The sequence below is a fragment of the Plantactinospora sonchi genome, assembly GCF_036422035.1.
Classification (GTDB): Bacteria; Actinomycetota; Actinomycetes; order Mycobacteriales; family Micromonosporaceae; genus Plantactinospora; species Plantactinospora sonchi.
In genome coordinates, this window is the sequence record NZ_JAZGQK010000007.1 from 1 (window position 1) to 461,373 (window position 461,373).

Annotated in this window: 354 protein-coding genes, 1 tRNA gene, 7 pseudogenes and 2 riboswitches (1 of these 364 only partly in view); of the genes and pseudogenes, 209 read left to right on the forward strand and 153 right to left on the reverse strand. The window is 71.6% G+C overall.

From position 1 onward, the window contains the following. On the reverse strand, nucleotides 1-2,964 hold a 2,964-nt coding region (locus V1633_RS09395), incomplete at its 3' end, for a carbohydrate-binding protein (protein ID WP_331213832.1). 694 nt (nucleotides 2,965-3,658) lie between these two features. Between V1633_RS09395 and V1633_RS09400 the strand changes: the two genes are divergently transcribed. Continuing rightward, entirely contained in the window at nucleotides 3,659-5,521 is a 1,863-nt protein-coding gene (locus tag V1633_RS09400) for an adenylyl cyclase (protein ID WP_331214191.1), read from the forward strand. Nucleotides 5,522-5,568: 47 nt separating this feature from the next. Here V1633_RS09400 and V1633_RS09405 read toward each other — a convergent pair whose 3' ends face one another. Next, on the reverse strand, nucleotides 5,569-6,192 hold the full coding sequence (locus V1633_RS09405; protein ID WP_331213833.1) for a DUF305 domain-containing protein: 624 nt from the start codon (nucleotides 6,190-6,192) through the stop codon (nucleotides 5,569-5,571). A 393-nt stretch (nucleotides 6,193-6,585) separates the two neighbouring features. Between V1633_RS09405 and V1633_RS09410 the strand changes: the two genes are divergently transcribed. From V1633_RS09410 to V1633_RS09420, 3 genes are all read left to right on the forward strand, one after another. Next, a complete protein-coding gene (locus tag V1633_RS09410; protein WP_331213834.1) occupies nucleotides 6,586-8,775 on the forward strand; it encodes a discoidin domain-containing protein in 2,190 nt (729 codons plus the stop codon). 8 nt (nucleotides 8,776-8,783) lie between these two features. Beyond that, nucleotides 8,784-10,073 (forward strand): DUF1996 domain-containing protein, encoded by a 1,290-nt coding sequence (locus tag V1633_RS09415; protein ID WP_331213835.1) that lies wholly within the window; start codon nucleotides 8,784-8,786, stop codon nucleotides 10,071-10,073. Between the two features lie 152 nt (nucleotides 10,074-10,225). Beyond that, entirely contained in the window at nucleotides 10,226-11,278 is a 1,053-nt protein-coding gene (locus V1633_RS09420; protein ID WP_331214192.1) for a LacI family DNA-binding transcriptional regulator, read from the forward strand. 172 nt (nucleotides 11,279-11,450) lie between these two features. On the opposite strand, the gene V1633_RS09425 is transcribed toward V1633_RS09420, so the two are convergent. Beyond that, nucleotides 11,451-11,744 carry a hypothetical protein gene (locus V1633_RS09425; protein ID WP_331213836.1) on the reverse strand — a complete coding sequence of 98 codons (294 nt, stop codon included), beginning with the start codon at nucleotides 11,742-11,744 and terminating at the stop codon, nucleotides 11,451-11,453. Nucleotides 11,745-11,955: 211 nt separating this feature from the next. On the opposite strand from V1633_RS09425, the gene V1633_RS09430 reads away from it, so the two are divergent. After that, nucleotides 11,956-13,080, forward strand: coding sequence for an NAD(P)-dependent alcohol dehydrogenase (locus V1633_RS09430; protein WP_331213837.1), 1,125 nt, complete (start codon nucleotides 11,956-11,958; stop codon nucleotides 13,078-13,080). A 56-nt stretch (nucleotides 13,081-13,136) separates the two neighbouring features. Here V1633_RS09430 and V1633_RS09435 read toward each other — a convergent pair whose 3' ends face one another. Further along, nucleotides 13,137-14,186, reverse strand: coding sequence for a LacI family DNA-binding transcriptional regulator (locus V1633_RS09435; RefSeq protein WP_331213838.1), 1,050 nt, complete (start codon nucleotides 14,184-14,186; stop codon nucleotides 13,137-13,139). Between the two features lie 376 nt (nucleotides 14,187-14,562). Here V1633_RS09435 and arfA point away from each other — a divergent pair, with 376 nt between their 5' ends. Continuing rightward, entirely contained in the window at nucleotides 14,563-16,080 is a 1,518-nt protein-coding gene (arfA, locus tag V1633_RS09440; protein WP_331213839.1) for an arabinosylfuranosidase ArfA, read from the forward strand. Nucleotides 16,081-16,216: 136 nt separating this feature from the next. Here arfA and V1633_RS09445 read toward each other — a convergent pair whose 3' ends face one another. After that, nucleotides 16,217-17,674 carry a family 43 glycosylhydrolase gene (locus tag V1633_RS09445; RefSeq protein ID WP_331213840.1) on the reverse strand — a complete coding sequence of 486 codons (1,458 nt, stop codon included), beginning with the start codon at nucleotides 17,672-17,674 and terminating at the stop codon, nucleotides 16,217-16,219. Nucleotides 17,675-17,684: 10 nt separating this feature from the next. Then, nucleotides 17,685-20,219 (reverse strand): alpha-L-arabinofuranosidase C-terminal domain-containing protein, encoded by a 2,535-nt coding sequence (locus tag V1633_RS09450; RefSeq protein ID WP_331213841.1) that lies wholly within the window; start codon nucleotides 20,217-20,219, stop codon nucleotides 17,685-17,687. Nucleotides 20,220-20,642: 423 nt separating this feature from the next. Between V1633_RS09450 and V1633_RS09455 the strand changes: the two genes are divergently transcribed. Then, entirely contained in the window at nucleotides 20,643-21,644 is a 1,002-nt protein-coding gene (locus tag V1633_RS09455) for a LacI family DNA-binding transcriptional regulator (protein WP_331214193.1), read from the forward strand. 83 nt (nucleotides 21,645-21,727) lie between these two features. Here V1633_RS09455 and V1633_RS09460 read toward each other — a convergent pair whose 3' ends face one another. Continuing rightward, nucleotides 21,728-22,756 (reverse strand): LacI family DNA-binding transcriptional regulator, encoded by a 1,029-nt coding sequence (locus tag V1633_RS09460; protein WP_407951996.1) that lies wholly within the window; start codon nucleotides 22,754-22,756, stop codon nucleotides 21,728-21,730. A 513-nt stretch (nucleotides 22,757-23,269) separates the two neighbouring features. On the opposite strand from V1633_RS09460, the gene V1633_RS09465 reads away from it, so the two are divergent. The 4 genes from V1633_RS09465 to yjfF all read left to right on the forward strand — a co-directional run bounded on the left by V1633_RS09465 (nucleotide 23,270) and on the right by yjfF (nucleotide 27,932). Next, a complete protein-coding gene (locus tag V1633_RS09465; RefSeq protein ID WP_331214194.1) occupies nucleotides 23,270-24,208 on the forward strand; it encodes an ABC transporter substrate-binding protein in 939 nt (312 codons plus the stop codon). 73 nt (nucleotides 24,209-24,281) lie between these two features. Beyond that, nucleotides 24,282-25,808 (forward strand): sugar ABC transporter ATP-binding protein, encoded by a 1,527-nt coding sequence (locus tag V1633_RS09470; RefSeq protein WP_331213843.1) that lies wholly within the window; start codon nucleotides 24,282-24,284, stop codon nucleotides 25,806-25,808. Further along, nucleotides 25,805-26,875, forward strand: coding sequence for an ABC transporter permease (locus V1633_RS09475; RefSeq protein WP_331213844.1), 1,071 nt, complete (start codon nucleotides 25,805-25,807; stop codon nucleotides 26,873-26,875). Before V1633_RS09470 ends, V1633_RS09475 begins: the two co-directional genes overlap by 4 nt. Before the next feature lie 43 nt (nucleotides 26,876-26,918). Beyond that, the gene (yjfF, locus tag V1633_RS09480; protein WP_331213845.1) at nucleotides 26,919-27,932 is read left to right on the forward strand and encodes a galactofuranose ABC transporter, permease protein YjfF; all 1,014 of its coding nucleotides are present in this window, start codon (nucleotides 26,919-26,921) and stop codon (nucleotides 27,930-27,932) included. Between the two features lie 126 nt (nucleotides 27,933-28,058). On the opposite strand, the gene V1633_RS09485 is transcribed toward yjfF, so the two are convergent. The 7 genes from V1633_RS09485 to araB all read right to left on the reverse strand — a co-directional run bounded on the left by V1633_RS09485 (nucleotide 28,059) and on the right by araB (nucleotide 37,631). After that, nucleotides 28,059-29,129, reverse strand: coding sequence for an arabinan endo-1,5-alpha-L-arabinosidase (locus tag V1633_RS09485; RefSeq protein ID WP_331213846.1), 1,071 nt, complete (start codon nucleotides 29,127-29,129; stop codon nucleotides 28,059-28,061). Between the two features lie 491 nt (nucleotides 29,130-29,620). Continuing rightward, entirely contained in the window at nucleotides 29,621-30,877 is a 1,257-nt protein-coding gene (mmsB, locus tag V1633_RS09490; protein ID WP_331213847.1) for a multiple monosaccharide ABC transporter permease, read from the reverse strand. Nucleotides 30,878-30,883: 6 nt separating this feature from the next. After that, the gene (gene mmsA / locus V1633_RS09495) at nucleotides 30,884-32,413 is read right to left on the reverse strand and encodes a multiple monosaccharide ABC transporter ATP-binding protein (RefSeq protein ID WP_331213848.1); all 1,530 of its coding nucleotides are present in this window, start codon (nucleotides 32,411-32,413) and stop codon (nucleotides 30,884-30,886) included. Nucleotides 32,414-32,489: 76 nt separating this feature from the next. Beyond that, nucleotides 32,490-33,617, reverse strand: a complete 1,128-nt coding sequence (chvE, locus tag V1633_RS09500; RefSeq protein ID WP_331213849.1) for a multiple monosaccharide ABC transporter substrate-binding protein — start codon at nucleotides 33,615-33,617, stop codon at nucleotides 32,490-32,492. 88 nt (nucleotides 33,618-33,705) lie between these two features. Continuing rightward, nucleotides 33,706-35,223, reverse strand: a complete 1,518-nt coding sequence (gene araA / locus V1633_RS09505; RefSeq protein WP_331213850.1) for an L-arabinose isomerase — start codon at nucleotides 35,221-35,223, stop codon at nucleotides 33,706-33,708. A 27-nt stretch (nucleotides 35,224-35,250) separates the two neighbouring features. After that, nucleotides 35,251-35,928 carry an L-ribulose-5-phosphate 4-epimerase gene (locus tag V1633_RS09510; RefSeq protein WP_331213851.1) on the reverse strand — a complete coding sequence of 226 codons (678 nt, stop codon included), beginning with the start codon at nucleotides 35,926-35,928 and terminating at the stop codon, nucleotides 35,251-35,253. Next, complete coding sequence (gene araB, locus V1633_RS09515) at nucleotides 35,925-37,631, reverse strand: ribulokinase (protein ID WP_331213852.1); 1,707 nt, start codon at nucleotides 37,629-37,631, stop codon at nucleotides 35,925-35,927. Before araB ends, V1633_RS09510 begins: the two co-directional genes overlap by 4 nt. 1,142 nt (nucleotides 37,632-38,773) lie before the next feature. Here araB and V1633_RS09520 point away from each other — a divergent pair. The 6 genes from V1633_RS09520 to V1633_RS09545 all read left to right on the forward strand — a co-directional run bounded on the left by V1633_RS09520 (nucleotide 38,774) and on the right by V1633_RS09545 (nucleotide 46,737). Further along, complete coding sequence (locus tag V1633_RS09520) at nucleotides 38,774-39,892, forward strand: hypothetical protein (RefSeq protein WP_331213853.1); 1,119 nt, start codon at nucleotides 38,774-38,776, stop codon at nucleotides 39,890-39,892. Between the two features lie 15 nt (nucleotides 39,893-39,907). Further along, nucleotides 39,908-40,213, forward strand: a complete 306-nt coding sequence (locus V1633_RS09525) for a hypothetical protein (protein WP_331213854.1) — start codon at nucleotides 39,908-39,910, stop codon at nucleotides 40,211-40,213. Nucleotides 40,214-40,369: 156 nt separating this feature from the next. Next, entirely contained in the window at nucleotides 40,370-41,686 is a 1,317-nt protein-coding gene (locus tag V1633_RS09530) for a hypothetical protein (RefSeq protein WP_331213855.1), read from the forward strand. A 400-nt stretch (nucleotides 41,687-42,086) separates the two neighbouring features. After that, entirely contained in the window at nucleotides 42,087-42,935 is an 849-nt protein-coding gene (locus tag V1633_RS09535) for an MBL fold metallo-hydrolase (protein WP_331213856.1), read from the forward strand. A 7-nt stretch (nucleotides 42,936-42,942) separates the two neighbouring features. Then, nucleotides 42,943-43,635, forward strand: coding sequence for a CGNR zinc finger domain-containing protein (locus V1633_RS09540; RefSeq protein WP_331213857.1), 693 nt, complete (start codon nucleotides 42,943-42,945; stop codon nucleotides 43,633-43,635). Between the two features lie 537 nt (nucleotides 43,636-44,172). Continuing rightward, nucleotides 44,173-46,737 carry a tryptophanase gene (locus tag V1633_RS09545; protein ID WP_331213858.1) on the forward strand — a complete coding sequence of 855 codons (2,565 nt, stop codon included), beginning with the start codon at nucleotides 44,173-44,175 and terminating at the stop codon, nucleotides 46,735-46,737. A 113-nt stretch (nucleotides 46,738-46,850) separates the two neighbouring features. Here V1633_RS09545 and V1633_RS09550 read toward each other — a convergent pair whose 3' ends face one another. From V1633_RS09550 to V1633_RS09565, 4 genes are read right to left on the reverse strand one after another with little or no spacing between them, the layout of a single operon-like run. Beyond that, complete coding sequence (locus V1633_RS09550) at nucleotides 46,851-47,405, reverse strand: GTP-binding protein (protein ID WP_331213859.1); 555 nt, start codon at nucleotides 47,403-47,405, stop codon at nucleotides 46,851-46,853. A gap of 21 nt (nucleotides 47,406-47,426) precedes the next feature. Then, a complete protein-coding gene (locus tag V1633_RS09555) occupies nucleotides 47,427-47,792 on the reverse strand; it encodes a DUF742 domain-containing protein (protein ID WP_331213860.1) in 366 nt (121 codons plus the stop codon). Beyond that, nucleotides 47,789-48,220 (reverse strand): roadblock/LC7 domain-containing protein, encoded by a 432-nt coding sequence (locus V1633_RS09560; protein ID WP_331213861.1) that lies wholly within the window; start codon nucleotides 48,218-48,220, stop codon nucleotides 47,789-47,791. The genes V1633_RS09555 and V1633_RS09560 overlap by 4 nt, the downstream gene beginning before the upstream one ends. Next, on the reverse strand, nucleotides 48,217-50,865 hold the full coding sequence (locus tag V1633_RS09565; RefSeq protein ID WP_331213862.1) for a sensor histidine kinase: 2,649 nt from the start codon (nucleotides 50,863-50,865) through the stop codon (nucleotides 48,217-48,219). Before V1633_RS09565 ends, V1633_RS09560 begins: the two co-directional genes overlap by 4 nt. A 399-nt stretch (nucleotides 50,866-51,264) precedes the next feature. Between V1633_RS09565 and V1633_RS09570 the strand changes: the two genes are divergently transcribed. After that, nucleotides 51,265-51,783, forward strand: coding sequence for a hypothetical protein (locus tag V1633_RS09570; RefSeq protein WP_331213863.1), 519 nt, complete (start codon nucleotides 51,265-51,267; stop codon nucleotides 51,781-51,783). Nucleotides 51,784-51,810: 27 nt separating this feature from the next. Here V1633_RS09570 and V1633_RS09575 read toward each other — a convergent pair whose 3' ends face one another. The 3 genes from V1633_RS09575 to V1633_RS09585 all read right to left on the reverse strand — a co-directional run bounded on the left by V1633_RS09575 (nucleotide 51,811) and on the right by V1633_RS09585 (nucleotide 56,769). Further along, nucleotides 51,811-54,393 carry a DUF6493 family protein gene (locus tag V1633_RS09575; RefSeq protein ID WP_331213864.1) on the reverse strand — a complete coding sequence of 861 codons (2,583 nt, stop codon included), beginning with the start codon at nucleotides 54,391-54,393 and terminating at the stop codon, nucleotides 51,811-51,813. After that, nucleotides 54,390-55,865, reverse strand: a complete 1,476-nt coding sequence (locus tag V1633_RS09580; protein WP_331213865.1) for an SWIM zinc finger family protein — start codon at nucleotides 55,863-55,865, stop codon at nucleotides 54,390-54,392. The genes V1633_RS09575 and V1633_RS09580 overlap by 4 nt, the downstream gene beginning before the upstream one ends. A 64-nt stretch (nucleotides 55,866-55,929) precedes the next feature. Then, a complete protein-coding gene (locus tag V1633_RS09585; protein WP_331213866.1) occupies nucleotides 55,930-56,769 on the reverse strand; it encodes an SAM-dependent methyltransferase in 840 nt (279 codons plus the stop codon). Between the two features lie 238 nt (nucleotides 56,770-57,007). Here V1633_RS09585 and V1633_RS09590 point away from each other — a divergent pair, with 238 nt between their 5' ends. From V1633_RS09590 to V1633_RS09635, 10 genes are all read left to right on the forward strand, one after another. Beyond that, complete coding sequence (locus V1633_RS09590) at nucleotides 57,008-58,066, forward strand: hypothetical protein (RefSeq protein WP_331213867.1); 1,059 nt, start codon at nucleotides 57,008-57,010, stop codon at nucleotides 58,064-58,066. Between the two features lie 189 nt (nucleotides 58,067-58,255). Then, nucleotides 58,256-59,113 (forward strand): carbohydrate ABC transporter permease, encoded by an 858-nt coding sequence (locus V1633_RS09595; RefSeq protein ID WP_331213868.1) that lies wholly within the window; start codon nucleotides 58,256-58,258, stop codon nucleotides 59,111-59,113. Then, on the forward strand, nucleotides 59,110-60,426 hold the full coding sequence (locus V1633_RS09600; protein WP_331213869.1) for an ABC transporter substrate-binding protein: 1,317 nt from the start codon (nucleotides 59,110-59,112) through the stop codon (nucleotides 60,424-60,426). The genes V1633_RS09595 and V1633_RS09600 overlap by 4 nt, the downstream gene beginning before the upstream one ends. Continuing rightward, nucleotides 60,423-61,460 carry an ABC transporter ATP-binding protein gene (locus V1633_RS09605; protein ID WP_331213870.1) on the forward strand — a complete coding sequence of 346 codons (1,038 nt, stop codon included), beginning with the start codon at nucleotides 60,423-60,425 and terminating at the stop codon, nucleotides 61,458-61,460. Before V1633_RS09600 ends, V1633_RS09605 begins: the two co-directional genes overlap by 4 nt. 11 nt (nucleotides 61,461-61,471) lie before the next feature. Continuing rightward, nucleotides 61,472-62,338, forward strand: coding sequence for a carbohydrate ABC transporter permease (locus V1633_RS09610; RefSeq protein WP_331213871.1), 867 nt, complete (start codon nucleotides 61,472-61,474; stop codon nucleotides 62,336-62,338). 55 nt (nucleotides 62,339-62,393) lie between these two features. After that, nucleotides 62,394-62,873 (forward strand): hypothetical protein, encoded by a 480-nt coding sequence (locus V1633_RS09615; RefSeq protein ID WP_331213872.1) that lies wholly within the window; start codon nucleotides 62,394-62,396, stop codon nucleotides 62,871-62,873. Beyond that, nucleotides 62,863-63,366: a hypothetical protein gene (locus V1633_RS09620; protein ID WP_331213873.1), complete on the forward strand. Its 504-nt coding sequence runs from the start codon at nucleotides 62,863-62,865 to the stop codon at nucleotides 63,364-63,366. Before V1633_RS09615 ends, V1633_RS09620 begins: the two co-directional genes overlap by 11 nt. A gap of 190 nt (nucleotides 63,367-63,556) precedes the next feature. Continuing rightward, nucleotides 63,557-63,916 carry a YciI family protein gene (locus V1633_RS09625; protein WP_331213874.1) on the forward strand — a complete coding sequence of 120 codons (360 nt, stop codon included), beginning with the start codon at nucleotides 63,557-63,559 and terminating at the stop codon, nucleotides 63,914-63,916. Between the two features lie 78 nt (nucleotides 63,917-63,994). Continuing rightward, nucleotides 63,995-65,236, forward strand: coding sequence for an RNA polymerase sigma factor (locus V1633_RS09630; protein ID WP_331213875.1), 1,242 nt, complete (start codon nucleotides 63,995-63,997; stop codon nucleotides 65,234-65,236). Between the two features lie 203 nt (nucleotides 65,237-65,439). Then, entirely contained in the window at nucleotides 65,440-67,803 is a 2,364-nt protein-coding gene (locus V1633_RS09635; protein WP_331213876.1) for a WD40/YVTN/BNR-like repeat-containing protein, read from the forward strand. A gap of 109 nt (nucleotides 67,804-67,912) precedes the next feature. Here V1633_RS09635 and V1633_RS09640 read toward each other — a convergent pair whose 3' ends face one another. Continuing rightward, nucleotides 67,913-69,166, reverse strand: coding sequence for an MFS transporter (locus V1633_RS09640; RefSeq protein ID WP_331213877.1), 1,254 nt, complete (start codon nucleotides 69,164-69,166; stop codon nucleotides 67,913-67,915). 159 nt (nucleotides 69,167-69,325) lie between these two features. On the opposite strand from V1633_RS09640, the gene V1633_RS09645 reads away from it, so the two are divergent. After that, the gene (locus V1633_RS09645; RefSeq protein ID WP_331213878.1) at nucleotides 69,326-70,312 is read left to right on the forward strand and encodes a LacI family DNA-binding transcriptional regulator; all 987 of its coding nucleotides are present in this window, start codon (nucleotides 69,326-69,328) and stop codon (nucleotides 70,310-70,312) included. Between the two features lie 48 nt (nucleotides 70,313-70,360). Here the strand turns inward: V1633_RS09645 and V1633_RS09650 are convergent, their stop codons facing one another. Further along, entirely contained in the window at nucleotides 70,361-71,395 is a 1,035-nt protein-coding gene (locus V1633_RS09650) for a LacI family DNA-binding transcriptional regulator (RefSeq protein ID WP_331213879.1), read from the reverse strand. Between the two features lie 136 nt (nucleotides 71,396-71,531). On the opposite strand from V1633_RS09650, the gene V1633_RS09655 reads away from it, so the two are divergent. From V1633_RS09655 to V1633_RS09690, 8 genes are all read left to right on the forward strand, one after another. Continuing rightward, nucleotides 71,532-72,743, forward strand: a complete 1,212-nt coding sequence (locus tag V1633_RS09655) for an amino acid ABC transporter substrate-binding protein (protein ID WP_331213880.1) — start codon at nucleotides 71,532-71,534, stop codon at nucleotides 72,741-72,743. Nucleotides 72,744-72,751: 8 nt separating this feature from the next. Further along, nucleotides 72,752-73,639 (forward strand): branched-chain amino acid ABC transporter permease, encoded by an 888-nt coding sequence (locus V1633_RS09660; RefSeq protein WP_331213881.1) that lies wholly within the window; start codon nucleotides 72,752-72,754, stop codon nucleotides 73,637-73,639. Next, nucleotides 73,623-74,879: a branched-chain amino acid ABC transporter permease gene (locus V1633_RS09665; RefSeq protein WP_331213882.1), complete on the forward strand. Its 1,257-nt coding sequence runs from the start codon at nucleotides 73,623-73,625 to the stop codon at nucleotides 74,877-74,879. The genes V1633_RS09660 and V1633_RS09665 overlap by 17 nt, the downstream gene beginning before the upstream one ends. Nucleotides 74,880-74,884: 5 nt before the next feature. After that, nucleotides 74,885-75,640 carry an ABC transporter ATP-binding protein gene (locus tag V1633_RS09670; protein WP_331213883.1) on the forward strand — a complete coding sequence of 252 codons (756 nt, stop codon included), beginning with the start codon at nucleotides 74,885-74,887 and terminating at the stop codon, nucleotides 75,638-75,640. Next, nucleotides 75,630-76,379, forward strand: coding sequence for an ABC transporter ATP-binding protein (locus V1633_RS09675; RefSeq protein ID WP_331213884.1), 750 nt, complete (start codon nucleotides 75,630-75,632; stop codon nucleotides 76,377-76,379). The genes V1633_RS09670 and V1633_RS09675 overlap by 11 nt, the downstream gene beginning before the upstream one ends. A gap of 200 nt (nucleotides 76,380-76,579) precedes the next feature. Then, a complete protein-coding gene (locus V1633_RS09680; RefSeq protein ID WP_331213885.1) occupies nucleotides 76,580-77,542 on the forward strand; it encodes a LamG-like jellyroll fold domain-containing protein in 963 nt (320 codons plus the stop codon). Between the two features lie 75 nt (nucleotides 77,543-77,617). After that, nucleotides 77,618-79,684 (forward strand): PQQ-dependent sugar dehydrogenase, encoded by a 2,067-nt coding sequence (locus tag V1633_RS09685; RefSeq protein ID WP_331213886.1) that lies wholly within the window; start codon nucleotides 77,618-77,620, stop codon nucleotides 79,682-79,684. A gap of 58 nt (nucleotides 79,685-79,742) precedes the next feature. Continuing rightward, nucleotides 79,743-80,174, forward strand: a complete 432-nt coding sequence (locus tag V1633_RS09690; RefSeq protein WP_331213887.1) for a hypothetical protein — start codon at nucleotides 79,743-79,745, stop codon at nucleotides 80,172-80,174. A gap of 15 nt (nucleotides 80,175-80,189) precedes the next feature. On the opposite strand, the gene V1633_RS09695 is transcribed toward V1633_RS09690, so the two are convergent. The 8 genes from V1633_RS09695 to V1633_RS09730 form a co-directional block, all read right to left on the reverse strand. After that, nucleotides 80,190-81,260, reverse strand: coding sequence for an XdhC family protein (locus tag V1633_RS09695; protein WP_331213888.1), 1,071 nt, complete (start codon nucleotides 81,258-81,260; stop codon nucleotides 80,190-80,192). A 27-nt stretch (nucleotides 81,261-81,287) separates the two neighbouring features. Next, on the reverse strand, nucleotides 81,288-83,459 hold the full coding sequence (locus V1633_RS09700) for a xanthine dehydrogenase family protein molybdopterin-binding subunit (RefSeq protein ID WP_331213889.1): 2,172 nt from the start codon (nucleotides 83,457-83,459) through the stop codon (nucleotides 81,288-81,290). Continuing rightward, nucleotides 83,456-84,439: an FAD binding domain-containing protein gene (locus tag V1633_RS09705; RefSeq protein WP_331213890.1), complete on the reverse strand. Its 984-nt coding sequence runs from the start codon at nucleotides 84,437-84,439 to the stop codon at nucleotides 83,456-83,458. The genes V1633_RS09700 and V1633_RS09705 overlap by 4 nt, the downstream gene beginning before the upstream one ends. Next, nucleotides 84,436-84,918: a (2Fe-2S)-binding protein gene (locus V1633_RS09710; RefSeq protein ID WP_331214195.1), complete on the reverse strand. Its 483-nt coding sequence runs from the start codon at nucleotides 84,916-84,918 to the stop codon at nucleotides 84,436-84,438. Before V1633_RS09710 ends, V1633_RS09705 begins: the two co-directional genes overlap by 4 nt. A gap of 370 nt (nucleotides 84,919-85,288) precedes the next feature. Next, nucleotides 85,289-86,143 (reverse strand): helix-turn-helix domain-containing protein, encoded by an 855-nt coding sequence (locus V1633_RS09715; RefSeq protein WP_331213891.1) that lies wholly within the window; start codon nucleotides 86,141-86,143, stop codon nucleotides 85,289-85,291. A 233-nt stretch (nucleotides 86,144-86,376) separates the two neighbouring features. After that, nucleotides 86,377-87,021 (reverse strand): acetoacetate decarboxylase family protein, encoded by a 645-nt coding sequence (locus V1633_RS09720; RefSeq protein ID WP_331213892.1) that lies wholly within the window; start codon nucleotides 87,019-87,021, stop codon nucleotides 86,377-86,379. 14 nt (nucleotides 87,022-87,035) lie between these two features. Continuing rightward, complete coding sequence (locus V1633_RS09725; protein ID WP_331213893.1) at nucleotides 87,036-88,613, reverse strand: phospholipase D family protein; 1,578 nt, start codon at nucleotides 88,611-88,613, stop codon at nucleotides 87,036-87,038. Nucleotides 88,614-88,996: 383 nt separating this feature from the next. Then, nucleotides 88,997-91,123, reverse strand: a complete 2,127-nt coding sequence (locus V1633_RS09730; RefSeq protein ID WP_331213894.1) for an MMPL family transporter — start codon at nucleotides 91,121-91,123, stop codon at nucleotides 88,997-88,999. Between the two features lie 220 nt (nucleotides 91,124-91,343). Here V1633_RS09730 and V1633_RS09735 point away from each other — a divergent pair, with 220 nt between their 5' ends. From V1633_RS09735 to V1633_RS09750, 4 genes are all read left to right on the forward strand, one after another. Continuing rightward, nucleotides 91,344-92,096: an NUDIX hydrolase gene (locus V1633_RS09735; RefSeq protein ID WP_331214196.1), complete on the forward strand. Its 753-nt coding sequence runs from the start codon at nucleotides 91,344-91,346 to the stop codon at nucleotides 92,094-92,096. Continuing rightward, nucleotides 92,093-93,085 (forward strand): protein kinase family protein, encoded by a 993-nt coding sequence (locus tag V1633_RS09740; protein WP_331213895.1) that lies wholly within the window; start codon nucleotides 92,093-92,095, stop codon nucleotides 93,083-93,085. The genes V1633_RS09735 and V1633_RS09740 overlap by 4 nt, the downstream gene beginning before the upstream one ends. Before the next feature lie 98 nt (nucleotides 93,086-93,183). After that, nucleotides 93,184-94,149: a hypothetical protein gene (locus tag V1633_RS09745; RefSeq protein ID WP_331213896.1), complete on the forward strand. Its 966-nt coding sequence runs from the start codon at nucleotides 93,184-93,186 to the stop codon at nucleotides 94,147-94,149. Further along, nucleotides 94,146-95,480, forward strand: coding sequence for an adenylosuccinate synthetase (locus tag V1633_RS09750; protein WP_331213897.1), 1,335 nt, complete (start codon nucleotides 94,146-94,148; stop codon nucleotides 95,478-95,480). Before V1633_RS09745 ends, V1633_RS09750 begins: the two co-directional genes overlap by 4 nt. Here V1633_RS09750 and V1633_RS09755 read toward each other — a convergent pair. Beyond that, nucleotides 95,464-97,155, reverse strand: a complete 1,692-nt coding sequence (locus V1633_RS09755) for a peroxidase family protein (protein WP_331213898.1) — start codon at nucleotides 97,153-97,155, stop codon at nucleotides 95,464-95,466. The two genes, V1633_RS09750 and V1633_RS09755, sit on opposite strands and share 17 nt — an antisense overlap. Nucleotides 97,156-97,440: 285 nt before the next feature. Beyond that, nucleotides 97,441-98,838, reverse strand: a complete 1,398-nt coding sequence (locus V1633_RS09760) for a short-chain fatty acyl-CoA regulator family protein (RefSeq protein ID WP_331213899.1) — start codon at nucleotides 98,836-98,838, stop codon at nucleotides 97,441-97,443. 196 nt (nucleotides 98,839-99,034) lie between these two features. Here V1633_RS09760 and aceA point away from each other — a divergent pair, with 196 nt between their 5' ends. Together aceA and aceB are read left to right on the forward strand one after the other, a co-directional pair. After that, nucleotides 99,035-100,303, forward strand: coding sequence for an isocitrate lyase (gene aceA / locus V1633_RS09765; RefSeq protein WP_331213900.1), 1,269 nt, complete (start codon nucleotides 99,035-99,037; stop codon nucleotides 100,301-100,303). Between the two features lie 79 nt (nucleotides 100,304-100,382). Continuing rightward, the gene (gene aceB / locus V1633_RS09770; RefSeq protein WP_331213901.1) at nucleotides 100,383-101,960 is read left to right on the forward strand and encodes a malate synthase A; all 1,578 of its coding nucleotides are present in this window, start codon (nucleotides 100,383-100,385) and stop codon (nucleotides 101,958-101,960) included. Between the two features lie 44 nt (nucleotides 101,961-102,004). Here aceB and V1633_RS09775 read toward each other — a convergent pair whose 3' ends face one another. The 4 genes from V1633_RS09775 to V1633_RS09790 form a co-directional block, all read right to left on the reverse strand. Then, nucleotides 102,005-102,892 carry an ABC transporter substrate-binding protein gene (locus V1633_RS09775; protein WP_331213902.1) on the reverse strand — a complete coding sequence of 296 codons (888 nt, stop codon included), beginning with the start codon at nucleotides 102,890-102,892 and terminating at the stop codon, nucleotides 102,005-102,007. 81 nt (nucleotides 102,893-102,973) lie between these two features. Next, a complete protein-coding gene (locus V1633_RS09780) occupies nucleotides 102,974-103,096 on the reverse strand; it encodes a 50S ribosomal protein L36 (protein ID WP_331213903.1) in 123 nt (40 codons plus the stop codon). Between the two features lie 119 nt (nucleotides 103,097-103,215). Next, nucleotides 103,216-103,644: a PPOX class F420-dependent oxidoreductase gene (locus tag V1633_RS09785; RefSeq protein WP_331213904.1), complete on the reverse strand. Its 429-nt coding sequence runs from the start codon at nucleotides 103,642-103,644 to the stop codon at nucleotides 103,216-103,218. A gap of 55 nt (nucleotides 103,645-103,699) precedes the next feature. Then, the gene (locus V1633_RS09790) at nucleotides 103,700-104,944 is read right to left on the reverse strand and encodes an alanine racemase (RefSeq protein ID WP_331213905.1); all 1,245 of its coding nucleotides are present in this window, start codon (nucleotides 104,942-104,944) and stop codon (nucleotides 103,700-103,702) included. 227 nt (nucleotides 104,945-105,171) lie between these two features. Between V1633_RS09790 and V1633_RS09795 the strand changes: the two genes are divergently transcribed. From V1633_RS09795 to V1633_RS09825, 7 genes are all read left to right on the forward strand, one after another. Further along, nucleotides 105,172-106,470, forward strand: coding sequence for a helix-turn-helix domain-containing protein (locus V1633_RS09795; protein WP_331213906.1), 1,299 nt, complete (start codon nucleotides 105,172-105,174; stop codon nucleotides 106,468-106,470). Continuing rightward, nucleotides 106,467-107,837, forward strand: a complete 1,371-nt coding sequence (locus tag V1633_RS09800; protein WP_331213907.1) for an amidohydrolase/deacetylase family metallohydrolase — start codon at nucleotides 106,467-106,469, stop codon at nucleotides 107,835-107,837. Before V1633_RS09795 ends, V1633_RS09800 begins: the two co-directional genes overlap by 4 nt. A gap of 3 nt (nucleotides 107,838-107,840) precedes the next feature. Next, nucleotides 107,841-108,284, forward strand: coding sequence for a RidA family protein (locus tag V1633_RS09805; RefSeq protein WP_331213908.1), 444 nt, complete (start codon nucleotides 107,841-107,843; stop codon nucleotides 108,282-108,284). A gap of 211 nt (nucleotides 108,285-108,495) precedes the next feature. After that, the gene (locus V1633_RS09810; RefSeq protein WP_331213909.1) at nucleotides 108,496-109,782 is read left to right on the forward strand and encodes an extracellular solute-binding protein; all 1,287 of its coding nucleotides are present in this window, start codon (nucleotides 108,496-108,498) and stop codon (nucleotides 109,780-109,782) included. Between the two features lie 6 nt (nucleotides 109,783-109,788). Beyond that, a complete protein-coding gene (locus tag V1633_RS09815; RefSeq protein WP_331213910.1) occupies nucleotides 109,789-110,679 on the forward strand; it encodes a carbohydrate ABC transporter permease in 891 nt (296 codons plus the stop codon). 176 nt (nucleotides 110,680-110,855) lie between these two features. Then, nucleotides 110,856-111,722 carry a carbohydrate ABC transporter permease gene (locus V1633_RS09820; RefSeq protein ID WP_331213911.1) on the forward strand — a complete coding sequence of 289 codons (867 nt, stop codon included), beginning with the start codon at nucleotides 110,856-110,858 and terminating at the stop codon, nucleotides 111,720-111,722. Then, nucleotides 111,722-113,440 (forward strand): beta-N-acetylhexosaminidase, encoded by a 1,719-nt coding sequence (locus tag V1633_RS09825; RefSeq protein ID WP_331213912.1) that lies wholly within the window; start codon nucleotides 111,722-111,724, stop codon nucleotides 113,438-113,440. Before V1633_RS09820 ends, V1633_RS09825 begins: the two co-directional genes overlap by 1 nt. 52 nt (nucleotides 113,441-113,492) lie before the next feature. Here V1633_RS09825 and V1633_RS09830 read toward each other — a convergent pair whose 3' ends face one another. Genes V1633_RS09830 through V1633_RS09840 form a run of 3 tightly spaced genes read right to left on the reverse strand, consistent with a single transcriptional unit; the run spans nucleotide 113,493 to nucleotide 116,714 of the window. Continuing rightward, nucleotides 113,493-114,752 carry a ferritin-like domain-containing protein gene (locus V1633_RS09830; protein WP_331213913.1) on the reverse strand — a complete coding sequence of 420 codons (1,260 nt, stop codon included), beginning with the start codon at nucleotides 114,750-114,752 and terminating at the stop codon, nucleotides 113,493-113,495. Further along, on the reverse strand, nucleotides 114,730-115,587 hold the full coding sequence (locus tag V1633_RS09835) for a phosphate/phosphite/phosphonate ABC transporter substrate-binding protein (RefSeq protein WP_331213914.1): 858 nt from the start codon (nucleotides 115,585-115,587) through the stop codon (nucleotides 114,730-114,732). Before V1633_RS09835 ends, V1633_RS09830 begins: the two co-directional genes overlap by 23 nt. Then, nucleotides 115,584-116,714 (reverse strand): acyl-CoA dehydrogenase family protein, encoded by a 1,131-nt coding sequence (locus tag V1633_RS09840; protein ID WP_331213915.1) that lies wholly within the window; start codon nucleotides 116,712-116,714, stop codon nucleotides 115,584-115,586. Before V1633_RS09840 ends, V1633_RS09835 begins: the two co-directional genes overlap by 4 nt. A 173-nt stretch (nucleotides 116,715-116,887) precedes the next feature. On the opposite strand from V1633_RS09840, the gene V1633_RS09845 reads away from it, so the two are divergent. Together V1633_RS09845 and V1633_RS09850 are read left to right on the forward strand one after the other, a co-directional pair. Next, nucleotides 116,888-117,382, forward strand: coding sequence for a SigE family RNA polymerase sigma factor (locus tag V1633_RS09845; RefSeq protein WP_331213916.1), 495 nt, complete (start codon nucleotides 116,888-116,890; stop codon nucleotides 117,380-117,382). Next, nucleotides 117,379-118,179 carry a hypothetical protein gene (locus V1633_RS09850; protein ID WP_331213917.1) on the forward strand — a complete coding sequence of 267 codons (801 nt, stop codon included), beginning with the start codon at nucleotides 117,379-117,381 and terminating at the stop codon, nucleotides 118,177-118,179. The genes V1633_RS09845 and V1633_RS09850 overlap by 4 nt, the downstream gene beginning before the upstream one ends. Here the strand turns inward: V1633_RS09850 and V1633_RS09855 are convergent. Then, nucleotides 118,127-119,458, reverse strand: a complete 1,332-nt coding sequence (locus tag V1633_RS09855; RefSeq protein WP_331213918.1) for an MDR family MFS transporter — start codon at nucleotides 119,456-119,458, stop codon at nucleotides 118,127-118,129. The two genes, V1633_RS09850 and V1633_RS09855, sit on opposite strands and share 53 nt — an antisense overlap. Nucleotides 119,459-119,699: 241 nt before the next feature. Here V1633_RS09855 and V1633_RS09860 point away from each other — a divergent pair, with 241 nt between their 5' ends. From V1633_RS09860 to V1633_RS09890, 7 genes are all read left to right on the forward strand, one after another. After that, entirely contained in the window at nucleotides 119,700-120,293 is a 594-nt protein-coding gene (locus V1633_RS09860) for a formate dehydrogenase subunit gamma (RefSeq protein WP_331213919.1), read from the forward strand. After that, complete coding sequence (locus V1633_RS09865; RefSeq protein WP_331213920.1) at nucleotides 120,290-121,882, forward strand: formate dehydrogenase beta subunit; 1,593 nt, start codon at nucleotides 120,290-120,292, stop codon at nucleotides 121,880-121,882. The genes V1633_RS09860 and V1633_RS09865 overlap by 4 nt, the downstream gene beginning before the upstream one ends. Next, nucleotides 121,879-124,692: a formate dehydrogenase subunit alpha gene (gene fdhF, locus V1633_RS09870; RefSeq protein WP_331213921.1), complete on the forward strand. Its 2,814-nt coding sequence runs from the start codon at nucleotides 121,879-121,881 to the stop codon at nucleotides 124,690-124,692. Before V1633_RS09865 ends, fdhF begins: the two co-directional genes overlap by 4 nt. 1 nt (nucleotide 124,693) lies before the next feature. After that, complete coding sequence (locus V1633_RS09875) at nucleotides 124,694-124,909, forward strand: formate dehydrogenase subunit delta (protein ID WP_331213922.1); 216 nt, start codon at nucleotides 124,694-124,696, stop codon at nucleotides 124,907-124,909. Between the two features lie 154 nt (nucleotides 124,910-125,063). Next, a complete protein-coding gene (locus tag V1633_RS09880; protein WP_331213923.1) occupies nucleotides 125,064-125,882 on the forward strand; it encodes a hydroxypyruvate isomerase family protein in 819 nt (272 codons plus the stop codon). Between the two features lie 99 nt (nucleotides 125,883-125,981). Then, nucleotides 125,982-126,866 (forward strand): 2-hydroxy-3-oxopropionate reductase, encoded by an 885-nt coding sequence (locus tag V1633_RS09885; RefSeq protein ID WP_331213924.1) that lies wholly within the window; start codon nucleotides 125,982-125,984, stop codon nucleotides 126,864-126,866. Between the two features lie 11 nt (nucleotides 126,867-126,877). Further along, nucleotides 126,878-128,086: a glycerate kinase gene (locus tag V1633_RS09890; protein ID WP_331213925.1), complete on the forward strand. Its 1,209-nt coding sequence runs from the start codon at nucleotides 126,878-126,880 to the stop codon at nucleotides 128,084-128,086. 144 nt (nucleotides 128,087-128,230) lie between these two features. Here the strand turns inward: V1633_RS09890 and V1633_RS09895 are convergent, their stop codons facing one another. Both V1633_RS09895 and V1633_RS09900 read right to left on the reverse strand, forming a co-directional pair. After that, entirely contained in the window at nucleotides 128,231-128,596 is a 366-nt protein-coding gene (locus tag V1633_RS09895) for a hypothetical protein (protein ID WP_331213926.1), read from the reverse strand. 162 nt (nucleotides 128,597-128,758) lie between these two features. Continuing rightward, nucleotides 128,759-129,922, reverse strand: coding sequence for a molybdopterin molybdotransferase MoeA (locus tag V1633_RS09900; protein WP_331213927.1), 1,164 nt, complete (start codon nucleotides 129,920-129,922; stop codon nucleotides 128,759-128,761). A 195-nt stretch (nucleotides 129,923-130,117) separates the two neighbouring features. Between V1633_RS09900 and V1633_RS09905 the strand changes: the two genes are divergently transcribed. From V1633_RS09905 to V1633_RS09915, 3 genes are all read left to right on the forward strand, one after another. Then, the gene (locus tag V1633_RS09905) at nucleotides 130,118-131,491 is read left to right on the forward strand and encodes an OFA family MFS transporter (RefSeq protein WP_331213928.1); all 1,374 of its coding nucleotides are present in this window, start codon (nucleotides 130,118-130,120) and stop codon (nucleotides 131,489-131,491) included. 107 nt (nucleotides 131,492-131,598) lie between these two features. Continuing rightward, on the forward strand, nucleotides 131,599-132,447 hold the full coding sequence (fdhD, locus tag V1633_RS09910) for a formate dehydrogenase accessory sulfurtransferase FdhD (RefSeq protein ID WP_331214197.1): 849 nt from the start codon (nucleotides 131,599-131,601) through the stop codon (nucleotides 132,445-132,447). 544 nt (nucleotides 132,448-132,991) lie between these two features. Continuing rightward, entirely contained in the window at nucleotides 132,992-133,441 is a 450-nt protein-coding gene (locus tag V1633_RS09915; RefSeq protein ID WP_331213929.1) for a molybdopterin cofactor-binding domain-containing protein, read from the forward strand. Nucleotides 133,442-133,570: 129 nt separating this feature from the next. Here V1633_RS09915 and sucD read toward each other — a convergent pair whose 3' ends face one another. Next, nucleotides 133,571-134,446, reverse strand: a complete 876-nt coding sequence (gene sucD, locus V1633_RS09920; RefSeq protein WP_331214198.1) for a succinate--CoA ligase subunit alpha — start codon at nucleotides 134,444-134,446, stop codon at nucleotides 133,571-133,573. Between the two features lie 5 nt (nucleotides 134,447-134,451). Continuing rightward, a complete protein-coding gene (gene sucC, locus V1633_RS09925) occupies nucleotides 134,452-135,630 on the reverse strand; it encodes an ADP-forming succinate--CoA ligase subunit beta (protein ID WP_331213930.1) in 1,179 nt (392 codons plus the stop codon). A 425-nt stretch (nucleotides 135,631-136,055) separates the two neighbouring features. Between sucC and frc the strand changes: the two genes are divergently transcribed. From frc to V1633_RS09950, 5 genes are all read left to right on the forward strand, one after another. Further along, nucleotides 136,056-137,285: a formyl-CoA transferase gene (gene frc, locus V1633_RS09930; protein ID WP_331213931.1), complete on the forward strand. Its 1,230-nt coding sequence runs from the start codon at nucleotides 136,056-136,058 to the stop codon at nucleotides 137,283-137,285. An 85-nt stretch (nucleotides 137,286-137,370) separates the two neighbouring features. After that, nucleotides 137,371-139,521 (forward strand): acetate--CoA ligase family protein, encoded by a 2,151-nt coding sequence (locus V1633_RS09935; RefSeq protein WP_331213932.1) that lies wholly within the window; start codon nucleotides 137,371-137,373, stop codon nucleotides 139,519-139,521. Nucleotides 139,522-139,838: 317 nt separating this feature from the next. Beyond that, complete coding sequence (locus tag V1633_RS09940; protein ID WP_331213933.1) at nucleotides 139,839-141,245, forward strand: Nramp family divalent metal transporter; 1,407 nt, start codon at nucleotides 139,839-139,841, stop codon at nucleotides 141,243-141,245. Between the two features lie 18 nt (nucleotides 141,246-141,263). Beyond that, on the forward strand, nucleotides 141,264-141,839 hold the full coding sequence (locus tag V1633_RS09945; protein ID WP_331213934.1) for a hypothetical protein: 576 nt from the start codon (nucleotides 141,264-141,266) through the stop codon (nucleotides 141,837-141,839). 3 nt (nucleotides 141,840-141,842) lie between these two features. Continuing rightward, on the forward strand, nucleotides 141,843-142,868 hold the full coding sequence (locus V1633_RS09950; RefSeq protein ID WP_331213935.1) for a TerC family protein: 1,026 nt from the start codon (nucleotides 141,843-141,845) through the stop codon (nucleotides 142,866-142,868). A gap of 49 nt (nucleotides 142,869-142,917) precedes the next feature. Here V1633_RS09950 and V1633_RS09955 read toward each other — a convergent pair whose 3' ends face one another. After that, a complete protein-coding gene (locus V1633_RS09955; protein WP_331213936.1) occupies nucleotides 142,918-143,127 on the reverse strand; it encodes a hypothetical protein in 210 nt (69 codons plus the stop codon). Nucleotides 143,128-143,836: 709 nt separating this feature from the next. Here V1633_RS09955 and oxc point away from each other — a divergent pair. Together oxc and V1633_RS09965 are read left to right on the forward strand one after the other, a co-directional pair. Beyond that, a complete protein-coding gene (oxc, locus tag V1633_RS09960; RefSeq protein WP_331213937.1) occupies nucleotides 143,837-145,570 on the forward strand; it encodes an oxalyl-CoA decarboxylase in 1,734 nt (577 codons plus the stop codon). Between the two features lie 194 nt (nucleotides 145,571-145,764). After that, nucleotides 145,765-147,126: an NAD-dependent succinate-semialdehyde dehydrogenase gene (locus tag V1633_RS09965; RefSeq protein ID WP_331213938.1), complete on the forward strand. Its 1,362-nt coding sequence runs from the start codon at nucleotides 145,765-145,767 to the stop codon at nucleotides 147,124-147,126. A 96-nt stretch (nucleotides 147,127-147,222) separates the two neighbouring features. On the opposite strand, the gene V1633_RS09970 is transcribed toward V1633_RS09965, so the two are convergent. Continuing rightward, a complete protein-coding gene (locus tag V1633_RS09970; protein WP_331213939.1) occupies nucleotides 147,223-147,963 on the reverse strand; it encodes a TetR/AcrR family transcriptional regulator in 741 nt (246 codons plus the stop codon). A gap of 128 nt (nucleotides 147,964-148,091) precedes the next feature. Between V1633_RS09970 and V1633_RS09975 the strand changes: the two genes are divergently transcribed. Further along, nucleotides 148,092-148,679, forward strand: a complete 588-nt coding sequence (locus V1633_RS09975; protein WP_331213940.1) for an NADPH-dependent FMN reductase — start codon at nucleotides 148,092-148,094, stop codon at nucleotides 148,677-148,679. 45 nt (nucleotides 148,680-148,724) lie between these two features. Next, entirely contained in the window at nucleotides 148,725-149,474 is a 750-nt protein-coding gene (locus tag V1633_RS09980; RefSeq protein WP_331213941.1) for an SDR family oxidoreductase, read from the forward strand. Between the two features lie 61 nt (nucleotides 149,475-149,535). Here the strand turns inward: V1633_RS09980 and V1633_RS09985 are convergent, their stop codons facing one another. The 6 genes from V1633_RS09985 to V1633_RS10010 all read right to left on the reverse strand — a co-directional run bounded on the left by V1633_RS09985 (nucleotide 149,536) and on the right by V1633_RS10010 (nucleotide 156,972). Continuing rightward, nucleotides 149,536-150,297 carry a GntR family transcriptional regulator gene (locus V1633_RS09985; protein WP_331213942.1) on the reverse strand — a complete coding sequence of 254 codons (762 nt, stop codon included), beginning with the start codon at nucleotides 150,295-150,297 and terminating at the stop codon, nucleotides 149,536-149,538. Nucleotides 150,298-150,565: 268 nt separating this feature from the next. Beyond that, nucleotides 150,566-152,290, reverse strand: a complete 1,725-nt coding sequence (gcl, locus tag V1633_RS09990; RefSeq protein WP_331213943.1) for a glyoxylate carboligase — start codon at nucleotides 152,288-152,290, stop codon at nucleotides 150,566-150,568. Between the two features lie 4 nt (nucleotides 152,291-152,294). Then, entirely contained in the window at nucleotides 152,295-153,836 is a 1,542-nt protein-coding gene (locus V1633_RS09995) for an aldehyde dehydrogenase family protein (RefSeq protein WP_331213944.1), read from the reverse strand. Nucleotides 153,837-154,069: 233 nt separating this feature from the next. Then, a complete protein-coding gene (locus V1633_RS10000; protein WP_331213945.1) occupies nucleotides 154,070-155,074 on the reverse strand; it encodes a 2-dehydropantoate 2-reductase in 1,005 nt (334 codons plus the stop codon). Nucleotides 155,075-155,468: 394 nt separating this feature from the next. Further along, a complete protein-coding gene (locus V1633_RS10005; RefSeq protein ID WP_331213946.1) occupies nucleotides 155,469-156,467 on the reverse strand; it encodes a LysR family transcriptional regulator in 999 nt (332 codons plus the stop codon). Between the two features lie 124 nt (nucleotides 156,468-156,591). After that, on the reverse strand, nucleotides 156,592-156,972 hold the full coding sequence (locus tag V1633_RS10010; protein ID WP_331213947.1) for a winged helix-turn-helix transcriptional regulator: 381 nt from the start codon (nucleotides 156,970-156,972) through the stop codon (nucleotides 156,592-156,594). 75 nt (nucleotides 156,973-157,047) lie between these two features. Between V1633_RS10010 and V1633_RS10015 the strand changes: the two genes are divergently transcribed. Further along, a complete protein-coding gene (locus V1633_RS10015) occupies nucleotides 157,048-158,055 on the forward strand; it encodes a zinc-binding alcohol dehydrogenase family protein (protein ID WP_331213948.1) in 1,008 nt (335 codons plus the stop codon). Nucleotides 158,056-158,140: 85 nt separating this feature from the next. Here V1633_RS10015 and V1633_RS10020 read toward each other — a convergent pair whose 3' ends face one another. Together V1633_RS10020 and pnuC are read right to left on the reverse strand one after the other, a co-directional pair. Continuing rightward, nucleotides 158,141-159,277 (reverse strand): AAA family ATPase, encoded by a 1,137-nt coding sequence (locus V1633_RS10020; RefSeq protein ID WP_331213949.1) that lies wholly within the window; start codon nucleotides 159,275-159,277, stop codon nucleotides 158,141-158,143. Between the two features lie 2 nt (nucleotides 159,278-159,279). Beyond that, nucleotides 159,280-159,927, reverse strand: a complete 648-nt coding sequence (pnuC, locus tag V1633_RS10025; protein ID WP_331213950.1) for a nicotinamide riboside transporter PnuC — start codon at nucleotides 159,925-159,927, stop codon at nucleotides 159,280-159,282. Between the two features lie 242 nt (nucleotides 159,928-160,169). On the opposite strand from pnuC, the gene V1633_RS10030 reads away from it, so the two are divergent. Next, complete coding sequence (locus V1633_RS10030) at nucleotides 160,170-161,435, forward strand: erythromycin esterase family protein (protein ID WP_331213951.1); 1,266 nt, start codon at nucleotides 160,170-160,172, stop codon at nucleotides 161,433-161,435. 145 nt (nucleotides 161,436-161,580) lie between these two features. Here V1633_RS10030 and V1633_RS10035 read toward each other — a convergent pair whose 3' ends face one another. Further along, nucleotides 161,581-162,447 carry a CPBP family intramembrane glutamic endopeptidase gene (locus V1633_RS10035; RefSeq protein WP_331213952.1) on the reverse strand — a complete coding sequence of 289 codons (867 nt, stop codon included), beginning with the start codon at nucleotides 162,445-162,447 and terminating at the stop codon, nucleotides 161,581-161,583. A 155-nt stretch (nucleotides 162,448-162,602) separates the two neighbouring features. Here V1633_RS10035 and V1633_RS10040 point away from each other — a divergent pair, with 155 nt between their 5' ends. The 9 genes from V1633_RS10040 (at nucleotide 162,603) to V1633_RS10080 (ending at nucleotide 175,817) form a co-directional block, all read left to right on the forward strand. After that, nucleotides 162,603-163,889 (forward strand): endo-1,4-beta-xylanase, encoded by a 1,287-nt coding sequence (locus V1633_RS10040; protein ID WP_331213953.1) that lies wholly within the window; start codon nucleotides 162,603-162,605, stop codon nucleotides 163,887-163,889. 248 nt (nucleotides 163,890-164,137) lie between these two features. After that, on the forward strand, nucleotides 164,138-166,309 hold the full coding sequence (locus V1633_RS10045) for a choice-of-anchor P family protein (protein WP_331213954.1): 2,172 nt from the start codon (nucleotides 164,138-164,140) through the stop codon (nucleotides 166,307-166,309). Nucleotides 166,310-166,539: 230 nt separating this feature from the next. After that, a complete protein-coding gene (locus V1633_RS10050; RefSeq protein WP_331213955.1) occupies nucleotides 166,540-169,335 on the forward strand; it encodes a family 78 glycoside hydrolase catalytic domain in 2,796 nt (931 codons plus the stop codon). Nucleotides 169,336-169,576: 241 nt separating this feature from the next. Continuing rightward, entirely contained in the window at nucleotides 169,577-171,193 is a 1,617-nt protein-coding gene (locus tag V1633_RS10055) for a sugar ABC transporter ATP-binding protein (RefSeq protein ID WP_331213956.1), read from the forward strand. Continuing rightward, nucleotides 171,190-172,251, forward strand: a complete 1,062-nt coding sequence (locus tag V1633_RS10060) for an ABC transporter permease (protein WP_331213957.1) — start codon at nucleotides 171,190-171,192, stop codon at nucleotides 172,249-172,251. Before V1633_RS10055 ends, V1633_RS10060 begins: the two co-directional genes overlap by 4 nt. After that, nucleotides 172,241-173,284 (forward strand): ABC transporter permease, encoded by a 1,044-nt coding sequence (locus V1633_RS10065; RefSeq protein WP_331213958.1) that lies wholly within the window; start codon nucleotides 172,241-172,243, stop codon nucleotides 173,282-173,284. The genes V1633_RS10060 and V1633_RS10065 overlap by 11 nt, the downstream gene beginning before the upstream one ends. Before the next feature lie 125 nt (nucleotides 173,285-173,409). Beyond that, complete coding sequence (gene rhaS / locus V1633_RS10070; RefSeq protein WP_331213959.1) at nucleotides 173,410-174,468, forward strand: rhamnose ABC transporter substrate-binding protein; 1,059 nt, start codon at nucleotides 173,410-173,412, stop codon at nucleotides 174,466-174,468. Between the two features lie 103 nt (nucleotides 174,469-174,571). Next, a complete protein-coding gene (locus V1633_RS10075) occupies nucleotides 174,572-174,787 on the forward strand; it encodes a helix-turn-helix domain-containing protein (protein WP_331213960.1) in 216 nt (71 codons plus the stop codon). Between the two features lie 76 nt (nucleotides 174,788-174,863). Then, complete coding sequence (locus tag V1633_RS10080) at nucleotides 174,864-175,817, forward strand: hypothetical protein (protein WP_331213961.1); 954 nt, start codon at nucleotides 174,864-174,866, stop codon at nucleotides 175,815-175,817. A 379-nt stretch (nucleotides 175,818-176,196) separates the two neighbouring features. Here the strand turns inward: V1633_RS10080 and V1633_RS10085 are convergent, their stop codons facing one another. Continuing rightward, nucleotides 176,197-177,231 carry an LLM class flavin-dependent oxidoreductase gene (locus V1633_RS10085; RefSeq protein WP_331213962.1) on the reverse strand — a complete coding sequence of 345 codons (1,035 nt, stop codon included), beginning with the start codon at nucleotides 177,229-177,231 and terminating at the stop codon, nucleotides 176,197-176,199. A 394-nt stretch (nucleotides 177,232-177,625) separates the two neighbouring features. Between V1633_RS10085 and V1633_RS10090 the strand changes: the two genes are divergently transcribed. From V1633_RS10090 to V1633_RS10100, 3 genes are all read left to right on the forward strand, one after another. Beyond that, a complete protein-coding gene (locus tag V1633_RS10090) occupies nucleotides 177,626-179,188 on the forward strand; it encodes a hypothetical protein (RefSeq protein ID WP_331213963.1) in 1,563 nt (520 codons plus the stop codon). Beyond that, nucleotides 179,185-180,372 carry an ARPP-2 domain-containing protein gene (locus V1633_RS10095; protein WP_331213964.1) on the forward strand — a complete coding sequence of 396 codons (1,188 nt, stop codon included), beginning with the start codon at nucleotides 179,185-179,187 and terminating at the stop codon, nucleotides 180,370-180,372. Before V1633_RS10090 ends, V1633_RS10095 begins: the two co-directional genes overlap by 4 nt. Before the next feature lie 164 nt (nucleotides 180,373-180,536). Beyond that, nucleotides 180,537-181,763 (forward strand): SGNH/GDSL hydrolase family protein, encoded by a 1,227-nt coding sequence (locus V1633_RS10100; protein ID WP_331214199.1) that lies wholly within the window; start codon nucleotides 180,537-180,539, stop codon nucleotides 181,761-181,763. Nucleotides 181,764-181,845: 82 nt separating this feature from the next. On the opposite strand, the gene V1633_RS10105 is transcribed toward V1633_RS10100, so the two are convergent. After that, complete coding sequence (locus V1633_RS10105; protein ID WP_331213965.1) at nucleotides 181,846-183,336, reverse strand: CehA/McbA family metallohydrolase domain-containing protein; 1,491 nt, start codon at nucleotides 183,334-183,336, stop codon at nucleotides 181,846-181,848. Between the two features lie 183 nt (nucleotides 183,337-183,519). Beyond that, entirely contained in the window at nucleotides 183,520-184,698 is a 1,179-nt protein-coding gene (locus V1633_RS10110; protein ID WP_331213966.1) for a DUF5685 family protein, read from the reverse strand. 247 nt (nucleotides 184,699-184,945) lie between these two features. Here V1633_RS10110 and V1633_RS10115 point away from each other — a divergent pair, with 247 nt between their 5' ends. The 3 genes from V1633_RS10115 to V1633_RS10125 all read left to right on the forward strand — a co-directional run bounded on the left by V1633_RS10115 (nucleotide 184,946) and on the right by V1633_RS10125 (nucleotide 189,903). Beyond that, a complete protein-coding gene (locus V1633_RS10115; protein WP_331213967.1) occupies nucleotides 184,946-186,712 on the forward strand; it encodes a thiamine pyrophosphate-dependent enzyme in 1,767 nt (588 codons plus the stop codon). A 154-nt stretch (nucleotides 186,713-186,866) separates the two neighbouring features. Beyond that, complete coding sequence (locus V1633_RS10120) at nucleotides 186,867-187,985, forward strand: serpin family protein (RefSeq protein WP_331213968.1); 1,119 nt, start codon at nucleotides 186,867-186,869, stop codon at nucleotides 187,983-187,985. A gap of 637 nt (nucleotides 187,986-188,622) precedes the next feature. Then, entirely contained in the window at nucleotides 188,623-189,903 is a 1,281-nt protein-coding gene (locus V1633_RS10125; protein WP_331213969.1) for a hypothetical protein, read from the forward strand. Nucleotides 189,904-189,962: 59 nt separating this feature from the next. On the opposite strand, the gene V1633_RS10130 is transcribed toward V1633_RS10125, so the two are convergent. From V1633_RS10130 to V1633_RS10155, 6 genes are all read right to left on the reverse strand, one after another. Next, entirely contained in the window at nucleotides 189,963-190,502 is a 540-nt protein-coding gene (locus V1633_RS10130) for a gluconokinase (RefSeq protein WP_331213970.1), read from the reverse strand. Further along, a complete protein-coding gene (manD, locus tag V1633_RS10135) occupies nucleotides 190,492-191,721 on the reverse strand; it encodes a D-mannonate dehydratase ManD (protein ID WP_331213971.1) in 1,230 nt (409 codons plus the stop codon). Before manD ends, V1633_RS10130 begins: the two co-directional genes overlap by 11 nt. Before the next feature lie 125 nt (nucleotides 191,722-191,846). Then, complete coding sequence (gene dgoD / locus V1633_RS10140) at nucleotides 191,847-192,995, reverse strand: galactonate dehydratase (protein WP_331213972.1); 1,149 nt, start codon at nucleotides 192,993-192,995, stop codon at nucleotides 191,847-191,849. A gap of 14 nt (nucleotides 192,996-193,009) precedes the next feature. Further along, a complete protein-coding gene (locus V1633_RS10145; protein WP_331213973.1) occupies nucleotides 193,010-193,819 on the reverse strand; it encodes a carbohydrate ABC transporter permease in 810 nt (269 codons plus the stop codon). Then, nucleotides 193,819-194,748, reverse strand: a complete 930-nt coding sequence (locus tag V1633_RS10150; RefSeq protein WP_331213974.1) for a carbohydrate ABC transporter permease — start codon at nucleotides 194,746-194,748, stop codon at nucleotides 193,819-193,821. Before V1633_RS10150 ends, V1633_RS10145 begins: the two co-directional genes overlap by 1 nt. 200 nt (nucleotides 194,749-194,948) lie before the next feature. Further along, entirely contained in the window at nucleotides 194,949-196,193 is a 1,245-nt protein-coding gene (locus V1633_RS10155; protein ID WP_331213975.1) for an ABC transporter substrate-binding protein, read from the reverse strand. Nucleotides 196,194-196,368: 175 nt separating this feature from the next. Between V1633_RS10155 and V1633_RS10160 the strand changes: the two genes are divergently transcribed. Continuing rightward, the gene (locus tag V1633_RS10160; protein WP_331213976.1) at nucleotides 196,369-197,154 is read left to right on the forward strand and encodes a FadR/GntR family transcriptional regulator; all 786 of its coding nucleotides are present in this window, start codon (nucleotides 196,369-196,371) and stop codon (nucleotides 197,152-197,154) included. 71 nt (nucleotides 197,155-197,225) lie between these two features. Here the strand turns inward: V1633_RS10160 and V1633_RS10165 are convergent, their stop codons facing one another. Further along, the gene (locus V1633_RS10165; RefSeq protein ID WP_331213977.1) at nucleotides 197,226-198,110 is read right to left on the reverse strand and encodes a VOC family protein; all 885 of its coding nucleotides are present in this window, start codon (nucleotides 198,108-198,110) and stop codon (nucleotides 197,226-197,228) included. 7 nt (nucleotides 198,111-198,117) lie between these two features. Next, nucleotides 198,118-198,188: riboswitch (guanidine-III (ykkC-III) riboswitch) on the reverse strand. A gap of 193 nt (nucleotides 198,189-198,381) precedes the next feature. On the opposite strand from V1633_RS10165, the gene V1633_RS10170 reads away from it, so the two are divergent. Continuing rightward, entirely contained in the window at nucleotides 198,382-199,506 is a 1,125-nt protein-coding gene (locus tag V1633_RS10170; RefSeq protein ID WP_331213978.1) for a magnesium and cobalt transport protein CorA, read from the forward strand. 31 nt (nucleotides 199,507-199,537) lie between these two features. On the opposite strand, the gene V1633_RS10175 is transcribed toward V1633_RS10170, so the two are convergent. The 4 genes from V1633_RS10175 to V1633_RS10190 form a co-directional block, all read right to left on the reverse strand. After that, a complete protein-coding gene (locus tag V1633_RS10175) occupies nucleotides 199,538-200,692 on the reverse strand; it encodes a magnesium and cobalt transport protein CorA (protein ID WP_331213979.1) in 1,155 nt (384 codons plus the stop codon). Between the two features lie 446 nt (nucleotides 200,693-201,138). After that, nucleotides 201,139-201,414 (reverse strand): ubiquitin-like small modifier protein 1, encoded by a 276-nt coding sequence (locus V1633_RS10180; protein WP_331213980.1) that lies wholly within the window; start codon nucleotides 201,412-201,414, stop codon nucleotides 201,139-201,141. 2 nt (nucleotides 201,415-201,416) lie between these two features. Further along, the gene (locus V1633_RS10185; RefSeq protein ID WP_331213981.1) at nucleotides 201,417-202,502 is read right to left on the reverse strand and encodes a WD40/YVTN/BNR-like repeat-containing protein; all 1,086 of its coding nucleotides are present in this window, start codon (nucleotides 202,500-202,502) and stop codon (nucleotides 201,417-201,419) included. 291 nt (nucleotides 202,503-202,793) lie between these two features. Then, a complete protein-coding gene (locus tag V1633_RS10190; protein WP_331213982.1) occupies nucleotides 202,794-203,561 on the reverse strand; it encodes a GntR family transcriptional regulator in 768 nt (255 codons plus the stop codon). Between the two features lie 305 nt (nucleotides 203,562-203,866). Here V1633_RS10190 and V1633_RS10195 point away from each other — a divergent pair, with 305 nt between their 5' ends. The 3 genes from V1633_RS10195 to V1633_RS10205 all read left to right on the forward strand — a co-directional run bounded on the left by V1633_RS10195 (nucleotide 203,867) and on the right by V1633_RS10205 (nucleotide 207,302). Continuing rightward, nucleotides 203,867-204,274, forward strand: a complete 408-nt coding sequence (locus V1633_RS10195) for a VOC family protein (RefSeq protein ID WP_331213983.1) — start codon at nucleotides 203,867-203,869, stop codon at nucleotides 204,272-204,274. 5 nt (nucleotides 204,275-204,279) lie between these two features. Beyond that, nucleotides 204,280-205,467, forward strand: a complete 1,188-nt coding sequence (locus V1633_RS10200) for a M20 family metallopeptidase (RefSeq protein WP_331214200.1) — start codon at nucleotides 204,280-204,282, stop codon at nucleotides 205,465-205,467. Nucleotides 205,468-205,835: 368 nt separating this feature from the next. Further along, the gene (locus V1633_RS10205) at nucleotides 205,836-207,302 is read left to right on the forward strand and encodes a pyridoxal-dependent decarboxylase (protein ID WP_331213984.1); all 1,467 of its coding nucleotides are present in this window, start codon (nucleotides 205,836-205,838) and stop codon (nucleotides 207,300-207,302) included. Nucleotides 207,303-207,498: 196 nt separating this feature from the next. On the opposite strand, the gene V1633_RS10210 is transcribed toward V1633_RS10205, so the two are convergent. Then, nucleotides 207,499-207,588 (reverse strand): group II intron maturase-specific domain-containing protein, encoded by a 90-nt coding sequence (locus V1633_RS10210; RefSeq protein ID WP_331213985.1) that lies wholly within the window; start codon nucleotides 207,586-207,588, stop codon nucleotides 207,499-207,501. A gap of 29 nt (nucleotides 207,589-207,617) precedes the next feature. Between V1633_RS10210 and V1633_RS10215 the strand changes: the two are divergent. Then, nucleotides 207,618-208,158: pseudogene (locus V1633_RS10215) on the forward strand (transposase); the annotation flags it as partial. Here the strand turns inward: V1633_RS10215 and V1633_RS10220 are convergent. The 4 genes from V1633_RS10220 to eccCa form a co-directional block, all read right to left on the reverse strand. Further along, a complete protein-coding gene (locus tag V1633_RS10220; protein ID WP_331213986.1) occupies nucleotides 208,080-208,586 on the reverse strand; it encodes a helix-turn-helix domain-containing protein in 507 nt (168 codons plus the stop codon). The pseudogene V1633_RS10215 and the gene V1633_RS10220 sit on opposite strands and share 79 nt — an antisense overlap. A 33-nt stretch (nucleotides 208,587-208,619) precedes the next feature. Further along, on the reverse strand, nucleotides 208,620-210,287 hold the full coding sequence (locus V1633_RS10225) for a right-handed parallel beta-helix repeat-containing protein (protein WP_331213987.1): 1,668 nt from the start codon (nucleotides 210,285-210,287) through the stop codon (nucleotides 208,620-208,622). 84 nt (nucleotides 210,288-210,371) lie between these two features. Then, the gene (locus V1633_RS10230; protein ID WP_331213988.1) at nucleotides 210,372-212,432 is read right to left on the reverse strand and encodes a hypothetical protein; all 2,061 of its coding nucleotides are present in this window, start codon (nucleotides 212,430-212,432) and stop codon (nucleotides 210,372-210,374) included. 89 nt (nucleotides 212,433-212,521) lie between these two features. After that, nucleotides 212,522-216,493 (reverse strand): type VII secretion protein EccCa, encoded by a 3,972-nt coding sequence (eccCa, locus tag V1633_RS10235; RefSeq protein ID WP_331213989.1) that lies wholly within the window; start codon nucleotides 216,491-216,493, stop codon nucleotides 212,522-212,524. 41 nt (nucleotides 216,494-216,534) lie between these two features. Here eccCa and eccD point away from each other — a divergent pair, with 41 nt between their 5' ends. The 6 genes from eccD to V1633_RS10265 all read left to right on the forward strand — a co-directional run bounded on the left by eccD (nucleotide 216,535) and on the right by V1633_RS10265 (nucleotide 222,085). After that, nucleotides 216,535-217,923, forward strand: a complete 1,389-nt coding sequence (eccD, locus tag V1633_RS10240; protein WP_331213990.1) for a type VII secretion integral membrane protein EccD — start codon at nucleotides 216,535-216,537, stop codon at nucleotides 217,921-217,923. Nucleotides 217,924-217,968: 45 nt separating this feature from the next. After that, nucleotides 217,969-219,378 carry a type VII secretion protein EccB gene (gene eccB, locus V1633_RS10245; protein ID WP_331213991.1) on the forward strand — a complete coding sequence of 470 codons (1,410 nt, stop codon included), beginning with the start codon at nucleotides 217,969-217,971 and terminating at the stop codon, nucleotides 219,376-219,378. A gap of 62 nt (nucleotides 219,379-219,440) precedes the next feature. Continuing rightward, on the forward strand, nucleotides 219,441-219,857 hold the full coding sequence (locus V1633_RS10250) for a hypothetical protein (RefSeq protein ID WP_331213992.1): 417 nt from the start codon (nucleotides 219,441-219,443) through the stop codon (nucleotides 219,855-219,857). A 9-nt stretch (nucleotides 219,858-219,866) separates the two neighbouring features. Next, on the forward strand, nucleotides 219,867-221,399 hold the full coding sequence (locus tag V1633_RS10255) for a hypothetical protein (RefSeq protein WP_331213993.1): 1,533 nt from the start codon (nucleotides 219,867-219,869) through the stop codon (nucleotides 221,397-221,399). Nucleotides 221,400-221,441: 42 nt separating this feature from the next. Next, a complete protein-coding gene (locus V1633_RS10260) occupies nucleotides 221,442-221,777 on the forward strand; it encodes a WXG100 family type VII secretion target (RefSeq protein ID WP_331213994.1) in 336 nt (111 codons plus the stop codon). Further along, entirely contained in the window at nucleotides 221,774-222,085 is a 312-nt protein-coding gene (locus tag V1633_RS10265; RefSeq protein ID WP_331213995.1) for a WXG100 family type VII secretion target, read from the forward strand. Before V1633_RS10260 ends, V1633_RS10265 begins: the two co-directional genes overlap by 4 nt. Nucleotides 222,086-222,089: 4 nt before the next feature. On the opposite strand, the gene V1633_RS10270 is transcribed toward V1633_RS10265, so the two are convergent. Further along, nucleotides 222,090-223,286, reverse strand: coding sequence for a S8 family serine peptidase (locus tag V1633_RS10270; RefSeq protein ID WP_331213996.1), 1,197 nt, complete (start codon nucleotides 223,284-223,286; stop codon nucleotides 222,090-222,092). Between the two features lie 23 nt (nucleotides 223,287-223,309). Between V1633_RS10270 and V1633_RS10275 the strand changes: the two genes are divergently transcribed. Genes V1633_RS10275 through V1633_RS10285 form a run of 3 tightly spaced genes read left to right on the forward strand, consistent with a single transcriptional unit; the run spans nucleotide 223,310 to nucleotide 237,715 of the window. Beyond that, nucleotides 223,310-223,723, forward strand: a complete 414-nt coding sequence (locus V1633_RS10275; RefSeq protein ID WP_331213997.1) for a YbaB/EbfC family nucleoid-associated protein — start codon at nucleotides 223,310-223,312, stop codon at nucleotides 223,721-223,723. Further along, nucleotides 223,720-224,052 carry a hypothetical protein gene (locus V1633_RS10280; RefSeq protein ID WP_331213998.1) on the forward strand — a complete coding sequence of 111 codons (333 nt, stop codon included), beginning with the start codon at nucleotides 223,720-223,722 and terminating at the stop codon, nucleotides 224,050-224,052. Before V1633_RS10275 ends, V1633_RS10280 begins: the two co-directional genes overlap by 4 nt. Nucleotides 224,053-224,071: 19 nt before the next feature. Then, nucleotides 224,072-237,715: a zeta toxin family protein gene (locus V1633_RS10285; RefSeq protein ID WP_456238637.1), complete on the forward strand. Its 13,644-nt coding sequence runs from the start codon at nucleotides 224,072-224,074 to the stop codon at nucleotides 237,713-237,715. 27 nt (nucleotides 237,716-237,742) lie between these two features. Here V1633_RS10285 and V1633_RS10290 read toward each other — a convergent pair whose 3' ends face one another. Continuing rightward, nucleotides 237,743-238,576, reverse strand: a complete 834-nt coding sequence (locus V1633_RS10290) for a type IV toxin-antitoxin system AbiEi family antitoxin domain-containing protein (RefSeq protein ID WP_331214000.1) — start codon at nucleotides 238,574-238,576, stop codon at nucleotides 237,743-237,745. Nucleotides 238,577-238,659: 83 nt separating this feature from the next. On the opposite strand from V1633_RS10290, the gene V1633_RS10295 reads away from it, so the two are divergent. Next, the gene (locus V1633_RS10295; protein WP_331214001.1) at nucleotides 238,660-238,884 is read left to right on the forward strand and encodes a hypothetical protein; all 225 of its coding nucleotides are present in this window, start codon (nucleotides 238,660-238,662) and stop codon (nucleotides 238,882-238,884) included. A gap of 225 nt (nucleotides 238,885-239,109) precedes the next feature. Continuing rightward, nucleotides 239,110-239,754: a hypothetical protein gene (locus V1633_RS10300; RefSeq protein WP_331214002.1), complete on the forward strand. Its 645-nt coding sequence runs from the start codon at nucleotides 239,110-239,112 to the stop codon at nucleotides 239,752-239,754. A gap of 38 nt (nucleotides 239,755-239,792) precedes the next feature. Here V1633_RS10300 and V1633_RS10305 read toward each other — a convergent pair whose 3' ends face one another. Together V1633_RS10305 and V1633_RS10310 are read right to left on the reverse strand one after the other, a co-directional pair. Then, nucleotides 239,793-240,461, reverse strand: a complete 669-nt coding sequence (locus tag V1633_RS10305; protein WP_331214003.1) for a hypothetical protein — start codon at nucleotides 240,459-240,461, stop codon at nucleotides 239,793-239,795. After that, a complete protein-coding gene (locus V1633_RS10310; protein WP_331214004.1) occupies nucleotides 240,458-241,123 on the reverse strand; it encodes a hypothetical protein in 666 nt (221 codons plus the stop codon). Before V1633_RS10310 ends, V1633_RS10305 begins: the two co-directional genes overlap by 4 nt. A 63-nt stretch (nucleotides 241,124-241,186) precedes the next feature. Between V1633_RS10310 and V1633_RS10315 the strand changes: the two genes are divergently transcribed. Continuing rightward, nucleotides 241,187-241,741, forward strand: a complete 555-nt coding sequence (locus V1633_RS10315) for a hypothetical protein (protein WP_331214005.1) — start codon at nucleotides 241,187-241,189, stop codon at nucleotides 241,739-241,741. Nucleotides 241,742-241,807: 66 nt separating this feature from the next. Here the strand turns inward: V1633_RS10315 and V1633_RS10320 are convergent, their stop codons facing one another. Next, nucleotides 241,808-243,409 carry a hypothetical protein gene (locus V1633_RS10320; protein WP_331214006.1) on the reverse strand — a complete coding sequence of 534 codons (1,602 nt, stop codon included), beginning with the start codon at nucleotides 243,407-243,409 and terminating at the stop codon, nucleotides 241,808-241,810. Between the two features lie 187 nt (nucleotides 243,410-243,596). Then, entirely contained in the window at nucleotides 243,597-244,061 is a 465-nt protein-coding gene (locus V1633_RS10325) for a PPOX class F420-dependent oxidoreductase (protein WP_331214007.1), read from the reverse strand. Nucleotides 244,062-244,384: 323 nt separating this feature from the next. Between V1633_RS10325 and V1633_RS10330 the strand changes: the two genes are divergently transcribed. Further along, nucleotides 244,385-245,644, forward strand: coding sequence for an FAD-dependent oxidoreductase (locus V1633_RS10330; protein ID WP_331214008.1), 1,260 nt, complete (start codon nucleotides 244,385-244,387; stop codon nucleotides 245,642-245,644). On the opposite strand, the gene V1633_RS10335 is transcribed toward V1633_RS10330, so the two are convergent. Beyond that, complete coding sequence (locus V1633_RS10335; protein WP_331214009.1) at nucleotides 245,641-246,330, reverse strand: TetR/AcrR family transcriptional regulator; 690 nt, start codon at nucleotides 246,328-246,330, stop codon at nucleotides 245,641-245,643. The two genes, V1633_RS10330 and V1633_RS10335, sit on opposite strands and share 4 nt — an antisense overlap. Nucleotides 246,331-246,422: 92 nt before the next feature. Between V1633_RS10335 and V1633_RS10340 the strand changes: the two genes are divergently transcribed. The 3 genes from V1633_RS10340 (at nucleotide 246,423) to V1633_RS10350 (ending at nucleotide 250,733) form a co-directional block, all read left to right on the forward strand. Next, nucleotides 246,423-248,498, forward strand: coding sequence for a HelD family protein (locus V1633_RS10340; protein ID WP_331214010.1), 2,076 nt, complete (start codon nucleotides 246,423-246,425; stop codon nucleotides 248,496-248,498). Nucleotides 248,499-248,717: 219 nt separating this feature from the next. After that, a complete protein-coding gene (locus tag V1633_RS10345; protein WP_331214011.1) occupies nucleotides 248,718-249,365 on the forward strand; it encodes a hypothetical protein in 648 nt (215 codons plus the stop codon). A gap of 147 nt (nucleotides 249,366-249,512) precedes the next feature. Then, the gene (locus tag V1633_RS10350; RefSeq protein WP_331214012.1) at nucleotides 249,513-250,733 is read left to right on the forward strand and encodes an SGNH/GDSL hydrolase family protein; all 1,221 of its coding nucleotides are present in this window, start codon (nucleotides 249,513-249,515) and stop codon (nucleotides 250,731-250,733) included. Between the two features lie 129 nt (nucleotides 250,734-250,862). Here V1633_RS10350 and V1633_RS10355 read toward each other — a convergent pair whose 3' ends face one another. The 4 genes from V1633_RS10355 to V1633_RS10370 all read right to left on the reverse strand — a co-directional run bounded on the left by V1633_RS10355 (nucleotide 250,863) and on the right by V1633_RS10370 (nucleotide 257,693). After that, on the reverse strand, nucleotides 250,863-251,756 hold the full coding sequence (locus V1633_RS10355; protein WP_331214013.1) for a hypothetical protein: 894 nt from the start codon (nucleotides 251,754-251,756) through the stop codon (nucleotides 250,863-250,865). 104 nt (nucleotides 251,757-251,860) lie between these two features. Continuing rightward, nucleotides 251,861-252,508: an RNA polymerase sigma factor gene (locus V1633_RS10360; protein WP_331214014.1), complete on the reverse strand. Its 648-nt coding sequence runs from the start codon at nucleotides 252,506-252,508 to the stop codon at nucleotides 251,861-251,863. Nucleotides 252,509-252,843: 335 nt separating this feature from the next. Then, nucleotides 252,844-256,503 carry a discoidin domain-containing protein gene (locus V1633_RS10365; protein WP_331214015.1) on the reverse strand — a complete coding sequence of 1,220 codons (3,660 nt, stop codon included), beginning with the start codon at nucleotides 256,501-256,503 and terminating at the stop codon, nucleotides 252,844-252,846. A gap of 353 nt (nucleotides 256,504-256,856) precedes the next feature. Beyond that, nucleotides 256,857-257,693, reverse strand: coding sequence for a hypothetical protein (locus V1633_RS10370; protein ID WP_331214016.1), 837 nt, complete (start codon nucleotides 257,691-257,693; stop codon nucleotides 256,857-256,859). 256 nt (nucleotides 257,694-257,949) lie between these two features. Here V1633_RS10370 and V1633_RS10375 point away from each other — a divergent pair, with 256 nt between their 5' ends. The 9 genes from V1633_RS10375 (at nucleotide 257,950) to V1633_RS10415 (ending at nucleotide 265,544) form a co-directional block, all read left to right on the forward strand. Further along, nucleotides 257,950-258,450, forward strand: a complete 501-nt coding sequence (locus tag V1633_RS10375; RefSeq protein WP_331214017.1) for a hypothetical protein — start codon at nucleotides 257,950-257,952, stop codon at nucleotides 258,448-258,450. Between the two features lie 144 nt (nucleotides 258,451-258,594). Further along, nucleotides 258,595-259,545 (forward strand): TIGR04222 domain-containing membrane protein, encoded by a 951-nt coding sequence (locus tag V1633_RS10380; RefSeq protein WP_331214018.1) that lies wholly within the window; start codon nucleotides 258,595-258,597, stop codon nucleotides 259,543-259,545. Between the two features lie 38 nt (nucleotides 259,546-259,583). After that, on the forward strand, nucleotides 259,584-260,003 hold the full coding sequence (locus V1633_RS10385; RefSeq protein WP_331214019.1) for a hypothetical protein: 420 nt from the start codon (nucleotides 259,584-259,586) through the stop codon (nucleotides 260,001-260,003). A 179-nt stretch (nucleotides 260,004-260,182) separates the two neighbouring features. After that, entirely contained in the window at nucleotides 260,183-260,896 is a 714-nt protein-coding gene (locus V1633_RS10390; protein ID WP_331214020.1) for a hypothetical protein, read from the forward strand. Nucleotides 260,897-260,916: 20 nt separating this feature from the next. Next, a complete protein-coding gene (locus V1633_RS10395; RefSeq protein WP_331214021.1) occupies nucleotides 260,917-261,621 on the forward strand; it encodes an ElyC/SanA/YdcF family protein in 705 nt (234 codons plus the stop codon). A gap of 181 nt (nucleotides 261,622-261,802) precedes the next feature. After that, nucleotides 261,803-262,792, forward strand: coding sequence for a DUF4331 family protein (locus V1633_RS10400; protein ID WP_331214022.1), 990 nt, complete (start codon nucleotides 261,803-261,805; stop codon nucleotides 262,790-262,792). A gap of 93 nt (nucleotides 262,793-262,885) precedes the next feature. After that, a complete protein-coding gene (locus V1633_RS10405) occupies nucleotides 262,886-263,389 on the forward strand; it encodes a hypothetical protein (RefSeq protein WP_331214023.1) in 504 nt (167 codons plus the stop codon). A 143-nt stretch (nucleotides 263,390-263,532) separates the two neighbouring features. After that, nucleotides 263,533-264,159 carry a mycothiol-dependent nitroreductase Rv2466c family protein gene (locus V1633_RS10410; RefSeq protein ID WP_331214024.1) on the forward strand — a complete coding sequence of 209 codons (627 nt, stop codon included), beginning with the start codon at nucleotides 263,533-263,535 and terminating at the stop codon, nucleotides 264,157-264,159. A 281-nt stretch (nucleotides 264,160-264,440) separates the two neighbouring features. After that, on the forward strand, nucleotides 264,441-265,544 hold the full coding sequence (locus tag V1633_RS10415) for a colicin D domain-containing protein (protein WP_331214025.1): 1,104 nt from the start codon (nucleotides 264,441-264,443) through the stop codon (nucleotides 265,542-265,544). Between the two features lie 104 nt (nucleotides 265,545-265,648). Here the strand turns inward: V1633_RS10415 and V1633_RS10420 are convergent. From V1633_RS10420 to V1633_RS10435, 4 genes and pseudogenes are all read right to left on the reverse strand, one after another. Then, nucleotides 265,649-266,722: pseudogene (locus V1633_RS10420) on the reverse strand (ABC transporter ATP-binding protein); the annotation flags it as partial. 17 nt (nucleotides 266,723-266,739) lie between these two features. Then, nucleotides 266,740-267,564: an ABC transporter permease gene (locus V1633_RS10425; protein WP_331214201.1), complete on the reverse strand. Its 825-nt coding sequence runs from the start codon at nucleotides 267,562-267,564 to the stop codon at nucleotides 266,740-266,742. Between the two features lie 27 nt (nucleotides 267,565-267,591). Then, on the reverse strand, nucleotides 267,592-268,392 hold the full coding sequence (gene modA, locus V1633_RS10430) for a molybdate ABC transporter substrate-binding protein (RefSeq protein ID WP_407951995.1): 801 nt from the start codon (nucleotides 268,390-268,392) through the stop codon (nucleotides 267,592-267,594). Continuing rightward, nucleotides 268,389-268,814 carry a TOBE domain-containing protein gene (locus V1633_RS10435; protein WP_331214026.1) on the reverse strand — a complete coding sequence of 142 codons (426 nt, stop codon included), beginning with the start codon at nucleotides 268,812-268,814 and terminating at the stop codon, nucleotides 268,389-268,391. Before V1633_RS10435 ends, modA begins: the two co-directional genes overlap by 4 nt. A gap of 103 nt (nucleotides 268,815-268,917) precedes the next feature. Here V1633_RS10435 and V1633_RS10440 point away from each other — a divergent pair, with 103 nt between their 5' ends. Further along, nucleotides 268,918-269,997 carry a class I SAM-dependent methyltransferase gene (locus V1633_RS10440; RefSeq protein ID WP_331214027.1) on the forward strand — a complete coding sequence of 360 codons (1,080 nt, stop codon included), beginning with the start codon at nucleotides 268,918-268,920 and terminating at the stop codon, nucleotides 269,995-269,997. A gap of 96 nt (nucleotides 269,998-270,093) precedes the next feature. On the opposite strand, the gene V1633_RS10445 is transcribed toward V1633_RS10440, so the two are convergent. Then, a complete protein-coding gene (locus V1633_RS10445) occupies nucleotides 270,094-270,633 on the reverse strand; it encodes an NUDIX hydrolase (RefSeq protein ID WP_331214028.1) in 540 nt (179 codons plus the stop codon). Between the two features lie 220 nt (nucleotides 270,634-270,853). On the opposite strand from V1633_RS10445, the gene V1633_RS10450 reads away from it, so the two are divergent. After that, nucleotides 270,854-271,861 (forward strand): helix-turn-helix domain-containing protein, encoded by a 1,008-nt coding sequence (locus V1633_RS10450; RefSeq protein ID WP_331214029.1) that lies wholly within the window; start codon nucleotides 270,854-270,856, stop codon nucleotides 271,859-271,861. A gap of 180 nt (nucleotides 271,862-272,041) precedes the next feature. Here V1633_RS10450 and V1633_RS10455 read toward each other — a convergent pair whose 3' ends face one another. The 4 genes from V1633_RS10455 to V1633_RS10470 form a co-directional block, all read right to left on the reverse strand. Further along, nucleotides 272,042-272,965 (reverse strand): bifunctional helix-turn-helix transcriptional regulator/GNAT family N-acetyltransferase, encoded by a 924-nt coding sequence (locus tag V1633_RS10455; protein WP_331214030.1) that lies wholly within the window; start codon nucleotides 272,963-272,965, stop codon nucleotides 272,042-272,044. A gap of 177 nt (nucleotides 272,966-273,142) precedes the next feature. Further along, entirely contained in the window at nucleotides 273,143-275,515 is a 2,373-nt protein-coding gene (locus tag V1633_RS10460; RefSeq protein WP_331214031.1) for a phosphoketolase family protein, read from the reverse strand. Nucleotides 275,516-275,622: 107 nt separating this feature from the next. Continuing rightward, on the reverse strand, nucleotides 275,623-276,471 hold the full coding sequence (locus V1633_RS10465; RefSeq protein WP_331214032.1) for a universal stress protein: 849 nt from the start codon (nucleotides 276,469-276,471) through the stop codon (nucleotides 275,623-275,625). A gap of 131 nt (nucleotides 276,472-276,602) precedes the next feature. Then, complete coding sequence (locus V1633_RS10470; RefSeq protein WP_331214033.1) at nucleotides 276,603-277,601, reverse strand: PP2C family protein-serine/threonine phosphatase; 999 nt, start codon at nucleotides 277,599-277,601, stop codon at nucleotides 276,603-276,605. Between the two features lie 104 nt (nucleotides 277,602-277,705). Between V1633_RS10470 and V1633_RS10475 the strand changes: the two genes are divergently transcribed. Next, a complete protein-coding gene (locus V1633_RS10475; RefSeq protein ID WP_331214034.1) occupies nucleotides 277,706-278,323 on the forward strand; it encodes a bifunctional 4-hydroxy-2-oxoglutarate aldolase/2-dehydro-3-deoxy-phosphogluconate aldolase in 618 nt (205 codons plus the stop codon). A 70-nt stretch (nucleotides 278,324-278,393) separates the two neighbouring features. Here the strand turns inward: V1633_RS10475 and V1633_RS10480 are convergent, their stop codons facing one another. Further along, nucleotides 278,394-279,299 (reverse strand): helix-turn-helix domain-containing protein, encoded by a 906-nt coding sequence (locus V1633_RS10480; RefSeq protein WP_331214035.1) that lies wholly within the window; start codon nucleotides 279,297-279,299, stop codon nucleotides 278,394-278,396. A gap of 102 nt (nucleotides 279,300-279,401) precedes the next feature. Between V1633_RS10480 and V1633_RS10485 the strand changes: the two genes are divergently transcribed. After that, a complete protein-coding gene (locus V1633_RS10485) occupies nucleotides 279,402-280,076 on the forward strand; it encodes an NADPH-dependent FMN reductase (protein ID WP_331214036.1) in 675 nt (224 codons plus the stop codon). Nucleotides 280,077-280,083: 7 nt separating this feature from the next. On the opposite strand, the gene V1633_RS10490 is transcribed toward V1633_RS10485, so the two are convergent. Together V1633_RS10490 and V1633_RS10495 are read right to left on the reverse strand one after the other, a co-directional pair. Continuing rightward, nucleotides 280,084-281,295, reverse strand: coding sequence for an RNA polymerase sigma factor (locus tag V1633_RS10490; RefSeq protein ID WP_331214037.1), 1,212 nt, complete (start codon nucleotides 281,293-281,295; stop codon nucleotides 280,084-280,086). Beyond that, nucleotides 281,292-281,663, reverse strand: coding sequence for a YciI family protein (locus V1633_RS10495; RefSeq protein WP_331214038.1), 372 nt, complete (start codon nucleotides 281,661-281,663; stop codon nucleotides 281,292-281,294). Before V1633_RS10495 ends, V1633_RS10490 begins: the two co-directional genes overlap by 4 nt. A gap of 369 nt (nucleotides 281,664-282,032) precedes the next feature. Here V1633_RS10495 and V1633_RS10500 point away from each other — a divergent pair, with 369 nt between their 5' ends. After that, a complete protein-coding gene (locus tag V1633_RS10500) occupies nucleotides 282,033-282,938 on the forward strand; it encodes a 2-hydroxyacid dehydrogenase (RefSeq protein WP_331214039.1) in 906 nt (301 codons plus the stop codon). A 1,097-nt stretch (nucleotides 282,939-284,035) separates the two neighbouring features. Here V1633_RS10500 and V1633_RS10505 read toward each other — a convergent pair. Then, a complete protein-coding gene (locus V1633_RS10505) occupies nucleotides 284,036-284,923 on the reverse strand; it encodes an NmrA/HSCARG family protein (protein WP_331214040.1) in 888 nt (295 codons plus the stop codon). Nucleotides 284,924-285,007: 84 nt separating this feature from the next. On the opposite strand from V1633_RS10505, the gene soxR reads away from it, so the two are divergent. The 7 genes from soxR to V1633_RS10540 all read left to right on the forward strand — a co-directional run bounded on the left by soxR (nucleotide 285,008) and on the right by V1633_RS10540 (nucleotide 291,348). Then, on the forward strand, nucleotides 285,008-285,466 hold the full coding sequence (soxR, locus tag V1633_RS10510; RefSeq protein WP_331214041.1) for a redox-sensitive transcriptional activator SoxR: 459 nt from the start codon (nucleotides 285,008-285,010) through the stop codon (nucleotides 285,464-285,466). A 121-nt stretch (nucleotides 285,467-285,587) separates the two neighbouring features. Then, a complete protein-coding gene (locus V1633_RS10515) occupies nucleotides 285,588-285,824 on the forward strand; it encodes a helix-turn-helix domain-containing protein (protein ID WP_331214042.1) in 237 nt (78 codons plus the stop codon). Next, nucleotides 285,824-286,402: a Clp protease N-terminal domain-containing protein gene (locus V1633_RS10520; RefSeq protein ID WP_331214043.1), complete on the forward strand. Its 579-nt coding sequence runs from the start codon at nucleotides 285,824-285,826 to the stop codon at nucleotides 286,400-286,402. The genes V1633_RS10515 and V1633_RS10520 overlap by 1 nt, the downstream gene beginning before the upstream one ends. A 157-nt stretch (nucleotides 286,403-286,559) precedes the next feature. Then, nucleotides 286,560-287,570: a diacylglycerol/lipid kinase family protein gene (locus V1633_RS10525; protein ID WP_331214044.1), complete on the forward strand. Its 1,011-nt coding sequence runs from the start codon at nucleotides 286,560-286,562 to the stop codon at nucleotides 287,568-287,570. A 115-nt stretch (nucleotides 287,571-287,685) separates the two neighbouring features. Beyond that, a complete protein-coding gene (locus V1633_RS10530; protein WP_331214045.1) occupies nucleotides 287,686-288,708 on the forward strand; it encodes a YihY/virulence factor BrkB family protein in 1,023 nt (340 codons plus the stop codon). Nucleotides 288,709-288,824: 116 nt separating this feature from the next. Continuing rightward, the gene (locus V1633_RS10535; protein ID WP_331214046.1) at nucleotides 288,825-290,405 is read left to right on the forward strand and encodes a phosphatase PAP2 family protein; all 1,581 of its coding nucleotides are present in this window, start codon (nucleotides 288,825-288,827) and stop codon (nucleotides 290,403-290,405) included. A gap of 61 nt (nucleotides 290,406-290,466) precedes the next feature. Beyond that, nucleotides 290,467-291,348, forward strand: coding sequence for an endonuclease/exonuclease/phosphatase family protein (locus tag V1633_RS10540; protein WP_331214047.1), 882 nt, complete (start codon nucleotides 290,467-290,469; stop codon nucleotides 291,346-291,348). Between the two features lie 111 nt (nucleotides 291,349-291,459). Here the strand turns inward: V1633_RS10540 and V1633_RS10545 are convergent, their stop codons facing one another. The 3 genes from V1633_RS10545 to V1633_RS10555 all read right to left on the reverse strand — a co-directional run bounded on the left by V1633_RS10545 (nucleotide 291,460) and on the right by V1633_RS10555 (nucleotide 294,865). Continuing rightward, nucleotides 291,460-292,107, reverse strand: a complete 648-nt coding sequence (locus tag V1633_RS10545; protein ID WP_331214048.1) for a response regulator transcription factor — start codon at nucleotides 292,105-292,107, stop codon at nucleotides 291,460-291,462. A 106-nt stretch (nucleotides 292,108-292,213) separates the two neighbouring features. Continuing rightward, nucleotides 292,214-294,340 (reverse strand): histidine kinase, encoded by a 2,127-nt coding sequence (locus V1633_RS10550; RefSeq protein ID WP_331214049.1) that lies wholly within the window; start codon nucleotides 294,338-294,340, stop codon nucleotides 292,214-292,216. 27 nt (nucleotides 294,341-294,367) lie between these two features. Then, on the reverse strand, nucleotides 294,368-294,865 hold the full coding sequence (locus V1633_RS10555; protein ID WP_331214050.1) for a hypothetical protein: 498 nt from the start codon (nucleotides 294,863-294,865) through the stop codon (nucleotides 294,368-294,370). Between the two features lie 340 nt (nucleotides 294,866-295,205). Between V1633_RS10555 and lanL the strand changes: the two genes are divergently transcribed. Beyond that, nucleotides 295,206-298,475, forward strand: a complete 3,270-nt coding sequence (lanL, locus tag V1633_RS10560) for a class IV lanthionine synthetase LanL (RefSeq protein WP_331214051.1) — start codon at nucleotides 295,206-295,208, stop codon at nucleotides 298,473-298,475. Nucleotides 298,476-299,053: 578 nt separating this feature from the next. On the opposite strand, the pseudogene V1633_RS10565 reads toward lanL, so the two are convergent. Both V1633_RS10565 and V1633_RS10570 read right to left on the reverse strand, forming a co-directional pair. Beyond that, nucleotides 299,054-299,770, reverse strand: a pseudogene (locus V1633_RS10565) (AfsR/SARP family transcriptional regulator); the annotation flags it as partial. A gap of 319 nt (nucleotides 299,771-300,089) precedes the next feature. Then, nucleotides 300,090-301,052: a TIGR03557 family F420-dependent LLM class oxidoreductase gene (locus V1633_RS10570; RefSeq protein WP_331214052.1), complete on the reverse strand. Its 963-nt coding sequence runs from the start codon at nucleotides 301,050-301,052 to the stop codon at nucleotides 300,090-300,092. 358 nt (nucleotides 301,053-301,410) lie between these two features. On the opposite strand from V1633_RS10570, the gene V1633_RS10575 reads away from it, so the two are divergent. Beyond that, the gene (locus V1633_RS10575) at nucleotides 301,411-302,829 is read left to right on the forward strand and encodes a M1 family metallopeptidase (RefSeq protein WP_331214053.1); all 1,419 of its coding nucleotides are present in this window, start codon (nucleotides 301,411-301,413) and stop codon (nucleotides 302,827-302,829) included. A 260-nt stretch (nucleotides 302,830-303,089) separates the two neighbouring features. Beyond that, nucleotides 303,090-304,490 carry a cellulase family glycosylhydrolase gene (locus V1633_RS10580; RefSeq protein WP_331214054.1) on the forward strand — a complete coding sequence of 467 codons (1,401 nt, stop codon included), beginning with the start codon at nucleotides 303,090-303,092 and terminating at the stop codon, nucleotides 304,488-304,490. A 113-nt stretch (nucleotides 304,491-304,603) separates the two neighbouring features. Here the strand turns inward: V1633_RS10580 and V1633_RS10585 are convergent, their stop codons facing one another. Beyond that, complete coding sequence (locus tag V1633_RS10585) at nucleotides 304,604-305,491, reverse strand: LLM class flavin-dependent oxidoreductase (RefSeq protein ID WP_331214055.1); 888 nt, start codon at nucleotides 305,489-305,491, stop codon at nucleotides 304,604-304,606. A 229-nt stretch (nucleotides 305,492-305,720) separates the two neighbouring features. Here V1633_RS10585 and V1633_RS10590 point away from each other — a divergent pair, with 229 nt between their 5' ends. After that, nucleotides 305,721-306,674 (forward strand): sporulation protein, encoded by a 954-nt coding sequence (locus V1633_RS10590; protein ID WP_331214056.1) that lies wholly within the window; start codon nucleotides 305,721-305,723, stop codon nucleotides 306,672-306,674. Nucleotides 306,675-306,801: 127 nt separating this feature from the next. Here V1633_RS10590 and V1633_RS10595 read toward each other — a convergent pair whose 3' ends face one another. Next, nucleotides 306,802-307,197, reverse strand: a complete 396-nt coding sequence (locus V1633_RS10595; RefSeq protein WP_331214057.1) for a hypothetical protein — start codon at nucleotides 307,195-307,197, stop codon at nucleotides 306,802-306,804. A 258-nt stretch (nucleotides 307,198-307,455) separates the two neighbouring features. On the opposite strand from V1633_RS10595, the gene V1633_RS10600 reads away from it, so the two are divergent. After that, nucleotides 307,456-307,851, forward strand: a complete 396-nt coding sequence (locus tag V1633_RS10600) for a hypothetical protein (protein WP_331214058.1) — start codon at nucleotides 307,456-307,458, stop codon at nucleotides 307,849-307,851. A 133-nt stretch (nucleotides 307,852-307,984) separates the two neighbouring features. Here the strand turns inward: V1633_RS10600 and V1633_RS10605 are convergent, their stop codons facing one another. From V1633_RS10605 to V1633_RS10625, 5 genes are all read right to left on the reverse strand, one after another. Continuing rightward, the gene (locus V1633_RS10605; protein ID WP_331214203.1) at nucleotides 307,985-310,213 is read right to left on the reverse strand and encodes a HelD family protein; all 2,229 of its coding nucleotides are present in this window, start codon (nucleotides 310,211-310,213) and stop codon (nucleotides 307,985-307,987) included. A 497-nt stretch (nucleotides 310,214-310,710) separates the two neighbouring features. Continuing rightward, on the reverse strand, nucleotides 310,711-311,055 hold the full coding sequence (locus V1633_RS10610; protein ID WP_331214059.1) for a hypothetical protein: 345 nt from the start codon (nucleotides 311,053-311,055) through the stop codon (nucleotides 310,711-310,713). Between the two features lie 184 nt (nucleotides 311,056-311,239). Beyond that, nucleotides 311,240-312,124, reverse strand: coding sequence for an ABC transporter permease (locus tag V1633_RS10615; protein ID WP_331214060.1), 885 nt, complete (start codon nucleotides 312,122-312,124; stop codon nucleotides 311,240-311,242). Continuing rightward, a complete protein-coding gene (locus V1633_RS10620; protein ID WP_331214061.1) occupies nucleotides 312,111-313,088 on the reverse strand; it encodes an ABC transporter ATP-binding protein in 978 nt (325 codons plus the stop codon). Before V1633_RS10620 ends, V1633_RS10615 begins: the two co-directional genes overlap by 14 nt. Beyond that, entirely contained in the window at nucleotides 313,085-314,185 is a 1,101-nt protein-coding gene (locus V1633_RS10625) for a LolA family protein (protein WP_331214062.1), read from the reverse strand. The genes V1633_RS10620 and V1633_RS10625 overlap by 4 nt, the downstream gene beginning before the upstream one ends. A gap of 95 nt (nucleotides 314,186-314,280) precedes the next feature. Between V1633_RS10625 and V1633_RS10630 the strand changes: the two genes are divergently transcribed. Both V1633_RS10630 and V1633_RS10635 read left to right on the forward strand, forming a co-directional pair. Beyond that, nucleotides 314,281-314,937 carry a response regulator transcription factor gene (locus V1633_RS10630; RefSeq protein WP_331214063.1) on the forward strand — a complete coding sequence of 219 codons (657 nt, stop codon included), beginning with the start codon at nucleotides 314,281-314,283 and terminating at the stop codon, nucleotides 314,935-314,937. Nucleotides 314,938-315,005: 68 nt separating this feature from the next. Beyond that, entirely contained in the window at nucleotides 315,006-316,526 is a 1,521-nt protein-coding gene (locus tag V1633_RS10635) for a HAMP domain-containing sensor histidine kinase (protein ID WP_331214204.1), read from the forward strand. On the opposite strand, the gene V1633_RS10640 is transcribed toward V1633_RS10635, so the two are convergent. Together V1633_RS10640 and V1633_RS10645 are read right to left on the reverse strand one after the other, a co-directional pair. Beyond that, on the reverse strand, nucleotides 316,454-318,256 hold the full coding sequence (locus V1633_RS10640; protein WP_331214064.1) for a tetratricopeptide repeat protein: 1,803 nt from the start codon (nucleotides 318,254-318,256) through the stop codon (nucleotides 316,454-316,456). The genes V1633_RS10635 and V1633_RS10640 overlap by 73 nt on opposite strands. Before the next feature lie 58 nt (nucleotides 318,257-318,314). Then, nucleotides 318,315-318,788: a MarR family winged helix-turn-helix transcriptional regulator gene (locus V1633_RS10645; protein ID WP_331214065.1), complete on the reverse strand. Its 474-nt coding sequence runs from the start codon at nucleotides 318,786-318,788 to the stop codon at nucleotides 318,315-318,317. Nucleotides 318,789-318,836: 48 nt separating this feature from the next. On the opposite strand from V1633_RS10645, the gene V1633_RS10650 reads away from it, so the two are divergent. Then, nucleotides 318,837-319,358 carry a VOC family protein gene (locus V1633_RS10650; protein ID WP_331214066.1) on the forward strand — a complete coding sequence of 174 codons (522 nt, stop codon included), beginning with the start codon at nucleotides 318,837-318,839 and terminating at the stop codon, nucleotides 319,356-319,358. Between the two features lie 47 nt (nucleotides 319,359-319,405). Further along, nucleotides 319,406-320,344, forward strand: a complete 939-nt coding sequence (locus V1633_RS10655; protein WP_331214067.1) for a hypothetical protein — start codon at nucleotides 319,406-319,408, stop codon at nucleotides 320,342-320,344. Between the two features lie 174 nt (nucleotides 320,345-320,518). Here the strand turns inward: V1633_RS10655 and V1633_RS10660 are convergent, their stop codons facing one another. Beyond that, nucleotides 320,519-320,698, reverse strand: coding sequence for a DUF4236 domain-containing protein (locus V1633_RS10660; RefSeq protein ID WP_331214068.1), 180 nt, complete (start codon nucleotides 320,696-320,698; stop codon nucleotides 320,519-320,521). A gap of 65 nt (nucleotides 320,699-320,763) precedes the next feature. After that, nucleotides 320,764-321,930 (reverse strand): helix-turn-helix transcriptional regulator, encoded by a 1,167-nt coding sequence (locus V1633_RS10665; protein WP_331214069.1) that lies wholly within the window; start codon nucleotides 321,928-321,930, stop codon nucleotides 320,764-320,766. A gap of 291 nt (nucleotides 321,931-322,221) precedes the next feature. Here V1633_RS10665 and V1633_RS10670 point away from each other — a divergent pair, with 291 nt between their 5' ends. Further along, complete coding sequence (locus tag V1633_RS10670) at nucleotides 322,222-324,378, forward strand: glycoside hydrolase family 44 protein (protein ID WP_331214070.1); 2,157 nt, start codon at nucleotides 322,222-322,224, stop codon at nucleotides 324,376-324,378. 134 nt (nucleotides 324,379-324,512) lie between these two features. After that, nucleotides 324,513-325,289 carry an SDR family oxidoreductase gene (locus tag V1633_RS10675; protein WP_331214071.1) on the forward strand — a complete coding sequence of 259 codons (777 nt, stop codon included), beginning with the start codon at nucleotides 324,513-324,515 and terminating at the stop codon, nucleotides 325,287-325,289. 197 nt (nucleotides 325,290-325,486) lie between these two features. Here V1633_RS10675 and V1633_RS10680 read toward each other — a convergent pair whose 3' ends face one another. Continuing rightward, nucleotides 325,487-325,918: an SsgA family sporulation/cell division regulator gene (locus V1633_RS10680; RefSeq protein WP_101365276.1), complete on the reverse strand. Its 432-nt coding sequence runs from the start codon at nucleotides 325,916-325,918 to the stop codon at nucleotides 325,487-325,489. A 386-nt stretch (nucleotides 325,919-326,304) separates the two neighbouring features. Between V1633_RS10680 and V1633_RS10685 the strand changes: the two genes are divergently transcribed. After that, nucleotides 326,305-326,832 (forward strand): TIGR02611 family protein, encoded by a 528-nt coding sequence (locus V1633_RS10685; protein WP_331214072.1) that lies wholly within the window; start codon nucleotides 326,305-326,307, stop codon nucleotides 326,830-326,832. A gap of 49 nt (nucleotides 326,833-326,881) precedes the next feature. After that, a tRNA-Val gene (locus tag V1633_RS10690) sits at nucleotides 326,882-326,953 on the forward strand. A 141-nt stretch (nucleotides 326,954-327,094) separates the two neighbouring features. Here V1633_RS10690 and V1633_RS10695 read toward each other — a convergent pair. The 3 genes from V1633_RS10695 to V1633_RS10705 are packed head-to-tail and all read right to left on the reverse strand — an operon-like array spanning nucleotide 327,095 to nucleotide 335,693. Beyond that, nucleotides 327,095-331,888 carry a hypothetical protein gene (locus tag V1633_RS10695; protein ID WP_331214073.1) on the reverse strand — a complete coding sequence of 1,598 codons (4,794 nt, stop codon included), beginning with the start codon at nucleotides 331,886-331,888 and terminating at the stop codon, nucleotides 327,095-327,097. Further along, nucleotides 331,885-334,872, reverse strand: a complete 2,988-nt coding sequence (locus V1633_RS10700) for an ATP-binding protein (protein ID WP_331214074.1) — start codon at nucleotides 334,870-334,872, stop codon at nucleotides 331,885-331,887. The genes V1633_RS10695 and V1633_RS10700 overlap by 4 nt, the downstream gene beginning before the upstream one ends. Further along, on the reverse strand, nucleotides 334,869-335,693 hold the full coding sequence (locus V1633_RS10705) for an alpha/beta fold hydrolase (protein ID WP_331214075.1): 825 nt from the start codon (nucleotides 335,691-335,693) through the stop codon (nucleotides 334,869-334,871). Before V1633_RS10705 ends, V1633_RS10700 begins: the two co-directional genes overlap by 4 nt. A gap of 357 nt (nucleotides 335,694-336,050) precedes the next feature. Between V1633_RS10705 and V1633_RS10710 the strand changes: the two genes are divergently transcribed. The 3 genes from V1633_RS10710 to V1633_RS10720 all read left to right on the forward strand — a co-directional run bounded on the left by V1633_RS10710 (nucleotide 336,051) and on the right by V1633_RS10720 (nucleotide 344,001). Beyond that, a complete protein-coding gene (locus tag V1633_RS10710) occupies nucleotides 336,051-340,340 on the forward strand; it encodes a GH92 family glycosyl hydrolase (protein WP_331214076.1) in 4,290 nt (1,429 codons plus the stop codon). A gap of 326 nt (nucleotides 340,341-340,666) precedes the next feature. Then, nucleotides 340,667-342,508 (forward strand): dynamin family protein, encoded by a 1,842-nt coding sequence (locus tag V1633_RS10715; RefSeq protein WP_331214077.1) that lies wholly within the window; start codon nucleotides 340,667-340,669, stop codon nucleotides 342,506-342,508. Further along, on the forward strand, nucleotides 342,505-344,001 hold the full coding sequence (locus V1633_RS10720; RefSeq protein ID WP_331214078.1) for a dynamin family protein: 1,497 nt from the start codon (nucleotides 342,505-342,507) through the stop codon (nucleotides 343,999-344,001). The genes V1633_RS10715 and V1633_RS10720 overlap by 4 nt, the downstream gene beginning before the upstream one ends. Before the next feature lie 33 nt (nucleotides 344,002-344,034). Here V1633_RS10720 and V1633_RS10725 read toward each other — a convergent pair whose 3' ends face one another. From V1633_RS10725 to V1633_RS10735, 3 genes are all read right to left on the reverse strand, one after another. Continuing rightward, on the reverse strand, nucleotides 344,035-346,983 hold the full coding sequence (locus tag V1633_RS10725) for an Hsp70 family protein (protein WP_331214079.1): 2,949 nt from the start codon (nucleotides 346,981-346,983) through the stop codon (nucleotides 344,035-344,037). Between the two features lie 142 nt (nucleotides 346,984-347,125). Continuing rightward, on the reverse strand, nucleotides 347,126-348,181 hold the full coding sequence (locus V1633_RS10730; protein WP_331214080.1) for a COG1470 family protein: 1,056 nt from the start codon (nucleotides 348,179-348,181) through the stop codon (nucleotides 347,126-347,128). A gap of 43 nt (nucleotides 348,182-348,224) precedes the next feature. Beyond that, on the reverse strand, nucleotides 348,225-349,895 hold the full coding sequence (locus V1633_RS10735; RefSeq protein WP_331214081.1) for a transglycosylase SLT domain-containing protein: 1,671 nt from the start codon (nucleotides 349,893-349,895) through the stop codon (nucleotides 348,225-348,227). A 32-nt stretch (nucleotides 349,896-349,927) separates the two neighbouring features. Between V1633_RS10735 and V1633_RS10740 the strand changes: the two genes are divergently transcribed. The 3 genes from V1633_RS10740 to V1633_RS10750 are packed head-to-tail and all read left to right on the forward strand — an operon-like array spanning nucleotide 349,928 to nucleotide 353,226. Beyond that, nucleotides 349,928-350,548, forward strand: coding sequence for a response regulator transcription factor (locus tag V1633_RS10740; protein ID WP_331214082.1), 621 nt, complete (start codon nucleotides 349,928-349,930; stop codon nucleotides 350,546-350,548). A gap of 4 nt (nucleotides 350,549-350,552) precedes the next feature. Next, the gene (locus V1633_RS10745; RefSeq protein WP_331214083.1) at nucleotides 350,553-352,622 is read left to right on the forward strand and encodes an ATP-binding protein; all 2,070 of its coding nucleotides are present in this window, start codon (nucleotides 350,553-350,555) and stop codon (nucleotides 352,620-352,622) included. After that, nucleotides 352,603-353,226 (forward strand): DUF4255 domain-containing protein, encoded by a 624-nt coding sequence (locus V1633_RS10750; protein ID WP_331214084.1) that lies wholly within the window; start codon nucleotides 352,603-352,605, stop codon nucleotides 353,224-353,226. The genes V1633_RS10745 and V1633_RS10750 overlap by 20 nt, the downstream gene beginning before the upstream one ends. Nucleotides 353,227-353,332: 106 nt before the next feature. Here V1633_RS10750 and V1633_RS10755 read toward each other — a convergent pair whose 3' ends face one another. Both V1633_RS10755 and V1633_RS10760 read right to left on the reverse strand, forming a co-directional pair. Next, nucleotides 353,333-355,792, reverse strand: a complete 2,460-nt coding sequence (locus tag V1633_RS10755; protein ID WP_331214085.1) for an Hsp70 family protein — start codon at nucleotides 355,790-355,792, stop codon at nucleotides 353,333-353,335. 122 nt (nucleotides 355,793-355,914) lie between these two features. Next, nucleotides 355,915-359,877: an eCIS core domain-containing protein gene (locus V1633_RS10760; protein ID WP_331214086.1), complete on the reverse strand. Its 3,963-nt coding sequence runs from the start codon at nucleotides 359,875-359,877 to the stop codon at nucleotides 355,915-355,917. Between the two features lie 186 nt (nucleotides 359,878-360,063). On the opposite strand from V1633_RS10760, the gene V1633_RS10765 reads away from it, so the two are divergent. The 14 genes and pseudogenes from V1633_RS10765 to V1633_RS10825 all read left to right on the forward strand — a co-directional run bounded on the left by V1633_RS10765 (nucleotide 360,064) and on the right by V1633_RS10825 (nucleotide 372,125). After that, nucleotides 360,064-360,396, forward strand: a complete 333-nt coding sequence (locus tag V1633_RS10765; RefSeq protein WP_331214087.1) for a hypothetical protein — start codon at nucleotides 360,064-360,066, stop codon at nucleotides 360,394-360,396. 18 nt (nucleotides 360,397-360,414) lie between these two features. Beyond that, entirely contained in the window at nucleotides 360,415-362,010 is a 1,596-nt protein-coding gene (locus V1633_RS10770) for a phage tail sheath family protein (protein WP_331214088.1), read from the forward strand. An 80-nt stretch (nucleotides 362,011-362,090) separates the two neighbouring features. Next, on the forward strand, nucleotides 362,091-362,522 hold the full coding sequence (locus V1633_RS10775) for a phage tail protein (RefSeq protein WP_331214089.1): 432 nt from the start codon (nucleotides 362,091-362,093) through the stop codon (nucleotides 362,520-362,522). 34 nt (nucleotides 362,523-362,556) lie between these two features. Next, a complete protein-coding gene (locus tag V1633_RS10780; protein ID WP_331214090.1) occupies nucleotides 362,557-362,913 on the forward strand; it encodes a hypothetical protein in 357 nt (118 codons plus the stop codon). 17 nt (nucleotides 362,914-362,930) lie between these two features. Further along, nucleotides 362,931-363,080 (forward strand): annotated as a pseudogene (locus V1633_RS36930) (DUF6760 family protein); the annotation flags it as partial. Then, a complete protein-coding gene (locus V1633_RS10785) occupies nucleotides 363,073-363,531 on the forward strand; it encodes a phage tail protein (protein WP_331214091.1) in 459 nt (152 codons plus the stop codon). The pseudogene V1633_RS36930 and the gene V1633_RS10785, both read left to right, overlap by 8 nt. Before the next feature lie 454 nt (nucleotides 363,532-363,985). Further along, entirely contained in the window at nucleotides 363,986-365,422 is a 1,437-nt protein-coding gene (locus V1633_RS10790; RefSeq protein ID WP_331214092.1) for an eCIS core domain-containing protein, read from the forward strand. After that, nucleotides 365,423-366,091: a CIS tube protein gene (locus V1633_RS10795; protein ID WP_331214093.1), complete on the forward strand. Its 669-nt coding sequence runs from the start codon at nucleotides 365,423-365,425 to the stop codon at nucleotides 366,089-366,091. Further along, on the forward strand, nucleotides 366,084-367,754 hold the full coding sequence (locus tag V1633_RS10800) for a VgrG-related protein (protein ID WP_331214094.1): 1,671 nt from the start codon (nucleotides 366,084-366,086) through the stop codon (nucleotides 367,752-367,754). The genes V1633_RS10795 and V1633_RS10800 overlap by 8 nt, the downstream gene beginning before the upstream one ends. A 16-nt stretch (nucleotides 367,755-367,770) precedes the next feature. Beyond that, complete coding sequence (locus tag V1633_RS10805) at nucleotides 367,771-368,169, forward strand: PAAR domain-containing protein (protein WP_331214095.1); 399 nt, start codon at nucleotides 367,771-367,773, stop codon at nucleotides 368,167-368,169. Nucleotides 368,170-368,223: 54 nt separating this feature from the next. Then, on the forward strand, nucleotides 368,224-368,628 hold the full coding sequence (locus V1633_RS10810) for a GPW/gp25 family protein (RefSeq protein ID WP_331214096.1): 405 nt from the start codon (nucleotides 368,224-368,226) through the stop codon (nucleotides 368,626-368,628). Next, nucleotides 368,625-370,583 (forward strand): putative baseplate assembly protein, encoded by a 1,959-nt coding sequence (locus V1633_RS10815; RefSeq protein ID WP_331214097.1) that lies wholly within the window; start codon nucleotides 368,625-368,627, stop codon nucleotides 370,581-370,583. The genes V1633_RS10810 and V1633_RS10815 overlap by 4 nt, the downstream gene beginning before the upstream one ends. Further along, nucleotides 370,580-371,170: a phage tail protein gene (locus tag V1633_RS10820; protein ID WP_331214098.1), complete on the forward strand. Its 591-nt coding sequence runs from the start codon at nucleotides 370,580-370,582 to the stop codon at nucleotides 371,168-371,170. The genes V1633_RS10815 and V1633_RS10820 overlap by 4 nt, the downstream gene beginning before the upstream one ends. Next, entirely contained in the window at nucleotides 371,160-372,125 is a 966-nt protein-coding gene (locus tag V1633_RS10825; RefSeq protein WP_331214099.1) for a TFIIB-type zinc ribbon-containing protein, read from the forward strand. The genes V1633_RS10820 and V1633_RS10825 overlap by 11 nt, the downstream gene beginning before the upstream one ends. A gap of 73 nt (nucleotides 372,126-372,198) precedes the next feature. On the opposite strand, the gene V1633_RS10830 is transcribed toward V1633_RS10825, so the two are convergent. The 3 genes from V1633_RS10830 to V1633_RS10840 all read right to left on the reverse strand — a co-directional run bounded on the left by V1633_RS10830 (nucleotide 372,199) and on the right by V1633_RS10840 (nucleotide 374,781). Further along, complete coding sequence (locus V1633_RS10830; RefSeq protein WP_331214100.1) at nucleotides 372,199-373,584, reverse strand: COG1470 family protein; 1,386 nt, start codon at nucleotides 373,582-373,584, stop codon at nucleotides 372,199-372,201. A 199-nt stretch (nucleotides 373,585-373,783) separates the two neighbouring features. After that, nucleotides 373,784-374,248 (reverse strand): GNAT family N-acetyltransferase, encoded by a 465-nt coding sequence (locus V1633_RS10835; RefSeq protein ID WP_331214101.1) that lies wholly within the window; start codon nucleotides 374,246-374,248, stop codon nucleotides 373,784-373,786. Nucleotides 374,249-374,292: 44 nt separating this feature from the next. Beyond that, the gene (locus V1633_RS10840) at nucleotides 374,293-374,781 is read right to left on the reverse strand and encodes a hypothetical protein (RefSeq protein WP_331214102.1); all 489 of its coding nucleotides are present in this window, start codon (nucleotides 374,779-374,781) and stop codon (nucleotides 374,293-374,295) included. A gap of 153 nt (nucleotides 374,782-374,934) precedes the next feature. Between V1633_RS10840 and V1633_RS10845 the strand changes: the two genes are divergently transcribed. Next, the gene (locus V1633_RS10845; RefSeq protein ID WP_331214205.1) at nucleotides 374,935-375,915 is read left to right on the forward strand and encodes an NAD-dependent epimerase/dehydratase family protein; all 981 of its coding nucleotides are present in this window, start codon (nucleotides 374,935-374,937) and stop codon (nucleotides 375,913-375,915) included. Here the strand turns inward: V1633_RS10845 and V1633_RS10850 are convergent. Together V1633_RS10850 and V1633_RS10855 are read right to left on the reverse strand one after the other, a co-directional pair. Beyond that, nucleotides 375,869-376,666 (reverse strand): nucleotidyltransferase domain-containing protein, encoded by a 798-nt coding sequence (locus V1633_RS10850; RefSeq protein WP_331214206.1) that lies wholly within the window; start codon nucleotides 376,664-376,666, stop codon nucleotides 375,869-375,871. The two genes, V1633_RS10845 and V1633_RS10850, sit on opposite strands and share 47 nt — an antisense overlap. A gap of 20 nt (nucleotides 376,667-376,686) precedes the next feature. Next, nucleotides 376,687-377,658, reverse strand: coding sequence for a nucleotidyltransferase domain-containing protein (locus V1633_RS10855; RefSeq protein WP_331214103.1), 972 nt, complete (start codon nucleotides 377,656-377,658; stop codon nucleotides 376,687-376,689). 258 nt (nucleotides 377,659-377,916) lie between these two features. Between V1633_RS10855 and V1633_RS10860 the strand changes: the two genes are divergently transcribed. The 10 genes and pseudogenes from V1633_RS10860 to V1633_RS10905 all read left to right on the forward strand — a co-directional run bounded on the left by V1633_RS10860 (nucleotide 377,917) and on the right by V1633_RS10905 (nucleotide 391,852). Next, nucleotides 377,917-379,974 (forward strand): DNA gyrase/topoisomerase IV subunit B, encoded by a 2,058-nt coding sequence (locus tag V1633_RS10860; protein ID WP_331214104.1) that lies wholly within the window; start codon nucleotides 377,917-377,919, stop codon nucleotides 379,972-379,974. A gap of 73 nt (nucleotides 379,975-380,047) precedes the next feature. Beyond that, nucleotides 380,048-380,308: pseudogene (locus tag V1633_RS10865) on the forward strand (DNA gyrase subunit A); the annotation flags it as partial. A 57-nt stretch (nucleotides 380,309-380,365) separates the two neighbouring features. After that, a pseudogene (locus V1633_RS36935) lies at nucleotides 380,366-381,064 on the forward strand (LAGLIDADG family homing endonuclease); the annotation flags it as partial. Between the two features lie 201 nt (nucleotides 381,065-381,265). Continuing rightward, entirely contained in the window at nucleotides 381,266-383,884 is a 2,619-nt protein-coding gene (locus V1633_RS10875; RefSeq protein WP_407951997.1) for a DNA gyrase/topoisomerase IV subunit A, read from the forward strand. A gap of 22 nt (nucleotides 383,885-383,906) precedes the next feature. Then, complete coding sequence (locus V1633_RS10880; protein WP_331214105.1) at nucleotides 383,907-384,620, forward strand: carbon-nitrogen hydrolase family protein; 714 nt, start codon at nucleotides 383,907-383,909, stop codon at nucleotides 384,618-384,620. Between the two features lie 123 nt (nucleotides 384,621-384,743). Next, nucleotides 384,744-384,983 carry a hypothetical protein gene (locus V1633_RS10885; protein ID WP_331214106.1) on the forward strand — a complete coding sequence of 80 codons (240 nt, stop codon included), beginning with the start codon at nucleotides 384,744-384,746 and terminating at the stop codon, nucleotides 384,981-384,983. A 265-nt stretch (nucleotides 384,984-385,248) separates the two neighbouring features. Further along, on the forward strand, nucleotides 385,249-387,777 hold the full coding sequence (locus tag V1633_RS10890; RefSeq protein ID WP_331214107.1) for an alkaline phosphatase D family protein: 2,529 nt from the start codon (nucleotides 385,249-385,251) through the stop codon (nucleotides 387,775-387,777). Nucleotides 387,778-387,891: 114 nt separating this feature from the next. Continuing rightward, nucleotides 387,892-388,929 (forward strand): LysR family transcriptional regulator, encoded by a 1,038-nt coding sequence (locus V1633_RS10895; RefSeq protein WP_331214108.1) that lies wholly within the window; start codon nucleotides 387,892-387,894, stop codon nucleotides 388,927-388,929. Between the two features lie 110 nt (nucleotides 388,930-389,039). Next, nucleotides 389,040-390,677 (forward strand): SLC13 family permease, encoded by a 1,638-nt coding sequence (locus V1633_RS10900; RefSeq protein WP_331214109.1) that lies wholly within the window; start codon nucleotides 389,040-389,042, stop codon nucleotides 390,675-390,677. 134 nt (nucleotides 390,678-390,811) lie between these two features. Beyond that, on the forward strand, nucleotides 390,812-391,852 hold the full coding sequence (locus V1633_RS10905; RefSeq protein WP_331214208.1) for a tartrate dehydrogenase: 1,041 nt from the start codon (nucleotides 390,812-390,814) through the stop codon (nucleotides 391,850-391,852). A 72-nt stretch (nucleotides 391,853-391,924) separates the two neighbouring features. On the opposite strand, the gene V1633_RS10910 is transcribed toward V1633_RS10905, so the two are convergent. Then, a complete protein-coding gene (locus V1633_RS10910; RefSeq protein ID WP_331214110.1) occupies nucleotides 391,925-392,398 on the reverse strand; it encodes an aminoacyl-tRNA deacylase in 474 nt (157 codons plus the stop codon). 304 nt (nucleotides 392,399-392,702) lie between these two features. Here V1633_RS10910 and V1633_RS10915 point away from each other — a divergent pair, with 304 nt between their 5' ends. Beyond that, nucleotides 392,703-394,304, forward strand: a complete 1,602-nt coding sequence (locus V1633_RS10915) for a flavin monoamine oxidase family protein (RefSeq protein ID WP_331214111.1) — start codon at nucleotides 392,703-392,705, stop codon at nucleotides 394,302-394,304. A gap of 53 nt (nucleotides 394,305-394,357) precedes the next feature. Here the strand turns inward: V1633_RS10915 and mdlC are convergent, their stop codons facing one another. Beyond that, nucleotides 394,358-395,959: a benzoylformate decarboxylase gene (mdlC, locus tag V1633_RS10920; protein WP_331214112.1), complete on the reverse strand. Its 1,602-nt coding sequence runs from the start codon at nucleotides 395,957-395,959 to the stop codon at nucleotides 394,358-394,360. A gap of 284 nt (nucleotides 395,960-396,243) precedes the next feature. Continuing rightward, nucleotides 396,244-396,382: riboswitch (cyclic di-AMP (ydaO/yuaA leader) on the forward strand. A gap of 466 nt (nucleotides 396,383-396,848) precedes the next feature. Here mdlC and V1633_RS10925 point away from each other — a divergent pair. Then, complete coding sequence (locus V1633_RS10925; protein WP_331214113.1) at nucleotides 396,849-397,706, forward strand: C39 family peptidase; 858 nt, start codon at nucleotides 396,849-396,851, stop codon at nucleotides 397,704-397,706. A gap of 168 nt (nucleotides 397,707-397,874) precedes the next feature. Here the strand turns inward: V1633_RS10925 and V1633_RS10930 are convergent, their stop codons facing one another. The 3 genes from V1633_RS10930 to V1633_RS10940 all read right to left on the reverse strand — a co-directional run bounded on the left by V1633_RS10930 (nucleotide 397,875) and on the right by V1633_RS10940 (nucleotide 400,423). Further along, the gene (locus tag V1633_RS10930; protein WP_331214114.1) at nucleotides 397,875-398,648 is read right to left on the reverse strand and encodes a GNAT family N-acetyltransferase; all 774 of its coding nucleotides are present in this window, start codon (nucleotides 398,646-398,648) and stop codon (nucleotides 397,875-397,877) included. A gap of 64 nt (nucleotides 398,649-398,712) precedes the next feature. Next, on the reverse strand, nucleotides 398,713-399,510 hold the full coding sequence (locus V1633_RS10935) for an ABC transporter ATP-binding protein (protein WP_331214209.1): 798 nt from the start codon (nucleotides 399,508-399,510) through the stop codon (nucleotides 398,713-398,715). Nucleotides 399,511-399,526: 16 nt separating this feature from the next. Further along, nucleotides 399,527-400,423 (reverse strand): ABC transporter permease, encoded by an 897-nt coding sequence (locus tag V1633_RS10940; protein WP_331214115.1) that lies wholly within the window; start codon nucleotides 400,421-400,423, stop codon nucleotides 399,527-399,529. Nucleotides 400,424-400,584: 161 nt separating this feature from the next. On the opposite strand from V1633_RS10940, the pseudogene V1633_RS10945 reads away from it, so the two are divergent. The 3 genes and pseudogenes from V1633_RS10945 to V1633_RS10955 all read left to right on the forward strand — a co-directional run. Further along, nucleotides 400,585-401,178 (forward strand): annotated as a pseudogene (locus tag V1633_RS10945) (TetR/AcrR family transcriptional regulator); the annotation flags it as partial. Nucleotides 401,179-401,632: 454 nt separating this feature from the next. Continuing rightward, nucleotides 401,633-402,742, forward strand: coding sequence for a DegT/DnrJ/EryC1/StrS family aminotransferase (locus tag V1633_RS10950; protein WP_331214116.1), 1,110 nt, complete (start codon nucleotides 401,633-401,635; stop codon nucleotides 402,740-402,742). Continuing rightward, nucleotides 402,739-403,764: a Gfo/Idh/MocA family protein gene (locus V1633_RS10955; protein ID WP_331214117.1), complete on the forward strand. Its 1,026-nt coding sequence runs from the start codon at nucleotides 402,739-402,741 to the stop codon at nucleotides 403,762-403,764. The genes V1633_RS10950 and V1633_RS10955 overlap by 4 nt, the downstream gene beginning before the upstream one ends. Nucleotides 403,765-404,001: 237 nt before the next feature. On the opposite strand, the gene wecB is transcribed toward V1633_RS10955, so the two are convergent. Beyond that, nucleotides 404,002-405,102 carry a non-hydrolyzing UDP-N-acetylglucosamine 2-epimerase gene (gene wecB / locus V1633_RS10960; protein WP_331214118.1) on the reverse strand — a complete coding sequence of 367 codons (1,101 nt, stop codon included), beginning with the start codon at nucleotides 405,100-405,102 and terminating at the stop codon, nucleotides 404,002-404,004. Between the two features lie 385 nt (nucleotides 405,103-405,487). Here wecB and V1633_RS10965 point away from each other — a divergent pair, with 385 nt between their 5' ends. From V1633_RS10965 to V1633_RS10995, 7 genes are all read left to right on the forward strand, one after another. Beyond that, a complete protein-coding gene (locus V1633_RS10965; protein ID WP_407951998.1) occupies nucleotides 405,488-407,110 on the forward strand; it encodes a glycosyltransferase family 4 protein in 1,623 nt (540 codons plus the stop codon). 50 nt (nucleotides 407,111-407,160) lie between these two features. Next, entirely contained in the window at nucleotides 407,161-408,444 is a 1,284-nt protein-coding gene (locus tag V1633_RS10970; RefSeq protein ID WP_331214120.1) for a glycosyltransferase family 4 protein, read from the forward strand. 1 nt (nucleotide 408,445) lies between these two features. Next, nucleotides 408,446-409,000, forward strand: a complete 555-nt coding sequence (locus V1633_RS10975) for a hypothetical protein (protein WP_331214121.1) — start codon at nucleotides 408,446-408,448, stop codon at nucleotides 408,998-409,000. Between the two features lie 68 nt (nucleotides 409,001-409,068). Then, complete coding sequence (locus V1633_RS10980) at nucleotides 409,069-410,505, forward strand: glycosyltransferase (RefSeq protein ID WP_331214210.1); 1,437 nt, start codon at nucleotides 409,069-409,071, stop codon at nucleotides 410,503-410,505. Further along, on the forward strand, nucleotides 410,495-410,980 hold the full coding sequence (locus V1633_RS10985; RefSeq protein ID WP_331214122.1) for a hypothetical protein: 486 nt from the start codon (nucleotides 410,495-410,497) through the stop codon (nucleotides 410,978-410,980). Before V1633_RS10980 ends, V1633_RS10985 begins: the two co-directional genes overlap by 11 nt. A gap of 171 nt (nucleotides 410,981-411,151) precedes the next feature. Continuing rightward, a complete protein-coding gene (locus V1633_RS10990; RefSeq protein ID WP_331214123.1) occupies nucleotides 411,152-412,711 on the forward strand; it encodes a glycosyltransferase family 2 protein in 1,560 nt (519 codons plus the stop codon). 16 nt (nucleotides 412,712-412,727) lie between these two features. Continuing rightward, on the forward strand, nucleotides 412,728-414,011 hold the full coding sequence (locus V1633_RS10995; protein WP_331214124.1) for a nucleotide sugar dehydrogenase: 1,284 nt from the start codon (nucleotides 412,728-412,730) through the stop codon (nucleotides 414,009-414,011). 204 nt (nucleotides 414,012-414,215) lie between these two features. Here V1633_RS10995 and V1633_RS11000 read toward each other — a convergent pair whose 3' ends face one another. Then, nucleotides 414,216-414,776: an acyltransferase gene (locus V1633_RS11000; protein ID WP_331214125.1), complete on the reverse strand. Its 561-nt coding sequence runs from the start codon at nucleotides 414,774-414,776 to the stop codon at nucleotides 414,216-414,218. 238 nt (nucleotides 414,777-415,014) lie between these two features. Beyond that, nucleotides 415,015-416,685, reverse strand: a complete 1,671-nt coding sequence (locus V1633_RS11005; RefSeq protein WP_331214126.1) for a hypothetical protein — start codon at nucleotides 416,683-416,685, stop codon at nucleotides 415,015-415,017. A gap of 143 nt (nucleotides 416,686-416,828) precedes the next feature. On the opposite strand from V1633_RS11005, the gene V1633_RS11010 reads away from it, so the two are divergent. Further along, complete coding sequence (locus tag V1633_RS11010; RefSeq protein WP_331214127.1) at nucleotides 416,829-417,920, forward strand: App1 family protein; 1,092 nt, start codon at nucleotides 416,829-416,831, stop codon at nucleotides 417,918-417,920. A gap of 14 nt (nucleotides 417,921-417,934) precedes the next feature. Here V1633_RS11010 and V1633_RS11015 read toward each other — a convergent pair whose 3' ends face one another. Then, complete coding sequence (locus V1633_RS11015) at nucleotides 417,935-418,306, reverse strand: ArsR/SmtB family transcription factor (protein WP_331214128.1); 372 nt, start codon at nucleotides 418,304-418,306, stop codon at nucleotides 417,935-417,937. Between the two features lie 164 nt (nucleotides 418,307-418,470). Between V1633_RS11015 and V1633_RS11020 the strand changes: the two genes are divergently transcribed. Beyond that, nucleotides 418,471-419,319 (forward strand): PhzF family phenazine biosynthesis protein, encoded by an 849-nt coding sequence (locus V1633_RS11020; protein WP_331214129.1) that lies wholly within the window; start codon nucleotides 418,471-418,473, stop codon nucleotides 419,317-419,319. A 133-nt stretch (nucleotides 419,320-419,452) separates the two neighbouring features. Beyond that, on the forward strand, nucleotides 419,453-420,031 hold the full coding sequence (locus V1633_RS11025) for a DinB family protein (RefSeq protein ID WP_331214130.1): 579 nt from the start codon (nucleotides 419,453-419,455) through the stop codon (nucleotides 420,029-420,031). Between the two features lie 69 nt (nucleotides 420,032-420,100). Here the strand turns inward: V1633_RS11025 and V1633_RS11030 are convergent, their stop codons facing one another. Continuing rightward, a complete protein-coding gene (locus V1633_RS11030; RefSeq protein WP_331214131.1) occupies nucleotides 420,101-421,738 on the reverse strand; it encodes a thiamine pyrophosphate-binding protein in 1,638 nt (545 codons plus the stop codon). Between the two features lie 38 nt (nucleotides 421,739-421,776). Next, nucleotides 421,777-422,538, reverse strand: coding sequence for a cyclase family protein (locus V1633_RS11035; RefSeq protein WP_331214132.1), 762 nt, complete (start codon nucleotides 422,536-422,538; stop codon nucleotides 421,777-421,779). Between the two features lie 141 nt (nucleotides 422,539-422,679). On the opposite strand from V1633_RS11035, the gene V1633_RS11040 reads away from it, so the two are divergent. Continuing rightward, nucleotides 422,680-423,876 carry an MFS transporter gene (locus tag V1633_RS11040; protein ID WP_331214133.1) on the forward strand — a complete coding sequence of 399 codons (1,197 nt, stop codon included), beginning with the start codon at nucleotides 422,680-422,682 and terminating at the stop codon, nucleotides 423,874-423,876. Nucleotides 423,877-423,956: 80 nt separating this feature from the next. Here V1633_RS11040 and V1633_RS11045 read toward each other — a convergent pair whose 3' ends face one another. From V1633_RS11045 to V1633_RS11065, 5 genes are all read right to left on the reverse strand, one after another. Continuing rightward, the gene (locus V1633_RS11045; protein WP_331214134.1) at nucleotides 423,957-424,745 is read right to left on the reverse strand and encodes a class I SAM-dependent methyltransferase; all 789 of its coding nucleotides are present in this window, start codon (nucleotides 424,743-424,745) and stop codon (nucleotides 423,957-423,959) included. Between the two features lie 50 nt (nucleotides 424,746-424,795). Further along, nucleotides 424,796-426,904 carry a 1,4-alpha-glucan branching protein GlgB gene (gene glgB / locus V1633_RS11050; RefSeq protein WP_331214135.1) on the reverse strand — a complete coding sequence of 703 codons (2,109 nt, stop codon included), beginning with the start codon at nucleotides 426,902-426,904 and terminating at the stop codon, nucleotides 424,796-424,798. Then, nucleotides 426,892-428,928 (reverse strand): alpha-1,4-glucan--maltose-1-phosphate maltosyltransferase, encoded by a 2,037-nt coding sequence (locus V1633_RS11055; protein ID WP_331214136.1) that lies wholly within the window; start codon nucleotides 428,926-428,928, stop codon nucleotides 426,892-426,894. The genes glgB and V1633_RS11055 overlap by 13 nt, the downstream gene beginning before the upstream one ends. An 86-nt stretch (nucleotides 428,929-429,014) precedes the next feature. Next, entirely contained in the window at nucleotides 429,015-430,244 is a 1,230-nt protein-coding gene (glgA, locus tag V1633_RS11060; protein ID WP_331214137.1) for a glycogen synthase, read from the reverse strand. 112 nt (nucleotides 430,245-430,356) lie between these two features. Then, complete coding sequence (locus tag V1633_RS11065) at nucleotides 430,357-431,004, reverse strand: LysE/ArgO family amino acid transporter (RefSeq protein WP_331214138.1); 648 nt, start codon at nucleotides 431,002-431,004, stop codon at nucleotides 430,357-430,359. Nucleotides 431,005-431,075: 71 nt separating this feature from the next. Here V1633_RS11065 and V1633_RS11070 point away from each other — a divergent pair, with 71 nt between their 5' ends. From V1633_RS11070 to pgm, 3 genes are all read left to right on the forward strand, one after another. Then, complete coding sequence (locus V1633_RS11070) at nucleotides 431,076-431,972, forward strand: LysR family transcriptional regulator ArgP (protein WP_331214139.1); 897 nt, start codon at nucleotides 431,076-431,078, stop codon at nucleotides 431,970-431,972. Between the two features lie 281 nt (nucleotides 431,973-432,253). Next, the gene (glgC, locus tag V1633_RS11075) at nucleotides 432,254-433,486 is read left to right on the forward strand and encodes a glucose-1-phosphate adenylyltransferase (protein WP_331214140.1); all 1,233 of its coding nucleotides are present in this window, start codon (nucleotides 432,254-432,256) and stop codon (nucleotides 433,484-433,486) included. Between the two features lie 120 nt (nucleotides 433,487-433,606). Next, nucleotides 433,607-435,253, forward strand: coding sequence for a phosphoglucomutase (alpha-D-glucose-1,6-bisphosphate-dependent) (gene pgm, locus V1633_RS11080; RefSeq protein WP_331214141.1), 1,647 nt, complete (start codon nucleotides 433,607-433,609; stop codon nucleotides 435,251-435,253). Between the two features lie 16 nt (nucleotides 435,254-435,269). On the opposite strand, the gene V1633_RS11085 is transcribed toward pgm, so the two are convergent. Together V1633_RS11085 and mycP are read right to left on the reverse strand one after the other, a co-directional pair. Beyond that, nucleotides 435,270-435,704, reverse strand: a complete 435-nt coding sequence (locus V1633_RS11085) for a hypothetical protein (RefSeq protein WP_331214142.1) — start codon at nucleotides 435,702-435,704, stop codon at nucleotides 435,270-435,272. Between the two features lie 76 nt (nucleotides 435,705-435,780). Continuing rightward, nucleotides 435,781-437,157, reverse strand: coding sequence for a type VII secretion-associated serine protease mycosin (gene mycP / locus V1633_RS11090; RefSeq protein ID WP_331214143.1), 1,377 nt, complete (start codon nucleotides 437,155-437,157; stop codon nucleotides 435,781-435,783). A gap of 743 nt (nucleotides 437,158-437,900) precedes the next feature. Between mycP and V1633_RS11095 the strand changes: the two genes are divergently transcribed. Further along, nucleotides 437,901-438,386: a hypothetical protein gene (locus V1633_RS11095; protein ID WP_331214144.1), complete on the forward strand. Its 486-nt coding sequence runs from the start codon at nucleotides 437,901-437,903 to the stop codon at nucleotides 438,384-438,386. A 125-nt stretch (nucleotides 438,387-438,511) separates the two neighbouring features. On the opposite strand, the gene V1633_RS11100 is transcribed toward V1633_RS11095, so the two are convergent. Then, nucleotides 438,512-438,991 carry a hypothetical protein gene (locus V1633_RS11100; RefSeq protein WP_331214145.1) on the reverse strand — a complete coding sequence of 160 codons (480 nt, stop codon included), beginning with the start codon at nucleotides 438,989-438,991 and terminating at the stop codon, nucleotides 438,512-438,514. A 304-nt stretch (nucleotides 438,992-439,295) separates the two neighbouring features. Between V1633_RS11100 and V1633_RS11105 the strand changes: the two genes are divergently transcribed. Then, on the forward strand, nucleotides 439,296-439,421 hold the full coding sequence (locus V1633_RS11105; protein ID WP_331214146.1) for a hypothetical protein: 126 nt from the start codon (nucleotides 439,296-439,298) through the stop codon (nucleotides 439,419-439,421). Nucleotides 439,422-439,489: 68 nt separating this feature from the next. On the opposite strand, the gene V1633_RS11110 is transcribed toward V1633_RS11105, so the two are convergent. The 3 genes from V1633_RS11110 to V1633_RS11120 all read right to left on the reverse strand — a co-directional run bounded on the left by V1633_RS11110 (nucleotide 439,490) and on the right by V1633_RS11120 (nucleotide 443,997). Further along, nucleotides 439,490-440,614 carry a DegT/DnrJ/EryC1/StrS family aminotransferase gene (locus V1633_RS11110; RefSeq protein ID WP_331214147.1) on the reverse strand — a complete coding sequence of 375 codons (1,125 nt, stop codon included), beginning with the start codon at nucleotides 440,612-440,614 and terminating at the stop codon, nucleotides 439,490-439,492. A gap of 46 nt (nucleotides 440,615-440,660) precedes the next feature. Further along, the gene (locus V1633_RS11115; protein WP_331214148.1) at nucleotides 440,661-441,743 is read right to left on the reverse strand and encodes a Gfo/Idh/MocA family protein; all 1,083 of its coding nucleotides are present in this window, start codon (nucleotides 441,741-441,743) and stop codon (nucleotides 440,661-440,663) included. A gap of 346 nt (nucleotides 441,744-442,089) precedes the next feature. Continuing rightward, nucleotides 442,090-443,997 carry a nucleoside-diphosphate sugar epimerase/dehydratase gene (locus V1633_RS11120; protein ID WP_331214149.1) on the reverse strand — a complete coding sequence of 636 codons (1,908 nt, stop codon included), beginning with the start codon at nucleotides 443,995-443,997 and terminating at the stop codon, nucleotides 442,090-442,092. A 219-nt stretch (nucleotides 443,998-444,216) separates the two neighbouring features. Here V1633_RS11120 and V1633_RS11125 point away from each other — a divergent pair, with 219 nt between their 5' ends. From V1633_RS11125 to V1633_RS11140, 4 genes are all read left to right on the forward strand, one after another. Continuing rightward, complete coding sequence (locus tag V1633_RS11125; protein ID WP_331214150.1) at nucleotides 444,217-445,308, forward strand: glycosyltransferase; 1,092 nt, start codon at nucleotides 444,217-444,219, stop codon at nucleotides 445,306-445,308. 216 nt (nucleotides 445,309-445,524) lie between these two features. Then, complete coding sequence (locus V1633_RS11130) at nucleotides 445,525-446,739, forward strand: glycosyltransferase (protein ID WP_331214151.1); 1,215 nt, start codon at nucleotides 445,525-445,527, stop codon at nucleotides 446,737-446,739. Nucleotides 446,740-446,939: 200 nt separating this feature from the next. Further along, complete coding sequence (locus V1633_RS11135; protein ID WP_331214152.1) at nucleotides 446,940-447,881, forward strand: glycosyltransferase; 942 nt, start codon at nucleotides 446,940-446,942, stop codon at nucleotides 447,879-447,881. Nucleotides 447,882-448,160: 279 nt separating this feature from the next. Next, on the forward strand, nucleotides 448,161-448,796 hold the full coding sequence (locus tag V1633_RS11140) for a class I SAM-dependent methyltransferase (protein WP_331214153.1): 636 nt from the start codon (nucleotides 448,161-448,163) through the stop codon (nucleotides 448,794-448,796). A 30-nt stretch (nucleotides 448,797-448,826) separates the two neighbouring features. Here the strand turns inward: V1633_RS11140 and V1633_RS11145 are convergent, their stop codons facing one another. After that, on the reverse strand, nucleotides 448,827-450,134 hold the full coding sequence (locus tag V1633_RS11145; RefSeq protein ID WP_331214154.1) for a lipopolysaccharide biosynthesis protein: 1,308 nt from the start codon (nucleotides 450,132-450,134) through the stop codon (nucleotides 448,827-448,829). Between the two features lie 55 nt (nucleotides 450,135-450,189). Next, the gene (locus V1633_RS11150) at nucleotides 450,190-451,173 is read right to left on the reverse strand and encodes a class I SAM-dependent methyltransferase (RefSeq protein ID WP_331214155.1); all 984 of its coding nucleotides are present in this window, start codon (nucleotides 451,171-451,173) and stop codon (nucleotides 450,190-450,192) included. A gap of 562 nt (nucleotides 451,174-451,735) precedes the next feature. On the opposite strand from V1633_RS11150, the gene V1633_RS11155 reads away from it, so the two are divergent. From V1633_RS11155 to V1633_RS11195, 9 genes are all read left to right on the forward strand, one after another. Next, nucleotides 451,736-452,506, forward strand: coding sequence for a class I SAM-dependent methyltransferase (locus V1633_RS11155; protein WP_331214156.1), 771 nt, complete (start codon nucleotides 451,736-451,738; stop codon nucleotides 452,504-452,506). 395 nt (nucleotides 452,507-452,901) lie between these two features. Beyond that, entirely contained in the window at nucleotides 452,902-454,191 is a 1,290-nt protein-coding gene (locus V1633_RS11160) for an acyltransferase family protein (RefSeq protein WP_331214157.1), read from the forward strand. 198 nt (nucleotides 454,192-454,389) lie between these two features. Continuing rightward, the gene (locus V1633_RS11165) at nucleotides 454,390-455,511 is read left to right on the forward strand and encodes an aminotransferase class I/II-fold pyridoxal phosphate-dependent enzyme (RefSeq protein WP_331214211.1); all 1,122 of its coding nucleotides are present in this window, start codon (nucleotides 454,390-454,392) and stop codon (nucleotides 455,509-455,511) included. Next, entirely contained in the window at nucleotides 455,508-456,569 is a 1,062-nt protein-coding gene (locus V1633_RS11170) for a GNAT family N-acetyltransferase (protein ID WP_331214158.1), read from the forward strand. Before V1633_RS11165 ends, V1633_RS11170 begins: the two co-directional genes overlap by 4 nt. Continuing rightward, nucleotides 456,566-457,192 (forward strand): sugar transferase, encoded by a 627-nt coding sequence (locus V1633_RS11175; protein ID WP_331214159.1) that lies wholly within the window; start codon nucleotides 456,566-456,568, stop codon nucleotides 457,190-457,192. The genes V1633_RS11170 and V1633_RS11175 overlap by 4 nt, the downstream gene beginning before the upstream one ends. Further along, nucleotides 457,189-458,421 (forward strand): hypothetical protein, encoded by a 1,233-nt coding sequence (locus V1633_RS11180; RefSeq protein WP_331214160.1) that lies wholly within the window; start codon nucleotides 457,189-457,191, stop codon nucleotides 458,419-458,421. The genes V1633_RS11175 and V1633_RS11180 overlap by 4 nt, the downstream gene beginning before the upstream one ends. Continuing rightward, on the forward strand, nucleotides 458,415-459,170 hold the full coding sequence (locus V1633_RS11185; protein ID WP_331214161.1) for a GNAT family N-acetyltransferase: 756 nt from the start codon (nucleotides 458,415-458,417) through the stop codon (nucleotides 459,168-459,170). Before V1633_RS11180 ends, V1633_RS11185 begins: the two co-directional genes overlap by 7 nt. Beyond that, nucleotides 459,167-460,597: a hypothetical protein gene (locus tag V1633_RS11190; RefSeq protein ID WP_331214162.1), complete on the forward strand. Its 1,431-nt coding sequence runs from the start codon at nucleotides 459,167-459,169 to the stop codon at nucleotides 460,595-460,597. The genes V1633_RS11185 and V1633_RS11190 overlap by 4 nt, the downstream gene beginning before the upstream one ends. A 176-nt stretch (nucleotides 460,598-460,773) precedes the next feature. Then, nucleotides 460,774-461,373, forward strand: the 5' portion of a protein-coding gene (locus V1633_RS11195) for a polysaccharide biosynthesis protein (RefSeq protein ID WP_331214163.1). 441 nt of this gene lie beyond the right edge of the window; only the first 600 of its 1,041 coding nucleotides appear in the window; it begins with the start codon at nucleotides 460,774-460,776; its stop codon lies off the right edge, out of view.

Here is a 461,373-nt window from a genome sequence, read left to right on the forward strand (position 1 = left end):
GCCGCCGGTGAGGGTGAAGCTGTCGATGTCGAAGAGGCCGCCGGTTCCGGTGCCGGTGAAGACGAGGTGGAGGGGTCCGGTTCCGTTGGTGAGGGTGGTGGTGATGTTGGCGTAGGTGCCGTATCCGCCGGTGTTGGGGACGGTGGCGGTGCCGAGTAGTGGGCCGGTGGGGGATTCGGTGCGGATCTGGATGGTGCCGCCGGTGCCGCCGGAGGCGACGCGGGCGGTGAAGGTGGTTTTGCCGGTGGGGTTGGTGGTGTTGTAGGCGAGCCAGTCTCCGTTGTCGATGTAGCCGACGCGGTTGCCGCCGTGGGCGTTGGGGTCGGCGACGGTCTGGGTGCCGGACTGGCTGGTGTACGACTCGGCCTCGATCCGGCCGGTCGGCGGTGGCGTCCCGGCGCCGAGGGTGAAGGAGTCCAGGTCGTACAGGGCCCCGCTGCCGCCGGTGAAGACCAGGTACAGCGTGGTGGTGCCGGTCGGGGTGTTGGCCACCGTGCCACTGACCGTGGCGAAGGTGTCCCAGGAGCCGGTGACCGGTACGGTCGCCGAGCCGAGCAGGGTGCCGGTCGGCGATCCGGCCCGCAGTGACAGGGTGCCGCCGGCGCCGGCGGACGAGACCCGGGCGGTGAACGACGTGACGCCGGAGAGCGCGTACGGGGTGAAGCTGATCCAGTCGCCGTGGGAGATCTCGCCGACCGTACGGCCGCCCTCGGCCGAGGTCTTGGCGAAGGTCAGCACCCCGGACTGGGCGTCGAAGTGTTCCGCCTGCCGGTGCCGGGGCTGGGTCACGTGCTGCTTGTGCGTGGTGGCACCGCCGTTGTCGGTGTACTCGGCGTCCCAGACCCCGAAGACGTTGGCGGCGGCGTCGTGTTCGCCGTCGACCGGCACGGTGATGGTGCCGGAGCAGCCGCTCCGCTCGGTGATCTCGTGTGCGTGGCTGTCGTGCCCGAGCAGGTACGTCATCTTCACCCGGCCGCAGTCGATCGTGCCGTCCTCCGGGTCGGTCACGGTGATCTGGAAGGGCACCGTGTCGCCGTACGAGAACGGCTGTCCGTCGGCCGGCGCGAGGATGGTGACCGTGGGGGCGGTGTTGCCGACCGTGATCTGCACGCTCGACGTACCGGTGGCCCCCTGCGGGTCGCGGACGGTCAAGGTCGCCGTGTACGTGCCATTCGTACCATACGTCTTCGTCGGGTTCGCCGCAGTGGAGGTGGTGCCGTCGCCGAACGCCCAGGCGTACGTCAGCGCCCCGCCGTCCGGATCCGACGACCCGGCCGAGGAGAAGGCGACGGTCAGCGGTGCGGGGCCGGAGGTGCGGTCAGCGCCCGCCCGGGCCACCGGTGCCCGGTTGCCGCCGCCGATGTACTCGACCCGGTACAGCGCCGAGTTCGCGTCGCCGTTGCCGAAGCCGGCGCCGTAGTCGAGGACGTAGAGCGCGCCGTCCGGTCCGAAGGCCATGTCCATCACCTGGGTGCCGCGCCACGGGAAGGTGTCGATCGTGCCGGCCGATCCGTCGGCGTTGACGTGTACGGCCCTGATCCAGCGGCGACCGAACTCGCCGGCGAAGTAGAGCCCGTCGAAGTCGGCCGGGAACTTCACCGTGGAGGGGTTGGCCGGGTCGTACCGGTAGACCGGTCCACCCATCGGCGACTCCGAGCCATTGCCGAACTCCGGTGGCGAGCCGGCGTCGCCGGCGTACCGGATCCAGGCCGGGCGGGCCGGCGGCAGGGTGCTCTGGCCGGTGTTGCGGAACGAGTTGTTGGTCGGCCCGCTGGTGCAGTTGTACTTCGGGCCGGTGCTGTTGGTGGCGAAGTTCCACTCGTTGTACGTCTCGGCCGCGGTGTTCGTCCCGGTGCAGTACGGCCAGCCGTAGTTGCCGGGGGAGGGGACACGGTCGAACTCGACCTGCCCGCTCGGTCCCCGGTTCGGATCTGTGGAGCCGGCGTCCGGGCCGTAGTCGCCGACGTAGACCACGCCGGTGGCCTTGTCGACGGACATCCGGAACGGGTTGCGGAAGCCCATCGCGTAGATCTCCGGGCGGGTGTTCGGGGTGCCCGGGGCGAACAGGTTCCCGGCCGGCACCGAGTACGTCCCGTCGGCGTTCACCTTGATCCGCAGGATCTTGCCGCGCAGGTCGTTGGTGTTGCCGGAGGAGCGCTGGGCGTCGTACGCCGGGTTGCGTTCGGTCCGCTCGTCGATCGGCGCGTAGCCGGCGGAGTCGAAGGGGTTGGTGTCGTCGCCGGTGGACAGGTAGAGGTTGCCGGCCGCGTCGAAGTCGAGGTCACCGCCCACGTGGCAGCACATGCCCCGGTCGGCGGGTACGTCGAGGATCACCCGCTCGCTACCGGCGTTCAGGGACCAGTCCGGGTTGAGGGTGAACCGGGACAGCCGGTTCACGCCCTGCCAGGCGGCCCAGGTGCCGCTGCTGCCGGTGGCCGGTGCGTCGCCACCCGGGGTGGACAGCGGCGGGGCGTAGTAGAGGTAGACGTACCGGTTGGTGGCGAAGTTCGGATCGGCGGCGACGCCCTGCAGACCCTCCTCGTCGTGGGTGTAGACGGCGAGGGTGCCGATCACCGACGTCGTGCCGCCCGCGTCGGTGCGACGCAGGGTGCCGTTTCGTGCGGTGTGCAGCACCGAACGGTCCGGCAGGACGGCAAGGGTCATCGGCTCACCCGTCTCGGCGAGTCCCTTGGCGAGTTCGACCTGCTGGAACGCGGCCGGATCGATCGGATGGGCGGCGGCGGGGGAGGGCTGGAGCACCGCGCCGCCACCCCAGCCGAGCAGTGCGGCGGTGACGGCCGCGACGGTTCCCCGGATGGTCCTTGACCGGCGCGCGGTGGCGGGGTGAGCGGCGGGGCGCCGGTGGCCCCTGCCGGCGTGGCGGTTTGCGGTGTGGTGGTGACCTGCGGTGATCCGGATCGTGGTCAGCCGGCTGATCCTGGGCATGCGGTTGCTTCCGGGCATGCGGCGGCGCTCCTCTTGCCGGCCACGGGCCCTGCGGGCGCGGCGCGGCGGACGGGGGTGGCGGGGTGCGGGTGGCGGGGGCGGCGGAGAACGACGGGACGGGAGCTCGTGCCGTGTTTCGTGGCGATGACCCTACAAAGACAAACTCATGAATGCAACAATCTCGATTAATAGCGAAAGAACTTGGCGACAGGCTGCAAGTTGCGTATGTGTGCAGGTCAGTGCTGCGGGACCGGTCGGGACCAGGCGCTCGGGCCAGGTTGACCGCCTCCGATCGTGCTGTCCGGACGGCGAGCACCGGGTCACGCCGGAATCAAGAGCCGTCCGGGCATGGCGCGTGGCCGGCTCAGCAGGTAGAAACATGTCCATCCACCACACCCCGCCCGGTACGGCGTGGTCGGACGGTCGGGAGAGCGCTCTCACGGCCGACCGTGGCCGCCCCGGGCACGTACCGCCACGAGCAGGGAGACGCCCTGGTGAGTCACTTCTGCGCGGGACCACCGCCGTGGTCGCTCCGCCCCGCGGTCCCGTACCGCACCTTCCCGCCCCGCCGGGGACTGCCCCGGCCATGGAGAGGACGGACCGTATGACAACGCAGACACACAGCAGCCCGGGCACCGGACGACGGCGTCCCGGCCACCGGCTCGGCAACCGGTCCCTGCCGCTCGGCCTCGTGCTGGTGTCGGTCGCCGCCATGACGGTGACGAACCCGACGGCGTCCGTCGCCGGCCCGCCCACCACGTCGGCGACGCCCGTCGGCGCGGCGGCGACAGGTCCGACGGCGCTCGGCGCCCCGGGTCGGGGCACCTCGACCCTCGGCCCGAACGTCACGGTCTTCGACCCGAGCATGCCCGTCGGCCAGATCCAGGCGGCGCTGGACGCGACGCACGCCACGCAGGTCGACAACGAGATGGGCACCAACCGGTACGCCTTCCTGTTCCGGCCCGGCACCTACGGCACGGCCGAGCAGCCGTTGCAGATCAAGGTCGGGTACTACACCGAGATCGCCGGGCTGGGCGCCTCGCCGACCGACGTGGTGATCAACGGCAAGGTCGAGGTCTACAACCGCTGCCTCACCGAGGGCGGCACCGCCAACTGCCTCGCGTTGGTCAACTTCTGGCGTACCCTGTCGAACCTGTCGATCAACATTGACGCCTCCGGTCAGGACGACTGTCGGGCGTCGGCCAACTTCTGGGCGGTCTCCCAGGCGGTCTCGCTGCGGCGGCTCAACATCACCGGCGGCGGACTGTCGCTGATGGACTACTGCACGGCCGGTCCGCAGTACGCCAGCGGCGGCTTCATCGCCGACTCGCGGCTGCCGTCGGTCACCAACGGCTCCCAGCAGCAGTGGCTGACCCGCAACAGCGAGGTCGCCGGCTGGTCCAACGCGGTGTGGAACCAGGTGTTCGCCGGGGTCGTCGGGGCCCCCGACGACGCCGCCTTCCCGGACCCGCCGTACACGACGCTCGACACCACCCCGCTGAGCCGGGAGAAGCCGTACCTGTTCGTCGACCCGAAGGGCCACTACCAGGTTCGGGTACCGGTCGCCCGGCGGAACACCAGCGGGGTCTCCTGGGGTACCGGCCTCACGCCGGGGCGTACGCTCCCGCTCTCCGCGTTCCACGTGGCGACGCCGTCGGACTCGGTCCGCACCATCAACGCCCAGCTGGCCCGGGGCAAGCACCTGCTGCTCACCCCCGGCGTGTACGACATCGCACACAGCATCGAGGTCCGGCGTCCGGACACCGTGGTGCTCGGCCTCGGGCACGCCACGCTCACCGCGGTCGACGGCGCGATCCCGCTCGACGTCGCCGACGTCCCGGGTGTGGTCGTCGCCGGGGTCACCGTGGACGCCGGGCTCAGGGAATCGCCGGTGCTGCTCCGGGTCGGCCGCAAGCACGGTCCCGGCCGGAGTGTGCCGGGCAACCCGACCACGCTCTCCGACGTGTACTTCCGGATCGGCGGCCCGCACGTCGGGAAGACGCACATCGCGTTGGAGGTCAACAGCGACAACGTGCTGATCGACCACGCCTGGGTGTGGCGTGGCGACCACGGCGTCGAGGGCTTCACCGAGGGCGTCAACGGCGACACCGACCGCTGGCGGACCAACACCGGCCGGTACGGCGCCGTCATCAACGGCGACCGGGTGACCGCGACCGGCCTGTTCGTCGAGCACTTCCAGCGGTACAACACCGTCTGGAACGGTGAGCACGGCACGACGGTGCTCTACCAGAACGAGCTGCCGTACGACCCGCCGACGCAGGCCGACTGGATGAACGGCGACGTCGAGGGGTACGCCGGCTACAAGGTCGGCGACCGGGTACGCCACCACACCCTGTACGGCGGCGGGGTGTACGTCTTCAACCAGAACAACCCGTCGATCCACACCGAGAACGGCTTCGAGGTGCCGGTGACGCCCGGCGTCCGGTTGTACCACGTGATGACGGTGAACCTCAGCGCCGGCACGATCGACCATGTGGTCAACGGCCTGGGCGATCCGGCGGACACCACCCGGACCGGTGCGCCGGTCTACGTCACGGAGTATCCCGCTCCCTGACCCGGAACGACCCGGGCGTGCCGTCCACGTCGACGGCCCGCCCGGGTTCAACCGGCCGCATCCTCGGTCGGCAGCAACCGGTCCAACTCGGCGCGCTGATCGGCCCGGGTCCGTTCGATCTCGGCGGCGACGGTCCGGGTGGCCGGTTCGACGCCGTGTTCCCGCTCGGCCCGGGCGAGCCGGACCGACTGGTCCAGGTGGGCGCGGGTCAGTTCGGCGAAGAGGTCGGCGGCGGTTCGACCGGTGGCCCGGCGTACCGCGGCGAGCTGCGCCTGCGTCGCCATTCCCGGCATGTCGTGACCCTCGTGGGGGTTCGTCGTGGGACCGCCGGAGCGGTCGTGCAGGGCGCGCAGCCGACGCAGCGTGTCGCGGTGGGCGGTCTCGAACCGGCTGACCAGGGCCCGCAGCTCCGGGTCACCGACCCGGTCGGACAGCAGGTCGAACACCTGGATGATCCGTTCGTCCATCGCGATGGTCAGCTGCAGCCAGGCCGTGTCGGTGCCGCTGAACCCGCCCGGCGTGGCCGGGGTCGTGACGGTTGTGGCCGGTACGGAGCCGCTGACCGGCGTGCCGGGGCCGGCGGCGGGCGGCGGACCGCCGGTGGTGGCACAGCCGGCGAGGGTGGCCGCCAGCAGGACGGCGAGTAGGGCGGGGTGACGGCGAGACCGCACAGATCCTCCAGGACTGGGGAGCGCTCTCCCCGACCTGCCACGGTCTGCCCGGGTCCCTGCCGACGTCATGGTGGTGATCGGGTCGAGATACCAGTGGATAAGGCACGGACCGTGTCGATCAGCGGAGAGATGTCCCCACATTGACACATGGCCATGCGTCGGTCAAAGTGAAGGTTGAGAGAGCGCTCTCTTCTGCTCGTCCCCCGCCCGCTCTCTCGCCGTCCGACCGCTCACCCCCCGGCGCATCCGCTCCGCTTCTCCCGCACCGAAGTCGTACCCCACCACAAGCACCCCGCCTCACCACCTCACCGCCCCGTCGTGCACGGCACGGCGGGGCGCGGATGCCGCCCGTCGGGGTTTCCCCGCCCCCCGTCCCACACCAGAGGAGTACCGATGGACCGGGCTGTCCCACCGCCTGACGCTCCACCACACGCGCCACCCCGGCACGGCGTCCCCCGTCGCCGGCTGGCCGCCGTTGTCGTCACCATGGTCGCCCTGCTCGGCGGCTATCTCGTGGCCAGCGCCGGATCGGCCGGCGCCGCCGTCGCGCTGCTGTCCCAGAACCGTCCGGCCACCGCCTCCTCGGTGGAGTCCGCGGCCACCCCCGCCTCGGCGGCGGTGGACGGCAACCCGGGTACCCGGTGGTCCAGCGCGGCGGCGGACCCCCAGTGGCTCCAGGTCGACCTGGGCAGCCTGGTACCGGTCAGCCGGGTCGTGCTGAACTGGGAGGGCGCCTACGCCCGCGCCTTCACCATTCAGGTCTCCGCCAACGGCACCGCCTGGACCACCGTGCACACCACCACGGCCGGCACCGGCGGTGTCCAGGACCTCACCGTCTCCGGCACCGGCCGGTACGTCCGGCTCAACGCCACCCAGCGGGCCACCCAGTGGGGCGTCTCGCTGTGGGAGTTCCAGGTGTACGGCGAGACCGGCGGCAGCGCCGACTGCGGCACCGCCAACGCCGCCCAGGGACGACCCGCCACCGCCTCCTCCACCCAGTCCAGCATGTTCCCGGCGGCCGCGGCCGTCGACGGCGACGCCGGCACCCGGTGGTCCAGCGCGGCGGCGGACCCGCAGTGGCTCCAGATCGACCTCGGTGCCAGCCGGTCGATCTGCGGCGTGACGCTGAGCTGGGAAGCGGCCTACGCCACCGCGTTCCAGGTCCAGACCTCCGCGACCGGTACGACCTGGACCGCGATCTACTCCACCACCACCGGTACCGGCGGCACCCAGGCGTTGACCGTCAGCGGCACCGGCCGCTACCTGCGGATCCACACCACCGCCCGGGGTACCGCCTACGGCGTGTCACTGTGGGAGGTGCAGGTACGGGTCAGCGGAACCGGACCGACCACCCCGCCGACGACCACCCCGCCCCCCACCACCACCCCGCCGCCCGGCGGCAGCACGCTGCTGTCGTACGGCAAGCCGGCGGTCGCCTCGTCGAGCCAGCACGACAGCAACTGCTGGGAGTGCACCCCGGCCCGTGCCTTCGACCAGGACCCGGCGAGCCGGTGGGCGACCAGCAGCACCACCGGCTGGGTCGACCCCGGCTGGATCTACGTCGACCTCGGGGCCACCGCCACCATCCGCCAGGTGGTCCTCCAGTGGGACCCGGCGTACGCCACGTCGTACCAGATCCAGGTGTCGCCGGACGCGAGCAGTTGGACGTCGGTCTACTCCACCACCACCGGTCGGGGTTTCCGGGAGGCGTTGACGGTCAACGGCACCGGACGCTACGTACGGATGTACGGCACCGCCCGGAACAGCCCGTACGGCTACTCGCTCTGGGAGTTCCAGGTCTACGGCAGCGGCGGCAACCCGACCCCGCCTCCGGCGCAGCCGGCCGACCCGACCTTCCCGGCCACCCGGCTGGTCTTCAGTGACGAGTTCAACGGCGCGGCCGGCGGCAAGCCCGACCCCGCGAAGTGGACGATCGACCCGGGCACCGGACAGAACAACGAGGTCCAGTACTACACGAACAACAACAACGTGCAGCTGGACGGGGCCGGCTCACTGGTGCTCGAAGCCCGGCGGGAGACGGCCGGCGGTCGGGACTACACCTCGCACCGGATGAACACCAGCAACAAGTTCCACGTGCAGTACGGGCGGATCGAGGCCCGGATCCGGGTGCCCAAGGGCAACGGCCTGTGGCCGGCGTTCTGGATGATGGGCGCCGACTTCCTCACCGGGCGGCCGTGGCCGTACAACGGCGAGATCGACATCATGGAGGTGCTCGGCCGGAACACCCTCGAGGGCTACTCCACGCTGCACGCGCCGGCGTACAACGGCGGCGGTGGCTACGGCCAGCGGTACACCGTACCGGGCGGGGTGGACCTCTCCGCCGGATTCCACGTCTGGGCGGTCGAGTGGGACAGCCGGGGCATGACGTTCTCGCTCGACGGCCAGACCGTCTTCGTGGCCAGCAAGGCCACCGTGGAGTCGACCCGCGGACCGTGGGTCTTCGACCACCCGTTCTACCTCATCCTCAACCTCGCGGTCGGCGGCGACTTCCCCGGGCCGGTGGACGGCAGCACGCCGTTCCCCTCCCGGATGTACGTCGACTACGTCCGGGTCTACCAGTAGGAGCTGCCATGTACCGGACATCGATGCGCCGACGGCCGCGTACCGTCTCGCTCGTCGTCGCCCTGCTCGCCCTGCTCGGCGGCTATCTCGTGGCCGGCGCCGCGCCGGCCGCCGCCGCCGACGTGCTGCTCTCGCGGGGCCGCCCGGCCACCGCGTCCTCCACCGAGAACGCCGGCGCGCCCGCCTCGGCCGCGGTCGACGGCAACAACGGGACCCGGTGGTCCAGCGCCTTCGCCGACCCGCAGTGGCTGCGGGTGGACCTGGGCGCCACCGCCACCGTCAACCGGGTCGTGCTGCGCTGGGAGGGCGCCTACGCCCGGGCGTTCACCATCCAGACGTCGTCGGACGGCAACAACTGGACCACCATCCACAGCACGGCGAACGGGACGGGCGGCGTCCAGGACCTCACCGTCTCCGGCACCGGGCGGTACGTCCGGCTGCACGCCACCCAGCGGGCCACCCAGTTCGGCGTCTCGCTCTGGGAGTTCGAGGTCCACGGCACCGGCGGCTCGGCGCCGCCACCGCCGCCGAGCGGTCCGATCGTGCGGGTCTCGGAGTTCCTCGCCGACTGCCCGTTCAGCCACCGGCTGCCCGACGACCCGATCGTCTACCCGAACCTGCCGGGCGCCTCGCACATGCACAGCTTCTTCGGCAGCCGGGTGACCAACGCGTACACCAACGTCGGTGACCTGCTCGCCGGGGCCAGCAACTGCAACCCGGTGGTCGACACGTCGTCGTACTGGGTCCCCACCCTGTACGCCGACAACCAGCCGGTGGAGCCGGTCACCGGCATCTTTTACTACCTCGGCGAGGGGGTACGCGACGACGTGATCGCCCGTATCCAGCCGTTCCCGCTGGGGCTGCGGGTGGTGGCCGGCAACGCGCGCGCCACCGCGCCGGACGCGACCACCATCTCCCGGTGGTCGTGCCTGCACCACAACGAGGTCGGGGCGTCGAAGGACTTCATCACCTGCCCGGCCGGCAGCATGCTGGAGTCGTACCTCGACTTCCCGCAGTGCTGGAACGGCCGCGACCTCGACTCGCCGGACCACAAGAGCCACATGGCGTATCCGGTGGGCGGGGACTGCCCCTCCACCCACCCGGTGCCGGTGCCGAAGCTGCGGCAGGTGCTGCGTTACCCGGTCAACGGCCCGGCGTCGCGCTTCCGGCTGGCGTCCGGGGGAGGCTTCACCATGCACGGTGACTTCTTCAACGCCTGGCCGGAGGAGGAACTGGCCCGCCGGGTGCGGGACTGCATCCGTCCCATCATCAAGTGCGGGACCGACGGACGTCCGTGACCGACACCATCCCCGCCGGCTCCGGGACGACCGGGCCGGCGGGGAGCCCGGCCGGGGCCGGGACCGGCTTCGTGGCGACGCCGGCCGGGGCCGGCTCGGTCACGGCCCCGGACCGGGCAGGGGTGGTGACCGCTGATGCTATAACTGGTGCCATGACGGCCCGCCCGGCGGACGCGACGGGACGCCCCACGCTCGAGCAGGTCGCCGAGGCGGCCGGGGTGTCCAGGGCCACGGTCTCCCGGGTGATCAACGAGGTACCCACCGTCGATCCCCGGATCCGGGCCGTGGTCGAGCGGGCGATAGCCGAGATCGGGTACGTCCCGAACCTCGCCGCCCGCTCCCTGGTCACCCGACGCACCGACTCGATGGCCCTGATCGTCTCGGAGCCGCCGGGGCACACCGTCTACGAGACACCGTTCCTGCAGCGGCTCTTCACCGACCCGTACATCGGACGGGTCACCGCCGGGGCGCAGGAGGTGCTCCGCCCCCGGGGCATCCATCTCGTGATCATTCCGGCGGATCCACCGGCACACCACATGGTCACCCGCTACCTGCGGCAGGGACACGTCGACGGGGTGCTGCTCATCTCCAGTCACGGCGCCGACCCGCTGCCCCAGCACCTGGCCGACCTCGGCATCCCGGCGGTCCTGTCGGCCCGACCCGGCCGACCGGTGCCGGTCAGTTACGTCGACGTCGACCAGCAGGCCGGCGCGCGGCTGGCGGCCGAGCACCTGATCGGCCGGGGTCGCCGCCGGTTGGCCACCATCTGCGGTCCGCAGGACATGCCGGCCGGGCAGGACCGTCTCGCCGGCTTCCGGTCGGCCGTCGCGACCCGCCTCGGGGTCGAGGTGCCGTCGGTCCAGGGCGACTTCACCCGGGGCAGCGGCGAGGCGGCGACCCACCGGTTGGTGGACCGGCATCCGGACATCGACGGCCTTTTCGTCGCCAACGACCTGATGGCGGAGGGCGCGGTCCGGGCGTTGCAGGAGCGCGGCCACCGGGTGCCGGAGGACGTCGCGGTTGTCGGCTTCGACGACAGCATCGCCGCCCGGGAGTCACATCCGCAGCTCACCACCGTCCGCCAGCCGGTGGAGGAGATGGCGGGCGAGATGGCGCAGCTGCTGCTCGCCCAGTTGCGCGACCCGCAGCGGGCGGCGCGGTCGGTCATCTTCACCCCGACACTGGTGATCCGGCAGTCGGCCTGACCCACGCTGCTCCCGCGACGGTGCCGAGCACCCCGTGACCGGGGCTGGCGCCGGTGGTTCCGGTTCACCACCGGCTGCCGCCCGGTGTGCGCGATCTCCCGGCAGGTCGATGCCGCCGGGCTCGCCGTCGTCCGGGTCGCCCCGAGGCGTCGCTGTCCGGGTGTCGTCCGGTCTAGCCGTCGGACCTTCCGCCGGCGGGCGAGCGGCTGTCCAGGTCGTCCGCCAGCGGGGAGGCGACCCGGTCACCGGCGTCCTCGACGCCCGACTCGCTGCCGCCCGGCCGTACCTCGCCGTCATAGTTGTAGACGGGGTACGTGGCGCCGTCGCGGTCACGCGTCGCCGTCGTCTGGACGTAGCGGTGGACCAGCCCGTCGAGTTCGACCTCGATCAGTGCGGTGTCGTTGGCCGGAGCGAGGGTTCCGTCCCGTGGGCCACCGAGCAGGATCACGTTGTTCTGCGTTGTCATGGTTGCCCTCTACCCAGCATCGGACCGGCGCATACCTGGCGAAACCCGGACGCCGGTCCGACCCGGCGCGGGTGGGCCGGGACCACCAGGCAGAAATCCAGGTGGATGAATGTACTCTGCCCTGAGACGACGACCGCCGCAGCGGCCCGGCCGGCTTGGCGGCACGACGCAAGCCGGAGCGGCCACCACCGCACAGCCCAGGAGAAGCCCCATGACACTCCGCACCGCCGCGGCCGTCGTACGCGGCGCCGGCGAACCCTTCAGCGTCGAGCAGATCGTCCTGGACGGCCCCGCCGACCACGAGGTGCTGGTCCGGATGGTGGCCGCCGGGATGTGTCACACCGATCTCACCGTGCAGGCCGGCTTCGCGCCGTTCCCGTTGCCCGGGGTGTTGGGGCACGAGGGCGCGGGGATCGTGGCGGCGGTCGGCGCCACCGTCACCTCGGTCGTCCCCGGCGACCGGGTGCTGCTGTCGTTCTCCTCCTGCGGGGCCTGCGGCGCGTGTCACACCGGTCAGCCGTCGCTCTGCCGGACCTGGCTGTCCCGCAACCTGTTCGGCGGCGCCCGCCCCGACGGCACCGCCCCGATCGCCGACGCTGACGGCGGCGAGTTGCACGGGCACTTCTTCGGGCAGTCGTCCTTCTCCGCCCTGGCGCTCGCCGACGAGCGCAGCGTGGTCCGGGTCGACCCGGACACTCCGCTGGAGGTGCTGGCACCGCTCGGCTGTGGCGTGGTCACCGGCTTCGGCACCGTGCACAACGTGCTTAAGCCGTACGCCGGGGCAAGCGTGGCGGTCCTCGGTGCCGGCAGCGTCGGGCTGAGCGCGGTGATGGCCGCCGCGCTGACCCCGGCCGCGCGGATCATCGCCGTGGACCGGCTGCCGGAACGCCTGGCCCTGGCCCGCGAACTCGGCGCCACCGACACGGTGGACACCGGCTCCGGCGACCTGACCGAGGCGTTGACGGCAGTCACCGGCGGCGCCGGGGTCGACCGGATCCTCGACGCCACCGGGGTGCCCGAGGTGATCGCCGCCGGCATCGCCAGCCTCGCGGTCGGCGGGATCTTCGTGTTCGTCGGCGCACCACCGTTCGGCACCACCGTCCCGGTGGACGTCAACGCCATGCTGCCCGGCCGGTCGGTGGTCGGGGTGACCATCGGCGGCGCGGAGACCCGATCACTGATTCCCGCGCTGGTCCGGCTGCACGCCCAGGGCCGGCTTCCGGTGGACCGGCTGGTCACCCCGTACGACTTCGCCGACATCCAGCGGGCCGCCGAGGACATCCACGCCGGCCGGGCGGTCAAACCGGTGCTCCTGTTTCCCGACGGCCGCTCCTGACCGGCCGCTTCGCGGTGTCCTCCGCCCGGCGCACCTCGGGCGCGGGTGGCGTCCGGTCACCTGGTTCCGTCGGTGCCGGTCGCCCGCCCCACGGTGCTCTCCCGGACCACCAGCCGGTGCGGCGCGCGTAGTTCCAGGCCGGGCGGCGGGGTGGGGCTGCCGATCCGCAGGAGCAGTCGTTCCACCGCCGTCGCGGCGATCAGCTCCTTGTCCGGCGAGATGGTGGTGACGGTCGGGTTGGAGTACGCGCCGTCCTCGATGTCGTCGTACCCGATGACCGCCACGTCCTCGGGCACCCGCAGGCCCCGGGAGACCAGCGTGTGGATGGCGCCGAGCGCGACCAGGTCGCTGTAGCAGAACACCGCGTCCGGCCGTGCGTCACCGTCGAGCAGGTACGCCATCGCGCCGGCACCGTCCGGCCGGTTGAAGCGCGGTGTGGGGATGATCAGGTCCTCGTGCACCGGGAGGCCCCGCCGCTCGTGGGCCTCCCGGAACCCGCGGGTCCGCAACTGCGCCGCCTCACCGGTCTCGTACGGCTGGTCCCCGATCGCGGCGACCCGGCTGCGGCCGAGGTCGAGCAGGTGTTCGGTGGCCTGCCGGGAGGCCGCCACGTCGTCGATGCCGACATGGTCGAAGGTGCCGTCGCTGACCCGCTCGCCGAGGATGACCAGGGGCAGGGTGAGGTCCCGGTCGGCCAGCGCCGACTGGGAGAGCCCGAGCGGGCTGAAGATGACCCCGTCGAAGAGGAGCCGGTGCGCGCCCCGGGTGATGAGCATCCGCTCGTGCTCGCGGTCGCCGTCGGTCTGGTCGATGAGGACGTTGTAGCCCTGCACCCGGGCGGCGCGGATGATGCCCTGGAGCAGTTCCGCGAAGTACGGGGTGTCCAGGTAGGGCACCACCACGGCGATCTGTCCCGACCTGCCCTGGGCCAGGTTCCGGGCCAGTACGTTCGGCCGGTAGCCGAGTTCGTCGACGGCCCGTTGGACCCGCAGCCGGGTGCGCTCGGTGACGTTGGCGTAGCCGTTCACCACGTTCGAGACGGTGCGACTCGAGACCCCGGCGAGTTCGGCCACGTCACGGAGGGTGACCTCTCGTCCTCGTCGCATCCGGTCCCTCCCACGGCGGCGGCCTGATCGGTTGGCAGCACACGGCAGACGGCGGCGTGCGGGCCGCCGGGTGGTCCAGGGTCGGCGACCCCCGACCGAGTTTTCCGGCACGTTACCTCTTGCCGGCAATCAGGTGTCCGGGCATGCTGTTTGCAGCGCTGCAAAACGTGTACCAGGCAATGGGGGCCGGCCCTGTCCCACGTGACGTCACCGGCTGCCCTCCTCGTCATCGTGCCACTGATCCTGGTTCTCGTGCTGCCGCGGCGATACCGGTGCGGCGGGCGCACCGTCGGTGCCCTCCGGTAGCCGCCACCATCCCACCGCCAACCACCTCACCCGCTCATCCCGGCCAACCTCGCCTCGTCGAAGGGGAAACATGCTCAGCGCGTCGGTCGTACTGGATCCTGGCTCCGTGGTCGCCCCGGTCAGTCGTCGGACCTTCGGGTCCTTCGTGGAACACATGGGACGCTGCGTCTACACCGGCATCTACGAGCCGGGACACCCGCAGGCCGACGAGGACGGCTTCCGTACCGACGTACTCGCGCTGGTCCGGGAACTGGGCGCCACCGTGGTCCGCTATCCGGGCGGCAACTTCGTCTCCGGCTACCGCTGGGAGGACGGCATCGGGCCGGTGGCGGACCGGCCACGTCGCCGCGACCTCGCCTGGCACAGCGTGGAGACCAACGAGGTGGGCATCGACGAGTTCGCCCGCTGGGCCGCCAAGGCCGACATGGAAATCATGTACGCGGTCAACCTCGGCACCCGTGGCGTGCAGGAGGCCCTGGACGTACAGGAGTACCTCAACCACCCCGGGGGGACGTACCTGTCCGACCTGCGGCGGGCCAACGGCGCCCCGGAGCCGTACGGGATCCGGATGTGGTGCCTCGGCAACGAGTTGGACGGGCCGTGGCAGACCGGTCACAAGACCGCCCAGGAGTACGGCCTGCTCGCCGCCGGCACCGCCCGGGCGCTGCGCTTCGCCGAACCCGACCTGGAACTGGTCGCCTGCGGCAGTTCCGGCTCGTCGATGCCGACCTTCGGCTCCTGGGAGGCCACCGTCCTGGAGCACGCGTACGACGTCGTCGACTACATCTCCTGCCACGCCTACTACGAGGAGCTCGACGGCGACCGGGGCTCGTTCCTGGCCAGCGCCGTGGACATGGACCACTTCGTGGACAGCGTCGTCGCCACCGCCGACAGCGTGGGTGCCCGGCTGCGCAGCAAGAAGAAGATCAAGATCTCGTTCGACGAGTGGAACGTCTGGTACCTGTCCCGCTTCCAGGGGCAGCCGAAGCCGGCGGAGTGGGATGTGGCCCCGCGGGTGATCGAGGACGAGTACAACGTCACCGACGCCGTGGTGGTGGGCAACCTGCTCATCTCCCTGCTGCGGCACAGCGACCGGGTCACCGCGGCCTGTCAGGCGCAGCTGGTCAACGTGATCGCGCCGATCCGGACCGAACCCGGCGGCCCGGCCTGGCGGCAGACGATCTTCCACCCGTTCGCCCGGACGGCCGCGCTGGCCCGGGGTGACGTACTGACCACCCGGCTCGACTCGCCGACGTACCAGACCGACCGGTACGGCGAGGTGCCGGTGGTGGACGCGGTCGCCACGCATGACGAGGTGCACGGCGACCTGGTCCTCTTCGCGGTCAACCGCGACCAGGACCAGCCGGTCCGGCTCACCGTCGACCTGACCCGGTTCGCGGGCGAGTGGGAGGTGGCCGAGGCGTGGACGCTGACCGACGACGACCTGACCGCGACCAACACGGCCGACGCTCCCGACCGGGTCACCCTCCGTCCGACCCGGACCGCGTCGGTCGAGGGCGGCACCGCCACCGTGGAACTGCCCCGGGTCTCCTGGAGCGCCGTGCGGCTGGGCCGCCGGGCGAGCTGACGCCGCAGTGACGTGACCGGTGGCCGGGTCGTCCGACGACGGTCCCGGACGCCGTCCCCGGTCGGGCGACCACCCGCCGGGGGAGAGGGCCCGGTGGCCGGTCGGGCAACGCGCCCGGCCGGCCACCGTGGTCCGGTCAGTCCAGTCGGAAGGTGGTCCGGGCCCCGGCCGTCGGTCCGGTGGTCAGCCGTCCCCGGTCGTGCCGCAGGTAGCGCCCCGGATCACCGGCCGACCGCAGGGTGACCCCGGAGGACTGCTCGGTCCGGTGGAAACTCGCCTGTCCGGCGAAGTCGGCGCCGGTCTCGACCGGGTCGAGCCGTACCGCGTCGCCGGCCGCCCGGACGTACCGGTCCGGGAAGTTCACCGACTGCAGCGACGTGCTGCCCTCGCCGGCGAGCCCCGGCACGAACCGGAACTGGGTGTCGGCGAGTTCCCGCACGTCGGCCTCGACCCGCAGCAGGTAGTCCGCGTGCCGGACGTACGCCGTCGGCGCGTCGGCGGGCGAGAGCCGGACGATCGGCCCACCCACGCCGACCGGTACGCCGAACAGCGGTGTGCCGTCGCGGTGCCAGTACAGCCGCTGCACCCGGGTGTGCCGGTTCGGGTCGTAGAGCGGGTCACCGACGATGTCCCGGTAGTCGCGGGCGTGGTAGACGAGGACGTCGGTCACGCCGTCCTCGGCGACGGTGAACGAGTTGTGGCCCGGGCCGTACTGCCGGGTCCGCTCGTTGGTGGTGAACACCGGGTCCGGCGTCTTGACCCAGGACGCCCGGTCGAGCAGGTTCGCGTCCGCGTCGGCGGTGAGCAGGCCCATGCAGTACCGGGCGTCGGTGGCGCTGGCCGAGAAGGTCAGGAAGACCCGACCGTTGCGGACCAGCACCGCCGGACCCTCGTTGACCCGGAACCCCTGGATCTCCCAGCTCCGGGTCGGGGTGGCGATCCGGACCGGCTTGCCGGTGATCGTCCAGGGCGAACTCATCGCGGCGATGTAGAGGCTGGAGTTGACCGCTATCTCCGGCTCACTCTGGGCCCAGACCAGATACCGGCGCCCCCGGTGCGTGAAGGTGGTGGCGTCCAACGAGAAGCTGTCCCACTCCGTGGCGATCTGCCGGGGCGCCGTCCAGCCGGTCGGGTCGCGCGGGTCGGCCAGGGCCGACTCCAGCACGTACATCCGGATCCGGAAGACGTCGTCGGAGTCGCCGGCGGCGAAGTAGACGTACCACCGGCCGTCGATGCGGTGCAGTTCCGGCGCCCAGATGTGCCCGCCCATCCGGCCGGAGGCCGGCCGCCGCCAGATCACCGACTCGGTCGCGGTGCCCAGCCCGGCGATGGTGTCGGCGCCCCGGACCACGATCCGGTCGTACTCCGGGACCGAGCCGGTGAAGTAGTACATCCCGCCGACCGGGTGGGTGACGAACGGGTCCGCCCGTTGCCGGACCAGCGGGTTGACCGTGGGTACCGCGCCGGGCTGAGCGGCGGCGTGGGTGGCACGACCGGCGGCGGGTGCGGTGCCGGGAAGTCCGGCGACAGCGCTGGCGGCGGCCGCGCCGAGACCACCCCGGAGCAGCGTACGGCGGCCGATCTGCTGACTCATGACGGTTCTCCTATCGGGTACGCAGCCGGAGGAAGGTGACGGAGTTCGGCGGGAAGGTCCGGGTGAACACCGACCCGACGCCCCGGACGGTGCTGGTCACCGGTTGGATCGGCTCGGCCGAGCGGGTGTTCTGTTCCTGCGGGTCACCGGTGATGACGGTCATCCGGGCGGTGTCCCGGACCCGACGGCCGGCGAGGTCGATCCGGGTGGTCGCCGGCGAGTCCTGGGCGTTGACCACCTTGACGATCAGTTCACCGGCGGCCCGGTCCTCGGTGATCACGTGGGCGAACGGCTCGGTCACCCGGTCGTCGGCGAAACTGCCCCACTCCTGACCGTCGAGGTAGAGGGTCACCCGGGTGCCCCGGACCGAGATCCGGAGGTCGTACGTCGTGCCGGTGGTGACCGCGTTCGGCTTGGCGAGCAGGGTTTCCTTGCCACCGCCGGTCGCCTTCTCGACGGCACCCTGGGTGTTGTTCCAGCCGCCCAGGTTCCACCAGTAGAAGTTGCCGGAGTCCTTCACCCCGAAGGCGACCAGGAAGCCTTCCGCACCGGCGAGCTTGGTCGCCCGCACCGTCAGGTCGTAGTCGGAGGTGGCGATCTCGGCCGCCTTGACCAGGGTGTCCTGCGCTGCGGTGTCGGACTGGACGTATCCGCCGTCCACCACCGACCACGCACCCCGGTTGGCGAGCGGGGTCCAGCCGTCGGCCCCGGTGGAGAAGTCGTCCTCGAAGAGCACGGTCCCGTCCGGCGCGGTGACCCGTACGTCGTCGTAGCGGGCCGAGGTGGCCCAGGTGGAGAGCCCGATCGCCCCGGTGATCGGCTGCGGCCGCACCACCTTCCCGGTCGCCCGGCTCGGCACCACCCGGTCGCCGACGTTGTTCATGAACAGCTTCTGCACCTGGTAGCTGGTCGAACCCCACGACTCGTCGTTGTCGAACCAGATCAGGTCCGGCCGCCACTGCACCTCGTCGACGTTCGCCAGCAGTGGTGCGTACGACGCCAGCCGCACCACGTCGGCGTTGCGCTCCAGCCCGGTCATGTACGCCGCCTCGGCCAGCGAGTTGAACAGCTTGTTGTCCTGCGACGCGTACTCGCCGAGGAAGACCTTCGGACCGGCCCGGTCGTAGTCGTCGTAGCGCCGGTTGTGCTGGAGGAACCAGGTCGGGCTGTTGTAGTAGTGCTCGTCGACCATCGGCACACCCGTCGCCCGGTTCCTTTCCCAGAGCCGGTCGAAGGTGACACCCGCATCGTCCGGCCCGGAGTTGCTGATCACGGTGATCCCCGGGTACGCCGCCTCGATCGCGGACCGGAACCGGACGAAGTTGGCGAAGAACTCGTCGGGCAGGTTCTCCTCGTTGCCGACCGCCAGGTGGGTGAGCCGGAACGGTGCCGGGTGACCCATCTCGGCGCGCAGTCCGCCCCAGGTCGAGGTGACCGGCCCGGTGGCGAACTCGATCAGGTCCAGGGTGTCCTGGATGTGCCGGCGCAGCAGCTCCTCGTCGTGCGTGGCGCGGTTCTGCCCGCACCCGGTGACCAGGGCCGGCACCACCGGCAGCGGCATCGCCCCGATGTCCTCGGCGAACTGGAGGTACTCGTAGTAGCCGAGCCCGTAGGACTGGTTGTAGCCCCAGAAGTTGGCGTTGGTGGCCCGGGTCTCGACCGGGCCGACGGTCTCCTTCCACTGGTAGGAGCGGGCTCGGGGCCAGCCGCTGGCGGCGTCGTAGCCGTGGTGGCTGCCGGTGTTGACCAGACAGCCGCCGGGGAACCGGACGAACCCGGGCTTCAGCGCCGCGACCTTCTCGGCGAGGTCCCGGCGCAGGCCGTTCGGTCGGCCCTTGAAGGTGTCCCGGGGAAAGAGCGAGACCATGTCCAGGCGGAGTGTGCCGGTGCCGCCGGCCCGCACCGAGAGGCGGGCCGCGTCGGTGGTCCGGGTCGCGGTCAGAGTGCCGGCGTACCGGATCCAGGTGTCGCCGCGCACGGTACGGGTGAGCGCGCCGCCGAGTGGCTGCCCGTTCGGATCGTGCAGGGTCACCGCCAGTGGTGTGCCGTCGGGCGCGTCGGTGCGGGCCCACACCGAGAAGTCGTACCGGGCTCCGGCGGTGAGCGCGATTCCGGTGTGGAAACCGGCGTTGGTGACGCCGTACCGGCCGCCGTCGGGACTGGCCAGGGCGAGCCGCAGGTACGTGCGGTTCCGCTCGTTGAGTCGGGCGTTGTCGTCGACCGTGGTCGCGGTACCGGACCCGCCGCCCTCCGCCCCGGTGGTCCACCCGGTCAGCCCGGTGTACGCCGGATTGTCCACCGGCAGGAACTCGAACGACCGGTTGCGGAGCAGTTCGGCGTAGATCCCGCCGTCGGCGGCGAGATTGATGTCCTCGAAGAACACGCCGTACATCCGGTCGTTGATGCTCGGGCCGGTCCGGTCGGGATCGACGGTGACCGTGTAGTCGGGTGGGCTGGGCGGAGCCTGTGCCGTGGCCGGCGTCGCGACGGCCGAGGTCAGCAGCACGAGGGCCGCCAACCCGGTGGGTACGCGTGCGCGCGTCATCCCTGTCCTCCTGAACTTCGGAGCCGGTCGGCTGCTGTTAGCGCCAACATCAAAAGGCGATCGTCGACGCAGTCGTCGCTGAGGACTGCGCTTTCCTTGCAGGGGCCGGAGACATGTGAGCGTTAACCCCGAATAGATCGAGTATTGTCGCTGCGCAACATGCCGTCAACACCCCGGTCGTCCCGTCGTAGCAGCGCGGGCGAGGGCCGTGACGCCCGCGCCCACGGGTCCGGCCCGTCGATCGACGCGGCGTGCCACCTCGTGCCGGTTGACCGGGAGCCGCTCCCCTACACTGGCGGGGATTCCGCACCCGCCCGTCACCGATCCGGTGCCGCCGATGGTCGTCGTCCCCGCGAGGTCGTGACCCCGGCAGGGTCGGCGGAGACGGACGGGGGCGTGGGAGGGCGGGGGAGCGAGATGGTGATGCGCGAGCCCGCGATGACCGACGTGGCCCGTCTCGCCGGGGTCTCCCACCAGACGGTGTCGCGAGTACTCAACGGACATCCGAACGTCCGGGAGCAGACCCGGCTGCGGGTCCAGGCGGCCATCGCCGAACTCGGCTACCGGCCCAACCGCGCGGCCCGCGCCCTGGTCACCGGCCGCTCACAGGTGATCGGAGTGGTGGCACAGAACACCACGCTCTACGGTCCGGCGTCCCTGCTGGCCGCCTTCGAACAGGCGGCCGCCGAGGCGGGCTTCGCGGTCAGCGTGGGCAGCGTACGCAGCCTCGACCACCGCTCCATCTCGGCGGCTGTCGAGCGGCACCTGGCGCACCGGGTCGCCGGCATCGTGGTGATCGCGCCGGTCGAGTCGGCCGGCGAGGCGTTGGAGCGGCTGCCCAAGGACGTCCCACTGGTCACCGTCGACGGCGATCCCTGCCGACCCGTGCCACTGGTCACCGTCGACCAGGTCGCCGGGGCCCGGGCGGCGACCCGACACCTGCTGGACGCGGGCCACCGCACGGTGTGGCACGTCTCCGGCCCGGCGGACTGGTTCGACAGCGCCGGCCGCATCGAGGGCTGGCGCAACGAGTTGCTGGCGGCGGGCGTCGAGGTGCCACCGGTGATGCCGGCGGACTGGTCGGCCGCGTCCGGCTATCGGTGCGGGCAGCTGCTCGCCCGGATGCCGGAGGTCACCGCCGTCTTCACCGCCAACGACCACCTCGCGCTCGGCGTGCTGCGTGCCCTGAGCGAGTACGGCCGCCGGGTGCCCGAGGAGGTCAGCCTGGTCGGCTTCGACGACGTGCCGGAGGCGGCGTACTTCATCCCGCCGCTGACCACCGTCCGGCCGGACTTCGCCGCGGTGGCCGAGGCGAGCCTCGGCCTGCTGCTGACCCAGATCGAGTCCGGGGCCGCCGACACCCTGCGCCGGACCATCGCGCCGACCCTGATCGCCCGCGCCAGCGTCGCCGCACCGCCCGGCTGACCGGGCGGGCGCCAGCGACTCAGTCCGCCTGCGATGGGCGATCGTGGCCACTCAGCCCGTTTGCGGTGGGCGATCGCAGCGACTCAGTCCGCCTGCGATGGGCGGGCGCGGCGGCGGGGTCGCCCGGGGCGGGCCGCACTGGCCCGGGCCACCAGTTCCGGCGCGAGCACCACGTGGTCGGGTGGCGTCGCGTCGTGCTGCTGGTCGATCTGGTGGAGCAGCACCGCGAGACTGCGTCGACCGAGTTCGGCGAAGTCCTGCCGCACCGTGGTCAGCGGCGGCAGGAAGTACTCCGAGTCGGGGGTGTCGTCGAAGCCGACCACGCTGACCTGCTCCGGCACCCGTCGGCCGGCCTCGTGCAGGGCGCGCAGCACACCGAGCGCGATCTGGTCGTTGGCGCAGAAGATCGCGGTCACCGAGGGGTCGGCGGCCAGCAACCTGCCCTGTTCGTAGCCGGAGCGGGCGGTCCACGCGCCGGGCTCGACGGGCGGCACGATCGCGCCCGCCGCGTACAGGGTGCGTCGCCAGCCCTCGATCCGTTCGTGCGCCTCGGGCCAGTCGGGTGGTCCGGCCACGTGGTGGACCGTCGCGTGTCCCAGGTCGAGCAGGTGCTGGGTGGCCAGCCGGGCACCCGCGGCGTTGTCGATCCGTACCGTGGGGACGGCGTCGTCGTCGACCCCACCGCCCACTCCGACGCTGGCCAGACCCGACGGCACCTGCAGCAGCGCGTTGGTGACCGTGGGCTTCGGCGCGATCGCGATGATGCCCTCCACCGACTGCTGGCAGAGCCGGTCGATGGCGTCGAGCACCGACTGGCGTTCGAGGTTCGGCACCGTGGCGACGCTGACGAAGTATCCGGCCCGGCGGGCGGCGTCCTCGATGCCGTAGAGCATCGACGCGGGTCCGAACAGGGTGGTCTCGAAACCGATGATGCCCAGTGTGCGTGACCGGCGGGTGACCAGGGTACGGGCGGCGAGATTGCGGCGGTAGTTCAGCGCCCGCATCGCCTCCAGGACCCGTAACCGGGTTTCCTGGCGGACGTTCGGGTGGTCGTTGAGCACTCGTGACACGGTCTGGTGGGACACGCCGGCCAGCCGGGCGACATCCCGCATGACCGAGCCGCGCTGGCGGATCCGCGCCACCTCGGCCGGTCCGGCGTCTCCGTCCCCGGTCGGGGGATTCAACCGCACGTGGTCCTCCTGATCTTGATGTTACCGATCACACTCTACCGGCCGCCGCCGCTGGTTGGCCGACACCGCTTCGGTCCGGCGCTCGTCACTGTGGTGGGTAACGTGCCGGAAACGTTCTCGGAGACGGTCTTGACGTCGAGATAGAGAACGGTAACATTCTCGCACGCAGCATGTGATGCACGACACGAACCGGCCCCTGGTGGATGTGGCTCCGGCCTGACCTGTCCTCCGCGCCGGGGATGTCCTGGTATGAACTCAACGACCGTCGATCGTCAGTCACTACCTCAAGATCAGAGATGTGATCGTTCACCTCGTGCAGGCCAGTCGGCCGGCGAGCCGCGCCGGGGGCGCGGACCGATCCGCCGCCGTACCGGCGGCAGACGACAGGAGGGCGCAGTGTCCAAGAGATGGTCCGTGGCGGTGCTCAGCGGCGTGATGGTCGCCGCGACGCTCTCCGCGTGTGGTGGCGAGAGTGGAAACGGCGCCGCCGACGATGGCAAGATCACCATGGGTTTCTCGCAGGTGGGCGCGGAGAGTGGCTGGCGCACCGCGAACACCGACTCGGTGCGTAAGGCGGCCGAGGAGGCGGGCATCGAACTGAAGTTCTCCGACGCCCAGCAGAAGCAGGAGAACCAGATCAAGGCCATCCGCAGCTTCGTGCAGCAGAAGGTCGACGTGATCGCCTTCTCGCCGGTGGTCGAGTCCGGTTGGGACACCGTGCTCAAGGAGGCCAAGGACGCCGGCATCCCGGTGATCCTCACCGACCGGGCCATCGACTCCCCGGACACCTCGCTGTACAAGACCTTCCTCGGCTCCGACTTCGTGGAGGAGGGCAAGAAGGCCGGTCAGTGGCTGGTCGAGGCGTACCAGGGCAAGTCGGAGCAGGTCAACATCGTCGAACTGCAGGGCAACACCGGCTCCGCCCCGGCCAACGACCGTCGTGACGGTTTCGCGGAGGTGATCAAGGCCGACCCGAAGTTCAAGGTCATCGCCTCGCAGACCGGCGAGTTCACCCGGGCGAAGGGCAAGGAGGTGATGGACGCGTTCCTCAAGGCGCACACCGACATCGACGTGCTCTACGCGCACAACGACGACATGGGCCTGGGCGCGATCGAGGCGATCGAGGCGGCCGGCAAGAAGCCCGGCGTCGACATCACCATCATCACCGTGGACGCGGTGCGGGACGGTATGCAGGCGCTCGCCGACGGCAAAATCAACTTCATCGTCGAGTGCAGCCCGCTGCTCGGGCCACAGTTGATGGACCTGGCCAAGAAGGTCGTGGCCGGTGAGACCGTGCCGGCACGGGTGGTCACCGAGGAGACCACCTTCACCCAGGAGCAGGCGAAGGCCGCGCTCCCGCAACGCCAGTACTGACCAGGAACAGCGACGACACACCGACCGCCCCGGCCACACCCGGCCGGGGCGGCCGGCTCGGGACGGGGAGGACATGGCCGAGGCGACTCCGATAGTCACGATGACCGACATCAGCAAACGGTTCCCCGGCGTGGTCGCGCTGGACGGGGTCGACTTCCGGTTGCTGCCCGGCGAGGTGCACGCCCTGATGGGCGAGAACGGTGCCGGGAAGTCGACACTGATCAAGGTGTTGACCGGGGTCTACGACATCGACGAGGGCGACATCCGGCTGGCCGGCGAGTCGGTCCGGTTCACCGGTCCGCTACAGGCGCGGCAGGCCGGCATCAGCACCGTCTACCAGGAGGTCAACCTCTGCCCCAACCTGTCGGTGGCGGAGAACATCCAACTCGGCCGCGAACCACGGCGCCTCGGCGCCATCCGCTGGGCGGAGCTGCGGCGACGGGCGAGCGAGCTGGTCGGCCGGCTGGGGCTCGACATCGACGTCACCGCACCGCTCGGCACGTACTCGTTGGCCGTGCAACAGATGGTGGCGATCGCCCGAGCCGTGGACATCTCCGCCAAGGTGCTCATCCTCGACGAGCCGACGTCCAGCCTGGACGCCGGCGAGGTGGCGCAACTGTTCCGGGTCATGCGGCAGCTCAAGAGCGAGGGGGTGGCGATCCTGTTCGTCTCGCACTTCCTCGACCAGGTCTACGAGATCGCCGACCGGATGACGGTGCTGCGCAACGGCCGGCTCATCGGCGAGTACCGGGTCGCCGAACTCTCCCAACTGGAACTCGTCGCCCGGATGATCGGCAAGGACCTGGCCACCCTGGACGAGCTGGCGGAACACTCCCGGCGCCCGCTGGCCACCGTGGAGCGGGGCGAGCCGGTCGTCGACGCCCGGGAGCTGACGCGTACCGGCGCGGTCGCGCCGTTCAGCCTCACCATCCACGCCGGCGAGGTGGTCGGGCTCGCCGGCCTGCTCGGCTCGGGGCGTACCGAGGTGGCCCGGCTGCTCTTCGGCGCCGACCGGGCCGACCACGGCAGCCTCCGGATCGACGGCGCCGAGGTCAACCTCCGCAGCCCCCGAGCCGCGATGGCCCACCGGATCGGGTTCTGCTCGGAGAACCGGCGTACCGAGGGGCTGGTCGAGGAGCTGACCGTCCGGGAGAACATCATCCTCGCCCTCCAGGCGGCCCGTGGCTGGTCACGACCGATCCCGCGGCGACGGCAGGACGAGCTTGTCGACCGGTACGTCCGCGCGCTGGACATCCGCCCGGCGGACCCGGAGGCGCGGGTCGGTCACCTCAGCGGCGGAAACCAGCAGAAGGTCCTGCTCGCCCGTTGGCTGATCACCGAACCCCGGCTGCTGATCGTGGACGAGCCGACCCGGGGCATCGACGTCGGCGCCAAGGCGGAGATCCAGCGGCTCGTCGTCGAACTCTCCGACGGCGGGATGGCGGTGCTGTTCATCAGCGCCGAGCTGGAGGAGGTGCTGCGGTTGAGCCACAAGATCGCGGTGCTACGCGACCGGCGGCTGGTCGAACAGGTGGAGAACTCCGAGGACGTCGACGCCGACCGGATCATGCGGACGATCGCCAGTGGAGGTACGGCATGACGAACGCGGGCACCCTGCGCGAGCTGCTCCGGCACCGGCTGGTCTGGCCGGTCGCCGTACTCGTGCTGCTCATCGTCGGCAACCTCGTCTTCACGCCGAGCTTCCTGTCGATCGAGGTGCGCGAGGGTCACCTCTACGGCTCGCTGATCGACATCCTGCGGTCCGCCGCCCCGCTCGCCCTGGTGGCCCTCGGCATGACGCTGGTCATCGCCACCGGCGGCATCGACCTGTCGGTCGGCTCCGTCGTCGCCATCTCCGGCGCGGTCGCCTGCTGGTGGATCGCCGGACTCGGTGACCAGAACAGCCTCGGCGGGGTGCTCGGCGCGGTCGGTCTGGCGCTCGGCCTGTCCCTGCTGCTCGGCGCCGGCAACGGGCTGTTGGTGGCGGCCGTCGGCATCCAGCCGATCATCGCGACGCTGATCCTCATGGTGGCCGGCCGCGGGGTCGCCCAGCTCATCACCGACGGACAGATCATCACGGTGAACTCGGACCCGTACAAGGTGATCGGGGCGGGCTACTGGCTCACCTTCCCGGTCTCGGTCCTGATCGTCGCGGTCATGGTTGCCGGCACCCTGGTGCTCACCCGGCGTACCGCGCTCGGCCTGCTGATCGAGTCGGTCGGCGGCAACCCCACGGCGAGCCGGCTGGCCGGCGTCAACGCCCGCCGGCTCACCGTGCTGGTGTACGTCTTCGCCGGTCTCTGCGCCGGCCTGGCCGGCCTGATCGTCAGCTCGAACGTCTCCAGCGCGGACGGCAACAACGCCGGCAACCTCATCGAACTGGACGCGATCCTCGCCGTGGTGATCGGTGGCACCGCGCTGGCGGGCGGGCGGTTCTCCATCGTCGGCAGTGTCATCGGCGCCCTGGTGATCAAGACGCTGGACATCACCATCTACACGATCGGCGTGCCGACCAACACCACCCTGCTGTTCAAGGCCGTTGTGGTGGTGGTGCTCTGTCTCGCCCAGTCACCCGCGTTCCGGGCCCGGGTCCTCGGCCGGCGGCGACGCGGGCCGGTGGTACCCGATCCGGCCCCGCCCGCGTCGAAGACGGAGGTGCCGGTATGACCCGGCAGGGACGGCGGGACCACGCGCGCAGCGAGGAGGCACGATGACCGACCTGGAGACCCGGACGCCACCGGTGGCCACCGCCACCGGCAGTCGCGGCCGTGGCCGCCGACTGAACCAGCGGCACCTTCCGGTGCTGGCCACCCTGGGACTGCTCGTCCTGATGTACAGCGTCGGGGTGGTCAACTACGAGGGCTTCTCCGACACCCAGATCGTGCTGAACATCTTCGTCGACAACGCGTTCCTGCTCGTGGTCGCGGTCGGCATGACCTTCGTGATCCTCACCGGCGGGATCGACCTGTCGGTGGGCGCGGTCGTCGCCCTGACCACCCTGATCGCGGCGGAACTGCTCGGTGCGGGCTGGCCGGCGGCGACGGTGCTGCCCCTCGTCCTGCTGGTCGGTACGGCGATCGGCCTCGGCATGGGCTGCATCATCCACTTCTTCGAGGTCCAACCGTTCATCGCGACCCTGGCCGGGATGTTCCTGGCACGTGGGCTGTGCTTCCTGATCAGCGAGGACTCGGTGCCGATCGCCGACCCGTTCTGGACCGGCGTCGCGCAGCAACGACTCGCGTTCGGCGGGTTCTTCATCTCGATCAGCGCGGTCGTCGCCGTCCTCGTGGCGCTGGTCGCCGCGTACGTCCTCGCGTACACCCGGTTCGGTCGGACCGTGTACGCCGTCGGCGGCAACCCGCAGTCGGCCGGGCTGATGGGCCTGCCGGTGGGCCGCACCCGGATCGCGGTCTACACGATCAGCGGGTTCTGCTCGGCGCTCGGCGGCGTACTGCTCAGCTTCTACATGCTCTCCGGCTACAGCCTGCACGCGCAGGGCACCGAACTCGACGCGATCGCCGCGGTGGTTATCGGCGGCACGCTGCTCACCGGCGGCTCCGGTTACCTCTTCGGCACCGTGCTCGGGGTGCTGGTCTACGGGCTGATCCAGACGATCATCACGTTCCAGGGCGATCTCAGCTCGTGGTGGACCCGGATCGTGATCGGCGTGCTGCTGCTCGCGTTCATCCTCCTGCAACGGCTCGTCACACACCGGCGTCGCTGACCGTCGGGAGTCCGGGCGCGGCAGCCGCGCCCGGACTCCGTACGGTCGACGGCGGTTCATCCACCGGCGGGTGCGACGAATGGCATGCCTGGTCCGTCGCGATCGGGGCTCGGCCCCTTGCCGGGTTCAGTGGACGTAGGGCCATCCGGCGGCGTCGTAGCCGAGCAGGTTGATGCCGAGCAGGGATCTGCCGTTGTCGGCGTAGTAGTGGTAGAAGAGGACGTCGCCGTCGGTGTCGGCGAGCACGGCCTGGTGGCCGGGCCCGTGCACGCTGCCGTGTCCGGCCAGCACCTCGGTGCCGCCGCCGGAGGTCATGGCGACGCCGTTGCGGTCGACGAACGGGCCGGTCGGGCTGGTCGACCGGCCGACCATCACCCGGTAGGTGCTCGACGCGCCCCGGCAGCAGAGGTCGAACGAGACGTACAGGTAGTGGTAGCCGCCCCGGCTGACGATGACCGGGGCCTCGATCGCGCCGCCGTTGCGGCCGGCGATGCTCCGGACGGTGGAGTCGAGCCGTCGTCCGGTGTTCGGGTCGAGCTGGATGAGCTTGATACCGGACCAGAAGGAGCCGAAGCTGAGCCACCACCGGCCCTGGCCGTCCACGAACAGGTTCGGGTCGATCGCGTTGAAGTTGTCCGAGGTCCGGGACTCGATGATCAGGCCCTGGTGGGTCCAGCTGCCGGAGGCGCCGGTGGTGCTGGTGGCGAGGAAGATCGCCGATCGGTTCGAGCCGAAGGTCGAGGCCGAGTAGTAGAGGTGGTAGCGGCCGTTGCGGTAGGTGAGGTCCGGCGCCCAGAGGTTACGACTGCCGTTGGTGTACGTGGTCGTCCAGGACGCGCCGTTGGGGAAGACCGTACCCGCGTTGCGGAAGGCGGTCCGGTCGGTGGAGGTCTTCAGCGCGATGTTGTCCCCGGTGTGCGCGACGAGGTAACCGCCGGACGGCGTCCTGACCACGGTGGGGTCGTGCACACCGATGTCCCCGGTGACCAGTCCCGGGTTCGGGTACGCGGCGGCGGTCGACACGTCCCGGTCAGGGGTGACGGCGGCGGTCGACACGTCCCGGTCAGGGGTGACGGCGGCGGACGCCTCGGACGGCAGGGCGGTCGGGCCGGTGAACGCGAGCAGGGCGGCCAGGAGCAGGGCCGGCCGGCGGTCTCGGGATGCCCGGGCCGGGCCGGGTCTGCGGGTTGCGGTCATCAGGGGTTCCTTCCAGCGGAGGGACCCCGGCCGGGATCGGCGGCCCGGTGCCGCTGACCGGTGTCGTGGCCGGGGCGATGGCGGTGGTGCGCGCCGCTGGTGGGAACGAGGCGGTGGTCGAGGACCTCGCCGCTCGTGGGGCGGCTGGACCGGGCGGGGTGGCCGGCCGGGGACGCCGACAGCTCCGCTCGACTACCGATGCTCGACGAACACGGGTCCGGGGACGACCCGGAGAGGTTGCCCTGATCGTCGCACATCGATGTCTCTGATGGTATGTGGACGGTGGCCGAGGGGCAAGAACGTTTCAATCGGCGCCACCCGAGGCGCCGACTCCAGGAACCGCCCGGTTGCCTCTTGTTGCCGCTCCGGGGCGGCTGCGAGGCGGCGGAAGCCGGCGCTGTATCGGTTCAAGCTCCGGCAGAAAGAACGGGTCCGGCCACCCCGTGGGAGGTGGCCGGACCCGTGTGGTCGTACCCGGTGGTGGCCCGGCGTCAGCGGGCGGCGCCGGCGCGGCGCTTGGTCCAGACGTCGAAGGCGACGGCGGCCAGCAGGACCAGGCCCTTGACCAGCATGACCCGCTCCGACGGCGCGTTCAGCAGGGACATGCCGTTGTTGATCACACCCATGATCAGGCCACCGGTGATGGCGCCGACGATCCGACCGACCCCGCCCTGGACCGCGGCGCCGCCGATGAAGGCCGCCGCGATCGCGTCCAGTTCGAACTGGTTGCCGGCGACCGGGTTGGCCTGGTTGAGCCGGCCGGCGAAGATGACCCCGGCGAGGGCGGCGAGCACGCCCATGTTGACGAAGAGCCAGAAGATCACCGACTTCACCTTGACGCCGGAGAGCGTCGCGGCGTGGAGGTTGCCGCCGACCGCGTAGATCTGGCGGCCGAAGACGGACCGGTTGGTCAGCACCGAGTAGCCGATCACCAGCCCGGTCAGCAGCACCAGCACCCAGGGCAGGTTGCGGAACCGGGCGAGCTGCACGACCACGAAGAGCAGCACGATCGACGGCATGATGATCCGGAGCAGGAAGACCGGCATCGGGTCGACGGTCTGCTGGTAGCGGATCCGTCCGGCCCGGGCCCGCCACTGGGTGGTGGCGATGCCGGCGACCGCGACCAGGCCGATCAGCAGGCTGAACAGGTCGGCGCCGCCGAGCGGTCCGAGGCCGACGTTGCCGAGGTACCCGGAGGTGAAGCCGTTGGAGAGGGTACGCAGCTCGTCGGGGAACGGGCCGATGCCCTGGTTGCCGAGCGTGGTCAGGGTCAGGGCCCGGAACAGCAGCATGCCGGCGAGGGTGACGATGAACGCCGGAATGCCGAAGTACGCGATCCAGAAGCCCTGCCAGGCGCCGATCAGACCGCCGACGACCAGGGTGATCAGCAGTGCCAGCGGCCACGGTACGCCGTGGTTGACGGTCAGTACGGCGGTGACCGCGCCACAGACCGCCACCACCGAGCCGACCGAGAGGTCGATGTGTCCGGCGATGATGATCATGATCATCCCGATCGCCAGGATCAGGATGTAGGAGTTCTGTACCACGATGTTGCTGATGTTCTGCGGCTGCAGCATGTCGCCGCCGGTCAGCACCGAGAACAGTACGACGATGAAGGCGAAGGCGATGTAGATGCCGCTCTGCCGCAGGTTGATGGTGAACCGGCGGGGAGCCCCGGACGGTGTGCCCGGGGCGGCCGGATTGTTGTCGACCGCGAGGTCGGCGTTGGTCGGTGCGACGCTGGTCATCGCGGTCTACTCCTGTCCCTTGGTCATGTATGTCATGAGGCGCTCCTGGGTGGCCTCCGCCCGGGGCACCTCGCCGGTGATCCGGCCGGCCGAGAGCGTGTAGATCCGGTCGGAGAGCCCGAGCAGCTCGGGCAGTTCGGAGGAGATCAGCAGGATCGCCTTCCCCTCGTCGGCCAGCCGGTTGATGATCGTGTAGATCTCGTACTTGGCGCCGACGTCGATGCCCCGGGTCGGCTCGTCGAGGATCAGCACGTCCGGATCCGTAAAGATCCACTTGGACAGTACGACCTTCTGCTGGTTTCCGCCGGACAGGTTCCCGGTCACGCTGAGCACGTTCGGTGCCTTGATGTTCAGGTCCCGTCGGAAACCGTCGGCGACCTGGTACTCCCGGTTGTCGTCCACCCAGCCCCGACGGGCCAGTTTGCCCAGGGCGGACGCGGAGACGTTCCGCTTGATGTCCTCGATCAGGTTCAGGCCGTACCGCTTGCGGTCCTCGGTGGCGTACGCGATGCCGTGCCGGATCGCGTCCCGGACGCTGCGCAGCTCGATCGGCTGACCGTCCTTGACGATCCGCCCGGAGATCCGGTGCCCGTACGACCGGCCGAACACACTCATCGCCAGCTCGGTACGGCCGGCGCCCATCAGCCCGGCCAGCCCGACGATCTCACCCCGGCGCAGGGTCAGGTTCACGCCGCTGACCACCCGCCGGTCGTGCTGGACGGGGGAGTGGACCGTCCAGTCCTCGATCCGCAGCACCTCGTCGCCGATCCTCGGCTCGCGCGGCGGGAACCGGTGGTCGAGGTCGCGCCCCACCATCCCGGAGATGATCCGGTCCTCGGTCACCTCGTCGGCCGCCATGTCCAGGGTCTCGATGGTGCGACCGTCCCGGAGGATGGTGATCGAGTCGGCGATCGAGATCACCTCGTTCAGCTTGTGCGAGATGATCACACAGGTGATGCCCTCGTCGCGCAGACCCCGGAGCAGGTCGAGCAGGTGCGCCGAGTCCTCGTCGTTGAGCGCGGCCGTCGGCTCGTCGAGGATCAGCAGCCGTACCTCCTTGGAGAGCGCCTTGGCGATCTCGACGAGCTGCTGCTTGCCCACCCCGATGTCGGAGACCGTGGTGGTCGGGTTCTCGGCCAGGCCGACCCGCGCGAGCAGCTGCGCGGCCTCGTGGTTGGTCCGGTTCCAGTCGATCAGGCCACGCCGGGCCCGTTCGTTGCCAAGGAAGATGTTCTCCGCGATCGACAGCTGCGGGGCGAGCGCCAGCTCCTGGTGGATGATGACGATGCCGCGCTGCTCGCTGTCCCGGACGCCGGAGAACCGGCACGGCTCGCCGTCGAAGACGATCTCGCCCTCGTACGTCCCGTGCCGGTAGACGCCGGACAGCACCTTCATCAGCGTGGACTTGCCGGCGCCGTTCTCGCCGCAGATGGCATGGATCTGTCCCCGGCGCACCGACAGGTTGACGTCCTGCAACGCCTTGACTCCGGGAAAGGACTTGGTGATGCCGCGCATCTGCAGGATGTGGTCGCTCATGGTCCTCACTGCTTTCCGCGGGTGCCCATGACGGGACCCGCCCCGTGGCCGACGGCCACGGGGCGGGACCGCCGGGTCAGCTCAGGTCCGCCTGGGTGTAGTAGCCGCTGTCGATCAGCGCCTGCTTGTAGTTGTTCTTGTCGACGATCACCGGGTCGAGCAGGTACGACGGCACCACCTTGTTGCCGTTGTCGTAGTCCTTGGTGTTGTTGACCTCCGGCGTACCGCCCTTGAGCAGCGCGTCGGCCATCTTCACGGTGACCTCGGCGAGCTTGCGGGTGTCCTTGTAGATGGTCGAGAACTGCTCGTTGGCGATGATCGACTTCACCGACGCCTTCTCCGCGTCCTGACCGGTCACCACCGGGTACGGCTGCCCGGACACACCGTAGCCGGCGCTCTTCAGCGCGGACAGGATGCCGATCGACAGACCGTCGTACGGCGACAGCACGCCGTCGACCTTCGCCCCGCTGCGGTAGGTGGAGGTGAGCACGTCCTCCATCCGCTTCTGCGCGGTACCCGGGTCCCAGCGCAGGATCGCCACGGTCTTGAAGTCGGTCTGACCGCTGGCCACCTTGAGGGTGCCCTTGTCGATGTACGGCTTCAGCACGCTCATCGCCCCGTTGAAGAAGAACGTGGCGTTGTTGTCGTCCGGCGAACCGGCGAACAGCTCCACGTTGAACGGCCCCTTCGCCTCGCCCGGGGTGCCGTCCTCCTTCAGCAGCTTCAGCCCGACCAGCAGCGAGGTCGCCTGCTGCACGCCGACCTTGAAGTTGTCGAAGGTGGCGTAGTAGTCGACGTTCGGGCTGTTGCGGATCAGCCGGTCGTAGGCGATGACCGGGATGTTGGCGGCCTTGGCCTGCTCCAGCTGGCTGGTCAGCGCGGTCCCGTCGATGGACGCGATGATCAGCAACTTGGCGCCCTTGGTGATCTGGTTCTCCAGCTGGTTCACCTGGGTCGGGATGTCGTCCTCCGCGTACTGGAGGTCGACCTTGTAGCCGAGCGCCTCGAGCTGCCGCTTGACGTTGTCACCGTCCGCGACCCAACGCTCGGAGCGCTTGGTCGGCATGGTGACGCCGATCAGGGCGCCCGCGTTGTCCCCGGCCTTGGGCTTCTCGTCCACCGACTTGGTGCTGGAGCCGCAGGCGGACAGGGCGGCGGCCAGCGTGACGGCGGTCGCCGCAGTCACGAGCCGTGCGAACTTCATTGTTCTCTCCTTCATCGGTGGCGGCGCGTGGGCCGGAAGCCGGTCACGAACGCGTCGGTCGGTGCGGTGCCGACCGCCGGGACGGCGGTCAGCGGTTGGTCGGTATGCCCTGGGCGAGCCGGTGGTAAGCCTGGTTCCAGCGCATCCGGTCCCGGAAGTCGACGGTGGTGGTGTTGTCGTCGATCAGCAGCAGCTCGGTGTGCAGCATCTCGGCGAAGTCGCGCAGCGGTTCGGCACCGACCGCCTGGGTCAGCACGGTGTGGTGCGGGCCGCCGGCGGTCAGCCAGGCCTCGGCGGAGGTGGACAGGCTGGGCGCGGGCTTCCACACCGCCCGGGCGACCGGCAGGTTGGGCAGCGGCTCGTCCGGCGCGACCACCTCGACCTCGTTGGCCACCAGCCGGAACCGGTCACCGAGATCGACCATGCCGATCACCACCGCCGGACCCGGGGCGGCGTCGAAGACCAGCCGGACCGGGTCCTCCCGGCCGCCGATGCTCAGCGGGTGGATCTCGCAGGACGGCTGCCCGCCGGCGATGCTCGGGCAGACCTCCAGCATGTGCGCGCCGAGGATCTTCGGTTCACCCGGTCCGAAGTGGTAGGTGTAGTCCTCCATGAACGAGGTGCCCCGGCCGGTGCCGGTGCCCATCGCCTTCACCCCGGCCAGCAGCGCGGACGTCTTCCAGTCACCCTCGCCGCCGAAGCCGTACCCGTCGGCCATCAGCCGCTGCACGGCCAGGCCGGGCAGCTGACGCAGCCCGCCCAGGTCCTCGAAGTTGGTGGTGAAGGCGCCGAAGTCACCGGCGGTCAGGAACTGCCGCAGCCCCGCCTCGATCCGCGCCGCGTAGCGCAGCGAGTCGTGCCGCTCACCGCCCCGGGCCAGCTCCGGGGCCAGCCGGTAGGCGTCGGCGTACTCGGCGACCAGCGCGTCGACCGTCCGGTCCTCCACCGCGTCCACGGCGGCGACCAGGTCGTTGACCCCGTAGGTGTTGACCGAGAAGCCGAACCGCAGCTCGGCCTCGACCTTGTCACCCTCGGTGACGGCCACGTCCCGCATGTTGTCGCCGAACCGGGCCAGCCGCAGCCCGCGCAGGTGCGTGACACCGGCCGCGGCCCGAGCCCAGCCGTCGATCCGCTCGACCGTACGCGGGTCCGAGACGTGCCCGGCGACGGTCTTGCGGGCCACCCCGAGCCGGGTCTGCACAAAACCGAACTCCCGGTCCCCGTGCGCGGCCTGGTTGAGGTTCATGAAGTCCATGTCGATGGACTGCCAGGGCAGGCTCACGTTGAGCTGGGTGTGCAGGTGCAGCAGCGGCTTGCGGAGCGCGTCGAGACCGGTGATCCACATTTTGGCCGGGGAGAACGTGTGCATCCAGGCGATCACGCCGATGCAGGACGGGTCGGCGTTCGCGGCCAGCATCACCTGCCGGATCGCCGCCGCGTCGGTGAGGACCGGCTGCCACACCAGTTCGGCGGAGAGCCGGCCGGACGAGACCAGTTCACGCTGGATGCGTTGGGACTGGTCGGCGACCTGCGCCAGCGTCTCCGGACCGTACAGGTGCTGGCTTCCGGTGAGGAACCAGACCTGTGGCTTGTTGCTGCTCGGCATGACGGACCCTCCGGTCGATGGCACGGTTCACTGCCCGTAGGCGTTCTGGTAACGCGCGTAGAGCGCGTCGACGTCCCGTTCGGCGATCGGCAGCGGCGTGCCGAGTTGGCGGGCGATGTGCACGGTGCGGGCCACGTCCTCGCACATCACGGCCGCCTTCACCGCCGCCTTCGCGGTGGCGCCGATGGTGAACACCCCGTGGTTGCGCATCAGCACCGCCGGTGAGCGGTGCCCGGCGAGGGTCTGCACGATGCCCTGGCCGATCGAGTCGTCGCCGATCAGCGCGAACGGCCCGACCGGGATCTCACCGCCGAACTCGTCGGCGATCGCCGTGAGTACGCAGGGGATCGGCTCAGCCCGGGCCGCCCAGGCGGTGGCGTACGTCGAGTGGGTGTGCACCACGCCACCGACGTGCGGCATGTGCTGGTAGACGTACGCGTGCGCGGCGGTGTCCGAGGACGGCGAGAGGTCGCCGTCGACGAGCGTCCCGGCCAGGTCGGTCACCACCATGTTCGCCGGGCTGATCTCGTCGTAGGCGACACCGGAGGGCTTGATCACCAGCAGGTCGGCGCCCGGCACCCGGGCCGACACGTTGCCGGAGGTCCACGCCACCAGCTGGTTGCGGGGCAGCTCCGCGTGCAGGGCGGCGACCTCGCGGCGGAGTACGGCGATGGTGTCGGCGACCGCCGCGACGGCCGCGCTCACCGGGTCACCAGCTCGTCGGTGGTCGTGGTGCCCCGCTCCGCCTCGCCGAGCGCCCGGCGCTGAATACGGCGCAGTCTGCGCATGACCGTGTTCCCTCCCCGTCCGAAGTGGTCGTGCAGTTCCCGGTACTCGTGGTAGAGCTCGTCGTAGCGCGCGGCGGCGGCCTCGTCCGGCTGGTAGACACCCCGTTCGACGCCGCCCATCCGCGCGGCGGCGGCCCGGATGTCCGGGTACGCGCCGGCGGCGACCGCGGCGTGGATCGCCGAGCCGAGGGCCGGGCCCTGGTCGGAGACGATCCGGGCCAGCGGCAGCCGGGTGACGTCGCTGTAGATCTGCATCAGCAGCTGGTTACGGACCAGTCCGCCGCTGACCACCAGTTCGGTGACCGGCACCCCGGCCTCGGCGAACGTCTCGATGATCGTGCGGGTGCCGAACGCGGTGGCCTCGATCAGCGCGCGGTAGATGTCCTCCGGGCGGGTGGCCAGGGTCTCGCCGACCAGCAGGCCGGAGAGTTCGTGGTCGACCAGCACGGAACGGTTGCCGCTGTGCCAGTCCAGCGCCACCAGACCGTGCTCGCCGATCCGCTGTCGGGCGGCCAACCTGGTCAGGTGCTCGTGTACGGAGATGCCGGCGGCCCGGGCCGCGTCGACGTACTCCGGGGGGACGTGCCGACGGACGAAGTGCGCGAAGATGTCGCCGACGCCGCTCTGGCCGGCCTCGTAGCCCCAGAGTCCCGGGACGATGCCGCCGTGCACCACGCCGCACATGCCGGGGACCTCACGCAGCTCGGCACCGTTCATCACGTGGCAGGTCGAGGTACCCATGATGGCCACCATCTGGCCGGGGTCCAGCGCCTGGCCCGCGGCGGCGGTCACGTGCGCGTCGACGTTGCCGACCGCGACCGCGATCCCGGCCGGCAGGCCGGTCCACCCGGCGGCCCGTGCGGAGAGCGTGCCGGCGCGGGCCCCCAGCTCACCGGTCGGCTGGTCGATCTTGCTGATGAAACCGGCGAAGTCGGGGTTGAGCGCGGCCAGGAACTCCGGGTCGGGGTAGCGGCCGTCCTGCCGGATGCCCTTGTAACCGGCGCTGCAGACGTTGCGGACGTAGCTGCCGGTGAGCTGCCAGACGATCCAGTCGGCGGCCTCCACCCAGTGCTCGGTCGCGGCGTAGACCTCGGCGTCCTCCTCCAGCATCTGCAGACCCTTGGCGAACTCCCACTCCGAGGAGATGAACCCCCCGTAGCGGGGCAGCCACCACTCGTCACGTTCCGCGGCGAGCTGGTTGATCCGGTCGGCCTGCGGCTGTGCGGCGTGGTGGCGCCAGAGCTTGACGTACGCGTGCGGCCGGTCGACGAAGGTGTCCAGTTCCGAGAGCGGTGTCCCGTCGGCCAGGGTCGGGACCATGGTGCACGCGGTGAAGTCGGTCCCGATCCCGATCACCCGGGACGGGTCGACCCCGGCCGCCGCGATCGCGGCCGGCACGGCGGTACGCAGCACCTCGACGTAGTCGCCGGGCACCTGGAGTGCCCAGTCGGGGCCGAGCGGGGTGCCGTCCGGGAGCGCGTCGGTGAGCACGGCGTGCTGGTACTCGTGCACCGCGGAACCGAGTTCGGCGCCGTCGGACACCCGGACCACCACGGCGCGTCCGGAGAGCGTGCCGAAGTCGACTCCGACGACAAGAGCTTCCGACTGGTCATGCGTCATCTGCGGCACCTCGGTGTGCAGGGGGGCGTGCGGCGGACAGCCCCATCGTGACGCACATTGTTATCGCTAACATTTTGCCCGGTCAACCGGGGTAGGTAACGCTTGGGTAACGTTGGCAAGATGGCGGTAACAAGCTGTTCGGCTCGCCGCTTACCGGTGGACAGCGCGGGGCGACAGCCGGAACGCGACTGGCTGAACCGACGCTGTGAGCGGTAACAGGAGCGACCGCCGACGGGGCCCGCGCGACAGGTGCCCCGGCGCTCCGACCCGGCGCGGCGACGGCCCTTCACCCCCTCACCCCGCCCGGCCCGGAAGCAGCGGTCCGACGTCCCCCACCCACCCCCGGCGCCCCGGCCTGCCGGAGCAACGGCCCGACGTCCCGGCCCGCCCCGGGGCTGGACCCCGCGTGGCCCTGACCGGGTCCGGACCGTCGGTGACAACCCGAGGCGTTCGGTGGCCGCCGGCGCTGGCGGTGCGGCGAAGACGATCGGCTCCGGTCCAGTCTGCCCCGTGCTGATCCGGAGCGCCCACCGGGTCGCGGCGGAAGGCGCACGGTGGGCACGCGCCGCCCGGCCGGCGATGACCGGAGCGGGCTCTCCACCACGCGCTGTCGCCGTCGGCTCGCGCGGGTCCCTGTGTCGCCGGTCCGGTGCTCCGCCACCCGCCCTCCGTTCAGCCGAGGACCGCCCAATCATAGCCGTCGATCAGGTCGGGTCGGGTGCCGCACCGGTGCGGAAACGTCGCCCAGTCGCGCCCCCCCCCCCCCCCGCCCCCCCCGGCCCCCCCCCCCCCCCCCCCCCCCCCCGCCCCCCCGCCCCCCCCCCCCCCGCCGCGGCGGGCCCCCGCCCCCCCCCCCCCCCCCGGGGCCCCCACGTCGCCCGATTGAGTCGGTGGTTTCCCGCTGATCGTGACCGACCCGAAGAAGGCAGCGCCTCGAGCGGGCTGACGTAGAGCCCTCGGCGGCAGGGGAGGGACGACCGGCTCGGACCATGCGACGAGACCAGGCGTTCCCAGGTCCCCGCCGTCGTGCGCTGTTCGGGACTGTTCCGAACGCGGCGGCTATTGCCGGAGCACCGAGCGTGATGGTTCGGTGTTTCCAGATGCCACTGCCTTCGGACGTCTGTCGCGGGGAAGGACACAGGTTGGCTGAATTCCATGTTGACGACGCTGGCCTCGCCCAGCTTGCCAAGGCTCTCGAGGAAGCGTTCCTCGACGCATGTCAGATCCAGTACCGACTGGCCAACCACGCGGAGTTGCCACCCGGCGGAGAGGGTCTCCTCAACGCCGTACGGGGTGGTGTGCAGCACACGTACCGGTGGGGGCAGGAGCATACGAAACGGATCGCACTCCTGCTCAGCGACACCGGCCGGGCCGTGGAGTCGGCGGGCAAACGGTACCGGGAGTCCGACGACCGGGCGGCGCAGGCCCTCGACAGCTTCTTCGTGGGGCAGGAGAAGGGGCGGTTCAAGGAGCTTCCACCGCCGCGTACCGGCCGTCTGTTCCAGGACGGTGGCGTGCACGGGGTGGAGTGGTACCTCCAGCCGGGCAACAATCTCCGGGAGCCGCCGAACTTCGAATACCAGTTCAACCACCTGGCCGACACGCTGAGTCCCAGCGCGCACATCCGCAACATCGTCTACCAGATCTTCAACTACGACATCTTCGAATTCTTTCTGCAATGGATCGCCGGAGACTGGAACGGGCTGTGGAGCGCGGGCAGCGAATTCCAGAACGCCGGGGCCGCCGTCGAGTGTCTCGGCAACAACGTCGTCGCCTTCGCCAACGACCTGCCGGCGGTGTGGCGGGGCAACGCGGCCGACGGGTGCCGGGACTACCTGCTGCGCCTCGGGCAGGCGATCAGCGCGCAGGAAGGCGTCTACCGTTCGGTCGGCGCGGAGTACCAGCACGCGGCCAAGTTGGCGTACCAGGAGTTCGAACTGGCCGGCGCGGTGCTGGGCATGTTGCTGGACAAGCTCATCGAGATCGGCATCGCGATCGCGGCCGGCACGGCGACCATCGAGACGGTGGTCGGCGGGGTCATCGGGTACGGCGTCGCCGCCTACCTCATCAAGCAGGCGTACGACCTCTGGACCGAGTTCAACAAGATCTTCGCGAATCTCGACACCATCATCAAGTCGATCAACTACGGCCTGAGCAACGTCAACGGCAGCAACGGAGTGAAGATCTGCGCCCTTCCGCTGCCGCCGGCGCCGTACAAGTTCGCACAGGACAAGGCCGGACCGATCGCGCCGACGGGCTAGGGGAGCGGTACCGACGTGGAGGAACTTCGCCAGGACGAGGTCGTCGACTACCTGCGGCACGGCCTGCTCAGGAACCTCCAGCGCTCGTCCGAGGACGAGATGCTGCGCGAGATCGCCGACGCCGTGCTCTCCGGGCACATCACACTGCGGGAGGCACTCGGCAGCCGGGCGTACGGGGAGGCGCTCGGCGGGCTGCTGGAGAAGGTCGGTGACGACCCGGACGCCCTGTCCCCCGAGGCGCAGGCCCGGTACGCCGAAGAGGCTCGCGGATTCGAGGAACGGCTGGCCACCGAGCAGGGCATCACGATCATCGGCCGCTGAGCTGCCGGCGCCGGCCGGTAAATCCCGGTGCGGAAAAAAGATGAGCCTGATCCGTACTTTGGTTGTCGTTGACAGGTATGCTCCGCCGGTTGCGCCCTACCCCTGCCCGTAGCTCAGACGTCGGCACCGGGTCCGCGATCATATGGAGGATGACGCATGTCCCAAGGTCAGGACTTCTTCGCCCTATCCGAGGACATGATCTCGCGGCCGAACTTCGAGTCGGTACTGCGTGGTTACGACAAGCGACAGGTCGACCAGTACGTGTCGCAGGTCTCCGCCGAGGTGTCGAAGCTGACCGCCGAACGGGGGCAGGCGTACGGCCAACTCCAGCACGTGACCGCACAGATGCAGCAGGTCCAGGCGGAGCTGACCGAGCTGAGCCAGCGGCCGACGCAGGTGGACCGCGCCTCCTTCCGGGACCTCGGTCCGATGGTCGACCAGATCCTGGCCCTGGCCGAGAAGCAGGCCGAGGCGATCGTCAACACCGCCGCGCAGCGGGCGTCGGACCACCAGAACGAGGCCGAACGGCTCCTCGCCGAGAGCCGTGAGCGGGCCGAGAAGTTGATCGCCGACGGCGAGGCCGCCCAGGCGCGTGCCGAGCAGGAGGCGCTGCGGATCAACGAGCAGAGCGCCCAGCAGATCGAGCAGGCGCGCAGTGAGGCCGAGGCGATGGTGGAGGCGGCCCGGATGCGGGTCCACCAGGAGATCGAGGCGGCCCGGGGCCAGACCCAGCAGGAACTGGCCCAGTGGAAGGCCAGCGTGGAGCGAGAGCTCAACGAACGGCGGGCCGCCGCCGAGGCGGAGCTGGCCCGTCAGCAGGGCATGGTCGAGCAGGAGAACGCGGCGCGCCAGGCGGAGACCCAGCAGTACGTGACCGACCTGCGCCGGCACGCCGACGAGCAGGCGGCCGCCGCCCAGCAGCAGATCTCCGCAGTCCAGGAGGAGATCGAGTCCCGGCAGCAGGCGCTGGCCCAGCTCCAGGCGGCCCAGGAGACCGCGCAGCAGCGGCTCGGGCAGTCACGCCAGGAGCGCGCCACGGCGGAACACGAGATCGCCCAGTTGCAGCAGCGTCTCGGCGAGGTTCGCCAGGACCTCACCGCCGAACTCAACCGGCTGGAGGAGGCGCGGCGGGCGGCGGACTCCGCTGAACGGCACGCCATGGAGGTCCGGGCCCGGGTGCAGCGCGAGGCGAAGCGGGTGGCGGACCGGGCCGCGGCGGCGGTGATGGCCGCGGCGGCGATCAGCGCCGAGACCGGCGAGTACCGGATGGTGGCGGTCCGGGCGGACGCCGCCCGGGCCGCTGTCGAGGAGGCCGCTGAGCCGGTCGCCGCCGAACCGGCGGCCGCGGAGCCGGGCGCCGCCGAGGTCGGCACCGAGGACCACTACCAGCACCAGCTGCCGGTCGCCGCCGAGGTCGGCGCCGACCACCACTACCAGCACCAGCTGCCGGTCGCCGAGAACGGCCGGTTGTAGGTCGCGCGGGCTCCTCGCCCGAGGGGCACTCCTGAGCGGCGCGGCCGAGGACACCACCTCCGGGTGCCATCGAACGGCGGGAACCACCGCCTTCGTCCGGCCCGGTGGGCTAGCTTGCGGAAGAGCCTGCGGTCGCGTCCGCGCGGTTCACCGGCGGCGTCAGCGGGCTGCCAACCGGTCGTACCGGAGAAGCGGCCTCCCCGTCGTCGCCGGTTGCGGAAGCGGTCCCTTCTGCCAGGTCAGCCGGGCCGTGCGCGGTGCGTCGGTGGGTGACGCGGGACACCGGGCGAAACGGATCGTGAAATAGGTGAACGGGCTATGGTTATTTCATTGGTCCGTGAGGCGCCGGAGCGCGGCTCGGACCGGCACGAAGACCGGAGCACGTCACCGAGGAGGGGCCATGGCCGCATCCGCGCTGTCCTACGAGGTTCTCGTTTCGGACGGTCCGGCCCGAGCGGGTGATCAGCGCATGCCGGACGGGTCGCCGATGTACTGGAACCCGCTCTCGTCCACGCTGATCTACGGGTCGGAGGAGGCGCTCCTGGTCGACCCGCCGTTCACCCGCGAGCAGATCCGGAAGGTGGGTGACTGGATCGAAGGGTCCGGCAGGCGGCTCGCGTACGTCTACGCCACCCACGGACACGGCGACCACTGGTTCGGCACCGCTGAGCTGCTCAAGCGCTTCCCCGGCGCCATCGCCTACGCGACGCCCGGCACCATCGGGGTCATGCACCAGCAGGCCACCGTCGGGCGCGAGCAGTTGTTCGACCGGATCTTCCCGGGACTGATTCCGGAAACACCGGTCGTCGCCGTGCCGGTTCCCGCCGAGGGATTCCTCCTTGAGGGCAACCCCGTCCAGGTGGTCGAGACCGGGCACACCGACACCGACCGGACCACGGTGCTGCACGTGCCCTCGATCGGCCTCGTGGTGGCCGGTGACGTCGTCTACAACGGAGTACACCAGTACATCCTGGAGACCCCCGACGGCGGTCTGCGGAAATGGATCAGCGCCCTCGACCGCGTCGAACAACTCGCGCCCCGCGCCGTCGTCGCCGGCCACAAGAACCGGGACCGTTCCGACGACCCGGCCTGCATCGACCAGACCCGGAAGTACCTGCTGGACGTGGAGCGGTTGCTGGTGGAGAAGTCGACCGCCCGGGAGTTCTTCGACGAGATGGTCAGGCTCTACCCGGACTGGGTCAACCCGGGACCGGCGTGGTACGGGGCGCTCGGGCTGATCGGGAAATGACCTGGTGATGCCCCCGGTACCCAACCCCACGGCCGGGTTCCCGACACCGTGGCCGGCCACCGCGAGATACGACCTCGACCATGCTCCGGACGGCCTCGGGTTCGTCCAGGATCTGCTCAACACGGTCGGCGCCGGAGTGCCACGACAACCGGACCTCCTCGAAGACCTGACGAGTGCGACCCGGTGGGCACACGACGCGGCCGCCCGGTGGTCGGCGGTCACCGGACGGCCGGTGGACGAGATCGTGCTCGACCTCGACGGGCTCCGGGAACTGCGGACCTTCCGCGACCAACTGGGGCAGGAGATCGATGCCCGGATCCATGCCGGGTCGGACCCCGGGCGCCCCGGAGCCGGAACCGCCGACCGCATCCCGACCGCACCCCGGACCACCGGCGCCACGCTCCGACTCGACGAGCACGGGTCCGTCCGGCTCGAACCGGCCGGGACCGGGGCCGACCTGCTGATCTCGGTCGCCCTGGCGGCACTGTTCGAGGCGCAGCTCGGCGACGTCCGGCGTCGGCTCAAAACCTGCCGCAACCCCCGCTGCCGCGTGGCCTTCTACGACCGCTCGCGCAACAACAGCGGGGTCTGGCACTCCGTACGCGTCTGCGGGTACCCGACCAACCTGCGCGCACACCGGGCGCGTCGGCGGCAGGGATTCGGCGACGACGACCGGCTCGGGCCCGCCGACGTACGTTGACCAGGTCGACAGGGGTCGCTCGGCGTGCCGAGGGTGGGCACTTCGCCGGTGGTTCAGGGGGCGTGACCGGCCGGGCGGTATCGCGGGAAGTCCCTTCTAGACCACTCGGTACCTGCTGTCAAACGTCGCTGTTTCGTCGTCATCGGCCCGGGTTCGCGCTGGGTGAGCGTCGGTACCGGACCGGTGATCGCGCTCCGTGCAACCAAGATCGTGTCCGCGCACCTCGGTAGGCCTTGATCGAATACTTTGGGTGATCAAGCTGATGCGCGCTCACTGTCCGAGATGATGCGCCCTCATTCGTGATCATTGTCTCACTCGACATGTCCTGACAGGACACACACGATGTGTGAGAAATGAGCGGCGTCGCCTCCACCGAGTGGTCTGCCAGCAATGTCCCACTTGACGGAAGCAACGTACTCCGCACCGGGCCGGTTCGGCGACGACGAGGTGGGGTGACGGACCGGTCCCGCGTCACGCGCGACCGGTCGCGGTGTTTCTGACGCGGTGGCGAGCCGGTTCGAGCGAGAGGGAGAGGTAATGGGTGGCTTGTCTCTTGCCGAGCATCTGAGCGGCCAACTGGTCCGCCTGTCCGGGGTTGCCGGGATCGACCCGGGAGCCCCTCTCGAGCTGCTGGCGGAGATCCTCGGACCCGCCGGTCCGCGCCCACTGTCCGAGCCGCCGGCCTGGCCGTCCGATGTGGCCGACGACCACACCCCCGTCGAGTTCTCCCTCGCGTTCAACCAGGGAGAGCCGCCGACGCTGCGGATCCTGGCGGAGGCGTTGGGCTCGCCACCCGACGTACGGACGAACCAGACCGCCGGCTACGGGTTCCTCGACAGCCAGGCACGTCGGTTCGGACTCTCCACGTCCCGGATGGAGCTGGTCCGGGACCTGTTCACGACCGACCAGCCGCAGGGCGAGTTCGCGCTCTGGCACTCGCTGGTGTTCCGGCACCGTCGGCGACCGGAGTTCAAGGTCTACCTCAACCCCGAGGTCCAAGGCGTCGACCGGGCGCCGGACCTGGTGGCGGAGGCGCTGCACCGGCTCGGCCTCGGCACGTCGTACCGGAACCTGCTGGACCACGGCGTGCGCCCCGGCGAGCTGGGCCGTCGGGACCGGCTGACCTTCTTCGCGTTGGACCTGCACGACCGGCCGCACGCCCGCGTCAAGCTCTATCTGAGCCATCACGGCGCCCAGGTGCGGGACGTGGCCCGGGCGGCCGGCGTGGTGGACGGCGTCGACGCCACGGAACTCGCCGAGTTCTGCGCCGTCGCCGGCGGACGCACCGGTCCCTTCGACGGCCGACCGCTGGTCGGCAGCTACACCTTCACCGGCGACGCCGACCGACCGGTCGGATACAGCCTCTACGTGCCGATCCGGAGCTACGTCAGCGACGACGAGGAGGCCCGGGACCGGGTGGCGACCCTGCTCACCCGGTACGGCTTCGACAGCGCCCAGCTCGACCGGGCGATCGCGGCGGTGACACCACGACCACTGCGCGACGGCGTCGGGCTGATCGCCCACGTGTCGCTGCGAATGGGACCGCCCCGACCCGGGGTGACGGTATACCTCTCCGCCGAGGCGTACCGGGTCCGCCCACCGCGTCCCCGCCACCTGCGGCTGACCGGTGACCCGACGGCGCGGCCGGGCGGCCGATCCCAGCCCGGACAACACCTGAGATACGAGGAGCGAGTTGTGTCCGTCCATCCGCGTGTGACCCTGCCGCCGTACCGGATCAAGGTGGTCGAACCGATCCCGTTCCTCACCGCGGAGGAACGTCGGCAGGCCCTCGCGGACGCCGGCTACAACCCGTTCAACCTGCGCGCCGACCAGATCACCATCGACCTGCTCTCCGACTCGGGCACCGGGGCGACCTCGGCGGCCCAGGAGGCGGCGGCCGCGCTCGGCGACGAGTCCTACGCCGGTGCCCGATCCTGGTTCCGGTTCCTCGACGAGGTACGCGACCTCACCGGATATCCGCACATCCTGCCGGTCCACCAGGGCCGGGCCGGCGAGCGGGTGCTCTTCGGCGGCCTGCTGAAACCCGGGCAGCTCTGCATCAGCAACACCCACTTCGACACCACCCACGCCAACGTGACGCTGGCCGGGGCCGAGCCCCGGGACCTGCCCTGCCCGGAGGCCGCCGACCTGGACGACCCGGCCCCGTTCAAGGGCAACATCGACCTCGCCGCACTGGAGCGGGTGCTGACCGGACCCGAGGCGCACCGGGTCGGACTGGTCCTGATGACCATCACCAACAACGGCCTCGGCGCACAGCCGGTCTCGATGGCGAACCTGGAGGCCGTCCGCGAGCTGTGTGGCCGTCACCGGGTGCCGTTCTTCCTGGACGCCGCACGGTTCGCCGAGAACGCCTGGCTGGTCGGCCAGCGGGAGCCGGCGTACCGGGACTGGACACCCCGGCAGATCGCCGCCCGGGCCTTCGCGCTCGCCGACGGCTGCGTGGTCAGCCTCAAGAAGGACGGCCTGTCGGCCATCGGCGGCTTCATCGGACTGCGCGACGACAACCTGCACGCCGCGTGCGAGGCGAACCTGATCGCCACCGAAGGCTTCTCCACCTACGGCGGACTGGCCGGCCACGACCTGGAGCGTCTGGCGCAGGGGCTGCGGGAGGTGGTCGACCCGGCGTACCTGGGAGCCAGGGCGGCGGCGACCGCCCGGCTCGCGCGAATGATCAACGACGCGGGGGTGGACACGGTCCAGCCGCCCGGCATTCACGCCCTGTACCTCAACGCCGGCCGGCTCCTGCCACACCTGTCGCCGCAGGAGTTCCCCGGCCACTCCCTCGGCTGCCAGCTGTACCTCGACGGAGGAATCCGCTGCGCCGAACTCGGGTCGCTCTATCTGGGCCGGATGGACGAGCGGCACCGGCTGGTCACCCCGGCGCGCTTCGAACTCGTCCGGCTGGCCATCCCGCGCCGGGTCTACACCGACGAGCACTTCGAGTACGTCGCCGCGGTCCTGGCCGACATCGCCAAGGATCCCGAGCGGGTCCAGGGCTACCGGATCGTCTCGTCACCGCCCCTGCTGCGGCACTTCAAGGTGCGGCTGGCCCCGGCGACACCGGAGCGCGTCGCCGGATAACCCTGCGGCTCCGCCGGGCCCGTGCGTGGCACCGGCCCCGCCGAACGCTTCTCCCGGTCCTGGTGCCGGCACGGACGCCACCGCGCCGGCACCAGGACCGGGCGGAACCGTGCTCAGCCGGCGACCGGGAGCCGGGCCAGCGCGTGCCGGACCAGTTCGATCAGGGCCTGCTTGCTGGACGCCCGGTCCCGGGCGTCACACCAGAGCAGCGGCACGGCGGGATCCAGCTCCAGCGCCGAGCGGATCTCGTCCTCGGTGTACAGGCACTCGCCGTAGAACCGGTTCACCGCGGCGACGAAGGGTATGCCGCGCCGCTCGAAGTAGTCGATGGCCGGGAAACTCGTACCGAGCCGCCGGGTGTCGACCAGCACGATCGCACCCACCGCACCCTGGGCCAACTCGTCCCAGATGAACCAGAACCGGTCCTGGCCCGGGGTGCCGAACAGGTAGAGCACCACGTCGGGCGCGATGGTGATCCGCCCGAAGTCCAACGCGACCGTGGTGTTCGTCTTGTCCTCGACGCCGGTCATGTCGTCGACACCGACACTGGCCTGGGTCAGAACCTCTTCGGTGGTCAGGGGTGGGATCTCGCTGACCGATCCGACCAGGGTGGTCTTGCCGGTGCCGAAGCCGCCCGCCACGACGACCTTGACCGATGTACGATCCACGTTCTATCAGTCCCTCTTGTCTTAGAGTCTTTCGAGACCAGCGAGAACTGTCTCCAACAGCCGGCGGTCCGCGATCCGCTGTTGAGCCGGAGACCCGATGCCCAGGTAGCCCTGATCAAGGAGCACGTCGACCATCACCTTGGTGATGGTGAGCGGGCGGTGCAGGTAGGCGCCGATCTCGGCGATCGAGATCCAGCTCAGACAGCGGTTGACGATGTCCCGGTACTCCGGCTCGAGGCGGCTCGTGTCGGCCGGTCGGGCGATGACCTGGGTGGCCAGGTCGAGGTTGGTGTTCCGGGGACTCGTCCGGCCGTTCACGAGGATGTACAACGGAACGAGTCGTCCTGCCTCTGCCTCGTCGTCGCCGTCCCAGGCGTCATGGGTCATGGCAGATGCCCGGGTTGGCCGTTCACCATCGAGGCGACGGAACGCACCTCGGAGCCGAGGTACTCGCCGATCCGGGTGACCAGCCGGCTCATCTCGTAGGCGACCGTACCCATGTCCACGCTCTGCTCGCAGACCACGGCGAGCCGGGCGTTCTTGCCGGCGGCGGCGACGAACAGGGTCTGCCCCTGATATTCGATGATGACCTGTTGGACCGGGCCGCTGTCGAAGCGCCGGCCCATGCCGGCGGCGACGCTGTGCAGCGACGAGGCGCCGGCGGCCAGCAACTCCGCGTCGTCGCGCGGAAGCGATGTGGACTTCTGGACAACCAACCCGTCCGTGGAGAGGACAACCGCATAAACGACATCGGGAATCTCTACAAGACCGTCCAACATCCAGGTCAGGTCATTGTGCGATTTGCCGTTGGTCACGCTTTCCTGCCTTGATCATCAATGGTTGCGGTTTCCTTGGTGTCCGCCGTCCGCCCGGCCGCCCACGCCCGCTGGTACTGCGTGAACCGGCTGCGGGCCTCCTCGGGGGACCGGGCCGGCCCCGCGCCGGGTGAGCCGGTACCCGCCGGGCTCTCGTCGCGGAGCTGGGGGACAAGATGCTGCTGCGGTTGCCGGTGCGGCAGCGGCGGCCGGCTGGCGGCGGGTGTGCCCGCGCCGGCCTCCGGCCCGGCGGCCGGCGGCGGGGTCGTCTGCGGCCCGGCGTCCTGCGGCTCGATGGTCTGTCGTCCGGCGTCCTGCGGCCGGTTCGTCTGCGGAGCGGCCGTCTGCGCGGCGGCGGCCGGCGGCCGGCTACCCGGTGCCGCGCCGCCACCCACCCACGGCCCCCCGCCGGGCTGCGGACCGGCCGGCGGCGGGCCGGCGACGCCCGCCGCACCCGGACCGGTGGGCCGCTGGACGGGCAGCCCGCCCTCGACCGTCCGGACCTCGGCCGACTCCCGCTGCCGGGGAACGCCGGATCCGTTGGTGGCCTGCGGGTTGATCGGTCGCTGGTCGTTCATCGTGCCGCCCGCGCGGTCAGGTCGTCGTCCTTCGCCAGTGTGGGGATTACGCGCCGCCTGGCCCGCACCGTTCAGAGCCGGCGCGATCCCCGGGGCGACGGCGGTGGCGGCGAGGCGCGGATCGTGCCGACCGGCGTCGTCGGCGGCGAGGGCCGCCGGCACCGCTCCGGTGCGACGGGCGCCCTTGTCGCCACGACCCCCGCCACCCTCGGCGGGAATCGCGGTGATGATCCGCTCAGGCAGCAGCACGATCGCCAACAGCCCGCCGTACGCGGAGGTGCGGAGGCTGACCTGGATGCCGTCCCGCTTGGCCAGCTCCGCCACGACGTGCAGACCGATCTGCGCGCCGTCCTTGAGTGCCGTCACGTCCGGGGTGGGCGCGGTCGCCAGCAGCTCGTTCGCCCGCTCCAGGGCGTCCGACTTCATTCCCACACCGGCGTCCTCGATCTCCACCGCGACGCCGCGCTTGACCTCGTTGCAGGTGACCCAGATGGTGGTGCCGGGCGGGGAGAACGCGAGCGCGTTGTCGAGCAGTTCGGCGAGCAGGTGGATGGTCCCGGCCACCGAGTGCCCCAGCAGCGCCACGTCGGGTGCGCTGCGCAGCGTGATCCGCTGGTAGTGCTGGGCCTCCGCGAACGCGGCCAGCATGACCCGGCGGACGGGAACCGGATTCTGGAACCGCCGACCGATCTGCCCACCGGCCAGGATGACCAGGTTCTCCAGGAAGCGCCGGGTCTGGGTGAGCTGGTGGTTGATGTCGAACAGTTCGGTCAGCAGTTTCTCGTCGCCGATCCGGTTCTGCAGGTCCTCGATGACCTTCAGGCCCCGTTGCAGCGGGCGCTGCGGACGACGGGCGACACCCATCAGCATGGCGACACCGGCCGCCCGGGTCTTCGCCTCGTCCACCGCAGCCGCCGCCGCGGCCTGCAGCGACCGGTTGATGACGTCGGCGACCTGACCGATCTCGTCACTGCCGTAGTTCTGGTTGGGCAGCTCGGTATCGAGGTCGACCTTCTCGTGTCGACGCAGCCGCTCCATGATCGCCGGTAGCCGCTCGTCGACGACGACGGCGGCGTCCCTGCCCAGCTGTGCCAGCCGGACCGAGAGAGCCCGGTCCACCAGGACCTGGGACTGACGGATCGCCCACAGGATCGCGGCGACGGCGATGGAGAGCGCGATCAGACTGCCGAGCGAGGCGGTCAGCAACTGGTTGTTACCGGTACGCAGGGCCTGCGCCGAGACCTGGTCGGCCTGGGCGACGGTGAGATTGATCAGGTTGTCGGAGACCTGCCGGCTCAGGGACTCCCAGCGGGACCGGTTCACGGACAGACCCCGAGGGGCGCCGTCACGCCACGTCCCGGCCCCGACGAGTTCGTTCTCCGCCGTGACGAGTCGCGTCCAGGGCTCGCTGGCCGTGATCGCCTCGTACTGCCGGCGGGCGTCGGGCTGCAGGTGTGGTGCCACGTTCTCCAGGGCCGAGTGGTACGCCCCGACCAGCCGGACGAACTCGAGGTGGCTCTGCTGGCTCAGGGTGCGGGAGCCGTAGGCACCGTCGATGATCGACGCGGACCGGGACATCAGGTCGCTGGCCCGGAAGGTTTCGGTGGCCGCGATGCCACCCTGGGCCGCAGTGACGTCGGGGACCACCCGCGCCTGGGTGTCGAAGAGGCCGGTCGCGGCGTCCAGGAGCTGGTTGTAGAAGCCGTAGACCTGTTCGCCACCGGCCGAGCGGGAGTCGATCGTGCTCCGTACGTTCGGCAGCTGGTCGAGCTGGTCGGTGAGCGCGTTCCACCGTGTCCGGATGGACTGGGGTGCGTTGGCCAGCGCCGAGTCGGCGGCGGACCGCAGGGCCGAGAGCAGCTCGTCGGTCCGTCGTCGCTGCTCGAGCAGCCCCTGCAGGTCGTTCGACGGTTGGGCGAGGTAGGCGACGCTCAGCCGTCGTTCCTGTTGCACCGAGGCCATCGCGGGCACCGCGGGGATCGACACCTGCCGGACCCCGTTGGCCACCTCACGGTTGTAGAAGCCCTGGAAGACCAGGTAACCGGAGGCGATGAGCCAGAGCACCATGGCGACGACACTGGGGATCAGGACCAGTCTGACGACCCGCCGTTTGAGAGACTGCTGCCGACCCCGCCGCTTGCTCGACGCCGGCGCCGGATCGGGATTGTCAGAGGCGGGGAGCCGGCTCGCACGGTCGGCCTGATTCTGCGCCAACTTCCATCCAATCATGGGCAACCCGAGAGCACCGACGGGCGTTTACTGCTGCCATCGCCGATGTGTGGGCAACCCTACCGGTCTGTCCGCTCTCGCACTAGCCCGCCGGACTCGCAGTGATGAGTACCTATCGTTGGCACTGGTGGGGCATTGCCGGTGCCGACCCGGAGAGCCGGCCCCAGCGGTTGGTTCGCACACCTGTCCGGTAATTTCTGGCTCTGGTCGTACCGCCCGGACAGGAGAAACTCAGGCATGGGTAAGCGGACAGTTCACGTCTCCGACTTCAGTGGCAAGGTGCTGCGGAGCGCCGACGAGGTGGTGCGCGTTGTTGTGCTCGAGCACCCCGACCTGGTCGCCGGGCCGGTGCAGTTGGAGGCCGAGCCGACCGAGGTCGAGAGCATCGACGACGCCGCGCTGGACGTCGCGGTCGTGGAGATCCACGAGGGTGGGGACGACGGCGAACCCCGACGGGTGGTGCTCACCGCCAGCGAGTTCGACGCGTTGGCCACCGACGTACCGATGGCACAGCTGCTGCGTACGGCCGAGCGGGTACGGCCGGCGAAGACGACCCGGAAGACCGAACGGGTCGACTACGGCACCCTGGCGCACGCCGGCAAGCCACACCGCGGGCGGGTGACCGAGGAGGAGGCCCGGCTGGTCCGCGACCACCTCGACGAGATCAACAAGCGGCTCGCCGACGAGGGGGTCCGGCAGATCGACCCGACCGATCCGGAGCACCTCGCCCGCTACGGCTTCCCGACTCCGGCCTGACCCGCGCAGCGGCCCGGACCCCGGCTGTCACCGGGGTCCGGAGACCGTACGGGAGAGCCGCCGCGCCTCGGTGACCAGTCGGGAGCGGCCGGTCCGGGCGGCCACCTCGGCCACCCCGGGAATCTCCCGGCGTATCCCCGTCCCGGCGGCCAGTGTCATCAGGTCGGCGGTACCGGGACGGGGCTCAGCCAGTCCCAGCAGGGCGGGCAGGGCACCGGCCGCGACCGCCCAGACGGCGGCTCCGGCACCGGCCCGGGACACCTCCTCGAGCGCACCGACCACCCGACGCAGCACCACCTGACCGCCGCCGGCCAGGTCGCCGAGCAGGTGGCCGAGCCGTTCGCCGTCGAACTGGCCGCGCCCGGCGAGCAGCACCACGGCGTCCACCGCGCGCAACCGGTCGGCGTCCCGCCGGGCGGCCAGCCCGTACGCCAGGCAGAGGGCCATCGCCGGGCCGAACGGGCCGTCGCCGCGGGCCAGCGCGGGCAGGGCCTCGGTGCCCCCGTTGCGGTCACTGTCGCCGCTCGGCGCCACGTACGGCTGGACGTGGGCGGCGGCGACCTCCCGGTGCGAGGGCAGCACGCTGGGCCACAGCGTGAGATCCTCCGGCGCCCAGTGCACACCGTAGGCCCGGTACCGGGCCGCGTCACCGGCCGGCAGGGTGACCAGGTCCGGCGGCACCGGCCACTCCGCGGCGGCCGGCCGGACCTCGGTGACCAGCCGGAAGTCCGGCTGGTCGAGGCACCAGCACCGGTAACCGTAGTACGAGCCGCCACGGTGCGTGCAGGGCCTGCGGCGCACCAGCACGGTGTCGACGACCGGGTCGGGCAGGCCACCCTGGTCGAGCCAGTGGTGCAGTCGACGGCCGGCGGGCGAGCGGAGCACGGCGGCAGCGGCCCGCAGCGCCGGGGTGGACGCGTCCCGGGGAAGCCGCAGCAGCGCCTGGGTCAGGTCGGCCTCGCCCGGCTGCCAGCCGTCCCGCTCGGCCGCCACCAGCAGCCCGAGCAGCCGCTCGGGATCAACCTGCCCGTTGACGGCCGCCGGGGTGGCGAGCAGCGCCGGAGGCGGGGTGTCGGCCCGGAACCGGGCGGCGAGTTCGGCCAGCCGGCGATGGAGGAGCACCCTCGGTGCCGGCTCGGCGACCGGCGAAACGGGATTGACCCGGGGGTCGGTTTCCGGGTCGTCCCGGCCGACCACCGCGCGCAGCACGTTCCAGGGTGGGCCGTTCCACGGGGGAGCGTCGGGGGCCAACGCGGCGACGAGGCCGGCCCGGTCGACCCGGAACCAGTGGACCAGTCCGGCCAACACCCGCTCCAGCAGCACCGGGTCGGTCCACTCCCGACGCAGCCGGCTCACCTCGCCGGCCAGTTCACCGACCGAGGCGACCGGCGGCGGAGCCGGCTCGACTTCCCAGCTGGGCGGCCCGGCGGTGGGCAGCGGGTCGGCGGCGGCCACCGGCGCGGGCGGCGCCACACCGAGCAGGTCGTACGCCTGACGGGCCAGGTCGCCGGTGAGCCCCGCCGCCGCCGCGCGCAGCGCCTCCGCGCCGGACTCGCCGGCCCCCGGCAGGTGCCGGGCCAGCACGGTCAGCGCCCGCTCGGCGAGGTCGACGGCGGGATGGCCCAACCCGACGGCCAGCGTGGCGCAGAGCTCGGGCCGCCGGCCGGGCTCCCGCCGGGCCGCCCGGTCCAGCCAGGCCAGCTGGGCACGGACCAGCTTCTTCTCCGGCCGGAGCAGGATCACCGTGCCGGCCTCGACCAGGGCCGGGAGCGGCAGCCGGCCGACGTCGTCGAGTGCCCGCAGCGTTCGCTGCGCCGTCTCGGCCACCTGCTGGTGCGGGCTGGAGAGCACTCCCAGGTATTCCCGGTGGTGCGCGGCCGCCTCGTCCAGGGTCGGTTCGAGCTGGTTGTGCAGGGAGACGATCTGCCGCATCGGGGTGGGCCGGTCACCGGCCCGCATCCGGTGCAGGCAACCGGTGAGCAGATCCGCCCGGTCGATCCGCCCCTGGCGGCACAGGTCGAGCAGGGTCGCCACGTCCTTCTCGCGAAGTTCGGCGCCGACCCCGTCCACCTCGAACATCTGCGGCACCATCACCGGCAGCCACCCGTCGGACCACTGGACGTCCGGCCGGCCGCCCCGCAGGGCGTACCGCACCCAGCCCCGGACCAGCGGATCACTCACCCGGGGACCGACGCCGGACGCGTTCAGCAGCGCGTACGCCATCGACCACTGCCGCTCCAGGGTCGCCATCCGTATCCCGTCGGCGAACCGTCGGGCGACGGTGGCGATCGCCGGACGGCCGGGCGCGCGGAGCACCCGGACCACCTGGTCGACCGGCGTGACCTGGTACCACGCCCCGTTCAGGTCGGGGCGGCGCAGCCAGCCCACCACGTCGGCGGTGGTGGGCAGGCAGCCGGCGCCGGCCACCAGCAACGCGGCTCGCTCGCGCCCCAGGTCTTCCCAGCCCCGGTCCAGCCTGGCCAGATGCTCCCGGACCGCGCCGGCCAGGTCGCGTCGGGTCGACTCGGGCAGCTCGACCAGCACGTCCGCGACCCGTCCCGGATCCGCCCCGGAGATCAGCTTGCTGAGCTGGTCGCCGTCGAGGGTCATCGTGCTCCTCCGGTCAGGGTGGGTTCGGTGATGGTCGCGGCCAGCACGTGCTTGCAGGGCCCCCGGCCGCCCCGGTGCGCCGACCACCAGGGGCAGGTGCAGCCCAGCCGACCGTCGGCGGTCCGGTGCACGAGATAGCTCCGGTCGCCGGAGACCACCTCCAGGTCGTCGCCCCGCCGGCGGACCGTGTCGGCGCCGGCGAGCGCCCGGGCGGCGGTCAGCCGCGGATGCAACGTGGCGACCCGCTCCGGGGCGTACGGCAGCTCGCGGTGGAAGTAGCCGACCTCGGCACAGTCGTATCCGACCTGGCCGGAGCCGGCCAGTACGGCGAGCGCGGCGCGTACCCGGTCGGGGGTGAGCCCGGATCGGGCCGCGACCTCCGCGACGTCGACGGTGGGCTCCCAGCCGAGCAGCCCGCCGACCAGGTCGGCGTCGCCGACGGCACGCGCCAGCCCGGCGACGTCCCCGGTGCCGCCGGCCGCCCCGGTGTGGCTGGCCTCGGAGGCCCCGCCCTGCGGTGGCGGAACGGCGTCGGGTGCCGGGGGAGCGCCGCCGGCCAGGGCGTCGAGCAGTCGGCCCTCGCCGGAGAAGCCCCGGTTGGTGGCCGGGGAGAGCATCAGCCAGAAACGCATCATGCCGAGATCCAGTTCCCATCCGCTGCACAGCGCCGGGCTGCCGGCCCGCGCCGTCGGCCCGTAGAGCCGCAACGCCCTGGCGAACCGCAGCAGTGGACGGAGCACGGCGAGGCGATGCGGGGCGGCCAGGCAGACGGCGCCGGGCAGCGGTGCGGCGCCGGCACGCAGCGAGCGGCCGACCGGCATCAGCCAGCGCACCTCGGCGCCGCCCCGGACCGGCAGCCGCTGCAGGAACGCGTGCGCCTCGGCGGCCGGCAACTCGGCCCGCAACTCGAACCCGGCGGCCACCGCGGGCACCTCGGCCAGCCCACGCAGCCAACGCTGCGGCAGCGGGACCCGCTTCTCCACCACGGCACCGTCCAGGGTGGCGACGGTCAGGTCGTCCGGGCCGACCGAGAGGCGCAGCGGGTCACCGGCGCCGACCCGGGTCAGCGCGGTGTACAGCGGCGGGTTGATGTCGACGTTGGTGGTGCCCCGGCCGAGCCACTGGCCGTCGAGCGCCGACGGGAGCAGGTCCAGTCGGGCGTACCCGCCGCAGCAGCCGGAGAGCGCCTCGAAACGCAGCCGCTCGCCGTCGCCGGTCACCACCGGGTCCCGGTAGCCGCGCCAGGTGCCGTCGAGGGACTGCCGGGACCGGCGGAAGTCCGTCCGGGCCAGGTCGGCGAGAACGACCAGCCCGGCGGCGGTCGGCCGTGGATCGACCGCGAAGCCGGTGAAGAAGCGCGGATGCGCCGCCGGCCCCTGTACGGTCCGTCCGCCGGCGGTCTGCAGCACCAGCCGGTGGTCCAGCAGCGCCGAGGCGCCGCGATAGCCGTACGTCTCTGTCTCGCTGCCCATGGCCGCCGAGGATAAGAGCCGCCACCGACACATCGCCCGCGTGCACCGGGTCGATCGGAAGGAGCTAGCGTTTCCGGCCGACGCCGGCCGCCACCTTCAGCATGGTCGGCGGTGCCGTCTCGTCCGGCCACCACTGCTGCACGTCGACCACGCCCGGTGGCAGCAGTTCAAGACCGTCGAAGAACCGCTCGATCGCGTCCCGGGGCCGGAACGTCATCGGTGCCGGCGAGTTCACCGAGATCTCCTCCAGCTTCGCCCGGGCGGCCGGATCGCTACCGTCGCTGCAGAACTGGGAGACGCAGACGTAGCTGCCCGGAGCCAGCCGGTCGCGGAACTCGGCGATCAGCGCCGCCGGATCCTCCCGGTCGGTGACCAGGTGGAACAGCCCGATGAAGAGCAGCAGTACCGGCTCGTCGAAGTTGATCAACTGCCGTACCCGCGGGTCGTCGAGCAGTTGCCGCGGCTGGCGGACGTCCGCCTGGATCGAGGCCACCCCGTCCTCGTCGGCCAGCAGCGCCCGGTTGTGCATGAAGACGATCGGATCGTTGTCGACGTACACCACCCGGGCGTCGGGGGCGATGGACCGGGCGCTCTCGTGCACGTTGGGCCGGGTGGGGATGCCCGCACCGATGTCCAGGAACTGGCGGATCCCCGCCTCGGTGCACATCTGCGTCACCCGCAGCAGGAACCGCCGCTGGGCGCGGCCGAGCGCCGGCAGATCGGGGGCGAGCGCGATGACCTGCGCCGCGGCCTCCCGGTCCACCGCGAAGTTGTCCTTGCCGCCCAGCACGTAGTCGTACGCGCGAGCGTGGCTCATCTGCGATGTGTCGATACCGGCCAGGGCAGGATCCCGTTCGGACATGGCCACTCCCGCGATCGGTTCGGAACGATGGCAGTCGATCATAGTCGGTGTGGCCGGAACGCGAGCGGGTCCCGGAACGCGGCCGACCGGAACGGCGTGTCCAGGACGTACCTCGGTGGGTGGCCGAGGGGTTCGTCACCGAACGTGACGGTGAGCCGGAGAGTAGATGTACCCGGGTGGACAGTGGTGGCGAACCGGTCGGTAGTGGTTGTCGCGGCTAGGGTGTGGTTCCTTGGGATTAGGGATGACCACTGCGGATATGACCGTGTGGAGGCAGCTGATGTCCACCGAACGGATCCGGCGCGCCGCGGTCTGCCGAGACGCCTTCGAACTGCTGCTGACCGGTGAGCGGGACTCGGCCGCCGACCAGTTGCGGCGGCTCGTCGACGCCGACCCCGATCCCCGGGCACCGTACCGGACGGAGGGCGCCTTCCTGCTGGCGCTGGCCCGGGCCGTGCCGAAGGCCCGGCACCCGCTGCGGGACAGCGTGCCCGCGTTGCGGATCACGGTCGACGGCGACCACCCGATCTACAGTCCGGCGGCGAGGCTGCTGCTCGCCGCCCACCTGAACCGGGAGGGGGAGTACCCGGCGGCCGTCGTGCTGTGGCGGAAACTGGCCAACGCCAACCGCCGCGGCTACAGCCCGGTCGCCTGGTTCCACCTCGGTCTGCACCACGACCGGGAGGGCGAGCACGAGCGGGCCCGGGAGGCGATGGCACAGGCCCGGGCCAGCGGTGATCCGCAGTACGTGACAAAGGCGTTGAGCTGGCTGGTCACGTACTACAACGACCGGGGCCGCACCGACCGGGTGGAGGCGCTGGCCGAGGTGGCGTTCGACGTACCGGACGACCCGCTGTGTTTCGACCGGTACTACCTGATCAACCAGCACATGGTGATCGCCCGGCAGCAGCTCGTGGACTTCGCCGAGCCGGCCGGGGTGCTGGCCGGCGCCCACATGCTCGCCCAAGCCAACGGGATCGAACACGACCCGCTGCCGATCGCGCTCGCGGACGACCTGCAGTCCCAGCCCACCCCGATGCCCGGCGTCGACCTGCCCTGGTACGAGCCGTACCTGCGACACCAGCCCGGCACCGAACGCCTCAGCACCGCCGCCCACCAGGCGATGGCGTACGCCGACTACGTCTGCACCCAGGCCGCGATCCAGTATCTGGAGCGCAACGACGGCCCGGCGAACGTCTTCGCGAACATCGTGCACTTCCCCAACCGGTTCCCCTGGGGGCCGATCATGCACGAGAGCATCCGGCAACGCATGCTGCGGGTCCTGCAGGCGCCCGACGAGTTCATCCCGGCCGACTGGGCCGCCGACCCGAGCAGTTGACCGGGCGGTCGCCCCGTGATCGCGGCCGCCCACCCCGGATCGGCGCCGACGACACTGGACGGACCTGTCGATCTTCTGCGTAAGATGGGCGCCCGAGCGGTGACGGGCGGGACCTCCCGGTACGGGCGGACCGTCGACGGACGGGGCACGTCGCCGCGCCATGGGTGCGGAGTCGAGGAGGACGCCGACGTGCGGGGCGCCCAGGTCCGTACCGCGTTCCCCCGCTGGATCGGGCGGTTCCTGGTACCGGCGCTCTTCGCCGCCGTCTTCGCCGCACCACTGTGGTTCATGGTGGTCGGCTCGCTCCGACCCACCGGCCTGCCGCCGCCCCGCACGCTCGAGATCCTGCCGCCCTCGCCGACCCTGGACGCGTACGCGCGCCTGCCCGAGCTGCTGCCGTTGTTCCGCTATCTGGCGAACTCGGCGCTGGTGGTGGCGCTGGCCGTACCGCTGACCGTCCTCGTCGCCTCGCTGACCGGGTTCGGCATCCGACTGCTCGGCCCGGCGGCCCGGCGTCGGGTGGTCACCGGACTGCTGGTGGTGCTGCTGGTGCCGGTCACCGCCGTGTGGGCGACCCGGTTCGAGGTGTTCCGGCTGCTCGGGGTGGTCGACACCTATCTGCCGCTGCTGGCGCCGGCGCTGCTCGCGGTGAGCCCGTTTCTCGTCCTGCTGTACGCCTGGAGTTTCGGCGGCGTACCGGACTCCCAGTTGGAGGCGGCCCGGTTGGAGGGCGCCCGGTGGCTGTCGGTGTGGCGGCGGGTCGCGCTGCCCCAGGTCCGGCCGGCGACGCTGGCGGTGGCGGTACTCGCGTTCACGTACCACTGGGCGAACTTCATCGACCCGCTGCTCTACCTGCACAGCGGGGACCGTTACACGTACGCCCTCGGCCTGCAGTTCCTGCGCCTGCTGAACCCCACGGACTGGCCGCTGCTGATGGCCGGCTGTGTGCTCGCCACGCTGCCGTGCGTGCTGGTGTTCCTGCTGGCGCAGCGGATCCTGCTCAGCGACAACCCGTTGGTGGCACTGCGACCTGGAGGACGCCGATGACGATCCGGACCACACCGACGACGATCCGGCCGTGGCGGCGGTGGGGTGCCGGGCTGCTCGCCGCCGTACTCGCCGCCGGGGCACTGGCCGGCTGTGGCGAGGGCGACGACCCGGACGGGTCGCGGGAGATCACCGTGGTGCTCTTCGGCGACGCGGAGGAGATCGCCGGCTACCGCACCATGGTCGAGGCGTTCGAGCAGGCCAGCCCCGAGGTGGACGTGACGCTCTCCCCGGTGGCGACCCAGGACGAACTGATGGCCCGGCTCACCACCTCGTTCGCCGGCGGCACCCCGCCGGACGTCTTCCTGCTCAACTACCGCCGGTACGGGCAGTTCGCCGCCCAGGGGGTGATCGAACCCGCCCAGTCCTACCTCGACGCCAGCACGGCGCTGGACGAGGGCGACTTCAGCCCACGCGCCCTGGACGCCTTCCGGTTCGACGGCCGGTCCCTGACCTGCCTGCCGCAGAACCTCTCCTCGCTTGTCGTCTACTACAACACGACGATGTTCCGGTCGAAGGGGATCACGCCGCCGAAGGCCGGCTGGACCTGGGACGACTTCCTCGCCACGGCGAAGACGCTGACCGGCGGCGGGACGTACGGGGTCGGGGTGGAGCCGTCGGTGCCCCGGCTCGCGCCGTTCGTCTGGTCCAACGGTGGTGACCTCGTTGACCACCCGGAGCGGCCCAGCACCCTGACCCTGACCGCACCGCCGGCGACCCGCGAGGCCGTCGACTGGTTCCTGGACCTGCAACTGGTGCACGGTGTGGTGCCGCCGGACGCCGAGGAGCAGAGCGAGTCGAGCGAGGCCCGGTTCCTGCGCGGCACACTCGGCATGTACCTGAACAGTCGGGTCGCGGTTCCCACCCTGCGGACCATCTCCGGCTTCGAGTGGGACGTGGCGCCGTTGCCGGTCGCGCCGGGTGGCGTACCGGCGTCGATCCTGCACAGTGACGCGTACTGCATGAGCGCGGGCCGGCCGGACCACACCGGTGCCTGGCGGTTCATCGAGTTCGCGATGGGGGCGCAGGGGCAGCGGATCCTCGCCGAGTCCGGCCGTACCGTGCCGTCCCGGCTCGACGTCGCCCGCTCCGACGTCTTCCTCTCCCCGAGCCTGCCGCCACGCTCCGCCCAGGTCTACCTCGACGCGGAGCCGCAGCTGCGGGCCACGCCCCGGACCGCCGGCTGGTCGCGGGTGGAGAAGGAGACCGACGCGCTGCTGGAGGAGGTCTTCTACGGCCGGATCGGCCGGGAGGAGGGGCTGCGGCAGATCGAGGAGCGGATCCGACCGTTGTTCCAGGAACCGGTCCGGTGAGTGACCGCCCGGTCGGGGCGAACGCGGAGCCGGCGGGGGAGATCCGGCTGGAGTCGCTGACGAAGACGTACGGCCGGGTGACCGCCCTCGACGGCCTGGACCTGGTCGTCCGCCCCGGCGAACTGCTGACCCTGGTCGGTCCCTCCGGTTCCGGCAAGTCGACGGTGCTGCGGCTGATCGCCGGCCTGGACCGGCCGGACCAGGGGCGGGTCCTGGTCGACGGGGTCGACGTCGGCCGGGTGCCGCCGCACCGGCGGGCGGTGGCGATGGTCTTCCAGGACTACGCGCTCTATCCGCACCTGACCGTGCGCGACAACCTGCTCTTCGGGCCGCAGGTGCGGCGGGTTCCCCGGGCCGAGGCGGCGCGGCAGGTCCGGGACGCCGCCGCGCGACTCGACATCGCCGACCTGCTCGACCGGTATCCCGACCAGATGTCCGGCGGGCAGCGGCAGCGGGTCGCCCTGGCCCGCGCGCTGGTACGCCGGCCCAACGTCTACCTGCTCGACGAACCGTTGGCCAGCCTCGACGCCCAGCTGCGGTTCAGCACCCGGGCCGATCTGCTCGCCATGCACCGGGCACTCGGTACGACAATGGTGCACGTCACGCACGACCAGGCGGAGGCGATGACCCTCGGCGACCGGGTGGCGGTGCTGGACGGTGGCCGGGTACGCCAGGTCGGCGTACCCCAGCAGGTGTACGACGAGCCGGCCGACCTGGTGGTCGCCCGGTTCCTCGGCAGCCCGCCGATGAACCTGGTCCCCGGCGGCGGCGTGTTCGGGGCGACGTCCGACACCACCGTCGGGGTACGGCCGGAGGACCTGGCGGTCGACCCGGAGGGGCCGGTCGAGGTGACGGTCGAGGCGGTGGAGCCGTTGGGCAGCGAGGCGATCCTGCTGACCCGGTGCGGGGACGACATCCGGCTGGCGGTCCGGACCGGCCCCCGCCCGGGTGTCGGTGCCGGGGACCGGTTGCGGCTGCGCCCCGACCCGGACCGGATCCACCGCTTCGACACCGAGACCGGGCTCCGCCGGTGACCTCCGCACGGGTGCGTCGCCCCCTCACCGGCTGGGCGTTCCTCGCCCCGTACGGTGTGGCGGTCGCGCTGCTGATCGTGGTCCCCGCACTGCTCACCTTCGGGTACGCGGTCACCGACCACACCGGGCTGACCCGGGATCCCCGGTTCACCGGCCTGGCGAACGTACGCCGGCTGCTCGCCGACGACTTCTTCCTGGACAGCCTGGAGGCGTCCCTGTTCCACGTGGCGGTCTCGGTGCCGCTGCGACTGCTGTCCGCGATCGGGCTCGGGCTGCTGCTCGCCGCGCCGAGGCCGGGTGGGCGGTGGTTCCGGGCCGCCGTCTACCTGCCGACGGTGATCCCGGACGTGGCCCTGGCGGTGCTCTTCCTCTGGGTGCTGAACCCGCTGTACGGCCCGATGAACCAGCTTCTCGGGCTGGTCGGCCATCCCGGGTTCACCTGGCTCGCCGAACCGACCACGGCCCGGATCGGAGTCGTGATCATGCTGCTCTTTCCGATCGGGGAGGGTTTCCTGGTCGTCCTGGCGGCCCGCCGGATGCTCGACGGGCGGCTCTACGAGGCGGCGACGTTGGAGGGCTGTGGGCCGTTCGGGCAGCTGCGCCGGCTGACCCTGCCGCTGCTCGCCCCGGTGCTGGTACTGCTCGCGGTCCGGGACACGATCCTCACCCTGCAGGTCAACTTCGTGCCGGCGTACGTGCTCACCGACGGTCGCCCCGCGAACGCCACCCAGTACCTGCCGGTCTACATCTTCGATCACGCCTTCGAGTTCTCCGGGTTCGCGTACGGGGCGTTGATCACGATCGTCCTGATGGTGATCAGCGCGGCGATCATCACGGCGCAGCTGTTCGTGGTCCGGCGCTGGCGGGTGCTGCGCTGAGTCCGCCCCCCTCCGGTGCTGGCGGGTGTCGCGCGCGGCGTGCCATCCTGCTCCGATGAGAGCCCGGGTCTGTCTGGTCGCCGTCGCCCTACTCGGACTCGCCGGCTGCGGCGGCGGTTCCGGTGACGGCGCCACGCCCCCCGGTGACCGGGGGCAGGCGATGCTGGCCAACCTGCCGAGCTGTGACCGGGTGCCGATGGGCGAGGGGACCGGGGCCGGCGCCGAGGTGACCGGCCTGGTGCTGCCGGACGGGGCCCGGGTGACCTCGGCCGTGCCGCAGGGCGCGCTGACCACCGTCGAGGCGACCGTCCGGATGACCCCGCTGGACGTCCGGGCCCACTACCAGGGCCGGACCGATGTCGAGGTGCTGAACGTCGAGGACGAGATCTTCGAGTCGGAGGTGCTGCTCCGGGCCGGGCAGCACCGGATGTACCTCCGCGCCACCGCGCTCTGCGCGGACGGGACCGCACTGACCGCCGTGGTCGGACCGGACTCCGACGACGCCGGACTGCCGGAGTTCCGCAGTGGCGGCTGACGCTGCCGGCGGGAGGGACACCGGCGGCGCCGACGAGCACCGGACCCGGGACCGCCACGGCCAGGAGTGGCTGCCGGAGTGGTGCCTGATAGGCACCCTGCTGCCCTACCCGTACCAGCCGGACGGGCCGAACGCGGAGTTCCGCAGTCAGAAGATCTTTCCCGCCGGGGCGAAGCTGCACGTGGTCGGCGGCTTCGCCGGCATGGGCCACGAAACGGTCACCGTGATCGGGTACGCCCACCGCCGCGCCCAGCCGGTGACCGCGCACATCAGGGCGAAGTACGTGGGAAATTGGCGTACCCGGCTGGTCTACCGTCCGGCCATCCTCCGCATGATCAACACCGCCCAGCGGGAGGAGTGGAGCGCCCATCGCTGGCTGACCGACCGCCGGGACGGGCGCGTGGTGACGTACCTGCCGACCGACCCGGCGTACGGCGAACACCTGGCCCGGGTCGCGGAGGCGTTCCAGCGGGCGCTGCACGGCGGTGGCTGAGTTCCCTCCGGCCGTGGTCCGTGCCGGGCCGCCGAGGCCCTGACCAGCGACAACGCCCCGGGGGCCGGTCCTGGCGGCCCGAGTCAAAAAAATTTCTCCGGCCCTGTCGAAACCGTCGCCGGCCGTTCGACGCGTTGGTGAAGGCTGGTCAACGGCCCGATACGGTGACCGCAGGATCAAGGGAGCGACGATGCGCTACATGCTGATGCACAAGCTGGACGACAAGGACCCGGCGGCCTGGGCGCCGACCCCGGAGTTCATGGGCCGGATGGGTGCCTTCCTGGAGGAGGCCAACAAGGCCGGGGTGCTGCTCGCGGGCGAGGGCGTGCGGCCGACCGCGGACGGCGCCGCCAAGGTCAGCGTCAAGGAGGGCAAGACGACGGTGGTCGACGGCCCGTTCGCCGAGGCGAAGGAGGTCATCGCCGGGTTCGCCATCCTCCAGGTGCGTGACCAGGCCGAGGCGGTCGAGTGGGCGACCCGGTTCGGGGAGCTGTTCGACAAGGTCGAGATCGAGATCCGACGGGTCGCCGAAGTCTCCGACTTCGCCTAGCGACGTCGCCCCGTCCTCACCTCGACGACCTGGGGATAGGCCGCGGAGTGTCGGTCCGCGCAGCGCTATCTTGGGCCGGTGGCCACGGAGACGAATCAGGCGATCGAGGCGGTCTGGCGGATCGAGGCGGCGCGGGTCATCGCCGGCGTCGCCCGGCTCGTCGGTGACATCGGCCTGGCGGAGGAGTTGGCGCAGGACGCCCTTGTCGCGGCCCTGGAACAGTGGCCGTCCGAGGGCGTCCCGCGCAACCCCGGCGCCTGGCTGACGACCACCGCCAAGCGCCGGGCCATCGACCAGATCCGGCGCCGGGAGCGGTTCGAGCGCCACCTTCCCGATCTGGCCCTTCCCGAAGCGGCGGAGACCACCGAGTTCGACGCGGTGTTGGAGCAGGAGCCGATCGCCGACGACCTGCTGCGGCTCATCTTCACCGCCTGTCATCCGGTGCTCTCCGCCGAGGCCCGGGTCGCGCTGACGCTGCGGCTGCTCGGCGGGCTGACGACGGAGGAGATCGCCCGGGCGTTCCTGGTGCCGTCGCCGACCATCGGTCAACGGATCAGCCGGGCGAAGAGGTCCCTGACCGAGGCGCGGGTGCCGTTCGAGCTGCCGGTCGGTGCCGACCGTACCGAGCGGCTGGGATCGGTGCTGGAGGTCATCTACCTGATCTTCAACGAGGGCTACTCCGCGACGGCGGGGGACGACTGGCTGCGTCCGGCGCTCTGCGAGGAGGCGATGCGGCTCGGCCGGATCCTGGCCGGTCTGATGCCGGCCGAGCCCGAGGTGCACGGCCTGGTCGCCCTGCTGGAGATCCAGGCGTCGCGTACCGCCGCCCGGACCGGTCCGACGGGTGCACCGATCCTGCTGCTGGAGCAGGACCGGCGACGCTGGGACCGGCTGCTGATCACCCGGGGGCTGGCCGCCCTGGAGAAGGCCGAGGCGCTCGGCGGGGGGACGTACACCCTGCAGGCCGCCATCGCCGCGTGTCACGCCCGGGCCCGGACGGCGGAGGAGACCGACTGGGCCCGGATCGCCGTGCTCTACGCCCGGCTGGCCGAGCTGGCCCCGTCGCCGGTGGTGGAACTGAACCGGGCGGTGGCGGTGTCGATGGCCGAGGGGCCGGCGGCCGGCCTGGCGGTGCTCGAGCCGCTGTTCGCCGAGCCGGCGCTGCGCCACTACCACCTGCTGCCGAGCGTGCGCGGCGACTTCCTCGCCAAGCTGGGGCGGCGCGCGGAGGCGAGGGCCGAGTTCGCGCGGGCGGCGGAGATGACCAGGAACGAGCGCGAACGGGCGCTGCTGTTGGACCGGGCGGCTGCCTGCGGCTGACCGCTCGGTGTCCCCGTACTGGGAGCGCGGCGGCGTGCGTGGTGGGGCCGGCGCCGGCCATTGCCCTCGATGCCCTCATTGACCTTGATCGGTACGGCTGTCTAGCCTGGCCACACGCCGGCCCGGAGGTCGGCCCGCACTCCAGTGTGGACAGAGGAGACCGCATGAAGGTTGGACTCGCCCGATATCGCCACGGTACGGCGGTGACAGCGACCCTGGCACTGCTCGCCACCGGCGCACTGGCGGCCTCGGCCGCACCCGCCCGCGACACCCGTTCCACCGGCCAGGAGTCGCTGGCCACCAGCATGCCCACCGGTCCGATGGAGCTGCCCGCGGAGTGGATGACCTCGCAGCGGCTCAGCGACGGCAGCAGGGAACTGTCCGCCGCCAAGTACGTCCGCGCCCGAGGTGAGGCGAACGGCCTTTTCGGTCGCACCCGGGGCGCCTACCGCGCCCTGGCCAACCAGCGGTGGGACTTCTTCGGTCCGACCAACATCGGCGGTCGGGTGGTCGACATCGCGCTCGACCCGAGGGTGGACGACCAGCTCTACATCGCCGCCGCCTCCGGCGGCGTGTGGCGCTCGCGCGACGCCGGGATGACGTACGAGTCCGTCTGGCCGCACGACTGGGTGCAGAGCATGGGCGCGCTCGCGATCACCCCGAGCGGGGTGCTCTTCGCCGGCACCGGCGAGGCGCAGCCCGGCGGCGGCTCGATCACCTTCGGCGGTGACGGGATCTACCGCTCCAAGGACCGGGGCAGGAGCTGGAAACGGGTCGGTCTGACCGACAGCCACGCCATCGCCCGGTTCGCCATCGACCCCCGCAACGAGCGGCGGATCTTCGCCGCCGCCGCCGGGAACCTCTTCGTCCCCGGCGGGCAGCGCGGCGTCTACCTCTCCGAGAACGGCGGTGACAGCTGGCGACGGGTGCTCACCCCGCCGAACGCCACCACCGGGGCGACCGAGGTGGTGATCGACCCGGCCAACCCGAACCGGATGTACGCGGCGCTCTGGGACCACCTGCGCGAGCCGCACCAGCGGACGTACGGCGGGCCCGGCTCCAGCCTCTGGCGCTCCGACAACGCCGGCCGGACCTGGCAGCGGATGACCAACGGGCTGCCGACCGACGCCGACCAGGGCCGGTGGGGCATCGCACTCGCGCCGAACGACCCGCGACGGCTCTACGCGTACGTCGGCACCGCGATCGGTCCGTTCCGGGCGTTCTACCGGTCGGACGACGGCGGTGACACCTGGACCCAGACGCCGGTCACCGCCAACCAGGCGTCGCAGTCGACCTTCAGCTGGTGGTTCGGCAAGCTCTGGGTCGACCCGGACGACGCCGACCACGTCTTCCTCGCCGGGGTGAACCTGATGCGTTCCACCGACGGGGCGCAGAGCTTCACCCCGGTCAGCGGCGTGCACGCCGACCAGCACGTGATGCGCTGGGACCCGAAGGTGCCGGACCGGGCCTACCTCGGCAACGACGGCGGCATGTACCGCTCGGACACCAACGGGGTCGGCGGCTGGACCAAGGCGACGTACGAGCCGTACACGCAGTTCTACACGGTGGACGTGGCCCAGACCGACCCGGCGCTGAAGGTGGCCGGCGCCCAGGACAACGGCTGCAACCGGGGCTACAACGGTCGGGGCGGCCCGTGGGAGGCCATCGGCTGCGGTGACGGGCTCCAGGTGATCATCCACCCCGAGCAGTCGAACATCGTCTTCGGATGCAGCCAGTACGGCTCCTGCTACCGCTCGGAGAACAGCGGCGGCACGCCACGGCAGACCATCGGCACCGGGCAGACCACCTCGGAGCGGCGCAACTGGCAGACGCCGCTGCAGTTCGACCCGAACGACCCGAACGTCATGTACTACGCCGGCAACATCGTCAACCGGTCGACCGACAACGGTCGTACCTGGACGGCGATCAGCCCGGACCTGACCGGCGGCGGCCCGAACGACCCCAACGGCTACCCGTGGGGCACGGTCACCACGATCGCCGCCGCGCCGACCGACAGCGACACCCTGTACGCCGGCACCGACGACGGCCGGCTCTGGTGGACCGACAACCTCGGGGTGGACTGGCACCAGGTCGATCCGGCGGAACTGCCTGGCACCTGGGTCACCCGGGTCGCGGTGCACCCGCGCGACGCCGACATCGCGTACGCCACGTTCTCCGGATTCCGGTCCGGCAGTGACCGGCCGCACGTGATGGTGACCCAGGACGGTGGTCGTACCTGGACGGACATCGGCCGGGGACTGCCGGACGCGCCGGTGAACTCGGTGATCCCGACCTCCGACGGCCTCCTCGTCGTCGGCACCGACGTCGGGGTGTACGTCTCGGCGTGGAACGGCGGCGAGTGGGCCGCGCTCGGGGCGAACCTGCCGATGGCGGCGGTGATGTACCTGCGCTACCACGAGCCAACCCGGCAGTTGACCGCGGCGACCTTCGGCCGGGGCGTCTACGACGTCACGCTGCCCCGGTGCCCCGGGGCGTCGACCCGGCTGCCGCTGCACCGGCCGGGCGTCGGCGTCGTCGGGGCGCTGGCCTCGTGCCGGGCCCGCTGACCCGGGACTGATCCACCCGTGGCGGGGGCGCGGAACTATCCGCGCCTCCGCCACGCCCCCGATGGCCACGACGCTGTTCGGCCCCGGCCGGCGCCGCGTCGCGGCGGGTTCACCGGTCCGCCGGTGGGCGGGTGACCGGCACCAGGATCAGTGCCGGGATCAGCACGACCGGTACGACCAGCAGGGCCCGCAGCGTGCCGACCCGGTCGCCGAGCAGTCCGACCAGCGGCGGTCCGGCGAGGAACGCGGTGTAGCCGATCGTCGCGACCACGCTGACCCGGGCCGGCGCCCGCTGCTCCTCGTCGGCCGCCGCGCTCATCCCGACCGGGAAACCGAGCGAGGCGCCGAGCCCCCAGAGCGCGACGCCGGCCAGCGCCAGCGGCCCGACCGGGACCAGCACCGCGACCAGCACCCCGAGAACCGCGAACCCGACGGTGCCGAGCAGTACGGGAACCCGACCCCAACGGTCCAGGGCCACCGTCCCGACCGTCCGACCGACGGTCATCGCGGCGACGAACACCCCGAAGACCGCCGCCCCGGCCGCCTCGCCGAACCCGTGACCGTCGATGAAGGCCACCGCGATCCAGTCCATGGCGGTTCCCTCGGTGAACGCCATCACGAGGACGAACAGCCCGAGGAGCAGGGTGCGCGGCTCCCGCCAGGCTCGCAGCACTCCGCTTCCCCGCGCCGGTACGGATCCGGTGGCCGGATCGTCGCCCCCGTCGTGGTCGGCGGCGGTCGGCTCGTGGTCGGCGGTGAGGAAGTAGCGGACGCCGACCAGCGTGCCGGCGAGCACGATGCCGGCGACCAGCGTCAGGTGCACGACGAGCGGGAGGTTGACGTGGGCGCCGCCGGCACCGAGCCCGGCGCCGGAGACGGTGCCGAGACTCCAGGCCGCGTGGAACCGGGGCATCACGGTACGGCGGAGCCGGCGTTCCACCAGCGCCGCCTCGACGTTCATCCCGACGTCACCGAGGCCCGAGCCGTAGCCGAGGGTGGCGAGCCCGATCGCGGTCAACGGAACGGACGACCAGACGCCGACCCCGGCGCCGAGCATGACCAGTCCGGCCGCGACCAGGACGGTGGAGCCGGCGGTGGCCCGCCGCGAGCCGAGCCGGTGCACCACGCTGCCGGCGGTGACCATGGCCAGGATCGCGCCGAACGACAGGGCGAGCAGCAGCAGCCCGAGCCGGCCGGCACTGAGCCCGAGCGACTCGCGGGCGGCCGGGATCCGGGCGAACCAGGAGGCGACGGCGAATCCGTTGAGTGCGAAGACGAACGCCACCCCGGTGCGGGCGGCCACCACCCGTGGCGGCGGGGCCGTTGGTGCCGAGGCGGTCGGGGCCGCGGGGGCCGGGGGCATGAGGAGACTCCTTCGGCGGGCTGGCGGCGGACAGCGTACGGAGATTCCATCTCTGGGAGCGCTCTCATCGCAAGCGTAGGCTGGTGTCGTACCCGATCCGGACCGGTCGTCGCCCGGCGCGCGCACCTCCGGGCGGGGGAGAGCAGGGAGGGATCGACGATGCGGGCACCGCAGGAGCGGCAGGCACGGCTCGAGGACGTGGCGAAGGCGGCCGGGGTGTCCCGGTCCACGGCGTCCCGGGTCATCTCGGGGTCCGGGCCGGCCTCGGCAACCGCCCGCGACCGGGTCCACTCCGCGGTACGGATGCTCGGCTACCGGCCGGACCAGGCGGCCAGGTCGCTGGTGAACCGGTCCGGGTTCCGGGTCGTCCTCGCCGTGGTCGGCACCTCCGCCCGGGTGCTCGACGATCCGTACGTGCACCGCGCGGTCGCGGCGGCGGCGACCGCCGCAATGCCGTACGAGGTCGGTGTCTCCCTGCGGTGGCTGCCCCGGGACGCGCCCCGGCTGGACCGGATGCTCGACGACCGTACCGTTCGTGGGGTGGTGCTGTTCAACACCACCGAGGCGGCGCTCGACGGGGTGCCGTCGGCGTTTCGCGGCCGGGTGGTCTCGATCGGCATCGGGTCCCGGATGGTGCCGTCGTTCGACGTCGACAACGGTGGTGGGGCGGCCGCCGTGCTGGAGCACCTCTACCGCGCCGGGCGGCGCCGGATCGCGATGGTGGCCGGACCCGCCTGGATGCCCTGCGCGCGTCGGCCCGTCGAGGCGTACCGCGATCTGGTGAACTCCGCCGGGCTGCCGGTCCGGCTCGTCGCCGGTGACTTCTCGGCGGCGAGCGGACGGCGGGCGACCGGCACGGTGCTGGACCGGTGGCCGGACACCGACGCCGTCTTCGGGATCAACGACGCCACCGCCTTCGGCGCGCTGGCGGCCCTGCGGGACGCGGGCCGCCAGGTGCCGGCGGACGTCGCGGTCGCCGGGTTCGACGACATCGGGTACGCGGCACTGAGCGCACCCGCGTTGACCACGGCGACCCACCCGGTGGAACGGATCGTCGCCACGGCGGTCGAGGCGGTGCTCACGCAGGGCGGGGTCCCGTCGAGCAGGGTCTTCCCGTCGACCCTGGTCCGGCGGGACAGCGCCTGAGCCGGAGGCGGGGCCGGCACCAGCGGTGCCGGAGCCGGGCGGATCCGTTCAGCGGGTGGGTGCGGGCCCGGTCGAGTCGCGGATCACCAGGGTGTGCCCGGTGGAGCGCCGCCGGGCCCGTCGGGACCGGGGCTTGAGCGCCAGGTCGAGCGCCATCCGTCCCATGTCGGTCATCGGCAGCCGTACGGTGGTGAGGCTGGGGGCGAGGTCCGAGGCGACCGAGACGTCGTTGAACCCGACCACCGACATCCGCTCCGGCACGGCGATCCGGTGCGCCCGCAGCGTGGCCAGGACGCCGATCGCCATCGAGTCGTTCAGCGCGAGGATGGCGGTGGTCTCGGGGTGGTCCCGGAGGATCTGCTCGGCGGCGATCCGGCCGCCGTCGCGGGTGAAGTCGCTGTGCACGATCGGCAGCTCGTCGAGGGACCGGCCGTGCCGCCGGAGGGCGGCGTCCACTCCGGCCAGCCGGTCGAGCACGGTGGTGAGCCCGCCGGTGGCGGCGGCGACCGCGATCCGGTGGTGTCCCAGCCCGAGCAGGTGCTCGCCGAGCGCCAGGCCGCCGGCCTCGTTGTCGGGCAGTACGGCGTCGACGCCGAGGAAGTGCCGGCCGATCGCGGCGACCCGTCCGCCGAGGTCCTGGAACGTCGCCAGTTCCTGCTTGGCCTCGGCCTCGACCCGGGGGTCGGCGTAGCCGGAGCCGGCGATGAGGATGATGCCCACCCGCTGGGCGATGAGGTGCCGCAGTTGCCGCAGTTCGTGCTCCGGGTTCCGGCCGGAGTGGCAGATCTGGACCAGGAGGCCCTGCTCGCCGGCGACCTGGATGACGCCGCCGGCGATCTCCGAGAAGTACGGGTCGTCGATCTGGTGCACGACGAGGCCGACGGTCGAGCTGGCGCCACCCGCCAGGGTGCGGGCGTACGGGTTGGCGACGTAACCGAGTTCCTGGGAAACCTGCCGGACCCGGTCGGCGACCTCCGCGCTGACGCCGTCCCGGCCGGCCAGGGCGCGGGACGCGGTCGCCAGGGAGACGCCGGCGCGTTCGGCGACATCGACCAGGCGCAATCTCGGGCCGGGCTTGGGCATCCGTTAACTCCCCAGAAACATCAGATACAGCCGCTGTAACCGTTGCCCGTGACGCAGCACACAGCTTAGGGTACGAAAGCGCTTTCGTAAGCGCTTTCGTCCTGGTGCAAAGGAGCGTCCTGGGATGACATCCCGAGTGACACGCACACGATGGGCAACGGCTTTCGGCGCGGCGGTAGCACTCGCGCTGACAGGCTGCAGTGGTGACGGCGGCGGGTCGGGCTCCGGCGACGATCCGATCGTCGTCGGGATCTCGCTTCCGCTGACCGGTGACTTCTCCGAGCCCGGCAAGGGCGTGCAACGTGGCTACGAGGCCTGGGCGAAGATCACCAACGACAAGGGTGGCCTGCTCGGCCGCCAGATCGAGTTGAAGATCCTCGACGACCAGTCCAACGCGGACCGGGTCGTCGCCGACTACGAGCAGTTGATCGGCAAGGACAGTGTCGACATCGTGGTGGGTCCGTTCTCGACCCGCCTCGTCGTACCGGCCGCCCGGGTCGCCGAGGAGTACGGCATGCTCTTCGTCGAGCCGGCGGGCGCCGCGAAGGAGGTCTTCGAGCAGGGCTTCAAGAACCTGTTCTACGCGGCCCCGGCGGTCGCCGACGACCACTACAACCACCTCGCCGAGTACCTGTTGGCACTCCCGGCCGACCAGCGGCCGAAGACCGCCGCCTACGCCGCCATGGACGACCCGTTCGCCCAGGGCACCGCGTACGGGCTGAAGGCGAAGTTGGAGGCCGGCGGCGTACGGACCGTGGTGAACGAGGTCTACCCGCCGAACACCACCGACTTCGGCAGCATCGCCGCCAAGATCGCCTCGGCCCGGGCCGACATCGTGGTGGGCGGCTCGCAGTACCAGGACGGGGTGAACCTGATCGTCGCCCTGCAGCAGCTCAACTACCAGCCGAAACTCGCGGCCTTCTCGACCGCGCCGACGAACCCCGAGTTCGCGGCGGCGATCGGCAACAAGACCGAGGGCATCCTCTCGCCGACCGGCTACACCCAGAAGGCGCCGTACCCCAGCAACGTGGAGTTCGTGGAGAAGTACACGGCCCAGTTCGGTTCACCGCCGGAGGAGGACGAGGCGAACGCGTACACCACGGGCCAGGTCGTCGCCGCGGCCGTCACCGCCGTCGGCTGCGCCGAACAGGGCGAGTGCCAGAAGAAGCTGGTCGACTGGCTGCACAGCAACAAGGTCGACACCGTCGTCGGCCCGCTCACCTGGGACGCGACCGGCAAGCCGCAGGGCGCGCACATGATCCAGCAGTGGGTCGGTGGGCAGATCCAGATCGTGCTGCCGGCCGAGGCGAAGGAAGCCGAGTTCGTCTACCCGAAGCCGGCCTGGTGAGGTAGCGGATGCCGTCCGGGGGACTGCTCCTGCAGAGCGTCGTCCTGGGCCTGCTGCTGGGTGGGCTCTACGCCCTCCTGGCAGCGGGCCTGACGCTCTACTTCGGCATCATGCGGGTGGTGATGATCGCCCACTCGGCGTTCCTCATCCTCGCCGCCTACCTGGCCTGGTGGTCGCACAGCCGGCTCGGCGTCGACCCGCTGCTGTCGATGATCGTCACGGTGCCGCTCTTCTTCGGCATCGGGGTCGGACTGCAGCGGCTGCTGCTCGCCCGGCTGCGTCCAGCGACGCTCACCATGATGTCGGTCCTGCTCACCTTCGCGATCGCGTTGCTGATCGAGGGCCTGCTCGGGTACGTCTTCAGCGGCACCCAGCGGCGGATCCAGCTCGGCTACGGCTCGGCGAGCTTCGGTCTGTTCGGCGCCCGGATCGCGGTGGTGAAACTGATCGCGTTCGCCCTGGCCGGGGTGGCGCTGCTGACGCTCTACCTGCTGATGAAGAAGACCACCTTCGGCTGGGCGCTGCGGGCCACCATCCAGCACCGGGACGCGGCGCGGCTGGTCGGGATCGACACCGACCGGGTCGCCGGTTTCGGTTTCGGTCTGGGGCTCGCCACGGCGGCGGTCGGCGGCACGGCCCTCGCCCTCGACACCACCATCTACCCGTCGCTGCACTGGCACTGGATCGGCCCACTGATGGCGATCATCGTGGTCGGTGGGCTGGGCAGCGTACCGGGGGCCGCGGCCGCCGCCATGCTGCTCGGCCTGCTGCAGAGCCTGTTGCAGATCCCGATGGGTACGACCTGGGCGCAGACCGTCTTCTACATCGCGCTCTTCGCGACGCTGGCGTTCCGGCCCCAGGGATTCTTCGGAGGTCGGCTTGCCCAGCGTTTCTGAGTCCCTGACCCCGGCCGCTGGCACCGCGCCGGCCACGACGTCGACGCCGCCCGGACCGGTCGCGGCCGACCCGGGCCGACGCCGGCTCGGCCGGCTGCTGTACGGCGCGGCCATCCTGGTCCTCGTCGCCGGCGTGCTGGCGTTCCCGGCACTGGCCCCCAACCCCTACATCCTCTCCGCCGGCGTCGTGGTGCTGAACTACGCGGTGCTCTCCACGTCGTGGAACTTCGTCGGCGGCTTCACCGGCTACATCTCGCTCGGCCACGGCGCGCTGGCCGGGCTCGGCGGCTACGCCACCGGACTGCTGGTGGTCCGGGCCGGCCTGCCGAGCTTCGTCGCGCTCGCCGTCGCCGGCCTGCTGGTGGCGGCACTCGCGGTGCCCATCGGGTACGCCGCGTTGCGGGTCCGGGGTGCCTCGTTCGTCATCGTCTCGATCGCGTTGGTGCTGATCCTGCTCCTGGTCTTCCAGAGCTGGGCGTCGTTCACCGGCGGGTCGCGGGGACTGGTCGTACCGCGGCCGTTCCCGGGGCTGCTCCGTCCCGAACACCACCGGGCCTTCTTCTACCTGTTCGCCGCCCTGCTCGGGTTGGCCCTGCTGGTCTGGTGGCTGATCGACCGGTCCCGGTTCGGCCTCGGGCTGAAGGCGATCCGGGAGGACGAGGACAAGGCGGAGGCACTCGGCACCCCGACCTTCGGCTACAAGCTGGTGGTCTTCGTCATCTCGGCGGGCTTCACCGGACTGGCCGGCGGGCTCTACGCGCTCTGGTTCGGCGACCTCGACCCGGTCTTCCAGTTCTCCATCCTGACCGGCTCCTACCTCGTGCTGATGGCGCTGCTCGGCGGCGTACGCCAACTGTTCGGTCCGCTGGTCGGCGCGCTGGTGGTCGGCATCGCGCTGGAGTACTTCAAGGTGGAGTTCGGCGACACCCAGCTGCACCTGGTCGCCACCGGGGTGCTGCTCGCCCTGGTGGTGCTCTTCATGCCGGACGGTGTCCTGCCGGCGCTCGGTACCCTGCTCAACCGCTTCCTCCGGCCGACACAGGCGTCGATCCGCGAGGTCACCGCCGCCGAACTGCGCGCCCAGCGGGGCGGTGGGGAAGCCGGCCAGGGTGCCGTGGCCGAGCCGCCCGGACAGCGGGTCGCCGCCGGCACCGCCGAAGAGCCGGCGGCGGACGCCGAACCGCCGGTCGACGGCGGGCCGGCGGCGGACGCCGAACCGACCGGACGGGACGCGAGGTGAGCGGGATGGGTGAGCAGAGCCCGGAGTCGGCACGGAGCCTGGAGACGGCGGAGCTGACCAAGGCGTTCGGCGGGGTACGCGCCCTGGACGCGGCCAGCGTGACCTTCCAGCCCGGCAGGGTCAACGCGCTGATCGGGCCGAACGGTTCCGGCAAGACGACCTTCTTCAACTGCGTGACCGGCATGATCCGGCCGGACAGCGGCCAGGTCAGCTACCGGGGCCGGGACCTCACCGGTCGGGCACCGCACGTGGTCGCCCGGGCCGGCCTCGGCCGTACCTTCCAGCTCTGCCGGGTCTTCCCCCGGATGTCGGCGCTGGACAACGTCCTGGTCGCGGCCCGTCCTGGCGGCCTCGTCGCGAAGCTGCGCGGCGCACACCGCCGGGCCGACGTGGACCGGGCCCGGAGCTGGTTGACCCGGCTGGGCATCGAGCACCTGGCCGACGTCGAGGCCCGGAACATGTCCTGGGGGCAGCAGAAGCTGCTGGAGCTGGCCGGCGTACTGATGAGCGACCCGGAGACGGTGCTGCTGGACGAGCCCGCCGGCGGGGTCAACCCCGCGCTGCTCGACCGGATCGGGTCACTGGTGCGGGACCTCAACGCGGAGGGGAGGACCTTTGTGATCGTCGAGCACAACATGGATCTGGTGATGAGCATCAGCGACCACATCGTGGTCTTCGACCGGGGCCGGCCGATCGCCGAGGGGCCGCCGTCGGTGATCCGGTCCGACGAGCGGGTGCTGGGGGCGTACCTTGGCGTCTGAGATCGAACTCGTCGACATCCAGGCCGGCTACGGCCGTGCCGCCCCGGTGCTGCGCGGACTCTCCGTGTCGGTGGAGTCCGGCACCATCGTCTGCCTCGTCGGCCCGAACGGCGCCGGCAAGTCGACCGTACTCAAGGTGGCGAGCGGCCTGCTGAAGCCCCGGTCCGGCCGGATCCTGGTCGGCGGGGTCGACGTCACCGGCCAGGGGCCGCAACGGATGCTCGCCGCCGGGGTGGCCCACGTACTCCAGGGACACAGTGTGTTCCAGGAGATGACGGTGGCCGAGAACGTCCTCCTCGGCGGCTACACACTGCGTGACAAGTCGGTGATCGGGGAGCGGGTCGAGTTCGTCAAGGAACTCTTCCCGGTCGTCGCCGAGCGCTGGCGGTCACTGGCCGGGCTGCTCTCCGGCGGGCAGCAGAAGCAGGTCGAGTTCGCCCGCTCGCTGATGGTCAACCCCAAGGTCGTGCTCCTCGACGAGCCCTCGATGGGGCTCGACCCGAAGGCGACGAGCACGGTCTTCGAGCAGGTCGTCCGGATGCGCGACGCGGGCACCGCCGTACTGCTGGTCGAGCAGAACGCCCGGCGGGCGCTGGAGACCGCCGACCTCGGCTGCGTGCTCGACCTCGGGCGGGTGCACATCTCCGGGCCGGCGCCGCAACTGCTGGCCGATCCGCAGCTCGGTGAGCTCTACCTCGGCGGCCGGCCCGCCGAGCCACGGCCACCGGCGAACCGCTGACCCGTCGGGGGGGGGGGGGGGGGGGGGCCCCCGCCCCCCCCCCCCCCCCCCCCCCGCGGCCCGGGGGGCGGGGCGCCGCCCCCCCCCCCCCCCCCCCCCCCCCCACGGCACCAACCGCACAACTCCATAGTTCGACGCGGTCGCGGAAAGCGCTTCCACCAGCGTCACCCGCACCGCCGTACCCGAGAGAGGTGTACGCGATGTCGAGATCCCGGCGCGCTGTCGCCGCCACCGCCGGCCTGCTGGCGGCGGTACTGGTCAGCAGCGTGGCCGTGCCGCCGGCACAGGCCGGCGGCAAGAAGCCACGCGACGTCCACCCGTCCCTGCGACACCACCTCGTCGCCTTCTACGACTTCGACCACCCGGTCCGGGGCGAGCCCGGCAGGGAAGCCGACCAGGGCCGGTCCGGCACCACGATCGACCTGGTCAACGGCGGTGCCGCGATGCGGGTGCCGGACCATGCCTATCCCGGCAGCGGGCGGGCCCTGCAGACCCGGCAGCTCAGCCCGACCGAGGCCGGCAACGACGACTGGAAGGCCGGGATCTACTCGGCGACCGGCGTACCGAGCCTGCGGGCGTTCAACGCGGTCGAGGGCATCACCGTCATGGGCTGGGTCAAGATGACCGGCGAGAACCCGAAGCCCAACTCCAACACCGCGAACCCCGACGACCGGTTCAACGCCATCGGGCTGGCCGGTGTACTGACCGGTGACTCCGACGGGCACGGCGTCCGCGCGCTGCTCGAACTCATCGACGTGAACGGCGAACTGCGCCTGGTCGCCCTCGGCCGGCGCCTCGACGGCGGCAACTCACAGACGTACGCGGCGAGCGAGGACTGGCGGACCCTGCTGCCGGTCGGGGAGTGGGTCTTCCTCGCCGCCACGTTCGACTTCACCGACGGCACCCTGGCGCTCTACCGCAACGGGAAGCCGATCGACGGCTTCTACACCCGTACCGACGATCCGTGGCTGGTGGCCGGACCGGGCGAGCACCGTACGACGGCGACCGACCCCCGTGGCATCAAGATCGGTGGCAGTTTCCCGCAGGACACCCGGGAGCAGAACCCCTGCGACTGCCGGATGGACTCGCTGATGTTCCTCGACCGGGTCGTCACCGCCCGTCAGGTCGAGAAGCAGTACCGCCACGTGACCGGACGTCGCTGACCCCACCCACCGAATACCGTCCCCGAGATTGGAGTGACCCGCGTGCGCACCTCTCCTCGTCGCGTCCGCAGATCCGTGACGGCGGCCTCGCTCACCGCCGCCGCCCTCGTCCTCTCCACCCTGGTCGGCACCGGGCCGGCGCAGGCCGCCGACCCGATCTACGACCCGGTACCGGAACAGCAGATCCAGTCGCGGCTGGGACTCGTGCTCACCGAGTTCGCCGCGTTCCCGAAGTCGGAGCCGACGCCGGCCCCGACGGACGCCCGGCTCATGCGGCAGGCCCGGATCAACACCATCATGGAGGTGCCGGACGGCTCCGGACGGCGGGCGGTGCCCGACCTGAACGGCGCCCTCTACTTCGTCCGGGACGGCGGCGCGCCGTACGTCTACCTCGACGTCGCGGCCACCTTCGCGCCCCGGTTCTTCTCCGGACGCGGGCTCGGCCAGGGCTTCGGCTACGTCGCCTTCCACCCTGACTTCACCCGCAACGGCAAGTTCTACACGGTGCACACCGAGGCGGCCTCCTCGACGACCGCCGTGCCGGACTACGTGCAGAGCGGCGTGGTCTACCACGGCATCATCACCGAGTGGACCGCCACCGACCCGACGGCGGAGACCTTCGCCGGCACGCACCGGGAGGTGCTCCGGATCGGTTTCGGCGGCCAGGTGCACGGCATCCAGGAGATCAACTTCGACCCGACCGCGCGCCGGGGCGACGCCGACTACGGGCTGCTCTACATCGCGGCCGGTGACGGCGGCATCGGCGTCCGCAACACCGACCCGCAGAACCTGGCGATGCCGCACGGCAAACTGCTGCGGATCGACCCGCTCGGCACCAACGCCCCGAACGGCCGGTACGGCATCCCGCCGTCGAACCCGTTCGTCGGCCGGGCCGGCGCGATCGGCGAGATCTACGCGGTCGGCATGCGGGACCCGCACCGGTTCAGCTGGGACCGCAGGACCGGCAAGATGTACCTCGGTCACATCGGCGAGCACGCCATCGAGGCGATCTACGAGGTGAAGGCCGGCGACAACTTCGGCTGGAGCGAGCGGGAGGGCTCCTTCGTCTTCGACAAGACGTCGACCGCCCCCTGCGACAAGATCTTCCCGCTCCCGGCCGACGACGCGCAGTACGGCTACACGTACCCGGTGGCCGCGTACGACCACGAGCCGGCACCCGGCTGGAACTGCACCTCGGACGTCGGAGTCGCGGTGGCCGGCGGTTTCGTCTACCGGGGTCGGGACGTACCCGCGCTGCGTGGCAAGTACGTCTTCGGTGACCTGGTCGACGGCCGGGTGCTCTACACCGAGGTCGACCAGATGCGCCGGGGCCGCGACCTGGCCCCGATCCACCGGCTCGCGCTCTTCGACGCGGCCGGCGACCCGGTCCGGATGCAGGACCTCTCCGGGCCCGGGGCGCCCGGCGACCCGAACCGGGTGGACCTGCGCTTCGGCACCGACGCCCAGGGTGAGCTGTACCTGCTGGCCAAGGCGAACGGCAAGATCTGGAAGGTGACCGGGACCCGGGAGTACGCCGCCGCGAACGTCGGCGCCACGAAGGTCAGGGACACCATGCGCCCGAGCAACTGGGCACCGGTCACCCCGTCGAAGTGGCGGTTCACCGGTGACCGGGTGATCCTCGCCGAGGCCGGTGTACAGCGCCCGGGCCCGCGTCGTCCGTTCGAGTACGCGGTACTGACCGCCGGGCCGCGGCTCGGCGCGGTGGAGATCCGGGCCGACGTCCGGCTCGACACCCCGGTCGAGGTGACCAACCGGGACGTCATCATCATCTTCGGCTGGCAGTCGGACACCGAGTTCTACTACGCGCACGTCTCCACCGACAACACGATCCTGCCGCACAACGGCATCTTCAAGGTCAACAACGCCGACCGGGAACGGCTCGACTACCAGTGGAACGGCCGCTCGGAGGGGGCGGCCCCGGCGATCACCGACGCAGAGTGGCACGAGGTGCGGGTCAAGCACCTGCCGGCGACCGGCGAGATCGCGGTCTACCTCGACGGCGCGAAGGACCCGCTGATGACGGCCCGGGACACCACGTTCCAGTCCGGCCGGGTCGGTTTCGGTTCCTTCGACAACGTCGGCAGCCTGCGTGACCTGACGGTACGCGGTACGCCGGCCTGATCCTTCGGCGGGCCCGCCGTCGAGGCGGCGGGTCCGTCGTCCGTCTACCATGATCATCATGCCTGAGCTCGTCCCGGTCGGATCCGTCGTCGACGCCCTGTGGTGGTGGAACACGCCCGACAAGTACGCCGGCCCGGCCCGGTTCGACACGCTGGCGGGCGCCCGGGCGCACAACCCGATCGCCCAGCTCACGATCGAGGTGCGGTTGCGTACACCCGACGGTGGCGCGCGGCGGGTGGTGGGCGCGGTCACCACCGTCGACGACTTCGTCCGGCGCTCACCCCGGCAGGATCCGGGCGTGCTGCCGACGCTGGGCGCCACCGTCGTCGAGCTGGTCCGCCGTACCGAACCCCGCACCCGGTACGGCGCGGCGCCCGAGCCGACCGAGCAGACCCGGATCGAGGACGCGTACGACGAGGTCGTGTTCCGCGACCCCGCCGGTGGACGGTTCGTGCTGTTACCGCTCACCACCCACCCGCTGCAGGACTGACGATCGGCGTCGGGCTCAGAGCGCGACCCCGGCGTTCTCCCGGCCGACCCGGTGGATCGGCCCGTCCAGACCGGTCAGGGGCAACCCGCTGCCGCCCCGCAGCCGGGCGACGATCTCCGCCCCGATCGACAGTGCGGTCTCGGCCGGCGTGACCGCGGCGAGGTCCAGCCCGACCGGGGAACGCAGCCGGGACAGGGCATCCTCCTCGACGCCCGCCGCGCGTAGCAGGCGCAGCCGCTCCTCGTGGGTACGCCGCGAGCCCATCGCACCGACGTATGCCGCCGGCATCCGTAGCGCGCGGCGAAGCAGCGGGACGTCGAACTTCGGGTCGTGGGTGAGGACGCAGATCACCGTCCGGTCGTCGACGGCGGTGCCGTCGAGGTAGCGGTGCGGCCAGTCCACCACCACCTCGACGCCCGGGAACCGCTGCGCCGTGGCGAAGACCGGCCGGGGGTCGCAGACCGTGACCCGGTAGCCGAGGAACGCGCCCACGGTGCCGAGTTCGGCCGCGACGTCCAGCGCACCGAAGACCAGCATCCGGGGCGGCGGCGCGGTCGTCTCGACGAAGAGGACGACCTCGGGCCCGGACTCGCAGGCGGGGATCCGCCGTAGCGAGGTGCCCCGGGCGGTCGCGACCGCCCGGTCCAGCGCACCGATCCCGAACGTCCCCACCAGCCGGCCCCCGCGTACCTGCACCGCCCGCCCCAGCAGCCGGTCCGGGCCCTCCACCACCCGGGCCACGGTCACCGACCCGTCGGGCCCGACGTCGGGCAGCGGCGGCATCGGCTGGACGAAGACGTCGATGACGCCGCCGCAGGAGAGCCCGACCGCGAAGGCGGACTCGTCGGAGTAGCCGAACCGGTGGGTGCTCGACCGTCCGGAGACCAGCGCCTCCCGGCACAGCTCGTAGACCGCGCCCTCCACGCACCCGCCCGACACCGTGCCGAGCGCCGCGCCGTCGGCGTCCACCGCCAGCGCGGCACCCGGCTGGCGGGGCGCGCTGCCGCTGACCGCGATCACCGTCGCCACCGCGTACCGGCGACCCTGCCGCGCCCACCGCGCCAGGTCGGTCGCGAGTTCGAGCATCACTGTTCCTTCCCGCAGGGGTCTCACCTACAGGAGTTTGTCCTGGGTGAAGGGCAGGTCCCGGAGGCGGCGGCCGGTGGCGTGGAAGATCGCGTTGCCGATCGCCGCCGGGACCCCGGTGATCGGGGTCTCGCCGAACCCCCGGGCACCGAGCGCCGTACTGACCGGGTCCTTCCGGTCCACGAAGAGCGTCTCGACGCGGGGCACGTCGGCGCAGACCGGAAGGAGGTAGCTGGAGAGGTTGGCGTTCACCACCCGGGCGGTCCGGCGGTCCAGCACCGTCCGCTCCGTCAGGGCGTACCCGATTCCCCAGGTGACGCCGCCGAGCACCTGGCCGCGCAGGGTCCGACGGTTCAGCACCCGGCCGGCGTCGTGGGCGGTCACCACCCGGGTCACCCGGACCCGGCCGTACCGGGCATGGACCCGGACCTCGACGAAGACGACCCCGTAGGCGTGGCCCGGCACGTTCGGCACGGTGCCGGTCACCTCGACCGGCCGGCCGGCCCGGCCCATCACCGCCCGGTAGCTGTCCCGCCGGTCGCGCCGCTCCCGGTCGACCAGGTCGCCGTGTCCGGAGACCACCCGCCCGGGCGGCAGCCCGTACAGCGGGGACCGCGCGTCGGCGACGGCCAGCCGTACCACCGCGTCCCGGGCCAGCCGGGCCGCCTGGTCGACCGAGCCGGTGACGCTGGCGACCGTGGCGGAGGCGGCGGAGAGCCCGGCCACCGGCAGCGCGGTGTCCCCGATCATCGCTGTGACGTGCGTCAGCGGCAGGCCGAGCGCCTCCGCCGCGACCTGGCTGACCACCGTGTACGTCCCGGTGCCGATGTCCTGGGTGGCCAGGCGCACGGCGGCCCGCCCGTCGGTGCCGACGGTCACCCCCGCGGTCGCCGGGAAGTGGCCGTAGCTGTGCGTCTCGGTGGCCATGCCCCAGCCGACGAACTCGTCGCCGTCCCGAGTGGCCCCCGGCCTCGGGTCGCGACGGGACCAACCGAAGGCGGCGGCGGCCATCCGGTAGCAGTCGGTCAGGTACTTGCTGCTGAACCGCTGCCCGGTCTGCTGGTTGACGTCGGTGTGGTTGCGCAGCCGCAGTTCGAGCGGGTCCACGCCGAGCGCGTGGCTCAACTCGTCCAGCGCGGTCTCCAGCCCGAAGTGGGCACTCATCTCCGGCGAGCGCATGTAGTTGGAGGTCGGCAGGTCCAACCGGACGCCCTGCTGCCGGACGTGCACGTTCGGGCAGGCGTAGAGCAGCAGACTGGACTCGCTGACGTTGAAGACCCCCTCGTCGGTCCGGCTGAGCTGGGCCGTACTGGTGTGGCTGATCGCGGTGAGTCGGCCCTGTCGGGTCGCGCCGATCCGTAGCCGCTGGTGGAACTGCGAGCGGTGGCCGACGGAGGTGTACATCTGGGCCCGGGTCAGCACGATCCGTACCGGCCGGCCGACCAGCTGGGCGGCCACGGCGGCGAGGACGGTGTGCGGCCAGGTCGGGCTCTTCGTGCCGAAACCACCACCGAGGTACGGGGAGACGACCCGGACGTTCTCCCGCAGCACACCCAGGATGTCGGCGACCGTGCCCCGCGTGGCGTTGACGCCCTGTGCCGTCTCGTAGAGCGTCAGCCGGCCGCCCTCCCAGACCGCCGTGCTGGCGTGCGGCTCGATCGGGTTGTGGTGGTGCGTCGGGCTGGTGTAGGTCACGTCCACCGTCACCGGGGCCCCGGCCAGCGCCGCCTCCGGGTCGCCGCGCCGGAACTCGTTCGGCTTCTCCCGGAACATCCGCGGCAGGATGGCTTCCTCGGCGGCGTCGGCGATCACGGCCTTCGGCGTCTCCGCCCGGTAGTCCACCCGGACCAGGCCGGCCGCCTCGCGGGCCTGCTCCCAGGTCTCGGCGAGGACGAGCGCCACCGGCTGTCCGTCGTGGTGGATCCGGGTGTCCTGCATCGGGATGAACCCCTTCAGGTAGGGGAACCCGGGCACCGTCAGCTTCGGCAGGTCCGCGTGGGTGAGGACCGCCACCACGCCGGGGCGGGCCCGGGCCGCCGTGGTGTCGATACCGGTCACCTCGCCCCGGGCGATGGTGCTGAGCACCAGGTACCCGTGCAGCGGGTCGGGTACCGGCTGGTCCGCCGCGTACCGGGCCGCGCCGGTGACCTTGGCCCGGCCGTCGACCCGCTCCACGTCCCGTCCCACCAGTCGACTCATCGCCGGCCTCCCAGCTCGGTCAGGATGCCGGCCAACGCGCGCTGTACCAGTTCCACCTTGAACCCGTTCTCCTCCCGGGGGACCGCCCCGCGTACCAGCGCCCGGCCGGCGTCGGCGAGTACCTCCGGGGTCAACCGCCGCCCGCGCAGCGCCGCCTCGGCCGCCGTGGAGCGCCACGGCCTGGGTGCCACCCCGCCGAACGCCAGCCGTACGTCGTGCACGGTGCCGCCGCGCAGGTCGAGGGCCGCCGCCACCGAGACCACGGCGAACTCGAAGCTGGCCCGGTCCCGCAGCTTCAGGTAACCCGAGTGCGTGGCCAGCCGACCCCGCGACACGTCCACCCCGGTGATCAGCTCATCGTGGCCCAGTACGGTCTCCCGCTCCGGCGTGCCGCCCGGCAGCAGGTAGAAGTCGGCGACCGGCACCCGTCGTGGGCCGGTGGGACCGAGCAGCCGTACCGTCGCGTCGACTGCCACCAACGCCACCGCCAGGTCGGACGGGTGTGTCGCGATGCAGTGCTCGCTGCCGCCCAGGATGGCGTGTCCCCGGTTGTGCCCGGCCTGGGCCGGGCAGCCGCTGCCCGGGGCCCGCTTGTTGCAGGCGGAGCCCGGGTCCCGGAAGTAGCCGCACCGGGTGCGTTGCAACAGGTTGCCGCCGATGGTCGCCATGTTGCGCACCTGTGGCGAGGCCGAGGCGAGCAGCGCCTCGGCCAGCACCGGGAAGTCCACGCGGACCCGCCGGTCCTCGGCGACCCGGCGCATCCGGGCGAGCCCGCCGAGGTGCAGACCGGCGTGGTCGACGGTCACCTCGGCGAGGTCGAGCCGGTTGATGTCGATCAGATGCTCGTGTCGCTCGGCACCGTCCCGCATGAGGTTCAGCAGGTCCGTGCCGCCGGCGACGAACGTGGCACCGGGCGTGGTGGCGGCCAGCCGGGTCGCCTCGGCCGGATCAGCCGCCCGGGTGTAGCCGAAGGCCCTCATCCGCGCAGCTCCGCGTCGGCGTCGCGGACCGCCGCGACGATGTTCTGGTAGCAGGCGCACCGGCACAGGTTGCCGCTCATCCACTCGCGGACCTCCTCGTCGGAGCCGGCGTGGCCCTCGGCGACGCAGGCCACCGCGGACATGATCTGGCCCGGAGTGCAGCCGCCGCACTGGAACGCGTCGTGCCGGATGAAGGCGGCCTGCACGGGGTGCAGTTCGTCGCCCCGAGCCAGACCCTCCACGGTGGTGATCTCCTGGTCCTGGCGCATCACGGCGAGGGTGAGGCAGGACTTGATCCGCTCGCCGTCGGCGAGCACGGTGCAGGCGCCGCACTCGCCCCGGTCGCAGCCCTTCTTGGCGCCGGTCAGTCCGATCCGGTCACGCAGCGCGTCCAGCAGGGTGACCCGGGGTTCGACGGCGATCCGGTGTCGTGCGCCGTTGACCGTGAGGGTGACGGTGGCGACGCCGTCCGGGGGCACCGTCTCGGTCGGGCCGGGCGGGGCCGGGGAGCCGGCCACACCGGGGGCGACCACGGTTCCGGCGGCGACGGCGGCGCCGGATTTCAGGACGGTACGGCGCCGGTAGGTGGTCGGGTTCGGATCGGGCACTGGTCGCCTCCTCGGGATGCGATTCGCTCCTCGTCCGGCGGGTGTGGAGACCCGCCGGACGACGCCACCGGGCCGGCGACCCGGCCAGGCCGACCGGGTGCCGGCGGCGCGGCGGGGAAGGGCGGGATCCGGGTCGGGGACCGCAGCCGATCCCGGCTGGCGTCACCACCGATTCTTCGGCCGCGGAGGCGACCGATGGTCGTACAGTCGATCCGGGGATGGCCGGGACGTACCTGGGCGGTCAGCGCCGGGCGGCGTCCGGACAGGTCTCCTGGTGCAGCTCGCGCAGCATTTCCAGCCGGTCGTCGGTGCCGGTGCCCGGCTGTGGGCGGAAGAGCACGAGCCGCTGCCCGGAGTCCGCGCCCAGGACGTTCTCGCACTCGAGGTCCAGCCGTCCCACCACCGGGTGGATGAGCACCTTCCGGGCGGCCCGTTTGACGTTGACCTCGTGCCGGTCCCAGATCCGCCGGAACTCGGGGCTGGCCTCGGACAGCTCGGTGACGAACTCCACGGCGGCCGCGTCCCGGCCGCGCCACGCCACGGCGGCGCGCAGGTCGGCCACGTAGTACGCGCCGAGCACGTCGTGCTGCTCCGCCAGGTAGACCGACCGCCACGGCCGGTCGGTGAACCAGCGCCACAGGAAGTTGTTCCGCCGGCCCGGCGCGGTGGCCAGCGACCCGAGGAGTGCGACGTTGAGGGGGTTCTGCGCGACGATCGTGTAGAGGTTGTCGGCGATGAGCGCCGGTACCGGTGCGGCGAGTGCCTCCAGGACGCCCATCAGCGCGGGCTCGGCGGACGGCGACGGGGAGTACGTCCGTGGCGGCGGCTGGCCGGCCAGCAGGTAGATGTGGTCCCGCTGGTCCGTGTCGAGTCGCAGGGCCCGGGCTATCCCGGCGAGGGTGGCCGGCGAGGGGCGGGGACCCCGCCCCTGCTCGATCCGTTCGTAGTAGTCGGTCGACACGTTCGCCAGCAGGGCCACCTCGTCGCGCCGCAGACCGGGCGTACGGCGCCGCCCGCCGGCGACCAGGCCCACGTCGTCGGGCCGCAACTGCTGGCGCCGGAGGCGCAGGTACACACCGAGTTCCGCTCGCTCCATCTCCGCCCACCGATCCCGCCGTTGCGCCCGGGCGGCGCCGTCCGTTTCCGTCGGTCGCTTTCCATTCTCCGCCGACCCGGACCGGTTATCCACGGATAGCCGGTCCGACCCTGCGCGGATCCGTGCCGGACCATTCGCCCGGTCAGGAGGTGGCCGGGCGGATCGTCCGGGCAGCTGCGGTGCCGGACCATTCGCCCGATCAGCCGTGGTGTCGGCCGGCCCGCCTCGTCCGATCAGCCGTGGTGTGGGTCGGCCGAGCCGAAGACCAGCCGGAAGTCGCGAACCGCCAGGGTGAGCAGCGGCCGGCGGCCGGCGAGGTAGCCCAGCGGTCCGCCCGGCTCGACCTGCCAGGTCGAGGAGGCGCCGCCGATCCGGGCACGGCAGCGCACCGGGGTGGTACGCAGCCGGGCGGCGAGCAACTGGGCCACCGTGAACGCGACGGGCCAGCGGCCCGGCAGGCCGGGCCCCGGCGTGACCCGGGCCCGGGCGATCGGGCCGGTCGGGGTGGCCGCCGAGCCGCTGATCCCGCCGTTGTCGTCCGGCTCGATCGCCAACTCGGCCAACTCCTTGGGAATGCCCCACAGCTCGCGTCCGCCGACCCGGGAGGTCTCACTGTCCACCCAGATCTGGACGATGCTGATCCGGGGCCGGAGCCCGGCCCGGACCAGCACCGCGGCGAGCAGTTCGCGGTAGTGCAGCACCCCGCCCGGCTCGTAGCGGACCCAGGCGGTGCCGACGACGCCCCGACCGCCGACGACCACCGGTCGGACCATCCCGGCCAGACCCGGCGGAAGCGGTGGCAGCTCGCGGCGGGGCAGTGACCAGAGCGAGACGTACATCTGGCCACGCAGGTGCCACGGCTCCGGCGGGAAGTCCACTCGCCCTCCTCGGTTCACCAGCTGCCGGCGCGCCGGTGCCGCCAGGCCCGACCGTCCGGGTCGTACACCAGGCGGTAGGCGGGGACCGCCCAGAGACGCTGGTGCCACGGCAGCCGCCCGGTCTGGTGCGGACGGAGTCGACCCGGCGGCCGGGCTCCCCGGCGACCGCCCTCGTGCCAGCCGTGCAGCGCGTCGGCGATCCGGCTGACCGCCCGCACCGTCGAGTCGGGATCCAGCAGCTCCCGGTCGTCGGTCAGGTCCAGGTGCTCGCGGAGCAGGCTCAGCCGCAGGTCGCGGGCGAACCGCCGGGCGCCGTCGCCGAGCTCCGCCGGGTCGAGCGGTGCCCGGTCGTCGCGGGTGTCGTCGAGTACGGCACAGGACAGCTCACTGTCGTGGGTCCACGACCGCCGGTTGAAGTTGTCGCTGCCCACGCTGCACCAGACGTCGTCGACCACACAGACCTTCGCGTGGACGTAGACCGGCGTGCCGGCGGTGTTCTCCACGTCGAACACGTGCACCCGGTCGGCGGCGGCGGAGCGGCACAGCGCGATCGCCTGCTCCCGGCCGACCTGGTTCGGCGGCAGGGCGAGCCGGCCGTCCACGTCCGGATACCGGGGCACGACGGCGACCAGGTGCAACCGGGGATTGTTCCGCAGCGCCTCGGCGAAGAGCCGGGCCACCTCGGTGGACCAGAGGTACTGGTCCTCCAGGTAGATCAACCGTCGGGCCCGGCGGATCGCCTTCGTGTAGCCCCGGGCCACACTCCGTTCGCCGGCCGAGGCGAACCGGTACGCCGGACGCATCGCCGGATAGGTGCGCAGCACCTGGACCCGGTGCGGACCGCACGGCGGCGGGTCGGGCGGCCGGTCCGGCAGCGGATCGGGGTGCAGGTCGGCGCCGCCGAGCCGGTCCCGCAGGGTGGAGAACGGCCCGTGCTGGTCCAGCGGCGCCGGGTCGGTCCAGCGCTCCCGGAAGGTCAGGTCGAGTGCCCCGACGACCGGACCCCGCAGCGCGAGCTGTACGTCGTGCCAGGGTGGATGGTCACCGTACGCCCGGGCCATCCGTACCGCCTGCGGGTCGCCGTGGTGGTCGGCGTCGTCCCGCCGGCTGTGGCACAGGTCGATGCCACCGACGAACGCCACGTCGGATTCGGGCCGGCCGGGGTGCCGGAGCACCACCAGCTTCTGGTGGTGTGAGCCGCCCCGGCGTACCCGCTGGTCGAGCAGCACCTCGCCGCCGGCCGCCTCGACCGCCTCGCCGAGGTGCCGGTTCTCCTCCTCGCTGTAGGCCAGCCGGTCCAGGTGCGAGCGCCAGATCAGCCCCTTGACCACCACGCCGCGTCGGGCGGCGTCGGCGAGCAGTTCCGCGATGGTCGGCCCGTCGTCGCGGAGCCGCTCGTCCGGGTCGCCACGCCAGTCGGTGAAGAACAGGTGGTCACCGGCGCGCAGTGCGCGCACCGCGGTGACCAGCCGGTCGAAGTACGTCGCGCCGTGGATCAGCGGCTCGACGAGGTTCCCCTCGGACCAGGCGGGCAGTGCCGAGTCGGGATTGCCACGTTCCGCCGCGCTGAGCAACCAGTCCTGCGGTGGCACGTGGTGGGTCCTTCCGGTCGGTGGCGTTGTCGTCTCCACCGTAGATCCGTCACCACCCGCGCGCACCCGATCGCCGCCGGGCCGACCGTGCTCACCAGGCTCGCGGCGGGTGACCCGGTACGGCGGTGGGGCCGGTCCCGCCGGCCAGGGCCGACCGGCGGCGAGCCCACGTCGGGGCGACCATGGAGATTGGGACCTGGAGGGATGATCAACGGGGGATGCTACCCCGATGCGTTCGGTAGGCTCCCGCTGTCGTTCGGGTGAGATCCGCCTGCGTACCGCACCTGTCGTCGTCCGCGTACCCGGACCGTGGCGGGTCGGGGCACCCGCCGCACCGCACGGCGTCGACGGCACCGGAGGGGCGCGTCGGAACGGCGGGTGACTCAGCCGACCGGGTCCCGGTGCGCCGGCTCGGCGGCGGTGTCCTGGTGGCCGGGCCACCAGGCGGCGTGACCGAGCAGCGCGGTGATCGCCGGGGTGAGGAAGAGGGACATCACGAACGCGACGATGGCGATCCCGACCGAGATGGCGAAGCCCATCTGGGTGAGGGTGCTGTTGCCGGCCAGCATGAGCGAGGCGAACGTACCGGCGAGGATGAGGCCGGCGGCGGCGATCGTCGGTCCGGCGTGCCGGATCGCCATCGCGGCGGCGTCCCGGGGACTGCGCCCCTCCCGGGCCTCCTCGCGGAGCCGGGCGACCATCAGGATGTTGTAGTCGGTGCCGAGCGCGACGACGAACAGGTACATGATCACCGGCAGGATGAAGATCAGGCCGGGCTCGCCGAGCGCGTCCTGGAAGAGCAGGACGGTGGCGCCCAGGGTCGCGGCGAAGCCGAGGCCGACCGAGAGCATCAGGTACCAGGGCGCCACCACGCTGCGCAGCAGCAGTCCGAGGATCACCATGATGAGCACGGCGGCGACCGGGAAGACGACCGCGTAGTCGCGGTTGACCGCGGCCTGGATGTCGACGAAGACCGCGGTGATGCCGCCGACGAACGCACTCGTCCCGTCCGGTTCCGCCGCGTGCGCGGTGTGCCGCAGCGGACCGCGCACGGTGCGCAGGGCCGCCGCGGACTGTGGGGTGTCGTCGAGGGTGACCTGGAAGTTCGCCACGGTCCGGTCGGCCGAGAGGGCCGGCGGGGCGACCTGGCCGACGCCGGGCACCCGGGTCAGCTCCTCCCGGTACGCGGCCAGCCGGTCGGCCGGCAGCGGCGCGCCGGTGTCCGAGCGCAGGAAGACGTTCGACGGTTCGGTCGCTCCGGCGGGCAGTCCCTTGAGCAGTTCCCGGCTCCACAGGTTGGACTCGGACTCGGTGGCGGTCGACCCGCTGCTGAGGTCGAAGTTCGGGTGGAAGCCGAGGGAGAAGACCGCGAGCACGATCAACGCGGCACCGGAGACCGCCGCGTACGCCGCCGGTCGGCGGCCCAGCGAGCGGCCGAGTGCGGCGAACCGGGCGCCGCGCGGTTCCCGCCGCCAGGCGCGCGACGGCCAGAACACCTTCGTGCCGAGCAGCGACACCAGGGCCGGGATCAGGGTGAGGCCGGCGAGCAGGGTGGTGGCGACGGCGATGGCCAGTGCGGGCCCGAGGGACCGGAACAGGCCCAGCGTCGACAGGGTCAGGGCCAGGAAGGCGATGATGACCGCCCCGGCGGCCGACGCGATCGCTTCGCCGGCCCGGGCGACGGCGCTGATCATCGACGTCTTCGGGTCCTCGCCGAGCCGTAGCCGTTCCCGGTAGCGGAACATCAGGAACAGGATGTAGTCGGTGCCGACGCCGAACAGCACGACGATGAGCATCGCGCTCACCGAACTGTCGGTCTTCAGGTCGAACGCCTCGTTGGCCCAGGCGATCAGGCCGGTCGCGATCTGGGAGATCAGGCCGATGGTGAGGACCGGCAGCAGCGCGATGATCGGGCTGCGGAAGATGATCAGGAGCAGCAGCACGATCAGGCCGATGGTGGCCACACCGATGATCAGGTTGGCCCGGTCCCCGGACTTCTCGGCATCCAGCGCCTGCGCGGCAGTACCGGTGATGCCGGCCTTGAGGCCGGAGCCGGCGAGCTGGTCGCCGAGCGCGTCCCGGAGTGCCTGGACCGCCTTGGTCTGGGCCCGGTCGCCCGGGCCGCGCTGCGGGGTGAGCTGGACCGCGATGATCTGGATCAGCCGGTTGGGCGACGGCGGTGTGGGGGTCACCGCGCGGACGTCCGGGATCTGCCGGGCGGCCAGCGCCTGCCCGATCGCCGCGACCTTCGCCGCGTCGGCGTCGGTCAGCGCCGTGTCGTCCTGCCGCTCGAAGACGATGATCGCGGCGGGCGTGGTGGCCTGGGGGAAGGCGGTCTGCTGCAGTTGTGCGGCGCGGATCGACTCGTAGTGCTCGGGCAGGAAGGACGCCTCGTCGGTGGTGGCGGTGAGCCGGGGCGCGGCGCCGATCACCGCTGCGGCGATCACGATCCAGGCCACGATCACCCAGACCGGGTGGCGGACCACGAACCGTCCCACTGGGGCGAACACCGGCGGCACCTCTCGTGGTCGGCGACTCTCTCTCCGTGATCAAGCTAGTCGCTCCTTGTGACATCATCAGGTGAATCCGCCAGCTTTGTCCGGTGTGGGCGGCGGTTGCGGATCGGCTCGGAGCCGACAACCGGCCCGACTGCACCTTGCCGGGGTGCCCGGCTGGCGCTATGTTGTTCTCGTACTGAGAAATACTCCTTCTGAGAATGACTGGGTGATGATGGGCGTGGAGTCGCAGTTCCTGGCCGAGTACGACCCGACGGCCTACCCGTCGGTCGCGGTCACCGTCGACGTGGTGGTGCTGACCATCCGGGACGGGGCACTCAGCGTGCTGCTCGTCGAACGCGCCGAACATCCGTACCAGGGACGCCTCGCCCTGCCCGGCGGCTTCGTCCGGGACGAGACCCTGGACGAGGCCGCCCGCCGCGAACTGGCCGAGGAGACCGGGCTGCGGCCCGGCGAGGACGCGCTGGCCCGGGTCCACCTCGAACAGCTCCGCAGCTACGGCGATCCGGGCCGGGACCCCCGGATGCGGGTCATCTCGGTGGCCTACCTGGGGTTCGCGCCGAGCCTGCCGGATCCGCAGGCCGGCGGCGACGCCGCGAAAGCCGCCTGGTTTCCGGTCGAGACCGTCCGTGACCTGGCCTTCGACCACGGTCTCGTGCTCGCCGACGGGCTGGAACGCGCCCGCGCCAAGCTCGAGTACAGCCCGTTGGCCACGGCGTTCCTCGGCCCGGAGTTCACCATCGCCGAACTGCGCGCGGTCTACGCCGCGGTGTGGGGCGAGCAGCTGCACGCCGGCAACTTCCACCGCAAGGTGCTCTCGGTGCCCGGGTTCGTGGAGAGCACCGGGGAGACCACCACCCGGGGTGGCGAACGCGGTGGCCCCCGGGCCCGGCTCTACCGGACCGGGGACGCCGTCCTGCTGCACCCCGCCCTGCTCCGGCCCACCCGGGAGGAACAGGTGCGATGAAACCGGGGACGATCAGCTTCGACGAGGCCGTCGCGCTGGTGCAGGGGACGGACGATCCCGCCGAGGTCTTCGTCGACGGGGTCACGTCGTACCGCCGGCTGGTGAGGATCCTGCACCCGGACGTCGCGCCGGTCGGCCGTACCGCGGCCGCCACCGCGGCGACGGCCCGGCTCGCCGCGCTCTGGGCCGCGAAGACCCCCGTCCTCCAGACCCGACGACACCGCTGGGTCGTCGGCGACGGGTACGCCACCGGTGACCTCGCCACGCTGCGCGAGGTCACCGACGGAGACCTGTACGGCCTGCTCAAACTGCCCCGCGATCCGGCCGACGGCGACCTGGCCCGGGCCGAGATCGACGCGCTCGCGCGGCTCGTCGCCGAGGGCGACCCGCGACACCGGGCGTACGCGCCCCGCCTGCTCGACACCGTCGTGCACGACGAGCCGGCGACCGGGGTACGCCGCACCGGGCCGGTACTGGAACGCCTCGACGGGTTCGTCAGCCTCGCCGAGGTCGCCCGTCACCACCCTGACGGGCTCGATCCGCGCGACGCCGCCTGGATGTGGCGGCGGCTGCTGGTCGGCCTCGGCTGGGCCCACCGGGCCGGTGTCGTGCACGGCGCGGTGCTGCCCGAACACGTCCTCATCCACCCCGCCGCGCACGGGCTCGCCCTTGTCGACTGGTGCTACTCCGTCCGGCCCGGCGACCGGATCACCGCGATCGTCGCGCGGCACCGCGACCGCTACCCACCCGAGGTGCCGGCACGGCGCCCCGCCACCCCGGCCACCGACCTGTACGCCGCCGCCGACCTGATGGCCCGGCTGGTCGGCCCCCGGCTGCCGGCACCGCTGCGCCGATTCGCCGACGGCTGTCGGCTCGACCGGCCGACCATGCGCCCCGACGACGCCTGGCGCCTCCTCGCCGAACTCGACGACCTGCTGCACGACCTCTACGGACCCCGCCGATTCCGACCGTTCACCCTGCCGGCCTGACCACGGTCAGCCCCGACCACCCCGCCGGCCGACCCCGATCCGACCTTGCCCACCCCGGCGGCCTGACCAGGTCAGGCCGCGACCGAAAGGACAGTGTCATGGGCAGTGGACGTTGGTCCACCAACGTGTACGCGGCCGCCGCGAGCTACCGCGCGGCCACCGGTACGAGCGCGTTCGCCTACAGCGACAGCGGCGCTCGTACCGTGCATCCCGACCTCGACCCGCTCGGCGTGACCGTCCGGGAGAGCCGGGACAGCGCCGAACACCCCGCCTCGACGCCGATCGCCGTGCTGTTCGACGTCACCGGTTCGATGCGGGCCGTGCCCCGGGTGCTGCAGGCCAAGCTGCCGCAGCTGCTCGGACTGCTGCTGCGCAAGGGCTACGTCACCGACCCGCAGATCCTGTTCGGGGCGATCGGCGACGCCACCTGCGACCGGGTGCCGTTGCAGATCGGCCAGTTCGAGTCGGACAACCGGATGGACGACCAGCTGGCGAAGATCGTCTTGGAGGGCGGCGGTGGCGGGCAGCGCACCGAGTCGTACGAGCTGGCGATGTACTTCATGGCCCGGCACACCACGCTGGACAGCGTGCGGCGACGCGGCCGGCGCGGCTACCTCTTCCTGATCGGTGACGAGATGCCGTACGGCCGGGTCAAGCCGAAGGAGGTCCGCCGGATCGTCGGCGACGAGCTGGCCGAACCGATCCCGGTCCGGGAGATCGTCCGGGAACTGTCCCGCAGCTACGAGGTCTACTACATCCTGCCGAGCGGGGCGAGTTACGCCGGTGACGCGGGGATCCTGGACACCTGGCGGGACCTGCTCGGCCAGAACGTGCTGGAACTCGACGACCTCGACGCGGTCTGCGAGACCATCGCGCTCACCGTCGGACTGGGCGAGGAGTCCATCGACCTCGACACCGGGCTGCGTGACCTCGGCGACCTCGGGTCCACCGCCGGCCCGTCCGTCGGCCGGGCGCTGGCACCGCTGCGCCGGGACGCCGTCACCCGGACCTCGGTGCCGCTGACCGGGCTGCGGTCCGGCAGCGACGGGACGATCCGGCTGTGACACACGTGGTCGTGGTCGACCTCGGCTACGGCGACGCGGGCAAGGGGACCACCGTGGAGTGGGTCTGCGCGCGACAGCCGGTCACCGCGGTGATCCGGTTCAACGGGGGTGCGCAGGCCGCCCACAACGTGGTGACGCCGGACGGTCGGCACCACACCTTCGCCCAGTTCGGGTCGGGGACGCTGGCCGGCGTCCCCACCCACCTGTCGCGGTTCGTCGTGGTCGACCCGGTGGCGCTGGCGGCCGAGGCCGACCACCTGGCCGGGCTCGGCGTACCGGACCCGTTCGGGCTGCTCACCGTGGACGGCGACGCGCTGCTCGCGACACCCTGGCACCGGGCCGCCAACCGGGTGCGGGAGCTGCGCCGGGGCGCCGGGCGGCACGGTTCGTGCGGCCTCGGCGTCGGGGAATCCGTGCGGTACGCGCAGATCTGCCCGGACGCCCCACGGGCCGCCGACGTCCACGATCCGGCCCGGCTGCGCCGCCGGCTGACCGAGGTACGGGACCGGCTCACCGACGAGCTGGGCCCGCTCGACGCCCCGCCGGTCGACGACGTGGTGGCGACGTTCCGGGCGTTCGGCGCGGCGGTGTCGGTGGTGGACGGGGCGGCCGTCCGGCGTCGCCTGCTGCGTGCCGGGCCGTGCGTCCTCGAGGGCGCCCAGGGGGTGCTGCTCGACGAGTGGTACGGCTGGCACCCGTACACCACGTGGTCGACGACGACCTTCGACAACGCGGCCACCCTGCTGGCCGAGGCGGACCGGTCGGCGTTGCGCCTCGGTGTGGTACGCACGTACACCACCCGGCACGGTGCCGGCCCGTTCGTCACCGAGGACCCGGCGCTGCGCCTGCCCGAGCCGCACAACGGGACAGGTCGCTGGCAGGGCCCGTTCCGGGTCGGGCACTTCGACGCGGTGGCGCACCGGTACGCGGTGGAGGTCTGTGCCGGCGTGGACGCCTTGGCGGTCACCCACGCCGACGTACCGGAACGGGTGCCCGCGCTGCGGATCTGCACCGGTTACGACGTGGCCGGGACGCCACTGCGGCGGCTGACGCCCGGCCACCGGGGGGACCTCGCCCACCAGGAGCGGCTCACCGCCCTGCTTTCTCAGGCCCGGCCGGCGGAACTACACCGGCCGGACGACTGGCCGGCGGCGATCGGTGAGCTGCTCGGCCTGCCGGTGCTGGTGACGTCGTACGGCCCCCGGGCCGGCGACAAGCGACCCGGCCCGGGCGGGGTGCCCGGCCCGGGGCGGGTGACCGTCCCGAGCCGGGGCTCCCGGCCGTGCTCCGCGCCGCCCGCCGCCGGCGGTACGGTCAGCCGAGCGGGTTGAGCAGCTCGGCCCTGCCCTCGAAGGCGAAGAGCAGCAGGTCGACCATCCGGAAGGTGTCCGGGTCGGGGCCGAGCGTCGGCCGCCAGGTCGGGTCCCGCAGGATGGAGCTCCGGCTGCCCTCCATGGCCCGGTGGAACACCTCGGCGACGATCCGGGCTCCCACCCCGTCCAGCCGACCGCCGTTGAACTCGGCCTCCCGCAGCACGTAGAACCACAGTGGCGTGTTGGTGGTCAACGCCTCCCGCTGCGGGTCGGTCAGCTCGTCGAGCACGGCACCGTCGAGGCCGTGCAGGATCTCGTCGGGCTTGAGCGGCACCAGGTCGAGGAACTCGGCCATCTGCTGCCCGCTGGCGAGCCGGACCATGACGGCCCGGGTCAGGTTGCGGAAGGCGAGGTTCCGCTCGATGTCGGCCGGCGCGGTGCCGCGTCCACCGAAGGAACCGAGCGGCAGGTTGCGCAGCGGGTCCACCAGTCGGCTGTCGATGCGCCGGGTCAGGTTCAGCCCGGGACCCTCCCGCTCCGGGTCGACCACCAGGTCGTCCCGGCCGGCCTCGGCGAAGTCGTACAGCCGGCGGAAGTCGGCGATCCAGTTCGTCGGCAGGCGCTCGAACGAGCCGGACTCGGGATCGTCGAGCGATCCGTCGGGGGAGAGGTTGCCACTGGTCCCGGAGAACTGGAACAGCAGTTCCAGGGTGCCGGGCGGCAGTCCGGTGGTGGTGCCGGTACGGAAGATCCGGTTCCAGTCGTACACCTCCCGGACCATGCTGTGCCCGAGCCGGTACGCCGCGACGGAGAACTCGATCGGCATGGTGGGCCGGTCGCCCGGCTGCACCCAGCGACCCCGGTAGCGGCTGTCGTAACCGGCGGAGACCTCGAAGAACCGGCGTCCGTTGGTGAAGACGTCCTCCACCACCTCGGGTGACACGATCCGGGGCAGGAAGTCGGTGCGCAGCATCCACTGGTAGTGCTTGACCACCACCGACCGGGCGGTCCGGAACAGCGCCGGCCCGGCCAGCCCGCCGGTGGCGAGCTGGTCGACCACCCGGTTGTGGAACCGGATGAACGCCAGGTGGGTCTGGGCCACGGCGAGGTTCTCGTCGTTGCGGGCGTCCGGGATCAGCGCGGCCCGGCGTTCCCGCTTCGTCGAGCCCAGCCCGGACCGGGGCAGGTCGAAGCCGTCGAGATCCTGGTTGGCGGCGGGATCGACCGGCGGCGGTCCGGAGACCGCGGCGGTCCGCCCCACCAACAGGTGCACGCCGTCGTCGGCGTAGAAGATCCGGTCGTGCTGGTCCGTCGGGCCACGCCCGTAGAGCGAGTCCAGGTCGAGCGCGGGTGAGCGGCCCTGGAGCAGGTCGTCCACCGAGACGTCGGAGCCGAGCGCGGCCGCGGTGGCGTCCATGGTCAGGTCGTGGTCGACGAACTGGCCGAGGTAGGTGTAGCCGGCGGGTACCGCCGGGTCCGCCGAGTCGGCGGAGACCCCGGCGACCATCGCCCGGGCCAGCGCGGCGCGCAGTTCCTCCGGCGGCTGCTCACCCTGCGGGCCGAGCCGGGAGAACCGGAACTTGCGCAGCTCCGCCGTTGTCGAAGGCCGCTTCGCGGTCGGCTGCCGCTGCTCGTCGAAGGAGAGCAGGCCCTCCCCCTCGACCAGGTAGTCCTCCCGCATGTGCCGTTTCATCAGTCGTTCCTCCCTCGTGAGGACCGGCGGTCGACCGGCCGCCCGACAGCGGGGGACACCAATGGAAAACGCGCACGACAATGCGCGGAAATGATCCCCCGTGAAACGTCCGCGATCGGCGCGGACCAGTCGATGTGGCGCGGTTCGGAATGCCGGTCTCGGTCGACTGACCCCAGAGTCCGTCGCGGTTGCCGCCTCGTCCACCTACTGTCGACGATGCGACTTCGGCACCGCATTTGCGTCACCATTCGAATTTATTTGACTACTCTCCGGAATGGTGTCGGTTTATGGTGTCTCCGTCTTCAGCGGGTACGGGATGAAGGTGCTGCGGTTCTCGTCCAGGTCCAGGCGGCGGCCGATCGGCGCGGCGGCCCGCTGCGGGCAGGTCAGCCGCTCACAGGTCTTGCAACCCGGCCCGATCGGGGTCGCCGCACCCGTCGCCTGCAGGTCCCGCCCGGCGGAGTAGACCAGCCGCCCGGCGTGCCGCAGTTCGCAGCCGAGCCCGATGGCGAAGACCTTGCCCGGCTGGCCGTACCCGCCGTGGTGCCGGGTGACGGTACGGGCGATCCACAGGTACCGCTGCCCGTCCGGCATCGCCGCGACCTGGGTCATCACCCTCCCCGGCGCGCTGAACGCCTCGTAGACGTTCCACAGCGGACAGGTGCCGCCGGAGCGGGAGAACGGAAAACCGGTCGCCGACTGGCGCTTGGACATGTTGCCCGCCCGGTCGACCCGGACGAAGGAGAACGGCACTCCCCGGGCCCGGGGCCGCTGCAGGGTGCTCAACCGGTGGCAGACGCTCTCCCAGCCCATCACGAAGTGGTTGGTGAGCAGTTCGATGTCGTACCGCATCGCCTCGGCGGTGTCGAGGAACTCCCGGTACGGCAGGATCAGCGCGGCCGCGAAGTAGTTGGCCAGGCCGACCCGCAGCAGGATCTGCGTCTGTACGTCGTAGATCCGCTCCTCCTCGATGATTTCGTCGATCACGTCGGCGTATTCCAGCAGGGCGATCTGGGCACCCATCCGGATCGCCTCCTGCCCGGACCGCAGCGACGTCGACAGGTGCAGTGTCCGGCTCTGCGGCTGGTACCGGTGCAGTTCGCCGGCGAGCGCGTCGGTGTCCTGTCGGACGACCCGGACGCCGTGCCGGTCGGCCAGCCGGTCGGTCAGTGCCGCCCGGGCCTCGCCGCGTCGGATCCGGATCTCGACGGCCAGCGCCTCCGCCGCCTCGTCCAGGTCCGGTACGTAGTTCTGCCGTCGGTAGAAGAAGTCGCTCACCTGGTCGTGCGGACTGCGTCCGGGCACGAGTTCCCGGTCGCCGACCACCTCGGCGAGCTGGTCGTTGGTCTGTCGGTAGCGCCGGTAGAGGTCGATCACCGCCTCGGCCACCTCGGGCAGCCGGCTGGCCAGCTCGGTCAGGTCGGGCAGGGTGGCCCGGGCCGGCAGTGCCTCGCGCAGTTCGGCCACCAGCCGCGGCGTGTCGTGCGGGGCGAAGTACGCGGTGTCGACCCCGAAGACCTCGGTGATCCGGATCAGCACCGGCACGGTGAGCGGCCGGGTGTCGTGTTCGAGCTGGTTGAGATAGCTGGGGGAGATGCCGAGCCGCCGGGCCAGCTCGATCTGGCTGACGCCGTGCTCCTCGCGTAGCCGGCGTAACCGCGCGCCCGCGAACGTCTTGACCATGGCGCCTCCCAACGCCTGCGATCAGCTCACATTAACACAAGTGTTAAGAAGGCCATTCGCAACTTCGCAGAATAGGGGTGACAGATTTTCAAGAATTCGCTGTTTCCGTATCTCGACCACCCGATCGGGCCCGTGCCATGGTTCTGGTCATGCACCGGTGAACGGTACGTGATCACCGACCCCGAAGGAGCAGACGATGAGTACGCCGGTCGAACAGTTGCGCAATGATTGGGCCACCGACTCCCGGTGGCGGGGTGTCGAGCGGAGCTACCGGGCCGAGGACGTCGTCCGGCTGCGCGGGGTCGTCACCGAGGAACACACCCTCGCCCGCCGGGGCGCCGAGCGGCTGTGGCGGCTGCTGCAGACCGAGGACCACCTGCCCGCGCTCGGCGCGCTCACCGGCAACCAGGCCGTGCAGATGGTCCGGGCCGGGCTGAAGGCGATCTACCTCTCCGGATGGCAGGTCGCCGCGGACGCCAACCTCGCCGGCCAGACGTACCCGGACCAGAGCCTCTACCCGGCGAACTCGGTGCCGGCGGCGGTCCGCCGGATCAACAACGCGCTGCTGCGTGCCGGCCAGATCGAGACCGCCGAGGGTACCGCCCCCGCCGTCGACTGGCTCGCCCCGATCGTCGCCGACGCCGAGGCCGGCTTCGGCGGCGTACTCAACGCGTACGAGCTGATGACCGCGATGATCGTGGCCGGCGCGGCCGGGGTGCACTGGGAGGACCAGCTCGCCAGCGAGAAGAAGTGCGGCCACCTCGGCGGCAAGGTGCTGGTCCCGACCGGACAGCACATCCGGACCCTGACCTCGGCCCGGCTCGCCGCCGACGTCGCAGGCGTGCCCTCCGTGATCATCGCCCGCACCGACGCGCAGGCCGCGACACTGATCACCACCGACACCGACGAGCGGGACCAGCCGTTCCTCACCGGCGAGCGGACCGCCGAGGGCTTCCACCGGGTCCGCAACGGGCTGGAGCCGTGCATCGCCCGGGGCCTGGCGTACGCGCCGTACGCCGATCTGCTGTGGATGGAGACCAGCACCCCGGACCTGGAGCTGGCCCGCCGCTTCGCCGAGGCGATCAAGGCGCGCCACCCGGAGCAGATGCTCGCCTACAACTGCTCTCCGTCGTTCAACTGGCGCCGTCACCTCGACGACGCCACCATCGCCAAGTTCCAGCGCGAACTGGGTCACATGGGCTACAAGTTCCAGTTCATCACCCTGGCCGGCTTCCACGCCCTGAACTACTCCATGTTCGAGCTGGCCCGGGGCTACGCCACCGTCGGCATGCCGGCGTACGTCTCGCTGCAGGAGCGCGAGTTCGCCGCCGAGCCGGACGGCTACACCGCGGTCAAGCACCAGCGCGAGGTCGGCACCGGCTACTTCGACCTGGTCAGCACCGTGCTCAACCCCGCCGCCGAGACCACCGCGCTGCGCGGCTCGACCGAGGAGGAGCAGTTCTGATGCGCGAGCGTCGCGAGCGAACCCGCCAGCCCAGTGCCAAGGTGCCGCACCGCGGCCCGGAACGGAGCGGAGTGCCGGCATGAACATCCAGATCACCGGACCGATGGCCGACCGGTACGACGAGATCCTCAGCCCGAAGGCGCTGGACTTCCTGGTCGCGCTCGACCGCGAGTTCGCCGCCCGCCGGGTGGCGGTGCTGGACACCCGACGGGCCCGGCGTGCCCGGTACGCCGAGGGCCAGCTCCCCGGCTTCCTGCCCGAGACGGCGGGCATCCGGGCCGACCCGGACTGGCGGGTCGCGCCACCCGCCCCCGGACTGGTCGACCGCCGGGTGGAGATCACCGGACCGACCGACCGCCGGATGACCGTCAACGCGCTCAACTCCGGGGCGCGGGTGTGGCTGGCCGACTTCGAGGACGCCCTCGCGCCGACCTGGCACAACGTGATCAGCGGCCAGCTCAACCTGGTCGACGCGATCGACCGGCGGATCGACTTCACCGACCAGCGCGGCAAGCGGTACGTCGTGGGCCCCGACCCCGCCACCATCGTCGTCCGGCCACGCGGTTGGCACCTGGTGGAGAAACACCTGGTCGTCGACGGTCGACCGATCTCGGCCAGCCTCGTCGACTTCGGGCTCTACTTCGTGCACTGCGCGCAGCGGCAACTCGACGCCGGCAGCGGCCCCTATTTCTACCTGCCCAAACTGGAGGACCACCGGGAGGCGCGACTCTGGAACGACGTGTTCCGCTTCGCCCAGCAGTACGTCGGCATCCCGCAGGGCACCATCCGGGCCACCGTACTGGTCGAGACGATCACCGCCGCCTTCGAGATGGAGGAGATCCTCTACGAGCTGCGTGAGCACGCCGCCGGGCTGAACGCGGGCCGCTGGGACTACATCTTCAGCATCATCAAGAACTTCGGCTGCCGGGACGACTTCGTGCTCCCCGACCGGGGCGAGGTGACCATGACCGTGCCGTTCATGCGGGCGTACACCGAACTGCTGGTCCGGACCTGCCACCGAAGGGGGGCGCACGCCCTCGGCGGGATGGCCGCCTTCATCCCCAGCCGCGACCCGGAGGTCAACACCGTCGCGCTGGCCAGGGTGCGGGCGGACAAGGAGCGCGAGGCCGACGATGGCTTCGACGGTTCCTGGGTGGCCCACCCCGGGCTGGTCGAGATCTGCCGGGAGTCCTTCGACGCGGTGCTCGGCGACCGGCCGCACCAGCTCGACCGGCTCCGGGCCGAGGTCACGGTCACCGCCGACGACCTGCTGGCGGTGGATCGGACACCGGGTCGGGTCAGCGCGGACGGACTGCGGGGCAACATCGCCGTGGCACTGCGCTACCTCGACGCCTGGCTCGGCGGCACCGGCGCCGCCGCCATCTTCAACCTGATGGAGGACGCCGCCACCGCCGAGATCGCCCGCTGTCAGGTGTGGCAGTGGCTGCACCACGCGACGCCGCTGGCCGAAGGGGGCCGGGTCACCCCCGACCGGGTCCGGGCACTGCTCGCCGACGAGGTGGCCACCCTCTGCGCCGAACGCGATCCCGCCGACCGGCAGCGGATCACCGACGCCGCGGCGATCCTCGAACGCACCGCCCTCGCCGACGACCTACCCGCCTTCTTCACCACCGAGGCATACGCCCACCACATGTAAGGAAGGGCCCCTTCCTGTCGTTTCTGTAGAGGAAGGGGTCCCTGTCAACACGTCACCCGGGCGATCGCCCCGGCCGGCGGATCCGGTACGACACCCGGGTGGAGCAGCGCGGCGATCGCCTCGACGCCGTCGACCAGTCGGGGTCCGGGGCGGACCACGAGCCCGTCCGCGTCGATCGCCCAGACCGGTACACCGGGCAGCCGTTCGGCGACGAGTCGCGCCTGTGCGACCGCGCCCTCCAGGTGGAATCCGCAGGGGGAGACGATCACCAGGTCCGGGGCGGCCTCGGTGAACTCCCGCCATGTCGTCTGTACTGACCGGGCGCCGGGGCGGGCCGCGACCGGCTCGCCGCCGGCGGCCCGGACCAGGTCGGGAACCCAGTGGCCGGCGGTGAACGGCGGCTCGACCCACTCCACGACCGCGACCCGGGGCCGGGATCGGCCGGCGACGGCGGCGGCCACCGCGGCGAGCCGCGAGCGCAGCCGGCCGACCAGGGCCTCGGCCCGGTCCGGTACGCCGGTGCGCGCCCCCACCGCCACGATGCTTTCGAGCACCTCGTCCAGGCTGTACGGGTCGAGCGAGAGTACGTCCGACCGGCAACCGAGGTAGTCGAGGGCGTTCTCCACGTGGCCGGAGGGGAGTGCGCAGACCCGGCAGAGGTCCTGGGTCAGGATCAGTTCCGGGTCGAGGTCGGCGAGCGCGTCCGCGTGCAGGGTGTAGAGGTCCTCGCCGGCCGCCATCCGCGCCTTCACGTAGTCGTCGATCTCACCCGGGCTCATCCCCCGGGTGTCCCGGCCGCCGACCACGACCGTCTTGTCCGTGCGGGCCGACGGCGGTTCGTCGCACTCGAAGGTGACGCCGACGAGGTCGTCACCGAGCCCGAGCGCGTAGACGATCTCGGTGGCGGACGGCAGCAGGGAGACCAGACGCATGTCCCCATGGTGCCGGTCCGGACGACGGCCGGCTCACCCGGCCCCGTCCGTCCGGCTCGACCGTCGGGGGGTTCAACCAGGTCAGCCCTGGCGGGACTTCCAGCGCGGGTTGGTGCGGTTCACGACCACCACCCGGCCGTGCCGGCGTACCACCACCGAGCCCGGCTTCTGCTTCAACGCCCGCAGTGAACTACGAACCCTCATGGTCATCCTCCTCGGCTGGGTCCGGACAGTCATCCGTACGTCGACCACAACGCCACCGGGCCGGTCGGGATTCCGGCGGCCGGTGGAGGAACGTGGTGGTATGCGAGGTTCGCCCCGGTTCAGTCGGTCATCCGGGAGTACGCCGTCACCTGGTCGATCCGCAACCGCACCAGCAGTTCACCGGGTACGGCGTTGCGGACACCGAACTCCTCGGCCTGCTCCTCGCCGAGGTAGCGGGCGGCGAGGCGGGTGGCCCAATACCGCATCTCGTCCAGGTTCTCGCTGATCGTCGCCCGGCCGCGCAGCGTGACGAAGGCGAACGGCGGGTTCTCGTCGTCGACGCAGAGCGCGGCCCGCCCGTCCCGGGCCAGTGAACGGCCCTTGACCGAGGTCTTCCCGGTGTTGAAGACGACGTCGTCACCGTCGAGGAGGAACCAGATCGGCACGATGTGCGGCGAGCCGTCGGCCCGTACGGTGGCGATCTTGCCCGTCCGGGTCCCCGCCGAGACGAAGCTCCGCCACTGCTCATCGGTCATCTGATGCGCCATGTACCCATCATGCCCTTTGTCCCGTACTGGGTGGATCGTCCTTGGCGGAAACCGCTCAGAAGTACGTCCGCAGGACGTCGACCACCGTGTCGGTGTCGTCCAGGACCGGGACGTACCGCCACTTGTCGAAGGCGGTGCACGGGTGGGAGATGCCGAAGCAGACCAGGTCACCCGGCCGGAGGTCGGCCCCGGGCGGGACGGTGAGGAAGGCATGGTGGTCGTTGAGCCGGGTGACGGCCATTCCGGTGGCCTCCTCGACCGCGCCGGCACCACGCCGGATCCGCAGCGGGACCGGCAGGCCCTCGTCGTACGGCGCGTCGCGTTTGCCCATGCCGACGATCGCCAGCCCGGGTTCGGGGGTGGAGGTGACCTGGGCCCAGAGTTCCAGCGCCGCGTCCAGCGAACCGTCCTCCGGACTACGCAGGAACGGGGTGTGCTCGGCGTAGAAGCCGTGGTCGTGGCTGACGTACGCACCGCTGCGCAGCACCACCCGGAGTCGGCGGCCGGGCAGCCAGGCGCCGCCGAGCCGGTCGGCCACCACGTCGAACCAGGCGCTGCCCCCGGCGCTGACGATCACCTCGTCCGGCAGCAGGCCCCGGGTGGCCAGCTCGACCGTCGCCTCCCGGGTCCGGTCCAGGTACGCCCCGACCTCCGCGACGTCCCGCAGCCCGCCCTCGTACGCGGTGACGCCGTCGAGGCGTACCCGGGCGGTGTCGGCGACCGCCTCGGCGACCTCGACCAGCTGCCGGACGGTACGACAACCGGTCCGGCCGCCGGCGTGGCCGAGTTCGGCGAGGACCCGTACCGGTGGGCCGTCCGGCTGGTCGGCGAGGGCGGCGCCGATCGCCTCGACCCCGGCGACCGAGTCCACGAACAGGTACGCCTCGAAGCCCTGGTCGAGTTCGCCGGCCAGCCAGCGCAGCGGCACCGGGTCGAGCAGTTGGTTGGCGAGCAGCACCCGGGGCACCCCGAGGGCCCGACAGGTGAGCAGCTGGTTGGCGGTGGCCACGGTGATCGCCCAGGCCCCGGCGGCGAGCTGGGCCTCGAACAGCGACGGCGCCATGGTGGTCTTGCCGTGCGGGGCGAACGAGAAGCCGTGCCGGGCGCAGAATCCGGCCATCGTGGCGATGTTGCGGTGCAGGGCGTCGCGGCGGGCGACCAGCGCCGGCCAGCTGACGGCGCCGTCGAACAGCCGGTGGCCGGCGGCGGCGAACTCGCTGGCCCGGACCGGGGGACCGGGCTGCCAGAGCCCCTTGGCCCGCCAGTCGAGGGGTGGCTCGTCGAGGTCGTCGCGCAGCACCGGCCCGCCCTCCCGGTTCGCCGATCAGGTTCGGATGTGGCTCGTTGTCGGCTGCTCAGCCTGCCGGGTCGCTCGCGCCACGTCAACCTCTCCACGAGTGGCGGCTTGCGGCTCTTGACGAGGAGGAGTGGGAGGGGGCACCCTATCCCGGCCGTACTTAACGGACCATTTTCGAACCTGCAATGCTGTGTGACGCCCTGCGACGTCGACAGCGCACTGGAGTGCCGATGGTGATCGGTCTGGTCATCCACACCAGCCACCGGGCCGTCTTCGAGGACGCGGCCCGGACCCTGGCCGGCGTGACCCTGGAGTGGGTGGTCTACGAACACGAGGACCAGGTCCGGGACCTGGTCGCCGACCGGCTGGCCCGGCAGCACGTCGACGGCCTGCTGCTCGGCCCGGTCCCGTACGCGAAGTGCCGGGACCTGCTGCCGCCGGACCTGCCGGTGGCGATTCTCCGCTCGGCCGGGCTGGACCTGTCCCTGGCGTTGTTCAAGGCGCTGTCCCGCGACTGGCGGCCGACCCCGGTCAGCATCGACACCTACGACGCGCGGACCGTCGACGAGGTGATCCGGGCGCTGGAGCTGGACCCGGCCGGGATCAGCCTGCTGCCGTACGACCCGGAGCAGAGCGTCGCCGAGATCGTCGCGTTCCACCGGGCCGCGCTGGCCCGTACCGGCGCCGACTATGTGATCAGCCTGCGTACCGCGGTCGCGGAACAGCTGCGCGACGGCACTCCGGTGCTCGGCGGGCTGCCCGGTCCGGCGACCCTCCGGGCCCAGCTGCACGAGCTGGCGTTGCAGGTGCAGTCGAAACGGGCCAGCGCACTGCGCTTCGCCGCCGGCGTCTTCCTGGTCAGCCGCGCGGGCCCGCAACTCGACCTCGACCGGGCCCGGGTGGGCCTGATGAACCTGCTGATCAACACCCCGGAGTTCGGCGACGCCTGGATCGAGAACCGGGGCCGGCGCGGTGTGGTGGTCTTCGCCCACCAGGCCCTCTTCGAACAGGCGACCAACAGCTGGGTGGCGCTGCCCGCCCTGGGACAGGCGCAGGAGACGCTCGGGATCCGGGTCGCCGCCGGTTTCGGGGTGGGCGCCTCCGCCCGCAGCTGCCTGCAACTGGCCGAGCGGGCGGCCGCCCGGGCCGAGCAGGAGGACGCGCCCAGCGCGTACCTGGTCGAGGACAGTGGCGTGATCATCGGGCCGATGAGCCCGGCCGGTTCGGCGGTCGCCTTCACCTACCGGGGGCACGGCGCCGAGCTGGAGCGGCTCGCCGCCGAGGTGGGGCTCAGCGCGGCGACCCTGTCCCGGCTGGCGGCCGTCGAACGGGCGCTGGAGGGACGGGCCATCTCACCCGGCGACCTCGCCCGACAGCTCGGCATCACCGACCCGAGCGGGCGACGACTGATCCGCAAGTTGAGCGAGTCCGGACTGGTCGAGGTGGAGGGCAGTACGCAGATGCACCGCAAGGGCCGGCCCGCCCGGCTGTACCGACTGCGCATCGGCGCGCCGGGCGAGGCCCGGTGACCGGCCCGACCACCGACCCGGACGGCGGGCGCGGTGGAGGAGCCGACCCGGACGGCGTACGCGGGATGGCCGGGTCGTCGCCGGGGCCGACCGGCGGAACGCAGACGAGCGGCTGGGACCTGCTGCTCACCGGCGGCGAACTGCTCGACCCGGCCGACCGGCGCGGCGGGCCGCACGACATCGCGGTCCGGGCCGGCCGGATCGCCGCGGTGGCGCCGCGGCTGCCCCGGGCGGCGGCGACCGAGGTGGTCGACCTGACCGGCCGGTTGGTCACGCCCGGCCTGGTGGACCTGCACACCCACGTCCACCCCGGAGCGACGTACTGGGGGATCGACCCGGGACCCGTGGCCTGGCGGTCCGGGGTGACCACCTGGGTGGACGCCGGGTCGGCCGGGGCGTACTCCTTCCCGGCCTTCGCGGCCACCAGCGCCGGCTACCCGGTACGCGTCCCCGCCCTGCTGAACATCTCGGCGGTGGGGTTGGTCGCCCCGGTCGGCGAATCGCGCGACCTGGCCAACTGTGACGTCGACCTGGCGGTGGCGACGGTACGGGCACACCGGGACACCGTCGTCGGCATCAAGGTCCGGATGGACCGGCACAACGTCGGGGCGCACGGACTGGCCCCGCTGCGCCGGGCGGTCGAGGCGGCCCAGGCCACCGGCCTGCCGGTGATGGTCCACATCGGAGCCGGCCCGCCCTCGATCGGCCAGATGCTGTCCCTGCTGCGACCCGGCGACATCATCACGCACTGCGCCAGCGGCATCGCCGCCGGACCGGCCGGCTTCGACCCGGCCGCCAAGGACGCCTACCAGGCGGGGATCCGGTTCGACCTCGGGCACGGCTCCGGCGGGTTCGCCTTCGACGTGCTGGAGGCGCAGTTGGCCGCCGGCATGCCGCCGCACGCGGTCTCCACCGACCTGCACAGCCGTTCGCTGCACGGTCCGGTCTTCGACCTGCCGACCACGATGGCCAAGCTGCTGGCCGTCGGGATGAGCCTGGAGCAGGTGGTCGCGGCGGCGACCACCGGGCCGGCCCGGATGGTCGGCCTGGCCGACGGGATCGGCACACTCGCCATCGGCGCGCCGGCCGACCTCGCCGTCTTCACCGTCGAGCACGGCCGGTTCGAGTTGGCCGACGTGCACGGGCAACGTCGTACGTCGCCGATCCGGCTGGTCAACGAGGTGACGTACCGGGCCGGTCGCCCGCTGACGCCCCGGCTGTCGGCGCCCGTACCGCCGTGGATCCCGCTGACCGACGCCCAGCGGGTCGCGCTCACCGAGCGGGACCGGGCGGTACGTCGACTGCTGACCACACCCCTGGTGGGCCCGGACGGGCTCGCCGAACAGTTTCCCCGACACGGAGGTTGACCCATGCCCAAGAGGATCGTCGTCGCCGAGAAGGCGGCGCCGCCCGGTGGCCCCTACTCGCACGCGGTGGTCGCCGGCGACTTCGCGTACCTGGCCGGCGCCTGCCCGGTGCTGCCCGACGGCACCTGGGTGAGGGGCGACTTCGCCGCGCAGGCCCGGGCCGCGTTCGACAACCTGGCCCGGGTGGCCGAGGCGGCCGGCGGTGACCTCGGCAGCGCCGTACGGGTCGGCGTCTACCTGCGGGACTTCGCCGACTTCCCGGCGATGAACGAGATCTACCAGGAGTATTTCGGCACCGAGAACCTGCCGGCCCGAACCACCCTGCCGGTCGCCCTGAACGGCTTCGACATCGAGGTCGACGCGGTTCTCTACCTGGGCGACCAGGCGGTGTCTGGTGGATCTGAACGAGACGGGTCGGAGTCCGGACCCACCGCGGCCGACCAGTAGATCCGCGAGACGCCCCAGCCGAGCGTCACCTGGCGGAGCGACCACCACCCCCGTTCGCCACCCGGGCCGGCGGTGGTCGCTCCGGCGTGCCGGAAATCGGCTCTGAGCTGGGAAATTGTGACTTGACGGCGGCGGGCGCGGCGGCCCAGCCTGTAGGACATCCATATCGACCTAATTACGAACCTGGCTCGTTATTAGAGGGAGACAACCTGTGCGGAAACTCCTCGCCCTGACCGCGCTCTGCGCCGTCACCCTGGGCGCCGCGGCCTGCGCACCCTCCACCGACCAACCGACCACGAACACCGACTCCAAGACCGGCACCCTGCGGGTCTGGCTGTTCGACGAGGCCAACCGGGCAGCCAAGGAGGCGGTGGTCAACGAGGCGGTCGCCGAGTTCAAGACCCGCTACCGGGACGTCACCGTCGACGTCAACTACCTCGCCACCGACACCCGGGCGGAGAGGTACCGGGGCGCGCTCAACGACCCGGCGAGCGCGCCGGACGTGACCGAGATCGGTAACACCGACCTGGCGAGTTTCGTCGCCTCGAACGGGATGGCCGACGTCACCGAGGACAACCGGAAGTGGGCCGAGGCCGCCGACCTGCCGGCCGATCTGGTCAGCACGGTGACCGTGGGCGACAAGGCGTACGGCCTACCGTGGTGGATCGGGGTGCGGGCCCTCTACTACCGCACCGACGTCTTCACCGCCCTCGACCTGAAGCCGCCGACGTCGTACGCCGAACTGGTCACCGCCGCGAAGAAGATCCGGGCGGAGAACCCGGAGATGCTCGGCATCGCGGTCGGCGGGCTCTACACCTTCGGTGCGCTGCCGTTCGTCTGGGACGCCGGCGGTGACATCGCCACGGGTTCCGCCGGCAGCTACACGGCGGCCATCGACTCGCCGGCAGCCAAGGCCGGCGTCAAGGCGTACACGGACCTGTTCGGCGCCGACATCTGCCCGGCACAGCAATGTGTCGACCTGACCGGCGGCGGCACCGTCGAGGCGTTCGCGGCCGGCCGGGCCGGGATGGGCATCCTCGGCAACTTCAACCGTTCGGCGGTGGACGCCGGCGCGGTCAAGGGCAAGTACGCCGTCGTCCCGCTGCCCGGGGCGAAGCCCGGCTCGATCGCGCCCGCGTTCGCCGGCGGCAGCAGCCTCGGCGTGTTCCGCTCCACCGGCCACCGCACCCTGGCGGTCGAGTTCATGCAACTGCTGGCAAGCCGGAAGTACACGTTGAAGCTGTACGACGCGATGGGCTTCGTGCCGGCGATGCGGTCGGCCCGGGCCGAGGTGATCGGCAAGGAGCCCTTCCTCAAGCCGTTCATCGAGACGATGGACGCCGGGACGCGGTTCGTACCGGTCGACAAGGCGTGGACCACGATCGACGCCGAGCGGATCCTGCCGAACATGCTGCAGAAGATCATTACCGGCAGGGCGACCGTCGACGCGGCGACGGCCGAGGCGAAGACCCAGATCACCACGGCGTTCGGGAAGTAGCCACCGGTGTCCGCATCGACCCGCCGGCAGCGGCTGACGCCCCTGTGGCTGCTGCTGCCGGCGCTCGCCGTGCTGGTGCCGATGTTCGCGTACCCGCTCTACCAGCTCGGGCTGCTCTCCCTCTTCGACTACGGGCAGCCGCAGGTCAGCGGCGGTGTACCGGCCCGGTTCCTGGGAGCCGGCAACTACCGGGCGCTGTTCGACGACCCGACGTTCTGGACCGTGCTCGGGCAGACGGTGCTGTTCGCCGCCGGCTGCGTGGTGGTGACGCTCGCGGTCGGCGCGGCGCTGGCGGTGCTGCTGACCCGGGTCGGCCGGGTGGCCCGGACGGTCCTGTCGTTCGCGGCGCTGACCGCCTGGGCCGCACCGGCGATGACCGGCTCGGTGGTCTGGATGTTCCTGTTCGACAGCAACCTCGGCCTGGTCAACGAGGTGTTCGGGCTGGGCGCCTACAACTGGCTGTACGACCGTACGGTGGCATTCCTGCTGGTCGGCGCGGTGGTGGTCTGGCACTCGTTCCCGTTCGTGATGATCACTCTGTACGCCGGCATCGAGGCGATCCCGAGTTCGGTACGCGAGGCCGCCGCACTGGACGGGGCGAACGGGTTCACCACGTTCCGGCGGATCATCGTCCCGATGCTCCGACCCCTCGTCACCATCGTGGTGATTCAGTCGATCATCTGGGACTTCAAGGTCTTCACCCAGATCTACGTGATGACCCGGGGCGGCGGCATCGCCGGCCAGAACCTTGTGCTCAACGTGTACGCGTACCAGAAGGCCTTCGCCTCCGCCCAGTACGGCCTCGGCTCGGCGATCGGAGTCGTGATGACGGTGATCCTGCTCGTGGTCACCCTGCTCTACCTGCGAGCCCTCCGCCGGTCCGGGGAGTCGCTGTGAGTGCGAGGAGTGAGCGGGGTGTGCGAGCCCCGCAGTCACGAACGGACGGCGGTTCTGTGAGTGCGAGGAGTGAGCGGGGTGTGCGAGCCCCGCAGTCACGAACGGACGGCGGTTCTGTGAGTGCGAGGCGTGAGCGGGGTGTGCGAGCCCCGCAGTCACGAACGGACGGTACCCCCGTGCCGCGCCGGGGCCGGCGGGGCACGACGCGGGCGTGGCGTCGCGCCGCCGACACGGTCGCGATCGGCGTCGCGGCGGTGACGGTCTTCCCGATCTACTGGATGGTGCTCTCCGCACTGAAGCCGACCGGCGAGATTCTCGCCGCCGATCCCCGGCCGTGGACCCTGCACCCGACCCTGGACCACTTCCGCTCGGCGCTCGGGGTCAGCGGATTCGGCCGGTACTTCCTGAACAGCCTGGTCGTGGCCCTGTCGGTGGTGGCGTTGAGCGCGCTGGTCGCGTTCCTGGCGGCGGTGGCGCTGACCCGCTACCGGTTCCGTACCCGGACCACCGTCCTGGTGCTCTTCCTGATCGCCCAGATGGTGCCGGTGGAGGCGCTGAGCATTCCGCTCTTCTTCCAGATCCGCGATCTCGGCCGGACCGTACCGGGCGTGGGGCTGAACACCCTCGGCTCGCTGGTCCTGGTGCAGTTGGCGTTCAGCCTGCCGTTCGCGATCTGGATGCTGCGCGGTTTTGTCGCGGCGGTACCACCGGAGGTGGAGGAGGCGGCGACCATCGACGGCGCCGACCGGTTCACCATCCTCTGGCGGATCCTCTTTCCACTGGTGGCGCCGGGGCTCGCCGCGACCAGCGTGTTCTCCTTCATCACCGCCTGGAACGACTTCCTGTTCGCCAGGACGTTCATCATCAGTGCGACCGAGAACCAGACGCTGCCGGCTGCGCTGCTGGTCTTCTTCAAGCCCGACGAGAACGACTGGGGCGGCATCATGGCCGCCTCCACCCTGATGACCATCCCGGTGCTGGTCTTCTTCGTCTTCGTCCGGCGCCGACTGGTCTCCGGGCTCGGCGGGGCGGTGAAGGACTGATGGGCTCCGGATCCACGGGACCCGAACCGGCGCTGCTGCCCCGGCCGGTCGACATCCGGGCCGGCGCCGGCGGTTGCCCGCTGACCCCGGCCACCACGCTGGCCGCCGAGCCGGCCTGCGCCGGGGTCGCCGGTTGGCTGCGCGAGACCCTGTCCCGGAGCACCGGCCTGCCGTTGCCGGCCACGACCTCCGCCCCGGCCAGCCCGGCCGCCGTCCCGCCGGACGGTGCCGGGCCGGCCACCACCATCACGCTCAGCGTCGACCCGGCACTCGCCGCCGAGGGCTACCACCTGCGGGTACGCCCCGACGGGGTCACCGTCACCGGTGGTACGCCGGCCGGCGTCTTCTACGGCGCGCAGACCCTGCTCCAGCTGATGCCCCCGGCGGTGTACCGGCGGGCGCCGGTGGGTGCCGGTCCGTGGACCGTACCGGCGGTGGAGATCACCGACCAGCCGCGCTTCGGCTGGCGTGGCTTCATGCTGGACGTCGCCCGACACTTCATGCCGGTCGCCGGGGTACTGCGGATCATCGACCTGCTCGCCGCGCACAAGCTCAACGTGTTGCACCTGCACCTCACCGACGACCAGGGCTGGCGGGTGCAGATCCGGCGCTATCCCCGGTTGACCGAGGTCGGGGCGTGGCGGACCGAGTCGATGGTCGGCTCGCGTCAGCACGAACGCTTCGACGGGCGGCCGCACGGCGGCTACTACTCGCAGGACGACCTGCGGGAGATCGTCGCGTACGCGGCGCGGCGGTTCGTCACGGTGGTGCCCGAGATCGACCTGCCCGGCCACACCCAGGCAGCCATCGCGGCGTACCCGGAACTCGGCAATCGGCCCGACGAGCCGGTCGCGGTCTCCACCCGGTGGGGGGTCTCCTCCCGGGTCCTCAACGTCTCCGACGAGACGGTCAGCTTCTTCCGGCACGTCCTCGACGAGGTGCTGGAACTCTTCCCGAGCCGGCACATCGGGATCGGGGGGGACGAGTGCCGCAAGGACGAGTGGCGGGCCAGTCCCGCCGCCCGCCGACGGATCCGTGACCTCGGGCTCGCCGACGAGGACGCGTTGCAGGCCTGGTTCATCCGGCAGTTCCAGGACCACCTCACCGCCGCCGGCCGGGTGCTGTACGGCTGGGACGAGATCCTGGAGGGCGGCCCGCCGCCCGGTGCCACCGTCGCCGCCTGGCGGGGGCCGGCCCTGGCGGTCGCGGCGGCCCGGGCCGGCCACGACGTCGTGGCCTGCTGGGACAGCGCCGCCTACCTGGACTACCGGCAGTCCGCCCATCCGGACGAGCCGATCCCGGTCGGCACCGTGCTGGATGTGGCGGACGTCCGGGCCTTCGAACCGGTGCCGCCGGAGCTGCCGACCGAACTGCGGCACCACATCCTCGGCGCCCAGTGCAATCTCTGGACCGAGCACGCCGACAGTCCACGGGCCGTCGACTACCTGGCCTTTCCCCGCCTCTCCGGGTTCGCCGAGGCGGTCTGGTCGCCGGCCTCGACCGACCCGTGGCACGACTTCACCCGGCGCCTGTCCGGGCATCTGGACCGGTTGACCGCGATGGGTGTCGAGCACCGGCCGCCCGCCGGGCCGCTGCCCTGGCAGCGACGGCCGGACGCGCGCGGTTGGCCGCGCGAGCGCGCCGACCGGGCGGCCGAACTCGCCGCCCTCACCAGCAACGTGCTGCCGACCGCGTCCGACGGTGCCGGCGGCCGGTGACCTGCGCGGCCGGCACCGGGACGGTGTGGTCCCGGTGCCGGGGCGGCCGGGGTCACATGAAGTTGCGGGTGTGCAGGGCCGACAGGGCCGCCGCCTCGTCGTCCGGGAAGCCGATGTACTCCAGCCGTCGACGTCGCCCGGCGTCCATGGTCTCCTGCAGCCGGAGCACCTCCTGCCAACCCCGGGCGACCGCCGCGGGTTCCCAGGACCCGGCGGCGAGGACGACCAGCGCGTCGAAGACCTGCCGGTTCAGGCCGGCGGTGTCGGCCAGCACCGCGTGGCGTCGCTCGACCGCGGTCCGCAGCCGGTGCAGGAAACCCGGGTCGGCGCGGACCACGTGCGCGGTGTGCGCGACCCCGAACGCGACGTGCCGGGCCTCGTCGCGGGCCGCGAGTCGGGTGACGTCGGCGGTGACCGGATCCGGGGCGTGCCGGTGCAGGAAGTGCAGCAGGTCCAGGAAACTGCCCTCGCCCAGCACGGAGAGCAGGAACGAGGCGAGGGTGAAGTCCGGCTCGGCCAGCAGGGTCTGCAGCGAGGCCCGCCCACCGGCGCCGGAGAGCCCGAGTACGTCGCGCCGCAGCAGGGCCCGACGGGTGAAGATCTCCACGTGCCGGGCCTCGTCCGCGGCCTGTGCCGCCAGCAACTGCATCACCTCGCGGTAGTGCGGGTGCAGTCGGGAGAGCATCCGGGCCGGGATCATCAACGCGGCCTGCTCGTTCTCCACCAGGTACGTCATCACCTGGACGACGGCGTCCTCGACGTCCTCCGGCACCGGGCCGGCCGCCGCCCAGTCGACCGCGGTCGCCGGGTCCCACTGGTTCGCGGTCGCCTGGGCGTACAACCGGGGCGCGATGTCGGCCCAGACCAGTTCGCGGTCGACCCAGTCCACGGCCAGCGGCGGACCACCCGGCTCGACCAGTGCGCCCCGGGCCGCCAGACCCCACTCCCGGCTGGCGTGCGGTACGACGTCCGTCGCGGTCCGGCCGGCCCGCTGCGCCCCCCGCCACCGGTCGAGGTCGGCGGTGCCCCGGACAACGGTCCGGGCGATCACACCCGGCCCGGCCGGTGACGGGGACCCGTCCGCGCCGATGGTCGGTACGGCCCGGCCCGGGTCACCGGCGCGGGACGGGTCGTCGGGTTCGAGCCGGTGCCCCTCGGCCCGGCACCAGGCCGCCAGGTGCAGGCCGAGTGCCGGATGGCGGCCGTGCACGACCAGCCGGTCGCCGGGGGCCAGACCGGCCAGCGCCCGGTCGACCAGCAGGTGACCGCCGGCGTCGAAGCCGAGGCCCTCAAGGTTGACGATCGCCGGCACCGGGTGCTCCGTCCGGTTGGTAGAAGCCGCTGTCGGTGACCGCCCGGTCCAGCGCGGCGTACCGGTCGGTCCGGCCCGGCAGCCACTGCCTCAGGCCCTCCAGGTCCAGCAGCGGGCGGGCGGTGTCGTCCGCGTAGGACATGCCCAGCAGCAGTTCACCGAAGTGTGCGACGAGTGCGGGGTCGGCCCGGGGCCCGACCGTCATGTTGCAGTGGTCGTACGGCTCGGTCTGGGCGAGCACCCGTACCGAACCGGGCGGCAGGACGCCCTCCCGCCCGAACAGCAGCAGGCTCGCGTCCAGCAGGCAGGCCGCGTCGGCCCGCCCGGTGCGTAGCGCGTCCGCGGCGTCCCGCTCGCCGCCGACGTGGTCACCGTGCAGGCCGACGCCGACGTCGAACCGGAGCAGGTCGAGGTCCTTCTCCGGATCGAGGCCGGTGTCGCGGAGCAGCGCCAGTGGCAGCAGCGTCGCCTGGGGTGAGTCGACGGCACCGGTGGCGACGGTCCGGCCGCGCAGTTCGGCGGGGGAGTGCAGATCCGAGTCGGCCCGTACGACGATCACCGAGGTCAGGTCGCGGTCGGTGTCGCGCATGGCGACGGCGCGTACGGTCACGTCCCGGGCCCGGGCCAGCCGTTGGGCGCGGATCCAGGCCAGCGGCGAGTTCCAGGCCAGGTCGATCCGCCCGGCGAGCAGGTCGTCGACCTGCCGCTCGTAGTGGGCGTAGAGGACGTAGTCGAGGTCGAGACCGCGTTCGGCGAACCAGGACCGGAAGCCGGTCCAGATGGTCACCACCTTCGGGTCGTAGGCGACCGCGCCGAGCAGCAGGGTGCGGTTCACCCGTCGGCCCCGTCCAGCAGCGGCAGACCGCAGAGCGCCCGGCCGACGAAGTCCAGCAACGCGGGCGTGGTCGGTGCCATCACCCGGGCGGCCCGGGAGTCCCGGAACCGGCGTTCGATGCCGAGTTCCCGGCGGAACGCGGCGCCGCCGCAGGCCGTCATCGCCAGGTCGGCCACCTCGGCGGCGCTGCCGTCCGCCGCCGCCTTGACCTCCAGTACCAGGAGTTGGGCGTCGTCGTGTCCCTTTTGGAGCGCGGCCAGGGTCCGGTCGAGGAGGGCGGCGGTGCGATCCGTCTCGATCCGCATCCGGGCCAGCTGCGCCCGGGAATCGGGCAACTGCGCCAGCGACCGGTCCAGGTGTCGCAGCCTCGTACGGGTCAGGTGCTCCGCCGTCTCGCCGGTCACCGCCCGCATGAGGCCGATGCTGGCGGCGGCGTTGAGCAGGAGGAACCACGGCAGTACGGCGGAGAGCGCCAGGTCGAGGCCGGCACCGTCCACGCCGAGCAGTGCCGTACGGGGCACCTCGACGTCGGTGCCGGTGACCGGTCGGGAGTCGTTGCCGCGCAGTCCCAGACCGTCGAACTCGGGACCGATCGACAGCCCCGGGGTGCCGGTCCGGACCAGCCACAGCGTCATCGGCCCGGGCGCGGCGAGGGGCCGGCTCGACCAGATGTAGCTGTCGGCGTGGCTGGCCGAGGTGACCCAGCTCTTGCGGGAGTTGAGACGGATCTCGGTGCCGTCTCCGGTCGCCGTGCCCAGCGGTGCCCAGAAGTGGCTCCGGGAGCCGGTCTCGGAGAAGGCGAGGGTGCTCAGGTGCCGTCCGGTGGCGATCTCCCGCAACACGTCCTCGCGGTCGGCGGCGACCAGTGCCGCGACCGCGCTGTAGTGCATCATCACCACCATCGCGGTGGAGCCGCAGGCCGTGGAGAGCTGCTGCACGACGTCGGTGGCGGCCGGTAGGCCCGCGCCGCCTCCGCCGTACCCGGAGGGCACGGTGAGGGCGAGCAGACCCGCGCCGGCCAGGGCGTTCACCGCCTCGCGGGGAAAGGTGGCGGACCGATCGACGGATTCGGCCGCGGGTAGGACGACTTCCTTGACGACACGCTCCAACGGATCCTGGTAGGTCATACGTCCTCCCGGGGAGTCGACGACGTTCATCGTAAGTGAATATGTACGGTGCGTCACGATGGTGTTTTGCCTGTGGTTCCTGGCGATCCGACCGTCCGCGACCCGGCCCGCCGTCGTGCAACCTCGACCGGCGGTGTCTCCGTCCCCTGCCTGGAGCCGACGAGGGGAGACGGGTGAAAGCCGACGAGGAGGCGGAGTGTCGTGAGTACGTGTCGATGCGGCTGGAGCATCTCCGCAGGGTCGCGTACCTGCTCTGTCACGACTGGCACGCCGCCGACGACCTCGTCTCCACGGTGCTGCTGAAACTCTTCGTCTCGTGGCGTCGGATCCGTCGGGTGGAGAACCTCGACGCGTACGTGCGCGGCATGCTCACCAACGCCTGGTTGGACGAGCGGCGACGTCCGTGGCGACGGGAGCGGGTGGCGGAGGTCGTGCCGGACCTTCGCCCGGTGGCCGGGCCGGAGCCGAGCGACCGCGAGCGGATCGGGGCGTTGCTGCGCGCGCTGGGTCCGCGTCAGCGTGCCGTGGTGGTGCTCCGGTTCTACTGCGACATGTCGGTGGAGCAGACCGCCGCGTTCCTCGGCGTCTCCGCCGGCACGGTGAAGAGCCAGAGCGCGCGTGGTCTGGAGATCCTGCGGCAGGTGGCGACGAATGGGGGACGGCGATGAGGGAGACGTTGGACGAGTTCATCGGGCCGAGCCCGGAGAGCGGCATCAACATCGACGAACTGGCCCGGCGGGGGCGGCGGGTACGGCGTCGGCGGCGCGCGGGGGCGGTCTGCACGGCCGGGCTGGCGGTGGCGGGCCTGGCGATGCTGGCCGGGGTGGTCGGGCCCGGCCAGCGGACGGCACCGGGCCCACCGGCGGCGGACCGGGTGCCGACGGTGGCCTCACCCGAACCGACTCCGGTACCCGCCGAGCCGGACCGGTTGGAAGCCGTGTTGAAGGCGGCGATCGCCCGGGAGGCGCCGCAGGTGACCGGTCTGGACAGCCTGATCCGGCAGGTCCCGCAGTGCGTCGAGGAGCGTGGCCGCAGGTATTCCCGGGACGTACCCGCTGGTCCGGGCGTGGAGGCGAGACCGTGTCCGGTACCGTCCGACTCGCCGCCGCTGGACCTGAGCGAAGACTATCGGTGGCGGGGCGTGTTGACCTCACCGACCGGGACCTACCACGTCCGGATCAGCATCTATCCGACCGTCCACTACGATCCGGCCGCGCCGCCGGTGGACGAGATCGAGACTGCGGAGCGGAGGTACGCCGCCGAACAGGGCGAGGTGCCGCTGCGCGGACCGAACGGCGAGAACATCCTGGCGGAGAACTCCCTGCTCAACATGTCCAAGCCGGACGGCACCGGGATCATGATCCGGTCGTGGGACACCGTGGAGACCCGCGGTGCCGGGACCCGGAGTCCGTTCACCGCCGCCCAGTTGACCGCGATCGGTCTCGATCCGGGCCTGCGGCTGTGAGACCCGACGGCGCCGTCTCCCCGGCCGGCCGGGTCACGTCGTCGGTCGGCGTCGTTTCGCCGGCCGGTCGGGTCGCCCGGATCCGGGCGACCCGGCGTTCCCGGGGCGGACCGGTGACCAGGTGCCCGGCGACCGCGAGCAGGCCGACCGCGCCGACCGCCAGCCAGTGCCCGTCGCCCAGGTACTGCAGGCTCGCCCCGCCGACCGTCGGGGCGACGAACGCGGCGGCCGGGAAGGTGAGATAGAAGACCGCCTGGTAGCGGCCGCGCAGCAGGGGCGGGGCCAGTTCGGCGTTGATCTCGGCGTTCGGCGGTGCGGCGAGCATCGAGCCGACGGTCCAGACCAGTGCCGCCAGCAGGTACACGGGGAGCTGGTCGGCCAACGCGAGGCTGGCGTACCCGATCGCCAGCAGAGCGGTCGCGCCGGCCAGTACCCGGTGTTTGCGACGCCCGTCGATAAGCCGGGGTACGAAGAGCTGGCCGGCCACGATGAGTGCCCCGCCGAGGGCCACCACCAACCCGTACGCCGAGGCGCTGAGCCCGTCGGCGCGCATCGACAGCGGCAGCACGGTGGAGGTCTGGGTGGTGAGTACGGCGAGCACGAAGGTCAGCCCGACGAAGGCCAGGAAGACCCGGTCGGTGAGCGGGGTGCGCAACCCGCCCCGGGGACCGGTGGTGGTCCGGTGCCCCGGACTCAGCGTCTCCGGCACCTTCCAGGCGATGATGACGGCGGTGCAGAGCGTGGCGCCCGCGTCGACCAGGAACAGTGCCAGGTAACTCGCCTCGGCGAGCAGCCCGGCGAGCGCGGAGGCACCCGCCGTGCCGAGGTTGAAGGCCCAGAACTGCAGGTTGAACGCGCGGGAGCGGCGGGCCGCCGGCACCACGTCGACGATCGCGGCGACGAACGCCGGGCTGGGCATCGAGTGGGCGACCCCGACCAGCGCGGCGAGCAGGGCGATGGTCGACACGTTGGTGGCGACCGCCATGCCGGCCATCAGCGCCGACGCGCTCAGGTGCGACCAGACCAGGGTCCGGCGCCGGCCCCAGCGGTCGGTGAGTACGCCGCCGAGCAGCACGCCGGCCACCCCGCCGATCCCGTACGCCCCGACCGCGAGGCCGGTGAGTGCCGGGCCGACCTGGCGTACCTCGGTGAGGTAGAGCGGCAGGAAGAGCATGGCGAAGGCGCCGACGCGGTTGATCAGCAGCCCGGACCAGAGGTACCAGAAGGTTGCCGGCAGCCCGCCGGCGGTGTCGTCGAACCATGCCCGGACCGTGCGCACCAGTCCTCCGATAAAGATTGTTTCCAGTTCTTCGGCCGGATAGACGGTAGGGAAGCATCGCCCGTTAGGCCAGGGTTTTCCTCGTCACGTCCGGCTAAACGGGGGCGCGCGCAGGGGTGGCGGGGTCGGCTGTCCCGGGCGGCCGTCGGGATCCCGGGTGAACCGGGACGGGCGGCTGTCGGGTCCGTCCCGGGCGGACGGTTCGATAGGTCTCGCCTATTGATCAATCGGACCTACCGATATGCATATTGTATTCAGCCCGCCGTATCGTGGGACTCGACCGGTCGGAGCGAGCGGAGGGTGGGTCCCCGTGGGAAGTCCTGGCGCCACGACAAGGGCGGATCGGGTGCGGGCGCTGGTCGCCGCGCATCGCGGCGACCGGGGTGCGCTGCTGCCGATCCTGCACCGGATCCAGCACGAGTTCGGCTACGTCGACGCCGACGACGTCCCGGTGCTGGCCAGCGAGCTCAACATCTCCCGGGCCGACGTGCACGGCGTGGTCACCTTCTACACCGACTTCCGCTCCGAGCCGGCCGGGCGGACCGTGGTCAAGCTCTGCCGGGCCGAGGCCTGCCAGTCGGTGGGCGCGGACCAGCTCGTCTCGTACGCCGAGCAGTCGCTGGGCGTCAAACTCGGGCAGACCACACCGGACGGTGCGGTCACCCTGGAGCAGGTGTTCTGCCTCGGCAACTGCGCGCTCGGACCGGCCGGACAGGTCAACGAGCGGGTCCACGGGCGACTCACCCCGGACCGGCTCGCCGCCCTGCTGGCCACCGCCAGGACGAACGGATCCGACCCCGTCGTCCTGACCGAAGGAAAGACGGTGAACTCATGACGACTCCGGTCACGGTGTACGTACCCCGGGACTCCGCCGCGTTGTCGGTCGGCGCCGACCTGGTCGCCGCCGAGCTGGAGCTGGCGGCGGCGCGGGCCGGTCGGTCGGTCCGGGTGGTCCGCAACGGCTCGCGCGGCATGCTCTGGCTGGAACCGCTGGTCGAGGTGGCCACCGAGCGCGGCCGCGTCGGGTACGGCCCGGTGCCGCCCGAGCGGGTCGGCGAGCTGGTCGCGGCCGGGCTGTTCGACGGCGCCGACCACGAACTCTGTCAGGGCGTGGTCGAGGAGCTGCCGTGGCTGCGTGACCAGACCCGGCTCTGCTTCACCCGGGTCGGGGTCACCGACCCGCTCTCCCCGGAGGACTACCTCGCGCACGGTGGGCTCGCCGGCCTGCGCCGCGCCCTCGCCCTGCCGCCGGCCGAGGTGGTCGCCCAGGTCACCGAGTCCGGCCTGCGCGGCCGGGGCGGCGCCGGGTTCCCGGCCGGCATCAAGTGGAAGACGGTCGCCGACACACCCGGCGCGCTGAAGTTCGTCTGCTGCAACGCCGACGAGGGCGACAGCGGGACCTTCGCCGACCGGATGCTGATGGAGGGCGACCCGTTCATCCTGATCGAGGGGATGACGATCGCCGCGTACGCGGTCGGGGCGAGCGAGGGCTACATCTACATCCGCTCCGAGTACCCGGACGCGGTCCGGACCATGCGGCAGGCGATCACGGTCGCCCGGGCCCAGGGCTGGCTGGGCGAGGACGTGCTCGGCTCCGGGCTCGGCTTCGACCTGCACGTCCGGGTCGGTGCCGGCGCCTACATCTGCGGCGAGGAGACCGCGATGCTGGAGAGCCTGGAGGGCAAGCGCGGCATGGTCCGGGCGAAACCGCCGATCCCGGCGATCACCGGCCTGTTCGGCAAGCCGACCGTGGTGAACAACGTGCTGACCCTGGCCTCGGTGCCGGCGATCCTCGCCGACGGCGCGGCGGCGTACCAGGCGCTCGGGGTGGAGCGGTCCCGCGGCACCCAGGTCTTCCAACTGGCCGGCAACATCGCGCGCGGCGGGGTCTTCGAGACCGCGTTCGGGATGACGCTCGGCGATCTGATCCACAACTACGGTGGCGGCACCCGTTCCGGCCGGCCGGTACGGGCCGTGCAGGTCGGTGGACCGCTCGGGGCGTACCTGCCGGCGGACGGCCTGGACGTGCCGATGGAGTACGAGGCGTTCGCCTCGGCTGGCGCGATGCTCGGCCATGGTGGCATCGTGGTCTTCGACGACACCGTCGACATGGCGGCGATGGCCCGGTTCGCGATGGAGTTCTGCGCCGAGGAGTCCTGCGGCAAGTGCACCCCGTGCCGGGTCGGCGCGGTGCGCGGCGTCGAGACGATCGACAAGATAGTCGCTGGTCAGGACCCGGACGACAACCTGGCCCTGCTGGGTGACCTGTGCGAACTGATGACCGAGGGCTCGCTCTGCGCGATGGGCGGTCTCACCCCGATGCCGGTACGCAGCGCGCTGCTGCACTTTCCCGACGACTTCACCGCCCGCGAGAAGAAGCGCTCGGAACAACTCCCTGGCCGATTTGAGGAGGCCACGTCATGAGCCTGCTGAAGGAACCCGATCTCGGCACCCCGGCGAAGGCCGGCCCGGCAACGGTGACGGTCGAGGTGGACGGTCTGCCGGTGTCCGTACCGGAGGGCACCTCCGTGATGCGTGCCGCCGCGATGAGCGGCATCGACATCCCGAAACTCTGCGCCACCGACAGCCTGGAGGCGTTCGGCTCCTGCCGGCTCTGCCTGGTGGAGATCGACGGTCGACGCGGCACCCCGGCCTCCTGCACCACCCCGGTCGCCCCGGGGATGAAGGTCACCACCCAGTCGCCGAAGCTGGAGAAGCTCCGCCAGGGCGTGATGGAGCTCTACATCTCCGACCACCCGCTGGACTGTCTCACCTGCTCCGCGAACGGCGACTGCGAGCTGCAGGACATGTCGGGTGTGGTCGGACTGCGCCAGGTCCGGTACGGCTACGAGGGCGAGAACCACCTCAGCGAGCCGACCGACTCCAGCAACCCGTACTTCAACTTCGAGGCGTCCAAGTGCATCGCCTGCTCCCGGTGTGTCCGGGCCTGCGGTGAGGTGCAGGGCACCTTCGCGTTGACCATCGAGGGACGCGGTTTCGGGTCCAAGGTCTCCGCCGGCGGCACCGACTTCATGTCCTCGGAGTGCGTCTCCTGTGGTGCCTGCGTGCAGGCCTGCCCGACGGCGACGCTGCAGGAGAAGTCGGTGGTCCAGCTCGGCATGCCGACCCGTACGGTGCTCACCACCTGCGCGTACTGCGGGGTGGGCTGCTCGTTCAAGGCCGAGTTGCGCGGCACCGAGTTGGTCCGGATGGTGCCGTACAAGGACGGCGGCGCCAACGAGGGCCACTCCTGCGTCAAGGGCCGGTTCGCCTTCGGCTACGCCACCCACCCGGACCGGGTGCTCACCCCGATGCTGCGGGAGAACATCACCGACGAGTGGCGGCCGGTCGACTGGGACACCGCGATCTCCTACACGGCGACCAAGCTGCGGGAGATCCAGGCCCGGTACGGCGTCGGCGCGATCGGCGGCATCACCTCGTCGCGGACCACGAACGAGGAGGTGTACGTCGTCCAGAAGATGATCCGGGCGGCGTTCGGCAACAACAACGTCGACACCTGCGCCCGGGTCTGCCACTCGCCGACCGGGTACGGCCTGAAGCAGACCTTCGGTACCTCGGCCGGCACCCAGGACTTCCGATCGGTGGCCAAGTCCGACGTGATCATGGTGATCGGCGCGAACCCGACGGACGGACACCCGGTCTTCGCGTCCCGGATGAAGCGCCGGATCCGCGAGGGCGCCAAGCTGATCGTGGTCGACCCGCGCCGGATCGACCTGGTCCGCTCGCCGCACATCGCCGCCACCCACCACCTGCAGCTCGCGCCCGGCACCAACGTCGCGGTGGTCAACGCGATGGCCCACGTGGTGCTCACCGAGGGCTTGGTGGACCAGGACTTCGTCGCGCAGCGGTGCGAGGGCTTCGACGAGTGGGCGGAGTTCATCGCGCGCCCGGAGAACAGCCCGGAGGCGGTCGAGGAGCTGACCGGGGTACCGGCCGAGGAGGTGCGGGCGGCGGCCCGGCTCTTCGCCACCGGTGGCAACGGAGCCATCTACTACGGCCTCGGCGTCACCGAGCACAGCCAGGGCTCGACCATGGTGATGGGCATGGCGAACCTTGCCATGGCCACCGGCAACATCGGCCGCGAGGGTGTCGGGGTCAACCCGCTGCGTGGGCAGAACAACGTGCAGGGCTCCTGCGACATGGGCTCGTTCCCGCACGAGCTGCCCGGGTACCGGCACGTCTCGGACGACGTGGTCCGTGGCGTGTTCGAGGAGATGTGGGGACGGGACCTGGTCTCCGAGCCGGGGCTGCGGATCCCGAACATGTTCGACGCGGCGATCGAGGGCAGCTTCCGGGCCCTGTTCGTACAGGGCGAGGACATCGCCCAGTCCGACCCGAACACCAAGCACGTGACCGCCGCGCTGGCCGCGTTGGAGCTGGTCGTGGTGCAGGACCTGTTCCTCAACGAGACGGCCAAGTTCGCGCACGTGTTCCTGCCCGGCACCTCGTTCCTGGAGAAGGACGGCACCTTCACCAACGCCGAGCGTCGGATCAACCGGGTCCGCCCGGTGATGCCGCCGAAGACCGGCAAGCACGAGTGGCAGATCGTCGCCGAGATCGCCCAGGCGATGGACTACCCGATGCACTACGACCACCCGAGCGAGATCATGGACGAGATCGCCGCTCTCACCCCGACCTTCGCCGGGGTCTCGTTCGACGTGCTCGACAAGCTCGGCAGCGTGCAGTGGCCGTGCAACGCCAACGCGCCGGAGGGGACGCCCATCATGCACATGGACGGTTTCGTCCGGGGCAAGGGCAGGTTCGTGCAGACGCCGTTCGTGCCGACCCGGGAACGCAGCACCCGCAAGTTCCCGCTGATCCTCACCACCGGCCGGATCCTCAGCCAGTACAACGTGGGGGCGCAGACCCGGCGTACCGGGAACGTGGCCTGGCACCCGGAGGACGTACTTGAGATCCACCCGCACGACGCGGAGGTCCGGGGCATCAACGACGGTGACGAGGTCACCCTGGCCAGCCGGGTCGGCGCCACCTCGCTGCGGGCGGTCCTCTCCGACCGGATGCCGGTCGGCGTCGTCTACACCACCTTCCACCACCCGGTGACCGGGGCGAACGTGGTGACCACCGAGAACTCCGACTGGGCGACCAACTGTCCGGAGTACAAGGTGACCGCGGTCCAGGTCGGGCTGAAGAATCCGCCCCGACCGCAGGACGCGGCCCGGGCCGAGGACCTGCTTCCGGTGATGGCGGACTGAGATGCACAGCGACGTCTCTCCCCAGGTACGGATGGCGAACGAGATCGCCGTGCACTTCCACCACCAGGCGCCGGAGGCGGCGGCGTCGGCGATCGCGGAGCACATCCGGGCGTTCTGGGATCCCCGGATGCGGGCCGAGCTGATGCGGCGGGTCGAGGCGGAGCCGGAGACGCTCGACCCGCTCGCCCTGGCCGCCGCCCGGCTGCTGCGAACCTGACCCCTCGGGTCGACCGCCCACATCTGGCAACGGCCCCGTGGCCCTGTACCGGTACCGGACAGGGCCACGACCGTTCCTGCCTTGACGCCTTTACATACTGCATACAGAATCCTGAATGTGGCCATCGGGGCCACGTGAGCGCCAGGGAGGGCCCGTGCCGACACACCGCCTCCGCTTCGACGTGAACTGCTCGATCCTCTTCACCGAACTCCCCGTGCTGCAGCGACCGGCGGCGGCCAGGGCGGCCGGGTTCGACGCCGTCGAGTTCTGGTGGCCGTTCGCCGAGGCGGTGCCGTCCAGCACCGAGGTGGACGCGTTCGTCGCGGCGATCCGCGACGCCGGCGTGCAACTGGTCGGCCTGAACTTCTTCGCCGGCGACATGCCCGGCGGTGACCGGGGCCTGGTCTCCTGGCCCGGGCGATCCGCCGAGTTCCGGGAGAACGCCGCCCTGGTCGCGGCGATCGGTGCGGCCACCGGCTGTAGGAACTTCAACGCCCTCTACGGCAACCGCCTGCCGGACGTCGACCCGACCGAGCAGGACGAGGTGGCGGTGGAGAACCTGGCCGCCGCGGCCGCCGCAGTGGCCCGGATCGGCGGCACCGTACTGGTGGAGGCGGTCAGCGGACCGCAGCCGTACCCGCTGCGCACCGCCGCCGACGCGATCGCGGTGATCGAGGTCGTGCGGGACGAACGCGAGGTGGAGAACCTCGCCTTCCTCGCCGACCTCTACCACCTCACCGTCAACGGCGACGACGTCGTCAAGGTGACCGAACACGCCCACCGGATCGGGCACGTCCAGATCGCCGACGCACCCGGCCGGCACGAGCCGGGAACCGGCGGAATCGACCTCGACGGCCACCTGGCCCGGCTGGAGGCGGCCGGCTACCACGGCTGGGTCGGCCTGGAGTACGTCCCGAGCGGCCCGAGTGCCGAGAGCTTCGACTGGCTGCCCCGGGAGCGCCGGGCCGGCTGACGGCTGCCCGGCAGACGCCGGGCCGGCTGACGGCCCCGGGAGTACCGGGCCGGCTGAACCCCGCCGCACCACATCCGCCGAACAAAGGAGATCGCTGACATGACCACCGTCGGTTTCATCGGCCTCGGCATCATGGGCGGCCCGATGGCCGTCAACCTGATCAAGGCCGGCCACCAGGTGATCGGCTACGACTACAGCCCGGCCCGCAACGAGGTGCTCACGCAGGCCGGCGGTCAGGTCGCCAGCGGCATCGCCGAACTCGTCCAGCGGGCCGACACCGTGATCACCATGGTCCGGGACTCGGCCGACGTCGAGACGGTCGCCCTCGGCGAACAGGGCATCCTGGCCAACGCCCGGCCAGGTCAGCTCTACATCGACATGAGCAGCATCTCCCCGCAGACCGCCCGGCAGGTCGCCGAGGCCGCCAAGGCCCACCAGGTACGGGTACTGGACGCCCCGGTCAGTGGCGGCGAGGCGGGGGCGGTCGAGGGCACCCTCTCCATCATGGTCGGCGGCGAGGCGGCCGACTTCGAGGCGGCACTGCCGATCTTCGAGGTGGTCGGCGCGACCGTCGTCCACGTCGGCCCGCACGGCGCCGGCCAGACCGTGAAGGCGGCGAACCAGCTCATCGTCGCCGGCACCATCGAACTCGTCGCCGAGGCGATCGTCTTCCTCGAGGCGTACGGGGTGGACACCGAGGCGGCGGTCCGGGTGCTCGCCGGCGGGCTGGCCGGCAACCGGATCCTGGACCGCAAGGCGGCCGGGATGCTGGCCCGGCAGTTCCAGCCCGGTTTCCGGATCGACCTGCACCACAAGGACATGGGCATCGTCACCTCGGCGGCCCGCGAGGCCGGCGTGGTCATCCCGCTCGGTGCGGCGGTGGCCCAGCTGATCGCCGCGCTGAAGGCGCAGGGCGACGGCGGGCTCGACCACACGGCACTGCTCAAGCTGGTCGAGCAGCTCTCCGGCCGGGCCGGCGCCTGAGCGCCGTCCGGATGTCCAACGTGCGGCTGACAACTCCGGTCGGGGCGGGTGGTCACGTACTGCTCGCCCCGGACAAGTTCAAGGGCTCGCTGACCGCCGCCGAGGTCGTCCGGCACCTCACCGTGGGCCTGCGTCGGGCCTGTCCGTCGGTGGAGGTACGCGGCTTCCCGATCGCCGACGGCGGCGAGGGCACCCTCGACGCGGCGCTGTCGGCCGGCTTCACCCGGGTACCGGTGCGGGCCACCGGGCCGACCGGTGCGCCGGTCGAGACCGCCTTCGCCCATGCCGACGGGGTGGCGGTGGTGGAGTTGGCCGACGCGTGCGGGCAGCGCCGGCTGCCCGAGGGCACGGCCGATCCGTTGCACGCCGGCAGTCACGGCGCCGGCGAGGTGGTCCGCGCCGCACTCGACCACGGTTGCCGGGAGATCGTCCTCGGGCTGGGCGGCAGTGCCAGCACCGACGGCGGTGCCGGGCTGGTCGGCGCACTCGGCGTACGCCTGCTGGACGAGCACGGTGTCGAACTGCCGCCCGGCGGGGCAGCCCTGCGCCGGCTGCACCGGATCGACGTCTCCGGACTGCACCCGGCGGTCCGGCGTACCCGGTTCGTGCTCGCCAGCGACGTGGACAATCCGCTGCTCGGACCGAGCGGTGCGGCCGCCGTCTACGGCCCGCAGAAGGGCGCGACCGACGCCGACGTCGCCGTGCTGGAGGCGGGGCTCGCGCGGTGGGCGGCGATGGCGATTGACGTGTCCATCGTGGACGACGCCGCCGAACTGGCCAGCACGACGGGTGCGGGTGCGGCCGGTGGCGTCGGCTTCGCCGCGCTCGCCTTCCTCGGCGCCACCTTCCGGCCCGGCATCGCGATGCTGCTCGACCTGCTCGGCTTCGCGGAGCTGCTCGCCGGGGCCGGCCTGGTGATCACAGGGGAGGGCTCGCTGGACGCGCAGAGCCTGCGCGGCAAGGCACCGGTCGGGGTGGCCTCGGCCGCCACCGGGGCCGGGGTACCGACCGTGGCGGTGGCCGGGCAGATCGGGGTCGAGCCGGACGCGCTGCGCGCGGTCGGAATCCGGGCGGCGTACCCGTTGACCGACCTGGCGCCGGACCCGGCGGACTGCGTCGCCCGGGCGCCGGAGCTGCTTGAGGAACTGGCCGGGGTGGTGGCCGCCGACTGGCTGGAGCCGTCCGGCCGACCCCGCCACCCGGCCGTCGGGCCGGGCTGAGCCTGTTGGTTGCCGGCCGGACCGGGCGGAGGCTGCCTGCCGACGGTGCGGCGGGCGCCCTGAGCGCCGAACCGCCTCACCCGCCAGCCTCGAACATGTTGTCGAGGCTGGCGGGGATCAGGTGCGGAGGGGCACCGAGGTTTTTTAGGTGGTGATCGACCCGTTGCCCCCACCATTGCCGTTGGATCCGACACAGGTGAGGAAATAGCTTCCGCTCGGGCCGGTGAATTGCTGCGACTTCAGGACGGACGAACTGGAGTTGCTCACGCTGCCTCGCTGGGTGCCACCGGAATCGTAGGCACGACAGGTTACCGGCCCATTCCTGGCACCCGACAGAACGCCGATGACGAACTTGCTGGATACGCTGATGTTCCGGCTCGTGCAGCTGTAGTTGCCGCTCGGAATCGCGCACCCGACCGATCCGGCAGCCGCCGGTGACGCCGGCAGGAGGATTGCCGCGCCCAGCATTCCCGATGCGACGGCAGCTTGAACCCACTTACGCTTCAACACAGTCCCCGTTTCTGTGAAGGTGGCGTCGAGGAATCATAGAGGCAATCCGTTTCCTCGATGCCTCGTATCCTGTGCCGGAGACCATAGCACAGATGATCGCCAATTTGGACGGGTGATCGGCGACCGGATCCGGCCCGGCCGCCCGCGCCGCAGGGATGTCTCTCACCCGAGGCGGAGGAGTTCCACCTCGCCGGTGCCGTCCCAGCCCGGCGGTACGACGGCGAGGGCGTCCGCCGCCGCGGCGCCCCAGAGTGAGCCGGGGCGGTCGTGGTTCAGTGGGGTGGCGGTGGCGCCGGTACGCAGTACCGGCACCAGCCGGGTGTCGTGCGGGTGACTGGGTACCGGCCCGGCCAGGGTGCTGGTCAGGACCGGGGGTTCGGTACGGCCGGCGAGCCGACCGAGCAGCGGGGCCAGCAGGGTGAGTACGGCGGCCAGGGCGGCGTACGGGTTACCCGGTAGGCCGACGACGTACCGGCCGTCCCGCAGGATCGCGAGGAGCTGCGGATGGCCGGGTCGGCAGGCGACCCCGTGCACCGGCACGTCGGCGCCGAGGGCGTCGAGCGCGCCGCGCAGGTGGTCGGCGGCGCCGGCCGAGGTGGCCCCGCAGACCACCAGCACCTCGGCGTCGGAGCGGAGCAGCGCGGCGACCAGTGCCGCCCGGTCGTCGGCGACCCGGGTCTCCCAGGTCGGCTCGGCGCCGGCGGTGCGGAGCAGTCCGGGCAGCATCGGGCCGATCGCGTCCCGGACCTGTCCCGGGGCGGGTAGTCCGCTGGTCCGCAGTTCGGCGCCGGTGACGACCACGCCGACCCGGGGCCGCCGGTGCACGGTCAGCGTGTCGTGACCGAGGCTGGCGGCCAGGCCGAGCAGTACGGGGGTGACGAGCGTGCCGGCCGGCAGCACCTCCTGACCGGCCGGGCAGTCCTCGCCCCGGCGGCGTACGTGCCGGCCGGGCGCGATCTCGCCGGTCACCGTACGGCCGTGCCGGACGGCGCGTTCGTACGGCAGGACGGCGTCGGCGCCGCGTGGCACCACGGCACCGGTGGCGATCTCGACCGCGTATCCGGGCAGCAGTGCGACGGGCGGGTGCGGGTCACCGGCGAGCACCCGTCCGGTGACCTGCCACGGCCCGGTGCCGGCGACGGCGTACCCGTCCATCGCGGCGGCGTCGTAGGCCGGCAGTGGGGAGAGCGCGACCAGTGGTGTGGCCAGGGCCGCGCCGACCGCGTCGGCCAGGGGTGTGTCGACCGGCGGGAGTGGGCGGGCCGCCTCCCGGGCGTACCGCCGGGCCTGCTGCCAACCGGTGGCGTTGACCGTGCCGAGTCTCATCCGCACTCCTCGCCGTTCTTCCGCACCAGTATCAGGGACGTCGACCGGTTCCGGCCGGTGGACGACGTCGGCCGCCCGGCTCCGGCCGGGGGACGACATCGACGGGCCTGCCGATCAGTCTGGACAGTCGCCCGTCCTGTGATAGAGAATAGTGCACTCGACATACTGTATACAGTGGCCCAGTTGGAGGAATCGATGGACTCCAGCGATCACCCCGCCGCGGTGCGGGAGATCAGCGACCTCTACGGCCGCCGCTACCGGATCGGCGAGAGCGACCGGGCCCTGCTGGGGCGCTCCCGATCGTGGATGACCCGGCTGCCCTGGGCCGCGATGTTGGCGATCAGCCTCTTCCAGTACGGCTTCGGCGCGGCCCTGCCCACCCTCACCGAGGCCAACGGCTGGAGCCTGTGGCAGGCGTTCGGCGTGCTCGGGCTCTGGGTGGTCTGCCAGGCCGCCAGTTCACCGCTGGGCGGCTGGCTGCACCAGCGACTGCGGGTCCGGCTCGCCGTACCGATGCTGGTCGGGGCGACCTGCTGCCTGGTCGCGCTGGTCACCCTGGCGCACAGCACCGACCTGCGTACCGTCCTGCTCGGTTACTCGGTACTCGGCGGGATCGGCGCCGGCCTGGTCTACATGACCTGCGTCGCCACCGTCACCGAGTGGTTCCCGGAGCGGATCGCCGGCCGGGTCGCGATGGTCAGCGCCGCCTTCGGGTACGGCGCGATCCCGTTCGTCGTCTTCGCCGGCTACGCCCTGGACCCGGGCAACCGTACCGCCGTCCTCGACGGCACCGCCGTGGCCGTCTTCCTGGTGGTCGCGCTCTGTGGACTGCTGATGCGCCGGCCGCCGAAGAACTGGTGGCCGGCGGAGATCGACCCGCAGCGTTGGGCGGTCGACCGCCGGATCAACCGGAGCATCCCGCACAACCGTCCCGCCGTCCGGCCGTACCCGCCGAGGGCGGCGTGGCGCAGCGGCATGCTGCCGATGATGTTCGTGGTGGTGGTCCTCACCGCGGCGATGGCCCTGTTCGACATCGCCTACCTGGCCGGTTCCGCACACGCCGGCCGGCTCTCCGCGCTGACCCTGGTGGCCGCGATGGGTGTGCTGGCCGCGGCCAACGGCATCGGACGGGCGGTGACCAGTTCGCTCTCCGACCGCATCGGGCGGCGGGGCACGCTGGGACTCGCCCTGCTGGTCGGCGGGGTGGCGCAGTTCGGTCTGCTCGCCGCCGCGGCGAACGACAACCACCTGGCGGTCGTGGTGGGCTTCGCGGCGGCGGCCGGCGCGGGTACCGGAGCCGGCTACTCCCTGTTGGTCAGTCTGGTCCGGGACTGGTTCGGCGACGACGCGACGGTGCCGAACTACGGGATCGTCTACACCGGCAAGGCGGTCGGCGGCGTACTCGGAATTCTGCTCGCCGGGCTGGTCGTGACCACCCCGGATTCTGTCGTACCGTTCGTGGTAGCCGGTTGCCTCGGTCTGCTCGGCGCGGCGCTGACCCGGTGGATGCGCCAGCCCGGACTCGCCGTGGTCCGGCTGCCGTCGCCACTCGGCGTCGACCGCGTCTAGCGCGCGGGCGCGGTACGGGTGACCGATGGTCCCCGGCGACGCGGGTGCGGACCCGCGACGTGGTGGTCGCCCGGCGGGCCGGGCCGGAGAGGATCGGTGGTGGCGGGATGGGACGGGTGACGAGTCGACGCCGGGTGGTCCGGATCGTCGACGGGGTACGCAGCGAACCGGTCGACACGCTGGCGGCTGAGGAGCCGTTGGAGATCCGGGTCAACGGCCGCTCGTTGGTGATCACGATGCGGACCCCGGGCGACGACTTCGACCTGGCGGCCGGCTTCCTGGTCAGCGAGGGCGTGGTCCGTGGCGGCGAGGAGATCGCCAACATCCGCTACTGCGCGGGGGCCACCGCCGACGGGGTGAACACCTACAACGTCGTCGACGTGGTGCTGGCCCCGGGCGTGGCGCCACCGGACCCGTCGCTGGAACGCAACTTCTACACCACCTCGTCCTGCGGGCTGTGCGGCAAGGCGAGCCTGGACGCGGTGCGGACCATCGCGGCCTGGTCCGTGCGGGACGACCCGGTGCGGATCGATCCGACAGTGGTCAGCGGCCTGCCGGACACCCTGCGCAACGCGCAGCGGGTCTTCGACCGTACCGGTGGGCTGCACGCCGCCGGCCTCTTCTCCGCCGACGGTCGACTGCACTGCCTGCGGGAGGACGTGGGTCGGCACAACGCGGTGGACAAGGTGGTGGGCTGGGCGCTGCGCAACGGCCGGGTGCCCCTGCGCGGCACCGTGCTGATGGTCAGCGGCCGGGCCTCGTTCGAGCTGGTCCAGAAGGCGGTGATGGCCGGCGTACCGGCGCTGGCGGCGGTCTCCGCGCCCTCCTCGCTGGCCGCCGAGTTGGCCGAGGACGCCGGACTCACCCTGATCGGCTTCCTCCGTGGTACGTCGATGAACGTGTACGCCGGGACGGACCGGCTGGTCCAGCGGGAGCGTACCGAGACGCCGGCCTGAGCGGCACTTCTTCCCCTTTTGCGCAGTTACTCCCACCTGCTATCGAGCCCTCCTGAATACTCCCTGTATCGGATGTACGCCCGGGGATGGTTGGAGGGGGCGTGAGTCGAGACGACGGACAGCGGGGTGCCCGGCGTTCTACGTCCTGCCCGGCGAGCGGCCGGACATCCAGACCGTACTGCGGCACGGCGAGTTGGTCACCGCGCTGGAGATACCGCTGCTCCCGCCGACCGCCCGGTCGCTGTACCTGAAGGTACGCGACCGCGCCTCCTACGAGTTCGCGCTCGTCTCGGTGGCCGCCGTGCTGACGATCGAGCGGGGGGACGATCACCGAGGCCCGGGTGGGACTCGGTGGTGTCGGGACCGTGCCCTGGCGGGCGCGGGCCGCCGGGGCGGTACTGACCGGTGCGCCGGCGAGCACCGACAACCACCACCGGGCCGACCAGCGCCGGGGCGAGAGCTACGTCGCGATCCTGGAACGGCACGGGCTCGACGAGCTGACCGCCGACGGAGCGAGCACCCCGCCCGAGGCCAGCAGGTCGGGATGGCGCTGGCGGAGGCCTTCGCGGCGAAGTTCGCGGAGGTGCACGTCGACCCCGAGCTGGGGCTGCTGCGGATACCGCGGCTGTTGTCGGTGGTCGACGGCGGGCGGATCCTGAACGAGAAGCTGGCCCGCAGCCAGATCCTCGGCGCCACCGTCGGCGGAATCGGCCAGGCGCTCCTCGAGGAGACCAGCACCGACGCCCGGACCGGGCGGGTGGCGAACGCCAACCTCGGCGACTACCTCGTCCCCGTGCAGGCTGACATCGGTGACCTGGACGTCGTGTTCGTCGGTGGGCCGGACAGGTTCACCCCGGTCGGCACCAAGGGGGTCGGCGAGGTGGGGCTGCCGGGTGTCGCGGCGGCGATCGCGAACGCGGTCCACCACGCGACCGGGGTACGGGTCCGTTCTCTGCCGATCACGATCGAGCAACTGATGAGCCCGGAGGGGTAGCCGCACGGGCGGAGGTGGTCGGGGTCCGGGCGGAGGTGTCGGTCTCCGCCCGGACCTGCGCCGACCTCGCGTACGCGGCGCCAGGTCCCCACCTGCCGAGTTCGGTGGGGACCGGCGACCCGCCCGGGGTCAGCGCGCGAGCAACGTCTCGCGCATCAGGGCGGCGGTTTCGGACGGCGTCCTGCCGACCCGTACCCCGACCGCCTCCAACGCCTCCTGCTTGGCCGCCGCCGTCCCGGAGGATCCGGAGACGATCGCGCCGGCGTGCCCCATCGTCTTGCCCTCGGGAGCGGTGAAGCCGGCGACGTAGCCGACGACCGGCTTGCTGATGTGCTCCCGGATGTAGTCGGCGGCCCGCTCCTCGGCGTCACCGCCGATCTCGCCGATCATCACGATCGCGTCGGTCTCCGGGTCGTCCTCGAACGCCTGGAGGCAGTCGATGTGGGTGGTCCCGACGATCGGGTCGCCACCGATGCCGACGCAGGTGGAGAAGCCGAAGTCCCGCAGCTCGTACATGAGCTGGTAGGTGAGCGTCCCGCTCTTGCTGACCAGTCCGATCCGGCCGCGCTTGGTGATGTCGGCCGGAATGATGCCGGCGTTGGACTGTCCGGGACTTATCAGTCCGGGGCAGTTCGGTCCGATGATCCGGGTACGGTTCCCCGCCGCGCTGGCGTACGCCCAGAAGGTCGCGGTGTCGTGCACCGGGATGCCCTCGGTGAGGACCACGGCGAGGCCCAGCCGTGCGTCGACGGCCTCGATCACCGCCGCCTTGGCGAACCGGGGCGGTACGAACACCACCGACACGTCGGCGCCGGTCGCCGTCACCGCCTCGGCGCAGCTGTTGAAGACCGGGATGCCGTCGACCTCCTGGCCGCCCTTGCCCGGGGTGACCCCGGCGACGATGTTGGTGCCGGCGGCGACCATCCGCCGGGTGTGCTTCGTGCCCTCGGTGCCGGTGATGCCCTGGACCAGCACCCTGCTCTTCTCGGTGAGGAAGATTGCCATCGCGCTCACGCCCCCTTGCCGGCGAGTTCGGCGGCGAGCCGCGCCGCGCCGTCCATCGTGTCCACGGTCAGTACGCCGTCCAGCGCGGCCTCGGCCAGGATCTTCCGTCCCTGCGCCGCGTTGTTGCCGTCCAGCCGGACGACCAGTGGCTTGGTGATCGTCTCGCCTCGGGCGGTGAGCAGCCCGACCGCCTGGACGATGCCGTCGGCCACGGCGTCGCAGGCGGTGATTCCGCCGAAGACGTTGACGAACACGCTCCGGACGTCCGGGTCGCCGAGGATGATCTCCAGTCCGTCGGCCATCACCTCGGCCGAGGCGCCACCGCCGATGTCGAGGAAGTTGGCGGGTCGTACCCCGCCGAACTCCTCGCCGGCGTAGGCGACCACGTCCAGGGTGCTCATCACCAGTCCGGCGCCGTTGCCGATCACCCCGACCTGGCCGTCGAGCTTGACGTAGTTGAGGTGCTTCTCGGCGGCCCGGACCTCGAGCGGGTCGGTGGCGCTGATGTCGACGAACTCCCCGTGGCCGGGCTGCCGGAACCGGGCGTTCCCGTCCAGGGTCACCTTGCCGTCGAGGGCCCGGACGGTGCCGTCGGCGAGCCGGGCCAACGGGTTGATCTCGACCAGGGTGGCGTCCTCCTTGCGGAACACGTCCCAGAGCCGGACCAGGATGTCGACCACGGCATCCCGTACCTCGTCGGGCAGGTCGGCGTCGGTGACCAGCCGGCGCGCGGTGTCGGGGTCGAGCCCCCGGGCCGGGTCCACGTGCAGCCGGGCCAGGGCCTCCGGGCTCTCGGCCGCCACCTGTTCGATGTCGACACCGCCCTGCCGGGAGACCATCGCGAGGAAGGCGCGCTGGGAGCGGTCGAGCAGCAGCGAGGCGTAGTACTCGTCGACGATGTCGCTGGCCTCGGTGACCAGCACCTTGTGCACGGTGTGGCCCTTGATGTCCATGCCGAGGATCGCGCCGGCCACCTCCCGGGCCGCGTCCGGTCCGTCGGCCAGCTTCACCCCGCCGGCCTTGCCCCGGCCACCGGTCTTCACCTGGGCCTTGACCACCACCCGCCCGCCGATCTCGGCGGCCGCGGCGTACGCCTCGTCGGGTGTGGTGGCGACGCGGTTCCGGCTGACCGGTACGCCGTGTTTGGCGAACAGTTCCTGTGCCTGGTGCTCGAACAGATCCACCGGGTCTCCCTTCTCTTCGACCTCTTGGTGGTGGTTGCTCCCGCTCGCGGCGTGTACGTCGACCGGGATCGGACATCGGGATCGGAGGTGGAACGTGGAACCGAGCGGCGGGTCCGCCGACGGGGGAGTGGGGTCGGAAGCCGGTGGGGTGGGCCGTGCGCGTCCCGGCGAACCGGGAGGTCAGGCCCGTCCGCGCCGCCGGGCGGGAGTCCGGTCTGCCGGCCCGCCGAGTGCTCGCGCGGAAAACGTCTTGCTACCCCCTAGACACTCCGCTGTTACATGCGCCACGATATTGCCTACCCCATACGGTATGCAATCCTCGGAGGTGGGCGGAGATCCGGACAGCGGGCCCGGCAAGGTCACCCAACGGATCCCTCGCTTCACGATCGGCAACGCATGGCGCGGCGCGTACAGGAGGTTGGCTCATGGGTAAGGCACTGGAGGGCGTACGGGTCCTCGACATGACGCACGTACAGTCCGGTCCCTCGTCCACGCAACTGCTCGCATGGCTGGGCGCGGACGTCATCAAGTTGGAGGCGCCCGGACAGGGTGACATCACCCGTGGCCAGCTCCGCGACCTCCCCGACGTCGACAGCCTCTACTTCACGATGCTGAACGCCAACAAGCGCAGCATCACCCTCAACATGAAGCACGAGCGCGGCAAGGAGATCTTCACCAAGCTGGTGTCCGAGGTGGACATCCTGGTGGAAAACTTCGGCCCCGGCGTGGTCGAGCGGTTCGGCTTCCCCTGGGAGCGGCTGCAGGAGATCAACCCCGGCCTCATCTACGCCTCCATCAAGGGCTTCGGTCCCGGCCGGTACGCCAACTTCAAGGCGTACGAGGTGATCGCCCAGGCGATGGGCGGCTCGATGAGCACCACCGGCTTCGAGGACGGGCCGCCGACCGCCACCGGCGCGCAGATCGGCGACTCCGGCACCGGTATCCACCTGGTGGCCGGCATCCTCGCCGCGCTCTACCAGCGCACCAACACCGGACGCGGGCAGCGTGTCCAGGTCGCCATGCAGGACGCGGTGCTCAACCTGTGCCGGGTCAAGCTCCGCGACCAGCAGCGGCTGGCCCACGGCCCGCTCGGCGAGTACCCGAACGAGAGCTTCGGCGACAGCGTGCCGCGCTCCGGCAACGCCTCCGGCGGCGGCCAGCCCGGCTGGGCGGTCCGCTGCGCTCCGGGCGGGCCTGACGACTACATCTACGTCATCATCCAACCGGTCGGCTGGAAGCCGATCTGCGACCTGATCGGCCGGCCCGAACTGGCCGACGACCCGGCGTGGAACACCCCGCAGGTGCGCCTCTCCAAGCTCGACAAGGCGTTCGCGCTGATCGAGGAGTGGACCGAGAAGCACACCAAGTGGGAGGTCATGGAGAAGCTGAACGCGCACAACATCCCGTGCGGGCCGATCCTGTCGACCAAGGAGCTGATCGAGGACGAGACCCTCGCCGAGCTGGGCTCGGTGGTGGAGGTCGAGCACCCGGCGCGGGGTGCGTACAAGACGGTCGGCAACCCCCTCAAGCTCTCCGACTCGCACGTCGAGATCGAGCGTTCGCCGCTGCTCGGCGAGCACACCGTGGCGGTCCTGGCCGAGCTCGGCTACGACGAGCGGCAGGTCGACGAGCTGCGGGCCGCCGGCGCGATCTGAGACGCCCGGACGCCGACCGGACCCAGGACATTCACCGCCCCGCCGAGACGGGCGGAACGTGACGCTCCTAAGGAGACGACAGAGAATGCCAGTGAACGACAGCAGCTACGACCGCGAGGCCGTACGGCGGGTGCTCGACCAGGCCCGGGCCGAGGGTCGGACCTCGCTGACCGCGCCCGAGGGCCGGCTGGTGGTGGAGGCGTACGGGATCAGCACCCCCGGCGAGGGGTTGGCGACCAGCGCCGACGAGGCGGTGGCCCTGGCCGAACGGATCGGCCTGCCGGTGGTCCTGAAGATCGTCTCGCCGGACATCCTGCACAAGACCGAGGCCGGCGGGGTGCTGGTCGGACTGCACACCGCCGAGGCGGTGGCGACCGGCTACCAGACCATCATCGACAACGCCCGTGCGTACAAGGCGGACGCCAAGATCGTCGGGGTGCAGGTGCAGCAGCAGCTCGACTCCGGCCACGAGGTCATCGTCGGTACGGTCACCGACCAGACCTTCGGCAAGGTGGTCGCCTTCGGTCTCGGCGGTGTCCTGGTCGAGGTGCTCAAGGACGTCACCTTCCGGCTCGCCCCGGCCGACACCGAGACCGCGCTGTCGATGATCGACGGCATCGCCGCGGCCGAGATCCTGCGCGGCGTACGCGGCGCCGAGCCGGCCAACCGGGAGATCCTGGCCGACCTCATCGTCCGCCTCTCCGCCCTGGTCACCGACTTCCCGGAACTGGCCGAGGTCGACCTCAACCCGGTGCTGGCCACCTCGACCGGCGCCACCGCGGTGGACGTCCGGATCCTGGTCGACGACAACGCGGCCGAGCAGCCGTACCGGTTCACCGACGAGGAGATCCTGGCCAGCATGAACCGGATCATGCGGCCGGCCTCGGTCGCGGTGATCGGTGCCTCCGCCGAGACCGGCAAGATCGGCAACTCGGTGATGAAGAACCTGGTCAACGGCGGCTACCAGGGCGAGATCTACCCGATCAACCCGAAGGCCACCGAGATCCTGGACCGTAAGGCGTTCAAGAGCATCGCCGACGTACCGGGCCCGGTGGACGTCGCGGTCTTCGCGATCCCGGCCAAGTTCGTGCCGGCGGCGCTGGAGGAGGTCGGCGCCAAGGGCGTCGCCGGGGCGATCCTGATCCCGTCCGGCTTCGGCGAGACCGGCAACCACGAACTCCAGGCCGAGGTGGTGGCGATCGCCCGGCGGCACGGGGTACGCATCCTCGGCCCGAACATCTACGGCTACTACTACACGCCGGAGAACCTGTCCGCGACCTTCTGCACCCCGTACGACGTCAAGGGCGGGGTGGCGCTCTCCTCGCAGAGCGGCGGCATCGGGATGGCGATCCTCGGGTTCAGCCGTTCCGCCCAGATGGGGGTCTCCTCGATCGTCGGGGTCGGCAACAAGTCCGACATCGACGAGGACGACCTGCTGACCTTCTTCGAGAGCGACCCGAACACCGACCTCATCGCCATGCACCTGGAGGACCTGAAGGACGGTCGGTCGTTCGCCGAGACCGCCCGGCGGGTGTCGAAGACCAAGCCGGTGATCGTGCTCAAGGCCGGCCGTACGTCGATGGGCGCCCGCGCGGCCAGCTCACACACCGGTGCCCTGGCCGGTGACGACAAGGTCTACGACGACATCCTCCGGTCCAACGGGGTGATCCGGGCACCCGGCCTCAACGACCTGCTGGAGTACGCCCGCGGCATCCCGCTGCTGCCCACCCCGCAGGGCGAGAACGTCGTCATCATCACCGGGGCCGGTGGCTCCGGGGTGCTGCTCTCCGACGCCTGCGTCGACAACGGGCTCACCCTGATGGAGATCCCGTCTGACCTCGACGAGGCGTTCCGCAAGTTCATTCCGCCGTTCGGCGCGGCCGGCAACCCGGTGGACATCACCGGCGGCGAGCCGCCGGCGACGTACCGGAACACCATCGCGCTCGGCCTGTCCGACCCCCGGATCCACTCGCTCATCCTCGGCTACTGGCACACCATCGTCACCCCGCCGATGGTCTTCGCCGAGCTGGTGGTCGACGTGGTCAACGAGTTCCGGGCCAAGGGCATCCACAAGCCCGTCGTCGCCTCGCTCGCCGGCGACGTCGAGGTGGAGCAGGCCAGCGAGCACCTCTACCGGCACGGGATCGTCGCCTACCCGTACACCACGGAGAAGCCGGTCGCGGTGCTCGGTGCCAAGTACCGGTGGGCACGCTCCGCCGGTCTGCTCGGTGATTGACCGGGCAGCCGTAGCACCAATGCAGTTCCGTCTCATCACACCAGGCAGTTGGAGGGGCCACTAGCCTCACGGCGACCCGCTCCGCGGCCAGGGGTCGAAGGACATGTACGTCGGGTCCGGCTCCGTCCACCGGACTCGTGTCGTCGGAAGTCCCTAGGAGGTCCAGCGTGGACGCTTCGAACAGCCCTGCCCACAGCCAACCGACAGACAGTACGAAAGCAACATCAGGCACCACCGCGATCCCCGACCAGCGCTCCGGCGCTGGCGGGGGCGCCGCCACCGACACCCGGGTGTGGCGGGCCGGCAAGCTCGAGCCGATGCCGATCCGCGAACTCCCCAAGGCACCGCCCTCGATCCACCTGCTCGGCCCGACCGTGTTCCTCGTCGCACTCGGCGTGGGCATGGGCGAGTCGTACATGTGGCCCCGGCTGGTCCTGATCTTCGGGCCGGAGATCCGGTGGCTGTTCCTGATCGGCGTCACCCTCCAGGCGTTTGTCATGCTGGAGATGGCCCGGTACGCGATGGCCACCGGCGAGAGCATCTTCTTCGGTGCCGCCCGGGTGTTCAAACCACTGATGTGGTTCTTCTTCAGTGTGGCGATCCTGGTCTACATCTGGCCCGGACACCTCTCCACCGGCGCCGCCGCCTTCGAGGAGGTGACCGGCATACCCTGGACAGTCTCGGCGTGTGTCGGTCTGATCCTGGTCGGCATCGTGTTCAGCCTCGCCAAGGTGATCTACCCGCTGCTGGAGAGCCTGCTCGGCATCCTGATCGGCGTCCTGGTGGTCGGCACCGCGGTGGTCGCCTCGATGGTCGGCCAGTGGAGCGACGTCACCCAGACCCTCAGCGGCATGTTCCACTTCGGCTACCTGCCGGACGAGGCGATGTCGGCGACCTGGTTCCCGGTCATCGTCGGTGCGATCGCGTTCGCCGGCCCGTCCGGCATGCAGCAGATGTGGTACACGCTGCACCTGCGTGACTCCGGCGCCGGCATGGGCGCGCACATCCCGAAGGTCCGCGGCCTGCGGCACGCGGGCGAAGAGGAGGTCATGCCGTCCCGAGGGTTCATGTTCGACACCGAGAACCCGGAGGAGATGAAGAAGTGGAAGGGCTGGCGGCGGTGGGTGACCTTCGACGCCCTGCTGCTCTTCTGGGGTGTCACGATGCTGGTCACCATCTCGTTCACCGTGCTGGCCCAGACCGCCGTCCGGGAGAACCCGAGCGTCGGGGACGTGATCCGGGACGGTGAACGTGAGGCGGCGCTGACCGCCATGGCGGACGCCTTCGCCTCGGCCGGCGCGCCGGTGCTGCACGGCATCTTCCTCGGCTTCATCGCGCTGATCGGCCTCAACGCCACCCTGGGTCTGTTCGACTCGTTCTCCCGGGGCCAGGCGGACATGACGTACCACTTCGTACCGGGAGCCAAGCGGTTCGGTGTGTCGAAGCTGTACGCCGGCTTCCTCTGGGGCGTCATCGCCTTCGGCATCCTGATCCTCAACTTCGGTCCCGCGGACGGTCCGGGCGCGATCCTGGACGTGCTGGCCTTCCTCTCCACCTTCGCGATGGGCGCGTACTGCGTCGTCCTGCTGCTGGTGAACAACCGGATGTTGCCGAAACCGATCCGTCCGAACATCCTGCAGAACGCGGTGATCGGCTTCGGGGCGGTCTTCTACCTGGGCATGCTGATCTACAGCCTGGTCAGGTTCGGTGTGGTCATTGACTGAGCGACGGAAGGATTTGGCATGACCATCCGTCTGCGACACCTGGCGGAGCTCATCGCGCCAGGCGCCGGAATCGGTGCGGTCGCCGGAGTGGCGGCCGTCGGGCTGGCCCTGGCCGCCGGCCAGCCGGTCGGCTGGGCCCTGGCGACCGGGTTCGGGCTGGGGCTGCCGATGGTCCTGGCCGGCGCCGGCTTCGGACTGCTGCTGGCGAACGGAATCCTGTCGCCGGGGGTGTTCGCGCCGACGGCACTGTTCTGGCTGGTGGCGTTCCCGCTCACCCGGCTGTCCCACGAGGTGCTGGCCGGCCTGCTCATCGCAGGCCGGCCGGCCCTGCCGCCGGACGTGTTCGGCTTCCTCGTCTACCAGGCGCTCATCAGCGTCGGGTTCGCGATCGGGTTCAGTTGGCTGCACGAGCGGATCGCGCCGCACTGGTTCCGCCGGATCCAGCACCACAACCCCCGGGCGGAGCGGCTCTACCTCTTCTACCTGCGGCACGCGGAGGCGCAGTGGAAGGCCCGGGAGAGCCGGCGGCGGGCCCGGGCGACCGCCCGGGCGACGGGCCGACCGGCCCTGTCTCGAACTGGCCCCAAGGAGTAGTCAATGAATCTACCGGTCTGGGTGTGGGCCGTCACGATCGGCGGCTTCCTCGTGATGATCGCCTTCGACTTCTACCTGGTCGCCCGTAACCCACGTGACCCGTCGTTCCGGGAGTGCGTCGGCTGGGTGAGCTTCTACGTACTGGCGGCGGTCGTCTTCGGGTTCGTCATCATGGGAACCCAGGGCACGACGTACGGCGGGCAGTTCTTCGCCGGCTGGCTCACCGAGTACTCGTTGAGCGTCGACAACCTGTTCGTGTTCGTCATCATCATGAGTCGGTTCGCGGTACCCATCAAATACCGGCAGAAGGTGCTGCTGATCGGCATCGTGCTGGCGCTGCTGATGCGGGCGGTCTTCATCGCGGCCGGGGCCCAGGCCATCACCCGGTTCGACTGGCTGTTCTACATCTTCGGCGCGTTCCTGATCTACACCGCGATCAAGCTCGTCGGCCCGCAGCACGAGGACGAGTTCTCCGAGAACGTCGCGCTGCGGACGATGAAGCGGGTCCTGCCGACCACCGACGGCTACCGCGGCTCGTCCGTGTTCGCCCGGGTGGACGGCCGGATGATGGTGACGCCGATGTTGATCGTCATGATCGCCATCGGTACCACCGACCTGCTCTTCGCCCTGGACTCCATTCCGGCGATCTTCGGCCTGACCCAGGAGCCGTACCTGGTCTTCACCGCGAACACCTTCGCGTTGATGGGCCTGCGGCAGCTCTACTTCCTGATCGGCGGGCTGCTGGACCGGCTGGTGTACCTCAGCAAGGGCCTGGCGATCATCCTGGCCTTCATCGGCGTGAAGCTGGTGATGGAGGCGCTGCACCACGACGGCGTCTCCTGGGCGCCGGAGGTGCCGATCGCCGTCTCGCTCGGGGTCATCCTCGGCACGCTGGTGATCACGACGGTGGCCAGCCTGGCGGTCTCCCGGCGGGAACAGCGGGAAAGGCCGACCGCCGCCACGGTGGGGACGGAGGCGGAGACCTCCGGTACCCCGGATCCCGTGGCGGCGGAGCGGGACAAGGTCTGATCGGCATGCTCGGTCAGACCATCGGATCCCGGTCTGACCGAGCTGCCCGTCAGACCCTGGCCAGGTCTTCGTCCGAGGCGGAGCTCCGGAGGAAGCGCTCGATCTCCTCGTCGCTCGGCCGGGCGGCCCGACGCTGGTTCTCCAGCGCGGTCGCCAGGCCGAGCCCGAGGGAGCGGCCGTCGGCCGAGAAACCGGTCGGCAGGGCCAGCCGGTCGCTCAGGCGGGCCAGGGAACGTGAGAACGTTCGCCAGGTGGTCATGAGATCACTCCTGATTGATTGGTCTTCCCGGGAAACGACGCTTCCCGGGACCGTGCGCACCGGACCGGCGGCATCGTGCCCGCGGTCCGGTGGTCCGGCAGGACACCCGGATGTGCCTGGTGGGGCCGGGCACATACCGGGTCGCCGGGTTGGCCGTCGCCACGTTCTGTCGGGTGGCGGCGGAGTCTGTCGCCGGATCGGCCGCTGACGGGGGATACCCGTGGCGACCGGACGGGGCCGCGGCGTTGCGTCCCGGATGGTGGTGTCAACGGTACGGATCGCCTCCTGTGTGGAGCTACCCGGTGCCGTTCCACCACAAACCTGCTCAGTGCTCGTCCTGTCCGATGACAGGCGTTCGTCTTGCGCTTCCAGGATACCGCCTTCGGTATACAAAAGACGATCTAGTGACCAAAGCCACCACCGGCGCCTTGGACGGACTCCGTGACCAGGTCGGAGCCGCGTACCGACGGCTGCCCGGAAAACGTCTCTGCTACCCCCTAGACACCCTGCTGTTACATGGTCCACGATTATTGCCTACCCCATACGGTATGCACTTCTAGAGGACAGCGAGGGGGAAGGACGTCGCTTCCCGTGCGCGCTTCCGTGCGGTGCCGTCGTCGCCGTCGCCCGGCCATGTCATTCCGACGATCGGTCGCTAGACTACATACTGTATACAGAAGTCGCACGACCATGATGGAGGACTCTGATCATGACCACCGCTTCCCTCCAGGAATCAGAAGCTGGCGGCGTCGTAGGTGCGGGGAAACTCACCGATGGGATCCATCTAGTCGTCGATGCGCTCAAGCTCAACGAGGTTGACGCCATCTACGGCGTCGTCGGCATCCCGATCACCGACCTGGCCCGCCTGGCGCAGGCGTCCGGCATCCGCTACATCGGTTTCCGGCACGAGAGCGCCGCCGGACACGCGGCGGCGGCGGCCGGGTTCCTGACGAAAAAGCCGGGAATCTGCCTGACGGTGTCCGCGCCGGGATTCCTCAACGGGCTGGTGGCCCTGGCCAACGCCACCGTGAACTGCTTCCCCATGGTGCAGATCTCCGGATCGAGTGAGCGACACCTCGTCGACTTGCAGCGCGGCGACTACGAGGAGATGGACCAGCTGGCGGCGGCCCGACAGTTCGCCAAGGCGGCCTACCGGGTGCACCGGGCGGAGGACATCGGCCGCGGCGTGGCCCGCGCGATCCGTACCGCCGTGTCCGGGCGCCCGGGTGGGGTCTACCTCGACATCCCGGCCGCGGTCCTCGGCGAGGTCATCGACGCGGACCTGGGCGCGGCGTCACTGTGGCAGGTCGTCGACCCGGCACCGCGTCAGGTGCCCGAACCCTCGGCCCTGGACCGGGCCATCGAGCTGCTCGCGGGCGCCCAGCGGCCGCTCGTCGTGCTCGGCAAGGGCGCCGCGTACGCCCAGGCGGACGACGAGATCCGCCAGTTCGTCGAGCTCACCGGTGTGCCCTACCTGCCGATGTCGATGGCGAAGGGCCTGCTGCCCGACGACCACCCGCAGTCGGTGGCCAGTACCCGGTCCCTGGCGCTGCGCCGGGCCGACGTCGTGATGCTCGTCGGTGCGCGCCTGAACTGGCTGCTCGGACACGGCGACGCACCGCAGTGGAACCCCGACGCCAAGTTCATTCAGGTGGACATCGCCAGCACCGAGTTGGACAGCAACCAGCCCATCGCGGCGCCGCTCGTCGGTGACGTCGGCTCGGTGATGCAGGCCCTGATCGAGCGGACCAAGCCTGGCCAGATCACCGTCCCGACCCAGTGGCGGGACGAGCTTTCGGCCCGCTCGGCGGCGAACGTCGACAAGATGGCCAAGCGTCTCAAGGCCGCCGAGACGGCACACCCGATGAAGTTCCTGGGCGCACTCCAGGCCATCCGCGACGTCCTCGCCGAGAACCCGCAGGCGTACGTCGTCAACGAGGGCGCGAACGCGTTGGACCTGGCGCGCAACACGATCGGTATGCGGGTGCCACGGCACCGCCTGGACAGCGGCACCTGGGGCGTGATGGGCATCGGCATGGGATTCGCGATCGCCGCCGCGGTCGAGAGCGGAGACCCGGTCGTCGCCATCGAGGGCGACAGCGCGTTCGGGTTCAGCGGCATGGAGATCGAGACGATCTGCCGCTACAACCTCCCCGTCGTCACCGTGGTGCTGAACAACAGCGGCGTCTACCGCGGCGACGACGCGTCTCCGTCCGGAGACCCGGCACCGACCGCCCTCCGGGCCCGCCACGACGTCATGATCACCGCGTTCGGGGGCAAGGGCTACCGGGCGACGACGCCCGAAGAGGTCACCGCCGCCCTGCGCGAGGCCCTGGCACTGCGCCAGCCCGCGCTGATCGACTGCGTCATCGACCCCACCGACGGCACCGAGAGCGGCAACATCGCCCACCTCAACCCCAAGGGCATCACGGTCCAGCGCTGAGATCGACCACCCCTTACCCCACGGTGCGCCTCGATGACCGGGGCGCACCGCAGCGTCGGCGTCGGCGAGGCCGGCGTCGGACATCTCGCTCGGGCGCCTCGGCAGGCAACGCCCGCCGCCGCGACGAACCCCTGGTACGGGTCGGCGGCCGGCCGACGCACGGCCGTGGCCAAGAACGGAGGGCTCGGATCCCCATGTACACAGTTACCGACCCAGCGACGGGTGAACTGATCGAACAGATCGAGAACGCGACCGACGAGGAGGTCCGGGAAGCGATCGACCGCGTCCACCGCGGGTACCTGTCGTGGCGGCGCCGGCCGGTCGCCGAGCGGGCCAAGATTGTGTCACGGGCGGCGGACCTGTTCGCCGAGCGCGCCGACGAGCTGGCGGCGACGATGACGTTGGAGATGGGCAAGCGGATCAACGAGGGTCGCGGCGAGATCGGCGTGGTCGTCGACATCTTCAGGTACTACGCCGACAACGGTCCTTCGCTGCTGGCCGACGAGCCACTGGAGATCAAGGGCGGCAGAGCCGTCATCACCAAGAATCCCATCGGGGCACTGCTCGGCGTGATGCCGTGGAACTTCCCCTGCTACCAGATCGCCAGGTTCGCGGCGCCGAACCTGGTCCTCGGCAACACGATCCTGCTGAAGCACGCCTCGATCTGCCCCCGGTCGGCGGCCGCGTTCGAACGGGTACTGCACGACGCCGGGGTGCCCGAGGACGCGTACGTGAACATCTTCGCGTCCAGCCGGCAGATCCCCGGGATGCTCACCGACCCCCGCATCCAGGGCGTCTCGCTGACCGGCAGCGAGCGGGCGGGCATCTCGGTCGCCGCCGAGGCCGGGAAGAACCTGAAGCGCGTCGTCCTGGAGCTGGGCGGTTCCGACCCGCTGATCCTGCTGGACACCGACGACATGGACCGGACGGTGAAGGCCACCGCGACCGCCCGGATGCGCAACTGCGGCCAGTCGTGCAACTCGCCGAAGCGGATGATCGTGCTCGCCGACATCTACGAGGAGTTCGTCGACCGGCTGACCAAGTACGTGGCGGAGACCTTCGTACCGGGCGACCCCAGCGACCCCGCGACGAAGTTGCCGCCGCTGGCGTCGGTCGCGGCGGCCGACGAGGTGGCTGGTCAGATCGAGAAGGCGGTCCGGCAGGGTGCGACGCTACGCACCGGCGGGCGGCGCATCGACCGGCCTGGCGCCTATCTCGAGGCCACCGTGCTCACCGACGTGACCCCGGAGATGGACGCCTACCACGAGGAGATCTTCGGCCCGGTTGTGCTGATCTTCCGCGCGGAGACCGAGGAGGAGGCGGTCGCGATCGCGAACGACTCGCCGTTCGGGCTCGGCGCCAGCGTCTGGGGCACCGACCCGGACCGGTTGCGCCGGGTCGCCGAGCAGATCGAGTCCGGCATGGTGTACCTGAACAGTGCCGGTGGGTCGCAGGCCGACCTGCCGTTCGGCGGGATCAAGCGCTCCGGGGTGGGCAGGGAACTCGGCGCGGCCGGTATCGAGGAGTTCATGAACAAGAAGTCCATCCGCCTGTAACACCCGCCGCGGCCGGCCCACGGGATCAAAGAGTTCCGCACGGGACCCGAGTCACTTCGGTGACGCGGGCGGCGGGGGAGACCGTGGTCCGGTCGCTCAGCGGCCCGGTTGTCCGGAGAGGGCGGCGGCGATGCCGTTGAGCACGTGGTCCAGCCCGTACTGGAAGCGTGCGTCGGGGGACAGGTGGGCGACGCGTCCCTCCCGGATCGCGCGGTTGAACATCGGGTACCGACCGGATTCGACCACGTGTCTGACGTACGGTCCGACGTACTCGCCCATCCACTGCGCGCGGTCCATGCCGGTACGCCGGGCCTGGTCGAGCCAGCCGATCTCGTCGCGTACCGCGCTGGCGACGTAGTCGCCGACCATGCCGCACAGGCTGGTGATCTCGTCGATGTGCAGGCCGAAGCCGTCCAGGGCGCGCATCGCGAAGTCGTAGACCCGGAGCGAGTGGGGTCCGAGGGTGGGGCGTCGGGCGAGGGTGGCCTGCCAGGGGTGGCGCAGGCCCACGGCGCGGGTCTGGTGGGCCATCAGCGAGAGATCGGCCCGCCAGTCGCCGCCGGGCTGTTCGGGCAGGTCGATCTCGCCGACGACCGCGTCCACCATGAGGTCGATCAGGTCGTCGCGTTTCGGCACGTACCGGTACAGCGACATCGCTCCGGTGCCGAGTTCCTGCGCGATTCGGCGCATGGTCGCCGCGTCGAGCCCTTCGGTGTCCGCGATCCGGACGGCAACCTCGGTGATCTGTGCACGGCTGTAGCCGGGTCGCCGGCCGGGACCGGACCGCTCGACCCGCTCCGGACACAGCCAGATGCTGACCCGACTGTTGTCGGACATCACATCCTCCCTTCTCTTGCGTACATCGTACCCGAATAGCTAGCGTGTATTTCGAGTACGACGTACGCGATTGCTGTCGGGTACGAGAGCGGATCGTCCGATCCCACGTTTGTGCTGGAGGACCAACCATGTCCGACAACCGGCTGAGACTTGCCGTCATCCTGGGCAGCGTCCGTGACGGACGCTTCGGCCCCACCGTGGCCCACTGGTTCGTGGGCGAGGCCGAGCACCGCGACGACGTACTGGTCGACCTGATCGACCTGGCCGACGCGCCGATCGGTCCGGAGGCGCCGTCGATGTCACCGTCGGCACAGGCGCTGCGCGCGCTCGGCGTCCTGACACCGCGGCTGGAGGCCGCCGACGCCTTCGTCGTGGTGACCCCGGAGTACAACCACAGCTATCCGGCAGCCCTGAAAAACGTGATCGACTGGCACAACGCCCAGTTCCGCGCGAAGCCGGTGGCGTTCGTGTCGTACGGCGGGCTCGCCGGCGGACTGCGTGCCGTGGAGCATCTGCGGCTGGTCTTCGCGGAACTCCACGCCGTCACGACCCGGGACACGGTCAGTTTCCACAGCGCCTGGACGCAGTTCGACGGCGAGGGGAAGCCCAAGGACCCACAGGGTCCCGTGACCGCCGCCAAGACCCTGCTCGACCAGGTGACCTGGTGGGCCCGGGCCCTGAAGCAGGCCAGGGCCAGCTCTCCCTACCAGGCCTGAGGCAGGCGCGACAGACCACGCGACACATCGAAAGGCGCAACAGTCATGGGCACACTTGCCGGCAGGACGGCGTTGGTCACCGGCGGCAGCAGAGGGATCGGCCGGGCGATCGCCCAGCGCCTGGGACAGGACGGAGCCCGGGTCGCCGTGCACTACGGCAGCAACGCGGCGGCGGCCAAGGAGACCGTCTCGATGATCGAGGCGACCGGTGGGCAGGCCTTCGCGGTACGCGCCGAACTCGGCGTACCCGGAGACGTCGCGACGCTCTGGGCGGAGTTCGACGCGCAGGCCGAGGGTCTGGACATCCTGGTCAACAACGCGGGGGTGCTGGGCGACCAGGGGGAGATCCGGGAGGTGAGCGGCGCCGCCTTCGACCGGGTGTTCGCGGTCAACACGCGGGCGCCGTTCTTCGTCACCCAGCAGGGGCTGCGACGGCTGCGGGACGGCGGCCGGATCGTCAACATCTCCACGATGCTGACCCGCGGTTCCGCCATGCCGAGGTCGATCGCCTACGCCATGTCCAAGGGGGCGCTCGACGTGTTCACCGCGACCCTGGCCAAGCAGTTGGCGCCGCGTGCGATCACCGTCAACACCGTGGCGCCGGGCGTCGTCGAGACCGACATGCACCAGGGGCGCCTGGTCGGCGACGCCAGGACGTGGTTGTCGTCCCTGTCGCCGATGGGCCGACTGGGCACACCCGAGGACGTCGCCGACACGGTGGCGTTCCTCGCCTCCGTGGACAGCCGCTGGGTGACCGGCCAGTGGATCGAGGTCTCGGGCGGAACCCTGCTCTAGCCGGTGCCGCCCGTCAGGGTGACGAGGAGCCCTTTCGCGAGCGCGACGCGGGGGCTCCTCCTCAGGCCAGGGCCTCCCGCTCGGCGGCCTCCTTGCGCCGCTGGTGGTAGCTCTCCCGGGTGCGCTCGGTGTGCTTGCGCATCAGCTCGGCGGCGCGTCGGCTGTTCCGGCCGGCGATCACCTCGATCAGCGCCGCGTGCTCGTCCCAGGCCTCCCGGCCCCGGGACTGGGCGATGGGGGCGTAGTACCACCGCACCCGACGGTCCACCATCGCGATCAGCTCGGCCAGCACCTTGTTGCCGGACATGCTGACCACGTACGCGTGCAGGGCGGCGTTCGCGGCGACCAGGCCGGCCTGGTCGTTGTCGCTGAGTGCCTTCTCGCCGGCCGCCTGCAACTCGTGCAGCCGCTCGACGTGTTGGTCGGTGACGTGCTTCGCGGCCAGCCGGGCGGACTCCGTCTCCAGCAGGGTGCGGGTGGCGAGCAGTTGGTCCGCCTCCTCCTCGGTGGGCACGTGCACGAAGGCGCCGAGGGCGGGACGCAGGTCGACCCAGCCCTCGCTCTGCAGGCGTTGCAGCGCCTCCCGGACGGGTTGCCGACTGACGCCCAGCTGGGCGGCGAGCTCGTTCTCGACGAGGTGCTCACCCGGTTGCAGCTCCCGGTTGATGATCATTTCGGCGATGACGTCATAAACCGCCTGGCGCAGCGGTGCGGGACGCTCCAGCGGCTGCCGCGCGGCCCGGCTCTGGCCGCGGGTGGCGGCGAGCCGGCGGCGCCCGCCGCCGCTGGCACCTGGCGAGGTCGAGCCCCCCCAATCGGTCATCGACTACCTCCGGCTGCGAAAGAACGAATCGGACGCTGCCGCGTCCGAACTGGTCTATAGCATACAGTCGTCGAGATGCAATGATGTCGCCGGCGGTACGTGACCGCGGCGACTTCCGGCGGAATCGGCACCCGCTGAACAACTGCTCCCGGATCTTTCCGGGCGGTGCCGTCGGGGCGGACGGCCCCGGCCGCCCGCCCCGACATTGGGTTCGACGATGTTGAATGTGGACGACCCGGCGGGCCCTCGGTCCGCCGGGCCCCGGAAATCAACCGGAGACGCCGTCCCGGTACTCGATCTCCGGCACCGGCTCGAACTCGTTGACCTTCGCGATGCTGAGGCCGTGTGCGGTGTTGGCCTCCCGCTCGATCATCACCTCGACCAGCACCGGACGGCTGGTCCGCCGGGACTCCTTGCTGGCCCAGGCGAGCGCGTCGGCGATCTCACCCGGTTGGGTCACCCGACGCCCGGAACAGCCGTACGCCTCCATCACCTTCACGTTGTCCGTGCCGTACTCGTCGTAGTGGATGTCGACCTCGTAGTTCATCTCGTAGCCGATCTCGGCCTGCCGGATCAGCCCGAGATACTCGTTGTTCAACATCACCAGGACGAACGGGATGTTGTACTGCGCGGCCACCGCGAGTTCTTCGACCAGGAACTGGAACGAATAGTCGCCGACCACCCCGACCACCTCGGCATCGGGTTTCGCCGACTTCACCCCGATCGCCGCCGGAATCTCCCAACCGAGCGGACCGGCCTGGCCGCAGACCTGGTAGTGCCGGGGCTTGAAGACATTCTGGAACTGGCCGGACCAGATCTGGTAGAGGCCGATCGCGGTGACGAAGTAGGTGTCCGGGCCGAAGAATTCGTTGATCTCCCGGAACACCCGGGGGGCTTTGATCGGCACCGAGTCGAAGTCGTCCCGGCGTACCAGCGTCCGGCGCAACTGTCGGACCCGGGCGACCCATTCGGCGCGGTCCGGCAGTGCGGCGCGGCGCCGGGCCGCGTCGCGTAGCGCGGCCAGGAACGCCCCCGTGTCCGACACCACGCCGAGGTCCGGGCCGAAGACCTTGCCGAGCTGGGTCGGCTCGATGTCGACGTGGATGAACTTCCGGCCGGCCCGGTACGTCTCCAGGTCCCCGGTGTGCCGGTCGCCGAACCGGGCGCCGAGCGCCAGCACCAGGTCGGACTCCAGGAACGAGGCGTTGCCGAAGCGTTGGGTGGTCTGGATGCCGGTCATCCCGGCGAACAGGTCGTGGTCCTCCGGGATCGCGCCCTTGCCCATCAGGGTGACCTGCACCGGCACGGTCAGCAGCTCCGCGACCTCGCGCAGCAGGTCGGTGGCCTCGCCGATGATGACGCCACCGCCGGCCAGGATCAGCGGACGCTCGGCGGCCAGCAGCATGTCGAGGGCGCGCTCGACCCGGGGCAGGTGCGGTTCGACCACCGGCACCGGCAGCGGCGCGTCGATCGAGGCGTCCCACTCGATCTCCTGCCGTTGCACGTCGATCGGCAGGTCGATGAGCACCGGCCCGGGCCGCCCGGAGCGGGCGATCCGGAACGCCTCCCGGAAGATCCAGGGCGCCTGGGCGGCCTCCTTCACCTGCACCGCCCACTTCGTCACCGGCTTGGCGATCTCGACGATGTCGACCGCCTGGAACGCCTCCTGGTGCAGTTTGCTGGTCGGCGCCTGGCCGGTGATGCAGATCATCGGGATCGAGTCCGCCTGGGCGGTGTAGAGACCGGTGATCATGTTGGTCCCGGCCGGCCCGGAGGTACCGATCGCCACCCCGACCCGGCCGTTGGTCCGGGCCCAACCGTCCGCCATGTGGGTGGCGCCCTCCTCGTGGCGGACGATCAGGTGCCGCATGTCGGTCTTTCGCATCGCGGCGTACAGCGGCAGGATCGCCGCGCCGGGGCAGCCGAAGACGACGTCCACGCCCTCCGACTGGAGCACCGCGACGACCGCGTCCATGCAGGGAATCTTGGCCATGGGTTCAGACCTCCGGGTAGTGGGCGTGGGTCGGGAAGTTCCCGTAGCGACGTTCGTCGGCCGGACCCTCGGTCACCGCGTGCACCAGCAGCGCGCCGCCGACGAAGGCGCCCCGCCAGGAGGCGCCCCGGCCGCCGAACACCTCCTGCCGGTCACCCCGGGACCGGGGCCGGTTGATGCCGACCTTGAACGCCTGCAGTTCTGCGCTGAGCCGCTGCGCGGTCGCCTCGTCGTCGCAGGCCAGCGACGCGACCAGGGCACCGTTGCTGGCGTTCATCGCGGCCAGCAGCTCCGCCTCGGTGTCGACCAGCACGATCGTGTCGACCGGCCCGAACGGCTCGGCGTGGAACAGCGGCGAGGAGGGCGGCGGGGCCAGGATCGCCACCGGCGCCAGGTACGCCGACCGGTCCTGGTCGGGCAGGAAGTGGCCGTCGTCCAGCGAACCTCGGTACAGCGGCACGCCGCCCTTGGCGATCGCCGCGTCGACCGCGTCGGTCAGCTCCTTGACCTTGGCATCGTTGATCAGCGGCCCGAAGTCGAGGTCCGGGAAGCCGTCCTGCCCCGGCTCGACCGCCAGCGGGTGGCCGAACCGGACACTGCGTACCGCCGGCAGGTACGCGGCGAGGAACTGGTCGAAGAGCGACCGCTGGACGACGTAACGCGGGTACGCCGTACAGCGCTGTTTGGCGTACTCGAAGGACCTGCGGACGTTACCGGCGAGCAGCTCCCAGTCGCTGAACTCCCAGATGCCCCAGCAGTTGAGCCCCTCCTGCTCCAGTACGTGGCGCTTGTCGGTGTTGAGCAGTTCGGCGGCGACCTGGCCGCCGGCGCCGCGACCGCCGACAAAAAAGACGCAGCTGATGTCGGGGGAGTTCACCAGCACCGGGGAGAGCGCGGCGCCTCCGCCGCTGACCAGGGTGAGCGGCAGGTCGTGCCGGGCGGCGAGGGCGAAAGCCAGGGTCAGGCAGCTCACCCCGCCGTCGGTCGGGGCCTTGGCCACCACCGCGTTGCCGGCGAGCACCTGCACCAGCACCGAGTGCATGATGACGCTCATCGGGTAGTTCCAGCTGGAGATGTTGCTGATCGGACCGGGCAGCGGGGTGCGGCCCTCGACCATGCGGTCGATCTCCTCGACGTACCACCGCACGCCCTCGACGCAGCGGTCGACGTCGGCGGTGGCCAGCCGCCACGGCTTGCCGATCTCCCAGACCAGCAACAGGGCCAGCAGGTCCCGGTGTTCGGTCAGCGTGTCCAGCGCGGCGGCGACCCGGGCCTTCCGCTCGGCGAGCGGGACCCGGGCCCACTCCCGGTGCGCGTCGGCCGCCGCCCGTACGGCGGAGGTGGCGGTGGCCGCGTCGAGCCGGGGCGGGCCGGCGATGGTCGTGCCGTCGACCGGTGAGGTCGCCGGGACGGGCTCCCCGTCCCGGCGCCACTGCCGGCCCCAGTAGTTGAGCAGACGGTCGGGGCGGAACGCCTCCGGTGCCACCTCGACGCAGCGGGCGTAGCAGTCCTGCCAGGCGGTACCGGGTTTGGGTATCAGGGGCACGGGAGCCTCCAGGGCGTCGGGTGTCCTGTGGGTGGACGGGCTCGCCGGGTCCGGGACGGGGATCAGGTGGTCCGGGACGCCGGCATCCCGTCGTGGTGCTGACCGGCACCGGGTCTGCGGTGCGGAGACGAGCTGGCGAGTCTGCATACAGTATGCGGTCGGCACTTACAGTGCAAGACTCTGCGGATCGCCCGCCGGGGCCGGCGGGTCGGCCCGCCCGACGGGGGAGAGGGTCAGGCTGCCCGTACGGCCGGGGTCTCGGCCTGTCTGGTCACCATGGTCCGGCCGAGCAGGTCCGTGGCGGAGTAGATGGTCCGCAGGGTCGGGGCGGGTGCGCCGGTGATGTCGGCCATCTCCACCACCGCCGCCGCGATCGCGTCGAGTTCCATCTCCTTGCCGGCCTCGAGGTCCTGCAGCATCGAGGTCTTGTGGTGGCCGACCCGCTGGGCGCCGTCGATCCGCTTCTCGATGGAGATCTCCGGTGTGCTGCCGACCCGGTGCGCGATGTCGAGCGTCTCCTCCATGATCTGTTCGATCACCCGCCGGGTGCCGAGGTGCTCGCACATCTCGACCATGGTGGCCCGGGTCAGCGCGCTGAGCGGGTTCAGCGCCACGTTGCCCATCAGCTTGATCCAGATGTCGTCGCGGAGGTGCCGCTCGACCGGGCACTTCAGGCCGCCGGCGATCATCGCCTCACTGAACCGTACGCACCGTTCGGAGACCGTCTCGTCCGGCTCGCCGATCGAGAACCGGGTCCCCTCCAGGTGGCGGATCACCCCCGGGGACTCGATCACGGTCGCCGGATAGACCACACAACCGATGGCCCGTTCCGGCGCCATCACGGCCGAGGTGGCGCCGTCCGGGTCCACCGCCTCGATCCGGTGGTTCTCGTACGGCCCGGCGAGCTTGTGGAAGTACCACCACGGAATGCCGTTCTGTCCGGCCACCAGTGCGGTCTCCGGTCCGAGCAGCGGGTCGAGCAACGGCCCCGCCGAGGCGTACGAATGGGCCTTGAGGCCGAGGAACACGTAGTCCACCGGTCCCACCTCGGCGGGATTGTCGGTGGCGTGTGGATGGGCGGCGAAATCCCCCCGTGGACTCAACACCCGGACCCCTCGGGTCCGTAGTGCGGCCAGGTGTGCCCCACGGGCGATCAGATGGACGTCCACTCCGGCGCGGCACAGGGAGGCGCCGACATAGGCACCGATCGCACCGGCTCCGAGCACTGCAACTCGCACGGGCAGCTCCCTTCACAAAGGACTTACCTGTATGCGTTATGTTGAGTACAGTATGCAATTACTGGTGAGGCTGGCAAGCCTTTGAGCTGCCGCCCCAGGTCAACCTGTCTCTTTCAACGGCGATCGCCGATGCGCTTTCCTGTCCACGATCCCGAACGCGGGCATGGCTGAGAACGGGCCGTCGACCCGGCGACGCCTGAGGGCCCGCGCCGGCCGTCCACCGGCACGGGCCCCACCGCTCCGGTGGATGATCTGCCAGCCCTGCCCCCGGGGCGGGTACGCCGTCCGGCCCGCGAAGCGGTCGCCGAACGGTCACGCCTCTACCCCAGGGTGGTCGACCGGTGTCGTGGGAACAATGAGCAATCCCCGAACGGTCGATCGGCCATACCTATCGTCACTGGTCAGACGGCTCGACCGGGGACGAGCCGGTGCCGCGACGGGGCCGGGGCGCCGCAGGGGTGCCGAGGGCGCCGGCCACCCCCGCCGGCACCAGCGCGTCAATGTCGGACTGCAGGTCGAGGTCCTCCGCCACCCGGATCAGCGCGCTGGTCACCAGCGGCTGCGGATCACGGTCCAGCACCAGCAGCCCGACCGTGCTGGTCGCGGTCGGCTCGACCAGCGGCAGCACCCGGGTGCCGGGCGGTACGCCCAACAGCCCCAGCCAGGCCTGCGGAATGACACTCGCCCAGTTCCCGCCGCGCACGTGTGAGCAGAGCGTGGAGACCGAGTTCGTCTCCATCCGGGGGGTGACCGCCACCCCGGCCCGCAGGAACAGGTCGTCGAGGATCCGCCGGTGCTGCATGTCCGGGGTGAGCAGGCACAGCGGGAGTCCGGCGACCTCCGCCCAGCCCACCTCGGTACGGTCGGCGAACTCGCCCTGACTGGTCAGCAGGACGTAACGCTCGTCGTAGAGCGGTATGGTCCGGAACCCGGTGAGCGGCTCACCGGTGAGGTAGGTCAGCCCGGCGTCCAGTTCGAAGTCGATCAGACGACGATGGATCTCGGCGGAGGTCAGGGAGAGCACCGTCAGACTGGTCCCCGGATGCCGTTCGCAGAACGGCCCGGTGAGCAGCGACACCGGCGGCAGCGAGGCTGGCACGGCACCCAGCCGCAACCGTCCGGTCAGGCCCTGGTGGCTGGCCCGGCCGAACTCCGCGACCAGTTGGTCCCGGTCGGCGAGCAGCCGCCGCGCCCAGGCCAGCAGGCGTTCACCCTCCGGTGTGAATCCCTCGAACCGGTGCCCCCGGCGCACCACCGAGACACCGAACTCCGCCTCCAGCTTGCGGATCCCGTCCGAGAGGGTGGGCTGGCTGACCCAGCAGGCCGCCGCCGCCCGACCGAAGTGTTCCTCCCGGGCCAGTGCGGTGAGGTACTCCAACTGGCGAAGGAACATCTGGCCACCTCTCCATGCCGCGCCGCCCGATCCCGGTCCGGGCCAAGCATCGCACCCCGGGTGGGGTCGGACCGGCGCGAGATCCACCGCCCCGGGAGGCGGCGCGCCCGGGATGCCGGAACGGTCAGCCCCCGGTGGCGGCCGTCGTCGAGATCGGGAACCGGTCGATGTTCTCCTCGACCCAGCTGCGCAGGCGTGCCAGCGGTTCGCAGGCGTCCCGCCCGAGCGGGGTCAGCGAATACTCCACGTGCAGCGGGACCGCCGGATAGATCGTCCGGTTGACGAGGCCGTGCTCCTCGAGGCGGCGAAGGGTCTGGGTCAGGACCTTGGGGCTGATGCCCTGCAGCCGGGTCCGGATCGCACCGAACCGTTGTGGACCCGGTTCCAGGGCGCCGAGGGCGAGGCTGCTCCACTTGTTCGCGAGCAGGTCGAGCATGTCCCGGCAGGGGCAGGCGGCGGCGTAGACGTCCCGGGGGCCGCAGGTGTCGGTCGGGGTGACGGGCATGGGGACGATGGTAGTACCCGATGGAAACCATGGTCCCTTGACGGTAACTACACGCTGGGGGATAGCGTCGGCCTCATGACCGAACTGATGCCCGCGGTCGGCTACCGACGTAGCCTGCCGATCACCGACCCCGAGAGCCTGATCGACGTCGAGGTGCCGGTACCCACACCCGGCCCGCACGACCTGCTCGTCCGGGTGGAGGCCGTCTCGGTGAACCCGGTCGACACCAAGGTCCGCACTCTCAACGACCCCGGTGGCGAACTGAAGATCCTCGGATACGACGCGGCCGGGGTGGTCAGCGAGGTCGGCGACCAGGTGACCCGGTTCGCGGTCGGCGACGAGGTCTACTACGCCGGCTCGATCGGCCGGCCGGGCACCAATGCCCGGTTTCACCTGGTCGACGAACACGTGGTGGGACACAAGCCGAGAAACCTGAGCTTCGCCGAGGCGGCGGCGTTGCCGCTGACCACCATCACCGCCTGGGAGAGTCTCTTCGACCGGTTCCGGCTCACCGAGGGCAGTGACGGGACGCTGCTCGTCCTCGGCGCGGCCGGCGGTGTCGGCTCGATGGCGATCCAGCTCGCCCGCACCCTGATTCCCCAGTTGACGGTGATCGGCACCGCCTCCCGGCCGGAGTCCCGCCAGTGGGTCACCGACCTCGGCGCCCACCACGTCGTGGGCCACCGGAACCTGGTCGACGAGGTCCGCGCCGTCGCGCCGGCCGGCGTCGACTACCTGATCAGTCCGTTCACCGCCGGCAACATCGAACGATTCGCCGAGATCGTCCGGCCCAACGGGCACATCGTGGCGATGGACGAGCCGGAGGGCCTGGAACTACTGCCGCTGAAGGCCAAGAGCATCAGCTGGCACTGGGAGTTCATGTTCACCCGGCCGCTGTTCCTGCCGACCGATCCGACCCAGCACGAGCTGCTGGAACGTACGGCGCGGCTGGTCGACGAGGGCCGGGTGGGCAGCACGATGACCAACGAACTCGGTCCGATCAACGCCGCGACCCTTCGGCGGGCCCACGAGATGCTGGAAAGCTGGTCGACCATCGGCAAGGTCGTCGTCGCTGGCTTCTGACACGCCCGGCGCCGGACCGTCCGGACGGACGTCCCCGCCGCGCGGACGCGGCCGGCTCCGCGAGGGGTCGCCCGGCCCGGTCCCGTCAACCCGTCTGTTCCGGCGCATCCGCCAGACCGGCCGGCGGTACCGGGGTACCGTCGGCCGGCAGCGGGTCGGCGAGTGACCAGCCGCCGGCCAGCAGCGCGTCGCAGGCGGCCAGCGCGGTGGCCAGGCGTACCTCGGGCGGGCCGGTGAGCAGGATGAACGGGGCTCCGGCGGCACGCAGTTCGGCCCGGAACCGGCCGGTCATCCAGGCCCGCAGGTGCGCGCCGTCGCGCAGCCCGTCGTCCTCGAACGGTACGTCCACGTGATCGGTGAGCAGGTAGAGGTCGGCCATCGCGGCGGCCTCCCGGACCGCCGGTGAGGTGGCGCCGAGATAACGCTCCTCCCAGACGGCGGTGGCCCGGGCGTCGGTGTCGCAGACCAGGATCGGCGCGCCGTCCCGGGCGGCGGTCTCCTCGGCGGCGTTCTGCGCCCGCACCACCTCCACGAAGTCCTCGGCGGTCCAGGTCACGTCGAACACGGTTGCGGCCGGATCGACCGCGCGGAGCGCGGCCAGCTTCCGTCCGGTCAGCTCACGGCCGTACTCCGGAACCCAGCGGGTGTCGGCCCAGACCCCGCCCCGGGCGCGCAGCGCGGCGGCGAGCGCGCGGGAGAGCGTGGTCGTGCCGGTCGACTCGGCACCGACCGCGACCACCCGGCGGGTGAACCAGGCCCGCACCGGCGGGGCGAGATGCCGCCAGTACGCGACCGGATCGGCCCGCACGGCGGTGCCGGAGACAGGTACCACGGCCCGGTCGCGGTCCACGCAGACGTGTGTCGCGGCGAACCGTCGGGCCAGTTCCTCGCCGTACGCCTCGGAGCTGAACACGGCGTCGACGGCCGTGTCGCCGACAGCCCGGCGGAACACCGCGCAGTGCGCCTCCCAGGCCCGGGGATCGGCGTAGTCGACCGGATGGTCGTCGACGACGCCGACGAAGCGCACCCACGGTGTCGCGGAGTGCACCTCGCGCAGCCAGCGCAGCCGGTCGGCGAGCGGGATGGACTCCACACTGGACGGTGCGACGACGACGGTCACCCGGGCGCACGCCGCCGCGGCGGTCCCGATCAACCGGTGGTGTCCGGCGTGCGGGGGATAGAACTTGCCGACGACCATGCCGTGGCGGAACCGGGATGCCATGCTCAGGTGAGCGCCGGAGTGCCGGCCGGCCCGACCGGGTCGACGGTCCGGCGCAGGTCGGCGCGCCAGGCCCGGAGGCCGAGGAGACAGAGGGCGAGGAACGCCAGGTAGAGGATCGCGGTCAGCCAGAGGTCCTTGTAGCCGTACAGCGGGATGTAGATCAGGTCCACGGTGATCCACAGCCACCAGCTCTCCACCAGCTTGCGCGCCTGCCCGTACGTCGCCATAAGGGACAACGCGGTGGTCAGCGCGTCCGGCAGCGGCACCGTCGACCCGGTGAAGCGATCGAGGAAGAACCAGAGGACGCCGGTCAGCACCACCCCGGCGACCGCCAGCCCCAGCCACTCGGTCGGCGTGGTACGCCGTACCCGCAGCGGGCTCCGGTCCGCCCCGCCGAACATCCAGTGCCACCAGCCGTACGCGCCGAGCAGCACGTAGACGATCTGCAGCCCGGCGTCGGCGTACAGCCCGGCCGACCAGAAGACCACCATCAGCAGCAGTACGTTCGCGATCCCGACCGGCCAGTTGGCGATGTGCTGGCGTACCACCAGGAAGACGCAGAGCAGGCCGGTGGCGAAGCCGAGCAGCTCCGCCCAGGACGTCGGCGCGCCGAAGAGGGTCAGCGCCGGTGAGGTGAGCCAGTCCAGCACCGTTCCTCCTTGTCAGCCGGGCGGTCGACACACCGTAACCGATCTTGGCTGGCGTCGGGGTGACGGTGCGGCTGGCGCCGCCGAGCGACCGGACCGGGGTCGGCGATTGGTGGGGGCAGTCGGGCAGCACCGGGCGGCGTGGGAGGTTCGCCGACAGTTCGGCCCACGTCGACCCGGGCAGCCGGAGAGGTCCGGCGATCCACCTCTCGATCTCGGGGGTGACGGCCGGATAGCGTGGCCCGATGTCCGATGTCTTCCGTGATTTCGTCGCCGACGAGGCGATGGCCCTCGACACGCTCGACCCGGCGGCTCCGCTCGACGACCTGGAGCCGTTGGCCGCCCGGCTGGCCGGCGCCCGGGTGGTGGCCATCGGCGAAAGCTCGCACCTCGTACGCGAGTTCACCCTGCTGCGGCACCGGATGACGCGGTTCCTGGTGGAGCGGTTGGGGTTCACCGTCTTCGGGCTGGAGTCGGGATTCAGCGAAGGACTGGCCGTGGACGACTGGGTACGCGGCGGTCCCGGTGACCTGGAGACCGTCGCCGACGACGGGATCACGTACACCTTCGGGCGGTGCCCGGAGATGCGCGCGCACCTGCGGTGGATGCGGGATGCCAACCAGGCCGGGACGACGCCCGTACGGTTCGCCGGGATCGACGTACCGGGCTCCACGGCTTCCCCGCTGCCGGCGATGCAGAACATCCGGCGTTACCTGGGTGTGGTCGACACTGACGCGGTCGACCTGGTGGACCGGCTGGCCGCGCTGATGGAGAAGTTCGCGGGCGAGCACCCGCTGCCGGCGTACGGCGCCTACTGCCAGCTCGCGGCGGCCGAGCGGGACGGGATCACGGCGCTGCTCGCGGAGCTGGCGATCCGGTTCGACGCGCTGGAGTGGGAGTACGTGCCGGCCGGCGGCGCCGAGTCGTACGAGATCGCCCGGCGCGAGGTGCGGCTGGTCTGCCTGCTGGACCAGTCGTTCCGGAGCACCGCCGCGCGGGCGGCCGGTGACACGTCGCACCCGAAGGTGGCCCCCCGCGACCGTGGCATGGCCGAGACGGTGTGCTGGCTGCTTGACCGGTTCGGCCCGGGGACGAAGGTCGTCGTCGGCGCGCACAACAGTCACATCCAGCGGGCCCCGGTCATCACGCCGACGTTCTCCCTGTCCGCGATGGGGCACCATCTGGCGAGCCGGTTGGGTGGCGACTATGTGGCGATAGCGGCGACCAGCACCGCCGGTCGTACGGTCACCCGCCGGGCCAACCCGGACCGGCCGGGCGGAGTGGAGATCGTCGGAGCCGACCTCGATCCGGCGCGGGAGGGCAGCGTGGAGGCGGCGTTCGCCCCCGGGTCGGGACTGCGGGCGGTCGACCTGCGCGGGGCACGGGGACGGCTGGCCGGTCCCGACCGGATCCGGGTCATGGACACCTACCAGGAGGTACGACTGCTCGACGCCTACGACCTGGTGGTGAACATTCCCGAGACCTCCACGACCGAGCAGGTCACCGGCTGACCGAGATGCTCGGTTCCGGGCTGCCCCGGACGCCGCCGTCAACCGCCCGCACACCGGGTGGCCGGTCCACTCGGCACGCCGCCCATGCCCGCCGCACATCGTCGTCCACCAGGCGGCGGGCGCCGATGGCGGCGGGCCGACAGGATCAGCCGAGCAGTATCGGGAGCAGATTCAGCGCGTTCACCGCACCGTGTACGACGATCAGCCACCACGGATTGCGGTACCGGGCCCACAGGTAGCCGACGAACAGCCCGAACCCGCCGTTGGAGGCGAGTACGACCGCGGTCACCTCCCAGAACGGACCGTCGCCGTACCGGTGGACGTGCATCGCGGCGAAGAGCAGGGCGGTCGCGGTGATCGCCGGCCACCGGCCGAGCAGCGCCTCCAGTCGGGTCTGCAGCAGCACCCGGTAGAACAGCTCCTCGGCGACGCTCGCGGTGACGAACGTGAACAGCGCGGCGACGGCCAGCTCCACCGGATCCCAGGCCTCGTAGCCGGAGAGGTCCTGCTCCCCGCCGAGCGGGCTGTAGAAGTGGAGGTAGCCCCAGGCTGCCACGGCGGGCAGCGGGCCGAGCCAGTACCAGCGCGCCGGGATGCGGGCGCGGTGTCGCCCGGCGGGCGACGGCGCCGGCCACCGGCGTACCAGCAGCCAGCCGGCGCCGAGCAGGAACAGCAGTTTGACCGGTCCGTACAGCAGCTCGCCGCCGGGCACGGACCACAGGGCCAGCGAGACCGCCGAGAACGCCACCGCGACCAGCACCAGCCCGGCTGCCTGTCGGACCAGCGGTCGCCGGTGTTCCGCCAGGGGGGTGGGCAGTGCCGGCAACCCGGGTGGCACCAGGCGGACCAGCAGCAGACCGACCAGCACCGGCAGGACCACGACCACCAGGGGTACCGCCCCGGCCTCCTCGTCGGCGGAGACGGCGATCCGGGTGTGTCCGGTGAGCAGTAGCGTGCTGGGCGCGGCGACGAGCAGTGTGAGGCCGACCCCGGTGAAGACTCTCGATCTCATCAGGTCAGGATCTGCCGGACCGTTCCCCGCCGGATCCGCAGCGGGAAGGACTTCTCACCACATCCTTCGAGGGACCCGGACCGGGACGGCGGGTGGATGCCGGACGGACCCGGAGGGCGGAAGCCGGGCGGCCCGGGTCATGCGAGGATGCCTCGATGTTCTCCGACTCTGACCCGGCGATCCGACGGACCCGTGCCGCGGACGCCACGCTGACCGTGACCTCGGGCGGGGTTCCGCTCGCCGACCAGGACGTGGTGGTGGCACAGCGGAACCACGCCTTCCTCTTCGGCTGCACCGGATTCGAGTTCATCCCGCTCGCCAACGGTGAACTCGTCCCGGCGCCCGGCGCCGGACCGGGCGGTGGCCAGGGGTCGCTGGGCGAGGCCGACTCGGCGCCCGTCGAACGGCTGGCCGAGCTCTGGCTCGACCTGTTCAACGTCGCGACCCTGCCGTTCTACTGGGGACGGTTCGAGCCGACCCGGGGGCGGCCGGACACCGAGCGCCTGCGCAACACCGCCCGCTGGTTCACCGAGCGGGGCTGCCCGGTGAAGGGCCATCCACTCGCCTGGCACACGGTGAGCGCCGAGTGGCTGCTGGAGCTCTCCAACGAGGAGATCGTCCAGGCCCAGGTGGACCGGATCCGGCGGGACGTCACCGACTTCGCCGGTCTGATCGACATGTGGGACGTGATCAACGAGGTCGTGATCATGCCGATCTTCGACAAGTACGACAACGGCCTCACCCGGATCTGCCGTGAGATGGGCCGGATCCCGCTGATCCGGACGGTGTTCGACGCTGCCCGGGAGGCCAATCCCGGAGCAACCCTGCTGCTCAACGACTTCGACATGTCCGCCGCGTACGAGTGCCTGATCGAGGGGGTGCTGGAGGCGGGGATCCGGATCGACGCGCTGGGGCTGCAGAGCCACATGCACCAGGGCTACTGGGGTGAGGAGAAGACCCTCGCCATCCTCGACCGGTTCTCCCGGTACGGCCTGCCGATCCACTTCACCGAGACCACCATCGTCTCCGGCGACCTGATGCCGGCGGAGATCGTCGACCTCAACGACCACCAGGTCGACGAGTGGCCCAGCACGCCGGAGGGTGAGGAGCGGCAGGCGGACGAGATCGTCCGGCACTACCGGACCCTGCTGGCCCATCCGTCCGTCGAGGCGATCACCTACTGGGGGATGGCCGACGGCGGCTGGCTCGGCGCTCCGGGCGGTTTCGTCCGGGCCGACGGCAGCCCGAAGCCGTCGTACGAGGCGCTGCGCTCGTTGGTCAAGGGAGACTGGTGGCTGCCGCCGACCACCCTCCGCACCGACGGGGAGGGCCGGGTCCGGCTCACCGGTGCCCTCGGCGAGTACGAGCTCGGTGCCGCCGGCCGGTCGGCGACGTTCCGGCTCGACGCGCCCGGTACGACCTCGGTCGAGGTGGTGCTCTGACGACACGTCCCTGCCCGGTCGGCACTCGTCGTCGAATGCTGACGGGCATACGACACTTCGCTGTCCGATACCACATACGACGCTGAGTAGTTGCGCCTTCACGCTCATCCGTGCACTCGGCCGGAACCGGCGGCGCCCCCTGCCGCCGTACGACATCTCCAGTCTCTTCTGGTTTCTCCGCCGCCCGGCTCCGCCTGGCCGGGATCCGGAGCTGTCGCCGGCCGCCACCAGCCATCCTGGAGGTACGGATGAAACGAAGGCTTCTCGGCGGCACCGGGCTGACCGTGGCCGCGCTCGTCGTCGCGACCACCGGCCCGGCCGCCGCCCACCCGAGCAACGACAACCTTCCCGGCGGTACGAGCATCAGCGTCTCGATCACGACGCCGGCGAACGGATCCGTTCGCCCGCCCGGCCCGGTGCCGGTGCAGGGCACGGCGTCGATCGGTACCGGCGTGCCGGTGGCGAACACCGCACTCATCTACGTACTGGACGTCTCCGGCAGCACCGACGACCCGACCGTGACCGGGTGCGGCGGGGACCAGAACGGCGACGGCCGGGCGAACCGGATCCTCGACTGCGAGATCGCGGCGGCGCGGGAGTTGAACAACCAGGCGGTGGCCACCGGCACCGTCGGCGACGTGGGCGTTGCCGTCTTCGCCGAGAACGCGGCCACCGCCGACGTCACCCCGGGCGGCGGCGACGACCTGATCACCGGCCCGACCAGTGACCTCGACGGCGCCGGCGGTCGCGATGTCGACCAGGTGCTCACCTCGGCCAACTCCTCGGTGAGCGGAGACGGCGGACTCACCCGGTTCGCCGCCAGGTCGGTAGGGAACCTCACCAACTTCGCCGCGGGCGTGCAGAACGCGACCGCGGTGGCGGCGGCGTCCGACGAGCCGCGGAAGATCGTCGCGTTCGTCTCGGACGGCGTCGCCACGGCCGGCGGCAACGTCGGCGGCCCGTTGGCCAGCGTGCCGGCGAACGTCGACATCTTCACGTTCGCGGTCGGTCAGGGTTCGACCTGCGACAACACCGGGGGCGGCAGGGGCAGCCTGCAACAGATCGCCGATGCCACCGGCGGCGAGTGCATTCCCGTCCCGGACGTCGCCGACCTGCCCGACATCGTGCCCGGCGTGATCGCCTCGGAACTCACCACGCTGACGATGTCGGTCAACGGCGGCACGCCGGTCCCGATCACGGACGTCACCCCGGCCCTGCCGGAGAACGGTCCGGCATCGGTGAACTACAGCACCAGCACCGCCGCGCTGGCCGCCGGCTCCCACCAGATCTGCGTCACCGCCAACGGTACGGACGGCGGCGGCGCCGGCGACGTCACGGACTGCCACACCGTGGTGGTCAACGCCCCGCCGACGGTGGACGCGGGTGGGCCGTACGCCGGCCAGGAGGGCACCGCGGTCTCGCTGGCCGGGGAGGTGGTCGACCCGGACGGTCCGAGTCTGGGCACCGCCTGGAGCTACGCCCCGGCGTCCGGGGTGGACGCGGGCGCGACCTGTTCGTTCGGTGACGCGGCCGCGTTGGCGACGACGGTGACCTGCACCGACGACGGTGTGTACGAACTGACCCTGACGGCGGACGACAGCGTCAACCCGCCGGTCGAGGCGACGGTCACGTTGACCCTGAGCAACGTCGCACCGGCGGTGACGGTGTCGGCTCCGGCCGACGGCGCCCTCTTCGCGGTGGGTGCCCCGGTCACCTTCACCGCGCCGTTCACCGACGTCGGCACGAACGACAGCCACACCTGCACGGTCGACTTCGACGACGGCACCCCGGTCGCCCCGGGCACCGTCAACGAGGCGCCCGGCGCGGGAACCTGCGCCACGACCCACGCCTTCACCGCGGTCGGACCGCACGACGTCCTGGTCCGGGTCACCGACGACGACGGTGGCTCGGCCACCGACGTGGTACGGGTGGTCGTCTACCTGCCCGGTGGTGCCTTCGCCATCCAGGCCAGCGGCCTGCTCACCGTGCCGCGTACCCCGGACGTCACCTGCCCGCCGGACGAGGCGCAGACCCAGGCACTGCTCAACACTCCGGTGGGAAGCGTCAGCGCGTTGAACGCGAGCTGCACCGTGGACCCGGAGACGGGACGGACGGAGGCGTCCGCCTCCATCGACCAGGCCAGCCTGCTGGCGGGCCTGATCACGGTGACCAACATCGAGAGCAGCTGTGTCGCCGACGCCGACGGCGTGACCCGCTCGTCCAGCGTCGGCACGATCAACGGCATCCCGATCGGGCTGGGTTCCGGGTCGATCAACGTCGGTCTGGTGCAGGTCTTCTACAACGAGTCGAGGACCAATGCCCAGGGCCAACTGGTGCGCAACGCGATCCGGGTGGTGAAGCCGCCGACGCTCATCATTCCCGGACAGGAGATCATCCTCGCCAGCTGCCGACTCGGCTGAGCGGCCGGTCGTCGGACGACCTGGTGAACTGACGGCGGGCAGGGTGCGGTGCATGCCGCCCCTGCCCGCCCACGTTCTCCGGGCTCCGCCCACCGGGTGCTCCGGCCGCTCCACCGGGTGGGACGGCGGCCGCCGGATCCGGCCACGTCGATCGCCTTTCGGGGGCCGGGATCGGGACGTAACCTGCCTGAAACGATTCACGATCGCCTGGGACCCATTGAGGTGCGGCCATGCCACGATCACGATCCGCCCGAGTCCGCGTCGCACTCGTCGTCACCGGCGTACTCGTCGGCGGCACCGTTCTCACCGGCGTACCTTCGGCGGCGGCCGGCCGGGGTGACCCGCCCGGGGCGGCCGGCCACGGCCACGCGCCGCAGGCGCCGACCGAGCTGACCGTCGACGACCGGGAACGTCCGCTGAACGTCGAAGGGACACCACGGTTCGGCTGGCTGCCCCGGGACCGTGACCCGGGCGAGGTGCAGAGCGCCTACCGGATCACCGTCGCCGACGCGTCCGGCCGAACGCTCTGGGACTCCGGCAAGGTCCGTTCCGGACAGCAGTCCTACGTGCCCTACGGCGGCCCGGCACTGCGCTCCGGCAGCGCGTACCGGTGGACGGTCCGGACCTGGGACCGCACCGGCCGGGTCTCCCCGGCCGCCTCCGGCGGCTTCGAGACCGGCATCTCCGACGCCGAGTGGGAGGGCGCCAACTGGATCCGGCGTACCACCAGCGACGCCGACGACTACACGCTGGCCCGTACCGAGGTCCGCCCCGGGCACAGCCGGGTGGTGCGGGCGCGGGTCTACACCGCCGCCGACCACACCTACGAGCTGTACCTGAACGGCCAGCGCGCCGACCGGGGCACCTCGTTCGGTTACCCGGGCGAGGACTACTACCAGGCCGCCGACGTCACCCGGCTGGTCCGGGCCGGCGAGCCGCTCGCGATCGGGGTCCGCTACCACTGGTACGGCAGCGGCCAGGGTCGACCGGCGGGTGCCCGGGGCCTGCTGTTGAAGCTGGTCGTCGAGCACGCGGACGGCTCCCGGGAGGTCTTCGGCACCGACGGCTCGTGGCGGGTCACCCGGGACACCCGGTTCGTCAACGGCGCCGGCCGGCGCAACGGTGAGGGCGACCGGATCGAGTGGCAGGACGCCCGGGCCGAGGTGGTCGGCTGGACCCGACCGGGCTATGACGACAGCGCGGAGCCCTGGACGGCGGCCGAGGCGCTCGGACCGCATCCGATCGCGACCTACCCGCACCTGATCGGACAGGAGACCCGGCTCGCCGAGACGACCGTCCGACCGGTCGCGCTGCGCACCTCCGCCGACGGCACCGTGGTCGCCGACTTCGGAGTGGTGATCCCGGCCCGCCCGCAGGTCCGGTTCGACGCCGGCGTCGCCGGCCGTACCGTACAGCTCCGGACCGGCTACAACCTCACCGAGGCCGGTCGGGTCGCCACCGACACCCTGCTCTCGCAGGGCACCGACATGAGTTTCCCGTACCTGCAGAAGGACGGCCCGCAGGAGTTCCGGGCCTTCACCCACCTCGGCTTCCGTTACCTGGAGATTCCCGGTGCGGGGGAGCGGATCAGCCGGGACGACGTCTCGGCGGTGCTGGTGCACACCGACGTGCCGGCCGGCCGGGAGGCGACGTTCCGCAGTTCGGACCGGACCCTCGACGAGGTCTGGGAGATGCTCCGGCGCTCGGCGATCTACTCCGTGCAGGAGGCGTTCGTCGACACCCCCACCCGGGAGAAGGGCCAGTTCCTCGGCGACGCCGCCGACATCTCGTACGCCACGATGAGCGGTTTCGGCGAGCGGGACGCCACCCAGCAGGCGATCCGGGAGTTCCTCCGCTCGGCCGAGCGGTTCTGGACCGCCGGCAACGATCTGGGCCGGTACAACGCGGTCTACCCGAACGGCGACGGCAAGCGGGACATCCCCGACTACTCGCTGATGTTCGTGGACTGGGTGTGGCGCTACTACCAGGAGACCGGCGACACCGGGCTGCTGGCCGAGGCGTACCCGGCGATCCGGAACACCGCCGACTACGTGCTGCGGCACATCCCGTCCTCGGGGCCGACCGCCGGGCTGGTCACCCAGCTCTCCGGCGGCAGCGGCGCCTACCAGTACGGCATCGTCGACTGGCCGGAGCCCGGCCGGTTCGGCTACGACATGACCGCCGCCGCCCGGACCACCATCAACGCCCAGGGCGTGGACGTGCTGCGGACCGTCGCGGAGATGGGTGAGGCGCTCGGTCGGCCGGACGCCGAGGTCACCGGGTACGCCAGCCGGGCGGACGCCCTGGTCGAGGCGATGAACCTGCGGCTGCGTCGGGACGACGGCGTCTACGTGGACGGGCTGTCGGCGACCGGTGAGCGCAGCGGCCACGCGGGGCAGCACGCCACCTCGTACGCGATCGCGCACGGGGTGGCACCGGCGGCGGACCGGCCCGCCCTGGCGGCGTACCTCGCCGGGCTGGGGATGCGGCAGGGTCCGATGACGGCACACTGGCTGCTCCAGGCGTTGGGTGACGCGGGCCGGCCGGACGCCGTACTGGAGCTGCTGACCGACCCGGAGGACCTGGGCTGGGCGAACATCCTGGCCCAGGGCGGCACCTTCACCTGGGAGGCGTGGACCCTGGACCCGGGCAGCAACTTCAGCCAGTCGCACGGTTGGGGGGCACAGGCACTGGTCGACGTGCAGCAGACGCTGCTCGGCGTCCGGATCGCCAGCCCGGGGGCGGCCCGGGTCGACATCGTGCCGCCGGCGACCGGACTCGGCCGGGCCGCCGGCACCGTGCCCACCCAGCGCGGCCCGGTGAGCGTCGACTGGCGACGGGTCGGCGGCGGCCTCCGGGTCGAGGTCGAGGTGCCGGTCAACGTCACCGCCCGGGTCGCGCTCCCGGTCACCGCCGGTACGTCCTACCGCGAGCTCGGCCCGGGTCGGGCGAGCTACCTCGGTGTACGGGACGGGCGGGCGGTCTTCGAGGTCGGCTCGGGCCGGTCGAGTTTCCAACCCCGGTAGCGGGGGATCCCGACCAGGGCCCTTCCGGTGCGCAGCGGCGCGTGCCGGAAGGGCCCTCCCGTGTCCTGGCCGGCCGCTGGTGCCCGCCCAGCGGCTGCGCGGTTGTCCGCCAGGCCGGTCTTCGCCGGGCGGCTCAGCAGGTAACGATTGGGTAATCGGGCCGAAACGCTTGACCGGTCCCGAAACGGCGATTTACCGTCTTCATCACAGTGGACTGAAACGTTTCAGGCTGGAGGGCTCGGTGCCCGAGCGGGAAGAAGACGGTCCGGTGCTGCTGACCATGTCGGACGTACGGAAGTCGTTCGGCGCGGTGCACGCCCTGGTCGACGTACGTCTGGAACTGCGTGCCGGCGAGGTGCACGCGCTGGTCGGTGAGAACGGCGCCGGCAAGTCCACCCTGGTGAAGATCCTGGCCGGGGTGCACGAGCCGGACGCCGGCGTACTGACCCTCGACGGAACGCCGCTGCGGCTGACCGGTCCCGCCGACGCCCGCGCCGCCGGCATCGCGGTGATCTACCAGGAGCCGACGCTCTTTCCCGACCTGTCGGTCGCGGAGAACATCTTCATGGGCCGGCAACCACTGCGCGGGCTGCGCCGGATCGACACCGCCCTGATGCGCCGGCGCGCGGCCGAACTGTTCCAGCGGCTCGGCGTACACCTCGACCCGGACCGCCCGGCGCGCGGGCTCTCCATCGCCGACCAGCAGCTGGTGGAGATCGCCAAGGCGCTCTCCTTCGACGCCCGGGTGCTGGTGATGGACGAGCCCACGGCCGCGCTCTCCGGAGTCGAGGTGGAGCGGCTGTTCGCCGTGGTCCGGTCGCTGCGAGAGGCCGGCGCCGCCGTCCTGTTCATCTCGCACCGCTTCGAGGAGGTCTTCGCGCTGGCCGCCCGGATCACCGTGATGCGGGACGGCCGGTGGGTCTCCACCGACCCGGTCGAGGCGCTGGACACCGCCCAGGTGGTGCGCCGGATGGTCGGCCGGGAGATCTCCCAGCTGTTCCCCAAGGAGTCGGCACCGGTCGGGGAGACCGTGCTCGCCGTCCGTGGTCTGACCCGGACCGGGGTCTTCTCCGACGTCAGCTTCGAGGTCCGCCGGGGCGAGATCGTCGCGCTCGCCGGGCTGGTCGGCGCCGGCCGCAGCGAGGTCGTCCGGGCGCTCTTCGGCCTCGACCCGTACGACGCGGGCGAGGTGCGGGTCGACGGCGTACGCCTGCCCCGGGGACGACCGGCCGCCGCGCTCGCCGCCGGCCTCGCCCTGGTACCCGAGGACCGCCGCCAGCAGGGCCTGGTGATGGAACTCTCGGTCGAGCGGAACGCGACCCTGACCCGGCGTTGGCCGCTGGCCCGGTTCGGTCTGCTCGGCCGGCGCGCCGAATCCGACGCGGCCCGGACCTGGGCCGAGCGACTCCAGGTGAAGGCCGGTCGGCTGACCGACCCGGTGTCGACGCTCTCCGGCGGCAACCAGCAGAAGGTGGTGCTCGCCAAGTGGCTCGCCACCGAGCCCCGGGTGCTGATCGTCGACGAGCCGACCCGGGGCATCGACGTCGGCACCAAGGCCGAGGTGCACCGGCTGATGTCCCGGCTCGCCGCCGAGGGGGTCGCGGTGCTGATGGTCTCCAGCGAACTGCCGGAGGTGCTCGGCATGGCCGACCGGGTCCTGGTGATGCACGAGGGACGGCTGGTCCGGGAACTGGCCCGGGACGCCGCCGACGAGGAGTCCGTGATGCTCGCCGCCACCGGCGCCGCCGTGGCCGGCGGACGAACCGCCGACGGTGACCCGGCGGGGGTCGCCGACGGCGGGCCACCGGCCGCCGACACACGCGGCGCCGGGCCCGGCGGGCAGGGAGGAGCGGCGTGACCGCCACGACAAGTCCGGGTACGACGCCGGAGGCGACGCCCCGGCCCCGGACACCGCCGGCCGGCGGCACCCGGGCCGCGCACCGGATCTTCATGGCCCGGGAGCTGGGTATCGCACTCGCGCTGGTGCTGCTGGTCGCGGTGACCACGGCGGTCAACCCGCGCTTCGTCTCCGGCCAGGGCCGCAAGGACCTGCTGCTCGGCGCCACCATCCTGGTGGTGCTGGCGGTCGGGCAGGCGATCGTGATCATCACCCGGAACGTGGACCTGTCGGTCGGCTCGGTGCTCGGGCTCTCCGCGTTCGCCACCGGAAAACTGTTCCTGGCGATGCCGGACGCGCCGATCGTGCTGGCCCTGCTCGCCGGGGTGGGCGTCGGCGTGCTCTGCGGCGTGGTCAACGGGGCGTTGATCGCGGTCGCCCGGGTACCCGCGCTGGTGGTCACGCTCGGCACGCTCTACGTCTTCCGGGGCGTCGACTACTCCTGGGCGGCCGGTCAGCAGATCAACGCCGCCGACCTGCCCGGGAGCTTCAAGGGCATGGGCACCGCCACCGTGGCCGGCGTACCGGTGCTGGCCCTGTTCGCCGTCGGGGTGCTGGTGGTCGCCGGCTTCTACCTGCGGTCGTACCGCAGTGGCCGGGAACTGTACGCGATCGGTTCCGACCCGGCGGCCGCCCGACTGCACGGCATCCCGGTCGGTCGACGGGTCTTCGGCGCGCTGGTGGTCAGTGGCGCGCTCGCCGGACTGGCCGGGGTGCTGTACGCGGCCCGGTTCGGCACCCTCGACGCGGCGGCCGGCAACGGCATGGAACTGAACGTGGTCGCCGCCGTGGTGGTCGGCGGAGTGGCGATCTTCGGCGGTAGCGGCTCGGTGTACGGGGCGGCGCTCGGTGCCGTCCTGCTGAGCACGATCGGCAGCGCGCTGCCGGTGCTGCGGATCGACCCGTTCTGGCAGCAGGCCGTCGTGGGGGCGCTGATCCTGGCCGCGATCGGCATGGACCGGGCGCTCGCCGCGCGCATCGCCCAACGTCTTCGGGGAAGGAGGGCCCGTGGCGCCTGACCGGGCGGGCCGGTCGGCCCGTTGGTTCTCCGCGCTCGGCAGCTGGGACGTCCTGGTGGTCGTGCTCCTGGCGCTGGTTGTCGTCGTCGCGTCGGTGACCGTCGAGGGGTTCGCCAGTGCACGCTTCTGGGGTTTCCTGCTGCTCGACGTGGTACCGATCCTGTTGATCGCCCTGCCGATGACCCTGGTCGTCATCACCGGGGAGATCGACCTCTCGGTCGCCAGCGTGCTCGGGCTGGCCAGCGCGGTACTGGGCCAGCTGTGGCTCACCGGCCTGCCGCTGCCGTTGATCCTGCCGCTGGTGGTGCTGCTCGGCGCGCTGCTGGGCGCGGTGAACGGGCTGTTCATCGCCGGCTTCGGACTGCCGTCGCTGGCGGTGACGATCGGCACGCTGGCGCTGTACCGCGGACTCGCCTACGTCGTGCTCGGTGACCGGGCCGTCGCCGACTTCCCGATCGGCTGGACCGGCAACGCGATCGCACCGCTGCCCGGCACCACGGTGCCCTGGGTGGTGCTGGTGCTCGCCGCTCTCACCGTCGGGTTCGGTGTGCTGCTGCACGCCACCCCGATCGGCCGGGGCCTGTACGCGATGGGCAACAACGAGCAGGCCGCCCGCTTCTCCGGCATCGCGGTGGCCCGGACCAAGTTCTGGCTGTACGTGCTGACCGGCGCGGTCGCCGCCCTGGCCGGCGTCTTCTGGACCATGCGGTACGCCAGCGCCCGGGCCGACAACGGCTCCGGCCTGGAACTGTCGGTGGTGGCGGCGGTGCTGCTCGGCGGCGTCTCCATCTTCGGCGGCCGGGGCACCCTGCTCGGTGTCCTCGCCGGTGTGCTGCTGCTGATGACCCTGCGCAGTGCGCTGCAACTCGCCGACGTGCCGGCCGACACGCTGACCGTGGTCACCGGCACCCTGCTCATCGTCTCCGTCGTCGGCCCGAACGCGGCGGCCATGCTGCGGGCCCGGCTCCGTCGTCGACGACCCCTTCCGCCCCGGTCCGCCCCGACCCCGGTCGCCGGCGCGGAGGGCGCCTGAGCCCGGATCCGTCCCCGCACCGTCCGTACGTCTCCACCGCGCCCCACCCATCCAGCACCTTTTCCGTACGCCGGACCGCACCGGCCCCTCCGGGGGCACGGCGGTCCGTCGAGAGAGGACCGGCGATGACTGTCAGACGATCTCCAGGTGTCCGCCTCGGCGTCACCGTGGCCACGTTCACGGCACTGCTGCTGAGCGCCGGCTGCGCGAGCGACGAGGGTTCCGCCCCGGGCGGTTCGACCGGTGGTGGCGGCAGCACCATCAAGGAAGGGCTGAACGTCGCGTTCCTGCCCAAGCAGGTGAACAACCCGTACTTCACCGTCTCCGACAACGGGGGCAAGGCGGCGGTCGCGGAGTTCAAGGGCGAGTACAAGGAGGTCGGCCCGTCGGAGGCGAGCGCCTCCTCGCAGGTCAGCTACCTGAACACGCTCAGCCAGCAGGGCAGCGACGTGATCGTCGTCTCGGCCAACGACCCGAACGCGATCTGCGGCGCGGTCAACCAGGCCCGGCAGGGCGGTGCGAAGGTGGTCACCTTCGACTCGGACACCAACAAGGACTGCCGCGACCTCTTCGTCAACCAGGTGACCGGGCAGGGCATCGCGGAGAACCAGGTCAAGCTGATCTCCGAGGCGATCGGCGGCGAGGGCAAGATCGCGATTCTCTCGGCGACCGCGAACGCGACCAACCAGAACGCCTGGATCGAGCTGATGAAGACCGAGCTGGCCAAGCCGGAGTACAGCAAGATCCAGCTGGTCACCACGGTCTACGGCGACGACAAGGACGAGAAGTCGTTCCAGGAAACCCAGGGCCTGCTGGCGTCGTACCCGGACCTGAAGGGGATCATCTCGCCGACCACCGTCGGGGTGGCGGCGGCAGCCCGCTACCTCTCCGGCTCCGAGTACAAGGGCAAGGTCGCGTTGACCGGCCTCGGCACCCCGAACCAGATGCGGGACTTCGTCAAGGACGGCACGGTCAAGAGCTTCGCGCTGTGGAACCCGGCCGACCTCGGCTACCTGGCCGCGTACGCCGGTGCGGCGCTCGCCTCCGGAATCATCACCGGCAAGGAGGGCGAGAAGTTCACCGCCGGCAAGCTCGGCGAGTACACGGTCGGCCCGGACGGCGTGGTGGTGCTCGGCCCACCGACCGTCTTCGACGCCGCCAACATCGACCAGTTCAACTTCTGAGCGTCGGCCCGGCGCCGTCCGTCCCGCCTCCGGGCGGCCGGTCGGCGCCGGACCGCACCGTCGTCGTGTCGCCCGGCGCCGGGCCGAGAGTGAGGAGTGGGTCGTGACCGTACCGACCGTGCGACGTCAAGCCCTGGACGACCAGGAACTCATCCTGCTGCGGCTGCTGGCCGACGGGCTCTCGGCCGACGCGGTCGCCCGGCGACTCGGTACGTCGGAACGGACCGTCCGACGTCGGGTGCGGGCGATCTGCGACCGACTCGGGGTGCCCGCGCCGATCTCGGCGGTGGTCTGGGCGGTACGCCGCGGCCTGCTCTGAACCGTCGCACGGCGGCGGCTGCCGGCGGCGCCGGAAACCGGCTGCGGCGCCGGCGACGATGTGCTCACATCTCCGGATGACTGACGACCGTGCCGCCTGGCAGGCGGTGAGCGACGACGCGATCGCCCACTATCTCGGACAGCGCTACGCGGAGGGCGTTGAACTGGTCAGAGCGGCACAGCCAGGGCTGCCCGGCTGGCGTTCCGACCTCGCCCACCTGGCCGCCTGCCTGCTCAGTCTGGCCGGCCGCCCGGCCGAGGCACTCGCCGAACTGCGCGCCGCGTACGAGGCGGGCGGCTGGTGGCACCGGCGCATCCTGGTCGACGACGACGATCTCGCCCCGCTCCGTGCGCTGGACGGTTTCGCCGAGCTGGTCGAGCGTTCGCACGCCCGGGCGACCGCCGCCGGGCAGGCGACCCGGCCGCCGCTGCTGCACCGGCCGGCCGGGCCGGCCCGCGGGCTGCTGGTCGCGTTGCACGGTGCCGGCCAGGACGCCGACGACGCCGTGGCGCAGTGGCGTGCCGCAATTGACGCGGGCTACGTGCTGATGGCCCTGGACTCCACACAGCGCAACACGCCCACGTACCGGTCCTGGCCGGATCCGGAGGTGGCGGACCGGGACGTCGCCGAGGCCCTCGACCGGCTGCCTCCGGCCGACCGGGCGCTTCCACTGGTCACCGCCGGCTTCTCCGCCGGCGGTCGGCAGGCGGTCCGGTGGGCGCTCGCCGCCCACCCGGGTACCCCGGTCGGCTTCCTCGCCGTGGCCCCGGCGATCGGCCCGGACGATCTCGACCCCGGATGGGTGCCCGGCGCGGTCGCGCGCGGCCTGCGCGGCAGGGTACTGCTCGGCGCACGGGACGACGACGTACGCGACGACGCGTTGGCCGCCCTGGACACGCTGCGGCGGGCCGGCGTCGACTGCCGGCTCGACGAGGTTCCGGAGCTCGGCCACGACTTTCCCGCCGACTTCGCCCGACGGCTGCCGAAGCTGCTGGCGGAGTTGCCGGTGTCGACCGGGGGCCGTGCTTAGGCGCACCGTCCGAAGAGGTCGGTCGACCCGGTGATACGGGTGTCCGGCCGCTGACGGTGGTCGTCGTGCCGTGGACGGCGGTCGGCTCACGGTTGTGCCTGCTTCGGCAGGGTGAGGACGCGGTGACCGCCGAACTCGCTGTTGACCGGATGTCCGTCCCCCGTCCTCCCGACCATCGCCGCGATCGCCGACGTCCTCGGCCTCTCCCTCGACGCGGTGTGGTCGGAGATCAACCGGTCGGACGGCAGGGTCGAGCTCGCGAGGTCAGACCACCTCGGTGAGTTGGCCTCGTGCGACTCGACCCTGCGGCTGCGTTGCGGTCGCGGACGGTGCAGAACACCGGGGCGACGTACGCAACGAACGTCCCCGGCCGGTACAACTAGTCGGCGAGCAGCTCCCGGACCCGGGGGACGACCTTCGTGCCGTACAGCTCGACGGTGTTCAGCAACTGCTCGTGCGGCAGGGTTCCGTTCGAGTACTTGAGGTCGAAGCGCTGGATGCCGAGCACCCGGACCGTCTCCGCGATCTTGCGGGCCACGGTCTCCGGCGAGCCGACGTGCCAGGCGCCCTCGGCGATGTCGGCGTCGAACCGGGTCCGGGTCATCGGCGGCCAGCCACGCTCCCGGCCGATCCGGTTGAACACGGTCCGGGCGTGCGGCCAGAGCATGTCGGCCGCCTCCTGGTCGCTGCCGGCGACGAAACCGGGGGCGTGCACCGCGATCGGGAGGCGCTCCCGGCCGAACTCGGCGAGGGCCCGGTGGTAGAGGTCGACAAGCGGGGCGAACCGCGCCGGACTGCCGCCGATGATCGCCAACACCAGCGGAAAGCCGAGCCGCGCGGCCCGTACGACCGACTCCGGGCTGCCGCCGACGCCGATCCAGGTAGGGATCCGGCCGGACTCCGTCTTCGGGTAGACGTGCTGTTTCTCCAACGGACTCCGTACGCTGCCCTGCCAGGTCACCGGCTCCTCGGTGAGCAGCTGTGCCATCAGCTCCACCTTCTCCGAGAAGAGCCGGTCGTAGTCGCTGAGCTCGTAGCCGAACAGCGGGAAGGACTCGATGAACGAGCCACGGCCCAGGATGATCTCGGCACGTCCCTGGGAGACCGCGTCGAGGGTGGCGAACCGCTCGTAGACGCGTACCGGATCGTCGGAACTCAGCACGGTGACCGCCGTGCCGAGCCGGATCCGCTCGGTACGGCCGGCGATGGTGGCGAGCACGATCTCCGGCGCCGAGACGGCGTAGTCGTCACGGTGGTGCTCACCCAGCCCGAAGGCGTCGACACCGAGTCGGTCCGCGAGCACCGCCTGCTCGACCACGTTCCGGATCACCTGCGCGTACGGGAGCCGTTTGCCGTCGCCGCCGGCGGTGACGTCGCCGAACGTGTCCAGACCGAATTCCACCCCGGTCGCCATGTTCTTCCTCCTGGCCTCGATGCGCCGGTCGTACCCGTGCGTCCGGCTGCTCCCGGCCGTGTAACGGTGGCGTCGTCCGTCGCATTCCCCCGTCGTCGGCCGGGAAACTGGCCAGCTCAGGCCGGTGTCGAGGCTGACCGGCGGCGGTACGCCCGCAAGACCGGCGGCCGGGCGGGGGACGGCGTACCGGCGGTGGGAGTGCGGCCGTGCCGGGCGGCGGTGGCCCGGGCGACAATCGGATCGCTCGGGGCCGCCCGGTGACGGTATCGTCACCGGGCCGGCCGCGGGACTCGGGTGCGACTTCCGGAACCCGCCTCTGAAGCGATGCTTCGCAGTTCGTGCCCCCATTCCCCGGCCGGCTTCCAGCATCGCGGACGGGAGGACGGGCGCCGGCATGTCACCACCTGAGCGGACCTCCCGGCCTGACCAGGTCGCCTGCGAGGACGTCGTCATGTTCGTCAACGCGGCGATCAGCGCGACCGGCCAGCGTGGCTTCCGGACCGGCGCCGCCGAGCAGCGGATGTCACTGGACTTCCTGCACGAGTACGTGCTCGGCAACTACCGCGACCTGTACGCGGCGACGCTGGCGCTGGAGATCAACCACTTCAACGCCGCGCTGGTGGTGACGAACCTGCTCCGGACCGCGGGCGACGCCAGTGGCGGACAGCGGACGGTGGAGGGTCGGCTCATCGCGGCGCGGCTGCGTCGACTGCCGCCGCAGCGGGTCTACCGGTTGATCCGTGAGCTCCGCCGGCTGGGCGTCAACAACCGGCGGACCCGGGCGATCATCCGGGACTGGGTCGCCGCGCGTCCCGACCTGGCGTTCGACGCGGTCAAGTACCGCCGGTCGCTCTCCGTCGCCGCCCGGCACGCCCACCTGCCGCTGCCGGCCGAGGTGGGCACGTTCCTGTTCGACTGGCGCCGGCCGAAGCGCTACGAGACGGGGATCCTGGAGAACTGGCGTCAGGCGCACTACGACCGGAAGGCGCTGTTCACGCTGCCGTACACGGTGGCCGAGGGGTTCGCGGCCCGGCACCGTGTGGACCGGTCCCGGCTGCTGGCCGCCAACGCCGGGCAGCTCACCCGGGGCGAGCGGCTGCGACTGCAGGACTCCGCCGAGCGGCACGGGGTCGACGCCGTCCGCGCCGACCTGCCCGGTATGCCGCTGACCCGGCTGGCCCGCTACGTCCTGTCGTTGCCCCGCCCGCAACGGATACGACGGCGTGCCGAGCTGACCGAGGCGCTGCGTACCTCCGCCCGGCGGGCCGTGGGACGGCGGGCCGGCACCTGGGGCAGGGTTGTCGCGCTGCTCGACGACAGCTACTCGTCGTCGGGATCGGCGGTCGCGCGACGAGGCCCGCTCGCGGTGGCGTTGGCGACCAACTACCTGCTGGAGGCGCTCGCCGCCGACTACACCGCGCTGTGGCTGGCCCATCGAGGCGATCCGCTGCTGGTCCACCCGACCGGGCCGACCGGGCTGGGTGACCGCCTTGTCGACGGGCTCGAACAGCGGCCGGACCGGCTCGTGGTCGTCTCCGACGGCTGGGACAACGATCCGGTCGGGTTGGCGGCCGAGGTGCTCCGGGTCTGGTACGCCCGGCTCGATCCCGGGCGCCGGACCTCGGTGGTGCACCTCAACCCGGTGTACGACAGCGACACCTTCGACGTACGCCGTCTCGCCCCGGGCGTGCCGACGGTCGGGGTACGGGACGCCGAGGACGTCGCCGCCCTGGTCGAGTTGGCCCGGTTCGCCACCGGCACCGCCACCTTCGCCGAACTGCGCCGGCACCTCGCCGACCGGGTCGACCGGTTCCTCGCCGACGCCGTCGGGGGCCCGGTGTCCGCACCGGAACTCGCCGGTCCGACCGGTGGGAGCCCCACCGACGCGGCCGAGGGGGAGCCGACCGGTGTGACGGACGGGGACCTCACCGGACCGACCGACCGGAGGCTGTCGTGACCACGACGACCACCCGTGGCCCGGACCTGACCGGGCTGACCGCCGGACCGGGCCAGACCTGGGGCGCCGTACGGCTGGTGCCGTTGCTGCGTGACACGCCCGTCACCGATCTGCGCCTGCACGCCCGGCTGTACGACCCGGACGACCTGTCACTGGTGGCCGTCACGCCACGGGTCGACTACGTCGCCTACGTTCCGCACGCGTTCGTGGCCGACTGGACGTCGGACGGGACACCCGCCGCCGCGTACGGCACCCAACTGCGAGACCCGGCGGACGACGGGCACCCCGACGGGATCGGACTGACAATGCGACGTCGGATGGCCCGGCGTGAGGAGCGGCGCCGGCTGCGTTTCCTGCCGATGCACCTGGCCCTGGAGGGCTTCCTCGCGTTGCAGTTCGGCGGGCCACCCGTCGTCTGGCAGGAGTGGACCAGACGGGCCGTCGTGCAGGGCCTGTCGCCCCGCACCGAGGCCGCGTACCGGGGTGCCGAGGTCGCCGGGCTGGCGGACGCACTGCGGGTCTTCGAGATCCATCCCGGCCAGTGCGGGATGCTGCTCTACGTCGCCGACGCGCTCGCCGCCGCCTTTGTCGTACCGCATCCCGACGACTACCGCGCCCTGCATCCGACCCTGCTGCAGGATCTCTACGGCGAACTGGTCCACCAGTACGCCCACTTCCATCCGGAGGTGCCGGGCTTCCGGCCGACGCTCGACACCGACCGGGTGAGCACGGTCGCCGACCTGCGCGCCGAACTCGCCCGGACCCGTGCCGAGTGGTCCGCGTTCACCCTCCGGATGGCGGACGGGCTGCTCGGCGTGGACCAGGTCACCAGCAGCCGGGTCCACCGGATGGGCCGGTTCACCCTGTCCCGCTTCCTGCCGGCGTTCGACCCGGACGGGGAGAACCACATCGGCGAGACCATCACGGACGGGGCCGGCCGGCTCGCGTACCTGAAGTCGTTCCGGCTGTCGGCGGCCCAGGCCCGCCGGGGCCACCTGCTCTCCCGACTGGCCGCCGCCGACTGGAACCTCGACGCGACCGCCGCCGCCCTCGGGACCGACCGGCAGTCGCTCGTCCTGCGGCTGGATCGGGCCGGGTTCGGCGACCTGCTCCGTCCGGAGATCATCGACGCCGCCCGTCGGCGGGCCCGTGAACAGCTCCGTCCGACCCGGCGGACCCGCTGATCCGGCCAGCCTCGACTGTCGCGGTGATCGATGGACGGACCGACCGTTGACCCGGGAACCCGGGCATGGTGTGATCCCTCAACGCGAAAAACTTTCGATATCTCGATCAAAGACTCTGGGGGTCGATCGTGGTCGGAGTCCGTCGTCCCGCCTTCGTCGCGGCGCTGCTGCTCAGCCTCGTCTCCGCCGGTACGGTCGCCGTCGTCGCGGCGCCGGGGCCGGTCGCGGCGAGCCTGCCGACCGCGGCGGTCGCGCTCGGGGACAGTTTCGTCAGTGGTGAGGGCGCCGGGGCGTACCAGCCGGTGACCGACGTCAACGGCACCGCCCAGGGCTTCCCTGGCTGGTCCGCGCCGAACAGCAACGCCTTCTTCTGCCACCGGTCGGCGAACGCCTCGCTGCACCAGGCGAACCTGCCCGGCATCCAGGCCCGGTTCAACCTCGCCTGCTCGGGCGGGCAGCCGTACGACATCAGCAACGCCTCGTCGAACCGGGCCAAGGGCCGGACCGTCGCCGCGCAGCTCGACCAGCTCCGGGCGGTGGCGCAGACCCACGACATCGACCTGGTGCTGCTCGGGCTCGGTTCCAACAACAGCTCGTTCACCTTCGGCGACGTCGCCTCCGACTGCGCCAACCGGTTCATCGCCGACGCCTGGACCGGGTGGTGGGAGTTCTGGGCCTACCTCGGCGGACCGGTCGAGCAGGCCCCCTGCGCGGCCGGCGACCTGGCCACCCCGGCGGAGTTCTCGGCGGCGACCGCCGAGACCACCTCGGCGGTCCGGCAACTGCTCGCCACGCTCGCCCAGGTCGACGCGGACGGCCAGCACCGGATCGTCTTCCAGGACTACACCAACCCGCTGCCGCTCGACCTCGAGTCGCGCTACCACGAGGAGGACGACCGCGACGACAGCCGGGACAAGTTCCGGGCGCTCGGCGCCGAGCGGTACGCGGCCGGCTGCCCCGTGCACCGGGCCAGCCTCGCCGCCGGCCACCTCTTCTCCACCGGCCTCGGCACGCTGGTGCAGTCGACGCACGCCACCATGCGTAGCGAGTTCCCCGGTGCCGACCTGGTCTACCTGAACGTGCAGCGGGCCTTCGACGGCGCGCGGCTCTGCGAGACGGGCAGCAGCCCGACGGGTGCGCTCGCCACCCCGATCCGGTTGCAGGACGGCCCCACCGGCGTGCCGGTGACCAGCCTCTCCGGACACGACAAGATCGCGATCCAGCGGATCGCGAACGCCTGCGTGACGTACTTCCAGACCTGTCAGGAGTCGTGGCACCCGAACGCGGCCGGACACGCGGTGCTCGGGCAGTGCCTGACCGGGGCGGCGGCCACCCCGAACCGGGCGGTGGCCTGCGTACGCGCCGGCAACGGCACGATCACGGTGAGCTGAGACCCGGCCGCCTGAGGCGTTAGGAAGGGCCCCTTCTACAACAGAAGGCGATAACCAGGGGCCCTTCCTTACCGGGCGACGCTCAGCGTACGGTCACGAAGACCGGGTTCGAGTAGAACCACAGGTCGCTCCAGGGGCTCTCCAGCCCGTCGGCGAGTGGCTCGGCCTCGTCGGTGCTGGTGCCCCGTACCCGGGCGTAGAGGTCGGTCTCGACGTTGCGCAGGGTGTGCCGGATGACGTACTCGTCGCCCTGCCGCCGCCAGTCGCGCGGACCGAACCGGGCGACCACCCTGGTGGTCGGGTTGGTGTCGGCGTCGCGGTTGGTGACCGGCCCGGTGACCTGCCCGACGATCAGGTCGACCCGCCGGACCTGCGGCCGGTCGCCGTTGTGGTTCGCGCCCGGCAGCGGCCGGAACCTGATCTCGATCTCGACGTCCGTCCGGTTGCGGCGGCTCAGCGTGATGCTCTCACCCACCGAGGCCGCCCGGCCCTGACCCCGGGCCGTGACGTCGAGGCCGGTGATCAGGTCACCGGTGGTGACGAAGATCCGGCCGGTACGCAGCGCGTCCATGATGTCGCCGTAGTCCTGCCGTGCGTTGACGTAGGTCTTGCTGTACTCGCCGGGCCAGAAGTCGGAGCCGCCCCGGGTCCAGTGCACGTGCGAGTCGGACGTCGCGGTGATCCACCAGCGCCGGCCCTCGCCCAGCAGCGAGTCCCAGAGTCCGCCGACCCGGGCGGTCATCTGGTCGAAACCGCCGTGCGTCGGGTAGTTGCCGTAGCCACCCCGCGCGCCGCCGTTGAGCGGGCCCGCCTGGTGGCCCGGGGCGCCTTCGAAACCGACGTAGATGTCCGGGGCGGTGTCCTGGTTGTTGCGGAACTCGTGCGGGGTGTCCTGTCCCCAGACGCCCCAGCCGCTCGCCGAGCGGGCCGCGTGGTGCGCGATCACCAGCGGCTTGTGCGGCATGTGCTTCGCGTACGAGAGGAACTCGATCATCTTGGCCTCGGTGTCGCGGCCCTTGTCGGCGGGGTACGGCTCGTTCTTGGCGAACTTGCTCTCCAGGTCGTGGAGCATCTTCGCCTCGTCGTCGTGCCGCGGGATCATCAACGTGTGGTGGTCCATCGCGGGCGCGTCGAACTCCATGCCCCAGAACTGCAGCACCTCCGGTACGAGCCGGCGGGAGAGCAGCAGGTCGGGGTACGCCTGCTCCAGGTTGACCTTCGAGTGGTTCGGTCCACCGTGGTCGGTGCACATCGCCCAGGTCAGACCGAAGTTCTTCGCCATGATCGCGTTGGTCACGATCGGGTACACCGCGTCGGCGCCCTTGACGAACGTCGGCGGGTTGGTTGACGTGTCGTAGTCGCCGCTGTACTCGGAGTGGATGTGGTGGTCGCCGGCCCGCCACGCCCGGTCGCGCGGGTTACCGTGCGGGGCTCCGGTGTGCTCTCCCTTGTCGTGCGCCCGTGCCGCGCCGCCGCCGACGAGCGGGCTGGCGGCGGCGAGCGTGGCGCCGACTCCCGCGTACTTGACCAGTTGGCGCCGCGAAACCTGCGAACGCTCGGAATCTTCTCGCATCTGGAGCCTCTCCTTGAGACAGCCGTGGCTGTGACCAGCGGGGAGTCTCATGGAGTGGGCTGAATACCCGGTGAACAAAGATCAGCATGACAGGAACAGTCGGTCCCGACGGCCTGAATCGGCCGCCGTCACCGTCACCCGGAGTGCGCGGAACTCGTACCGCGGCGCCGTGTGGTCGGCTGCTCAGCAGTCACAGCCGCAGCAGTCGCAGTCACAGTTGCAACTGCAACAGTCACAGTTCCGGGTGCACCAGCACCGGTCGTCGCAGCCGCTCTTCCGATGTTTGCTCCAGGGCGGCTGCCACAGTCCACATGTGCAGGTCACCAGGGCGCAGGCGCCGCCGACGACCAGTGGTGCCGTGCAGCCCTCCGGCCGCCGGGCCGGTGGCGGCCCGGTCGGGTGACCGGTCGGGTTGCTGACCGGGTGACCGGGCTGGTCCGGCGACGACGGTGGGATCGTCGACCAGTCCGGACCGGCGACCGGCACCGCCGGACGGGAGTCGGCCGCGAGAGCGAAGGTCCGGTCGATGGCGTGCCCCACCTCCCGGACCAGCAGCGCCCGGGCCAGCGACCGGTTCGGGAGGACCGCGTCGGCGAGGGCCAGCCGCAGACCCTCGTGCGCGTCCTCGCAGAGCCGGCGCGCCTCGGCCAGGTCGGTGCCGGTCGCGTGCAGCGGGTTGAAGACGTTCCGGGCGACGTCGTCGGCGTGATCCTCGACCGCGTCCAGCAGGTGTGCGATCCGGCCGAAGAAGCGTCCGGCCTCCGCCAGCGCGTCGGCGTTGCCCGGCACACCGGCCAGCACCGCGGTGTGCGCGAAGGCGGCGGCGACGGCCGTCTCGGCCGGTTCGGTGGCGAGCAGGACCGGTACGCCCGGTCGGAGTTCGCGTTCCAGCGTCGCCTGTCGGGCCACGGCCTCGACGAGCGTGCCGGTGTCGAAGCCGACCTTGCCGGCGGTGCGCGCGCCGGCGCCGGCCCATCCGTCGGCCAGTCGGTCGGCCACCGCCGCGATCGCGGGGATCCGTAGCGCGCCGTCCCGGTCGCTGACGTGGTCACGGGTCTTACCGGCGGCGAGCACCAGGGAGACCGCGGCGGCCAGCCGCGCGCCGGGATCGGCCGACGGGAGCACGTCGGCGGAGCGGAAACCACGCAGCGCGCACGGCGCCGCGCGCCGGTAGCCGACCGGCGCGGTGCGTTGTGCCTCCAGAAGTACGCTGACCAGCAGCCCGTCGTAGTTCGTGGTGAGCCGGGCCCGGTGTCCGTGCTCGTCGCGCAGGGTCAGACAGAGCCCACACAGGTGACCGAGCCAGGCGTCGTGCAGCTTGCCGCACATCCGGTGCCGACACGGCCGGACGATCCCGAACACTTCTGCCCCCTGATCTTGATGCCGTCCGGGCGGAGCGTATCGGCTTCCGTCGCCGACCACGACCCCGCGTCGTCACCGGGGTGGGGATCCCTTCCGACCGGACGTACCCGGCGCGCGGGTCGCCCCGGCGGGCGCACGACAGCCAGATTTGGCCGGTTATAGCCCGAAAACCAGCTATCGTCGGTGACGTTGTCGGCCGGCGGCTCGTCGCGTACTCCGACCGTCACGCAACCGCGGGGGGCCGCTGATGCAGGAGATCGTCGGAGAGGCCCTGGCCCGGCGTTTGGCCGACTGGGGCGTCGACACCGTCTTCGGCCTGCCGGGCGACGGGGTCAACGGGCTGATGGAGGGCTTTCGGCGGCAGCGCGATCGGCTCCGGTTCGTGCTGGTGCAGCACGAGGAGGCGGCCGCCTTCATGGCCACCGGACACGCCAAGGGCACCGGGCGGCTCGGCGTCTGCGTCGCCACCTCCGGACCCGGCGCGATCCACCTGCTCAACGGCCTGTACGACGCCAAACTCGACCACGCCCCGGTACTGGCGATCACCGGGCTGCCGGAGACCTCGGTGCTCGGCTCGCAGTACCAGCAGGAGGTGGAGGCGACGTTGCTGTACCAGGACGTCGCGGCCTACAACCTGGCGGTGACGAATCCGCAGCAACTGCCCGGCGTCGTCGACATCGCGATCCGGCACGCCCTGGCCAATCGAACCGTGGCCCACCTGAGTTTTCCCAGTGACATCCAGGTGGCCGCCGCCTCCGCAGACCCGTACCGGCACGTCAGCCCGGGAACGCCGTCGGCCAGCAGCCCGAGTTTCGCCACGCCGTTGATGCCGGCGACACACGAGGAGCTGGCCCGGGCCGCAGAGGTGCTCGGCGCCGGGCGGAAGGTCGCCATGCTGGTCGGGATCGGGGCGCGGGACGCCCGCGACGAGGTGCTGGCGGTCGCCGACGCGCTCGGCGCACCGATCGTCAAGACCCTGCCCGGCAAGCAGGTGGTCCCTGACGACCACCCGCTCACCACCGGTGGCCTCGGGCTGCTCGGCACGAAGCCGAGCGAGCAGGCGATGGAGGAGTGCGACACCCTGCTGATGGTCGGCACCGCCTTCCCGTACGGGAAGTACCTGCCCGCGCCGGACCAGGCCCGGGTCGTGCAGATCGACCACGACGCGAGCCGGATCGGACTGCGGCTGCCGGTGGAGGTCGCGGTCACCGCCGACGCCCGGCTGGCGTTGCGGCATCTGCTGCCGCTGTTGACCCGGCAGGCCGACCGGTCCTTCCTGACCCGGCACCAGCGGGGCCGCGACGAGTGGCGGGCCGACATGCGGGCGCTGCGTGACGCGAGCCGGAGCCCGGTCGCGCCGCAGTACCTCGTCGGCTGCCTCGACGAACTCGCCGCCGACGACGCCATCCTGACCTGCGACTCAGGCACCGTCACGACCTGGTCCGCGCGGTACTGGACGATCCGGGGCGGCCGCGAGTACTACCTCTCCGGCAACCTGGCGTCGATGGCGTGCGGGCTGCCGTACGCGATCGCGCTGCAGCACGCCTTCCCCGGCCGCCAGGTCATCGCGTACGTCGGAGACGGCGGCTTCGCGATGCTGATGGCCGAGTTCCTCACCGCCGTCCGGCACCAGTTGCCGGTGAAGGTGGTCGTGAACAACAACAACGCGTACGGGCAGATCCTCTGGGAGCAGATCATGCTCGGCTACCCCGAGTACGCCGTACGGCACCAGCAGCCGGAGGCGGACTTCGCCAACTGGGCGACCGGCTGCGGCGGGTACGGGGTCCGGGTCACCGACCCGGGGCAGGTGCCGGACGCGATCCGGGCGGCGCTGGCGCATCCGGGGCCGGCGCTCGTCGACTGTCTGGTCAACCCGAACGAGCCGCCGATGCCCGGCAAGATCCGCTACGAGCAGGCGAAGGCGTTCACCGAGTCGTTCCTGCGCGGCCAGCCGCACCGGGTGGCGACCCTGGCCACGGTCGCCCGCGACAAAATCAACCAACTCCGGTCCTGAGCCGGCGGTACGCCTCGGCCCTGCCTGCCTGCCTGCCTGCTGGCTGGCTGGCTGGCTGGCGGAGAGTGGCATGGGCCAGCACGCCACGGCGCACCGCCGCGCGGTCCGGTAGCCTGCGGCCGTCCGTGCCGCACCGTCCGGAGGGTCGCCGTCAATGAGTGCCAGCGCCGCCAACCTGCTCACCGCCCGCTGGGCGTCCATCCTCGACGGTGGTGGCACAGTCATCTCCGGCGCCGGCGTGTACCCGCTGCTGGCGCTTCTCGCCCGGCACGCGGCCGGCCCGGCCCGGGCGGAACTGCTCGCGGTCGCCGGCGAACCCGTCCGATTCGACCTCACCGGCTCGCCGACCACCCGAATGGCGCTCGGTGTCTGGTCCCGACACGACCTGCCGCTGACCAGCGAGTGGCTGGCCGCCGTGCCGGACTCGATGCGGGGTCAGCTGACCGGCGACAGCGACGCGGACCAGCGGGTCCTGGACGCCTGGGCGGCCCGGCACACCGACGGAGCCATCCCGGCCATGCCGGTGTCCGTGGACCAGGGCACCCTGATGGTGCTGGCCAGCGCACTCTCCGTGCTCACCGACTGGGCGGAGCCGTTCGAGGAGTACTGGACCCGACCGGCCTCCGGCCCCTGGCAGGGGCGGGACGTCAGCGGCCTGGCCCGGCGTACCCACGACCTGAGCGTGCTCCGGGTCGTCGACACCACGGCCGGACCGCTGACCCTGCTGACCGTCCAGGGCACCGGGGACGTCGACGTGGTCCTGGCGCTCGGCGGGCCGGGGCGTACCGCCGGGGAGGTGCTGCCCGCCGCGATCACGGTGCCGACCGACGGCCGCGACCGCGCCCTCGCCGACGGTCCCGGAGTCTCCGAGGCAGTCGTCACGGCTGTGGACGACCGGCCCGAGCTGCGGGTCTCCACCGTCGGATTCAGCGTCGAGGCCGACCACGACCTGTTGGCGAACGCCCCGCTGTTCGGGTTGGCCAGCGCGAGTGTCCAGGTCCCGGGGCACTTTCCCGGAATCAGTCCGGTGCCGCTGGCGATCTCGCAGGCCCGGCAGAGCGCGATGGCCACCTTCGGAGCACGGGGGTTCAAGGCCGCCGTGGTCACCGCCTTCGGCATGCGGGCCGGCTCGGTGCCGCCGCCGGCCAAGAAGCGGAAGCGGGTGGTGTCGTTCTCCGTCGACCGCCCGTTCGGCTTCCTCGCCGTACACCGGTCGACCGGCCTGGTGCTGGTCGCCGGCTGGGTCGACCAGCCCGACCCGTATCGGGCCTGATCCTCGGCTGCTGACCCGCGACGTCGGAACCCGGCGCTCCGGACCGGCGGGGACCGACGGTCCCCGCCGGTCGCCGGCCGGCACAAACCGGCTTGCGCGGCGTCCCGCACCCGAGCCATGATCTCCGCCATGTTCGACAGGAAGGGCGGCTTCCGCCCGCAACGGTGAGCGCCGTGGCGCCGACCGACCCGGTCGGTCGCGCTCGGCTGTTCTGCCGGCTCGGTGCTCGCGGCCGACCTGTCCCGTCTCCGCCGCGCACCAGCCCCGCCGGCTCCACCATCCCCTCGCCGGCTCGACAATCCGGGTCCCGCCCGTTTGACCAGTCGCGTCACTCCCAAATTCGTGGCCTGTGCGGCCAGCTGACCCGTGCGGCCCAGCCGGCCCAGTCGGCTCGGTCGGCGTGGTCGGGAATCGTGCACCGGCGGTCCGTCGCGCACCGGTTGCCGACGGCGCACCGGTCGCCGGTCGGCCTGGCCGCCTGGTCGTGCCCGGCCGCTGGATCCGTCGCCAGGTTCGACGAGCCGGTGTCCCACCGACGGCCGCCCGTCGAACCGCCCCGACCCGCCGGTCCGGCATCGGCGGTCTCGACTCCGAATCCTCGGACACATTCGCAACCCACAAACTCGGAGGTAAACCGATGAACGACGCCCTGAACGAGGCCGGTGAGCTGGTCGAGGCCGGTGACGCGGCGGCGGCGGTGCGACGGCTGCGGTCGATGGGGGACGAGGTGGCCCTCGACGATCTCGCGCCGGTGGTCGAACGGCTTGCCCGGTTGGCCGGCCTGGACGACCTCGCCCGGGCCTCGGCCCGGCTGGCCGCCGCGCCGGACCGGCCCCAGACGCTTTACGACTTCGGGTACGCCTGCGTCGAGCATGATCTGCCGTTCCTGGCCGTTCCGGCCCTGACCGAGGCGGTACGTCGGGCGCCCGAGGCTGATGCGGTGCTTGCCGAGCTGGTCGTGGCTCTGGAGGAAGAGCAGCGGCACGCCGACGCGGTGACCGCGCTCGAACGACGCGGTGACAGCCTTCCCGCGTGGCCGCACCGCTACCTGCTGGTCTACAACGCACTCATGGCTGGTGACCTGGCGCGGGCGGGCCGGCACCTCGACCGGCTGCCCGCCCCGGAGGACGGGGACTGGCGGCCTGCCCACGAGCGGGTGACCCGGATGGTCGCCCGGGCCGCCGTACTCGACGGGGGAGAGGCACTCGACCGGCGGGACCTGCGGGGTTGGCACTTCGTACTGACCGGCGGTGTGCTGAGCACCCTGTCGCCGTACGGCTTCGACGCGGGGATGACCGGGCGGTACGCGTACCAGCAGGACGATTACGACCTCTGCCGGCTCGGACTGGACCGGCTGCGGGTGATCCTGGCGGCGGCGGGTCGGCGGCCCCGGTCGGTGTCGCTGCTGCCGGACCGGTCGAGCCGGATTCTGGGGCTGGCCGCGGCGGAACTGCTCGGAGTACCGGTCGGGCCGATCGGCGCCGAGCGTCGGGACACCCTGGTGGTGGCGTACGACCTCAGCGCGGTCGAGGACCGCGACCTGTTGGTCGCGCTCCGGGACCGCGCTCCCGGTGAGGTCCTGTTCGAACACGGCACCTGCTGGACCAGCCCGCCGGCGGTCTCCGCCGACGTCAGCACCCTGCTGGCACAGTTCCTCGTGCCGCCGTGGGGGGAGCGGCTGCGGCGGCAACCGGACGGCTCGGTGGGCCGGGCGCCGGGCGACGACCGGCCGGTCGAGGAACTCGCCGCCGAGATCGTTCGGGCCCAGGGCAGGGCGGATGCCGGTGACGGTGCGACGCCGCCGGACCCGGACGAGGCACTCGCCCGCTTCGTGGCGACGGTCGCCAACCGGTGGCCGACCGGCCCTCGCGACCGGGTCCGGTCGTCGGGGCCGGTGCCGAGCTCCCGGTTCGGCTGAGCCTCTGCGGTTAGGAGGGGCCCCTTCCTATACAAGAAGCGATAGGAAGGGGCCCTTCCTTACAGGCGGAGGAGGTCGAGTGCCGCCGCGACGAGTTCCTCCGGCGTCAGCGAGACGTCGAGGGTGAGGATCCGCTCGTCGGGTTCGGGCCGCTCCAGGGTGGCGATCTGGGAGTCGAGCAGGCTCGCCGGCATGTAGTGGCCGGTGCGTCGGGCCATGCGTGCCCGGATCACCTCGGCGGGTCCGTCGAGCAGGACGAAGTCGAGGCTCGGCGGGCCCTCCCGGAGAACGTCCCGGTAGGCGCGTCGCAGCGCGGAACAGGCCAGCACGGTGGACGTTCCCTCGGTGGCCCGGGCCGCCATCCAGCCGGCCAGTTCGCGCAGCCAGGGCCAGCGGTGTGTGTCGTCCAGCGGTACGCCGGCCCGCATCAGCGCCACGTTGGCGGGCGGATGGAACTCGTCGGCCTCGACGAAGGTCAGCCCGGTCGCGGCGGCGATGCCCCTGGCCACGGTGGTCTTGCCCGACCCGGACACGCCCATCACGACGATGTGCCGGGTCGGGCGGACCTGAGCGGGGACGGACGGACCGTCACCAGTCATGGACGGTCCCGTCCTTGAGCCGGTTGAACGGCAGGTACGCCGGCACGTACGGGAACCGGGCCGCGGCCTCCTCGTCGAGTTCGACACCGAGACCGGGCTGCTCGCCCGGGTGCAGGTAGCCGTCGGTGAAGGTGAACGACTGCCGGAACACCTCGTTCGTCAGCGGCCCGTGCTGCATGTACTCCTGGATCCCGAAGTTGTGGATCGCGAGGTCCAGGTGCAGCGCGGCGGCCATGCCGACCGGGGAGATGTCGGTCGGGCCGTGGATGCCGGACTTGATCTGGTACTGGGCGGCGTAGTCGAGCAGCTTGCGCATCGCGGTGATGCCGCCGGTGTGGGTGACCGCCGAACGGACGTAGTCGATCAGTTGTTCCCGGATCAGCGTCTGGTAGTCCCACACCGTGTTGAAGACCTCGCCGATCGCCAGCGGGGTGGTGGTGTGCTGCCGGACCAGCCGCAGCGCCTCCTGGTTCTCCGCCGGGGTGCAGTCCTCCAGCCAGAACAGGTCGTACGGCTCCAGCGCCTTGCCGAGCTTGGCGGCCTGGATCGGGGTCAGCCGGTGGTGTGCGTCGTGCAGCAGCGGCAGCTCGGGGCCGAACTCGTTGCGGACCGCCTCGAAGACCCCGGGCAGGTGCCGCAGGTAGGCGCGGCTGTCCCAGTCCTCCTCGGCGGGCAGCGGGATGCGTTGGGCGGGCTCGTAGTCGTACCGCTTGCCGTCGACGCTGGGCTGGGTGGCGACCCCGTAGACGGCGTTGATTCCCGGCACCGAGGTCTGCACCCGGATCGACCGGAAGCCGAGTTCCAGGTGGCGCCTGATCGAGTCGAACAGCTCCGGCAGGTCCCGTCCGGAAGAGTGGCCGTACGCCATGATGCCGGTCCGGGACGCCCCGCCGAGCAGCTGGTAGAGCGGCATGCCGGCGGCCTTCGCCTTGATGTCCCAGAGCGCCACGTCCACCGCCGCGATCGCCGCCATGGTGACCGGGCCGCGCCGCCAGTACGCGGAGCGGTAGAGGAACTGCCAGGTGTCCTCGATCCGGTGCGGGTCACGGCCGATCAGCAGCGGTACGACGTGGTCGGTGAGGTACGAGGCGACGGAGAGTTCGCGTCCGTTCAGGGTGCCGTCGCCCAGCCCGGTGAAGCCCTCGTCGGTGGTGATCTTCAGGGTGACGAAGTTGCGGTCCGGACTGGTCACGATGACGTCCGCGGCGACGATCTTCACGGCGTGCCTTTCTGGGGGTCGGTGGATCGATTGTCGGAGGTCGGCCGGCTCGCCCGCCGGGCCGGGTCCCCGGCCCGGCGGTTCAGCCGGGCGGACGGCGGGACGGCCGGCTCACGTCGGTCGGCTCACCACTCGGCGAACGAGCCGTCGGGGTGCCGCCAGACCGGTCCCCGCCAGCCGTGTCCGCGCTTGTCCGCCAGCCGTACGGCATTCTCGTCGATCTCGATGCCGAGGCCGGGGCCGGTGAACCGGAGGATGTGCCCGTCGACGAAGTTCAACGGCGTGGTGTCCAGGACGTAGTCGAGCACCTCGGCACCCTGGTTGTAGTGGATGCCGATGCTCTGCTCCTGGATCAGGTGGTTGGGAGTCGCGAACGCCACCTGCAGGCAGGCGGCCAGCGCGATCGGCCCCAGTGGACAGTGCGGCGCCAACTGTACGTCGTACGTCTCGGCCAGTGCCGCGATCTTGCGTACCTCGGTGATCCCACCGGCGTGTGACAGGTCGGGCTGGGCGACCGCGATACCGGCCTGCAGCACCGGCAGGAACTCCTGCCGACTGTAGAGCCGCTCGCCGGTGGCCACCGGGGTGCTGGTGGCGCGCACGAACTCGCCGATCAGGTGCGAGTTCTCCGGCACCACCGGCTCCTCGAGGAAGAACGGCCGGTACGGCTCCAGCAGCGGCGCGACCCGGCGCGCGTTGGCCAGGGTGAACCGACCGTGGAAGTCCACCGCGACGTCGCGGTGCGCGCCGAGCACCTCGCGGGCGGCGGCGACCCGGCGGACCACCCCGTCGAGTTCGGCGACGGAGGCGATCGGGCTCATCCGGCCGGAGGCGTTCATCTTGACCGCGGTCAGCCCCGCCGCGACCTGTTCGGCGACGTGGTCGGCGACCTCGGCCGGTTCGTCGCCGCCGACCCAGCCGTAGATCCGGATCCGGTCCCGGACCGGCCCGCCGAGCAGTTGGTGCACCGGCGCGCCGAGGTGTCTGCCGGCGATGTCCCACAGCGCCTGGTCGATCCCGGAGACGGCGCTGGCCAGGATCGGCCCGCCCCGGTAGAACGAGCCCTTGGTCAACACCTGCCAGTGGTCCTCGATGCGCAGCGCGTCCCGGCCGACCAGCAGTTCGCTCAGCTGCTCGACGGCGGTGCGGACGGTCTCCGAGCGGCCCTCACAGGTCGCCTCGCCCCAGCCGACGAGCCCGCTCTCGGTCTCGACCCGGACGAACAGCCACCGTGGTGGGACGAGGAAGGTCTCGACCCGGACGATCTTTGTCATGCTCTGCCTCGACCTCAGCCCTTGGTAGCACCGGCGGTGAGGCCGGAGACGACGTACTTCTGCACGAACAGCGCGATCAGCATGATCGGCAGGGTGACCACGGTCGACGCGGCCATCAGGCCGCCCCAGTCGATGCTGGCGTAACCGACGAAGTCGAAGATCGCCACCGGCAGGGTCTTGGTGTCGGCTCCGGAGAGCACCAGGGCGAACATGAAGTTGTTCCAGGAGAAGATGAAGGACAGGATGCCGGCGGTGGCGATCCCGGGTGCGGAGAGCGGCAGGGTGATCCGGCGGAACGCTCCGATCGGAGTCAGGCCGTCGACCTGTGCCGACTCCTCCAGTTCCGTCGGCAGGCCGTCGAAGAAGCCCATCATGATGTAGACGATCAGCGGCAGCGACACGAACATGTGGCTGAGGATCAGTACGGTGAACCCGCCGACCAGCCGCAGGTTGCTGAAGACGTAGTACCACGGCACCAGCAGCGAGACACCGGGGATGACCCGGGCCATCAGCACCACCAGCGCGGACCTGCGCATGGTGAACCGGCTCATCGAGTACGCCGCCGGTACGCCGAGCAGCAGCGACAGCGCGGTGGCGGCGAACGCCACCCAGAGGCTGTTGCCGATGAACTGGAGGTAGTTCGCCTGCTGCAGCACCTTCGTGTAGTTGTCGAAGGTGGGGGAGAAGACGAGCGCCTTGCCGGAGTCGTAGATGTCGACGTTGGTCTTGAACGAGGCGCTGACCATCCAGAGCAGCGGAAGCAGCAGCGAGATCACCACGACCGCGAGCGCGACCGCCCGGAAGATCTTGTAGGCGCGACTCATCACCGCTCACCCTTCTTCTTGTTGCGCGAGGTGAGCAGCCACATCGAGCCGATGATGATCAGGAAGAAGATGATCAGCACGGTGGAGGAGATGCCGTACTCGTTGTAGTCGAAGCTCAGGCCGTAGGCGTACACGTTCAGGGTCTCGACCTCGTGGAACGAACCGCCGCCGCGACCCTTGGTGGCGTAGAGGATGTCGAAGGTCTTCAGCGCGTCGATGCCGCGCAGCAGGATCGCCACCACCACCGTCGGCATCAGCAGCGGCAGTGTGACGTGCCGGAACCGCTGCCAGGCGTTGGCGCCGTCCACCCGGGCCGCCTCGTCCGGCTCGTTCGACAGCGAGGTCAGCCCGGCGAGCAGGATCAGGACCACCATCGGCGTCCACTGCCACACGTCGATGAAGATCGTCGTCGGCAGCGCACTGTGCTGGCCGGCCAGCCAGGGCTGGGGTCCGATGCCGATCCAGCCGAGCGCCTGGTTGGCCATGCCGATGTTGGGGTCGAAGATGAGCCGCCACATCATGCCGACCGCGACCGGGGTGGCGACCAGCGGCATCAGGATCGCCACCCGTACCCACCGCTCGCCCCTGAACGGGCGCCACAGCAGCAGGGCGACGGCCATGCCGAGGACAACCTCGAAGAGCAGCGCGACGCCGGTGAAGCCGACGGTCCGGGCCACCGCCGGCCAGAACCGGTCGGTGTCGGAGAGCACCTCCAGGTAGTTCTGGAAGCCGATGAACTCGGACTCCGCCCGTACCGAGCCCTCGGCGTCGGTCAGGCTGAGGTAGAGGGTCCAGGCCAGCGGAAAGATGATCAGCGCACCGACGAACGCCATGGCCGGCGCGGCGAAGAGCCACTTGCGGTGGTTGTTCGCCCAGCGCGTCCAGGCGGACGTGTCGTCGAACGTCGGGGTGGAGGGGTTGACTGCCATGGGAACTCCGGATTCGGGGCCATGAGAGGGGCGGTGCGCGCCGTGCCACGGGACACGGGAGGGCGGCCGTGCGCACGGGCCGGGGGCGCACATCGTGCGGCGCGGGCGGGGACCGTGCGGGCCCGCGCGCCGGGAGACACCGGCCGGGAGCCGCACCGGGGTGACGGGACGTGTGTCGGCGTCACCCCGGCGCGGTCGGCCTACTTCTCGTCGTCCAGCAGCTTCTGGAACGCCTGGTTGGCGGTTTCCGCCGAGGCGGCGACGTCCTTGCCGGTGATGGCGTCCACGATCGGCTGGCCGACGATCTCCCGGGACTCGGCCACCTTCACCACCAGCGGGCGGTCGTGCCCGACGCCGCTGGCGGTGCTGACCGCGATCGCGTCCGCCAGGTCCTTCGGGTACGTCGCGATGCCCTCCGGGTTCGCCCAGACCGAGGTACGCGCACCCGGCACACCCGCCTTCTGCTGGGCCAGCGCCTGCTCCTTGCCGGCCGCCCATTCGATGAACTTCCAGGCGTTGGTCTGGTTCTCCGACGCGTCGTTGACACCGAGCGCCCAGGACGGGATGTTGTACGGCTTCGAGCCGGCCGGTCCGGCCGGGAAGGCGGCGAACCCGACGGTGTCGGAGACCTTCGACTTGGCCGGGTCGGTGGCGTTCTTGTAGAGCGAGTTGGCCTCGGTGTAGAAGGCGGCCTTGCCCTGGGTGAAGATGGCCATCGCCTCGGACCAGCTCATGTCGGTGCTGATGTTCTCCGGGCCGTTCTCCCGCAGCAGCCCGCCGTAGAAGGCGTACGCCTGCTTGGCCTGCTCGGAGTTGACCGAGGCCTTGCCGCTGGCGTCGACGAAGTCGCCGCCGAAGCTGAACAGGAAGCTGGAGAACTGGGTGACCGCCGCGGCCTTGCCGGTGCGGGCCACGAAGCCTGCGGTGCCCGGGTTCTCCGCCTCGATCTTCGCCGCCGCCGCCTTGAGCTCGTCGAGGGTCTTCGGCGGTGCGCTGTAGCCGGCCTTCTGCAGCAGGTCCTTGCGGTAGTAGAGGACCTCCTGCTCAGTGATGATCGGAACGCCGACCACCTTGTCCTCGTAGCTGGTGGCCTGCAGCGGGCCGCTCTGGAAGTCGTCGAGGGCGAAGTCCGCGCTGCCCTTGGCCTTGTCGGTCAGGTCGGCCAGGTAGCGGTTCTTGGCGAAGAGCTTCCCCTCCTGCAGGGGGCGGTACATCATCACGTCGATGTCGCTGGAGCCGGCGTTGAGCTTGACGTTGTACTGGTCGGAGAGCTGGTCCTCGCCCAGCTGCGTGACCTCGACCTTGAGGCCGGTCTGCTGCTCGAACTCCGGCAGCGCCTTCTTGATGTTCTCGGTCCAGACGTGGTTGACGAGGGTGACCCGCAGGGTGTTCGAGCCGCCGCCGTCGTCTCCGCCGCCGCAGGCGGACAGACCGAGGGCAGCCACCACGGCCAGTGAGGTTCCGAATATCGATCGACGCAACACGTCCATCTTCCCTTCACTCGCGAACGACCCGCCGTTGGGCCGCCGCCGCGGATGCCCTACATCCGCTTAGTGCCGGATGTTAGATCCATAAACCATACTTATGCAATAGCAGACCTTTCACTGATAAGCTTTATTGATGGTCTCGCCGTCTTCTGAGGACGCGTCCGTCCACCTGGGTGACGCATCCCCCCGACTCGCCGGCATCGTCGAGTCGGGGCTGCACGCCCGCCTGCTCGACCAGCTCGGCACGGCCGTCTGCGGCGGTCGGCTCACGCCGGGGTCGGTGCTCTACATCGACGACCTCGTCGAGCAGTACGCCGTCTCCCGCTCGGTCGTCCGGGAGGTCCTGCGGGTGCTCGCCTCGATGGGCCTCGTCGAGTCCCGTCGCCGGGTCGGCACGCTGATCCGCGCCGCCACCGACTGGAACGTCTTCGATCCTCAGGTGATCCGCTGGCGGCTCGCCACCGCCGGTCGGCTCGCGCAGCTGCGCTCCATCACCGAGCTGCGGGCCGCAGTCGAACCGCAGGCCGCCTCGCTGGCCGCCGGGCGGGCGACCCCGGAGCAGGCCAGTGACCTGGTCGGGCTCGCCGCGAAGATGTGGGCGGCGGGCACGGCCGGCAACGAGGCCGAGTTCCTCCGCCTCGACATCGAGTTCCACCACCTGGTCCTGGCCGGCTCCGACAACGAGATGTTCGTCAAGCTGCACGAGCTGGTGGCCGAGGTCCTCGCCGGCCGCTACCACTACGACCTGATGCCGCACTACCCGCACGAGCAGGCGTTGACGTTGCACGCCGAGGTGGCACAGGCGATCCAACGGCGGGACGGCGAACGGGCCAGGACCGCGATGGTTCAGATCATGGAACAGGCGATGACGGAGATGAGCGCTCTCTGGGCGCGGGCCGGCACGGCCCCGGCCTGCTGACCACGGTCCGCTGACCGGGTGCCGCCGGGGTCGCGCCTGACGGGCCGCCACCGGGGTCGCGCCCGGCCGGGTCAGCCGCTACGGGCGAACCCGCCCCTGGGCGCGATCAGCTCCAGGTTGGTCCCGTCCGGGTCGTTGAAGTAGGCGACCTCGGTGCCCGCCGCGTCCGGCGGCGACACCTCCTCCACCACGAACGTGTACGGCTCACCGAGGAACTCGATCCCGGCGTCCCGCATCCGCTGGTGGACCCCACGCAGGTCGTCGACCTGGAAGCAGAGGTGCATCGAGCCCGGCCGGTTCGCCGCCACCGAGGCGTGTTCACCGGCCGGCTCCTGGAACTGGACCAGGTCGATGCCCAGGTTCTCCAGGTGAAAGGTGGCGTAGCGCAGCCGGGTGATGGGCAGGCCCTGGGCCCGGGCGAACCCTCCACCCCGCATCGTCTCGTCCCGGACCACCGGCGCGACCCCGGTGAGGGCCTGGTAGAACGCGACCGACCGGTCCAGGTCCGAAACGGAGATCCCGACGTGCGCGGCCGTACGGAGCCCGAACGGGGCGACGGACGGATCCGGGACGACCTGCGACATCGCGCTCCCATCCGTCGGCGCGGCACCGCCCTCGGGCGGCAACGTGCTGTCGCCGGTCGGCGGCGTGTCTCCGCCGGCCGGGGGCGACGTCGTCACGATAGCCGCCGGTACGGTGCCCGGGCGGGTGAACCGGGCTTTCCCGTACACCGCCCGGACCAGGCCGACGGCGGAGATGAGGGCCCAACTGCCCTCGAGGAGGAGGAAGCCCCACGACCGGTCCGCCAGGGCGATCACCGCGAGGACGGCCGAGCCGGAGAGATTGAACACGAGGTACGGGAGGGAGTCCGGGGAGAGCCGGGAGGTCTGGGCGGCCGCGAAGGCCGACAGGATCAGCAGGGAACCGACGATCTCGATCAGGTCGACAGGTGTCATGGGTTTCTGCGCGCCGTCTTTGCTGGGCCGGGTACGGCTGCGCGCTCGTCCGGGGCGGTCGCGTTCCTGGACCACCTGGTGATCGAGACTACCTCGACCGGCGGCCGGTCCACCGCCCCGTGCGGCCGGTGCGGGTGCCCGTGTCGCTGTCCGGGCCGGGCCGCTGCTGGTGGTGCGGTACGGGGGCCGGCCGGCGTACCCGCAGCCGCGACGGGTGGTCGGCGGGTGGTTCGATGCAGGCCGGAAACGGGCGAGGGAAGGGACAGTCGGGATGGCCGGGTACGAACGGAACGGGCGTCTGGGCGGTGGACGGATCCGCTGGGCCGAACCGGTACGCCGGGTGCTCACCCGGATGTTCCATGTCGAGGACGTCCCGGCGGACCCGCCCGGGGCGGCTGGTCCGGAGGCGGACCGGATCGTCGACTGCGCGACGTACCTGGAGGGCCGTCGGCTTCCGGGGCGGCTCGACCACCGGGCGGCGCTGGCCGCGGCACGTCGCGGCCGGGGGTTCGTGTGGCTCGGGCTGTACGAGCCCACCGAGGCGGACTTCGCGCCGATCGCCCGGACGTTCGGGCTGGACGACCTGGTCGCCCGGCACGCCGTCAACCGCGACCACCGCCCGGCGGTCGAGCGGTACGACCAGGTGACCGTGCTGGTGCTGCGGACCACCCGGTACGTGGAGCACTCGGAGCTGACCGAGACCTCCGAGGTGGTGGAGACCGGTGTGGTCACCGTTTTTGTCGGGCCGGCCTTCGTGATCACCGTCCGGCACGGCGCACCGGGCGCACTGCGGCCGGTCCGCGCCGACCTGGAGTCCCGGCCGGCCCTGCTGGCGCTCGGCCCGTGGGCCGTCGGCTACGCGGTCTGCGACCGGCTCGTCAACTCGTACGTCGAGGTCGCCGCCGCCGTGGAGGCCGACGTCGACGAGGCCGAGGAGCAGGTCTTCGCCCGGCGGCGACAGGACCAGAGCGCCCACATCTACCAGCTCAAGCGGGAGCTGATGGAGTTCAAGCGGGCGGTCGCCCCGCTGCAGCGCCCGCTGGCCGCGCTCCTCGAGGACCGGGTGCTGCCCCGACCCGTGACCCGGTACTTCCGGGACGTCAACAGCACCCTGCTGCGTACGGTGGAGCGGGTGGCCGCCTACGACGACCTGCTCAACTCGATCCTGCAGGCGCGGCTGGCCCAGGTGAGCGTGGAACAGAACAACGACATGCGCAAGATCGCGGCGTGGGCGGCGATCTTCGCGGTGCAGACCTTCATCGCCGGCCTCTACGGGATGAACTTCGCGGTCATCCCCGGCTCCGAGCTGCCGTACGGCTTCTTCGCGGTGCTGCTGGTGATGGCGGTCGGCACGGTGCTGATGTACCGGGGGTTCCGTCGGAACAACTGGCTGTGAGCTCGGGGCGGCTGGCAGCGGCGGCCGGCGGTCAGAGCCAGTCGCGGCGTTTGAAGATCAGGTAGAGCGTGGTGCAGACCACCAGCATCAGGAACAGCGCGTACGGATAGCCGAAACTCCAGTGCAGCTCGGGAATGTGGTCGAAGTTCATCCCGTACACGGTGCCGATCAGGGTGGGGGCGAACAGGATCGCGGCCCACGAGGAGATCCGTTTGATCTCCTCGTTCTGCGCGTAGCTCGCCTGGGTGAGGTTCTTGACCTCCTCGTTCTGTGCCTGCGAGACCAGGGTGGCGTTCAGGGTGAGGATGTCGGCCAGGATCTGCCGGAACTCGTTCACCCGTTCGGAGGCGGTGGTGGCGTGGTCGGCCACGTCGGCGAGAAGGCGGCGTAGTTCCTCGTCGGTGGCGTACTTGTCGAACCCGGCCTCGAGGCCCTTCAGGATGTCGAGCAGTGGTCGGGTCGCCCGCTGGAACTCGATGACCTCGCGGGACAGCTCGTAGATCCGTCGGGTCACCCGGGGTTCGCCGCCGAACACCTCCGTCTCGATCTCGTCGATGTCGTTCTGCAGCCCGCCGACCACCGGGGCGTAGCCGTCGACCACGCTGTCCAGGATCGCGTACAGCACCGCCTCCGGGCCACGTCGGAGCAGCTCCGGGTCGTGCTCCATCCGTCCGCGTACCGCCGTCAGGTCGGGGGCCTGCCCGTGTCGTACGGTCAGCACGAAGTTCGCGCCGACGAAGACGTGCACCTCGCCGAAGTCCACCTCCTCGGCCTCGTCCAGGTAGCGGGCGGCCCGGAGCACCACGAACAGGGTGTCGCCGTACCGCTCCAGCTTCGGGCGTTGGTGCGCGACGATGGCGTCCTCGACGGCCAGCTCGTGCAGGCCGAACTCCTCCGCGATGGTGAGCAGCTGGCGCTCGGACGGCCGGTACAACCCGATCCAGGCCATCGTGCCCGGTTGTTCCCGCAGCCGGCGACAGGTCTCCGACAGGCTGGGCGGCCCGTCGATCCGTACGCCGTCCCGGTAGATCGCCGAGGTGACCATGCTCTCCTCGACCGGCGGCGCGGCCGCCTCGGCTCCCCGGGGGTCCATCGAGAGTTCCGGCGGCGACTGCGGGTACCGGTCCTGGGAGCGGCGCAGGGCGCGCTTCGCCGGACGCAGAGCCCGCGAACGCCAGTCGGACATGCATAGCCTCCACAACGAGACGCCGGTCGACGTGTGCGGCGATCCCTCGAAGGGCTGGTCCAACACGTTCGGCCGACGGCCGTACCGGGCCGCCAGCCCACCTCACCTCCACCCGGTGCCGGGAGCGGAAACGGAGTCCGACCGGCTGGCACCGGGCAGGTGACCACCACCTTCACGTTAGGCCGGCCAACGACCGTTCGCACCCCGAGTCGCGGACAACCCCGGGCGTGCTGCCAGCCGCCGGCGGACCCGCCCGCCCGCGACGCGCCGACCCTTGCCCACGGCGAGTCGGCCCCGACCGACCCACCGCCCGTGGGCCCGCCGGCCCGGGTTGAAGTCGGCCGATAGGCCGGGTCAGCCCCTGACCGGCGTAGTCGCCAGCCGGAGTGAGCCCGCCGGTCGGCGTGAGCTCGCCGTCCCGGTGTGCAGTCCGTCGATCGGCCGGGTCAGCCGCCGGCGACCGAGGGGATCACCTGGACCTCGGCGTCGTCGCCGACCGGCGTGTCGAGGCCACCGACATGTCGGCAGTCCTCGCCGTCGACGTACACGTTGATGTAACGGCGGAGCTCGCCCTGCTCGTCGCGGAGGCGCCGGGTCAGTCGGGGCCAGCGGGCCGCCATCTCGTCGAGGACGGCCCGGAGCGTGCCGGCGCTGGTGACCGCCAACCGGCTTTCGCCGTCCGCCTCACCGCGCAGTGCGGCCGGTACGAGTACGGTCACCATCGCTACACCTGCGCGGCCCGGACGCAGAGCACGTCGGGCAGGTGGGCGGCGACCAGCGACCAGGAGTCCCCCTCGTCGCGGCTGGCGTAGACCTCGCCGGCGCGGGTGCCGAAGTAGACGCCGGCCGGGGTGGCGTCGTCCACGCACATCGCGTCGCGGAGCACAGCGGGGTGGTAGGGCCCGGTCGGCAGCCCCTGCGAGGCCGACTCCCAGGTCTGGCCGGCGTCGGTGGAGCGGAAGACCCGGCACCGCCGATCAACCGGGAAGCGCTCGCCGTCCGCCTTCAGCGGGAAGGTGAAGATCGTTCCGCCGTGGCGCGGATGGGCCACCATCGGGAAGCCGAAGTCGCTCGGCAGCCCGTCGGCGATCGACTCCCAGTTGACGCCCCCGTCCCGGGAGCGGTACACGCCGTGGTGGTTCTGCGCGTAGAGCTGTTCGGGATCGGCGGCGTCCCGGGCCACCTTGTGCACGCACTGGCCGAACTCCGGCCACTCGTCGGGCAGGAAGTAGGCCCGGATGCCGGTGTTCTGCGGGCGCCAGGTCTCGCCGCCGTCGTCCGTGGCGTAGACCCCGCCGGTCGACATGGCGACCAGGACCCGGGCCGGGTCGGCAGGATGCGGCAGCACGGTGTGGATGGCCTGGCCGCCGAAGCCCTCGCCCCACTGCTTGCGGTGCGGATGGTCCCAGAGCGGGCGGACCAGCTCGTAGTGGACGCCGCCGTCGACCGATCGGAAAAGCGCGGACGGCTGGGTGCCCGCGTAGACCACGTCCGGCTCGTCGGCCGGGCCGGGTGCGAGCTGCCACACCCGTTCCAGACTGACGCCGGCGTCGGCGGGGAACGCCAACGGTGCCTCGGCGGGTTCCTGCCAGGTCGCACCGAGGTCGTCGCTGGTGGCGACAGCCGGGCCGAAATGCGAGCTGGTGACTCCGGCGAGCAGTCGGGGCGTGGGCCGGCGGGTGTCGATGGCGACCGAGTAGACCCCGGTCATCGGGAAGTGCGGTCCACTGACCTGCCAACTGGCCCGTCCGTCGTCGCTGGTGGCGAGGAAGAGGCCCTTGCCGGTGCCGATCGCGAGCAGGGCTGTCATGATCGATCCCTCCGCTGGGTAGGGTGCTGCCGCGGTCAGTATGACGAGGGTGACCGACAGAATCCCTGCCTGCGGTGCCGGCGGCCAGCCCGCCGGACGATCGGATCCACCACCCGTACGGTCCACCCGCGCTCCGGCCGCCTCGTCGCGGTGGCCGCCCCGGTTCGGTCGGTGCCGGTGCTCCGGCCGGTCGACCGGGGCTCGTCTCCGATCAGGTGTGGTGCCGAGGGCGGTGCCCTAGTAGTGCTTTGTTGGGTTGTTCCGGTGTGTCGCTTTGTAGGGCTGTTTCAGTCAGTCGGTGGGGCCGTCAACCCTGAAGGCGGGGGCGAACGGCGCCACGCCATCGTCGAGTGCGGTGGCCAGGTCCTCGACCAGGCCACCGACGTGCTGATTGAGGAAGTGCCCGACGAGGTCTCGATTGCCCATGCCGACCAGCTGGACCAGGTGTTCGTGTTCGGTGAGCAACGTTTGTGTCGAGGAGTAGTAGTGCCGGTGCAGGCGGAAGGTGTGAAGCACCGGCAGGCGCATACTGACCCACAGCTGTTGCAGCCGCCGAACGCCGGATAGCTCGTAGAACGCGCCGTGCAGCTCCATGTCGGTGGTGACGATGGCGCTCCAGTCCTCATCGGCGGCGGCCTTCCGCATCGCGTCGAGTCGGTTGACGAGTTCGTGGCGGAGTTCCTTGCTGTGCCGGGTCATTGCGAAGCGAGCCGCGACGGGCTCCACGGCCTGGCGGATGGCGATGGTCTCCCTGGCTTCGCGCGCGGTCAGGGTCGCCACCTGTACACCGCGGCCGGCGTGGGGCACGACAAGCCCCTCGGACTGCAGCACACGCAACGAGTCGCGGATGGGGCCGCGGCTGATGTCGAAGTGGTCGGCCAGCTCCTGCACGATCAGCCGCTGCCCGGGCTTCAACACACCGGACATGATCATGTTCCGCAGTTCGACGGTGATCCCAGCGCCCAGACTGCCCAGGGGCTTCGGTCGTGGCGAGTCTTCCATCGGCGACTTCTGCATTAGTGGCCCTTCGTTGCCGGAACCGGTGATCCTGCGGTGCACAGCGTGCTACTCAGCCCGGCGCCCCGTCAGGGCTTCCATGGTCGAGCCGTGGTGGGCCTACCGTCGGGCAACCACTTGCCGCCGCGCGGGTTCCCCGCGCCCAGTAGTGCTGGCGAGCGGGCCTCGTTGCGGCTTCCACCGCCTGCGAGCCGTCCAGACCTCCAGCTTTGTTAACGAAAATGCTGGCCTGATGAAGTATGGCAGGTGGCCGGTAGTCCATCAACCGGCTATTTACCTTCGCTGACGGGTGTTGTACGGTTTTCGACCAATCAAGTTTGGTCGACCAAGATGGGGTTGATGTGGGCATGACCGTCCTGGCGTTCGATCACCTCGTGCTGGTGGCGGAGGACGTATCCACCACGCTCGACTGGTACCACCGGGTGCTCGGTGCGGAGGTGCGTGACCTGACCGCATGGCGGCAGGGCGAAGCCGATTACCCCGTCCTGCACTTCGGCACCCACAAGATCAACGTGCACGGTGCCGGCGGAGACCTGGTGCCGCGCGCCGCCCACGCGCGACCGGGCACCCTCGACCTGTGTTTTGTCTGGGATGCTGACGTTGACACGGCCCGCCAGCACCTGCTCGACCACGGCCAGCCGGTCGAGTTCGGGCCGGTCGACCAAGAGGGTGCCCGGGGCACAGGCCGCAGCGTCTACACCCGGGATCCGGACGGCAACCTCATCGAGCTGATCTGCTACCCGGCGGCGCGGTGACCGAGATGACCGACCCCGATCGGTACGCCCGCATCCACACCGCGATCACCGGCATGGCCGACCGGCTGTGGGAGATCAGCACGGCCCTGCACGCGCGCCCTGAGTTGGCGTTCGCCGAGCACCACGCGGCGAGGGTCCTGTCGGATGAGCTGGCGTCGGCCGGCTTCGCCATCACGACCGGCGTCGCCGGACTACCGACCGCGTTCACCGGCACCTTCGGCCGTGGTTGCGCACCGCGGGTCGCGCTGCTCATGGAGTACGATGCGCTTCCCGACCTCGGACACGCCTGTGGCCACAACCTGATCGCCGCCGCCGGACTCGGTGCCGCGATCGCGCTGGCCCGGGCGGTGCCTACCCCCGACGGCACAGTGCTGGCCATCGGCACGCCTGCTGAGGAACGCGGCGGCGGCAAGGTGACCGAGGTCGAACACGGAGTGTTCGACGGTGTCGACGCCGCACTGATGTTCCACCCCGCCGGGCGCACCTGGTCCGCCCCCATGCTGACGGCGTTCACCGAAGTGACCGTGGCGATGCATGGCCGCGCGGCCCACCCGACCGGCGATCCCGCCGGCGGGATCAACGCACTCGACGCACTGGTTCGGGCTTTCACCGCCATTATGGCGCAAAACAAGCACTTGCCGGCGGGAAGCAACATCCACGGCATCATCACCCACGGTGGAACCGCGACCAACATCATCCCCGATCACGCCGAGGCGCGTTTCGCGGTGCGTTCGTCCACCTCGCCCGGCCTGACCTCACTGCGCGAGACCATCGCCGAGTACGCGAACCGGGCGGCACGCGCCGTGGGAGCCACCGTGGAGGTGCGGACAGCCGGCCCGACCTACGACCATTTCCGCAACAACGAGCCGCTTGCGGACCGGTTCGCCGCGCACCTGGATCGCGCCGGTATCGCGGCCGACCCGCCGCAACCCGACGTCTTCCTCGGCTCCTCGGACATTGGCAACGTCAGCACAGTGGTTCCGACCATCCACCCGCTGGTCGCCATCGCCGACACGGCGGTCTCCGACCACACCGCCGAGTTTGCCGCGGCGGCAAAAAGCCCTCGCGCGCGAAACGCCCTGCTCGCGGCCGCTGAGGCGCTGGCCTGTACGGCGTCGGACGTCCTCGTCGACGCCCGGTTTCGGGACAATGTCCAACACCAGTTCCTCGCCGCGCAGCGCGCCGGTCGCTAACCCGAGCCAGCCATGACGACGACCGCCGACGGAGCCCGCCGAACTGAACGGCGGTTCCTGATCGACCCGCGTCGGCCTGCTGGACCTGCCCCGGACCGGGATATGAGAGAACTTTCCTGCTACGAGATGCGTGAAATCTGCACTTCGGTGTCATCAGCCTCGGCCCGCTCGGTGCCGTCGCCCGGCTCGTATCCAGCCAAAGGATCGAGCGGCGTTTGAAGGGCCTTCTCTGATCGGCAACCTCGACATCCCCAGCCGTCTGAACCGGAACCCATCGGGAGGATCCCAGTGCGACTCTGTCCAGCCCTCGGTCAGCTTGAGGGAACAAGGCGCCCGAGCGAACCGGCGGCCGTCCGATGAGTCGCCATATGACGCCGGAGGAGTTCCGACGGCACGGGAAGCAGGTCATCGACTGGATCGCCGACTATCTCTCCAACATCGAATCGTTCCCGGTGAGAGCACAGGTCGCCCCTGGCGACGTGCGCAGAGCGTTGCCGGTGAGCCCTCCAGAATGCGGTTCGAGCTTCACCGAGATCCTCGCCGATCTCGACCGGACGCTGCTGCCTGGCGTCACCCACTGGCAGCATCCGAGATTCTTCGCCTACTTCCCCTCCAACACCAGCGGGGCCGCGATCCTCGGCGACCTGCTGTCCAGCGGCCTCGGTGTTCAGGGGATGCTGTGGGCCACCAGTCCGTCCTGCACCGAACTGGAAACCGTGGCTGTGGACTGGCTCGCGGAGCTACTGGGCCTACCCCGGCACTTCCGGACCGACGCCACCGGCGGCGGCGTCATCCAGGACTCGGCGTCCAGCGCGAGCCTGCTCGCGACTCTGGCGGCCCTCAGCCGGGCTACCGGCGGGGTCACCGCACACGCCGGGATCACCGGCCGCCACACCCTGTACGTGTCCTCCGAGACGCATTCGTCGCTGGAGAAGGCAGCGCGCATCGTCGGGCTGGGCGCCGACAACGTTCGGAAGGTACCGGTCGACCCGGCAACACTGGCGATGGACGCCACCGCCCTGGACCGGATGCTCGCCACGGACCTCGCCGATGGCGCGATCCCAGTAATGGTCTGTGCCACCGTCGGCACCACCTCGACCGCGGCGATCGACCCCGTGCGTGCGATTGGGGAGGTGTGCCGGGAACGTGAGGTGTGGCTGCATGTCGACGCCGCGTACGCGGGCGTTGCTGCGGTCTGTCCCGAACTGCGGTGGGTCAACGACGGCGTGGCCGAATACGCCGACTCCTACGTCACCAATCCGCACAAGTGGCTGCTCACCAACTTCGACTGTTCGGTGCTCTGGGTCGCCGACCGGGCGCCTCTGCTCGATGCGATGTCGATCCAGCCGGAGTACCTTCGCAACCGCGCGACGTCCTCCGGTGCGGTCATCGACTACCGCGACTGGCAGATCCCGCTCGGCCGCAGGTTCCGAGCGCTGAAACTGTGGGCGGTGATGCGTTGGTACGGCGCCGACGGCCTGCGCGACCACATCCGCACCGGCGCCGCGTTGGCGACCGAGTTCGCCACCTGGGTAGCCCGGGACCCCGACTTCGAACTGCACGAACCACAGGTGCTCAGCCTGGTGTGCCTCCGTCCCCGATGGCCTGAGCTTTCCACGGGCGAGGCGAACGACGCGACAACCCGGCTGATGGAGTCGCTCAACGCCAGCGGCGCCCTGTACCTGACGCATACCAAAGTGGACGGGCGGGTCCTGCTCCGGATGGCCATCGGCAGCCCCACCACCGAGGAACGACACCTGCGCGAAGCCTGGCTACGCATCCGCGAGGAACACCGCAAGACACTCGCGGACCTCGCCCTCGAACGCGCGACATGACCGGGTCCCCGGTGCTGCGCTCCCTCGGGAGCGGCCGATGACCGTCCAGGCCGGTGTGTGCCTGTCCCGCGCGAGCCGGCACGGGCACACACCGGACCTTTCAACCTTCCCTCGCGGTCCGTCGTCGGCCCAGAATTCCGTGACGTCGGCTACGGCGGTGGCGTTTGCTGACGAACAGCGCGAGCCGCATCCGCACCTAGTGTCTGGTCTTGCTGAGGCGTTCGGCCGAGTGTCCGTAGCGGAAGTACCCGGCCCAGCCGCGCAGGAACAGGTTGATGTCCTGCACGACCTGCTCAACCGGCAGCGGCAGCGTACGTCGGGCGGCTGTTCGTACCGGAGTCCTGGGACGAGTCCTGTGTCCCCGACACCGACGGGAAGATCGCGAACCCGCATGCCCGCAGGCTGCGTCAGCAACCGGTCACCCGTGACCGGGCCGGAGCGAAAAAGGCACACACGCGCCTGCGGCTGCCGCCCGCCCGGCAGATTGAGCAGATCTTACGGCGGCGGGCAGCCTCGAAGCTGCCCGAAGGTGAGCGGTACCGGCCGGAGTGGATGATGGCCCTGGAAATGCTCGACGAGTTGGCCGGGTGGGGACTACACCCGCCGCTGCTGACCCGCCGACGCCGGCTACGGTCAGATCGCCGAGTTCCGCCAGGGCCTGACCGAACGCGGCATCAGCTACATCGTGGGGACAACATCGTCTACCACCGCTCACTCCGGTGACGTCCAGCCTGTTCAGGTTCCCTACACCGGCGTCGGCAAGCATCTCACTCCGCGCTACCCGCAACCCGCCCGCAGCCTGAAGAACCTCGCCCTCGCCCACGGCGGCGACGCGACACGGCTGGTGCGCTGGCGCTCGGCCCGCCACGGCTGCAACCCGAACGTCCGCCAGATCCGCGACACCGTCGACTGCGACAGCCCCGTCGCCGCGGCCATCGACCGGCTCGACCAGTACGTCGCGTGACGCGGCGTCGACTCCAACGTCCCCACGGTCACCCGTTCCACAGCCGCATCGCTGACCTGGCGCGGACGACCCGGACGCGGCTCGTCATACAACCCGTCAACCCGACGGACCACGAACCGCGACCGCCACGTACCGACCGTCGGCAACGACACACCGAGCAGTCGTGACACCTCGCTGTTCGACAAACCCCGGGCACAGGCCAGGATGATCCTCGCCCGCATCGCGAGGGCCTGCGCCGTCGTACGCCGACGCGTCAACGCCTCCCGCTCGGCGTCCGTCAACTCCAGCAGGGCCAACTTCGGCCCGCGACCATCACCCATACCAGAACTAACAGGAACTACGGACTCAGGACACTAGGCCCTCGTCGCCTCTTCGAGGTCTTCCGGCAGCAACAGCTGGAGTTCCTCGGCGGTGGGCATCCGGCGGAGTTGGCGCAGCCGCTGCGCCTGGGTTTTGCGCATGCTCTCGAAGAGCTTGCGCGCCTCGCGGCCGTTGCCGAAGTTGCGGTCGCCCATACGCTCGCCGAAGTACCGAACCAGGCCGTGCCGGACCGCCTCGGTGATCGCGTACTCGTTGGATTCGGCCATCGAGGTGAAGATCTGGGCGAGCTCCTCGCCGGTGTAGTTCTCGAATTCGATCGTCTTGTTGAACCGGGACGCGAGCCCCGGGTTGGCGTCGAGGAACTGGTGCATCTCGTCGGTGTATCCGGCGACGATGACCGCCACCTCGTGCCGGTGGTCCTCCATCAGCTTGACCAGGGTGTCGATCGCCTCCTGGCCGAAGTCGGCGGAGCCGGTGGAGCGGGACAGCGTGTACGCCTCGTCGATGAACAGCACTCCGCCGAGCGCCGACTCGAACGCCGCGTTGGTCTTCTCGGCGGTGTGGCCGAGGTACTGTCCGACCAGGTCCCGTCGAGCGACCTCCTTGACCGCACCCTGCGGCAGCACGCCCAGCGCGGAGAGGAGTTGGCCGAACAGCCGGGCCACGGTGGTCTTGCCCGTGCCCGGGGCGCCGGCGAAAATCATGTGGTTGGTGGTGGGCGCGACGGTGAGGCCGCCGCTGCGTCGCCACTCGTTCACCTGGATCTCGTCGACGATCGCCCGGACCTCGCGTTTCACCCCGGGCAGCCCGATCAGTGCGTCGAGTTCGGCGAGCAGCCGGTCCACCTTCCCGTCGTCGGCGGCCCCCGCGCGCTCGCTGGCCCCGATCTGGGCCCGGCGACGGCGGTCGCTGGTGGTGACCTCGGCGCGGGAGCCGGGCGGTACCAGGACACCGGGGGAGGCGGTCGACTCGGTCCGGCAGTCGACCAGCTCACCGCCGCAGTCGACGCCGAGGCTGATGCCGACCCCGCGGGCGTCGTGCACCCAGCAACCGCGCAGCACCGGCGCACTCTGCTGGGCGACCGCGATGCCTACCTCCCCGACCCGGGCGACCTCGCAGTTCTCCACGGTGGGACGGGAATACTCGTAGATGTAAACGCCCCGGTAGCCGCAGTCGGTGATGGTGCAGTTACGTAATACCGGGTCGGCGGAGCGGATGATGACCCCGTCCTCCACCACGTTGGTGATCTGGCAGTCGGTGACGGTGCCCGCGCAGTTGTCGAGGTAGAGGCCGACGTGGGCCTGCGACACCTTGCATCGGGTGAGCTCGAACCGGCCCCGGGAACTCACCCGTACGGCTGCCGCCGGGCCGGCCGAGACGACACAGTCGCGCATCGTGATGGACCCGCCGGTGGCGCTGACGGTCGGTTCGTCCGCCCCTTGCAGAACCAGGTCCGCCAACTCCACCGTGGACTGTCTACAGTCGAACACCGGTGCCGCCGGGTTACGGGCCACCAGCGTCACCGTGCCCGATCCGCCGCTCGCGACGATGCTCACCCGGCGACCGTTGAGGGTCAGGTTCTCGTGGTACTCGCCGGGCGCAACCATGATCGCGGATCCGTCGGGGGCCTGCTGGACCGCGTCGGTGATGGTGGGGTACGCCCCGGGCAAGGCAGCCGAGACCTGAACGGTGTGTGTCATGGCTCCGCAGAGGGGATCGGAAGGACGGCGAGGTTCCTGAGGGGACTCTAGCAGGACGGAAACCGGTCGAGACCGGACGCGACGTCAGGCCAGTCGGCCCAGTGCCTGCCCGGCGTCCACCTCCGGTGCCCGGACCGGTTCGGTCACCACCGCCCGGCGGTCACCGTCGCGGTGTCGCCGGGCCGCGGTCGTACCGTCGCCCTCGGGATCGACGACGCGTGGCTTCGCCGTCGGCTGTTGCGACGTCTCGCCCGGCAGGACGGGCCGGCTGCGTCGGCCACCCAGCGCCGGTGACCCCCCACCGGCGCCGGCCATCGGAGGCTGCATCGGCGGCATGAAAGGAATGCCGGCTGGACCGGGTGTGCCGCGACCGGAGAGCGCGGCACCGCCGACGCTGGTCGTCGCGGCCGTCGCTCCGGCCCGACCCATCAGATCCACCGCTCCCGAGGCGGGGATGCCGATCGAGCCGGCTGGTCGACCACCACCGATCCCCGACCCGCCCAGGCCGGAACCGGTGGACCCGAGGCCCGACCCGCCGGCTCCGATCCCGGCGGGCAGCGGAGGCGGGACGAAGGACGGGGGTGCCGGGGCGCCGACGTTGCCGGGCTGCGGCTGCTGTCCGAGGAGGTCGTCGAGTTGCCGGCGCATGTCCTCCAGGTCCTGCTGTCCGGGCAGCTGCGGCTGCTGACCTGCCGGCGGCAGCTGCCCCAACTGCTCCTCCAGCTGCTGCTGTTGTTGCCTCTGCTGCTGCTGGAGCTCCTGTTGCTGCTGGTTCAGCGCATCCTGCTGCTTCTTCGCGTCCTCGTTGAGCTTGCGTACGGCATCGTTGTACTCCTTCTGCCGGCGCTCCTGCTCGTCGCGAAGTCGCTGGGCCTGCTTCCGCAGATCCTCCTGTTGCTTCCGCAGCGCGTCCTGGTGGCCGGTGGGTACCGCCGGCGCGCCACCACCGGGGGCTTTCGGGGCGCCACCGCCGCCGGGCACCCCCGGGACGCCGCCCGGCCCGCCCGGGGTCCGCGGCTGGCCGTCCGCGCGGTAACCCGGCGGCGGCCCCTGTTGTTTCGCCAGCGCCGGATACTTCGGCAGCGAGACCCAGGCACCGCCACCGAGAAAGGTCTGACCCAGCCACGTGCCCTGCTGGATCGCCCAGTCGTCCAGTTGCCGCAGGTACTGGGAGGTCTCTATGAAGAGTTCGCGCCACTCCCTACCTCCAGTATGGTGGCGGTAGTAGGCCTCCACCTGCAGCGGCTTGTACCGGTGGTAGTCCGTCAGCTGCTTCTCCAGCTCGCCCTGCAACCAGGAGAGCTTGGCCTGGATGTCGCGCATCCACCCGGCGCGCCACTCGGTGACCCGAGCCCACTCGGTCATCGAGGAGACCGACTCGTTCGTCCGCTGGATGAACATTTCGGCGGAGGGGCCGTCCCAGCCGCCCTTCAGGTCGCCGGCCTCCTTGCGGACCTGAGACGCGACCTTGCCGAGCCGGGTGGCGACGTCCTGCCACCCCTTGGCCAGGCTGGTGATCACGCCGGCCGGCTCGTTGGTGACCGTCGCGAGGACCCGCTCGAAGGCGTGCCCGAGGGTGAGCGGATCCCATCGGCTCAGGCCCGCCGTCCAGTCGGTCGTGCCGCCGTCCCCGGTCGGTACCTCCGAGCCGGCGTAGTAGTCGTTCGCATGGGTGCCGGTGGCGGCCATACCCGCCCGGTGCGCCTCGCGGAGTTTCTCCACCTCGTCCCAGCCCCGGTCGGCGTATGGCGCGGTGGGCTGGTACGGGTCCTTCGGGCCCGCCAGCCCCGTGTCCCGGAGTCGCGCCTCGACCTTCCGGAGATCGTCGGCGCTCTCCAGGTCGGCCGTGGTGTACCGGTAGTGCGCCCCGAGCGTGAACAGTGCCATGTCGTTGACGCCGGCGACGACATCCTGGGCGTAGTAGCCCAGCGCCGTGCTCTGGGCGACCGCGTTGGCGCCGAAGTGGCGGGCCTCCAGGAACTTCACACCGTCGCCTGGCACCGGCACGTTCTGCAGGATCTGAGCCGGTTCGAGCAGGGCGTTCGGACCGGCGTCGGCGCCCAGTGCCGCCACGTCGCCAGACCTGATCCGCCCGCTGAACTCACTCAGCGCGTTGGTGTCCTCGACCGTGATTCGGTACGGCATGCGAAACCCCCTCGCCCCCAGATCGATGCTGAGATTAGCGTCAGACGGCCACCGGTGACAGGGCATCGTCGGCGTCGGACGACCCAGGTTCAGGCGACTGGCTCCAGCCATCCACACTGGATGAGCCGGGTTCCCTCCTTCCGGGTCACCAGCCAACCCCGACCGGCCGGTAGCGGCCCGGGACGTACGCTGCCGATCAGGACTCCCTCTTCGCGGTCGCCCGACATCATGATCCCCGGACTGGCCAGCTCACGGAGACGCTTGAGGATCGGGTCGTAGAAGGCCCGACTGGCGCCGCCGGCCCGCCGGACGACGACCAGGTGCAGGCCGATCTCCCGGGACTGCGCGAGAAGGTCGTGCAGTGGGGCCAGCGGGTTGCGGTCCGTGGCGACGAGGTCGTAGTCGTCGACGAGCACGAACAGCTCCGGCCCCTTCCACCAGCTGCGTTCCCGCAACTGCTCGGCGGTGACGTCCGGCCCGGGCAACCGCTCCTGCATCACCGTCGCGGCGTCCTGGATCATACGGGCGCTGACCTCGCCCGAGGTGCCGTAGCCGAGCAGATGGGTGTCCGGGACCGCGCCGAGCAGAGCACGCCGGTAGTCGATGGCGATGATCTTCGCGTCCTTCGGGCCGTACCGGTCGACGATGCCGCGGGCAAGCACGCGCAGGAAGGTGGATTTGCCGCACTCGTTGTCCCCGAGCAGGATCAGGTGCGGGTCGCCGGCGGTGAGATCGAGCCGTACCGGCTGCAGGTCGTGCTCGGCGATCCCGATCGGTATCCCGGGCTGGTCCGGGCCACCCACGAGCAGCTCCTGGTATTCCACCCGCTGCGGCAGCAGTCGGACCGGCGGCGCCGTCGGACCCTGCCACGCCTCCCGTACGGCCTGGACCAGGGCCCGGGTGCCGTCGGCGAGGTCCGCGACGTCGGGCCGGCCGTCGATCCGGGGCAACGCCGCCAGGCTCTGGTGGCCGTCCGGGGTGATGCCCCGGCCCGGGCTCTGTTCCGGCACGTTCGCCGCCGCCCGCCGGTCGATGTACGAGTCAGAGGGATCACCGAGTCGCAGCTCCAGCTTGGTGCCGAACAGCTCCCGGATCGAGCCGCGCAGGTCGAACCATCGGGAGCTGCTCGCGACGACGTGGATCCCGTACGAGAGGCCGCGGTTCGCGAGGTCGCCGACCCGTTCCTCGAGGTCCTCGAACTCGTTGCGCAGGGTCTGCCAGTTGTCGACGATCAGGAACACGTCGCCGTGCCGCTCCCCGGTCAGTTCGCCGGCTCGGCACAGGCGCCGGAACGTCGCCATCGAGTCGATGCCGCGCTCGACGAAGAGCTGCTCGCGGTGGTTGAGCACCTCGAACACCTCGGCGACGGTACGGCGTACCCGGTTGACGTCGCGTCGTGTCGCGACCCCGCCGAGGTGCGGCAGGCCCTGGAGCGAGGCCAGACTGCCGCCGCTGAAGTCCAGGCAGTACAGCTGCACCTCGCGTGGCGTGTGGGTGAGGGCCAGGGAGCAGACGAGCGTACGCAGCAGGGTGCTCTTGCCGGTCTGCGGCGCTCCGACGATCGCCACGTGCCCGCTGGCGCCGGACAGGTCCAGCGTCAGGGTGTCCCGGCGCTGTTCGAAGGGTTTGTCGACAACCGCCACCGGCACCAGCAACTGTCCGGCGAGTTGTTCGTCCCGTACGCCGAGGCCGCGTTGCGGATGCGCCGCCACCGGACCGGTCAGCTCGTCCAACGACGGCGGCTCGGCCAGCGGGGGGAGCCAGACCTGGTGAGCCGGACCGCCCCTGCCGGCGAGCCGCTCGGTCAGGATGTCCAGCAGGGTCTGGCCGACCGGCGCCTCCACGTCCTCGTCGAGGTCCTCCTCGGCCGCCGTCGACCCGGTCTCCCGGGGGTCGGTCTGCGCCACGTAGCCGGAGTTGAACTCGAAGATCTCCGGTTCCGGTCCGGCGGTCCCGACCTCGTCGTGGCCGCGCCAGGCGCCCGAGACGTACGCGGCGCGGAACCGGATCATCGGCTCGGTGCCGAACTTCAGATAGCCGTGTCCCGGAGCTCGGGGCAGCTCGTAGGCGTCCGACACCCCGAGCACGGCCCGACTCTCCCCGGGGGAGAACGTCCGCAGCCCGATCCGGTACGACAGGTGCGTGTCGAGTCCGCGCAGCCGGCCCTCCTCCAGCCGCTGGCTGGCCAACAGCAGGTGAATTCCGAGCGACCGACCGAGCCGGCCGATCTGCACGAACATGTCGATGAAGTCCGGCTTGGCGGAGAGCAGTTCGCTGAACTCGTCACAGACGACGAAGAGACTGGGCAGCGGCGCCAGCGGGGCGCCGGCCGTGCGGGCCCGTTCGTAGTCCCGCTGCGACAGGTAGTTGCCCGCCCTGCGGAGCAGTTCCTGCCGCCGGACCAGCTCGCCGTTGACCGCGTCGGTCATCCGGTCGACCAGGGGCAGTTCGTCGGCGAGGTTGGTGATGACCGCGCTGGTGTGGGGGAGCAGGTCCAACTTGGTGAAGGTGGCACCACCCTTGAAGTCGACGAGCACGAAGTTCAGGGTCTCCGGCGGGTGCGTCACGGCCAGCGCGAGGACGAGGGTGCGGAGCAGTTCCGACTTCCCGGAACCGGTCGCCCCGATGAGCAGGCCGTGCGGACCCATGCCGTCCTGCGCGGACTCCTTCAGGTCCAGCTCGATCTGCTCCCCGCCCGGACCGATGCCGATCGGCACCCTCAGCCGCTTGCGGGTGGGTCGGGGAGCCCAGTTCTCCTCGACGTCGAGGGTCCGTGGGTCGGCGATGTCGAGCAGGTCGGTCAGGCCGTGCTCCGCGTTCATCGTCCGCTCGGACCCGCCGGCGGCGGCGAGCCGCAGCGGTGCCAACTGGTGCGCCAGCGCCTCCACGGCGACCAGACCGAGCTGGTCGGCGTGGCCCAGGCTGCGGGTGCCGTCGAAGGTGCGGGCGGTCAGTTGCCCGTCGTCCCCGATCTCCAGGACGAGGTTCGCCCGGTCGAGGTTGCGGGGCGGTTCGGTCGACAGGTCAACGACGGTGACCCCTTCGACGCCGCTTTCCGCGGTGAGGTAGTCGGCGCCCCCGATGTCGCCCTCGTCGACCACGACGACGATGTGCGGTCCGCCGTGCTGCGAGTCGGGTGCGTTCGGATCGAAGCGCGGACGCGGGGCCAGGAGCTGTTCCATCATCGCCTCCAGCCCGACGATCCCGGGTGAGATGAGGCGGAGCGGTCCCAGCGCGTCGACCGCCTCCGGATGCTGGGTGTGCGGCAGCCACTTCGTCCACTCCCACCGGGCCCGGGCACTGCCGCCCACACAGACCGCCACCAGCAGATCCTCGGGTGCGTGGAAGGTGGCTGCCTGGGCCAGCAGCGCCCGTACCATCGCGCGGGCACGGGTCAGGTCACCCCGTACGTAGATCCGGCCGAATCCGTTGAGCGCGAGCACCACCGGCAGGTCGGAGACCTCGCGGTAGGCCGCGAGGAACCGTCGCAGGGCCGCCGCGGCGACCGGCTCGGCCCGCTCGGGGGGCGTGTCCGGGCCGGCGACCAGCCGGGTCGCCAGCTCGCGCGGACCCAACCCCAGCCGTACCAGGCAGTAGTCCAGGTCACCTCGGCGACGCTCCCAGAGCCGGGCGCTGTCCGTCAGCGCCCACAGACCGCCCGGGTCGGGATGACGGTAGTACTCGGCGCCGCGCTGGTCCCGTATCGTCCGGCGGACCGCCCGCCGGCACGCGTCCAGGTCCCACAGGAATTCCCGGCGCTGGTTGTGCATCTCCTGCTTGCTCGCGCCGCTGCCGTGCATCGAGAGCTGGACCAGCAGCATGCCGAGGGCGGACACGCCGAAGAGCCCACCGGTCAGGTAGGCGAGCGGTCCGCCACGCTGACCGGCGAACATCAGCGCGAGGGCCACCGAACCGGCGAGCATCGGCAGCAGCATCATCATCTGCGCCCACCCGCGTCCGCTCGGCGCCGGAATCTCCGGAGCCGGCTCGAGCACGATCTCGCCGGTGGGATACGGCGGCGCTGGCCGTCGGGCCGGACGCTTGCGGACTACCATGCTCACGGCCGAAACCTCCGTATGAAAACCGATCGTTGTGGAGCGTCATGGCGCAGACGGCAAGGCTGGGGCTGACCCGCATCGTACTGTTGAGTCCGCAGCGACGTGCCGACCTCTCGGTGCCCCGGCATCTACCGCTGGTGACCCTGCTGCCGACCCTGCTGCGGCACGGTGGCAACGGCCTCGCGGACGAGGGAATCGCCCACCACGGCTGGGTTCTACGCAGGCTCGACGGACGCGTGCTCGACTCGACCCGCTCGCTGCAGGCGTCCGGCGTGGTCGACGGTGAGACCCTGCTGCTCTCGCCGCAGGACCAGCACTGGCCCGAGCCCGCGTTCGACGACCTGGCCGAGGCGGTGGGTCAGGAGGCCAGACGTGCCGGGGCGACCTGGAGCGACCGGCACACCCGGCTCACCGGTGCCGTCGCGACGGCCCTGCTGCTCGCACTGGGGCTGCTGCTCGTCCGGTGGGCTGGTCCACCATGGACGGCGGCGGGCGTCTCGTCGGTCGGTGCCGCGGTCCTCACCCTGGTCGGCGCCATCGTCGTGGCGCGGCTGCCGCAGAGCGAGGGTGTTCCACTGGTCCTGTCGATCGCGGGATACGGGTACGCCGTACTCGGGTCCGTACTGCTGGTGACCGGTTCACCGCGGGTGGGTCAGGCCTCGTTGCTGGTCTGCTGCGCCACGCTGCTACTGGTCGGGGTGCTGAACCTGATCGCGCTCCGGGCACACCCCGAGGTCCACCTGGCGCTCGCCACCTGTGGTCTGCTCGGTGGCCTGGGCACCATGCTGAGTACGGTCACCACCGTCCCGGCCGTCGCGGCCGGCACCGCGCTGGTGCTGCTGCTCGCCTCACCGTGGCTACCCCGGATCGCCCTGCACCAGGCGGGCATGCCGGTGCCCAACGTGCCGAGGCCGGCCGCCGAGGTGGGCCCCGACGAACCGATCCCGCCACCGGGGCAGATCGCCGTCCTGGTCGGACGCGGCGACAGCGTGCTGACCGGTCTGCTCTGGGGGATCTGCGCGACGTTGCTGGGTAGCGTGGCCGTGCTGGCGGGTACGGGCGACCTGGTCGCCTGGTTGCTCGCCGCCACGGTGGTGTCGGTGTGCGCCCTCCGGACGCGCGCGTTCATCGCGGTCCGGCACCGGCTCCCGCTGTTGTCCGCCGCCGGACTCGGCGTCGTGGCGCTGGCGTTCATGACCTGGATGGACGTTTCGTCGACGGACCGGGCCAGGCTGGTGCCGGTCACGCTGGCGACGGCGCTGCTCGCCGGGGCCGGCGTGTTCGTGGCCGGTCGGACCTACGCCGTCCGGCAGGCCTCGCCGCAGCTCGGCCGGGTCGGTGACATCACCGAGTTCGTCCTGATCTCGATCAGCGCCGTACTGGCGGCGGCGGTGACCGGGTTCTTCGGTTACGTGCGGGGTCTCAGTGGCTGAGTCACCGGTCGACCGCGACCGGCGGCGTGGTGCGGGAGTGGTGCGATGCTGACCCGGCGGGACCTCATCCACTCCCGGCAGTTCCTGCACCAGCGGCTGGTCACGTCGTTCGTGACCCACCAGCCGGATCCGCTGGAATGGACCGGCCGTCGGCTGGCCGGCGCCACCCTGGTCTCGGTGATGGTGCTGGTGATCGCCGTGGCCGCGGTCGGCATCTACGGCTTCATCCGGCCCGCCGGCAACAAACAGTGGCGGACCTGCGAACGCATCATCATCGAGGCCGAGAGCGGTGCCCCCTATGTCTGTGGCGACGGGGTGCTGTATCCCGTCGAGAACTTCACGTCCGCCGCACTGCTACGTGGCACGTCGGAGAAGCCGATCCGGGTCGCCCGGGCCTCGTTGACCTGGCCGCGGGGCATGACCGTCGGGATACCCGGTGCCCCGTCCGCACTACCGTCCGCCCGGGACCTGCTGACCACCCCCTGGTCTCTCTGCGTCCGGCCGTCCGGGCGGCCGGGCGACCGGCCGCAGGCGGTGGTCCTGGTGGGCGTCACACCCTCGGCCGGTCCCGGCGGCCCGCCGGCACCGCTGAGGGCCGACGAGGCGCTCGCGGTCAGCGACACCTCGACCGGTCAACTCAGCGTCATCCACGCGGGACGCCGGCACGAGGTACGGGACCGCTCGACGGTGAGCCAGGCGTTGCGGATCAACCAGGTCGACACCCTGCCGGTCAGCCCGGCGTGGCTGGCCACCGTCCCGACCGGGCCCGCCCTGGGCAAGCTGGAGATCACCGGGCGGGGCGGTAAGGTCGCCGGTCTCGGCCAGCTGAAGGTGGGCCAGATCGTCACCGTGGCGGACGGCGACCGGATCCGGACGTTCGTCGCCCGGCCGACCGGTGTCCAGCCGATCTCCAAGATCCAGGAGGCGCTGATCCGCGCCACCGCTGACGACACCTCGCCCCCGGTCGCGCTCAACCCGGTGCAACTCGCCGGGGTCACCCAGCTGGAACCGGCGCCGTCGCTGCTGGGTGGGGACGACCCACTGCCCTTCATGGTGCCGGCCAGCCGGAGCCGCGGCGTGGCCTGCGCGGTGAGCGCGGACGGTACGGACCGGCGACAGATCACCGTCGGGGGGCTGGTGCCGACCCGGGACCCGTCCGCCGGGGCCCTGCCGGCCGCCCGATCCTCCGCGGCCGGCACGCCGCTCGCCGACGAGGTTGTCGTCGCGCCGGGCCGGGGCGTGCTGGTACGGGCGATGGCGACACCGACGGCGGCCGACGGCACGGTCTATCTGGTCACCGAAACGGGTTGGCGTTACCCGGTCGCCTCCTCCGAGGCGCTCGACCGGCTGGGCTATCAGGCCGTGCCGGCGGTGCCGCAGCCGAGCACGGTCGTCGAACGGTTGAGCCAGGGCCCGGTTCTCGGTGTATTAACTCTGGCGACCGACGGACCATGACCGTTAGCATCAGCTCCGCATCGATCATTCCGTAGCGCCAGCCATCCACCCTGGAGGTGGCGATGTTCTCCGGTGACGACCCGGTTCTGTCCTCGTCGGCGGAATACGCCGAGGACACCGTCAGGACAGACACCGCCGCACACGAGGAATTCGCCACCTGGCTGGTCGGTGGTCCCGGCCCGTTCGGCGGTGTCGGCGGCGAGTCCGAGGTGTTTGAACAGGACGTCGTCGGGTACGTCCAGGAGCTGCCGGAACTCGCTCGCGGAATCGACACCGAGCTCCAGGAGGCGAACTGGTTCCGGCGCGTCTCGGTCGCGCAGACCCAGGCCATGGCCGTCTTCGTCACCGAGGCCCGGCTGGGGTTGTCCGCACTGGGCAACGCGGCCGGTGCCACCGGCGACACCTACCACGCGGCCGACCGGGAGTCGCAACAGCTGTTCGACGTGGTGGCCGACGACCTGACCGGCCTCCCCCGCTAGGGCCCGTCGGTGCCGAGTCGCGACTACTTCACCTACGCCGAACGGCCCGACGGGCAGTCCGTCAGTGTGGGGTCGCCGCAGTCCACGCGGTGGGAGAAGTTCCCGACGTTCTTCCACGTCAAGGGGGTCATCCTCGCCGAGAAGCCGGACGGACCGGCCGCGCTCGCCGAGGCGTACTCCCAGGTCCGGGCAAAGCTCCAGAAGACCGCGGACCAGTTGGACGCCCGCGGCCACGGATTCCACACGGCCTGGTCCGACGGTCCGGCGTCGGAGAACTTCTTCCGGCTGACCGGCGCGACGCTCTACAGCCTGGACCACTGGGTCGAGAACCTCGACGACAAGATCGAGCGGCTGGCCCAGTTGGCCGGCGACATCTCCGACGCACACGGCAAGGCGGAAGAACTCGAACAGCAGTTCAAGGCCGAGTACGAGAGCAAGGCACCCGCCGGCGCCGGCTTCTACGGCTTTCCACCGAATCTCTCGCTGGACAACCCCGCCCTCGACAACGAGGCGGAGGAGAAGCTGAAGGCGCGGATCGCGGCGGTCTACCAGGAAGTGCACGACAAGTATCTGAAGCTCATCATCAAACTGGGACAGCGGCTCGCCAAGGACTTCGTCGAGGCGGCCACCTGGATGGGGTCGGCGGGAAAGGTGCCGGCCAGGTTCCAGGGACCCGACAAGGCGAAGCCGTGGCAGGGCTCCTCGTCGTCGGTGACGTCGACAACCGTGCCGTCGAGCCCGAACGGTCGGCCGCTGAGCCGGTCCACGATGTCGAGTCAGCCGTCCGACCGGTACGCCATGACGCTGTTCGCCGAAGACCCGAACAATACGGCGCCGATGGTCACGTTCGACGCCCCGGCCGCGCCGCCGACCCGGTTCGGCGAGTACGGGACCGAGGCACCGGTCCCGGGAGGCCCCTCGGTCGAACAACGCGGATTCGGCCCGACGACAGGTCAGCAACAGCCGGTCGGCACGGTCCCCACCGCACCTGCGGCACCCGTGGGGGTGCCCGGTTCGCTCGGTCGGGGTTTCGTCGGACCGCTCGGGACGCTACCGCCGCACACCACGACGCCGAGCAGAGCCGGGGAAGGCCCCGGTTGGTCGGCCCTTCCCGCCGGTTCTCCCGCTGGCCAACCCGGCCCGGCCCTCGCCGGCCGGTTCGGCGAGCCGGTGGCGGTGCCCCCCTCGACCGGGGAGCTGGCGCCGTCGGCGCTCTCCGCCCGCGGTGGGCAGCCGGCGCTTGCGAACCCGGTGGCACCGTCCGGCGCGTTGCTGCCCGACGGTCCGATGGCCTCGCCGGCCATGGCCGCGAGCGGCTGGTCGCAGGTGCTCAGCGCGCGCGCCGCGGTGACCACGTCGGTGGCGACCGGCAAGGGGCCGGCCGTACCGGAGCGGAACGGCGTCATCGGCGAACGCCGGGCCGGGCGGCCGGAACAGGTCGAGCCGGCGCGGCGGCCCACCCCGGTACGGACCGACCAGACGGCGAACTCGAGCGACCCTGTCGACAAGCGGCGTGGGGCGATCCGTCGCACCCCAGCGTGACGCGTGCCGGGCCACGTGTCGGAGGAGAGAGAAGGAGGCGGCATGCAGCAGTACGGTCTGCTCCAAGCCGATCACGGGGCCATCGATGCGATGGTCGAGACGATCAAGAGCACCAGCAACCAGATCATCGAACTGGCCGGCGAGCTGGCCCGCCAGCAGCAGCGGCTGGAAGGGGCGTTGGTCGGTCAGGCTGGCACCGAGTATCAGAACACCGCGAACAAGGGCCAGCAGATTCAGCAGAAGATGGCCCAGATTCTCCAGCAGTTGGGCACCGAGACCAGTAACAGCAACCAGAACCTGCAGGTCAACGACCAGCAGGCCGGCAGTGTGGTCAGCGACGCCGGTGTGGCGTACATGAGGGCGGGGTTGAGCGCATGAGGCTCGTAGTCGAATTCGGCGAGGTCGAGGCCGCGGAGCGGGTCTACCAGAACGTCGTGGACCAGCTCAACCAGCTGATGAACAAGCTGCGTGGGGAGATCGAGCAGCTCACGTCGAGCGCCTACGTGGGTGAGTCGTCGAGCAAGTTCCAGAGTCTCGGCCAGATGGTGGACCAGGCGCAGGGCATCCTCAACAACGACGGGCACCTGGGCGTCCAGTTGGCGCTGGCCGCCACCCGTAACCGGATGGCCCAGGCCGAGGCGGACAACGTCACCGCCCTCAGCCGGGTCCAGAGCAACTTCGCCTGAGGGTTCAGGCGCGAGCGCGGCGGCGGCGGCCGAAGGCAGCCGCCCCCGCGTACCCCCCGCCCACGACCCGCGCCCCCGCGCCGCTGGCCCCCGCCCCCAGTGCCCTGCGGGTGGTGGTGGACAGGCCCGGCCGCCTCGTGGGGTTCAGTGCGGCCGCCGGCACCGGGTGGGGTTCGGGGGTCCGCCCGGGCGTTTCGGCGGACTCGGTCAGCGCCCGGTACGGGTTCACCCCGCCGTACCCGTAACCGTCGTTACGCGACCCGCCCGGAGTGCCGTCGGCGGTGGCGAGCAGCCGGTTGGTGATCTGCGTGGCCGTCCACTTCGGATGGCGTGCCTTCAGGAGCGCGGCGGCGCCGCTGACCATGGCCGCCGCGGCGGCGGTACCGCCGACGGCGACGTGTCCACGGATCCGGGCCGCCGCGACCAGCTCGACTCCCGGGGCCACGAGATCCACGTGCGGACCGGAACCGGAGTCCGTCCACCGGTGTCCGGACGACTCCGCCGCGCCGACGCCGACCACTCCGGGATAGGCGGCCGGATAGGTCGCCCCCGCCGTCTTGTCGCCGACCGCCGCCACCACCACGATCTGACGCTTCGCCGCGTCCGCGACCGCGTCGCGCAGGGCGGCGGTGTTGCTGCCCACGGCGAAGGACACCTGGATGACGTCGGCGTCGAGGGCGACGGCCCGACGGATGCCGGCCGCCAGCCGTGCCGGGGTCACGTCCCGGTAGGAGGTGGCGCCGGATCCGTCCTCGCTGACCCGGATCGGCACGATCCGCGCGGCGGGTGCGACCCCGACCAGCGCGGCGTCCCCGTCCGGACGGGCGGCGATCAGACTGGCCACGGCCGTGCCGTGCCCGACACAGTCGGTCCGGCCGTCGGCCTCGTCGAGGACCACGTCCCAGCCCCGGTCCACGGCCTTGGCCAGTTGCGGATGCGAGGCGTCGACGCCGGAGTCGAGCACCGCCACCCGTACCCCGCTGCCGGTGCTCACCTGTCGCAGCCGGTCGGGGTCGAGCCAGCGCAGCGCCCAGTGGGCGCCCGTGGCCCGGGCCGCCGGCACCGGTCGGCTGTAACACGAGGCGGCGGCGGCCGGGTCGGATGTCACCAGCGGCGTCGCCATCCCCAGCAGAAGCAACGCCAGCGACCGCGTCAGCCAGCGACCGTGGTGGTCGGATCCACACACGACTTTTGCTTTCACGATCGGCAGCGTACCTTCGGATCGTGCATGTCGACGGCGAGATGGTGGCTGCGATGCGGGTCCAGGCGGAGGAACTCGCCAGTCGGCTGGAGAAGATGACCGGCCAGTTGACCGAGTTGCAGGAACAGGTCCGTCAGGTCTCGGTGACGGCGGTCTCCCGGGACAATCTGGTCCGGGTCACCGTCGGCAGCGACGGCAAGCCGCGTGACCTGGTGTTGGACGCCGGCATCTACCGGAACCCCGACTCGGCGCGGTTGGCCAGGACGATCCTCGACACCATGGAGGTGGCCGGGGAGGAGGCGCGTCGGCAGGTGATGGAGCTCTGTCGCCCGTTCGCCTCCGAGGAGGCCATCCAGCAGTACGCCGAGGGTGACCTCAACGGTGCGATGGAGCGGTTCCGGCGGCAGATGCCGTGGTTGGGGGAGTCGGAGCGATGACCCGGATCAGTGTCCACCCCGCCGCCGAGGCGGCCGCCGAGGCCCTGGCGATGCAGACTGCCTCGGCGTACCAGGAGATCCAGGGCGCACTCGCGGCGTTGCGGGCCAGTCCGTTCGTGGACGAACCGGTGTGCGCCGACGCGGCGAGGAACTACGAGCAGTCGACCGAGACGTTCACCAAGGTGACGGGTGGGTTCTTCGACGAGTTGAGGCGCAGCAGCGACGCGGCCGTCGGCGCGGTCCGCAGCGTGCTCGACGCCGACGCGTTGTCGGTGAAGCCCTTCGCCGAGGCCGACCGGGCGATAACCCGGGTCAACATCTCCTCCTGACCAGTTCGCTGAGACTCATATGGGCGTCCCTGTCCCGGAGCTCGGTTGGTGGCAGTGGGTGTGGACGTATGTCGTCTCGCCGATCGCCGGTGGCTCCACCTGGCCGCTGACGGACGAGGATCTGGTCCGGCTGAGGGCCCAGGCGTGGCGTGATCTCCAGGCGTTGTTGCTGCGGGTGGGCCAGAACACGTCGGTCTCGTTGACGGACATGGCGATGCTGTGGGACGGGCCGTCGGCGGAGGCGTACCGGCAGCGGGCGTACCGGGTGCTGGGTGCGGTGCAGCAACTCGTCGACGGCGCCGGCGATATCGCGGACCAGGCGGACGACGCCGCCCTGGCTATCGAGTACGAGAAGAACACCATCGTCCTGTCGGTGATCGCCTGCTGTTTCGAGTTGGCGGCGATCCTCGCCTCGATGTTCTTCACCGGCGGTCTGTCGGCGCTGTTCGGCGCCGGGCCGATTCTGGTGGCACGAGGAATCGTGGAGCGGGTTTTCCTCCAGACGATGCAGCGGTTGTCGGGGAAGTTCCTGGGCCGGCTGGCGGTGGAGGGCCTCCAGGAAGGCCTCCAGGAGGTCTTCACCTCCGTGATGGCGCAGTTGGCGCAGATCCTCGAGGGGACACGGGACGGATTCGACGGCTCCCTGATCCGGGACAGCGGGTTGGGCGGTGCGGCCGGTGGGGTGGCGGGTGACCTGACCGCCCCCTTCGTGCGGGGCGGCGGGAAGGCGTTGGACAACGTCAGCAACCCGGTCGCGCGCAACGTCGGGGACATCGCGCTCCAGGGAACCCACGACTCGTTCGCGAACAGCGTCGGCAACATCACGGTCAACGGTCTCGTCTACGGTCAGGCGCCGACCCTGGGGGACCTGGTGCCCGGGCCGGAACAGATCGTCTCCGGTGGCATCCGGGAGAAGATCGGTGACCGGGCACACCAGGCGTACGAGCAGATCGGTGACGCGGCCGGATGGTCGAACCTGACGGCGCCGGTGGTGGCGCCTCCGCCCGGCACCACGTCCCCGCCGACGACGACCGCCCCGCCCGTGGCGACGAGCCCGACGACGACCGCCCCGCCCGTGGCGACGAGCCCGACGACGACCGCCCCGCCTGCGGGCACGACCCCACCGGTTGCCACCAGGCCACCGGGTACGGCCGCGCCGCCCGTGGCGACGTCCCCGCCGGGTACGGCCGCGCCGCCGTCGGGTACGACCGCGCCGCCCGTGGCAACGTCCCCGCCGGGTACGGCCGCGCCACCGTCGGGTACGACCGCCCCGCCGTCGGGCAACGTCCCACAGAGTGCCGGGGACGGCCGGGTGGAGGCCGGCCCGTCGGCTTCGCCGCCCGGAGCCGATATCCAGGCTCCGCCCACCGGCGTCGACAGTCCAGGGCCGGACATCGGGTCACCCGCTGCCGACCCGACGGCCCGCCGTCCGGAGGTCGACCTCGGTGCCGGTCCCCAGGCGGGTGGTCCCGGTTCCTCCACCGGCACCCCAGGGCCAACGCCTGTCGGGAACTCGCCGCTGCCCGGTACCGGGTCGGGTCAACCTGACCTCGTCGGTTCCGGTGCCGGCCAGACCGCCCCGTCCGCCGGTCCGACCGGCGACGCCGGGTTGGCGCAGTCCCGTACCGACCCCGTCGGGTCCGCCCCTCCGGCGACCGGGGCAGCTACGCCGTCCGTACCGGCCGGACCGCAGCTCGGTCAGGCACCCGCCGTCGTGCCGGGCCCGGCCGCCGGAACGCCCTCCGGTACGTCCGCCCCGCCGACGTCGGCGAGCCCGTTGACGTCGACGCCGCCGTCGACCCCGAGCGGTCGGTCCTCGTCGACGACCGGCCAGTCGTCGGTACCAGGGCGGGACCGGCCACCGTCCGGGATCGGCCGGGTCGACGGGCCGCCGGCCGGTGATCCGGAACGCCCTGGACAGCACGCCACGGACCCGGCGGACGAACCACTGCTGGTGCCGGCCGACCCGGAGGCCTGGGCGGCGGCGGGTCCGCGCGAGCCGGTGTACCCCCCGGTTGGACGGCCCGATCCGGAGGACGATCCCGGGGCTGGGCCGGTGCTGGTCGGTGCGGGCCGGCCCGTCGACACCTCGTGGACCGCCCTCGAGATACCCGGCGCTCCGTCCGGCGTGGGCCGGCGTAACGCCGACGCCGTGTTCGCGGACCTGCTGTCGTCATTGGATCGCGGGATCGTGGGCGTTCCCCGGCCGACCCGGACCGATCGGGCCGCACGGACGGTCCGGGTGCCCCGGCTGGGAGGCGGCCCGGAACTGCTCTACACGGTGGGGCCGGCCCCGTCGGGCACCCGGGCGATGCGGAGCCAGGTGGTCGAACGCGACGTCGACGGCACACCGGTGATCCGTGTCGTGATCTCAGATCGGTTGCCCGGGGGCGCGGACCTCGGTCACGGGCTCCAACAGCGGGACCTGTGGCTCGCTCGGATCCTGGTCCACGAACCCACCGAGGCCGACGCCCTGCGGAAGACCGGGTTCGTCTCCCGGCTCCGTCGACTGGTTCGCAACCCCGGCGGCGGGACCTGGACCCCGCACGACGAGGGACACCGGGCCGAGGTCCGGTACCTGGTCGGGCAGGTGATGGAACTGGAGACGGCGGGCCGGCGACTCGCCGTCCGTGAGGCACGCCGCCAGCTCGGGCTGCTTCTCGATCACATGGGTGTGGGCATCCCGGATCCGGCCGCGTCGGCGGCCGCACGCGCCGCTGAGCGGCTGAGCCGCCTTGCTCTGCCACCGGCCGAACTGGCGGTCGTCACGCCGATGCTGGCGGCCGACGCGCCATGGCGTTCCGACCTGCTGCCCGGCGAGCGTCGTCGGGTCCGCCGGGCACTGCAGGCGGTCGCCGACGACCTGGTCTCGGTGGGCCGAGGCGCCCCGGGCCGGGATCCGCTGGACATCCGGTTCTCCTGGGTCCGGAACCAGGGCGTCGAGATGCGCATCGGCGACCGACCGCCGGTCATCGTGGACACCCGGCCACTGACGCTTCGACTCGCCCACAGCGGCCTGCACGGCTCGGCGCTCTCGGCGCTGGCCCTCGACGAGCTGGGTGTGGCACTGTCCACCGTGCTCGCGGCCGTGGATGACCCGGGCCTACGCCAGGACCCCCGGTTCGCCCGTTCCGACCTGCTCATCGCCCACGCGCTCGCGCATCGTTACGACCGCCTGGCGGCCCGTCCGCCGCAGCGGCCTGGGACGCTCGAGGAGACGCTGCGTCGCTTCCGGGTCCGAGTGGCCACACTGACCGCCGCCGAGGCGTTCGAGTTGGTTGGAGCGGTCCAGGACGCCGATCTGGCGTCGCCTCTCCGGCAGCGGACCGTGACCGCCCTGGTGCGGGAAACCGTCGCGACCGTCTACGGCGACGGCACCGACAGCGCCCCCGGCCAGGTGGAGGTGCTGTCCGGATCTCGGGTGCGGCTCACTCCACCGGGTCAACGTCCCGTCGAGCTGGCGCTGCCGCAGTCCGTCGCCGACCTGGCCGGTGCCGAAGGTTCGGACCTGGATGCCGTCCGGGCCGAGTTGGCCGGCCACCTCGGCGCCCGGCTTGCCGGCCCGTTCGACCGGGCGAGGCCGTGGCGACGGACCATCGGCGGTGACGTGGCCAGCCGCGGGGCGTTGACGGCGCTGACCCGGCTACATCTCGATCCGGCCACGACCGCCGGGACCCGGGCGGCCGCCGAACGGCAGTTCCACGCCGTGCTGACCGGTAGTCCGTACGGACGTGAGTCCGGTGCCGAGCGGGTGCTCGCCGGGCTGGCGCCGGAGGTGCGCAACCTCTGGCAGCGTCTCGCCGGACCCGATCCCGCCGGGTCGCCGGAGGAGACTCACGCGTTGCCGGCGCAGCGTCAGTCTCCGGCCAACCCTCGACAGGCGACTCCGCAGGAGGTGGAAGAGAAGCTGGCCGCGCTGGGGCAACAGCTGCGGACCCGCTGGGAGTCGGGTGGATCCGGAGGCCGGCTGCCGCGTGGCGGATCCGTCGTCCGGGGCATGGAACCGCTCGCCCTGACCGGCGAGAGCCTGCGGGTTCGGATCCACACCCGAGAGGGACGGTGGTACGACGCGGAGATCCGGGTCGGTGACCCGGGGGGTGCGACGGACCAGACGGGGAACCGGCTGCCGGCGTTCAGCCAGATCGTCACCGACCGGGGGTCGGGCGAGACCGAGTTCCGGATGTGGATTCCGGCGGATCGTCCGAACAACGACGACCTGGCTGCCATGTCCGAGCGTGAGGCCGAGGAACTCGTGATCGCGGCCGGACGGCTGAATGGGAGTCGCAATCCGGAGCAGGGCCAGGAGAGCAGCCTCACCCCGGGCGAACTGCCGGTGCGCTGGCTGCGGAGGGTTCGGCTGAGCCCACAGGACGTCGACGGTGTGACCGAGCTGGAGACGAAGGTCCGGCAGTTGGCCCTCGCGATCCACCCGGACGAGCGAGCCCGGCTCGCCCGGGCCATCGAGGCTCTCCGGCGTTCCCTCGGGTTGGACCCGGCCCGGGACGGCCGGTCGGCCCGGCGACGGTGGAAGATCGTCGACCGGCTGGTCCGGACGGGGGACTTCGACCCGGCCACCCGCCGTTACTGGGATGCGCTGCACCGGCCGGGGTGGCGGAACCTCGTGCTGCGGCACGGGGTCGCGGCGTACCTGGACGAGTACGCCGGGCAGCGGGTACGGGTCGCCGACGACGGCTACTTCGAGGTCTCCCGCGGCCCTGGTCGGGCCCCGGTGCGGCTGCGGCTCGTATTCGGGTTCCTGCCGCCGACAACGCTTGTGGAAACCCGTCGGCGGCGCGACGGTTCGTTCCTGGTCCGGGTGCCGCGCGCGCTGGGTGACGATGTCCGGGCCATCGGGCCACGGGTCGTGATGGCCGTGGCGGAGGCGACCAGCCGTGACGTGCGGTCGGTTCGCCGGGCCGAGCGGCAGCTTGACCGCCTGGCCGAGGACGTCACGGTGCCGGAACAGGTGCGGCGGCTGGGTCGGTCGGCGTCGGCGCAGTGGACGGGGGTGACCGCGCAGGCCCGGGCGTACCAGGCGTTGGCGCGCCGGCAGGCACCCGACCCCGAGACCGCTGTCCGACTGCACCGGGCTCGGCAGGCCGAACACACCCGGTTGGTCGAGACGCTGCGGTCGATGGCCGTGCTGGAGGGGCAGCCGGAATTCACCGAACGGTGGCGGGTGATCAGCGAGTCGAAGCGGGCGGTGCCGCAGGACCCGGGAGTCGCCGCTCTGCTGCACCGCTGGGAGCGACCGGAATCCGACCCGGAGCTGGTGCTGGACGCGTTGTCGGACGTCGCCTCCGACATGGCCCGGTACGCCGGCGCCCGCGGTGCGGAGCTGCGGGACGGCGGGCGCACGCTGCGGATCATGCTGGACGACGACCAGTTCACCAGCCACGATCTTCCGGTTCGGCTGGATCTGCCGGTCGACGGTCCCCGCTTCGTCGAGCTGGCCGGCGATTCACGGCAGGGATGGACGCTGCGGTTGCGTCCGGACGCCGGCATGGACGCGGTCGGGTCGGACGGGACAGCCGCGCTGGCCGACCTGGTGCGGCAGGGACTCGGTGAGCCGGATTCCGGCGATCGGGCCGTCGAGGCGGTCGCGGCCCAGTTGCGATATCTGTCGGATCGGCACCGGGTTTCCGACCGGCTCGCCCGGCAGGCGATCCGGGCGAAGGTCGGCGCGCTCGTCGACAGCCTGCGGGTGGGCGACCCGGATGGTTGGTCCGACCGGCGGAATCTTGTCGTCTCGGCCGGCGAGCGACTGGCCGGGCGGATGGCCGACCGGCGGCTCGACCGGGCCCGTGAGCACGTCGTGGACCTGCTGGTGGGCCGGTCCGCCCGCCAGACGCTGGCCGAGGTTGTCGCACCGCACGTTCCCGACACCGGTGCGCCGCCCCTGCGGCACTACTTCCCAGGCCGGATCTTCGGTGCCATGGCGTCGATCGCCGCCACCGTCACGTCCGGCACCATGGGCGGGCGGTCGCCGACCTTGATGACCGCCCAGGTGGCCTCCAGTACGGTGGGGAACGCCCTGGTGCAGCCCCAGCAGGACCACGCGCTGCGCAGCGTGGAGGAGCGGGCGAAGGCGGCGAAGGCCCACCGGGACCGGTTGGAGAGTCGGGTCCGTGCCGCGGCGTCGACGAACGCGGCGTCGACACAGCCGTCCACCCCGGCGCAGCCGTCCGGACCGCCCACGGTGCCCCGACCCGGTCCAGGGCCCTTCTACCGCAAGCGAATCCTGCCCGCGGTGACCGGGGCCCTCGTCCAGGCCGGCATGATGCTCGACGCGTACGGCGGCCGGGCGGCGACCGGTCTCGCGCAGCCGTTGCTCGCGGGAGCCGCGTCCGGGGCGAGTGACCATCTTCCCGAGCGGCCGGAGAAGCAGGCGCGGGCGGACCGCAAGCACGAGGTGGGTCAGCGGCCTGACGGCAAACGTGACGCGAAACTGGCGGAGTTGCACCACGTCGCCGCCGAGGCGCGGGCGCGGCTCGCCCGACAGGTCGGGGCCGGCACGCTGGACCCGACCGGCGGGCAGACCGAGCTCGACGGCTGGCGGCAGGTCAAGGCGGATCTCGAACGGGCCCGGCAGGAGCTGCGGGCGGACGCCGACGACCACCGGCAGGCGCTGCGGAAGCGGCGCCGGCTCCGCCGGATGCTGTGGAAGGGGACGCTGGCGAGCGAGGTGGTCGGGCGACCGGTCCGGGCCGCCGGCCGGGCGGCGGATTCGCTGGCCCGACGGGTCACCCGCCGACAGGCTGCGGCATCGTCCTCGACCGCCGGTACGCCGCTTCCACCCGGGATGGCCCCGGCCAGTCACTACCGGTGGCGGTCGGTGGCACCCACCACGATCAGCGCGGCGGCCACCGTCGGGATGAACTGGCTGCTCACCACCGACCCGTCCAGCTTCTCGTTCGTCGTCACCACCGGGGTCGCGTCGGCGCTGGCCGGGCTCGGTCTCGGCCAGGGCTGGGTGTACCACCGCCAGGACGAGATCGAGGACGAGTCGTCCCTCGCGGCGCTGCGCACGCTCCGGCACGTGGAGGACGGGCTCGCCGAGGTGGAGCAGATCCTCGGACTGCTCGGCGACCCGCACGCCGATCCGGGCGGACCACCGGCACCGGCCGGTGGTCGGGGCTCGCGGTCAAGGTGGCGGCGCCGGTCGACGGGGGCGGGAGACGGCCGGACGTCCACCGATCCGCAGGACAGCCACTTCCTGTCGGTGTCGCTGATGAAGCACGGGCCGGCGGCGGTGGTGCGGGTCGCGGCCATCGTCGTCGCCGGCAACCTCCTGCTTCCCGAGGTCATGACGAACGGCCTGGACCGCGACGTGCTGATCGCGGTCACCGCCGCGCTCGAGGCCGGCAAGGAGACGGTCTACGGGATCGGTGAGGCGCTGTACCGCAGGTGGGCCGCGTCACGGAGCGCAGCGGGCAAGGTGGCCACCGGGCGGGACAAGGCTCGGCTGCTGCCGTACACGCGGGCGGAGTTGGCCGCACACGCCCGGACGCTGGCGGCCGAGGGTGCCGACCTCGCGGAGCAGGCGAGGAATCCAGGTTCATCCGCCCCGGACCCGGATCCGGGCGATCCGTCGAGTCCGCATGTCCACGCCACGGAGGTGCCGTCGTCGCGGTTCGTCCAGGCTGTGCTGGCTGACGGCGAGGTGCCGTTGACCGATGCGGAGATTTTCACTACAGGGCTGGGACCGTTGTGGGCGGGGGTGTTCCTGGGCGACGTGCGGATGATCGCGGAGCAGTTGCCCAACGGGTTGCTTCCGGTGCATGTGGCTGGTTCCGCCGAGCCGGTGTATTTCCGGGCGGAGGCGGCCGACCTGCCGTCCGATCTGGTTGCCAGGACCGAGCAGCGGGCCGGTACGGTGGCTGATCCGTACGTCATCCAGGTCAGCAGGAACATCAGGCCGGCGGATCGGGGGGCGGTGTTGCCTCGGGCGGTGGCGCACGAGATCCGGCACACCCTGCTGCACCGGTCCGGCCACGCCGAGGAGGAGGCCGAGCGGGCGGCCCGGACGACCGAGCTGCTGATCGTCGAAGACCAACTGCGGGAAGATCCCTCCGACAGCCGGCTGGTGACTGACATCGACGCGTTGCGCGAGGTCGTCGCGGGGCTGTCGGAGCCTGGGGCAGCGGAGCCGAGAAGCAGTCCTGCGGCGGCGGAGCCGGGAACGGAGGGGGAGATTGCCGAACCGCCGCCCGCCGACTGGGAGATCACCCTGACCGAGGGCACCCCCGACATGGTCGTGCATCCGGCCGGACGGCGGAACCGTGAGGCGACGTCGTTTGTCATCACCGCCGACTGGGAGGCCAGGATCGGCGCGTACCTGCTCAGCGACCCGGCAAGCCGAGCGGCGGCCCGGGACGCCGTGGTCCGGCTGCGCGAGGTGCTCCGGGCTCTCAACCCCGGGGACCACGAAGCCGTCGACAACGCGTTCCTCCGGGACGACCCCAGGGCCTCCGGCCAGGTCGGGCCGGAGGTCCGGATCGACGCCCTGGTGGCCGACGGCACCACCCGAGAGCTGATGACAGCCCTCTACAACGCCGCGTTCCTCTCCGAGGTGCCGACGGACTTCGTACACAGCGTCCTTCGCCTCGCCGGCACCGGCGAGCCCGGCTGGCGGACCATGCGTGACGCCGGCATCGACACCGGGGCGCTGGCCGGGTACCTGGAGTTCGTCGCCCGGGCCAAGGGCTTCGCGGCCGGCGACCCGTCCTACCACGACGTGTTCGTCAGCCGGGACTTCACCAACAAGCAGCACCTCGCCGGGTATTTCGGGCGACACGGCGACGAGGCCGCCCGCGACCTCGCGATCGACCTGCTGCGCCAGAAGCGGCCACTCGACGCCCGTCGCCCGTATCAGGTCACCCGGGGCGACTTGCAGCGGCTCGGCGTCGACCTCGGCAAGTTCGAGCTGGCGTACCAGGCGAAGATCCTGGGCCACGTGCCGGAGAGCGAGACCGTCCTGCCGTGGGAGAGCGGCGAGGCCCGGTTCGTCCCGGACCACATGACCGAGTGGTACGAGAAGGTCGTGCACGAGCTCGGCATGCCCGTTCTCGCCGGTCCCGCGGGCAGCGCCTCCCGGCTGTACGTCATCAATGACCTGATAAACCCCGGCGCCGACCACGAGGCGTTCCTCGGGGCGGTGACCGGCTGGATGCTCGCCGGCCGTAACCACTCCTCCTACGAGATCGTCCAGGCGCTGCGCGGTGTCGGCTACGGCAAGGAAGGCGCGCCGACGAAAATCGCCGACCCCGCCGACCTGTACCAGTCGGTCCCCGGCCTCAAGGTGTCGCCGCGGGAGGCACCCGGTGCTGCGGCTGACGGAGCGGGGCGGCCGAGCGCACCAGGGCGTGCCTCGGATCCACACCACGGCACCGAGAAGCCGACCGGACACGCCACCGTCCCGACGGCCGCGTCGCCGGCCGGCGGCGAGCACCCCGGGTCGGAGCCCGAGCCGGACCGGGAGGGAACGACGTGGGACATCCCGGAGTTCCCGCGCACTCTGCCGGACGGCGATCCCCTGCTTGAGCCGACCTTCACGATCGACACACCGACGCGCCGAGCGTTCCGGCAGGGTCTCATCGACAAGGCGCTGGCCAACGCGACGCCGCCGGAGGACGGGCGGCCGGTGCTTTACCTGATGGGCGGAGGCGTCGCGTCCGGCAAGAGCACCGTCCTGCACATGTTGCAGGAGTCCGGCCAGGTGCCCAAGGAGAACGTGGCGTTCCTGAGCCCCGACGAGTTCAAGGAGCCGATCCCCGAGTACAAGTTGGTCATCGCGGCCGGCGACAGCATGGCTTCCTCGGCCGTGCAGTCCGAGAGCGGCATCATGTTCGGCACCGCACGGGACGAGGCGATCCGGCGCGGCGTGAACATCATCTGCGACGTGACCCTGAGCAACCCTTCAGGCGGACTCCGCACCATCCAGAAGGCGATCGACGCCGGTTACGAGGTCCGGCTCTACGGGGTGACCGCCGACGTCGCGAGCGCCGTCGTGCGCAACGCCGACCGGGCCGCCGAAACGGGCCGCTACGTGCCCATCGACGTCCTGCTGAAGGCGCATCAGGGCTTCAGTGAGGGATTCCGGGCCTACGCCGACGCCGTGGACCACGCCGAGTTGTGGGACAACTCCGGTGACGGCGGCCCGACTCTCATCGCCGGCAAGGCTCCGGGTGGCGAGCTGGAGGTGTTGGACGACCGGGCCTTCGCCGACTTCGAGCGCAAGGCCGAGCTCGACCCGATGGCCGCCGGACCGGACAGCTTGTTCCCCCAGCCCGACCACGCCGTTACGACAGCTGAGACGACGGATCACGCCGACCAGGCGGACCATGGCGCCCCGGCCGAGCAACCCGCCCCCCCGGATAAACCGGATCACCCGGCGAACCATCACTCTGACATCCCGCCGGCCCCGATGCCCACGGTCCACGACGTCCTCGGCGACGCCTTCACCAGCAAGCAGTACCGGCGCGCGCTGACCGACCGGGCCCGCGACGTGGCGCGGCACAACGGCACGACTCCGGAAGTGGAGCTCCAGCAGTTCGTGCTGCTCCGCGCGGTGTCCCGGATCTTCGCGGAGGCGCCGGACGCATGGTTCCTCAAGGGCGGCCTGTCCTTCCTCGTCCGGTTCCCGGACGGACGGCCGACCACCGACCTCGACTTCATCCGGCTCACCGAGGGCGGTGTCGAGAGGATGGCAGAGGACTACAACACCGCCCTCACCCGAGATCACGGCGACGGACTGCGCTTCGAGCTCGACTCCAGCGTGCCCGTCGCCGTCGGTCGCGGCGTCCGGATCGGCCACCGGGTGTTCCTCGGCGACGACGAGCTGATGCCGCTGAGCGCCGACCTGGTTCCGAACCGAACCGTCCCGGGGCGCCCGGAATCCCAGACGCTGTGGCGGAGCGAGGAGCACCCGTTCCCCGACCAGCTCTTCCGCTTCGAGGGGGCGAGCGAGCCGGAGAACATCAGGATCTTTACCCTCGACGGGTTCCTCCGCCAGAAGCTCGCGGCGATGTACACCTACGACAAGGACGCCGGGCTCCTGCCGAGGCGGCCGAACGACCTGGTGGACCTGGCGCTGCTGGCGGTGAAGACGTCATGGGACGGCCCGGCCACCCACGCGTCGGTGCGCGAGGAGTTCGACATCCGGTGGGAACAGGGCGAGAAGCTCCATCTCCCCGAGGAGTTCGCCAACCCCAACCCGGCCTGGGTCCGAGTCTTCGCCGATCGCGCGGCCACCACGCCAGGGCTGCCCTTCACCTGGCTGACCGACGCGCTGCCGCTGTTGAAGAAGTTCATCGACCCGTTCCTGCGCGAGGAGCCGCCGAACGCGGATTGGGACCACCGGGTGATGGAATGGGTACCGCGAGATCACCCCGCTGATGTTCACGGGCCGCAGCCAGCGCGGGCCGGTGAGACGATCGCGGCTGAGGGCGCCGATCGGACCACAGCACGGACCACCGGCGACACTCGCGCCCCCGGAAGACCCGTCGCCCCGCTCACCCGCGACATCCCGGCCGACCACGGCGCCATCGACCCAGCCTCGGTCAAGCTGATCGCCGCGACCGGCGACAGCCCGCCGTCCACGGTGTTCGCCGAGCCGTCGCGGATCGCGGAGTGGGATCGGCTGGCCGCCGGCGGAGCGGACGGCGTGGCGGCGAAGGTCAGTGAGGTGCTGGCCGACCCGACCCTGCCCACCCTGGAGTCGAAGCTCCGGCGGATCAACGACGACGTGCTGCCGGTCGCCGGCCTCCCGTCCCGGATCGAGTCCCTGGACAGCAAGAACCTGCGGTTCTACTCGTACATGGCCGGCGAGCTGTTCATGCACAGCAGCGCCCTGATGATCGACCCGCACACCACCACTGAGGTCGGCTACCACCAGGGCCAGGTGTTCCGCGACTACAGCAAGGAAGCACAGGCGAGGCAGCTCTCGTACACTGGCGAGCTGCCGGACGGCATGACAAGGGAACAGGCCGCCGCGGTCGCCCTCTGGCGCTCCACGAAGGGCCTGTCGACGGCGGACGTGCCACCGGAGGAACTGGTCCACGACTTCCTCACCATGCACGCCCAGCCACTTGTCGACGCGTTGACCATGCGGGACCGCATGATCAACGAATACGGCATCGCGCCGGAGCGCATCCGCCTCGCCTACGGCGGGCCGCCGGAGAGCGACCCGGGCCGCGGCAAGTCCCGGATGACCCGGGCCCACATCCACGCGCTGGCCGCGCTCCGCGACGACCCCGAGGGCGCGCGGGAGACCATGGTCCGGGCGATGACCGGAACCGGCGACGTAGCCACCGTCCGCGACGCCCGCGCCCAGGCCGTCGTCGACCGGATCGACGCCGCCGCCGAGGCGCTCGGCCGGTCGCCCGACAAGATCGCCCTGCTCTGGGTCCGTGACCACCGCGCCAATCCCACGGCCAACCGCAACGGCCTGGACACCCAGCCCGGTGTCCTCCGCCAGCTCATCGAGCTGACGCGCGCCGAAGATCCGGACCGGCACATCGTCCTGGTCGGCGACGACGTCTTCCAGAACCGCACCGGCCTGCGCGAGGCCTGGGAGCACGACGGAGTCCTCACCGGCGTCGACACGACGACCATGGTGAAGTTCTGGGACAAGGACCTCAACGACGGCCGGGCGCTCGGCATCGGCGAGCAGGCGCTGGTCTTCAACAAGCTGCTCAGCCGGGACGTGGTCCAGATCGGCACCGAAAGCGGTGCGCTGGAGATCCCGTTCCTCCTCGGCATGCCGACCGTGTACCTGGAGAACCTGGTCTTCCACCTCAACAAGGGCAACCGCTGGCTCTACATGTCGCAGGAATGGCACTACGGCCGCTTCGAGGTCGACACCGGCCCGACCGGCAGCGTCCGGCTGGACGCTGCCGGCCATCCGGTCTGGATCTTCCACGCCGACCGCGACCCGCTGCCGCCGCCGCTCCCGACCGTGGCCCGGGTGCAGTTCGGCCCGGACCTGGCGTTGCCCAGGGACCGCCAGCACGTGCCGACGGATTTCCCCCAGGAGCGGGTGGCGCTGACCGCCGACCGGATCTACCGGCTCGTCGAGTCCGGAGAGCTCGACAACTGGGCGGCGTGGCTCGGGCACGAGAAATCACCCGCCGACAAGGCCGACGGCGGGCCGGCTGACAAGGCCGACGGCGGGCCGGCCGACTGGACACCCGAGCAGTGGAAGCGGAGCGAGTACTACGCGGACCAACTCCAGCGCTGGCTGCACACTGACGCCACGCCAGAGGACGTCAGCCGCAAGTGGGACGGCATCCGGCTCGCGCTGCGTGGCGTCCTGGACCCCGGCTTCGACCGCGATCCGGAGATCAACAACGGCACGATCGTGCATCCATACTTCACCCTGCACACCGACCACGGCGTGCCGCCGGCCGAGGCCGACCTCCTCGCGCGGGCCTACGCGGCGGCGCCCGAGGAGCGCGGCGCGGCGGTCGTGGTGGCGCTCAAGGCTCTGCTCGGCGACCCGGGACTGCGCGAGCGGGCCGTCCGGGACGAGCTGCTCTTCCAGCTCAGTGCGGCCGAGCTTGCCGACCTTCGCGAGTCGGTCGCCCGGGTCCTCGCAGCGAGCGGCCGGTCGGCGTGGGGGAACGATGGCGACGGAGCGGCGCGGGCAGACTCAGGGAGCTGAGTCTGCCTCGTCCCCCGGGAGCCGGCGCTACCGGACCCGACGCAGCCGCCCGACGATCTCGGCGGCGATCTGCCGGCTCAGTCCGTCGTCGGCAAAGTGCTGAATACCGTTCGGATGACTCAGCTCGGCCAACAGGACCGCGACCCGGCTCTGCGCTTCAGCGACGCTGTCGGCAGCCGTCAGCTCCGCATAGGCCCGCAAGTTCCTTGGCGCCAGTCCGGACGGATCGAGGTCCGGCAGGAAGTAGGCGACGAAATCCGGTCCGGCAGTCGGGAAACTGTGGACCTGAGCGAGTGGCAGCAAGGCGTCATAGACCTCCTGAAGGTCCACCAGATCGCGCCGAACGGCGTCGTGGAGCGCGCGCCCGAAGTCGTCGTGGTCGGTGAAGTCCCGCATCAGATCCAGGATCGTCCGGAACGGCGTGGTCACCGGAAGGCCCTCGACGACGGTGACGTCCGCCGGCGCCAGCCGTTCGACACGGATGATCGTGGCCCGTGGCGCGGGCAGCTCGGCCGGCGCGGTGAAGATCCTCCGCGGCACGGCGAGCGCCCCGAGGCCGAGTAGCCGGGCCGCCGACTCGTGCGACAGCACGGCGTCGTCGGTCGCGGTCTGCGGCCGCTCCCAGCGGAACCGGTCGGGAGCCAGCGCCAGCCACGCGGCGTAGGAATAGCCGTACCTGGGCGCCACCGAGCTGGCGGCGTGCTGGTAGACGCCGTCGTCGAGCTCGGTCAGCAGCGCGGCCTCCCGGAGGCGATCCAGCTCGCCGTCGTCGACCCCGAGCCGGGCCAGTTGGGCGCGGGTCAGGAAACCCTGCTGCCGCGCCGCCGCGATCGACAGCTCGTAGTACCGCTCGTCCGACATGGGCCCTCCCGTGTGTCCGTCGCCGCCGACGGTACCCAAGGCGCAGGCGACAGGCATATCAGCCTCCGGCTAGTCTGGCCGACATGACCGACGCGAGCGACCAGGCGAAGCCCGGCACGGAGGACGCCGACGGGCAGCGCTGGAGCCGGCGGACTTTCAGCCCCGAGGTGGTCGAGCGAGCCCACGAGAAGATCCGCGGCGAGCAGGCGGAGCGTCGCCGGCGATTGTTCGGCGACCGGCAGCCGTTCGCGGTTCCCGAGGACGACGTCGACGTGGACTTCGACCCGAACGTCGACCCCGGGGCCTGACACAGCGCTCCGGCCAGCGTGATGCGCCAGATGGCGGAGTGGGCGCGGCAATGTGCGGCTCCTCACGGGTTCGTCGGCCATCGGATCGCGGCGCGGTCGACGAATTTTTCGTTGCTGACGAGCAGCTCCGACGGCGTCGGCACTTATGACTACGTCGTACGAATTACCATGGTCGACGGCTGAGCCCGCTGTCCGCGGCGGCTTGGAGGAACCGGAGGGCAAGGCGTGGCGTTGCGGCTGGAACGTTCGGTGGAGGAGGCACACCTCTACATGGCTATGCGGCCCTGCGACGTGTGCGGCGAGGCCGAGTTCGAGTGCCGCAGCGCGGTCATCATGGCCGAGGGTGACCTGGCCAGCCGGTACGACGGCCCGTGCGCGGGCTGCGGCACCAAGCGGGAGTTCGTCTTCCGGCTCCCCGACACGGTGCCGCCGCCCACGGCGGAGTTGCGGTTCGGCGGCCCCGAGCCGTCCGAGCTGCTCGACGCTGGTGAATGGTTGTGGGCGGCGGCCAACTTCGCGCACGAGCCGATCGGTGACCTCGGCGAGTTGGCCGCCGAGCGAGAGGCGGATCTGGCCGGGGCGGCTGTCGCGATCGACGAGGTGCTCAAGTTTGTCCCGGACGGTGCGGTCGGGCCGCCGGACGCGGCCTTCTGGACAGACCGGGGCCGGCAGATGCGTGCCGAGTATCCCGACGACTTCCGCCGGGACCGGCTGGAGGCGCGGCGAAACCAGTACCGGCGGGTGCTCGCCGTCAACTCCATGGGCGGTACTGACCGAGGCGCTCACCGGCCCGGTGCCGCCGGAGGCGTCGACGGGCCGACGCTAGATCGGGGCAGCGCGGCGGAGCCGTCGCGGACCATCGGCCAATAGGAGCTCCTCGCGGTGGGTGCCGAGTGGCCGAGCGCCGGCTACCGGCGCACCTCGTCGAGGTAACCGGCGCTGCTGGCGATCAACACCTGGAGCCGGCCCAGTACCTCGGTCAACCGCAGCTCCGGATCGCCCGGACGGCCGCCCGGCCCCGGGTCGACCTCGGCGAGTGCTCGGCAGACGTCCCAGATGCTGGCGTGCAGCGGTGCCCACTGCCAGAGCTCGTAGGTCGGCTCGTCGACCATCGCCAGCGGCCGCCCGAGCAGACCGAGGAGGAACCGTTCCGGGTCGTCGGGGCTCATCCCCAGCCCGGTCAGCAGCGAGCGGAAGCGGTGGGCGTGGGCGAAGGCGACCGCGTCCCCGGTGCCGGGCGTCACCTCGGCCAGCGCCCCCTCGGCCAGCAACTCGTGCAGGAGCGGCGTCACGTCGCGCCCGTCGCGCCGACGTACCGACTCGGCGAGGGCGGCCAGCGTCCACGGCTGGTCGACCGGACGGCCGGGCAGGCCGTGGGCCAGTACCCACAACCCGAACTCCTCCTCGGAGAAGAGCCGGACCACACTGTCCCCGACGCGAAGGCGATGATAGGCCGGTGGTTCTTCCGCGCCGGGATACACGGCGCCGAGGTAGTGCCCGACCGGGAACAGCAGCCCGCCCGGCGGGGGGTTGGCCGACACACCCGTACCGTCGCTCGCCACGTCGCCCACACTCATCGCAACCCCTCCAGGACGCTGTTGCCGCGTACCACGTCGAGGTGGGCGGCCTCGGTGGCGAGCAGCCCGGTCAGCGCCACGAGGAAGCCGGTCAGCACCCGGCGGGGATCACACAACTCGGGGTCGTCGCCGCCGGCGTCGCGTTCCTGTTCGGCGAACGACTCGCAGGCCGACCAGAGGTTGTCGTCCACCTCGGACCAGGCCCACAACTCGAACACCGCTCGGGTCACCCGGAGCTGTTCGGAACCGATCAGACCGATCGAGTACAGGTCCGGCTCCTCCGGCGAGTTGCCGAGGCCGTACATCGTCGGGACGACCCGGTGCGTGCGGGCGAAATCGACCGCCGCCGCCTCGTCCGTGGGAACCGTGACCAGCAGGCCCCGGTCGAGCAGCCCGTCGAGGATCGGTGCCGGGTCAACGACGTCCTGGGTGCGCAGTTCCCGCTCCAGCAGGCTCCGGCTCGGCGGCCCGCCGTCGGGTGTCCCGTCCGTACCGTGCGCCGCGACCCAGGCGACGAACTCCTCGTCCGACAGCGCGTGGATGTCGGCGCCTCGACGGACCTCGTGCCGCAACTCCGCGTCGTCGTCGACGTCACCCGGAAAGCTGCCGACGAAGAGGCCGATCGGCAGCACGGTCACCGGTACGTCTGGGCCAGATGCCACCGGCACATGCTAGTGCCCGACCGGCGGCCCCGGATACGACCGCCCTAGCAGTAGGGTCGGGCCATGACACTGCGGCTGGCCCGGACCAGTGCCGAGGCCTACCTCTACATGGAGTTGCACCCCTGCGACGCCTGCGGCGAGAGCGATTTCGAGCCGGACAGCGCAGTGGTCTCGGTCGAGGACGACCTCGCCAGCCGGTACACCGGTGCTTGCCCGAGCTGCGGGACCGGGCGGGAGTTCATGTTCCGGATTCCGCAGCAGCCGTTCCTGCCTGATCCGGAGGAGCCCCGGTTCGGCGCCGAGCACCCGTCGGAGCTGCTCGATCCGGGGGAGTGGCTGTGGGTGGCCGACCTGATCGCCCGGAGCGCTCCGACCGACCCGGCCGGGTTCAGCGCCGAGCAGCGCCGCGACGCGCGGGTCGACCTGCGCGGAGCCGCCGCCGCCGTCGGCGAGGTGCTGAAGTTCGTCCCGGCCGGTGCGGAGGCCGTACCACCGGAGGCGTTCCGCACCGACCGGGGACGCGAGGTCTACCAGCGGGAGCCGGGACGGTTCCGGGCGGACCGGTTGCGGGTCGTCGCGCGGACGTACCGCGAGCTGGCCGAGCGCTTCGCGGGCTGAGTCCCGCGGCGACCCGGGACGGGACACGTCCGGGCCGGCTGACCCAGGCCACCCGGGGCGACGGTTTCAGCAGGAGGACGGCCTGGACGCCGTACCGGATTTGGTCACCGTCGCGCCGTTATCGAGCCGTACCGTCACGCTCCAGCTCACCGACGACTGGGTCAGCTCCGGGTTGTCGCCGAGGTTCGGCGGCAGCTCACCCGAGTACGACGTACCTCCGCCGGAGAGTTGGTACGTGCCGGAGCCCCCGACGTTCCGGTCGTAGCCGTGGGTTCCGGACGCGGACCTGCCCCGTCCATTGCGTACGGTCACGTCCACCACGATGGTCCAGCCGTTGCCCGCATCCCAGCCCGTGCAGTGGCTCCGGCTGGTCGAGACGGTGATCGAGGGCTTTGGTGCCGTGGTGGTACGCCGTGGCGGTGGCGGTGCCGGCTTTGTGTCGCGGGGCGCCGGCTGCCCGGGCCGGCCGGTGCGATCGGGAGCCGTCGGGCTGGTACGCCGGGGCGTCGTTGCGGCGGGTGCCTTCGGAGTGGCCGACGGCGTGCCCGGTAGCGCGGTGGCCGACGGCAGCGGTACGACCGGCGCCGGGACCATCGCCTGGGTGGGCGGCTGGGCCGATCGTTCGGGATCGTCGTCTCCGATGACCCAGGGCACGGCTACGCCGAGGCCGGCCACCAGAGCCAGCGCCGCCGCGGCCGGCATCCAGCGGGCTCCGCCGCCGGGAGGCAGTGGCGCGGACCCGTCCGCGGGGTCGGTGGCGGGCTGTTCGGGCCGGTCGCCGGAGCGGGCCCCGCGGGTGGGAGTCGACCGGCCGGCGCGGAGCCGGGACGGAAGAGACCGGACCGCGGCGAGTTTGCCGGCCACCGCCCCGAGCCCGGTCGCCGACGCCGTGCCGCTGGCGCCCGTCGGCGCCGTGGCGGCTGTCCCGGGCGGTCCGGCCGGCGCCGCTGTGCCGCCGGGTGACGCGGCGGGGGTGCCGGAACCCGTGGCCGCGCCGCCCGCCGCACCAGCCTGTGTACCGAGCGCGGTCACGGAGTCGACGGATCCGTCGGCGGGTTTCCCGGACTGCGGCGGCGTACCGGTCGCCCCAGCCGATTCCCCGGGGACCGGCGTCGGATCGGCGGGCGCTCCGGTTGTCGTCCCGGCCCGTACCTCGGTCGGCGTGCCGGCCCGGGGCGCGGTGGTCCCGGTCCCGCCGGTCACCGGTGTGTCGACCGCGCCGGCTTCCGACGTGGCGGCCCCGGCGGTCGTCGGTGCGGTCGTACCGGCCCCGGCGGTGGTGGTCGGCGGGGTGCTGGCCGGTTCTCCGGCCCGGACGGTGGCGTGCGGCGGGGTGCTGGCCGTTTCTCCGGCCCGGGCGCTGGTGGTCGGCGGGGTGCTGGCCGGTTCCCCGGCCTCGGCTGCGGGCGTCACGGAAGAGGACGTCGGCTCGCCGGCCTTCGGTGTGGTGTCCGGTGTCGTTCCACGGGACTTCCGGGCTGTCGACCTCGTGGCTCGGTCGGACGTACCGGCGGCCGCCGCGCTGGCGGCCGGGGCATCGGATTCGGCGTCGGGCGGGGTGGTCGCCTCCTCGGCCAGCGAGGCCAACCGGGCGCCGCAGCCAGGGTTGAGGCAGTACGGGCTGCCGCTGTCGTCCTCGGTACCGCACGATCGGCAGGTCACCGCCACGTGGTCCTCCTCTGATTGGGACCGGCACTGCCCGGTGATCCTACTCACGTCTGGTCGGACCCGACCGGCACGGCGTGGGTAAGAGCGCAGAACTCTTCCACAGTGGACCTGAGCCGGGCGGGTGGCCGCGGACGTGTGGGTGTGCACGACGCGTGTCCGGGACCGCTGTCGGTTCCGGACGGAGGGTTCAGCCGGCGAGTCGGGCCGGGAAACCACCGGTGGCGATCGGGCCCCAGCTGTCGATGGTGACCCGGATCAACGACTTGCCCTGCCGGCGCATGGCCTCCCGGTACTCGTCCCAGTCCGGGTGCTCACCGGAGATGCAGCGGAAGTACTCCACCAGCGGCTCCAGCGCCTCCGGTAGGTCGAGCACCTCGGCGGTACCGTCGAGCTGCACCCAGGGGCCGTTCCAGTCGTCGGAGAGTACGCAGGCCGACACCCGTGGATCCCGGCGGATGTTGGCCACCTTGGCCCGCTCCGGGTACGTCGAGACGACGAGCCGGCCGGCGGTGTCGATCCCGCAGGCCACCGGGGAGGACTGCGGTCGGCCGTCGGCCCGGGTGGTCAGCAGGACGGCGCGGTGCCGGGAACGCAGGAAGTCGAGCAGTTCCGACCGGTCGACACGGGTGTTCGTCGCGATGTTGCGGGTCACCGCTCGTTTCTACCAGGTGGAGGCGCCATGGCGGCGGCGGAGGTTGCCGGCCGGGGTTCGATCAGTCGGCCGGGACCAGCCGGTAGCCGAGTAGCAGTTCCTGGCCAGCCTCGGGCGTCAACCCGCACCGCACCCTCACGGTGTCTGTCTGCACCGCGCCGAGCCGGTGGCGGGACCTCCGCGCCTGACGCCGCCCGCCGTCGTCCGCCACTGCCGTGGACCACGTCGGTGGCTCGGGACGCCGCATCGAGAACCGTTGCCGGCCTCGCGCCCGGGGGTTACCGTGGGGACACAATTCATCGTGCGATGAATAAGGGGGCGGGATGGGCGAGCATACGACTTGCGTCGTCATCGGGGGTGGCCCGGCCGGCATGATGCTGGGACTGCTGCTGGCCCGGGCCGGCGTCGCGGTGACCGTGCTGGAGAAGCACGGCGACTTCCTGCGCGACTTCCGGGGCGACACGGTGCACCCCTCGACGCTGCGGCTGCTCGACGAGCTCGGCCTGGGGGAGCGGTTCGCGAGACTGCCGCAGAGCCGGGTGGACGAGGTCGTCTTTCCGCTCGGCGACGGTCGGCGGATCGTCGTCGCGGACTTCCGTCGGCTGCGCATCCCGCACCCGTACGTCGCGATGGTGCCGCAGTGGGACCTGCTCAACCTACTCGCCGAAGCCGGTGCCGAGGAGCCCACCTTCACCCTGCGGATGCGTACCGAGGTGACCGGGCTGATCCGGGAGGACGGACGCGTCCGGGGGGTCCGCTACCGGGGGCCGGACGGCGGCACGGGCGAGATCCTCGCCGACCTGACCGTCGCCTGCGACGGGCGCTGGTCGATCGCCCGGCAGCAGGCCGACCTGGTGCCCCGGGAGTTTCCGGTGCCGATCGACGCCTGGTGGTTCCGGCTGCCCCGCGACCCGGCGGACGACCCGGCCGGGCTGACACCCCGGGTCGGGAACGGCCGGTTCGCGGTGGTCATCCCCCGGGAGGGGTACCTGCAGATCGCGTACATCGCCGCCAAGGGTTCCGACGCGCGGTTGCGGGCCCGGGGGGTGGAGGCGTTCCGCCGGGACATCGCGGAGCTGGGGCCCCGGTTCGCCGACCGCGTCGACGCCATCGCCTCGATGGACGACGTCAAACATCTCGACGTACGACTGAACCGGCTCGACCGCTGGCACGTCGACGGGCTGCTCTGCCTGGGCGACGCGGCGCACGCGATGTCCCCGGTCGGCGGGGTCGGCATCAACCTCGCCGTGCAGGACGCGGTGGCTGCCGCGACCCTGCTCGCCGGGCCGCTGCGGCGCGGCGGCGTCACCCCGGCCGAACTGGCGGCGGTCCGGGCCCGCCGACTGCTGCCGACGGTGCTGACGCAGCGGCTGCAGCGGTTGCTGCACCGCAACCTGGTCGAGCCGATCCTGCGGGGTCGGCGGGCCGGACCACCCGAGCCGGTGCTGGCCGTGCTGCGCCGGTTCCCGGCGATCTCCGTTGTCCCGGCCCGCCTCGTCGGCGTCGGGGTACGCCCCGAGCACGCGCCGTCGTTCGCCCGGCGTCCACCGGTCGCCCCGCCACCGGGCCGGACGCGACCCTAGACGCCGGTCGTTCCGGCGTACCGCGCGAGCCCCGTGGCGAGCAGGTCGAACGCTTGCCGGACGGCGGCGACCGCCTCCGGATGCAGTTCGTCCGCGCTTCGTCCCTCGGCCAACCGGCGCCAGATCTCCCTGGCCAGGACGCGTTGCACCGCGATGATCTGACTCGCCGCGAGCCGCGCGGTGAGGTCGGTGAGGTCGTTGTGCGTCGGCGGGGCGTCGTCCGGTGACGGCTGCGCCGGCGACGCCTCGGCGAGGGCCTGGGCGAGGGCGGCTTCGTCGTGCGTGGCGTACTCGGCGACGCGGGCGGCCAGGCTGGGCGTGCCGAAGACCATGGCGTGGAAGGCGAGGACCTCCGGGTGGTCGTTGAGTCCGGTCACCGGGTCCCGGCGGTCGAGACCGGCCAGGAAGTGCTGGGACAGCGCGGTGAGCGGGGCCTCGTCCACCGCCCGCTCGCGGACCACCCGGGCTGCCTCGCCCCGGTGGTCGAGGATCCGGTGCAGGACCAGGTCCTCCTTGCTCGGAAAGTACTTGAAGAGCGTGGGCTTGGATACCTCGGCGGCGGCGGCCACGTCGGCGACCGAGACGCGGTCGTATCCGCGCTCCAGGAAGAGCGCGATCGCCGCAGCGGAGAGCGCGTCGTGGGTGCGCTGCCGCTTCCGTTCCCGCAGTCCCGGCCGCTCTGTCATGTGGCCGATCCTAACACCTCCTTGACGGGGTCAATTTCTTGACTAAGTTGCTATCTTTACCTAGTTAAGAATTCGTCCTGGAGAGGGGCATCATGATTCCCCCTGAACTCGTAGAGGAGCGGGCCCGGCTGGCCGCCGTCCGATCCGCGCTCGCCGGAATGCTGGCCACCGCCCGGCTGCGGGTGGCCACCGGAGACGTCGTCGCCGGAGACCGGTATACGGCCGAGACCCTCGGGCGGATGCTCAAGAGCCACGCGAAGGAGCTGGCCGAGGAGCCCGACGGGCCGCTGTACTTCGGGCGGCTCTGGTTCGGCACGGCCCCGACCGCCGGGGAGCACCGGGGGCAGCGCTACCACCTCGGCCGTCGGCACGTCACCGACGAGTCCGGACAACCACTGGTCATCGACTGGCGGGCACCGGTCTCCCGCGCGTTCTACCGGGCCAGCGTCCGCGAGCCGCTCGGCGTACGGGAGCGCCGACGGTACGGCTGGACCGGCGGCCACCCGGCCGAGCTGACCGGCTTCGAGGACGAGCGGCTCGACACGGGCACGGCGCCGGACACCGTGAGCCGACTGGTCGCCGCCGAGATCGAACGGCCCCGGGTCGGACCGATGCGGGACATCGTCGCGACCATCCAGCCGGAGCAGGACGAACTGGTCCGCCTCGACCTCGACCGGACGGTCTGTGTGCAGGGCGGGCCGGGCAGCGGCAAGACCGCGGTCGGGCTGCACCGGGCCGCCTACCTCCTCTACACCCACCGGCAACGGCTGCGGCGGGGCGGCGTCCTGGTGGTCGGACCGAACCCGGCCTTCCTGCGGTACATCGCCGCGGTGCTGCCCACGCTCGGCGAGGTCGACGTCGCCCAGCGCACCCTGGCGGAGCTGATCGACCGACACCCGGTGACGGCCGTGGACAGCGAGGCCGCGGCCGTGGTCAAACACGACCCACGGATGGCCGCCGTGCTCCAGCGGGCCGTGCGGGACCGGGTCACCGAGCCGGCCGGCCCGCTCGTCGTACCGGACGGCTCGTACCGCTGGCGGCTGCCGGTCGAGTCGCTCCGCCGGCTGGTCGACGACGTACGCCGGGAGGACCTGCCGTACGGCATCGCTCGGGAGCGGCTCCGCGCCCGTGTCGCCGACCGGTTGCGGCGGCAGGCCGAGGCTCGGGGCGAGACCCCGGGCGCCGCCTGGCTACGGCGGACGGCACGCTGCCGACCCGTCACCACGTTCCTCGACACGGTCTGGCCGACGATCCGCCCGGAAGAGCTGCTGACCCTGCTCCTCGGCGATCCCGCCACGCTGGCCCGGGCAGCGGACGGCATCCTCGACAGCGTCGAACAGGCGGCGCTCATCCGGCCCCGGACATCCCGGAGCGCGATCGGCCGGAGGGCCCGGAGCGCGAACTGGTCCGAGGCGGACCTGGTGCTCCTCGACGAGATCGCCGGGCTGCTCGACCATCTGCCCGGACACGGGCACATCGTCGTCGACGAAGCCCAGGACCTCTCCCCGATGCAGTGCCGCGCCGTCGCACGACGCTGCCGACACGGCTCGCTGACCGTGCTCGGCGACCTCGCACAGGGCACCACCCCGTGGGCCGCCTCGGACTGGCGGGAGCAGTTGACGCACCTCGGCCGCCCGGACGCGACGGTCATGCCGCTGACCGCCGGTTTCCGGGTGCCGGCGGCCATCCTGGACCTGGCGAACCGGCTCCTGCCCGAACTGGGCGTCGAGGTCCCGGTGACCCGCTCGGTCCGTACCGACGGGGAACTGCGGATCCGGCCGGTGGCCGACCTGGCGGCCGCGACCGTCACGGCGGTTCGGGCCGCGCTCGCCCGGGACGGCTCGATCGCGGTCATCGCCACCGACGAGCGGCTGTCGGCGCTGGCGGTGGCGCTGGCCGACGCCGGGATCACCGCGACCGGGGTGGACGAGAACGCCGACGGCGCCCGGGTGACGCTACTGCCGGCCACCCTGGCCAAGGGCCTGGAGTACGACCATGTGGTCGTGGTGGAACCGGTCGAGATCATCGAGGTGGAGCCGCGGGGCCGGCAGCGCCTCTACGTCGTGCTGACCCGGGCGGTGTCCCGGCTCGACGTCCTGCACCACCGTCCGCTCCCGACAACGCTGCTGCCGCCCTCGGATCCGGGCGGCGACGGTCCCGGGCGGTGACGAGGTCATCAGGTTGTCCGGTGACGCAGCCGCCCTGGGTCGTCGAGTGAACCGGACCGTCCAGGGCGTACCGCCGACCCGACCGGTACCGGTACGGATCCCTTGTGCACGAAGGCGGACTTGTCCCACTTTCTGAGTCGCATTGCGTCGCATCGACCGACAGGACTACGGTCGACCCGGCTTGTCGCGAATTGGACTAAGACGACGGACGGGATAACGGTGACTCTTCTCGACCCACGACGTACCCGAACTGTTGCCGCCCTCGCCCTGGCGGGTGCGGTGGTCCTGCCGTCCTCGGCCGGCTGCGGCGGTGCCGGCGGTGGCGCCGCCGAGGCGCCGCGCTGGGCGGACGGGATGTCCGCGTCCGCCTCGCCTACCCCGTCCGCGACGCCGACCGGGCCGAGTCCGAGCCCGCCCGCCAGCACCCCCGGCCCGACCCGGAGCACCCGGCCGGCGGCCACCACCGGCGCCCCGACCAGCCGGCCGCGCACCATGGCCCAGCGCTCGACGGTGACGGTCGGCCTGACCGGCGGGCTGGGACAGTCGCAGGACTTCGCGGGCCTGCACCAGGAGGGATGCGGCGATCCGAGCTGGGCGCTGGTCACGATCCGGGTGGGCGGTCCGGGCGACGTCTCGGCGGCGAAGTTCCGCTACCAGGTCCGCACGCCGGTGCCGTTCGAGGGCACCCGGTCGGCCCGCAGCCTCGGCGGAGACAGCGGATCCTGGCTCGGCACGCTCGGCCCGTTCCGGGCCGAGGCGCGGAACGCGGCGGGCGGTCAGATCACCGTCACCGCCGAGGTCGCCTTCAAGGACGGCTCCACGCGGACCGCCCGCACCACCGGCACCCTCCGGCCCTGTCGGCGCTGACCCGCCCGTCCCAGGCGGACTAGATAAGGTACCGGCGGCGGGCGGCTCGTTCCGGTCACCGCTCCGGCTGCTCCGGGCGCCGACGCTGTCGCCATCTGGGCTGGTCGGAGCGACGGTTCAGGGTGCGCTGCCGAAGGGAGTGCATTCATGAACGACGTGACGTCGCCGGGACCGGGCGCGACGACGGCGGCATCGCGGTGGGTGGCGAGCTGGGCGGCGATGCCGCAGTTGACCGAGCCGGCCAACCTGCCACCCCTGCCGTTCACCGGGGAGCACCTGGTCATGACGGACAGCACCCTGCGCCAGACGGTGCGGGTCTCGGTGGGCGGACAGCGCCTGCGGCTACGTCTGGCCAACACCTTCGGCCGGGTGCCACTGTCGGTCGCGGCGGTCGCGGTGGCGCTCCCGGCCGGCGGTCGGGCCGGAGTCAGCGGAACCGAACCGGGTACGACACGGCCGGCGACCTTCGGCGGCCGTCGCTCGGCGACGGTCCCGGCCGGCGCGCAACTCGTCTCCGACCCGATCGACCTTCCGCTCCCGGCCCGGTCCAACCTGACCGTCACGCTCTATCTCGCGCAGGGGCATCCGTCGACCGAGGTGACCTCGCACCCCGGTTCCCGGACCACCTCCCACCTGCTCCACGGGTACCACGTCGAGCAGACCGGCCTGCCCGGGGCCACCCCGGTCGAGCACTGGTACTTCCTCGGTGGGCTGGAGGTGCCCGCGTCGTCGGCCACCGCCGCCGTCGTGATGCTCGGTGACTCGTTGACCGACGGCCGAGGGTCCACGACCGACGGCAACGACCGGTGGCCGGACCAGTTGCTCGACCGGCTGCAGGCGTACGACACCGATCTCGCCGTGCTCAACCAGGGCGCCGGCGGAAACCGCGTCCTCAACGACGGTCTCGGCCCGAACGCCCTGGCCCGGCTGGACCGGGATGTGCTGGCACAGTCCGGGGTACGGTGGCTGGTCGTGTTCGAGGGGGTCAACGACATCGGCACCGCCAGCGCCACCGAAGCCGCGCAGAAGGCGGTCACCGACGATCTGATCTGCGCGTACGACCAGATCGTCACCCGGGCCCACGCACAGGGGATCCGGGTGTACGGCGCCACCCTGGCCCCGTTCGGCGGCCATCTTGACTACGACGACCCGGCGGGGTTCCGGGAGGCTTCGCGGCAGGCGGTCAATGGTTGGATCCGTACCAGCGGCCGGTTCGACGAGGTGCTCGACTTCGATCTCGCCGTCCGGGATCCCGAGCACCCCCGCCGGCTGCTCGCCGCCGTCGACACCGGTGACCACCTGCACCTCAATCCGACCGGCTACCGGTTGCTCGCCGAGGCTGTCCCGGTGGACCTGTTCCGTCGATGATCCGGGTCGCCGGGTCGGCTCCGCCGGCCTGGTGACCTGGCCGACGCCGTCCTGCCGGCGGCGACCGTCCTTCGACGGTCGGTCCGGCTCTCCGCCAGTCCACCCAGCGGGTGTCGCACTCGGCGCCCGCTAACCGCCGTCCATGTTGCCGTTGCCGTTACCGGTCCCGTTGCCGTTGCCGTTGCCGTTGCTGTTACCGGTCCCGTTGCCGTTCCCGGGTCCGTTGCCGTTGTCGTTACCGGTCCCGTTGTCATTGCCGTTACCGGTCCCGTTGCCGTTGCCGTTGCCGTTGCCGTTACCGGTCCCGTTGCCGTTCCCGGGTCCGTTGTCGTTGCCGGGCGTCGGTTCGGCGTCCAGCGCCCGGCGGCAGTACGCGTCGACCTCGGCGCTGCCGCCGGCGGCAGCGACCAGGGCCTTCGCCGGTGGTTTCCCGTCGGCGTCGCCGTTTCCCGCGTCGTCGGCGAGGTGCCGACGGCACTTCTTCACGATCGACTGCGGTGGGGGCCAGAGACCCGAGTCGGCGGGGCCGGCGGCGGGTGTGCCGGTACCGGTGGCATCGGGCGGCACGGTGACAGGGGCGCTGGCCCGTGCCGTCGGGGTCGGGGTCGGTGGGACGGTTCCGGGCAGGGTCGGCACGGGTGCGGTGGTCGGTACCGGACCGGACGGTGGCAGGAGGTTCGGCGTCACCAGGTCGGCTGCCAACGCCACTCCGGTGGTCAGGGTGACGGCGGCGGCGGCTGCCCAGACACCGGCGCCGCCGGTCAGTCGGCGGCGTCGCGCGGCAGGCCGTGCCGGGCCGGACGGTGTGACACCGTCGCCGCCCACCGGGACAACAACACCGTCGCGGATGCCGGGGGCGGCGGTGCTGTCGCGGATGCCGGGGACGTTGTCGGGGGCTGTCGCGGTCGCCGGGGCCGGAACCTCGGTGCGGGCTCGCCGGGTTGTCCGGAAGGCCGCCATCGCCGCCTCCTCCCCGGCGAGTTCACCGGTGCGGGCGGGCGCTGCGGCGGCCGAGAGCAGCACGGCGAGCGGTTCGGATCCGGTACCGGCGGAGTCCAGCAGCCGTTCCGCCCCGGCTGCGTCGATCCGAGGCCGACTCCCTCGGCGAAACCCCGTCCATTGCCTTCTCAGCGCCATATCCGCCCAGCCTCGACATCCTTGTCGGAGGGTACGGCAGCCGGTCGCCCGGTCACCCCGTTGGTGGTGGCGGGCCCGTCGGCCCGGTTCGGGTGGTCCTGTTCAAGGAGGCGGGCCAGTCGTCGCAACCCACGGTGTGCGGCGGTACGCACCGCGCCAGGGCGTTTGCCCAGTACCCGGGCCGTACTCTCGGCGTCCAGTCCGATGACGGCGCGTAACAGGACGGCCTCGGCTTCGGTCTGGGGGAGCGTGGCGATCAACGCGATGGCCGCGTCGGTGTCGAGTCCTTCGCTGGCCCGTTCGGCGGTGTCCTCGGCGGAGGGCAGCTCGGCGAGCGCCTCGACCGGCACCGGCAGCGCCGGACGGCGACGCTGGTGCCGTAGGTGGTCCAGGGCACGGTTCCGGGCGATCCGGGTCGCCCAGGCCGGGAAGCCCGGACCGCCGACGAAGGTGCCGAGGTCCCGGGCGATCTGCAGCCAGGTCTCGGAGGCCACGTCCTCGGCGTCGGCGCCGACCAGCATGGTCAGGTACCGCAGCAGTCCCGGCTGGAGACTGCGGTAGAGCAGGCGGAAGGCTTCTTCGTCCCCGTCCTGCGCCGACCGGACCGTCTCGGCCAGGTCGTTCGGGACGATCGGCACCAGGTCGCTTCCCTCGTCTGGAGTGATGGCCGTCATACGCTAGGTGCGGAGCACACCCGGAGGCAAGCGGTCGAGCGATCCGATCCGGCGAAAGTTCTCGGCGCGGACCATCAGCGCGCCCGGTGACGCGGTCCTGCGGCGGGCCGCTGCGGCCGTACCCGGCCCGCCGTCCGGGCCGCGACGGGCCCGGGTGGACCGCTCGGGGGCAGCGTCGGAAGACGTACGGGTGCCGTCGGGAGCGGGAACTCCCGACGGCACCCGGTGCCGCTGCCAGCGGTGTTAGGACGGGGCCCCTCCACAACCGAATGCGATGAGAGGGGGCCCTTCCTTGCACCTCAGTTGACGGTGATGGTGAAGGTGGACGTGGTGTTGCGGATGTTCTGGTAGTTGTTGCTCAACCGCAGGTTGTTGAATACCGCCGTGCCGACCGCCGGGCCCTGGCCGGGCTCCGGCATCTCGTTGGCCCAGATCCCGAAGCCGGACTTGGCGTCGTACGCGTCCCCGCTGCGCTGCGCCCCGCTGATCGAGACGTTGGTGAATATCGTGTCGGTGACCGCGTTCTCCGGCTGGCCGCCGTTGTACTTGGTCTGGAACATGATCCCGTGGTACGTCGGGTCGACGATGTCCACGTCGGTGACCCGGATTCCCCGCATCTCCTTCGAGGCGGCGAAGACCCAGATCGCCGGGAAGGTCTGCGCTCCCCAGAAGTGGCCGCCGGCCCGGACGACCGAGGCGTTCTCGACCCGGGTCAGCCCCGGCCCGAACCCGATGAACGGATATCCGAAGTCCAGCGAGCTGATCGTGATGCCGGAGTAGGTGAGCTGGTCGGCGATGTACATGTTGCGGAAGATGTTGTCCTGGCCGCCGTACACCGCCACGCCCGCCGCCCGCCAGGTCAGCGTCGCGGTCAGGTTCTCGAAGACGTTGCCGGTGTTCGCGCCGCCACCGGCGTCGGTCGCCGAGAAGAGCGCGAAGGCGTCGTCGCCGTTGCCCCGACCCTCGACATTGCTGACCAGGTTGTTCGTGCTGCCGTTGGTCATGTTGACCGCGTCCGCGAAGGTGTTGCGGATCCGCGAATTGGTGATCTTGATGTTGTTGACGTGTACGCCCCAGAACATGCAGACGGTGTGCTCGACCCAGACGTTGTCGAAGGTCAGGTTCGAAACGTTCTGCAGTTCACCCCAGACCTTGCCGGGGCCGTCGATCCGGGTGACGTAGTTGCCGAAGAAGGCGAGGTGCTCGAAGGACGAGCCGTTCGCGGTGCCCTCCACCCGGAAACCGGCGTCGGTGTTCTCCTGCCCGGGCGGGGTGGCGAAGCGGGTGTACCAGATGCCCGCGCCGACCACCTTGACCGCCTTGCCGTACACCTGGAACTTCTGTGCCGTGCTGTAGGTGCCCGCCGGCAGGTAGACGCCGACCAGGGTGTTGGTGGTGTCCATCCGCACCCGGTCCAGGGCGTTCTGCACGTCCTGGTGGCTGGTGCCGGCCGGGGTGACGTAGCGGGCCGGGTCCGGGTTGGCCCGGGGCGAGACCTGCTCGGTGTTGATGAAGTCGATCGCGTAGGTGGTGGTGTTCGCCGGGTCCTTCTGCAACCGGATCCGGCTGCCGGCCGGCACCGACGAGTCGAGCATGATGTTCGCCTCGTCGTAGATGTGCCGGGGGCCACCGGAGCCGGGCGAGTTGTTCGGGCTCGCCTCGTTGCCGTAGAGCCAGGCGTACCGGGAGGTCAGCGGCAACGCCTTGTGGAAGGCGCCGTTGACGTAGATGTTGATCGTCGAGTTCTGGCCGCCGCCACCCGGGGCGTCCGGGATGGAGAAGCGGGTGACCAGGGTGTTGGTCGCCGCCCGGGTGGTCCACTCGACGTACGCGCCGGTCGAGTTGAGCGTCACCGCCCGTCGGCCCGACGCCTCGCCGGCGAGGTCGCCGATGGTCCGGTTCGGTCCGACGATCGCCGCGCCGCCGCCGAGCACACCGTCCTCGGCCTCGTACATCTCGTAGGGCAGGTTCGCGCCCCGACCGGCGAAGAACGGGCTCTCGCTGGTGTTGTTGCCCTGCTTCACCGGCAGTTCGTTGCCGTCGGCGGCGAGTACGGTCCGGACGGTGTACCGGCCGTTGGCTGCGGTCCAGGTGCCGAGGTTGACCGGGGTGGTGCTGCCCCCGGCCGCGATCGCCCCGGTGTACGACCCGGTCAGCGTGCGTACCGTGCCGCCGGTGGCGTTCAGCACGGTGACGGTGATCCCGTGCGACCCGCCGGCCGAGGCGACCGTGCCCTGGTTGCGGATGGTCACCGAGAAGGTCACCGTGGCGCCGGGCGACGGGTTGCTGGGCGTCCAGCTCACCGCGCCGACCAGGTCGGAGCTGGCGACCGGGTTCACGGTCAGCGTCGACGGGTTGGTGTAGCCGTTGTTGGTGTTGTTCAGTTCGACGACGTCGTCGTCCTCGTCGACCCGGGCGGTCAGTTGGTAGGCGCCGGCGTTGCGTGGCCCGATGTTCGCGGTGACGGTGCTGGTCGCCCCGGCCGCCAGGCCGCCGACGTTGGCGGTGCCGACCCGGGTCGTACCCAGGTAGAAGTTGACGGTGGTGGCGCCGGACGCGGCGGTGCCGGCGTTGCGGACGGTCGCCGACAGGGTGACGCTGTCGGTCTCGACCGGGTTCGCCGGGCTCCAGGTCGCGGCGGTGACGGTCAGGTCCGGGTTCGGTGCCGGGGTGCCGAGGACGACGAACTCGGCGACCTGACCGGCCGGCGAGCCCGAGTTCGAGGTGATCGACAGCCGGACGTCGGCGGCGGTGGCGCTGACCGGGATGGTCACGCTGTTGCCGCTGGCCGGGTCGAAGTTGTAGAGGGTGGCGGGGGAGAGGCTGGTGAAGCCACTGGCGTTCTGCTCCCGGCCGAGCACCTGGATGGTCTGGCTACGCGGTCCCCAGGACGCGTCCGGGTTCAGCCGCACCTGGACGGAGTTGACCGAGGCGTTCGCGCCGAGCGCGACGGTGAGCTGGCTCGGGTACGTCCCGCCGGCTCCTTCCCAGTACGTCGACACGCTGTTGTCGTTGGCGTTCGCGGCGACGAAGGTGTGCACCGTCGACGAGGCCGTGATCGGCTTGCCGAGCGCCAGGTTCGTCCCGCCGCCACCGCTGCCGGTCCTGGTGACGGTGTTGCTCGACGGCGAGAGGTTGCCGGCCGCGTCCCGGGCCCGGACGTGGTACGAGACCGTGGCGCTGGCCGGCTGGTTGTCGGTGTACGTCAGCACGGTGCCGCCGACGTTGCCGCGCAGCGCGCCGTTGGCGTAGATGTCGTAGCCGACGACACCGACGTTGTCGCTGGAGGCGTTCCAGCTGAGCCGGATCTGTCCGCTGGCCGGCTGGGTGTAGGCCAGGTTCGTCGGCTGGCTGGGCGGCTGGGTGTCGGTGCCGCCGGTCGGGCCGTGCACCTCGAACTCGGAGAGCTGCCCGGCCGGCCAGCCGGTGTTGGCGGTGATCTGCAGCCGCAGGTAGCGGGTGGTGGTCGTGGGCAGGGTGATGCTGACCGTGTTGCCGCTGGCCGGGTTGAAGGTGTAGCCGGTGGAGGCGACCAGGGTGGCGAGGTTGTTGGGGTTGTCGCCGGACTGGACGGAGAGGGTCTGGGTCCGGGTGCCCCAGCCGGTCGGCAGCTTGAGCACGACCCGGTTCACGGTGCTGGGCGCGCCGAGGTCGGCCTGGATCCAGTGCGGGAAGTTTCCGCCGCCGCTCTCCCAGTAGCTGGCCTGGTTGCCGTCGCCCGCGTTGCCGGCCGGGTACTCGGCGTGCGAGCTGCTGGCGGTCAGGCTGGCGGCGACGGCGATCTGGGCCCGCTGTGGGGAGCCGGTGCCGCCGTCGGGGCGGGCGGCGGCCGGGCTGGGGGAGAGGACCCCGGCCAGCAGTGTCACGGCGGCGAGCGGTGCCGCGAACAGACGTGCCCGGACGCGCGGTCGGTCCGTGCGGTGTGGAGGACGGGGCTGCGGTGGTGGTTGGTGGCTCATGGCCTTCCTTCGGCGCTGGTCGGAACCGACGCGGGGTGGTGCGCGGGACCGGACCTGGTCGGCGTCTGGTCCGGTCGCCGCTCGCCGCCCGGGGGCAGGCGAGGGCGCCGCCCGTCCGCCTGTCCACCGCCGCCGCGGCCCCGCGAGGCCAGGTCCTCCCGCGCGGCCAGGGAAGGGGTACGGAGCGACTGTACGAGAATTCCGGGGGTTGGAAGGGTATGGAGCAGCCCGTGGTCTGAAACTTGCGCGGGCTCGTTCAAATGTTGCAGACGTGCTACGCGTCAGTCAACAGTGGATGCAGATCACCTTTGTCGATCCCGTGCGACCGCCGGAGATAACCGGCTCTCGATGGGTCAGGCGCGGCGTGCGTCGACCAGTCGCCCGGCGGCGATCAGGACCGTCGCCCAGACCACGTTGCCGACCAGCATCGCGACGGTGAAGGCGTCGCCGTGGTCGCCGAGGGCGGTGCGGACCACGGCGGGGGTGACCGGGGCCGGCGGCAGGAGCGCGAGCCCGGCGAGCAGCGCGACGGGCTCGTAGTCCGCGGTCGCGACCCAACCGCCGACGATCATGGTGAACCCGCCGTACGTGACCGTGGCGACGACCGCGAGCAGGGTGTTGGCGACCGTCGACGCGCGCAGCATCGGGGCGACCAGCGTGCCGAGGCCGACTCCGGCGATCGCCGCCAGCGGGTACCCGGCCAGTCCGGCGGCCAGGACACGCTGGAATCCGTCCTCGGCGAGCAGGTCGGTGGGGAATGTCGCCGAGGCGTTCTCGGACCACCAGTCGAGCCGTCGGCGGGTGTCGGCGGAGACCTGCCAGGCGACCGCGAGGTTGACGGCCGCGAGCAGCATCCCGGCGGGTACGGCCGCGACCAACGCCCGGGAGATCCCGCGCAGGCGGGACGCGAGGAACACGCCGAGGAACAACGCGACGAACTGGTTCCAGAAGAAGCCGGACGTGAGGGCCATGAACAGGTCGACTCTGAGGTTCTGGTACTGCTCCTCCCCGGTCTGCGGGTCGAAGTAGACCCAGAGTTGGTAGAAGTCGGCGTTGTGCGGCCCCAGTGCCGCCGCGACGACCGCGACCAGGACGATCGCGACGAGCACCGCCAGCCACGACCCTGACACCCGCCACCGGTGGGGCGCCCGACGGAGTTCCGTCGCGCCACCGCTCGTCCGCTCGGACACGCTCACCCCCTGACGGGTCGGGATCGTCGGGCACCGCCGCATCCGTGTGGTGCGCGGCCGGGATCGCCTCTTCCAGGGCAGCATACGGAAGCGTCCATATCGACCCGCGCCATTGAGGCACAAGATTCACTCAAGGTTGTCATCGGGGCGGCGACTTCCGGCCCGGTAGGTGGTTCAGTGTGAGCCACACCCGCCGCGGTCGCGGCGGCGACGCGGTCCCGACCGTGGCCGCGACTGTCCACATAGGAGTGCAACTGTGCCTGCCACCTGGAAGTCTGTCCGTCCCAGCAAGAAGACCAGCGCCGTGCTCGCCACCCCGCTGCTGACCCTGGCCGCGGTGGCCGCCACCGCCACTCCGGCCGCCGCCGCGCCGACGACCCGCTGTTCGGCGTACCAGTACCAGTCGGCGCCGGTGGTCACCAACGTCGCGATGAAAACGTGTGTGGTGAAGAACGGCAACTCGCGCTACGCGTACGTACTCGTCGAGCAGGCCAGCGCGTACAGCGGATCCACCTGGGATCTGTTCAAGGTGCACGCGCGGCTGGAAAAGAGCGACGCCAACAAGGCTACCAAGTGGTGCGACTTCACCGACACGATGAACCGTCACCAGAACCCCCGGGTCACCTGCCAGACCGCGACCGTCACGTCTTCCTCGACCGGCGGCTGGACCAGCGACGCGGTGGTCGTCTTCAACTTCAACCTGGACGGCAAGGGCGACAAGTCCCGGGCCCTCACCGGCTCGCCCAGCGTGAGCTGACCGGCTCGTGCCGGTGGGACCCGGCCAGGATCGCGGCCGGTCCCACCGTCGCATTACCGAACCGAGACATCGGGCCGGCCCGGGGGCTGGCCACGGCACCCGACACTGGAATACACACCGCCTTTTCCCGAAGGGGGTCCGCCGATGTGGCATCTCTCGATTCCGATGTTCGTCTGGGCGTACCTGGGGGTGGCCGGGGCGGTCTTCGCCGCCGGACTGGCCCACCGCCGCCGGACGGTCAGCCGACCCGTGCGGCTCACCGCCGACGACCTCCGACCCGAGCAGGTCGGCTATCTCAACATCGGCGAGCAGCTCGCCATCTACACCTCCCTGACCGGGTTGCGGGCGGCCGGCGTGGTCCGGCTGGGCGACGACCGGCGCACCTTGGTGGCGGCCCGTCCACTCCCGTACGACGCGACCCGGCTCGACGCGGCGGTGTACGAGGCGGCCGCGAACGGGACCGCGCTGCAGTCCCTGCCGGTGCACTTCCGGGTACGTGCGGCGGCCGGCGAGATCCGCGACGAACTCGAAGCCGCCGGACTGCTGCTCGACCGGAGCACACGACGCTCCGCCGGACGGGGTGCCCTGGCGATGTTGGCCGTCCTGGCGGTCGGTGTCAGCCGGCTCGCGATCGGCATCGGCAACAGCCAGCCGGTCGGCTATCTCTTCCTCGCGCTGCTGCTGGTCGGGGCCGGGCACCTCTTCCTCATCGCCCGGATCCCCTCGACGAACGCCGCGGTCGGGCTGATGCTGCACGAGCTGCGTGAGCGTTACCGGCACCTGCGCCCTGACCAGCAGCCGGCGTTGGAGACCTACGGGCCGTCCGCGGCGGCGATGGGGGTGGCGCTCTACGGCGCCAGCCTGCTCCAGCACCTCGACCCGGACATGGCGGCCGAGGCGTACACCCGCCGTCAGGCGCTCAGTCCCGAATCCACCGGCAGCAGCGGAGTCTGGGGCGGCGGGGCCGCCGGCAGCAGCGGCTCGGACTCCGGCAGCGGCTGGGGCGGCTGCGGCGGAGGCGGCAGCGACGGCGGTGGCGGGGGAAGCAGCTGCGGTGGCGGCGGTGGTTGTGGTGGGGGCGGCGGGGGAAGCTGACCCCTTCTCCCGGCGTGATCGGACTAGACTGCGCCACCATGCAACCTGCGAGAGTGCATCCGGGCTTCATCGTGCTGATGCTGCTGGCGTTCCTCGGCCCGCCGATCGGGTTCGTCATGACCATGGCCGCGGCCGACGGTTGCGACATTCTCGGGCCGGAGTCCAACGCGGTCGCCATGGTCGAGTGCGAGCGCGAGGGACACGCGCTGGAGACCGGGGGCCTGGTACTGGCGCTCGGCGGCCTGACCACGATGGTCGCGGCGGTGGGATTCCAGGTGGTCCGGGCCGGGGTGCGGATCGACGGCCGGCCGCCGTGGCCGCCGGCCGGACCGGGTGCGGGTGTGCCGGGCCCGGGCGTGCCGGCACAGCTCCCGCCGCCCGGGCCCGGCGGATACGCCCCCGGATACCCACCACCCGCGCATCCCACCTCAGGGGCGGGACAACCGCCGTACGCGTGACCGCCGCGGAGCCGGCCGGGCATCCGAGAGCTCCGGTGGTCGTCTCCCGACCGGTCCAGGCGGCCGGGAACGGTCGGGACGGGTCCGCCGGCAGGCCCGTGAACGGCGGCCTTCGCGAGGCACGGCCCGGCTCCCGTTAGCATTGCCGGGTCCCGAGGCGGCTGCGGAAACGAGGCGACATGCGGTGGCTCCAGCGTCTGCTGGGTAAGAAGCAGGTCGAGTTTGATTCGGCACGGCAGGAGGCGTTGCTCCAGGACGCCCGGCACCGGTTCGGCGCGCGTGCCCAGATCCGGTTCCCCGATCAGGTCGACGCGGTCACCCGGTTGCTCGACGGAGACGACGGCCTGCTCGTGGCGGCCAGGATCGTGCGCGAGTTCACCGACGACGCGCACGCGGATCTGCTCGGCCAGGCCGCCGAGCTGTACCGGCGTACCGGTTACCGGCTGCTGGTCGACCGACGGAACTACCGGCCGCTGTGGCGGGAGGCCGGCTCACAGCTGCGCTGGTCGCTGTTCGGGCTGCGGTGCGGCTTCCACCCGTACGCGCAGGTGGCGGGGGCGGTCGCGGTGCTCGGCGAACGGGCGGACCGGCTCGTACGGGTGACCGACCCGTTCCCGCCGCTGGCCCAGGTGTTCGAGGTGCTCGACCTCAACGCCAACGGCTGGGACCACTCCCGGGTACGGGTGGACACCGACGCCGCCGCCCTGGCCAACCGTCTGATCGCGACCGCCCGGGACATCCGGGCGGCGATGGACGACCCGCCGCCGATCCCACCCTCCGCGCGGGAGATGATGCGCCGCAACAACAGCGTCCACGTCTACGATCCACACCTCGACCGGGTGGTCGGCACGATCAACCTGGGCGGCGAGCTGCGACCGGCGCTGCTGACCTGAGCGACGGCGGGAGAGTGCCGATGGGCGGGGTGCCTCCCCGGGTGGTGCGGGCGGAAGAGCTGTCCGGCTTCACGACCGCCCGGTTGATGGACGTGACGACGGCGGTGATGGCGATCCTGGCGCTGCCGCGCCCGGTCGGTCAGGTCGACGCGGTGGTGGTGCCGACCGGGCAGGGCGAGCAGTGGCGGATCAGCCATGCCATCCGGCGCTGGGAGGCGGACCGGGACATCCGGTGCCTGCTGGTGGCGAACGGGAACCCGGCGGAGCGGACCTATCACGAAGTCACCATGCCCTACCTGCGGCGTCTCGGCCTGCGCCGGCTCGACGGGGTGCACCTCCAGGCCGAAGCCGCGCCGAACACCGGCCTGCAGGCCGCCTGGGTCGCCGACCGGGTCGAGGCCCTCGGCGTCACCAGTCTGGCGATCTCCGTCTCGGCGTACCACCTGCCGCGGGTGTTCCTCACTCTCCTCCGGGCGCTCAGTCAGCGCGGTGTACGGGTACCCCTCGTCCCGGACCCGGTGCCGGTCTCGTCCGGCGCGGCCGTTCCGGAGACCGGGGCGACCGGCTACGACCTGCTGCCCGGCGAGGTGGAACGCATCCTCCGGTACGCCGACGAGGGCTGGCTGGCCACGCCCGAGGAACTGCGGCGGTACCTGCGGTGGTGGTGGGACGAGCACGGCGGCCCGCTCGGCGGATCGGCGACCCTCGGCGGGGCTCCGCGCTAGCGGACCGGGAACCGGATCCTTCACCCGGTCGGGCACGACTCCACGAATCGCCTGTGGGCCGCCCCGGACGTCACTAGCGTCCGGTCGTGAACAGCCCGAGTGGTCGTGCCCAGCGGCGACGCGGCGCTGCCGAACTCCTTCCGCTGCCGTGACACCCCGCCTTGAAGGTCCAGGAGCCGCCATGTCCAACCACTTCAGCGCCGACAACCTGGGGTTTCCCGGCGACGATCGCCGCCTCGAACTCACCGACCTGTACGCCTTCGCCTCGATGGAGGACCCCGGCCGGACGATACTGATCATCGACGCGAATCCGACGGTGGCCCCGCCCCCGGTGCCACCGGCCACCACCGGCCCGGAGTTCTGTCCCGGTGCGGTCTTCCGGATCAACATCGACACCGACGGGGACGCGCACGCCGACATCGCGTTCACCTTCACGTTCTCCGACTACGTCGACGGCCGCCAGACGGGAACCGCGTGGTACGCCACCGGCGCCGACGCCCGCCAGCCGGAGCCCGCCGGTCAGGTGCTCGCCGAGTCCTTCCCGGTCAGCTTCGACGGCACGGTCCAGCCGGTGCTCATCGACGATCCGGCGCCGATCCGGCTGTTCGCCGGGCTGCGCAGCGACCCGTTCTTCGCCGACGTCGAGGGCGCCCTGCACGGCATGAAATGGACGGGACACGACGACTTCGCCGGCAACAACGTCGATTCCATCGTGCTGGACGTACCCGCCGAGTTGCTCGGCGGCCCGGAGATCGGGATATGGGCCTCGATCAGCCGGCGACGCGACGGCGTGCTGGAGCAGATGGACCGCGGTGGAAACCCGACCATCAACCCGTTCATCAACCCGGACGGCGAGAAGAACCGGTACAACTCCCGGCAGCCCGCCGACGACGTGGAGAACTACCTGGGCCCGTGGTCTCAGCTGTTGGAGCAGGGCGGCTACTCGCCGGAGGAGGCCAAGCGGACCGCCATGCAGTGCCTGCCCGACATCCTCCGCTACGACCGGACCAAGCCCGCCGCCTATCCCAACGGTCGCGCGCTCGTCGACGACGTCTTCAGCTACCGCTTCGCCTGGCTGAGCAACAACAAGCTGCCGCCGACCGGCCTTCGGCCGCACGACGACATGTTGACGTACTTCCCCTACCTCGGCCCACCCAACCCCATGCCGTGACCGCCAGGTTCGGTTCCGCGGATGGTGCAGGGGCAGCGCTGCGCGGTGTGCCCCCACGGTCCGGTGGATCGGGTGGTGGGGAAGAGTCAGCCCATGACCTCTCCACCACCCGCCTACGCGGTACCCGGTGTCGAGTCCGCGGACGGCACCGACGACCCACGTAGGGTCTGGTACTGGGGCTCCCAACTCGCCAGCTGCGTACCGGTCGCCGCCGTCCTCGACCGTGTTCCGGCGGTCCTGACGACGGTCGAGGAGGCGTGGCCGGGACACACCCTGACCACCACCCGCGCCCAGCTCTGCGCCGTACTCGGGGTCGGCACCGGTGACGGCCTGCTCTGGGGACTGAGCTTCGCCGACGAGGTGGGGTTGCTCGTCCAGCCCTACCAGTCCCGCCAGGAGTCCGACCCCGACCTGGTCGTGGAGGCGCTCGCCGTACAGCCCGACGTCGACTTCGCCGACCAGGTCGACACGGCGTGCTTCGAGGTGCGCATGGCCCGGGTGCACCGTGCCGACGAGATGCTCGCCCGCTGGCTCGACACGATCATGACTGCCCACCGTGAGTTCGCCCGCCGCCGGAGCATCGACCTGCCGTACTGAGGCCGGCGGCCGATCGCCGCCCGCGCAGGGGGGCCACGCCATCCTCCGGCCGATCGGCGGTCTGACGTCCGGCCCGCCCCGAACCACAGCGGCGCCGGACACTGGCGCGTCCCGGTAGGGTGGGGGACTGCGAAGGGGGACGGATGACGGAACGGGCCATCGCCGACTTCTGGTTCGACCCCGCGTGTCCGTACACCTGGACCACCTCGCGCTGGTTGCTGGAGGTGGCGAAGGTCCGGCCGGTGGAACCGCGCTGGCACGTGATGAGCCTCTCCGTGCTCAACGAGGGTCGGGACGACGATCCGGAGGGTGACCCCGAGGGCTATCTCTGGGTGCCGGTTCGGATCTGTGCGGCGGTGGCCGACCGGTACGGACAGGAAACGCTCGGCCGGTTCTACACCGCACTCTGGACGGTGGGCCGCGACGCCGGGCACGACTGGCTCGGCGACCTGCACACCGCCTTGACCCGGGCCGGCCTGCCGACCGAACTCGCCGACGTCGGCCAGACCACCGAGTACGACGACGCGGTGCGCGCCTCGCACGCCGAGGCGATCGCCCTGGTCGGCGAGCACGTCGGCACCCCGATCATCGCCGCCACCGGCCCGGACGGGCGGCGGGTGGCGTTCTTCGGCCCGGTCATCTCCCGGATTCCGGTGGGGGAGGAGGCTGGCCGGCTCTGGGACGGCGTCCTGCTGGTGGCCGGGGTGTCCGGCTTCCACGAGCTGAAGGGCCCGCCGCACGCCCCACCGCAGCTCGACGTCCCGGCCTGACGTCCGGCCCGACGTCCCGGGCGGTGCGCCAACCCAGGCGCCGTCCCGACAACCACGACCCGTGGGACGTCTCCGCATTGTCGAGGATCGCTCCGCCCACAGGGGACACATTGTCGACCGGATATGTGGCAGCATGGCGCGGCGCCCACACCGGGCGCCCGGACGTCTGACGCCGCGCTGATCAGCCTGTGCCTCGCCGCTGGTGTCGCGCGCGCACCGCAGGTCTCGGCCAACGCGGGCTCGGCCGCGTCGACGTTCGGCGAACCAACGGGGGAACCACCTTGCGTACTCGAATCACCCGCGGACTGGCCGTGCTGGCCAGCGCGGCCACCCTCCTCGCGGTGGGCCTCGGCTCGCCCGCCTCGGCTGCGTCCGACGACCCACCAGTGCCATATCCCGTGCTGGGCTACCAGCTGTCGGTCGACGGGGCGAATCCCGCCGCCATCGAGCTGGAGTCAGAGGTGGAGCTGGAGGCGCTCCTCCAGAACGGATTCAACGTTCCGGCCCTGGTCCACTACCGGTTCTCGGTGCACTGCTACGAGGGCGCCGAGGTGCAGAGCCCCGACATGGTGGTGCTGGTGCCGCCGGCGCCGTACATCGGCGGCGGCGTCAAGGTGCCGGTGGAATACGACATCACCGTCCCGTGGGACTGCGTCGCACAGACCAACCCCCTCTGGGGCTACAACGGCTACTTCTACCTGGAGACGGGGCGGGCGGAGGACGACTACAACCAGGCGTCCATCATCTTCTTCAGCATCAAACTGCCCGAGTTCACGGCGACGCCGTACCAGCTGCAGAAGAAGTACAAGCACGCCAAGGTCTTCGACATCACCGCGAACTACAACCCGGCCATGGGTCTGGTCTTCGGACAGGCACTCAGGGACTTCGTCGCGGCACCCGGCACCCTCCGGGTCACCGGTACCTACCGCGGGGCGCCGTCGATCCTGAGCTACAACCCGACCGACCGGAGGGTAGTCGTCCAGAGCATTGACGGCGCCTTCGTCACCGCCCTCAGAATGAGCCCGACCAAGCTGTGGCACGTGCAGAGAGACAGGGCTCTCGGCGGTTCCGGAAGCAACCGCTCCGCCGACGAGTCGGACGTCTCCGCCGGGTCTGCCGGCCCGACCGTGTACCTGGCGCTGCTCGAAGACTTCGTCGAGGGCAGGACAACCGCCGACCAGTTCGAGGTGGGCTTCCTCGATGCGTTCCGGACGGACGACGTCCAGCATCCGGCGGCGACGAGCGCCGTCCTCGACGCGTTGTTCTTCCCGGTCGACGTCTACTACGGAGATCCCGCGCTCCGGGCGGAGGGCGACATCGACGCGGATCAGCTCAAGACCGCCGCCACCGCGGCACTCGCCAGCCTGGGCGCGGCGGTGAACTGACCGGAACCTTTCGGTCAGCGGGCGTCACCGGGCTCCGTGGGGAGACCGTGGGCGTCCACTGCCGCCGGCTGCGGCGGCACCCCGTCCACCAGCGCGTTCGTCGCCGCCGGGTACGCCCGGGTCTCGGTCGCCTTGACCGCGACCCAGACCGGCTGCCCGGCGGCGAGACGCAGCTGGGCGGCGGCGGCCGGAGTGATGTCGGCGGCCACCTCGACCGGGCCGGTGAGCCGCACCCGCAGGTTGTCGCCGTGCCGTTGGATGCCGTCGACCGTCGCCGGCCAGGTGTTGCGCGGGCTGCCGTCGGGGCGCTCCAGGTGCAGCGCGACCGCCGACGGCGGAAACGCCACGAAGACCTCGCCGCGCGGCACCTCGGCGATCGTGAGCGCGAATTTGTCGGTGATCCGGACCAGGGCGCCGTCGGCCCGCCCCCGATAGAGGTTGAGCCCGACCAGCCGGGCCACGTAGTCGGTGCGCGGCCGGGCGGTGATGCTCGCCGCGTCGCCCTCCTGGACCACCCGGCCGTCCTCGACGATGACCAGCCGGTCGGCCAGCACCAACGCGTCGAGCGGATCGTGGGTGACCAGCAGCGTCGCCCCAGGATGGGCGGCCAGGTGCCGCTGGAGTTCGGCCCGGGTGTCCAGCCGGGTCCGGGCGTCGAGTGCGGCCAGCGGCTCGTCGAGCAGCAGCAGTGCCGGTTCGACGGCCAGCGCCCGGGCCAGCGCCACCCGCTGCGCCTGCCCGCCGGAGAGCTGACGGGGCTTGCGCCGGAGCTGCTCGGCCAGCCCCATCCGGTCCAGCCAGCCGGCGGCCAGCTCACGGGCACGCCGCCGGTCGACGCCGCGCCGTCGGGGCCCGAAGGCGACGTTGTCCAGTGCGGACAGGTGTGGAAAGAGCAGGTAGTCCTGGAACACCACGCCGATCGGACGCCGCTCGGTCGGCGTCCAGCGCCGCACGTCCGGCCGGTCGAGATCCTGGCCGCCGAGGGTGACGTGCCCGGCGTGCAGCGGGGTGAGGCCGGCGAGGGTACGCAGTGCGGTGCTCTTGCCTGCCCCGTTCGGCCCGAGCAGCGCCACCACCTCACCGGGGTCGATGGTCAGCCGCAGGTCCAGTCGGAACGAACCCCGGTCGACCACCAGGTGGGCGTCGAGCAGCGGCCCGGTCCGGGTCTGCTGGTGCAACGGGTCACGGAGACTGGTCACGGGCCGCTGATCCAACGGTCGCGGAGACTCGCGAGGATCACCACCGAGACGGTGAGCAGCACGAGACTGAGTACGATCGCCGCCTCCAGATCGGTCTCCAGGGCCAGGTACACCGCGAGCGGCATGGTCTGGGTGCGTCCGGGGAAGTTGCCGGCGAAGGTGATGGTGGCGCCGAACTCGCCGAGCGCCCGAGCCCAGCAGAGCACCGTACCGGCGGCGATGCCCGGGGCGACCAGCGGCAGCGTGACATGGGTAAAGGTGGTCCACCGACCGGCGCCGAGGGTCGCCGCCGCCTCCTCGTACCGGACGTCGGCACCGCGCAGCGCCCCCTCGACGGCGATGACCAGGAACGGCATCGCCACGAACGCTTCGGCGAGCACCACCCCGGCGGTGGTGAACGGCAGGGTGACCCCGAACGTCGAGTCGAGCCACGAGCCGACCAGCCCCCGGCGGCCGAAGACCAGCAGCAGCGCCACGCCACCGACCACCGGCGGCAGCACGAGTGGCACGGTCACCAGCGCGCGGACGATCCGTCGGCCCGGGAACTCGACCCGGGCGAGCAGCCAGGCCAGCGGTACGCCGAGGGCGAGACAGAGCAGCGTGGCGAGGGTCGCGCTCTGCACCGAGAGCCGCAGCGCGGTGAGCACGGCCGGTTCGGCGAGTCGCTGCGGGAGCGTACTCCAGGGGGCTCGGAGCAGCAGCCCGGCGACCGGCAGGACAAGGAGGACCAGCCCGAGTACGGCCGGCACGAACAGCGCGACCGGGATCCGGCCGGGCCGCCGGGCCGGGCGCCGTGGCGCGGCCGTCGTCGGCCCCGCCATCTCGACGTTGTCGGAGACCGACACCGGCTACGGCGCCTGGAATCCGGCGGCGGTGAGCACGCCGCGAGCGGTGTCGGAGAGTACGTAGGCGACAAACGCCCGGGCGGCCGGGCGGTTGGGGGCGTCCTTCAGCACGACGATCGGGTAGTCGTTGACCGCGCCGGCCGACTCGGGGAACTCGATGCCGTCCACGTCGGCGGCGGCCGCCCTCGCGTCGGTGCGGTAGACCAGCGCCGCGTCGACCTCACCGAGTTTCACCTTCGCCAGCGCCGCCTTGACGTCCTGCTCCAGGGTCACCGGGGTCAGTTTCACCCCGGCGGTGTCGAGGGCCTGCTTCGCCGCCGCCCCGCACGGCACCTGTTCGGCGCAGAGCGCGGCCTTGACGTCCGGCCGGGTCAGGTCGGCCAGTCCGGTGACCCCGGCGGGATTTCCCTTCGGTACGGCGATGACCAGTTGGTTGCGGACGAGCGTGGCCGGCGTTCCGTCGCCGTTACCGGCGTCGGTGACCGTCCTCATGTTGGCCGGGGCGGCGGAGGCGAAGACGTCGGCCGGTGCGCCCTGGTTGATCTGGGTCGCCAACGCGGAACTGCCGGCGAAACTGAACGTCACCCGCACCCCGGGACTGGCCGCCTCGAAGTCCTTGCCCAGCTGGGTGAACGTCTCGGTCAGCGAGGCGGCGGCGAACACGGTCACCGGACCGGTGACCGTCGAGCCGCTGCCGCCCGGTGCTGGACTTCCGGTGCCGTCCCCACCGCCGCAGCCCACGAGGCCCAGCAGGGCCAGTACGGTGAGCGGGGCCAGGGCGGTGCGTAGCCGGGCTGCCTTCACGCGCTCGTCCTCCCTCGGACAGCCGCGGTCGTCGAGGGCTTCTCCACGACAACCGTGGTCGACTTGATCACGGCGACCGCCACCGAACCGACCTCCAGGCCGAGGTCGTCGACGGCTTCCCGACTCATCAGCGACACCAGCCGGAACGGGCCGGCCTGAATGTCCACCTGCGCCATCACCGCGTCCTTGACCACGGCGGTGACGATGCCGCGCAGCCGGTTGCGGGCCGCCGCCCCCTCGGCCCGGGTGGACGCGGCGGCGGCCCCGGCCCCGGCGCCCCCGGCCAGCGCGATGCCTTCGATGACCCGGTGGCCCTGCCCGTCCCGGCTCGCCGCCAGACGCCCGGCGTCGACCCAGCGACGGACGGTGTCCACGCTGACGCCGAGCAGTTCCGCCGCCTCGCCCATCCGAAACATGGTCACGAAGGCACGATAGCCCGCCCGCAACTGCGAGCGCTAACGCCTCTTTCTGGCCGAACATCCGGTCGGTGTTCCCTTATTCTCATCGCATCTGCATGATGAACAGATGACTGTCGCGTCCACCTCGTTTCCCGGCTGGCCGGACCTGACCGAAGCGCAGAGCCGACGGTGGAGGCAGGTCCTCGACCGGATCGTCGGCGTGTTGCCGTCGGGCGCGGTCGGGGTGGTGGTCGACGGCAGCGCGCCGCAGGCGGGCGCCGTCGCCGACCGGTTGGCCGAGACACTGCTGGCCACCGGCCGCCCGTGCATCCGACTGGCCGACGGGGCGCCCCCGGCCGCCGACGAGGATCGGCGGCGGACGGAACGGACCGCGCGGACGGTGACGCTCGCGGACGGTCCCCGGTGGCGCCGGTACCCGCCCGACGGGCACTGGGACGTGGTCGTCCGGCTGCGTACCCCGGCCGACCGGACCGGCGGTGACGGTGACCGGCGCCGCGACGGTGACGTCGTCGTCGACCTGCACGATCCGGCCTGGCCGGTGATCCGGCACATCGCCGACCGGCTCGCCCCGGACGACTCCTGGTACCTGGGCGAGTCGCAGGCGTTCTTCGCCGTCCGCGCGCCGCACTGGGACAGCAGGTTCGGTGACGACCTGCCGGTGTACGCCGAAGCGGTCGCGGTCGCGGGCCTGCCGACCGGCGGGACGGTCGTCGACGTCGGCTGTGGCACCGGGCGGGCGCTGCCCGCTCTGCGCGACGCGGTCGGACCCGAGGGCATCGTCGTCGGCGTCGACGTCACCCCGGAGATGCTCGCGGTCGCCCGGGCACCCGCCGGGCGGGCGTCCGCCACCCTGCTGCTGGCGGATGCCCGGCGCCTGCCGTTCTCCGACGCCGGGGTCGACGCGGTCTTCGCCGCCGGACTGCTCACCCACCTGCCGGACAGCGACGTCGGCCTGCGGGAACTCGCCCGCATCACCCGACCCGGCGGGCGGTTGGTGCTGTTCCACCCCTCCGGGCGGGCCGCGCTCGCCGCCCGGCACGGGCGCCGGCTGCGTGCCGACGAGCCGCTCGCCGAGACACCGCTACGCGACTCGACCGGTCGGACCGGTTGGCGGCTCGACCGGTACGACGACGCGCCGCACCGGTTCCTCGCCATCGCCGCCCGGACGTCCGACCGGGCCGGCTGACCGGGGACGTTGGTCGCCTGACGCGCTCCGGCGCCGCCCGGTCACCGACCGGCACCTCCGGCGGATCCACCGCCGCCGCACGGTCGGTGACCGCCCTCAGCGCGTTTCCGGCCGGTCCGCCCGCCAGGCACGGAGCCGGTGGTACGCCTCCAGCCCGTCCGGCACCCACGTCCACTCGGGCAGCCGCTGCGCCAACTCCGCCTCGGTGAGGAAGGCGTGCCAGGCGACCTCCTCCGGCTGCGGGTCGACCGGCCCGTCCCAGCGCACCTCGTACACCGCCGACCACCAGGTGTGCTCCGGCGTGTCGTAGAGGAACCGGAACAGCGGCGTCGGGGCGGGCAGGCCGGAGACACCCAACTCCTCCTCGGCCTCGCGCAGCGCCGCCTCGTCGTACGTCTCGCCGGCGCCGAGCACGCCACCCACGAACATGTCGTACGCCGAGGGGAAGACCAACTTCCGTGCGGTACGCCGGTGCACCAGGATCCGGTCCTGGGCATCCCGGACCAGCACGAACGCGGCCCGGTGCCGCAGCCGCCGGGCGTACACGTCGGCGCGCCGCGCCTGCCCGACCACCCGGTCCTGCTCGTCGACGACGTCCAGGATCTCGTCCGCGGAACGCGGGGTCTGCTCGGTCACCAGATCATCCAAGCAGAGCCGCCGCCCGGTGCGACCGTGGCCGGCCCGGCCGGGCGGAAAGCTTCCCGCGAGTCGGTGCGCGATCACCAACCTGCCCGCGACCCGGCGCGACGCCGGCGACCTCGTCGACCGGCTGCCCGGACAGCGCACCGTCGAGGTTCCGCACCAGATCCGCGGCGGGTCTTGCGGCTCAAGTCACTTGAGACCGCAAGGTGTGGGTATGCATCAGGACGGTCTCTACCCCATCGGGGACGTGGCGCGCCGGACCGGGCTGACGGTCAGCGCCATCCGGTTCTATTCCGACGAGGGCATCGTGCGCCCCGCGGGTTCCACCGAAGCCGGTCACCGGCTCTACGACCTGCGGACCATCGCCCAGCTGGAACTCCTCCGTACGCTTCGCGACCTGGGAACCGGGCTGGACGACATCCGTCGGCTGATCGAGGGTGGGATGACCCTGCGTGACCTTCTCGCGGAGCATCTGACGGCCGTCGAGCGCCAGGAGCGCGAGCTTCGGGCCAGGCGGGCCGTGCTCAGAGCCCTGAACAAGCAGGACGGCCCGGCCGCGCGGGCCGCCCTGATGCACAAACTCGTCTCGATGGCCGACGAGGAGCGGGAGCGGCTCGTCGACGAATTCTGGACCGACGTCGGCGCAGAGTTGCCCGCCGACTTCGTCGAGCGGCTCCGGACGATGCGGCCACGGCTACCGGACGACCCCACCGCCGCGCAGCTCGAGGCCTGGATCGAACTGGCCGACCTGCTACGGGACGCGGAGTTCCGCGACGGGGTCCGCGGGTACCTCCGGGACACCTTCGCCGGCGACCCGGGGCTGCGGCTGACCGTCGCACCGGTGCAGGACTTCATCCACGGCGTCGGGACGCGGATCATGGAGGAGATCGTGGCGGCGCACCGGTGCGGACTGCCGGCGGAGGCGCCACACGCCCAGGAGCTGGCCGCCCGCCTCGTACGTGGGGCCACCGAGGCCGCCGGCGTACCGGCCACCGCGGAACTCCGTGACCGGATGGCCGAGGGTTACCTGATGATCGGTGAGGTGTACGAGGAGGCGGGGACCGATCCACGGTACGAGGCCACGCACGGCCGGTACCTGTCCCTGGTGGCCGTGATCAACGAAACGCTGCCGGACGCCCGGGTCTCCTTCGACGTCGACCTCGGCGAGTTGGGCGGGTGGATAGCGGCTGCCCTTCGTGCTTCCGTCCCGGCGGCGCCGTAGGACGGGGGCTCGTCGCCGCGCCGGTGTGCCCTGGGTCTTTTCACCGGTGGCCGGCGAGCTGGTCTACTCACCTGGTGACGGTGGCCGAACTCGGACCGGAGGTCGTCTGGCTGCTCGCCGGCCGCGCACGGTGAGCAGCCGTCGAGCCGGTGGTCGGACGGGCGGGCGGGCGGCAGCGGATCACAGCGGGCGCGACCAGACCTCTTCGACCACCTCGAAGCCGTAGTTGTCGTGCCGGCTCTGCTCGCGCAGCTCGAAGCCGGCCTTCTGGTAGATCCGTCGAGCGGCGGTCAACAGGTCGTTGGTCCCGAGCGTGATCTCGCGGTAGCCGGCCTGCCGGGCGAAACGCAGGCACTCGTCGACGAGCCGGCTGCCGATGCCCAGGCCGCGGGCGCTCGGCTCGACCAGCAGCAGACGTAGCTGGGCCACGTCGTCGTCGCGGCGTACGCAGAACACGCTGCCGACCGGCTGGCCGTCGATCTCGGCGATCCAGGCGTTCTCCCGCCGGATGTCGTGCCCGCCGAGATAGTCGGCGACGATCCGGGCCACGTACGCCTCGAAGTGGAGGTCGTAGCCGTACTCCGCGGCGTACCGTGCGCCGTGCCGGTGCACGACCCAGCCGGCGTCGCCCGGTCGAAGTTCACGGAGCAGGTACGCGCGGGGTGGCGGCGTCGGGCTGAGGACCGTCCGGATGGTCCGCATCGCCTCGACCAGTTGTCGGCCGTCCTCGTCGGAGAGCTCGGAGAGCATGGCGCTGACCTGCGCCTCGGACCGCTCGTTGAGCATGTGGTACGCCGCTTCGCCAGCGTCGGTCAGTTCGACCACCTGACGCCGGCTGTCGGTCACCGACGGGACCCGGGTGACCAGGTCGTCGGCGGTGAACCGGGCCAGGATGCGGCTGAGGTAGCCGGGGTCGAGGGCCAGGTCGCGGCGGAGGTCCGGTACCTCGGTCGGACCCCGGCGGGCCAGCTCGAAGATCACTCTGGCCTCGGTCAGCGAGTACGACGTGTGCAGCAGCCCCTCGTCGAGAACTCCGATGACCCGGGTGTAGAAGCGGTTGAAGTCCCTTACGGCACTCACCTGGCTGACGGCGGGCGTACTCATGTGACCACCTCAACTAAAAACTTTGACTCCGTCAAAGGTGGCGGTTGTCGGCTACGGCTGTCAAGGCCGGATGTCGAAGGCCTGGCTGTCGAAGGCCCGGGGGCGGGAGCGCTCAAGGGCTTCGGGTGTGAGGAGGGGGCCCTTCCTTTACCAGAAGCGATAACAGGGGGCCCTTCCTTACCCCCAGTGCCAGTCGGCGACCATCGGGTGGTCCTCGCCGTACGTACGGGTGTAGTCGCGGCACTCCTGCCGGGCGTCGACCATCGCCTGGCGGAGGTGGGCGGCGGTGGGGCCGAGTTGCGGGACCCGGTCGATGACGTCGATGACGAGGTGGAACCGGTCGAGGTCGTTGAGCATGACCATGTCGAAGGGCGTGGTGGTGGTGCCCTCCTCCTTGTAACCCCGGACGTGCAGGTTGGGGTGGTTGGTGCGCCGGTAGGTGAGCCGGTGGATGAGCCACGGATAGCCGTGGTAGGCGAAGATGATCGGCTTGTCGGTGGTGAAGATGGTGTTGAACTCGGAGTCCGGCAGCCCGTGCGGGTGTTCGGATTCCGGTTGGAGTCGCATCAGGTCGACGATGTTGACCACCCTGACCTTCAACTGGGGCAGGTGGTGGCGGAGCAGTTCGGCGGCGGCGAGGGTCTCCAGGGTCGGTACGTCACCGGCACAGGCGAGGACGACGTCGGGTTGGGTACCGGTGTCGGTGCCGGCCCAGTCCCAGATGCCGAGTCCCCGCCGGCAGTGCAGGATGGCGTCCTCCATGCTCAGCCAGGTCGGGGCGCCCTGCTTGCCGGCGATCACCACGTTGATGTAGTGCCGGCTGCGGAGGCAGTGGTCCATGATGGACAGCAGAGTGTTGGCGTCCGGGGGCAGGTAGACCCGGACGACCTCGGCCTTCTTGTTGACCACATGGTCGATGAAGCCGGGATCCTGGTGCGAGAAGCCGTTGTGGTCCTGCCGCCAGACGTGGCTGGAGAGCAGGTAGTTCAGCGAGGCGATCGGACGGCGCCAGGGGATGTCCCGGGTCACCTTCAACCACTTTGCGTGCTGGTTGAGCATCGAGTCGACGATGTGGATGAACGCCTCGTAGCTGGTGAAGACGCCGTGCCGGCCGGTGAGCAGGTAACCCTCCAACCAGCCCTGGCAGAGATGCTCGGAAAGCACCTCCATGATCCGTCCCTCTGGCGCCAGATGTTCGTCACCGGGCTCGATGGCGCCCAGGAACGTGCGGTCGCTCGCCTCGAACGCGGCGCCCAGCCCGTTCGACTCGACCTCGTCCGGGCCGAGGAGCCGGAACCGGTCCGGGTTGGCCCGGATCACGTCCCGCACCCAGTCGCCCAGTACCCCGGTCGCGCCGACCACCGGTTCGCCGCGCTCTCCGACCGGCACGCCGTACTCCCGGTAGTCGGGGAGCACCAGGTCGCGGAGCAGTTCACCGCCGTTGGTGTGCGGGTTGGCACTCATCCGTCGGCCGCCCAGGGGGGCCAGGTCGGCGATCGCCGGCACGGGTGCGCCGGTCGGGTCGAAAAGTTCCTCCGGCCGGTACGACCGCAGCCAGCGTTCCAGTTCGGCCCGGTGCTGCGGATTGGTCCGAACCTCGGAGAGCGGCACCTGGTGGGAGCGGAAGGTTCCCTCGACCGGTACGCCGTCGACCTCGGCCGGGCCGGTCCAACCCTTCGGCGTACGGAGCACGATCATCGGCCAGCGGGGGCGTTCCACCCGGCCACCGCGACGGGCTCGGGACTGGATCTCGGCGATCTCGTCGAGCGCCCGGTCGAGGGTGGTGGCGAGGGTCCGGTGCACCTCCATCGGCTGGTCACCGGCGACGACGTACGGCTGGTAGCCATAGCCGCGCAGGATCGACAGCAGGTCGGTCTCGGGGATCCGGGCGTACACCGTCGGGTTTGCGATCTTGAAGCCGTTGAGGTGCAGGATCGGCAGTACCGCACCGTCCCGGGCGGGGTTGAGGAAGACGTTGGAGAGCCAGCTCCCGGCCAGCGGCCCGGTCTCCGCCTCCCCGTCCCCGACCACACAGGCCACCACCAGGTCGGGATTGTCGAACGCAGCCCCGTACGCGTGCATCAGCGAGTAACCCAGCTCGCCGCCCTCGTGGATGGAGCCCGGTACGTCCGCCGCCACGTGGCTCGGCACCCCACCCGGGAAGGAGAACTGGCGGAACAGTTCGGTCATCCCAATCTCGTCCCGCCCCACCGACGGGTACCGCTCGCTGAACGTCCCCTCCAGCCAGGTGTTCGCGATGATCGCCGGGGCGCCGTGTCCCGGCCCGGTCACCAGCATCATGTCCAGGTCGCGTGCCACGATGGCCCGGTTCAGGTGTACGTACACCAGGTTCAGCCCCGGGTCCGTACCCCAGTGGCCGAGCAGCCGGGGCTTGATGTGTTCCGGCGCCAGCGGCTCGCGCAGCAGCGGATTCGCCAGCAGGTAGATCTGTCCGACGCTGAGATAGTTGGCCGCCCGCCAGTACGCGTCGATCCGGTCCAGTTCCCCGTCGGTGAGCCGGACCCGTGGGTCCGTCGAGGTCTTCACCATGTGCGCCTCCTGACCCTCCCGGGCCGTTTCGTTGCCTGGACGTGCCCGCTCAGTGCGGAATGTGCCCGCTCACTGCGGATGTAGTCGCCTTTCCCGGACGCGTCCGCTCACTCCTGGATGTACAGGCCGTGCGAGCTGCGGACGACGATCACCGGCGCCGGTGAGTGGTAGAGCATCGCCTGACTGACCGCGCCGAGCATGCCCCGCCACGGCTCGTCGCCCCGGGCGCTGACCACCACCACCTCGGCCCGGCGTGCCTCCTCGAGCAGAGCCGCCTCCGGCGCACCGGTCCGCACCTCCTGCCGGACCGACACCGACGGGTACTTCCGCTGCCACGGCGCCACCGCCTCGGCCAGCTGCCCGGCGGCCTCCGCCGGGACCTCGCCGGTCCGCTCGTCCGGATCCCAGACCTGCACCACCACCAGCTCGGCGGCCCGGCGGGTCGCCGTGTCGAAGGCGTAGTCGAGGGCGCACAGTGAGCTGGCGGAGCCGTCCACCCCGACCATCACCGGCCCCGGGCTCGGCTGGTCCTCCCGGACGACCAGCACACTGCAGCCGGCCCGGGCGGCGATCTGGACGGCGGTCGCGTCGGAGTCGGCCGGCACGTCCGGGTTCAGGGTCAGCCCGCCGTCCCCGATGACCAGCAGCGCGGCCGAACCCGACTCGCGCAGCAGCGTGGTGATCACCGGTCCCTCGATGAGCGCGGTGCTGACCGGCACCTCCGGCCGGGTCTGCGAGGCGACGGCGATCGCGTGTTGGAGCAGTTCCTCGGCGGGACGTCGGGGCTCGGCCGGCATCGGCTCCGACGGGTCGGCGACCCAGTTGAACGCGTGCACGACCCGCAGGGGCCGGGAGTGCCGGCCGGCCTCCAGCGCGGCCATCCGGACCGCCGTCAGACTGAGCCGCGAGCCGTCCACCCCGACCACGACGACGGGCGTCTCGACCGGGTCCTCCACGGGGGCCACCGGATCAGGCCGCCGGTCAGCCGCGTCGTGCCGACGCGGGGTATCCACTCACAGGCCGAGGATATCGAGGCAGCTTGCCGGATGTGCCCGATTTGGCCGGTGCGGTGTCCGCCGGCCGCCGCTCAGCGGGATTGGACCCGGAGCACCGCGAGGGTGGCGTTGTCCCGCCCGCCGGCCGCCAGCGTGTCGGCGAGGATGCCCCGGACCGATTCACCCGGACTGCCCGCCCCGCCGAGCCGGCTGGCCAGCCGCTGGTAGTCGAGTTGCTCGGCCACCCCGTCGGTGCAGAGGCAGTAGACGTCACCGGGACGCAGTGACACGTGCAGCAGGTCCGGCTCCGGGGCGCTCGGATGGCCGACGTACCGGGTGAGCTGGTAACGGGCCGCGGCCGCGGCGGCGGAGTCGGCCGGGTACCAGCCGTAGACGGCACCGAGCCAGGCCGCGGTGTGGTCGACGGTGAGCAGTTCGAGCAGCCCGTCGCGGAGCCGGTAGGCGCGGGAGTCGCCGATCTGCACGATCCAGGCGTACGCCTCGTCCGGCGGGGCGGGTGCGGTCGGTCCGGGTGGCCCGCTGACCGGCGCCGTACGGGCCATCGGGGCGCTCCGGGCCGACCACGTACCCGGACCGGTGTCGGCGCTGTCGGGCCGGCCCGTGGCGTCGACGGGATACACCCCGGCGGACCCGTACGCGACGCCGCCGGCCGACTGGCCCCGGTCGCCGTACGCCTGGGTCTCCGGGGCACCGATCAGCCCGGTGAAGGTGCACCCGGTCAACTCGCCGAGTTCGAGGCCGGCCGCCCGGACGCGGGACTGCGCCTCGGCGACCGCCGCCCGCAACCGGGCGGGGCCGATGTCCGGGGCCGCCGCCCGTACCGCCGCCACGATGGTCTCCATCGCGGTGTCGCCGGCGACGGTGCTGCCCCGGCCGTCGCCCATCCCGTCGGCCACCGCCACGAACGGCAGCTTCGGGTCGACGTGCAGGACGTCGAAGTTGGCCCGGTACCGGTGACCGACCCGGGTACCGGCGGCGACCTCGAACCGGTGTCCGGCGTGCTGGAAGACGCGGGTGACGTCGCCCTCGACGGGCATCCGATCCGGACCCGACACAGGGCTTCGGTGCATGGCGGGGAGGTTAGCAAAGTTCGGCGACACCTCGGGCGGTATGGCTGAATTGTCCGTTACTGGAAGGCGGCCCCGAGCGCGGACCGGACTGCGAGGATGGAACGGTGAACCTGCCCGACGTACTGCGACGGCATCGTCTGTTGGCGGTCGTCCGGGCCGACGATCCGGACGCGGCCCTGGAGTGCGTGCTGGTTCTCGCCGAGGCCGGGATCGGCCTGGTCGAGGTCTCGATGACCTCGAAGGACGCGGCCGGGGTGCTGGTCCGGGCCCGGGCGGCGCTGGGACCGGACGCGCCGCTGGGTGCCGGTACGGTGCTCACCGAGGCGGACGTGGTGCAGGCGGAGCAGGCCGGCGCGTCGTTTGTGGTTACTCCCGGGGTGGTACCGGCGGTTGCGGAGTCGGTCCGGCTCGGGCTTCCCGCCTTGGTCGGAGCGCTGACCCCGACCGAGGTGGTGGCGGCCAGCCTGGCCGGGGCGACGGCGGTGAAACTCTTTCCGGCCTCGCTGGGTGGCCCGACCTACCTGTCGGTGCTGCGGGAACCCTTCCCCGAGGTGCCGTTCGTACCGTTCGGCGGTGTGGACACCGGTTCCGCGGCGGGTTACCTGGCCGCCGGCGCGCTCGCGGTGGGCGTCGGCGCCCCGCTGCTCGGCGACGCGCCGCGCGGCGGTGACCTGGCCGGACTGCGGTTGCGCGCGACGGCGTTCCTGGCCGCCGTCGCCTGACCTCCGCGTTCCCTCTCCCGCCTTCCGCCGCGCTGACCTCTCGACTGGCGGCTCAGCCGGTCCGGGCAGGTCAGCCGGTCGCGGTACGTCCCGGGGTGGTACGACCGGTCCGGGGTCGGCCGCCCACCACCCGTAGCGACCCCGGCTGCCGGCCGGCCAGGTGGTCGAGTGCCGTCGCCGTCGCCTCGTCGGCGGGGAGAAGGACGAACAGCCGCTGGTCCTCGCTGTCGGGGAGGTCCAGGCTCTCGAAGGCCAGGCTGAGTTCGCCGACCTCCGGATGCACCAGACGCCGCACCCCGGTGCGCCTCGGGAACGCGAGTGGCGCGCCCAGCCTGCTGGTGAACGGCGTCCCGCCGGTGGCGGTCAACTCCTGGACCAGCGCGGCGGCGTACGGGTCCGCCCGCCTGGAGCCGAACTTCAGGTACGCGACCATGTCGTCCGCGACCCGGCCCCACTCCGGATACGCGGACCGGGCGCGCGGGTCGGTGAGCACGAACCGGACGAGGTTGGCCGGTCGGCTGTCCAGGATGCCGACCGGGCCGGCGAGCCGCTCGTAACCGCTGGTGTACGCGATGATCTCGCCCAGCCGGCTGAGGACGTACGCCGGACCGGGTTCGAGCCGGTCGAGCAGCGCGACGAGGCTGGGGCGCAGCGACCGGGTCGGTGGTTCGGGCCCGGCGGCCTGGCAGGGGATCTGTCCGCCGGCGGCCTTGGCGACGATCCGGAGCAACTGCCGGTCCTCCTCGGAGAGCCCCAGCGCGTCGGCCAGCGCGCCGAGCACCTGAGGGGAGGGGTTGCGGTCCCGGCCCTGTTCGATCCGGGTCAGGTATTCGACGCTGACTCCGGCCAGGGTGGCCAGCTCGGCGCGACGCAGACCGGGGGTGCGGCGTCGGGCATTGACCGGGAGCCCGACCATGGCCGGTGAAACCGCCTCCCGACGGCTGCGTACGAAGGCGGCCAGGGCGCTGCTGTCCATGGCAGCGAGGTTACCCGCGGTGTCGGCCGGCAGCGTGGCCCTGACAGGGCCAGCATCAACGCGGTCTGCCTCGATCGCGTCCGGACCGGCAGATTCGACGGCATGACAGAAGCACTCACCGAAGCAGGCGACACCGGCTCCGCTGCCCCACCCTCGTCATCCGGGACGGCGCGGAACCCGGAGCGGGAACTCAACCTACTGGTGGTCATCGCCAGCGTCCGGCAGGGCCGGTTCGGGCCGGTGGTGGCTCGTTGGTTCGAGGATGAGGCACGGCGGCACGGCCGGTTCCGGATCGACGTTCTCGACCTGGCCGAGACGCCGCTGCCGGCCGACCTGCCGGCCGGTCCGGCCTGGGAGTGGCCCGCGCAGCGTTCCGCGTCGCAGCGGGAGCTGGCGGATCGGTTGGCCGGGGCCGACGCGGTGGTCGTGGTGACGCCGGAGTACAACCACAGTTTCCCCGCCTCGATCAAGCACCTCGTCGACTGGCACTTCACGGAGTGGCAGGCCAAGCCGGTCGGCTTCGTCTCGTACGGCGGGGTCAGTGGCGGCCTGCGGGCGGTCGAACAGCTCCGGTTGGTCTTCGCCGAGATGCACGCCGTCACGATCCGGGACACCGTCAGCTTCGACCGGTTCTGGGAGAGGTTCGGTGCGGACGGCCGGCCGGCGGACGCCGACGGTTCGGGTACGGCGGTCAAGGCGATGCTCGACCAACTCGGCTGGTGGGCCGGGGTGCTGGCCGAGGCGCGCCGGCGCAGCCCGTACCAGGACGGCAACTGAGCGCCGACTACCCTTTCGCCCGGCTGGCCCGGGACTCCAGGTAGCGCTGCTCGGCGAGGCTGGCGGTGGACTTCGCGGCACGCCGGTAGTCCTCGTACGCCCCGGTCGTGTCGCCGGCTTTCTCCCGCAGGTGCGCCCGTACGGAGAGCAGCCGGTGGTGCCCGGCCAGCCGCTGGTCGCTGGCGAGTGTGGCGAGCAGGGCCAGACCGGCCCGCGGACCCTCGGTTTCGGCGAGCGCGATCGCCCGGTTGAGGGTCACCATCGGATTGGGCGCGATCCGTTCCAGGATCAGATAGAGGGCGTGCACCTGCGGCCAGTTGGTCTGCTCGGCCGTGGCCGCGTCGGCGTGCGTGGCGGCGATCGCCGCCTGCAGTTGGTAGGGCCCCAGCGCCTGGCCGGCCAGTGCCGCCTTGACCAGTTCGGTGCCCTCGTCGATCATCGCGTGGTCCCACCTCGTACGGTCCTGCTCGTCCAGCGGCACCAGGTCGCCGGCCGCCGTGGTGCGTGCCTCCCGGCGGGCGTGGGTGAGCAGCATCAGCGCGAGCAGCCCCGCCACCTCGCCATCCTCGGGCAGTTGCGCGTGCACCATCCTGACCAGCCGGATCGCCTCCTGGGCGAGATCGGGACGGTGCAACCGGCTGCCCGAGGAGGCGGTGTAGCCCTCGTTGAAGATCAGGTAGAGCACCTGCAGGACGACCCGTAGCCGCTCCTCGCGCTCGGCGCCGTCGGGCAGGCGGAACGTACTGCCGGCCGCCTTGATGCGCTGCTTCGCCCGGCTGATCCTGGCCGCCATCGTGGCCTCCGGCACCAGGAACGCACGGGCGATCTCGGCAGTGGTCAGGCCGCCGACCGCGCGCAGTGTCAGGGCGGTCTGCGAGGCCGCGGTCAGTGTCGGATGGCAGCAGAGGAACAGCAGGACGAGCGAGTCGTCGGTGTCCGGTACGTCCTCGGGCACCACCTCGGTCGCCGTCGCCGCCTCCCGCTCGCGGCGCGCGTGGTCACTGCGCATCTCGTCGATGAGTCGCCGGGACGCGACGGTCACCAGCCAGCCGCGTGGATTGTTCGGCACTCCCTCGGCCGGCCACTGGGCGGTGGCGGCAAGGACCGCCTCCTGTACGGCGTCCTCACACCCTTCGAACCGGCCGTGCCGGCGTACCAACACGCCGAGGACCTGCGGCGTGAGCTCACGCAGCAGGTCCTCGACAGTTGGTGCCGTCATGCCTCCAATTGTCCGTCGGCGAACATCACCTGCCGCACCTCGACCCCCAGACCCTCGATCGAGGTGTCCGGGATCTGCGCCGCCAACTCGATCGCCCGCTCCCTGTTCTCGCAGTCGACCAGGTAGAAACCGCCCAGGAACTCCTTGAACTCGAGGAAGGGTCCGTCGGTCACCACCGGCTGGCCGTTACGTACCGACACCACGGCGGCCTGGGACGGGTCGACCAGCGCCTGCGTGGTGATCAACTCTCCGGACGCCTTCAGCGCCTCGATGAACCTGCCGTGGCCGCCGCCGATCGCCGCCTTCTCCTCGTCGGTCAGCGCGTCCAGCACGGCCGGGTTGATGTACATGCTGATCAGGAACTGCATCCTGTCACTCCTCGCCGTTCACGGGTCCCCACCGGACCCCTCGGCCAGTTGGTCGGAACCGCCGCCGTGGTCTTGACATCCCCCGTCCGAACTTACGGATGATTTTTCCGCCCCGGCGTCGTCCGGACCGGGAAATCTGCCGCCGCCGGTGCCGGGGGCGGGGGCGGGGGCGGGGGCGGCACGGACGGGAGACGAACCGGGCGTCCACCCCGGGTCCGGTCGAGGAGCGTCGGCTTCCGGGAGCACGCTCTCCGCCAGACCTGCCCGACTGGCCGATTCGCGCCGATTCGGCGGCCGACCAGCCGGGCACGTACGCGGGCCGACCGAACCACCCCCGTGCTGAGCGGCACAACCAGGCATGATGTCGCCGTGCGCTACCTGATCTCTCACCCCGACGCGGTGACCGAGCTAGGCGATCTTGACGTCGCGCTGTACGACGGCACTCAGCCCGTGCCCGAGAACCTGGACGACGTCGAGTTCTACGCGGTTCCGTACGGGATCATCGATCCGCGCCTCTGCGAGCCGATCGCCCGGATGCCCCGGCTCAGGGTGGTGCAGACCGTGACCGCCGGCTACGACCACGTCCTGCCGTTCCTGCGGCCCGGTCTGATCCTGGCGAACGGCCGAGGCGTGCACGACGCGGCCACCGCCGAGATGGCCGTGGCGCTCACCCTGGCCGCCCGGCGTCGGCTCCCGGACTTCGTCCGGGCGGGCGGCGAGGGCCGCTGGACCTCGGGTTGGTCGACCGGGCTGGCGGACGCCCGGGTACTGATCGTCGGGTACGGCTCGATCGGCGCCGCGATCGAGCGCCGGCTCGCCGGGTTCGAAGTGGAGATCAGCCGGGTGGCACGGACCGCCCGCCCCGGCGTACGGCCGGTCTCCGAGATCGCGGAGATGCTGCCGCAGGCGGATGTTGTCATCCTCACCACCCCGCTGACCCCGGAGACCGAGGGTCTGGTGGACAAGGACTTCCTCGCCAGGATGGCCGACGGCGCCCTGCTGGTGAACATGTCACGGGGGCGGGTGGTGGACACCACGGCGCTGCTCGCCGAACTCGACGGGCGCCGGCTGCACGCCGCCCTCGACGTCACCGAACCTGAGCCGTTGCCCGCCGACCACCCGCTGTGGTCCGCGCCGAACGTCCTGATCAGTCCGCATGCCGGCGGCCTGACCGACGCGATGGGCCCCCGGGCCCGCCGACTGCTGGTCGACCAGGTCCGACGGTACGCGGCGGGCGAACCGCTCGTGAACGTCGTCGATCGGGCCGGGGCGTAGGGTTCGCGAGGCTGGACAGCGACCGCGGGCACGGCGGCCGGGTCAGCGCGAAGTACGAGGCGGCGGCGATCAGCAGCCCGACACCCCACAGCGTGTAACCGCCCAACTCCAACAGCAACGGCAGGAACGGGCCGTCGATGTCCCCGCTGATCCAGGCCGTCATCCCGGCGATGCCGAAGTACGCGGTCAGGCTCGCCCCGATGAACAGGCCGGTACCGAGCACCAGCCAGCGCGGCACCGGCCGGCCTCGCAGCGGCACCACCCAGGCCGGCCAGATCCGGCCCCACCGGTGTGCCAGAGCCAGCGGCAACAGGGTGCCGGCCAGGCTCATCAGCACCATGAACACCACCATCGCGGTCCACGAGACGTTCGCCCGGCTGGCCGGGGAGGGCCAGTGCCCGGCGAGCGTGTCATACAGCCACATGCTCACCCGGGCCACGAACCCGGCGACGGCGAGGTAGGCGCCGGCGAAGGCCCAGCGGGGTGCCGGCTCCGCCCGGTTCTCCGGTGACCTGCCGTGGACCCGCCCGCAAGCCTCGCAGGGACGGGCGGCCAGCCGCCGCTCGGCTGCCGCGATGATCAGGCAGAGGACTCCGCCGACGACACCGCCGCCGGTCGCCAGCAGACTGGTGACGGTGCCGGTGCCGGGCCCCACGAAGAGCAGCGACACCACGATCACCGGGAACAGGAACGAGTACACGCACAGGGCGGTGCCCGCGACGGCGTTGAGTCCGGCGATCATGTGGTGGCCGGTATCGTCCAGTTCTCGGCGACTGGTGGTCGCGGCGGCCAGGCACCCGACCGCCGCCAGGACGCCCAGGGCCACGGGTACCCATCCGCCGGGGAAGTAGGACTCCCGGCCACTCAGGAAACGCGGGGCACCAGCGACCGCCCACCACAGGTGGACCAGAAGGTAGGTGATCTGCCAGACCGACGCGACAAGCCTGATCCGCCCATTGATCTTCATGTCCACAGTCTCGGCGCCCCGGATGAGACGACGCTGAGGCTCTCAGCGACCGCTCAGCCGCGCCGCCGGGTCACTCCTGGACAGAGCGCGCCCGCCGACCGTGCCGGGCAGCCCGGCGCTCCCGGTCGGGTCATCGCGCGGTCGTCCGGCCTCGCAGGATGTGGTCCCAGTCGACCGTGCGGGCCCAATCGGCATAGCTGTGCCAGGCCACGTCCGGGTAACCGGCGTGCAGCGCGTCGATGTCGACGAAGTCGGTGTTCTCCTCGAACCGCTGGAACATGTCGGCGATCTCGTCACCGGCCCAGCGCCGGACCTGGTCCAACGGCAACTGCTGGTACGGGATCTCGCGACCGAGTACGTCGCTGAGGATCCGGGCCGCCTCTTCCCCGGTCACCCGGTCGGAGACGACGTCGATCCGCTGGCCGACGAACCGGTCGGGGTGCTCGACGGCGTGCACGGCAAGGCCGGCGATGTCCAGGACGCTCACCTGGTCCAGCGGCTTGCCCGCGGAGAGCGGGTTGGCCAGAACGCCGTCGGTGAGGCGACTGAACCCGGTGTTCAGGGCGTTCTCCATGAAGTACACCGGCCCGAGGACGGTGGCGCGTACCTGCTGATCCCGCAGGTACGCCTCGACCTGCTGTTTGCTGTCGGCGTGGTCGATGTCGGTTTCGACGAGCCGGTCGGCACCGCGTACCGAGGAGTAGACGAGGTGCGCGTCGGCCCGCGCCGCAGCGTCGACCAGGAGGCGCCCCTGGGCGACCTCCTGGTCCTTCCCGCCGGATCCGAACGGTACGGACAGGCCGAAGATCGCGTCCACGCCCTTGGCGGCGCCGGTGAGCGCCTCCGGGTCGCCCAGGTCGCCGGTGACGAGCCGTGCCCCGGCGGTGGACAGTGCCTGGGCGGATGGCGACTCGGGTGACCGCACGTAGGCGGTGACCTCGTGGCCGTGGTTGAGCAGCAGGTCGGCGACGGCGCCGCCCTGCTTCCCGGTGGCGCCGATGACGAGAACGGTGGTCACAGACGGGCTCCCTGGTCGCGATGGCGGACGACGCCGATTCTCTGCCCTCAACCTCGGTTGAGGGCAAGCGGTACGGTCAACCCCATGCCGAGGCAGCGCACCACGTTCCACGAGCTCACCGTCGGCCAGGTCGCCGAGCGCAGCGGCGTCGCCATCTCCGCGCTGCACTTCTACGAGCGCAAGGGCCTCATCCGCGGCACTCGTACGGCAAACAACCAGCGCCGGTACAGTCGCGACACGCTGCGGCGGGTCGCCTTCATCCGGGCATCCCAGCACGTCGGCATCTCGCTCACGGCGATCCGGGAAGCCCTGGACCAGCTACCCAGTGAACGCACCCCGACCCGCGACGACTGGGCCCGGTTGTCCGCCACCTGGCGGACCGAGCTCGACGCGCGCATCGCGCAGTTGCAGGCGCTCCGGGACGACCTCACCGAATGCATCGGATGCGGGTGCCTGTCGCTGCGGGCCTGTCAGTTGACCAATCCACGTGACGTACTCGGTCGTGAGGGCTCCGGCGCACGCCGCCTGCTGCGGACGCGGTAACTCCGCCCAGGGTGAGAACGGATCAACTTCACTGAAAACCCACAGGCGCCGCGACGGCTGACGGTCGGCGGCTGTCAATCGGGGTTGACACGCGCCGTCCCTGTCAACCATAGTTGACAGCATGAGTCAGGCAACGGATCTGGCGGCGGCGGCCGGCAGCACCGACCCCCGGGTCGGGCTGCGAGCCGTGGTGGCCCTGCGTCGGCTGTTGGAGCGTCTGGAGATCATCCAGGTCGACAACGCCCGCCGGCAGGGCTGGTCCTGGCAGGAGATCGCCGACGCCCTCGAGGTCAGCAGGCAGGGAGTCCACAAGAAGCACGCCGGTCGATCGGCGACACGCAGCCCGGGAGGATCATGATGTTCGAGCGCTTCACGACGTCGGCCCGCGAGGTGGTCCGGGGTGCGGTGGCCGAGCGCGAGCGGCTGGGGCACCGACTCGTCGGCACCGAGCACCTGCTGCTCGCCCTCCTCGACGAGGAGATCAGTTCGGTGGCGCCGATACTGCGGCAGGCTGGCATCAACGCGGACCACGTCCGTGCCGATCTTGAGCGGCGGGCGTACGGCATGGCCGACCTCGACGAGCGGGACGCCGAGGCGCTGCGCGCGATCGGCATCGACCTGGACGCGGTACGGTCCAAGATCGAAGAGTCGTTCGGTCTCGGTGCCCTGGAGCCACCGCCGCAGCGGCGTGGCCGACGCTGGCCGTTCGGCGGCCTGGAACTGTCCAGCCGCTTCTCCAACCGGGCGAAGAAGACGCTCGAACTCGCCCTCCGGGAGGCGATCCACCTGCGGCACCGGGAGATCGGTGCCGAGCACATCCTGCTCGGGGTGCTTCGGGAGGGCAAAGGTCTCGGAGCCCTCATCCTGACCGAGGCCGGGCTGGACCTCGACGAACTGCGCAGACGCACGCTCAGCGGCTTCAGCCAGGCCGCCTGAGCCGCGACCGACCCGGTCCGGGACGGCGGCAGGCCCAGGTCGCCGCCCCGGGCCACCCGCCGGGACCACGCCGGCCCGGGCCCGGCCGGGCCGGAAGCGAAACACGTCACGTCCGCCCGGGTCGCTCCGGACGGCCGGCTGCTGCACACTGGCGGCCGTGAAGGGACACGGCGAGAGCGCGAGCGGTACGACCACCGGCGGCAGTGGGCCGAGGTCGGCGGTGGTGGTGAACCCGGTGAAGCAGTCCGACCTCGACGGGCTGCGCCGGACCGTCACCGAGACGCTGGCCGCGGCCGGCTGGCCGGAGCCGGCCTGGTTCACCACCACCGTCGAGGACCCAGGGCGGGGCCAGACCCGGCAGGCCATCGAGGGCGGCGCCGAGGTGGTGTTCGTCTGCGGTGGTGACGGCACCGTCATGTCCTGCGTCGGTGCCCTGGTCGACACCGACGTGGCGCTGGCCATCCTGCCGTCCGGCACCGGCAACCTGCTCGCCGCCAACCTCGGGCTCTCTGGCGATCTCGCGGCCGGCATCGAGGTGGCGATCGAGCAGGGCCGCCGCCGGATCGACGTCGGCGAGTGTGAGGACGAGTTCTTCACGGTGATGGCCGGGATGGGTTTCGACGCGCAGATGCTCGCGGCCACCTCCGAGACGACCAAGGCGCGGGTCGGTTGGCCCGCGTACGTCGTCGGCGCGATGCGCCACCTGCGGGACCGACCGATGCGGGTCTCGATCCGGATCGACGACGCGCCGCCGCTGCGGCGTCGGGCCCGTACCGTACTGGTGGCCAACGTCGGACGCCTGCAGGGCGGCGTACGCCTCTTTCCCGACGCCGAACCGGACGACGGCTACCTGGACGTCGCGGTGCTCACCCCACGGACGATCCGGCACTGGCTCTCCCTCGGCTGGGCGGTGCTGCGCCGCCGCGAGCGGGTACCCCGGATGGAGGTGCTGCGCGGTCGGCGGATCACCATCGACAGCAACCGTGCCCAGCCCCGGGAGTTGGACGGTGACCTCATCACCCCGGGCCGCGCGCTGCACGCCGTCATCCGTCCGGAGGCGCTCTGGCTCTGTGTGCCGCAGCCGGCCACGGCGCCGGACCTCTCCGAGGACGCCGACGCGGTGGCGGAACGGGGCGAGCGCCGGATCGAACGCACCACCGGTCGGTGAGGGTGAGGAGTGAGCGGGGTGTGCGAGCCCCGCAGCCCGAACGGACGGTCGGAACGGTGAGGGTGAGGAGTGAGCGGGGTGTGCGAGCCCCGCAGCCTGAACGAATGGTGACCCCGTGAGTAGTACGAGAATGGTCCCGGAGACCCGGGTGATGGCGGACGACGATCTCTCCGCCGACGACGCCTGGCACACCCTGCGTCGGTACGGGGGGTGGCACCTGCTGCGGGACGCGTTCATCCGGTTCCGCTACGGCGACGCGTTCAGCCACTCGCGGGCGTTCGCGCTCCAGCTCTGCCTGGCGGTGGTGCCGTTCCTGATCGCGATGGCCGGCCTGATCAGCGACCTCGGCGTGCAGGAGGGCGGGGTGGTGGTCGCCGACACCGTGGTGGCGCTGACTCCGGGCACGAGTGACGAGGTGGTCAAGGAACTGCTCGTCGACTCGGAGCCGAACGAGGACGCGGGTGAGCTGGCGCTGACTCTGGGCCTGCTCACCGGCATGGTCGCGTTGACCACCACGATGGCCCAGGTGGAACGGGGCGCCAACCGGATCTACGGGGTGGAACGGGACCGGCCGGCGCTGCGGAAGTACCTCCGGGCCGCGATCCTGGCGGTCAGTGCCGGGGCGCCGGCCCTGCTCGGCTTCTTCATCCTGGTCGCCGGGGGCGCTCTCGCCGACTCCGTGGACCTGCACTACGGCTGGTGGGGATCGGGCTTCGACCTCGCCTGGGACATCGTGCGCTGGCCGTTGAGCCTCGGGTTGACCGTCTTCGCCGTCGCCGTGCTGTTCCGGTACGCGCCCCGGCGCCGTCAGCCGGGGTTGTCCTGGCTGTTGTTCGGTGCCGGCCTCAGTACCGTGCTGTGGTGGCTGGCCAGCGTGCTGCTCGCCGGGTACGTGAGCTACAGCGACGCGTTCGGCGCCACCTACGGGGCGCTCGCCGGCATGATGGCGCTGCTGCTCTGGGCGAACCTGACCGGCGTCGCGCTCTTCGGCGGCCTCGCCTTCGCCGCCCAGTTGGAGGCGCTGCGGATCGGCGACCACGAGCCGGCGGAGCCGGACCACTGGGAGCCGACCCCGGACCCGGATCCGGTGGACGGCGCCGTACCGGCACAGCGACACGACACGGCCGACGCCGTGTAGTTCCGCGAGCCTCGCCCGCCGTCCTCCGCCGGGCGCCGGGTGTCCGCGGGTGGCGGCGGGTGTACGCGGGCGGCGGCGCGGGTACCGGGCAGGCCAGACGCGGGAAGGGAGCTGGCGTGGCCACGGTCGGCGAGGTGTTACGGCGCCCTCTCGGGCATTTCGCGGAGCGGAGCCTGGCCGGCTTCGCCCTGGTGGTCGGTACGGGTACCGGATTCGGCATCCTCCTGTTGCTGGTCCGGCTCCACTGGGACCCGCTGCACCGGGCCGACCATCAGACCGCGGAATGGTTCAACCAGCTGGTCTCCCGGCACGACGGGCTGGTCACCGTGATCACCGCGGTCAGCTCGCTCGGCGGCCGACCGATCATGCTCTGGCTGGTCACCATCGCCGTGGTCGGCCTGCTGATCCGCCGGCAGGGGCGGCTCGCCGTCTACCTGATCGTGACCGGGACCGGTGCGCTCCTGCTCGACCCGTCGGTCAAGGAACTCGTCGGCCGGCTGCGGCCGGTGGTCGACGTACCGGTGGCCTCCGCGCCGGGCAACAGCTTCCCGAGCGGGCACGCGCTCGGCTCGATCGTCGCCTACGGCGCGTTGCTCCTGGTCTTCCTGCCGGCGATGGCACCGCGCTGGCGGCGGGCCGCGATCGGTCTGGTCGCCGCCGTGGTGGTGCTGGTCGGGGTGACCCGGGTCGCGCTCGGCGTGCACTACGTCTCGGACGTTCTCGCCGGCTGGCTGCTCGGCCTGGCCTGGCTGGGCGTCACCGCGTACGCCTTCCGGCTCTGGCGGCGCGAGCGTGGCCGACCGGTACGGCCGCTGGGGGAGGGGTTGGAGCCGGAGGCCGGACGCGAGGTCGCGCCCGCGCCGGCGGAGGAGCGGGTGCTGCCGCACCCCCGGGCCGCCGTCGCCGAACTGGTCACCGGCTGGGTACTCGTCTTCGGTGCTCTCTACGCCTTCGGCATCCTGGTCAGCTACCACCTCGACGGCACCTTCGTGGACACCCTGGACCGGGAGGTGCCGGAGTGGTTCGCCGCGCACCGCACCGAGCGGCTGAACGACATCAGCCACTGGTGGAGCAAGGCCGGCGACACCCACGCGATCCTGCTGGTGTCCCTGGTCTTCTGCCCACTCGCCCTGGCGTTCTGGCGGCGGTGGCGGCCGGTGCTGTTCCTCGCCGTCACCATGTTCGGCGAGCTGAGTCTGTTTCTCGCCACCGCCCGGGCGGTGGAGCGGCCCCGTCCCGAGGTACCGCACCTGGACGGTCCGCTGCCGACCGCGGCCTTCCCATCCGGGCACATCGCGGCCACCATGTGTCTCTGGGTGGCGATCGCGTTGCTGGTCATGCCGCGTACCGATCGGTGGTGGCGGTGGCTGACCGTGCTCGCCGCAGTGGTCATGCCGCTCGGCGTCGCCACCTCCCGGATGTACCGGGGTATGCATCATCCGAGTGACTTCGTCGGCGCACTGCTGCTCACCGCGCTCTGGATCGGCCTGCTCTGGTTTGTGCTGCGACCGAACGAGGAACTTCGCACCGGGACGCGGGGGAGCGGTGGAACCGCCGACAGCCGACCGGAGCCGGCGGAGGTGGAACCGTCGACATCGTCGGGACCAGCGGGTCCGGCATCGGTGGCGACCGGGACCACTCCGGCCCCGCTGGACCAGCTCGACGACGAGTTGACCAAGGCGGCCCGGCCCGGCTGAGGGTCCGGTCCGCCGCCCCGGACAGCATCCGCACCTCAGGCCGGCGGAGGGAGTCCGCCCGGTGCGGGCCGGCGTGGAGAGCGTCCGCGCGGCTGCGGCGTACCGGACGGGACAGCGGGGGGACAGAGGGGCGGCCGGGATGCGGGTGATGACGTACAACATCAAGAACGGCGGGCGGGACGGCGGCGATCCCGGCCGGCTCGACCGGGTGCTCCAGGTGGTCGGGGAAGTGCGGCCGGACGTACTGGCCGTGCAGGAACTCGCCGGTCTGCGGGGCGACCGCCGACGACTCGCCGCCGTCGAGGACCGGCTGTCGATGCGGGCGTACCTGGCCCGGGAGTGGTTCGGGCAGCCGGTGGCGGTGCTGGTCCGGCCGCCGGCGGAGGTTGTCTCGGTGGCACCCGTCCGCCGGCCCTTCCACCACGCGGCCCAGCGGGTGGTGCTCGGAACCGACCGTGGCCCGCTCACCGTGGTCGGTACACACCTGCACCCGTACTCCGGGCGGCGCCGGCTGCGCGAGGCACGCTGGCTGGTCACGGCGACCGGGCGGGGTGACCCGGACCGGATGGTCCTGCTGATGGGCGACCTGAACTCACTCGATCCGTGGACCGGGCACGCCGAGCGGCTCGCCCGACTGGCGCCGCGGTACCGTGCCCGGCACCTCATGCCGGACGGTGCGACCGTGGACACCCGGGCCGTGGCCGCCCTGCACCGGGCCGGCTATGTCGACCTGGCCCGGCAGTCGGGTCAGGCGCCGGCCGACACCGTGCCGACCACCGGGGGCGGCGGCGCCGAGTTCTCCGGCATGCGACTGGACTACCTGCTGGCGACGCCGGCACTCGCGCGGCTGGCCGGCCCGGTCCGGGTGGTCACCGGCGGCGTGGCGGAGTCGGCCTCGGACCACTATCCGCTGGTCGCCGACCTCGACCTGCGATTCCGCTGACCGAGCGTAGGCGGTGGAGGCCGGACTGCCGGCCGTGGAGACCGACGGGCGGCAGTGGACGCCGGACCACGAGCAGTGGAGAACCGACCGCGGGTGGTGGACGCCCCGGGCTCAACCGCCCAGACCGATGTCGCGGGCGAGCAGGGCGGCCTGCACCCGATCCGCGACCCCGAGCTTCGCGAAGATTCCGGAGAGCTGGTTACGGATCGTCTTCTCGCTCAGGCCGAAGTGGCGCGCGATCCGGGCGTTGGTGTCACCGAGCGCGAGACGTCCGAGGATGTCCCGTTCCCGGGCGGTCAGCTGGTTGAACGGCGCCGGCAACTCGGCCGGCGCGCGGTTGAGCGAGGCGAGCACCGACGGCCCGATCCCCGGACCCAGCACGACACCGCCCTGCGCCACCGTCCGGAGCGCGTCGATGACCGCGTCGGGGTCGGTGTCCTTGAGCAGGTAACCACGGGCACCGGCGCGCAGCGCCCGGACCACGATCTCCTCGTCGTTGGCCATGGTCAGCATCAGTACCTTGGCCTCCGGACAGGAGAGCAGGATCCGCCCGGTCGCGTCCACACCGTCGCCGTCCGGCAACGTCACGTCCATCGCGATCACCTCAACCCGTTCGGTGACCGCGAGGGTGACGGCCTCGGCGACGGTGGCCGCCTCGAAGACCTCGCTCACCCACGGCTCGCCCTCGAGCATGGTTCGCAGGCCGCGACGCACCACGGGGTGGTCGTCGACGATGAGAATCCGTCCACCGTGCACCATGCTCGTCGCCCGCCTCTGCACACCGCAGCGTCGTGGGGCGATGTCGCCGGCCGGCATTCCGAACCCGCGACGCCGGCCTCGGCCATCGCGGGTTCAGCGTAGCGGGCTATCCGATGCGACCGCCCTCGCCATCCGGTGTCTGGATGCTGGCGCCGTTGATCCGTCTGTCATGGTTGGTGCGTTCCCCCGCCGTACGGGGGCTGGGCAGGCCGTACTCCCGATCGGCCGGTTGCCCGTCGGCCCCGGATCCGTCCACCGTCCGGTTGGGGTCGGTCGGCTGGAACGGCAGCCGGACCCGGATCGAGGTGCCGTGCGGCGTCGCTGCGGCGATCTCGAACTCGCCGCCGAGTTCGGTCGCCCGTTCCCGCATCGAGTCCAGGCCCACCCCGCCGGGCCGGCGCGGACCCAACCCGACACCGTCGTCGACGATCTCCAGGGTGAGTGCCCGGTCCAGACACACCGTCACCCGACAGGTGCCGGCCTGGGAGTGGCGTGTCACGTTGGTCAGCGCCTCGGCCACGATCCGGTACGCGGCCACCTCGATCGCCGCGGGAAGTCCCTGCAGGTCGTCGTCGACCTGCAACCGGACCGACAGCGTGCCGCTGTCGAACCGGGCACACTCGTTGCGTAGTGCCGCCGCGAGACCACGGTCGAGGGCGGGTGGCCGGAGCTGGTTGACCAGTTGACGTACCTCGCCGGTGCAGGTCTGCAGGTCCACCGCGAGCGCGTCGAGGATCCGGGCGGTCCGGGGCTGTTCGGCGACGAGCTTCTGGGCGGCGCGTACCTGCATCGCCATTCCGGCGAGGGTCGGCCCCAGACCGTCGTGCAGGTCGCGGCGCAGCCGGCGCCGTTCCTCCTCCCGGGCGGTGATCAGCCGCTCCCGGGAGTCCTGCAGGTCGTGGACGAGCCGTACGGCGTCGGCCGCCACCGCCGCGTGCAGGGCCAGGTCGTTCAACAGTCGTCGCTCGACGGTGGTGAACCGGCTGGTGGCGCTCCGGTTCGCGACCAGCAGCCGGCCCACCCGTTCCCCCCGGGTGACCATGTCGAACGACTCGACCGGTGTGTTGGACGTTCCGTGTGCGGCGAGGATCCGGGGCCCCTCCCGACCCTCCACCTCGACCGCCACGTGCGGCACCCGCAGCGAGCCCGCGATGGTCCCGGTCAGCAGCGGCAGTACGGCGTTCGGCTCGACGGTACGCCCGAGCAGGTCACCCAGTCGCGTGATCACCTGGTACGGGTCGTCCCGGTCGCCGTAGAGCAGCCGGTTGACGCCGCGTTGGACCCGTCCGCGTACCGGCTCGAAGGCCACCGCGACCAGCCCGGTCGCGACCAGCGAGGCGTTCGAGGTGCTGCCCGACATCAGCAGGTCGCGGAGCAGGGTGACCAGTCCCACGAACCCGGCGATCACCAGCAGGCTCATCACCAGCCAGACGATGGTCCGGTTGATGACCTGGTCCAGCCCGTACAGCCGGTAGCGGAGGATCGCGATCGCCATCCCGGCCGGTAGCGCCACCACCATGATGATCCAGGCGCCGGTCAGGCCCAGCACGTGCAACACCAGGCCGATGACGAGCAGGATGCCCGCGGCGAGGAGGCACGCTAGCTGCGCCCTGGTCTCGCCGTCGGCCCGCCGCCAGCGCGTCAGCAGCGAGACCAGTACCGCGACCAGCGCCGCCATGACCACCGCGATGGTGAGCAGCCCGATCTGGACCAGCAGCTGGGCACGGTCGGTGGCGGCGATTCCCGCTTCGTCGGTGTTCATCAGGTTCCGCGGATCGTCCAGGGCGGCGACCGCGAAGGCCACCGACGCGACCACGGTACCGATGATTACGAGCCAGGCGACCGGGCGCCAACGTGGTGACGGCAGCTGTCCGTCCGGAAACACCAGCAGAGCGAGGACAATCAGCCCGTACGCCGGCCACCAGGACCACTGGCTCAGCCAGTCCAGCGCCAACAGGCTGGTCCAACTCGCCGTGAGTACGCTCATGCTCGCCGCCCCCCCGGCGGCGAGCATGAGCCGACCCACTAGGTGGCCAGGCATGCTGACCAGCACCATCGCGCCCATCGTGGTGAAGGCGACGGCGACCACGCTGCTCTGACTGGTCAGTACCCCCGTCGTGTTGTCAGCGTTGAACAGTTGCCCGATGACCACCAGCGCGATGACCGCCGATGCCCCGGCCAGCAGGCTGATCCGACGTGCCGACCAACGACTGGCATTCTCCGTGGACCTCACCCCAGCGACCCCTGACCGCTCCGATTCTCAGTGTGCCCAGCCGGCGGCGTGCATCGCGTTGTGGAACCATCCGTCCGAGTGCATCAACCTGTTGGGCCCGTCCGACGACGGCGCCGTGGGACCGGGGAACTGTGCCGCGTCCTCGACCAGCGTCCCCTCGCCGATCTTCGGCAGCGCGGCGATCGCCGCCTTCAACGACAGTCCGGAGCCGGCCACCAGGTCCGGATGGCGGCTGATGTAGTCCCGGACGTGCTGGACGACAGCCTGCAGCCGGGCCTGGACCAGCTCCGGGTCGGCATCGTCCAGTGTCGGGACCAGACTCTCCAGCTCCCAGGCGTCGTTGAACACCGGCGTCAGCCGACGTCCCGCCCGGTCGAAGAACTCCAGTCCACCCTTCCCGCCGAGATCCTTTTCGCCCAGCAGGTCCGTCACGCTGTCGTAGGCGTGCGCGAAGCTGTTGTCGCTGGCGATGACGATCGGCTGGACGTCCGCGGGCGAAGCCGGGCCGCTCGGCAGTCTGGTCATGACACTCCCCTCGTGAATCCATCTTCGACAGTGATCGGCGCTGGTCGGCGACGGGCTGTCCACCCGCAGCCTAGGCCCGGAATTCAAGGTGCTGCGGGACCAGCCGTCGGCTAGGAATCATGTCCGCCCCGACGTCCCGGTGACCCGGGACCACCGTCCCGGCGCCGTCGGGAGAAACCGGCGGCCGGGTCGGAACCTCTGCCGCGATGCTGTTGTTCGGCCGGGTCCGGGCCGATACCAGGTCGATGGCGAGGCGATGCCGGTCCTCGGCAACCTGATGTTGCCGCCGGCCGCCACTCACCACGGCCGGCGCGTTGTCCACCAGCAACCGGGGAGACCGATGACGGCCAGGCTGTCCCGCACCATCCTGCACCGGGGTCCCGGCGACGTTCCGTCGACCCGGCCAGAAGAGCGCAGACCGGGCGCGGCTGCCCACCGGACCGGCCAGGACCCGGTCGGGTCCGAGGCCACCGCCCGGCCCGGCGTCGCCGCTGTGGCCGCCGAGCGCCGGGACACACTCGCCGCGCCGGCCGAGGCGGTCGCCGACCTGCTGGCCCGGATACAGCTGGCCGGCTGGACCGTGTACGGGCGGTCCGGCCGTACGGTGGTCACCCCGGCGCTGCCCGCCGCCCGGCTGCAGGGCTGGCACCTGCAGGTGTCGGCGACCGTGCTCTCCGCCCCGGAGGTGCTGGCCGCCTGCGCGCCGTTGCTGATCGAGACGGATACGCCGTTCACGTTCGTCAGCACCGTGGAGGGAGTCGTCCGACTCAACGGCGCCCGCGCGCCCCGGGCCGCCGCCGGCCGGTTCCTCATCGCATATCCCGCGAACGACGACCTCTTCCGGAATCTGGTCCGGCGGCTCGACGAGGCGACGGTCGGGATGCCGGGTCCGACCATCCTCTCCGCGTGGCCGTTCCGGGCCGGCGGGGTGGTGCACTACCGGTACGGCCTGTTCCGGGACCTCGCCGTGCGGGACCTGGACGGGGTGCACCGTCGGTGCCTCGTCGACCCGGACGGCAACCTCGTCGAGGACGCGCTGGAGGTGGTCTTCCGACCCCCGGCCTGGGCCGGACCAGCATTCGACTCGCCGCCGGGGCACCTCGTGCCACCGGCGGTCGGGACGTCCCCCGCCACGGCGGCGAGCACATCGGTCGGATCGATGTGGTCGGTCACCGCGATGCGGATGATGGGGCCAACGGGGGCGGCCGGACCGGTGGACGTCTCGTCCACCGGCCCGGCCGAGCCGGCCGGGGCGCTGGTCGGCGGCCGGTACGCCGTCACCGCCGCCCTCCGGCAGGCGAACCAGGGCGGGGTGTACCGGGCACGTGACCTGCGTACCGGGGCAGAGGTGTTGATCAAGGAGGCGCGTCCGCACGTGGCCACCGACGCCCTCGGCCGGGATGTCCGTGAGCTGCTCGGCCACGAGGCGCGGGTGCTCCGGCACCTGGCGCCGCTCGGCGTGGTGCCCCGACCGCTGCGCGAGTTCGTCCAGGGTGACCACCGTTTCCTGGTCGAGGAGCTGCTGCCGGGACGTCGACTGGCGGAGCTCCGGCCAGATCCGGTCGGCACCGGTGGGAACGTCCCGGAGACCTCGGCGTCGCCCGACCCGGTGCTCCAACCATCCGACACAGTCGAGCCGTCCGAGCTCTTACCGCCCGACCCGGTACGGCCGCTCGACGTGGCGGGGCTGCTCCCCGTGGTGCACCGGCTGGCCCACCTGCTCCGTGCGGTGCACGCGATGGACGTGGTGGTCCGGGACCTGAGCCCGGACAACGTACTGGTGCTGCCCGACGGGACGCTCCGGTTGATCGACCTGGAGTCGGCGGCGTTACGTACCGGCGGCCCGGACGACTGGGCGCGGTTCGACGGCGCGGGTGCCGAATCGGCGTACCACGCGCCGGAGCAGGTGCGGGGCAGCGCGCCGGATCCCACGGCGGACCTGTTCAGCCTGGGCATGACCGCGCTGCACCTGGTCGGCCGGGCCGCACCGGCGCACCACGCCGCCGACCTGCCGCCCCGCCGGTCGCTGGAGGAACGGGTGGCGGCACTGCTGGAGCCGCCGCTCGGCGGACGGCCGCTGCCCGACCCGGTACGGCGGATCATCAGCGGCCTGCTCCGGACCGAGCCGACCGACCGGATCGGGCTGGACGAGGTGATCTCCCTTTGCGCCCCCGTCCCCGCCGTGTCGGATCCGGTGGATACGCCAGCCGACGTCGAGACGGTGGACGAACTGCCCACCCTGCCGCACGAGGACTGGGCCGAGCTCATCGACGGCATCGTGGGCCAGTTGGCGCACGACCTCGGGGGTGAGCGGCGTCGTGCGGGTGCCGACTTCCGCTGGGCCGAGGCGCGGGCCGAGCCGTGCACCGTGCAGGACGGCATCGCCGGCCCGGTCGCGGTACTGGCCCGACTGGTCGCCGACGGCGGGTCGCCCGCCGGTCCCGATGACGCCGAGCTGCTCGGCCCGGGCACCGTACGGCGGGCGGGGCGGCTGCTGGACAGCCTGCTGGACCGGTTGCTCCGGCACCTGGACCAGGAGCGCCACGCCCAACCCGGGCTGTACGCCGGTGCCGCCGGGACCGCCTGGGCGCTCTGCGACGCCGGTCGACTGCTCGGCCGGCCGGAACTGGTCGACCGGGCGGTGGAACTGGCGCTGCGGCTGCCGGTCGTCTGGCCCGATCCGGGACTCGGACACGGCGTCGCCGGGCTCGGCACCGGACTGTTGCAGGTGTGGCGGCACACCTACCTGCCGGCGTTGCGGGATCGGATCACCGCTGCCGCCGCCCATCTGCTCGACACCGTGCAGCCCGGCCCGGCGATGCTCTGGACGGTCGACCCGTCCTGCGGTTCCGGGTACGCCGGACACCGTTCGTACGGCGCCTTGCACGGTACGGCGGGCATCGGCGGATTCCTGCTCGCCGCCGGCCACCGGCTCGGGCGGCGGGACCTTGTCGCCGCCGCCGTACGCTGTGGCGACACCCTGCTCGACGCCGCCCGGTACGACAACACCGGCGCCGCCCGCTGGCCAGCCGAACCCGGCCCCGCGCCGGAGTACCTGGCCGCCGGTCCGGACGGTCCCGCAGGCCTCGCCGCCAGTTTGCACCGGTGCACCGGACCAGCCGGGATCGGCAGTTTCCTGTGCCGCCTGTACGTCAGATCCGGCGAGCGTCGACATCTCGACGGGGCGGTGGCCGCGGCCCGGACGGTGTTCCGGGGCCGCTGGTGGTCGGACACCGGCTACTGCCACGGCCTCGCCGGGGACGCCGACTTCCTGCTCGACCTGGCCCGGGTCACCGCCGAAAACCGTTACGCCCGCCAGGCGGAGGCGCTCGGCAGGAGGCTGTGGGCGATGCGGTTCCACCGGGACGGCCGGGCGGTGTTGCCGGACGGGTCGGACCAGCGGGTCAGCCCCGGCTTCGGGGCCGGGCTGAGTGGACACCTGGCGTTCCTGCTCCGGCTCCGGTACGGCGGCCCACGGCTGTTCCAGCCTGATCCCGATCCGGTCGGACAACCCGGGGTCGGGGAGGGGAGCGGGGCCCGGGTGTTGTCGGGCCTGTCGACCGGCGCCGACCGGACGCTGTGCGCCGGCGGACGGGCCTGCCGGTGTTGACGACGCCGAACCGCCGCCTCCGGTGACCGGTCCACACCCGTTCCGGAGGACGTCGTCCCGACGGGGGCCACCGGGTCGTCAGGCACCCGCCCCGGCGCCGGTATGTCGCGCGGCGACGGGCCGACCAGGGTGTCGTCCACCGGTCCGGGTACGCCCACAGCGCAGGCAGACACGGTCGCGACGTCCACAGCGGCCGGTGAGCCTGCCGGGGTTGACCCCGGCAGGTCCGGTTGACCCGGGTTGTCGCGGGCGTCGGAGACAACGCCCTCGTCCGCGTACACCACGACGACCTCCGATGGCCCCTGGACCGACCAGCCCGGCCCCGGCGCGCCCGGGCAGGCCGGCACCGGGTCACCGTCGGCCGGCGGCGTACCGGCTCCGGCCGGTCCACCGGTCGCGGGCTCGGCGTCTGTCCGCCGGGCCGACCGTGCCGAATCGGCCTGTGCCGGCGGAGCCGACCGTGCCGAACCAGCTTCGTCCGGACGGTCCGGCGTCAGGTCCGCCGGGCTTACCCGGTGGACCGTCGGGTCGCCCTGGGCGGGTGGATCGAGCGTCGGATCCCGGTTGAGGATCCGGCGGTGCAGTCCGCTGAGTTCGGTACCCGGTTCGATGCCGATCTCGTCGCTGAGCAGGTGCCGGAACTCCTGGTAGGCACGCAGCGCCTCGGTGACCCGACCGGACCGGTAGAGCGCGATGATCAGATATTTCCGGAGCCGCTCGTTGAACGGGTCCGTGTCGACCATGTCCAGCAGCTCGGCGACCAGCCGGTGGTGTCGTCCGAGGGCCAGCTCCAGTTCCACACACCTGGCCCGCGCACCGGTCCGTGCCTCGGCGAGCAGTGCGGTCGCCGTCCGGACCAGCCGGCTGGGCATTCCGGTCAGGGCCGGCCCACGCCAGAGGTCGAGCGCGGCCCGGAGCGTCGCGGCGGCCGCCGCCGGGCGTCCGTCGTCGGCCGCCCGGTCGGCCTCCACGACCAGGTGCCGGAACAGCAGTACGTCAACGTCCGCCGTCGGTACGCAGAGTCGGTATCCGGTCGGTTCGGTGCGGACCACCGCTGGCGGTATGCCGGCCTGACCGAGCAGTCGGCGCAGCTGGGACACCACGATGGTCAGCTGGCTGCGGGCGGTCGCCGGAGGATGCCAGTCCCACACGGCCTCGGCCAGCCGCTCCATCGGCACGGTGCGGTTCGCCTCGAGCAGAAGGGTCGCGAGCACGGTGGCCACCCGGGCGCTGCGGATCCGGACCGGGACACCGGCGACCTCGACCGCGAGAGGACCCAGGATTCTGAATCGCATACGCGTCTCCGCCGTCGTGGCCGCGACAGCCGTACGGCTGCCCGTCGCTGAGCCTGCGGCAACCGGCGGGGGAGGGCCAGGGACACCCGACCCGGCCCGGTGGGGAGGAACGCCCGGCCGGTGGACCGTGCGGGGGGCGACGTGGCGGGCCACGATCGGGGCGCGGGACAGTCCACCAGCCACACCGGGAGTGCCTAGAACACCAGGTTGAGCAGCACGGTGAGCACGATCGAACCGACCACCGAGATCAGGATCATGAGCAGACAGCCGAGGCCGCCACCGAGCGGGCGGATTTCCACTCCACCGAACCGCACGCTCCTCAGAGCTCCCTCAGTCGGGGCAGCAGTTCGTCCCGCGCCCAGTCCAGGAACATCGGCTGGCTCTCGACACCCACCTGCACCAGGGCCACGTCGGTGAATCCGGCGTCGATGTACTTCTGAAAGGCCGCGACGTGGGCGTCGAGGTCCGGGCCGCAGGGCACGGTCTGTGCGATGTCCTCGGGGCGGATGGTCTCGCTCGCCCCGACGAACGACTCCGGGCCGGGCAGTTCGGACTTGACGGTCCAGTTCAGCGCGGCCCAGCGCCACTGCTCGTGCACGGTTTTGCGACAGTCGTCGGCGTCGGGGCCGTAGCAGACCGCGACCTGGCCGTACCGTGGCTTGCCGGCGCCGCCGGCCTCGTCGTACAACTGGATCACCCCGGCGTCGGGGTTGTCGCAGACCACCGCGTCGGCGTACTCGGCGGCGAGTTGGACCGAGTGCGGCCCGGAGGCGGCGACGGCGATCGGCACCGGCGTCTCCGGCCGGTCCCAGAGGTACGCCTCCGGCACCTCGAAGTGGTTGCCGGAGTAGGAGAGGTTGTCCCCGTCGAGCAGCGGCCGGATGATCTGCAGTGCCTCCTCGAACATCTCGTGCCGCTGGTGCACGTGCGGCCAGGCGCCGACGACGTGTTCGTTCAGGTTCTCCCCGGCGCCGAGGGAGAGGGTGAACCTGCCGTCCGACATGACCCCGATCGTCGCCGCCTTCTGGGCGACGACGGCCGGGTGGTACCGCCGGATCGGGCAGGTCACGAAGCTCATCAGCTTGATCCGGGAGGTGGCGTGGGCGACCGCCCCGAGCACCGACCAGGCGTACGGTGAGTGGCCCTGTGACGCCAGCCAGGGGTAGTAGTGGTCCGAGATCACCAGGTGGTCGAAGCCGGCCTCTTCGGCCCGGATCGCCTGCTGGACGAGTTCCTTGGGCCCGGTCTGTTCACACATCAGGGTGTAGCCCACCGACACCATGCCGGCCTCCTCTGCCGTCCGATTCCCGTTGACTACCCCGGATGGCCGTGGTGAATCCGGATGTCCGCAGGACGGCGTGTCCGGCGACGGTCGGGACCGGTGGGGACGTCCGGCTGCCGAGGCGTTCCCGTCCCATCCGTCACTTCCGACGCCCTCACCTCCGCAACCAAAGACAGTGATGTACTTGACTATCTGCCGCTGCTCCGGGTACGGTCGCCTTAACCGGTTAAGGTTGCCGGTGCATCATCCTTGTGGTGGGGATGACGGCACCCGTGGCGGTCGGCTTGCCCGGCCGCCCGGGCGCCACCCGGTCGCGGCGTCTTCCCCGGGATCACCGGCGGGACTACCGTGTCGGACCATGGTGATCTTTCGACGGTTGGGTGCCGTGCTGACGGCGGCCACGGTGACGGTCTCGCTCGGTGCCGCTCCAGCGGTGGCCACCGGACGGGGCCACGGCGCCGGCCACGGCGGGAGCGGCGGAACCGGCGCCCCGGGCGTCGGTGACGACTACTTCCCGGCCGCCGGCAACGGCGGGTACGACGTGCTCCACTACGGACTCGACATCCGGTACGAGCCGGTCAGCCGTGCCTTCACCGGGGTGGCCACGCTCAGTGTCCGGGCCACCGAGCGGCTCTCCCGGTTCAACCTCGACCTGCGGGGCTTCGAGGTCCGGTCGGTGACCGTGGACGGGCGTCCGGCCCGCCATGACCGCGACGGCCAGGAACTGCGGATCTCCCCGAGGTACGGCCTCGCCCGGGGTGAGCGGTTCACCGTGGTGATCCGCTACGACGGCACCACCGGTCGTCCGACCGACAACGAGGGTGCGCTCTACGGCTGGGTCTCCACGCCGGACGGCGCGTTCGTGGCCAACGAGCCCGACGGGGCCCCGACCTGGTACCCGGTCAACGACCACCCGACCGACAAGGCCAGCTACGACTTCCGGATCACCGTTCCGGCGGGCAGCACGGCGGTGGCCAACGGCGAACTCGTCGACCGGCGGACCAGCGGAGGCTGGACGACGTTCGTCTGGCGGGCCCGCGACCCGATGGCCAGCTACCTGAGCACCGCCTCGGTCGGCGACTACGACCTGCGCTTCTCGCGGGGACCCCGGGGACTGCCGATCATCGACGCGGTCGACCGCGACCTGGGCCCGGACGCGGCCGCCGGGCTGGATCGGACGAAGGAGATGATCGCGTACTTCTCCGACCTGTTCGGTCGTTACCCGTTCAGCTCGTACGGCGCGATCGTCGACGACGACTCCGACGCCGGGTACGCCCTGGAGACCCAGACCCGGCCGATCTACTCCGGCCCGCCGTCCGAGTCGACGGTCGCGCACGAGCTGGCCCACCAGTGGTACGGCAACAGCGTCAGCCCGGCCAGCTGGCAGGAGATCTGGCTCAACGAGGGGTTCGCCAGCTACGCCGAGTGGCTCTGGGAGGAGCACACCGGGGGACGTACCGCGCAGGCGCGGTTCGACACCAACTACGCCCGACCGGAGACGGCCAGCCTCTGGAACCCGCCGCCGGGCGACCCGGGCGCGTCGAACCTCTTCGCCGGCTCGGTCTACACCAAGGGCGCGATGACGCTGCACGCGCTACGAAAGAAGATCGGCGACCGGGCGTTCTTCGCCCTCCTCCGGACCTGGTACTCCGGCAACCGCAACGACACGGCGAGCACCGCCGACTTCGTCCGGCTCGCCGAGCGGACCGCCGGACGGCAGCTGGACGCCTTCTTCCAGACCTGGCTCTACACGCCCGGCAAGCCGACGTCCTGGTGACCGTCGACCCGGCGGGTTCGGGGGCCGGCTCGGCCGGAGCCCGACCCGCCGGGGTGGTCGGCGGGACCGATCCGGGGCCGGTCGACCGCCTCGTTTGACGCGGCCACACCCTTGGCCGGTTACTTAACCGGTTGCGTTAACTCCTTCATCGGCCTACCCTGATCCGTGCCGCCACAGGGAGTCGGCTGGTAACTGTCGGGCAGCAGTTGCCTACCCCTCACGTCTCCCCCCGTCACGGGGGTTCCTCCCTGAGGTAGGTCATGAAGAAGAGAGTCTCGGTCGTCGCCGCAGCCCTGTTCGCCCTGATCGTCGCCGTGGTCGCCGCCCTCGTCGTGGTCTCCGCGCCGGCACGGGCCGCAGCCGGTTTCACGGTCAGCGGCGGGCGGCTGCTCGACGCGAACGGCAATCAGTTCATCATGCGCGGGGTCAGTCACCCGCACGCCTGGTACGCGAGCCAAACCGGTTCATTCGCCAACATCAAGTCGCTGGGCGCCAACACCGTCCGGGTGGTACTCAGCAGTGGCGCCCGCTGGACCCAGAACAGCGCCAGCGACGTCGCCAACGTGATCAGCCTCTGCAAGCAGAACCGGCTGATCTGCGTCCTGGAGGTGCACGACACCACCGGCTACGGCGAGGAGAGCGCGGCGATCACCCTGGACCAGGCGGTGAGTTACTGGATCAGTATCCAGAGCGCGCTGACCGGCCAGGAGAACTACGTCATCCTCAACATCGGCAACGAGCCGTTCGGCAACAACGAGAGCGTCAGCGCGAACTGGGCGACGCACACCCGCAACGCCATCAGCCGGCTGCGTAGCGCCGGCTTCGACCACACCATCATGGTCGACGCACCGATGTGGGGCCAGGACTGGCGCTTCATCATGCGGGACAACGCACAGTCCGTCTTCAACAGCGACCCGGACCGCAACACCGTCTTCTCGATCCACATGTACGGCGTCTTCGACACCGCCGCCGAGATCACCGACTACCTCGGCCGCTTCCGTAGCGCCAACCTGCCGATCGTGGTGGGGGAGTTCGGGCACAACCACTCGGACGGCAACCCGGACGAGGACACCATCATGTCGTACGCCCAGCAGAACGGGATCGGCTACATCGGCTGGTCGTGGAGCGGCAACGGGGGCGGGGTCGAGTACCTCGACATGGTGACCAACTTCAACGCGGGTCAGCTGACCTCGTGGGGTCAGCGGATCTTCAACGGTGCGAACGGGATCCGGCAGACCGCCCGGGAGGCGACCGTCTACGGCGGAGGCAACCCACCGACCACTCCGCCGACCACCCGGCCGCCGACCACTCCGCCCACCAACCCGCCGACGACTCCGCCGACCAGCCCACCGGGCGGAACCCGCGGCTGCTCCGCGACGTACGCGATCACCGGTCAGTGGCAGGGTGGCTTCCAGGCCGACGTGCGGGTGACCGCCGGCAGCGCCGCGATCAGCGGCTGGACCGTCAGCTGGACCTTCGCCAACGGACAGCGGGTCAACCAGTCCTGGAACGCGACCGTCACGACCAGCGGATCGAGCGTCAGCGCCCGCAACGTCTCGCACAACGGCAGCCTCGGCGCCGGGGCGAGCACCGCCTTCGGGTTCCTCGGCTCCTGGACCGGCAGCAACAGCGCACCGACGGTGAGCTGCGCCGCGAGCTGACCCTCGTGCTCCACCGGCCGGCATGTCCGGCCACGCGGTGCCCGGCCGGGCCCGGATCCGGGCCCGGCCGTCCCGGGTACTCACCGCTGCGCCGTCGGCGACGGTCCGACGACTCAGCCGGCCCGACGCAGGCGCGGTAGGACCTCCGTCGCCACCTCTTCGAGTACCGCCTCGTCGCCCGCGTACCAGCTCGAGGCGCGCGGCCAGTGGGTCACCACGTCGGTGAAGCCCAGCTCGGCGGCCCTACCGACGGCCTCGGCGAAGTACTCGGCGCTGGACAGTGAGAACACCGGTGCGGAGTCGAGCGACAGATAGCGGTCCAGGGTGGCCGGGTCGCGGCCGACCGTGGCCAGGGTCTCGTCCAGCCGGGCGGAGAACTCGGCGACCGACCGCCACCACGCGGCGAGGTCGTCGGAGCCCTGCGCCCCGGTCGTCACCCAGCCCTGACCGTACCGGGCGGCCAGCCGCATCGAGCGCGGCCCGTTCGCCGCCACCACGAACGGCACCCGGGGCGACTGGACACAGCCCGGAGTGCTGCGGGCGTCCACCGCCGCGTAGTAGTCGCCCCGCCAACTGACCCGGTCGGTACGCAGTACGAGGTCGAGCAGTTCGGTGAACTCGCCGAACCGGTCCACGCGTTGCCGTGGCGGCAGCGTGTCACCGCCGAGTACCGCGGAGTCGAAGCCGATCCCGCCCGCGCCGAGTCCGAGCAGCAGCCGACCGCCGGAGATGTCGTCCAGCGCGGTGACCTCGCGGGCGAAGTGCACCGGGTGCCGGAAGTTGGGGGAGGCGACCAGTGTGCCGAGCCGGATCCGGCCGGTGACCGAGGCAGCCGCGGTCAACGTGGTGACCGCGTCGAACCACGGCCCGTCGACCAGGTCACGCCAGCCCAGGTGGTCGTACGTCCAGGCGTGGTCGAAGCCCCACTGGTCGGCGCGGCGCCACCGCTCCGCCGCCACGGACCAGCGCTGATCGGGAAGGATCACGATGCCGACACGCATGCGCGGAGTCTACGGCGGCCCCAGGTCAGCACCGGCGGGCCGGTCCCGACGCGGGAGCGCGGCGCGTGGGTCACTCTAACGAGTGACCGTACGAGCGCTTTCAGCAACCTCACAGCTACGGTGAATAAGGTCACCCCACGGTGTGATGATCCACCGTGGAGGACTGTGCCGAGATCCACGGCCATCCGCCGTCACGAGGAGTAACCCTCCGTCCACAGGAGCAAACCCTATGGTCTTCAAGAAGATGTTGAGCGCGCTCGGCGTCGGTGGTCCGAGTGTGGACACCGTGCTGACCAACCCGAACACCCGGCCTGGCCTGGTGCTCGACGGGCAGGTGAACCTGCGCGGCGGTGACACCGCGGCCGACATCGAACAGATCACGCTCGCCCTGGTCACCCGGGTCGAGATGGAGGCCGGTGACAGTGAGTACGCCGGCACCATGGAGTTCTACCGGCTTCCGGTGAGCGGGGCGATGCGGCTGGACGCCAAGCAGGAGCTGTCCATCCCGTTCCAGCTTCCGGTGCCGTGGGAGACGCCGATCACCGACGTCTACGGCCAGCGGTTGCGTGGCATGACCATGGGGTTGCGGACCGAACTGGCGATCGCCCGCGCGGTCGACAAGGGCGACCTCGACCCGGTCGCCGTACATCCGCTGCCGGTGCACGAGAGGATCCTCGAGGCGTTCGCCCAGCTCGGGTTCCAGTTCAAGAGCGCGGATCTGGAACGGGGCCACATCCACGGTGTGCAGCAGACCCTGCCGTTCTACCAGGAGATCGAGTTCTACGCCGCACCCCAGTACGCGCACGCCATCCGCGAGGTCGAGCTGACCTTCGTGACCAACCAGCAGGGCGTTGACGTCATCATCGAGTGCGACAAGCGCGGCGGCCTCTTCACCGCCGGGCACGACACCGTCGGCCGGTACACCGTCTCGCACGCCGGCGTCGACCAGGTCGACTGGCGTCAGCAGGTGGAGGCGTGGCTCGGGCAGACGGTGTCCAGCTACGCCAGCCGTCCCGGTTTCGGCCACGGCGGCCGGCCGGGCAAGCAGGGCCACCAGGGCCACCACGGCCACCACGGCGGCATGGGCGGCATGGTCGCCGGTGCCGCGCTCGGCATCGGCGGCGGCATGATCGCCGGGGAACTGCTGGAGGACGCCTTCGAGGGCGACTTCGGCGACGAGTGAGAGCGCTCGGATTGACGCACGGTGACGGCCCCCGCCGAGTTCGGCGGGGGCCGTCACCGTCATCTTTCGCTACCACCGGTCACTCTCCGGCGGCCCGATGCCTCGCACCGGGTGCTCCGGGGAGCGGTTACTTGCCGGAGCGTCGCCAGGCGTTACCCAGCTTCGACAGACCACGGCTACCGAGGTACGCGATGGTCAGCAGGGTGATGAAGAACCACGCCTGGTTCACCGGGAACTGGTCGGTCCCGGCGGCGTTCGTGCCGGTCCAGGCCGACACACCCAAGACACCACCGACGGCCAGCAGATAGACGTACAGTTCGGTGCTCAGGAAAGCCGGTTTCGTTTCGTTGCCGCGACCTGCTCGGCGGTCGTCGTCCGCCATCCGCCGCTGCATCTCCGACAGGGTGTCCTGAATCTGCCGGTTGGAGATGCCCTGGCTCGACATTTCGCGGGTGGGCGCCGACTGCATGGTCGACATCTGCTGCTGGTCCATCGACTGCCTGGACGGGGTCTGCGTACTCATCTTTTCCTCCTCGGATTCGATGAGATCTCTGGCGATTGCCCTCGTCGGAGCGGTCACGTGCCGCCCACGGCGGGGCCACCCGTTGGCTACCCGACGGGGTTGACCACAAACTGTCGCCCCCCGGCCGCGATCCCGGGCCCGCCGGTCGGGCCGCTCCGATCCGCCGGCCGGTACGCCGGGGCCGGGCCGTCCGGCGTTTGCCGACCCGGGCACCGGGGACACTCCGCGCAACGCAGAGCGAAGGGTGAGGTGGTGGACGTGCGCGAGGAGGACAAGCGGCAGCGGTCGGTGAGCCGGGCCGAGCAGCGGGTCGGCCGCGGTGAGTACGGTCCCGGCGCGGTGGACGAGGTCACACTCCCGGTCGACGAGGGACGGGCGGCCCACGAACTCGACATCGAGGACCCGGCCGACCGGGCGCCCGATCCGGACGTGCTGCGCGACGGTGGACCGACCCGTAACCGGGGCGTGGTCACCACCACCGGCGGTAGTGCCGGGCCGGCCAGCGCCCGACGGCGGCCCCGACGACCGGGCGGAAAGGTGGCTCCGACCACCACCGGGGACGCCACGACCGGCGGCACCAACACCCCGGCGAGCGGCTCGACCAGCGACGGATCCGGTCAGGCGACCCAGATCGGCAACTTCACCGACAAATAGCCGGTCCGAGGCGGGTGGTGGCGGTCCGGTCCGGTACGTTCCGGACCGGACCACCTCGTCGGAACCGGACGCACCGGCCGGAAACGGGAACTCGGCCGGGCGGCCACCGGCGTGCCGGTGCGGGACGACCGACTCACCCGGTGCGGAGCACACCCAACCGCTGGGTGGCGCGGGTCAACGCCACGTACAGGTCGCTGCGTCCCCGGGGTGACTCGGCCACGATCAGTTCGGGGTCGACGACCACCACCGAGTCGAACTCCAGCCCCTTGGCCTGGGCGACGGTCAGCATCACCACCCGGCTGCGCAGCTCCGGGTCGTCGCCGAGCGCCACCTCCGGCTCGGCCGCCCGGGCCACCGGGGCCAGCTCGTCAACCAGGCCGGCCGGCACGATCACCCCGAGCCGGCCGTCGCCGAGCTGACCGACCTCGGCCCGGATCGCGGCGTCGAGCCGGTCCGCCAGCCCGGCCCGGGGTACCCGTTCGTCCCACGGCTGCTCGCCGGTGCCGCGTACTGCCCGTGGCGGGGTGAGGGTCGGGTCGATCTCGGCCAGCACCTTGGCCGCGACCGCCATGATCTCGGCCGGGGTGCGGTAGCTGACGGTCAGCTCCTCCAGGCGCCACCGGTCGCCGACGTACGGCTCCAGCACCCGGTCCCAGGACAGGGCACCGGAGAGGGCGCCGGTCTGGGCCACGTCGCCGACCAGGGTCATCGACCGGTTCGGGCTGCGGCGCATCAGCACCCGCCAGGCCATCGGGGAGAGCTCCTGCGCCTCGTCGACGATCACGTGACCGAACGCCCAGCCACGGTCCGCCGCCGCCCGTTCCGCGGTGGTCAGCTGCTCACCGTCGACCTGCCGGTCGGCCAGCTGGTCGGCGACGAGCAGGTCGGTGACGTCCAGCATCCCGTCCTCGGCGTCGGCCTCGTCCTCGAAGTCGATCGACTTGGAGCCGGCGGCGATCTCCAGCACGCCCTCGGCGTACTCGATCTCGGCCTGGCGCTGGCGTTCGGCCCGCGCCCGGGCGGCGCGGTCGTCCTCGCCGAGCAGCTCGGCCGCCTCGTCGAGCAGCGGTACGTCGGCCGGGCTCCAGCCGCCCCGGGGCTCGCGGCGCAACGCGGCCCGCTCCGCCTCGGTGAGGTTCGTCGTGGCCGCCGCGAGGCGGGTGTCGGAGGCGAAGAGTCCGGCCACCACCTGCTGCGGGGTGAGCACCGGCCAGAGCCAGTCGAGTACCGCCTGCACCTCGGGCTCGGCCCGCAGCTCCCGGCGGAACTCCGCGAGGTCGGCCTCGTCGAGCAGGTTCTCCCCGCCCAGCGGGTCGGCGCCGATCCGTTCCGCGAGCTGGTCGGCGAGCGCGTGGATGATCTCGATGTCGAAGAGCGGTCGGGCCAGGTTGTGTGGGCGGTCCATCCGGCGGACCCGGTCCCGGGCGGCGGCGATGGTGGCCGGCGTCAGTACCACGCGGTCCCGCTCGATGTTGATCTCCACCGGCTCGTCCGGTACCCGCTCCCGGTCCCGGATCGCGGCGGCCAGCACCTCCACCATGTCGAGCCGGCCCTTGATCTCGGCGACCTCGGCCGATTCGGCCCGGGTGGCGGTGACGCCGGGGAAGAGTTCGCCGACCGTGCGGAGCAGCACCCCGGTCTCGGCGAGCGTCGGCAGCACCTGCGAGATGTAGCGCAGGAAGGTCGCGTTCGGACCGACCAGCAACACGCCCCGGGTGGAGAGGATCTGGCGGTGGGTGTAGAGCAGGTACGCCGCGCGGTGCAGCGCCACCGCGGTCTTGCCGGTGCCCGGCCCGCCCTGGACGACGAGCACCCCGTCCAGGTCGGCCCGGATGACCGTGTCCTGCTCGGCCTGGATGGTCCGGACGATGTCGGTCATCCGTCCGGTACGGCTGGCGTTCACCGCGGCCAACAGGGCGGCCTCGCCGGTCAGCCCACCGGTGTTCCGGCTGCCGGCCAGGGTCGCGTCGGTCAGGTCGAGCACCTCGTCGTCCAACCCGACCACCTCGCGGTACCGGGTCCGGATGTGCCGGCGCCGGCGTACCCCGTCGGGTGTGGCGGCGGTGGCCAGATAGAAGGCCCGGGCCGCCGGGGCGCGCCAGTCCAGCAGCAGGGCGTCGTGTTCGTCGGTGCCGAAGATGCCGATCCGGCCGACGTAGAGGTGGGTGTCGTCGTCGAGGTCGAGACGGCCGAAGCAGAGTCCCTGCTCCACGGCGCCGAGCCGCTCCACCTGGTCGGTGTACATCCGTACCGTGCTGTCGCGCTGTGAGCGTTCCTGCTGGGTACCGCCGGAACCGCGCAGCGCGGTGGCGAGCCGGCGGGCGGCCTGGGCCCGCAGCCCGTCGAGCTGTCGGTAGAGCATGGAGACGTACCGCTGCTCGCCGGCGATCTCGTCGGCGGATGTGTCGGCCGGGGACGTGCCGGGTGCGACACCGGCCACGTCGCCGGACGGTTCCGTCACCGTACGTCGGACGGTTTTGTCGTGGCGTCGCTGGTCATCCGAAACGCCGGAGTGCTTTGACAAACTGTCGCTCCATCGGTTAAGCTGATGTCCGAACGGCATAAAGTGCCGTTCTTTTTTTGTGCCCGAACTGGTAGAAGATAGCGCGTCCGGATGGCATCGGCCATGTCGCCATCCGGTGGAATCTGTCGGGTTCCCGCGCTGCTGTCGCCCGTTCGGGCGCGATATTCCCGCCGTCGGCATCTCGTGCATGACCTGCGCGGCGACGACGTTCGCCCGAGGCCGGGGGAGCGCCGAGGCGGCCGGTCAGAGCCGAACGGGCACGACCAGCCGTCGTCGCACCGGAGCTGACCGGTGGCGCGACGGGGCCGTGCCCGTGGCGGGTTACCCGATGGGGATCAGCAGGAGTTGCTGGTGCCGTCGTACGAACCGAGGTTGATGCCCCAGGACTCGGACTCCCAGCGGGTGTAGGTGGCGTATCCGCGCGCCGGTGCGGTCTTGCACACGTCCGGCCCGCCGCCGATGATGATCTTGCGCTTGGCCGATGCGCTGCCGCAGTTGTAGAAGCTCCAGTACCACTTGCGCTGCCGGGTCACGCTGTCGACCCGCTGCCACGATTCGTGCTCGACGGTGACGCCGCACGGGTCAGGGCCGGCGGCCGCCGGGCTGGGCACCGACAGGGTCGCCGCGATCGCGGCCGTACCCAGCGCGATTGCCAATGTCTTGCGACTGCTTACGGGCATGGCGAACTCCTCGGGGATGAACGGGGGTGTCACTGACCTTGGCGGTCGGCGACTGAATACTGCCTACAGTTGACACCCAGTTCAATCATCGAGGATCGATCATGAGTGAATCTTGAGATTGCCGAACCCGCCGCTGCCGGCGTCGACCGGACCCGCCGCTGGTCGGGCCCGCGCGGGGAAGGAATCAGCCGGTCACGTCGCGCCCGCCGAAGCGGGCCCAGGCCGCCGAGAGGAAGATCGCGATGTACGCAGCCGCCGAGAGCAGCCCGGGGCGGAGCGCCTCGAACGACACCGGATCGCGGAGCAGCTCGGCGAAGTCCTGCCAGTGATGCGTCAACAGGTACGGGTGCAGCCAGTCGAGCTGGGAGATCGCGTCGAGCACCTGGCTCGCCACCGCCAGCATGGTGATCGCGATGGTGGCGCCCATCGGCTGTTCGGTCAGCGTCGACACGAAGAGCCCGAGCGCGCCGAGCGCACACAACCCGACCGCGAGATAACCGCAGACGCCCAGCAGCCTCAGCAGCCCCTCGCCGAAGCCGACCTGGGTTCCGGAGAGCAGGGTGACCGGCCCACCGCCGAAGAGCGCCAGTCCGGCCAGCAGGCCGACGGCCGCCACCAGCAGGGTGACGACAACCGCGAACACGACGATGCCGGCGTACTTGACGGCGAGCAGCCGGTTGCGGCCGACCGGGACGGTCAGCAGGTAACGCAGGGTGCCGAGGTTCGCCTCGCCGGCCACGCTGTCCCCGGCGATCGCCGCCACCGCCACCGGGAGGAACAACCCGATCTGTACGCCGAGCGCGGCCACCGCCACGAAGAACCCGTTACCGGTGATCGCGGAGAAGAAGCCGGGGTCGTGGGCGCCGTCGGCCGGCGGATCGGTGACCCGCATCGCGACGGCGATGATCACCGGGATCGCGGCCAGCGCCGCCATCCCGGCCTGGTTGCGGCGCCGACCGAAGATCAGCCGCAGTTCGGAGCGGAAGAACCGGGCGGTGCCGGACCCGGTCCGCACGGCGGGCGCGGGCCGGGGACCCCGCCCGGTCGGCACCACGTCAACCGCTGACATCAAATCCCTCCCCGGTGAGCGAGACGAACAGTTCCTCCAGGCCCGGAGCGTTGACCGCGAAACCGCGTACCGGGACGGCGGCGTGCACCAGCGCGGCGACCACCTTCTCCGGCGGCACCGACCCGAGCACCCCGGTAGCCTCCCGGGCGGCCGTGGCGACCTCGACCAGACCGAGCTCCCGCAGCACCAGGGCGGCCTCGGACGGATGGTCGGTCTCCACCCGGGCCCGGGGCGCCGCCGACGCCCGGAGTTCGGCCAGCGGCGCCTGGGCGACCAGCCTTCCCCGGTGCATCACCCCCACGTCCGTACAGACCTGCTCCACCTCGGAGAGCAGGTGGGTGGAGAGCAGCACGGTGGCACCCTCGGCGGCGATCTCGGTGAGCAGGGCGCGTACCTCACGGGTGCCCTGCGGGTCGAGCCCGTTCGTCGGCTCGTCGAGGATCAGCAGGTCCCGGGGGGTCAGGATCGTCGCGGCCAGGGCCAGCCGCTGCCGCATGCCCAGCGAGTACGCCCGGTACCGCTTGCCCGCCGCCGCGCCCAGCCCGACCCGGTCCAGCGCCGCGCCGATCCGCGCCGACGCCGTCCGCGGATCGGCGGTACGGTCCGCCGCGTCGAGCCGGCGCAGGTTCTCCAGCCCCGACAGGTACGGATGGAACGCCGGACCCTCCACCAGCGCGCCGATCCGGGGCAGCACCCCGGCCGCGTGGTCCGGCATCCGCTCGCCGAGCAGGCGGTGACCGCCGGCGGTCGGTCGGACCAGCCCGAGCAGCATCCGGATGGTGGTGGTCTTGCCGGAACCGTTCGGTCCGAGGAATCCGTACACCGAGCCACGCGGGACCGTCAGGTCGACGGCGTCCACCGCGACCTGACGGCCGAACCGCTTGCTCAGTCCCTCGCTCTGCACCGCCAGGCCGGCTACCGACGGCGCCGGATCGCCCGCAGTGACCGACCTGGCGAGGCTCATCTGCCGCTCTGGGCGACGTCGTAGAGCCGTTCCGGCTTCACCGCGCCGACCAGCAGCCGCCCGTCGTCGGTGAGCAGGGCGGTGAAGAGCTTGCTCGTCAGCACCCGGCCACTGCCCCAGGCGCCGCTGACCTTCGGCAACGTGTCGAGGAAGCCGCCCAGCCCGGCGCCCTCGGCGCCGGCGGGGGTGGAGCCCGTACCGCCGGCGGTCTCCGGGAGCCGGCCGACGAGGACCGTCGTCCAACCCGTACCGACGGCCTTCGGCCGCTCGGCGTGCTCCGGTACGGCCGGCTTCCGGTCCGACTGGACCGGCTCCTCGGTCACCGTCGTACCCGGCGGCGGGTTGAAGGTGAACTGGGCCGGGTCGGGGCGGTCGAAGTCGACGTGGGTGAAGGCCACCTCGAACGCCGGCTGCCGGGTGCCCTGCGGCACCACCTGGAACCGCAGCGGTACGTGTTCGGCGGCGTCGACCGCGATCTTGACCTGGCCGACCAGGGAGGTCGAGTCCCGGGGCGTCAGCACCAGTTCGTAGGCGTCCCGTCCGGCGACCGAGGTCGTCCGTCCGACGCTGATCCGGGTGCTCGGGTCGATCGCGGCCAGCGCCTGGTCGGCCGCCTCCTGCGGAGTGGCCGGCAGGTGGCTGAGGTCGGGCCGCTGGGCGTCCTTCGGGTCGGACAGCGTGCTGTGGGTCGCCTTGTTCTCCTGGCTGTCCCAGATCCAGATGTCCTGGCCGTTGCGGATCACGTCGGTCTCGCCCAGCGTGCCGAGCAGGGCGACCCGGGTCTGGTCCGGGCCGGCGTACCAGACCCGCATCGTGTGCGTTCCGAAGACCAGTGCGGCCAGGTCGGCGCTGCCCCGTCCGCTGATGCCGGGCAGGCTCGGCAGACCCAGGTCGGCGCGTTTGATCACGGTGCCGGAGAGACCGTCCAGACGGGCGGTCTGCAGGTCGACGAGAAGTTGGGCGGCGCTGCGTTCGGGCAGGCTCGGCTCGGCCGCCGAGGCGAAGGTGCCGATCGCCGCGCCGCCGCCGATGATCGCCACGGCCGTACCGGTCGGCACCAGCCAGCGCAGCGCGGGACGGGTGTGAAAGACGGACATGCTCGTACCTCCTGCTCCCATCCTGCCCCCGGGGCACTGTGAAACCGCTGAGAACGGCGTGGTCCGGATTCGCCCGGAGGTGGCACGCTTGGGCGGTGCGACTGCTGGTGGTGGAGGACGAGGCCCGACTGGCCACGGCGCTGCAACGCGGGTTGCAGGCCGAGGGATTTGTCGTCGACGTGGCCGGCACCGGGCCGGAAGGGCTCGAACTCGCCCGACACGGCGGCTACGACGCGATGATCCTCGACGTGATGCTGCCGGGGCTCTCCGGCTACCGGGTGGTCCGTCAACTGCGGGCGGAGCGGCACTGGCTGCCCGTACTGATGCTCTCCGCCAAGGACGGCGAGTACGACCAGGCCGACGGGCTCGACTGCGGGGCCGACGACTACCTCACCAAACCCTTCTCGTACGTGGTCCTGCTCGCCCGGCTGCGCGCACTGCTCCGCCGCGGTGCGCCGCGCCGCCCGGTGGTACTGGTCGCCGGCGACCTGGCCCTGGACCCGGCCCGTCGTCGGGTGACCCGGGGCGGGGTGGAGGTGGAGCTCACCGCCCGGGAGTACGCCCTGCTCGAGTACCTGCTCCGGCGGGCCGGCGAGGTGGTGTCAAAGACCGAACTGCTGGACCACGTCTGGGACGCCAGCCTCCGTACCGCGCCGAACGTCGTCGAGGTGTACGTCGGCTACCTGCGCCGCAAGCTCGGCCGGGACCGGCTGGAGACGGTCCGGGGCGCCGGCTACCGGCTGGTCACGTGAGTACGGCCGGCGCCGCCCCGCGTCAGGGGTGGCGGCTGTGGCTGCGGCTGAGCCTCCGGGCCCGACTCATGATCATCGGTGTGGCGGGGCTCGCCGCCGCCCTCGCGGTCGGTGGTCTGGTGCTGCTCGGCGCACTCGGCTACGCGCTGCAGCGCACCGTGGACACCGAGGCGCTCAAGACCGCCGAGGCGGTGGCCCGGCTGGCCGGCGAGAACGCCCTGCCCGACCCGTTGCCGGTCGCCGGCAACCAGGTCCGGGTGCAGGTGGTCGACGCGCAGGGCCGAATCCGGGCCGCGTCGATCGACGCCGACCGGCTGGTGTCGATGCTCTACCCGGACGAGCTGCGACAGTTCCACGCCGGCGAACGGGACCGTTTCCCGCTGCCGGGACGGCGGCTCGGCTGGGACGGCCCGATCTGGGTCGTCGCGGTACCCGCGGGACCGGCCGCCGACCCGCAGACGGTGCTGGTGGCCAAGTCGACCGCGGATGTCCGGCACAGCGTGGCCGCGGTACGGACGATCCTGCTGATCAGTTTTCCGCTGCTGCTGCTCGGGCTCGCCGCGGTGGCCTGGCGGGTGATCGGGGCGACCCTGCGGCCGGTGGAGGCGCTGCGGGCGGGCGCCGAGGAGATCACCGGCGGAGCCCGGCCGGGCCGGCTGCCGGTGCCCGGATCACGGGACGAGATCCACCGGTTGGCGGTGACCCTGAACGGGATGCTGGGCCGGCTGGAGTCCGCCCGGGCACGCCAGCGGGCCTTCGTCGCCGACGCGGCGCACGAACTGCGCAGCCCGCTGGCCAACATGCGGACCCAGTTGGAGGTCGCACAGCGGCTCGGCGCCGCAACCGACTGGCCGTCCGTCGCCGACGACCTGCTCACCGACACCCACCGGTTGAGCCGACTGGTCGACGACCTGCTGCTGCTCGCCCGGTTCGACGACGCGGGCGACGGCCGACCCCGGTCGGCGGTCCCGGTCGAACTCGGGGACCTGCTGGCCGACGTCGCCGACCGGTATCCGTCGCCCCCACTGCGGGTACGGCCGCCGAGGTCGCCGCTCTGGGTGCTGGGCGAGCCGGACGCCCTGACCCGGGTCCTGGCCAACCTGCTGGACAATGCCCTACGGCACACCACCAGCGAGGTGGTGCTGGAGGCGGCGGCCGGCGGCTGGGACGGGCCGGCGTACCACCTGATCCTGGTGACCGACGACGGGCCGGGCATCCCGGCCGAGGACCGGGACCGGGTCTTCGACCGGTTCACCCGACTGGACGACGCCCGTGCCCGGGACGCCGGCGGTGCCGGCCTGGGGCTGGCCATCGTCCGGCAACTGGTCCGCCGGCAGGGCGGCACGGTGACCCTCGCCGACGCGGGGCCCGGGCTGCGGGTCGAGGTGCGGCTGCCGGCCGCGGACCGCGCGGCACTCGACGGCGGCCCGGCACCACACCTCGCCGGCACCGACGGCGCGTCCGGTCGTCAACGGGACGACGACGCACCCGCTCAGTGGCCGGACGGGACGACTGGTCAGCCGCCCGGCGAGGCGCCGGGGCGCTCCGTGCAGACCGGGTCGGCGCGCCCCACCACGTCGGTGGAGTAGACCACCGCGACGGTGAAACAGTAGTTGGTCCGGACCTCCAGGCCGTAGACGACGTAACCGGTGGACCCGGCCGGCAACTCCTGGAAAGCCCGGGGTTCCTGCCCGGCACGACCGCCGGCCAGCACCACCGGCCCCTCGGCGCCGGTCGGGTACGACCAGGTCAACGTCACACTGCTGCGATCATCCACCAGGGTCAGGTCGTCCGGAGGGCTGCCGGGGGAGGCGGGCGGCGCCGCCGCCGGGGCGGAGACGGCGGTGCTGGTCGGTGGCCCGGTGGGCGGTGCGCCGGTCCCGTCGTCGGTCAGCCCGAAACCGATCGCCACCGCCGCGGTCCCGACCAGCACGACCAGCACGAGGCCGCCGACGATGACCGGCGGGCGCCGCCAGGCCGGGCGTGCGGGACGCGGGATCCGGGCCGGAAGCCGGGCGGAACGCCGCTCGGGCAGGTGCCGGACCTGGTGTACCCCGGGTGGTTCGATGGCGGTGGCCGGCGACCGGGACGTGCCGTGGTCGTCCCACCGCCGCTCCTGCTGTTCGTCCACGGTGAACGCCGGTACGGCCGGCGGCAGCGGCGGCACCGGCCGGCGCCCCGGAAGGTGTCCGGCGCTGTCGTCCTCCTCCGGATCCGGGGCGACCCGTTCGGGCGGCCACCAGTCGTCGAGGTCCTCGTCGTCGTGACCGGCCGGGGCGGCGTCGAATCCGGCCGTCCGCCGATCGGGTGCGCTGCGGGGTGGCGGCACCCCGGGTCGGTGTCCCGGCTCGGCGGTGTGCGGGGTCGGCGCGTTCCACCGGGGTGGCGGGTCGACCGGCGGCGCGAGCGGCAGCCGGGGCGGTGGCACCGACGGCGGGTACGCCGGCTCGGGATGTGTCGGCGTGGGCTGTCCCAGATCGCCGGGCGGCCGGTCGGGCAGGGGCTCGCCCCGGTGCGGCTCGGCGTACGCGGGCGTGGCCCGGGACTGTTCGGTGGTTCCGAACGGGACTCCGGTACGGGCGTGCGGAATCGGGGAGGTGCTCTCCTCCTCGGCGGCCACGTCGGCACAGACGTGGTCCGGGTCGGCGCCGGCGGCGGCGAGTGCCCCGATCTGCGCGGCCAGCGGATGGGTGGCCGGCAGGTGCTGTCGGCACAGCTCACGGGCGAGGGCCAGCCGTTCGTGTGCCGAGGCGTGGAGTCCACAGTCGCGTTCCATCGCGCCCAGCCGGGCCAGCATCCGGATGCCGGCGGGGTGGCCGTCGCCGTACACCTCGCGGTGCAGTTCCCAGGCGTCCTGCAGGCGGCTGCGGGCGACGGGGCACTCGCCCTGGGCGTACTCGACGGTGGCCAGGTCGGCGTGTGCGGCGAGCACCCGTAGCGACTCGGGCCCGTCCGTCGCGGTCAGTTCGATGATGACGTCGCGGTACAGGTCGGCGGCGGGGGCGTGACTGCCGAGCCGGTGCAGTACGGCGGCCAGGGTGGCCGCCGTGGCGACGGTCCGCTGGTCGGTCGGCCCGTACAGCCGGGCGGTGGCGGAGTACGCGAGCATGGCCCAGGTCCGGGCGGCGGTCGGGTCGCCGAGGGTGACCAGTACCCGGGCCTGGAGGCCGGCCGCGTCCGCCAGGTCCGGCGAGGCGTCGTCGGCACCCGGGTCGACGTCGCGCAGTGCCGCGCCGAGCAGATCCCGGGCACCGGTCAGGTCGCCCGCGGCCACGAGCGCATGCGCCTGCTGGGTGAGTTCACCGAAGCCGGAAGCCACGCCTCATCGTGCTTGGCTGGCGACGTTCAGTACAAGGGGGCGGGTGGTGGCAGTTCGGTCATGACCCTCGACCGTCCGGGTCGAGATGCGCGACCAACGCCTCGCTGATCCGCCGCAACTGGTCGATCTGCTCCCGGCTGAGTTGGTCGAACAGGTGCCGGCGTACGCCCTCGACGTGTCCGGGTGCGGCGGCGGCGAGAGCTTCGAAGCCCGGTTCGGTCAGCACGGCGAGCTGACCCCGGCGGTCGGTGGGGCAGTCCTGGCGGCGTACCCAGCCGGACTCCTCGAGGCGGGTCACCGCGTGGGAGAGCCGACTGCGCGAGCCGCCGGTCGCCTCGGCCAGTTCGGACATCCGCAGCTGGCGGTCGGGGGCCTCGGAGAGCCGGACCAGGATCTCGTAGTAGGCGTGCGGAATGCCGGCGTCGCGCTGCAGTTCGCGGTCCAGGGTGGCCATCAGGGCCCGGGAGGCGCTGAGGAAGGCGCGCCAGGTGCGGTACTCGTCGGGGTCGAGCCAGCGGGTCATGACCGTCATCATAGACGGGTAGTTGAACGCTCAACCAAATCCGGGTACCGTGGGGACATGGCCATCCATCGCCTCAACCACGCCGTGCTCTTCGTCCGTGATCTCGCCCGCAGTGTCGCGTTCTACCGCGACGTGCTGGGCTTCCGCCAGGTCGCGATGACTCCCGACGGATTCGACGGCGCCGCGTTCCTGCAGGCGCCCGGATCCACCAACGATCACGACCTCGGCCTGTTCGAGGTCGGCGCCGCCGCCGGTCCGTCCGGCGCCGGCCGCACCACCGTCGGCCTCTACCACCTGGCCTGGGAGGTGGACACCCTCGATGAACTGGCGGCCACCGCCGCCCGGCTCGACGAGGTCGGCGCGCTCGCCGGCACGTCGGATCACGGCAGCACCAAGAGCCTCTACGCCAAGGACCCGGACGGGCTGGAGTTCGAGGTGGTCTGGCTGGTCCCGGCCGACCGGCTCGACGAGGCGGCGCTGACCGCCCGGAAGCGGATCTCCCGACTCGACCTCGCCGGGGAGAAGCAGCGGTACGGGGGACAGACCCGTGGCGGAGTGGGCATCTCCGTGCCGGCCTGACCGGGGGCGGTGCGCCCGGCCCGGCTCGGGCACGGTAGAACCGCAGCATGCCCGCTGACCCGATCGGCCTCGTCACCCGCCAACTGCTGGCCCGGCACCTCGACTCCTGGGTGCCGGACGCGCTGCGCCGATCCCGTCGGGCGACCTTCCTCCAGGCGTACGCCGGTGCCGACGGCGGCGCGGCCGACGGCGCCCTCCAGGCTCTCACCCCGATCACCGGCGGGTTGCGGGGCCGGCAGCTGACCGTGCTGACGGTCGCCGGGCAGGCCGACGACCTCCTCGCCCGGCACGCCGCGCTGGCGGCGGACCTGCCGGCGGAGGTGACCGCGCACCCGGTGGCCGGTGACCTCACCCGACTGCCGGTGGTGCTGAAGGCCGCCGGCGCGGCCGCCGCCCCGCTCTTCGGGTATCTGGACGCGGCGGGCGGACCACCCGTCGGCGGGGACGTCCTCACCGCCGTCGCCACCGGCCGGCCGGCCGAACTGCTGTTGGTGCTCGACCCGGCCACCCGGCACGGCGGCGAACTCCGGCAGCGGCTGAACGACACCGGCTTTCCCCTGGTGAACGAGGTGGAACTGGTTGCCGATCCGGAGTCGGAGGGCGGGCCGGTCGTCCGTCGAGAGACACTGCTCGTCTTCGCCACCGCCTTCGGCAAGCGGCTGGAGGCGTTCAAGGACGCGCTCTGGACGGTGGAGCGGCAGGCCGGCGTCCGGTACCGGGACCCGGACGATCCCGAGGGACGGCTGGTGGATCCCACGCCGACCCCCGACGCCGAGCCGCTGCGCCGGGAACTTCTCACCCGGCTGGCCAGCGCGGGACAGGCGTCGGTGACGGAGTTGCGGCAGTTCACCGCCGAGCGGACCGTCTATCGGGCCGGTGCCGCCAACGAGGTGCTCGACAGCCTGCTGGCCACCGGCGAGGTCAGTCGCGAGCCCCGCTCCGGTCGGCTCTCCGGGGAGACGGTCATCACCGCCGGAGACCGGTAGATCGTCCGGACGACGCTGTCACGTCCCGGACGACGCTGTCACGTCCAGGGCGACGCTGTCATGTCCAGGGCCGGGCCGTCCTGCCGTTGTCGCGTTCGGAGCGTCAGCGCCGACCGGGCCCGGACACGCCACGGGGCGCCGACGAATCGGCGCCCCGTGTTGCGGCAGTACGCGTCACCGAGGCGACTTGTCCTGCTTCCAGGAGAGCGGCCCGGGCAGGTCCACCCGGTGCGCCCGGGCCCGGGAGTTCCAGGACCAGCGACCGATCTTGATGCTCCAGGACGAAAAGCCGTTCTCGGTGAAGTTGAGAATCAGCGGACCGATCTTCTTGCGCTTACGGAACATCAGACCCATGGCCGTGCTCCCTTCGAAAGTGTGTCAACCGGCGGTAACGGCACAGTTCCCCGTACGCGTGTTCGTCAAACCGCCGACGCTCCGATGGGGACGGTCCCGGAACGGGCCGGGCCGCGCTGGCGGAGGCGGAAGGCACCAGGACTCTGTCCCACCTCCCGCTGGAAGAACCGGCCGAAGTTGGTCGGCTCGGTGAACCCGAGCCGACGACCGATCTCGGCCACCGGCAGGTCGGTCGCCGCGAGCAGCCGCATCGCCTCCAGCGCGACGCGGGCGTCGACGATCTGCTTCGCGCTGCGTCCGGTCGCCGCCAGACAGGCCCGGGTGAGGGTACGCACCGAGCAGCCGAGTCGGCCCGCGTAGTCCTCGACCCGCCGGGTCTGCCCGTACGACCGCTCGATCTCGTGCCGCAGCCGCCGGTACGTGCCGCCGCTCTCGTCCACCGCCGCGTCCGGTTGGCGACTCCGACCCACCGACCCGTTCCCGTCCATCCGACCGGTGCCGCCCAGGAACCAGCCTGCTGAACCGGCCGTCCCGGGGCCGCCCGCTGCTCCGCCTGTGGCCCCGTGGCCGGTCGTCGCTCCGTCCGCTGCTCCGCTCGCCGACCCGTGGTCGCTCGCTGCTTCGCTCGTCGAACCGGGAACGTCCGTCGCCAGGCGACTGCCCGTCGGTCGGCCCCGCCACGCAGCCGACGGCAGCGGCCCGTACCCGGGCGGATCCGCCGGTGCGGTCGGCAGCAGCGCCAATCGCAGCAGCAGAACGGCGAGCTGATGGCGGAGCAGGTCGACCGCGACGGCCTCTCCCCGGTGCCGCTGACAGTCGACCACGAGCTGACTGACCTCGTTGATCACCGCGTCCTCGTCCTCGCCGGCCAACTGCCAGTAGCCGGTCCCGCCCGGCGGCGCGGCCACGGGTGCCACCCCCAGACCGTGTACGGCCTCCGGGGCCCAACTGACCAGGATGGCGTCGAGCCCGCCCGGTTCGCCGTGGTGCACGACCTGACCGGGCTGTGCCCAGATCAGCGAGCCGGGCCGGCAGGGGTAGCTGCGGAAGTCGACTTCCTGGGTGCCGTGTCCGACGGTGACCAGCAGGAGCAGGTGCCGGTCGAGCAGATGCGGACGGCGGTGGAGCGGATCCAGCGCGAAGTCGCGCAGGGTGAAGGTGCGGATGCCGGCGCGTCGCGGCGGAGGCGGCGTGCCGTTCGGATCGCTGGAAGACTGACCGAATCGGAGCATCGCCTCGACGGTAGTCGGGTACGGCCGGTGGCGCAGCACCGCACGCCGACCCGGGTAGCCAGGATCACCTGGCCGCGCGACCTGCGCCGCCACCGGCCGGGCCGCGAGGGTCACCGGCGAAGCCCTGCCGTACATCGACGGTCGACGTTGACCACCGGGGCGGCCGCTGGATAGCCTGAGCCCCGTCCGGGCCGACGATGACGCGCGGGGCGACGGGGAGCCACGCCCCTGACCGTCATCCCACCGCGCCCGCCCGACCCCGGGTGGGCGGCAAGGAGCCCGGGAGATTCCATGCGTCACAGATCCGCCCTGTTGGCCGCCGTCAGCGCCGTCCTCGTCACCACCGGCGCCGGGCTGGTCATCACACCCGGCCCGGCGTACGCCGCGCCGGGGCCGGCCATCGAGGTCGACCTCAGGATGGACCGGCACCCGATCAGCCCGCACATCTACGGCATGAACTTCGTCGACGAGGCCCTGGCCGCCGAACTGTCCCTGCCGGTACGGCGCTGGGGCGGCAACGCCACCACCCGCTACCACTACCGGTACGACACCACCAACCGTGCCTCGGACTGGTTCTTCGAGAACATCACGGAGGCCAACGACAATCCCGAGGCGCTGCCCGACGGCTCCTCCACCGACCGCTTCGTCGAGCAGGACCGGCGTACCGGGACGGACACGGTGCTCACCGTGCCGCTGATCGGCTGGGCGCCGAAGGCCCGCGACGGCTCCTGCGGCTTCTCCGTGGCCAAGTACGGCCCACAGCAGAGCACCGACGAGTGGCGGCCGGACTGCGGCAACGGGGTGCGTCCGGACGGTACCCCGGTGACCGGCAACGACCCGCACGACACCAGCGTCGAGGTGGGGCCGGAGTACGTCCAGGAGTGGCTGCGACACCTGACCGCCAAGTACGGGACGGCCGCCGAGGGCGGGGTCCGGTTCTACAACCTGGACAACGAGCCGGACATCTGGCACTCCACCCACCGGGACGTGCACCCGACCGGGGCCAGCTCCGCGGAGTTGCGCGACCAGGCGTACGCGATCGGGGCGGCGATCAAGGAGGTCGACCCGACGGCGGCCACCCTCGGCCCGGTCGGCTGGGGATGGACGTCCTGGGACCACTCCGGACTCGACCAGGAGGTCTGCGGGCGTACCGGCTGCTGGGCGAACCCGCCGGACCGGCCGGCCCGGGACGGACTGCCGTTCACCACCTGGTACCTGCAGCAGATGCGGAACTACGAGGAGCAGCACGGGCAGCGGGTGCTCGACTACTTCGACATGCACTTCTACCCGCAGGCCGCCGGAGTGGCGTTCGGCAACGGCAACGACCCGGCCACCAACGCGCTGCGGCTGCGCTCGACCCGGGCGCTGTGGGATCCGACGTACACCGACGAGAGCTGGATCAACACCCAGGTCCGGCTGGTGCCCCGGATGAGGGAACTGGTGGCGGCGAACTACCCGGGCACCAGGACCGCGATCACCGAGTACAACTGGGGGGCGCTGGACCACGTGAACGGCGCGCTGGCCCAGGCGGACGTACTCGGGATCTTCGGTCGGGAGGGGTTGGACCTGGCGACGCTCTGGGCGCCGCCGACCGCGACCCAGCCGGGCGCGTACGCCTTCCGGATGTACCGCAACTACGACGGCGCCGGCGGTCGGTTCGGCGACATCGGGGTCCGGGCGACCAGCGCGGACCAGGAGAAGCTCTCGGTCTACGCGGCGCAGCGCGGCGACGACGGCGCGCTCACCGTGATGGTCGTCAACAAGGCCGGGGTCGAGCAGACCAGCACCCTGACGTTGCGCGGCCCGATCGGGCTCGACGCCCGGGTCCACCGCTACGGCGCCGCCGACCCGACCTCGATCGTCCGCGCACCCGACCAGCGGATCCTGGTGCCCCCGCCGACCGCGGGCGCGGCGAACGGCCTGCTGACCCACACCTTCCCGGCCGACTCGGTGACCCTCTTCGAGATCGACGCGGCGCTTCCGGTGACTCCGCCGGCGGTGACCTACCGCAACCTGGACCGCGCTCCGAACGACCAGTCGATCCGACCGGCGGTCCGGCTGGAGAATCCCGGCACGGAGCCGGTGGACCTGTCCCGGATCACCCTCCGGTACTGGTTCACCAGGGACTCGGGGCGTGCGCCGGTGCGGGCGGAGTGTGACCGGGCCGGTCGCCTCGGCTGCGACCGGGTGACCCGCCGGGTGGTGCCGCTGTCGACCGCCCGGCCGGGCGCGGACGGCTACCTGGAGATCGGTTTCACCCCGGCGGCGGGTGTTCTGGCACCAGGTGCCCGGCTCGGTCCGATCGAACTGCGGCTGGGGAAGGCCGACCGGTCACGGTTCGCCGAGGCGGACGACCACAGTTGGCGGCTGAGCGGGCCGGACTTCGCCGGTACCGACCGGATCACCGTCCATCTGGACGGAACGCGGATCGCCGGGGTCGAACCGTAGCGCCGGACCGCCGTCCGGGGTTGACCGGACGGGGCGGCAGAATGGGTCTCCGAACGATATTCGGATCGCGCGTCGTCGCGTCGACGGACCACGTGTCGTCGTGTTGACGGCGGTCGCTCTCGGAAGAGGTGCACATGCCCGGGCTGTTCGCGGTTGACGACAAGGTGGTGCTGGTCACCGGCGGGACCCGGGGGATCGGGTTGATGATCGCCCAGGGTTTTGTCGAGGCCGGCGCCCGGGTCATCGTCTCCTCCCGCAAACCGGACGTCTGCGCGGCGGTGGCCGAGCGGCTCTCCGGGTACGGCCGGTGCGAGGCGATCGCGGCGGACATCTCGACGGCGGCCGGGGCGAGCCGACTCGCCGAGGAGGTGCTCGCCCGGGTCCCGGCGTTGGACGTACTGGTCAACAACGCTGGCGCGACCTGGGGAGCACCGCTGGAGGCGTACCCGGAGAGCGCGTTCGACAAGTTGTGGGCGGTCAACGTCAAGGCGGTCTTCCAGTTGACCACCGCGCTGCTGCCCGCGCTGCGTGCCTCGGCGACCGCGGACGACCCGGCCCGTGTGATCAACATTGGCTCGATCGACGGCATCCGGGTGCCCTGGATGGAGGTGTACGCCTACTCGGCGACCAAGGCCGCCGTGCACATGCTGACCCGCAGCCTCGCCCACCAGCTCGCACCGGAGCACATCACCGTCAACGCGATCGCCCCGGGGCCGTTCGAGAGCAAGATGATGGCCTTCGCGCTCGACGATCCGGCGACCCGCGCCACGATCGAGCACCAGGTGCCGCTCGGGCGGATCGGACGCCCGGACGACATGGCCGGGGCGGCGATCTACCTGGCCTCCCGGGCGGGGGCGTATCTCACCGGGGCGGTCATTCCGGTCGACGGCGGCATCACCACGCACGGATGAGGGGGAAAGGCGCGGCGTGAACCAGAAAAGCGGAACGGCGTCACAAAGCCCCGCCATCCGGTAAAGGGTGCGTGAAACCCCGGAACCGGGCAGTTCACTCCGAATGAGGAATGAATCGGGCGAACAACCGCCGCGCGGACTCGGCAGGTCCGCGCGGCGTGTCGATTGTTACTGACTGTGACTTTCCTGAACGTGCGTCACCGGCCGGCGAGTAGCCGGTTGACCGCGGTGTCGACGTCGAGGTGGTCTCCCTCCCGACCTCGGGGCACCACCACGTACGTCCTGCGTAGGAACCTGACCAGGACGCTGCGTGGCACCTCGAAGAGGGCGTTACCGTCGGGTGATGAGAGCGCGAGCGCGACGAAGTCGCCGCGGGGCGTGGCCCAGGGCCAGACCCGGACGTCGCCGATCCCGGCCGGCTCATCCAGCCCGGTGACGAGCAGTTCCCGCGCGAAGGACCAGCTCACCGCTTCGCCTCCGGCGGATTCCGCGTGGAACAGGACATGGACCGCATACGGGTCGGCTGGGTCGTAGCGCAGGCTGGCGCGCACGGGCAGGGCCGTGGCGTCAGGTGCAACGAGCCTTAACGACGTCTCGACCTCGACCGTGGTTGGTCGGATGACACTCATGGACGTTCTCCCCCCGGCACCGCTGCGGGACTTACGTGTCCCGCCTTTCCCATCCTCAGGTGCTACTCATGGTTACGCTCCGCCATACGCTGATATCACCCAGTAGTGGTATGGGCCTGCCGAGTCGCGGATCGAAATCGAATCTTTATGTAGGATGTCCAGTTCCATCCAGGTACTCGATCCCCACCCGACGACGCCAGGTGGTTCAGTCGTCGACTTACTCCGGTAACGTCCAGTCGTCCTGTTGGGTGACGGGCCGGGCCACACTGGGGGTTGAAATGCCGACCAATCCATCCTCAATGGAGAAACCGCCTCCGACCGGGATGAGGGCGGCGGCCGGCGAACGTGCCGGCCTGGCGGTGACGGGGAAGAGGCGGAGGTACGAGGTGCCGGAGGACGACCGCGTCCCACGGGGGGACCGGCGGGCGGCTTCGACGGGGGAGCGCTCCGGACGGGGCTCCGCCGTCGAGGGCGAGGACGTCGGGGGCGAGTGGGATGCCGCCGTACGTACCGAGCCGGCGCCCAGGTGGCGGCGGATCCGTACCGCTCTGGAGATCATCCGGGCGAACCCGACCGGCCGGATCACGCTGAAGGTCGTGGTGGCGGTGGCCGGCGCGATCGTCGTCCTGCTCGGCCTCGCGTTGATCCCCCTGCCCGGACCCGGCTGGCTCATCGTGATCGGTGGACTGGGCATCTGGGCGGTGGAGTTCCACTGGGCCAAACGGCTGCTGAACTTCACCCGTCGGCACGTCCAAGCCTGGGCACGTTGGGTACGCGAACAGTCGCTTCTGGTGAGGCTGGTCCTTGGTTCGGTCGGCCTCGTTTTTGTCGCCGTGGTGGTCTGGCTCTCCCTGCGGGCCAGTCTCGGGATCGACGTGCTCGCCCGCTTCATGCACTACCTCGCCACGCACTGACCCCGAGATGCGCGCCGGGCGGCCGATCAGGTACAGTTCTCGGCGCTGAGGGCGATTAGCTCAGCGGGAGAGCGCTTCGTTCACACCGAAGAGGTCACTGGTTCGATCCCAGTATCGCCCACGCAGGTAGAGGCCCAGATCACATCGATGATCTGGGCCTCTTTGCTGCCCGTACAGTCCTGCGGTGGTGGTCGGTAACCGAGGCGTCCCGCGTCCGGAGGATCGGCAGGTCCAGAGCAGACGTACGGCGGCAGGTCGACCGCTAGCCGGTCTGCTGCGTGCCACGACCGTGGCGTCGGGCGAGCCGGGTCAGCGACGCGGTCAACCGGTGGGCCTCCCAGTCGACCCGCGCAACCGGCGTCTCCAGGCCCCGTCGGACCTTATCCTCGGCCGGAGCCAGCCGGGCGGCGAGTGCTGCGTCGCGTTCGGCAATTTCGTGCAGGGCCCGCAGTTGCCGGAACGAGAGGCTCGCGATCCCGGGGCCGTCGACGTCCGGCCGGCCCCCGGCGACCAGCAGCGAGAAGAGCTCGTAGCGGCTGGTCGGCGGCCGACCCGTCAAGCGTTCCGTCGCCTCGCTCAGCGCGGCCCGGCGCCACGCGCTGTCCGGCAGGCCGTGCAGACCCCACACCACAGCCGCGTGATGCGCCACGTTCGGCAGGACCGGTGGCGTCTCGCTGCCGGGCGGCGACCCGCCGGCCTCGCGCAGGGCGTGACACGCGTACCCGATCTCGGTCCAGTGCTCGCGCTGGTCGAGGATGACCGGCCGGCTCAGCCGGGCCTCGATCGATGTCCGGAGTTCCCGGTTGAACTGGCTGATGCTCTCCGGCCGGTGCATGGTCACCAGCTCCAGCAACATGACCGCGTCGCGCAGGTCGAGCCGCCGCATGACCACGCCCGGTCCCAGGTCGCACAGCGCGCCGACGAGGCGGCCGCTTCCGTCCCGGTCGTCCAGATCGAGGAGCAGTGCGGCGAGCCCGACCGTCGGCGCGAGGTCGCGGGAACGGCCCAGCCGCAGCCGCAGCGACAGCCTCGCGTGGTCGATCATGCGCACCGCCTGGTCGGCCCACATCCGGTCGCCGATCCAGAACATCCGGATGACGTCGGCCAGCGCTCTCGGGCTCGCGTAGTGCGTGACGAGCTGGGCCTTCGCCATGAAGTTCTGCGACATCCACTCCGTGTCCACCCGGCCCGGCAGGACTCCGATGGCGGCCAACTGCCGGACGGCGGTGTACTGGGCGGAGGGGGACTGGAGGATCTGAAGCTCGTGGGTGAGGACCTGAAGCAGCACCGGCTCCTGACGCAGGCGGTCGTAGACCTGTGTGCCGAGGCCGGGTTCGGCGTCCTCCAAAGTCTTGAAGAGGGCGACCGCGGCGGTGGGCGCGTCGAACACCGCGCGTCGGGCCTTCCACACCACGAGGCTCTCGCCCTCGTCGTTCGCCAGGCCGAGATCCGCCAGCGCCGAACAGGCCGTGACCCTGTCGATGTCGAGCAGGATGTTCAGCGCCTGGACCAGCTGTTCCGCCCGCCGGGTCCGGGCCAGACGGTTCGCCCAGGCGTTCGTCTCGTCCACCATCCGGTCGGCCGCCCGCACGATCGACGGCCCGCCGTCGGGATCGCCGGCCTCGTTGAGGGTGCGTCCGACCTCCCGACAGCACTCGACGGCCGGCAGCGGCGTCGCCGTGGCCAGCGGTCCGAGGAACGCATCCACGTTGAACTCAGCCGCGTACCGCTCGGCGGCCTCGGGGACGAGAGCCCGGCCCAGGCGGTGGAACTCGGTCTGCGCCTCCGGCGAGGAGTAGTGGCCCATCCCTTCCAGAACGTTCCGCAGCGGCAGATGGTCGCGTAGGTCGAGCAGGAAGTCCTGGCCGGTCTCGAGGTCGGAGCCGAGCTGGAGGGCGAGCCGGGGACCCCAGGGCTTGCGGCTGCGCGTGATCGCCTCCACCACGATTTCCCGCGCTGCCAGGAGGCACTCCCGCAGGAACGGCACCTGAGCGTCGGCGATGCCTTTGATCAGGTAATACTTGATCGACGGGCGCGGATCGTCGTGCAGAAGCTTGAGAATGCGGTCCTTGCCGAGGTGTAAGGCGAGGGTCTGCGCGAACCCGCCGGACCGTACGACATAGCCCTCATCGATCGACTGCGTCACCGAGAGCAGCATGCCGACGCCCTTGGTGTCCGCCAGCTCCACCGCGCGGTCCGCCATCCGGGCGGCGAGGACCTCGTCCGGCTCGTCGGGCCGCGAGTAGAGCAGGACGCACGCCGCCTGGGTGTGTACGGCGGCCACGCTGCGCAGCATCTCCGCCGCCTCGATCGGCGTGGAGTAGTGCAGCAGGTAGCGGATGGCGTCGAAGAACGGCCGGCCCTCCTGCGCCCGCTGACGGGGGTTGGTCTTCAGGGCACGCTGGAAGACCGCGTTGGCGAAGGAGCCTCCGTACCTCTTCAGCTCGTTGACCGCCCGGCTGAATTCGTGCGGCGACGTGTAGCGCATGGCTGTCGAGAACCGGTGCTCGTGGTCATCGAGCAGGCTCTCCCACTTCGCCTCCCGGAAGTACTCGCGCAGGGCCAGCCAGCTGGTGATCAGGTGCAGCCCGGCGTTCTCCGGCGGCTCGACGGCGAGCAGCGCCTGAACGGGAGCCTCCTGCTCGACGGGGAACCACGTCTGGTCCAGGCGCAGGGCGCGCTCGGCCCGGCTCTGGAGCGCCCGTACACGGCGCACCAGGTGGTAGTCGTCGGCCTGGGACGCGTCCAGGCCGGTGAGTACGTAGCCGGCGTGCTCGCTGATCACCTCTTGCAACGCCATGTCGTAGAAGGACTCGGTCAGCCGTAGCAGTTGGAACCGCTCACCCGGGCTCCCGTCGCCCCGGCTGAGGAGAGCGACGACCTGCCTGCGGATCCAGTTGCCGACCGGACGCCACCGGGCGGTGAGCTCGGCCAGGTAGGTGCGCAGGCACCGGAGTACGACGAGGGATTCCTGCACCGTGAAGGTGTCCGTCTGCTCGTCGAGCCGGCTGACGAGGGCGTCGAGGCACTCCTTGACCACCGCCTCGCTGAGCCAGACGTTGAGGGTGAGCAGCAGCTCGGCGATCCGAGCCGGGTGCGTCTCCCGGTGCCGGATCCAGCGGCGCAGTGCCCGGTCGTCCCACGCCCGCCGGATGATCTCGACGACGGCGGCGTTACGGTGCAGCCGGATCCCGCGCAGCAGGGTGAGCGACCGGGGTGACCCGTTCCGCAGCACGGAGAGCAGTTCGGGCAGCAGGAGGTCGACCATCGTGGCGTCGATGGGGTGCAGCCGGTGGCGGGTGTGCGGCTCCGGCTGCGCTGCGCGGTACGCGTGCAGGACCGTGCGGCAGTTCTCCGGGCTGAGCATCCGCCACCGGGTACCGTCGGCGTGCGACTCCAGCCCGAAAGCGGCGCGTTCCTCCTCGCAGAGCGTGTCGAGTCGCTCGTGTGCGTACCAGGCGCGCGCCATGGTCCACGCCGCTGTGGTCGCGATGACCGTACGGGTGGCCTCGTCGAGAGCGTGGAACCGGTCGGTCAGCTCGTCCTGGCCGAGCATGATCTGGATCAGCCGGCGAAGGTCGGAGGTCGGCTTCGGACGATCCAACTCGGCGAGCCCGGCGTCCCGGTCGAGGCGGTCCGGATGTGCTCGGCAGAGCTCCTCCACGAACCTCCGCATCGCCGGCTTGCCGACCACGGCGCTGACGACATTCAGGTGGTCGGTCTGCCACTCCTCGTTGGAGTTCACGTCGTACTGGAGTACCCCGAGCACCGAGGTGCCCAGCGCACGGGACAGATAGGGCAGCAGCGCGTCGACGTTTCCGTCGCCGACCGGGTGCAGGTCCTCGAGGATCAGAAGCCGTCGTTGTGCGCCGGTCGCCTCGTCCATCCCGAGCGCGTGCCGGCCGACCCGCAGGGCCACTTCGCGATTGGGCAGCTCGTGCGTGGTACTCCCGATGATCCGGACCAGCGGTGGCTTCTTCTGCTGGGCGAGGCGGGCGGCCAGGCGGTGCACGAGGACGGTCTTGCCGCTGCTCTGCGGACCGCCGAGGACCGCCGCTGTGTGGATCTTTTTTTCGAAGGCCTGGTGGAACAGGGTGAACAGTTGGTTCACCTGCTTGACGTCGGTCTCCGGGATGAGGAGGTGCGGCGACGGCCGGGCGGAATCGACCGGGGTCCAGCCGAGCAGCACCAGCTCGCGCCGGTGCTGCTCGCGCTTCCAGGCCGCCCACTCGTCACCCCAGACCAGACCGGCCGCGGCGTCCAGGCCGGAACCCACAGCCGTGCGAACGGCTCCGTCCGACTCGGTGAGCTGCCAGCCCTGGCTCGTCGGCACCAGTACGGCGCAGGCCAGGTGACCGGGCGCGACGACCGTACCGGCCGGCGACGCTGTGAACCCGCCCTCCTCGTCGAGGTCACCGATCGCCACCAGTGTCGCCGGCACGTCGCTCAGCCCGGTCGCCCGGGACAGCGCCACGAGGGCGGTGTGCAGTCCCAGGGCGGGGCCGCCGGCGACGTGCGCCGGCCACAGATAGCCGGCGCCGAGATCCAGGTCGACCGGCAGGTCCGAGAGAGAGTCGAAGGGCGCGAGAGCCTGGCGTACGGCCGCCGTCGTCCCGTCCGGCGGCTCCGCGGGCCGGAACCAGGGGTGCCGCGCGGCGTTGTCGTCGGCGGGCCACAGCGACATGGCGACGTGTCGACCGTCACCGGTCGTCACGATGACGGTCGGCGCGACCGGGAGTCGTGGCGGGGCCGGCTCCGCCTCGAGATCCAGCAGGGCGGCGACAACCTCCGCACCGAGGGCCTGTACGACCTCGGCGGCCGGGGAGGCGCCGGCATCCGGGTCGGTCGCCGCGTTGAGCACCAGCTGCAGACCCGAGTCGGGTTCGCGCCAGAGCCAGTCCGGCACCCCTGTCAGGTCGACAACACCGGTGTCCTGCTCACGCAGAACCTGCAGGTCGTCTGCCAGATTCGCAACCCGCGACCGGACCGCCGCCTCGTGCAGCAGGGCGAGACAGGCGATCGTCAGGTCCCTGCGGCGCACCTCTTCGCTGGTCACCGCTGGCCGCCTCCCCTCAGTCGTGTCCGGCCGGAAAGGCGGAGGGCGGCGAGACCGCCGGAGGTGGCCACAAACACCAGGTCGCCGGCGACGCCCAAGCCGATCACCATCCCGTCCACCGGCCATCGGGTCGCGGGCCGGCGGTCGCTCACCGGGTGGATCTCCAGCCATCCTGACCGCCGATCCGGACCGCCCCCGAGGACCAGCCATCTTGCCGTCACGGCCGCCGATCGCAGCTCGCCGGCCGCCGTCTCCGGCCAGGCCACCTCGGCGGCGAAGGTCGGCAGGGTTAGCCTGCCGTACATGTCCACGACCACCGTGGCGTCGTCCTCACGGGAACAGGCCAGCGCCAGCGGCGATGGACAGAGGCTCACCACCGACGGGCGGCGACCGCCTGCCCGCAGATCCCAGCGCCACGCCCGACCGACGCGGTCCACCAGCCACAGCACTGGCCGGTCGGTCGGGCCGGCGAAGTCCGCGAGCAGCACCTCGTCGGGCAGGCTGTGCCGTTTCTGTTCCACGCCGGACGCGCCGTCCAGGACGACCACGGCAGAGCCGTGGACGACGGCGACGGCACCGGCGACGTGGACGGCGGTCAGCGTGGCCGGCCCGGGCAGCGCCCTCGGCGCGGCTGTGTCCGTCGGACCCCAGCAGAACGACTGGTGGTCGCCGGTCACCACGGTCGTCAGGGGGCCGGCGGCGGCCAGGCCGGTGACGGCCGCATCGGTCCACCGGGTTCCCGGCGGTGGCCACGCCCGCAGCTCCGTCCCGCTCCGGCTGTCCCACCACCGCACCGAGGCGTCGTCATGGGCCGTCACGAGGAGGTTGCCCGCCACGGCCGAGCGGGTCAGCGGGGAAGGGCGCTCCGGTGAGGTGACGTGGTGCGCCCAGAGGACCGGCGTGTCCCCGACCAGCTGCGGCAGATTGTTACGGGCGCCCAACAGGCCGAGGAGGAGCGCGCGGTCCCGCGGATCCCCGCCCACGGGCACACCGGCCCAGGTGGCGATGCGGTCGCGCCCGTCGACCCGCGCCCGCGTCTTCCGGAGCTCCCGGGTGACCAGCGGTGCCGGTGCCGCGAGCAGTAGCGGCGCCTCGTCCAGCAGCGACGCGAATCGGCCGTCGGCCTCGGTGGCGACGCCGAGCAGAATCGCCGTCACCTCGTCCGGGCAGCCGGTCCACCGGGGACCGTAGCGCTGGCGTGCCTCGTCGACCAGCACCTCGGCGACCCGGAACCGCTCGTCAGCTCGGCCAACGTACCCGAAGCGCGGCCGCCAGAGCGTGCTGCCGTCCAGGAAGGCCGCCGCCGCCGTGGCGCACGCCGTCACCTCGCCGGGCGTGTAGTCGTGCCCGGTCAGCCGGCTCGTCACGGCGGCCCACAGGTCCGCCGGCAACCGGCCGTCCGGAGAGTATGAGCACGCCGCGGCGAGGTGGGTCACGAGCTCGTCGGGATCCGTTGCCCAACCGCGCATCGCCCTCCGGCACAGCGCGTCCAGTCGCCGGTCCGCCGCACGCAGACTCTCGGCCAGCGCATCCCGCATCGGCTTCGCGCGGAGGTCACGCAACAGCGAGTCGACGGCCACCACAGCGGCGGAGAAGTTGCCCCGGCACGCGTCGGCGATCTGCGCGGACACGGTACGGCCGGAAGACGCGGAGGCGTATGTGAGGCGCGTCCGGACGTACTCCTCGATGGCCGGACCCGCGTCCGGAAGTTCGACCTCCCGGAAACCCTCGACCGAGGTGTCGCGCGCGGCGGCGACGAGCCGGACACACGGCAGGGCAGCGAGCGGCCGCAGGAACTCCTCGACGATGCCGGCCGGATCGCCGGCCGCGTCCACGTCGTCGATCGCCAGCGCGAGCCGCTCGGTTCGCTGGGCCAGGGCGGCGAGCAGCCCGGGGAGATCCCGGGCGGGCAGGGCCAACGCGTCGGCGAGGTCTTCGGCCGCGGACGCCGCGTCGAGTCCGTCGACGGAGAGCGCCGTGATCGGGACGTCGCCGGTCGGCAGCTGACCGTAGCGGGCCACCGGCGGCAGTGCCTGCCGCGCCTCGGCGGTCGCGGCTGTCAGGAGCCGTCCGAGGATCGCCGTCTTGCCGGTGCCCGCACCGGCGCTGAGGAGAACGGGTTCCGGTGGGCTGTCACCCTGGAGGTGGTCCGCCAGTCGTCGGAGGATGTCGTCTCGCCCGGTGAAGTACCAGCCGGGGTGGGAGGCTTCGGCCACGCCACGGGCGGCTGTGCTCCACTGCCGATCCACCTCGTCGGTCGGCGGCTCGGGCGGCATGAACCTCGGGTTGGGCAGGGTTCGACAACCGCCCGCCTGGTAGCCCGCGGCGACCCAGGGCATCTGCTCGGCGTTACGTTTCATCAGTTCGGCGGTCAGGTCGGTCACCGTCGACGGATCGAGGTAGGGAACGGCCAGATTCTTCCTGGCCTGCCGCTCCAGGGCGTCGACGAACGCCGGGACGAACGTCATCTGCTGTGCTTCGTCGAGCCGGCGGGCCGCCGCGACCACCCACACGTCGGTGGCTGACCCCAGTTGGACCACCGACTCCAGCGCGTTCGCCAGTGCTTCGCGGGCGCCGTCCCCGGCGTAGCAGGCGTCCAGAATGAGCAACACCTGGCTGACGTCCCGGCGGCGGAGCACGGCCCGGAGCAGCTTTGCCGGCGTCATCCAATCGTCGACGGACTTCGCACCGGGGTCCGGCGGCACGAGCAACCATCCGGCCGCCGCCTCCGCGTGGCCGTGACCCGTGCAGTACAGCACCAGCGTGCGGCCCTCGCCAGGCGGGCCCGGTGACGTGCCGAGTTCGGTGTACAACTCCTCGTGGGTCAGCTCGCCGTCCGGCGCCCGGCACATCTCGGTGAGACCGAGGCCGGTGAGAGCCTCGCGCATCGCCTTCGCCTCGTCCGGGACGAGCGCGAGGTCCGCGAATTCGGCACTGTTGTGGAATGTGCCGACCGCCGAGATCGCGAAGTAGCCCCTCGTCAACCGAGCGCCGCCTTCAGCGCGTTGGACGTGTGCACGTTCTGCAGATATGTCGTGGCGCTGTGCGCCTTCAGTCGTGGGTTGCGTGCCGTCCGGTCGGTCACCGTGCCTTCGAACAGCCCGTCGAGCTTTTTCACCGTGGCGACAGCGTCCTCCACCGCGGCCACGTTGACCCAGGTCGACACCTGTGGTGCCGGCGGCAGCGACGTGTCGAGATCCGGGTGCAGGGCCCTGCGGATGCCGCGGAACCCGAGCGGTGAGCCGATCGTGACCAGCGCCTCCACCGGCGGAGAGGGCTGCCGCCGGAGCCAGTCGTACGCCACCACGCTGCCCAGGGAGTGCGCCACCAGAACCCGGGGCTTCGCCTCCATCGCCTGTGCGAGCTCATCGCGGACGGCCTGACCGAAGTCGGCGTCGCGCAGATAGCGTGCGACCTGCTTGACCAGCCCGATCGTCACGGCGGAGGCACGGTCGAACAGTTGGTACCTCTCGATGCGGCGTACCGCCCACTGCACGGTGCGCGGCGCCCACACCTTTGTCGGGTCGACGCTGGCCGGCTCCTCGCCGGCTGCTTCCCCGATGGCGACGAAGAGTTCCTGCTCGATCCCGGGCTCCAGATCGGCCGGCACATACGGTGCGAAGCCGCCGGCCTTGCCGTCGTTGTAGAGGTGGCCGTAGAACGCGCACTCCAGGGTCACGTCGCGGGCGGCCGGGAGCCGCACGTTCTCCAGACCACGGACGATGGCCTCGCGCCATCGGTCTGATATCTCCGTCCGGGAACTGCGGTGCGCGAAAATGCCATGAATCATCACCACGTCGGCCATTCGGGGGTGCACCTCGACCATTGGAACGGAACCGCGGACCGTTCCAGTGAACCATGGCCCGCGCGCTGCGGCCTCAGCCGTGGGACGAGGTTGCCTGGGACCATTTAGCCGATACGGATCTGACTCCGGACGCGGCCGGGATTCTTTTCGTAACCCCAGACAGCATCGTTCCGGTGTGCACTCTGTGGTTGACCGACGGGCGCCGGACCGTCCACCGCGGCAATCGTCATTCGCGGCTGTTTCCCACCCGGGGTACGGAAGCAGGGCCAGACTCTGTCGCCCGGACACCCCGGGTTAGGTTGATCTTCGCCGTCCGGGTGTGCCCCGTACACCCGAACCACCCCCATGGAGACGTTCATGATCCTGTCCAGACGCGCCCTACCCGTGGCGCTCACCGTCGTGATCGGACTGGTGGTACCCACCGGGCCGCTCCCGGCCTCGGCCGCGGCTGCGGCCGGCACCGAGTTCCACTCCTCGTTCGAGCCGGGTGACCCCCAGCCGACCTGGACCAACAGCGCCGACGTCGACACCACCGGCGCCAAGCGGATGTCCGGCGTGACCGGCAGTCCCGGCATCCCGGGCAACCTCACCGACCGGGTGACCGAGGTCGTCGGCAGTGGCGAGAACCCGCCGAGCGAAACCGCCGCGCGGGTCGTCGACCAGAACTTCAGCACGAAGTGGCTGGTCTTCGCCTCGTCCGGCTGGATCCGGGTACGCCTCGACGAGCCGGCCGCGATCGTGCACTACGCGCTCACCTCGGCCAACGACGCGGCGGAGCGGGACCCGAAGGACTGGACCCTGCAGGGCTCGGCCGACGGGGAGAACTGGACCACCCTCGACAGCCGTACCGGGCAGGAGTTCGACGAGCGCTTCCAGACCCGGGAGTACCGGTTCGAGAACGACACCGCGTACCCGTACTACCGGCTCAACGTCACCGCGGTGCGCAGTGGGAGCATCATCCAGCTGGCCGAGCTGCAACTCTCCGCCGGTGGCACCAGCCTGCCGCCGGCCACCGACATGCGCAGCTTCATCAGCGGCGGTCCGGTCAACGGGCCGACCATGAAGCCGAACGTCGGCTGGACCGGGCACAACACCCTGCAGTACTCCGGCGGGCAAACCGTCGACGGGCGCGGATACGCGTACAACCGGGTCTTCGACGTCGACCTGACGATCACCCCGGAGACCGAGCTGTCGTACCTGCTCTTCCCGGAGCTGAGCGCACAGGACCTGGACTACCCGAGCACGTACGCGGCGGTCGACCTGGCCTTCGACGACGGCACGTACCTCAGTGACCTGGGCGCCGTCGACCAGGACGGGTTCGGGTTGAATCCGCGGGCGCAGGGGGCGTCCAAGTCGCTCCACGCCGACCAGTGGAACCTGAAGCGGTCCCGGATCGGCGCGGTCGCGGCCGGCAGGCGCGCGGTCCGGATCCTGGTGGGATACGACAGCGACACCGGCAAGGGCCTCTTCAACGGCTGGCTGGACGACGTCCGGATCACCGCGAACCCGGCCCGGCCGAACCACACCCGCCCCTCCGACCACGTGCTGACCACTCGGGGCACCAACTCCAGCAGCGGCTTCTCCCGGGGCAACAACATCCCGGCGACCGCGGTCCCGCACGGGTTCAACTTCTGGACCCCGATGACCGACGCCGGCTCCACCGACTGGCTGTACCGCTACCAGCAGGCGAACAACGCCGACAACCGGCCGGCGATCCAGGCGTTCACGGCCAGCCACGAGCCGAGCCCGTGGATGGGGGACCGGCAGACCTTCCAGGTGATGCCGTCGGTCGCGACCGGGGTGCCGAACGCCAACCGGTCTGCCCGGGCACTGTCCTTCCAGCACGCCAACGAGACCGCCCGGGCCCACTACTACGGGGTGACCTTCGACAACGGGCTGGTCACCGAGATCGCGCCGACCGACCACGCGGCGATGTTCCGGTTCACCTTCCCCGGTGACCGGGGCAACCTGATCTTCGACAACGTCAACAACAACGGTGGCCTCACCCTCGGCGAGAACGGCCAGCTCACCGGCTACACCGACGTCCGCAGCGGGCTGTCCAACGGTGCCACCCGGATGTTCGTCTACGGCGTGGTCGACCGGCCGGTGGTCGCCAGCGGCCGGCTCAGCGGCGGTGGCGGGGCCAACGTCACCGGCTACCTGGCCTTCGACACCAGCCAGAGCCGGCAGGTGCACCTGCGGCTCGCCACCTCGCTGATCTCCGTCGAGCAGGCGCGCCGCAACCTCGCCCTGGAGATCGCCGAGACCGACACCTTCGACGCGGTCCGGGACCGGGCGCAGCGGCTCTGGGACGACAAGCTGCGGGTGATCGAGGTGGAGGGCGCCACCGGGGACCAGCTGACCACCCTCTACTCCAACCTCTACCGGCTCTTCCTCTACCCGAACTCGGCGCACGAGAACGTCGGCACCGCCGAGGCGCCGGTGTGGCGGCACGCGGTGCAGTCGTCCACCTCGAACTCGATCCCGGCCGGTACCACGCCGACCGAGACCGGCGCCGAGGTGGCCGACGGCAAGGTGTACGTCAACAACGGCTTCTGGGACACGTACCGCACCACCTCTTCGGCGTACACGCTGTTCAGCCCGACCATGGCCGGTGAACTGGTGGACGGGTTCGTACAGCAGTACCGCGACGGCGGCTGGGTCTCCCGCTGGTCGTCACCCGGGTACGCCAACCTGATGACCGGGACCAGCTCGGACGTCTCCTTCGCCGACGCGTACGTCAAGGGCGTCCGTAACTTCGACGTGAAGGCCGCCTACCGGGCGGCGGTACGCAACGCGACGGTGGCCCCGCCGGGCAGCAACCCGAACAACACCAACGTGGGCCGCAAGGGGCTGCAGACCTCGATCTTCACCGGCTACACGGCGTCGGCGGTCTCCGAGGGCGTCTCCTGGGCGCTGGAGGGCTACATCAACGACTTCGGGATCGCCAACATGGCCGCGGCGTTGGCCGAGGACCCGGCGACCCCGGAGGCAGAGCGGGACGGCTACCGGTCCGACGCGGAGTACTTCCGCAACCGGGCGCAGAACTACGTGCACATGTTCGACCCGAACGTCGAGTTCTTCCAGGGCCGGGACGCGGACGGGAAGTGGAAGTCCGACCCGGACTCCTTCGACCCGCGGGTCTGGGGCCACGAGCACGACTACACCGAGACGAACGCCTGGAACTTCGCCTTCCACGTACCACAGGACGGTCAGGGCCTGGCCAACCTCTACGGCGGGCGGGAAAAGCTCGCCGAGAAGCTGGACGAGTTCTTCGCCACCCCGGAGACGGCGCAGTTCCCGGGCTCGTACAACGGGACCATCCACGAGATGATCGAGGCCCGCGACGTCCGGATGGGCATGTGGGGCTTCAGCAACCAGGTGTCGCACCACATCCCGTGGATGTACAACTACGTCGGCCAACCGGCGAAAACCCAGGCCAAGGTCCGGGAGGTGCTGTCCCGGATGTACCTCGGCAGCGAGATCGGCCAGGGCTACGCCGGTGACGAGGACAACGGCGAGACCTCGGCCTGGTACCTGTTCAGCGCGCTTGGCTTCTACCCGCTCCAGGTCGGCAGCACGAACTACGTGATCGGCTCGCCGTTGTTCCGCAAGGCCACCGTACACCTGGAGAACGGCCGGGACATCGTGGTCAACGCCCCGGACAACAGTGCCGGCAACGTCTACGTACAGTCGCTGACCGTCGACGGCGTGCCGTACGACAGGACGTGGCTCTCGCACGCGGACCTGGCCGACGGCGCGGTCCTGGACTTCCGGATGGGCCCGACCCCGTCCGCCTGGGGAACCGGGGCGGCGAGCCTGCCGGTCTCGCTGACCGCACCCGGCGCACCGGCCCGGCCGCTGGCCGACATCACGGTCAAGGGCGGTCCGGCGGCACTGACCGACAACACCTCGGGCACCGAGGCGACGCTGGACGCTCCGGTCACCTGGGCGGTCACCGGTACGCCGGAGCGGGTCACCCGGTACACCCTCACCTCCGGCACCGACGCGGACGCCGATCCGGTTGCCTGGCGGCTTCTCGGCTCGTACGACGGAAAGAAGTGGACGGTGGTGGACAACCGGGAGGACCAGGAGTTCACCTGGCGCAAGCAGACCCGGTCGTTCAGCGTCGCCCGCCCGGGCCGCTACGGGCACTACCGCCTCGAGGTCGTCCGGCCGACCGGCGAGACGACGATGGCCGAGGTCGAACTGCTGGCCAACCCCTCGCCGGAGTGCACGTCGACGGTGACCGGGCGGCGCACCGGCCCGCTGACCGTCTCCTCCGGGGTGGTCTGCCTGGACGGGGCCACCGTCAACGGCCCGGTGACGGTCCGGGCCGGTGCCGCGCTGTACGTCGACGGCGGAAGCATCAGCGGACCGGTGGCGGCCACCGGGGCGGCGGCGGTCGTACTGCGGGACGTCGCGATCGGCGGTCCGGTCTCGGTCACCGGCACGACCGGCGAGGTCGGCATCGAGTCGGCGGAGATCGGCGGTCCGGTGAGCCTGACCGGCAACGCCGGCCCGCTGGTCGCGGCGAGCAGCATCGGCGGGCCGCTGGCCTGCGCGGTGAACAACCCGGCCCCGGTCGGCAACGGCCTGGCCAACGTCGTAGCCGGTCCGGCCACCGGGCAGTGCGGCGCGATGTGACCGACCGACCTCTGTCACCTGAGTGGACGGTGACGGCTCGCCGTCACCGCCGGGAACTGTGACGGCACCCCGTCACCCGTACGGTCGCTGACGGCACCCCGTCACCGACATCCGACCGTGGGGGCGTCCGGCCGACCGCCGGGCGCCCCCACGGCGTCCGCGGCCGTCCGTTCGGACGGTCGCCGGCACCGGCCGTGTCCGGAACACGCACCTTTCCCCACCGGCTTGTCGTCGCGCCGTAGGCTGATCCCAGCTACTGCCTCGGCCCTCACCGGCCCCGATCGGTAGGTGGAGAGGATGGCGTCACGCGTGGTACGGAGACGGCCGTGACTGCGGTGGCCCGGCCGCCCGGCGACACCGTCCAGAGCGGCCCGGGTCGGGGTGTCGCCGTCCTCCGGGCACTCGACGACCTTGACCGGGTACGCGTGCTGGCCGCCGCCTCGGACCGGCCCGACCTGGCCGCCCGGCTCGACCAGGCCCGGTCCCGGCTGCTCGCCGAGGACGTACCGGTCGCCGTGGTGGGGGAGTTCAAGCAGGGCAAGAGCACACTGATCAACGCCCTGCTCCGGACCGACGTCTGTCCGGTCGACTCCGACATCGTCACCGCTGTCCCGACGATCGTCCGGTACGGCGTACCGCCCTCCGTCGTCGCCCACCCGGAACCGGGCGACGACGTCATGGAACCGACCCGGATCGAGGTCCCGTTCGACCGGCTGCGGGACTACGTCACCGAGGCCGGCGACACCGGGATACGGCTGCGCTCGGTCGAGGTCCGGCTGGACCGGCTGCTGCTGCGCCGCGGACTCTCCTTCATCGACACCCCAGGGGTCGGCGGGCTGGACTCCGCCCAGGGCAACCTCACCCTCGGCGCGTTGCCGCTGGCCCGGGCCGCCCTGTTCGTCACCGACGCGGGCGCCGAACTAACCGCGCCGGAGCTGGCCTTCCTGACCCGTACGGTCGAACGCTGCCCCCGGGTCGTCTGCGTGGTCACCAAGACCGACCTGCACGCCGAGTGGCGCCGGATCGTCGAACTCAACCGGGGACACCTGGCCCGGGCCGGCCTGTCGCTGCCGGTGGTACCGGTCTCGTCCTTCCTGCGGCTGCGCGCGTCCGCCCGGGGGAGTACGTCCCTCAACACCGAGTCCGGCTTCCCCCGCCTGCTCGACCTGCTCCGCCGGGACATCCTGGCCGGCGCGGAGGCGACCACGGTGCGGGCGACCCGGCAGGAGATCACCTTCGCGGTCACCGAACTGCGTCGGCAGATCGGGGCGGAACGCGCGGTCGCGAAGGATCCGGAGCAGGAGCCGGTGCTCGCCGAACGCCTCGCCGAGCAGACCCGGCGCGGCCAGCACCTGACCGAGCGGTCGGCCTCCTGGCAGACCGCGCTCAACGACGGCATCCAGGATCTCGGCTCCGACGTCGACCACGACCTGCGGGAACGGCTGCGCGGCATGCTGCGCCGGGGCGAGGAACTGCTGGACAACGAGGACCCGAAGGACAACTGGCGGGACTTCGAGGCCTGGGCCGGCAAGGAGGCGGCGGCGGTCGCCGTCGACAACCTGTTCACCCTCGTCTCCCGTACCGAGCAGCTCGCCCGGGACGTCGCCGACCGCTTCGACCTGGAGTACGAGGGCCTCGATCTCGACCTGCCCGCACCGGCCGCCGCACTGGCCAAGGTCGGGGTGCTGGACATTCGCTTCGAACGTTCCTCCATGCGACAGTTTCTCGGTGCCTTCACCGCCGCCCGGCTGGCGTACGGCGGAATGTTCATGGCCGGCGCGTTCGGCAGCCTGCTGGGGCTGACCATCGCCGCCCCGATCGGCGTCGCCGTCGGCATGACGCTGGGGCGCAAACTGGTGCGGGACGAGCGGGAACGGCAGCTCGCGTACCGCCGTCAGCAGGCCAAGCAGGAGCTGCGACGGTACGTCGACGAGGTGGGCTTCGTGCTCGGCAAGGACTGCCGGGACGCGATCCGCCGTACCCAGCGCTTCCTGCGCGACGAGTTCGCCGCCCGCGCCGCGCTCGCCGAGCGTTCGTCCGCCCAGGCGCTGAACGCTGTCCGACAGACCGCGACCCTGCCGGACGACGAGCGGGCCCGGCGCGCGGACCGGCTGGAGGAGCAGTGGCGGGACCTGGGCCGGGTCGCCGAGCGGATCGAGGCGGCGTGACGGACGAGCTGCTGCGTCGGGTACGGAACCTGCTCAACCGGGCCCACCACGAGCTGCCGGACCCGGCGGCCCGCCAGGTGCTGGCCGAGGCGCTGGGCCGGTTGGACGAGCCACTGCGGGTGGCGATCGCCGGCAAACTCAAGGCGGGCAAGTCCACGCTGCTCAACGCGATGGTGGGCGAGGAACTCGCGCCGACCGACGCCGGCGAGTGCACCCGGATCGTCACCTGGTACCGCGACGGTCCGTCGTACCGGGTGCTGCTGCACCTCGTCGACGGCCCGCCCGAGCAGCGGCCGTTCGACCGGGTGTCCGGTGCGGTCCGGGTCGACCTCGGCCGGCCGGTCGAAGAGGTCAGACAACTCACCGTCGAGGTGCCGAGCCGCCGGCTGCGCGAGCACACCCTGATCGACACCCCGGGCATCGCCTCGCTGTCGACGGAGGTGTCGCTGCGGACCCAGATGTTCCTCGCCGCGGACGAGGAGCGGGTCGCGGAGGCCGACGCGGTGGTCTACCTGCTGCGTCACATGCACGGCAGCGACCTGCGGTTCCTGGAGTCGTTCCACGGCGACGAGCTGGCCAGGGGGTCACCGGTCAACGCCGTCGGTGTGCTGTCCCGGGCCGACGAGATCGGCGACTGCCGGTTGGACGCGATGGAGGTGGCCGCCCGGGTCGCCGACCGCTACCAGTCCGACGAGCGGCTGCGCCGACTCTGCCCGATCGTCGTACCGGTGGCCGGGCTGCTCGGCGCGGCCGGCGCGACCCTGCGGGAGGACGAGTTCCAGGCGTTGGCGACGATCGCCGGCTCGCCCCTCGACGACGTACTGGAGCTGCTGCTCACCGCCGACCGGTTCGTCGGCCCGACCAGCGCGGTGCCGGTGGACGGCCCGGCCCGCCGCCGGCTGCTCGCCCGGCTGGGGCTGTTCGGCGTACGCCTGAGCGTGCAGCTGATCCGCGAGGGGACCGTACGGGACGCCGGTGACCTGGTCCGGGAACTCTCCGGGCGGAGCGGACTGGACCGGCTGCGGGAGGTGCTCGCCGCGCAGTTCCTCGGCCGGGCCCGGGTGCTGAAGGCACGGTCCGCGCTGGCCGCGCTCGACACGGTGGTCCGGTCCCGGCGCGCCGACTCCGGCACCGCCGGGCTGATCGCCGAGGCCGAGGAGATCCGTGCCGGCTTCCACGAGTTCGTCGAGGTGCGCCTGCTGCACCTGCTGCGGTCCGGTCGGCTGCCCGGACGTCCGGACCAGCTCGCCGAGATGGACCGACTGCTCGGTGGGGCGGGTGCCGCCGCCGCCGACCGGCTCGGGCTGGCCGCCGACGCGGTACCCGGCCGGCTGGCCGTCGCCGCCGAGGCGGCGCTGGCCCGTTGGCAGCGGGTCGCCGAACATCCGCTCTCGGCCCGGGAACTGCGGACCGCCGCGCGGGCCACGGTCCGCAGCTGTGAGGGGATCCTGGCTGGTCTGCACCGCAGGGGTCCGGACCCGGCCACCCGCTGACCCGGCCGCTGCCGTCCCGCGTGCCGATCATCGTCACCAGGCGGGGTGGCCTTCCCGACGGCCGGGAGTGGTGAGCAGGCGCAGGTCGCGGCCGTCCGGCCGGACGGCGCAGATGGTCGGGCCGTTCAACGGCCCCCGGGTGAAGGCGATCCACTCCCCGTCCGGTGACCAGGTCGGATCCATGTCACGGCCCGGGCCCTCGGTGACCGCGCGGTTGCCGGTGCCGTCGCTGTTCACCAGCCAGATCTGGAACTGGTCGTCCCCGGAAGCCCGGGTGTACGCGATCCGCCGGCCGTCCGGCGACCAGGCCGGGTCCAGGGCGCGGGTGTCGCCGGAGGTGAGCCGCTGCCACTCGGCGCCGGGCTCGGTGGCGGAGAGGAGGTAGAGCTGCGGTTCGCCGTCCCGGGAACTCCACGCGGCGAGTCGGTCACCGGTCGGATCCCAGGCCGGATCGTCCTTGCTGTCGGAGGTGTCGGTCAGCTGGACCGGCGTCGACGTGCCGATCGACAGGACCGCGAGCTGCGGTCTGCGGTCCACCTCCAGGACGAACGCCAGCCGCCGACCGTCCGGCGACCAGGAGACCCGGGTCCCGGCCCGGATCCGTCTGATCACCATGGTGGCGTCGGAGCCGTCCGCGTTCATCGTCCACACCTGCCAGTTGCCCCCGGTACGGCGGGAGAAGGCGAACCGGGTGCGGTCCGGTGACCACTGCGGCAGGATGTCGTACCCGGACTGGGCGAGCGGAAGCCGTTGCCCGGAACCGGGCATCATCTGGTAGATGCCGGATCGGCTCGCCCGGGGCCACTCGCCACCCTCGTCCTGCCGGAAGAGGATCGGTCGGTCGGCGGGGAAGGGACCCTGGCCGGCCGGTGACGAACTCGGCGAGCCGGCACCGGTCGGGATGACCTGCGCGGGGCCCTCCTCGCCGCGGTCACGCGTGGCGAGCAGGGCAGCGGCCGTACCGGCGCCGGCCAGCGCGACCACGGCGGGAATGCCGATCAGCAGCAGCCGGCGGCGCAGCAGCGGCGACCCGGCCGGCGGGTCCCCGGCGACGGTGGAACCGGACGGTCCGGTGGTCGGTCCGTTCGGGCCCGGTGCCGCGTCCGGCGCCGATGGCAGGGCTGCCGGCATTGCCGGCGGCAGAGCCAGCGGCATCGACGGTGGCGGCGGGATGGCGCCGGTTCCCGGTACCGGTGGTGGCGGCGGAAACATCCCCGTTCCCGGTACCGGTGGTGGCGGTGGGATGGGGCCGGTTCTCGGTACGGGTGGTGGTGGCGGGATGGGGCCGGTTCTCGGTACGGGTGGTGGTGGCGGGATGGGGCCGGTTCTCGGTACCGGTGGTGGTGGCGGGATGGGGCCGGTTCTCGGTACCGGTGGTGGTGGCGGGATCGTGCCGGCTCCCGCTGTGCCCGGCAGTGCGGGTGACGGTGGGAGGGTGCCCGGTCCCGCGCCTGCTGTCCCTGCGGGTGGCGGTGGCGGGGCATTCGCGTCCCGCACCGGTGGTGGCGGCGGAAACGTCCCCGTTCTCGGTACCGGTGGTGGTGGCGGGATGGGGCCGGTTCTCGGTACCGGTGGCGGCGGCGGAAACGTCCCCGGTACCGACGATGCCGGTGGGGAGGGTCTGACCTGCTCCGCGGGTCGGGACTGCTCGCCGGCCGGCGCCGGCGACACCGTCGGTACCGAGGCGACGCCGATGATCGGGGCCGGCCGGCCCGTCGTCCTCCGCTGGCCCGCCGGGTTCGGTGCGCCCGCCGGGTTCGGTGCGTCCGCGGTACCCGGTTCGCCTGCCGGGTTCGGTGCGTCCGCCCGGCTCGCCGGGCCTGTCCGGCGCTTCGCCTCCGGCGGCACCGGCGCACCCCTTGACGGGACCGCCTGACGCGGTGGCCCGCTGCCGTTGCCGTTGCCCGGTCCCTCGACCAGGGCGGCCACCCCGGCGACCCGGGCCGCGCCGAGAGCGATGCTGTGTTCCGGATGCGGGTCGAGTACGACCGGGCGGCCGAACTCGGTGCCGAGCAGTTGCCCGACCAGCGGAATGCGGGACGAGCCACCAGCGAGCAGGATCGACCGGACCTCCTCGGGACCGACCCCGGCCGACCGCAGCGCCCGGCGCATCGCGCCCAGCGTGTCGGAGAGCGCCGGCCCGATCATCGCCTCGAACTCGGAACGGTTGAGGCGTACCCGGGTGTGCAGGCCGGGCAGGGCGACCGGGATCATCACCTCGGTGTCGAAGGTCAGCGACTCCTTCGCCTCGACGCAGTCCCGGCGCAGCCGGCTCAGTGCCGTGGTCGCCGCCTCGTCGTCCGGGTCGAGCCCGTCCAGGTGGTTGCCGAGAGTCGCCACGACATGGCCGAAAACCGCCTCGTCGAAGTCGATCCCGCCCAGCTGCTCGATTCCTTCCGGCTGGCCGAGCAGGATGAATCCGGTTGCCGTCTTGCGCAGCACGGCGGCGTCGAAGGTGCCACCGCCGAGGTCGTAGACGGCGACGACCTCGCCCGGCTGGACCCGTTCACCGGCGGCGTACTGGATGGCGGCCGCCTCCGGCTCCGACCGGAGGGTCACCCGCTCCAGGTCCGCGAGCTGGATCGCCTGGTCGAGAAGCTCCCGCTTGTACGGGCCCCAGTTGGCCGGATGGGTCACCGTCACGTCGTCCGGCGGCCCGTCCTGGAGCCGCCCGACGATCGCGTACACCTCCTTGAGCAGCCGGGCGGTGAGCGCGTGTGCCGAGTACGGCGACCCACCGACCAGGATCGGTACCGGGTCACCCACCCGGCGCTTGAACTCCCGGGCCAACCGTCCCGACTCGCCGGCGCCGCGTCGTTCGGCGGCCTCGCCGACCAGGACCGCACCGTCGGGGCGGACGAAGACCAGGGACGGAATCTCCGGACGTCGGCCACCCAGCCGGACCACCTCGACCCGGTCGCTCTCCCGCACCGCCGCCGCCGTGTACGTGGTGCCGAGGTCAACACCGAGCCCGTAGCCCACGGACCCCCTCCTGCGGTCGGCTGGACATCGTGCCCACCGTAGGTGCCGGGGTGGGGGATGGAAATAGCCGTACGGGCGGCCAGAGGTGCACGGTCCACGGGCGCCGTCCCGGTCACGACAGGTCCGGCCGGAGTCGATCCGGTCAGGGCACGACGTCGCACTTCGGTGCCACGGCCCGGTACCGGTCGCAGTAGGCGCGGGTCGCCTCGACGGTGCCGAGGCCGTCCTGCAGCAGCACCCAGAGCCCGCCCTGCCCGTCGGCGACCTGGTCGGAGGTGGTGCTGTCGACCAGGCGTACCGGCATTCCGGCGGCGGCGAGTCGGGCCAGGGTGGCGTCGGCGGCGGCCCGCCCGTCCGTACCGCCCCGCTGCGGGAAGACGTCGACCAGCGCGTACGGCCGGCTGACCGGAGCAGGGGGCGGCGCGGTGGACCCGGTTGACGTCCGCCCGGGCAGGTCGACCCGTCCCCCGACCACCACGGCGGTCGCGGCCAGCAGCACCAGCAGCACCGTGCCGAGCACGGCGGCGGGCCGGCGGCCGAGCCGGGGCGGTGCGAGGTCGTCCTCCTCCGCCGTCGCGACCGGCGGCGCACCGTCACCGGCCTTGATGTCGTGGCAGGTCACCGCGAGGACGTACCGGGTCTGCGAACCGATCAGCGCGCTCCGTGGGCGGACCCGCACCCGTGCCGTACCGGTCCCGCCGGGAGGCAGTTCGACCACCGTCGGTTCGACGGTGACCTGACCCGGCGGGTCCAGCCGGGTATCGAGCCGCAGGGCCAGGCTGGTGGTGTCGAGGTTGGCCAGGGCGAGAGAGAACGGGACCGTGCCCCGGCGGGCCGGCTCCCGGGACAGGGTCGCCTCCAGCCGTCGTGCCGCGGTGACCGTGACCAGGCCGGTGGCCCGACCGACCGGCACGCCGTGGCGCGAGTCGTCGGCGCGCACCGTGAACGGCAGCACCGTCGCGGCCGGCGGTACGTCGGCCGGCGGATGGAAGCCGACGTCGACCGTACCGCCGTCACCCGGGGCCAGGGTCAGCGTCGGCGCGTCGATCCGGGCCCACGAGCCGGCCCGGCTCGGCTGCACGGTCAACCGCACCGGGAGCGGGGTGGCGGAGCGGTTGCGTACCTCGACCCGGACCTGGGCCGGCACACCCGGCACCAGGGCGACGGGCGCCTGCGGGAGGATGATTTCCAGATCCATCGACGATGTCCCTCCTCGCGCCGGCCGGATGGTCCGACGGCGGTCAGCCGAGCGGGGTGGTGGAGCCGAGCGGACCGGTCGGAGCGGCGGTACCCGGGACCGGGGTGAACGGCCCGGCGGTCGCGGGGTCCGCGGTGCCCGGACCGGTCGGGGTGAGCGGGGTGACCCGGGCGTCCAGCGGGTTCGAGTCGCTCTGGTACTCGAGTGCGTCGCCGAAGCCGTCCGCGTCGCTGTCGGCCAGCCGGGAGTCGAGGCCGAGCACCCGCTCCAGGTTGTCGTCCAGCCCGTCCCGGTCGGCGTCGAGCTGGTCGGCGGCGAAGCTGCCGTCCAGGTGACCGTCGGAGTCGCTGTCCGGCGAGGTGGGGTCGAGCCCACGGGCGAGTTCGAACGCGTCGTTGAGCCGGTCACCGTCCGAGTCGGCCTTGCGGGGATCGGTGCCCGCGGTGACCAGCTCGTAGCTGTCGGAAAGATTGTCGCCGTCGGTGTCGGTGCGCAGCGGGTCCAGGCCGAGCCGTCGTTCCAGCGCGTCGGTCAGGGCGTCCTGGTCGGTGTCGGCGCCGCCGAGTTCCGGCGGTGCGTCGACCGGCGGCGGTGGCGGCGGGGATGGCGGGGGCGTCGGTGGGGTCGCCGGGGTGCGCGGAGTGGCGGTGCCGTCGGAGATGCCGGGCACCAGCGCCGCGTAGGTGAACCGGTTGCCGGCCTTGAACTCGCCGACGTCGTTGACCGGGTTCTGCGCCTCGACGGTGCGGCCGTTGCCGAGGCTGATCGCCACGTGCGCCCCGGGGGTACGGCCGTCGCCGGGGCGGGGCTCGCGGTCGAAGTGGAACAGCAGGGCGCCGGGCGTGTCCTTGGCCTGCTCCACCGGGATCAGCAGACCACGTCGCTTGAGTTCGAGATACTGCGCGGTGGCCCCGTCCGTGATCGTCACGCCCGCCTGGTGCGCCGCCCACTGCACCAGTTCGGAACAGTCGAAGGTGTCCGGATCGCGGTCCTTGAGCTTGGCCTCGGCGCCGAAGACGTACTCGTCGCCCACCTGGTTGCGGGCCGCCTCCAGGAACCGGTCGAGGGCCGGGTTGTCGCCCGGGGCCCCGTCGGCGGGACGCTCGGCGGCCAGGGACGTCGGTGGGGCACCCGGCGCCGGCTCCGCCGTCGGCGCGTCGGCTGCCACCCGGTCGCGGTAGCCGCGGGTGCCGCTCCACATCCCGTGGCCCGTACCGTCGCCGTACGCGACGGCGGCCCGCTCCGCCTCGTCCCGGTAACGCAGGTACCGGGCGCTGCTGCCGCCGTGGGTGACGGTCCACGGGGATACGTCGCCGCCGTGCCGGGAGACCTCGTACGCGGCCCGGGCGTTCTGCAGCGGATCGTAGAGGTCGTACCGCCGGGCCAGCTCCGGGTGCACCCGTGCGTTGATCTGCCACAGTCCCCGGGAATCCTCCCCGTAGGGATTGTGCGCCCGACTGTTGCCGCCCGATTCGGCCAGAGCGATGGCGGTCATTGTGGCAGATTCGTCCGGATTGAAACCGGCCCGGCGGGCGAAACCGTATATCTGCTCCGCAGAGTACCTGGGCATGGCACGAGCGTAGGACCCCGGCACCAGCGGGAAAAGCCGGTGAACGGTGACTATCCGACGTGCGATCGGCCACTTCGGACGGATATCCGACAGGCGGGCCGGACGATTGGGTACTGGTCGAAAGATCGGGCCGGACCGCATCATGATGCAGCGGACAGGCCGGGGGGTGGGATCGGATGCAGCCGCAGAAACCACCGTCGTTATGGGTCGACAACAATCACGCCATTGTGCGCCGGGGCATGGTCGCCTGCCTGCAGCAGGCCGGGTTCGTGATTCGGGGCGAGAGCGCCGGGTTGGCCCCCACGCCCGTCGTCGGTCGGCTCGACGTACTGCTCTTCGAGTCGGAAGGTACCGCGCTGCGCCGCGCCGTACGACTCGTGGCCGGCTCGCCGACCCGGCTCGTCGCCACCGTCCGGATCGCCAGCGAGCAGCAGGTCCGGGAGATCGTCGACGCGGGTGTCGCAGCCGTGCTGCCACACGACGGGCTCACCCCGGAGTCCCTGGTCGCCAACGTGCGCGCGGTGGTGGCGGGTGCGGTGACGCTCCCCGGCGACCTGCTCGTCCGGCTGCTGACGCACGTCACCCGGACCGCCAGTCTCGGCCCGGCCGCGCTCAACGCCCGGGAACGGTCCGTGCTGCGGCTGCTCGCCGAGGGCCTGGACACCAGGGGCATCGCCGAGGACCTCCGCTTCTCGGAGCGGACCGTCAAGAACGTCGTGCACGACGTACTGACCAAGCTGAACTGCCGGACCCGCGCGCAGGCGGTCGCCCTCGCGACGCGGGAGGGCACGATCTGATCCGATGACCGGGCACCCCGACGCCGCCACCGTGCTGGCCGACCTCCTGCTGCAGCGGGAGGCGCTGGTCTGCCGGCTGGCCGAGGGCCGGCCACCACGCGACTTCGCCGGCATGTACGTCGGTCCCGAGGACCTGGACCGGATCCTGACCTCTCTGCCAGGGCTGGACGGGCCGACCCCGCTGTTGACCGCGGAGGTCCGGAAACGGACCGATCCGGACCTGAAGCGGGCCCGGGCCGAGTTTCTGTCCATGCTGGACGGTGACGTCCCGCTCGCCGTGCTGACCCGTACCGCCGGGCTGGCCGTGCCGGACGCCGAGGTGCTGGCCGTGCTCGCCGCGGTCGAGACCAGCCCGGCCCGGCAGCGGCTGGTCGCCTACGTCCAGGATTCGGTACAGCAGCCGCTGCTGACCGTCGCCACGCTCGCCCGGATCTTCGCCGACCCGGACCATCCGGCGGACCGCTGCGTGGCCCCCGGGTCGCCGCTGCGTCGGGCCGAACTCGTCGAGGTTGCCGCCGACGGACCGTGGGCGACCCGGAGCTGCGGGCTGCCGGCCCGGGTCGTCTGGCATCTGCGGGGCGACGGTTCGGCCGACGCCGGCCTGCCACCCGGGTCGGCACGTCTCCCGGCATCCCGTCAGCGGACCACCACCGCCGGTGCTGGTGCCGGGACGCCGGGTGGCGGCGGTTCCCCGGCCGGTGCTCCCGCCGGGGCGGCGGGGGTGAACGGCACCGCCGTCGGTACCGGGGTGGGTGGGTCGGCGGGCCCGGGGTTGCTGCTGGTGCACGGTGGCGACCGGGAGAGCCGCCGGCGGACGGTCGAGCGCCACTGGCCGGACCAGGGCCGACTGATCTGCCCGATGCCGGAGACCGGCTTGCAGTGGGCTGCGGTGGTGCGCGAGGCGACGCTCGGCGACCTCGTTGTCGTACTCCAGTCGACCGCCGCGCCCGACGCGGCCGGCGCCGACGTGATGGTCCGGAGCACCCACCTGAACTGGGCGCTCTCCTCGCCCGGGGAGTTGCCGCTCGAGTCGGTGCCGGCCCGCCCGTGGCGGGAGATCCGGGTGGCCAGCGGCGAGGCCGGTCCGGAGGACTGGCGGGAAGTGCTCGGCACGGAACCGGATCCGGCCTACCGGCTCACCCGGGGACAGCTCCGGCTGGTCGCCGCCGCCCGGCAGGACACCACCGGCCCGCTCGGTCCGGCGGTCCGCCGGCTCGCCGGCGGATACCTGGACCGGTTGGCGGTCCGGATCCGGCCCCGCCGAGGTTGGGACGACCTGGTGCTGCCCGGCGACGACCTGCGGCAACTGCGGGAGCTGGCCGCCCGGCACCGCCGGCGGGGCACGGTGTACGGCGACTGGCGGTTCCCGCCGGTGCCGTCGACCGGGGTCGTCGCCCTCTTCTCCGGAGCCTCCGGCACCGGCAAGACCCTGGCCGCCGAGGTGGTCGCCGGTGACCTCGGTCTCGACCTGTACAAGGTGGACCTGGCCTCGGTGGTCAGCAAGTACATCGGCGAGACGGAGAAGAACCTGGAGCGGATCTTCGTCGCGGCCGGCGCCGGCGACCTGGTCCTCTTCTTCGACGAGGCGGACGCCCTGTTCGGCAAGCGTTCCGAGGTCTCCGACGCCCGTGACCGGTACGCCAACATCGAGGTGGCGTACCTGCTGCAGCGGTTGGAGAGCTACGACGGTCTGGTTGTCCTCGCCACCAACCTGCAACGCAACATCGACCAGGCGTTCCTGCGCCGGATCTCGGTCGCCGTCGACTTCGTCCTGCCCGAGGAACCGCAGCGGCGGGCGATCTGGGCGCGGTCGTTCCCGCCGACCGCTCCGGTCGCCGACCTCGACCTGGACTTCGTCGCCCGACAGTTCAAGATCTCCGGGGGACTGATCCACAACGCCGCGCTCGGCGCCGCCTTCCTCGCCGCCGAGGAGGGGGACGTCATCACCATGCGGCACGTCATCCTCGCGATCAAACGCGAGTTCCAGAAGCTCGGCCGACTGCGTACCGAGGCGGAGTTCGAGCGCTACTTCGAGCTGGTGAATCGAGACGCCGATGCTGCACCAACTCGATGAGTCGATCGAGGTGTTCCTCCGGGCCGCGGTGCCACTGCCGGCGCGCGACGTGGACGTCGCGTTCGACGCGCCGGACGGGGACTGGGCGGCGCGGGTCTCCCGACCCACGGTGAACCTCTACCTCTGGGACGTACGCCCCAACCTCGACGAACGCTACTTCGGCGAGGAACTCGTCGAGGACGACGACGGCCGGCGGTACCGGCGGGACCCGCTGCCCCGGGTGGACTGCCGCTACCTGGTGACCGCCTGGACGACGGAGGTACGGGACGAGCACTCCCTGCTCGGCTCGGTGCTGGCCGCGCTGCTGCTGCATCCGGAGATCACCGCCGAGCATCTTCGGGGGGTACTGGCCGCCGTCCGGCCACTGCCGTCGCTGAGCCTGCGTGGCGGCGACGGGTCGGAGAACTCCGACTTCTGGTCCGCGCTCGGCGGGCAGCTCAAGCCCGGACTCGACCTCGTCGTCACGGCGACGGTGGACGCCGCCGCCATGGTCGCGGTCGGTCCCGAGGTGGCCGGCGTCGACGTCCGCGCCGTCCCCGATCTGCGCCCACCACAGGTCGACGAGTCGAGGTCGGGGGAGTCGCGGGCCGGCGCCGACGGCTGACGGCGGGTGTCGTGACGCTGCTGGTGCCGCCGGTCCGGTCCGGCTCGGCGGCTTGTGCGGCTCGACAGTTCGTCCGGCTCGGCGGCGACGGCTGACCGGGCCGGGGTCAGCCGCCCGGGGCGGCGTCGGGCGCAAGGCTGGGTGGGGTGGGCGGGGTGGAGGGCGCGGTCCACCTGGTGACCGTGATGGTGACCCGGGTGCCCCGGTTGACCCGCTCACCCGCGTGGGGATGCTGTGCGGTGACCCGGTCCGCCTCGTCCATCGTGGCGTCGACGTACTCGACGACCGGCCTGAGCCCGGCGTGTTCCAGCGCGTCGCGGGCCTGGTGCTCTGACCAGCCGAGCACGTCGGGCACGGTCGTCCGGGCCGGCGGGGTGGTCCGGGGTGGCGTGGTGTTCCGGCCCTTGGAGACGCTGACCTCGACCAGCGAACCGGGCTCCACGACCGTGCCAGACGGCGGATCCACCTCGATCACCTGACCGGCGGGCGCGGAGTCGGCCACGTCGACCCGTTTGACCTCCAGGTTCTTCTCCTCCAGCGCGGCCTTCACCGCCGTGAAGGAGTCGCCGACGAGTTCGTCGGGAACCCTCAGTTCCGGGCTGTCGCCGCAGACCCGGAGGGTGACCCGGCTCTGCCGGTCGGCGGTGCCGCCGCCGGGCGGGTCCTGGTCGGTGACCGTACCCGGCGCGCAGCTCCCGGTCGGCTCCGCCGAACTCTCCAGCGGGCTCAGACCGGCGGCGGCCAGCTCGGCGGCGGCCTGAGCCTTCGGCTTGCCGACGACGTTCGGCACCGTCACCGGCGAACCCGTTCCCGCGCCGGTCGGGTTCCGTTCTCCGCCGGAGTCGGGCGACAGTACGAGCGCACCGATGACCACCAGCAGGATCAGCACGCCGAGACCGCCGAGCGCGGGCACCGCCCAGCGGGGTAGGCGTCGCCACCCACCCCCGCCGGCCCGGGCCGGGACCGGTGGGGCCTGGCCGGTCCACCCCGGCGTCGGCCGACCACCGCCGGGATGCGGCGGTACGGCCACCCGGGCCAGGACGGAGGTCCGGTCCGGATCCGTCACCGGTACGGCCGCGACCGGCTCGCCGGTCACGGCCCGCCCCGGCGCGAAACGCGGCTCGCCCGGCGGTCGCTGCTGCGACGTGCCGGGTCCGGCGGCCGGGGAGACCGGCGGCGTGCCGCCGTCCGGACCGGGCGGGCCCCCACCCGGGGCGGCGGTGACCGGGGCGCCGGGGTGCCGGGCATGACCGGCCGCGGCCGGCGAGGTCGGGACCGGTGCGCCGACCGGGGAAACTGACCCCGGAGGACCGGTCGGGGGAGTCGGGACCGGTGCTCCGGTCGTCGGGCCGGCCGCCGGCGGGAAATTGGGCGGGGGCGTCGGCACCGGTGACCCGGTCGACGGGAGAGTCGGCGCCCGGCTCCCGGGCGCAGCGGGTGTCGTCGGGCGGGCGGTCGCCCGTACCGGTGCGGTGGAGCCGGTCACCGGCCCGGCGCTCGAGCCGGCCGCCGAGCCGGTCAACCGGGCGGCACCGAGCGCGATGGTGTGTTCCGGCTGCGGATCGAGTACGACCGGCCGACCGAACGCCGTACCGAGCAGTTGGCTGACCAGCGGGATCCGCGACGAACCGCCGGCGAGCAGCACCGAGCGCAGCTGCTCGGGTGCCACCGAGGCGGAACGCAGTGCCCGGCGCAGCGCGTTCACCGTGTCGGTCAGCGCCGGGCTGACCATCGCCTCGAACTCGGACCGGTTGAGGCGTACCCGGGTGTGCAGGCCGGGCAGGGCGACCGGGATCAGCACCTCGGTGTCGTCGGAGAGCCCCTCCTTCGCCTCGATGCAGTCCCGCCGCAGCCGGCCCAGCGCCGCCGTGGTCTCCTCGTCCTCCGGGTCGAGGCCGTCGAGGGTACTGCCCAGCGTGCCCAGCACGTGCCCGAGAACGGCCTCGTCGAAGTCGATCCCGCCGAGCTGCTCGATCCCCTCCGGCTCGCCGAGCAGTTCGAAACCGGTCGCGGTCTTGCGCAACACCGCCGCGTCGAAGGTGCCGCCGCCCAGGTCGTAGACGGCGACGATCTCGCCGGGCCGGACCCGGTCGCCGGCGGCGTACTGCACGGCGGCCGCCTCCGGCTCGGTCCGCAGCTCGACCCGGTCCAAGTCGGCGAGGCGTACCGCCTGGCGGAGCAGGTCGACCTTGAACGAACCCCAGTTGGCGGGGTGGGTCAGGGTGACGGAGGTGGGAGCCTCCTCCCGTCCCGCGACGACCGTCGAGTGGACCTCCTTCAACAGCCGGGCCAGCAGGGCGTGTGCCGAGTACGGCGCACCGGCGACCAGGATCGGCACCGGGTCGCCGACCCGGCGCTTGAACTCCCGGGCGAGCCGGCCCGGCTCGGCACCACCCCGGCGCTCGGCGGGCTCGCCGACCAGCACCTCGCCGTCGTCACGGACGAAGACCAGGGAGGGGATCTCCGGACGCCGGCTGCCGAGTCGTACGACCTCGACGGCGCCGTCGACCCGGACCGCGGCCGCGGTGTAGGTGGTACCGAGGTCGACACCGAGTCCGTACCCCATGGACGCTCCCACCGCCGTCCGGACAGTCAACCTTCAACGTACGACGCCCGCGCACCGCGCCGACAGGGGCGGACGGGCGGACAGACGGGCAGCTCGACCGCCCGCCGACCGTCCTGACCCGGCTACTCCCCGGGGCCCCGGAACCGCTCGCCGATCATCTGGGGGTCCGCCAACCGCTCGTCCTCACTGCCCTTACTGCTGTTCCGCCCACGAGGCATGATCTCGGGCAGTTCGGAGTCGCCGCCGGTGCGGTACCAGTCGCGCCGTTCCGGCTGGGTCATGTTGACGCCCTCGGTCTTGAAGTGCACGACGACGGCCGGGGTGTGGTCGACCGTCGCCTCGCCCGGGCCGTCCGGCCGGTTGACGTAGTAGCTGCCCCGCCACATCCACCGGCGCTCCTCCGGTGGCTTGGTCAGGTCCTCGGCCGGCGTGCTCTCCGCCACCACCCGGGCCAGGTGCGCCTCGACCGCCGCGGTGTAGTCCGTCGGGTAGAACACCCTCCGCCACCTGCCGCCCCGGCAGAGCTCCGGCAGCAGGCTGTACCCGTTCCCCTCCACCTGGGCGTACCGCGAGCCGTGGTTCCCGCCGGTGAACGGCTTGACGACGGTGTACGCCCCGGACATGCTCTGCACGAACTCCCGGAGCGGGATCAGCCGTTCGGGTTCCGACCCCGGGTTGTTCCGGTGCCGGCTTTCGATGCCGGTGTCGAACCGGCACCTGACCCAGTAGCGGGGGGCGATCCCTTCCCGCGTGTCGATCCCGTCGACGGTCGCTGGGTACTCCATGTTGTTCGTGCGCGCCCGGACCATGACCCGGGTCCCCATCAGCGCCTGCACCACCAGGATGTCTGCCCGCTCCTCGGGCGTGGCGCCGGCGAACCCGCCGAGCAGCGACGGATCGGACTTCACCAGTTCGACCATCTGGTGGACCACCCGCCGGCGGTCGGCGTCGGCGCCGGTCGGCGGCAGTCCCCGGTACTCGATGTACAGGTCGCGCAGCCGGTCGACGTTCGACACCGGCTGCGGGTCGGAGGCGAGCATCAGGGCGCCGCCGGGACCCGCGTAGATCGAGTGCGGCTCGCCGTCGACGGTGAAGTTCTCCCGGAGCTGCGCGGTCTCCGGCTGCTGCGGGTCGGTCGCACCGGCCGGTCCGATGCCGAGCGCGGCGAGGGCGGCCTGGCCGAGGCGTTTGGCCTGTTCGAAGAGCCAGGTGAGGGCCTGGTCGACCAGTTCACGCAGCCCTTGGATGATCTCGACGACCTTCTCCGGTACGTTGCCGAGCCCGACCTGGTTGGCGAGGAAGCCGATCGCCACCGGGATCGCGTTCGCCAGTCCCCGTTCGACCTTGGCGGCGCCGGGCGCGATGTTGCCGGCGGCGACGGCGGCAATGGTCGTCACGTAGTCGTTGACGATCTCCAGGATGTCGCGCAGGTACTCGATCGCCGACTGGATCGCGTTGAAGAACGCGATCATGCTGTTGACCACGGCCATGATGCCGGTCGGATCCAGCATCGAGAGGAGTTTGGCGGTGACCTTCTCGACGATCTGGGTGACGATCCAGTCCTTCGCCATGTTCAGCAGGGTGTCCCAGAGGTTGCCGAGCTGGTTCTCGACGTGCCGCCAGATCGCGGCGACGCCGCCCTCCTGGACATCCTTGATGAAGCTCCAGACCCCGGTCAGGGTGTCGATCGCGCCGCGGATCTTCGCGACGTTCTCCTCGCCGATCTGCTCGCCGAGCTTGCGCCACAGCAGCTCGCCGGTGATCCCGAGAACCTGGAGCACCAGCTCCAGGATCGACCTGAGCGAGTAGTCCGGCGGCCGGGTGATGCCGAGCTGGCCGAGGCCGCGGAACAGCCAGGACGCGAGGCCGTCGAGCAGGTACGACAGCACATGGTCGAAGAAGCCGGCGAGCCCCGCCTTCAGCGCCGACAGCATGTTCACCAGGAAGCCGACCGGATCCCGCTGGATGTCGTCGATCGCCTGCATCGCGTTGCTGACGATGCTGCCGAGCAGGTCCGACGGGAAGTTCATCAGCCTGAGGATCAGTTCGATGACGACCTTCATGACCTCGACGACAAATTCCACGATCCGGGTCAGCGGCTCACCGAACCTCTCCAGCACCCGTACGAACGCGGCGATCGGGTTGAGCAGGTCCTCCAGCGTCAGCGAGTTCCAGACGCCGAGGAACGTGTTGGTGATCAGGTCGAGCGAGATGCCGAGCCGGGACATCGCGCCCTCGATCCGGGTCCCCGCCTCGGCGATCACCCCCGCCTCCGCGAGCTGCTGGTACGTCGCCTCGCCGTTCGGCAGCAGGGCGATGAAACCGCCGATCAGGTTCGCGGCCGTACGCGGCACCGTCTCGTGGGTGAACGGGTTCTCCCCGAGGATGACGGTGAGCAGTCGGAAACCGGGCAGCTTGTGTGCCTCGCCGCTGAGCCAGCCGAGCAGCGCGTCCTTGATGATCCGCAGCACCGCCGCGATGACGTCGGTGGCGAAGGCGCCGACCCGCCGCACCAGCCCGATCGCGTCCCGGGCCAGTCTCTCGAGGTTCTGCGGCAGATTCGCGATGTTCTCCGGCTGGATGGCCGCCCAGCCGGCCTCGAACAGCGCGCCGAGTTCGGAGATCAGCGACAGGAACCGGGCGATCTGGGTGTCGAGCCAGTCCGCGGTCCGCTGCAGGGTGCCGCGCTCCCGCATCTGGTCGAGGGTGTCCTGCTTGCCGATCAGGGTGAGGAAGTCGCCGAGGATCTCGACCGTGGTCGCCTCGACCGGGGTGCCGCGCAGCGGGTCGTGGTGGATGACCTTCGTGGCCAGCGCCCAGACCGGGGTGTCCGCCAGGTACGTCTCGGCCAGCCCGACGGCCGCCTCGCGGATCAGCCGGAGCACCGTGTCGACAAGTGACCGGGCGAAGGCGAGGGCGTCGGCGTAGATCGCGCCGACGTAGCGGGCGATGATCGCGGCGTTGCCGTCGAAACCCTCGAGAACGTCGAGCTCGTCCCAGGCCCGGTCGATGTCCGCGCTGATCCGGGCCAGTGTCAGGTTGTGCTCGGTCAGGCCCTGGTCGACCAGGGCGAAGGCGTCCTGCAGGATCTCCAGCTCCAGCAGCTGGTCGGCGATGTGGTTGCCGAACGGCACCAGCCCGATCACGCCTCGGACCAGGTTCTCCGGACTGCGTTCGACGGTCCGGTCGTCGATCGGGTCGTACCCGGCGACAACCGTGAGCATGTCGTATCCGGGCAGGTCGCGGGCGTACGTCCGGACGGCGTCGACGATGAAGTCGGGCAGCAGGCTGTCCGACGAGCGGTGCACCAGGTCCCGGTAGACGTTGACCGCCTGCTGCTGCACGACGTGGGTGGCCTCGTGCGCCATCAGCGCGACGTCGTGCGGTGACTCGCCGGGGCCGAGGAAGATGTGGTTGCCGAAGGTGAACGCCCGCGCGCCCAGCTGGGCGGCCGCCTCCTGTGCCGCCGGACCGGTGTGCAGTTGCACCCCACCGAGCGGCACGCCGAGGTGTGACTCGATCCGGTCGCGGACGTCCGGCGGCAGCGGCTCGCCCGCTCCCGGCTCCCGGATCAGCGACTCCAGGGCGGGGGAGATGTCCGGCCCCGTACCGTCGCCGGCCGTCCCGTCGGCGGCGGGGGCGACCGGTGCCCGTGCCGCCGTCAGGGTCCGGGTCGGTTGGTAGGCGCCGGGCCCGGCGCTCACCCGGGCGGCCATCGCGTCGGCCTCCCGTTCCATCGGGTCGCCCGGTTGACTGACCGAGAGTTTCCGCTGCGGGCCGCCGACACCGAACCGGCCCAGCGCACCGCCGCCGCCGGCGGAGAGCAGCGGAAGACCGACCCCGCCCCCGGCCGGGTCACCGCCGACGCCGCCGGCGACCAGGCGGCGCACCGCCGCGTTCCCGCCGGAGGAGACCGGTGGGCGGTTTGCGGGTACCCGTTTGGCCTGGACGGTCACCGTCGCCGTGGCATGCCGGGAGACCGGCGCGGCGGCCGGCGCGTCCTCGTGGCCGAGTTGCTTCACCCCGGGCGGCCCGTCGGCACGGCGGGCGTGGCCCGCGCCGCACACTCCCGCATCGGCACGCACCTCCACGGTGGACGCTCACCGGCCGGCGTATCGGTCGGTCCCGCTCCGTTCCAGCATCGACCGGGGTCGGGCCGGCGGCAAGCATCCGTACGGCCGGTGCACGTTCGACTGCCCGCCTGCACCTTCCGACAGAGGCGGCCGGGGCACACGCTCGTCGGTGTGATCCCCGGGCCGGTGGAGGTGACCATGACCCGCGTGCTGATGGGCGACTTCGGCGCCCTGCACCGCCTCGGATTCGAGGAGATTCTCCGGGTCGACGGCATCGAACTGGTACGGGCCAGCGCCGCCGACGTGGTCGGCGGCCTGGTCGAGGCGCTGCCCGACGTCATCGTGCTCGACCTCGACCAGAGCGACACCCCGGACCTCGTCCAGCGGATCGTGCACGACTTCCCGACCGTCAAGGTCGTGGCCTGCTCGTCCGAGCAGCCGATGATGCGCGTCTTCCCGCCGTTGCACTACGGCGAGTCCTACACCAGCGATCTCGACCCCGCGCTGTTGACCAGCGCGATCCAGGCCTGACAGCGAGGAGTGGTACCCGTGGCCGCGTCCTACGGAGCACCGGGCGTCTACATCGAGGAGCAGCCCAGCGGCTCGATGCCGATCGAGGGGGTCGGCACCGCCGTGGCGGCGTTCGTCGGCTTCACCGAGAAGTACGACGCCGAGCAGGGCGATCCGACCGACCCGGACGGCGTGAAGCCGCAGCTGGTCACGAGCTGGCCCCAGTACGAGCGGATCTACGGCGGTTTCGTCGCGGGCGCGATGCTGCCGCACGCCGTCCGGGGCTTCTTCGAGAACGGCGGCAGCACCTGCTACGTGGTCCGGATCCCGGGCGGCAACGGGGCGAACGGCAACGGCCGGTTGACCCTGCCCTCGGCGAACCGTCCGGAGGTGGGCAGCCTGGAGGTCTCGGTGCTGCGTCCCGGCGCCCGGGTCGAGGTGGAGGTGGTCGCGCCCGGTACCGACGGCGGGGACGGCGGGCCGGACTACACCCTGCGGGTGTACGAGGACGGCACGCTGCGCGAGGAGATCGGCGGCCTGCAGTTCACCGGCAAGACGCCGCGCACCCTGGAGCGGACCGTCAACGAGCGGTCCGAGTACGTCCGGGTGGAGGTACGGCCGGCGCAGGGCGTGCCGCTGACCGACCGGGCGCCGGTGCCCGGGCGGTACGCGGTGGAGACGCCGCCACCGGTGACCTCCGGGGTGACCCCGGCCGACCTGGAGGGTTCGGTCGCCGAGCGGACCGGTTACCAGGGGCTGGCGATCGCCGACAACGTGACGATCGTGGCGATCCCGGATCTGGTCACGGTCACCCGGGGCGAGGACGGCAGCCTCGACGAGGAGACCTACCTGGCGGTGCAGAAGCAGCTCGTCGACTGGTGCGAGGCGGGTCGTACCCGGATGGCGGTGCTGGACGTGCCACCGGGGCTGAACGCCACCCGGGCGCTGGAGTGGCGGTCCCGGCTGGGCCGCGACTCGGCCTTCGCCGCGCTCTACTACCCGAACCTGGTGGTGACGAATCCGCTGGCCCGGCCGGGCGCGACCAACGGGGAGCGGTTCCTCACCGTCCCGGCCGGCGGCCACGTCGCCGGTGTCTGGGCCCGTACCGACGGGGCGCGCGGGGTGTGGAAGGCACCGGCCAACGAGGCGGTACGCGGCATCGTCCGGCTGGAGACCGAGGTGACCACCGGCGAGCAGGATCTGCTCAACCCCGAGGGAATCAACTGCATCCGGTCGTTCGGCAGCTACGGCACGAAGATCTGGGGTGCCCGCACCCTCGCCAAGACCGACCCGAGCTGGCGGTACGTCAACGTCCGACGGTTGTTCAACTACATCGAGGAGTCGATCCGTCGAGGTACCCAGTGGGCGGTCTTCGAGCCGAACGACCGCGACCTGTGGGAGCGGGTGAAGCGCAACATCTCCTCGTTCCTGCGCGGCCTGTGGATGCAGGGTGCGCTCGTCGGTACCACGGCCGACCAGGCGTTTTTTGTCCTCTGCGACGAGAGCAACAACCCGAGCTCCTCGGTCGACGAGGGGCGCCTGGTCGTCGAGGTCGGCATCGCGCCGGTGAAGCCGGCCGAGTTCGTGATCTTCCGGGTCAGCCAGTGGCAGGGCGGCGGCGCGACCAGCGAGTGACCGGTCGGGTCCGGCGCGGCGTGGTCCGCCGGGCCGGTGCGCCGGGATGAGGCAACGGGTGTGCGGGAAAGGAGTCGAGAATGCCGGATCTCATGACGACCTTCAGTTTCGTGCTGGAGATCGACGGGGTGGAGCTGGCGAGCTTCCGCAAGTGTTCAGGGGTCGAGGCGGAGACCGAGACGATCGAGTACAAGGAGGCCACCAAGGAAGGGCGGATGATCATCCGCAAGGTGCCCGGCGCGATGAAGTGGAGCGACATCACCCTGGAGCGCCGCATCGACGAGTCGAAGGCGTTGTGGGAGTGGCGCAAGCAGGTCGAGGAGGGTGACATCGACGCGGCCCGGCGGGACGGGTCGATCGTCATCAAGGACTCCAAGAAGACCGAGGTGGCGCGCTGGAACTTCGAGCGCGGCTGGGTGTCCAAGTGGACCGGTGCCGAACTCGACGCCGGCGGTAGTGAGATCGCCACCGAGAAGGTGACCATCACCCACGAGGGGCTGCACAGGTCATGACCGGAGACGCCCAGCGGTACGGCGGGGAGCCGGCATGAGCCTGCGCACCGAGTACCCGTTCATGCTGCCGAAGGGCTTCCTCGACGAGCACGGCAGACTGCACCGCACCGGGACGATGCGGCTCGCCTGCGCCCGGGACGAGATCGAGCCGCTGCGTGACCCGAGGGTCAAGGAGAACGACGCGTACGCGACGGTGATCGTCCTGGCCCGGGTGGTCACCGAACTCGGCGAGGTGTCGAGGGTGACCACGAAGACCATCGAGTCGCTGTTCGTCAGCGACTTCAGCTACCTGCAGGACCTCTACCGCATCATCAACTTCCAGGATCCGAGCATTCTCGACGCGTTGGAGCCCGGCACCCCTTTCCCCCCGGCGTCGGTGGAGGTGGGTTAGGGCACTACGCGCAGGACGAGCTCTGGCAGGAGATCACCTACCTCGCGTACCACCTGCACTGGGATCTGGACCGGCTGCTCGACCTGGAGCACGGTGACCGGATCCGGCTACTGCGGGAGGTGGGCGGTCTGAACGAACGCGCGTGGCAAGGAGTCCACAGTGGCTAGCGCACACACCGCCGACCCGCCCTTCGCCGGCAGGTTCGTGTTCGCCGTCGACGGCATCACGATCGGCGCCTTCACCGAGGTGTCCGGCCTGTCGGTGCAGATCGAGGTCGAGGAGGTCGCCGAGGGTGGGCAGAACGCGTACACCCACCGGCTGCTCGGCCGGATGAAGTGGCCGAACCTGGTGCTCAAGCGGGGGATCACCGACAGCGACGCGCTCTTCGGCTGGCTCGCCGAATGCTCCGGGGAAGGGCTGACCCTCAAGGGCAACAAGGTGGTGCCCCGGGACGGCGAGATCAGCGTCCTCGACGGCCGGGGCGGCCCGGTACGCAGCTGGCACTTCACCGGTGCGAAGCCGGTCAAGTGGACGGGTCCACGGTTCGCCGCCTCCTCCCGGGAACTCGCGGTCGAGGAACTGGAGGTGTGTCACCTTGGCTTCCGTACCAAGCTCTGACCCCGGTTCCGACCGGCCGGCGGGCGGTGCCGGTTCGGCCGCCTCCGGACACCCGGTCCGTCGTCTGGGCCGCTGGCGGGCGGGGCTCGTCCGATGGCTGCGGTTACCGGGTACGACGTCGCGTCGTCGCGACCCCGCCGGTACGGTCGCCCCCGGCCTGGTCGGCGCGTTGTCGATCCGGCCGCCGTGGGCGTTGCTGACCCGGCTGCGCCGCTGGGGTCGACAGTCGTCCGGGTGGACCGGGGAGACGACCGGCGAGACGTCGGCCGGTCGCGGCGGCTCGGACCGTGCCGCCGTTCCCGGGCCGGGGCATGGTGTCGCCTCTGGGCCGGGTCATGGTGTCGTTTCCGGGCCGGCTGGTGGTGTCGTTCCCGGGCCTGGTCGGTTGCTGCGGGCCGGTCGCCGGTTCCGCACCGGTCCGTCGCGTCCGTTGCTCCCCCGATCCGGCGTCGCGGTGTCCGATCCGGTCGTCCGGGCGGACCTGGACCTGCCGGTGGTGCCGGTCCACCGGTCTCCGGCCGTACCGACGCTGACGTCGCCGGCCGGCGTTGCCACCGGCCACGGTTACCGGTCGGACGCGGCGTCCTGGTCCGCTCCGGTCCGCTCCGGCCCGTCCACCGGTCCCGGTCCGGCTGTCGTCCGGGGCTCCGGCCCGGGCGTCAGCGGGCTGCTCTCCCGTCCCGGCGTGCTGCACCGGGTGGCGGGCGGTGGCAGCGCCACCGCGCCCGGTCCCGGTCACCTAGCCGGCCCCGGCCCCGGTCATTCAGGAGCGCCGGGCCGCTCGTCCGAACCCGGCTCCACCGGCCCGCTCCAGCTCGCGGCTCCGGGACGCCCCGCCGGCATCCTGGCCGCGCGGTCGGCCGCGCTCGCCGCCCGGCCCCCCGCCGGTCCCGAGGTCCGGCCGCCGCTGTCCGCGGGCGACCTTCCGGTGCTCGGCTCCGGCGTCGCCGCACCCGGCAGCATGCCCGATCCGACCGGCGCGGTCCGGCTCACCGCCCCGCCGCGACCTGCCTTCGCGCTCGCTCCACCCGGTGCCACCGGCCATCCCACGGCCCCGGGTGGTGCCGACACGCCCCGGCAGCGCTGGGAGGCCGCGGTCGCCGCCCGCCCGCTGGAGGCGCCCCGACCGCTCCCGGCCGGCCTGCACGGACTCGCCCGGGCGATCACCGGCCGGACCGGCCCACCCCGGTTCACCACCGGCCCGTCGACCCGGCACGCCCTGGCCGCCGCCGGCGCGCTCGGCGCCACCACCGGCACGGTGGTCCACCTCGCGGCCGTACCGACCGGCCCGGCCGCCGCCAGCGTGCTGGCACACGAACTGGCGCACACCCGGCACCCGGTACGCCGGCCACGGTTCCTCCTCGCCGGTGGCGGCGGCCTGCTCGACGACGACGAACGGCAGGCGCTCACCGCCGGCCGGGACCTGCTCGCCGGCGGACCGGCCGGTGCCGCCGACACCATCGGGGCCGGCATCGTCGACCGGCTGCCGGTCGGCGGCGGCCTCGGCGCGGTACGGGAACTCGTCACCCGGACCACCCAGGCGGTGATCGAGGCGATGCCGCGGTTGCCGCCCGGTGCCGTACCGGACGACACCGCGCCCGGGCCGGTCGGGACCGCGCCGGCCGGGTCACCAGGTCCGTGGGACGGCCCGACGTCGGGCGGCGGGTCGGGGTCGGGCGCCGGGCCGGCGGGCTCCGGGTTTGAGCAGGGCCACGGCGCCGGGACGGCCGGGCCGCCGGTCGCGGGGACCGCCCCGCCGGTGGGTGCCGAGACCGCAGTCGCACCGGAGCCCGCGACACCACTCGACCCGGACCGGGTCGTCGCGATCGTCGAGGAACGGCTGTTGCGGGAGATCGAGCGGCGTGGCGGACGCTGGGCGGGGGTGTTCTAGATGGCGGGACCGGAGAAGGCTTTCCTCCGCAGCGAGACCGGTACGGTGATCGACTGCCTGTTCAACCCGGCCGAACTGACCGTCGCGAAGGCGAACACCTGGCGGCCCTCGGAGAGCAAGGGCCAGAACGCCCCGGTGATGCGTTTCCAGAGCGGACAACCGGCGACCCTCACGCTCAACCTCGTGCTGGACACCACCGACAAGGGCACCGACGTGCGGAAGCACACCGGTCAACTGCTCGACCTGATGAAGGTCGACAAGACCCTGGCCGGCTCCGACGGGCAGAACAACAGTGCGCGGCCGCCCTGGGTGAAGTTCCACTGGGGACGGATCTACTCGTTCAAGGCGATCGTCGAGCGGATGCAGGTCAAGTTCACCTACTTCGCCAGCGACGGCATGCCGTTGCGGGCCAAGGTCGAACTGTTCCTCCGGCAGTACGAGGACGACGAGGTACGGCCGCTGCAGAATCCCACCTCGCACACCCCGACCCTGCACACCGTGCACCGGGTGGTGCAGGGCGAGACCCTGGACCGGATCGCCGCGTCACACTACGCGGACCCGACCCGGTGGCGGCTGATCGCCGAGGCCAACGACGTGGTCGACCCGTTCGCCGTACCCGCCGGGGCGCTGCTGGTGATCCCCGAACTGCCGGTGCGTCGCCGTGGCTGACCAGGGACGGCGACTCGACGGAGTGGTGCTGACCATCGACGGCCGCCCGCTCGACACCGACCTGTACAGCCGGCTGACCCTGGCCCGGGTCGAGGAGTCGGTGCACCTGCCGGACGAGTTCGCGCTGCACTTCGACGACCCGCACTTCGAGCTCTTCGACCGGGGTACGTTCACCGTCGGCACCCGGGTGGAGATCGCGTTCCGGGCTGAGAACGATCCGGTGGTGGTGACCGTCGGGGAGGTGACCGCGATGGCGGTCCAACCCGGGGTCACCGGTCGCCACGAACTGGTGCTCAGCGGGCTCGACCTCACCCACCGACTGGCCCGGGGTCCGAAGTCGCGCAGCTTCCAGCGGGTCACCGACGCCGACATCGCGACCCGGATCGCCGGCGAGTACGGCCTCCAGCCGGACGTGGACGGTACCGGTGAGGTGCTCGAACACGTGCTGCAGGTCGGCGAGACGGACTACGCGTTCCTGCGCCGCCGGGCCGCCCGGATCGGCTTCGACTTCTGGATCAGCGACCGCACCTTCCACTTCAAGCGCGGCCCACGGGCCAGCGGCACACCCCCGGTGCTGCGCTGGGGCGGCAACCTGCACCACTTCACCGTACGGTTCGCCTCCGCCGAGCGGTGCGACGAAGTGGAGGTCCGGGGCTGGGACTCGCTCGGCAAGCGCGCGGTGACCGGCCGGGCGGGTGAGGGCGACCCGGGGACGGACGCGCCGGCAGCCGAGGAGTTGGCGGCGGCGGCCCGACGCAGCTTCGGGCGGGTGACCCGGTCGGCCGGCCAGTTCCCGGTCACCGACCAGGCCGAGGCGGACGCGCTGGCCAGGTCGTTTCTGCTGCGCACCTCGGCCGGCGAGGCGGTGCTGCGGGGCGAGGCGGCCGGTGACCCGCTGCTCGGCGCCGGTGCCGACGTCCGGGTCGAGCAGGTCGGGGCCCGGCTCTCCGGCCGCTACCGGGTGACCAGCGTCGAGCACTCCTACGGCGCCAACCGTCCGTACCGCACCCGGTTCGTCTGCGGCGGCCGGGACGCGGCGAGCCTGGCCGACCTGGTCGGCGGCGATCGCGGCGGTAACGGCGGCGGCCCGCGTACCGGGCAGGGTTGGGGTGGCCTGGTCACCGGCATCGTGACCAACAACAACGATCCGGAACGACTGGGCCGGGTCAAGGTCACGCTGCCCACCCTCTCCGCCGACGACGAGAGCACCTGGGCCCGGGTCGTCACCCCGGGCGCCGGTGCCCGGCGGGGCCTGCAGTGGCTGCCCGAGGTGGACGACGAGGTGCTGGTCGGGTTCGAGTTCGGCGACCTGGGGCGACCGGTCGTCCTCGGCGGCGTGTGGAACCGCCAGGATCCGCCGCCGCAGCCGGACGTCGCCGGGGGCGAGACGGTACGGGCGCGGATGCTGGTCAGCCGGGTCGACTCGCGGTTGGTGTTCACCGACGAACCCACCGCGTCGGTGGAACTGGCGCTCGGCGGCGGAAGCTGCTCGCTGCACCTGGAGCAGGCGGAGTCCACCCTGACCGGTGATCAGAAGCTGGTCGTCTCCGCGAGCCAGGTGGAGATCCGGGCCACCCAGAAGTTGCAACTGAGCGCCGCGCAGGTGGAGATCACCGCCACCGGTCCGCTGGCGCTGTCCGGCAAACCGATCAGGCTCAACTAGGCGGAGGGGAGGCGCCATGGCACAGCCGGCCGCCCGGCAGGACGACCCGGTGACCGCGACGGACACCCACATCATGCTGGTTCCGTCGCCGGGTGGTCCGGTGCCGACCCCGATGCCGCTGCCGTTCGCCGGCCGGCTCGTCTCGGGGCTCTCCCCGGACGTCCTGGTCAACGGGCTGCCGGTGGCCGTGGCCGGGAGCGTCGCGCAGAACCTGCCGCCGCACCTGCCGCCGCCCGGCACGTCGTTCAGCCGGCCCCCGACCAACCAGGGCCGGGTGGTCACCGGGTCGACGGTGGTGCTGGTCAACGGCAAACCACTGGCCCGGGTCGGTGACCCGGTGCTGACCTGCAACGACCCGACCGACCTGCCGGCCGGCACGATCACCGCCGGCTCGACCGACGTACTGGTCGGATGAGTCGGCGGGGGGCGGAGCGGGAGGTGCGGTCAGTGAGCGGAGCGAGGAGGTGACATGAGCGGAGACTTCATCGGCCGGGGCTGGGGATTTCCCGCCGCGATCTCCCACGCCGGTGCGGTCCGGCTGGTCGGCGGCGTCGACGAGATCGACGGGGCGATCCGGATGATCCTGTCGACCATGCCCGGGGAGCGGGTGATGCGCCCGGAATTCGGCTGTGCGATGTGGGACCTCGTCTTCGCCCCGCTCACCGCCGGCACCCTCGGCCTGATCGAGCAGGCGGTCCGGGAGGCGATCGAGCGGTGGGAACCGCGGATCGTGCTGGACCGGGTCGAGGCGCTGGCCGAGCCGGGGAACGGCAGCGTACTCATCGAACTCGGCTACCGGCTGCGGGCGACGAACGACCGGCGCAACCTCGTCTTCCCCTTCTACACGATCCCGATCGAGGAGCGCGACTCGTGAGCCTGCCCGCACCGAACCTCGACGACCGGCGGTTCCAGGACATCGTCGACGAGGCGAAACGCCGGATCCCCCGATATTGTCCGGAGTGGACGGACCACAACGTGTCGGATCCGGGTGTCGCGCTGGTCGAGCTCTTCGCCTGGATGACCGAGATGACGCTCTACCGGCTCAACCAGGTGCCGGACCGGCTCTACGTCAAGTTCCTCGAACTGGTCGGGGTCGAACTCTTCTCGGCCGTACCGGCCCGGGCGGACCTGTTGTTCACCCTCACCGCGCCCCGGGCCGAACCGGTCCGGGTGCCGGCCGGGACCCAGGTGAGCACGGAACGCGGCGGGGACGAGGAACCGGTCGTCTTCCTCACCGACGACGACCTCCGGATCGTGCCCCCGGAACTCGTCGCCTGCCTGATCCAGACCGAGGGCCGGTTCGAGGACCGCTGGGACGACCTGCGGCGGGAGGCGTCCGCCGTACGCCTGTTCCCGACCCTGCGGCCGGACGAGGCGGTCTATTTCGGATTCGCCGCCTCGGCGGGGGCGAACCTGCTCCGGCTGGCGGTGGCGACCGGGCCGGAGGGTGCCGGTGTCGACCCGCGCCGCCCGCCCCGGGTGTGGGAGGCGTGGGACGGCCGGGACTGGCGCCAGGTGCGGATCCTGGAGGACACCAGCGCCGGCTTCAACACCCCCGGCCAGGTCACGATGCTGGTGCCGCCCCGGCACGAGAGCCTCGCCCTGGGCACCCGGCGGGCCCACTGGCTGCGCTGCCGACTGCTCCGACCGGAACCGGGCCAGCCGGCCTACACCAATCCGCCCGAGCTGGAGTCGGTCGCCGTGACCGCGCTCGGCGGGGCCGTCTCGGCGCACCACGCCGAGCCCGCCCCGGCCGAACTGCTCGGCGTCAGCGACGGCCGCCCCGGCCAGGTCTTCCAGGTACGACGGATCCCGGTGCTGCCCCGCCGGCCCGGTGAGACGGTACGGGTCGTGCTGCCCCGGCACGACCGCGCCGCCGAGCCCGAGGAGCAGGAGTGGACCGAGGTCGCCGACCTCGCCGACGCCACCGCGGAGGACCGGGTCTTCACCTGGTCCGGGGCGACCGGCGAGATCCGGTTCGGGCCCCGGGTGCTGGACCGGGAGGGGCGGGTCTGGCAGCACGGGGCGGTACCGCCGATCGACGCCCAGGTGACGGTGACCGGGTACCGGTTCGGCGGGGGCCGGCGGGGCAACGTGCCGGCCGGCCGGCTGACCGTGCCGCACACCGCGATCCCGTTCGTGGCGTCGGTCACCAACCTCGACCCGAGCACCGGCGGAGTGGACGCGGAGCAGGTGGAGAACGCGAAACTGCGCGGCCCGCTGCTGCTGCGTGCCGGCCGGCGGGCGGTCACCGCGGCGGACATCGAACGACTCACCCTGGACGCGGCACCGGCGGTGGCCCGGGCCCGCTGCCTGCCGCCGGAGCGCCCCGGTGAGCCGGCACGGCTGTTCGTGGTGCCCCGGGTCGACGTACCGCCGGAGTCGCTCGGGCTCGACGACCTCGCGGTGCCGGCCGAGCTGGAGGAGCAGATCAAGGCGTACCTGGAACCCCGCCGGCTGCTCACCATGCGGATCCGTATCCAGGCCCCGCGCTACCAGGGGGTGAAGGTGGTCGCCGAGGTCCGGGCCGGGCCCGGGGTCCGCACCGAGACCGTACGGGAACGCGCCGAGCAGGCCCTGTACGCGTTCCTCAACCCGCTGACCGGCGGCCCGGGCGGTGGGGGCTGGCCGTTCGGCGTCGACCTGCGGCTCGGTGACGTGTACGGCGTACTGCACGACGCGTTCGGGGTGCAGGGTGTGGAGGCGGTCCACTTCTTCCCGGTCGACCTGCGCCGGCGGGAGACCCTGGACCAGGTCGACCAGCGGGTACGGCTGATCCCGGAGGCGCTGTTCATGTCGTACCAGCATCGGGTGGTGGTGCAGCAGTGAGCCGTACCGCCGCGACCGGCTGGCTGGCCGCCCAGCTGCCCCGGGCTCTCGCCGCCGACCCGGTCGTCCACGGTTTCGTGACCGCGTTCGAGGAGATCGCCGATTCGGTGCGGGACCGGATCGACAGCGTCGAGCACCAGCTGGACGTCGGGCTGGCGAGTCCGGAGATGCTCCAGTTCCTGGCCTCCTGGTTGGGTCTCGAGTTGGAGCCGACCGACCCGCCGGAGTACCAGCGGGAACTGATCCGCGAGGTGGGGCAGCTGCTCGGCTGGCGGGGCACCCGGTACGGCATCGAGGGGCTGCTCGCCGCCGCGACCGGTTCCCGGGTGCTGGTGGACGACGGGGGCGGCGTCTACGGCCAACGGGACGAGATCCCGCCGCCCGACCCGACGGTGACGGTCCGCCTCGACCACACCGGTCATCTCACCGAGCGGCAGGTACGCGGCATCCTGGAGGCCGAGCTGCCACTCGGCGCCGAGTTGCGGCTCGACGTGCGTTTCCCGTCCCGGGACGAGGGTGGCCCGGGACAGCGGCGGAACCCGTCCGCTGGCGCAGGGGACGGGGCGGGTGGTGCCGGTGGCCGGTGACCGAGGCGCCGGGTTCGTACCGGTGACCTGCCCGGACTGCGGTGGGCCGGTACGCCCGGACCGGGAGCGGCTCTGCCCCCGCTGCGGCTACCCGCTGATGTTCCTGCGGGGCGAGTCGGAGCCGGAGGCCCGGGTGGTGGCGCGTACGCCGGGTGAGGCGGAGGACGTCACCGCGATCTTCGCACCGCCGGGCGCGCCGCCCCGGCAGACTCCCGCCGGCTACCGGCCGGTGACGGTCAGACCCGGCGAGGTCGCCTGCCCGAGCTGCGGCTACGGCAATCCGGTCGCCCGGATCCGTTGCCAACGGTGCGGTCGTGAGCTGCGCGTGCTGCCGGTCACCGTACTGCCGCCACCGTTGCCGCCGGCACCGGCACCGATTCGCCGACGGCCCCGGTACGGACTGATCGCCCTGGTCGCCGCCCTGGTCGTCGCGGCGGTCGCGGCCACCGGGCTGCTGGTGGCCCGCTCGGGTCTGCTGCCGAACCGGCCGGGTGCGACGCCGTCCGCCGCGCCGGTGCCGATCCCGGCGGACCGGGTACGCGCCGACGCCTCCAGCATCGTGCCGGACTCGGCGCGGTTCGCGGTCGGCAACCTGCTCGACGGTGACCTGGCCACCTGCTGGCAGAGCGACGGCGACCGGATCAGGAACAACATCGGGGTACGGCTGACCTTCGAGTTCGACGCCCCGGTCCGGGTCGCCCGGATCACCCTGGTCAACGGGTACGCGCGGACGCCCACCGACTACCGCAACAACGAGCGGGCGGCTCGGCTGACCGTCGTCACGGAGGGCGGATCGGTGCCGTGGACGCTGCCGGACACCGCCGAGGCGCAGACGATCGACCTGCCGACGGCGGCACCGACCGGCACGGTGACCCTGGTCGTCGAGGAGGTCTACCCCGGCAGCCGGTTCCGGGACCTGGCCATCACGGAGATCACCTTCGCTGCCCAGCCCTGACCGTCAACCGGTTCGCCCGCTGACTGCGTGCCCGGCTCGGCCCTTGACCGTCAACCGGTTCGGCCCGGGCCGGTCAGCGGGGGAGCGGGGTGAATTGGAGCCGCTGGAGGGCGGCCGGCGGCGGCACCGGGGTCAGATCGGCCGGCAGGCCCCGGACCACCACGTAGTCGATGCCGCCCCGGCGACCGTCGTCCTCGGCGGTCAGGTCGTCCTCCACGGTCCGGGACAGGTCCCGGTAGACGACCTCCAGCCGGCGCTCCCCGCTGCCGCCGAGCCTGATCTCCACCGACGCGGCCGGTTCGACGAACCTGATCTGGACCGGTACGAAGTCGCAGACACCGGTCCCGTCGGGCCGGGCGGCGGTGAGGAAACGGTTGCCGGAGCCGTCGACGCGTACCGCGGTGGCGGTCGCGGTGGCGCACTCCGGCGGCCCGTCCGGGTCCGGCTTGCCGCTGAGCAGGATGCCCTGCTCCCGGAAGGCGTCGCTGGGTACGAAGCCCTCGCTGACGCCGGGCGGTCGGGTCAGGTCGATGTCCCGGGGCCGGGACGGGGCGGCACTTGTCACGTCGGGCGTGGCGGCGACGGTCGGAGTCACGGTGGGAGCGGTCGGGGTGGCGGCCGGCGCGGTGGCCGACGGGGCCGGGACCGGGTTTCCCCCGGAGCTGGGCCCGGTGTCGGCACCCGCGACCGGCGTGGTCGGAGGCGTCGCCGAAGGTCCGGGGCGGGCGATCAGCGCGGCGACCACCACGGCGGCGGCGAGCACCAGCACGCCGCCGGCCAGCCCGGCGACCCGGGTCAGCCGGGAGGCGAACCGGGGTCGCTGGACGAAACTCGCCCTGATCTGCCCGGCCACCCCGACGCCGACGGCCTCGATGTTCAGCGTCCGTTGCTTCTCCCGGTTCCACGGCACCGGTGCCTTCACCGTCAGCAACGCCCGTACGGTGGTGCCGGTCGGCAGGTCCACGGTGGGCGGCTGGAACTGCGCGAGTACCCGGCGCTCGGGGTCGGTGGCGGTCAGGCGCAGCCGTACCGGGGTGTTCCCGGTGTTGGTGACGTCCACGGCGTACCAGGCCGACCGGCCGCCGGACGCCACCTCCGGCTCGATCCGGAGTGCGACCCGGTCGACCGGGGCGACGGTCAGCGGCAGTTCCTCGCAGCAGGAGACGTCCTCGCGGTAACGGGACCGCACCAGCACCCCGAGGACCTGTGAGACGGCCGGGGCGGGTGGCTCCCGACGTACCCCGAAGGTGATCGACGCGGTGCCGGTCTCGCCGGGGCGGAGCTTGGTCACCTCCGGCTCCACCCGGGCCTGCCAGCCCTCGGGCAGCCCCAGCGGATCGATCACGTAGTGCTCGACCACGTCGCTGGTGTTGGTCACCGTGACCGCGACGGTGGGCGCGTCACCGGGCACCACGTCGAGCCGTTCGGGCGACAGTGTCACGCGGAGCGGTAGGGCCATTGGCGTCTCCTTCGGCCGCGGCGGCGCGCACCGACCACCATTCGCGGTGAATCGTCGCACCGGCCGGCAACCGGGAGCAATGCACGTCGATCCGCTGTCGGGGAGCCGACCGGAGCGACCGGACGTCGTTCGTCCGGAGCCGCCGGATCGCCTGGTCCGTTCGGCGCCCCGTACGGTCGGCGACCGGGGTCGGGTCAGGTCAGCGGGTGCGGGCCAGCCAGACGTACGGCACCGGTTGAGGGGCGTTCCACTCCGCCTCCTGCTCGGCGCTGACCCGGCTGAACCGGGCCGCCGCGTAACAGCGCAGCGCGGCCTGGTTGTCGGGGTGGACCCGCAGCAGGACCTCCGGATACGTCGCCCGGGCGGTCAGCTCCGCCACCAGGCGCTGCCCGACGCCCTGCCCCCGCCGACGGGGATCGACGATCAGGCGGGCCAGCTCCGACTCCGCCTCCTCCTCGTCGGACCACAGCTCGCCGTACGCGACGAGGTCGTCCCCGTCGTACAGGCCGAACGGCTGTACGTCGTCCCCGGTCGCCCACCCGGCGACCTTCTCGGCGGGCACCGGGCCGTCGGTGTGCCCGCACCACATGGCGGCCTCTTTCGGCGAGGTGGCCCAGCCGGCCACGGTGGCGGCGAGATCGACCGGGAACGGACGGAGCTGCATGACAACCTCGGGGACGCGGAGACGGGCGGTTCGGTCCGGCGATGTTACCCGGGCCGGCCGGGCGTGCCGTCGTCGGTGACCGTGCAGGTGCCGACCGCCTCGTCCGGTGCCCCTCGGGCCGCCGGTGCCGCCGACGTGGACGGCGCCGCCGGGGTCGGTGCGCCCGTTGCCGGTGCCCCTGCCGGCGGGTCGGGCCGGGTCGCGTCGAACACGTCCACCGCCACCCGGGTCAGCAGGGTGGCCAGGGCCAGGACCAGCCCCGCGACCAGTACCGCCCGGAGCGCCGCCGAGTCGCTCAGCGCGCCCGCCAGCACGAAGACCACGACGGCCAACTCGGTCACGATGACCGAGGCGATGGTCAGCGAGTACGCCCGTACCCGGGGTTTGGTCCAGAAGTAGCCGTGCGCCGGGTCCACCCGGCGGGACGGGCGTGCCTGCCGGCGCAGCTGGTCCAGATAACGGGAGTCCCAGAGCAGGGCCAGCAGCAGGACGGGAAGGACCTGGGCGAGAGTCGTGTAGAAGTCCCGGTACACATCGCCTCCGCATCGGTTCCGGCGACATCGACGGTAGTCGGGGCGTCAACCGGGCGTTGTGACCCGCCACGGGATGGGGCCATACTGGCAGCCCTTCGAGGAAGATCCGGATGAGCAGGAGGTAGTGCCATCAACCCCCGCAGAGTTCTGTTCATCGGCGGCACCGGCATCATCAGCTCCGCGTGTTCCCAGCTCGCCGTCGAGCGTGGTATCGAGCTGTTCGTACTCAACCGGGGCGGCACCGCCGACAAGCGTCCGCTGCCGGCCGGGGCAATCGTGCTCCGGGCCGACATCCGGGACCCCGGATCGGTGCGCGCCGCGCTCGGCGACCTCGAGTTCGACGCCGTGGTGGACTGGATCGCCTTCACCCCGGAGCATGTCCGGACCAGCGTGGAACTGTTCCGGGGGCGCACCGGGCAGTACGTCTTCATCAGCTCGGCGTCGGCGTACCAGACCCCGCCGGCCCGGCTGCCGATCCTCGAGTCGACGCCGCTGCGCAACCCCTACTGGCAGTACTCCCGCGACAAGATCGCCTGCGAGGACCTGCTGGTCCGGGCGTACCGGGAGGAAGCCTTCCCGGCCACGATCATCCGCCCGTCGCACACCTACGACCGCACCCTGGTGCCGTTCGACGGCGGCTGGACGGTGCTGGACCGGATGCGGCGGGGCAGGGAGATCGTGGTGCACGGGGACGGCACCTCGCTCTGGACCCTGACCCACCACACCGACTTCGCCCGGGGACTGGTCCCGCTGCTCGGCCATCCGGCCGCGATCGGCGACGTCTTCCACATCACCTCCGACGAGGCGCTGACCTGGAACCAGATCGCCGAGACGCTGGCCGCGGCGGCCGGCACCACGGCCCGGATCGTGCACGTGCCGTCGGCCGCGATCGCGGCACAGGACGCCGACTGGGGGGCCGGGCTGCTCGGCGACAAGACCCACTCGATGGTCTTCGACAACACGAAGCTGCGCCGCCTGGTCCCGGACTTCGTGGCGACCGTGCCGTTCAGTCAGGGCGCCCGGGAGATCGTGGCCTGGTACGACGCCGACCCGACCCGGCAGCGGATCGACACCCGGCTCGACGCGGTCATGGACAAGCTGGTGGAGGCGTACCGGCTGCCGTCGTCAGCCTGACCCGGACCAGCAGGTCGTGCAGGGCGGCCTCGGCTCCCGGCTGCTCGGGTAGCCGGGAGTCCCGCTGCGCCTGGTCGAGGGTCTCGTGCAGCGCCGTCAGATCGTCGTCGAGCCGGTGCGCCGCCGGGGCGTCCGGCAGCCCGGCCAGCCGCCGGTGCTCGCCGGCCGCCTTGGCCGCGACCAGCGTGTCGAGGTACGCCGGTGCCTCGGCCAGGTGGTCGGCCAGGGTCGGCAGATGGGCCAGCAGTTCGCCGCTGCGCATCAGGTGGATGCCGGTGAGCAGGGTCCGGAAGGTGTAGAGCAGCGGCTTCAGCTCGCCGCTGCCGGCGTACAACCGCTGCTGGGTGCGGGCGAAGCCCCGGTAGTGGTGGGCGTGGTGCCGGGTCAGGGTGCCGGGCGCCAGCGCGACGAGTTCGGCGTGCACGTCCCCGGTGACCACCACCAGCGGCGAGAGCAGCTGCTCCAGGACGTACCCGTTGCGACGCAACAGCAGCTGGAGGAACTTGGCCACGTCGTGGGTGACCAGGTCGATCTCGACACCGTCCCGGTGCCAGGTGCGGTCCAGGGTGGCCGGGCCCTGCCGCAGGCCGACCACCTCGACCGCCGGCAGCAGGTGGGCGCCGCGCAGGTCGACGTCGGAGTCCCGGGACGGGAACCCGTACAGGTGGGCGCCGGAGACGGTGGCGAAGAGCAGCGGGTACGGCTGCTCCGCGACCACACTGCGCAGGTCCGCCGGGTCGAGCCGGGTCAGGTCGGGTGGGGCCCCGCCGCTCACCGCGCCTCCCCGGTCCCGCCGGACAGCAGGGTCTGTCGGGCACTGCGGGCCCGTACCGACCGCAGCCAGGCGTCGACCCGGGCGGCGTCGGGAGCGGCCGGCAGCGGACTGTCCCGCAGCGCCTCATCGAGCGCGCCGTGCAGGGTGAGCCGCCAGGCCTCCACCTCCGGCCAGCTCAGCTCGCCCCGACGGACCGCCAGCAGCCGGTCGCGGTGCTCGCCGACGTCGAGGACCAGCCGGCCGTGCCGGAGCAGGTCCCGACCGTTCAACAGCAGCCGGAGCAGGTGCATGACGTGCTTCCACCGGGGCTGGCCGTGCTGCCGCAGGTCGGCCTCCAGCTTCTTGAACTGACTGAGCACGTACCCGGAGTAGGTCTGGTAGGTCAGCTGGGACAGGAAGGCCGGCCGCAGCTCCAGCAGTTCCTCACCGATCGGGGTGAGCACCCGGACGTCGCCGGAGTGCAGCACCTCCAGCAGGTTCGGGTTGGCCTTCAGGGCCAGTTCGCAGAAGCGTTCGACCTCCCAGGAGAACTGCTCCGGCTCCGGGCCGTCGACGTGCGGCGGCGGTTTGACCAGCGACCAGAACGCCGACGCCGGGGCGGCGTAGACACCCCGCAGGTCGGTGTCCGACTCCTCGGTCGCCAGCCCGAACGCGCGGGAGCCGACCACCGCGGCGTAGATCGTGTGCCGGGCCACCAGCTCCGGTCCGGCCAGCGCCGGCTGGTCGTCGCCGACCGCCAACTGCCGCTGGTACGCCTTGCGCAGCGCCAGCCGCCCCCGGGGGCTGCGCAGCCGGCGGCCGTCGGTGAGGTCGACCAGGTAGTCGTCGGCGGTGACGTCGTAGTCGACGACCCGGCCGGTGGCGCCCCGCTGCACCCGTACACCGGTCAGGTCGGCGCTGGTCTCGCGCAGTACGACCTGGGTCCCGACCGGCAGTCGGGGCCCACGGAACGATCTCTCCGACGACATGGCGGACATCGTGCCGTACCGCCGACCCCAGCCGCACCCCGAATCACGGCCGGCGCCCCGGTCACCCCCCGGCACTCCTGTCATACCCGGCGAGCAGAATCGGGTGATGTTGCTCGCCACGCGGCCCGGTCGGGCCGGAGGCTCCCGGAAGCTGATCACCGGAGTGGGTACGCTCGCTACCGGCGTGGGGCCCGACGCCCGACCGCCAGTGGCACCGACCTGCGACACACCACCGGCACATCCTGGGAGTTCAGCTCGTTGACTGCACAGCCTGAAATTCTGTACGGAGCGGACGACCTCACCCACCTGGAGGGTCTGGACGCGGTCCGGAAGCGGCCCGGCATGTACATCGGGTCGACCGACAGCCGTGGCGTGGGTCACCTTCTCAACGAGATCCTGGACAACGCCACCGACGAGGGCGTCGCCGGTCACGCCACCCGGATCGAGGTCACCCTGCACGCCGACGGCTCGGTGCAGGTCGACGACGACGGCCGGGGCATCCCGACCGACGTGCACGCCAAGTCCGGGCTCTCCGGTGTCGAGCTGGTGCTGACCCGGCTGCACGCGGGCGGCAAGTTCGGCGGGTCCGGCTACAAGACCTCCGGCGGCCTGCACGGCGTCGGTGCCTCGGCGGTCAACGCCCTCTCCCGGCGGTTCGACGTGACCGTACGCCGGGACGGCAAGGTCCACCAGATGTCGTTCCAGCACGGCACGCCGGGGAGCTTCGACGGCTCCGGACCGGCGGCGGCGTTCACCCCGCACCCCGGGCTGCGGCTGGCCGGCAAGCTGAAGCGGGGCGAGTCGACCGGCACCTCGGTGCGCTACTGGCACGACGCCCGCTACTTCGAGAACGGTGCCGCCCTGGATGTCGAGGCGGTCCGGACCAAGCTGCGGCACACCGCGTTCCTGGTGCCCGGGGTGACGTACGTGCTGCGCGACGCGACCGGCGGGTCGATCAGCGCGGAGACGTTCCACTTCCCGAACGGCCTCGCCGACATGGTCGACTTCCTCGCCCCGGCCGGCGACAAGCCGGTCTCCGGCACGCTGCTGGTCACCGGCGCGGGCACCTACCGGGAGAACGCCGCCGACGAGAACGGCGTGATGCGCAGCAACGTCGAGCGGCGCGCCGAGGTCGAGATCGCGTTCCGGTGGGGCACCGGCTACGACCGCACCGTGGAGTGCTTCACCAACACCATCCGCAACGTGCACGGCGGCACCCACCGCAAGGGCTTCGAGCGCGGCGCGGTACGCGCGCTGACCGAGGCGATCCGCAACGCCCGGGGTCTGCTCCGGCCGAAGGAGGATCCGCCGGTTCTGGACGACGTGTTGGAGGGCCTCACCGCCGTCGTGCACGTCCGGATTCCGGAGCCGCAGTTCACCTCCCAGACCAAGGACGAGCTCTCCACCGCGCCGGTGACCAAGGTGGTGCAGGCGATCGTCGAGCAGCACGTCCGGGCCTGGCTGGAAGACCGGAAGACCAAGGCCGAGGCGCGGACCGTACTGCAGAAGATCGTCGACGCGGCCCGGGTCCGGCTGACCCAGAAGCAGCAGAAGGACGCCGCCCGGCGCAAGACCGCGCTGGAGGGCGCGTCGATGCCGGCGAAGCTGGTCGACTGCCGCTCCACCGGGGTCGAGCGCAGCGAACTGTTCATCGTCGAGGGGGACAGCGCGCTGGGCACCGCCCGGCTGGCCCGCTCCTCGGAGTACCAGGCGCTACTGCCGATCCGGGGCAAGATCCTCAACGTGCAGAAGGCCAACCTGCAGCAGGTCCTGGACAACGCCGAGTGCTCGGCGATCGTCCAGGTGCTCGGGGCCGGCTCGGGGCGTACCTTCGACCTGGCCTCGCTGCGCTACGGCCGCATCCTGATCATGGCGGACGCCGACGTCGACGGTTCGCACATCCGGACCCTGCTGATCACCCTCTTCGCGAAGTACATGCGGCCGGTGATCGAGGCCGGCCGGCTGTACGCGGCGGTGCCGCCGCTGCACAAGATCAGCACCAGGGGCAAGAACCCGGAGACCGTCTACACCTACACCCAGGCCGAGATGCTGGGCACCATCGCCCGGCTGGAACAGGCCGGCCGGCAGGTCGTGACGCCGGTGCCCCGGTTCAAGGGGCTCGGTGAGATGGACGCCGACGAACTCTGGGAGACCACCATGAACCCGGCCACCCGGGCGGTCCGGCGGATCACGCTGGACGACGCGGAGGCGGCCGAGGAGGTCCTCGAACTGCTGATGGGCGAGAAGGTCGAGCCCCGGAAGAACTGGCTGATCGAGTCGGCCAACCGGGTCGACCGGGAGGCGATCGACGCCTGATCCCGGCGGACGGGTTCACAGGGACGTGACGGCGCCGGGAACGGCGACAGGCGAGGGAAGAGAGCACGAAGTCATGGCACGCCGTACGGGCAACCGGTCGAAGGTCGACCTCTCCGCCTTCGACCGGGCGGGGGCGCGGATCATCGACAACCCGCTGGCCACCGAGGTCGAGGACTCCTACCTGGAGTACGCCTTCTCGGTGATCCACTCCCGTGCGCTGCCGGACGCCCGGGACGGCCTCAAGCCGGTGCACCGGCGCATCCTCTACTCGATGAGCGAGCAGGGCCACCGGCCGGACCGGGCGCACGTCAAGTCCGCCCGGGTCGTCGGTGACTGTTTTGTCCGAGGCACCCTGGTATCCACGCCGACGGGTCTCCGTCCGATCGAGAATATCGAGGTCGGCGACGAGGTCCTGGACGGGCGGGGACAGCCTGTGCCGGTGACGGCGGTCTACGAGAATCCTGATTCGGATTTGGTGCGGGTGACCTGGACCAATGGTCATTCGATGTTGGTCACCCCCGGACAGCGGTTTCGGACGGTCAACGAGGACGACCTGTCGACCGGGTGGACAGACGCCCGGGATCTGGCGGGCCGACTGACCGTCGCGTACGGCAGGAGTCGTCACGAGCACCTGGTGACGGAGGGGGGCGAACTCTATGACTATGTCCGCGGACTTGTCGTGGCGGAGGGGTTCCCCGTCGACCGGTCCCGGCCCGCTGACGGCAGGGTCCGGATGCACATGTGTGACGTCGACCCACTGGATGCCGCCCACGCTTGGGCGATCGAAAGCGGACTGAACGTTTCGCGTGGCAAGCGTGAGGCGAAAGAACCCAATCACCGTGACCAGCACATCCTGACTTTCAGCCGGCACGAGGGGCTGCTGGATGTCGCGATGCCGCTCAGTAACGCGAAGACAGTTCCGGGGGACGTACTCGACCGGCGACCCGCCTGGATACCATTCCTCGCGGGTCTGTTCGACGGCGACGGGTACGTACGTAAGCGTCATCGCGAGATCGTCATCGTCAGCACCAGTGGCGCGCTGATACGACAGGTCTACTCGATGCTTGCCGATTCCGGGTTGCATGGGCATCACTGGTCGTCGGGTGGGCAGGGTCGGCAGGAATACCTCTTCGGGCTCTCCGTCTCCGGCCGAGACGCCGCTGTGCTCGCCGCCGCGATGCTGCCCTGGGTGCGAATCGGGTACAAGCAGGATGAGCTGCGGCGGGTTGCGAACGTCTCATACGCCTACGGCGGGAAGCAGGGGAACGACCGTCTGCCGCTCCGCCCCGTCATGGCCGAGTTCTCCTCAGCGCACCTCGGCGGCGGATGGTTCCGAGACGAGCAAGGGGTCGCGTTCCGTGCGTCTTTGTCGGCGGGTGGTGGTACCCGGGTGCGATACGGCAAGGATCGCCGGGGCGTTCCGCTCGAGGATCGCTCCGTCCCGCTCTGGCGAGCGGAGCGGGATGGCTGGGTTCGGCGGCTACACCGCATAGGGTCGCCGCTTGCGCAACGCCTCGACACACTCTCCGGTTCGTCATTCATGGAGGTCGAGTCGGTCGAGTCCGTTTCTTCCGACAGGACGTACGATATTCAGGTCGGCAGCGATGAGCATGCCTTTGTGGCCGAGGGCTACGTCGTACATAACTGTATGGGTAAGTACCATCCGCACGGCGACACCGCGATCTACGACGCGATGGTCCGGCTGGCCCAGGACTTCTCGCTGAACGCGCCGCTCATCGACGGACATGGAAACTTTGGATCCCCGGACGACGGACCGGCCGCCGCGCGTTACACCGAGGCACGGATGTCGCGGGAGGCGATGCTGCTGGTCGGTGAGCTGGGTGAGGGGACGGTCGACTTCCGGCCCAACTACGACGGCTCGCTGACCGAGCCGGCCGTGCTGCCGGCTGCCTTCCCGAACCTGCTGGTCAACGGCACCTCGGGGATCGCGGTCGGGATGGCGACCAACATGATCCCGCACAACCTCGCCGAGGTGGTGGCGGCGGCCCGGTGGCTGATCGACCATCCGGACGCCGACCTGGACCGGCTGATGCAGTTCGTGCCCGGTCCGGACCTGCCGACCGGTGGGCAACTGCTCGGCCTGGACGAGGTGCGCAAGGCGTACGAGACCGGCCGGGGTGTGGTCCGGATGCGGGCCCGGGTCGAGATCGGACTGCTGGAGGGGAGCCGGGGCCGGCAGGCGATCACGGTCGTCGAGCTGCCGTACGGGGTGGGCGCCGAGAAGATCATCGAGGCGATCACCGACGAGGTACGCGGCAAGCTGATCACCTCCGGTCCGCGCAAGGGCCAGCGGCAGCCCGCCCGGTTGCAGGGCATTGCCGACGTCAAGGACCTCACCGACCGGGAGAACGGCACCCGGTTGGTCATCGAGTGCAAGGTCGGGGTCAACCCGCAGGCGCTGCTCGCCGACCTCTACCGGCTCACCCCGCTGGAGCAGTCGTTCGGGGTGAACAACCTCGTCCTGGTGGACGGCCAGCCGCAGACCCTGGGGCTCAAGCGGCTGCTGGAGGTCTTCCTCGCCCACCGGTACGAGGTGGTGACCCGGCGTACGACGTTCCGGCGTACCAAGCGGCAGGACCGGTTGCACCTGGTCGACGGTCTGCTCATGGCGCTGCTCGACATCGACGAGGTGGTCCGGCTCATCCGGGGCAGCGAGAACGCCCAGGCCGCCAAGGAAGCCCTGATGAACCAGTTCGGGCTCTCCGAGATCCAGGCCGGCTACATCCTGGACACCCCGCTGCGCCGGCTCACCAAGTTCGACCGGATCGAGCTGGAGGTCGAGCGGGAGCGGCTGCGTGAGGAGATCGCCGCGCTGACCGAGATCCTGGAGGACGACCGGGTGCTCCGGAAGGTGGTCTCCGACGAGTTGGCCGTGGTCGGCGAGGAGTTCGGCCGGTCCCGCCGGACCACGCTGATCGACGGCGACCTGAAGGAGGTGTTGGCCGCCTCGGCGCCGGCCGGCCCGCTGGAGGTGGCCGACGACCCCTGCCAGGTGATCCTCTCCGCGACCGGTCTGGTCGCCCGGACCGCCGCCGAGTCGGAGGAGAGCGCCGAGGGGCGTCGACGCAACGGGCGGACCAAGCACGACGCGGTCCGGGCGGTCGTCCAGGCCACCGCGCGGGGGCAGGTGCTGCTGGTGACCAGCACGGGACGGGCGTTCAAGACCGATGTCCTGCCGTTGCCGGTGTTGCCGGAACAGTCCGGCACGGTGTCGCTCAGCGGTGGCATGTCCACCGCCGAGCTGGTGCCGTTGGAGCCGGGGGAGCAGGTGGTCGGCCTGGCGCCGCTCGGCGACCGGGGAGCGGGTTCGCCCGGCCTGGCGCTCGGCACCCGACAGGGTGTGGTGAAGGTCTGCGCGCCGGAGTGGCCGGTCCGCTCCGACGAGTTCGAGGTGATCGGGCTGCGGGACGGCGACGAGGTGGTCGGGGCGACCTGGCTGGTCGACGGCGCCGAGACACTCGCGTTCGTCTCCTCGGACGCCTCGCTGCTGCGGTTCCCGGCCAAGCTGGTCCGGCCGCAGGGGCTCAAGGGCGGCGGGATGGCGGGGATCAACCTCGGCGCCGACGCCCAGGTGCTCTTCTTCGGCGCGGTCCGTACCGATGGCGACGACCACGGCGAGTCGATGGTGGTCACCTCGACCGGCAGCGGTGTGAAGGTCACCCCGTTCGCGCTCTACCCGGCGAAGGGGCGGGCCACCGGCGGGGTTCGCGCCCAACGATTCCTCAAGGGTGAGACGCGGCTTGTCGTCGCCTGGATCGGCCCGCGTCCGGTCGGCTCGTCGAAACGGGGCGAGCCGGTGAAGCTGCCTGACGTCGACCAGCGCCGGGACGGTTCGGGGGTCGCGGTCTTCGGCCCGGACCTGGTCGGCCACCTGATCGAACGCGACTGACCCGTCAACCCTGGGAGCGCCCGTGCCACGCCAGCCGCTCGTCCTTGCCGTCGCCCAGCCACGGACCACGGCGTACGACGTGGTGGCGAACGTGGCCGAGCACGCCGGCGTGGTCCGGGCCGCGCGGGCCCGGGTGGTGGTGTTCCCGGAGCTCTCACTGACCGGGTACGAGCTGGACGCGGCCGCGATCGGCGCCGACGATCCGAGGTTGGCGCCGCTCGTCCGGGCGTGTGCCGAGACGGGGGCGACCGCGCTGGTCGGTGCTCCGGTCCGGAGCGGGTCGGGTCGCGAGCACATCGCGATGCTGGCCGTCGACGGGACCGGCGTCCGGGTGGCGTACCGGAAGGTGCACGTGCACGACTCCGAGGAGCGGTTCAGCCCCGGCGACGGACCCGCCGTGTTCGACGTGGACGGTTGGCGGCTGGGCCTGGCGATCTGCCGCGACACCCGGTTCGCCGAGCACGACGCGGCCACCGCCGCGCTGGGCATGGACGTCTACGTCGCCGCTGTCCTCGACCACGCCCGGGACGCCCACGTGCCCGCCGAGCGGGCGCGGCGGGTCGTCGCCGACCGTGGAGTGTGGGTCGCCACGGCGAGTTTCGCCGGGTCCACCGGTGGTGGTTTCGACCGAGCGGCCGGCGGGTCGGCGGTCTGGGGTCCGGACGGCGGTCTGCTCGGGCAGGCGGGACCGGAGCCCGGGGAGATCGTGCGAGCCAGCCTGACCGATCCCGCCTGAGCGGGTTCCGGACGGCCCCGCGTGCGCCGTCCCCGTCCGGACCACCGACCCACCGATCCGGTCCGGGTCGGACGGTTGTCGTCACCGTAGCCCGGGTAGCAGGACGTACGGGAGGTGGAGCGGATGAGTCAACGTTCCCGAGGAACCGGCGAGGCGGACGAGCAGGAGCAGCCCAGGGCCGTACCGGACGACCCGGCCGGCGACGACACCGTGGTCGACGATCCGGGCAGTTCGGTCGGGCAGGTGCTGGGGCAGAGTGTGCCGATCCGGCGTGAGGTCGCGGAGGCCGCCCCGGGCTCACCGGAGACCGGCGGGGTCCGTACCGAGGACGGCAGGCCGAGCGCGGAGAAGCCGTACACGTAGGTCGCGGCGTGGTTTTCGGAGGGACCGGGTGGCGGGATGCGGCCGCCCGGTCCCTCTTCCGCTGCCTGGACCGTTCCGCACCGTCCCGAACGGTTCCGAAACCCGTCGACGTCGGCCGATCGCGCTGTCGGGTGACCGGAGCAGCCGGACCGATTCGCCATCGGACGTACCGCCGTACTTAATTTGATCTTCGCTGGCCGGGTGGCCGGAGCCGTCAGGCTGGCCGCCGGATCTCCGACGGCTAGTGGTGAAGGCGGGTACGGCGGTGACGGGTGTTTCTCCGATCAGCAGGCGGCGGTTCCTGACCCTGGCGGGTGGCGCGGCCGGCGTCGTCGCGGTCGGGCAACTGGTGGCGGAGCTTCCACCGGCGTACGCAGACGAGCTGGACCCGGCACCGTTCACCCTCGGTGTCGCGTCCGGGGAACCGGACCACCACAGTGTGGTGCTCTGGACGAGGCTGGCACCGGACCCGCTGAACGAGGTCGACGGCGGGATGCGTCCCGAGCCGGTCGAGGTGGGCTGGGAGGTGGCCCGGGACCCGCAGTTCCGGCAGGTGGTCGGCAGGGGCCGGGTGACCGCGGTGCCGGAGTCGGCGCACGGGGTACACGTGGTGGTCGGCGACCTCGCGCCGGACCGGTGGTACTGGTACCGCTTCCGCGCCGACGGTGTGACCAGCCGGGTCGGCCGGACCCGTACCCTGCCCCCACCCGGCGCCAAGGTCGACCACCTGCGGTTCGCCTTCGCCTCCTGCCAGTCCTGGGTGGGCGGCCCGTACCCGGCCTACCGGGACATGGCCGACCAGGAGTTGGACTTCGTCGTGCACCTCGGCGACTACATCTACGAGACCACCGACGGCAGTCTCACCGAGTTCCGCCGGCTGCACGCGCTCTACAAGACCTCGCCGGACCTGCGGGCCGCGCACGCCCGGTTCCCGTTCTTCCTGACCTGGGACGACCACGAGGTGCAGAACAACTACGCCGGTCCGGTGGCCGGGTCGGCCGGGGACGGGCGGCCGTTCCTGGACCGCCGGGCCAACGGCTACCAGGCGTACTACGAGCACCTGCCGTTGCGTCCGGCGCAGCGGCCGGACGGCCCGGACGCCCTCATGTACCGCCGGTTCGACGTCGGCCGGCTGGCCCGGTTCAGTGTGCTGGACACCCGGCAGTACCGCAGTGACCAGGCGCTCGGCGACGGGCGCAAGGAGCCGACCGGCGAGGTGTTCGACCCGGCCCGGACGATGACCGGCCCGGAGCAGGAGCGCTGGCTGCTGGACGGGCTGCGCGGTTCCAAGGCCCGGTGGAACGTCATCGCCCAGCAGACCATCATGGCCGCCTTCGACTACGACCTCGGCCCCGGCCAGATCGTCAACCTCGACCAGTGGGACGGCTACCCGCCGGCCCGGTCGCGGATCCTGGACTTCCTCGACCGGCAGCGGATCAGCAACCCGGTGGTGCTGAGCGGGGACTGGCACACGCACTGGGTCAACGACCTCAAGACCGACTTCACCGACCCGGGCGCACGGACCGTCGCCACCGAGTTCGTCGGCACCTCGATCTCCTCCGGGGCGGGTTGGGACGCCGACGTCCGGGCCGGGCTGGCCGCCAACCCGCACGTGAAGTTCTACAACGGCAGCTACCGGGGGTATGTGATCTGCGACGTGACCCCGAAGCGCTGGCGGGCCGACCTGCGGATCGTGCTGGACGCCCGGGACGCCGCCTCGCCGGCGTACACCATCGGGGCGTTCGAGGTGCGCGACGGCGTACCGGGGGCGCGGCGGGTCGACGCCGGGGACGGCCTCGTCGGCCGGGTCACCGACCGGGCCACCGGTGCGGCGCTGCCGAACGTCGAGGTGACGGTCACCCGCCCGGACGGCGGGCGGCTGGTCGCGGCGACCACCGACCCGGACGGCGAGGTGCTCACCTTCGCCCCGCCCGGTGACTACACGGTGGCGGTGAACGGCGTCGGCTACCAGCCGGTCGTCCACCAGGTCAGCGTCCGGGAGGGTCAGCCGGCCCGGCTGGACGTCGCACTGGACCGGGCGACGCCGTGGGCCGGTACCGGTCGTCTTGTGCCCGGTCCGTTGGCCGAGGCCGGTACGTCGGACCTGTTCCTCGGCAACAACCTGGTCGCGCTGGCCGTATCCGCCGGTACGAACGACTCGCAGCTGTCCGGGGTCACCGTCGGCAAGCCGTTGGACCTGGCCGCCGTCGGCCACCTGGACCAGCTCGACTGGATCAACCTGCCGTACGCCTCGGCGAGTCAGCCCAGGGGCAGCAACGCCTGGCAGCAGCGGACCGTCCGGGCCGACACGGTGGAGGTGCTGGCCGCCGGCGGTCCGGTCGCCACGGTCCGGGCCACCGGGGTCAGCACGGCGGTGCCGGACCTGGCGGTGGTCAGCACGTACACGGTCCGGGCGGACGAGCCGTGGGTGGCTGTGGCGAGTGTCTTCACCAACCAGGGTGCGGCACCGTGCGTCTTCTGGACCGGTGACGCCCTCGACCACGACGGGGCCGGTCAGCGCAGCGGGGTCGCCGGGCACGGCACCATCACCGCCAGCGCCCCGGCCGACTATCCGCCGACCGCGCCGTGGATCGGGATGACCGGTTCGGACCGGCAGACGTACGGGCTGCTCTACGCCGATGTCGACTTCGTCGCGTACGCCGCCTACAACTGGGTGATGAGCCAGCGCCAGGTGACGCTGGCGCCGGGGGAGACGTTCACCCTGCGGCGCCGGATCGTCGCGGTCGACAACGGCGGTGTGACCGACCCGTTCGCCGTACTCGGCACGCTGTGAGCAGCCACCGCCGGTCCTCCGGCGACCCGGGTCGGAGTGGGGACCACGGGAGGGGCCGTACCACTGGCACACTTCGGGCTTGACCCGACGGCCGGTGCGAAATGGTGGGACGCTGTGGACGCACGCCAGCTGGAGTACTTCCTCGCGGTTGTCGACCACGGCGGGATCAGCCGGGCGGCCAAGGCGATGTACGTGGCCCAGCCGTCGCTGTCCCAGGCGATCCGGGCCCTGGAACGGGACCTGGGCAGTGAACTGTTCCACCGGATCGGTCGCCGGGTGGTGCTCACCGGAGCCGGCCGGGCGTTGATCGAGCCGGCCCGGCAGGTCGTTCGTGGACTCGAACTGGCCCGGGCGACCGTGGCATCGGTGCAGGATCTGCGGTCCGGTCGGGTGGAGATCGCCGCGATGCCGTCGGCCACCGTGGAGCCGCTGTCCACCGCGGTACGACGGTTCACCGCCCGCTATCCGGGAGTCTCGGTACGGATCCGGTCGGCGCCCCGGGCACACGCCGTACTGGAGATGGTCCGGACCGGGATCGCCGAGGTGGGCCTGCTGGCCAGCCGGGAGAGGCTCGCCACCGATCATCTGGCGACCCGGCCCGCCGGCCGGCACCGCCTGGTCCTGGTGACCCCGGCCGACGGGCCGTTCCCGCCCGAGCGTCCGGTCCGCTACGAGCAACTCGCCGGCCACCGGTTGATCGTCGGCGAGCCCGGAACCGGGATGCGTGACCTGGTGGAGGAGATCCGTTCCGCCGGTGTCGACATCGTCGTCGTGGTGGAGTCGGAGAACCGGGAGGCGTTCCTGCCGCTGGTGCTCGGCGGGGTGGGGCTCGCCGTGGTCGCCGACTCCTGGTCGCGGCTGGCCCGACGGTCCGGTGCCCTGGTGCTGGACCTGGAACCGGCCGCGTACCTGGAGGTCGCCTTCGTCACCCGACGGGCGCCGCTCACCCCGGCGGCCAGCGCCTTCCTGGCCTCCGCCTGTGTCGACACCGCCGAGCACCCGGACGAACGCCCGGACCAGTCAGGACCGGCGCTGCCGGCGGGTCGGGACGGCCGCGACCGGCCAGCAGGACAGGTACTGCCGGCGGGTCGGGACGGCCGGGACCGGTCGCCCAGGACGGCCGGGACAGACGTCGCTGGGCAGCAAAGATAGGCGCTGCCTATAACGGTTGTCGTGATCTCGTCTTGGACCGTCGACCGTCAGGGCTGGTGAAGTCACTGTTAGCTGCGTCACTGCGGCACCCGTCCCGGCACAGTGAACCGATGGAGGTTGTCGTGGCCATCACCAGCGACACCAGCGACACCGGCGGCACTCCGGCCAAGACCGATGTGGAGAAGGCGTTACTCGGCGGCAGCACCTACCGCAGCCTCGGGGAGCAGCGCCTCTCCCCGGCCGAGGAACGCTTCGAGCGCGGACGGCGGACGGTCGGGCTCTGGCTCGCCCCGCTGGTCTCGATCGTCTTCCTGGCACTGCCGCTCGACATGCCCGGCAACCAGCAGACCCTGGCCGGCATCCTGCTCGGTGTCATCGTGCTCTGGGTCACCGAGCCGGTGCCGATCCCGGTGGGTGGCCTGCTCGGGGTCGCCGCGATCGTCGTACTCGCGGTGGCACCGGCCGGTGAGGTGCTCGCGCCGTTCGGGTCGTCGACGGTCTTCACCTTCATCGGCGCCTTCATCCTGGCCCAGGCGATGCTCAAGCACGGCCTGGCCCGCCGGTTCGCGTTCCGGATGCTGTCGTTGCCCGGCGTCGGCAGGACCACCAGCCGGGTGATCATCACCTTCGGCCTGATCACCTGCGCGCTCTCCGCCTTCGTCTCCAACACCGCCACCGTGGCGATGCTGCTGCCGACCGCGCTCGGCATCCTCGCCGTGATCGCGAAGCTGATGCAGGAGCGGGGCATCGCCAGCGCCGACTTCGACCCCACCCGGCTGCGGGTCGGCGTCGCACTGATGCTGATGCTGGCGTACGGGGCCAGCGTCGGCGGCCTGCTGACCCCGGTCGGCACCCCGCCGAACCTGATCGGCCGGGACCTGATCGCCGAGGCGACCGGAGAACGCATCTCGTTCGCCGAGTGGATGGTCGTGGCGTTCCCGATCTGCGCGCTGATGTTCATCGCGCTCGCCACCGTGCTGCTGCTGCTCAACAAGCCGGAGATCCGGCAGATCGAGGGCGTCGCCGAGTACGTCGCCAGCGAGCGGGCCAAACTCGGGCCGCTGTCCCGGGCCGAACGCAACACCCTGATCGCGTTCACCGTGACCGTGGTGCTCTGGATCACCCCGGGTGTGGTCGCGTTGGTCTTCGGCAGCGACTCCACCCAGTACGACTGGATCAGCGCACGGCTCAACGAGGGGATCGTGGCGGTCCTCGGCGCCTCGCTGCTCTTCCTGCTCCCCACCAACTGGAGCGCCCGGGAGTACACCCTGAACTGGAGCGACGCGGCCCGGATCGACTGGGGCACGATCCTGCTCTTCGGCACCGGCATCATCTTCGGAGCGCTGCTCGAGGACAGCGGGCTGGCCAAGACGATCGGCGACGGCAGCGCCAACCTGCTCGGGCTGACCAGTGTCTTCGCGATCACCGCGTTCGCCGTACTGCTGGCGATCATCATCTCCGAGACGACCAGCAACACGGCATCCGCCGCGGTGGTCGTACCGATCATCATCCCGGTCGCCATCGCGGCCGACATCAACCCGTTCGTGCCCGCGCTGGCGGCGACCTTCGCGGCCTCGTTCGGCTTCATGCTCCCGGTCTCGACCCCACAGAACGCGGTCGTCTACGGCTCCGGCGTGGTACCGATCACCAAGATGATCCGTTCCGGATTCTCCTTCGACATCCTGGGTGCCATCCTGATCCTGCTGCTCCTGCCGCTGATGGTCGCCGTCGTCGGGCTGGGCGGCTGATGACGGCCACCAACGACGCGACGGGACCGGTCCGCGTGACGGCCATGTCCGACGCGACGAGGCCGGTCGGGTCGGCAGCCACAGCCGGCGCGACCGAACCGGTCGGATCGACGGCTCCCAGGGCGCGCCACCGGATCGCGGTGATTCCCGGGGACGGCATCGGGGCGGAGGTCGTGGCCGCCGCCCGGCAGGTGCTGGACGCGGTCGCCGACCGGCACCACATCGAGCTCGACTACACCGGTTACGACTGGTCCTGCCAGCGTTACCTCAGCCAGGGGTCGATGATGCCGGCCGACGGCCTGGACCGGCTGCGTGACGCGGACGCGATCCTGCTCGGCGCCGTCGGCTGGCCCGGCGTACCCGACCACGTCTCGCTCTGGGGACTGCTCATCCCGATCCGCCGCACCTTCCGGCAGTACGTCAACCTGCGCCCGATCCGGGTCTTCGAGGGTGTGACCAGCCCGGTACGTGGCGCCCGGCCCGGCGAGGTCGACCTGGTGGTGGTCCGGGAGAACGTCGAGGGGGAGTACAGCGAGATCGGCGGGCGGTTCGGCCGGGGCTTCCCGGAGGAGCAGGCCGTGCAGGAGGCGGTCTTCACCCGGGCCGGGGTCACCCGGATCGTCGACCACGCCTTCGCACTGGCCCGGACGCGGCGGTCGTACGTCACCTCGGCGACGAAGTCGAACGGGATCGTGCACACCATGCCGTTCTGGGACGAGATCGTCGCGGAGCGGGCGGCCGGCCATCCGGACGTACGGTGGGACGCCGAGCACATCGACGCCCTCGCCGCCAAACTGGTGCTCCAGCCGGAGCGGTTCGACGTGATCGTCGGTTCCAACCTGTTCGGCGACATCCTCAGTGACCTGGCGGCGGCGGTGGCCGGCAGCATCGGCATCGCCCCGTCGGCCAACCTGGACCCGACCGGTACCTTCCCGTCGATGTTCGAGCCGGTGCACGGCTCGGCACCGGACATCGCCGGCCAGGGGATCGCGAACCCGCTCGGCGCGGTCTGGTCGGCGGCGATGATGCTCGACCACCTGGGCCATCCGGGGGCCGCCGCGCAGATCGTCGCCGCGATCGAGGCCAGCCTCCTCGACCCGGCCACCCGCTCCCGGGATCTCGGCGGCACCGCCGACACCCGGGGGGTGACCGAGGCCCTCCTCAGCCACCTGTGAGAAGAGCCCCTTCCGGTCGTTTCTGGGGGGTGGAAGACGGCCCGGTCAGGGCTCGATCGCCCGACCGGTGGGTCAGCGGGGACGGTTCGGGTCGGTGACGTCGGCGACGGTGGCGGCCAGGGCCCGGACCGCCTCGTCGGCGTCCAGTACCGCCGCGACGCCGTGTGCGCCGGCGCCGAGGCTGATGCTCCGGCCACCGATGCGTTCGTCGGCGACGACCGGCCAGCCGGTGGTGGCGCCGAACGGGGTGATCGTCCCCCGCTCGTAGCCGGTCACCGCCTTCGCCTCGGTCGCGTCCGGCAGGGAGAGCCGGTTGACGCCGAGCAGCGCGCGCAGTTTCGGCCAGGAGATCACCCGGTCACCGGGGACGAGGACAAAAACGAAGTCGCCCTCGCCCCGGCGTACGACGATGGTCTTCACCACGTCCGGGACGGCGACGCCGATCGCCTCGGCAGCCTCGGCGAGACTGCGCACCGGCCCGTGCCGGACCACCCGGTGGGGGATCCCGGCCGAGGTCAGCGCATTCAGGGCGGCGGTACCGGACATGGCTGCACGGTACCGCGTCGGCCGGCCGGGCCGGTGGCGGGCGCCTGGACGTCCGAACATCAACCCGAGCGTCGCGGCCATTCACCGACGGCTGACCCCCGGGTTCGAAGTGTAGGCGCGCGGACGTCGGAACCGGCCCACCGGGCGGCCTGTCGTCCGGCCGTCCTGGGGAGTCGCGCCAGCGTCGACTCGGAACCTCGGGCCTCACCGTCGAGGTGAAATAAATCCGCAACTACCGCTGCGGCGCTGCCGTAACACATCGCTAACAGACTCAGCCTCCCAAGGGATCTTCGAAGGGGGCGGTATGAGTCAGCACGACCAGTCCACGGTCAGCCGGCGGGGCTTCCTGCGCGCGGTCGGAGCCAGCGGTGGCGCGGGCGCCATGCTCGCCACGATGGGCGCCCTCGGACTCGCCCCGGGCCCGGCCTCGGCGGCACCGCCGTTCCGGGCGCCGACCCGGGCCGACTTCTCCCTGAGCGGCCGCTCCTGCGCCCGGGTCGTGATCCTCGGCGGCGGTGTCGCCGGACTCGCCGTGGCGTACGAACTGGGCAAGGCCGGGTACGACTGCACCGTGCTGGAGGCGCGGGCCCGGGCCGGTGGACGGAACCTGACGATCCGGGGCGGTGACCGGGAGACCGACCTCGACGGACGTACCCAGCGGGCGGAGTTCTCCGACGGGATCTACCTGAACGCCGGGCCGGGCCGGATCGCACAGTGGATGGTCACCATGGACTACTGCCGGGAACTCGGGGTACCGCTCGAGGTCTTCACCAACGCCAACGCGGACGCCTGGATCTACAACGAGTCGGCCGGGATGACCGCGCCGGTCCGCTACCGCACTGCCAAGGCCGACGTCTACGGGTACATCTCCGAACTGCTGGCCAAGGCGACCGACCAGGGGGCGTTGGACGACCGGCTGACCGCGACCGACAAGGAGCGGCTGCTGTCGTTCCTGCAGAGTTACGGTGCGATCGGCGGCCGGACCAGCGGTTTCGCGTACACCGGTACCGGTCGGCGGGGTTATCTCAGCTATCCCGGTGCGGGCGACGAGGTCGGCGTACCGCTCGGTGCGCCTCCGCCGCTCGCCGACGTCTTCGCCAGCAACGTCGGCCGGTACTTCTCCTTCGAGCTCGGCTACGACCAGGCCATGCTGATGTTCCAGCCGGTCGGCGGGATGGACCAGATCTCGAAGGCGCTGGCCAGGGCGGTCGGCACGCGCCGGATCACGCTCGGCGCCGAGGTGACCGGGGTGACCGACCGGGGCGGCAGAGTCGAGGTGACGTACCGGCAGGACGGCCGGGACCGGAAGGTGACCGCCGACTACTGTGTCGCGACGCTGCCGCCGCACCTGATGGCCCGGGTGCCGCACAACCTCGGCGCCGACGTCACGTCGGCACTCGCCGACTTCCCGGTCACCACCGCAGGGAAGATCGGTCTGGAGTACCGGAGCCGCTGGTGGGAGCTGGACCAGCGGATCTACGGCGGGATCACCGAGACCGACCTGGATCTCGCGCACATCTGGTACCCGTCGTACGGGTTCCACGGTCGACGTGGCCTGATCGTCGGCTACTACAACACCGGGGCGAACGCCCGGGTGTACAGCGCGCTGACCCCGGCACAGCGGGAGGAGCGGGCGGTCACCCAGGGGGTGAAGATCCACGGCGCGAAGTACCGGACCGAACTGGCCACCTCGTACTCCCAGGCCTGGGACCGGACCCGCTACCTGGAGGGGGCCTGGACCTCTCCCCGGTACGGCACCGCCGGCTACGGTCGGCTGCTCCGGCCCGCCGGCCGGGTCTACTTCGCCGGTGACTGGCTGAGCCGTGAGGTGGCCTGGCAGCACGGGTCGTTCGTCTCGGCCCGAGCCGTGGTGACCGCGCTGCACGAACGGGTCATGACGAACTGAGGTGTTAGGAAGGGCCCCTTTTACCACCGGAAACGATAATAGGGGGCCCTTCCTTACAGCAGGGGGGCGACGTCGCCGGTGATCGGGACGGTGAGCACGGTGGGACCGTCCCCACCCAGCGCGGCACGGAACGCCGCCCGGAAGTCGTCGAGGGACTCCACCTGATGGGCGGTGCAGCCGTACCCGCGGGCGATGCTCGGGATGTCCAGGCCGGGCAGGTCCAGACCGGGCACCCCGGGCGTCTCCTCGAGCCGGGCGAACGCCTTCAGCACCCCGTACGCCTCGTTCACCGGTACCACGAAGACCACCGGCAGCCGCTGCTGGGCGGCGGTCCAGAGGGCCTGCGGCGAGTACTGGAACGAGCCGTCACCGATCACCGCCACCACCGGCCGGTGCTGGCCGGTGTCACGCTGGGCGAGCGCGATGCCCACCGCGGCGGGCATCGCGAAGCCGAGACCGCCGCTGGCCATCTTGAAGTAGGAGCCGGGTCGGGTGATCGGCAACTGCCGGTGCAGAGCGCTGAGGTTGGACGGGGTCTCCGGCACCAGTACGCCGTCGGCCGGCCACTCGGCGGCGAGGGTGGCGAACAGGGCTTCCGGGGCGAGTGGCCGGCCGGGTTCGACGGTCGGCGCGGCGGGCTTCGGCGGCGGCAGGGGCCGGTCCGCCGCCGGCAGTCGGGCGATCAGTCCGGCGCAGGCGAGCCCGACGTCGCCGACCAGGCTGTCCCCGACCGGTGCCCGGGCCGCCTCGTCCGGGTCGTCGGTGAGGTGCAGCAGCCGGGTGCCGGACGGGAGGTAGCCGTGCTCGCCGGGGACGTACGGGTAGTAGCGGAAGACCGGCGCGCCGACCACCAGGACAAGATCGTGTCCGACCAGCTTCTCGGCGAGCGGGCCGATCGCCGGGGGTAGCAGCCCCTGGAACTGGGGGTGGTCCTGTGGGAAGCCGACCCGGTCGGCGAACGGCGGTTGCCACACCGGCGCCCGGGTCCGCTCGGCCAGCGCGACCGCCTCGGCCCAGCCGCCGGCACGGTCGATCCCGGGGCCGACCACCAGCATCGGATTCCGGCAGTGTGCCAGTGACTCCGCGAATCGGTCGAGCATGGCGGGATCGGGCGCCGTCCGGGTGCTCACCTGGCGGGTCACCGGGACGCCGTCGGCCGGTTCGTCCCAGTCGTCGAGTGGCAGGGAGAGGTAGACCGGCCCGCAGGGCGGTTGTACGGCGGTGGCGTGGGCGCGCATGAACGCCTCCGGTATGTCCTGCGCGCGGAGTGGCTCGTGGCTCCATTTCACGTACGGTTCCGGCAACTGGGTCGGCCGCACATTCGTGAGCATCGGCTCGAACAAATTCATCGTGCGGGTCTGTTGTCCGGCGGTGACGATCATCGGTGTCCGGTTGTGCCAGGCGGTGACGAGGCTGCCCATTCCGTTTCCGGTACCCGGCGCGGTGTGCAGGTTGACGTGCACCGGCCGGCCGCTCACCTGCGCGTAGCCGTCCGCCATCGCCACCGCCGACGCCTCCTGCAGGGCCAGTACGTAGCTGAAGTCGGCGGGGAAGTTCTTCAGGAACGGCTCCTCGGTCGAACCGGGGTTGCCGAACAGCGTGGTGATGCCGAGGGACCGGAGCAGGTCGTACGTCGCTTCGTGCACCGTTGTCATCGACGTGTGCCTCCTGGGGTGCCTGTCCCACCGACCGACCTGGCGCACCGGTCGGCGGGCGTTGAGCCGCCCCGCTAACCGGGCTATTTCCGTCATACCGTACGCGTACATGATCATGCTGGTTTATCCAGTCGGCCGCCCGGCCTTCCGGCAACCGGCCCCGGCTCGGCGAAATCGCGGTCCTGGTCACTGTTTTGCCAGCTGAGAGGGGTTGGCAACGGAGGAGAGCGGCCAGTAATGTCGGCCCGTCTGGTCCGGCCGCTTGGTCGCCATCGGGTGACACCGGAGCAGACCCGCCGAGTCGTTCACACGAGCCGGGGACCCACAGTTATCTGGGGTGAATCCGCGAGCCATGGCCCGCGGTAGGGCGGCCTTCCCGCCCGAATCCGTCAGCTAACCCGGTAGGCGGCGCAGGAAGGAGTACGTGTACGTGCCGCACCACCTGGGCCGTGGCCCATCCCCCCAGTTTCCGTACCGCACCGCGTCCCGACCCCGGGTCCGCGTGTCCGCCCGGGCCCACCCGGTACGGGCCGTAGTGCCGACTCCGGGCCTCGGTGGTTCCTGACCCGAGAGCGCGTCGACGCGAGTGGCCCCCGTAGGCGGTAGGCCCGGCCAGACGACCGGGAACCGGAACTGAACGGGCCCGTCGGGCGCCGGTCGACCTCGGCTCATCCGCACCAGTGTCATTTCCTGGTGTTCTCGTGAGTGGCTGAGTCGTCGGCGATTTCACTCGTGTCTGTGGTGGACCATGTCCGGTCTGAGCAGAGATAAATAATTTCCGCGCCGTCCGCGCGGCATAGCGTCGCATTCTCGAACAGCGGACGGAAACGTCGTACCGACAATCATCGCCGAATGATTGACGATACGCATTTCCCCCCGGAGGGTAATTGTGAAGCACGCGATCAACCAGCGACTCCGAAGTGCCGTGACCGGTCGACGTAACCGGTTCGCGCTCGCCTCGGCGGCGATCCTCGCCGCCGCCGCGACCAGCGGCGTCGTACTGGCGACCGAGGGATCCGGGGCGCCGACCAGCGCCTCCACCGTCGCTGTCGCGGAACTCGGCCAGGCGGTCGCGGACGGCGGCCAGGCCGGCGGAGCGGCCCAGGCGATCACGCCCGCCACCACGGACCCGACGACGGCCCCGGGCACCGCCGACGCGGCGCCCCAGACGACGTCGGCGACCGGCGACGCGAGCCCGACCGCGGCCAAGAAGAAGGACGAGCCGCCGGCGGCGCCGGCGGCGAAGACGCTGGACTACAACTTCCAGGCTCAGACGACCTACTACTACTGTGGCCCGGCGGCGACCCGGATCGCGCTGACCGCCCGCGACATGGGGTTGAGCCAGGACGACGTGGCGAACCGGCTGGGCACCACGACCAGCGGCACGAACTCCGCCGAGGACACCACCCGGGTCCTGAACAGCGTCACCAGGACCGACTTCTACCGGACCACCGCGATCCCCGGCCAGTCCGCGTCCCCGGCCCAGATGGACAAGCTGCAGGCCGACGTCGTGCACGCGGTCAGCAACGGGTACGCGGTGGTGGCGAACATCGCCGGTTCGGCCGTCGACACCGCCGGTGTCGGGCACAGCTACCCGGGCGGTCACTACCTGACGGTGGTCGGTTACCGCGACAACGGTCGTACTGTCAAGATCGCTGACCCGGCCATCCCCGGCTCGGACAGCACCTACTGGATGACCACCATCGACCTGGCGAACTGGATCGCCACTCGGGGTTACTCCGCCTGACGCCCGGCCCACCGACACCCCACCCGCCGGCGTGGCATCCCTCCCCGCCGCCGGCGCCACCCCGCCCGACGGACCTCCGTCGGGCGGGGTGGTCGGGTTTGCGGGCAAGCCACCCCGACCCGGCGCCCCGGTCGCGCCGGCGGGTCGGCACGGCCGGTCGGTTGACGGCTACGCCGTCGTCGCGCCGAAGCTGAACTCGCCGTACTCGGCGACCGGGGTGAAGCCGAGCCGCCGGTAGAGGGCGATCGCGGCCTCGTTGTCCGCCCTGACGTTCAGGGTCACCCAACGCACCGTGCTGAGCAGCCGTCGGCAGAGCGCGGCCACCGCCGACGTGGCCAGCCCCTGCCCCCGGGCGGCCGGATGGGTGGTCACGTTCCCCAGCGCGCTCACCCGGTACACCGGGGACCAGACGTGCACCCCGGCCACCGCCAGCAGCTCACCGTCGCGCCGGATGCCGACGTACTGCCCGGTCTGGACCATCCGCTCGTCGAACCAGTTGCCCGGGTAGGCGGCCCGGTAGAGCGCCGCCATCTGCGGCAGGTCGGCGACGGTGAGCAGTTCACCGGCCGGGGCGACCCGGTCCAGCCGCTCCGGGTCGGTGAGCGCCATCTTCAGGTGCGCCCCGTGCGCCCGCGACACGAAGTGCTCACCCAGCACCGTCTCCCCGCCCGGCGACAGGTGGGCGTAGAAGGTCCGGGGCAGCAGCGGGACCAGCGCGGTCAGCAGCTCGGCCAGGTCCGCCGGAGAGCGGTCCAGTGCCAGCAACGTGGGCTGGCCGCCACCGTGGTACAGCAGCGCCACCTGCTCACCCCACCGGTACCAGCTGGTGTACGGCCAGTAGAAGTCGTCGAGATCGCCGAGCTCGTACGCGTGCAAATGGGGGTCGCGGCCCAGCAGGGCGGCGAGCTCGTCCCGGTCATGGCTGGTCCGGATGATCGTCACGGGCCAGATCATGGCACGGGCGCCGCCGGTGTCCGGCGACGCCCGTGTGCTGCCTGCTGCCGGTCTACGACCGGTTCATGAACTTCTCGTACTCCGCGACGACCTCGTCGGTCGGGCCGTCCGCCCGGATCACCCCGGACTCCAGCCAGATGGACCGCTCGCAGGTGTCCCGGATCGAGGCGATCGCGTGGCTCACCAGGAACACCGTGCCGGCCTCGGCGCGCAGCTCCCGGACCCGCTGCTCGCTGCGGCGCCGGAACCGGGCGTCACCGGTGGCGAGCGCCTCGTCGATCAGCAGGACGTCGTGCTTCTTCGCCGCCGCGATGGAGAAGCGCAGTCGGGCCGACATGCCGGAGGAGTACGTCCGCATCGGCAGCGAGCTGAAGTCGCCCCGGTCGTTGATCCCGGAGAACCGGATGATCTCGGGGGTGTACTGGCGTACCTGCGCCGGGGACATCCCCATCGCCAGACAGCCGAGCGCGACGTTGCGTTCCCCGGAGAGGTCGTTCATCAGCGCCGCGTTCACGCCGAGCAGCGACGGCTGTCCCTGGGCGTAGATCGCGCCCCGGGTGGCCGGCAGCAGCCCGGCGATCGCCCGCAGCAGGGTCGACTTGCCGGAGCCGTTGCTGCCGAGCAGGCCGATCGCCTCACCCCGGTACGCGGTGAAGCTGACCCCCTTGACCGCGTGCACCTCGCGGACCGTCGGCGCCTTGGCGCCGATCAGCAGTCGCCGCAGCGCGGCGACCGGGCTGTTGGTGCCGGCGGCGGCGCCCTTGTGCACCCGGTAGACGATGTGCACGTCGTCGACGATCACGGTGGGGATCCGGGACCCGTCGACCGCGGTGGTCGCCGAGGCACTCATGCCGGTGGTGATCAGGTCAGCCACGTCCGTACTCCTTCTCACCACGCCAGAAGTAGACGAACCCGAGGACGCCGGCCAGCACCGCCCAGCCCAGGCCGAGCAGCCAGGACTGGGTCGCCGAGGCGGTCACCGGGGACGACTCCATCAGCGCGTGCCGCATCAACTCGATGTAGACCAGCAGGGGGTTCAGGTGCACCAGTTCGGCGGCCCAGCCCGGCAGGTGCTTCTCGAAGTTGTCGACGCTGTAGAGCACGCCGGAGGCGTACATCCAGGTCCGCATCACGAACGGGACGACCTGCTTCAGGTCGCTCGCCTTCGAGCCGAGTCGGGCCAGGGCCATCGCCAGCCCGGCGTTGAAGATCGCCTGGAGCAGGATCGCCGGGATGATCAGCAGCCACTCGACGGTCAGCGGCTCGCCGTCGACCAGCACGATGCCGGCCAGCACCACGATCGAGGCGAGCAGGTGCTGGAACTGGGTCAGGGTGACCGCGATCGGCAGGCTGGCCCGGGGGAAGTGCAGGGCCCGGATCAGCCCCAGGTTGCCGCTGATCGCCTGGACCCCGCCGCTCACCACCGACTGGGTGAAGGTGAAGACGAAGAGCCCGGTGCAGAGGTAGGCGATGAAGTTGGTGATGCCGTCCTGGGTGTTCAGGATGACACCGAAGATCAGGTAGTAGACCGCGGCGTTGGTCAGCGGGGTCAGCACCTGCCACAGCCGGCCGAGCCGGGCGTTGCTGAACGAGGCCGCCAGCTTGGCGTTGGCGTACGCCGAGATGAAGTGCCGGTAGGACCAGAGCTGCCGGATGTAGGCGCCGAGGGAGGGTCTCGCGCCTGCGGCGGAGAGACCGTACCGGGCGGCGAGCTGGGCGCCGGTCAGTCCTGAATCGGGGTCGGCTACCGCCGTGGTGGCCATAGCAAGGCGCTCCGATCTGTTCGGGCTTCAAGATGCGCGCGACCCGACGACCGCGTGGCCGGGGGAAAGCCGTGGCACGTCGGTCGGTCATCGCTCCGTGGCAACGTAGTCCATCGTACGTCGGGACGCAACCGTACCGTCGCCGCGCTATATTGGCCCACGTGGCGACCGACAACCGGCGTGCTCCAGCGGGAGCGGCGGTGCTCCGAGGAGACATCACCGACGCCATCCGCCGCGCGGTCATGCGGGAACTCGCCGCGGTCGGCTACGGGCGGATGTCGATCGAAGCCGTCGCGCGTCGGGCAGGGGTCGGCAAGACCGCGATCTATCGACGGTGGAGCTCGAAGCTGGAGATGGTGCTGGAGATCGTCTCCCGGGTCGCGGGGCAGAGCCTACCGTTACCGGACACCGGCACCCTACGCGGAGACCTCGAAATCCTGCTGCGGATCGTGGCCCGCGCCCTCAGACACCCGCTGGCCTCGCAGATCATTCCGGACCTGCTCGCCGAGGCGGCCCGCAACCCGCAGATCGGGGCGACCCTGCAGGAGTCGCTCAGGGTGAACCAACGGGACGTCGGCGCCCTGTTGATCGGTCGGGCGGTCGACCGGGGCGAGTTGCCGCCCGGCACCGATCCGGAGACGGCGATCGACCTGATCGTCGGCCCGCTCTACTGGCGGCTCGCCGTCGCCCGTACCCCCCTCCCGGACGGGCACCTGCCGCGGATGGCCGCGAGCGTCGCGGCGGCGCTCGGCGCGGATGCGTCCGGTGGTCCCGCGTCCGGTGGTCCCGCGCCCGACACGGACAGCCCGGTCGCCTCGGACAGCGCGGTCGGTTCCGGGCGCGGCGCGGACCTCCCCGCCGTGTCCGTACCCGCCGTGCCCGCACCCGGCCCGGTCCGGGCCGTGCCCGTCGACGAGACCGTCGACGTCGTCCTGCCGCGCTGACCCGTCCCACCCGGCTGTCACCCGCGGTCCGTACCGCTCCCGTCGCCGGTCAGTCGACCGGCGCACGCTCTCCGCCGGCTCCGGTCCGCGTTCCGGACGGATCCGCCGGATCCGCCGTCGCCGCCGTGGTCAGCCAGGTCACCTGTACGTCCGGCGGTGGTCACCTTCCCAGCACCGCTTGTTCGGCCAAGACGCACCCGCTGTCAACCTGGCGCGGCTAGCGTCGCATCCCCAACGCGACCCCCTCAGCAACGGAGGAATGCCCATGGCCGGGCCGAACGCAGACCTGATTCCGCCTGCCAGACCAGTCATCGGAGACGCCGAGATCGAGGCCGCCGTACGGGTGCTCCGCAGCGGCCGGGTGGTGCAGGGTCCGGAGGTGGCGGCGTTCGAGGAGGAGTTCTCCGAGCTGGTGGCCGGTCGGCACTGTGTCGCGGTCAACTCGGGCACCTCGGCTCTGCAGCTGACCCTCATGGCGCTCGGGATCGGCCCCGGCGACGAGGTGGTGGTGCCCTCCTTCTCCTTCGCGGCGAGCGCCAACGCGGTGCGTCTGGTCGGTGCCGAGCCGGTCTTCGCCGACATCGAGCCCGACAGCTTCAACCTCGACCCGGACGCGGTGGCCGCGGCCATCACCTCGCGTACCGCGGCGATCATGCCGGTGCACCTCTACGGTCACCCGGCCGCGATGGACCGGCTGATGCCGATCGCCGAGCAGCACGGCCTCGCCGTCGTCGAGGACGCCTGCCAGGCACACGGCGCCGCCCTGGGCGGCCAGCCGGTCGGTGCGTTCGGCGCCGCCGGCTGCTTCAGCTTCTATCCCACGAAGAACATGCACGCCCTGGAGGGCGGCATGGTCAGCACCGCGGACCCGGCACTCGCCCGCACCCTGCGGCTGCTGCGCAACCAGGGCATGGAGCAGCGGTACGCCAACGAGATCGTCGGGGCCAACATGCGGATGACCGACGTGGCGGCGGCGATCGGCCGGGTGCAGCTGCGCCAGTTGCCGGAGTGGACCGAGCAGCGGCGGGCGAACGCGAAGTTCCTGGACGCCCGGCTCACCGGTGTGGTCACCCCGCCGGTCGCGGACGCGGCGCGGCACGTCTACCACCAGTACACGGTCCGGGTCTCCGAGGACCGGGACGCGGTCCAGCAGGAGCTGCTTGACCGAGGGGTGGGCAGCGCGGTGTACTACCCGACCCCGATCCACCGGCTCAAGCCGTACCTGGGCGAGGACGGCCGGCCGGGCCCCTGGGAGCTGCCGGAGACCGAGCGGGCCGCCCGCGAGGTGCTGTCGCTGCCGATCCACCCGTCGCTGACCCAGGCGGAGCTGGAGCGGATCGCGGTGGCCGTCAACGCGGTGGCGGTGGCCCGATGAGCGGCCAGGCACCCCGGCTGCGCGCCGGACTGATCGGCCTCGGCGCCATGGGACGCAACCACGCCCGGGTGCTGTCGAACCTCGACGGCGTCGAGCTGGTCGGCGTGGTCGACCCGGCCGGCGACTCCACCGGCGCCCTGCGGGTCCCGGTGCTGAACACGGTCGCCGAGCTGCTCGCGCTCAAGCCGGACTACGCGGTGGTGGCCTGCCCGACCGCCCTGCACGAGCAGGTCGGCCTGGAGCTGGCGGCGGCCGGGGTCGGTGCGCTGATCGAGAAGCCGCTCGCCCAGTCCGTCGAGGCGGCGACCCGGCTGGTGCACGCGTTCGAGACGGCCGGTGTGGTCGCCGGCGTCGGTCACATCGAGCGGTACAACCCGGCATTGCAGAGCCTGCGGGCCCGGCTGGAGGCGGGCGAGCTCGGCGACGTCTACCAGGTGGTGACCCGGCGGCAGGGCCCGTACCCGCACCGGATCGCCGACGTCGGTGTGGTGATGGACCTCGCCACCCACGACATCGACCTGACCGCCTGGGTCACCGGGCAGCGGTACACCTCGGTGTCGGCCCGGACGGTCTCCCGCAGCGGACGACTGCACGAGGACATGGTGGCGGCGGTCGGCCAACTCGCCGACGGCACGATGGTCAACCACCTGGTGAACTGGTTGAGCCCGCTGAAGGAGCGCTCCACGGTGATCACCGGAGCCCGGGGCTGCTTCGTCGCGGACACCCTCACCGCCGACCTCACCTTCTACGCCAACGGGGCGATCGACACCGAGTGGGAGGCGTTGCGCGCGTTCCGTGGGGTGGCCGAGGGCGACATGGTCCGGTACGCCATCCCGAAGCGTGAGCCGCTGCTGGTCGAGCACGAGCGGTTCCGTGACGCGGTGGAGGGCAAGGAGAGCGACATCGTGACCCTGCGCCAGGCGCTGCGGACCGTGGAGGTCTCCGCCGCGGTGCTCCGTTCGGCCGAGGACGGCAGCACGGTAGCGCTGGACAGGGTGGGCGAGCCGGCCCTGACGGCCTGACCGCTACCGGTCGGACAGCACGACGGACCTCCGGCCCGGCCGCGGACATCGCGGTCGGGCCGGAGGTCCTTGACGTATCCCGAGAACCGTGGGCCGGCTCGGCCGACGCCGGAAAACAACCCGGCCGGGGCCGGCTCGGCCGACACCGGAAACGGCCTGGCCGGGGCTGGCTCGGCACCAGCTCCGGCCAGGCCGGGGGAGAACGTCACCCGGGCCGGTGCCCGGGCGTCGACGGATTCAGCCGGTCCGGCCGTCGAGCCACCGCTCCAGCGTCTCCACGACCCGCTCGGCGGCGCGTCCGTCCCCGAACGGCGTACCGGTCGGGGTCGCGGGGGCCGGCCGGGTCGCGGTGTCGACCCAGGTCTGCGTACCGAGCGTCGCGGGGTCTGGTACGAGCCGGTTCCAGTCGCCGTCGAGGGTCTCCAGCCACTCCGTCTCGGAACGCAGCGTGGTGCAGGGACGGCCCAGCAGGTAGGCCTCCTTCTGCAGGCCGCCCGAGTCGGTCACCACCCCGACCGAACCGAGGACCGCGGCGACCATGGCGGCGTAGCCGACCGGGCGGCCCACGTGCAGCGCCCCCTGGGCGAGCTTCAACCCCTGCGCCTCCGCCCGGGCCACCAGCCGGGGATGGGCGAGCAGCGCGACCGGGACCGGCAGACCGGCGAGCGCCTCGACGAGCGACGCCAGCCGGGCCGGGTCGTCGGTGTTCTCCGCGCGGTGCAGCGTGGCGAGCAGGTACGGCTGCTCCGGGTCGATGCCGTCCGGCAGTTCGGGCCGGGGATGTCCACCGGCCAGCACCCGGTCGCGGACCTGGAGGCAGACGTCGACCATCACGTCGCCGGTGACCACGGTCCGGTCGGCGAGTCCCTCGTTCGTTAGGTGCCGCAGGGCCTCACCGGTGGGTGCCAGCAGCAGGTCGGCGGCGTGGTCGGTGAGCACCCGGTTGTGCTCCTCCGGCATCCGCCGGTTGAACGAGCGCAGCCCGGCCTCCAGGTGCGCCACCCGGAAGTGCTGCTTCACCGCCGACACGGCACCGGCGAGCGTCGAGTTGGTGTCGCCGTACACCAGCACCCAGTCGGGCTGCTCCTCGGCCAGCACCGGGTCCATCGCGGCGAGGATGCGCCCGGTCTGTACGCCGTGACTGCCGGAGCCGATGCCGAGGTGCACGTCCGGGTCGGGGATGCCGAGCCCGGAGAAGAACACGTCCGACAGGTCGGCGTCGTAGTGCTGCCCGGTGTGCACGATGACGTGTCGGTGCCCGGTCCGGCCGAACGCCGCCGCGATCGGCGCGAGTTTGACCAGTTGAGGACGGGCGCCGACGACGCTGATTACCTTCACTGACTGTCTCCCGGCATGTTGGTGACCCTCGTGGGCGGGGTTCGCGGCAGGAACGACGGAGCCGTGACGGCTCACTCGAATCAAGTTCCTGGCGGCAACACAATACGTCATCGTCGGTCTGGTGTGCCTATTCCGAGAATCGTCGTACGCTGGGCCGGCGTCAACCTTCCCACCAGGTACGACGCATTCTCGCCGGACAGGGCCGCCGCTGTTCCGGTGCCCTGGTCAGGGCGTGGCTCGTCGAGGAACGGAAGTAGAACAGTAGAAAAACAATCGACGAAATGCCGCAGAATTGTCGGGCAGGTGGTTTGGGTGGTTCTGTGGTCGCCGTAAACTCGCCGGGTCTTTGGGGAGTTGCCCTATGGGAGAGGCAGAGACGGAAATCATGGACGTGAACGGTGCTGCCGCCGCGCGGCGCACTCGGGGCCGGGTCGTCATGCTCGTCGACAACGGCGTGAAGGGCGACTCCCGGGTGCAGAAGTCCGCCCGATCGGCCGCCGAGGCCGGTTGGGAGGTGATCCTGCTCGGTCGGCAGACCGGTCCGGGCGAGACCTCCTGGCGGCTGGGGGATGCCGAGGTGCGGCTGCTGTCCGTCCCGACCGACGTGGGCGACCCCGCGTACGTCCGTCGTCGTTCGCCCCGCCGCCCGCTCGCCTACCCGGCCGGCGGCCGGTACGTGAACTACCGGCTGGACACCATGAAGGCCTGGCGGGCCGACATCGTGGCCCGGATGGCCCGCCTGCGCACCGGACAGGCCGGCGGCCCGGCCCGACTGCTGGAGCAGGCCCGGATCCTGGCGAACCGGGTCGGGCTGGCCATCGTCTGGCGCTGGGTCCGGTTCCGGGCCCGGGAGACCCGGCTGCTGCGCGACGGGCGGCGGGACCCGGACGCCTGGACCAACCGGCTGCCGGTCGTGTTCTGGAAGGCGCTGCTGGGCAACCGCTCCTGGCGGCGCCTCGACCCCGCGCTCTGGCAGTGGGAACTCGGCTTCGGCCGGGTCATCGACGAGCTGGAACCAGACCTGATCCACGCCCACGACTTCAAGATGATCGGTGTCGGCGCCCGGGCCGCCGCCCGGGCCCGGCGGGACGGCCGGCCGGTCAAGTTCGTCTGGGACGCCCACGAGTACGTGCCGGGGCTCCGGCCGCTGACCGCGAGGTGGCTCGCCGGGCAGGTCACGCACGAGCGGGAGTACGCCCAGCACGCCGACGCGGTGGTGACCGTCTCCACCGCCCTCGCCGAGCTGCTCCGGGACGCGCACAAGCTGCCCGAGCTGCCGACCGTGGTGATGAACGCCCCGGTGATGACGCCGGGCGAGGAGGAGAGCGGCGCACCGGTCCCGGACCTGCGCACGCTGTGCGGGATCGGCCCGGAGACCCCGCTGCTGGCGTACTCCGGTGGCATCAACCCGGTCCGCGGCGTCGACCTTGTCGTCGAGGCGCTGACCAGCCTGCCGGACGTGCACCTCGCGATGCTGTCGCTGCACCCGACCGCCCACAACAAGGGGGCCGAGGAACTGCGGCTGCGCGCCGTTGAACTCGGGGTCGCCGACCGGATCCACCTGCTGCCGTACGTGCCGCACTGGCAGGTGTCGCGGGTGCTGGCGAGCGCGGACGCGGCGGTGAGCCCGCTGCACCACCTGCTCAACCACGAGATCGCGCTGAGCAACAAGTTCTTCGAGTACTCGCACGCCCGGCTGCCGCTGGTGGTCAGCGACGTCCGGACGATGTCCGAGGTGGTGCGCTCCACCGGGCAGGGCGAGGTGTTCCGGGCACAGGACCTGACCGACTTCCTCCGGGCGGTGAAGCTGGTGCTGGCCGAGTCGGAGAAGTACCGTGCCGCGTACGACCGGCCGGGACTGCTCGCCGAGTGGAGCTGGGAGGCCCAGGCCGAGATCCTCGACCGGCTGTACGCCCGGCTGCTGCCGCACGCGCCGGGCCGGGAACTGGCGGAGGCCCCGGTGAACGGGCTCCGGCCCGATCCGGCGTTGTCGGCCAGCCCACGGTGAGCACCGGGCCCGGACCGGCGCCGGCGCCCCCGAACCGGGATCTGGCAATCGTGACCCCCTGGTATCCGACCAGGGAGCTGCCGTTCGCCGGTGCCTTCGTCCGGGCCATGGTGGCGGCCACCGCGACCGTCTGGGACCGGGCCACGGTCTACCACGTCGACGCCTGGGGCGCGCCCGTCGGCCGGCGGCAGTACGCCGCCATCGAACGGGCGCACCGGGAGTTGCTGGCCCACGGCGGGGTTCCGGAGACCGGCACCGTCGCCGACGCCCGGCTGCGTTACGTGCCGGTGCCGGTACGCGCCGGCACCACCTTCGCCGCGCGGGCGAACCAGCACGCCGAGTCGCTCCGGACCGCGCTCGGCGGGGCGCCGATCGACGCCCCGGTCGTGCACGCCCACGTCGGCCTGCGCGGCGGCTGGACCGCCCTGCGCAACGCCCGGCCGGACGCCCGGGTCTTCGTCACCGAACACGCGACGTTCCTGCCCGCCGTGCTCGCCGAGCCCGATTCCCGGGCGATGTACCGCGAGGTGCTCCGCCGGGCCGCCGGCTTCTTCACCGTCGGCGAGGTGCTGCGATCCGTCCTGGTCGAGGCGTTTCCGGAGTACGCCGACCGGATCAGCCCGATACCGAACCCGGTGCCGTTCGGTGCGGTCCGGGCCCGGCCGGTCACCGAACCGCGCCGTTGGCTCTTCGTCGGCACCCTCGACGAGCGCAAGGGGGTGGATCTGCTGCTGGAGGCGTTCGCCCGGTGCCGGGCGGACGATCCGTGGCTCACCCTGACCTTCGTCGGCGAGGGACGGCGGCGGCCGGCGCTGGCGGCCCGGGCCGACACCCTGGGCGTCGCCGACGCGGTCACCTTCACCGGCTCGGTGCCGCCGGACCGGGCACTGGAGCTGATCCGTGAGCACGACCTGCTGGTCCACCCGAGCCGGCTGGAGACGTTCGGGATGACCGTGGTGGAGGCGGTCGCCGCCGGTACGCCGGTGCTGGTGACCCGCTGCGGCGGCCCCGAGGAGACGCTGGCCGGGATCGTGGACGCCGCCGGCGCGCTGGTCGACGTCGACGACGATCCGGACACCATCGTCGCCGGCTACCGGCGGCTGCGGGACAGGTTCCCGGCCGGGCTCGACCTGGCGCACGCCCGTACGGTGCTCGCCGCCCGGTACGGCTACCAGGCCGTCGCCGAGGCCCACCGGACGGCGTGGTTCGGCGACGTCGACCCGGCCGCGCCGGCCTCGCGGGCCGGTCGAGCCGGGCCCGCCGAGCCGGCCGGGGCCGGTACGGAGCGCGGGGGCGGGACCGCGTCCCGTCCGCTGAACGGTCGGGGAGCCTGACATGACACGACGGGTGTTGTTCCTGGCGCTCGGCGGCAACCGGCCCCGGGGCGTGGCGGCGGAGTCCGCCGAGGTGGTCGCCGCCGGTGGGCGGGCGGTTGTCCTGGTCGACCACCTGGGACCCTGGCACGGACCACGCCTCGACCCGGCCGTGGAGGTGGTCGAACTGTCCCGGTTGGAGTCTGCCCGGCGCTCGACGCGGCTCGTCCGGGCGATGCTGTACGGGCTGCCGCACGGACTGTTCACCGTGATCGCCCAGGGTCCGCTGCGGCAGCCGGCCCGTCGTGCCCGGGAGCGTTACGACACCCGGTTCGCCGACCGGGTCCACCGTCGGTTCGTGCTGCCCCGGTACCGGCCGGGATGGGGCGCCGAGATCCCTTCCGGACTCCGACGTCACCTGCCGGACGCGGACGGGCTCGACCTGATCGTCGTCGCCGACGCGGTGTCGCTGCCGTACGGGCTGGGCCTGTTGACGGCGTACCGGGCGGCCGGGGTGGCCGAGCCGGCGCTGACCTTCGGCCTCGAGTACGCCGTACCGTCGGGACGGCTCCGGTGAGCGGGCGGGCAGCGGCGACCACGTCGGCCGGTACCGACCCGACCGGCGCCGGGGTTCGCCGCCCACGCGTGCTCTACCTGTCCTTCTACTTCCCGCCGTCACGGGCCAGCGGGGTGTACCGGGCCCGGGCCACCGCGAACCACCTCGCGGCCCGGGGCTGGGACGTGACCGCCTGCGCCGCTCCGCTGGACTTCCTGCGCGACGTGCTGGGCTCGCTCGACACCGAACTCGCCTCCACGGTGGACCCGACGGTCCGGGTCGAGCGGCCGGCCCTGCACCGGTTCGCCTGGGAACGGGACCTCCGCCGGTACGGCCGGTTCCGCCGGACCTTTCCCCGGGCCGCGCAGAAGCTATACCAGCTGAGCCAACGACTGGGTTTTCCGGAGCACTACGCGTCCTGGGGGCTGGCCGCGGTGGCCCGGGGGCTCCGGGCGCACCGTCGGCGGCGCTTCGACGTCGTCCTGGCCACCGGCAACCCGTTCGCCTCGTTCGGCGCGGCCTGGCTGTTCCACCGGCTGACCGGGGTGCCGTACGTGCTGGACTACCGGGATTCCTGGACCCTCGACCTGTTCACCAACCGTCCGGCGTTCCCGGCCGGCCATCCGGCCTGGCGCTGGGAGCGACGGGTGCTGTCCCGGGCGTCCGGGATCGTGTTCGTCAACGAGGCGCTGCGGGACTGGCACGCCGAGCGCTATCCGGCCGCCGCCGACCGGATGCTGGTGGTCCCGAACGGCTGGGACCCCGATCTCGCCCCGGTCAGCACACCCCCGGGCCCGGCCTCCGAGACCACCGGCAGCCGAACCGGCGTACCCGTGGGGCCCACCGCCGTGGTCGGGGCACCGGCGGACGACTCCGGGCAGCCGGGGGAGCCGGGCGGGCGGACCGGGCCGCGGTTCGGCTACCTGGGGACGGTCACCCGGGTCCAGCCGCTGGAGGAACTGGTCGCCGCGTTCCGGCTGGCCCGCGAACACGGCGACCTCGCCGACGCGGAACTGCGGATCCACGGCCACCTCGGCTTCTCGAAGACCAGCCCCACCGAGCTGACCGCACGGCTCGGACTCACCGGGGGGACCGGGATCCGCTACCTCGGCCCGGTGACCAAGACCGAGGTCCACCGGGTCTACGCGGAGAGCGACGTCCTGGTCTTCCTGGCCGGCGGTTCCCGGTACGTCACCTCGGGCAAGATCTTCGAATACATGGCGAGTGGCCGGCCGATCGTCTCGGTGCACGCCCCCGGCATCGCGGCCGAGGAGGTGCTCGCCGAGTATCCCTTGTGGTTCACCGCCCGGAGCCTGGATCCGGCCGAGGTGGCCCGTTCGATGGTGGCGGCCGCCAAGGCGGCCCGGGACCTCGACCCGGAGCAGCGGTCGGCGGCGGCACGGCACGCCGACCGGTACGCCCGGGACCTCATGCTGGCGCCGCTGGAGGCCCGGCTCCGCGCCCTGACCCCCGTTGCCGGGCCGTCGGCGTCGGCGACCGGAGAGGACGGTCGGCATGGCCGGTGAGACCACGGGCGACGGACGGCCGGTGCTGCTCCTGGCCCTCGGGCCGCGGCTGCCGGAACGGGTGGTCGAGTACGCCGACCAGCTCGCCGACCAGCGGCGGGACGTGGTCCTGGTGGTGGTCGACGACCAGCGCCGGCCCGGCCCGGGTGTTGACTCCCGGGTGCGGGTCCGGCCGCTGCTGCCGTCCGGGCGCGGTGGCCCGTTGGCCAGCCTGGAGCGGGCCCTCGGCGGTCCGCCCGACGGTGGCCGGCGCTCGCCGCTGCACCGTGTCGCCGCCCTGGGTTACGGACAGTTCCGGGCCTGGCTGCTGGCCCGGTACGCGCTCCGGACCCTGCCGTGGCACGAGTTCGGGCCACCGGCCGCGATCGTCGCCGGGGACCTGGACTCGGTGACTCTCGGCGCCCGGCTGGCCCGCCGGCATCCGGCGGTGATCGCGACGACGGCACTGGACCCGGAGCTGTTGACCGGGCGGTGAACCGATCGGCGAAAACCGAATCGAGCGAACGGGTACGCCGGTCCTGCCTTGCCGTACACTCGCCGGGGTTTTCGCGCGAGGCGCCCCTCCAGGAGAGGCAGCGACACAGATCATGGACGTAGTCCGGCCGGCCGGACCGGCGGTCAGCGGTGGACCCGCGGGGGCAACCGCGTGAGTACCCCGGACGTCAGCGTGGTGGTGGCGGTGCACAACACCATGCCCTATCTCACCAGGTGCCTGAACTCGCTGGTGCGGCAGAGCATCGGTCGGCACCGGATGGAGATCATCGCGGTGGACGACGGGTCCACCGACGCCAGCGGCCGGGAACTGGACCGGTTCGCCCGGCTGTACCCGGAGACCGTCAGGGTGGTCCACCAGCCGCACTCCGGCGGCCCGGGCGCCCCGAGCAACCGTGGCCTGGAACGGGCCCGTGGCCGGTACGTCTTTTTTGTCGGAGCCGACGACCACCTGGGTCGGGAGGCGCTGGAACGACTGGTCACCGCGGCCGACGCGTACGGCTCGGACGTGGTGCTCGGCCGGGTGGTGGGCATCGGCGGCCGGAGCATCGACCAGAGCGTCTTCGCCGGCAACGAGGTCCAGATCGGACTCTTCGACTCGGCGCTGCCCTGGTCGCTGTCGAACACCAAACTGTTCCGGCGCACCCTCGTCGAGCGTTACCACCTGCGCTTTCCCGAGGACCTGCCGGTCGCCAGCGACCAGCCCTTCACGCTGGAGGCGTGCCTGCGGGCGGGACGGATCTCGGTACTGGCGGACTACGAGTTCTACTACGCGGTCCGCCGGGTGGGCGCCGGCAACCTCACCTACCGGGTCGGCCACCTGGACCGGCTGCGCAGCATCGAGCGGATCGTCAACTTCGTGGCCGGGCTGATCGAGCCCGGCAAGGAACGCGACGCCGTACTGCTGCGGCACTTCAGCTGGGAGATCGCCCGGCTCCTCGAGGACGACTTCCTCGAACTCGACCGGTCGGTGCAGGAGGAGGTGGTGGACGGGATCCGGACCCTGGCGGAGCAGTACCTCACCGACCACGTCCGGGCCCAGCTGGAGATCGAGGCGCGGCTGCGGATCTCCACCGCCCAGCGCGGCACCGTCGAGGACGTGCTCGCGGTGATCCGGCAGGACGCCGAACACGGCGTACCGCCCACCATCATCGACGGAACCCGCTGGTACGCCGGCTACCCCGGCTTCCGCGACCCCCGGCTCGACATGCCGGACGAGTGGTTCGACGTCTCCGAGACCGCGCCGGACTGGCTCGCCCGGCTGGAGGCGATCGTCGCCACCTGGGACACCTGTCCGGACGGTGAACGGGCGTTGACGATCATCGCCCGGACCCCCCGACGGGACCTGATCCCGCTCACCTCCGGCCCGATCGGGCTGACCGCCGGCGACATCACCGGAACGACACTGGAGACGAACCGGGACAAGGGCGGCACCACCCTGCGGGCCCGGTTCCGGGTGGGTCTCCTCCTCGAAGGCGTCCCGGCCGGTGGCCGCCTGCACGCCGTACGTTCCCAGTTGACCGCTTTCGGCGCGATCGGGTCGGCGCCGCTGCGGGCCCCGATCCGTCCGCCGGTGTCCCGGCTGATGGTCCGGCAGGGCACCCGGTTCTTCCTGATCACCCCGACGGTGAGCCACCGGGGGCAGTTCGTCATCGCGATTACACCTGTTACACCCCGACGCGTCATTCAGAAGCTACGGCGGCGGCGACCGTAGGCAGCAGAGTGGTGCCATGAAGATTTGCGTCGTCGCGCTCGGAAAGATCGGCCTGCCACTCGCGGTGCAGTTCGCCGACAAGGGGCACTCCGTGGTGGGTGCCGACGTGTCCGAGCGGGTTGTGCAGCTGGTCAACGACGGTGCCGTGCCGTTCCCGGGCGAGGCCGACCTGGACGTCAAGCTCAAGGAGGCGGTGACCGCCGGTCGGCTGGTCGCGACCACCGACACCACCGCCGCGGTCGCCGGGGCCGAGGCCGTGGTGGTGGTCGTGCCGCTCTTCGTCGACGCCGACGGGGTACCGGACTTCGGCTGGATGGACGACGCGACCCGGGCCATCGCGGCCGGGCTCAAGCCGGGCACCCTGGTCAGCTACGAGACCACGCTGCCGGTCGGCACCACCCGCCAGCGGTGGGCCCCGATGCTGGAGCAGGGCTCCGGGCTCACCGTCGGCCGCGACTTCTCCCTGGTCTTCAGCCCGGAGCGGGTACTGACCGGCCGGGTCTTCGCCGACCTGCGTCGCTACCCGAAGCTGGTCGGCGGGGTGGACGAGGTCTCGGCCCGGCACGGCGTCGAGTTCTACCAGGCGGTGCTGGACTTCGACGAGCGCGCCGACCTGCCCCGGCCCAACGGCGTGTGGGACCTCGGCTCGGCCGAGGCGTCGGAGCTGGCGAAGCTCGCCGAGACGACGTACCGGGACGTCAACATCGGGCTGGCGAACCAGTTCGCCCGGTACGCCGACACCGTCGGGGTGGACGTCCTCAAGGTCATCGAGGCGTGCAACACCCAGCCGTACAGCCACATCCACTCCCCGGGGATCGCGGTCGGCGGGCACTGCATCCCGATCTACCCCCGGATGTACCTCTGGAACGACCCGGCGGCCACCGTGGTCCGCGCCGCCCGGGAGGCGAACGCGGCCATGCCGGAGTACGCCGTCGACCTGCTCGGCGCGGCGGTCGGTGACCTGACCGGCGTCGAGGTGCTGGTGCTCGGCGCCGCCTACCGGGGCGGGGTCAAGGAGACCGCGTTCTCGGGCGTCTTCCCGACCGTCGACGCGCTGCGGCGCCGGGGCGCCCGGCCGTACGTCTCGGACCCGATGTACACCGCCGGCGAGCTGACCGCGCTCGGCCTGCCCGCCTACGGCGGTGAGCCGGTGACGGCGGTGGTCGTACAGGCCGACCACGCCGAGTACCGGACGCTCGGCGCGACCGACCTGCCCACCGTACGGGTGCTGGTCGACGGTCGTCGGGTGACCGACCCGGCGCGCTGGCCCGACGTACGCCGCCTGGTCATCGGCGGCTGACCGGCCGCCAACCGGACCCCACCCGCCGGCCCTGGACCGGCGGGTGACCGCCGCGTCCCCACCCGGTACCCGGCTCGACCCCGCTGGTACCCGACGAGCCCTGGCCGACCCAGATCGGCCAGGGCTCGTTCGTACTCCTCGACGGTCACCGGAGCGGCGGAGCGCGGTGGCGGGCCGTCCCGGCCGACGCGCCACCGCCGCCGTTCAACGGGCCTCGGCCTCGGCGGCCAGCGCCGGCGGCTGTTCCGGGTCCCGGGAGACCACCTCACCCCGGGCGTTCACCCAGCCCTTGGGACGGGCCGGGTTCCCCGCCACCAACTGGTACGGCGCCACGTCCCGGGTGACCACCGAGCCGGCGGCGACCATGGCGTACGCGCCGATCTCGACCCCGCAGACGATGGTCGCGTTCGCGCCGATCGACGCGCCCCGCCGGACCACAGTCGGGGTGATCTGCCAGTCCGGGTTCTGCGCCCGGGGCCGCAGGTCGTTGGTGAAGACCGCACAGGGGCCGACGAAGACCTCGTCCTCGATGGTCACCCCCTGGTAGACCGAGACGTTGTTCTGGATCTTCACCAGGTCACCGACCACCGCGTGGGCGTCCACGTAGACGTTGCGGCCGATCACGCAGTCCGCGCCGATCCGGGCCGTGGACCGGACGTGGGCGAGATGCCAGATCTTGGTGCCGGCACCGATCCGGGCACCCTCGTCGACCTCGGCCGAGGGGTGCACAACAACGGTGTCGGGCAGGGAGGAGTTCTCGTTCATCGCTCAATTCACCGGTTCGCAGGAGATGCCCGGGGTGCGAAGAGGTGCCCGGGGCGGTCGAGGCGCGGGCCGGAGAACGGCTGACCGGGCGGCGCCCCGCCGGTCCGCGACAGGGTTCGCGGTCCGCCCGGAGTTTAGCCGGCCAAGATGGCCTTTCCGCTGGTCAGGGTGGCAACGGGAGGGCGGCGGGACGATGTCGGATCGGTGGCCGGAAGATGGCCGGCGCATGGCCGACCGGTCACCCGGGAGGCTGGACGGTGCGGTCCGGCCGGTAGATCCGGTGCTGACCGACCGCGTCGACCGTGGCGGTCACCCCCTCCCGGCGCAGCAGACGGTGCAGCGCGGCCTCCGCCGGCCCGCCGGCGGCGAGGACGAAGGCCGGCCGGTCGGCCGCCCGCACCTGCGCCTCGTACGGCCGGTAGCGGTTCTGACCCGGCCGCAGGTTGTCGCCGACCACCGCGCAGACCACCTCCTCCCGGGCGATGAACACCAGCCGGTTGCAGGTCCAGTACTCGCCGTACACCCGGGGCAGGTCGGCTCGGCGCAGGGTGTCGGCCAGCACCCGGGCCTGCCGTTCCTCGGCCCGGATCGTGCCGATCTCACCGATCAGCTGCCCGGTGCCGCCCAGTACCAGCGCGGTCAGCAGGGTCAGCACGGTCGCGGCGAGGACACCGCTCACCCGGGCCGCGGGCCCCGCCGCGACCCGACCCGCCCAGCGGGCGACCAGCCACAGCGGCCAGAGCACCGCCGGCAGGGAGATCTGCAGGATCGACAGGTACCGGGCGCTGGCCAGCGGAGCGGTCGCGGCGAGCGCGCTGCGGGCGTACGCGGCCAGGGCCAACGCGGCCCCGACCAGGAGGGCGAGTTGGCCGACGTACCGCAGTCGGTCCGTCGCCCACCCGGCTGGCCGGTCACCCGGCCCGGACGGCGTCGCGCCCGGCTGCCGCCCGGCCGGGACGCCGGGCGGCCTGGTGCGCCGGACCAGCCCGACGACCGCGAGGACCAGCGCGGCGACCAGCAGGACCGGATAGAGGCCGCCCCACCACATCTGCCAGGGCTGGCAGCGGTCCGGCGGGCAGAGACCGGTGGCCAGCGGGATTCCGACCAGGATCGCGCCATGCAGCCGCTCCCCGACGGTGGTGACCACCGTCGTGCCGTCACTGACCTGCCGCAGCACCGAAACCGAGTCCTGGCCGGCCGGCGCGGTCAGGTTGTCCACGATCAGCGGGGCGACGCCGAGCAGGAAGCCGCCCGCCACCAGCAGGCCGGCCCAGCCGAGCAGGGCCCGCCAACAACCGACCACCAGCAGTCCGAACGCGGCGATCAGGTACGGCACCACCAGCCAGTCGTCCCAGACGCAGAGCCCGGCGAGGACGCCGAAGAGGCCGAAGGCCCACCATCGGCGCCTGACCCGTCGTTGACCGAGGGCGAGGGCGATCAGCAGCAGTGCGAGCACCGCCGGCTTGATCTCCGGTCGTCCACCGACCGCGGTGATCTGGTCCCGGATCACGCGTTCCGAGCCGAGCGCGAGCAGGCCGACGGTGAACGTGGCCAGCCAGGGGGAGTAGAGCCGGCGGGTGAGCCGGTGCACCAGGTAGACGAAGAGCGCGTAGAGCACGATCAGCGGCAGCCGCAGCAGTGTCCAGCTCGGAGCGAAGAGGACGAACAGCGGCGCGGCCAGATAGCTCTCCACCGTGCCCATGTAGTGCTGGCCGTAGAGGAACACCGGAAACGCCCGGCCCTCGGCGATGTGCATCGCGACCAGGCCGAACGTCGCCTCGTCGCTGTTCGAGCCCGGTACGGTCAGCAGGATCAGCGCCAGCCGGTAGCCGACCCCCAGCGTCCCGAGGGCGAGCGCCACCAGGCCCGGCAGGTCGAGTGATCGAACCAGCCGACCTCCGTGCGGCATCGCCACCGACACGACCAACGCCCCCGTCGTCGTCCCGTCTCGGAGTCTTTCACAGCCGGAACGCCCCGAGGCCCGGATCGACGCAGGTGGGGGAGGTGCGGGCCGGTCTATTTGATCTTTTCTGAACCAGTAGTGGATCTGTCATGGCCGGGCTGGCGGGTCTGTGGCAGGGTGTCATGGTGTCGCTGATACCCGCCGGTCGAGCCCCCGCGCCCCGGTTGCACCGGGCGGCCCGCATCGAGGACGCGGTGCACCAGTTCATCGAACGCCGACTGGGACAGGGCGGCTGGGACGTCACGATCGTCCCGTACGCCGGTTACGGCGGCCCGGGATGGGTCCGGGTACTGGGTCGGGTGCTGCTGACCCGGCTGCGCGGCCGGCCCCGCCGCCGCCCCGAGAAGGTGCGGGGCTGGCGGAGCTTCGCGACCCTGCCGGTGCAGCACGCGCCCGTGGTGATCGAGGCGGGTGGCCGCCGCCACGAGGCCCGGGCGGACCGGAGCGGGTTCATCGACCTCGTCGTCGAGACCGAACTGGCCCCGGGCTGGCAGAGCGTACGGCTGAGCAGCCCCGGCGCCGAACCGGTCGACGCGCCGGTCCGGATCGTCGACCCGGAGTTGCGGTTCGGCATCCTCTCCGACATCGACGACACGGTCATGGTGACCGCCCTGCCCCGCCCGCTGCTCGCCGCCTGGAACACGTTCGTGCTCGACGAGCACGCCCGGATGGCGGTGCCCGGGATGGCGGTGCTCTTCGAACGACTGGTGAACGCGCATCCCGGTGCGCCGGTGCTCTATCTCTCCACCGGTGCCTGGAACGTCGCGCCGACCCTGACCCGGTTCCTGTCCCGGCATCTCTACCCGGCCGGCCCGCTGCTGCTGACGAACTGGGGGCCGACCGCCGACCGCTGGTTCCGCAGCGGGCGGGAGCACAAGCGGGCCACCCTGGCCCGGCTCGCCGAGGAGTTCCCCGCGATCCGGTGGCTGCTGATCGGTGACGACGGCCAGCACGACCAGGAGATCTACGCCGACTTCGCGGCCAAGTACCCGGACAGCGTCGCCGGCGTGCTGATCCGCCGGCTCTCCCCGACCCAGGCCGTACTGGCGGGTGGCTTTCCGGCTCCGGCGGACAGTGTCGACGGCAGCAGCCCGGCGGCCGGCCTGCTCGGCGAGCGGTGGTTCTGCGCTCCGGACGGGGCGGGGCTCTGGCGACTGCTCCGGGAGGCGGACCTGGTCTGACCCGGACCGTCCGCTCAGGTCCCGGCGGACGGGTCGCCGCCCTCGGCGGGCCGGGTCGTCCGGCGACGCTCCCGGCGACCCCGGGCGATCTCGGTGCCGAGCGCGTCGAGCCGCTGGGTCCAGAAGGCCCGGTACCGGTCCAGCCACTGGTCGATCTCCCGGAGCGGGGCGGGATCCACCGCGTAGAGCCGGCGGGTCCCCTCGGCCCGTACCGTGGCGAAGCCGTTCTCCCGCAGCACCCGCAGGTGCTGCGAGACCCCCGGCTGGGAGATCCCGAACTCGTCCTGGATCACGGCGCTGACCTCGCCGGCCGGACGCTCGCCGTCGGCCAGCAACTCCAGGATCCGTCGGCGGACCGGGTCACCGAGGACGTCGAACGCGTGCACGTCGCCATTCTCTCAGCGCACGCTTATACAAGGGAAGCCGGCGGCGGCCCGCGCGGTCGCATGGAACCGTCCGCCGCCCGCTCGGCCGTCCCGTGCCGGCCCCGCCGGCCGGCTCCACCCCGCCCGGTGGGGGTCGGCGGGGCCACCCCTGGTAGACAGGTCCGGTGCGCCTCCGTCTGATCCAGATCGACGCCTTCGCCGACCGGCTGTTCCAGGGCAACCCGGCGGCGGTGATGCCCCTGCCGGCGTGGCTGCCGGACCCGGTGCTGCAGGCGATCGCGGCCGAGAACAACCTGTCCGAGACCGCCTTCCACGTCGCCGAGCTGCCGCCGGAGGCCGGTTCGGCGCCGGACGGCGAGCCCGGCTACCACCTGCGCTGGTTCACCCCGGCGACCGAGGTCGACCTCTGCGGCCACGCCACCCTGGCCACCGCCGCGCAGCTCTTCGACGACGTACACACCGACGCCCGTCGTTTGCACTTCTGGAGCCGCAGCGGCTGGTTGCCGGTCACCCGCCGCGACGACGGGCAGCTTGAGCTGGACTTCCCGGCGGGCCTGCTCCGCCCGGTGCCGGCGGACGACCGGATCGCCACCGCCGCCGTCGCCGCGCTCGGTGTCGATCCCGAGGCGCGGCTGGTCGACACCGACCTGGTCCTCGTGCTGCGGGACGCGGCCGAGGTCCGGGCGGCGATTCCGGACTTCACCGGACTGCGGGGCCTTCCGGTACGCGGGATCGTGGTCACCGCGCCCGGCGACACGGACGGGGTGGACTTCGTGTCCCGCTGGTTCGGCGCCGCCGCCGGCCTCTTCGAGGACCCGGTGACCGGTTCCGCGCACAGCCAGCTCGCACCGTACTGGGCGGACCGGTTGGGGCGTACCCGGTTGACCGCCCGGCAGCTGTCCACGCGGGGCGGCACGGTCGGCTGCGAGGTCACCGGTGACCGGGTACGTCTGTCCGGCGCCCACCACCGGTACCTCGACGGTGTCGTCACGCTGCCGGACCCGGTCGACTGACCGACCGTCCTGTCGCGTCGTCCGGCGTGGCTGACCTCGATCTTCTTCCGGCAGGAAGCCATCTCGCCGGCCCGTGGAAATGTCGGTGCCGCTCGGTACGGTCGGTGCGACCGAACGTCGAGAGGGGCACTCCATGAGCAGCGGCGAGACCACCATCACCGACGGGACGACGGTGGCCGGGCAGCGCACCGTGGCCGACCGGAGCGCGGTCACCGGCGAGCGTGCCGACCTGCTGGAATCGCTCGCCCGACACCGCTTCTTCCTCCGGCACACGGTGCAGGGACTGACCGACGAGCAGGCGGCGCGGCGGACCACCGTCAGCGCGCTCTGTCTCGGCGGGCTGATCAAGCACGTGGCCGGCACCGAGCGCGAGTGGGCGGACTTCATCGTCGACGGCCCGTCGGTGATGCCGGCCTGGAACGATCCGGCCACCTACGAGGAGCACGCGAACGACTTCACGATGCTGCCGGGGGAGACCCTCGCGGGCTACCTCGCGCACTACGAGGAGGTCGCCCGGCACACCGACGAACTGGTCCGGACCCTGCCGGACCTGGACGCCGCCCACCCGCTGCCGGAGGCGCCGTGGTTCGAGCCGGGCGCCACCTGGTCGGCCCGGCGGGTGCTGCTGCACATCATCGCCGAGACCGCGCAGCACGCCGGGCACGCCGACATCCTCCGGGAGGCCCTGGACGGCCAGAAGACGATGGGTTAGCCCGCGCGGTCGGTCCGACAGGTCGGGCGCCCGGGGTGGCCACACCCGACCTGTCACCGAACCGCCCGGTCAATGGCCCCGGAACGCCTCCTCCAACCACCAGGAACCGCGTTCGCTGGTCACCTTGACGTCCACCACCAGCGGCTGGGTCCGGGGACCGGCGAGCCATCGCCGCACCGGGGCGAGGTCCTCGACACGCCGGACGGTCACCCCGGCGCAGCCGTAGCCCCGGCCGATGGCGGCGAGGTCGGTGTCGGGAAACCGCACCAGGTCCAGCGGGTGGCCGTCCGGTCCGAAGTGGTGCACCTCGGCGCCGTACGCCGCGTCGTTGTAGACGACGACCAGCAGCGGCAGGGCCAGCCGGACGGCGGTGACCAGTTCGGCCGCCGACATCAGGAAGCCGCCGTCGCCGAGTGTCGCGACGGTGAGTCGGTCCGGCCGGGCCACCGCCGCGCCGAGCGCGCTGGCTAGCCCGAGCCCGATCGACTGGAACGCCTGGGTGAAACAGAACCCGGTCACGTCCGGCACCGACAGGAACATCGACGGATAGCCCATGAAGTTGCCGGAGTCGACCGCCACGGTCCGCTCCGCCGGCAACAGGTCGTCCAGGCTGATGGTCAACGTCCTCGGGTCGATCCGCCCGTCCCCGCTGTTGTCCTGGTAGGGCACGTCCCGCCAGCGGCCCTGCTCGGCGATCCGGCGCCGTAGCTCCGGCGTGCGCTGGGTACGGGCCGGCCGCCCGATGCCCGGCTCCTTCTCCAGCCAGCGCAGCGCGTACCGGGCGACCCGGCCGACGTCACCGCTGACGTACGCGTCGACCCGGGGATGGTCGGGCGCGACGGGCCAGCGGTCGACCTGGACCACGGTGGCCGACGGGGAGATCAGCCGGCCGTGCCGGGTCGTCCACATGTTCAGACTGCTGCCCCAGGCGACGACCAGATCCGCCTCGGCGATCAGTTCCGCGGCGAGCGGGGTGGCGAAGCCGCCGGAGACGTCCAGATACCACGGGTCGCCGACGAACAGGCCCTTCGCCGCCGCCGAGACCGCCAGCAGCGCGTCGCACTCGTCGGCCAGCCGGACCAACTCGTCCCGCGCCGCCCGGGCGCCCCGGCCGGCGACGAAAACCGGCCGTTGCGCCTTCGTCAACGCGGTGGCCAGCGGCTCGGCGTCCGGGACCCAGTCGGACCCGACGTCGTGCGGTCGGCACTCGACCGTCCCGTGCCAGGCCGGCACCTCGACCGCCTGCACGTCCAGCGGCAGCCGCAGCAGCACCGTCGCCCCGTCGGCCGCCGTCTGGTACGCCGCCCTGACGTCCACCTCCAGATGCTCGGGACGGATCCCCCGCACCTGGGCACCGACCGCGTCACCGATCGCCGGCAGGTCGAGGTGGAAGTTGGACCGGGACGAGGTCGCCTCCGGCGCCAGGACCAGCAGCGGCGTACGACTCTTCGCCGCCTCGGTGATCCCGGTGAGCGCGTTGGTGACCCCCGGCCCCTGATGCAGCGAGAGCACCCCGACCGCACCCGAGGTACGGGCGTACCCGTCCGCCATGCTCGCCGCGCCGCCCTCGTGCGCGGCCGCGACGAACTGGGCGCCACCCGCCACCAGTGCGTTGGTCAGGTGGAAGTTGCCGCTGCCGACGACCCCGAAGACGTGCCGGACCCCGTGCGCGGCCAGTATCCGGCCGATCACCTCGGCGACCCGCACGCCGTCGGGTCCGCCCGTCCGCCCGGTCGACGCCACCGCTACCGCTCGACCAGGGCGAGTACCCGGGACGGGCTGCCGGAGCCCCCCACGATCGACAGTGGCCCGGCGACCAGCACGGCGCCGGTCACCGGCAGTCTGTCGAGATTCCGCAGCTGGGTGAGGCCGTACTTGTCGTGGCCGAGCAGGAACGAGTGGCAGGGGAACGGCGGGTCGAAGGAGTGCGCCGCGCCGGCGTCGGTGCCGACCGTCTCCACTCCGACACCGAGGATCGCCGTCTCCTCGGCCAGCCACCTCGCACACTCCGCCGAGATTCCCGGGGTACGGCCGCCGTTGGCGTACCGCTGGGCGTCGTCGCCGTACGCGTCCCAGCCGGTCCGGTAGAGCAGCCAGCCGCCGGCCGGCAGCCGACCGTGCTCCGCCTCCCAGGCCTTCACGTGCGCGATCTCCAGCAGGAAGTCGGGGTCGGCGGTCGCCTCGGCGGTGTGGTCGAGCACCACCGCGGGGGCGACGAGTCGACGAGGCGGAACCTGTGACACGTCGTCGCCGTGCTGCCCGGTCACCCAGTGCACGGGGGCGTCGAAGTGGGTGCCGGTGTGCTCGCCGGTGGAGATGTTGTTCCAGTACCAGGCCGGCCCACGCTGGTCGTAGCGGCTGATCTCCTGAAGGGAGAACGGTAGGGTCTGGCCGAACGGCTCCGGCAGGGTCAGGATCGGCGTCTGCGCCGAGAGCGGGGCGGTGAGGTCGACGACCTCGACCCGGCCGGTGGCGAGCGCGGTGACGAGATCTTGCAGCACGGTCATGGCGAGCAAGGTACCGGGACCGTACGCCCGCCGGAACCACGCGATCGGCCGGTGTCGACGTGTGCGGTCGGCCAGCCCCGTTTCACCGGTCCCGTACCGCCGGCTTGACCTCAACCCTGGTGGAGGGTCGATGCTTCGATGATGCCGACCAGTGCCCACCGGTTCTCTGCCCCACTCGTCGTGCTGTTGTCCGGCTCCACGCTCACCGTGCTGGCCGGGGCGGTGCTCGCACCGGTGCTCGAGCTGCTCCGGGCGGACCTGGACATCAGCCCCGGGGCCGCCGGACTCCTCCTCACCGTCCACGGCCTCACCCTGGCCCTGGTCGGTCCGCTGGTCGGCTGGTCGATGGACCGCTGGGGCGTACGCGGCCCACTCGCCGCCGGCCTCGTCCTGTACGGCGTCGCCGGTGGTGCCGGGCTGCTCGGCGGCCCCTACCCGGTCCTGCTCGCCGGCCGGCTGGTCTTCGGGGTCGGCGCCGCGGCCGTCTTCACCGGCACCACGCTCGGCCTGCTCGACCGCTACCAGGGCGCGACCCGGGACCGGGTGATGGGCTGGCGTTCCGCCGCGATGAGCCTCGGCGGTGTGCTCTGGCCGCTGGCCGGCGGCGCTCTCGGTGAAATCTCCTGGCGCGCCCCGTTCGCCGTCTACCTGCTCGGCGTCCCGCTCGGCCTCGCCACGCTCCGGGTCCTGCCCCGACGGCCGGCGGACGCCGGCCGCGCGGACCGACCACCGGCCGGTCCGGCCACCGTCCCGCCCCGGCTGCTCGCGGTCTACGGCCTGCAGGCCGTGGCCACCATGCTGCTCTACGGCGTTCTGGTGTTCCTGCCGCCCCGGCTGGCCGAACTGGGCGTCAACGGGAGCCTCCGGGTCGCCGGGTTCACCGCCACCCTCTCCCTCGCGATGACCCTGACCGGGCTCGGCTACGCCCGGGCCCGCGCCCGGGTCGGCGACAACCGGTTGCTGCTCCTCGCCTTCGCGAGCTGGACGATCGCGCTCGCCGTCGTGGGCGGCGGCGACCTGCCGGTCCTGCTGCTGGCCGCCTCCGCGCTCTTCGGCGTCGGAATGGGGCTGGCCGTGCCGGCCCTGACCGTGCTGGTCGCCGAGTACGCCCCCGACGGGCGGCGCGGGCGGGCCACCGCACTGCTGGCCACCGCGACCTTCGCCAGCCAGGCCGCCACCCCGGTACTGCTCGGCCCGGTCCAGACCGGTACCTCGCTCAGCGGAGTCTTCTTCGCCACCTCGGCGGTCTCCGCCGTCGTGCTGGTGCTGCTCCTCGGCCGACTCCGCCGACCACCGACCCGGCACAGCACCGATGACCAGCAGCCCGCGGCGGGCTGAGCCTCCGCCGGACCCGGCCCGCCACCACCGCCCGGTCACGCCCGCCACCGCCTCCCGGTCATGCCCGGCCCGCCTTCCGGTCACGCCCGGCCCGCCTCCCGCCTGAGCACCGCCAGATACTCGTGCTGCTCGCGGAGCAGTTCCGGCAGCCCCGGGCTCGCTGTCGGCGCCGAGGTGCGGTCACCGACGGTGATCCGGTCCAGGACCAGACCGGTACCGGTTAGCAGCAGCGACAGGTCCGCCGGGGTGTAGCAGCGGAGCCGTTGACTGATCCGTTGTGTCGGATCCGTCGCCGACCACCAGGTGTCGACCGCCGTACAGGTGACCGGGTCGAAACTGGTCCGTTCGTACAGCTCGTGGTGGTAACCGAGCTCCGGCCTCGGCAACCGGTGTTCCTCGTCGCCGTCCCAGCCTGCCCAGACGAAGGGGTTGGCGACGTCGACCAGGGCCACCCCGTCCGGTGTCAGCCACTCGTCGCCGATCCGGGCGAGCAGCCGCCGCTGGTCGGCGTCCGAGCCGACACCGAACCCGTTCCAGTAGCAGACCACGTCGAAGCGACCCGGCAGCCGTACGGCGTAGAAGTCCTCCTTGAGCACGACGAGTGACCCGGGCGCGGTGTCCCGGGCGAACCGCGCCGCGAAGTCGGCCCGGTCGCTGACCTCGACGGCGGTGACCGTGTGCCCGGCCTGCGCCGTGGCGGCGGCGGTGGCGCCGTAACCCGAGCCCAGCTCCAGCACCCGTCCGGGGCGGGCGTTGCCGCGATGGGCGTGGATCAGTGCGACACGGCGGCGGTCACGGTCGGTGATCCGTGCTTCGGCGGCGCCCCACCAGCCGCCGGTCGTGGAGTAGAAATCCCGAACCCAGTCCATGTCACCGACCCAGCCAGAACGACGGGCGGCGGACAAGCCGATTACCAGGTTCAGTCCGGGCGGAGCCAGAGCACGCCGAGCGGCGGCACCCGCAGCGCCACCGAGGCGGGCAGGCCGTGCCAGGGCAGGTCCTCGGCGTACACCGCACCGAGGTTGCCGACCCCGGAGCCGCCGTAACAGTCCGCGTCGGTGTTGAGCACCTCGGCCCACCGGCCGGCCAGTGGCAGTCCGATCCGGTAGTCCTCGTGCGGCGTCGCCGCGAAGTTCGCCACGCAGACCAGCGGCGAGCCGTCGGCGGCGATCCGGACGAAGGCGACCGTGTTGTTCGCCGAGTCGTCCGAGACGATCCACCGGAACCCGGCCGGTACGGTGTCCTGGGACCAGAGCGCCGGTGTGTCGCGGTAGCCGCGGTTGAGATCCCGCAGCAGCCGGTGGAGCCCGGCCCGACCGGGATCGTCGAGCAGTCGCCAGTCCAGACCCCGGCTCTCGCTCCACTCCCGGTCGTCGCCGAGTTCGGCGCCCATGAAGAGCAGCTGCTTGCCGGGATGCGCCCACATGTACGCCAGCAGTGACCGGACCCCGGCCAGTTTTCGCCACTGGTCCCCGGGCATCTTGCCGAGCAGCGAACCCTTGCCGTGCACCACCTCGTCGTGGCTGATCGGCAGCACGTAGTTCTCGCTCCAGGCGTACACCAGGGAGAAGGTCAGCTCGTTGTGGTGGTGCTGGCGGTAGATCGGGTCCTTGCCGACGTAGGTCAGCGTGTCGTGCATCCAGCCCATGTTCCACTTGAAACCGAAGCCGAGCCCGCCGGCGTCGGTCGGTCGGGTCACCCCCGGCCACGCGGTCGACTCCTCGGCCACCATCACCACCCCCGGATGGTGCCGGTAGACGGTCGCGTTCACCTCCTGGAGCAGCGCGATCGCCTCCAGGTTCTCCCGGCCGCCGTGCTGGTTCGGCGCCCACTCGCCGTCTTTGCGGGAGTAGTCGAGGTAGAGCATCGAGGCGACCGCGTCCACCCGCAGACCGTCCACGTGGAACTCGTCGCACCAGTAGAGCGCGTTGGCGACCAGGAAGTTGCGCACCTCGGGCCGGCCGTAGTCGAAGACGTACGTGCCCCAGTCCGGGTGCTCGCCCCGGCGCGGGTCGGGATGCTCGTAGAGCGGAGTGCCGTCGAACCGGGCGAGCGCCCAGTCGTCGCGGGGGAAGTGCGCGGGCACCCAGTCGAGGATGACCCCGATCCCGGCCTGGTGCAGCCGGTCCACCAGGTAACGGAAGTCGTCCGGGTCGCCGAACCGCGCCGTCGGGGCGTAGTAGCCGGTCACCTGGTAACCCCAGGAGCCGCCGAACGGGTGCTCCATCACCGGCAGGAACTCGACGTGGGTGAAGCCCAGGTCGACGACGTACCCGGTGAGCTGCTCGGCCAGGTCGCGATACGACAGTCCGGGTCGCCAGGAGCCGAGGTGCACCTCGTAGACGCTCATCGGCTCCTGGTGGGGCGCCCGCCCGGAGCGCCGGGCCAGCCAGTCGCCGTCGGACCACTCGTACCGGGACGCGTGCACGACCGAGGCGGTGGACGGTGGTACCTCGGCCCGCCGGGCCAGCGGATCCGCCTTGTCCCGCCAGGTCCCGTCGGCGGAGAGGATCCGGTACTTGTACCGCTGCTCCGGCGCCGCCTCCGGCACGAAGATCTCCCAGACCCCGGTACGCCCCAGCGAGCGCATCGGCCAGCCCTCGTGCGCGCCCCAGCCGGTGAAGTCGCCGATCACCCGGACGCCCCGGGCGTTCGGTGCCCAGACGCTGAACGCCACCCCGCCGCCCTCGCGGGGCCGCGCGCCGAGCACCTCCCAGAGCCGCTCGTGCCGGCCCTCACCGATCAGGTGCAGGTCCAGTTCGCCGAGCGTGGGCGGAAACCGGTACGGGTCGTCGTACGGCCCACCGCCGTCCACCTCCAGCCGGTAGTCGAGCACGGTCCCGGGCACGGTTGCCTCGAAGATCCCCTCCTCGTGCACCCGGCGCGTCGGGTGGCTCCCGGTGCCCACGACCACTCGCACGTCGCCCGCCCCGCGCCGCAGGGTACGGATGACCGTCCGCTCGCCGTCCGGATGCGCGCCGAGTACGGCGTGCGGGTCGTGTGTCGTACCGGCGATCAGCTCGTCCATCCCACACCTTCCGATCCGGGGGTCGGGTCAGCATCCCAGACCCCGGCCGGGGACGGCGGCGGGGCGCCGTGCCGGTGCACCGTGAAGACGTGGGCGGGTTGCAGGTAGGGGTCGAGCCGCACCGCGTTGCGCTGCCCCCAGTCGTAGTTCGCGCCGGTCAGCTCGTCGTGCACGGTGAACCGCTCGTGCCAGTCGAAGCCGAGCGCCGGCATGTCCAGTACGGTGTTGCCCCACTGCACCTGGCCGGGGTCGACGGAGCAGACCACCAGCACGGTGTTGCCGGTCCGCTCGTCCCGCTTCGACCAGCAGAGCAGCGCAGGGTTGTCGATCTCGTGGAACCGCAGGTTACGCAGCCAGTGCAGGGCCGGGTTGGCCCGTCGGACCTCGTTCAGCCGGGTGATGAACGGGGCCAGTGACCGGCCCTCCGCCTCGGCGGCCGCCCAGTCCCGGGGCTTCAGCTCGAACTTCTCGTTGTCGACGTACTCCTCGGCGCCCGGCCGGGCCACGTGTTCGAAGAGCTCGAAGCCGGCGTACATGCCCCAGCTCGGGGAGAGCAGAGCGGCCAGCACCGCCCGGATCTTGAACATCGCCGGCCCGCCGTGTTGCAGGTGCTCGGGCAGGATGTCCGGGGTGTTGGGCCAGAAGTTCGGCCGCATGTGGTCGATGCCCGCGAGCAGCTCGGCACAGTAGTCCCGCAGTTCGGCGGGACTGGTCCGCCAGGCGAAGTAGGTGTACGACTGGGTGAACCCGATCTTGCCCAGCCCGTGCATCACCGCCGGCCGGGTGAACGCCTCGGCCAGGAACAGCACGTCCGGGTCGTGCCGCTTGACCTGCCAGATCAGCCAGTGCCAGAAGTCGAACGGCTTGGTGTGCGGGTTGTCCACCCGGAAGATCCGGATCCCCTGGTCGACCCAGTGCAGCACCACCCGGAGGATCTCGGCCCGGATCCCGTCCGGATCGTTGTCGAAGTTGAGCGGGTAGATGTCCTGGTACTTCTTCGGCGGGTTCTCCGCGTACGCGATCGAACCGTCGGCCCGGGTGGTGAACCACTCCGGGTGCTCCGTCACCCAGGGGTGGTCCGGGGCGCACTGCAGCGCCAGGTCCATCGCCACCTCCAGCCCGTGCTCCCGGGCGGCGACCACGAACTTCCGGAACTCCGCCAGGGTCCCCAGCTCGGAGTGGATGACGTCGTGCCCGCCCTCGACGGCGCCGATCGCCCACGGCGAGCCGACGTCGTCCGGCCCGGCGGTCAGGGTGTTGTTGCGGCCCTTGCGGTTGACCCGTCCGATCGGATGGATCGGCGGCAGGTAGAGCACGTCGAAACCCATCGCGGCGACGCCGGGCAGCCGTGCCGTCGCGCTGGCGAAGGTGCCGTGCTTCACCGGCCGGCCGTCGGTGTCCAGCACCGCCCCCTCCGAGCGGGGGAAGAACTCGTACCAGGCGGAGAAGAGGGCCCGCTGGCGGTCCACCCAGAGCGTCCGTTCCGGCCCGTCGGTGAGCAGCGCGCGAACCGGGTACGCCCAGAGCAGCTCGGCCAGGTCGAGGGCCGGGGAGACCCGCTCGGCCAGCTCCAGCTCCTCGTCCCGAAGCGCGGTCACGGCGACCCGTACCCGCCGCTGTGCCTCCGTCGGCATCCCGGTCGCCGCGACCACCAACAGATCGGCGCCCTCGGCCAGCTCGTTGGCCAGCTCCGTCGGCCCCTGTCCGGCGTCGACCTTCTTGACCACCGCGTCCCGCCAGGTCAGGTACGGGTCCTCGAACGCCTGGACGGTGAACCGCCACTCGCCGACCTCGTCCGGCCGGATCGCCGCGTACCAGCGGTCGTCCGGCGCGGGTGACATCCGTACCACCGGCCGGGGTTCGCCGTCCGGCCCCCACCAGGCCACCTGGCACCCCATCGCCGCGTGTCCCTCCCGGTACGCCGTGGCGCCCACCGGGACCAGTTCACCGACGACCGCCTTCGCCGGGTAGCGCCCACAGGCCACACTCGGCGTCACGTCCTCGATCGGAATCCGTCCGGTCATCCTCCCCAACCTAGTGGCAAAGATCGACCTCCGCCCGGCAAGGAAGGGCCCCCTGTTATCGTTTCCGGTTGTAGAAGGGCCCCTTCCTAACCGGGCAGCACCTCGCGGTAGACCCCCAGCGTCCGTTCGGCGATCGAGTCCCAGGAGAAGTGCTCGACCGCCCGACGCCGGCCCGCCCGGCCCAACTCGACCGCGCGGGTCGGGTCGGCCAGCAGCCCGGTGATCGCCGTGGCGAGGTCGGCGACGAAACGCTCCGGATCCAGCGGCGTGCCGGTGCCGTCGTTGGCCTGCGCGATCGGTACCAGCAGGCCGGTCGAACCGTCCGCGACGACTTCGGGGATGCCACCGGTCGCGGTCGCCACCACGGCGGTCTCGCAGGCCATCGCCTCCAGGTTGACGATGCCCATCGGCTCGTAGATCGAGGGGCAGACAAAAACCGTACTGTGGGTGAGGATCTGGATCACCTCGGCCTTGGGCAGCATCTCGGCGACCCAGACCACCCCCTCCCGGCTCGCCCGCAGCTCCGCGACCAGTGACTCGACCTCGGCGGCGATCTCCGCGGTGTCCGGTGCGCCGGCCAGCAGCACCAGCTGCGCCTCCGCCGGCAGTCGGCGCGCCGCCCGGAGCAGGTACGGCAGTCCCTTCTGCCGGGTGATCCGACCGACGTACGTCACGCTCGGGCGGCCCGGGTCGATACCGAGCCGGGCCAGCACGTCGGTGCCGGGATCCGGCGCGTACTGGTGGGTGTCGATGCCGTTGTGGACCACCCGGACCCGTTCGGGAGAGACCGACGGATAGGCGGCGAGCAGGTCCCGCATCATCCCGGCGGAGACCGCGATGACCGCGTCGGCCGCCTCCAGGGCGGTCCGTTCACACCAGGAGGAGAGGGTGTAGCCGCCGCCGAGCTGCTCGGCCTTCCACGGCCGCAGCGGCTCCAGGCTGTGCACCGTCACCACGTGCGGCACGCCGTGCAGTAGCTTCGCGACGTGGCCGGCGAGGTTCGCGTACCAGGTGTGGCTGTGCACCACGTCGGTGCCGGCACAGCCGGCCGCCATCGCCAGGTCGACACCCATGGTCCGCAGCGCGGCGTTCGCGCCGGCCAGCTCCGGCGGTTCGGGGTACGCGGTCACGCCCGGCTCGTCGTACGGCGGCTGGCGTGGCGCGCCGAAGCAGTGCACCCGCGTGTCGACCCTGGAACGCAGCTCCCGGGCCAGGTATTCGACGTGCACCCCCGCCCCGCCGTACACGTCCGGGGGGTATTCCCGGGTCAGCAGGTCCACCCGGAGGCGCCGGTCGTCCGCCACGGAATCGCTCACAGCCGGCACCCTAGTGCAGGCGTGGCCGATCCGCCCGGGGCGAGCCGACGCCTGCCAGCGTTCCCGGCGACCGTTCCGTCCCCCTGCCGCGACCCGTTGTGCGGGCGGCGGGTCAGGCGTTGACGACCAGGCTGACGCCGATGGTGACCATCGTGACGGCGATCAGGGCGTCGAGCAGGCGCCAGGCCAGCGGGCGGGCGAAGACCCGCCCGAGCAGACGTGCGCCGTAGCCGAGGGCGGTGAACCAGACGACGCTGGCCACGGCGGCGCCGGCACCGAACCACCAGCGGCCGCCGCCGTCGGCGTGGGTGTTGGCGAGGGAACCGAGCAGGAGCACGGTGTCGAGGTAGACGTGGGGGTTGAGCCAGGTCATCGCCAGCACGGTGAGCACCGCCGTACGCCGTGAGGTGCTGGCGCCGTCGGCACCGGCGCTCAGCGTCTGTGAACCGAACGCACGTCGGGCGGCGAGCAGGCCGTACCCGATCAGGAAGGCGGCGCCGGCCCACCGTACGACGGTGAGCGCCACCGGGGCACGGTCCACGATCGCGCCGACGCCGGTGATCCCGGCCAGGATGAGGGCGGCGTCCGAGGCGGCGCAGATGGCGACGATCGGCAGGACGTGCTGGGCCCGGATGCCCTGCCGGAGCACGAAGGCGTTCTGGGCGCCGATCGCCACGATCAGGGAGAGGCCGACGCCGAAGCCGGCGAGCAGGACGGGCAGTGTGCCGGCGAGGATCGACAGCGGGGCGGTAGCGGTCACGGGCTGACCCTAGAGAGTCCGCAACCTCGGCTCCAGCTAATGATTCTTACGCAACATTAGGATCCCTTACCATGGACCTTCAGTTCGAGCAGCTCCGCACCTTCGTGGCGGTGATCGACCACGGCTCGTTCGAGGCCGCCGCCCGGCAGTTGCACGTCACCCCCTCGGCGGTCAGCCAACGGATGAAGGCGCTGGAGACCGCGGTCGGCCGGGTGCTGGTCGAACGGGGCCGGCCGGCCGGGGTGACGCCCTCCGGTGAGGTCGTCCTGCGCCTGGCCCGGCAGCTCGCCCTGCTCGAGACCGACGTCCTCGACCAGTTGGGTGACCCGGCCGCCGACGAGCCGGCCGAGTTCACCAGGATCCCGGTGGTGGTCAACGGCGACTCGCTGAACACCTGGGTACTGCCGGCGTTGGCGGCGGCGGCCCGTCAGCGGATCTGTGTCGACGTCTACCGTGAGGACCAGGACCACTCCGTCGAACTGCTGCGCCGTGGCACGGTCATGGCGGCGGTCACCTCCGACTCCCGGCCCGTGCAGGGCTGCGCGGTACGCCCGCTCGGGCGGATGCGGTACCGGCCGATGGCCAGCCCCGACTACGTGCGGACCTGGTTGCCCGACGGCCCGACGATCGAGAACCTGTCCCGGGCGCCGGTGCTCGTCTTCGACCGCAAGGACGATCTCCAGCACCGGTACCTGCGCCAGCGGACGCGTCGGCCCCTGGATCCGCCCCGCAGTTACCTGCCGTCCACCGGCGACTTCCCCGAGGCGATCCGGCTGGGCCTCGGCTGGGGGATGATGCCGCGCCAGCAGAGTGCCCGCTACGAGGCCGCCGGAACGGTCGTACCCATCGACCCCGACGCCGTGCTGGACGTGCCGCTGTACTGGCAGCAGTGGCGGCTCGACTCCCGACTGCTGACCGTACTGGCCGACGCCGTCGCGGACGCCGCCGCCCGGTCCCTGGACCGGTAACCGGAACCGCCTCGCCTCGTCCGCCTTGCCTTGCCCGTTTTCGCCTTGCCTTGCCTCGCCGTGGCTCGGTCTGGTCCGGCTCGGTCCCGCCGGCTCGGTCCGGTCCGGCCGTCGGCGGGTGAACCGTCGCCGCCGTCCGGTGGGCTGTTTCCGGTCGGTGCCGGGCGAGCGACGGGCGGATGGGGCCCGTCGTGGTGGCGAGAAGAGGACGATACCGATCTTGGCAGGACGAACGGGACGAGCCCTGTGCGGAGCTCTTCCGGCTCCGTTACCGTCGGGGCATGTCTGCCAAGGTCCTCGCGATCGTCCTGGCCGGGGGGGAGGGCAAGCGTCTCCTCCCGCTCACCGCGGACCGGGCCAAGCCGGCGGTGCCGTTCGGCGGCATGTACCGCATGATCGACTTTGTCCTGTCCAACCTGGCCAACGGTGGCTTTCTCAAGATCGTCGTACTGACGCAGTACAAATCGCACTCGCTCGACCGGCACGTCACCAAGACCTGGCGGATGTCGAACCTGCTCGGCAACTACGTGACACCGGTGCCGGCACAGCAGCGACGCGGACCGTGGTGGTTCGCGGGCTCGGCGGACGCGATCTACCAGAGCTTCAACCTGATCAACGACGAGCAGCCGGACTATGTGATCGTTTTCGGTGCCGACCACATCTACCGGATGGATCCGCGGCAGATGGTGGCCGACCACATCGCCTCCGGAGCGGGCGTGACCATCGCCGGTATCCGCCAGCCCCTCTCCACCGCCGACCAGTTCGGCGTGATCGAGGTGGCCGAGGACGGTCGACGGATCCGGGCCTTCCGCGAGAAGCCCTCGGACGCCCAGGGACTGCCGGACGACCCTGATCAGATCTACGCCTCGATGGGCAACTACGTCTTCACCACGAAGGTGCTCTGCGAGGCGGTGGAGCGCGACGCGGCAGACAAGACGAGCAAGCACGACATGGGCGGCAACATCATCCCGATGCTGGTCGAGCGGGGCGAGGCCAACGTCTACGACTTCCGGGACAACGAGGTGCCGGGGAGCACCGACCGGGACCGGGGCTACTGGCGCGACGTCGGGACACTCGACTCGTTCTACGAGGCGCACATGGACCTGATCGCCATCCACCCGGTCTTCAACCTCTACAACTACGACTGGCCGATCTACACCGACCACCCGCCGTGGCCGCCGGCGAAGTTCGTACACGGTCTGGGGGAGCGGGTCGGGCGGGCCGTCGACTCGATGATCTCCCCTGGTGTGGTGATCTCCGGATCACTGGTGGAGAACTCTGTCGTCTCGCCCAATGTCCGGGTGCACTCGTGGGCCAACGTGCAAGGCTCGGTACTGATGGAAGGGGTGGAGATCGGACGGCACGCCGTCGTCCGCAACGCCATCCTCGACAAGAACGTGGTGGTCCCGGAGGGTGCGGAGATCGGCGTGGACCTGGAGCGGGACCGGGAGCGTTTCACGGTTTCCGACCGTGGGATCGTGGTGATCGGCAAGGGGCAGCGAGTCGAGCCCTGACTCGCCGTCACCGGTGTCACCTGTCGGCTCGACGGTCCGGCGACGCGGCTGTAACAGCTCGCGGACCGGCCGGAGCCGTGGGCGACGCGCCCACACCACAGCGGAAGAAGGAGGCCCTTGATGTCGGTCCACGCCCGTGCCGGCCAGCTTGCCCAGCCCGAGGACCTGGTTGACGTGGCGCGGCTCGTCACCGCGTACTACGCCGAACATCCGGACCCGGCCGATCCCGGGCAGCAGGTCGCGTTCGGTACCTCGGGCCACCGGGGGTCGAGCCTGCGGGGCGCGTTCAACGAGGACCACATCCTCGCCATCACCCAGGCGACCTGCGACTACCGGCGCGAAAACCGCATCGACGGCCCGCTGTTCCTGGGCCGGGACACCCACGCGCTCTCCGAGCCCGCCGCGGTGAGCGCGCTCGAGGTGCTCGCCGCCAACGAGGTGACCGTGCTGATCGACAGCCGGGACGGCTACACCCCGACCCCCGCCCTGTCGCACGCTATCCTGACCCACAACAGGGGCCGGAACACCGGCCTCGCCGACGGGGTCGTCATCACCCCGTCGCACAACCCGCCCACCGACGGCGGCTTCAAGTACAACCCCACGCACGGCGGCCCGGCCGACACCGACGTCACCAAGTGGATCCAGGACCGGGCGAACGCCCTGCTGGCCGACGGTCTCCGCGAGGTGCGCCGAATTCCGTACGCCCGGGCGCGGGCCGCCGACACGACCAGCCCGTACGACTTTCTCGCCAGCTACGTCGACGACCTCCCGGCCGCGCTCGACATTGAGGCGATCCGGGCGGCCGGGGTACGGATCGGCGCCGACCCGCTCGGCGGTGCCAGTGTGGCGTACTGGGGCGAGATCGCGGACCGGCACGGCCTCAACCTGAGCGTGGTGAATCCGCTGGTCGACTCGACCTGGCGGTTCATGACCCTGGACTGGGACGGCAAGATCCGGATGGACTGCTCGTCGCCGCACGCGATGGCGTCACTCATCGCACGGCGGGCGGACTACCAGGTCGCCACCGGCAACGACGCGGACGCCGACCGGCACGGCATCGTGACCCCGGACGGTGGTCTGATGAACCCCAACCACTATCTGGCGGTCGCGATCTCCTACCTGTTCCGCAACCGGCCGCAGTGGGACGCCGGGGCGGCGGTCGGCAAGACCCTGGTGTCGTCGTCGATGATCGACCGGGTCGCCGCCGACCTGGGGCGTACCCTGCTCGAGGTGCCGGTCGGCTTCAAGTGGTTCGTGCCCGGGCTGCTGGACGGGTCGGTCGGATTCGGCGGTGAGGAGAGCGCGGGCGCCTCCTTCCTGGCCCGCGACGGCCGGACCTGGACGACCGACAAGGACGGCATCCTGTTGAGCCTGCTGGCTGCCGAGATCATCGCGATCACCGGGCGGTCGCCGAGTGAGCACTACGCGGACCTGGTCACCCGGTTCGGCGAGCCGGCGTACGCCCGGATCGACGCTCCGGCGAACCGCGAGGAGAAGGCGGTACTCGGGCGACTCTCACCGGACCAGGTCACCGCGACCGAACTGGCCGGGGAGCCGATCACGGCGACCCTGACCACCGCGCCGGGCAACGGGGCGTCGATCGGCGGCCTGAAGGTCAGCACCGAGTCGGGCTGGTTCGCCGCGCGTCCGTCCGGCACCGAGGACGTCTACAAGATCTATGCCGAGTCGTTCCGTGGCCCGGAGCATCTGGGCAGGCTGCAGGAGGAGGCGCAGGCGCTGGTCACCGAGGTGCTCAAGGGGGCGTGACGCGCCGACCCCGAGATCAGGGCCAATTGTCGCCGGCGTCCAACCGTTGACGGAGCAGGGTGGGCAGGGGGATCGAGTGTCCGTCCGGCCCACCCTCGCCGATGATCAGCTTGGGTGGCTGCGGTGGTGGTGACACCCCGGTCAACCGGGCCCGCAGACCGGCGGGGACGGTGAGCAGGTAGAAGTCGCCAGCGACGCCAATGGCGTAAATCCGGGAGTGGTCCAGGTACCAACCGGTGAGCGCGGTGCGGTAGCGGGTCCGCCCGTTGTAGGCGAGGGCGGTCAGCCGGGTCGGGCGTAGACCCCGCTCCTGCGCCTCCCGGACGAACGCCGCGACGAGCTGTCGGGCCTCGTCAGTCTCCGCCGCTCTGCGCCGCTGGTCGGCGGCGGCATGGGCGGCCACCGCGCGACGGCGCTGCTCCGCCCAGCCGCCAGCTGCGTCTTCCACCACGTCTGCGACGGTACGTCGTCCCGCCGCCAGCCACACTCCGGGCCCGCCCCTGCCCGTCAGCGTGCTGGTGGCTCGGCTACCTGCCCTGGTAGGGCGGGCCGGGTGGGCCGTACCCGGGTGGGGAGTGGCCGGTTGTCGGTGGATAACTCGGCGGCGCCGGATAACCCGGCGGGGAACCACCGCCGGGCGGCGGATAGCCCATCGCGGGTTGCGGGGTACGTCGCCGACGGGAGCGGCTGATGAGCCAGACGACCAGGCCGACGACGATCAGCACCGCCACCAGGCAGAGCCCGCCGACGACGTACGCGAGTGGACTCAGTTTGACGCCGGTGCCGCCGTCGGACGGGGGTGCGGCAGCCGGTGCGGAGGGCTCCTGGGACGCGGGGGGAGTGGCGCCGGGGCTGGGCTCGGCTGGTGCCGGTTTGACGTCGGCGGTGAGCGCCTTGACGAGGTTGAGCGAGCCGTAGCCGTACTCCGGATCGCGGCCTGGTGCGCCCTTGTCGTCGGCTGTCGCGGTCAGCCGGTGTACGACCTCGGTCGCCGACAGGTCCGGGAACCGCGACCGGACCAGTGCCGCCGCCCCCGCCACGATCGCCGTGGCATCACTGGTACCCGTACCCTCCTGGTACCCGCCGGTGTTGCTTGTCCCAACAATTTCCGCGCCGGGTGCCGTGAGAACCATCTCCTTGCCGGTCACCGTAATGGGGGCGAGTCTGCCGTTTTTGTTGATGGCGCCAACCGCCACAACGCCAGGATATTTTGCGGGATACCCAATAGAATCGTATTCCGTCTTATTTCCTGAGGCTGCTACGATGACGATGTCTGCGGCGAGAGCGTCTTTGATCGCCTCCTGAAGCCGCATTGACGTCCCGCCACCAAGTGACAGGGATATTACTTTCGCTCCGCGTCGAACTGCCTCGTCGACGGCCCTCGGCAGGTTGTCCGGGTCGCCGAGCTTTGATTGGGAGTTGCGGATGGGCAAGATTTTGGCATCCGGTGCTATGCCGAGGGCGCCATTCGAGTTTCCTGGGCCATGTCCGTGAGCGGCGATAAGTCCGGCCATTGCGGTGCCGTGGCCCTGGCTGTCTTCCTGGCCGTTGGTGTCGGCGCCTGTCAAATCCACACCGGACAAGACGTTGCCGGCAAGGTCACGGTGACTTGCGTTTACGCCCGTGTCGATCACCGCCACCACAATTCCGGCTCCCCGGCTGACTTCGTGCGCTTCGGCGATGCCGAGGGCGCGCAGATGCCACTGCTGGTTTCTGGTTCCATCTGCCATTGCTGGTAGGGGTGCTCCCAGCGTTGCCGCGAGCACTCCACTGGCTACTGCCGCGCACCAGCGCATGTGTCTCAAACTCACCGGTCCTGCCCGAGAACCCCGGTGCCGGGGTCGTGCCGGTTCACAGTGCGGTTCGGCTCGATGGACGGTGCGACACCTTCCTCTACCGCCCATGGGTTGTCCGGGTCCCAGTGCTGCGGATCTCGATCATCCGAGCCCTGTTGGCCACGGCGACCACCGGCCATGCCTGGTCCGCCGGCCATGCCACGGCCTCCGGCTGCTCCGCCGCCGACTCCACCGGCCCGGCCTCCGGCCCCGCCGCCAGAAGGCCCGATCATCCCGCCGACCGGATTCGCTCTAGGCGCCGCGCCGCCGCCCATGGGCATGCCGCCGCCAGGCATCGACGTGCCACCGACGGCCCCGCCTGGCCGTCCGCCGATCACTCCACCTGGTGGTACTCCTCCGCCGCCGAGCCCGGTGGCCCCCAGAGGCCCCACGCGTCCTGCCCCAGGCCCCGTGCCGGAAGGGATCTTGCCCGTGCCGAGGCCGCCGCCTCCGCCACTGAGTGGCGAAACGCCAGGGATGGGACCCGGTCCGGGAACAGGGCCCACTCCCGGAGGCGGCAGCGGGTTGCCCGGAGGCGGAGGAGGAAGCGTTGTGGGTGGTGGCGTTGTGGGGGGTGGGGGAAGGACATTGGACAGGCCGGGACCGTCCTCATCCCCGGAATACGGCGGCTCGGGCCGCTCATGTGTAGTCTCCGGACCCGACTTAGGCAGGTGCCCATCGATGTAGCCAGGCCGGGAGTCGTCTCGAACATCTCGTCGATGTGAGGGAGGCGGGATTACTGGTGGTGGGATCGGTCGATCCCTTGGATCGGGAGGGATCGGATCGCGTTCGCCGAGGGGCACGTTCGGTGGTTGGTATTCGGGTGGTGGTTGCACCCGATAGCTGCTGTCCTGCGCGGCGCCGTCAAGTTGGGCCATGACGGCTTGTGCCTGCCGATTCAACACCTCCTGCCGTCCGTCCTCGACGGGCGGCGACGTGAAGGCGCCGTAGACTTTCTCTCCCGCCCAGTCGCCCAACACGCGACCGCCGGCACCGGTCAACACCTGGCCGGCGAGTCCGCCGACATTCCCCGCCTGCTCCACCTGCTGCTGGTAGTCAGCCAACTTCTGCTGATTGCTGACGTACTCCTCGTAGATGGGCTTGATCTTGGCGTGGGTCTGCTCGATTGCATCAGCAACGTAGTGGATGTGGGTGGCGTTGTTTGCGGCAGCCGTCGAAGTCTGCTGCGCGGCGTCTATCAGACGGTCCAGTTCGGCCATGTACGCGGCGGCAGCGGCGTTGCTCTCCGGCGGCCACAACTCGGCGAGTTGGTCGCGGCAGTTCAGCAGAGTTTCTGAATGCTGGTCGAGCATGCTCGACGTCCGTTGCCAAGCGTCAACCTGTGCGCGACTTGGTTCTAGTTGCTGACGAGCCATGCTGACCATCTGCCAGAGTTGTACGACGTTGAAGGACCCGTCGGGCATCAGACGTACCTCCCTGTGCTTGGCTGGCTCGGCATCGTCTGCGTCTCGGGCGGGATCAGGACCTCGCGCACGTCGCTGACGGTCGCCCGGGACAACTCGTCCGCGTTGCGATAGTTCGAGGCGATGTGTTCGGCGGCGTTCGCCATCCGATACGTTCCCAGGTCGAGATTCTCCAGGGCATTACAGGTTGCCTCAATGCAGACGTTGTAGCGCTCCCGGAGTGTGTCCCACTCCGTGCCGGGGATGCCGGCACCGATGGTGGAGCCCTCTCCCATCGGGCCGTACACGTGGGGCACCTGGGTGCGGTAGCCCTGCTGCAGTTCTTCGCGCATCACCGCAGCGGCCTTCGCCAGGCCGTCGATGTTGACGCTGATCTGCTGGACCAGCGATGCAGCGGCAGCACCGGCGGCGGCGCCCATCTGAGCGCCCACGACGGCGCCGACCGCAGCCGCCGTCGCCCCTGGATCGACCGGGCTCATCGCAACCCCTCCCCGCAGGTGTTGTGAGACATCAGCGCCGCTCATTGTAGCCGAGTCGCAACACCTCGTTGTTGCTCCGACGGTCGACCGATCGGCCGAATTCCACTGTCGACAGGACCCTTTCCGGGCCGTGCCGGCCGGGTCGTTGATCCCGTTCACCCGGGTGTCGTCCGTGTGCGCCTGCCGGCGGTCAGCCCTGGTGATGGTGAGCGGTGGCGCCGGGTCCGCAGCCGGCGCGACCGCCGACGACGCGACGGGCTCCGGAGCGCAGCCCCCGGCCCAACATGGAAACGGGTGTTGACCCATGTGCAGATGGCGCCACATTCTCGGCGCGCTGATGATGACGACGACCGTGCTGGCCGGGGCGCCCGCCGGGGGCCAGGCCGGCGGGCGACAGCACCGGGTGGCGATCCGCAACGGCCGGCGGTAGCGGCCCGCCGGGGGAACGGTTAGGAAGGGCCCCTTCTACAACAGAAAGCGATAATAGGGGGCCCTTCCTTACACCCGTTCGAAGTAGGTGCGGACCTGGGCCACCACCGTCTCGAGTTGTTCGTCGGTGAGTTCGGGGTAGAGCGGCAGGGAGAGGCACTCCCGGGCCCACGCCTCGGTCACCGGCAGGTCGCCCGGCCGGTACCCGAGCGAGGCGTACGCGGGTTGCAGGTGCAGCGGGATCGGATAGTGCACCCCGGCGCCGATGCCGGCTTCCTGCAGGTGCGCCAGCAGTGCGTCCCGGTGCGCGGTCCGGAGCACGAAGAGGTGGTGGACGCCGCGCCGGTTCGCCGGTTCGACCGGCAGGACCAGGTCGCCGACCCCGTCCAGCCGGGACCGGTACGCCGCCGCCAGTTCACGGCGCCGCTGGTTGCTCGCTCGCAACGTGGTCAGTTTCACCGCGAGGACCGCTGCCTGCAGGGTGTCGAGCCGGGCCGCGTACCCGACGACCAGGTGCTCGTACTTGGTGGCGCGGCCGTGGTCGGCGAGGCGCCGGATCTTGTCGGCGAGCGCCGGGTCCGAGGTGGTGACCGCACCGGCGTCCCCGAACGCCCCCAGGTTCTTGCCCGGGTAGAAGGAGAAGCAGCCGATCCGGCCGTACGCCCCGGCGCGTACCACCGATCCGTCGTCGTGGACGAACTCGGCGCCGTGGGCCTGGGCGGCGTCCTCCACCAGCGGCACCCCGGCCGCGGTGGCCAGTGCGCCGAGCGCGCTCAGGTCGACGGGCAGGCCGTACAGGTGCACCGGCATGACGACACGGACCCGGTCGATGACCGACTTGAGCGCGTCGGGGTCCATGCCGCCGGTCCCGGCGTCGACCTCCACGAAGCGTGGCCGGGCGCCGAGCCAGGTCACCGGTTCCGCGGTGGCGACGAAGGTGTGCGCCGGCACCGCCACCTCGTCGCCGGGGCCGACGCCGAGGGCGGCGAGGCTCAGATGGATCGCGGCGGTGCCGGAGGAGACGCCGACGGCGTGCCGGGTGCCGCAGAACGCGGCGAACGCCGACTCGAACTCGCCGACCTCCCGGCCCTGGATGAACCGGGTGTCCTCCACGACGGCCCGGACGGCCGCGTCGATCGTGTCCCGGTGCCGGGCGTACGAGGCGGCCAGGTCGACCAGTGGGATTCGGGGCATGACGGGCTCCTCTTCGCTGCGGGGAGGGCGGGTCGACGGACCGGACTCAGGAGGTGGCGGGGGTCAGGTCGGGGTGCGGGCCGCCCGAACGCGGGCGCGTGACATACGGGACCTCGATCCGGGGCACGGTCACCGTCGCACCACCGGCCCGGATCGAGGCGTCCGCGGCCTCGAGCACCGCGACCACCCGGGCACCGTTCCAGCCGTCGGTACGCGGCCGTGCCCCGGTACGGACACAGTCGAGGAAGTGCGCGAGTTCCAGCGCGAGCGGCTCGGCCGTGGCGAGCGCCGGTACGTGCACCGCCTCGTCGCGGAGCCGGTACTGCCGGACGCCGGTGCCGTCCGCTTCCAACGGATCGGCACCCTTGTCGAAGACGGTGAGCCGGGCGTCGGAGTTCAGGTCGTCGTAGACGAGCATCCTCCGGGTGCCGACGACGGTGGTGCGGCGGGTCTTCGCCGGGTCCAGCCAGCTGACGTGCATGTGCGCGACGACGTCCCCGGGATAGCCGACGGTGACGAACATGACGTCCTCGACGCCGTCGTGCAGGTAGCGGCCGCCCTGGGCGGCGACCCAGCGGGGGTCGGTGCCGAGCAGGTGGTTGGCGATCGAGACGTCGTGCGGGCCGATCGACCAGAACGTGTGCAGGTCACTCTGGATCCGCCCCAGGTTGAGCCGTTGCGAGTGCAGGTAGAGGACGTCCCCGATCTCGCCGGACCGGATGTACTCGCGCATCCGTTCCACCGCCGGGACGTACTCGAAGGTGTGCCCGACCATCAGCACCAGGTTGGCCCGGTCGGCGGCCTCGGCCAGGGCGACCGCGTCGGCGAGCGACATGGCCAGCGGCTTCTCGACGAAGACGTGTTTGCCGGCGGCCAGGGCCCGGCGCGCCAGCGGTGCGTGGCTGGGCGCCGGGGTGGCGATGACAACGGCGACGACCTCGTTGTCGTCGAGGACCATGTCCAGATCGTCGGTGGCGAGCACCCGCGCGTAGCGCTCGGCCGCGACCTGGCGCCGCTGCGGGCTGGCGTCCACCAGGTAGTGCCAGCGGGACTGCGCCAGTTTGTCGAGGTTCCGGGCCAGGTTGGTGCCCCAGTATCCGAAGCCGACCAGGCCGATCTTTTCGGTCACGTGTCTTCTCCAGGGATCGAGATCGGGACGGGTTGCGGACCGTCGAGGATTCCGTGGCGCATCCGGCGACGTTTGTTCGCGGATTCCGCTCGCGTTTCGCCGACACGTCCACGGTGTTCGTGGACCGTCGTCCCGGATGCTGATTCGGTTTGAGTCGACCTACCTGCCCGGAGTTTCAGAAACGGCAGATGTTCACTGACGGGCAATGTCCCGGGTGACAATTCATCGGGGATACTGCTACGACATTCCGCGACTCGCCAGCCGGCTGTCCGCTTCCCGACCCGTCAGACGCTTTCCTCACCCGGGTCGGCCGCTTTTCATGACCTGTGGCTCACCCTTTCGGTGGTCAGTTCGACCGGGACGACGACGGGCGGACGCCCCGGCTGTTCGGGACCAGCGCACCGGACTGCTGCCCCTGATCGGGCTGACCGCACAGCCAGGCGAGCCGTTCGGTCACCTTCTCCGGCTCGTCGTACGGGTCCAGGGTGGCGACCTCGGACGGATTCAGCGCCGGCACCGACACGTGGGAGATCAACGGGTGCAGCGGCCGTACGTCGAGTTCGCCCTCGCCCAGCAGGTCCTCGTGCAGTTTCTCACCCGGGCGCAGCCCGGTGTAGACGATCCGGGTCGGCCCGGGCGCCTGGGTCGCGAGCTGCCGGGCCAGGTCGTCGATGCGTACCGGCTCGCCCATGTCGAGCACCAGCGCCTCGCCGTCACGGCCGATCGCCGCCGCCTGCAACACCAGGTGTACCGCCTCCTGCACGCTCATCAGGTAGCGGGTGACGTCCGGGTGGGTGACGGTGACCGGCAGGCCGGCGTCGATCTGTGCGCGGAACGCGGTGACCACCGATCCCCGGCTGCGCAGCACGTTGCCGAACCGCACACTGAGGAACGTGCCGGGGAAGCTGGCGGCGACGTGCGCGGTCAGTCGTTCGGTGATCCGCTTCGAATAGCCCAGGACGCTGATCGGGTTCGCTGCCTTGTCGGTGGAGATGTTCACGAATCTGGCGACGTCGCGAGCGGCGTTCAGAACCGACAGCGTTCCCCACACATTCGTCTTGATCGCCTCTCCCGGGTGGCGCTGCAGAAGGGTGAGGTGTTTCAGGGCGGCCGCGTGGAAGATGACGTCCGGTCGGCGGTTGCGAATGGTGCGGGCGATGCCCTCGGCATCGCGGATGTCCGCCAGGATCAGTTCCGGTCCGTCGAGGAGCGCCCGACCGGACAATGAAAGTTGCAGGCTGTGCAACGCAGATTCGTCGCGGTCGAGCATCATCAGTTCACCGGGCTCAGCGCGCAGGATCTGCCGGCAGAGTTCGGAGCCGATGGAGCCGCCGGCGCCGGTGACCAGGACCCGCCGGCCGGTCAGCGCCGAGTCGGCGGTGACCAGGGCGGAGACGACCTGTCGACGGCCGAGCAGATCGTCGATCTCCGCGTCCCGTACGTCGGCGACGCTGATCCGGTGGTCGACGAGTTCGCGTACCGGTGGCAGGACCTTGAACTCGGCGCCGGCGGCCAGGCTGGCGCTCTGGACCGCGCGGATCAGTTCCGCGTCCGCGTTCGCGACGGAGAAGATGACGGTGGTGGCGCCGGTCCGGCTCACCGCGGCGGCGATGTCGTCCCGACCGCCGAGCATCCGGACGCCGTCGATCCGCAGCTGCCGCTTGTCGGGATCGTCGTCGAGCAGGCCGACCGGGAGGTAGCGACTCTGCGGGTCGCTCACCATGGCGCGGAGCAGGCCCTGGCCGGCCGAGCCGAGTCCAAAGAGCAGCACCGGCGTGGCGGAGTCGGTCCGGGGCCGCAGGGCCCGGTCGATGCGGTTCCGGTACGCCGCCCGCGCGGCGAGCATCAGCAGCATGGCCACGGCCGAGCCGACCAACGGGGTGCTCGCCGGCACCGGCCGGTCCGCCTGGGCGAGTACGGCCAGGAACACGAGCACGGCACTGATCGCCACCGTCCCGGCGAGTACCCGCAGCTCGGACAGGCTGCCCACCGGGTGCCGACCCAGGAGACGTCGCCCCAGCGCGGCGACCGACTCGTGCAGGACGGCGGCGATCAACGCCACGGCGACCACCTGGACGAGCTGGGGCACCGTCAGGTCGAACTCGTACCTGGTCCACGCGCCTGCCCCGAAGCCGACCGTCCAGGCAGCTGAGTCGCTCGCCAGCAGCGTCACGTTCCCCAGTCCCGGCTCTTTCCGTCGGGGGCCGGGCTGACTGTCGGAGTTGTCGGTACGTGCGGCTGCGCTGAGCGGCATTGCGGCTCCTGCTCTGGTTCGGGGCTGGGGTCCCGGCCGCGATGGCGGGTGCTATCCGGCGGGTAACCCACATCTATCCGCTTCCAGGGGGGTAAGGGGCGGGTTTCACATTTTTGATAGGCGATAGTCGCGACCGTGACGTTTGCGGCTATCTGCTCGTTGAGCAGCGGGTGCCCCCACCCGGATGCGAGGCAGGCTGTGACACTGACCAGGAACGTCGTGACGGATACCGGCACCGTGGTGGTCGACTCCGCCGGTGGTGCCACCGGCGGGGCGGCCAGGTGGCGGGCCGAGCTGGACGCCTTTCTCGGAGCGCCGTCCGGTGTGGGACCGGACCCCGCCCCCGGCTCACCGCCGGGATCCGAACCGGACGCCCGCTCCGTGACGGTCATCGGCCGGCGGCAGCAGCTCACCCCCGGCTGGCTCGTCCAGCGCGAGCGACTGGCCGGACGGGCGACGCTGGCGGTCGCGCCGAACAACGTGTCGTTCGCGCTCGGTGGGGACAACCGGACCGTGCTGCTGCGTAACGCGCTGCACTTCCTGTACCCCGCCGAGGCACACCTGTTGGACCGCATGCCGAGGTCCTTCCGGCTGCAGATTCCCGTCGTACGGCGGCTGCTGCGCCGGGCGGACCTGATCGTCGTCCCCTGTGGGGCGATGGGCGAGCGGGTGGTACAGCACGTCCCGTCGGCGCGGAACCGGATCGTGGTACGCCCCCACCCGGTGACACCGGCCGGTCCACGGGTTCCGGGTGCCGACCCGTTCATCCTGGTTCCCGTCGTACCGGGGCCGTACAAGAACCTCACGCCGCAGCTCGCCGCGTTGCTCGACGCGCTGGACCGGACCGGCCGTCGGATCCGGATCACGGTGACCGCCCGCCCCGCCGACCTGCCGGCGGCGCTCGCCGGGCATCCGATGCTCGACCCGATCGGGATCGTCGCCCACCACGAACTCACCCGGCTGTGGCGTTCGGCCACCGCCGTGTTCTACCCGTCGGCCCTGGAGGCGTTCGGCTATCCGCTCGCCGAGGCCCGGGCGTACGGCGTGCCGGTGCTGTCGCCGGAGAGCGGGCAGAGTCGTGAGGTGGCCGGGGGTGCGCTGCTGCCGTACCGCCCGGACGAGCCGGACAGTCTGGCCGACGCGCTCGACGGCCTGGACGGGACGGTCATCGCCGATCCCGCCCCCTTCGACCGGAACGACTACTTTCGTTGGCTGCTGCGGCTGCCCGGTTCTCCGGCATCGGCCGCCACCCCCCATGCGCCGTCCGTAACGGGCGACGGCCACTGCTCTGGTGGGCGACCGGAGTCGTGACGGCCGGTGGACCGGCCGGTTCGCCCATGCCCGCCGCATCGTCCGTCACCCCGCCTGGACTCCGCTCGTTCTTCATCTCGTGCGGTAGTGGCGCGTGCCGACGAGTGTGCCGGGCCAGTGGTAACCGAGGTCAGGGCCCGTGGTTCGCGGTGAAGAGGAACCGGAGGCGGAACGATTTTCTCGAACACCCGACGCGGTCCCGGAGCAGCTCTGTCGGTGGGCGACCGCATGGTCAAGCCACGAAGAATCGCTCTCGTCACCCACAGTTTCGAGCGCGGTGGTGGGGTGCCGGCCGTCACCAGGTGGCTGAGGGAGAGCCTGGGAGCCGTCGGCGGTTACTCGACGGACGTACACGATCTGGCGACGTCCAGTCGGGATTCGTCCAGCCGCCGGATTGTCGCGCCGAGAACGTGGATCCGACGTAGCCTGCGGAGTCCCACTGCCCACCCGTCCGGGTACGAGCACTGGGGGGCGAACGCGGCCGAGTTCGAGGTCATGCGCTACCGCCCACGAAGGGAACTGAGCGCCGTCCTCCGACAGTACGACCTCATCCAGGTGATCGCCGGTTCACCGGCGTGGGCGGCTGCGGTGACCGGGCTTGGAGTACCTGTCGTACTACAGGTGGCGACGCTGGTCGCCTGGGAGCGTGCGGCACTCCTGTCGGTGCCCGGCGGACCGCTCAACGCCTGGCGCGGCACGATGACCAGGTTCACCTCGCGGATCGAACGATCGGCGCTGCGCGAGGTCGACGCCGTGCTCGTGGAGAACGCCGTGATGTTGGATCACGCCCGTTCCCTCGGCCAGCGACATGTGGTCAAGGCCCCGCCGGGAGTGGACACCACGTTCTTCGTGCCCGGACCCGAGGGATGGCGGCGAACCGGGCATCTGCTGTCGGTGTGCCGCCTGGGTGACCCTCGGAAGGGGCTCGACCGGACCGTGAGGGCCTACGCCGAGATGGTCCGGAGGATGCCGTCAACGCCCCCGCTGGTGTTGGCCGGACGGGGTGTTCTTCCGGCGGCGACGGTTGCCCTCGTCGCCGACCTCGGCCTGAGGGATCGGGTCGTGGTCCGCTCCGATGTCACACCCGTCGACCTACTGCGTCTCTACCAGACGGCATCGGTGTTCGTGCAGACCTCCTACGAGGAGGGTCTCGGCGTGTCCGTGCTCGAAGCCATGGCATGCGCTCTGCCGGTGGTGGCGACGGCGACCGCAGGAAGCCGGGAAACGGTCTCCGACGGGGAGACGGGGTGGTTGGTCGCGCAGAGTCCCGAGTCGGAGGTTCCGGCCAGGATTGCCGATCGGGTGCTTGACATCCTGGCCGACCCGAGATGTGAGCTCGGCCTCCGGGGCCGGCAGCGCTGCCTGACCAACTTCTCCACGACGGCCGCCCTTCAGTGCTTCACCGACACCTACGACAAACTGCTCAGTTAGGTCAGGCATGCGGTCACGGTCGATATGAATGGTGAGATAACTTCGGTGCGGCGAGGACCCGCAGAATCGGATCTTCTTGTACCGCATGCGCTGACCACGCCGGCTGGATCAGTGTCTCCGCGTGGTACGGAGTCGAGTGCCGGTTCCGATCCTGACGATAAGAATCCAGGTCTACACTCGGGAACGTCGGGCAGCCGGCAATGGGTGTTGATGATGCGATCGATTGCCGGGTTTCGAGCCCGGCGGCGAAGCTCGGAGTTGCGATGAGGTCAACCACGTCAGTCGTCATCCACTACGGCGATCCGACACCGACGATCGAGCTGGTCAACAAAATCGTCGATTATGGCGGCGACGTGGTGGTCGTCGCCAACGACCGGATGCGGCGTCCAGAGACGCTCGACGGGCGTGCCGAATGGATCGTCCCGGGACGGAACCTGGGATACGCGCAGGCGTTCATGTTGGCTGTACGCGGGCGCTCCACCGACGCCCTGGTGTTGTTGAACACCGACATCGCGGTGCCCCGGGACACGTGGGCGCGGTGCCTGCACGCGTTGTTCAGCGATCCGGACGTGGGCATCGTCGGCCCTGTCCTACGCCACGACGACGGCTCGCTGCAATCCGGCGCCGCCAGATTCTCGCCGTTCCGACGTGCGCCGGAGGTGCTGGTGGAGCCAGGGCCGCGGACGGTGGAGTGCGCCTGGGTCACCGGTGCGGTGATGTTCATTCGGCGAGAGGTCGTCGACAGCGTCGGTATGGACGGCTCGTTCTTTCTCGGCGGCGAGGACGCGGACCTGTGCGTGCGCGCCCGGCGTTCGGGTTGGCGGGTCCTGTGCTGCGGCGACGCCCCGGCCACCCATCACGGGAACCGGGTCATTTCGGGTCCTCGTTGGACCTACTACTCGGTTCGTAACCGGGTGTGGTTCACGAGAGCGAACTTCGGCCTGGGGCCGGCGCTGTTGAACTGGGTCTGGGCGGCGTCAGTGTTACCCCGGGTGGCCCTGGTCGATATCCTCAGGCGAGGTGACATCATGCGATTCCGCCTCGGTCTGATGGCGTTGAGTCATGCCTGGCGACGGAAGCCGAGCGCGGCGGAGGGGCCGCTTCCCGGCGAACCGTTTCCCGCTCGGATTATGAACTGGTAGCGGTGGTGTCCGTCCTGCTCCTGACGTAGATGGTGGCCACGGTCGCATGGCAGTCGGCCACCCGTGGGTGACAATCAGCCAGCTCCGTCGAGAATCGGTTTGAACGGCGTATTGTCCATGCTGGCGGCTGGTCTGATCTGGGCGCTGCGGAACTTGGAGGTGCCCATGCTGGGGCAGAAACTGCGTCATCACGTTGCCGGTTACACCCCGCCTCCCGTACGGCGTTGGGTGAGATCGGCCCGGTTGGCGAGGATCCGTCAGCGAAACGCCACGAGGTCTGTGCAGGAAGTCTTTTCGGACATCTACGCCTCGCGTCGGTGGGGTGCTGGTGAGAGTTTCGACTCCGGCTGGGGGTCGCGTGGCGATGCGGCCGCCGGCTATGTCAGGTACGTTCGCGAGTTGATCGGACAGTGCGGCGGGCGTTCGGTGGTCGACATCGGTTGCGGGGATTTTCGGGTCGCGGCTCAGTTCGTGGATCTCCTCGATCACTACGAGGGGATCGATGTCGTCCAGGACCTGATCGATCACAACAGATCGCGCCACGGCGGTGAACGGATCAGGTTCTCCGTTCGGGACGCGGCGAGCGACCCACTACCGGACGCCGACGTGTGTCTCATCCGCCAGGTGCTCCAGCATCTGTCCAACGCACAGGTCGCGGCCATCCTCGAGCAGTGTCGTCGTTATCCGCTCGTCGTCGTGACGGAGCACTGGCCCGCGCCTGACGCGATCCGCACCCCCAATCTGGACAAGCCGCATGGGCCGGACACCCGACTAGACCGCGGCTCGTGGGTGGATATCACCCAGGCACCGTTCCACTGTGGTCCGAGCGAGGAGGTGCTGAGGATTCCGGTGGCCCAGCCGCTCTACCGGCCGGGCGAGACCATCAGAACCCAGCTCTGGCGGCCTCGCCCGTAACCGACGACTACTACAAGGCTGGCCCGCGACTCAGCGATGATGGTCAGCCGTTGCCGTGGTCGCCTCCCCTGACTCCGCTGCCTGATTGACCGCGCTCCGGCTGAGCACGAGGAATACGGCCGAGGACAGCAGGTAGGACAGACCTGGGATCAACGCGGCGACGTGGATCGGCCACCCGAGAAGCCCGACCGCGCCGAAGCCGATGATGAGCATTGTCAGGCTCGGCATCCGGTAGAGCGCTATCCGGGACCCGCGTCCAGACATCAGGCACTCGTGTGCGAGCAGATAGTCCAGGGACTGCGCTATGCCGACAAAGCACAGGACCGCCACCACGGAAACCGCCGGTGAGAAGCCCGTGCCGTAGAGGCCGGTGACCCAGAGCGCGCTTGACGCGGCCAACGGCACAGCTATGGCGAGGGTCATGACCACGACCTTCCGCAGCTCCCTTCGCAGTGCTCGGTGGCGGTCGCTGAACTCGCTGCCGCGGCGTGCGAACCAGTTCATTCCGTAGGACTGCCCTGCGGCCAGTACCGCGTTCTGCGCCGCCAGCCCGATGGCGTAGAAGGCCACGGTCTCGTGCGAGAAGAGCGCTGTGACGACCAACAGGTCGAGTCGGTACTGCGTGAAGGTGACTATGTTGCCCGGTGTCAGTCGTAGCGAGTGTTTGAGGGTGCGGCCTGTCGACGTCCCCGGGACCGTGCCCCGCTCTGTTGCCAGGACCACCCAGACGATCACGGCCACCGCCTGGAGGCTGGCGATTGTGAGGAGCCAGACCGAGACCGACCGGGGCCCCGCCAGCAGGAGACCCGTCATGGCCAACAGCGCCGCCAGTTGTGGCGTGACGCGAGCGGCGTTGAACTCCATCCCCATTCGGCCCATGCGCTGCGCCTCGGACGGGCCGATGGAACCGAATTGGGTTGCGGTCACCACCAGGATCGACGCGACGAGGACGACCCAGTGAGGTCGCCACAACGCGCTGAGGACGGCCACCATGACCACGCCGACGCAGAGCGTCACCGCGAGGGCGCGTAGCACCTCGCCGAGTGTGTGCCGACCCCGCGAGCGGTCGTCGAGCACCAGCACCTGTGGGAGACCGCCCAGGGCGAGAATTCCGAGCGTCGTGGCCCAGGTCTGCCAGGTGACGTACTCGCCCCGGCCGGAGGGGCCGAGGGCCCGCGAGATGGTGACGCTGGTGATGACACCGATGGACAGCAGTGCTCCGTTGGTGAGCAGGGTGCCGACACGTCCGACGCGGGCTCGGGCGCCCGAGATCGTTGCCCGGCGAGGTGTCTCGCGGCGGGCGGTCCGAGTTGTCCGTTCGGGGGCCGCTGACGGCATCCGGATCAACCGACGGGCGGGAAGGTGAAAACGGCTGGCGGCGAGATCCAGGCCCTCACCGTGCGGCCCGGTCGGCTGACTGCCCGGCTCGTGGGGTGAAGAGCGCGCCCAGGGTGGTGGGCTGCGCGGGCCGATCGGGCCCGGGAATCTGACGGAACGGTGATTGTTCGAGGAAGCCGGAGAACCCCGTCAGTGAACGGGCGACCCGCCGGCGGATCCGCCACGGCAGGCTGTGGGCGCGCCGGACCGCGACGGACGGGTCGCCGGTGGCGGTGAGCGGCGGTGGCCACATGCCGTCCCTGGTCGTCCCGGTCCGCAGTGTCTTGACCACGGACTCGGGAACCGGAGGGAAGCTGACCTCGCAACCCGCCCGGACCGCCAGTTCGCGGAGCGACCGGACGTTGAACCAGAGCAGGTGGACGGGGGGCAGATCGGTGTCCCAGACCGAGTCGGCTGGACTCGCGTCGCGGTTCGGTGTGGTCATCAGCACCGCACCGTCCTGCTTGACGGCGGCGATCGCGTCCTTCAGCAACCGGACCGGCTCGGCGACGTGCTCGACGAGTTCGAGCGCTATGACCACGTCCGCTTGACGCTCCGGCAGCGCGCCGAATTCCTCGGTGGTGAGAAACCATTCGTCGTGGCCGAACCGCTGTCGGGCGCGGTGGATCGTCGTCGTCGAGATGTCGATGCCGGTGCACTCGATGCCCGCCTGTCGCAGGGCGTAGGTGAGGTAGCCCTCGCCGCAGCCGAAGTCGATCACGGTGACGTCAGACCCGCTTCTGTTGACGATGTGGTCACGTACGTACCAGTAGGCCAACTCGGAGGAGGCGAGCAGGTCGAGTGGTCGAGGATGGCGAGTGACCGCGGTGGCGTAGCCGGCGTACCGGTTGTAGCCCGGCAACACGGCGTTGTGCCGGTAGATCATGTCGTAGAGATTCTCGGGTACGTCCAGTCGATCGCTGAACCGCAGCGAGCAGTGCCCGCACTCGAGAATCGACAGCCGGTAGCCCTCCAGATAACCGTCGAACTCTCCGGACACCCGCTGGCTGGGACCCGCACAGGTGGGGCACGGGAGCCCGGCGGGCTTGAGTGGCCCGGGGCTGTGTGGCAGTTGTCTCGGCGGTGGCGAGGCGGAACCGTCGATCGGCAACGGGTGCCGGTGCCCGATCGGTTCGGTGGGGGAAACGCGAGTGGTCGTTGCGTTTGGAACTGACGTCGTTCGGTCACTCACGCTGAGGTGTTCCTTTCGAATTCTCGGGTGAGAGGGACACCGACACCGCGCGGACAGTTGCGGCCTGGTGTGTCGTCATGAACGTCCGACCCCTGGCGAGAGCGGGTCGTCGGCTGCTGACAGCTCCGGCATAGCGAACCGACGTTCATGCCACTGCGACCGGCGCCGGCGCCAACCGTCACGCCAGTCGTATAGACCGAATGTTACGGTATCAGGGCCCGGATGCCCTTGCTTTGTCTATAGTCGCACGCAGGATGGACCGACGTTTTGCGTTACGGTCCGTCGGGGGCACTTCATGGTCGCTACTTTCACCAATCCGAGAGTGTGTTCACAATCCACACTGAGGCGGGTAGTCGTCCGAGGAGGACGTGTGAGAATCTCAGGATCTGCGGTCGGGCTGCTTCGCGCCAGGCGAGCCGCCGACGCGGTTCAAAAGATCAACGAATCCCTCGACCGCTACCCCCTGGCCACTTGCTGCAGTGCGTGCGGATCGTCAGAGCAGTTCAGCGTACGCCCGGTGATCGGTCGACGGCTTGCCAGACAGTGGGGGCTGGACCGGACCGAGCGTGCCATGGTGGATATTCAGCAGGGCCACCTTTGTGAAGGCTGCGGCAACAACCTGCGCGGACGATGCCTGGCGGACGCGATCCTCGCGCGACTCGGCATTGTGGGACCGCTGACCACGGCCTGGGACCGGGCATCCGCTACGAGAATTCTCGAAGTCAACCCCGCGGCCAGGTTGACGCCCATGCTGAGCAAGGCGGCACATCATGTCTGCACCAGCTATCCAGAGGTGGACATCCAGGCACTGCCTTTTCGCGACGGCGAATTCGACCTCGTTGTACACAGCGACACGCTGGAGCACGTGCCGGACCCGGCACTGGCCATCCGTGAGTGCCTCAGGGTCGCGGGCTCCGGCTGGGTGGTGTTCACGACGCCCGTTCTCTTCGACAGGTTGACCCGCGACCGTACGCGCCGTCCTGCCAGCTACCACGGCGGGGATTCGGGGCCGTCCCTGGTTTACTGGGAGTTCGGGGCCGACGTCGTCACGTTCCTGCTCGAGGCGCAGGCTACCGAGATCGTGGTGAACCGGGACGGTTATCCGTACGCGTGCGCGTTTTCGTGCCGTCGGTCCGGCTGAGACGCTCAGAGCCGCTGCCGCCCGGTTGTGGTGGACCGTGCGTCGGTCGTAGCCGATAGACGAGGTGTCCCGGCTGGTGGTGGACCGTGCGTCGGTCGTAGCCGGTAGACGAGGTGTCCCTGCTGGTGGTGGTTCGGGGGCTGACGACATTTCGGGTGTGGTTCCGGCGGCCGGTTGACTACCGAGAAAACCTCGGTTCGTGAGCGGTGGACATCGCTGTACCCGACGCTGGACACGGCGTTTCACACCGACCTGCTGGTTGCCACGTTACGCCCCGTCCGGTTGCGCGTTGAATCAACGGCAGGCCCGTGTACACCGGCCCCTGTTCCACCTTTGGGACCCGGTCACCACGCTGCGTCGGCACGCCCGTCACGACCGACCAACGACAGGAAGCCATGGTGGAGCAGCCGTCGCCGGCGTACCCGGATTCGCTGCCGACAAGACGACGCTTGTACGAGATAGATCTGCTGCGCTTCGTCGCCGCGCTCGCGGTGGTGCTGCTGCACTACTCGTTCGCACAGGCCAAGAATGACGCCGAGCTGGATTTCGCTTCCGAGCTCGGGGCGGTGACCCGGTACGGCTATCTCGGCGTCGACCTCTTCTTCATGATCAGCGGTCTGGTCGTCTTCATGAGTCTCTGGGGTCGGCGTCCCAGTGCCTTTCTCATCTCCCGGATCTCCCGGCTCTATCCGGCGTACTGGGTGGCGGTCACGCTCACCACACTGACCGTCGTCGTGCTGGGTGCCCGGGGGCGCAACGACGTCACCCTGCCGCAGTACCTGGTGAACCTGACGATGTTCCCGGCCCCGATCAACGTCGAGTACGTCGAGGGCGTCTACTGGACCCTGTGGTCGGAGTGGCGTTTCTACGCCCTGCTCTTCGTCCTCGCGCTGATCGGCCTGACGGTCCGGCGTACCCGGCTGTTCATGTGGGGGTGGCTGGCCACGACGGTCCTGCTGGAGCTGCTGCCGGTCCCGGCGGAGCCGGTCGTCGCGCTCGCCGTACAGCCGCTCTACAGCCACTACTTCATCGCCGGCATGGTGCTCTACCTCGTACATCGGTCCGGCTGGAGCCGCGAACTCGCCGTACTGCTGGGACTCTGCTTCCTGAACGCGAGCTACCAGGCCGCCCAGCTCGCCGAACTGCGCAACCGTACCGAGGCGGCCGGGCTGGACCCGGCGGTGGTCGTCCTGGTGGTCACGGTGATCTTCCTGGTCATGGCCCTGGTCGCCAGCGGGGCGCTGGCCCGGTGGAGCAGTCCGGCGCTGCTGCCGCTCGGTGAGATGACGTACCCGCTCTACCTCATCCACGGCACACTTGGCTACGCCCTGTTCAACCTGCTCACTCCCGGCGTCAACCGCTGGATCCTGCTGCTCGGCGTCATCGTCGCCATGTGTGCGCTCTCCTGGCTGATCAGCCAGGTGATCGAGGCTCGACTCCGGCCGCGGCTCCGCAACGGCCTCTCCCGCACCTGGGCCGCGGTGCGGACCAACCTCACGGTGAGCCCGTCCGTTGAGGAGAGAAACGAGACCGCCGTTTTCCTGTCGCAGGGCAAACGCGATGTTCCCGCACATTGGCAAGCCCCCGCCGTCGCCTCGGTCGCGGCGAGTCCACCCGATGATCGATCACCGAAAGCGCCCCGACATCCACCCGGGACAGAAGCGCTGCATCAGCGGAACAACTAACACCACGTACTGTGGCGGCCAATTGGTCGAATCCCCGACGACAATCGTTCGGAACTGATAGAGATGTCTTTCATCTGATGCGACACTCTCGCTCCCAGTTTCACCTCAGTCAAGCGGAGGACCAGATTCGTGGACCCGACCAGCCAAGGCGAAGCGCGCGTTCAGAACGCCGACAGGCGACCACCCACGGGTGACAGAATCCTCCTCTCCCCGCCGGACGTCGGACCGCTCGAGGAGTCGTACCTGATCCGGGCCCTGCGCTCGGGATGGGTCGCGCCGGTCGGTCCGGAACTCGACGCGTTCGAGGCCGAGATGGCGGCCCGGGTCGGCACCGCCGAGGCGGTCGCGGTGAGTTCCGGCACCGCCGCCCTGCACCTCGCGCTGCTCGCCCTCGGTACCACGCCCGGCCAGGTGGTCCTGGTACCCACCCTGACCTTCGTGGCCACCGCCAACGCGGTGGTCTACGCCGGCGCGGAGCCGGTCTTCGTCGACTGTGACCCGGCCACCGGCAACGTCGACGTCACCCTGGTCGAGGAACTCCTGGCCGAACTACGCCGGGAGGGCCGGTCCGTCGCGGCGGTCGTCCCGGTGGACATGTTCGGCGCCTGCGTCGACTACCAGCGACTGCTGCCGGTCTGCGAGGCGGCCGGAGTTCCGGTGGTCGAGGACGCCGCCGAGGCGCTCGGCGCGACCCACCATGGTCGGGCGGCGGGATCGTTCGGCCGGGCCGGGATTCTGTCCTTCAACGGCAACAAGATCATGACCACCTCGGGTGGCGGCATGCTGGTCACCGACGACAGCGCGCTGGCCGCCCGGTGCCGCTACCTCTCCACCCAGGCCCGGCAACCGGTCGAGCACTACGAACACACCGAGGTCGGCTACAACTACCGGCTCAGCAACCTGCTCGCCGCGCTCGGGCGGGCCCAGCTGCGCCGGCTGGACCGGATGATCGACCGACGCCGCAGGCTGCGCGAACGGTACGCGAAGCTGTTCGCCGCCACCCCCGGCGTACAGCTGCTCGCCGACGGCGACCCGGGCGCGAACTGCTGGCTCACCACCATCGTCGTCGACCCACGGCAGGCCGGCTGGCGCGCCGGAGAACTGGCCCGGCACCTCGCCGAGCAGGAGATCGAGACCCGGCCGGTGTGGAAGCCGATGCACCTGCAGCCGGTCTTCGCCGATGCCCGCTCCCGGCTCACCGGGGCGGCGCAGCGGCTCTTCCGGGACGGGCTCAACCTGCCCAGCGGCTCCGGACTGACCGAGGCGCAGACCACCCGGGTGATGAGCGCCGTCGAGCAGTTCCTGGAGAGCCGGCGGTGACGGTCGGACTGGCCGTCAGGGACAGCGGCCCGGAGACCATCGCACTCGACCTGGCGTACCCGGACGTGTACTTCACCCCGGGGTACGGGGGCGCTGCAGCCGTACCGGAGCAGGGTGAATGGCGGCTCGCGCACCGGGGCGACGACTTCCTCGTCCCGTACGTCGTCCGCCGGCTCGCCGACGGCACCGCCGACGCGGTCAGCCCGTACGGCTACTCGGGTCTGCACGTACGCGCCGGACGGCACGGCACCGAACTGGCCCGGTTCTGGGCCGACGCGGTCGACGCGTGGCGGGCACAGCGGCTGGTCACCCTCTTCCTCCGGTTCTCCCCGCTCGACCCGACCTCGGTGCAGCGGGCCCACGAGCTGCCCGGAGTCCGGCTGACCCGGCTCAGCGACACCATCACCGTGCCGGTGGAGCGGGGCCCGGCGGCTGTCTGGGCCGCGATGGAGGGCCGGTCCCGGACGGCGGTCCGCAAGGCCCGCAACGTCGGACAGACGGCGACCCTGCGGCCGGCGACCGCCGAGGACGTCACGCCCGGGTCACCCTTCCGGCAGCGGTACGCGGAGACGATGGCCCGGGTCGGCGGCGCCCCCGGCTACCTCTTCCCGGACGGGTACTACCACCGGCTGGTCGACGGCGTCGGCCCGAACCTCCACCTGGTGGAGGTACGCGACGCGGACGGCACGGTGGTGGCGAGCGCCCTGCTGTTCCGGCACCGGCAGCGGGTGCACTACCACCTCGCCGGGTCGGATCCGCGTGGTGCCCGGAACGGGGCCAACAACCTGCTGCTGTGGACGGTACTGGAGTGGGCGGCGGAGACCGGCTGCCTGCTGGTGCACCTCGGCGGCGGCCTTCGCCCCGACGACAACCTCTTCCAGTTCAAGCGCTCGTTCGGCGGGACCCGTACCCCGTTCTGGGTCGGTGCCGTCGTGGTGGACCCGGACCGCTACACGGCTCTGACGGCCGATCGGGCCCGGGACCTGCACCGCTCTGTCGAGGACCTCGAGTCGTCGGGATTCTTCCCGGCGTACCGGATCGGAAGGAACCGCCCGTGACCGCCGTACGTGTCAAGCGGCTGCTGGACGTGGTGCTGGCCGCCCTGCTGCTACTGGTCCTCGGTCCGCTGATGGCCGTGATCGCGCTGCTGATCCTGGTCACCTCGGGGCGGCCGGTGCTGTTTCAGCAGCTCCGCCCCGGACTGCACGGGGTGCCGTTCGCGCTGACCAAGTTCCGGACCATGCGGGAACCGCTGCCGGGCGAGGAGATCTGGACCACCGACGAGGTCCGGTCCACCCGGATCGGCCGGTTCCTGCGCCGGACCAGCCTGGACGAGCTGCCGGAGCTGGTGCACGTGCTGACCGGGCGGATGAGCCTGGTCGGGCCCCGGCCGCTGCTGATGGAATACCTGCCCCGGTACACCAGCCACCACGCCCGCCGGCACGAGGTCCGCCCCGGCATCACCGGCCTCGCCCAGACCAGCGGCCGGCGCTCCCTCACCCTCGGCCAGCGCCTCGACCTCGACGTCCGGTACGTCGACACCTGGTCGCCCTGGCTCGACGTCCGGATCCTGGTCCGTACCCTGGTCGAGCCGTTCCGGCGCGGTGAGATCCGGGGCCAGAGCCTGCACGAGGTCGACGACGTGCAACTGCTCACCCCGGTCCTGGAGCGGGTCGAGTGAGCACCGTCGACGATCGGCCCGGCGGTGCGACCGCACGGACGGGCGGCCCGACCGGTCGGGCCGGAGCCGGACACGGCCGACGCGGCGTGACGGCGGACCGCTGGGAGGTCGGCTCGGCGTTCCCGCTCGTGGTACCGGCCGGCGGCGGCTGGGCCGGGTTGGCGGAGTCGGTCCGGCTCTACGGCTCGGGTCGGCAGGCGCTCGTTGCGCTGCTCGAGTACGGCCGCCACGAGTACGGCTGGTCCGCGGTCCACCTGCCGGAGTACTACTGCCCCGAGGTCGCCGACGACGTCGCGGCGGTGCTTCCGGTCCACCGGTACGACGCCGGGCCGGCGGGCGGCGGCGAACCGCCCCGGGTCGGTCCCGGGGAGGCGCTGGTCCTGGTCTCCTACTTCGGCACCCCGCCGGTCCGGCCACCCACACCGGCCCCGACCGGCGCGGCGGTGATCGTCGACGCGACCCACGACCCGCTGGCGCCGTGGCTGTCGCACCTCGGCGCGGACTACGTCTTCGCCTCGCTGCGCAAGACCCTGCCGCTGCCCGACGGAGGGGCGCTCTGGTCGACCGTCGACCGCCCGCTGCCGCCGGCGCCGGCACCGTCGGACGGGCAACGGCTGGCCGCCGGGACGATCCTCGCGGCGATGTGCCTGAAGACCGCGTACCTGGGCGGCGCCGGGCTGGCGAAGGAGCCGTACCTGGCGGGCTACGTCGACGGCGAGCGGCGGCTGCGGGCGGCCGAGGTGAGCGCCGTCTCGGACTTCACCGCAACCCTGCTACCCGCGTTGCCCGTCGACGAGCTGCGGGTACGCCGGATCACCAACGCCACCGTCCTGGCCGACCGCCTGGCCACCCTCGCCGGGGTCACCGCCCGGGCGTACCCGTTCGGTGTTGTCCTCGAGTGCGAGTCGCACCAGCGTCGGGAGGAGCTCCGCCGTGGCCTGATCTCCCGGGCCGTCTACCCGGCGGTGCTCTGGACGCTGCGTCCCGGTGAGGTCGGCCCCCGCCACCTGGACTACTCCGAACGCATGCTCATGCTGCACACCGACGCCCGGTGGACCGAGCGGGACATGACCCGGGTCGCCGCGTTGGTGCGCCAGGTGCGGCAGGCGGCCGCGACCACCCGCGCCCCGGCGGTGCCGGCCGGCGCACCGCACCGGCCCCGTCCGATCTCCCGGCGTCCCCGCCACCAGCCGAGCGACGACCTGCCACCGAAGGGCGCACCATGTTGACCGGGCGACTCGTCGGCCTGCGGCCGATGCGGGCCGACGACCTCGACTTCCTGACCGAACTGGCCAACACCACCGCGGTCCGTACCCACGTGGTGGGGTGGGACTGGCCGGTGGCCCCCGACGCGCAGCGGGACTGGTTCCCGACCGCGTTGCGGGACCCGCGCAACCGGCGGCTGACCGTGACCGACATGTCGACGGGCCGGCCCGTCGGCCTCACCGGGCTCTGGGAGGTCGACTGGCACAACCGTTCGGCGCTCACCGCGGTCAAGCTGATGCCGGGGCTGGCGCCGAAGGGCGCGGGCAGCGACTCGATCAAGCTGATGATGGCCTGGTCCTTTCACGAGGTGGGACTCCGCCGGTTGCACAGCACCATCCTGGACTTCAACGCCGCCAGCCTCGGCGCGTACGTCCGCAAGTGCGGCTGGCGGATAGAGGGCCGGGACCGAGAGGCGGTCTTCCGGCACGGCACCTGGCACGACCTGGTCCGAGTGGCGGTCCTCGCCACGGAGTTCGACGCCCTGCCCGACGCCGCCGAGTACGTCGAACGGGTCTGCGGCCCCCGACCGTCCGGGCAGCGACCCGACGGTCAGGCCTCCGCACGTGGTGCTGATCGACCGGCGGGGGAGTGGCCCGATCGTCGAGCGGTACCCCTGCCCGGTCAGCCGACCGCGCCCGTGCCGGCGCGAGCCGGTCAGTGGCCGACCGTCCTGGACGTACCGGCGAGCGGACGGGACGGCGCCAGTCAATGACCAGCGACGTGCACCTCACACGCCCCACCGGCCGACGCCGGGTCAGCGGCCACGGTGCTGCGTACGGGGCAGCGGTGCTGGTCACCCTCGGCGCGTTCGGGCCCTACACCACGCAGCCCGGTATCCGTACCGAGCAGATCGCTGTCTACTCACTGCTGCTGGTCGGCATCCTGTCCGGCCGCAGGTTGCGGATAACCCCGGTGGGCGCACTGATCGCCGCCCTCCTGGTCGTCGAGTTGCTCATCGCCGCGGTCGGGGTGGCCGGTCCGACCCGGATCATCCTCACCAGCATCGAGTCCCGCAGCGGGCTGGCCGGGCTGGACAACCTGCTGCTGCCGATCGCCGCGCTGGCCTTGGCGTTGATGCTGGCCGCTTCCGGTGCCGAACCACGCCGCCTGATTCAGCTCGTCTGCACGGTCCTCATCGTCGCGATGTGCGTCAACACCGCCCTGAGCGTCGTCTCCATGACCCAGGACATCACGCCGCTGCTGGAGATCTTCTGGGGCAACGATGCCACCGGGCAGAGCGTCGCGGAACGGGCGAGCGGCATGGGCCGGCTCACCGGGATCTTCAACCAGCCCGCCGAGGGCGGCGCACTGTACTCGCTCGCCCTGCTGGGGGCGATCTACCGGTACCGCGACCGCATGGTGATCCTCGTGTGCACCGGCACACTGCTGACGATCGGCGGTCTGCTGACCGTCTCGAAGATCTTCCTCATGATAGGGCTGCCGCTGGCGCTGTGGCATCTGGTCCGGTCGTTCGGCATCGTCGGTCCTCGGCTGTGGGCACTCCCGGGCGCGCTGCTGCTGGTGGTGTCCGCCAGCCAGTACGGCCTACTGCCGGCCTGGGACGGAGTCGGCTATCTCACCCGGCTGTTCCGCCCGTCGGACAGCGGATCCGACCTGATCGGTTTCTACACCGCCGGCCGTCTCGGGGATGCGCCGAGCCACCTGTACGTCTGGGACATCGTCGCCAGCGCCTCGCCCTGGTTCGGGTTCGGCGCGGGCGGGGTCGCGGCGGCCTATGACAACGGCTGGATCGAGGCCCTGGCGATCGCCGGCCTTGTCGGGGCGTTCATCTACACCGCGGTGATCGGCTGTCTGGTGCTGGCCTGGTTCACCCGGCAGGCGGCGATGGACCGGGCCACGTCCCGGTTCGCCAGCGGTCTGATCATCGTCCTGGTTGGCGCGTCCCTGGGTCTGCCCGCGCTGACCGCGAACCGGGTGGCCACCATCGCCTGGCTCCTGATCGGCCTGCTGCTGCTCACCCCTGTCCCGCTCCGCAGGACCGTACCGCCGACGGCTGATCGACCGGTCAGGTCAGAGACGCCCGCCACGTCCGACGGCGCAGCCGGCGGGCCCGACCGGAACGGCGTGCGCACCGGAGCCGGGAGCCGGCACTCGATTCAGCCGGTCAAAGCAACATGACGGGACAGTAGGTCTGATAATTCGACATTGCGTGACTTGTCGGCCGCTTCGTCGTTTAGCCGGACGGTACCTCAGATCGACGGCCGAACCGACAGAGGTGGGCCGTGCCGCGATGGGCGGATGGGCCCCGGTCGGCTCGCCAGCGACGCAATCGAGCGGTACGAACAGGAGCCTCAGTGACATTTCTGCCTGCCGGACGCCGGGTGCTGATCACCGGCGGTACCGGGTCCTTCGGACAGACCATGGTGCGTCGGCTGCTCGACCGCAACGTCGGCGAGGTACGCGTCCTCAGCCGCGACGAGGCCAAACAGGACCTGATGCGGCACCGTCTCGGCGACGACCGGGTCCGCTACCACGTCGGGGACGTACGGGACTACGACAGCGTGCTGCGGGCGAGCCGGGACGTCGACTTCGTCTTCCACGCCGCCGCGCTCAAACAGGTGCCGTCCTGCGAGTTCTTCCCACTGGAGGCGGTCCGGACCAACGTGTTGGGCAGCGCGAACGTGATCGAGGCCGCCGAGCGCAACGGGGTCGCCTCGGTCGTGGTGCTCAGCACCGACAAGGCGGTCCAGCCGGTCAACGCGATGGGGCTGACCAAGGCGCTGATGGAGAAGGTCGCCCAGGCGCACGCCCGGCACAACCGCTCCGGGCGCACCATCGTCTCCGGCGTCCGCTACGGCAACGTGCTCTACTCGCGCGGCTCCGTCGTCCCGCTCTTCGTCGACCAGATCAAGGCCGGCCGGGCGCCGACGGTGACCAATCCGGGCATGACCCGG

What these genes read in the sequence shown, in the direction of transcription:
- V1633_RS10795 (WP_331214093.1), top strand. Translation starts at nt 365,423, where the DNA reads ATGGCGGGACCGGAGAAGGCTTTCCTCCGCAGCGAGACCGGTACGGTG.
- V1633_RS10450 (WP_331214029.1), top strand. Translation starts at nt 270,854, where the DNA reads ATGCATCAGGACGGTCTCTACCCCATCGGGGACGTGGCGCGCCGGACC.
- chvE (WP_331213849.1), bottom strand. Translation starts at nt 33,617, where the DNA reads ATGAAGTTCGCACGGCTCGTGACTGCGGCGACCGCCGTCACGCTGGCC.
- V1633_RS09450 (WP_331213841.1), bottom strand. Translation starts at nt 20,219, where the DNA reads ATGACGCGCGCACGCGTACCCACCGGGTTGGCGGCCCTCGTGCTGCTG.
- V1633_RS09690 (WP_331213887.1), top strand. Translation starts at nt 79,743, where the DNA reads ATGCCTGAGCTCGTCCCGGTCGGATCCGTCGTCGACGCCCTGTGGTGG.
- V1633_RS09460 (WP_407951996.1), bottom strand. Translation starts at nt 22,756, where the DNA reads ATGCGGGATGTCGCCCGGCTGGCCGGCGTGTCCCACCAGACCGTGTCA.
- V1633_RS10810 (WP_331214096.1), top strand. Translation starts at nt 368,224, where the DNA reads ATGAGCGGAGACTTCATCGGCCGGGGCTGGGGATTTCCCGCCGCGATC.
- V1633_RS10635 (WP_331214204.1), top strand. Translation starts at nt 315,006, where the DNA reads ATGATCATCGGTGTGGCGGGGCTCGCCGCCGCCCTCGCGGTCGGTGGT.
- V1633_RS11025 (WP_331214130.1), top strand. Translation starts at nt 419,453, where the DNA reads ATGAGCAGCGGCGAGACCACCATCACCGACGGGACGACGGTGGCCGGG.
- V1633_RS10570 (WP_331214052.1), bottom strand. Translation starts at nt 301,052, where the DNA reads ATGGTGTCGGTGGGCTACACCCTGATGTGTGAACAGACCGGGCCCAAG.
- V1633_RS11185 (WP_331214161.1), top strand. Translation starts at nt 458,415, where the DNA reads ATGTTGACCGGGCGACTCGTCGGCCTGCGGCCGATGCGGGCCGACGAC.
- gcl (WP_331213943.1), bottom strand. Translation starts at nt 152,290, where the DNA reads ATGGCCAAGATTCCCTGCATGGACGCGGTCGTCGCGGTGCTCCAGTCG.
- V1633_RS10490 (WP_331214037.1), bottom strand. Translation starts at nt 281,295, where the DNA reads ATGACGGCACCAACTGTCGAGGACCTGCTGCGTGAGCTCACGCCGCAG.
- V1633_RS09570 (WP_331213863.1), top strand. Translation starts at nt 51,265, where the DNA reads ATGGGTAAGCGGACAGTTCACGTCTCCGACTTCAGTGGCAAGGTGCTG.
- V1633_RS09650 (WP_331213879.1), bottom strand. Translation starts at nt 71,395, where the DNA reads ATGCCCAAGCCCGGCCCGAGATTGCGCCTGGTCGATGTCGCCGAACGC.
- V1633_RS10090 (WP_331213963.1), top strand. Translation starts at nt 177,626, where the DNA reads ATGTCACCACCTGAGCGGACCTCCCGGCCTGACCAGGTCGCCTGCGAG.
- V1633_RS09780 (WP_331213903.1), bottom strand. Translation starts at nt 103,096, where the DNA reads ATGAGGGTTCGTAGTTCACTGCGGGCGTTGAAGCAGAAGCCGGGCTCG.
- V1633_RS10495 (WP_331214038.1), bottom strand. Translation starts at nt 281,663, where the DNA reads ATGCAGTTCCTGATCAGCATGTACATCAACCCGGCCGTGCTGGACGCG.
- V1633_RS10915 (WP_331214111.1), top strand. Translation starts at nt 392,703, where the DNA reads ATGAGTCAGCACGACCAGTCCACGGTCAGCCGGCGGGGCTTCCTGCGC.
- V1633_RS09545 (WP_331213858.1), top strand. Translation starts at nt 44,173, where the DNA reads ATGGGTGGCTTGTCTCTTGCCGAGCATCTGAGCGGCCAACTGGTCCGC.
- V1633_RS11105 (WP_331214146.1), top strand. Translation starts at nt 439,296, where the DNA reads ATGTGCAGATGGCGCCACATTCTCGGCGCGCTGATGATGACGACGACC.
- V1633_RS09890 (WP_331213925.1), top strand. Translation starts at nt 126,878, where the DNA reads ATGTCCAACGTGCGGCTGACAACTCCGGTCGGGGCGGGTGGTCACGTA.
- V1633_RS11055 (WP_331214136.1), bottom strand. Translation starts at nt 428,928, where the DNA reads ATGACCGGACGGATTCCGATCGAGGACGTGACGCCGAGTGTGGCCTGT.
- V1633_RS10935 (WP_331214209.1), bottom strand. Translation starts at nt 399,510, where the DNA reads ATGAGTGCCTCGGCGACCACCGCGGTCGACGGGTCCCGGATCCCCACC.
- V1633_RS10590 (WP_331214056.1), top strand. Translation starts at nt 305,721, where the DNA reads ATGGTCTTCAAGAAGATGTTGAGCGCGCTCGGCGTCGGTGGTCCGAGT.
- V1633_RS09590 (WP_331213867.1), top strand. Translation starts at nt 57,008, where the DNA reads ATGTCCACCGAACGGATCCGGCGCGCCGCGGTCTGCCGAGACGCCTTC.
- V1633_RS10645 (WP_331214065.1), bottom strand. Translation starts at nt 318,788, where the DNA reads ATGACGGTCATGACCCGCTGGCTCGACCCCGACGAGTACCGCACCTGG.
- V1633_RS09615 (WP_331213872.1), top strand. Translation starts at nt 62,394, where the DNA reads ATGAGAGCCCGGGTCTGTCTGGTCGCCGTCGCCCTACTCGGACTCGCC.
- V1633_RS10125 (WP_331213969.1), top strand. Translation starts at nt 188,623, where the DNA reads ATGAACGACGCCCTGAACGAGGCCGGTGAGCTGGTCGAGGCCGGTGAC.
- V1633_RS10855 (WP_331214103.1), bottom strand. Translation starts at nt 377,658, where the DNA reads ATGTCGTCGGAGAGATCGTTCCGTGGGCCCCGACTGCCGGTCGGGACC.
- V1633_RS10575 (WP_331214053.1), top strand. Translation starts at nt 301,411, where the DNA reads ATGGTGATCTTTCGACGGTTGGGTGCCGTGCTGACGGCGGCCACGGTG.
- V1633_RS10400 (WP_331214022.1), top strand. Translation starts at nt 261,803, where the DNA reads ATGTCCAACCACTTCAGCGCCGACAACCTGGGGTTTCCCGGCGACGAT.
- V1633_RS09945 (WP_331213934.1), top strand. Translation starts at nt 141,264, where the DNA reads ATGACCATCCGTCTGCGACACCTGGCGGAGCTCATCGCGCCAGGCGCC.
- V1633_RS09915 (WP_331213929.1), top strand. Translation starts at nt 132,992, where the DNA reads ATGGCGCTGGCGGAGGCCTTCGCGGCGAAGTTCGCGGAGGTGCACGTC.
- V1633_RS10115 (WP_331213967.1), top strand. Translation starts at nt 184,946, where the DNA reads ATGCAGGAGATCGTCGGAGAGGCCCTGGCCCGGCGTTTGGCCGACTGG.
- V1633_RS10750 (WP_331214084.1), top strand. Translation starts at nt 352,603, where the DNA reads ATGCTGCACCAACTCGATGAGTCGATCGAGGTGTTCCTCCGGGCCGCG.
- V1633_RS10995 (WP_331214124.1), top strand. Translation starts at nt 412,728, where the DNA reads ATGAAGATTTGCGTCGTCGCGCTCGGAAAGATCGGCCTGCCACTCGCG.
- V1633_RS09850 (WP_331213917.1), top strand. Translation starts at nt 117,379, where the DNA reads ATGAGGGAGACGTTGGACGAGTTCATCGGGCCGAGCCCGGAGAGCGGC.
- V1633_RS10460 (WP_331214031.1), bottom strand. Translation starts at nt 275,515, where the DNA reads ATGGTGAAGACCTCGACGGACCCACGGGTCCGGCTCACCGACGGGGAA.
- V1633_RS09950 (WP_331213935.1), top strand. Translation starts at nt 141,843, where the DNA reads ATGAATCTACCGGTCTGGGTGTGGGCCGTCACGATCGGCGGCTTCCTC.
- V1633_RS10675 (WP_331214071.1), top strand. Translation starts at nt 324,513, where the DNA reads ATGCCCGGGCTGTTCGCGGTTGACGACAAGGTGGTGCTGGTCACCGGC.
- mdlC (WP_331214112.1), bottom strand. Translation starts at nt 395,959, where the DNA reads ATGACAACGGTGCACGAAGCGACGTACGACCTGCTCCGGTCCCTCGGC.
- V1633_RS10835 (WP_331214101.1), bottom strand. Translation starts at nt 374,248, where the DNA reads ATGCAGCTCCGTCCGTTCCCGGTCGATCTCGCCGCCACCGTGGCCGGC.
- V1633_RS10405 (WP_331214023.1), top strand. Translation starts at nt 262,886, where the DNA reads ATGACCTCTCCACCACCCGCCTACGCGGTACCCGGTGTCGAGTCCGCG.
- V1633_RS09760 (WP_331213899.1), bottom strand. Translation starts at nt 98,838, where the DNA reads ATGGTCAAGACGTTCGCGGGCGCGCGGTTACGCCGGCTACGCGAGGAG.
- V1633_RS10705 (WP_331214075.1), bottom strand. Translation starts at nt 335,693, where the DNA reads ATGGCCGACGTGGTGATGATTCATGGCATTTTCGCGCACCGCAGTTCC.
- V1633_RS10050 (WP_331213955.1), top strand. Translation starts at nt 166,540, where the DNA reads ATGCCACGATCACGATCCGCCCGAGTCCGCGTCGCACTCGTCGTCACC.
- V1633_RS09795 (WP_331213906.1), top strand. Translation starts at nt 105,172, where the DNA reads ATGGTGATCGGTCTGGTCATCCACACCAGCCACCGGGCCGTCTTCGAG.
- V1633_RS11110 (WP_331214147.1), bottom strand. Translation starts at nt 440,614, where the DNA reads ATGCCCCGAATCCCACTGGTCGACCTGGCCGCCTCGTACGCCCGGCAC.
- V1633_RS10165 (WP_331213977.1), bottom strand. Translation starts at nt 198,110, where the DNA reads ATGACACCTGTCGACCTGATCGAGATCGTCGGTTCCCTGCTGATCCTG.
- V1633_RS10265 (WP_331213995.1), top strand. Translation starts at nt 221,774, where the DNA reads ATGAGGCTCGTAGTCGAATTCGGCGAGGTCGAGGCCGCGGAGCGGGTC.
- V1633_RS10280 (WP_331213998.1), top strand. Translation starts at nt 223,720, where the DNA reads ATGACCCGGATCAGTGTCCACCCCGCCGCCGAGGCGGCCGCCGAGGCC.
- V1633_RS09465 (WP_331214194.1), top strand. Translation starts at nt 23,270, where the DNA reads ATGGTCGCCGCGACGCTCTCCGCGTGTGGTGGCGAGAGTGGAAACGGC.
- V1633_RS11145 (WP_331214154.1), bottom strand. Translation starts at nt 450,134, where the DNA reads ATGCCGTCAGCGGCCCCCGAACGGACAACTCGGACCGCCCGCCGCGAG.
- V1633_RS09680 (WP_331213885.1), top strand. Translation starts at nt 76,580, where the DNA reads ATGTCGAGATCCCGGCGCGCTGTCGCCGCCACCGCCGGCCTGCTGGCG.
- V1633_RS10145 (WP_331213973.1), bottom strand. Translation starts at nt 193,819, where the DNA reads ATGAGTCGCGCCTACAAGATCTTCCGGGCGGTCGCGCTCGCGGTCGTG.
- V1633_RS11035 (WP_331214132.1), bottom strand. Translation starts at nt 422,538, where the DNA reads ATGACCGTGCTGCAAGATCTCGTCACCGCGCTCGCCACCGGCCGGGTC.
- V1633_RS10340 (WP_331214010.1), top strand. Translation starts at nt 246,423, where the DNA reads ATGATTCCCCCTGAACTCGTAGAGGAGCGGGCCCGGCTGGCCGCCGTC.
- V1633_RS10650 (WP_331214066.1), top strand. Translation starts at nt 318,837, where the DNA reads ATGGCCATCCATCGCCTCAACCACGCCGTGCTCTTCGTCCGTGATCTC.
- araB (WP_331213852.1), bottom strand. Translation starts at nt 37,631, where the DNA reads ATGACGCATGACCAGTCGGAAGCTCTTGTCGTCGGAGTCGACTTCGGC.
- V1633_RS09420 (WP_331214192.1), top strand. Translation starts at nt 10,226, where the DNA reads ATGACGGCCCGCCCGGCGGACGCGACGGGACGCCCCACGCTCGAGCAG.
- V1633_RS10740 (WP_331214082.1), top strand. Translation starts at nt 349,928, where the DNA reads ATGCAGCCGCAGAAACCACCGTCGTTATGGGTCGACAACAATCACGCC.
- V1633_RS10390 (WP_331214020.1), top strand. Translation starts at nt 260,183, where the DNA reads ATGCGGTGGCTCCAGCGTCTGCTGGGTAAGAAGCAGGTCGAGTTTGAT.
- V1633_RS10605 (WP_331214203.1), bottom strand. Translation starts at nt 310,213, where the DNA reads ATGCTCTACCGACAGCTCGACGGGCTGCGGGCCCAGGCCGCCCGCCGG.
- yjfF (WP_331213845.1), top strand. Translation starts at nt 26,919, where the DNA reads ATGACCGACCTGGAGACCCGGACGCCACCGGTGGCCACCGCCACCGGC.
- V1633_RS09940 (WP_331213933.1), top strand. Translation starts at nt 139,839, where the DNA reads ATGCCGATCCGCGAACTCCCCAAGGCACCGCCCTCGATCCACCTGCTC.
- V1633_RS10520 (WP_331214043.1), top strand. Translation starts at nt 285,824, where the DNA reads ATGTTCGAGCGCTTCACGACGTCGGCCCGCGAGGTGGTCCGGGGTGCG.
- V1633_RS10120 (WP_331213968.1), top strand. Translation starts at nt 186,867, where the DNA reads ATGAGTGCCAGCGCCGCCAACCTGCTCACCGCCCGCTGGGCGTCCATC.
- V1633_RS10305 (WP_331214003.1), bottom strand. Translation starts at nt 240,461, where the DNA reads ATGAGTGTGGGCGACGTGGCGAGCGACGGTACGGGTGTGTCGGCCAAC.
- V1633_RS09410 (WP_331213834.1), top strand. Translation starts at nt 6,586, where the DNA reads ATGGACCGGGCTGTCCCACCGCCTGACGCTCCACCACACGCGCCACCC.
- V1633_RS10260 (WP_331213994.1), top strand. Translation starts at nt 221,442, where the DNA reads ATGCAGCAGTACGGTCTGCTCCAAGCCGATCACGGGGCCATCGATGCG.
- V1633_RS10350 (WP_331214012.1), top strand. Translation starts at nt 249,513, where the DNA reads ATGAACGACGTGACGTCGCCGGGACCGGGCGCGACGACGGCGGCATCG.
- V1633_RS10195 (WP_331213983.1), top strand. Translation starts at nt 203,867, where the DNA reads ATGACCGTCCTGGCGTTCGATCACCTCGTGCTGGTGGCGGAGGACGTA.
- V1633_RS10030 (WP_331213951.1), top strand. Translation starts at nt 160,170, where the DNA reads ATGTCCGATGTCTTCCGTGATTTCGTCGCCGACGAGGCGATGGCCCTC.
- V1633_RS10205 (WP_331213984.1), top strand. Translation starts at nt 205,836, where the DNA reads ATGACGCCGGAGGAGTTCCGACGGCACGGGAAGCAGGTCATCGACTGG.
- V1633_RS10545 (WP_331214048.1), bottom strand. Translation starts at nt 292,107, where the DNA reads ATGGTGCACGGTGGACGGATTCTCATCGTCGACGACCACCCCGTGGTG.
- V1633_RS09755 (WP_331213898.1), bottom strand. Translation starts at nt 97,155, where the DNA reads ATGAAACGGCACATGCGGGAGGACTACCTGGTCGAGGGGGAGGGCCTG.
- V1633_RS10620 (WP_331214061.1), bottom strand. Translation starts at nt 313,088, where the DNA reads ATGAGCCTCGCCAGGTCGGTCACTGCGGGCGATCCGGCGCCGTCGGTA.
- V1633_RS10220 (WP_331213986.1), bottom strand. Translation starts at nt 208,586, where the DNA reads ATGGGTGATGGTCGCGGGCCGAAGTTGGCCCTGCTGGAGTTGACGGAC.
- V1633_RS10580 (WP_331214054.1), top strand. Translation starts at nt 303,090, where the DNA reads ATGAAGAAGAGAGTCTCGGTCGTCGCCGCAGCCCTGTTCGCCCTGATC.
- V1633_RS09565 (WP_331213862.1), bottom strand. Translation starts at nt 50,865, where the DNA reads ATGGTGCTCTGGCTCATCGCCTCCGGTTACCTGGTCTTCCAGGGCTTC.
- rhaS (WP_331213959.1), top strand. Translation starts at nt 173,410, where the DNA reads ATGACTGTCAGACGATCTCCAGGTGTCCGCCTCGGCGTCACCGTGGCC.
- V1633_RS10160 (WP_331213976.1), top strand. Translation starts at nt 196,369, where the DNA reads ATGGTCTCGCCGTCTTCTGAGGACGCGTCCGTCCACCTGGGTGACGCA.
- V1633_RS11045 (WP_331214134.1), bottom strand. Translation starts at nt 424,745, where the DNA reads ATGGACTGGGTTCGGGATTTCTACTCCACGACCGGCGGCTGGTGGGGC.
- V1633_RS10285 (WP_456238637.1), top strand. Translation starts at nt 224,072, where the DNA reads ATGGGCGTCCCTGTCCCGGAGCTCGGTTGGTGGCAGTGGGTGTGGACG.
- V1633_RS10455 (WP_331214030.1), bottom strand. Translation starts at nt 272,965, where the DNA reads ATGAGTACGCCCGCCGTCAGCCAGGTGAGTGCCGTAAGGGACTTCAAC.
- V1633_RS09775 (WP_331213902.1), bottom strand. Translation starts at nt 102,892, where the DNA reads ATGCGTCTGGTCTCCCTGCTGCCGTCCGCCACCGAGATCGTCTACGCG.
- V1633_RS10480 (WP_331214035.1), bottom strand. Translation starts at nt 279,299, where the DNA reads ATGGACAGCAGCGCCCTGGCCGCCTTCGTACGCAGCCGTCGGGAGGCG.
- V1633_RS09530 (WP_331213855.1), top strand. Translation starts at nt 40,370, where the DNA reads ATGTCCCAAGGTCAGGACTTCTTCGCCCTATCCGAGGACATGATCTCG.
- V1633_RS09825 (WP_331213912.1), top strand. Translation starts at nt 111,722, where the DNA reads ATGGGCTCCGGATCCACGGGACCCGAACCGGCGCTGCTGCCCCGGCCG.
- V1633_RS10005 (WP_331213946.1), bottom strand. Translation starts at nt 156,467, where the DNA reads ATGTTCCTTCGCCAGTTGGAGTACCTCACCGCACTGGCCCGGGAGGAA.
- V1633_RS10425 (WP_331214201.1), bottom strand. Translation starts at nt 267,564, where the DNA reads ATGGCGGGGCCGACGACGGCCGCGCCACGGCGCCCGGCCCGGCGGCCC.
- V1633_RS10830 (WP_331214100.1), bottom strand. Translation starts at nt 373,584, where the DNA reads ATGGCCCTACCGCTCCGCGTGACACTGTCGCCCGAACGGCTCGACGTG.
- V1633_RS09535 (WP_331213856.1), top strand. Translation starts at nt 42,087, where the DNA reads ATGGCCGCATCCGCGCTGTCCTACGAGGTTCTCGTTTCGGACGGTCCG.
- glgC (WP_331214140.1), top strand. Translation starts at nt 432,254, where the DNA reads ATGTCTGCCAAGGTCCTCGCGATCGTCCTGGCCGGGGGGGAGGGCAAG.
- V1633_RS11100 (WP_331214145.1), bottom strand. Translation starts at nt 438,991, where the DNA reads ATGAGCCCGGTCGATCCAGGGGCGACGGCGGCTGCGGTCGGCGCCGTC.
- V1633_RS10655 (WP_331214067.1), top strand. Translation starts at nt 319,406, where the DNA reads ATGCCCGCTGACCCGATCGGCCTCGTCACCCGCCAACTGCTGGCCCGG.
- V1633_RS10670 (WP_331214070.1), top strand. Translation starts at nt 322,222, where the DNA reads ATGCGTCACAGATCCGCCCTGTTGGCCGCCGTCAGCGCCGTCCTCGTC.
- V1633_RS11135 (WP_331214152.1), top strand. Translation starts at nt 446,940, where the DNA reads ATGGGTGTTGATGATGCGATCGATTGCCGGGTTTCGAGCCCGGCGGCG.
- V1633_RS10365 (WP_331214015.1), bottom strand. Translation starts at nt 256,503, where the DNA reads ATGAGCCACCAACCACCACCGCAGCCCCGTCCTCCACACCGCACGGAC.
- V1633_RS09580 (WP_331213865.1), bottom strand. Translation starts at nt 55,865, where the DNA reads ATGGGCAGCGAGACAGAGACGTACGGCTATCGCGGCGCCTCGGCGCTG.
- V1633_RS10150 (WP_331213974.1), bottom strand. Translation starts at nt 194,748, where the DNA reads ATGGCAGTCAACCCCTCCACCCCGACGTTCGACGACACGTCCGCCTGG.
- sucD (WP_331214198.1), bottom strand. Translation starts at nt 134,446, where the DNA reads ATGGCAATCTTCCTCACCGAGAAGAGCAGGGTGCTGGTCCAGGGCATC.
- V1633_RS10080 (WP_331213961.1), top strand. Translation starts at nt 174,864, where the DNA reads ATGACTGACGACCGTGCCGCCTGGCAGGCGGTGAGCGACGACGCGATC.
- frc (WP_331213931.1), top strand. Translation starts at nt 136,056, where the DNA reads ATGGGTAAGGCACTGGAGGGCGTACGGGTCCTCGACATGACGCACGTA.
- V1633_RS10035 (WP_331213952.1), bottom strand. Translation starts at nt 162,447, where the DNA reads ATGAGATCGAGAGTCTTCACCGGGGTCGGCCTCACACTGCTCGTCGCC.
- V1633_RS10910 (WP_331214110.1), bottom strand. Translation starts at nt 392,398, where the DNA reads ATGTCCGGTACCGCCGCCCTGAATGCGCTGACCTCGGCCGGGATCCCC.
- V1633_RS09415 (WP_331213835.1), top strand. Translation starts at nt 8,784, where the DNA reads ATGTACCGGACATCGATGCGCCGACGGCCGCGTACCGTCTCGCTCGTC.
- V1633_RS10395 (WP_331214021.1), top strand. Translation starts at nt 260,917, where the DNA reads ATGGGCGGGGTGCCTCCCCGGGTGGTGCGGGCGGAAGAGCTGTCCGGC.
- V1633_RS09840 (WP_331213915.1), bottom strand. Translation starts at nt 116,714, where the DNA reads ATGACCTACCAGGATCCGTTGGAGCGTGTCGTCAAGGAAGTCGTCCTA.
- V1633_RS09660 (WP_331213881.1), top strand. Translation starts at nt 72,752, where the DNA reads ATGCCGTCCGGGGGACTGCTCCTGCAGAGCGTCGTCCTGGGCCTGCTG.
- V1633_RS09485 (WP_331213846.1), bottom strand. Translation starts at nt 29,129, where the DNA reads ATGACCGCAACCCGCAGACCCGGCCCGGCCCGGGCATCCCGAGACCGC.
- mmsB (WP_331213847.1), bottom strand. Translation starts at nt 30,877, where the DNA reads ATGACCAGCGTCGCACCGACCAACGCCGACCTCGCGGTCGACAACAAT.
- V1633_RS10010 (WP_331213947.1), bottom strand. Translation starts at nt 156,972, where the DNA reads ATGCCCGTCACCCCGACCGACACCTGCGGCCCCCGGGACGTCTACGCC.
- V1633_RS10780 (WP_331214090.1), top strand. Translation starts at nt 362,557, where the DNA reads ATGAGCCTGCGCACCGAGTACCCGTTCATGCTGCCGAAGGGCTTCCTC.
- V1633_RS09865 (WP_331213920.1), top strand. Translation starts at nt 120,290, where the DNA reads ATGACGACTCCGGTCACGGTGTACGTACCCCGGGACTCCGCCGCGTTG.
- V1633_RS10555 (WP_331214050.1), bottom strand. Translation starts at nt 294,865, where the DNA reads ATGACCAGACTGCCGAGCGGCCCGGCTTCGCCCGCGGACGTCCAGCCG.
- V1633_RS10380 (WP_331214018.1), top strand. Translation starts at nt 258,595, where the DNA reads ATGTGGCATCTCTCGATTCCGATGTTCGTCTGGGCGTACCTGGGGGTG.
- V1633_RS10180 (WP_331213980.1), bottom strand. Translation starts at nt 201,414, where the DNA reads ATGGTGACCGTACTCGTACCGGCCGCACTGCGCGGTGAGGCGGACGGC.
- aceA (WP_331213900.1), top strand. Translation starts at nt 99,035, where the DNA reads ATGAGTACGCCGGTCGAACAGTTGCGCAATGATTGGGCCACCGACTCC.
- V1633_RS10595 (WP_331214057.1), bottom strand. Translation starts at nt 307,197, where the DNA reads ATGAGTACGCAGACCCCGTCCAGGCAGTCGATGGACCAGCAGCAGATG.
- araA (WP_331213850.1), bottom strand. Translation starts at nt 35,223, where the DNA reads ATGCCGAGCAGCAACAAGCCACAGGTCTGGTTCCTCACCGGAAGCCAG.
- V1633_RS10335 (WP_331214009.1), bottom strand. Translation starts at nt 246,330, where the DNA reads ATGACAGAGCGGCCGGGACTGCGGGAACGGAAGCGGCAGCGCACCCAC.
- V1633_RS11005 (WP_331214126.1), bottom strand. Translation starts at nt 416,685, where the DNA reads ATGCCGCACGGAGGTCGGCTGGTTCGATCACTCGACCTGCCGGGCCTG.
- V1633_RS10885 (WP_331214106.1), top strand. Translation starts at nt 384,744, where the DNA reads ATGAGTCAACGTTCCCGAGGAACCGGCGAGGCGGACGAGCAGGAGCAG.
- V1633_RS10330 (WP_331214008.1), top strand. Translation starts at nt 244,385, where the DNA reads ATGGGCGAGCATACGACTTGCGTCGTCATCGGGGGTGGCCCGGCCGGC.
- V1633_RS09860 (WP_331213919.1), top strand. Translation starts at nt 119,700, where the DNA reads ATGCATATTGTATTCAGCCCGCCGTATCGTGGGACTCGACCGGTCGGA.
- V1633_RS09735 (WP_331214196.1), top strand. Translation starts at nt 91,344, where the DNA reads ATGGGCGTGGAGTCGCAGTTCCTGGCCGAGTACGACCCGACGGCCTAC.
- V1633_RS09670 (WP_331213883.1), top strand. Translation starts at nt 74,885, where the DNA reads ATGGGTGAGCAGAGCCCGGAGTCGGCACGGAGCCTGGAGACGGCGGAG.
- V1633_RS10625 (WP_331214062.1), bottom strand. Translation starts at nt 314,185, where the DNA reads ATGTCCGTCTTTCACACCCGTCCCGCGCTGCGCTGGCTGGTGCCGACC.
- V1633_RS09400 (WP_331214191.1), top strand. Translation starts at nt 3,659, where the DNA reads ATGACGGTGACGAACCCGACGGCGTCCGTCGCCGGCCCGCCCACCACG.
- V1633_RS09600 (WP_331213869.1), top strand. Translation starts at nt 59,110, where the DNA reads ATGACGATCCGGACCACACCGACGACGATCCGGCCGTGGCGGCGGTGG.
- lanL (WP_331214051.1), top strand. Translation starts at nt 295,206, where the DNA reads ATGACGGCCAGGCTGTCCCGCACCATCCTGCACCGGGGTCCCGGCGAC.
- V1633_RS10610 (WP_331214059.1), bottom strand. Translation starts at nt 311,055, where the DNA reads ATGCCCGTAAGCAGTCGCAAGACATTGGCAATCGCGCTGGGTACGGCC.
- V1633_RS09970 (WP_331213939.1), bottom strand. Translation starts at nt 147,963, where the DNA reads ATGTCCGACAACAGTCGGGTCAGCATCTGGCTGTGTCCGGAGCGGGTC.
- V1633_RS10130 (WP_331213970.1), bottom strand. Translation starts at nt 190,502, where the DNA reads ATGACTGGTGACGGTCCGTCCGTCCCCGCTCAGGTCCGCCCGACCCGG.
- V1633_RS09695 (WP_331213888.1), bottom strand. Translation starts at nt 81,260, where the DNA reads ATGCTCGAACTCGCGACCGACCTGGCGCGGTGGGCGCGGCAGGGTCGC.
- V1633_RS09965 (WP_331213938.1), top strand. Translation starts at nt 145,765, where the DNA reads ATGTACACAGTTACCGACCCAGCGACGGGTGAACTGATCGAACAGATC.
- V1633_RS10900 (WP_331214109.1), top strand. Translation starts at nt 389,040, where the DNA reads ATGGAGGTTGTCGTGGCCATCACCAGCGACACCAGCGACACCGGCGGC.
- glgB (WP_331214135.1), bottom strand. Translation starts at nt 426,904, where the DNA reads ATGGACGAGCTGATCGCCGGTACGACACACGACCCGCACGCCGTACTC.
- V1633_RS09955 (WP_331213936.1), bottom strand. Translation starts at nt 143,127, where the DNA reads ATGACCACCTGGCGAACGTTCTCACGTTCCCTGGCCCGCCTGAGCGAC.
- arfA (WP_331213839.1), top strand. Translation starts at nt 14,563, where the DNA reads ATGCTCAGCGCGTCGGTCGTACTGGATCCTGGCTCCGTGGTCGCCCCG.
- V1633_RS09455 (WP_331214193.1), top strand. Translation starts at nt 20,643, where the DNA reads ATGCGCGAGCCCGCGATGACCGACGTGGCCCGTCTCGCCGGGGTCTCC.
- V1633_RS09875 (WP_331213922.1), top strand. Translation starts at nt 124,694, where the DNA reads ATGCACAGCGACGTCTCTCCCCAGGTACGGATGGCGAACGAGATCGCC.
- V1633_RS10045 (WP_331213954.1), top strand. Translation starts at nt 164,138, where the DNA reads ATGAAACGAAGGCTTCTCGGCGGCACCGGGCTGACCGTGGCCGCGCTC.
- V1633_RS09425 (WP_331213836.1), bottom strand. Translation starts at nt 11,744, where the DNA reads ATGACAACGCAGAACAACGTGATCCTGCTCGGTGGCCCACGGGACGGA.
- V1633_RS10985 (WP_331214122.1), top strand. Translation starts at nt 410,495, where the DNA reads ATGGCCGGTGAGACCACGGGCGACGGACGGCCGGTGCTGCTCCTGGCC.
- V1633_RS09935 (WP_331213932.1), top strand. Translation starts at nt 137,371, where the DNA reads ATGCCAGTGAACGACAGCAGCTACGACCGCGAGGCCGTACGGCGGGTG.
- V1633_RS09540 (WP_331213857.1), top strand. Translation starts at nt 42,943, where the DNA reads ATGCCCCCGGTACCCAACCCCACGGCCGGGTTCCCGACACCGTGGCCG.
- dgoD (WP_331213972.1), bottom strand. Translation starts at nt 192,995, where the DNA reads ATGACAAAGATCGTCCGGGTCGAGACCTTCCTCGTCCCACCACGGTGG.
- V1633_RS09900 (WP_331213927.1), bottom strand. Translation starts at nt 129,922, where the DNA reads ATGAGACTCGGCACGGTCAACGCCACCGGTTGGCAGCAGGCCCGGCGG.
- V1633_RS11160 (WP_331214157.1), top strand. Translation starts at nt 452,902, where the DNA reads ATGGTGGAGCAGCCGTCGCCGGCGTACCCGGATTCGCTGCCGACAAGA.
- V1633_RS10015 (WP_331213948.1), top strand. Translation starts at nt 157,048, where the DNA reads ATGACCGAACTGATGCCCGCGGTCGGCTACCGACGTAGCCTGCCGATC.
- V1633_RS10230 (WP_331213988.1), bottom strand. Translation starts at nt 212,432, where the DNA reads ATGCCGTACCGAATCACGGTCGAGGACACCAACGCGCTGAGTGAGTTC.
- V1633_RS10290 (WP_331214000.1), bottom strand. Translation starts at nt 238,576, where the DNA reads ATGTCGGACGAGCGGTACTACGAGCTGTCGATCGCGGCGGCGCGGCAG.
- mycP (WP_331214143.1), bottom strand. Translation starts at nt 437,157, where the DNA reads ATGGGCGGTAGAGGAAGGTGTCGCACCGTCCATCGAGCCGAACCGCAC.
- V1633_RS10020 (WP_331213949.1), bottom strand. Translation starts at nt 159,277, where the DNA reads ATGGCATCCCGGTTCCGCCACGGCATGGTCGTCGGCAAGTTCTATCCC.
- V1633_RS10175 (WP_331213979.1), bottom strand. Translation starts at nt 200,692, where the DNA reads ATGTCCGACTGGCGTTCGCGGGCTCTGCGTCCGGCGAAGCGCGCCCTG.
- V1633_RS10105 (WP_331213965.1), bottom strand. Translation starts at nt 183,336, where the DNA reads ATGCGAGAAGATTCCGAGCGTTCGCAGGTTTCGCGGCGCCAACTGGTC.
- V1633_RS10385 (WP_331214019.1), top strand. Translation starts at nt 259,584, where the DNA reads ATGCAACCTGCGAGAGTGCATCCGGGCTTCATCGTGCTGATGCTGCTG.
- V1633_RS10965 (WP_407951998.1), top strand. Translation starts at nt 405,488, where the DNA reads ATGGACGTGAACGGTGCTGCCGCCGCGCGGCGCACTCGGGGCCGGGTC.
- V1633_RS11040 (WP_331214133.1), top strand. Translation starts at nt 422,680, where the DNA reads ATGCCGACCAGTGCCCACCGGTTCTCTGCCCCACTCGTCGTGCTGTTG.
- V1633_RS10710 (WP_331214076.1), top strand. Translation starts at nt 336,051, where the DNA reads ATGATCCTGTCCAGACGCGCCCTACCCGTGGCGCTCACCGTCGTGATC.
- V1633_RS09625 (WP_331213874.1), top strand. Translation starts at nt 63,557, where the DNA reads ATGCGCTACATGCTGATGCACAAGCTGGACGACAAGGACCCGGCGGCC.
- V1633_RS10315 (WP_331214005.1), top strand. Translation starts at nt 241,187, where the DNA reads ATGACACTGCGGCTGGCCCGGACCAGTGCCGAGGCCTACCTCTACATG.
- V1633_RS09640 (WP_331213877.1), bottom strand. Translation starts at nt 69,166, where the DNA reads ATGCCCCCGGCCCCCGCGGCCCCGACCGCCTCGGCACCAACGGCCCCG.
- V1633_RS10940 (WP_331214115.1), bottom strand. Translation starts at nt 400,423, where the DNA reads ATGGCCACCACGGCGGTAGCCGACCCCGATTCAGGACTGACCGGCGCC.
- V1633_RS10515 (WP_331214042.1), top strand. Translation starts at nt 285,588, where the DNA reads ATGAGTCAGGCAACGGATCTGGCGGCGGCGGCCGGCAGCACCGACCCC.
- fdhD (WP_331214197.1), top strand. Translation starts at nt 131,599, where the DNA reads ATGGGACGGGTGACGAGTCGACGCCGGGTGGTCCGGATCGTCGACGGG.
- V1633_RS10955 (WP_331214117.1), top strand. Translation starts at nt 402,739, where the DNA reads ATGAGCGGCCAGGCACCCCGGCTGCGCGCCGGACTGATCGGCCTCGGC.
- V1633_RS11120 (WP_331214149.1), bottom strand. Translation starts at nt 443,997, where the DNA reads ATGCCGCTCAGCGCAGCCGCACGTACCGACAACTCCGACAGTCAGCCC.
- V1633_RS10875 (WP_407951997.1), top strand. Translation starts at nt 381,266, where the DNA reads ATGGCCGAGTTCTCCTCAGCGCACCTCGGCGGCGGATGGTTCCGAGAC.
- V1633_RS11070 (WP_331214139.1), top strand. Translation starts at nt 431,076, where the DNA reads ATGGACCTTCAGTTCGAGCAGCTCCGCACCTTCGTGGCGGTGATCGAC.
- V1633_RS09645 (WP_331213878.1), top strand. Translation starts at nt 69,326, where the DNA reads ATGCGGGCACCGCAGGAGCGGCAGGCACGGCTCGAGGACGTGGCGAAG.
- V1633_RS09430 (WP_331213837.1), top strand. Translation starts at nt 11,956, where the DNA reads ATGACACTCCGCACCGCCGCGGCCGTCGTACGCGGCGCCGGCGAACCC.
- V1633_RS09885 (WP_331213924.1), top strand. Translation starts at nt 125,982, where the DNA reads ATGACCACCGTCGGTTTCATCGGCCTCGGCATCATGGGCGGCCCGATG.
- V1633_RS10410 (WP_331214024.1), top strand. Translation starts at nt 263,533, where the DNA reads ATGACGGAACGGGCCATCGCCGACTTCTGGTTCGACCCCGCGTGTCCG.
- V1633_RS10950 (WP_331214116.1), top strand. Translation starts at nt 401,633, where the DNA reads ATGGCCGGGCCGAACGCAGACCTGATTCCGCCTGCCAGACCAGTCATC.
- soxR (WP_331214041.1), top strand. Translation starts at nt 285,008, where the DNA reads ATGCCGAGGCAGCGCACCACGTTCCACGAGCTCACCGTCGGCCAGGTC.
- V1633_RS10660 (WP_331214068.1), bottom strand. Translation starts at nt 320,698, where the DNA reads ATGGGTCTGATGTTCCGTAAGCGCAAGAAGATCGGTCCGCTGATTCTC.
- V1633_RS10250 (WP_331213992.1), top strand. Translation starts at nt 219,441, where the DNA reads ATGTTCTCCGGTGACGACCCGGTTCTGTCCTCGTCGGCGGAATACGCC.
- oxc (WP_331213937.1), top strand. Translation starts at nt 143,837, where the DNA reads ATGACCACCGCTTCCCTCCAGGAATCAGAAGCTGGCGGCGTCGTAGGT.
- V1633_RS09475 (WP_331213844.1), top strand. Translation starts at nt 25,805, where the DNA reads ATGACGAACGCGGGCACCCTGCGCGAGCTGCTCCGGCACCGGCTGGTC.
- pgm (WP_331214141.1), top strand. Translation starts at nt 433,607, where the DNA reads ATGTCGGTCCACGCCCGTGCCGGCCAGCTTGCCCAGCCCGAGGACCTG.
- V1633_RS10485 (WP_331214036.1), top strand. Translation starts at nt 279,402, where the DNA reads ATGACAGAAGCACTCACCGAAGCAGGCGACACCGGCTCCGCTGCCCCA.
- V1633_RS11010 (WP_331214127.1), top strand. Translation starts at nt 416,829, where the DNA reads ATGGCCGGGCTGGCGGGTCTGTGGCAGGGTGTCATGGTGTCGCTGATA.
- V1633_RS09470 (WP_331213843.1), top strand. Translation starts at nt 24,282, where the DNA reads ATGGCCGAGGCGACTCCGATAGTCACGATGACCGACATCAGCAAACGG.
- V1633_RS10225 (WP_331213987.1), bottom strand. Translation starts at nt 210,287, where the DNA reads ATGACACACACCGTTCAGGTCTCGGCTGCCTTGCCCGGGGCGTACCCC.
- V1633_RS09705 (WP_331213890.1), bottom strand. Translation starts at nt 84,439, where the DNA reads ATGAGGGCCTTCGGCTACACCCGGGCGGCTGATCCGGCCGAGGCGACC.
- V1633_RS09975 (WP_331213940.1), top strand. Translation starts at nt 148,092, where the DNA reads ATGTCCGACAACCGGCTGAGACTTGCCGTCATCCTGGGCAGCGTCCGT.
- eccD (WP_331213990.1), top strand. Translation starts at nt 216,535, where the DNA reads ATGGCGCAGACGGCAAGGCTGGGGCTGACCCGCATCGTACTGTTGAGT.
- V1633_RS09740 (WP_331213895.1), top strand. Translation starts at nt 92,093, where the DNA reads ATGAAACCGGGGACGATCAGCTTCGACGAGGCCGTCGCGCTGGTGCAG.
- V1633_RS10975 (WP_331214121.1), top strand. Translation starts at nt 408,446, where the DNA reads ATGACACGACGGGTGTTGTTCCTGGCGCTCGGCGGCAACCGGCCCCGG.
- V1633_RS09715 (WP_331213891.1), bottom strand. Translation starts at nt 86,143, where the DNA reads ATGGAGCGAGCGGAACTCGGTGTGTACCTGCGCCTCCGGCGCCAGCAG.
- V1633_RS09745 (WP_331213896.1), top strand. Translation starts at nt 93,184, where the DNA reads ATGGGCAGTGGACGTTGGTCCACCAACGTGTACGCGGCCGCCGCGAGC.
- V1633_RS10200 (WP_331214200.1), top strand. Translation starts at nt 204,280, where the DNA reads ATGACCGACCCCGATCGGTACGCCCGCATCCACACCGCGATCACCGGC.
- V1633_RS09985 (WP_331213942.1), bottom strand. Translation starts at nt 150,297, where the DNA reads ATGACCGATTGGGGGGGCTCGACCTCGCCAGGTGCCAGCGGCGGCGGG.
- V1633_RS10615 (WP_331214060.1), bottom strand. Translation starts at nt 312,124, where the DNA reads ATGTCAGCGGTTGACGTGGTGCCGACCGGGCGGGGTCCCCGGCCCGCG.
- V1633_RS10735 (WP_331214081.1), bottom strand. Translation starts at nt 349,895, where the DNA reads ATGATGCGGTCCGGCCCGATCTTTCGACCAGTACCCAATCGTCCGGCC.
- V1633_RS11000 (WP_331214125.1), bottom strand. Translation starts at nt 414,776, where the DNA reads ATGAACGAGAACTCCTCCCTGCCCGACACCGTTGTTGTGCACCCCTCG.
- V1633_RS10745 (WP_331214083.1), top strand. Translation starts at nt 350,553, where the DNA reads ATGACCGGGCACCCCGACGCCGCCACCGTGCTGGCCGACCTCCTGCTG.
- V1633_RS09555 (WP_331213860.1), bottom strand. Translation starts at nt 47,792, where the DNA reads ATGACCCATGACGCCTGGGACGGCGACGACGAGGCAGAGGCAGGACGA.
- V1633_RS10730 (WP_331214080.1), bottom strand. Translation starts at nt 348,181, where the DNA reads ATGGATCTGGAAATCATCCTCCCGCAGGCGCCCGTCGCCCTGGTGCCG.
- V1633_RS10755 (WP_331214085.1), bottom strand. Translation starts at nt 355,792, where the DNA reads ATGGGGTACGGACTCGGTGTCGACCTCGGTACCACCTACACCGCGGCC.
- V1633_RS10665 (WP_331214069.1), bottom strand. Translation starts at nt 321,930, where the DNA reads ATGCTCCGATTCGGTCAGTCTTCCAGCGATCCGAACGGCACGCCGCCT.
- mmsA (WP_331213848.1), bottom strand. Translation starts at nt 32,413, where the DNA reads ATGAGCGACCACATCCTGCAGATGCGCGGCATCACCAAGTCCTTTCCC.
- fdhF (WP_331213921.1), top strand. Translation starts at nt 121,879, where the DNA reads ATGAGCCTGCTGAAGGAACCCGATCTCGGCACCCCGGCGAAGGCCGGC.
- V1633_RS09700 (WP_331213889.1), bottom strand. Translation starts at nt 83,459, where the DNA reads ATGAGTCGACTGGTGGGACGGGACGTGGAGCGGGTCGACGGCCGGGCC.
- V1633_RS09785 (WP_331213904.1), bottom strand. Translation starts at nt 103,644, where the DNA reads ATGGCGCATCAGATGACCGATGAGCAGTGGCGGAGCTTCGTCTCGGCG.
- V1633_RS10765 (WP_331214087.1), top strand. Translation starts at nt 360,064, where the DNA reads ATGACCCGCGTGCTGATGGGCGACTTCGGCGCCCTGCACCGCCTCGGA.
- V1633_RS10805 (WP_331214095.1), top strand. Translation starts at nt 367,771, where the DNA reads ATGGCACAGCCGGCCGCCCGGCAGGACGACCCGGTGACCGCGACGGAC.
- V1633_RS10295 (WP_331214001.1), top strand. Translation starts at nt 238,660, where the DNA reads ATGACCGACGCGAGCGACCAGGCGAAGCCCGGCACGGAGGACGCCGAC.
- aceB (WP_331213901.1), top strand. Translation starts at nt 100,383, where the DNA reads ATGAACATCCAGATCACCGGACCGATGGCCGACCGGTACGACGAGATC.
- V1633_RS11190 (WP_331214162.1), top strand. Translation starts at nt 459,167, where the DNA reads ATGACCAGCGACGTGCACCTCACACGCCCCACCGGCCGACGCCGGGTC.
- V1633_RS10085 (WP_331213962.1), bottom strand. Translation starts at nt 177,231, where the DNA reads ATGGCGACCGGGGTGGAATTCGGTCTGGACACGTTCGGCGACGTCACC.
- eccB (WP_331213991.1), top strand. Translation starts at nt 217,969, where the DNA reads ATGCTGACCCGGCGGGACCTCATCCACTCCCGGCAGTTCCTGCACCAG.
- V1633_RS09445 (WP_331213840.1), bottom strand. Translation starts at nt 17,674, where the DNA reads ATGAGTCAGCAGATCGGCCGCCGTACGCTGCTCCGGGGTGGTCTCGGC.
- V1633_RS09980 (WP_331213941.1), top strand. Translation starts at nt 148,725, where the DNA reads ATGGGCACACTTGCCGGCAGGACGGCGTTGGTCACCGGCGGCAGCAGA.
- V1633_RS10185 (WP_331213981.1), bottom strand. Translation starts at nt 202,502, where the DNA reads ATGACAGCCCTGCTCGCGATCGGCACCGGCAAGGGCCTCTTCCTCGCC.
- V1633_RS10170 (WP_331213978.1), top strand. Translation starts at nt 198,382, where the DNA reads ATGGCCGGGTACGAACGGAACGGGCGTCTGGGCGGTGGACGGATCCGC.
- V1633_RS09585 (WP_331213866.1), bottom strand. Translation starts at nt 56,769, where the DNA reads ATGATCGACTGCCATCGTTCCGAACCGATCGCGGGAGTGGCCATGTCC.
- V1633_RS10680 (WP_101365276.1), bottom strand. Translation starts at nt 325,918, where the DNA reads ATGAGTGTCATCCGACCAACCACGGTCGAGGTCGAGACGTCGTTAAGG.
- V1633_RS09805 (WP_331213908.1), top strand. Translation starts at nt 107,841, where the DNA reads ATGCCCAAGAGGATCGTCGTCGCCGAGAAGGCGGCGCCGCCCGGTGGC.
- V1633_RS10040 (WP_331213953.1), top strand. Translation starts at nt 162,603, where the DNA reads ATGTTCTCCGACTCTGACCCGGCGATCCGACGGACCCGTGCCGCGGAC.
- V1633_RS09435 (WP_331213838.1), bottom strand. Translation starts at nt 14,186, where the DNA reads ATGCGACGAGGACGAGAGGTCACCCTCCGTGACGTGGCCGAACTCGCC.
- V1633_RS09575 (WP_331213864.1), bottom strand. Translation starts at nt 54,393, where the DNA reads ATGACCCTCGACGGCGACCAGCTCAGCAAGCTGATCTCCGGGGCGGAT.
- V1633_RS10775 (WP_331214089.1), top strand. Translation starts at nt 362,091, where the DNA reads ATGCCGGATCTCATGACGACCTTCAGTTTCGTGCTGGAGATCGACGGG.
- V1633_RS10440 (WP_331214027.1), top strand. Translation starts at nt 268,918, where the DNA reads ATGACTGTCGCGTCCACCTCGTTTCCCGGCTGGCCGGACCTGACCGAA.
- V1633_RS09905 (WP_331213928.1), top strand. Translation starts at nt 130,118, where the DNA reads ATGGACTCCAGCGATCACCCCGCCGCGGTGCGGGAGATCAGCGACCTC.
- V1633_RS10585 (WP_331214055.1), bottom strand. Translation starts at nt 305,491, where the DNA reads ATGCGTGTCGGCATCGTGATCCTTCCCGATCAGCGCTGGTCCGTGGCG.
- V1633_RS10470 (WP_331214033.1), bottom strand. Translation starts at nt 277,601, where the DNA reads ATGCACCGAAGCCCTGTGTCGGGTCCGGATCGGATGCCCGTCGAGGGC.